Annotated in this window: 425 protein-coding genes, 7 pseudogenes, 2 riboswitches and 1 other annotated feature (2 of these 435 only partly in view); of the genes and pseudogenes, 63 read left to right on the plus strand and 369 right to left on the minus strand. The window is 53.5% G+C overall.

Annotated elements, in window-relative coordinates:
* Window positions 1-184 carry the 5' portion of a trimeric intracellular cation channel family protein gene (locus NYE48_RS15700; RefSeq protein ID WP_036712015.1) on the minus strand. 482 nt of this gene lie to the left of the window's left edge, so the window shows 184 of its 666 coding nt (coding positions 1-184); the start codon lies at window positions 182-184; its stop codon lies off the left edge, out of view.
* Between the two features lie 166 nt (window positions 185-350).
* Between NYE48_RS15700 and NYE48_RS15705 the strand changes: the two genes are divergently transcribed.
* On the plus strand, window positions 351-992 hold the full coding sequence (locus tag NYE48_RS15705) for a thiamine diphosphokinase (RefSeq protein ID WP_340999332.1): 642 nt from the start codon (window positions 351-353) through the stop codon (window positions 990-992).
* A gap of 302 nt (window positions 993-1,294) precedes the next feature.
* Window positions 1,295-1,819 carry a C40 family peptidase gene (locus NYE48_RS15710; protein WP_212948504.1) on the plus strand — a complete coding sequence of 175 codons (525 nt, stop codon included), beginning with the start codon at window positions 1,295-1,297 and terminating at the stop codon, window positions 1,817-1,819.
* A gap of 28 nt (window positions 1,820-1,847) precedes the next feature.
* On the opposite strand, the gene NYE48_RS15715 is transcribed toward NYE48_RS15710, so the two are convergent.
* The 22 genes from NYE48_RS15715 to metH form a co-directional block, all read right to left on the minus strand.
* Window positions 1,848-2,543 carry a response regulator transcription factor gene (locus tag NYE48_RS15715; RefSeq protein ID WP_340999333.1) on the minus strand — a complete coding sequence of 232 codons (696 nt, stop codon included), beginning with the start codon at window positions 2,541-2,543 and terminating at the stop codon, window positions 1,848-1,850.
* A 117-nt stretch (window positions 2,544-2,660) separates the two neighbouring features.
* The gene (locus tag NYE48_RS15720) at window positions 2,661-3,692 is read right to left on the minus strand and encodes a thiazole biosynthesis adenylyltransferase ThiF (protein WP_445324004.1); all 1,032 of its coding nucleotides are present in this window, start codon (window positions 3,690-3,692) and stop codon (window positions 2,661-2,663) included.
* A gap of 243 nt (window positions 3,693-3,935) precedes the next feature.
* Window positions 3,936-5,489 carry an ABC-F family ATP-binding cassette domain-containing protein gene (locus NYE48_RS15725; protein ID WP_036711951.1) on the minus strand — a complete coding sequence of 518 codons (1,554 nt, stop codon included), beginning with the start codon at window positions 5,487-5,489 and terminating at the stop codon, window positions 3,936-3,938.
* 122 nt (window positions 5,490-5,611) lie between these two features.
* Window positions 5,612-6,592, minus strand: a complete 981-nt coding sequence (locus NYE48_RS15730) for a hypothetical protein (RefSeq protein ID WP_340999335.1) — start codon at window positions 6,590-6,592, stop codon at window positions 5,612-5,614.
* Window positions 6,579-7,133, minus strand: coding sequence for a hypothetical protein (locus NYE48_RS15735; protein ID WP_036711945.1), 555 nt, complete (start codon window positions 7,131-7,133; stop codon window positions 6,579-6,581). Before NYE48_RS15735 ends, NYE48_RS15730 begins: the two co-directional genes overlap by 14 nt.
* Entirely contained in the window at window positions 7,130-7,537 is a 408-nt protein-coding gene (locus tag NYE48_RS15740; RefSeq protein WP_036711943.1) for a hypothetical protein, read from the minus strand. The genes NYE48_RS15735 and NYE48_RS15740 overlap by 4 nt, the downstream gene beginning before the upstream one ends.
* Before the next feature lie 28 nt (window positions 7,538-7,565).
* Window positions 7,566-8,045 (minus strand): ABC transporter permease, encoded by a 480-nt coding sequence (locus tag NYE48_RS15745; RefSeq protein WP_212948496.1) that lies wholly within the window; start codon window positions 8,043-8,045, stop codon window positions 7,566-7,568.
* Between the two features lie 14 nt (window positions 8,046-8,059).
* The gene (locus NYE48_RS15750; protein ID WP_340999338.1) at window positions 8,060-10,135 is read right to left on the minus strand and encodes a hypothetical protein; all 2,076 of its coding nucleotides are present in this window, start codon (window positions 10,133-10,135) and stop codon (window positions 8,060-8,062) included.
* Window positions 10,125-12,035, minus strand: a complete 1,911-nt coding sequence (locus NYE48_RS15755; protein WP_340999339.1) for an ATPase, T2SS/T4P/T4SS family — start codon at window positions 12,033-12,035, stop codon at window positions 10,125-10,127. Before NYE48_RS15755 ends, NYE48_RS15750 begins: the two co-directional genes overlap by 11 nt.
* Window positions 12,036-12,881 carry a hypothetical protein gene (locus NYE48_RS15760; RefSeq protein ID WP_340999340.1) on the minus strand — a complete coding sequence of 282 codons (846 nt, stop codon included), beginning with the start codon at window positions 12,879-12,881 and terminating at the stop codon, window positions 12,036-12,038.
* Window positions 12,878-13,594 (minus strand): hypothetical protein, encoded by a 717-nt coding sequence (locus tag NYE48_RS15765; protein ID WP_340999342.1) that lies wholly within the window; start codon window positions 13,592-13,594, stop codon window positions 12,878-12,880. The genes NYE48_RS15760 and NYE48_RS15765 overlap by 4 nt, the downstream gene beginning before the upstream one ends.
* Before the next feature lie 36 nt (window positions 13,595-13,630).
* Complete coding sequence (locus NYE48_RS15770) at window positions 13,631-14,758, minus strand: SAF domain-containing protein (protein ID WP_340999343.1); 1,128 nt, start codon at window positions 14,756-14,758, stop codon at window positions 13,631-13,633.
* A 33-nt stretch (window positions 14,759-14,791) separates the two neighbouring features.
* Window positions 14,792-16,273, minus strand: coding sequence for a serine/threonine protein kinase (locus NYE48_RS15775; protein WP_340999344.1), 1,482 nt, complete (start codon window positions 16,271-16,273; stop codon window positions 14,792-14,794).
* A 206-nt stretch (window positions 16,274-16,479) separates the two neighbouring features.
* Window positions 16,480-17,535, minus strand: a complete 1,056-nt coding sequence (locus NYE48_RS15780; RefSeq protein WP_340999345.1) for an SAM-dependent methyltransferase — start codon at window positions 17,533-17,535, stop codon at window positions 16,480-16,482.
* Window positions 17,536-17,541: 6 nt separating this feature from the next.
* The gene (locus NYE48_RS15785) at window positions 17,542-18,315 is read right to left on the minus strand and encodes an ABC transporter ATP-binding protein (protein ID WP_340999347.1); all 774 of its coding nucleotides are present in this window, start codon (window positions 18,313-18,315) and stop codon (window positions 17,542-17,544) included.
* Window positions 18,312-18,632: a thioredoxin family protein gene (locus NYE48_RS15790; RefSeq protein WP_212948487.1), complete on the minus strand. Its 321-nt coding sequence runs from the start codon at window positions 18,630-18,632 to the stop codon at window positions 18,312-18,314. The genes NYE48_RS15785 and NYE48_RS15790 overlap by 4 nt, the downstream gene beginning before the upstream one ends.
* Window positions 18,629-18,970: a cyclic-phosphate processing receiver domain-containing protein gene (locus tag NYE48_RS15795; protein ID WP_340999350.1), complete on the minus strand. Its 342-nt coding sequence runs from the start codon at window positions 18,968-18,970 to the stop codon at window positions 18,629-18,631. Before NYE48_RS15795 ends, NYE48_RS15790 begins: the two co-directional genes overlap by 4 nt.
* Before the next feature lie 40 nt (window positions 18,971-19,010).
* Window positions 19,011-19,871, minus strand: coding sequence for a deoxyribonuclease IV (locus NYE48_RS15800; protein ID WP_212948484.1), 861 nt, complete (start codon window positions 19,869-19,871; stop codon window positions 19,011-19,013).
* Window positions 19,861-20,676 carry an Fpg/Nei family DNA glycosylase gene (locus NYE48_RS15805; protein WP_340999353.1) on the minus strand — a complete coding sequence of 272 codons (816 nt, stop codon included), beginning with the start codon at window positions 20,674-20,676 and terminating at the stop codon, window positions 19,861-19,863. The genes NYE48_RS15800 and NYE48_RS15805 overlap by 11 nt, the downstream gene beginning before the upstream one ends.
* A gap of 53 nt (window positions 20,677-20,729) precedes the next feature.
* Window positions 20,730-21,545, minus strand: coding sequence for a TIGR01457 family HAD-type hydrolase (locus tag NYE48_RS15810; RefSeq protein WP_340999355.1), 816 nt, complete (start codon window positions 21,543-21,545; stop codon window positions 20,730-20,732).
* A 316-nt stretch (window positions 21,546-21,861) separates the two neighbouring features.
* Window positions 21,862-22,791, minus strand: a complete 930-nt coding sequence (rnz, locus tag NYE48_RS15815) for a ribonuclease Z (RefSeq protein WP_340999356.1) — start codon at window positions 22,789-22,791, stop codon at window positions 21,862-21,864.
* Between the two features lie 162 nt (window positions 22,792-22,953).
* Entirely contained in the window at window positions 22,954-26,397 is a 3,444-nt protein-coding gene (gene metH / locus NYE48_RS15820; RefSeq protein ID WP_340999357.1) for a methionine synthase, read from the minus strand.
* Window positions 26,398-26,566: 169 nt separating this feature from the next.
* Between metH and NYE48_RS15825 the strand changes: the two genes are divergently transcribed.
* On the plus strand, window positions 26,567-27,109 hold the full coding sequence (locus NYE48_RS15825) for a 1,2-dihydroxy-3-keto-5-methylthiopentene dioxygenase (RefSeq protein ID WP_340999358.1): 543 nt from the start codon (window positions 26,567-26,569) through the stop codon (window positions 27,107-27,109).
* A gap of 104 nt (window positions 27,110-27,213) precedes the next feature.
* Here the strand turns inward: NYE48_RS15825 and NYE48_RS15830 are convergent, their stop codons facing one another.
* The 5 genes from NYE48_RS15830 to yneA form a co-directional block, all read right to left on the minus strand.
* Entirely contained in the window at window positions 27,214-27,627 is a 414-nt protein-coding gene (locus NYE48_RS15830) for a FixH family protein (protein WP_340999359.1), read from the minus strand.
* Between the two features lie 231 nt (window positions 27,628-27,858).
* A complete protein-coding gene (locus tag NYE48_RS15835) occupies window positions 27,859-28,662 on the minus strand; it encodes an HAD family hydrolase (protein ID WP_340999360.1) in 804 nt (267 codons plus the stop codon).
* A gap of 31 nt (window positions 28,663-28,693) precedes the next feature.
* On the minus strand, window positions 28,694-29,239 hold the full coding sequence (locus NYE48_RS15840) for a hypothetical protein (protein WP_036711913.1): 546 nt from the start codon (window positions 29,237-29,239) through the stop codon (window positions 28,694-28,696).
* A 34-nt stretch (window positions 29,240-29,273) separates the two neighbouring features.
* Window positions 29,274-29,468 (minus strand): DUF896 domain-containing protein, encoded by a 195-nt coding sequence (locus tag NYE48_RS15845; RefSeq protein WP_036711911.1) that lies wholly within the window; start codon window positions 29,466-29,468, stop codon window positions 29,274-29,276.
* A gap of 101 nt (window positions 29,469-29,569) precedes the next feature.
* Window positions 29,570-29,950 carry a cell division suppressor protein YneA gene (gene yneA, locus NYE48_RS15850; RefSeq protein ID WP_036711909.1) on the minus strand — a complete coding sequence of 127 codons (381 nt, stop codon included), beginning with the start codon at window positions 29,948-29,950 and terminating at the stop codon, window positions 29,570-29,572.
* Window positions 29,951-30,143: 193 nt separating this feature from the next.
* Between yneA and lexA the strand changes: the two genes are divergently transcribed.
* Complete coding sequence (lexA, locus tag NYE48_RS15855) at window positions 30,144-30,770, plus strand: transcriptional repressor LexA (RefSeq protein WP_212948478.1); 627 nt, start codon at window positions 30,144-30,146, stop codon at window positions 30,768-30,770.
* Window positions 30,771-30,836: 66 nt separating this feature from the next.
* Here the strand turns inward: lexA and NYE48_RS15860 are convergent, their stop codons facing one another.
* The 28 genes from NYE48_RS15860 to NYE48_RS15995 form a co-directional block, all read right to left on the minus strand.
* Window positions 30,837-31,868, minus strand: coding sequence for a serine hydrolase domain-containing protein (locus NYE48_RS15860; protein WP_341000675.1), 1,032 nt, complete (start codon window positions 31,866-31,868; stop codon window positions 30,837-30,839).
* A 208-nt stretch (window positions 31,869-32,076) separates the two neighbouring features.
* The gene (locus tag NYE48_RS15865; protein ID WP_212948475.1) at window positions 32,077-33,270 is read right to left on the minus strand and encodes a response regulator transcription factor; all 1,194 of its coding nucleotides are present in this window, start codon (window positions 33,268-33,270) and stop codon (window positions 32,077-32,079) included.
* Window positions 33,248-35,062, minus strand: coding sequence for a cache domain-containing sensor histidine kinase (locus NYE48_RS15870; RefSeq protein WP_340999361.1), 1,815 nt, complete (start codon window positions 35,060-35,062; stop codon window positions 33,248-33,250). Before NYE48_RS15870 ends, NYE48_RS15865 begins: the two co-directional genes overlap by 23 nt.
* A gap of 88 nt (window positions 35,063-35,150) precedes the next feature.
* Window positions 35,151-36,029, minus strand: coding sequence for a carbohydrate ABC transporter permease (locus NYE48_RS15875; RefSeq protein WP_212948471.1), 879 nt, complete (start codon window positions 36,027-36,029; stop codon window positions 35,151-35,153).
* 14 nt (window positions 36,030-36,043) lie between these two features.
* Window positions 36,044-36,934, minus strand: a complete 891-nt coding sequence (locus tag NYE48_RS15880; RefSeq protein WP_340999362.1) for a carbohydrate ABC transporter permease — start codon at window positions 36,932-36,934, stop codon at window positions 36,044-36,046.
* 88 nt (window positions 36,935-37,022) lie between these two features.
* Window positions 37,023-38,366 carry an extracellular solute-binding protein gene (locus NYE48_RS15885; RefSeq protein ID WP_212948467.1) on the minus strand — a complete coding sequence of 448 codons (1,344 nt, stop codon included), beginning with the start codon at window positions 38,364-38,366 and terminating at the stop codon, window positions 37,023-37,025.
* Window positions 38,367-38,532: 166 nt separating this feature from the next.
* Window positions 38,533-38,706: a hypothetical protein gene (locus NYE48_RS15890; RefSeq protein ID WP_340999363.1), complete on the minus strand. Its 174-nt coding sequence runs from the start codon at window positions 38,704-38,706 to the stop codon at window positions 38,533-38,535.
* A 166-nt stretch (window positions 38,707-38,872) separates the two neighbouring features.
* Window positions 38,873-39,046: a hypothetical protein gene (locus NYE48_RS15895; protein ID WP_340999364.1), complete on the minus strand. Its 174-nt coding sequence runs from the start codon at window positions 39,044-39,046 to the stop codon at window positions 38,873-38,875.
* A 230-nt stretch (window positions 39,047-39,276) separates the two neighbouring features.
* Window positions 39,277-40,653: a Na+/H+ antiporter NhaC gene (gene nhaC / locus NYE48_RS15900; protein ID WP_340999365.1), complete on the minus strand. Its 1,377-nt coding sequence runs from the start codon at window positions 40,651-40,653 to the stop codon at window positions 39,277-39,279.
* Between the two features lie 468 nt (window positions 40,654-41,121).
* Entirely contained in the window at window positions 41,122-41,238 is a 117-nt protein-coding gene (locus NYE48_RS15905) for a hypothetical protein (RefSeq protein ID WP_036708264.1), read from the minus strand.
* A 213-nt stretch (window positions 41,239-41,451) separates the two neighbouring features.
* The gene (locus tag NYE48_RS15910) at window positions 41,452-42,912 is read right to left on the minus strand and encodes a putative bifunctional diguanylate cyclase/phosphodiesterase (protein WP_340999367.1); all 1,461 of its coding nucleotides are present in this window, start codon (window positions 42,910-42,912) and stop codon (window positions 41,452-41,454) included.
* Window positions 42,870-43,010 carry an MHYT domain-containing protein gene (locus NYE48_RS15915; protein WP_341000676.1) on the minus strand — a complete coding sequence of 47 codons (141 nt, stop codon included), beginning with the start codon at window positions 43,008-43,010 and terminating at the stop codon, window positions 42,870-42,872. Before NYE48_RS15915 ends, NYE48_RS15910 begins: the two co-directional genes overlap by 43 nt.
* A 445-nt stretch (window positions 43,011-43,455) precedes the next feature.
* A complete protein-coding gene (locus NYE48_RS15920; protein ID WP_340999368.1) occupies window positions 43,456-44,064 on the minus strand; it encodes a DL-endopeptidase inhibitor IseA family protein in 609 nt (202 codons plus the stop codon).
* A 121-nt stretch (window positions 44,065-44,185) separates the two neighbouring features.
* Window positions 44,186-45,514, minus strand: coding sequence for a type I glutamate--ammonia ligase (glnA, locus tag NYE48_RS15925; RefSeq protein WP_212948461.1), 1,329 nt, complete (start codon window positions 45,512-45,514; stop codon window positions 44,186-44,188).
* Window positions 45,515-45,544: 30 nt separating this feature from the next.
* Entirely contained in the window at window positions 45,545-45,958 is a 414-nt protein-coding gene (locus NYE48_RS15930; protein ID WP_036708262.1) for a MerR family transcriptional regulator, read from the minus strand.
* Between the two features lie 84 nt (window positions 45,959-46,042).
* Window positions 46,043-47,296, minus strand: a complete 1,254-nt coding sequence (locus tag NYE48_RS15935) for a methionine gamma-lyase family protein (RefSeq protein ID WP_212948459.1) — start codon at window positions 47,294-47,296, stop codon at window positions 46,043-46,045.
* A gap of 2 nt (window positions 47,297-47,298) precedes the next feature.
* Entirely contained in the window at window positions 47,299-48,618 is a 1,320-nt protein-coding gene (hflX, locus tag NYE48_RS15940) for a GTPase HflX (protein ID WP_340999370.1), read from the minus strand.
* A 44-nt stretch (window positions 48,619-48,662) separates the two neighbouring features.
* Window positions 48,663-49,649: an AAA family ATPase gene (locus tag NYE48_RS15945; RefSeq protein ID WP_036708260.1), complete on the minus strand. Its 987-nt coding sequence runs from the start codon at window positions 49,647-49,649 to the stop codon at window positions 48,663-48,665.
* 79 nt (window positions 49,650-49,728) lie between these two features.
* The gene (locus NYE48_RS15950) at window positions 49,729-50,388 is read right to left on the minus strand and encodes a YdcF family protein (protein ID WP_340999372.1); all 660 of its coding nucleotides are present in this window, start codon (window positions 50,386-50,388) and stop codon (window positions 49,729-49,731) included.
* Entirely contained in the window at window positions 50,385-50,942 is a 558-nt protein-coding gene (locus NYE48_RS15955) for a DUF402 domain-containing protein (protein WP_036708258.1), read from the minus strand. Before NYE48_RS15955 ends, NYE48_RS15950 begins: the two co-directional genes overlap by 4 nt.
* A gap of 230 nt (window positions 50,943-51,172) precedes the next feature.
* On the minus strand, window positions 51,173-53,866 hold the full coding sequence (locus NYE48_RS15960; protein WP_340999373.1) for a transglycosylase domain-containing protein: 2,694 nt from the start codon (window positions 53,864-53,866) through the stop codon (window positions 51,173-51,175).
* 189 nt (window positions 53,867-54,055) lie between these two features.
* Window positions 54,056-54,295, minus strand: coding sequence for an RNA chaperone Hfq (hfq, locus tag NYE48_RS15965; protein ID WP_036708256.1), 240 nt, complete (start codon window positions 54,293-54,295; stop codon window positions 54,056-54,058).
* 20 nt (window positions 54,296-54,315) lie between these two features.
* Window positions 54,316-55,308, minus strand: coding sequence for a tRNA (adenosine(37)-N6)-dimethylallyltransferase MiaA (gene miaA, locus NYE48_RS15970; RefSeq protein WP_340999375.1), 993 nt, complete (start codon window positions 55,306-55,308; stop codon window positions 54,316-54,318).
* On the minus strand, window positions 55,292-56,077 hold the full coding sequence (locus NYE48_RS15975) for a class I SAM-dependent methyltransferase (RefSeq protein WP_340999377.1): 786 nt from the start codon (window positions 56,075-56,077) through the stop codon (window positions 55,292-55,294). The genes miaA and NYE48_RS15975 overlap by 17 nt, the downstream gene beginning before the upstream one ends.
* A gap of 60 nt (window positions 56,078-56,137) precedes the next feature.
* Window positions 56,138-58,150, minus strand: a complete 2,013-nt coding sequence (gene mutL, locus NYE48_RS15980) for a DNA mismatch repair endonuclease MutL (RefSeq protein ID WP_340999378.1) — start codon at window positions 58,148-58,150, stop codon at window positions 56,138-56,140.
* A gap of 44 nt (window positions 58,151-58,194) precedes the next feature.
* On the minus strand, window positions 58,195-60,882 hold the full coding sequence (gene mutS / locus NYE48_RS15985; RefSeq protein WP_340999380.1) for a DNA mismatch repair protein MutS: 2,688 nt from the start codon (window positions 60,880-60,882) through the stop codon (window positions 58,195-58,197).
* 65 nt (window positions 60,883-60,947) lie between these two features.
* Window positions 60,948-62,204, minus strand: coding sequence for a putative amidoligase domain-containing protein (locus NYE48_RS15990; protein WP_212948446.1), 1,257 nt, complete (start codon window positions 62,202-62,204; stop codon window positions 60,948-60,950).
* A gap of 124 nt (window positions 62,205-62,328) precedes the next feature.
* Entirely contained in the window at window positions 62,329-62,889 is a 561-nt protein-coding gene (locus tag NYE48_RS15995) for an outer spore coat protein CotE (RefSeq protein WP_036708252.1), read from the minus strand.
* A 208-nt stretch (window positions 62,890-63,097) separates the two neighbouring features.
* On the opposite strand from NYE48_RS15995, the gene NYE48_RS16000 reads away from it, so the two are divergent.
* Window positions 63,098-63,523 (plus strand): hypothetical protein, encoded by a 426-nt coding sequence (locus NYE48_RS16000; protein ID WP_340999382.1) that lies wholly within the window; start codon window positions 63,098-63,100, stop codon window positions 63,521-63,523.
* Window positions 63,524-63,599: 76 nt separating this feature from the next.
* On the opposite strand, the gene NYE48_RS16005 is transcribed toward NYE48_RS16000, so the two are convergent.
* The 5 genes from NYE48_RS16005 to NYE48_RS16025 form a co-directional block, all read right to left on the minus strand.
* Window positions 63,600-64,580, minus strand: a complete 981-nt coding sequence (locus tag NYE48_RS16005; protein ID WP_036708246.1) for an aromatic acid exporter family protein — start codon at window positions 64,578-64,580, stop codon at window positions 63,600-63,602.
* 158 nt (window positions 64,581-64,738) lie between these two features.
* The gene (locus NYE48_RS16010; protein WP_339324477.1) at window positions 64,739-65,584 is read right to left on the minus strand and encodes an ABC transporter permease; all 846 of its coding nucleotides are present in this window, start codon (window positions 65,582-65,584) and stop codon (window positions 64,739-64,741) included.
* Between the two features lie 5 nt (window positions 65,585-65,589).
* Window positions 65,590-66,366, minus strand: a complete 777-nt coding sequence (locus tag NYE48_RS16015) for an ABC transporter ATP-binding protein (protein WP_212948440.1) — start codon at window positions 66,364-66,366, stop codon at window positions 65,590-65,592.
* Window positions 66,367-66,396: 30 nt separating this feature from the next.
* Window positions 66,397-67,407 carry an ABC transporter substrate-binding protein gene (locus NYE48_RS16020; protein ID WP_036708239.1) on the minus strand — a complete coding sequence of 337 codons (1,011 nt, stop codon included), beginning with the start codon at window positions 67,405-67,407 and terminating at the stop codon, window positions 66,397-66,399.
* A gap of 231 nt (window positions 67,408-67,638) precedes the next feature.
* On the minus strand, window positions 67,639-69,156 hold the full coding sequence (locus NYE48_RS16025; protein ID WP_212948436.1) for a carboxypeptidase M32: 1,518 nt from the start codon (window positions 69,154-69,156) through the stop codon (window positions 67,639-67,641).
* Window positions 69,157-69,639: 483 nt separating this feature from the next.
* Here NYE48_RS16025 and NYE48_RS16030 point away from each other — a divergent pair, with 483 nt between their 5' ends.
* From NYE48_RS16030 to NYE48_RS16045, 4 genes are all read left to right on the plus strand, one after another.
* Complete coding sequence (locus NYE48_RS16030; RefSeq protein ID WP_036708227.1) at window positions 69,640-70,215, plus strand: beta-class carbonic anhydrase; 576 nt, start codon at window positions 69,640-69,642, stop codon at window positions 70,213-70,215.
* Window positions 70,216-70,345: 130 nt separating this feature from the next.
* Entirely contained in the window at window positions 70,346-70,906 is a 561-nt protein-coding gene (locus NYE48_RS16035) for a PadR family transcriptional regulator (protein WP_036708222.1), read from the plus strand.
* Between the two features lie 125 nt (window positions 70,907-71,031).
* Entirely contained in the window at window positions 71,032-71,475 is a 444-nt protein-coding gene (locus NYE48_RS16040) for a hypothetical protein (RefSeq protein WP_340999384.1), read from the plus strand.
* Between the two features lie 6 nt (window positions 71,476-71,481).
* Complete coding sequence (locus NYE48_RS16045; RefSeq protein WP_160044472.1) at window positions 71,482-71,778, plus strand: YxcD family protein; 297 nt, start codon at window positions 71,482-71,484, stop codon at window positions 71,776-71,778.
* A gap of 173 nt (window positions 71,779-71,951) precedes the next feature.
* On the opposite strand, the gene NYE48_RS16050 is transcribed toward NYE48_RS16045, so the two are convergent.
* Both NYE48_RS16050 and NYE48_RS16055 read right to left on the minus strand, forming a co-directional pair.
* Window positions 71,952-72,905 carry a phosphotransferase family protein gene (locus NYE48_RS16050; RefSeq protein WP_036708218.1) on the minus strand — a complete coding sequence of 318 codons (954 nt, stop codon included), beginning with the start codon at window positions 72,903-72,905 and terminating at the stop codon, window positions 71,952-71,954.
* 14 nt (window positions 72,906-72,919) lie between these two features.
* Window positions 72,920-73,474, minus strand: coding sequence for a GNAT family N-acetyltransferase (locus NYE48_RS16055; RefSeq protein ID WP_036708214.1), 555 nt, complete (start codon window positions 73,472-73,474; stop codon window positions 72,920-72,922).
* 185 nt (window positions 73,475-73,659) lie between these two features.
* On the opposite strand from NYE48_RS16055, the gene NYE48_RS16060 reads away from it, so the two are divergent.
* A complete protein-coding gene (locus NYE48_RS16060; protein ID WP_036708210.1) occupies window positions 73,660-74,292 on the plus strand; it encodes a copper amine oxidase N-terminal domain-containing protein in 633 nt (210 codons plus the stop codon).
* 129 nt (window positions 74,293-74,421) lie between these two features.
* Here NYE48_RS16060 and NYE48_RS16065 read toward each other — a convergent pair whose 3' ends face one another.
* From NYE48_RS16065 to NYE48_RS16075, 3 genes are all read right to left on the minus strand, one after another.
* Window positions 74,422-74,934, minus strand: coding sequence for a DUF3231 family protein (locus NYE48_RS16065; RefSeq protein WP_036708206.1), 513 nt, complete (start codon window positions 74,932-74,934; stop codon window positions 74,422-74,424).
* A gap of 95 nt (window positions 74,935-75,029) precedes the next feature.
* Window positions 75,030-76,256 carry an RtcB family protein gene (locus tag NYE48_RS16070; protein ID WP_340999386.1) on the minus strand — a complete coding sequence of 409 codons (1,227 nt, stop codon included), beginning with the start codon at window positions 76,254-76,256 and terminating at the stop codon, window positions 75,030-75,032.
* A gap of 219 nt (window positions 76,257-76,475) precedes the next feature.
* The gene (locus tag NYE48_RS16075) at window positions 76,476-76,982 is read right to left on the minus strand and encodes a hypothetical protein (protein ID WP_340999387.1); all 507 of its coding nucleotides are present in this window, start codon (window positions 76,980-76,982) and stop codon (window positions 76,476-76,478) included.
* Window positions 76,983-77,386: 404 nt separating this feature from the next.
* On the opposite strand from NYE48_RS16075, the pseudogene NYE48_RS16080 reads away from it, so the two are divergent.
* A pseudogene (locus NYE48_RS16080) lies at window positions 77,387-78,364 on the plus strand (lyase family protein); the annotation flags it as partial.
* 141 nt (window positions 78,365-78,505) lie between these two features.
* On the opposite strand, the gene rpoN reads toward NYE48_RS16080, so the two are convergent.
* Window positions 78,506-79,819 carry an RNA polymerase factor sigma-54 gene (gene rpoN, locus NYE48_RS16085; RefSeq protein ID WP_340999388.1) on the minus strand — a complete coding sequence of 438 codons (1,314 nt, stop codon included), beginning with the start codon at window positions 79,817-79,819 and terminating at the stop codon, window positions 78,506-78,508.
* Window positions 79,820-79,951: 132 nt separating this feature from the next.
* Window positions 79,952-81,499: an L-glutamate gamma-semialdehyde dehydrogenase gene (pruA, locus tag NYE48_RS16090; protein WP_036708189.1), complete on the minus strand. Its 1,548-nt coding sequence runs from the start codon at window positions 81,497-81,499 to the stop codon at window positions 79,952-79,954.
* Window positions 81,500-81,719: 220 nt separating this feature from the next.
* On the opposite strand from pruA, the gene NYE48_RS16095 reads away from it, so the two are divergent.
* The 3 genes from NYE48_RS16095 (at window position 81,720) to NYE48_RS16105 (ending at window position 85,529) form a co-directional block, all read left to right on the plus strand.
* A complete protein-coding gene (locus tag NYE48_RS16095) occupies window positions 81,720-82,640 on the plus strand; it encodes a proline dehydrogenase family protein (RefSeq protein ID WP_340999389.1) in 921 nt (306 codons plus the stop codon).
* An 83-nt stretch (window positions 82,641-82,723) separates the two neighbouring features.
* Window positions 82,724-84,454 carry a sigma-54 interaction domain-containing protein gene (locus NYE48_RS16100; protein WP_036708186.1) on the plus strand — a complete coding sequence of 577 codons (1,731 nt, stop codon included), beginning with the start codon at window positions 82,724-82,726 and terminating at the stop codon, window positions 84,452-84,454.
* A 268-nt stretch (window positions 84,455-84,722) separates the two neighbouring features.
* Window positions 84,723-85,529, plus strand: coding sequence for a lipase family protein (locus tag NYE48_RS16105; RefSeq protein ID WP_341000677.1), 807 nt, complete (start codon window positions 84,723-84,725; stop codon window positions 85,527-85,529).
* 167 nt (window positions 85,530-85,696) lie between these two features.
* Here NYE48_RS16105 and NYE48_RS16110 read toward each other — a convergent pair whose 3' ends face one another.
* The 7 genes and pseudogenes from NYE48_RS16110 to NYE48_RS16140 form a co-directional block, all read right to left on the minus strand.
* Window positions 85,697-86,650: a DUF4822 domain-containing protein gene (locus tag NYE48_RS16110; protein ID WP_445324074.1), complete on the minus strand. Its 954-nt coding sequence runs from the start codon at window positions 86,648-86,650 to the stop codon at window positions 85,697-85,699.
* 36 nt (window positions 86,651-86,686) lie between these two features.
* Window positions 86,687-87,070, minus strand: a pseudogene (locus NYE48_RS16115) (S-layer homology domain-containing protein); the annotation flags it as partial.
* 155 nt (window positions 87,071-87,225) lie between these two features.
* The gene (locus tag NYE48_RS16120) at window positions 87,226-87,921 is read right to left on the minus strand and encodes a response regulator transcription factor (RefSeq protein WP_340999390.1); all 696 of its coding nucleotides are present in this window, start codon (window positions 87,919-87,921) and stop codon (window positions 87,226-87,228) included.
* A complete protein-coding gene (locus tag NYE48_RS16125) occupies window positions 87,896-89,398 on the minus strand; it encodes a sensor histidine kinase (protein WP_212948593.1) in 1,503 nt (500 codons plus the stop codon). Before NYE48_RS16125 ends, NYE48_RS16120 begins: the two co-directional genes overlap by 26 nt.
* Before the next feature lie 27 nt (window positions 89,399-89,425).
* Window positions 89,426-90,208: pseudogene (locus NYE48_RS16130) on the minus strand (LysR family transcriptional regulator); the annotation flags it as partial.
* A 113-nt stretch (window positions 90,209-90,321) separates the two neighbouring features.
* Entirely contained in the window at window positions 90,322-92,643 is a 2,322-nt protein-coding gene (locus NYE48_RS16135) for a X2-like carbohydrate binding domain-containing protein (protein ID WP_341000678.1), read from the minus strand.
* A 156-nt stretch (window positions 92,644-92,799) separates the two neighbouring features.
* Entirely contained in the window at window positions 92,800-93,636 is an 837-nt protein-coding gene (locus tag NYE48_RS16140; RefSeq protein ID WP_340999391.1) for an AraC family transcriptional regulator, read from the minus strand.
* Window positions 93,637-93,842: 206 nt separating this feature from the next.
* Between NYE48_RS16140 and NYE48_RS16145 the strand changes: the two genes are divergently transcribed.
* On the plus strand, window positions 93,843-95,060 hold the full coding sequence (locus NYE48_RS16145) for an MFS transporter (RefSeq protein ID WP_340999393.1): 1,218 nt from the start codon (window positions 93,843-93,845) through the stop codon (window positions 95,058-95,060).
* A 137-nt stretch (window positions 95,061-95,197) separates the two neighbouring features.
* On the opposite strand, the gene NYE48_RS16150 is transcribed toward NYE48_RS16145, so the two are convergent.
* Entirely contained in the window at window positions 95,198-95,788 is a 591-nt protein-coding gene (locus tag NYE48_RS16150; protein WP_212948590.1) for an ankyrin repeat domain-containing protein, read from the minus strand.
* Window positions 95,789-96,295: 507 nt separating this feature from the next.
* Here NYE48_RS16150 and NYE48_RS16155 point away from each other — a divergent pair.
* A complete protein-coding gene (locus NYE48_RS16155; RefSeq protein ID WP_340999394.1) occupies window positions 96,296-96,829 on the plus strand; it encodes a YjgB family protein in 534 nt (177 codons plus the stop codon).
* Between the two features lie 80 nt (window positions 96,830-96,909).
* On the opposite strand, the gene NYE48_RS16160 is transcribed toward NYE48_RS16155, so the two are convergent.
* On the minus strand, window positions 96,910-97,446 hold the full coding sequence (locus NYE48_RS16160; protein WP_340999395.1) for a hypothetical protein: 537 nt from the start codon (window positions 97,444-97,446) through the stop codon (window positions 96,910-96,912).
* A 239-nt stretch (window positions 97,447-97,685) separates the two neighbouring features.
* Here NYE48_RS16160 and NYE48_RS16165 point away from each other — a divergent pair, with 239 nt between their 5' ends.
* The 3 genes from NYE48_RS16165 to NYE48_RS16175 all read left to right on the plus strand — a co-directional run bounded on the left by NYE48_RS16165 (window position 97,686) and on the right by NYE48_RS16175 (window position 100,251).
* The gene (locus NYE48_RS16165; protein WP_340999396.1) at window positions 97,686-98,441 is read left to right on the plus strand and encodes an alpha/beta fold hydrolase; all 756 of its coding nucleotides are present in this window, start codon (window positions 97,686-97,688) and stop codon (window positions 98,439-98,441) included.
* A gap of 13 nt (window positions 98,442-98,454) precedes the next feature.
* Complete coding sequence (locus tag NYE48_RS16170) at window positions 98,455-99,045, plus strand: TetR/AcrR family transcriptional regulator (RefSeq protein WP_340999397.1); 591 nt, start codon at window positions 98,455-98,457, stop codon at window positions 99,043-99,045.
* A gap of 729 nt (window positions 99,046-99,774) precedes the next feature.
* Window positions 99,775-100,251, plus strand: a complete 477-nt coding sequence (locus NYE48_RS16175) for an exosporium glycoprotein BclB-related protein (RefSeq protein ID WP_340999398.1) — start codon at window positions 99,775-99,777, stop codon at window positions 100,249-100,251.
* Window positions 100,252-100,346: 95 nt separating this feature from the next.
* Here the strand turns inward: NYE48_RS16175 and NYE48_RS16180 are convergent, their stop codons facing one another.
* Complete coding sequence (locus tag NYE48_RS16180) at window positions 100,347-101,807, minus strand: sulfatase family protein (protein WP_340999399.1); 1,461 nt, start codon at window positions 101,805-101,807, stop codon at window positions 100,347-100,349.
* A 315-nt stretch (window positions 101,808-102,122) separates the two neighbouring features.
* Here NYE48_RS16180 and NYE48_RS16185 point away from each other — a divergent pair, with 315 nt between their 5' ends.
* The 6 genes from NYE48_RS16185 (at window position 102,123) to NYE48_RS16210 (ending at window position 108,163) form a co-directional block, all read left to right on the plus strand.
* Window positions 102,123-102,929 (plus strand): helix-turn-helix domain-containing protein, encoded by an 807-nt coding sequence (locus NYE48_RS16185; protein ID WP_212948398.1) that lies wholly within the window; start codon window positions 102,123-102,125, stop codon window positions 102,927-102,929.
* A gap of 678 nt (window positions 102,930-103,607) precedes the next feature.
* Window positions 103,608-104,546 carry a metal ABC transporter solute-binding protein, Zn/Mn family gene (locus NYE48_RS16190; RefSeq protein WP_341000679.1) on the plus strand — a complete coding sequence of 313 codons (939 nt, stop codon included), beginning with the start codon at window positions 103,608-103,610 and terminating at the stop codon, window positions 104,544-104,546.
* Window positions 104,547-104,555: 9 nt separating this feature from the next.
* The gene (locus NYE48_RS16195; protein WP_373316208.1) at window positions 104,556-105,359 is read left to right on the plus strand and encodes a metal ABC transporter ATP-binding protein; all 804 of its coding nucleotides are present in this window, start codon (window positions 104,556-104,558) and stop codon (window positions 105,357-105,359) included.
* The gene (locus NYE48_RS16200) at window positions 105,331-106,266 is read left to right on the plus strand and encodes a metal ABC transporter permease (RefSeq protein WP_212948392.1); all 936 of its coding nucleotides are present in this window, start codon (window positions 105,331-105,333) and stop codon (window positions 106,264-106,266) included. Before NYE48_RS16195 ends, NYE48_RS16200 begins: the two co-directional genes overlap by 29 nt.
* Window positions 106,263-107,153 carry a metal ABC transporter permease gene (locus NYE48_RS16205; protein ID WP_212948390.1) on the plus strand — a complete coding sequence of 297 codons (891 nt, stop codon included), beginning with the start codon at window positions 106,263-106,265 and terminating at the stop codon, window positions 107,151-107,153. Before NYE48_RS16200 ends, NYE48_RS16205 begins: the two co-directional genes overlap by 4 nt.
* A 182-nt stretch (window positions 107,154-107,335) precedes the next feature.
* Window positions 107,336-108,163: a hypothetical protein gene (locus tag NYE48_RS16210; RefSeq protein ID WP_156124530.1), complete on the plus strand. Its 828-nt coding sequence runs from the start codon at window positions 107,336-107,338 to the stop codon at window positions 108,161-108,163.
* Window positions 108,164-108,295: 132 nt separating this feature from the next.
* Here NYE48_RS16210 and NYE48_RS16215 read toward each other — a convergent pair whose 3' ends face one another.
* Window positions 108,296-110,611 carry an excinuclease ABC subunit UvrA gene (locus tag NYE48_RS16215; protein ID WP_340999401.1) on the minus strand — a complete coding sequence of 772 codons (2,316 nt, stop codon included), beginning with the start codon at window positions 110,609-110,611 and terminating at the stop codon, window positions 108,296-108,298.
* Window positions 110,612-110,719: 108 nt separating this feature from the next.
* Between NYE48_RS16215 and NYE48_RS16220 the strand changes: the two genes are divergently transcribed.
* Window positions 110,720-111,667, plus strand: a complete 948-nt coding sequence (locus NYE48_RS16220; RefSeq protein ID WP_340999403.1) for a helix-turn-helix transcriptional regulator — start codon at window positions 110,720-110,722, stop codon at window positions 111,665-111,667.
* 70 nt (window positions 111,668-111,737) lie between these two features.
* Here NYE48_RS16220 and NYE48_RS16225 read toward each other — a convergent pair whose 3' ends face one another.
* The 4 genes from NYE48_RS16225 to NYE48_RS16240 all read right to left on the minus strand — a co-directional run bounded on the left by NYE48_RS16225 (window position 111,738) and on the right by NYE48_RS16240 (window position 115,377).
* Window positions 111,738-112,514, minus strand: coding sequence for a nucleotidyltransferase domain-containing protein (locus tag NYE48_RS16225; protein WP_340999405.1), 777 nt, complete (start codon window positions 112,512-112,514; stop codon window positions 111,738-111,740).
* Between the two features lie 58 nt (window positions 112,515-112,572).
* On the minus strand, window positions 112,573-112,950 hold the full coding sequence (locus NYE48_RS16230; protein WP_052146870.1) for a helix-turn-helix domain-containing protein: 378 nt from the start codon (window positions 112,948-112,950) through the stop codon (window positions 112,573-112,575).
* A gap of 218 nt (window positions 112,951-113,168) precedes the next feature.
* A complete protein-coding gene (locus NYE48_RS16235) occupies window positions 113,169-114,353 on the minus strand; it encodes a GIY-YIG nuclease family protein (protein WP_340999407.1) in 1,185 nt (394 codons plus the stop codon).
* 25 nt (window positions 114,354-114,378) lie between these two features.
* Window positions 114,379-115,377, minus strand: coding sequence for an SMI1/KNR4 family protein (locus NYE48_RS16240; RefSeq protein ID WP_340999409.1), 999 nt, complete (start codon window positions 115,375-115,377; stop codon window positions 114,379-114,381).
* Between the two features lie 344 nt (window positions 115,378-115,721).
* Here NYE48_RS16240 and NYE48_RS16245 point away from each other — a divergent pair, with 344 nt between their 5' ends.
* Window positions 115,722-116,318 carry a hypothetical protein gene (locus NYE48_RS16245; protein WP_340999411.1) on the plus strand — a complete coding sequence of 199 codons (597 nt, stop codon included), beginning with the start codon at window positions 115,722-115,724 and terminating at the stop codon, window positions 116,316-116,318.
* 194 nt (window positions 116,319-116,512) lie between these two features.
* Here the strand turns inward: NYE48_RS16245 and NYE48_RS16250 are convergent, their stop codons facing one another.
* On the minus strand, window positions 116,513-118,717 hold the full coding sequence (locus NYE48_RS16250) for a hypothetical protein (protein WP_340999412.1): 2,205 nt from the start codon (window positions 118,715-118,717) through the stop codon (window positions 116,513-116,515).
* A 163-nt stretch (window positions 118,718-118,880) separates the two neighbouring features.
* On the opposite strand from NYE48_RS16250, the gene NYE48_RS16255 reads away from it, so the two are divergent.
* Window positions 118,881-120,515, plus strand: coding sequence for an IS5-like element ISPaen2 family transposase (locus tag NYE48_RS16255; RefSeq protein WP_009225464.1), 1,635 nt, complete (start codon window positions 118,881-118,883; stop codon window positions 120,513-120,515).
* Window positions 120,516-120,778: 263 nt separating this feature from the next.
* On the opposite strand, the gene NYE48_RS16260 is transcribed toward NYE48_RS16255, so the two are convergent.
* The 20 genes and pseudogenes from NYE48_RS16260 to NYE48_RS16355 form a co-directional block, all read right to left on the minus strand.
* Window positions 120,779-121,444 (minus strand): spermine/spermidine synthase domain-containing protein, encoded by a 666-nt coding sequence (locus tag NYE48_RS16260; protein ID WP_340999413.1) that lies wholly within the window; start codon window positions 121,442-121,444, stop codon window positions 120,779-120,781.
* A 149-nt stretch (window positions 121,445-121,593) separates the two neighbouring features.
* The gene (locus NYE48_RS16265) at window positions 121,594-122,817 is read right to left on the minus strand and encodes a VWA domain-containing protein (RefSeq protein WP_340999415.1); all 1,224 of its coding nucleotides are present in this window, start codon (window positions 122,815-122,817) and stop codon (window positions 121,594-121,596) included.
* A gap of 3 nt (window positions 122,818-122,820) precedes the next feature.
* A complete protein-coding gene (locus NYE48_RS16270) occupies window positions 122,821-125,223 on the minus strand; it encodes a DUF5682 family protein (RefSeq protein WP_340999416.1) in 2,403 nt (800 codons plus the stop codon).
* Window positions 125,220-126,320: an ATP-binding protein gene (locus NYE48_RS16275; RefSeq protein ID WP_212948373.1), complete on the minus strand. Its 1,101-nt coding sequence runs from the start codon at window positions 126,318-126,320 to the stop codon at window positions 125,220-125,222. The genes NYE48_RS16270 and NYE48_RS16275 overlap by 4 nt, the downstream gene beginning before the upstream one ends.
* 17 nt (window positions 126,321-126,337) lie before the next feature.
* Entirely contained in the window at window positions 126,338-128,194 is a 1,857-nt protein-coding gene (locus NYE48_RS16280; protein ID WP_036708138.1) for a HEAT repeat domain-containing protein, read from the minus strand.
* A 27-nt stretch (window positions 128,195-128,221) separates the two neighbouring features.
* Window positions 128,222-129,655: an SWIM zinc finger family protein gene (locus NYE48_RS16285; protein WP_212948369.1), complete on the minus strand. Its 1,434-nt coding sequence runs from the start codon at window positions 129,653-129,655 to the stop codon at window positions 128,222-128,224.
* A gap of 319 nt (window positions 129,656-129,974) precedes the next feature.
* Window positions 129,975-131,024 (minus strand): hypothetical protein, encoded by a 1,050-nt coding sequence (locus tag NYE48_RS16290; protein ID WP_340999418.1) that lies wholly within the window; start codon window positions 131,022-131,024, stop codon window positions 129,975-129,977.
* Window positions 131,025-131,167: 143 nt separating this feature from the next.
* Complete coding sequence (locus tag NYE48_RS16295) at window positions 131,168-132,421, minus strand: stalk domain-containing protein (RefSeq protein ID WP_340999419.1); 1,254 nt, start codon at window positions 132,419-132,421, stop codon at window positions 131,168-131,170.
* 244 nt (window positions 132,422-132,665) lie between these two features.
* Window positions 132,666-132,968 (minus strand): annotated as a pseudogene (locus NYE48_RS16300) (GyrI-like domain-containing protein); the annotation flags it as partial.
* Window positions 132,969-133,020: 52 nt separating this feature from the next.
* Entirely contained in the window at window positions 133,021-133,950 is a 930-nt protein-coding gene (locus NYE48_RS16305; protein ID WP_306433217.1) for an N-acetylglucosamine kinase, read from the minus strand.
* Window positions 133,951-133,993: 43 nt separating this feature from the next.
* On the minus strand, window positions 133,994-135,547 hold the full coding sequence (locus NYE48_RS16310) for a glycoside hydrolase family 3 protein (RefSeq protein WP_340999421.1): 1,554 nt from the start codon (window positions 135,545-135,547) through the stop codon (window positions 133,994-133,996).
* Between the two features lie 50 nt (window positions 135,548-135,597).
* Window positions 135,598-136,737: an exo-beta-N-acetylmuramidase NamZ family protein gene (locus NYE48_RS16315; protein WP_212948361.1), complete on the minus strand. Its 1,140-nt coding sequence runs from the start codon at window positions 136,735-136,737 to the stop codon at window positions 135,598-135,600.
* Window positions 136,738-136,892: 155 nt separating this feature from the next.
* Entirely contained in the window at window positions 136,893-137,600 is a 708-nt protein-coding gene (locus tag NYE48_RS16320; protein ID WP_036708134.1) for a PIG-L deacetylase family protein, read from the minus strand.
* Between the two features lie 2 nt (window positions 137,601-137,602).
* Entirely contained in the window at window positions 137,603-138,568 is a 966-nt protein-coding gene (locus NYE48_RS16325) for a GNAT family N-acetyltransferase (RefSeq protein WP_036708131.1), read from the minus strand.
* Window positions 138,569-138,600: 32 nt separating this feature from the next.
* Entirely contained in the window at window positions 138,601-139,797 is a 1,197-nt protein-coding gene (locus NYE48_RS16330) for an anhydro-N-acetylmuramic acid kinase (protein WP_340999423.1), read from the minus strand.
* Between the two features lie 4 nt (window positions 139,798-139,801).
* Window positions 139,802-140,662 (minus strand): carbohydrate ABC transporter permease, encoded by an 861-nt coding sequence (locus tag NYE48_RS16335; RefSeq protein ID WP_212948356.1) that lies wholly within the window; start codon window positions 140,660-140,662, stop codon window positions 139,802-139,804.
* A 17-nt stretch (window positions 140,663-140,679) separates the two neighbouring features.
* On the minus strand, window positions 140,680-141,582 hold the full coding sequence (locus NYE48_RS16340) for a carbohydrate ABC transporter permease (protein ID WP_036708122.1): 903 nt from the start codon (window positions 141,580-141,582) through the stop codon (window positions 140,680-140,682).
* A gap of 86 nt (window positions 141,583-141,668) precedes the next feature.
* Complete coding sequence (locus NYE48_RS16345; RefSeq protein ID WP_212948583.1) at window positions 141,669-143,087, minus strand: ABC transporter substrate-binding protein; 1,419 nt, start codon at window positions 143,085-143,087, stop codon at window positions 141,669-141,671.
* Window positions 143,088-143,153: 66 nt separating this feature from the next.
* A complete protein-coding gene (murQ, locus tag NYE48_RS16350) occupies window positions 143,154-144,068 on the minus strand; it encodes an N-acetylmuramic acid 6-phosphate etherase (RefSeq protein WP_212948354.1) in 915 nt (304 codons plus the stop codon).
* A gap of 320 nt (window positions 144,069-144,388) precedes the next feature.
* Window positions 144,389-145,249, minus strand: a complete 861-nt coding sequence (locus NYE48_RS16355) for a MurR/RpiR family transcriptional regulator (protein ID WP_036708118.1) — start codon at window positions 145,247-145,249, stop codon at window positions 144,389-144,391.
* 373 nt (window positions 145,250-145,622) lie between these two features.
* Between NYE48_RS16355 and NYE48_RS16360 the strand changes: the two genes are divergently transcribed.
* Window positions 145,623-145,856, plus strand: a complete 234-nt coding sequence (locus NYE48_RS16360; RefSeq protein WP_036708115.1) for a hypothetical protein — start codon at window positions 145,623-145,625, stop codon at window positions 145,854-145,856.
* 169 nt (window positions 145,857-146,025) lie between these two features.
* Here NYE48_RS16360 and NYE48_RS16365 read toward each other — a convergent pair whose 3' ends face one another.
* From NYE48_RS16365 to NYE48_RS16400, 8 genes are all read right to left on the minus strand, one after another.
* Entirely contained in the window at window positions 146,026-147,129 is a 1,104-nt protein-coding gene (locus NYE48_RS16365) for a 5-methyltetrahydropteroyltriglutamate--homocysteine S-methyltransferase (RefSeq protein ID WP_341000680.1), read from the minus strand.
* Between the two features lie 343 nt (window positions 147,130-147,472).
* The gene (locus NYE48_RS16370; protein WP_340999424.1) at window positions 147,473-148,432 is read right to left on the minus strand and encodes a Gfo/Idh/MocA family protein; all 960 of its coding nucleotides are present in this window, start codon (window positions 148,430-148,432) and stop codon (window positions 147,473-147,475) included.
* Between the two features lie 31 nt (window positions 148,433-148,463).
* Window positions 148,464-149,294: a sugar phosphate isomerase/epimerase family protein gene (locus NYE48_RS16375; RefSeq protein ID WP_340999426.1), complete on the minus strand. Its 831-nt coding sequence runs from the start codon at window positions 149,292-149,294 to the stop codon at window positions 148,464-148,466.
* A gap of 85 nt (window positions 149,295-149,379) precedes the next feature.
* Entirely contained in the window at window positions 149,380-150,759 is a 1,380-nt protein-coding gene (locus NYE48_RS16380) for an extracellular solute-binding protein (RefSeq protein ID WP_339324427.1), read from the minus strand.
* A 55-nt stretch (window positions 150,760-150,814) separates the two neighbouring features.
* On the minus strand, window positions 150,815-151,681 hold the full coding sequence (locus tag NYE48_RS16385; RefSeq protein ID WP_340999428.1) for a carbohydrate ABC transporter permease: 867 nt from the start codon (window positions 151,679-151,681) through the stop codon (window positions 150,815-150,817).
* Window positions 151,682-151,733: 52 nt separating this feature from the next.
* A complete protein-coding gene (locus tag NYE48_RS16390) occupies window positions 151,734-152,600 on the minus strand; it encodes a carbohydrate ABC transporter permease (protein ID WP_081992197.1) in 867 nt (288 codons plus the stop codon).
* Window positions 152,601-152,854: 254 nt separating this feature from the next.
* Complete coding sequence (locus tag NYE48_RS16395) at window positions 152,855-153,022, minus strand: hypothetical protein (protein WP_156124528.1); 168 nt, start codon at window positions 153,020-153,022, stop codon at window positions 152,855-152,857.
* Between the two features lie 26 nt (window positions 153,023-153,048).
* Window positions 153,049-154,512, minus strand: a complete 1,464-nt coding sequence (locus NYE48_RS16400; protein ID WP_340999430.1) for a 4-hydroxyphenylacetate 3-hydroxylase family protein — start codon at window positions 154,510-154,512, stop codon at window positions 153,049-153,051.
* Window positions 154,513-154,713: 201 nt separating this feature from the next.
* Here NYE48_RS16400 and NYE48_RS16405 point away from each other — a divergent pair, with 201 nt between their 5' ends.
* Both NYE48_RS16405 and NYE48_RS16410 read left to right on the plus strand, forming a co-directional pair.
* Window positions 154,714-155,577 (plus strand): class I SAM-dependent methyltransferase, encoded by an 864-nt coding sequence (locus NYE48_RS16405; protein WP_340999432.1) that lies wholly within the window; start codon window positions 154,714-154,716, stop codon window positions 155,575-155,577.
* Between the two features lie 7 nt (window positions 155,578-155,584).
* Window positions 155,585-156,307 carry an RluA family pseudouridine synthase gene (locus tag NYE48_RS16410; protein ID WP_212948340.1) on the plus strand — a complete coding sequence of 241 codons (723 nt, stop codon included), beginning with the start codon at window positions 155,585-155,587 and terminating at the stop codon, window positions 156,305-156,307.
* 150 nt (window positions 156,308-156,457) lie between these two features.
* Here NYE48_RS16410 and NYE48_RS16415 read toward each other — a convergent pair whose 3' ends face one another.
* The 26 genes from NYE48_RS16415 to leuC form a co-directional block, all read right to left on the minus strand.
* Entirely contained in the window at window positions 156,458-157,300 is an 843-nt protein-coding gene (locus tag NYE48_RS16415; RefSeq protein WP_340999433.1) for an HAD family hydrolase, read from the minus strand.
* Window positions 157,297-158,052, minus strand: a complete 756-nt coding sequence (locus NYE48_RS16420) for an SAM-dependent methyltransferase (protein ID WP_340999434.1) — start codon at window positions 158,050-158,052, stop codon at window positions 157,297-157,299. Before NYE48_RS16420 ends, NYE48_RS16415 begins: the two co-directional genes overlap by 4 nt.
* Window positions 158,053-158,120: 68 nt before the next feature.
* Window positions 158,121-158,777, minus strand: a complete 657-nt coding sequence (gene bshB2, locus NYE48_RS16425; RefSeq protein ID WP_340999435.1) for a bacillithiol biosynthesis deacetylase BshB2 — start codon at window positions 158,775-158,777, stop codon at window positions 158,121-158,123.
* A gap of 43 nt (window positions 158,778-158,820) precedes the next feature.
* Window positions 158,821-159,165 (minus strand): YojF family protein, encoded by a 345-nt coding sequence (locus tag NYE48_RS16430; RefSeq protein WP_036708277.1) that lies wholly within the window; start codon window positions 159,163-159,165, stop codon window positions 158,821-158,823.
* Window positions 159,166-159,483: 318 nt separating this feature from the next.
* Window positions 159,484-160,701 carry an MFS transporter gene (locus tag NYE48_RS16435; protein ID WP_212948338.1) on the minus strand — a complete coding sequence of 406 codons (1,218 nt, stop codon included), beginning with the start codon at window positions 160,699-160,701 and terminating at the stop codon, window positions 159,484-159,486.
* Window positions 160,702-160,752: 51 nt separating this feature from the next.
* Window positions 160,753-161,163, minus strand: a complete 411-nt coding sequence (locus NYE48_RS16440) for a MarR family winged helix-turn-helix transcriptional regulator (RefSeq protein WP_036708097.1) — start codon at window positions 161,161-161,163, stop codon at window positions 160,753-160,755.
* Window positions 161,164-161,387: 224 nt separating this feature from the next.
* On the minus strand, window positions 161,388-163,832 hold the full coding sequence (gyrA, locus tag NYE48_RS16445; RefSeq protein WP_212948336.1) for a DNA gyrase subunit A: 2,445 nt from the start codon (window positions 163,830-163,832) through the stop codon (window positions 161,388-161,390).
* Window positions 163,833-163,843: 11 nt separating this feature from the next.
* Window positions 163,844-165,826, minus strand: coding sequence for a DNA topoisomerase IV subunit B (gene parE, locus NYE48_RS16450; protein ID WP_340999437.1), 1,983 nt, complete (start codon window positions 165,824-165,826; stop codon window positions 163,844-163,846).
* 82 nt (window positions 165,827-165,908) lie between these two features.
* Window positions 165,909-166,898: an ABC transporter permease gene (locus NYE48_RS16455; protein WP_340999439.1), complete on the minus strand. Its 990-nt coding sequence runs from the start codon at window positions 166,896-166,898 to the stop codon at window positions 165,909-165,911.
* Window positions 166,891-167,874, minus strand: coding sequence for an ABC transporter ATP-binding protein (locus NYE48_RS16460; protein WP_340999440.1), 984 nt, complete (start codon window positions 167,872-167,874; stop codon window positions 166,891-166,893). Before NYE48_RS16460 ends, NYE48_RS16455 begins: the two co-directional genes overlap by 8 nt.
* Window positions 167,875-167,909: 35 nt before the next feature.
* Complete coding sequence (locus tag NYE48_RS16465; RefSeq protein WP_052146881.1) at window positions 167,910-168,752, minus strand: GDSL-type esterase/lipase family protein; 843 nt, start codon at window positions 168,750-168,752, stop codon at window positions 167,910-167,912.
* A 253-nt stretch (window positions 168,753-169,005) separates the two neighbouring features.
* Window positions 169,006-169,749 (minus strand): CAP domain-containing protein, encoded by a 744-nt coding sequence (locus NYE48_RS16470; RefSeq protein WP_340999442.1) that lies wholly within the window; start codon window positions 169,747-169,749, stop codon window positions 169,006-169,008.
* Window positions 169,750-169,994: 245 nt separating this feature from the next.
* A complete protein-coding gene (locus NYE48_RS16475) occupies window positions 169,995-170,456 on the minus strand; it encodes a GNAT family N-acetyltransferase (RefSeq protein WP_246537154.1) in 462 nt (153 codons plus the stop codon).
* Window positions 170,446-171,636, minus strand: coding sequence for a formate-dependent phosphoribosylglycinamide formyltransferase (gene purT / locus NYE48_RS16480; protein ID WP_341000681.1), 1,191 nt, complete (start codon window positions 171,634-171,636; stop codon window positions 170,446-170,448). The genes NYE48_RS16475 and purT overlap by 11 nt, the downstream gene beginning before the upstream one ends.
* Before the next feature lie 213 nt (window positions 171,637-171,849).
* Window positions 171,850-173,721 carry an ABC transporter ATP-binding protein gene (locus NYE48_RS16485; RefSeq protein WP_340999443.1) on the minus strand — a complete coding sequence of 624 codons (1,872 nt, stop codon included), beginning with the start codon at window positions 173,719-173,721 and terminating at the stop codon, window positions 171,850-171,852.
* Window positions 173,718-175,490, minus strand: a complete 1,773-nt coding sequence (locus NYE48_RS16490) for an ABC transporter ATP-binding protein (RefSeq protein WP_036708086.1) — start codon at window positions 175,488-175,490, stop codon at window positions 173,718-173,720. Before NYE48_RS16490 ends, NYE48_RS16485 begins: the two co-directional genes overlap by 4 nt.
* A 595-nt stretch (window positions 175,491-176,085) precedes the next feature.
* Window positions 176,086-179,742 (minus strand): dynamin family protein, encoded by a 3,657-nt coding sequence (locus NYE48_RS16495; RefSeq protein WP_340999445.1) that lies wholly within the window; start codon window positions 179,740-179,742, stop codon window positions 176,086-176,088.
* Between the two features lie 222 nt (window positions 179,743-179,964).
* Window positions 179,965-180,237 (minus strand): hypothetical protein, encoded by a 273-nt coding sequence (locus NYE48_RS16500; protein ID WP_036715558.1) that lies wholly within the window; start codon window positions 180,235-180,237, stop codon window positions 179,965-179,967.
* A gap of 46 nt (window positions 180,238-180,283) precedes the next feature.
* Window positions 180,284-180,949 (minus strand): endonuclease III, encoded by a 666-nt coding sequence (nth, locus tag NYE48_RS16505; RefSeq protein WP_036715557.1) that lies wholly within the window; start codon window positions 180,947-180,949, stop codon window positions 180,284-180,286.
* 91 nt (window positions 180,950-181,040) lie between these two features.
* On the minus strand, window positions 181,041-183,773 hold the full coding sequence (locus NYE48_RS16510) for an S-layer homology domain-containing protein (RefSeq protein ID WP_340999447.1): 2,733 nt from the start codon (window positions 183,771-183,773) through the stop codon (window positions 181,041-181,043).
* Window positions 183,774-184,119: 346 nt separating this feature from the next.
* Window positions 184,120-184,797 carry a GerMN domain-containing protein gene (locus NYE48_RS16515; protein ID WP_212952063.1) on the minus strand — a complete coding sequence of 226 codons (678 nt, stop codon included), beginning with the start codon at window positions 184,795-184,797 and terminating at the stop codon, window positions 184,120-184,122.
* A gap of 30 nt (window positions 184,798-184,827) precedes the next feature.
* Window positions 184,828-186,243, minus strand: coding sequence for an N-acetylmuramoyl-L-alanine amidase family protein (locus tag NYE48_RS16520; protein WP_212952062.1), 1,416 nt, complete (start codon window positions 186,241-186,243; stop codon window positions 184,828-184,830).
* 276 nt (window positions 186,244-186,519) lie between these two features.
* Complete coding sequence (locus NYE48_RS16525) at window positions 186,520-187,185, minus strand: GerMN domain-containing protein (RefSeq protein ID WP_340999450.1); 666 nt, start codon at window positions 187,183-187,185, stop codon at window positions 186,520-186,522.
* Between the two features lie 35 nt (window positions 187,186-187,220).
* Complete coding sequence (locus NYE48_RS16530) at window positions 187,221-188,753, minus strand: N-acetylmuramoyl-L-alanine amidase family protein (protein WP_340999451.1); 1,533 nt, start codon at window positions 188,751-188,753, stop codon at window positions 187,221-187,223.
* Window positions 188,754-189,104: 351 nt separating this feature from the next.
* A complete protein-coding gene (leuD, locus tag NYE48_RS16535; protein WP_340999452.1) occupies window positions 189,105-189,707 on the minus strand; it encodes a 3-isopropylmalate dehydratase small subunit in 603 nt (200 codons plus the stop codon).
* Between the two features lie 14 nt (window positions 189,708-189,721).
* Window positions 189,722-191,143, minus strand: coding sequence for a 3-isopropylmalate dehydratase large subunit (gene leuC, locus NYE48_RS16540; protein WP_036715017.1), 1,422 nt, complete (start codon window positions 191,141-191,143; stop codon window positions 189,722-189,724).
* Between the two features lie 194 nt (window positions 191,144-191,337).
* Between leuC and NYE48_RS16545 the strand changes: the two genes are divergently transcribed.
* The gene (locus NYE48_RS16545; RefSeq protein ID WP_036715031.1) at window positions 191,338-192,252 is read left to right on the plus strand and encodes a LysR family transcriptional regulator; all 915 of its coding nucleotides are present in this window, start codon (window positions 191,338-191,340) and stop codon (window positions 192,250-192,252) included.
* Window positions 192,253-192,301: 49 nt separating this feature from the next.
* Here NYE48_RS16545 and NYE48_RS16550 read toward each other — a convergent pair whose 3' ends face one another.
* Window positions 192,302-193,153, minus strand: a complete 852-nt coding sequence (locus NYE48_RS16550; protein WP_340999454.1) for a carbon-nitrogen family hydrolase — start codon at window positions 193,151-193,153, stop codon at window positions 192,302-192,304.
* A 193-nt stretch (window positions 193,154-193,346) separates the two neighbouring features.
* Between NYE48_RS16550 and NYE48_RS16555 the strand changes: the two genes are divergently transcribed.
* From NYE48_RS16555 to NYE48_RS16585, 7 genes are all read left to right on the plus strand, one after another.
* The gene (locus NYE48_RS16555; protein WP_340999455.1) at window positions 193,347-194,555 is read left to right on the plus strand and encodes a pyridoxal phosphate-dependent aminotransferase; all 1,209 of its coding nucleotides are present in this window, start codon (window positions 193,347-193,349) and stop codon (window positions 194,553-194,555) included.
* A 388-nt stretch (window positions 194,556-194,943) separates the two neighbouring features.
* Window positions 194,944-196,047, plus strand: a complete 1,104-nt coding sequence (gene proB / locus NYE48_RS16560) for a glutamate 5-kinase (protein ID WP_341000682.1) — start codon at window positions 194,944-194,946, stop codon at window positions 196,045-196,047.
* Window positions 196,048-196,136: 89 nt separating this feature from the next.
* Window positions 196,137-197,384 carry a glutamate-5-semialdehyde dehydrogenase gene (locus NYE48_RS16565; protein ID WP_340999456.1) on the plus strand — a complete coding sequence of 416 codons (1,248 nt, stop codon included), beginning with the start codon at window positions 196,137-196,139 and terminating at the stop codon, window positions 197,382-197,384.
* A 56-nt stretch (window positions 197,385-197,440) separates the two neighbouring features.
* On the plus strand, window positions 197,441-198,301 hold the full coding sequence (gene proC, locus NYE48_RS16570) for a pyrroline-5-carboxylate reductase (protein ID WP_036715018.1): 861 nt from the start codon (window positions 197,441-197,443) through the stop codon (window positions 198,299-198,301).
* On the plus strand, window positions 198,298-199,521 hold the full coding sequence (locus NYE48_RS16575) for a 2,3-diketo-5-methylthiopentyl-1-phosphate enolase (protein WP_340999458.1): 1,224 nt from the start codon (window positions 198,298-198,300) through the stop codon (window positions 199,519-199,521). Before proC ends, NYE48_RS16575 begins: the two co-directional genes overlap by 4 nt.
* A complete protein-coding gene (locus tag NYE48_RS16580; RefSeq protein WP_340999459.1) occupies window positions 199,518-200,195 on the plus strand; it encodes a 2-hydroxy-3-keto-5-methylthiopentenyl-1-phosphate phosphatase in 678 nt (225 codons plus the stop codon). Before NYE48_RS16575 ends, NYE48_RS16580 begins: the two co-directional genes overlap by 4 nt.
* Before the next feature lie 3 nt (window positions 200,196-200,198).
* On the plus strand, window positions 200,199-200,876 hold the full coding sequence (locus NYE48_RS16585; protein WP_340999460.1) for a methylthioribulose 1-phosphate dehydratase: 678 nt from the start codon (window positions 200,199-200,201) through the stop codon (window positions 200,874-200,876).
* A gap of 425 nt (window positions 200,877-201,301) precedes the next feature.
* Here the strand turns inward: NYE48_RS16585 and NYE48_RS16590 are convergent, their stop codons facing one another.
* The 15 genes from NYE48_RS16590 to NYE48_RS16660 all read right to left on the minus strand — a co-directional run bounded on the left by NYE48_RS16590 (window position 201,302) and on the right by NYE48_RS16660 (window position 215,770).
* Window positions 201,302-201,913 (minus strand): histidine phosphatase family protein, encoded by a 612-nt coding sequence (locus NYE48_RS16590; RefSeq protein ID WP_341000683.1) that lies wholly within the window; start codon window positions 201,911-201,913, stop codon window positions 201,302-201,304.
* Window positions 201,914-202,053: 140 nt separating this feature from the next.
* Window positions 202,054-202,959: a phosphotransferase family protein gene (locus NYE48_RS16595; RefSeq protein ID WP_340999461.1), complete on the minus strand. Its 906-nt coding sequence runs from the start codon at window positions 202,957-202,959 to the stop codon at window positions 202,054-202,056.
* Window positions 202,960-202,963: 4 nt separating this feature from the next.
* Window positions 202,964-203,602, minus strand: a complete 639-nt coding sequence (locus NYE48_RS16600; RefSeq protein ID WP_036715022.1) for a cyclodeaminase/cyclohydrolase family protein — start codon at window positions 203,600-203,602, stop codon at window positions 202,964-202,966.
* 3 nt (window positions 203,603-203,605) lie between these two features.
* Window positions 203,606-204,460 carry a bifunctional 5,10-methylenetetrahydrofolate dehydrogenase/5,10-methenyltetrahydrofolate cyclohydrolase gene (locus NYE48_RS16605; protein WP_212952053.1) on the minus strand — a complete coding sequence of 285 codons (855 nt, stop codon included), beginning with the start codon at window positions 204,458-204,460 and terminating at the stop codon, window positions 203,606-203,608.
* 63 nt (window positions 204,461-204,523) lie between these two features.
* A riboswitch (ZMP/ZTP riboswitch) is annotated at window positions 204,524-204,604 on the minus strand.
* Between the two features lie 39 nt (window positions 204,605-204,643).
* Entirely contained in the window at window positions 204,644-205,234 is a 591-nt protein-coding gene (locus NYE48_RS16610; RefSeq protein ID WP_340999465.1) for a GNAT family N-acetyltransferase, read from the minus strand.
* A gap of 49 nt (window positions 205,235-205,283) precedes the next feature.
* On the minus strand, window positions 205,284-206,198 hold the full coding sequence (locus NYE48_RS16615; protein WP_340999466.1) for an AraC family transcriptional regulator: 915 nt from the start codon (window positions 206,196-206,198) through the stop codon (window positions 205,284-205,286).
* Window positions 206,199-206,238: 40 nt separating this feature from the next.
* Entirely contained in the window at window positions 206,239-206,580 is a 342-nt protein-coding gene (locus NYE48_RS16620; RefSeq protein WP_340999468.1) for a hypothetical protein, read from the minus strand.
* A 177-nt stretch (window positions 206,581-206,757) separates the two neighbouring features.
* Window positions 206,758-207,162, minus strand: a complete 405-nt coding sequence (locus NYE48_RS16625) for an RDD family protein (protein WP_340999470.1) — start codon at window positions 207,160-207,162, stop codon at window positions 206,758-206,760.
* Between the two features lie 31 nt (window positions 207,163-207,193).
* On the minus strand, window positions 207,194-208,222 hold the full coding sequence (locus NYE48_RS16630) for a phosphotransferase enzyme family protein (RefSeq protein ID WP_340999472.1): 1,029 nt from the start codon (window positions 208,220-208,222) through the stop codon (window positions 207,194-207,196).
* Between the two features lie 295 nt (window positions 208,223-208,517).
* Window positions 208,518-208,841 (minus strand): hypothetical protein, encoded by a 324-nt coding sequence (locus NYE48_RS16635; RefSeq protein WP_340999473.1) that lies wholly within the window; start codon window positions 208,839-208,841, stop codon window positions 208,518-208,520.
* Window positions 208,842-209,129: 288 nt separating this feature from the next.
* The gene (locus tag NYE48_RS16640; RefSeq protein WP_036715029.1) at window positions 209,130-209,507 is read right to left on the minus strand and encodes a DUF779 domain-containing protein; all 378 of its coding nucleotides are present in this window, start codon (window positions 209,505-209,507) and stop codon (window positions 209,130-209,132) included.
* A gap of 16 nt (window positions 209,508-209,523) precedes the next feature.
* Entirely contained in the window at window positions 209,524-211,044 is a 1,521-nt protein-coding gene (gene adh, locus NYE48_RS16645; RefSeq protein ID WP_340999475.1) for an aldehyde dehydrogenase, read from the minus strand.
* A gap of 269 nt (window positions 211,045-211,313) precedes the next feature.
* The gene (locus NYE48_RS16650) at window positions 211,314-211,955 is read right to left on the minus strand and encodes a DUF1266 domain-containing protein (protein ID WP_052146998.1); all 642 of its coding nucleotides are present in this window, start codon (window positions 211,953-211,955) and stop codon (window positions 211,314-211,316) included.
* 21 nt (window positions 211,956-211,976) lie between these two features.
* Entirely contained in the window at window positions 211,977-214,070 is a 2,094-nt protein-coding gene (locus tag NYE48_RS16655; RefSeq protein ID WP_340999477.1) for a tetratricopeptide repeat protein, read from the minus strand.
* Complete coding sequence (locus tag NYE48_RS16660) at window positions 214,070-215,770, minus strand: molecular chaperone HscC (RefSeq protein WP_340999478.1); 1,701 nt, start codon at window positions 215,768-215,770, stop codon at window positions 214,070-214,072. Before NYE48_RS16660 ends, NYE48_RS16655 begins: the two co-directional genes overlap by 1 nt.
* Window positions 215,771-216,202: 432 nt before the next feature.
* Between NYE48_RS16660 and NYE48_RS16665 the strand changes: the two genes are divergently transcribed.
* Window positions 216,203-217,858 carry a histidine kinase N-terminal 7TM domain-containing diguanylate cyclase gene (locus tag NYE48_RS16665; protein WP_212952068.1) on the plus strand — a complete coding sequence of 552 codons (1,656 nt, stop codon included), beginning with the start codon at window positions 216,203-216,205 and terminating at the stop codon, window positions 217,856-217,858.
* A gap of 118 nt (window positions 217,859-217,976) precedes the next feature.
* Window positions 217,977-218,801, plus strand: a complete 825-nt coding sequence (locus NYE48_RS16670; protein WP_341000684.1) for a methyltransferase domain-containing protein — start codon at window positions 217,977-217,979, stop codon at window positions 218,799-218,801.
* Between the two features lie 104 nt (window positions 218,802-218,905).
* On the opposite strand, the gene NYE48_RS16675 is transcribed toward NYE48_RS16670, so the two are convergent.
* The 3 genes from NYE48_RS16675 to NYE48_RS16685 all read right to left on the minus strand — a co-directional run bounded on the left by NYE48_RS16675 (window position 218,906) and on the right by NYE48_RS16685 (window position 221,160).
* A complete protein-coding gene (locus NYE48_RS16675; RefSeq protein WP_340999479.1) occupies window positions 218,906-219,373 on the minus strand; it encodes a hypothetical protein in 468 nt (155 codons plus the stop codon).
* Between the two features lie 183 nt (window positions 219,374-219,556).
* Window positions 219,557-220,375 carry a Cof-type HAD-IIB family hydrolase gene (locus NYE48_RS16680; RefSeq protein WP_340999480.1) on the minus strand — a complete coding sequence of 273 codons (819 nt, stop codon included), beginning with the start codon at window positions 220,373-220,375 and terminating at the stop codon, window positions 219,557-219,559.
* Window positions 220,376-220,458: 83 nt separating this feature from the next.
* On the minus strand, window positions 220,459-221,160 hold the full coding sequence (locus tag NYE48_RS16685; protein WP_036710163.1) for a DUF421 domain-containing protein: 702 nt from the start codon (window positions 221,158-221,160) through the stop codon (window positions 220,459-220,461).
* A 335-nt stretch (window positions 221,161-221,495) separates the two neighbouring features.
* Between NYE48_RS16685 and NYE48_RS16690 the strand changes: the two genes are divergently transcribed.
* Complete coding sequence (locus tag NYE48_RS16690) at window positions 221,496-223,637, plus strand: alpha-amylase family glycosyl hydrolase (protein WP_340999481.1); 2,142 nt, start codon at window positions 221,496-221,498, stop codon at window positions 223,635-223,637.
* Between the two features lie 154 nt (window positions 223,638-223,791).
* Here the strand turns inward: NYE48_RS16690 and NYE48_RS16695 are convergent.
* From NYE48_RS16695 to NYE48_RS16715, 5 genes and pseudogenes are all read right to left on the minus strand, one after another.
* Window positions 223,792-224,310 (minus strand): annotated as a pseudogene (locus tag NYE48_RS16695) (GNAT family N-acetyltransferase); the annotation flags it as partial.
* A gap of 14 nt (window positions 224,311-224,324) precedes the next feature.
* The gene (locus tag NYE48_RS16700) at window positions 224,325-224,453 is read right to left on the minus strand and encodes a GNAT family N-acetyltransferase (RefSeq protein WP_445324008.1); all 129 of its coding nucleotides are present in this window, start codon (window positions 224,451-224,453) and stop codon (window positions 224,325-224,327) included.
* A 149-nt stretch (window positions 224,454-224,602) separates the two neighbouring features.
* Window positions 224,603-225,127: a hypothetical protein gene (locus tag NYE48_RS16705; RefSeq protein WP_036710153.1), complete on the minus strand. Its 525-nt coding sequence runs from the start codon at window positions 225,125-225,127 to the stop codon at window positions 224,603-224,605.
* 54 nt (window positions 225,128-225,181) lie between these two features.
* Window positions 225,182-225,766 carry a histidine phosphatase family protein gene (locus NYE48_RS16710; RefSeq protein WP_212952042.1) on the minus strand — a complete coding sequence of 195 codons (585 nt, stop codon included), beginning with the start codon at window positions 225,764-225,766 and terminating at the stop codon, window positions 225,182-225,184.
* 84 nt (window positions 225,767-225,850) lie between these two features.
* Window positions 225,851-226,372 (minus strand): DUF402 domain-containing protein, encoded by a 522-nt coding sequence (locus NYE48_RS16715; RefSeq protein WP_212952041.1) that lies wholly within the window; start codon window positions 226,370-226,372, stop codon window positions 225,851-225,853.
* 139 nt (window positions 226,373-226,511) lie between these two features.
* On the opposite strand from NYE48_RS16715, the gene NYE48_RS16720 reads away from it, so the two are divergent.
* A complete protein-coding gene (locus NYE48_RS16720; protein WP_036710212.1) occupies window positions 226,512-226,838 on the plus strand; it encodes a DUF4406 domain-containing protein in 327 nt (108 codons plus the stop codon).
* 111 nt (window positions 226,839-226,949) lie between these two features.
* Here the strand turns inward: NYE48_RS16720 and NYE48_RS16725 are convergent, their stop codons facing one another.
* The 7 genes from NYE48_RS16725 to NYE48_RS16755 all read right to left on the minus strand — a co-directional run bounded on the left by NYE48_RS16725 (window position 226,950) and on the right by NYE48_RS16755 (window position 234,161).
* Window positions 226,950-228,089 carry a beta-ketoacyl-ACP synthase III gene (locus NYE48_RS16725; RefSeq protein WP_212952040.1) on the minus strand — a complete coding sequence of 380 codons (1,140 nt, stop codon included), beginning with the start codon at window positions 228,087-228,089 and terminating at the stop codon, window positions 226,950-226,952.
* A gap of 175 nt (window positions 228,090-228,264) precedes the next feature.
* On the minus strand, window positions 228,265-228,840 hold the full coding sequence (locus tag NYE48_RS16730) for a PadR family transcriptional regulator (RefSeq protein WP_212952039.1): 576 nt from the start codon (window positions 228,838-228,840) through the stop codon (window positions 228,265-228,267).
* Between the two features lie 169 nt (window positions 228,841-229,009).
* The gene (locus NYE48_RS16735) at window positions 229,010-230,404 is read right to left on the minus strand and encodes an MDR family MFS transporter (protein WP_036710143.1); all 1,395 of its coding nucleotides are present in this window, start codon (window positions 230,402-230,404) and stop codon (window positions 229,010-229,012) included.
* A gap of 41 nt (window positions 230,405-230,445) precedes the next feature.
* Window positions 230,446-230,799, minus strand: coding sequence for a VOC family protein (locus NYE48_RS16740; RefSeq protein WP_036710139.1), 354 nt, complete (start codon window positions 230,797-230,799; stop codon window positions 230,446-230,448).
* Between the two features lie 300 nt (window positions 230,800-231,099).
* Window positions 231,100-231,807, minus strand: a complete 708-nt coding sequence (locus tag NYE48_RS16745; protein ID WP_340999487.1) for a DNA alkylation repair protein — start codon at window positions 231,805-231,807, stop codon at window positions 231,100-231,102.
* 62 nt (window positions 231,808-231,869) lie between these two features.
* Window positions 231,870-232,268: a YkvA family protein gene (locus tag NYE48_RS16750; RefSeq protein WP_340999489.1), complete on the minus strand. Its 399-nt coding sequence runs from the start codon at window positions 232,266-232,268 to the stop codon at window positions 231,870-231,872.
* A gap of 159 nt (window positions 232,269-232,427) precedes the next feature.
* A complete protein-coding gene (locus NYE48_RS16755) occupies window positions 232,428-234,161 on the minus strand; it encodes a recombinase family protein (protein ID WP_340999490.1) in 1,734 nt (577 codons plus the stop codon).
* Between the two features lie 992 nt (window positions 234,162-235,153).
* On the opposite strand from NYE48_RS16755, the gene NYE48_RS16760 reads away from it, so the two are divergent.
* Both NYE48_RS16760 and NYE48_RS16765 read left to right on the plus strand, forming a co-directional pair.
* On the plus strand, window positions 235,154-238,249 hold the full coding sequence (locus NYE48_RS16760) for a sacsin N-terminal ATP-binding-like domain-containing protein (RefSeq protein WP_251536455.1): 3,096 nt from the start codon (window positions 235,154-235,156) through the stop codon (window positions 238,247-238,249).
* A gap of 9 nt (window positions 238,250-238,258) precedes the next feature.
* Entirely contained in the window at window positions 238,259-239,098 is an 840-nt protein-coding gene (locus NYE48_RS16765; RefSeq protein ID WP_251536453.1) for a TIR domain-containing protein, read from the plus strand.
* Window positions 239,099-239,595: 497 nt separating this feature from the next.
* Here NYE48_RS16765 and NYE48_RS16770 read toward each other — a convergent pair whose 3' ends face one another.
* From NYE48_RS16770 to NYE48_RS16820, 11 genes are all read right to left on the minus strand, one after another.
* Window positions 239,596-241,335, minus strand: a complete 1,740-nt coding sequence (locus tag NYE48_RS16770) for an ATP-dependent helicase (RefSeq protein WP_251536451.1) — start codon at window positions 241,333-241,335, stop codon at window positions 239,596-239,598.
* On the minus strand, window positions 241,328-243,181 hold the full coding sequence (locus NYE48_RS16775) for an ATP-dependent nuclease (protein ID WP_251536450.1): 1,854 nt from the start codon (window positions 243,179-243,181) through the stop codon (window positions 241,328-241,330). The genes NYE48_RS16770 and NYE48_RS16775 overlap by 8 nt, the downstream gene beginning before the upstream one ends.
* Window positions 243,182-243,368: 187 nt before the next feature.
* Window positions 243,369-245,339 carry a C40 family peptidase gene (locus NYE48_RS16780; protein ID WP_251536448.1) on the minus strand — a complete coding sequence of 657 codons (1,971 nt, stop codon included), beginning with the start codon at window positions 245,337-245,339 and terminating at the stop codon, window positions 243,369-243,371.
* 32 nt (window positions 245,340-245,371) lie between these two features.
* Window positions 245,372-245,779 carry a DUF6075 family protein gene (locus NYE48_RS16785; RefSeq protein ID WP_251536446.1) on the minus strand — a complete coding sequence of 136 codons (408 nt, stop codon included), beginning with the start codon at window positions 245,777-245,779 and terminating at the stop codon, window positions 245,372-245,374.
* A gap of 118 nt (window positions 245,780-245,897) precedes the next feature.
* Window positions 245,898-246,317, minus strand: coding sequence for a sigma factor-like helix-turn-helix DNA-binding protein (locus tag NYE48_RS16790; RefSeq protein WP_062410508.1), 420 nt, complete (start codon window positions 246,315-246,317; stop codon window positions 245,898-245,900).
* 474 nt (window positions 246,318-246,791) lie between these two features.
* A complete protein-coding gene (locus NYE48_RS16795) occupies window positions 246,792-247,280 on the minus strand; it encodes an S-layer homology domain-containing protein (protein WP_328270385.1) in 489 nt (162 codons plus the stop codon).
* A gap of 42 nt (window positions 247,281-247,322) precedes the next feature.
* Window positions 247,323-251,483: an NHL domain-containing protein gene (locus NYE48_RS16800; protein ID WP_340999505.1), complete on the minus strand. Its 4,161-nt coding sequence runs from the start codon at window positions 251,481-251,483 to the stop codon at window positions 247,323-247,325.
* Window positions 251,470-251,712: a hypothetical protein gene (locus NYE48_RS16805; protein ID WP_251536442.1), complete on the minus strand. Its 243-nt coding sequence runs from the start codon at window positions 251,710-251,712 to the stop codon at window positions 251,470-251,472. Before NYE48_RS16805 ends, NYE48_RS16800 begins: the two co-directional genes overlap by 14 nt.
* The gene (locus NYE48_RS16810; protein WP_251536440.1) at window positions 251,709-252,572 is read right to left on the minus strand and encodes a hypothetical protein; all 864 of its coding nucleotides are present in this window, start codon (window positions 252,570-252,572) and stop codon (window positions 251,709-251,711) included. Before NYE48_RS16810 ends, NYE48_RS16805 begins: the two co-directional genes overlap by 4 nt.
* Window positions 252,573-252,660: 88 nt before the next feature.
* Window positions 252,661-255,744 (minus strand): hybrid sensor histidine kinase/response regulator, encoded by a 3,084-nt coding sequence (locus tag NYE48_RS16815; protein WP_251536438.1) that lies wholly within the window; start codon window positions 255,742-255,744, stop codon window positions 252,661-252,663.
* Complete coding sequence (locus NYE48_RS16820; RefSeq protein WP_251536436.1) at window positions 255,719-256,846, minus strand: response regulator; 1,128 nt, start codon at window positions 256,844-256,846, stop codon at window positions 255,719-255,721. The genes NYE48_RS16815 and NYE48_RS16820 overlap by 26 nt, the downstream gene beginning before the upstream one ends.
* A 303-nt stretch (window positions 256,847-257,149) precedes the next feature.
* Here NYE48_RS16820 and NYE48_RS16825 point away from each other — a divergent pair, with 303 nt between their 5' ends.
* The 3 genes from NYE48_RS16825 to NYE48_RS16835 are packed head-to-tail and all read left to right on the plus strand — an operon-like array spanning window position 257,150 to window position 260,949.
* Window positions 257,150-258,232: a GerAB/ArcD/ProY family transporter gene (locus NYE48_RS16825; RefSeq protein WP_251536731.1), complete on the plus strand. Its 1,083-nt coding sequence runs from the start codon at window positions 257,150-257,152 to the stop codon at window positions 258,230-258,232.
* 6 nt (window positions 258,233-258,238) lie between these two features.
* Window positions 258,239-259,798, plus strand: a complete 1,560-nt coding sequence (locus tag NYE48_RS16830; RefSeq protein ID WP_251536434.1) for a spore germination protein — start codon at window positions 258,239-258,241, stop codon at window positions 259,796-259,798.
* Window positions 259,795-260,949, plus strand: coding sequence for a Ger(x)C family spore germination protein (locus tag NYE48_RS16835; protein WP_251536432.1), 1,155 nt, complete (start codon window positions 259,795-259,797; stop codon window positions 260,947-260,949). Before NYE48_RS16830 ends, NYE48_RS16835 begins: the two co-directional genes overlap by 4 nt.
* Before the next feature lie 145 nt (window positions 260,950-261,094).
* Here the strand turns inward: NYE48_RS16835 and NYE48_RS16840 are convergent.
* A pseudogene (locus NYE48_RS16840) lies at window positions 261,095-261,405 on the minus strand (DUF302 domain-containing protein).
* A gap of 77 nt (window positions 261,406-261,482) precedes the next feature.
* On the opposite strand from NYE48_RS16840, the pseudogene NYE48_RS16845 reads away from it, so the two are divergent.
* A pseudogene (locus NYE48_RS16845) lies at window positions 261,483-262,930 on the plus strand (transposase).
* Window positions 262,931-263,282: 352 nt separating this feature from the next.
* Here the strand turns inward: NYE48_RS16845 and NYE48_RS16850 are convergent.
* The 14 genes from NYE48_RS16850 to NYE48_RS16910 form a co-directional block, all read right to left on the minus strand.
* On the minus strand, window positions 263,283-264,938 hold the full coding sequence (locus tag NYE48_RS16850; protein WP_251536430.1) for a glycosyltransferase: 1,656 nt from the start codon (window positions 264,936-264,938) through the stop codon (window positions 263,283-263,285).
* 25 nt (window positions 264,939-264,963) lie between these two features.
* On the minus strand, window positions 264,964-266,877 hold the full coding sequence (locus NYE48_RS16855; RefSeq protein WP_251536428.1) for a tetratricopeptide repeat-containing glycosyltransferase family 2 protein: 1,914 nt from the start codon (window positions 266,875-266,877) through the stop codon (window positions 264,964-264,966).
* 12 nt (window positions 266,878-266,889) lie between these two features.
* On the minus strand, window positions 266,890-268,575 hold the full coding sequence (locus tag NYE48_RS16860; RefSeq protein ID WP_251536426.1) for a glycosyltransferase: 1,686 nt from the start codon (window positions 268,573-268,575) through the stop codon (window positions 266,890-266,892).
* Complete coding sequence (locus tag NYE48_RS16865; RefSeq protein WP_251536424.1) at window positions 268,538-270,577, minus strand: TPR domain-containing glycosyltransferase; 2,040 nt, start codon at window positions 270,575-270,577, stop codon at window positions 268,538-268,540. Before NYE48_RS16865 ends, NYE48_RS16860 begins: the two co-directional genes overlap by 38 nt.
* A 57-nt stretch (window positions 270,578-270,634) precedes the next feature.
* Window positions 270,635-271,642 carry a DUF6385 domain-containing protein gene (locus NYE48_RS16870; protein ID WP_251536422.1) on the minus strand — a complete coding sequence of 336 codons (1,008 nt, stop codon included), beginning with the start codon at window positions 271,640-271,642 and terminating at the stop codon, window positions 270,635-270,637.
* A 123-nt stretch (window positions 271,643-271,765) separates the two neighbouring features.
* Complete coding sequence (locus NYE48_RS28260; protein ID WP_251536420.1) at window positions 271,766-272,353, minus strand: DUF6385 domain-containing protein; 588 nt, start codon at window positions 272,351-272,353, stop codon at window positions 271,766-271,768.
* 320 nt (window positions 272,354-272,673) lie between these two features.
* Window positions 272,674-274,089, minus strand: a complete 1,416-nt coding sequence (locus NYE48_RS16875; protein ID WP_251536418.1) for an IS110 family transposase — start codon at window positions 274,087-274,089, stop codon at window positions 272,674-272,676.
* Window positions 274,090-274,579: 490 nt separating this feature from the next.
* Window positions 274,580-279,739, minus strand: a complete 5,160-nt coding sequence (locus NYE48_RS16880) for a DUF4073 domain-containing protein (RefSeq protein ID WP_251536416.1) — start codon at window positions 279,737-279,739, stop codon at window positions 274,580-274,582.
* 88 nt (window positions 279,740-279,827) lie between these two features.
* Window positions 279,828-282,911, minus strand: coding sequence for a hybrid sensor histidine kinase/response regulator (locus NYE48_RS16885; protein WP_251536414.1), 3,084 nt, complete (start codon window positions 282,909-282,911; stop codon window positions 279,828-279,830).
* Window positions 282,886-284,013 (minus strand): response regulator, encoded by a 1,128-nt coding sequence (locus NYE48_RS16890; RefSeq protein WP_251536412.1) that lies wholly within the window; start codon window positions 284,011-284,013, stop codon window positions 282,886-282,888. The genes NYE48_RS16885 and NYE48_RS16890 overlap by 26 nt, the downstream gene beginning before the upstream one ends.
* A 167-nt stretch (window positions 284,014-284,180) precedes the next feature.
* Window positions 284,181-286,505: a VirB4-like conjugal transfer ATPase, CD1110 family gene (locus NYE48_RS16895; RefSeq protein ID WP_251536410.1), complete on the minus strand. Its 2,325-nt coding sequence runs from the start codon at window positions 286,503-286,505 to the stop codon at window positions 284,181-284,183.
* Window positions 286,498-286,863, minus strand: coding sequence for a PrgI family protein (locus NYE48_RS16900; RefSeq protein WP_251536408.1), 366 nt, complete (start codon window positions 286,861-286,863; stop codon window positions 286,498-286,500). Before NYE48_RS16900 ends, NYE48_RS16895 begins: the two co-directional genes overlap by 8 nt.
* A 34-nt stretch (window positions 286,864-286,897) precedes the next feature.
* On the minus strand, window positions 286,898-287,254 hold the full coding sequence (locus NYE48_RS16905; protein ID WP_251536406.1) for a hypothetical protein: 357 nt from the start codon (window positions 287,252-287,254) through the stop codon (window positions 286,898-286,900).
* 30 nt (window positions 287,255-287,284) lie between these two features.
* On the minus strand, window positions 287,285-287,470 hold the full coding sequence (locus NYE48_RS16910) for an aspartyl-phosphate phosphatase Spo0E family protein (RefSeq protein ID WP_127486765.1): 186 nt from the start codon (window positions 287,468-287,470) through the stop codon (window positions 287,285-287,287).
* Between the two features lie 169 nt (window positions 287,471-287,639).
* On the opposite strand from NYE48_RS16910, the gene NYE48_RS16915 reads away from it, so the two are divergent.
* Window positions 287,640-287,891, plus strand: a complete 252-nt coding sequence (locus tag NYE48_RS16915) for a helix-turn-helix domain-containing protein (protein ID WP_054819090.1) — start codon at window positions 287,640-287,642, stop codon at window positions 287,889-287,891.
* Window positions 287,892-287,893: 2 nt separating this feature from the next.
* Here the strand turns inward: NYE48_RS16915 and NYE48_RS16920 are convergent, their stop codons facing one another.
* The 16 genes from NYE48_RS16920 to NYE48_RS16995 all read right to left on the minus strand — a co-directional run bounded on the left by NYE48_RS16920 (window position 287,894) and on the right by NYE48_RS16995 (window position 306,207).
* Window positions 287,894-288,016, minus strand: coding sequence for a hypothetical protein (locus NYE48_RS16920; RefSeq protein ID WP_340999532.1), 123 nt, complete (start codon window positions 288,014-288,016; stop codon window positions 287,894-287,896).
* Window positions 288,017-288,070: 54 nt separating this feature from the next.
* Window positions 288,071-289,912, minus strand: coding sequence for a reverse transcriptase/maturase family protein (locus NYE48_RS16925; protein ID WP_251536729.1), 1,842 nt, complete (start codon window positions 289,910-289,912; stop codon window positions 288,071-288,073).
* A 564-nt stretch (window positions 289,913-290,476) separates the two neighbouring features.
* Window positions 290,477-291,319: a hypothetical protein gene (locus tag NYE48_RS16930; RefSeq protein ID WP_251536402.1), complete on the minus strand. Its 843-nt coding sequence runs from the start codon at window positions 291,317-291,319 to the stop codon at window positions 290,477-290,479.
* A 66-nt stretch (window positions 291,320-291,385) separates the two neighbouring features.
* Window positions 291,386-291,691, minus strand: coding sequence for a glutamyl-tRNA amidotransferase (locus tag NYE48_RS16935; protein ID WP_432806745.1), 306 nt, complete (start codon window positions 291,689-291,691; stop codon window positions 291,386-291,388).
* Window positions 291,691-293,460, minus strand: a complete 1,770-nt coding sequence (locus NYE48_RS16940) for a VirD4-like conjugal transfer protein, CD1115 family (RefSeq protein WP_251536397.1) — start codon at window positions 293,458-293,460, stop codon at window positions 291,691-291,693. Before NYE48_RS16940 ends, NYE48_RS16935 begins: the two co-directional genes overlap by 1 nt.
* Complete coding sequence (locus tag NYE48_RS16945; RefSeq protein ID WP_080835107.1) at window positions 293,447-293,638, minus strand: hypothetical protein; 192 nt, start codon at window positions 293,636-293,638, stop codon at window positions 293,447-293,449. The genes NYE48_RS16940 and NYE48_RS16945 overlap by 14 nt, the downstream gene beginning before the upstream one ends.
* Before the next feature lie 39 nt (window positions 293,639-293,677).
* Window positions 293,678-294,583, minus strand: a complete 906-nt coding sequence (locus NYE48_RS16950; RefSeq protein WP_251536395.1) for an ArdC-like ssDNA-binding domain-containing protein — start codon at window positions 294,581-294,583, stop codon at window positions 293,678-293,680.
* Complete coding sequence (locus NYE48_RS16955; protein ID WP_251536393.1) at window positions 294,580-295,476, minus strand: PcfB family protein; 897 nt, start codon at window positions 295,474-295,476, stop codon at window positions 294,580-294,582. Before NYE48_RS16955 ends, NYE48_RS16950 begins: the two co-directional genes overlap by 4 nt.
* Window positions 295,394-296,809, minus strand: a complete 1,416-nt coding sequence (locus tag NYE48_RS16960; RefSeq protein WP_251536390.1) for a relaxase/mobilization nuclease domain-containing protein — start codon at window positions 296,807-296,809, stop codon at window positions 295,394-295,396. The genes NYE48_RS16955 and NYE48_RS16960 overlap by 83 nt, the downstream gene beginning before the upstream one ends.
* 14 nt (window positions 296,810-296,823) lie before the next feature.
* On the minus strand, window positions 296,824-297,183 hold the full coding sequence (locus NYE48_RS16965) for a plasmid mobilization protein (RefSeq protein ID WP_251536388.1): 360 nt from the start codon (window positions 297,181-297,183) through the stop codon (window positions 296,824-296,826).
* A gap of 281 nt (window positions 297,184-297,464) precedes the next feature.
* Complete coding sequence (locus NYE48_RS16970) at window positions 297,465-297,782, minus strand: type II toxin-antitoxin system RelE/ParE family toxin (protein ID WP_080835118.1); 318 nt, start codon at window positions 297,780-297,782, stop codon at window positions 297,465-297,467.
* Window positions 297,760-298,050 carry a type II toxin-antitoxin system Phd/YefM family antitoxin gene (locus tag NYE48_RS16975; RefSeq protein WP_041052551.1) on the minus strand — a complete coding sequence of 97 codons (291 nt, stop codon included), beginning with the start codon at window positions 298,048-298,050 and terminating at the stop codon, window positions 297,760-297,762. The genes NYE48_RS16970 and NYE48_RS16975 overlap by 23 nt, the downstream gene beginning before the upstream one ends.
* 164 nt (window positions 298,051-298,214) lie before the next feature.
* Entirely contained in the window at window positions 298,215-299,165 is a 951-nt protein-coding gene (locus NYE48_RS16980; RefSeq protein ID WP_213529389.1) for a DUF3991 and TOPRIM domain-containing protein, read from the minus strand.
* Between the two features lie 49 nt (window positions 299,166-299,214).
* The gene (locus tag NYE48_RS16985) at window positions 299,215-299,499 is read right to left on the minus strand and encodes a hypothetical protein (RefSeq protein ID WP_213529390.1); all 285 of its coding nucleotides are present in this window, start codon (window positions 299,497-299,499) and stop codon (window positions 299,215-299,217) included.
* A 181-nt stretch (window positions 299,500-299,680) separates the two neighbouring features.
* Entirely contained in the window at window positions 299,681-305,698 is a 6,018-nt protein-coding gene (locus tag NYE48_RS16990) for a helicase-related protein (protein ID WP_340999537.1), read from the minus strand.
* A gap of 68 nt (window positions 305,699-305,766) precedes the next feature.
* A complete protein-coding gene (locus NYE48_RS16995; RefSeq protein WP_340999538.1) occupies window positions 305,767-306,207 on the minus strand; it encodes a TnpV protein in 441 nt (146 codons plus the stop codon).
* A gap of 199 nt (window positions 306,208-306,406) precedes the next feature.
* Between NYE48_RS16995 and NYE48_RS17000 the strand changes: the two genes are divergently transcribed.
* Complete coding sequence (locus NYE48_RS17000; protein ID WP_340999540.1) at window positions 306,407-306,991, plus strand: hypothetical protein; 585 nt, start codon at window positions 306,407-306,409, stop codon at window positions 306,989-306,991.
* Here the strand turns inward: NYE48_RS17000 and NYE48_RS17005 are convergent.
* The 47 genes from NYE48_RS17005 to NYE48_RS17235 all read right to left on the minus strand — a co-directional run bounded on the left by NYE48_RS17005 (window position 306,978) and on the right by NYE48_RS17235 (window position 353,854).
* Window positions 306,978-307,244, minus strand: a complete 267-nt coding sequence (locus NYE48_RS17005; protein WP_251536382.1) for a helix-turn-helix domain-containing protein — start codon at window positions 307,242-307,244, stop codon at window positions 306,978-306,980. The two genes, NYE48_RS17000 and NYE48_RS17005, sit on opposite strands and share 14 nt — an antisense overlap.
* A 21-nt stretch (window positions 307,245-307,265) precedes the next feature.
* Window positions 307,266-307,706 carry a hypothetical protein gene (locus NYE48_RS17010; protein WP_251536381.1) on the minus strand — a complete coding sequence of 147 codons (441 nt, stop codon included), beginning with the start codon at window positions 307,704-307,706 and terminating at the stop codon, window positions 307,266-307,268.
* Window positions 307,707-307,738: 32 nt separating this feature from the next.
* A complete protein-coding gene (locus NYE48_RS17015) occupies window positions 307,739-307,915 on the minus strand; it encodes a hypothetical protein (RefSeq protein ID WP_160327402.1) in 177 nt (58 codons plus the stop codon).
* A 9-nt stretch (window positions 307,916-307,924) separates the two neighbouring features.
* Window positions 307,925-308,410 (minus strand): hypothetical protein, encoded by a 486-nt coding sequence (locus NYE48_RS17020; RefSeq protein WP_062410483.1) that lies wholly within the window; start codon window positions 308,408-308,410, stop codon window positions 307,925-307,927.
* Window positions 308,411-308,434: 24 nt separating this feature from the next.
* Window positions 308,435-312,259: a DUF5704 domain-containing protein gene (locus NYE48_RS17025; protein ID WP_235594203.1), complete on the minus strand. Its 3,825-nt coding sequence runs from the start codon at window positions 312,257-312,259 to the stop codon at window positions 308,435-308,437.
* A complete protein-coding gene (locus NYE48_RS17030) occupies window positions 312,260-313,372 on the minus strand; it encodes a copper amine oxidase N-terminal domain-containing protein (protein ID WP_062410482.1) in 1,113 nt (370 codons plus the stop codon).
* A 114-nt stretch (window positions 313,373-313,486) separates the two neighbouring features.
* A complete protein-coding gene (locus NYE48_RS17035) occupies window positions 313,487-314,470 on the minus strand; it encodes a hypothetical protein (protein ID WP_062410481.1) in 984 nt (327 codons plus the stop codon).
* Window positions 314,457-315,005 carry a hypothetical protein gene (locus tag NYE48_RS17040; protein ID WP_062410480.1) on the minus strand — a complete coding sequence of 183 codons (549 nt, stop codon included), beginning with the start codon at window positions 315,003-315,005 and terminating at the stop codon, window positions 314,457-314,459. Before NYE48_RS17040 ends, NYE48_RS17035 begins: the two co-directional genes overlap by 14 nt.
* Window positions 315,006-315,015: 10 nt before the next feature.
* A complete protein-coding gene (locus NYE48_RS17045; protein ID WP_062410479.1) occupies window positions 315,016-315,405 on the minus strand; it encodes a hypothetical protein in 390 nt (129 codons plus the stop codon).
* Between the two features lie 81 nt (window positions 315,406-315,486).
* Window positions 315,487-315,966, minus strand: coding sequence for a hypothetical protein (locus NYE48_RS17050; RefSeq protein WP_041052829.1), 480 nt, complete (start codon window positions 315,964-315,966; stop codon window positions 315,487-315,489).
* A 76-nt stretch (window positions 315,967-316,042) separates the two neighbouring features.
* Window positions 316,043-318,112, minus strand: a complete 2,070-nt coding sequence (locus NYE48_RS17055) for a hypothetical protein (RefSeq protein WP_251536380.1) — start codon at window positions 318,110-318,112, stop codon at window positions 316,043-316,045.
* Window positions 318,102-319,973 carry an ATPase, T2SS/T4P/T4SS family gene (locus NYE48_RS17060; RefSeq protein WP_251536379.1) on the minus strand — a complete coding sequence of 624 codons (1,872 nt, stop codon included), beginning with the start codon at window positions 319,971-319,973 and terminating at the stop codon, window positions 318,102-318,104. Before NYE48_RS17060 ends, NYE48_RS17055 begins: the two co-directional genes overlap by 11 nt.
* Complete coding sequence (locus tag NYE48_RS17065; protein ID WP_062410476.1) at window positions 319,970-320,815, minus strand: ParA family protein; 846 nt, start codon at window positions 320,813-320,815, stop codon at window positions 319,970-319,972. The genes NYE48_RS17060 and NYE48_RS17065 overlap by 4 nt, the downstream gene beginning before the upstream one ends.
* 33 nt (window positions 320,816-320,848) lie before the next feature.
* Complete coding sequence (locus NYE48_RS17070) at window positions 320,849-321,556, minus strand: hypothetical protein (protein ID WP_062410475.1); 708 nt, start codon at window positions 321,554-321,556, stop codon at window positions 320,849-320,851.
* 11 nt (window positions 321,557-321,567) lie between these two features.
* Window positions 321,568-322,665, minus strand: coding sequence for an SAF domain-containing protein (locus NYE48_RS17075; RefSeq protein WP_251536378.1), 1,098 nt, complete (start codon window positions 322,663-322,665; stop codon window positions 321,568-321,570).
* 45 nt (window positions 322,666-322,710) lie between these two features.
* Window positions 322,711-323,319, minus strand: a complete 609-nt coding sequence (locus tag NYE48_RS17080; protein ID WP_062410473.1) for a hypothetical protein — start codon at window positions 323,317-323,319, stop codon at window positions 322,711-322,713.
* Window positions 323,307-323,519, minus strand: a complete 213-nt coding sequence (locus NYE48_RS17085) for a hypothetical protein (protein ID WP_062410472.1) — start codon at window positions 323,517-323,519, stop codon at window positions 323,307-323,309. The genes NYE48_RS17080 and NYE48_RS17085 overlap by 13 nt, the downstream gene beginning before the upstream one ends.
* Before the next feature lie 74 nt (window positions 323,520-323,593).
* Window positions 323,594-324,538, minus strand: coding sequence for a ParB/RepB/Spo0J family partition protein (locus NYE48_RS17090; RefSeq protein ID WP_432806744.1), 945 nt, complete (start codon window positions 324,536-324,538; stop codon window positions 323,594-323,596).
* Complete coding sequence (locus NYE48_RS17095; protein WP_062410471.1) at window positions 324,486-325,313, minus strand: ParA family protein; 828 nt, start codon at window positions 325,311-325,313, stop codon at window positions 324,486-324,488. The genes NYE48_RS17090 and NYE48_RS17095 overlap by 53 nt, the downstream gene beginning before the upstream one ends.
* Before the next feature lie 974 nt (window positions 325,314-326,287).
* Complete coding sequence (gene rlmD, locus NYE48_RS17100) at window positions 326,288-327,859, minus strand: 23S rRNA (uracil(1939)-C(5))-methyltransferase RlmD (protein WP_340999548.1); 1,572 nt, start codon at window positions 327,857-327,859, stop codon at window positions 326,288-326,290.
* 84 nt (window positions 327,860-327,943) lie between these two features.
* Complete coding sequence (gene csaA, locus NYE48_RS17105) at window positions 327,944-328,273, minus strand: chaperone CsaA (protein ID WP_212947414.1); 330 nt, start codon at window positions 328,271-328,273, stop codon at window positions 327,944-327,946.
* Window positions 328,274-328,526: 253 nt separating this feature from the next.
* On the minus strand, window positions 328,527-329,726 hold the full coding sequence (locus NYE48_RS17110) for a hypothetical protein (protein WP_340999549.1): 1,200 nt from the start codon (window positions 329,724-329,726) through the stop codon (window positions 328,527-328,529).
* A 65-nt stretch (window positions 329,727-329,791) separates the two neighbouring features.
* Complete coding sequence (locus tag NYE48_RS17115) at window positions 329,792-330,259, minus strand: hypothetical protein (protein ID WP_052146996.1); 468 nt, start codon at window positions 330,257-330,259, stop codon at window positions 329,792-329,794.
* Window positions 330,252-330,839 (minus strand): RNA polymerase sigma factor, encoded by a 588-nt coding sequence (locus tag NYE48_RS17120; RefSeq protein WP_340999550.1) that lies wholly within the window; start codon window positions 330,837-330,839, stop codon window positions 330,252-330,254. Before NYE48_RS17120 ends, NYE48_RS17115 begins: the two co-directional genes overlap by 8 nt.
* A 120-nt stretch (window positions 330,840-330,959) precedes the next feature.
* Window positions 330,960-331,841 (minus strand): NAD-dependent epimerase/dehydratase family protein, encoded by an 882-nt coding sequence (locus tag NYE48_RS17125; RefSeq protein WP_036710129.1) that lies wholly within the window; start codon window positions 331,839-331,841, stop codon window positions 330,960-330,962.
* Between the two features lie 159 nt (window positions 331,842-332,000).
* Entirely contained in the window at window positions 332,001-332,693 is a 693-nt protein-coding gene (locus NYE48_RS17130) for a DnaD domain-containing protein (RefSeq protein WP_036710126.1), read from the minus strand.
* An 18-nt stretch (window positions 332,694-332,711) separates the two neighbouring features.
* The gene (gene asnS, locus NYE48_RS17135) at window positions 332,712-334,007 is read right to left on the minus strand and encodes an asparagine--tRNA ligase (protein WP_036710124.1); all 1,296 of its coding nucleotides are present in this window, start codon (window positions 334,005-334,007) and stop codon (window positions 332,712-332,714) included.
* Between the two features lie 51 nt (window positions 334,008-334,058).
* Window positions 334,059-335,267 (minus strand): acetate kinase, encoded by a 1,209-nt coding sequence (locus tag NYE48_RS17140; RefSeq protein ID WP_212946767.1) that lies wholly within the window; start codon window positions 335,265-335,267, stop codon window positions 334,059-334,061.
* On the minus strand, window positions 335,264-336,136 hold the full coding sequence (locus tag NYE48_RS17145; RefSeq protein WP_036710120.1) for a 3-hydroxyacyl-CoA dehydrogenase family protein: 873 nt from the start codon (window positions 336,134-336,136) through the stop codon (window positions 335,264-335,266). The genes NYE48_RS17140 and NYE48_RS17145 overlap by 4 nt, the downstream gene beginning before the upstream one ends.
* Window positions 336,137-336,283: 147 nt before the next feature.
* Entirely contained in the window at window positions 336,284-337,786 is a 1,503-nt protein-coding gene (locus tag NYE48_RS17150) for an AAA family ATPase (RefSeq protein ID WP_340999553.1), read from the minus strand.
* Window positions 337,786-338,310, minus strand: a complete 525-nt coding sequence (locus tag NYE48_RS17155; RefSeq protein WP_212946770.1) for a hypothetical protein — start codon at window positions 338,308-338,310, stop codon at window positions 337,786-337,788. Before NYE48_RS17155 ends, NYE48_RS17150 begins: the two co-directional genes overlap by 1 nt.
* Before the next feature lie 416 nt (window positions 338,311-338,726).
* Complete coding sequence (locus NYE48_RS17160) at window positions 338,727-339,242, minus strand: cell wall elongation regulator TseB-like domain-containing protein (RefSeq protein WP_036710116.1); 516 nt, start codon at window positions 339,240-339,242, stop codon at window positions 338,727-338,729.
* 24 nt (window positions 339,243-339,266) lie between these two features.
* Entirely contained in the window at window positions 339,267-340,577 is a 1,311-nt protein-coding gene (locus NYE48_RS17165) for an amidohydrolase (RefSeq protein ID WP_340999554.1), read from the minus strand.
* A complete protein-coding gene (locus tag NYE48_RS17170; protein WP_036710109.1) occupies window positions 340,543-341,217 on the minus strand; it encodes a redox-sensing transcriptional repressor Rex in 675 nt (224 codons plus the stop codon). Before NYE48_RS17170 ends, NYE48_RS17165 begins: the two co-directional genes overlap by 35 nt.
* Window positions 341,218-341,277: 60 nt before the next feature.
* On the minus strand, window positions 341,278-344,130 hold the full coding sequence (dinG, locus tag NYE48_RS17175; RefSeq protein WP_340999555.1) for an ATP-dependent DNA helicase DinG: 2,853 nt from the start codon (window positions 344,128-344,130) through the stop codon (window positions 341,278-341,280).
* Window positions 344,131-344,269: 139 nt separating this feature from the next.
* Window positions 344,270-344,902 carry a tetratricopeptide repeat protein gene (locus tag NYE48_RS17180; RefSeq protein WP_036710106.1) on the minus strand — a complete coding sequence of 211 codons (633 nt, stop codon included), beginning with the start codon at window positions 344,900-344,902 and terminating at the stop codon, window positions 344,270-344,272.
* Between the two features lie 117 nt (window positions 344,903-345,019).
* A complete protein-coding gene (gene panD / locus NYE48_RS17185; RefSeq protein WP_036710102.1) occupies window positions 345,020-345,403 on the minus strand; it encodes an aspartate 1-decarboxylase in 384 nt (127 codons plus the stop codon).
* Between the two features lie 3 nt (window positions 345,404-345,406).
* Window positions 345,407-346,288, minus strand: coding sequence for a pantoate--beta-alanine ligase (gene panC, locus NYE48_RS17190; protein WP_340999556.1), 882 nt, complete (start codon window positions 346,286-346,288; stop codon window positions 345,407-345,409).
* Complete coding sequence (gene panB / locus NYE48_RS17195) at window positions 346,285-347,157, minus strand: 3-methyl-2-oxobutanoate hydroxymethyltransferase (protein WP_036710094.1); 873 nt, start codon at window positions 347,155-347,157, stop codon at window positions 346,285-346,287. Before panB ends, panC begins: the two co-directional genes overlap by 4 nt.
* 246 nt (window positions 347,158-347,403) lie before the next feature.
* Window positions 347,404-348,381, minus strand: a complete 978-nt coding sequence (locus NYE48_RS17200) for a biotin--[acetyl-CoA-carboxylase] ligase (RefSeq protein ID WP_340999558.1) — start codon at window positions 348,379-348,381, stop codon at window positions 347,404-347,406.
* Window positions 348,374-349,639, minus strand: a complete 1,266-nt coding sequence (locus tag NYE48_RS17205; protein ID WP_340999560.1) for a CCA tRNA nucleotidyltransferase — start codon at window positions 349,637-349,639, stop codon at window positions 348,374-348,376. The genes NYE48_RS17200 and NYE48_RS17205 overlap by 8 nt, the downstream gene beginning before the upstream one ends.
* A 34-nt stretch (window positions 349,640-349,673) precedes the next feature.
* Window positions 349,674-350,837, minus strand: coding sequence for an N-acetyl-alpha-D-glucosaminyl L-malate synthase BshA (bshA, locus tag NYE48_RS17210; protein WP_212946783.1), 1,164 nt, complete (start codon window positions 350,835-350,837; stop codon window positions 349,674-349,676).
* A gap of 124 nt (window positions 350,838-350,961) precedes the next feature.
* Window positions 350,962-351,663, minus strand: a complete 702-nt coding sequence (gene bshB1, locus NYE48_RS17215; RefSeq protein WP_212946787.1) for a bacillithiol biosynthesis deacetylase BshB1 — start codon at window positions 351,661-351,663, stop codon at window positions 350,962-350,964.
* Window positions 351,660-352,079: a methylglyoxal synthase gene (mgsA, locus tag NYE48_RS17220; protein ID WP_036710090.1), complete on the minus strand. Its 420-nt coding sequence runs from the start codon at window positions 352,077-352,079 to the stop codon at window positions 351,660-351,662. The genes bshB1 and mgsA overlap by 4 nt, the downstream gene beginning before the upstream one ends.
* 21 nt (window positions 352,080-352,100) lie before the next feature.
* Window positions 352,101-352,904, minus strand: coding sequence for a 4-hydroxy-tetrahydrodipicolinate reductase (gene dapB, locus NYE48_RS17225; protein WP_036710086.1), 804 nt, complete (start codon window positions 352,902-352,904; stop codon window positions 352,101-352,103).
* Between the two features lie 27 nt (window positions 352,905-352,931).
* A complete protein-coding gene (locus tag NYE48_RS17230; RefSeq protein ID WP_036710083.1) occupies window positions 352,932-353,468 on the minus strand; it encodes a tetratricopeptide repeat protein in 537 nt (178 codons plus the stop codon).
* Between the two features lie 56 nt (window positions 353,469-353,524).
* Entirely contained in the window at window positions 353,525-353,854 is a 330-nt protein-coding gene (locus NYE48_RS17235; protein WP_212946789.1) for a nucleotide pyrophosphohydrolase, read from the minus strand.
* 185 nt (window positions 353,855-354,039) lie between these two features.
* On the opposite strand from NYE48_RS17235, the gene NYE48_RS17240 reads away from it, so the two are divergent.
* Window positions 354,040-354,909: a YitT family protein gene (locus NYE48_RS17240; protein ID WP_036710076.1), complete on the plus strand. Its 870-nt coding sequence runs from the start codon at window positions 354,040-354,042 to the stop codon at window positions 354,907-354,909.
* A 149-nt stretch (window positions 354,910-355,058) separates the two neighbouring features.
* On the opposite strand, the gene NYE48_RS17245 is transcribed toward NYE48_RS17240, so the two are convergent.
* From NYE48_RS17245 to mtrB, 33 genes are all read right to left on the minus strand, one after another.
* Window positions 355,059-355,931, minus strand: a complete 873-nt coding sequence (locus NYE48_RS17245; protein ID WP_340999562.1) for a sporulation protein YpjB — start codon at window positions 355,929-355,931, stop codon at window positions 355,059-355,061.
* A gap of 53 nt (window positions 355,932-355,984) precedes the next feature.
* A complete protein-coding gene (locus tag NYE48_RS17250) occupies window positions 355,985-356,617 on the minus strand; it encodes a DUF1405 domain-containing protein (protein WP_036710068.1) in 633 nt (210 codons plus the stop codon).
* A gap of 81 nt (window positions 356,618-356,698) precedes the next feature.
* On the minus strand, window positions 356,699-357,577 hold the full coding sequence (locus NYE48_RS17255; RefSeq protein ID WP_036710063.1) for a menaquinol-cytochrome c reductase cytochrome b/c subunit: 879 nt from the start codon (window positions 357,575-357,577) through the stop codon (window positions 356,699-356,701).
* Between the two features lie 19 nt (window positions 357,578-357,596).
* The gene (gene qcrB, locus NYE48_RS17260; protein ID WP_212946792.1) at window positions 357,597-358,268 is read right to left on the minus strand and encodes a menaquinol-cytochrome c reductase cytochrome b subunit; all 672 of its coding nucleotides are present in this window, start codon (window positions 358,266-358,268) and stop codon (window positions 357,597-357,599) included.
* A 15-nt stretch (window positions 358,269-358,283) separates the two neighbouring features.
* Window positions 358,284-358,826 carry a ubiquinol-cytochrome c reductase iron-sulfur subunit gene (locus NYE48_RS17265; protein ID WP_340999563.1) on the minus strand — a complete coding sequence of 181 codons (543 nt, stop codon included), beginning with the start codon at window positions 358,824-358,826 and terminating at the stop codon, window positions 358,284-358,286.
* 177 nt (window positions 358,827-359,003) lie between these two features.
* Window positions 359,004-359,435: a DUF2487 family protein gene (locus NYE48_RS17270; protein ID WP_036710058.1), complete on the minus strand. Its 432-nt coding sequence runs from the start codon at window positions 359,433-359,435 to the stop codon at window positions 359,004-359,006.
* A 207-nt stretch (window positions 359,436-359,642) separates the two neighbouring features.
* The gene (locus NYE48_RS17275; RefSeq protein WP_036710053.1) at window positions 359,643-359,822 is read right to left on the minus strand and encodes an IDEAL domain-containing protein; all 180 of its coding nucleotides are present in this window, start codon (window positions 359,820-359,822) and stop codon (window positions 359,643-359,645) included.
* A 22-nt stretch (window positions 359,823-359,844) separates the two neighbouring features.
* Complete coding sequence (locus NYE48_RS17280; protein WP_036710049.1) at window positions 359,845-360,351, minus strand: gamma carbonic anhydrase family protein; 507 nt, start codon at window positions 360,349-360,351, stop codon at window positions 359,845-359,847.
* Window positions 360,352-360,404: 53 nt separating this feature from the next.
* Window positions 360,405-361,532, minus strand: coding sequence for a hypothetical protein (locus NYE48_RS17285; RefSeq protein WP_340999565.1), 1,128 nt, complete (start codon window positions 361,530-361,532; stop codon window positions 360,405-360,407).
* 257 nt (window positions 361,533-361,789) lie between these two features.
* Entirely contained in the window at window positions 361,790-362,386 is a 597-nt protein-coding gene (locus NYE48_RS17290) for an anti-sigma factor (protein WP_339324329.1), read from the minus strand.
* Entirely contained in the window at window positions 362,383-362,976 is a 594-nt protein-coding gene (locus NYE48_RS17295) for an RNA polymerase sigma factor (protein WP_036710045.1), read from the minus strand. Before NYE48_RS17295 ends, NYE48_RS17290 begins: the two co-directional genes overlap by 4 nt.
* Window positions 362,977-363,157: 181 nt before the next feature.
* Window positions 363,158-363,541, minus strand: coding sequence for a hypothetical protein (locus tag NYE48_RS17300; RefSeq protein WP_340999566.1), 384 nt, complete (start codon window positions 363,539-363,541; stop codon window positions 363,158-363,160).
* Window positions 363,542-363,569: 28 nt separating this feature from the next.
* Window positions 363,570-365,432, minus strand: coding sequence for an IS1182 family transposase (locus tag NYE48_RS17305; RefSeq protein WP_340999567.1), 1,863 nt, complete (start codon window positions 365,430-365,432; stop codon window positions 363,570-363,572).
* Window positions 365,433-365,746: 314 nt separating this feature from the next.
* The gene (locus NYE48_RS17310; protein WP_036710042.1) at window positions 365,747-366,841 is read right to left on the minus strand and encodes a prephenate dehydrogenase; all 1,095 of its coding nucleotides are present in this window, start codon (window positions 366,839-366,841) and stop codon (window positions 365,747-365,749) included.
* 25 nt (window positions 366,842-366,866) lie between these two features.
* Window positions 366,867-367,967, minus strand: coding sequence for a histidinol-phosphate transaminase (gene hisC, locus NYE48_RS17315; RefSeq protein WP_340999568.1), 1,101 nt, complete (start codon window positions 367,965-367,967; stop codon window positions 366,867-366,869).
* A 24-nt stretch (window positions 367,968-367,991) separates the two neighbouring features.
* Window positions 367,992-368,798: a tryptophan synthase subunit alpha gene (trpA, locus tag NYE48_RS17320; protein WP_212946809.1), complete on the minus strand. Its 807-nt coding sequence runs from the start codon at window positions 368,796-368,798 to the stop codon at window positions 367,992-367,994.
* Window positions 368,795-369,991: a tryptophan synthase subunit beta gene (trpB, locus tag NYE48_RS17325; protein WP_339324326.1), complete on the minus strand. Its 1,197-nt coding sequence runs from the start codon at window positions 369,989-369,991 to the stop codon at window positions 368,795-368,797. Before trpB ends, trpA begins: the two co-directional genes overlap by 4 nt.
* Entirely contained in the window at window positions 369,988-370,659 is a 672-nt protein-coding gene (locus tag NYE48_RS17330) for a phosphoribosylanthranilate isomerase (RefSeq protein ID WP_212946812.1), read from the minus strand. The genes trpB and NYE48_RS17330 overlap by 4 nt, the downstream gene beginning before the upstream one ends.
* Window positions 370,656-371,477, minus strand: a complete 822-nt coding sequence (gene trpC / locus NYE48_RS17335) for an indole-3-glycerol phosphate synthase TrpC (RefSeq protein WP_340999569.1) — start codon at window positions 371,475-371,477, stop codon at window positions 370,656-370,658. The genes NYE48_RS17330 and trpC overlap by 4 nt, the downstream gene beginning before the upstream one ends.
* Window positions 371,467-372,507: an anthranilate phosphoribosyltransferase gene (gene trpD / locus NYE48_RS17340; protein WP_212946814.1), complete on the minus strand. Its 1,041-nt coding sequence runs from the start codon at window positions 372,505-372,507 to the stop codon at window positions 371,467-371,469. Before trpD ends, trpC begins: the two co-directional genes overlap by 11 nt.
* Window positions 372,508-372,528: 21 nt before the next feature.
* Complete coding sequence (trpE, locus tag NYE48_RS17345) at window positions 372,529-374,085, minus strand: anthranilate synthase component I (protein WP_340999570.1); 1,557 nt, start codon at window positions 374,083-374,085, stop codon at window positions 372,529-372,531.
* 428 nt (window positions 374,086-374,513) lie between these two features.
* Entirely contained in the window at window positions 374,514-374,888 is a 375-nt protein-coding gene (gene aroH / locus NYE48_RS17350; RefSeq protein WP_340999571.1) for a chorismate mutase, read from the minus strand.
* Entirely contained in the window at window positions 374,881-375,987 is a 1,107-nt protein-coding gene (aroB, locus tag NYE48_RS17355) for a 3-dehydroquinate synthase (protein ID WP_212946819.1), read from the minus strand. The genes aroH and aroB overlap by 8 nt, the downstream gene beginning before the upstream one ends.
* A gap of 235 nt (window positions 375,988-376,222) precedes the next feature.
* Window positions 376,223-376,405, minus strand: a complete 183-nt coding sequence (locus tag NYE48_RS17360; protein ID WP_036710030.1) for a hypothetical protein — start codon at window positions 376,403-376,405, stop codon at window positions 376,223-376,225.
* 87 nt (window positions 376,406-376,492) lie between these two features.
* A complete protein-coding gene (locus NYE48_RS17365; RefSeq protein ID WP_052147000.1) occupies window positions 376,493-377,257 on the minus strand; it encodes a CheR family methyltransferase in 765 nt (254 codons plus the stop codon).
* Between the two features lie 62 nt (window positions 377,258-377,319).
* Entirely contained in the window at window positions 377,320-377,763 is a 444-nt protein-coding gene (gene ndk, locus NYE48_RS17370) for a nucleoside-diphosphate kinase (RefSeq protein ID WP_036710027.1), read from the minus strand.
* Window positions 377,764-377,879: 116 nt separating this feature from the next.
* Complete coding sequence (locus NYE48_RS17375) at window positions 377,880-378,854, minus strand: polyprenyl synthetase family protein (protein ID WP_036710023.1); 975 nt, start codon at window positions 378,852-378,854, stop codon at window positions 377,880-377,882.
* A gap of 132 nt (window positions 378,855-378,986) precedes the next feature.
* Window positions 378,987-379,619 carry a UbiX family flavin prenyltransferase gene (locus NYE48_RS17380; protein ID WP_036710019.1) on the minus strand — a complete coding sequence of 211 codons (633 nt, stop codon included), beginning with the start codon at window positions 379,617-379,619 and terminating at the stop codon, window positions 378,987-378,989.
* On the minus strand, window positions 379,616-380,488 hold the full coding sequence (locus tag NYE48_RS17385; RefSeq protein WP_340999572.1) for a UbiA-like polyprenyltransferase: 873 nt from the start codon (window positions 380,486-380,488) through the stop codon (window positions 379,616-379,618). The genes NYE48_RS17380 and NYE48_RS17385 overlap by 4 nt, the downstream gene beginning before the upstream one ends.
* Window positions 380,481-381,230 carry a demethylmenaquinone methyltransferase gene (locus tag NYE48_RS17390; protein WP_212946824.1) on the minus strand — a complete coding sequence of 250 codons (750 nt, stop codon included), beginning with the start codon at window positions 381,228-381,230 and terminating at the stop codon, window positions 380,481-380,483. Before NYE48_RS17390 ends, NYE48_RS17385 begins: the two co-directional genes overlap by 8 nt.
* Window positions 381,231-381,239: 9 nt before the next feature.
* Window positions 381,240-382,106, minus strand: a complete 867-nt coding sequence (locus NYE48_RS17395) for a heptaprenyl diphosphate synthase component 1 (protein ID WP_212946829.1) — start codon at window positions 382,104-382,106, stop codon at window positions 381,240-381,242.
* Window positions 382,107-382,241: 135 nt separating this feature from the next.
* Window positions 382,242-382,796 carry a hypothetical protein gene (locus NYE48_RS17400; protein WP_052146992.1) on the minus strand — a complete coding sequence of 185 codons (555 nt, stop codon included), beginning with the start codon at window positions 382,794-382,796 and terminating at the stop codon, window positions 382,242-382,244.
* A gap of 101 nt (window positions 382,797-382,897) precedes the next feature.
* Complete coding sequence (mtrB, locus tag NYE48_RS17405; RefSeq protein ID WP_036710013.1) at window positions 382,898-383,122, minus strand: trp RNA-binding attenuation protein MtrB; 225 nt, start codon at window positions 383,120-383,122, stop codon at window positions 382,898-382,900.
* Window positions 383,123-383,233: 111 nt separating this feature from the next.
* On the opposite strand from mtrB, the gene NYE48_RS17410 reads away from it, so the two are divergent.
* Window positions 383,234-383,374: a hypothetical protein gene (locus tag NYE48_RS17410; protein ID WP_340999575.1), complete on the plus strand. Its 141-nt coding sequence runs from the start codon at window positions 383,234-383,236 to the stop codon at window positions 383,372-383,374.
* 215 nt (window positions 383,375-383,589) lie between these two features.
* Here NYE48_RS17410 and NYE48_RS17415 read toward each other — a convergent pair whose 3' ends face one another.
* The 24 genes from NYE48_RS17415 to NYE48_RS17530 form a co-directional block, all read right to left on the minus strand.
* The gene (locus tag NYE48_RS17415) at window positions 383,590-383,862 is read right to left on the minus strand and encodes an HU family DNA-binding protein (protein WP_036710010.1); all 273 of its coding nucleotides are present in this window, start codon (window positions 383,860-383,862) and stop codon (window positions 383,590-383,592) included.
* 170 nt (window positions 383,863-384,032) lie between these two features.
* Complete coding sequence (locus tag NYE48_RS17420) at window positions 384,033-385,019, minus strand: ABC transporter permease (RefSeq protein WP_340999576.1); 987 nt, start codon at window positions 385,017-385,019, stop codon at window positions 384,033-384,035.
* Window positions 385,009-386,505: a sugar ABC transporter ATP-binding protein gene (locus NYE48_RS17425; protein WP_341000685.1), complete on the minus strand. Its 1,497-nt coding sequence runs from the start codon at window positions 386,503-386,505 to the stop codon at window positions 385,009-385,011. Before NYE48_RS17425 ends, NYE48_RS17420 begins: the two co-directional genes overlap by 11 nt.
* 134 nt (window positions 386,506-386,639) lie before the next feature.
* Complete coding sequence (locus NYE48_RS17430) at window positions 386,640-387,713, minus strand: sugar ABC transporter substrate-binding protein (protein WP_340999577.1); 1,074 nt, start codon at window positions 387,711-387,713, stop codon at window positions 386,640-386,642.
* 256 nt (window positions 387,714-387,969) lie between these two features.
* A complete protein-coding gene (spoIVA, locus tag NYE48_RS17435; protein WP_036710007.1) occupies window positions 387,970-389,448 on the minus strand; it encodes a stage IV sporulation protein A in 1,479 nt (492 codons plus the stop codon).
* A gap of 502 nt (window positions 389,449-389,950) precedes the next feature.
* Entirely contained in the window at window positions 389,951-390,724 is a 774-nt protein-coding gene (locus tag NYE48_RS17440; protein ID WP_036710003.1) for a hypothetical protein, read from the minus strand.
* 38 nt (window positions 390,725-390,762) lie between these two features.
* Window positions 390,763-391,119 carry a 2Fe-2S iron-sulfur cluster-binding protein gene (locus NYE48_RS17445; RefSeq protein WP_341000686.1) on the minus strand — a complete coding sequence of 119 codons (357 nt, stop codon included), beginning with the start codon at window positions 391,117-391,119 and terminating at the stop codon, window positions 390,763-390,765.
* Complete coding sequence (locus NYE48_RS17450) at window positions 391,109-391,744, minus strand: hypothetical protein (protein ID WP_212946835.1); 636 nt, start codon at window positions 391,742-391,744, stop codon at window positions 391,109-391,111. Before NYE48_RS17450 ends, NYE48_RS17445 begins: the two co-directional genes overlap by 11 nt.
* 27 nt (window positions 391,745-391,771) lie before the next feature.
* Complete coding sequence (locus tag NYE48_RS17455; RefSeq protein ID WP_306433210.1) at window positions 391,772-392,161, minus strand: 2Fe-2S iron-sulfur cluster-binding protein; 390 nt, start codon at window positions 392,159-392,161, stop codon at window positions 391,772-391,774.
* Window positions 392,158-392,337: a DUF2768 family protein gene (locus tag NYE48_RS17460; RefSeq protein WP_036709997.1), complete on the minus strand. Its 180-nt coding sequence runs from the start codon at window positions 392,335-392,337 to the stop codon at window positions 392,158-392,160. The genes NYE48_RS17455 and NYE48_RS17460 overlap by 4 nt, the downstream gene beginning before the upstream one ends.
* A gap of 166 nt (window positions 392,338-392,503) precedes the next feature.
* A complete protein-coding gene (locus NYE48_RS17465) occupies window positions 392,504-392,779 on the minus strand; it encodes a stage VI sporulation protein F (protein ID WP_036709992.1) in 276 nt (91 codons plus the stop codon).
* Window positions 392,780-392,844: 65 nt separating this feature from the next.
* Window positions 392,845-393,885 (minus strand): NAD(P)H-dependent glycerol-3-phosphate dehydrogenase, encoded by a 1,041-nt coding sequence (locus NYE48_RS17470; protein ID WP_212946836.1) that lies wholly within the window; start codon window positions 393,883-393,885, stop codon window positions 392,845-392,847.
* Window positions 393,875-394,510, minus strand: coding sequence for a glycerol-3-phosphate 1-O-acyltransferase PlsY (plsY, locus tag NYE48_RS17475; protein WP_036709986.1), 636 nt, complete (start codon window positions 394,508-394,510; stop codon window positions 393,875-393,877). Before plsY ends, NYE48_RS17470 begins: the two co-directional genes overlap by 11 nt.
* 11 nt (window positions 394,511-394,521) lie before the next feature.
* Window positions 394,522-395,844, minus strand: coding sequence for a ribosome biogenesis GTPase Der (der, locus tag NYE48_RS17480; protein WP_036709982.1), 1,323 nt, complete (start codon window positions 395,842-395,844; stop codon window positions 394,522-394,524).
* Window positions 395,845-396,061: 217 nt separating this feature from the next.
* Complete coding sequence (rpsA, locus tag NYE48_RS17485; RefSeq protein WP_036709977.1) at window positions 396,062-397,288, minus strand: 30S ribosomal protein S1; 1,227 nt, start codon at window positions 397,286-397,288, stop codon at window positions 396,062-396,064.
* Window positions 397,289-397,408: 120 nt separating this feature from the next.
* On the minus strand, window positions 397,409-397,999 hold the full coding sequence (locus tag NYE48_RS17490) for a lysophospholipid acyltransferase family protein (RefSeq protein ID WP_036709974.1): 591 nt from the start codon (window positions 397,997-397,999) through the stop codon (window positions 397,409-397,411).
* Window positions 398,000-398,017: 18 nt separating this feature from the next.
* The gene (gene cmk / locus NYE48_RS17495) at window positions 398,018-398,713 is read right to left on the minus strand and encodes a (d)CMP kinase (RefSeq protein WP_212946842.1); all 696 of its coding nucleotides are present in this window, start codon (window positions 398,711-398,713) and stop codon (window positions 398,018-398,020) included.
* A 205-nt stretch (window positions 398,714-398,918) separates the two neighbouring features.
* Entirely contained in the window at window positions 398,919-399,143 is a 225-nt protein-coding gene (locus NYE48_RS17500; RefSeq protein ID WP_036709970.1) for a hypothetical protein, read from the minus strand.
* An 83-nt stretch (window positions 399,144-399,226) separates the two neighbouring features.
* On the minus strand, window positions 399,227-399,877 hold the full coding sequence (locus NYE48_RS17505; protein ID WP_036709967.1) for a flagellar brake protein: 651 nt from the start codon (window positions 399,875-399,877) through the stop codon (window positions 399,227-399,229).
* A 140-nt stretch (window positions 399,878-400,017) separates the two neighbouring features.
* A complete protein-coding gene (ypeB, locus tag NYE48_RS17510) occupies window positions 400,018-401,382 on the minus strand; it encodes a germination protein YpeB (protein WP_212946843.1) in 1,365 nt (454 codons plus the stop codon).
* Window positions 401,383-401,544: 162 nt separating this feature from the next.
* Complete coding sequence (locus NYE48_RS17515; protein ID WP_197069962.1) at window positions 401,545-401,694, minus strand: hypothetical protein; 150 nt, start codon at window positions 401,692-401,694, stop codon at window positions 401,545-401,547.
* Between the two features lie 68 nt (window positions 401,695-401,762).
* On the minus strand, window positions 401,763-402,458 hold the full coding sequence (gene prsW / locus NYE48_RS17520) for a glutamic-type intramembrane protease PrsW (protein ID WP_036709964.1): 696 nt from the start codon (window positions 402,456-402,458) through the stop codon (window positions 401,763-401,765).
* 90 nt (window positions 402,459-402,548) lie between these two features.
* A complete protein-coding gene (locus tag NYE48_RS17525) occupies window positions 402,549-403,163 on the minus strand; it encodes a genetic competence negative regulator (RefSeq protein WP_036709960.1) in 615 nt (204 codons plus the stop codon).
* A 187-nt stretch (window positions 403,164-403,350) separates the two neighbouring features.
* Window positions 403,351-403,644, minus strand: coding sequence for a hypothetical protein (locus NYE48_RS17530; RefSeq protein WP_036709957.1), 294 nt, complete (start codon window positions 403,642-403,644; stop codon window positions 403,351-403,353).
* Between the two features lie 93 nt (window positions 403,645-403,737).
* On the opposite strand from NYE48_RS17530, the gene NYE48_RS17535 reads away from it, so the two are divergent.
* A complete protein-coding gene (locus NYE48_RS17535) occupies window positions 403,738-404,640 on the plus strand; it encodes a polysaccharide deacetylase family protein (RefSeq protein ID WP_340999584.1) in 903 nt (300 codons plus the stop codon).
* 64 nt (window positions 404,641-404,704) lie between these two features.
* On the opposite strand, the gene NYE48_RS17540 is transcribed toward NYE48_RS17535, so the two are convergent.
* The 3 genes from NYE48_RS17540 to NYE48_RS17550 are packed head-to-tail and all read right to left on the minus strand — an operon-like array spanning window position 404,705 to window position 406,598.
* A complete protein-coding gene (locus NYE48_RS17540) occupies window positions 404,705-405,553 on the minus strand; it encodes a metallophosphoesterase (RefSeq protein ID WP_340999585.1) in 849 nt (282 codons plus the stop codon).
* On the minus strand, window positions 405,547-406,008 hold the full coding sequence (locus tag NYE48_RS17545; protein ID WP_340999586.1) for a hypothetical protein: 462 nt from the start codon (window positions 406,006-406,008) through the stop codon (window positions 405,547-405,549). Before NYE48_RS17545 ends, NYE48_RS17540 begins: the two co-directional genes overlap by 7 nt.
* A complete protein-coding gene (locus NYE48_RS17550) occupies window positions 406,005-406,598 on the minus strand; it encodes a CPBP family intramembrane glutamic endopeptidase (RefSeq protein WP_340999587.1) in 594 nt (197 codons plus the stop codon). The genes NYE48_RS17545 and NYE48_RS17550 overlap by 4 nt, the downstream gene beginning before the upstream one ends.
* Window positions 406,599-406,857: 259 nt before the next feature.
* Window positions 406,858-407,091 (plus strand) — a binding site (T-box leader).
* Between the two features lie 305 nt (window positions 407,092-407,396).
* Here NYE48_RS17550 and serA point away from each other — a divergent pair.
* On the plus strand, window positions 407,397-408,989 hold the full coding sequence (gene serA, locus NYE48_RS17555; RefSeq protein ID WP_036709951.1) for a phosphoglycerate dehydrogenase: 1,593 nt from the start codon (window positions 407,397-407,399) through the stop codon (window positions 408,987-408,989).
* A gap of 99 nt (window positions 408,990-409,088) precedes the next feature.
* Here the strand turns inward: serA and ltrA are convergent, their stop codons facing one another.
* From ltrA to ribD, 19 genes are all read right to left on the minus strand, one after another.
* Window positions 409,089-410,480, minus strand: a complete 1,392-nt coding sequence (ltrA, locus tag NYE48_RS17560; protein ID WP_340996822.1) for a group II intron reverse transcriptase/maturase — start codon at window positions 410,478-410,480, stop codon at window positions 409,089-409,091.
* 535 nt (window positions 410,481-411,015) lie between these two features.
* Complete coding sequence (locus NYE48_RS17565; protein WP_212946851.1) at window positions 411,016-412,458, minus strand: HAMP domain-containing sensor histidine kinase; 1,443 nt, start codon at window positions 412,456-412,458, stop codon at window positions 411,016-411,018.
* Between the two features lies 1 nt (window position 412,459).
* Window positions 412,460-413,176 (minus strand): response regulator transcription factor, encoded by a 717-nt coding sequence (locus tag NYE48_RS17570; protein WP_036709948.1) that lies wholly within the window; start codon window positions 413,174-413,176, stop codon window positions 412,460-412,462.
* Between the two features lie 194 nt (window positions 413,177-413,370).
* Window positions 413,371-414,633 carry a cytochrome c biogenesis protein CcsA gene (gene ccsA / locus NYE48_RS17575; RefSeq protein WP_212946858.1) on the minus strand — a complete coding sequence of 421 codons (1,263 nt, stop codon included), beginning with the start codon at window positions 414,631-414,633 and terminating at the stop codon, window positions 413,371-413,373.
* The gene (resB, locus tag NYE48_RS17580) at window positions 414,630-416,321 is read right to left on the minus strand and encodes a cytochrome c biogenesis protein ResB (protein WP_340999588.1); all 1,692 of its coding nucleotides are present in this window, start codon (window positions 416,319-416,321) and stop codon (window positions 414,630-414,632) included. The genes ccsA and resB overlap by 4 nt, the downstream gene beginning before the upstream one ends.
* 1 nt (window position 416,322) lies before the next feature.
* Window positions 416,323-416,850: a thiol-disulfide oxidoreductase ResA gene (gene resA / locus NYE48_RS17585; protein ID WP_036709939.1), complete on the minus strand. Its 528-nt coding sequence runs from the start codon at window positions 416,848-416,850 to the stop codon at window positions 416,323-416,325.
* A 129-nt stretch (window positions 416,851-416,979) separates the two neighbouring features.
* Window positions 416,980-417,720 (minus strand): pseudouridine synthase, encoded by a 741-nt coding sequence (locus NYE48_RS17590; protein ID WP_340999589.1) that lies wholly within the window; start codon window positions 417,718-417,720, stop codon window positions 416,980-416,982.
* A gap of 315 nt (window positions 417,721-418,035) precedes the next feature.
* Window positions 418,036-418,569 (minus strand): spore maturation protein, encoded by a 534-nt coding sequence (locus NYE48_RS17595; RefSeq protein ID WP_036709927.1) that lies wholly within the window; start codon window positions 418,567-418,569, stop codon window positions 418,036-418,038.
* Window positions 418,570-418,575: 6 nt separating this feature from the next.
* Entirely contained in the window at window positions 418,576-419,220 is a 645-nt protein-coding gene (locus tag NYE48_RS17600; RefSeq protein ID WP_340999590.1) for a nucleoside recognition domain-containing protein, read from the minus strand.
* Between the two features lie 34 nt (window positions 419,221-419,254).
* A complete protein-coding gene (locus NYE48_RS17605) occupies window positions 419,255-420,436 on the minus strand; it encodes a D-alanyl-D-alanine carboxypeptidase family protein (RefSeq protein ID WP_081992363.1) in 1,182 nt (393 codons plus the stop codon).
* A 138-nt stretch (window positions 420,437-420,574) separates the two neighbouring features.
* Window positions 420,575-421,042 (minus strand): GerW family sporulation protein, encoded by a 468-nt coding sequence (ytfJ, locus tag NYE48_RS17610; protein ID WP_212946866.1) that lies wholly within the window; start codon window positions 421,040-421,042, stop codon window positions 420,575-420,577.
* Between the two features lie 100 nt (window positions 421,043-421,142).
* On the minus strand, window positions 421,143-421,853 hold the full coding sequence (locus NYE48_RS17615; RefSeq protein WP_036714556.1) for a DUF2953 domain-containing protein: 711 nt from the start codon (window positions 421,851-421,853) through the stop codon (window positions 421,143-421,145).
* A gap of 166 nt (window positions 421,854-422,019) precedes the next feature.
* The gene (locus NYE48_RS17620; protein ID WP_340999591.1) at window positions 422,020-423,201 is read right to left on the minus strand and encodes a glycoside hydrolase family 16 protein; all 1,182 of its coding nucleotides are present in this window, start codon (window positions 423,199-423,201) and stop codon (window positions 422,020-422,022) included.
* Window positions 423,202-423,457: 256 nt separating this feature from the next.
* Entirely contained in the window at window positions 423,458-424,057 is a 600-nt protein-coding gene (scpB, locus tag NYE48_RS17625) for an SMC-Scp complex subunit ScpB (RefSeq protein ID WP_036714552.1), read from the minus strand.
* Window positions 424,026-424,820 (minus strand): segregation and condensation protein A, encoded by a 795-nt coding sequence (locus tag NYE48_RS17630; protein WP_036714549.1) that lies wholly within the window; start codon window positions 424,818-424,820, stop codon window positions 424,026-424,028. The genes scpB and NYE48_RS17630 overlap by 32 nt, the downstream gene beginning before the upstream one ends.
* A gap of 407 nt (window positions 424,821-425,227) precedes the next feature.
* A complete protein-coding gene (gene ribH, locus NYE48_RS17635; protein ID WP_036714547.1) occupies window positions 425,228-425,695 on the minus strand; it encodes a 6,7-dimethyl-8-ribityllumazine synthase in 468 nt (155 codons plus the stop codon).
* Window positions 425,696-425,771: 76 nt separating this feature from the next.
* Window positions 425,772-426,977 (minus strand): bifunctional 3,4-dihydroxy-2-butanone-4-phosphate synthase/GTP cyclohydrolase II, encoded by a 1,206-nt coding sequence (locus NYE48_RS17640; protein ID WP_340999592.1) that lies wholly within the window; start codon window positions 426,975-426,977, stop codon window positions 425,772-425,774.
* A gap of 48 nt (window positions 426,978-427,025) precedes the next feature.
* Window positions 427,026-427,685 carry a riboflavin synthase gene (gene ribE, locus NYE48_RS17645; RefSeq protein WP_340999593.1) on the minus strand — a complete coding sequence of 220 codons (660 nt, stop codon included), beginning with the start codon at window positions 427,683-427,685 and terminating at the stop codon, window positions 427,026-427,028.
* Between the two features lie 16 nt (window positions 427,686-427,701).
* A complete protein-coding gene (gene ribD, locus NYE48_RS17650) occupies window positions 427,702-428,832 on the minus strand; it encodes a bifunctional diaminohydroxyphosphoribosylaminopyrimidine deaminase/5-amino-6-(5-phosphoribosylamino)uracil reductase RibD (protein WP_212946871.1) in 1,131 nt (376 codons plus the stop codon).
* 356 nt (window positions 428,833-429,188) lie between these two features.
* Window positions 429,189-429,372: riboswitch (FMN riboswitch) on the minus strand.
* A gap of 7 nt (window positions 429,373-429,379) precedes the next feature.
* On the opposite strand from ribD, the gene NYE48_RS17655 reads away from it, so the two are divergent.
* Entirely contained in the window at window positions 429,380-429,559 is a 180-nt protein-coding gene (locus NYE48_RS17655) for a hypothetical protein (RefSeq protein ID WP_212946873.1), read from the plus strand.
* Between the two features lie 67 nt (window positions 429,560-429,626).
* On the opposite strand, the gene NYE48_RS17660 is transcribed toward NYE48_RS17655, so the two are convergent.
* The 16 genes from NYE48_RS17660 to NYE48_RS17735 form a co-directional block, all read right to left on the minus strand.
* Window positions 429,627-430,064 carry a peptidylprolyl isomerase gene (locus NYE48_RS17660; protein ID WP_036714541.1) on the minus strand — a complete coding sequence of 146 codons (438 nt, stop codon included), beginning with the start codon at window positions 430,062-430,064 and terminating at the stop codon, window positions 429,627-429,629.
* A gap of 264 nt (window positions 430,065-430,328) precedes the next feature.
* Window positions 430,329-431,660 (minus strand): diaminopimelate decarboxylase, encoded by a 1,332-nt coding sequence (gene lysA / locus NYE48_RS17665; RefSeq protein WP_212946875.1) that lies wholly within the window; start codon window positions 431,658-431,660, stop codon window positions 430,329-430,331.
* A 117-nt stretch (window positions 431,661-431,777) separates the two neighbouring features.
* Entirely contained in the window at window positions 431,778-433,367 is a 1,590-nt protein-coding gene (locus tag NYE48_RS17670; protein ID WP_212947425.1) for a spore germination protein, read from the minus strand.
* A gap of 179 nt (window positions 433,368-433,546) precedes the next feature.
* Entirely contained in the window at window positions 433,547-433,954 is a 408-nt protein-coding gene (locus NYE48_RS17675) for a stage V sporulation protein AB (RefSeq protein WP_341000687.1), read from the minus strand.
* A 17-nt stretch (window positions 433,955-433,971) separates the two neighbouring features.
* The gene (locus tag NYE48_RS17680; RefSeq protein ID WP_036714540.1) at window positions 433,972-434,613 is read right to left on the minus strand and encodes a stage V sporulation protein AA; all 642 of its coding nucleotides are present in this window, start codon (window positions 434,611-434,613) and stop codon (window positions 433,972-433,974) included.
* A gap of 174 nt (window positions 434,614-434,787) precedes the next feature.
* Window positions 434,788-435,543 carry an RNA polymerase sporulation sigma factor SigF gene (gene sigF / locus NYE48_RS17685; RefSeq protein ID WP_036714539.1) on the minus strand — a complete coding sequence of 252 codons (756 nt, stop codon included), beginning with the start codon at window positions 435,541-435,543 and terminating at the stop codon, window positions 434,788-434,790.
* A gap of 11 nt (window positions 435,544-435,554) precedes the next feature.
* Window positions 435,555-436,016, minus strand: a complete 462-nt coding sequence (spoIIAB, locus tag NYE48_RS17690; protein WP_036714538.1) for an anti-sigma F factor — start codon at window positions 436,014-436,016, stop codon at window positions 435,555-435,557.
* Window positions 436,013-436,366 (minus strand): anti-sigma F factor antagonist, encoded by a 354-nt coding sequence (gene spoIIAA, locus NYE48_RS17695; RefSeq protein ID WP_036714537.1) that lies wholly within the window; start codon window positions 436,364-436,366, stop codon window positions 436,013-436,015. The genes spoIIAB and spoIIAA overlap by 4 nt, the downstream gene beginning before the upstream one ends.
* Window positions 436,367-436,459: 93 nt before the next feature.
* On the minus strand, window positions 436,460-437,641 hold the full coding sequence (locus tag NYE48_RS17700) for a D-alanyl-D-alanine carboxypeptidase family protein (protein WP_036714536.1): 1,182 nt from the start codon (window positions 437,639-437,641) through the stop codon (window positions 436,460-436,462).
* A 264-nt stretch (window positions 437,642-437,905) separates the two neighbouring features.
* The gene (locus NYE48_RS17705; RefSeq protein ID WP_212946876.1) at window positions 437,906-438,730 is read right to left on the minus strand and encodes a purine-nucleoside phosphorylase; all 825 of its coding nucleotides are present in this window, start codon (window positions 438,728-438,730) and stop codon (window positions 437,906-437,908) included.
* Window positions 438,717-439,652 (minus strand): site-specific tyrosine recombinase XerD, encoded by a 936-nt coding sequence (xerD, locus tag NYE48_RS17710; protein ID WP_036714534.1) that lies wholly within the window; start codon window positions 439,650-439,652, stop codon window positions 438,717-438,719. The genes NYE48_RS17705 and xerD overlap by 14 nt, the downstream gene beginning before the upstream one ends.
* Window positions 439,653-439,734: 82 nt before the next feature.
* Window positions 439,735-439,968 carry a DUF4227 family protein gene (locus NYE48_RS17715; protein WP_339324272.1) on the minus strand — a complete coding sequence of 78 codons (234 nt, stop codon included), beginning with the start codon at window positions 439,966-439,968 and terminating at the stop codon, window positions 439,735-439,737.
* A 192-nt stretch (window positions 439,969-440,160) separates the two neighbouring features.
* On the minus strand, window positions 440,161-440,643 hold the full coding sequence (gene fur, locus NYE48_RS17720) for a ferric iron uptake transcriptional regulator (protein ID WP_340999594.1): 483 nt from the start codon (window positions 440,641-440,643) through the stop codon (window positions 440,161-440,163).
* Between the two features lie 92 nt (window positions 440,644-440,735).
* Complete coding sequence (spoIIM, locus tag NYE48_RS17725) at window positions 440,736-441,386, minus strand: stage II sporulation protein M (RefSeq protein ID WP_340999595.1); 651 nt, start codon at window positions 441,384-441,386, stop codon at window positions 440,736-440,738.
* A gap of 57 nt (window positions 441,387-441,443) precedes the next feature.
* The gene (locus NYE48_RS17730; RefSeq protein WP_340999596.1) at window positions 441,444-442,679 is read right to left on the minus strand and encodes an endonuclease Q family protein; all 1,236 of its coding nucleotides are present in this window, start codon (window positions 442,677-442,679) and stop codon (window positions 441,444-441,446) included.
* Window positions 442,676-443,248 (minus strand): NUDIX hydrolase, encoded by a 573-nt coding sequence (locus NYE48_RS17735; protein ID WP_340999597.1) that lies wholly within the window; start codon window positions 443,246-443,248, stop codon window positions 442,676-442,678. Before NYE48_RS17735 ends, NYE48_RS17730 begins: the two co-directional genes overlap by 4 nt.
* Before the next feature lie 153 nt (window positions 443,249-443,401).
* Between NYE48_RS17735 and mciZ the strand changes: the two genes are divergently transcribed.
* Together mciZ and NYE48_RS17745 are read left to right on the plus strand one after the other, a co-directional pair.
* Window positions 443,402-443,566, plus strand: coding sequence for a Z-ring formation inhibitor MciZ (gene mciZ / locus NYE48_RS17740; RefSeq protein ID WP_340999598.1), 165 nt, complete (start codon window positions 443,402-443,404; stop codon window positions 443,564-443,566).
* Between the two features lie 127 nt (window positions 443,567-443,693).
* Entirely contained in the window at window positions 443,694-444,920 is a 1,227-nt protein-coding gene (locus NYE48_RS17745) for a hypothetical protein (RefSeq protein WP_340999599.1), read from the plus strand.
* Between the two features lie 85 nt (window positions 444,921-445,005).
* Here the strand turns inward: NYE48_RS17745 and NYE48_RS17750 are convergent, their stop codons facing one another.
* Window positions 445,006-446,130 (minus strand): M20/M25/M40 family metallo-hydrolase, encoded by a 1,125-nt coding sequence (locus tag NYE48_RS17750; RefSeq protein WP_340999600.1) that lies wholly within the window; start codon window positions 446,128-446,130, stop codon window positions 445,006-445,008.
* A gap of 108 nt (window positions 446,131-446,238) precedes the next feature.
* Here NYE48_RS17750 and prli42 point away from each other — a divergent pair, with 108 nt between their 5' ends.
* Window positions 446,239-446,340 (plus strand): stressosome-associated protein Prli42, encoded by a 102-nt coding sequence (prli42, locus tag NYE48_RS17755; RefSeq protein ID WP_156124714.1) that lies wholly within the window; start codon window positions 446,239-446,241, stop codon window positions 446,338-446,340.
* 1 nt (window position 446,341) lies between these two features.
* Here prli42 and lipB read toward each other — a convergent pair whose 3' ends face one another.
* From lipB to lpdA, 5 genes are all read right to left on the minus strand, one after another.
* Complete coding sequence (lipB, locus tag NYE48_RS17760; RefSeq protein WP_340999601.1) at window positions 446,342-447,040, minus strand: lipoyl(octanoyl) transferase LipB; 699 nt, start codon at window positions 447,038-447,040, stop codon at window positions 446,342-446,344.
* Between the two features lie 53 nt (window positions 447,041-447,093).
* Window positions 447,094-448,467, minus strand: a complete 1,374-nt coding sequence (locus NYE48_RS17765) for a dihydrolipoamide acetyltransferase family protein (RefSeq protein WP_340999602.1) — start codon at window positions 448,465-448,467, stop codon at window positions 447,094-447,096.
* A 21-nt stretch (window positions 448,468-448,488) separates the two neighbouring features.
* Entirely contained in the window at window positions 448,489-449,475 is a 987-nt protein-coding gene (locus NYE48_RS17770) for an alpha-ketoacid dehydrogenase subunit beta (RefSeq protein WP_036714519.1), read from the minus strand.
* The gene (locus NYE48_RS17775) at window positions 449,466-450,506 is read right to left on the minus strand and encodes a thiamine pyrophosphate-dependent dehydrogenase E1 component subunit alpha (RefSeq protein ID WP_212946894.1); all 1,041 of its coding nucleotides are present in this window, start codon (window positions 450,504-450,506) and stop codon (window positions 449,466-449,468) included. Before NYE48_RS17775 ends, NYE48_RS17770 begins: the two co-directional genes overlap by 10 nt.
* A 165-nt stretch (window positions 450,507-450,671) precedes the next feature.
* Window positions 450,672-452,093, minus strand: a complete 1,422-nt coding sequence (lpdA, locus tag NYE48_RS17780) for a dihydrolipoyl dehydrogenase (RefSeq protein ID WP_212946896.1) — start codon at window positions 452,091-452,093, stop codon at window positions 450,672-450,674.
* A 213-nt stretch (window positions 452,094-452,306) separates the two neighbouring features.
* Between lpdA and NYE48_RS17785 the strand changes: the two genes are divergently transcribed.
* Window positions 452,307-452,609 carry a DUF2627 domain-containing protein gene (locus NYE48_RS17785; protein WP_036714517.1) on the plus strand — a complete coding sequence of 101 codons (303 nt, stop codon included), beginning with the start codon at window positions 452,307-452,309 and terminating at the stop codon, window positions 452,607-452,609.
* Window positions 452,610-452,657: 48 nt separating this feature from the next.
* Here NYE48_RS17785 and NYE48_RS17790 read toward each other — a convergent pair whose 3' ends face one another.
* Both NYE48_RS17790 and NYE48_RS17795 read right to left on the minus strand, forming a co-directional pair.
* Window positions 452,658-452,981: a hypothetical protein gene (locus NYE48_RS17790; RefSeq protein WP_340999603.1), complete on the minus strand. Its 324-nt coding sequence runs from the start codon at window positions 452,979-452,981 to the stop codon at window positions 452,658-452,660.
* A 141-nt stretch (window positions 452,982-453,122) separates the two neighbouring features.
* Complete coding sequence (locus NYE48_RS17795) at window positions 453,123-453,335, minus strand: hypothetical protein (RefSeq protein ID WP_340999604.1); 213 nt, start codon at window positions 453,333-453,335, stop codon at window positions 453,123-453,125.
* A gap of 191 nt (window positions 453,336-453,526) precedes the next feature.
* Between NYE48_RS17795 and NYE48_RS17800 the strand changes: the two genes are divergently transcribed.
* Together NYE48_RS17800 and NYE48_RS17805 are read left to right on the plus strand one after the other, a co-directional pair.
* Window positions 453,527-454,117: a thymidine kinase gene (locus NYE48_RS17800; protein ID WP_212946898.1), complete on the plus strand. Its 591-nt coding sequence runs from the start codon at window positions 453,527-453,529 to the stop codon at window positions 454,115-454,117.
* 115 nt (window positions 454,118-454,232) lie between these two features.
* On the plus strand, window positions 454,233-454,616 hold the full coding sequence (locus tag NYE48_RS17805; protein ID WP_340999605.1) for a cupredoxin domain-containing protein: 384 nt from the start codon (window positions 454,233-454,235) through the stop codon (window positions 454,614-454,616).
* Window positions 454,617-454,662: 46 nt separating this feature from the next.
* Here the strand turns inward: NYE48_RS17805 and NYE48_RS17810 are convergent, their stop codons facing one another.
* From NYE48_RS17810 to NYE48_RS17820, 3 genes are read right to left on the minus strand one after another with little or no spacing between them, the layout of a single operon-like run.
* Window positions 454,663-454,884: a DUF3006 domain-containing protein gene (locus NYE48_RS17810; protein ID WP_340999606.1), complete on the minus strand. Its 222-nt coding sequence runs from the start codon at window positions 454,882-454,884 to the stop codon at window positions 454,663-454,665.
* An 8-nt stretch (window positions 454,885-454,892) separates the two neighbouring features.
* Window positions 454,893-455,771, minus strand: coding sequence for a ComEC/Rec2 family competence protein (locus NYE48_RS17815; RefSeq protein WP_212946903.1), 879 nt, complete (start codon window positions 455,769-455,771; stop codon window positions 454,893-454,895).
* 18 nt (window positions 455,772-455,789) lie between these two features.
* On the minus strand, window positions 455,790-456,434 hold the full coding sequence (locus NYE48_RS17820; RefSeq protein WP_340999607.1) for a hypothetical protein: 645 nt from the start codon (window positions 456,432-456,434) through the stop codon (window positions 455,790-455,792).
* Between NYE48_RS17820 and NYE48_RS17825 the strand changes: the two genes are divergently transcribed.
* Window positions 456,423-456,557 (plus strand): hypothetical protein, encoded by a 135-nt coding sequence (locus tag NYE48_RS17825; protein ID WP_340999608.1) that lies wholly within the window; start codon window positions 456,423-456,425, stop codon window positions 456,555-456,557. The genes NYE48_RS17820 and NYE48_RS17825 overlap by 12 nt on opposite strands.
* 222 nt (window positions 456,558-456,779) lie before the next feature.
* On the opposite strand, the gene NYE48_RS17830 is transcribed toward NYE48_RS17825, so the two are convergent.
* The 5 genes from NYE48_RS17830 to spoIVB form a co-directional block, all read right to left on the minus strand.
* Entirely contained in the window at window positions 456,780-457,289 is a 510-nt protein-coding gene (locus NYE48_RS17830; protein WP_340999609.1) for a metallophosphoesterase, read from the minus strand.
* A gap of 502 nt (window positions 457,290-457,791) precedes the next feature.
* Window positions 457,792-458,784: an anti sigma factor C-terminal domain-containing protein gene (locus NYE48_RS17835; protein WP_340999610.1), complete on the minus strand. Its 993-nt coding sequence runs from the start codon at window positions 458,782-458,784 to the stop codon at window positions 457,792-457,794.
* Window positions 458,774-459,265: an RNA polymerase sigma factor gene (locus tag NYE48_RS17840; RefSeq protein ID WP_197070049.1), complete on the minus strand. Its 492-nt coding sequence runs from the start codon at window positions 459,263-459,265 to the stop codon at window positions 458,774-458,776. The genes NYE48_RS17835 and NYE48_RS17840 overlap by 11 nt, the downstream gene beginning before the upstream one ends.
* A 237-nt stretch (window positions 459,266-459,502) precedes the next feature.
* Window positions 459,503-460,309, minus strand: a complete 807-nt coding sequence (spo0A, locus tag NYE48_RS17845) for a sporulation transcription factor Spo0A (RefSeq protein WP_212946912.1) — start codon at window positions 460,307-460,309, stop codon at window positions 459,503-459,505.
* A 184-nt stretch (window positions 460,310-460,493) separates the two neighbouring features.
* Window positions 460,494-461,373, minus strand: the 3' portion of a protein-coding gene (gene spoIVB / locus NYE48_RS17850) for a SpoIVB peptidase (protein WP_156124710.1). 449 nt of this gene lie beyond the right edge of the window; the window shows 880 of its 1,329 coding nt (coding positions 450-1,329); its start codon lies off the right edge, out of view — the gene reads right to left on this strand; its stop codon occupies window positions 460,494-460,496.

The raw sequence follows: 461,373 nt of genomic DNA on the forward strand, positions 1-461,373 counted from the left end.
GACTCCATAACGTCGTGACGGGAACGCCGATCAGCACGTTCCGGATCACCCCTCCGCCGAAAGCCGTGACAAGCCCCAGCACCAGGATGCCCAAAATGTCGTATTCTTCCTCCATGGCCACAAAAGCCCCCGACATCGCAAAAGCGATCGTGCCGATGATGCTGAATATTTCAAAAGCATGCATGTCCAATTTCTCTCTAACCTCTCCCCTATCCTATGTCTCCATTATTGTAGTCGTGTCCTGCCGAATTGCGCAAGATTGTTTTTCACTTTTTGGATTTTTGCAAAATCCTCATTTATACTGGAAGCACGGTAAGGTAGGAGAAAATCGATTTTAGGGGGAAACGCCGATGAACGACAAACGCGTAGTTATTTTTTCCGGAGGGGATCTGTATCCCCAATACATAGATGAAATTCGACCGACGGATTATGTCATCGGGGCGGACAAAGGAGCGTTGTTTTTGATACGCCACGGCATCAAACCCGATCTGGCCGTCGGCGACTTCGATTCGATTTCTCCGCAGGAACTGGAGCATGTCCGGGCGGAGTGCGGAAACATCTTCGAATGCGATCCCGTCGATAAAGACTTGACCGATACGGAACTGGCCATTGAAATGGCGGCAAGGGAAGAACCCGGTTTCATCTTGCTGATGGGCGGAACCGGAACGCGCATGGATCACACGCTGGCGAACGTGCAAATGCTGAACCGGGCGCTTCAGCATCAAATCCAATGCGCCATCATGGACCGCAACAATTACATTACGTTAACCGGCTCCAAACTCGAGGTAATCGACCGCGGCTACAAATACGTATCGCTGCTTCCGCTGACGCCGGAAGTCACCGGCATTACGCTCGAAGGTTTTCGATATCCGCTCGACAACGCCACGCTCAAGCTGGGAGAATCCCTTGGCATCAGCAACGTCCTTCTCGGAGAGCGCGGACAAATAAGCATTGCCGGCGGTCTTTTGCTCGTCATTCAAAGCAATGACTAGCGGATTGGAAACTCGATGGGTCCGCTGCCATTGAAAGAGTTTAAAATGGTTACAGTCTGCCGGATTCGCAATCAAAAAACAGACTCGAAAAAACCCTTGCGCATCAAGGGTTTTTTTTATTTTCTGAACCATTTTCACTCTATTTCTTAATTTTTTGTAACTTTTAATCGTTTTTTAATAAAAAAGGAAATTTCTTAGAGTCCCAAGGGTTTGAGACATGGCATCCATATTTTAGGATGTTACAAAACTGTTATACTCGGAATCGAGCCTGAAAGAAAACGAAATTTGGAGGTAAACACAACATGAACCAAAAACATCTATTCCAAAAATTAGTAGCCGTAGGGCTATGTGCATCGATAGGCATTACAGGAATGTTGGCAACGGGAGCATCGGTCACGGAAGCTTCTTCTTCCAAGTCCGTCACGGCTTCTTCTTACTCTTCTTCTAAAGGACAGGCCATCGTTAATTATGGCAAAAAATTCATGGGCACGCCTTATAAATTCGGAGCTTCCACAAGCACAACGCGCGTATTCGACTGCTCCTCGTTCATGAAATATATTTTCGGACATTATGGAATCAAATTGCCGCGTACGTCCGTACAGCAATCCAAAGTCGGCGTTGCGGTTTCCAAGTCGAACCTGAAACCTGGCGATCTCGTATTTTTCTCCAGCGGCAGCAGAGCCAACGGCCATAACGTAACGCACGTGGCAGTATATGCAGGCAACGGCAAAATCCTGCACACTTACGGTTCCCCCGGCGTAACGGTCTCCGACCTGAATTCCGGCAACTGGAAAAGAACGTACCTGAAAGCACGTCGGGTATTGTAGCATAAAATGAAGGCGGTAAGCTGAAAACTTACTCGCCTTCTTTTATTATATAACCGACCCCGCGCACCGACTGAATCATTTTTTTGCGGAACCCTTTGTCCATTTTTGTGCGAAGGTGCCTGATATATACGTCTACCACGTTCGTGCCCATATTAAAATCATAATCCCATACCTCTTTTAAAATATCCTCCCGGGTACATACCTCATTGACATGCCGCGCCAAATAAAGCAACAAATCGAATTCCTTTACGGTAAGCTCGATGTCCTTCTCCGATCTGGAAACCGTTCGGGTGGCGGGGTCGATGATCAAATCCCCGACCGTAACTTTCTTCAGGCTGCGCTCATGTTCGATGCGAAATATTCGCAGCAGATTCCGGATTCGTGCCAGCAGCTCTTCGGCTGAAACCGTCCGGGGCACGACATCGTTCGCTCCCGCCTCCAATCCCGCGATAACCGCTTGCTCGTCGTAAGGATGCTCGAAAACGATGATCGGAAACGGCCGATCCGCCTGCTCCCGGAGCAGGGCTTTCAACAATTTAGGCAGCGAGCTCCCCGCGTATTCGGCCCGGTCCAAAAGCAGCAGGTCGATTTCATGCTCGCCGATCAGGCGCAAAGCCTCATATTCGCTGGAAACGGCCTCGATCTCGAATCCTAGTGACCGGAGCGCCTCAAGGATGCCGCTCTGACCGAAATATTCTCCTACCGCCAACAGCCGCTCATTCATCGTATCACCCGTATTTCCGCTTGTCGTCCGTTTGGAACGCTTTCCATAGGGTTGCCGCGCATCATAAAAACCATTCCCCGCGGAATGGTTTTTATGGATTCCTCCGGTTTGGCGGACTTAGCCAAAATACCGGTGATATATCGTTCTGGCTTCGGCGATGTCTTTCGTGCCGTGAATAAGCGCCCTTCCGTCCGAAAAAACGACGAGACGTTTGTCGCCGGTCGTAAAAGAAACGAGGAACGGGTTGCTTTCCACCTTCCCCTCCCCAAGCGAGGACAAGCGATTTGCCGTTTCCTGCAGGTCAAGGGACTGTTTTTGGCCGGGACGGATTTGTACCGTGTCCCTCCCGCATAACACATCGGTTTTTTCCAGGTTGGACGCGGACAAATATGGATACGTCCGACGGTCGCCGCAGGAAAGGCAGTCCGCCTTCCTCGCATGCTTGACGCCCATGGACATATGTTCATTCCGCCAGAGGTCAAACGTAAGCAGCTTATCGCGAAGCGCTTCCGGATGGCCGCTCAGCAGCTTTAAAGCCTCTGCCGTTTGATGCGCCGTCACCACTTGTACCGCTTGAGGAATGATGCCCGCAGTATCGCAGGTATCTCCTCCGAGCGGCACCGTTCCGAGCAGGCAATTCAAGCAGGGCGTCTGTCCCGGCAATATGGTATACGTGATGCCGTAGCTCCCGACGCATCCCCCGTATATCCACGGGATTTCATATTTTTGGGAAATATCGTTGATCAACAGCCTGGTGTCGAAGTTGTCGGTTCCGTCCATGATCAGATCCACGCCTTGGATGAGCGACTCGAGCTCGTCAAGCTTGACGTCCATGACATGGCTGTCGATCCGAACGGAAGAATTGATCGCCTCCAGCCTTTGTTTGGCGGCTACGGCTTTAGGCAGCCTATGTTCGGCGTCCTGTTCGGAAAATAGCTGCTGCCTTTGCAGATTGCTCCACTCCACGTAATCGCGGTCAGCAATCGTCAAACGCCCGACGCCCGCTCTGGCAAGCGTTTCGGCGATCGACGTGCCAAGCGCGCCCGCACCGATGATCAAAACGCGGCTCTCCCCCAGCTTCCGCTGGCCCTCGGGTCCCAACGGCGCAAAACGCTCTTGTCTGGAATAACGGTCATTACCGGTGCTCACATGTTTCATCTCCTGTACTGGCTCAGTAATAAAATTCGCAAATAAAATTCTCACGCAGGCGTCGTAAAAAAGAGCTTACGCAAGCCTGCTGCTTATTTCTCCAATAAAATGGCAGAACGATCACTCAGGCTTCTTTTTGTCATGGACAGTAAAATGAGTTAGTTGATGCCATCCGTCGCATATATTTTGAAAAAGCCGCGTTCCCTTCGGGAACACGGCAGCTCGTTATCGGAAGAAAGCGAATCAAACCCTTTGATGCGACCATTCTTCCACGTTCCAAATTTTCGTCACCCAATCCTCATAAAAATCCGGCTCGTGGGACACGAGCAAAATCGTGCCTTTATACTCCTGCAGGGCGCGTTTCAGCTCGGCTTTGGCGACGACGTCCAAATGGTTGGTCGGTTCGTCGAACAAAATCCAGTTGGATTCCCGCATCATCAGCTTGCATAACCGGACTTTGGCCTGCTCGCCGCCGCTCAGCATGTTCATCGGGCGGGTAATATGCTCGTTTTTCAGTCCGCAGCGCGCCAAATGCGCACGCACTTCATGCTGGTTCAAGGAAGAAAACTCGTTCCAAACGTCATCGATCGGCGTCAAGTTGCCCGGCCGAACCTCCTGCTCGAAATAAGCGGGTTGGAGGAAATCGCCCAAATACGTTTTGCCGCTGATCGGCGGAATTTTGCCCAGGATCGTTTTGAGCAGCGTCGATTTCCCGACGCCGTTGCAGCCGACGATGGCGATTTTTTCGCCGCGTTCGATCGTCATGCTCATTTTGGGCAGCAGAGGATGGGAATAACCGATTTCAAAGTCGATGCCTTCAAACACGACCTTGCCGCTGGCGCGGGATTCCTTGAAGTGGAATACCGGCTTTGCCGCTTCCTCGGGTTTGTCGATCCGTTCGATGCGGTTCAGCTGCTTCTCGCGGCTTTTTGCGCGTCCGGAAGTCGAATAACGGGCTTTGTTGCGCTGGATGAAGTCCTCTTGTTTTTTGATGAACTCCTGCTGTTTTTCATACGCATCGATATGCTGGTTCTTCGAGATGTCGGCCATCTCCAGAAACTTCTCGTAGTTGGCCGAATACCTTGTCAGCTTGGCGAATTCCAAATGATAGATTACGTCGACGACCTGGTTCATGAATTCCGTGTCATGGGAAATCAGGATAAAAGCGTACGGATAAGACTTCAAATATTGGGTCAGCCATTCGATATGCTCCACATCCAAATAGTTCGTCGGTTCGTCCAACAGCAGCACGGTCGGCTTCTCGAGCAAAAGCTTGGCCAATAGAACCTTGGTACGTTGGCCGCCGCTCAGCGCCGACACGTCCTTGTCCAATCCGATGGCCGACAGTCCGAGACCGTTCGCCATTTCTTCGACTTTGACGTCGATCATGTAGAAATCGCCGATTTCAAGCTGTTCCTGAATTTCTCCCATTTGCTCCAACAGCGTCTCAAGCTCTTCCGGCGTTGCGTCTGCCATTTTATTCGTGATCTCCATCATTTCCTGTTCCAGCTCAAGCAGCGGCAGGAAGGCGTCCTTCAATACGTCGCGGACCGTTTTGCCCGGCGTCAGCTTGGAGTGCTGATCCAGATAGCCGTAACGGACCTTTGGCGTCCATTCCACCTTTCCGCTGTCCTTTAACAGCTGCCCCGTCAAAATATTCATCAGCGTCGATTTGCCGACTCCGTTTGCGCCTACCAGCCCGACGTGCTCGCCTGCCAGGAGGCGAAAGGAAACATTTTTAAACAATGTGCGTTCCCCGAAATTATGGGAAACATTTTCAACGGTCAATAAGCTCATATATACGTTCTGGCTCCTGTCTATGATAAATAGTTCTTGGCTTGCTCATTACCTGACTTACAGGCATTCAAGATACCATTTTATCATAAGAAGGAGTTTTCATGAAAGATGAAAAATGACGGTTACTGCCTGCAGCTTCTTTCAAAATAACCGTTTGCCGCGGCTTCTTTGGCATCCGTGAAGGTTTCTTCGTAGATCAGTCCGCTGCGGCAGCTTCCGCGCTCGAAATATCGAATGCCGGTCGCAGGATCCGTTCCGGCAAACAGATCGGGTCGTTTCACGAGCCTTCCTCCGCCGAGAGCATAATTGTTGATATATCCGCGTCCGACCGGAATGCCCTGGATAAAAGCCATCATGCCGATATCCTGAATCGAATTGTTCCACTCCTCGCCCGTTATCGAAGGCAAAGTGAACAGGTACGATATGCCGTTTTTGGCGGCATATTCGTTATGACGGTTAATGACGTTCGCCAAATCGGTTTGAATCGTTTGGACGATCGCCGCCTTTTTCACCTGCTCAAACGTTTCGGACCGGGCAAGAAGCGGGACGTTGGTCGTCGCCACCATTTCTCTTTGCAGCCCCCTGATCCACTGCCCGGCATCGCGATCATACACTTCCACCTCATTGTCCAAGGTAAATCGAATGAGATTGCCGCTTGCGTCGCCGTAAGCGTAGGGCTTCTTCGGACTCCATGCATGCCTGATCCGCGGCTTGTTATCCTCGCCGATATATTCTTCGTCCGCATATACGTAATATCCGTCATAGTCGATCACGACCACGGCAGGAATGTAATAGTCCAAGGCGGCTTGTGCCGGCGCATCATCCTCGATCCCCAAATTCGCATACAAGCTTTTATAAAACATCGCCAACGCTTGTTCCTTGTCGGCCCGGAAAAACTTTTCGGATCCGTACCCGGCCTCAAACTCCTGCATTTCGTTTTTGTTCAGCACGCTGGCCCCGTCTTGTACCGCCGTCCGCAGCGCCGCGGCATATTTGGTTTCAAGGAACTGGACGTTCTGCTGATCTTTGACGGAATAACCGCTCATCAGAAATGCCGGAACGAAAATAAGGACAAACACGATTGAAAAATCAGTAATCTTCATTGAGCACCATGCCTCCGTAAGGAAATGCGAGCACGGGAGCGGCCCCGGATACGGATCCGGAAACAAAATCCAACATGATCGTCCCTGCCGTACGATTGATGTTTCGGACCGTGACTTTAAAAAAGTCGCCAACGTTCATCCTGTACTTTCTGGCCTCGTGGTCTTTGGGCAGCGTATTGTCCGGATAGATGACAGACAAAATATCCGCCGTATAAAATCCTTCGTATGAAACGTCCACATCGTTCTGGAACGTATCCGGGTTCGCGGCATCGGCATAGACGGGCGTATATTTTTTGTGCAAATGCTCCATTTGGACGTCAAACGCATTGCCCGTAGCTTCGATTTCTTGCAGGAAGTCCTGGTACATGACCGGCGTAAGATAACCTTTGTTCCTGACGGCGTCTACGAACTGCGTGACGGCATTGTAAACGACCAGCCGAGACAAGTCATCCTGCTTCTGATACGCTTCCGCCGCCGGATATACAAACAGGAGCGCAACCGCTAACAATACGGCAACGAATTTCGATACGGCGCTGCTCATAGAACGTCCTCACCGGGCTTTAATTTTGCAAAACGTATTTCCTTCAACAGCCCGTTCCAATCCCTCGCATATTCGGCCCGGTATTTGGCCTCCGGCTGAAAGACGGCCGTTCCGGCCAGTTCGAGCGGATCGCCCGAAGCTACCGGAACGCCATCGACCTTGACGGCGACTCCCGCTCCAACCTGATCCACGGTAACCAAAAAAGCCTGCGAACCGCTGAAGATGTCAGGCCGGGCAAGCGTCAACGTAGAATGAACGCTGCGTTTTTGGCCGGAAACGACTGCCGAAACTTCGTCCAAAGCCCCGTCGATTTGCCTGGTCAGTCCCAATGCCAGAAAGCAGGCGCTTAGAAACAGGGCAAGAATGGCGCTTATCCCGATCATATTCTGCACATTATCGTTCACGGTGCCCTTCCCTCCCTTTTGTCACGCATTATTGCTCGAACACAAGCCCGCGGACGACGTTGGATTTGTCTTTGATGATGCTGGCTTTGAACTTCCCGCTCGGATTGACGTATTCGTTGCTGGATTCGTTCATCGTGTTCCGTAAATCCCCTTCCCGGTTGTTAATGTCGATGACCGATCCGTATTTGTCATCCGCCACGTTACCGATGTACAGGCTGTTGCCGTACCATTGGCCGTTTCTGTTTTTCCCTGTTTTGACCAGGATGCCGAATTGATCCTTGTCCCTGAACTTCCGCAAAGCGTTCGTTACCTGCGAGCCGCTGATGCTCGTGCCGTCATAGACCGTAAAGGAAGCCTGCGAAAGCTCGGTCTGGATGTCCGAGAAATTGTTTTGGGCCGTTTTGGTCGCTTCCTGGGCCGAAATGAACAGGATCACGACAATGGTAATAAGTGCAATGGTCAAAAAGATGCCTGCGGCCACCTTCAGCGCGCTGGATGCGTTATTCATTGAATATCATCTCCTTAAATTTTTCGGATTTCTTCATAATAAACATTCATCTGCATAAAGCTCATCGCGATCAACGGTATGACCAGATACATAAAAACAAGGGCATACATCGGCGCAAAACCGAGCATCTTTCCGAGTGCCGCTTTCGTGTCTATGATTTTTTCGTATTCCTGCTTGCGTTGTTCGAAATAGAAGGCCATTTCGTTGTCGAGATCATCGAAGGCCTGTGCGATCGGAATTTTCTCCACGCACAAAAGCAGTTTGTCGACCAATCTTTGGAATTCCGTCAATCGGACCTCCTCCCTCAGCTCGGTCAACGCCATTTCCGCGCCGTGATCATAGTGCAGCACGCATCTTTGAATCGGCGTTTTGAAAATGATCGCGAATCGGTTCATCCATTCCAATATTTCCTCAACCGATATCCGTTCCATTTCCCGAAGCATGGAGATGACCGTTTGAAACTGGTACACCTCATGCCGCATGTCCATATAGCGGATCTTTCGCTGAAAATAGAGCAGCCACAGCGGAAATTGGTACCCCGTCCAAGCCGCCAACAGGGACGCAAGCAGCTCCCACCATTTGACATACTCGGCATGATAAGCTTTGATCTTGGCCAAAATCCGGTTCACGTCCGCCACCATCGTATCCTTGCTTCCAATGCCGTTATGCTCTTGCTTGACGCTCCAACGGCTAGCGACGTCGTCGTAGGTGGCGGTAGAAGACATGCCGACCTCCTCCATGATCTCCCGGTCCCGGTCGCTGATCCGCTGCCCTTCCGCCCGTTGTTCGCTCGACAGTTGGCCGAAAAAGGTCGTTCCCTGGACGGGGGCGTACAGGATCTGTTTTTTAGCCGATTGATGCAAAAACAGGATCATGGTCATCGTTACGGCAAAGGTCAGGCAGAAAAAAGCTATTCTGCGAACGTAAAACCATTCATACCGCAGATGGGTGCTGCTCTCCCTAAGCAAACGGACGATTTTGGCATAAGCCGGCGATGCCGGGCGCGGAGCGACAAAAGCGGCGATAGCCCGGACGACGGGAAACGAAGACAGAAACTGCTCCCAGGACTTCTTCCGATCCCCGGTCCGGTATGCGGTTTCGTTGTCCTGCTGCAGGCGCTGCAATAATACAAAGGATAAGATGATCACGGCATAAATGACGATTTTGGTCAGGTACCCCAGCTTGCTCGTATAAAAGGCGTCCATGGCCGGAAAGCTTCCGCGTGCCCAGCGTTCGATCGGTTTGGCAAAAAACACCGGGGCAAGGGCGATGACATTCAACCCCTTCAAAAGATAGTCGAGCTTGTCCCGCCGCAGGATCTCCAAATGGATTTCCTTGGTTAATCCCCCGAGGCCTTTTAAATAGATGGAGCCCTGCTCCTTCACCTTGTCTCCAAACTCCATGATCATATAGGAGATGCCTGCAAACGCCTTTAGGAAACGGTTAGGCGCGGATTCGTAATATTTCTCCAGTTCCACCGAAGGTTCTTTGGCATTCAACGCCTCGTAGATCCTCCGAGTGTGGATTGCCGCTTCGTAGCCGGCCGTTTCCGCCGCCTCATACAGCGCTTCGTCGATCATTTCATGCTGCTGGTAACGATGCCGCACCTCCGAAAACAAATCCACCATTTGGACGAGAAGCCGCTTCTCCAAACGGTTCACGTACATATCGACCAGCAAACTGTTGAGGATCACTGCCGTAAGCAACACCAGCAGCAAAAAACTGACGCTCGGATTCAGCAGCAATAAAATACATGCCGAAAGGCTTAACAAGCCCAAAACCGCCAACGTCACTTGCGCCGTCTCATGCCTTAACCGGAATTCATCGTAAGCATGAATGGCGAGCCGTTTTCTGATCCTTCGGATGTAGGCCGACAGCAACGGAACCCGAACCATCCAAACGTAGGATTGTTGCAGGATGCGGTTCCAATGCCCCCTCCAACCGACGCGTTTGCCTCCCGCTTCCCCATAAAACCCGTCATGCACGTCCTGCCGCTGTCTGCGGCCGATCCATGCCAAAACCGCATACGCTGCGGCAAACAATACGAGAGACGAAAGCAATACGATTAGCAGAATGGATTTAATACTCATAACGTCCGCTCCAATGATGGTTTAGAAAATCAATGAAACTTTCAGCATCGCTTGCGCCCATCTGATCCGCCATTTCCCCCACGTTTTGGTCCGAAACGGGATCGGCCGCAACATACCGGCCATCCCGGTATTCGATGACATTGCGGGAAATATACGACCTCCGATGCTCATTCAGCCGGGCTTCATTTTGGAGCTTGATCAATCGGCTGAGCATTTGTTTGACCGTCGCTGCTTCGCCGTCGTCGTTCCCTGCAGGGTCCGCGGCATCTTCCAGCGGAACGCACTCGGTAATCCGTTCGATATACCTCCGGCCGTCCGCATCCCGTTTCATGTGCACATCAAAGTTAATCACCTGAACCACCTGTTCCTCGGCGATGCGCTCATGATGAAACACCCCGATTTTCAGGAGCGAATTCCGCAGTGAAAACACGAGATCCCGGAATGTCTTGGCATGATGGGTAAACACGGTGAACAAGCTGGCGACTTGCGACATCTGGATCATCCAGGCAGCCACTTCGTCGCTTGCCACTTCGCCCAAAATATTGACCGTGCCGTCGGTTTTTTTCTGCAAGTCCAGTCCCTCTTGTCCCGTAATCCGTTCCGTTTCGCGAAAGGAAAGGATGTTTCTCCGGCTGTAAATCTTTCTTAAATGAAGCTCGAATGCCATTTCTTGCACGCGCAACGTATATGTAGGATCGATATGCTCCACCATGGCCATCAGGAGCGTCGTTTTGCCGGAACCCTGCGCTCCGGTAATGGCCGTGATCCGGCTTCCTTTCATGAGGTATGCAAGCAAACCGATCGGCAGCTCGGCATTGTCCCCCGTGATCAATTGCTCCAAGGAAGCGTTCGGAATATCGAATTTGCGCACGAAAAATGCCCACGATTCCGCAAACGGCGGCCGAACGACGACCACCCTGGACCCGTCCTTCATCTCATTCACTTTGTAGCCGTTGGATTCCGAGAGCTGGCCGGGGTGGTTGTACTTATAGATGTTTTGGCAAACCCGTTTAAGCTCAAGCTCGGATCCGAAGGAAAGAAAGGACATGTGCACCGACTTGCCTCTATAAAAAACCCATACGCTTTCCGTGGCAGACATCGGCTTGCGACATTCGTCCACGTACGGCGGCGGAAAAGGAAAATCCGGCCCGACGTATGCTTCCAGCTGTCCGTCATCCGTCAAAATGCCGCTGACCCCTCCGCTGACTCCGTCGATGCGCTGATCGCGCAAATCGTCCACGACCGAAAATCCTTTGTACTGCTGATAAATCCGCTGCACCACAATGTCCAGTTTTTCTTGGAAAGCAAGGCTCCGATATTCCGCCGTAAATATCCGTTCGATATCTTCCGCCGTGACCGCGAACACCGGTTGTTCCCCATAACCCTCAAGCGTGCGCGGCTCCGCGAGCCCGTAATGTTCGAACAGCGCGGACAACGCCTCGGGACCATACTGCTTTTGATATAAATAAAATATGATTTCGAATTGGTCCTGCGGCGTCAACCGTCCGAAATCCTCAAAAGGAATGGCGTCTTCGATACGGTCTTCGTTAAGTCCGTAGCTTTTGACCAAGAGATCCGCCATAAACTGCTTGACGTATTGTTTTTCGCGGACGTCGCCTGAAATGCAGTCCTTCAGCGCTTTGCGCAGCTCGCTTCGTTTATTGATTCTGCGCCTGTACTCCTCCTCGTGGAGGCCCAGGTCGGTCAACTGCCTGTGGGTGAGCTCATGCAGCGTTTCCTTCACGAATTCCGTCATCGCTTCGATCGTGCACTGTTTGCCTTCCGTTTGGCTTGCAGCCGGCGGACGGCGGTAATCGAGCCATTTGACGTAGAGGAGCAGGAGAACGAACAACAAGATGAGTGCGATCATCAACATGTTGACGATCATTCCGGAGCCCATTTACGCCCCCCTTTCCACGAGCTTCAATGCCGCGGTCATTTCGAGCTGCGTCAATATGTCTTTGGCCAACGAGCGAATGCTGGCCAGAAACGCGGCGGCCGGCTGTCTGCCGTTCAGGCTGCGGCTCCGCTGAAGGAACGGAAGAACGCCGCGCATATTCCACGCATCCAAAAAGTCCGTCGTGTACGGTATTCCATGGATGCTGCCCTTGTAGCCGAATCTGCGCTTGACGTTATTCAACGTGCAGTGGGAGTATTTGTCGTACCTGCCGAGCACCACGATGTAGGGTTTTTCACGAACGATCGGCGGACAGCCGCCGTTCTTGAAAAACGAATCCAACCCTTCGATGCCCTGATTCATGCTGACCACGACCAGATCCGATGCTTCGAGCAACGCTTGGTCGCCGCTTCCTTCCTTCGGCCATCCGCATCCGGCGTCGACCAATACGAGATCGTAACATTGGTTCGCCACCGAGCATATGGTCTGAAGCAGCTCTTTCCTATACCCCGGCATCGTGCCTTCGGGCTTGGCGTTCCCTTGGACCAGATCCAAACGGTCGGCGAGCAAGGGCAGCGTATAATCCCGCAAATTTTCACGGGTCAGCCTGCGGTTCATGCATAACCTCTCCAAAGCGTCCATCCCGTGGTCCTGAAAAGCAACAAGCGAATGGTCCAAAGCATAGGCGGACATCGGGAAGGCCCCTTCGACCCTCTCCTTGGCCATGCCTCCATGCGCCATCAGCAATTTCAAACGGTAATCCATGGCGATCGTCGCCGCAGCCGCGGCAGCATGCGCCGAATTTCCGCTGCCGCCCTGAAGCGGGCTCCAAAATGCGATCGTACTCATGCTTGACTCCTTTCTGCATTCTTCAATGCGCGCTGTATTTGTTTTCGATCCCAATCCGTGAACGTTTCAAAAATGCCGCACAACCGTTTTTTATAGGTGCGTGTCAGTGCCTTCATATGGATTCGCTTCGCATGTTCGTTTCTGAGTTTCAAGGAATAATCCAGCTCGTTCCAAGGCAGGACGACCGGATCTCCTTTCCAGCGGACCGGCAGACGTTCGAAGTACCCGTCCAAATAGGAAGGGCCGAACCATTCCTCGACGGCCCTGACGATGATCCTCTTCATTTCCGGCCTCACTCCCGGATCGAAATAACGCAAGACCGCTTCCGACAGCCATTTCCCGCCCTCTTCGAGCGTCCAGACTTCATAATCGGTCACCCAGACGAGTTCGGAAGCGCTCAGCCAATCCTCCTTTGCGCAAAAGTCCGGGAGTTCCAGATCGTAAAGAACATAGTCGTAATGTTCCAAGGCGCCGCCATGGCTTCGGAAGTAGGCTTTCAAACCGGCCGAATCCCCGAATCCGCATGCAACGTCGAAGCCGGCAAATTCCGTGATGCATAACTTCTCGCCCAATCCGCCAATGAAATAGGGATATCTTCTTTTTTCGCTCGCGTCCACCAACAGGACGCTGCTGCCCCCGGACGCAAGCAATTTGCAAATATGCATCAGGGTGTCGCTTTTATCGCATAGGCCGGCAAAAATCCAAGTATTCAAAGATGTCCGTCTCCTTTCTTTCGTCCGCCGGCAGCCTCAAGGTTGATCCGAAGGTGCCGCGCTGCCCTCCCGGCGATCATTCATGCTTTGCTCAAGCAGTTTGTTTTCCTGGACATCCCCCAGCGAAAAACTGTCTTGGTTTGGATCCGGGGCCGTGATCTTGCCGGTTGTTCCCGGAGCGGGATTCCCCGCGTGTTCGTTCGCCGCCGCTGCCGCTGCATCGTTCCATAAGCCGTCGGCGTTCGATGCTCCGGAAACGTCCGATGCCGTGGAACCGCCTGAAGAGTACATGCCTCCGCTCAAGCCTGAGGGAGCGAATTCGGATTCGGCGAAGCTGCCGTTTGGCCGTTGCTGCACCGCTTTTTCCAAGTCTTGTTCCAGGGAAACGCGTATGGCTTCGGACAGCTTCCGTTCCGCTTTGTTTACGATGTTCGGGTCGCTTGCGATCAGCTTCATCACCTCCTTGTTGACCGGATAAGTCGGAATCGCCCGCTCCTGCATCTCCGGCTCCACGTAAGTCACGGCGTACAGCTTCGCGTCATGCAGGTAAGCATCCACCATCGCGCTGGACAATGCCAATATCTCCTGCTCCGTCAACCGGATCCACATGGCCGGGCTAAGCAGCTTATCGATTTTCTTTTTGGATAAAATGATGTAGTCCTGTCCCGTAGGAAATTGGATGCGTACGTCGACCACGTCGCGCTCGCGCAAATTCGATGGCAATACGACGGCCTGAATCTCCTTGTTCCGAAGATCCGCTTGGATCGGTTGGCCCTCGTAAACCATGGCCTCCGTCAGGGGCGTCCCCTTTTTCAGCTCGATTTTTGCAATCTTGATTTCGTCGCCGCTGCCGCCTTCCAGCAGATTCGCGGGCGCCGTTCCTTTGGGCAGCTTGGCGCGCACAAGGTCTTTCGCCGTGACGGCTTCGCCGGCCGCAACGTCCCGCGCAAGCGTCCAGGCCGGGACCATCTGCTTCTCCTCATTCAACCTCGCTTGTTCCAGCTTGGCGATTTGCCTGCGGTACTCTTCCCTGATCTCGTTTTCCTTGGCATGGTGCCGAATCCCGCTAACGGTGGCGTACGCCGCAAACACGATGCCCACCGCCGAGGCTCCCGCCAAACCGGCGTAAAGCATATGCCTCGTTCGCTGTCTCAGTTTTGACATGAATTTGATCATCCCCCTCCATTAAACCGCGGATCAGCTGAGACCGAACCGGAATCTCCTTCTCCGCTGGATTCCGGCAGCCGCCCCGTGAAAAATGCGGCTCAGCACTTTGTCCGTCTCTTCGCATTGATCGAACGGATCCATCTGCAGCGGCAGCGCAAACACCTGCGTGGAATCCAGCTGCTTGCGAAGCCGGGATACGGCATCCTCCCCGGCCAGCGGCAGGACATACATCCACTTCTGCCGGGGATATCGCGACAAGCCGTGGACCATATCCAGCACGTCCTGCTGGCGCCACTCCGCGCCGGAGGCGACGATGATCGGAAAGTCGGCGCGCAGAAACTCTTCCAGCCGGTCCCGCTCCCTGAATGTGCCGAGATCGATCACAAGGAAATCGTAGCTGCCGGACAATAATGCTATCACGTCGCTTCTGGCCGTCTGCCGCCAATAATCCACGCCTTCCACCTCGAATTTGCGGCTGCCCGGCCCGGCGGAGCTTTCCCCGTCGACGATTTGTTGGATCCTTCGGAATGCCGGCGACCTCATGTTCATTTCGACCAGCGCGACCTTGCTGCGGCTTCTCGCCAAAAAATGGCTGATTGCGATCGCCGTATGCGTCGTCCCCGTTCCGCCGCTGGCTCCCATCACCGCAATCACCTGCGTGCTTTTTCGCCCGGCTATATCCCTGCCCCGCTTCGGGCCCGGCTTCATTTCCTGCCGGACGGCCGCGGCGATCACCGCGCGTACTTCGGCGGCGGAGGCGTAGCGGTTTTCGGGCATGGGCTCGAGCAATTTCCGTATGACGGGAACGAGATGGCGTGGCAAATCCTGGCGTATGCTTTGTGCCGCGTCCTCCGTCCACTCGCTGAAAGCCCCTCCCGTCGTCAAATAAAGCATCAACGCCCCGAAGCCGTACAGATCGGACCGGGCGTCGCTTTGGCCGGAACCATACTGCTCCGGAGCGGCAAAGCCGACCGTACCCAGCTTTACCGTGTCCTGCGCCTGCGCCTGCTTGTAATTGCGGGCGATGCCGAAATCGATCAGCCTCAGCTCCAGCTGCTCCGTCAGCATAATGTTCGACGGCTTCAAATCCCTGAAAACGACGACCGGATCATGCGTGTGCAGGTAGTCCAACACTTCCAGCAGTTGATCCGCCAGCTGCAAAATCGAATCGACCGGAATCCGGCCGCGGTATCCGCGAAAATATTTCTCCAGCGTAATCCCTTGGATATAATCCATGACCAGATAGGTGTAACCGTCCTCGTCCGGCGGAAAAAAATCCACGATTCGGGGCAGCCTGGCATGGCTAAGGGATATCAAAAGCTGCGCTTCTTCCCGTATGCTGCTGTATCGGGCCGGGTCGGAAACGCTCTCCTTGACGGCCCAGAGTTTACCCGGCAGCTTCAAATCCTCGGCCAGATAGACATGGCTCATGCCGCCTTCGCCGATCTTGCGGATGATCTCGTATCTCCCCCCAATCGAATGGCCGGCATGCAGCTTGGAAGGATGAATCATGCGTGTCCCTCTCTTTCAAGACAAAAAAAGGGAAAGCCTCCCCGGCAAAGACGCTTACGATCAGTCGTAAGGCTTTGCTCAGGGATGCTTCCCCTTTAATTATCATATGGTGAATTTGGTATCATTATAGAGCAATGGCAATATCTGTGTAAAGTACTATTTTTATATTCGTTATCTTCATGCATCCATCACCTTGTTTTATTCCGTTAATATTTAATCAAGTATAAGGTGATTTCGTCCCGATTGTGGAACAGCTGCTTCGCTCGCTGAATCTGCATATTCGCGGCCTCGAAGGACGAAATGACATCGTCGACAAGCGCCATAGGTTTCTTGTGCATGAGCTTGACCGTCACGACGGCCGTGCCTCCTGCCCGTAAGCTTGGAAGCAGCTCCGTAACCAGTTTGACCATTTGTTTCGGGCTCCAGCTCATATCGCATACCAGCAGATCGAATTCGCCTTCCTGAAAATGGACTTCCGAGGCGTTTTTCTTGAAAATACGCAAGCCAGGATGATTTCGCAGCGACTCGTGCATCAAGGCAGGGTCCACCGCCGTGACCTGCAGTCCCCGCTCCAACAGGAACGAGGTCCAGCCGCCGGGAGCGGCCCCGATATCCAGAGCGGTATGAAACGACTTAAAATCGATTCCGAAGCTTTGCTCGGCCTCCAAGAGCTTGAACTTCGCCCGGGATATTTGCCCTTCCTCGCGCTGGAAGCGGACCGCGCCCCCGCTCCAGTCGGACAGGTTGTCGTTCGGTTCAGAAACCCCGACGTACAGCATCTCTCCGGCTGCAAAAACGGATACGACCCAGTCGGCGTCGCGAACGACAAATTCGGCGTTTAACCCCGTTAATTGCTCTTGGAGGCTCTCGCGAATCTCGCCGGCGCTGCCGGATACGGCGCTTTGTTCCGCTTTCCTTACCTGCAGCGAAACCGCGGCCCCATGAAGTTTGTCTTGACGAAGCAAAAATTGAACCATTTGGGGATATGCATTGTCTTGATCCGCTCGCAGTTCAAGGTGCACCGGCTGTATGTGGCGCAAAAAAATAGGCGGGTGGGCAACGATGCTTGCGATGGCCCTCTCCGCATCTTCAAACAAGGTCACAAGAAAAACCTCGCCGGAAACCAGCATGCTGCTTTTCAGCTTGCCGAATCTCCGGCGCAGCTCCTCCTGGGCATAGGGTGCAAACCCGTGGTTGGCCGTGCATATAAACCGGGAAATTCCCGTGTTTTTTTCATCGTTTGTTGTTTGTTTATCATCCAAAACGGATTAACCTCCAGAAACCACTTTAATCCAAGGCCGGCCGCCATCCCATTCGATCCGTGCCGGAATATCGTAGGTTTGTTTTATCATTTCGTCGTTCAGAACTTCTTGTTTCGGGCCGGAGCCCGCGATTTTCCCGTCCCGGATCAAAGCGACGTGGCTGAAAAGCGGCATAATTTCCTCCACATGATGCGTCACGTACACCACGGTGATGTCCCGTTCGCCGAGACGTTCCACCTCCGCCAGCATTTTTTCGCGTTCGTACAAATCCAGCCCGGCGCAAGGCTCGTCCATGATCAGAAGCTTCGGCTCGCTCATCAAACTTCTCGCAAGCATCACCTTTTTCCGTTCCCCTTGCGACAAGGTGCCGAGCGGATGGTAGGACAACTTGCCCAAATTCATTTCTTCCAGCAGCTTCAGCGCCTTATCTTTCACGTCTTCGGGTATTTCCTGATAGAAACGCAAAAACGCGTAAGCGCCCGTGGCCACGACCTCCCACACCGGATCGCTCAAATTGAGCTTTTCCAGCAAGCTCGGACTGATATATCCGATCTCTTTGCGGACCTCGCGCACGTCGCATTCCCCGTATACGTTGCCGAGCACCTCGATCCGGCCGCTGCTTGGAAAAAGGTAACCCGTCAGCATTTCCAAAATGGTCGTTTTGCCGGAGCCGTTGCGCCCCAAAATAACCCAGTTTTCCCCTTTTCGAATGTTCAGGGAGACGTGGTCCAAAATCTGATTCTCTTCCCTCCGCAAAGACACATCCCGCATCGTAATCATGAAAGCACTCCCCTTATTTGAGCTAACAAGTCTCCGACCGATCCCATGGAATAGATGATTTCCGGCTTTCCGCTCCGCTCCTTGTCCGCCAAAAGCAGGGCCGGTACGCTGCGGATTTTGTACTGCTCGACGACCGTCGGCGTCATATTGACGTCGGCTTCGGCCAATAGGCCCTCCGGCAGCAAATGTTCGGCCACTTCCAGCATCCGCCGCGCCACTTTGCATGTCCCGCAAAATGGGGTGTGCAGAAACACGGCCAACGGTTCGCCTTTGCGCCACAGCTCTTCTAGAAGCTGCTTTTCGTCCAGCGGCCTCATTCCTGCTCCCCCTTGGCGACCCGCTCCAGCACGTCCGGAGGCATGGGCCCGTTATGGAGCTTCACATAATCCGGCACCGATTGGTAGAGCAGCTCGTACATTTCCCTCTTCCCCCGCATGCTCGACGTATGCAAAAAAATCTCTTGCGGGAACAGCCGGCCTGCGATCATCCCGTGCACGACCTCTTTTCCGGACGGCTCGCCGGGTCCGAGGTCGTAGTCCAGCGACAATATGCCAACCTCGCATTCCTGCAGCAAAAGAAGGCATTCCTGCGCATTTTTCGCCAGAACAAAACCCTCGGGACATCGCCGGTAATCATCCAAAAATACATGCAGCACGGCTTCCCCTCCTTTCTCCCGTCCTTGCAAGCAACGCTTTTTATCTTTTTCCTTCCAAAAGGCGGTACAGCAGTTCCATTTCGTCCCCGTGCGTTCCATCCGGTCCGGGATCCGTCTCCAATACGATCGGCAACCCCTCGAATTCCGGATTCGAAATCAGTTCCGCCAAGCGATCCGCGCCGATGCGGCCCTCCCCGATCCGGGCATGGCGGTCTTTTCCCGAGCCGGATGGGTATTTCGAATCGTTCATGTGGACGGCGGCGAGGTTTTGCCAGTATCCAAGCTCCCTTCCCCGTTCCATCCATCTGTCCGTTTCCTCCGGAATCCACGTTCCCGATGCAAACGCATGGCAGGTATCCAAACAAAACGCGATTTTCTCCGGCTCTTCGGCCAGGCTCCTCACGTAAACCAGCTCTTCCAGCGTAATTCCCATCGCCCCGGGCTGTCCCGCCTGGTTTTCAAGCAAAATTTTGGTCTTGCCCTGCCATCCGCCAAGCGTTTCATTTAAACATTGTATTATATTTTTGTAGCCCTGTAACGGGTCGATGCTTTTCAAATGGCCGAAATGGACGACGATCCCGACGGAGCCGCAGGCTTCGGCAATGATCAGATCGTTTTGCAGCGAAGCGACCGTAGCTTCATATAGCTCGCGGCCCCGGGTCTCGCCGATGGCGATGTTGACCGGGTACGGCGTATGGGCGATGCTCGGCATTCCCTTTTCCCGGCAAAAACGAAAGCAATCCGTCGCAGCGGATGCATCAAGTTCCTTGATGGAAAGACTGCGCGGATTTTTCGGAAAATATTGAAACGATTTGGCCCCCATGTCCCAGGCCCGCCTGGCGGCTCTCCCAAAACCGCCGCGGGTGCTGACATGGCAGCCGATCATTCGATTAGCGGTCATGCTGGCAGGACGGGCAGAAAAAGGCTTTTCTCCCCGTCAATTCGATTCGGTTCACGACCCCGCCGCAGCGCACGCAGCTTTCCCCTTCGCGGTCGTACACTTTGCACATCTCGTCATAACCTCCGGTCAACGTATCGCCGGCCATGAAGGGCGACTCCATGTAACCCCCATGTTCCAGCGCTTCGGGCAACACTTTGACGGCGGCGTCATACAAACGTCCGATCGACTCCTCGGATAAATCCTGCAGTTTGGCCGAAGGCAACAGCCCCGCCTCAAACGCGATTTCATCCGCATAGCAGTTGCCGATGCCCGCAATGGCATGCTGATTGACGAGCAGGCTTTTCAACGAGCCGCGCCGGCCTTTGATCAGTTCCGTAAAACGCTCCTTGTTCATCCGGCGGTCCAACAGCTCCGGCCCCAGCGGTTTGAGCGTTTCTTCGGTTTCCTTCGCGGACAGCAAGTGAAGATATCCGAGGCGAAGCCCGATAAAATAAAGCGTATTCGCCCCGAAAGAAATCTCCACTTGGGTATTCCGGTCCGGGCGGTCTTCCTCCGTCCCGTAATACAGCATGCCGCCCAGCATCAGATGCAGCAGCAAACGCCGCCCGTTGTTCATATGGAACACAAGGAATTTGCCCCTTCGTTCCACGAAAATGACGCGCAGTCCCGTTACCTCTCCGATAAATTGTTCGGCCGGGACGTTCAGCGATTTTTCCCGATGAATTACCACTCGGGTAATCGGCAGGTTGATAATATGTTCCGAAAGCAGTCTTCGGTAATTCTCCATCTCCGGCAGTTCCGGCATTCGTTCATCGATCCTTTCGTTTGCAGCATAGATGACATGATTATTTCAAAAATTCAGTAAACTTCCGTTTCATCCGGACAAATCCGTTGCATTAATTCATAAAGGTCTTTGCAAACCACATCCGGACGGACGCCGGCTCCCTCGATCAGAGCCTCCATGTTTTCCTCCGTCGTCAGTCCCGTCAAAACCAAAATCGTTTCGCATCCGGCAGCAGCCCCGGCGGCAATGTCGGTACGCAAATTATCGCCCACCACCGTCGCATCCGCAGGAGAGATCCCGAGCCTGTCCGTTGCAAAGCTCATCAGATGCCCCGCCGGTTTGCCAATGACGATCGGCTCCGTTCCGGATGCGGCCTGTATCGACGCGGATAGCGAACCTGCTCCGGGCACCAGGCCATGGTCCGACGGGAGCAGCAGATCGGGGTTGGTCAGGACGTACTTTGCCCCGCCGCGAATCCACTGCACGGCTTTGGCCAAACTTTCGTATGTAAAAGAACGGTCGATTCCTTGCACCACATATTGCGGATTCTCGTCTACGATATGTAATCCGGCATCGGACAACGCCTGGCGGAGTCCTTCTTCTCCTAGCATAGCCACGGAAGCTCCCGGAGATTCTCCGGCGATGTATTCGGCCGCGGCAAGCGACGAAGTGCACACTTCTTCCGGCTTTGCTTCGATTCCCATCTCATTCAAATGCTTCGCTACGCCTTCCGCCGTACGGGACGAGTTGTTCGTCACGAACATATAAGGGATTCGGCGTTGTTTTAACGACCGGATGAGTTCATCCGCGCCGGGAATCCGATGGTTGCCGTGGTAAAGCGTTCCGTCTAGATCTATCAACAGACCTTTGGTCTTTTTGTTTTGGGGCATGTCAGCTTCCTCTTTTCTTGTGTAAACCTGGGTAATCGAAGATGGCATTTCTTCGCTTCGACAGTTCTATTTTAAAAAAATTGGAGGAATGCCGCAACTTATCAGGACCGCAGCCTCCCACGCCGCGACGCATTAGACATTTTTTCTATGAGGTTCGCCAAAGAACGGCTCTTGGGCCGCCTCTTCGATGGCTGGTGCTGGTGCCTTATGTCATTTCCTGCGCTTTCCCGGAAAATAATCCATTTCCCCGGGCAATTCCAAAAAGAAAAGAGCTCCGTACGGAGCCTTTCTGGAAACCGGAAATCGCGTCCTTGCTTCATTCATGCCTGTGCACGGGGAACAACATCAGCTCTTCGGCAAGCAGCGTTTTGGGAAATACCGACTGCGCTTCTTCGAGCAGCGGCTTTAAATGTTCCATGTCCTTATACCGCGAGCTGAAGTGGGTCAAAATCAGTTCTTTGGCCCCGGCGGCGGCCGCAGCCTCGGCTGCCTGAACGGACGTGCTGTGATGGTAATTGTGCGCCGATTCCTTCAGATCGTCCATGAACGTCGCTTCGTGCACGAGCAAATCCGCATCGCGGGCGAGCTTCAAAACGTTTCCGCAAGGACGGGTATCGCCCAAAATCGTGACGACCCGCCCTTTTTTCGGAGCTCCCAGCACTTCTCCGGGATGCAGCGTCGTTCCATTTCCCAGGTCGATGCTCTCCCCTCTTTTCAACCGCCCGTATGCCGGACCGGGTTTTAACCCGTATTCGGCAAGCCGCTGCAAATCGAGGCTCCCCGGTTTGTCTTTTTCCGCGATGCGGTATCCGTAACTGTCGATCCGGTGATCGAGCAGCAGCGATTCGACGACGATGTCCTCGTCTTCGTAGACCGTTCCCCCGGTATGTTCAACGACCTCAAGCTCATATTCGATCCGGGATTGGCTGAGCGTCAGGCTGATGTCGATATACTGTTTGATGCCCGGCGGGCCGTACACGTGCAGTTTCGTCGTGCCGCCTTGATAAGCCCGGCTGGACAGCAATCCCGGAAGGCCGAAAATATGGTCACCATGCAAATGCGTGATGAAAATTTTCTCCAATTTGCTGAGCTTTAACGAAGATCGCAGGATCTGATGCTGCGTCGCCTCCCCGCAATCGAACAGCCAAAACGAGCGGCGCTCCTCGAACATGCGCAAAGCCATCGACGTTACGTTCCGCTGCAGCGAGGGCACTCCCGCATTGGTCCCCAAAAATTCAAGTTCCATAACAAGCAACCTTCTTTCTGTAATGTCAGCAAAAAAGCGGCCGCCCTTGACAAGCAAACGGCCGCTTCAGCGAAACAAGCTTGCAAATCTTGGCATGGCGGCAAAAAAAACCTCCCGAAAAGGAGGATTTTTTCGCTCGCATCATCCGTTAGGATGAGTATATCATTTTGCCTTGTCGACATTAAAGTAACGCGCTTCCGGATGCGCAAACACCATCGCCGATACCGACGCCTCCGGCTCCATCATGAACCCTTCCGTCAGATGCACGCCGATATCTTCCGGCTTCATCAGCTTGAACAGCGGCCCCTGATCCTCGAGATCCGGGCAGGCGGGATAACCGAACGAAACGCGGATGCCTTGGTAACGCGCCCCGTGGCGCTGCTTCATCGTCATATCCGCCGGGTCCGAGAATCCCCAAGAGTCGCGCATGATGTGGTGCACGCGTTCGGCAAGCGCTTCGGCCGTTTCGAGCGCCACCGACTGCAGGACATGGGAGCGCAGATAGTCTCCTTTGTCCTTCCATTCGGACGACAGCTTCGATATGCCTTGGCCGGCCGTGACCACCAAAAATCCGACGTAGTCCATCTGCCCGCTGTCTTGGGATTTCAGGAAATCCGCAAGGCAAAGGAACGGCGGCACGTTTTGGCGCGGAAAAGTGAACGTATGCAGCACTTTGGACATGTCTTCGGGATCATAAATGACGATATCGTTGCCCCGGGATTGCGCAGGGAAAAAGCGGTACATCGCATGCGCCTGAATGATCCCCTCGGAGGCCGCCTCTTCCAGCAGGCTGTCGACGGTCGCTTTCAATTCCACGGCCTTTTCGTTGCCTTCGGCCAAAAGCTGTTCCACCTGGCCGCGAAGCCCCAAATGATGTCCCAAAAGCATCTGCATGTTCATGTACGGCACGATATGGGTAATCGGATAATTCCGGATGATATGACGCTCCAAATCCGGCGGGATAAACACCGGAACATCTGTCGATACGCTGGACTTTGCCGCTCGCGTAATCTCCGGCAAAACCTGCGGCTTCTCCGTTTCGGCCTTGAGCGCTTCCAGCTCGGCCTCCATTTCCGCCCGCATCGCTTCGCGCTGTACCGGATCCATCAGCTTGTTGGCCAGATCGAGCCCGTCCATCGCGTCCTTGGCATACACGACAAGCCCGTTGTATTCCGGACGGATCCGCGTTTTCGTGAATTTTCGCGTCAACGCGGCACCGCCGACCATAATCGGAACGTCTACGCCCGCATTTCTCAAGTCTTGCGCGGTAACGACCATTTGCTGCGCCGACTTGACCAGCAGGCCGGACAAACCGATCAAATCGGCCTTTTCCCTGCGGTAAGCCTCGATAATGGTTTCCGGTGCTACTTTTATGCCCAGATTGACGATCTCGTAACCGTTATTGGAAAGGATGATTTCCACCAGGTTTTTCCCGATGTCATGCACGTCGCCTTTGACGGTGGCGAGCAGCATTTTGCCTTTGACCGAGGTTTCGTTTTTTTCCATGAATTGTTCCAGGTACGACACGGACGCTTTCATGACTTCCGCGCTTTGCAGCACTTCCGCGACGATCAGTTCATTGTTGTTGAACAGCCTTCCGACTTCCGCCATGCCGTCCATCAAAGGTCCGTTGATGATTTCCAGCGCCCCGTATTTTTGCAATGCCGCATCCAGATCCGGGATCAGCCCTTCCTTGGAGCCTTCCACCACGTAAGAAGCAAGCCTCTCTTCCAACGTCAGGTTGGACAGTTTTTCTTTTTTCTCGACCTTTTTGTTCCGGAATGCGGCGACAAACGCGGCAAGCGTCTCGTCGTTCGTGTCGTAAATCAACGCCTCCGCCAGCTTGCGTTCCTCCTCCGGAATCGAAGCGTAGCGCTCCAGCTTTTCGGTATTGACGATCGCGTAATCAAGTCCCGCCTTCGTGCACTCGTACAGGAATACCGAATTCAGCACCTCGCGCCCCGCTTCGGGCAGGCCGAAGGATACGTTGCTGATGCCGAGGATGGTATGGCATTCCGGCATGGCTTGTTTGATCAAACGGATGCCTTCGATCGTTTCCCTGGCGGACCCGATATATTGCTCGTCCCCCGTGCCGACCGGGAAAACAAGCGTATCGAAAATGATGTCCTCCGGGGCAAGCTTGTATTTATTCACGAGAAGATCATAGGATCTTTGGGCGACTTTAAGCTTGTCGTCGCGATGTATCGCTTGTCCGCTTTCGTCAATGGTGCCGACGACGACGGCCGCGCCGTATTTATGGATCAGCGGCGTCACCTTTTCGAATTTTTCTTCACCATCTTCAAGGTTAATGGAGTTAATGATCGATTTGCCCTGCGAATATTTCAAGGCAAGGTCGATGACCTCGGCATCGGTCGTATCGATCATCAGCGGCACTTTGACCTTCTTGACGACCAGCTCCAGGAAATGTTTCATGTCGATCGCTTCGTCGCGGTCCGGGTCCTGCACGCATACGTCGATGACATGCGCCCCGTTTTTCACTTGCGCACGGGCGATTTCCGACGCTTCTTCGAACTTGCCCTCGACGATCAGCCGCTTGAATTTGCGCGAGCCGAGCACGTTGGTTCTTTCCCCTACCATATAAGGGCGGTTATCCTGTTCGATGTAGACCGGTTCGATGCCGGAAATCGCGGGGGCATGGGTCCCCGCAAGCGGCCGCGGCTCGTATTTGCCCATCGCTTCGGACATGGCGCGGATATGCTCCGGCGTCGTGCCGCAGCATCCGCCGGCGATGTTTAACCAGCCGTTTTTCGCGAAGTCTTCCATTTTGCGCGCCAAGGAATCCGGGGATTCATGATAGTTCCCGTTTTCGTCCGGCAGCCCGGCGTTCGGGTAGCAGCTGATCGCCGTTTTGGCCATGGAGGACAAAGAGCGGATATGATCCCGCATAAATTCCGGGCCCGTGGCACAGTTAAGCCCGACGGATATCGGATTCAAATGTTCAAGCGAAATATAAAAGGCTTCGATGTTCTGCCCCGCCAGCGTCGTGCCCATCGGTTCGATCGTGCCTGAAATCATCACCGGCAGCGTCGTGCCGCTGCTTTCAAACGCTTGGCGGATGCCGATGCTTCCGGCTTTCACGTTCAGCGTATCCTGGCTCGTTTCAAGAAGCAGCGCGTCAACGCGGCCCTCGATTAAAGCCAGCGCCTGCTCTTTGTAGCTGGCGACCAGCTCGTCGAACGTCACGCCGCCCGTAACCGACAATGTTTTAGTCGTCGGTCCCATGGCTCCGACCACGTATCTGGGCTTGTCCGGCGTGCTGAATTTATCCGCCGCCTGGCGGGCGATTTCCGCGGCCTTTAGATTGATTTCGCTTGCTTTCTCCGGTATATCGTATTCCGCCAGCACAACGGACGTTGCGCCGAAGGTATTGGTTTCGATTAAATCGGCCCCTGCTTCCAGATATTTTTCATGGATCTCTTCGATGACGTCCGGACGCGTCAGCACGAGCATCTCGTTACAGCCTTCGAGTTCTTCTCCTCCAAAATCCTGGGGACCGAGCTGGACCTGCTGGATCATCGTGCCCATGGCACCGTCGAGTATTAATATTCGGTCTTTCATGATTTCCTGCAAGCTAGGTCTGTTCATGTATTTTCCCCCTCGCGAAACGTTAAATCTTAGTTTAGCAGAATACCTATCTTTAGAAAAGTGCCAAAACGGCGGTCCGGCGACGGCTGGAACGGAAGAAACGCATCGACAAAAAATGGCGGCTTCGTTATAATATAAATTAAACCAAGTGGAAAAGAGGGGAAAGGCAATGGCTGAAATCGTAATTCGTAATACGAATGAAAGAATCACGGGTGACGATAATGTTCGTGAATTCTTAAACAAACAAAACGTATTGTTCGAGAAATGGGACGCTTCCAAGCTGCCCGCCGAGCTTCGTAATAATTTTCAATTAACCGACGAGCAAAAAAACGAAATTTTGAAGGTGTACGACGAAGAAATCCGCGATTTGGCGGCACGCCGCGGCTACCAAATCTGGGACGTGATCACGCTGTCGGACGCGACGCCGAACCTGGAGGATCTGCTCAACAAATTCGAAGAGGTACATACCCATACGGAGGATGAAATCCGCGCCATCGTCGGCGGCAAAGGGATCTTCGTCATCAAAGGCAGCGACGATATCGGATATTTTAACGTGGAACTCGAGGCCGGCGACGTCATTTCCGTTCCTGAAAACACCAACCATTTCTTTACGCTGATGGATGACCGCCAAATCATCGCCGTACGTCTCTTCATCGAAAAAAACGGCTGGGTCGCTTACCCCGTCGAAGATCCGAGTTTCCTAAAAGCCTAAACGGAGATTGGAAGTCAGGCCTTCCTCCCGTTCATGACATACATGCAACGAACCCCGCTCCTTGTTGTCCAAGGGACGGGGTTCGTTTTTGCTTTCTTATTCCGTTACTCGCTTACGGTCAAACTTTTGGTCGGCATCGTATGCTGCGGTCCGTAGGTTACATGAGAGGTGATTTTATAGGTTCCCGCGCCGTCGAACGTTTTTTCGAGCACGTATTTTCCGTCCCCCGCGTTTTCGGCAGGCACTTTCTCGTGCACGCTGCTGTCGCCGTCTTTTATGATTTCGATTTCGACTTCATCCGCTTTATCCACTTTTTGATCTTTCTGCGTAACCAACACTTCAATCGAAACCTTTTCACCGACTTTTGCCTGCTCCGGATTCAAAGTTAAATCGACCTTTAACGGTTCCATCATGCCTTCATCCATGTTCATGCCGTCATGTCCGCCGCTGCCGCCGCAGCCTGCCAAAGCAAAAACGACAAGAAAGATGATGCCTATGAAAACAAATTTCTTTTTCAAATTCCTGCCACTCCCTTACGTCAATCTGCAGATATGTAGGCTTTTTGAACGCACTTCATTTATTATACATGCTTTTCAGGCTTCCAAAACGGCGGGTTGATCACAAATTGATGACAATATTAGCAATGCGCTGGGGTAATCCCGCAATAAGATCATGAAAAAAGCCTGCGCATGCGGCAAAACCGCAAACGGCAGACTTTAATTAACAAATGGCATATCATGCTTGGCCGGTTAAACTCGCTGCTTCATAGACTCCAAAATACCGTGCAGCTCGGACAAATGCTTGATTTCATAATGCGGCTGGATGTTCGAATGATACGGCTTGCCGTTGCGGTTGATCCAAACCGTCGTTAACCCGGCGGCCAGTCCGCCTTTAATGTCCGTCGAAAGTTTGTCGCCTACCATGACGGCTTCATCCGGGGTTACGCCCAGGCGGGAGAGCGCATGCTCAAAAATGGTGGGATCCGGCTTCCCTTTGCCGAAATTGCCCGAAATGACGACTTGATCGAAATAAGGGACCAGCTCCGGTACGCCATCCAGTTTTTCCTGCTGCAATCCCGGGCAGCCGTTCGTCAGCAACAGAAGCTTATAGTTCCCTTTCAGCTCTTGCAGCACTTGGAACGTTTCTTCATAGACATGGGGGCGGGAGCGTCTTTCCATCCCGAATTGTCGGGCAAGTTCTTCGGCCAGCTGCGCGTCTTCCACACCCAGCTCGGCGAGGCCGCGGCGCCATGCTTCCTTCCGGTATTCAGGGACGATTTCGGCCATCCGTTGAAACTCGGGCTGCTTTCCTACGGTAAATTCCCCCCATAATGCTTCAAACGGGTTAATGCCGATCATGGCGGTAAAAGCATACGTGTCGTACGACTCGTACAATGCCCGCGCCTCTTTGCGGACAGCCGCTTCGAGCGCCTCCGCGTCGACGCCGGTTTTGGCGGCGGCCGTTTCGCAGGTCGCTTGGAAGGATTCCTTCACGCTGCGCTCATCCCACAACAACGTATCGTCCAAATCAAAAAAAACGGCGGTAACTCCCATCTTCCCATCCCTCTCCCAACGTTAATCTGTTCTATTGTTTTTCAAACGGAATATTAAAAGAGGCGGCAAAACGCTCGAGACGTTCGGCCATGGCTTCGGTATCGTAGCGGTTGATCAAACGGGTAAACACCCAATTGCCGCCCTTTATTTCCTTGCCCTTTTTCCCCTTCGTTCCTTTCATTTCGATCACGATCGAACCGGATCCGGCTTTGATTTTGGCGATTTGGTCCGCCGTCAAACGCCGGTCGCGATTGAACTTGATCGTGGAAAGCGTGTTTTTGTCCACTTTAAGAAACGGACGGCGCAAAAAAATCATGATCGCCAGCAATACGTACAATCCGACCACGATCCAATTCAAGGAGGTGTTCATCGCCGCCTGCTGGCTCGACATGCCGAGCAAAAGGTAAATGACGGCAAGCGCTACCAGCGTGATGGGAAGAACGAAATTCCGCCCTTTGAAGACGTCGGCCGTGGCGGAACCGTTCGAGGAATACAGCGAAGGTTTCCCCTGTTTTTTACGCTGCTTGTTTAATTGAGCCGAGTTTTTCTGAACCATTCTTTCCCAAGATCGGGACATCGTGTTTCCCCCTTAACCATGATGTTCTGTATTTTTATTTGCGCTTTCCGTCATTGCGGTCTTCTACCCATTCGATCGAATCCAACTGGGCCCTGAAGTTCCGACGGACGTTTTGAAGATATCTCTCGCGCAATTTCGCACGTTCTTCGGTTTCTTCCTTGGTCAGGCCAGTCTCCTTGTCTTTTCGCGCAAGCTCGTTAATGCGCTGAACTAAGCTGTCGATATCCATACATGACTCCTCCAATAATCAATTCATACCTAACTTTGCCATGAGAAAAAGAGCTTGTCAAGGCGTGAACCTTACCAAGCTCTTAGGCGTAAAAACGAAGTCTAATATATAGGAAGAGAAAGGACATCTCCGGCTTGAATGCCGCTGGATTTCAGATGGTTCGTCTTCTTAATGATCTGAATGTATGCGCGGGTATCCATGTCCTTCGGTTTATGATCCCGGGCGATTTGCCATAGCGTGTCCCCTTGGGATACAACGATTTGTTCCATTTGCACCTCGTCTTGAGGGGAACCGGCAAATACGCGTACCATGCCCGTACACCCTGCCGTCATAATTATGACGATCAGCAGAAGCTTCACCATCAGGCGCCGCGTGAACATGGCCTGGAAAGCGTGAAGCTGTTCTTTTAGTTTCCCGCCGTTGCGGTCTCCCCCGGAAATTTCATGATTATATATGCTTTGATATGTACTGTATTTTAACATGTTAACCGTTCCTCCAAACATTTGTTCTTGTATGAGAACAATATAACACGAACACATGTTTTGTTCAATAGTTTTTTCGAACAATTGTTCTCCATGAAGGAAAAATCATGTTCCCGTTTTAGAACTTGTGTTTGTACGAACGGCAGTTCTATGTTATACTTTTACCAAACGTTACTAATGGGGTTGATGGGGAATGTCGAAGATATCTAGCCGGCAGCAAGCGATATTGGAATTTATAAGAAACGAAGTCCGGGCCAAAGGTTATCCTCCTTCCGTCCGCGAGATCGGCGAAGCCGTCGGACTGGCTTCCAGCTCGACGGTGCACGGCCATCTGGACAGACTGGAGAAAAAGGGATTGATCCGCAGGGACCCAACGAAACCTCGCGCCATTGAAATTTTGGGCCAGGAAGAATCCGAAAGCAGCAACCTGTTCACGCAAACGATCGCGCGGGTTCCCGTGGTAGGTAAGGTTACGGCCGGCGTACCGATTACCGCTACGGAAAATATCGAGGATTATTTCCCTCTGCCCCAGCATTTTGTCGGGGACGAGAAAGTCTTTATGCTATCGGTCGTAGGGGACAGCATGATCGAGGCGGGCATTCACAACGGCGACTACGTCATCGTCCGCCAGCAGCAGACCGCGGATAACGGAGATATCGTCGTTGCCATGACGGACGAGGACGAAGCTACCGTTAAAACGTTCTATAAAGAAAAGGATCATATCCGTCTTCAGCCGGAGAATCCGTCTTACGAGCCGCTGCGCTTGAATCACGTGACCATTCTCGGCAAGGTCGTCGGTTTGTTCCGCGACATTCATTGATCCGTTTTGGCCTCGCCAATGGACAAGCCCTTGTTCTTCCAGGAGAACAAGGGCTTTCTATTTGGGTTAGCCGAATTTCTCCTGCTGCCACATCGTTGTGATATATCCGAGGAGGCTCTCCGCTTGATGCACCCCCGGATCCATGTTCATCATGCATACCGCCCCTATGCCTTTCTCGGGATAAACGGTCATCATGCATTGGAAACCGCTGCCCCACCCGAGCGAGCTGATCTCCAGCTTCCCGCCCTGGCATTCCATGAATACGCCCAGCCCGGCCCACTTAAAACCGTTCTGCGGTGCAAACATTTCCTTTGCGGTCTTTGGGGAAATCCCCAACATCCCCTTCCCTTGCAGCGATGCCATCAACTCGGCGGCCAACATCGCGAGGTCCGTCGGCGTCGTCCAAAGCCCGGCAGCCGCAGCGTACGGATAAATCGGATAGGGACTGGCCAACCGGTCGCCATGTCGGTTATGTCCGGCGGCCGATCCCGCCCGAATGTCGGATTCGTCCATGACGAAACGGCTGTTTTTCATCCCCAGCGGTTCAAATATCTTTTTCTGCATCAGCTTTTCGAACGGCTCCCCCGCCGCATCTTCGATCAGCAGCTGCATGACGCAAAATCCCGTATCCGAATAGATGAACCCGCTTCCCGGTTCGGCGACCAGTAAAGCAGGCCCCTGCCTATAAACCGTTAATCCTGTTAACAATTCCGCCATGGACGGAGCTTTGCGGTTCTTAGCCAACGTCGGAAAGCTTCCATCGGGATCCGAAAAGCCGGCTTGGTGGCCAAGAAGCTTGCGCAGCGTGACGCGGCCGGAACGGAATTGCGGATGCTCCGGAATCTTCCATGATATCAGGCGCCGGTTCGCTTCTTCATCCAATTGAAGGACGCATTCCTCTACCAGAACAAGCGCTAAAACGCTTGCCGCAAATTTGCTGATGGAACATGCGTTAAACATCGTATCCATCCGGACCGGTTCCGTCTCCCCCGCCGCAAGCTTTCCCCAGGTCTCCCGATGGCTGATCAAACCATCCTCAATGAATGCGATGCTTAACCCGGGAATTCCCTCCCTATCCATCCGTTCGCTGACGCTCATTGGATCCACTGTTTTCCTTCCCCCGTCCCCAAGCAAAGTAACAATACATCAATTATAGAACATTTGTTCCCTTTTGGCAATAAGCAACCTAGCGAGCATCTCCTAACACCGCTCAAATCCGGACTTTCCTAGGCAAGAAACGAAAAAAAACGTGCCAGTCGAACTGGCACGGCCCAAGGCGGATATAGAGTCGCATCCTTCTTCCCTTCTACGGACAAGCTCGGTTCAGCCCGTCCTTCTCCCATCCCCGCTGCCGGTATTCCGTCGGCGTCATGTTCGTCCGCTTGCGGAAAACCTGCGTGAAATGTTTGACGTCCTGGTAACCGACCTTTTCGGCGATGTCGATCAGCTTCAGCTGCGTATGCTTCAGCAGTTCCATCGCTTTTTCCATCCGCAGCGATATGACGTATTCCTTGAACCCGCTTCCGGTTTTTTGCTTGAACACTTGGCTGAAGTATGCCGGGTTCAAAAAGACGACGGAGGCGACCTTTTCCAGCGTCACGTCGGTATTGTAGTTCGCCCGGATATACTGGAGGGCTACTTCGACCGCCCGGTTTCCGCCCGGGGCGTAATATTCGAATTCGAGCGTTCCGGACTTCCTCCCCATCCCCCGGATCGCTGCCGGGATGCTGTTAAAGTCGCGGATCTCTTCGGACAGCCCGACTTGGAACGGCACCTTGACGTATTTTTTCAGATGCAGCCGCAGCTCGTCGCTCAAGCGCTTTGCCCCGTCCGGCGAATCCGGCGTCACAAGGCCCAGCAGGCTTTTGCCGTCGAGGCTGGTGACGAACCCTTTTCCGTGGCGTTCGATCAGCTCGGTCAGCACGTTTTCGACGATAAAATGCTCGAGATGTACAGTGTCGTCGCTTTCCATTTTGACCAGCACCAAATAAAAGCGGGGGTACCGCTCCACGAACGGGGCGATGTCCAAGTTCCCGATGTCGAGTCCCGTCGCCCAGCGCTGGAATACCGCTTCACGCAAAAACTTCAGGTTGCTCCGAAGCAGCCGGGTTTCCTGCTCCAGCTCGGCGTCCCGCTCCACTTCCTCTCCGAGCCGCCCGATCATCGAAATCAGCGCCTCCTTGCCGATCGGCTTCAGCATATAATCCTTGGCCCCGAGCCTAACCGCTTCTTTGGCGTAAGCAAATTCGGAATAAGCGGAGATGATCACCCATTTCACGTGCGGATAATTGCTCCGGGACACCTGCATCAATTCGAGCCCGGTCATGCCTGGCATCAAAATATCCGTCAGCACCACGTCGATCTGGCCGCCCCGGAGTATTTGCGCCGCTTCGTCCGGATTCTCCGCCAATTGCACGCGGTGGCCGGGAAACGCTTTGCGGATCGTCCGCTTGATCCCCTCCCGGATCACGCTCTCATCATCCACCACCAATATGTTCATCTTCGTCCTCCCCTTCGGCCGGAATCGGTATGGCAACGGTCACCGTCGTTCCTTGCAGCGGCTTGCTTTCGATGCTCAAACCGTATGGTCCGCCGAACATCATCACCAGGCGGTCGTGTACGTTCCGCAGCCCGATGCCGCGTCTTCTTCCGGGCGAATCCGCGTCCGGCGGCCGCTGATGTTTGGCGTGCATCGTCTCTTTTACGCGTTCCAGCGTTCCGGCATCCATGCCCATTCCGTTGTCCTCGATTTTGATCAGCAGCTTGTTCCCTTCCTTTTCCGTGCGCACGTTCAGCACGCCCATGCCTTCCTTCGGCTCCAAACCGTATTTGACCGCGTTTTCGATGATCGGCTGAATCGTCATTTTCGGAAGCGGCGCGTCCAGCCAGGCAGCGTTTGCGTCAATGTTCGTTTGCAGCCTTCCGCCGAGCCGCGTTTCGATGATCGTCAAGTAATGGCCGATTTGCTCTAATTCGCGCCCCAGCGTGGTTCGCGCCGCTTCTTCCCAATTGCTGCTGTACCTGAACATTTGCGAAAGCGACAGAACCACCCTGCTCAGCCGTTCGTTTTCCTGCTCGTCCAGCATCCAATAAATCATGTCGAGCGTGTTGTAGAGGAAATGCGGATTCACCTGCGCCTGCAGCGCTTGCAGCTGCGCGTTTTTTTCGCTGACGGTCGAAATTTTGATCGTTTCGATCAGCTCGTCCATCCGGTGCACCATCCGGTTGAACGACGAGACCAGGCTGTTGATTTCGTCGAAGGAATCCACGTTGACCGAACCGCTGAAATTCCCCATCTCGACCTTTTTCATCTCCCGGATCAAAAGCTTGAGCGGAGACGCGATATTGCGGGAGACGATCGAAGCCAGCACCGTCGATAAAATGATCAGCGCCAGCACGACAACCACCAAAACTTTCGTCGTCCGATAAACTTCCGCCTGGATGTCCCGTTTCGGCGTCAGACCGTAAATCGTCCACCCGGCCATCGTCGTGTTGGCGGCGACGATCAGCTCCTTGGACGTGCCGTCGACGAAGATATTATCTTCCGGCGACGGCTGCGGCAGCCGGTCCAATTCCGGACGTTTGGCCCCTTTTCGTTCGGAGGAGGCGATGATTTTTTTCGCTTCGTCCAAAATGTAAACCTGCGTTCCGGGACTGATGCTCACGTTAGACAGCGCTTCCATCATCGGAGACGGGTTCGTTTCGATCATCAATATTCCGATCTCTTTATGGTTATCCAAATCGTACAGCTTGCGCCCGAACACGAACGCCTGCTTTTCCGCCTGCAACGTGTTGATCGGCGAACCGGGGCATAACCCGAGCCAGACCATGTTGCCCGAGGATGCTTCGAGCTTTTTATACCATTCGGTTTGGGCGTAGTTGTTGTCGATGACCCCGGCAAACTGCCTTTCGTAGCTGTACACCTTGCCGTCGGGCGATAATATGTGGATGCCCAGCACATCGTCCCGCGAATAGTAGGCCGCCCCGATAATGTTCGTGATGGTGCGTTCGTTGATGATTTCCGCCGCCGGATCGTCCGGCTTTTCCTGCAGCAGGCGGGTAAGCTCGTAGTTGCTGTTCAGCGATTTGGACAAGCTGTTATAGCCCTGCAGCATCAAGTTGAACAGCCCCGCGGTCTGGGAGATGTTTTTTTCGGCGATGTCGCCCACCTTGGCGTGAATGATCGATAACGTTCGATTGTAATACAGCATGCTCATCAATATCAGGATTCCCGTCATGCATCCCATAAAAAGCAGGAACAAGCGGCTGCGTATGGATCGGAAGCGTCTCACGTACCTCGGCTTCCCCCTTTCAAAGCATCGGGCTTTTCGTGTCCATTTTAGCATATGCGCCGCTTGTTCCGCCCGATTTTTTGGCCCATTAGCCCTTGACGGCGCCTGCCACCATGCCTTCGGTGATTTTATCGGATAACAAGAAATAGATCAGGATGACCGGCAGCGCGCCGAGCACGAGAAAAGCCCCGATCGCGCCGTAATTGACCGAATATTGGCTGACGAAGCTGTTCACGCCGAACGGCAGCGTTTTGAGCTTTTCCGACGAAATGAACGTAGCCGCCAAAATGTATTCATTCCAAATGTTGATGAACGTCAAAATGCAAACCGTCATGACGGGCGGAACGGACACCGGCAATATGATGCTGCGGAAAATGCGCCAGATGCTGGCCCCGTCGATCACGGCCGACTCTTCGATTTCATGCGGAATGGTTTTCATGAACCCGCTCAAAATAAACACCGCGATCGGCATCGAAAACGCGACATAAGGCAGGATCAGCGACAAATGCGTGTTCAGCACGTGCATGTTTTTGAAAATGATCATGAGCGGCAGCAGCGTGGCCTGCATCGGGATCATCATCCCGATCAGGAACAGCAGCATGACCCCTTGCCCGTATCGCCAGCGGAATCGGCTGATCGCATACGCGCACAGGGAGCTCAGCAAAATGACCGCGGCCATCGTCACCGACGTGACGAATAAGCTGTTCAGCAAATAACGGAAATAATTCCCCTCGAGCGCCGCGCTATAGTTGCTCCATTGCGGAGCGTGCGGCAGGGCGAAAAAGCTGCCCGACAAAATTTCTTCGTTCGTTTTCAGCGAATACAGCACAAGCCATAGCAGCGGATATACCTGCGTGACCACCAATATGGACAAAAACAGGATGACGATCGTTTTCGCAACGGAAAACCGTCCGCGGCGGGCAGCGGCCGCCGGCTTGTTCAACGTAACGGCAGAGCTCGTATTCATGGCGTTTTCCTCCTTTACGAAAAGCGTTTCTCCAGCTTGTTGAATATCAGATTGATCAGGAAGGTGGCCGCAAGGCAAAGCACGACCAAACATGCCGCAATCGAGCTGCCGTACCCGTATTTCATGGACAGGAAGGACATGTTGTACATATGGGTCGAAATGACGTCGGTTGCGTGCGCGGGTCCGCCGCCCGTCATCACCATCACCATGTCAAAAGCCTGCAGCGAGCCGATAAACGCCAGCACGATCGAGATTTTGAAGATCGGAATGATGTTCGGAAACGTGATGTAGCGGTCGGCGGCAAATCCATCGGCGCCATCGATCCGCGCCGCCTCATAGATTTCTTCGGGAACGTTTAATATTCCCGTATACTGGATCAGCGTGTGGTAACCCAAGTACTGCCAGAGCGCCACGAAATACAGCGAATACATCGCAACCGACGGATCGGTAAGCCATTCATGCGTCCATGATCCCAGGCCGACCACTTCCAGCACCTGGTTCAGCATGCCCCCCATCGACGCGGGATTGTAAATCGTTTTCCACAGCTGACCGACGACGACGACCGACAGAATGACGGGCAAAAAGTAACTCGACACGAGAAAATTCGGTCTGCGGATATACCGTTTGAGCAAAATGGCCACAAGCAGCGCAATCGGGATTTCCGCCATCGAAAACACGGCAAACAGCAGCGTTCTCCGCACGGAAGGCCAAAATACCGGATCATGGAAAAACAGGTTTTTGAAATTTTCGAACCCGATGAACCTGGACTCACCGATGCCGTTCCATTCCAGCAGACCGCTGTACATGGAGACGAGGATCGGCACGAATACGATTCCTGCGTATAAGATCAAGCAAGGCAGCACAAACGCGGCGATCGTCCAGCGGGAGACTTTGAGCACGTTCATGGGAACCCCTCCTTTTTCTGTCTGGTCTAGTGAAGCAGAAGGGAACGGCATGCCGCCTTTCGCACGCGTTCCCTCCATTACGTCAAGCTTATTTGTTGTTGGCTTCGAATGCCGATTGATGTTCCTTCGCGACTTCGGCCGAATCCTTTTTCTGCACGAACAGGTTTTGGATGCTGGCAAGATGAGCTTGCGCCGTTCCCGGGTTCATCGTGTTGTCGAACGCCAGATCCCCGCCCTTCACGTCTTTGAACAGATTCAGCACCTCCATCGCCATGTCGGAGTATCCGGCCGCCTTGAAATCGCCGTCCACTTTTTGTCCGATTCCCACTGCGCCTTTGGCTTCGAACGCTTCTTTCGGGAAGTTCAGCATAAACCAGTTCAGGAACGCCTTCGTTTCATCCAAATGTTTACTGTCCGCGGAGATCGCAAACGCGCTGCCCGGCGCCAGCATGAACTCGTCCGGATTGCCTTTGCCGTTGATCGTCGGGAACTTGAACACGCCGACTTTTCCGTTGACGGAAGACGTTTCGATGCCTCCCGTCGCCCACGTGCCCATAAAGTACATGGCCGCTTTGCCGGTCTTGAACAGGTTTTCGCCTGCGTTGTAGTCGAAAGACGTGACGCCTTCCTGGAAGGCTCCGGCCTGGATGAGGTTTTGGAACGCGTCGACCGCTTCCTTGAATGCCGGATCTTCGAACGTTTTCTTTTTATCGAGCACGTCTTTCAGGAAGCCCGGGCCGTTGTTGGTCCGAAGCAGCATGTTCATGAACAGGAACGATCCCGTCCAGGTGTCTTTTTCGCCGATCGCCATCGGTTGGATGCCCTTGGATTTCAGCGTTTTGACGACATCGACCATTTCTTCGAACGTCGTCGGCACCTGGACGCCGCCTTTTTCGAAAAGCTCCTTGTTGTAGTACACCACGCCGATGTTGTTGCCGTCCGGCACGGCATAGGTGTGGCCGTCGAAGCTGTACCAATCGAGAAGCCCGTCCTGGAACGTGCCCCGCAGTCCGTTTTGGTCCAGCATGTCGTCCAGCGGCGCGAGCAGCTTCGCTTCCACGAACGGCTGCATTTGCGCGGCCGGGTTGACCACGGTAATGTCCGGCACCTCTTTGGACGCCGCTTGCGTTTTCAGCTTCAGCTTTTGCTGATCGGTGTTCAGGGAATCGAGCTCGATTTTGATGTTCGGATGCTCCGATTCGTATTGCTTCACCAGCTTGTTCATCAATTTGTTTTTCGGATCGGTCGGATCCGGATAAATGTTTTGGAATGTGATCGTGACGTTTTTCTCTTTCACCGTGCCGGCCTTGTCGCCGCCGGTTCCCGCTCCCGACGAAGCGCTTCCTTCATCGGCTTTGCCGCCGCATGCCGTTAAACTGAAAGCTAACGCGCCTGCCATCGCCAAGCTTAGCCATTTCGACATTTTTGCCATCGCTTATTCCCCTTTTTGTTTGATATGAACCCATTATGCAGGGAAACGGCAAAGATCGGGAGGTGAGAAATTCAGGTTTTAGGTTTGTTTTCTATAGATATCGCTCCAAAAAAAGAAAATCCCCCCAAGCCGGGAGGACTCGCTCAGTGTTATATGCAGCCGCAGGTTAGACCGACACGAATTGCAGAACGCCAAGCAAAATCAATAAAATAAATACGCCGTAAATGATGTACAACACGATCCGCAGCCCTTTCGACCCCTTCCGCGCTTCGCGGAGCTGATCCTCAAGTTCGGCTACCCGTTCTTCCAACGCCAGCAACCGTTCGTCTTGACCCTTCATGTCCGTTGCTCCTTCCCCATATCTAAGATCTCGAATATGTTTCTACCAGATTACATAATATGGGTGATTTTGTAAATCGAAACGACATGGATGTTGAGGCCGATTCGCATCCGCCAACAAAATAAAAAGCACGCATCAGATCCACCTGTGCGCGCTTCCCTGTTGGTTATTTTTCTTCGAGTTCGTCCGGGACGTCGTATTTATTGAGATGCGAGGTCATGGCCGCGACGGCATCGTCGACGTTCGTTGTGGCAGGCTCGCGTCCGACGACGTCGTCGGTTTGGTCGTGAAAATTCAAACGGTCCGCTTCGGCCTCTTTATATTTATTGCTTTTCAGCATAAGCGCTCCCCTCCCTTCTGCATCCTGTGATATGGATCGACCTCCCCAGTAAGGGCAGGATTCGTTTTTTACTATGCGCTAAGGTTCCTCTCCTTATGTGCGCAGACCGACAATGATGCCCAGAGCCCCCCCGGTTATCCGCCACGGGTGCCGCAATTGCAAAGCAAAAAAGGCCTTGCCCCCTAATCCATTAGGCGGCAAGGCCGAGCGTAGACGTCATATTAAGCATATTATGTGTTTGGGCCAAGCGCGTTCTTTTGCAGCTTCGGTATAAGCGCATATCCGAACGTAATGAGAGGGCTTACCCACAGCAAGACGGCGTACGGAACGTATTCTGGCACCGGAACCCCGAGCGCAGCCGCAAAAAAAGCGCCGCTGACGCCCCAGGGAACAAGCGGATTCACGAGCGTGCCGCAATCTTCGAGGGTTCGGGACAGCGTTTTTGCGGGCAGTTTTCTGCGGTTATATTCGTCCTTGAACATTTGACCCGGCAAAAGAATGGACAAATATTGCTCGCCCGTCATGGCGTTTACCGCGATCGAGGACGCGCCCGTCATCAAAACGATGCTGCTGCCGCGTTTTAAAGGCTGAACGGCCTTTTTGAAAAAAGCTTCGATGACGCCGCAATGCTGCAGCAATCCGCCCAGCGACAGCGCGATCAGGATCAGCGAGACGGACCACATCATCGACTGCAAACCTCCCCGGTTTACGATCGATGCGACCGTTTCGTTGGCGCTGGCCGTTTGATAGCCGCTTTGCATAACCTGAAACCATACGTCGATTGCCGTCTCGCGTTGAACGACAGCCGTCACCAGCAGACCGGTCGCGATGCCGACGATCAGCGTAGGGAGAATCGGCATCCGTTTGATCGAGCAGGCAATGACGGCAATCGGCGACAGTAACGTAAGCCAATGAATGCGAAACCCATCCTGCAGCGCAAACTTGATTTGCTCGATGGACGATAAATCGACCGTGCCGGCGCTTGGCGCGAACAAGAAAAATATCGTCGTGACGATGAGCGCCGGCACCGTCGTGTAGAGCATGTTGCGGATGTGCGTAAAGATGGGAATGCCGGCCACGGCCGGGGCAAAATTCGTCGTATCGGATAGCGGCGACATTTTATCCCCGAAGCAAGCCCCGCAGATGACCGCTCCCGCGGCCAACGCCGGGGAAACTCCCGTCGTCGCGGCAATCCCCATAAAGGCGACGCCGACGGTGCTGACGGTCGTAAACGAGCTTCCGGTAAACATCGACACGACGATGGTGACGTATAACGCGCTCACCGCAAATAAATGCGGTTTGATATAATCCATGCCGTAATATAAGATCGTCGGCACCGTCCCGCTCATCATCCATACGGCGATCAAAATGCCGATCAGCGAAAGGATGAGAATCGGCATAATGGCCGTTTGAATGCCTTGAAGGATGGAAGCTTCAAGCTTCTTCCAAGGAATGCCGAACAGTCGCAGCAAAGCTGAGGTCCCGACCGTTGCGGCGAGCAGCGGAAGATGCGGCTCCGCTTTGAGCAGAAAAATCGAGATGAACAATAGCGCAAGAATAAATGCAATAATCAAAATGCTTTTCGAAAAAGTGAGCTGTCGGTCCATGAAGATGATACTCCTTGTACATAATTGTCGCAGACAGGGAAATTGCATGACGTCTCCGTCCGCTTTGTTTGATCCGTAAACAAGTCCTTCTTTGCTTTTATGCTTTTTGGCTTTTTTGCATTGAAGCACAGGGGAACAATATATACCAAAACCACGGCCGAGTCAATGTTATGAACATGCATTGCAGGATTTTTCAGCCAAAAAAATCAGAAAGAAGCGTAACAAAATACGGTTTCATTGCGTTTTAAACGATGTATGGCATTTTGAAGGAGAGGTACGCTGCATGAACGGGTCTTGGAAAAACCGGATGATCGTCATGGGGATTGGCCTGATCTGCTGCATCCCGCTGGGATTATTATACTTATGGTATAAGTTCGTCAGCATGCCGCTGATGCCTTGACCCCCTTCATTAAGGGAACGCGAAAAAGCTCCTGCCGGCATGCCGGCAAGAGCTTTGAAAATACGAAATTAGTAAATGAAAGCTTTGGTGATGATAACGAGCAAAATAAAGAGAACCAGAATCGCACCGATGCTGCCATACCCGCCATGGCCGTAACCGCCTACGCCTCCAACGACTTCACTCATGTGTTCACCCTCCTTTTCAGAAGCATACTTTATCTTATGATTATGCTTTTGGAAGGGAAGGGCAAATAGGAAACTCCTTGCGAAAATAGATATGAGTTTACTCTCCTGGGATACTGCCGGTGTATGCAAAAATACGGAGGGATAAGCGCGGCTTTAAGATCAAATCCCATGAATGCTCGGCTGGTTGCGCCATATTTATGACCGATCGTTTTCTTAAAGCCTACTGTCTTCCGTGAGGCGTTCGTCCATATTCCGGGCGATCCAATCGTCCATTTCGCTCACGTCCATCGGCTTTCCATAATAGTATCCCTGCATCACATTGCATCCGGAGGACCGAAGAAAGTCGATTTGTTCCACGGTTTCCACTCCCTCGGCGACAAGGTCCAGCTGCAGGTTGAGAGCCATCTCGATGATCGCGCCCACGATGGCCCTTTTGGCGGGCGAATCGCTTTCCCTGATAAAAAGCTGATCGATTTTGATCGTGTCAATCGGAATTTGATCCAACGTCCCGAGCGACGAATACCCCGACCCGAAGTCGTCCATCGAAATTCGAACGCCGAGGCTGCGAAGCTCGCTGAGCTGCCTGATCATGTCCTTCACATCGTACAGCATCATGGATTCGGTAATTTCAAGCTCGATAACATGCGGAGATAAATTCACGGACTCCAGTAATGTACGGGTCATTTCAATCAACTGCCGGCTTTCGAATAAACGAACGGATACGTTGATCGATACGGGGAGCAGCGGCACGCCTTTTTCCATCCATTGTTGAAGCAGCTTGCCCACTTCGGAGAACACCCATCGGGTCATGGGAATGATCAATCCCGTTTCCTCGGCAATCGGAATAAATTCGCTGGGGGCAACATCGCCGAATTTCGGATGCGGCCAGCGCATCAGCGATTCGAAACCGACCGCTTTTTCCGTTAACGCATTCCACTTCGGCTGATAAACGATATAAAATTCCTTACGTTCCAAGGCGCCCCGCATGTCTTTTTCCAATTCGAGACGGCGAAGCAGCATTTGATCCATTTCATCGTCAAACACGCAAAACCGGTTTTTTCCTGCCTTTTTGGCATTGTACATTGCCGTATCGGATGCCTTAAGGAGCGACTCGCGGTCCGTTCCGTGCTTCGGCGCCAGACTGATCCCAACGCTGGCCGTGATGTAAAGCTCATTCCCTTTGAGGTCAAACGGCTTGGTGATCGCCTCCAAAATGTCTCCGGCAAGCTGTTCAGCCTGATCTTGGCTGCATCGTTCAGCCGCAATCAAAAACTCATCCCCGCCAAGGCGGAATACTTTCCGACCTTCGCCCGTTAACCCGCTTAACCTTCTTCCGACCTCTTGTACAAGCATATCGCCGATATCATGACCCAGCGTATCGTTAATCGTTTTGAAGCGGTCCAAATCGATAAAAATCACCGCCGTTTCGCGCGAGCCGTCGACGCCGTCTTTAAGAAAACGATTGAGATCATGCCGGTTGGGAAGTCCGTTTAGCGGGTCGCTATAAGCCATTTTCTCCAAAACATGCCGATCGAAAAACATCGCTCCCCACGAAACCATAAGCATAAAAAAGGTTGCCAAGGTGACGCCGGACAATAAAACGAGGTTGACTTCCCCGTTATCGGTCGCAATCAGGGCACTGGCATCCCCGCACCAAAAATCGGCAGCCCCCATCCCGGTAAAATGCATCCCGCATATGGCGATTGGATATGTACATTGAGGTGGAACGCGAGCATGCCGACAAAATGCATGGCCCATACACCGCACCCCATGACGCATGAACCTGCGATCAACCACCATTTTTGCGTCAATCCCTGGGACCCGGATATTTTCGACGCAAGGTTCAGCGCCGAATAGGACGCAAAAACGGCAATGATAAATGAAAGGATGACGACCCAGTGGTTATACGTTTCCTGTAGCAGAAAGATGGAAAGCTCACTCCTTGTTGTCAACAAGCTCTTCGAGTCGTATGACACCGTTTTGTCTACATTCTTCTACATTTTATCACAATCTTTGACGGCCTGAATATGTATTTCAGATCCAGTCCTATTCACCCTCCCGCTTCTCCTATATGGAAACCGCAAAAAAAATGCCCCTTTGGCGTACGATCCGTTAAACCCCGAGGTTCTCCGGACGTTCGTTCCAAAGCGAGCATTTTTTAATCAGACTGCTGGCCGGACTTATTGATTTATGGTGTCATATCGAACCGGTAGAACATTAAAAAACGGCATGCGGAGCAGTCCCCACCCGCCAGTGGTCCCCGACCTTTTCGAATTTTACCGTTATATATTCGGGCCCCTGCAGGTGTTCCGGGTAAGGGACGCACAACTTGTACACCCGTTGCGTCGGCGTCATGGACAGCATTTTGGCGGTCGCCTTGCCAAATTCAAGTATATTCCCCGTATCGGCATTCAGCTGTGCCAGACGTCCGCCATGGCTGATGAAATATTTGTCGACAAAGTAAGCCGCCGCTTTTTCCGTGTAGGCTTGCTTCAGGTAATCCATCAGCTTTGCGCGGGTTCCGATGTCATCGGACAAATAGCGGTATTGTTGGCCGTTGATTTCGAAAACATCGGTCGAACCCTTGCCGCCGCCCATGGCGTAAAAATATCTTTTCTCTGCCTCAACGATCAGTGGCGGCACGCTTGTGCTGTTGAGCTTGGTGATGGCTGTCGGATCGGTAACAACCACCTTTTCCGCCTTTTGTGCTTGCCCTTGCGTTTGTTGGTTTCCTGCTCCCGCTGCAGCGGCACCCATGGACATCGACATGCTTAAGCCCAGGACTGCCGCAGTCAGCGTAAAAGTTAATCTTTTATTTCGTTTCATATGTATCGCCTCCACCATCTATACGAAGCAAGCGGACAATATGTTTCAGCTTTGCGCGGACGGATCTTTTTTCAGCAAAATCCAAAACCCCTCACGCCGGACGGCGCAAGGGATTTTGGAATTAATAAAGCGTCATGTATTGATCGCGTTCCCATTGATGAACTTGCGTGCGGTACATATCCCATTCGATTTCTTTCAGCTCGTAGAAGTGGGACATGGCATGATCGCCCAGCGCTTCGACGATGACTTCGTCGCGAACGAGTTCGTTCAGCGCTTCTTTCAGGTCAGCCGGCAGGCTTGGGATGCCTTCTTCGATGCGCTCTTCTTCGGACATCACATAGATATTGCGGTCGATCGGCGCAGGAAGCGGCATTTCTTTGCTGATGCCGTCCAAACCGGCGCGAAGCATGACGGCAAGCGCCAGATAAGGATTCGCCGCAGGGTCCGGGTTGCGGACTTCGACGCGCGTGCTGAGACCGCGGGAAGCCGGGATCCGGATCATCGGGCTGCGGTTGCTGCCGGACCATGCTACGTAACATGGAGCTTCGTAACCCGGAACCAGACGTTTGTAGGAGTTTACGGTCGGGTTGGTGATCGCCGCAAACGCGCGCGCGTGCTTCAGGATGCCGGCCATGTAGTAACGGGCTTCCTTGCTCAGGCCCAGCTCGTCGGACTCGTCGTAAAACGCGTTGACGTCGCCTTTGAAGAGCGATTGGTGGCAGTGCATGCCGGAGCCGTTCACGCCAAACAGCGGTTTAGGCATAAACGTCGCATGCAAGCCGTGCTGGCGGGCGATCGTTTTTACGACCAGCTTAAACGTTTGGATCTGATCCGCTGCCTTAATGGCATTTTCATATTTAAAGTCGATTTCATGCTGTCCCGGGGCCACTTCGTGGTGGGAAGCTTCGATTTCAAAGCCCATTTCCTCGAGCGTAAGCACGATTTCGCGGCGGCAGTTTTCGCCCAAGTCAGTCGGAGCCAGGTCGAAATAACCGCCTTGGTCGTTCAGCTCCATCGTCGGGTTGCCTTTCTCATCGGTTTTGAACAGGAAAAATTCAGGTTCAGGACCGACGTTCATAGAGGTATAGCCCATTTTTTCGGCTTCCTTCAGGTTGCGCTTCAAAATGCCGCGCGGATCTCCGGCAAACGGCGTGCCGTCCGGCATGTAAACGTCGCAGATCAGACGCGCGACGCGATCTTCGGTAACCCAAGGGAAAATCACCCATGTGTCCAGGTCCGGGTACAGGTACATGTCGGATTCCTCGATACGAACATAACCTTCGATGGAAGAACCGTCGAACATCATTTTATTGTCAAGGGCTTTTTTCAATTGGCTGACGGGAATTTCCACGTTTTTGACCGTACCGAGCAAGTCGGTGAATTGAAGGCGGATGAAACGGACGTTTTCTTCCTCGGCGATGCGAAGAATATCTTCTTTTGTGTAGCTCACAAGATCCTCTCCCTTTCCTATTATGACTCGTTATTTTTTATTAAAAAACCGGGACAACTCGCCTTGGATCAAAGATACCTGGCCCGGTCTCTTACCCGAAACAAGCTGCTGCTTGAGCAACCGGTGCAGCTGCGATTCCGTCATCTCTTTCCGCTTTACTTCCGTGTCCGCGGTAATGACGGTCGCTTCCTCCGATTCCTTGGACACCGGGTTCATCACTTGCTTGATGCCGGCAATATTGACGCCTTTTTCGATCAAGGATTTGATTTCAAGCAATCTTTCCACGTCATTAAAGGAGAACAGCCTTTGATTGCCCGAGGTGCGCGCAGGAACTATCAGGTTATGCTGTTCATAGTACCGGATTTGTCGGGCGGACAAATCGGTCAATTTCATCACAATCCCAATCGGGAACAATGCCATGTTTCTGCGAATCTCATCACCCATGACTCATCTCAACCTTCCAGTTAACTTTTCTCACTCATATTGTACCTTTCCTGATCTGTCGCGTCAATGACATGTCAGAAAAACTCACAATAATTTTTGGTCTATCATCCGTTGCAAGGCCAACATGACCCCAAACTTGACATGGGAATAGGTCAAGCCGCCCTGCATATACCCGATGTAAGGTTCTCGAATCGGCGCGTCCGCGGACAATTCCAAGCTCCCCCCCTGAATGAACGTCCCTGCGGCCATAATCACCGGATGATCGTAACCCGGCATGTCCCAAGGTTCGGGAACGACATGGCTGTCCACCGCGGCTGCCCGTTGGATGCCCTGCACGAATGCGATCAGGTGTCCGGCTTCTTTAAACGAGATGGCTTGGATCAAATCCGTTCGCGCTTCGTTCCATGCCGGCTTGGTGACGAATCCCGCCTGCTCGAACATGGCCGCCGCAAAAATACTTCCTTTTAATGCTTGTCCCACAAGGGTAGGCGCGAGAAACAGCCCCTGGTAAATGCCGCGCGTCGTCCCGAGCATGGCCCCGACTTCGCTGCCGATGCCCGGTGCGGTCAGCCTGTATGCGCACAGGTCCACCAGATGCTGCCGGCCGCAAATATACCCGCCGGTTTCCGCAATGCCGCCGCCCGGGTTTTTGATCAGCGAGCCGGCGATCAGGTCGGCGCCTGCCTCCGTCGGCTCCATCGTTTCCGTAAATTCCCCGTAGCAGTTGTCGACGAACACGATGACGTCCGGCTTGATCTCCTTCACTTTTTTCACCATGTCGCCGATTTCGCCGACGGTAAACGATGAGCGCCAATCATAACCCCGCGAGCGCTGGATGCCGATTACCTTCGTCGATTCATGGATGCCTGCGCGCACCGCATCCCAGTCGATGCCTCCGTCCGCCGTCAAGGCGGCCTCCCGGTACGTGATGCCAAAATCCCTCAGCGACCCCGTCCCGTCGCCTTTTTGGCCGATCACCTTATGCAGCGTATCGTACGGGCGCCCCGTAATGTAAAACAGCTCATCGCCGGGTCTCAATACCCCGAAAAGAGCTGTGGAAATCGTATGCGTGCCTGAAGCAAAATGCGGGCGCACCAGGGCGGCTTCGGCCCCGAATACGTCCGCATATACCAGATCCAGCACTTCTCTTCCCCGGTCGTTATAAGCATACCCCGTCGAGCCTGCAAAATGAAAATCGCTGACTTGATGCTTCTGGAACGCTTCGATGACCTTCCATTGATTGTGGTCGATCACGCGATCCAGCTGCCGAAACCTCTCCGTTATCCGCTCTTCCGCGGCTTCCTTCCATTGTTCCAATTGTTCTGCGAATTGTACCATGTCTATCGAATTTCCCCTCTGCTTTTTCCCGTTTCATCCCTGATCAGATAAGGTTCGACCATATGCCCCCATTTATCGTAATCGGGTTTGTGAACCTGTACCTTATAAATCATATCATGTTCTTCGGATTTTTGCTCCACAACGTCCCCGATCCGGTACAGCAAAGCCATGGCGTTGCCATCCTCGGAAGGCACCCGGAACGACAGGATTCCCCCGGACAAACGTTCCTGGATCGCCTGTTTCACGGCAAGCAAATCGCCTTCGTCCAACGCGCTGATCTTCAAATGCCCGGGACCGGTAGGCAGCATCTCCAGCTGCTCTTGCGTGCAAACATCCTTTTTGTTGAACAAAACCAGCTGCGGTTTGTCGGCAGCCCCCAAATCTTCCAAAATCGAATCGACGACCTTCATCTGCTCTTCCCGCATCGGAGACGAAGCATCGACGACATGCAAAATGAGATCGGCTTCGTTAGCTTCCTCCAACGTCGCCCGGAATGCCGCCACAAGGTCATGAGGGAGATTTTGGATGAACCCGACCGTATCCGTCAAAATGACTTCGCTTCCCCCCGGAAGCTCCAGCGTGCGCGAGGTCGGATCGAGCGTCGCAAACAGCTGGTTTTCGATGTATACATCGGCGCTGGTCAACTGTTTAAGCAGGGTTGATTTTCCCGCATTCGTATAGCCGACGAGCGCGACCTGGATGGCGCCGCTTTTTTGCCTGCGGCCCCGGTGCAGCTTGCGGTGTTTGATGACCGCCTCAAGCTGCCTTTTCAAGTCGCCGATGCGGCTGCGAATATGGCGTCTGTCCGTTTCGAGCTTGCTTTCCCCCGGGCCTCTCGTCCCGATGCCCCCGCCGAGCCGCGACAAATTTTTGCCGTGGCCGGACAGGCGCGGAAGCAGGTAGGACAGCTGTGCCAGCTCCACCTGAATGATGCCTTCGCGCGTTTTGGCGCGCTGCGCAAAAATATCCAAAATAAGCTGCGTGCGGTCGATGATTTTGACGTCCAGGCTCTGCTCCAAATTGCGGACCTGCGCGCCCGAAAGATCATGATCGAAAATCGCGGTGTTTGCTTGCACGGCAAGAATCGCCTGGCGCAGTTCCTCCACCTTGCCTTTTCCGATCAGCCAGCGGGCATCCGGCACGTCGCGGTTTTGGGAAATCACGTCCAGCACCTCGACGCCGGCCGTTTCGGCCAAGCTGACAAGTTCCTGCAGCGAATGCTCCGGGTTGATGCCCGATCGTTTGACCTCGTCCGTGACGAGGCTGACCAGCACCGCCCGGTCGCGTATGGTCATATTCGTGTCAAATGTGGTATGTGCCAATGAATAAGAGCCCCTTTTTCCGCAGCCTTACAGCATTCCCAGCCTTACGTCGAACCTTTCGTCTCCAGCTTGAAATCCTCGGTTCTGAGCGTCATCAGTTCAAGCTTCCCGGGATTCGTATTCGCGTATACGTTCAGCAGCCTGACGGCCTGATTGCGTATCGCTTTTTCGATCGTGTTGCGTACGTATCTGGCGTTGCTGAAGGCATGCTCGGTTTCGTTTTTTTCCTGAATCAAGTGCTGCCTAAGCTTCATGATCGCCTGCGGCATCAAAATGTAATCCCGTTCCTTGGACATCAGTTCGGAAATTTGAATCAGCTGATCCACCGAATAATCCGGAAACTCTACCTGGATGGGAAAACGGGAAGGCAGTCCCGGATTCGTCTGCAGAAAATAATCGATCTCCTCCGAATACCCCGCCAAAATCAGCACGAATTGGTTTTTATGGTCTTCCATCGCCTTGACGAGCGTATCGATTGCTTCTTTGCCAAAATCCTTTTCCCCGCCGCGGGCGAGGCTGTACGCCTCATCGATAAATAGAATGCCGCCGAGCGCTTTTTTAACCAAATCCCTTGTTTTCTGGGCGGTGTGTCCGATGTATTCCCCGACGAGATCCGCTCGTTCCACTTCGATCAAGTGCCCTTTGCTGAGCACCCCCATCTTCTGGAACAGCTTTGCGATGATCCGCGCCACCGTCGTTTTCCCCGTTCCCGGGTTTCCTTTGAAAACCATATGATATACTTGCCCTCCGCTCACAAGGCCCGCTTCTTGGCGCATATGCGAGATTTGCAACAGGGCGTAAATTTCAAACACGAACTCCTTAATATTTTCGAGGCCTACCAACTTATCCAGTTCTTTCTGAATTTCCTGGTACAAGGTGTGCTGTACAACGTTTTTTTGCGCCTGCACCGGTTCCTTTTCCGGGACGGCGCTGCTGAGTACAGGAGGCTCCTGGCTGCGTAAAATCACATTGATTTGTCTGGATGGCCTGCCTTCCGGCCGGCCGTTCGCGGCCGCAACACGCCCGTTCATGCATCCATCACCTCATATTCTTCCGCAAGATGGTTTCTCTATTCAATGTATTCTACTTCGGTGACGGTTATTAGCAGTTTCAGCCCTTTTTCCAGCCGAGCCACAGCAGGAGCTCATCGACCTTCCATTTGGTATAGGCGAGTACCTCGCGCGGCTTATGGTATTTCATTTGCAGCGTTTTGGACTCCGTGAGGCCAAGCTTGGGATCCTCGTAATCCAAAAAATCCGCGATATCCTTGGAGCGCATTCCGTGATATTGGTGCGTGACGATTACCGCACTCTTGAATCCCCGTTCTTTCATGATTTGTTTGCTGTACAGCAGGTTTTCGTAAGTGCTGCGCGCCTTATTTTCCAAAATGACGGCCGATTCGGGAACGCCATGCTGAACGAGATAATTCCTCATCCCTTCCGCTTCCGTATATTGATTGCCGGGTTTGTCCAATCCGCCGCTGACGATCATATAGCTGAATTTCTTCTCATAGTACAGCTTCAGGGCTTCGTCGAGCCTTTCCTTCAGCCCCGGGCTGGGGGCATCCCCCCACATGGAGGCGCCCAAAACGATGCCGACGTCGCGCGGCCCGTTCAGGACCGAGCTTGCCGCGCGGTCCATTTTCCAATACACGTAACCGGACCACAAAAGCCCGGCGATGATCATCGCCGCAACGATGGCAAGCGCCAGTTTTAAAGGGGAGCGCCTTTTTTTCGTCAGGACGACAGTTCCTTGTTCATAACCGTTCATGTTTTCCTCCTGAAATCTCCATTCTCGAACAGCCGCTTGCGATGGTCCAACGACATCAGGAAATACGGAAACGTATGGGCATTGATCGCATGCAATACCTCCCTGGCCGTTGTCGTCGCCAGCATGTAATCTTCCTTCGTGATGACGCCGCGGGCGAGCGCTTCCTCCAGCTCATCCTCGTCCAGCAGAAATACCTCTCCGTTTCTCAGGACGACGATGTCCAAATACAGATCATCAAACCAAGGGACGCCCTGCTCGGTCACGCCCTGCGTTTTGCAGGTGTCAATGTACCACTGTATGATTTCCTGGCGTTCATCGAACATGGCCGTCACGATATAATGGCTGTTTTTCGGAAAATATTGCAGCCAAGAATAACCTTTATCGGCAATCCGGTACGTATGGGTTCCATAATGCTTCCACAGCGGCTCTTTTAAATTGTAAATGGTGTAGAGCGTTATGTAGCCGGTAAATTTCTCGCTTTCCACATAACGGCAGGCAAAACGCCGGCGGGAAATCCGGCGCCAGTTCGCGCGATCTCCAAATTTTCGTTTCATGGAAATTTCCCTCTCCAATATGTTAGCTTCAGCTTATCACATTTAGGAAACACACTCAAAATATATACCATTAATATAGCGCAACCGCAGGCTAAAGTAGAAGAAAAAACTGCGGATGCCTCTCCTTTGACAAGGCGATTGACCGTTTCCTCACGGTTTGCCGCCGCCCGGAGTCCTCTCCGGCAAAAAGAAAAAGAGCCCCCCAAACGATGGGAGGCTCTTGATCCGCCTTACGGGTTATTGCTTTCGTTTTGAATCGGAACTGTACCGGTATTATCCGGGGTTTGGAAACTTTCGATGCTACCCTGGTCGGTTGTGCTGCCGTCGCCGCCGTCCGGCGGTACGGTTACGCCGCCCGAGTCACCGTTTCCGAAGCCGGACCCGTCATTGCCGCTTTGCTGACCGTTTCCGTTACCGTTGCCGTTTCCATTACCGTTACCGTTTGAATGATCGTTGCTGCCGCTATTGTTGCCGTTGTTACCATGATTCCCGTTACCGTTAGTGCCGCTGCTGTTATTGCCGCTGCCTTGGTCCTGGCCGCTGCCTTGATCAACGTTCCCTTGACCGTTATCGAAGCCGCCGTCCTGGTTAGGGTCCTGTCCGTTCGTTCCGTCGCCGTTTTGCCCGTTATCTCCCGTGTTTTCATCCGGAGGCGGCAGCTGATCGTCCGGCTGCGGCTCGATCGTGACTTTCACCGTGTTAGAGGGATCGGACTGCTGGCCGGTTTCCGGAGAAACGGCAACGACGTAATATTCGTAAGTTTCGCCGGCGACCGTTCCGATATCATCGATGTTTGTCGTCGGAATGCCGTCCTGCAGCACCGAGAAGTCCGCTTCGGACGACGCTTTGCGGTAGAGGCGGTAAACGGCGTTTTCGTTCCCCTCTCCGTTCCATGATAAAGACACGGTTTGCGTATCCGGACTATAACTTGCGATCAGCCCGCTGACATGTAGTTCAGGTGTCTCTTGAGCAGGCGGTTCCGGTTCTTTGACCTTCAGATCTTCAGGCACTTTAAACTGTTTCTCAGGGAAGTTTTCAAGCGCCTGCTTCATCACTTTGCCCCAGAACGCCGCGGCAAGCGGACTGCTGTTATGGAGCAAATGGTCTTTGTCCGGTTTGTCGTAACCCATCCATACGGCGGCCGTCAGTTCCGGCGTGTAGCCGACGAACCAGACGTCGCGGTTGGACTTGTAACCTTTGATCCCGCTTTGGGTCGTCCCCGTCTTGCCCGCAACCGGTCTGTCGATCCGGGCTTTGCGGCCCGTACCGCTGTTGACGACGTTTTGCATCATCTGGGTCATTTGGTAAGCCGTGCTTTCTTTCATGACCCGTTCGCCGTTGTCCTTGTGTTCATAGACGACTTTGCCGTCGCTGTCCACGATTTTTTTAATCGAATAAGCTTTATAGAAGGTACCGCCGTTGGCGAACGCCCCGTATGCCTGCGCCATTTCCAGCGTGTTGGTGCCTTTGCTGATGCCGCCGAGCGCCATCGCCAGGTTTTTGTCCTCTTCCGTCAGCTGAATGCCCAGCTTCGTCGCGAAATCATATCCCCTTTTGACGCCGATTTGGTTCAGCAGCCATACCGCCGGGATGTTCTCCGATTTCGTGATCGCGTCCTCCATGCTGATCGTGCTGGAATACCCGTGAAGGTTCGTCGGGCAATAATTGCCGAAGCACTGTTTCTCGTTGCTCAGCCGCGAATTCATGTTAAAATCCCCTGAATCGATAGCCGGCGCATAAGAGACGATCGGCTTGAATGCCGAACCCGGCTGGCGGCGGCTGTTGGTGACGCGGCTGTAGCCTTTGCGTTCATAATCGCGTCCGCCGAGCAGCGCAACGAGCGAGCCGTTCTCCTGGTTCATGATGACCATCGAGCCCTGCACGAGCTGATCGTCTTTGCCCTTCTCGAAATTCGACGAATCGGCAAATTCTTTTTCGAGCACTTTCTGGGCGTTGGCGTCCATCGTGGTGTAAATTTTATAGCCGCCGATGTTCAGATCGTCTTCGCTAAGGCCCGTGACATCCTCGGCTTCGTTCATGACGTAATCCATAAAGTTCTGGTAGTTTTGCTTTTTCTTCGGCGGCTCGTAGTCGTAAACGACCTTTTTCGCCTTCTCCGCTTCTTCGGCCGTAATGTAGCCCTGCTCGGCCATCAAGTTCAAGACGACCGCGCGGCGCTGCATGGACAGCTCGGGATTACGGAGCGGATTGTATTTCGACGGCCCCTTCGGCATCGCCGCGAGCGTGGCCATCTCCCACAATTCCAGCTGATTCAAATCGCTTTTTCCGAAATAATACTTCGACGCTTCCTTGATGCCGTAAATCTGGCCGCCGAAGTTGATCCGGTTCAAATACATCGTCAACACTTCATCTTTGGTCAAATTCCGGTCGAGCGCCAGCGCGATCGACACTTCCGTCGCCTTACGGAAAAACGTCTTGTCGCGCGTCAGGAAAATGTTTCGCGCCAGCTGCTGCGTGATCGTACTGCCGCCCTCCACCTTGGAGCGGGCGATGATGTCCTTGACCGCCGCACGGCCGATCGACCAAAGGTCGACGCCGCTATGCTCGTAGAACCGTTTATCCTCGGTCGCGACAAAAGCTTCCTTGAGCAGCTTCGGAATGTCCTCGCTGTTGACCGGGTCGCTTTTTTGCAGCGACAACTCGCCCATCACGTTCCCGTTGCGGTCATAAACCTTGGAGTTTTCGTGCAGCGTAATTTTGTCCTTGTTCGCCTGATACAGCCTCTCCCCGTTGACGGAGATGTACAAGTACCCTGCCAATGCGCAAAATACCGCAATGGCGCACGTAAAAAACAAAGTCCAAAAGATGCGTTTGCCTGACAGCTTTCTTTTCTTCTTTTTGGGCGTCTTGGACGGTTGTTCTTTGTTTCTGTTGCCCGTCCGCGACAGTTTATTGTTATCCATGGTGCCTCCTGACTCCCTTTAGGACGATTTTCGGTTTTGGAATGAAAAGAACAACCTTGTCAAGGTTGCTCCGCTCCATTTTCTATGCCTACAGACATCTCCGGCAAGCGTGCGGTTCGGCCGCCCCGCTCCCCCTTGCTGTCTATATACTTAAACGAAAATCATCCAGAAAAGTTTCAAATTCCGGCGTTAGCCCTCGTTTTGCGTCTCCTGCATCAATGAAACATTGCGTTGAGGCGTAACCGTAGAGATCGCGTGTTTGAACAGCATCTGCTGTTTACCGTCGGTATCCACGACAACGGTAAAGTTGTCAAATGCTTTGATGGTGCCGCGAATCTGAAATCCGTTCACGAGAAAAATGGTCACTGGGATATTTTCTTTGCGCAGCTGGTTTAAGAATGTATCTTGGATATTAATGGATTTGTTCATTTATCCGTACCCCCAACGTTTCATTTAGATTGTTTTGAAGTATATTCAAGATTTGAGAGAAACTTTCCTGCTATTATATCACGGATTTCCGCCATTTTAGCAGAAAAATTTACGGGCTCCGTGACGTCCACCCATGAAATTTCCTTCATGTGGCGGAACCAGGACAGCTGGCGTTTGGCAAACCGGCGGGTGTCTCTCTTGAGGACCGCAACCGCGTCTTCGAGGGATTCGCGACCTTGAAGATAGCTTGCGATCTGTTTGTAACCCAGCCCCTGCATCGAGACCAGGTCGGTTCCGTAGCCCTTGTTCAGCAGCGAAGAGACTTCTTCTACCAAACCCTGCTTCAGCATTTCGTCAATGCGGGCTTCAATACGTTTATATAGCATTTGCCTATCCATTGTCAAACCGAGCAGGCATAATCGGTAAGGAGACTCCCGGGTTTGCCCCTCAAGTTGGGACGATAGGGGGATGCCCGTCAAATGAAAGATTTCCAAAGCCCTAATAATTCGTCTCTGGTCGTTGGGATGGAGTTTTTCCGCGCTGGCCGGGTCTACCGCCTTCAGTTTGGCATGCAGCGCTTCCGCCCCGTATTTTTCGGCGAATGCCATCTGTTCGTCCCGAAAAGCTTTGTCTTCCCCCACCTGGGCAAACCGATAGTCGTAGCAGACCGATTCGACGTACAAGCCGGTTCCGCCGACGATAAAAGGCAGCTTGCCCCGTCCATGGATTTCCTGGATGAGGCTGTGGCATTCCTCTTGAAACTCGGCCACGGAATACGGCTCGTCCGGGTTGTGGATATCGATCAGATGATGGGGGATTCCCTCCATCTCCTCCTTCGAGATTTTGGCGGTGCCGATATCCATTTCCCGGTATACCTGCATCGAATCGCCGGAAATGATTTCGCAATCCCATTCTTTCGCCAGCTCTATGCTCAGCCGCGTTTTACCGACGGCCGTCGGTCCGACGAGCACCAGCAGCTTCGGTTTGTTCCGGGGCTCATTTATCCCTGTCAACGGTGATCACTCCATAAGAAATTTTTGAATGTGCCCGGGTTTCCTCCGCAAACCCGAGACGGGCAAATTCCCCGCTGCCTCTTTTTTCTTTCAGCACCACCGTTTTCCGGGCAACCCTGACGGCTTCCTTGATGCTGTCCGGGGAAAGCGGATCGCTGTTCGCAAACCACCTGAGCGGCCGAATCGCCGTGGAATCCATCAGCGGTTCGCGGAACATCGGGTCAAAATAAACGATGTCCACGCTACGGTCCGGCATCGAGCGCAGCACGTCCAAATGATGGCCGTTCACGACCCGGATGCGGCGCATCGCTTCGTTGATCTCCTCCACGTTGGAGGTATAATGGGCCAAACCTTCGGTCAGAAGCGCCGACAGGGAAGCCGAGCTCTCCACCGCCGTAATCCGGGAACCTGGCCCCCCCTTGACGGAAAACACGAGCGTATCGGTTCCAAGCCCGGCGGTGCAGTCCAGCACGCTGTCGCCCGGATGCATGGAAGCGGCATCGAGCATCGGGTCGCTTTCGCCCTTCAAAATGCGTTTCGCACGGATGAACCCCATGCTGGGATGAAATTCCATCGGCTCCTCCCCGGGTCTGACCAGCCTCGCCCCGCCGTCCAGCACGACGATGATGTCGTCGTCCCCGTAAGCCCTGGACATTTTGCCGAGCGGCGTATGGCGCCTCGGGACGTAGATGCCCCCGGTTCGGGAGGCCAGGGCTTCGGCCCGGCGAATAACGGCTTCCCCTGCCTTATCCCCTGTTGTAATGATCATGACGTTCTCCAATCCTGCTTGTATAGTTTTCGGTGATGTCCTTCAAAATGGGCCGCCGTTTTACATGACCCGTTTAAACAGTTTTTCCAAATCATAGGTAGAAAATGAAACGACGATCGGCCGCCCGTGAGGGCATGTATACGGCTGCCTGCACGCTCCCAAACGTTCGATCAGCGTTTTGGCCTCATCCTCGGTCAGCTTCTGGTTGGCTTTGATCGAAGCCTTGCAGGAACAGAGGATCGAAGATTTCTCCCTCAGCTTGGCAAGGTCGATTTTGCGTTCACCGAGCACCCACTCCGCCATTTCCTCGATCAGCGATTTTTCTTCGCCTTTCGGGAACCAATACGGGAGGGAGCGCACGCGGAAGGTTTGACCGCCAAAATGTTCCAAATAAACGCCGACCTGTTCGAACCACTGCAGCTTGTCTTTCAGCTGCTCCGCTTCGGATGGGGTAAACTCCAGCGTGATCGGCAGCAGGAGCTCTTGGGAAGCATCGGCAGGCTGCCCGAATTTTTCATAATAATATTCGTAGTTGACGCGTTCATGGGCCGCATGCTGGTCGATCAGGTACAAGCCTTGATCGTTTTGGGCGATCAGGTAAGTGCCGTGATGCTGCCCGATCAGCGTCAGTTCCGGAAACGGCGGAATGTCTGCGGGCGCGTCCGCCGATGCCTCCAACAGCCGGCTTGCCAGCCCGGGATTCGAGCTGGGGCTTACCCGCTGCTGGGAAGGGGCGGCCCATTCCCGGTACGATGCCGGGCGCGTCTCCCTGACCATTCCGTTTCCGGCCGTCCACGCGTCCTGGGAGGCGCTTCCGTACGAACCTCCGCTCCCGGCAGCCGGACGTTCCTGAAGCTTTTGAACCGGAGCCTGGGAATCGGTGGCGATCATCGGCTCGGGCGCAGGGCGGTTTTCCGGAACGGCCGAAACGGGGCCGGGTCCGGCCTCCAGCGCGGCCGCCGCCTCCTCTTTTTGGTCCGCCAAAGGCACGGGAGCGCTCCGATTCGAAAAATGGAACTGCTCCTGGATGAAGGAACCGCTGTTTTTTCCGCCGATGTTTTGCTTCACCGCCTGAGGAATGAGCACCTCCTGCCGGAGGACCCGGCGGATGCTCTCCTCGATGAACGGATACAGCTCCTGCTCTTTGCTGAAGCGAACCTCCAGCTTGGCCGGGTGCACGTTCACGTCCACGAGCGACGGGTGCATCCTGATCTCCAGCACCGCAAGCGGGTACCGGTTAATCGGGAGCAGCGTATGGTAGGCCCGCTGGATCGCCTGATTCAACCCGTAATTGCGGATGTATCTGCCGTTGACGATCGTCGACACGCCGTTCCGGTTCGATCTTGTCCATTCGGGCAGGCTGACGAAACCGCTGAGCTCAAAGTCGAGGTTTTCCGCCTGGACCGGCAGCATCGCTTTGGCTGCCTGCGTCCCGTAGATGGCCGCGATGACCTGCAGCAGATCCCCGTTGCCGAGCGTTTTGAGCAGCTGGTTTTCGTTGTGCCGGAGCGTGATCGCGATTTCCGGGTGGGAAAGGGCGATTCTGTACATATAATCGGACACGTGGCCGAGTTCCGTCTGGATCGTTTTCATGTATTTCAATCGGGCGGGCGTATTAAAAAACAACTCTTTTACCTGGATATCCGTCCCCCGCGGCGCGGGCGAATCTTCTTCCGCCAGCAGCTTGCCGCCTTCGACGCGGATGCGTCGGCCCAGCCCGTCGTCGCCGCTGGCCGTCGTCAGCTGAACTTTGGCGACGGCCGCGATGCTGGGCAAAGCCTCGCCCCGGAAGCCGAGGCTCGTGATATGGAACAAATCCCGGCTGCTGCCGATTTTGCTCGTTGCGTGGCGGTAGAAAGCCGTCTGCAGGTCATCCGGCTCGATTCCCGAGCCGTTGTCGGTTACCCGGATGCTCTCCAGGCCGCCTTCTTCGACGTGAACGTCGATGCGGGTCGCCCCGGCGTCGATCGAGTTTTCCACCAGCTCCTTCACGACGGAAGCGGGGCGCTCCACCACTTCGCCGGCGGCTATTTGGTTGGCAATATGCTCGTCCAAGATATGAATTTTGGCCATATCCGTCACCCCTTCATTTTCTTGCTTGCCGTATAATCCGTCCGTTACAAATCCTTGGCCTTCATCTTGAGCTCGTTGAGCAGCTGCATGGCCTGAAGCGGCGTCATGTTCATGACGTCCACGCTTTTGATCGCGTCCACGATCTGGCCGATCGCCGGATCGGGCTTATCGGCGGGCGGTGCCGTTTTGGGCGTCGGCAGCGCTTCTTCTTCGCCGAAAATCGACAGCTGCACGACGGCCCCGGCCGGCGCCTCCGGATTGGCCGGTTCTTCCGCAACCGGGCTTGTCACGGGCGGGCGTTCCGCAGCTTCCGCAGCTTCCGCGGCCGCAGCCGCTTGGGCCGCTCCGTGCTCGATCCCTTGCAGCAAGTCGTAAGCCCGTCCGATGATCGAAGAAGGAAGCCCTGCCAGGCGAGCGCAATAGATGCCGTAGCTGCTGCTTGCGGGTCCCGGCACCAATTTTCGCAGGAAGTGAACGTTTTCCCCGCTTTCCTGCACGGCCATCGAGTAATTTCGTAAACGATGGAGGCTTTCTTCCAGATGGGCCAGCTCATGGAAATGCGTGGAAACCAGCGATTTGCAGCCGATGGTATCATGCACGTATTCGATGACGGCCTGGGCGATGGCCATGCCTTCGCTGGTCGACGTGCCGCGGCCGAGCTCATCGATGATGATCAGGCTTCGCGGCGTCGCTTTTTCGGTCATGACCTGGATATCGGCCATTTCCACCATAAACGTGCTCTGCCCGCCGATCAGGTCGTCGGCCGCGCCGATCCGGGTGAAAATCCGGTCGACCATCGGCACTTCAGCCTTGCCCGCCGGCACGAAGCTGCCGATTTGGGCCATGATCGAAATAAGGGCCACCTGGCGCATGTACGTGCTTTTCCCGGCCATGTTCGGGCCGGTTATGAGCAGAATCGCCGCATCGTCGCGGGTCAGCCGCGTTTCGTTGGCGATGAAGGAAGCGTCCTTCATCACCGCCTCCACGACGGGATGGCGCCCGGCTTCGACGACGAGATCGTAGCCGTCCGTCAGCACCGGCTTCACGAACCCTTGCTCGGCGCTGACCGCGGCGAGCGACTGGTAAACGTCAATCTCCGCCACCTTCTCGGCAAGGTGCTGCAGCCTCGAAATCTCGGCGGCCAGCTTATCCCTTAACTCGGCGAAAAGGGCGTACTCCAAGTCGACCATTTTTTCCTGGGCTTCAAGGATCAGGCCTTCCTTCTCTTTCAGCTCCGGCGTAACGTACCGTTCCGCGTTGGTCAACGTTTGCTTGCGTTCGTACCGGCCTTCGGGCAGGGAGCTAACGTTGGCTTTGGTCACTTCGATATAATAGCCGAACACCTTGTTGAATCCGATTTTGAGCGACCGGATCCCCGTGACTTCCCGTTCCTTCGCTTCCAGCTCGGCGATCCACTTTTTGCCGTTCGTGCTTGCTTCCCTCAGTTCGTCCAGACGCTCGCTGCATCCCGGCTTGATCAGCCCTCCGTCCCTGACGGACACCGGAGGATCCTCGACGATGGTCCGTTCAATGGCTTCGCTCAAATCGCGGCAGTCGTCCATTTCGCTTGCGATGCGGCGCAAGGTCGCGGAAGCCGAGGACGCACAAAGCTCCTTCAGGGCGGGAATTTGCTGAAGCGACACTTTTAACGCGTTCAAACCGCGCCCGTTGGCGCTTCCGAACGCGATCCGGGCCACGAGGCGTTCCAAGTCATAAATTTCGTCCAAGGAAGCTTTGAGGTCTTCCCGCAAAATAAACTGGTTGTACAAGTGATCGACCGCTTCCAGGCGCTCTTCAATCGCACCCCGCTGCAGAAGCGGTTTGTCGATCCATCTCCGCAGGAGGCGCGCTCCCATCGACGTCTGCGTGCGGTCCAGCAGCCAGAGCAGCGAGCCTTTTTTCGAACGGTCGCGCACCGTCTCGACAAGCTCCAGATTCCGGCGCGTGAACGGATCCAAGATCATGTAATTGCCCGGTTCGTAAGGCGCGATCTGCGTCAGCTGCCCCAAAGAGCGGCGCTGCGTCTCGCTTAAGTACGAGATCAGAACGGCGACGCAGCGGCGGCGCTCCGGATCCAGCCTTGCCCACGCCGCTTCCCCGAATTGGCTTCGCACCAGGTTTTCTTCTTTTTTCTCCCATGGGGTATATACGATCGGGCGGCTCCACTGGATTTGCTCCGCTTGGATCAGCTCCAGCATGCGGCTGTCGCCGATGATTTCCGCCGGCTCGTAAATGCCGATTTCGTCGCGCAGCCATTCGACGGAGGACAGCACCGAGGTGACGTACAATTCGCCCGTCGATATATCGCATGCGGAGAGCGCCATCATCCGGTCGCTTTCCGTGACGCACACCAGGTAGTTATTGGATTTGTCGGCAACGGTTTTGCCTTCCATGATCGTCCCCGGCGTGACCACCCGGACGATCTCCCTGCGCACCATCCCTTTGGTGACGGCGGGATCCTCCATTTGCTCGCAAATCGCGACTTTATATCCTTTTTCGATCAAACGCTGTATGTAGCCTTCGGCCGAATGATACGGAACCCCGCACATCGGAATGCGCTCGTCCCCGCCGCCTTCCCGGCCGGTTAACGTAATTTCGAGTTCCCTGGACGCCTTCACGGCGTCTTCAAAAAACATTTCGTAAAAATCGCCTAAACGAAAAAAAAGGAATGCATCCTGTGCTTGTTCCTTGATTGCCAAATATTGTTCAATCATTGGCGTATATTTTGCCATGACTTACCTCCACACTCGAACTTTGCTCACGCCCTATTATAGCAGAAATCGGAGGGAGTTCATCATCAGGGGCGAAATGGAATATTCCATAGCGGCCGGATATCGCGGCTTTCGTTCCACGTCCCTCCTTGCCGGATGCGGTTCAGCAAAGGCAGGATGTGCTTTTGGGCCTCTTTTTCCTCCGCAAGGGACTGTAGGTCCGCGAGCAGCGGCTCCAAATATTCCCGGATAACGTCCCGCTGCCCGGCGTAATACGCCCTGTGGAGCCGCTCTTCTTCATCCAGCGGGCGGCGCGTCAGCTCAGCGTGATTCGTGGCGATCAAATGCGCCGTATACACGATGCCTTTCGTCAACATCGGAGACACGAGAAAGCTCGGCAGCGTGCGGTACTCGAAGCCGCCGTGGGGCTGCCTGCGGAAATCCCCGAGGTATCCGTACTTCGGGCGCCTCTTCTGGCTGCTTGGCGCCTCCAGGACGGAAACGGGAAGCGTCAAATAATTATCGAGGGCCCGCAGCAGCTCCGCGGTCAGCGCAATCCCGCTGAAATGCAAATGCCCCCCGAGGGGCAGACCGGATTTCGGCATCCCTCCGGCAAGCCAGTGGAGGGAACGGTCGCCGATCATCTCGCCTGCCATGCGGAGCGTCCGCATCAGCCCGATGAGCAGGCCGCGCGGACTTTCGCTCGGCTCCGGGCGCAGCTCCGCGATCGGATACGATATCCCGCCTTCCCCGTGAACGGCGTCGCACCCCACTTCCCCTTCCTTGTCGAGAAACCGGGATGCGGGCACCACCTCCCCGCTTCTCGCTGGATCCACGATCAGGAATTCCGGATCCATGCCGAGCATGAGGGGCAAGCCGCCTTCCAGACCCTCCGCCTGCCTGCGCTCCTGCTCCTTTTGCGCCCGCTCGTAAAGCGATCTCAGCCGCCGGCTGCCGATCCAAGCGGAAGGCGTCACTTCCTCGACCGCATATCTCCTTTCGCCTCCGGCGGAAACCAAAATCACCTCGCCCGCGCTGAGCCCCAGCGTATAAAGGCTGCGAACGGCCATTTTTTCCAGCTGCCTCAGCAGGGAAGGGGAGGAAGCCCGGTCCCGGCTTAACGCGATCGGAGTGCGCAAATTCCGGTTCGCTCCCTCCACGCTTGCGATTTCGATCGCCTGCAGTCCCGAGGCATGAACCGCGTACCTGCGCCGGTACACCTCCTGACCGTCCCGCTTTCCGCCCTGAACGAGCAGCGAGCCGATTCCCGATCTTTGCAAGCGCGAATGCCTGAGCTGGACGGACCAGCTTCCGAAACGTTCCGCTTCTTCCCGACTGTCCATGGGCTCCCTTCCCTTCGCAAACGAAATTTTTTTGGCAAAAAAATAAAAAAGGAGGGCATCCGCCCTCTACGCCGCCGCCCTCTCGTCATATATTAAACCATACCTCTTTTCCAGCTTCCGCGATTTACAATTCATCGTCATCCAGCGAATCAGGATCCAAATCTTCATAATCCCCGTCGTCGCTGAAATCGAATTCCTTGTCTTCGTAATCGCCATGGCCTCTGCCGCACACGAGCACACGAACTTTGGTTTCGGCCACCAGCTCCACACGAAACTCGCGTTCTACCCGGATGATGACATTGCCTCCCCCTGACGAAACACTGGCTTCAACGCAGCTCGGTTCCTGCGTGGCCTCCGCTGAAACCTCCACGGTTGAAGCCCGGTGTTTCGGATCCAGGTACGAAAGCGGGACTAATTCTACATAAGATACCGTTTCTTTCGCGACGTCGGTTTGAGAGTTTTTGTCATAGGAATACCAGATGTTGATATCGTAAGTACCAATAACTTCAATTCCGTCGCCTGCGGCAACCGCTTCGTACTGGTGGTTTATAATCCAAGCCCCCAAAATACTGGTCGGATTATGAGGCGGTGTCACGGTATGTGTTACGGTAGAGAACTTACGACCCTTGCCGCAGATCGCTTTCGTGATGATCTCTCTACATTGATGTTTATCGCTTAATGACATCTTTGAACCTCCTCCATACAATCATTCACTTAAGTGTATGCAGGACATAGGCATTTGTTGATTAAACGAGCATAAATGTATGAAATATTATTCTTCCTTTCCGAAAAAGAATGAGGGCGATTCTCGAAAAAACGCAACTTTTCCGCCGGACGCCGCGTTTTAGAAAATAAATTCAAGAGAGCTTAGCTCTTATGGAGCGTGAAGCCGAATGAAGAAGATAAAAAGAATGGCCTGCCTGCTGCCGCTCTTCGGAGGGATTCTGGGAGGCTGCGCCGCCGCGTCCGGGCCGCCTGGGGACGAGCCGTTTTCGGCCGATGACGCCATCGCCAAGGTGATCCGCCAAGAGCAGCGCATCCATTTCCCCGAAACGGAGGGCAAAATCGAAGGCATCATCCACGGGGGCGGTCCGGATCCGGGAATGCGCGTCCCCGGTACGTTCGCGTCCGCCGCGAAAAAACGAAGCGGCGCGGTCTACGTCGTCATGCTGACGGAAACGTGGAACGCGAAAGATTTCAGGCCAGAAGGGGCGCCTGCGGAGGGAAATTTAAGTTATTCCTGGGAGTACGAGGTCAGTCCCGCGGGAGTCAGGCTGGTGTCGGAGGGCGGGGATTTCCCGCCGGATCATGTGGAGTGAACGCGCCCGTTGCAAACAAAACCCCTGCCCGGTCAGGTTCTTCGGAATCCTGGGGCAGGGGTTTTGCGATTGCCTTTCATTTCGACGCGATGGCGGCTTTTCTTGCGGCCACCGAGGTCGGCGCTTTATTTTTTTTGGCCAATTTGAGATAAAGCGAAAGCTCGCGGTTCAGCTGCAGAATCGCCGAGCGGATTTCGAACTCCTCCCGCGTTGCGGGCAGCTCCATCCGCTTGAATTCCTCCTCCAGACGGCTCAGCAGAAATTCCGTCCGTCCGGTGTAGATCTCCTCCGTGACGTCGCGGCTGAGCTGATCGAACAGTTCGGCGACGTCGTCGGCCTGCGGCAGCTTCCGGTAAACATGCGAAACCAGCTGCATCATGTTCTGGATCGACTCCAGCTGCTCTTTCCGCATGTAAAAATAAATGCTCCAGGTTTCGTCCGGATGAAGCATCTGGTTTTCCATCGCCCGGTGCGCGGCTTCCTTTCCCTTCCGGATTTCCTTGCCGGCTTCGATGATTTCTTTCCCGTCCCATATATCGTCGGGATTGCGCAGCGACTCGGCGATCTTGGAAAAGATGATCGAGAACTGCTTATCCACCCGTTTGCGGATCTCAACCATTTGGTCGGATGCGCGCGGCATATACGCCAAATTGACGATCAGCGCCGAGCCGAGCCCGATCACCAAAAGCTCGATCTGCGTCCAAAGCGACTGCAACGTGATGCTGCCGTTCCCGTACACCCGGAATACCACGACCGAACTCGTGACGATGCCTTCCTTGAAATTGGCGCGGGCGATGGCAGGAAAAGCGACCAAAATATAAATCGCCAGCACCCAATAATGGAAGCCCAACATTTCAAACAACACGCAGGCGAAAACGAGACCCAGAAGCGACGCGAAAAACCTGGCCGAAATCGTTTTGATGCTCCGTTTGCGGGTGACGTCCACGCCCAGCACGGCCAGCAGACCTGCGGACAGCGGTCCCGTCACGCCAAGCGCATCGGCCACCAGGATCGCCATCAGGGTCGCAATCGCCGTTTTAATGACCCGAAAGCCCATGAAACCGCCTCTTTCTTTTGCAGCAGGATTTGAACAATCCTCTCCTCTTTTGACGTATTCCATGGTATCGGATTTCGGCGGCCAACACAATGTTACGCAGGCCTGTCAACTCTTATGGCAAAGTCAAACTCTTCCATAGTATCCGCAATCCCAGGCTGTCATCGGTGCGTCAGCAGCTTGCGCTCGACGTAAACCACAAGCTGGTACATGCCCGTCGCAACGACGGCAATGATCACCAGGCTAGACAGCACAAGCGTAAAATTGAACACCTGAAAGCCGTAAATGATCAAGTAACCGAGCCCCATTTTCGCCACCAGGAACTCGCCGACGATGACGCCGACCCAAGCCATGCCCACGTTGACTTTCAGCGTGGATATAATCGTAGGAAAGGATGCGGGCAAAATCACTTTTTGGAACACCTGCGTCCTTGTGCCTCCGAAAACGCGCACCACCTTGATCAGATTCGCATCGACTTCGCAGAAGCTGTTATATACGACCAAGGTCGTCACGATCACGGTAATCGACAGCGTCGTCACCGTAATGGACAAAAAACCCGCCCCGAACATGACGATAAAAATCGGGCCCAAGGCGACCTTCGGCATGCTGTTGAATACGACCATATACGGGTCAAGCACCTTGGACAAAAACGGGGACCACCAGATCAGCACCGCAATAAGCGTGCCAAGCAGCGTCCCGAGCACGAATCCGACCACCGTTTCGCCGACCGTGATGCCGAGGTGTCCCCACAGCTCGCCGCTCGCGGCGTCCTTGCCGATCTGGGCGAATACTTTCGACGGGTAACTGAACAGCAGCACGTCGATCCATTTCAGCCTGCCGGCGATTTCCCACAACGCAAAAAACAACAGCAGGATCGCTATCTGAACCGAAAACACCTGCAGCCGCTGTCTTTTTTGGCGTTTGAGATGCGCGGCATGCAGCGCCTGTATGCCGTCTTCCGAAAGAGCGGGCGCTCTTGCGCCGATGCGTCCGTCCACAGCTGACATTCCCCTCACTCCTTATCTCCGGCGCTCTCCATTTCGCGCCAAATGTCATGAAACAATTCGTTAAAACCCGTTTGCTCCCTTGCAAGCAGCGGTCTTGCGCTGCGAATATGTTCCGGCACGTCGAACGATTTGCGGATTTTGCCCGGACGGCTTCCCAGCACGATGACCCTGTCGCTCACGGCGGCGGCCTCGGACAAATCATGCGTCACCAGTACCGCCGTTTTGTTTTTTTCGCGAAGCGTCCCTGCGATCAGGTCTTCGAGCTGCAGCTTCGTCTGGTAATCGAGCGCGGAAAACGGCTCATCCAGCAGCAGGATGCCGGGATCGGTCGTCAAGGTTCGCACCAGCGCGACGCGCTGCCTCATGCCCCCCGACAACTGCTGCGGATAAAGATTGCGGGCATCCGAAAGGCCCATTTCTTCAAGCAAAGCGCCGGTGCGCGCCAGATGCTCCTGATCAAGCCGTCCCGTAAGCTCCAAACCGATCGAGGCATTTTCGAAAATGGTGCGCCACGGGAAGAGATAATCCTGCTGCAGCATATATCCGACCTCGGCCGTGGGTCCATCCACTTTCCGTCCGTACACGAATGCTTCGCCTTTCGTGGGCTTCATCAGCCCGGCGATGATCGAGAGCAGCGTCGTCTTGCCGCACCCGCTGGGTCCGACAAGGCTCACGAACTCCCCCGGATATACCTGCAAATCCAAACCGTCCAGGGCCAGCGAGGCTTCGCGGTCACTGACGTAAACGTGTGTGATATGCTTTAATTCGACTACCGGCTCCATGCTTCCATTCTCCTTTCGGCGTTCGGAATGCTATTTGACGGAAGATTTGGCTTTTTCGGCAAAGCTGTTGTCGACGATCGCGTTTGCCGGCACCTTCTCCTTCAGTTCTCCCGCCTGGCTCATGACATCCAGCAGGTTGTTCCATTCCTCCTCGTCCACGACGGGGTCCGCCGCGTACGTTCCTTGATCTTTGTAGCGTTTGACGGCCGAAGCGATGATGCCTTTGTCCGTGTCCTTAAAATAAGGAGCAATCGCATCGGCGATTTCTTCCGGGCTGTGCTGCTGCACCCAGTTTTGCGCTTTTTGCAGCGCGTTCGTGAATTTTTGCACCGTGTCGCCGTGTTTTTTGATGTAGCTCTGCTTCGCCATAAACACCGTATAAGGAAGTCTGCCGCTTTCTTCCCCGAAGGAAGCCACGACGCGTCCTTTGCCTTCTTTTTCGAAAATCGACGCCTGCGGCTCGAACAGCTGCACGTAGTCTCCGGTTCCGGACAGATACGCCGAAGCGATGTTGGCAAAATCGATGTTCTGGATCAGGTTCAAATCCTGACGCGGGTCGATGCCATGCTTCCTCAGCGCGAACTCGCCCGCCATCTGCGGCATGCCGCCTTTTCGTTGGCCGAGGAACGTGCTCCCCTTGACGTTGTTCCAATCAAGCTCCCCTTCGGCATTTCGCGCCATCAAAAACGTGCCGTCCGTCTGCGTCACTTGGCCGAAATTGATGACCGGATCCTCCGAACCCTGCTGATACACGTAAATCGAAGTTTCCGAGCCCACCAAGGCGACGTCGATGGCACCCGACAACAACGCCGTCATCGTTTTGTCGCCGCCCGGAATCGTCTGCAGTTCGACATCGAGCCCTTCTTCCTTAAAAAATCCTTTTTCCAGCGCCACATATTCAGGGGCATAGAAAACCGATCTCGTGACTTCCCCTACCTTTACCTTTTGGGCGGCGTCGCTGCCTGAGCAGCCCGAAAATACCATTCCGCACAGGACTAGGGAGAAAAGTCCGATCCAGATTCCGCGTTTGCCTTTCGTCATACGCCTTCCTCCATCCTCTTCATTAGCCTACTGCCATCATATGCAGGCGCCCAGCAAAGGGTTATTCCTTCGAGTGCCAGGAAACAAGGAATGGCTGCCCTGGCAAACGAAACGACGCCAGGATGTTTCCTCGCCGGCTGCCCAAGAAAGAACAAAAAACCCCCGAGCTTTGATCCGCTGCTGGATGCATGCGCGAATCGGCTCAAGGGGTTTTGGTCGCTTTTTTTTCGCTTAAAGCTTGTAGATTTCTTTATACTTCTCTTCCAGATAGTCCGCCAGGTAATCCGGATTCAGTTCTTCGCCGGTCACGTGCATGATAATCTCGGCCGGCGTAAGGCTTTTGCCGAAGCGGTAGATTTTTTCGGTCAGCCATTCCTTGATCGGAATCAGGTTGCCTTCGCGGATGTATCGATCCAGCTCCGGCAGCTCTTTTTTCATCGTGTTCATGATTTGGGCCGCGTACATGTTGCCGAGGGAGTAGGACGCAAAATATCCGAAATCCCCGCCCGACCAGTGGACGTCCTGCAGGACGCCAAGGCTGTCGTTCGGAGGCGTGATGCCGAGGTACTCCCGGTATTTTTCGTTCCATACCTTCGGCAGGTCCTTCACTTCCAACCCTTCGTTAAAAATCATTTTCTCGATTTCGTAACGGATGATGATGTGCAGATTGTACGTCAGCTCGTCCGATTCGATCCGGATCAGGGAATTTTCCACGCGGTTCACCGCACGGTAGAAGTCGTCGAGCGAGACGTCCTGGAGCTGCTGCGGGAAATGTTTTTGCAGATCCGGGTAATAACGCTCCCAGAACGGGCGGCTGCGGCCGATGATGTTTTCCCACAGGCGGGACTGGGATTCGTGGATGCCCATCGACGTCCCGGTCGCAAGCGGCGTGCCCGCCAAATCCTTGCTGATGTTTTGCTCGTACAAGGCATGTCCGCCTTCATGCAGGGAGCTGAACAGCGCGCTGGTCACGTCGTCCTGCAAATAATGGGTCGTGATCCGCACGTCGCCGGAGTTCAGTCCGATGGCAAACGGATGCACGCTTTCGTCGAGGCGTCCGGCATCGAAGTCGTAACCCATCTGCTCCAGGATGAACAGCCCCATTTTTTCCTGCTGCTCCCGTTCGAAAATTTGGTCCAGGAACGTCGTGTCCGGCTTGTTCGGAGATGCTTGAATGGCCGCAACGAGCGGCACCAGACGGTCGCGCAGCCGGCCGAACACTTCGTCGAGCTTGGCTACGGTCAGATCCGGCTCGTATTTATCGAGGAGCGTGTCGTACGTCGTTCCCTTGACGCCCCAGTATCCGATGAACTCTTTCAGCAAATCGACGATTTTGGCCAGGTTCGGCTCGAACGAAGCAAAGTCGTCGTTGGCTTTGGCTTCTTCCCAAATCGTTTGCGTATGCGCGGACAGAACGGAGAACTCTTCGATTTTTTTCGCGGGAATCCGTCTGTTTTCGTCGTAGTCCTTTTTGCATTCCTTCACGACGCGGCGGGTCGTTTCATCCAGCTGGCTGTCGACTTCCGGCCGGGTAAAAAAGGCTATGTACTCTCCCATTTCGTCCGAGACGCGCAGCTTGAACTGCTCTGCGGACAAGGTGCCGATGACGCCGGAACGAAGCTCCACGCTTTTGCGCGGCGCGCCTGTGCGCAGATCCCAATGCATCAGCGAGATCGCTTCGTTATATGCGCTAATTTTGCGGACAAGTTCCATAAATGCTTCCAATTTTGCTTTCAAGTCTGTTTCCATTTTAGGTTTCACCTCGCCACGTATTTTTACCTTCCCTCTTGATGATACTTTTTGCGGAAAGTATAATCAATATTTAATACGAAATGTTCGTAGAAGGATTGCCGAAACCACGGTGAGGGCGGGCGCGCCATGAATATGCGAATCTCTGAACGGGCGGCGCGTTTTTCCCGCCGAAAGATCGGGGACGCCCCTTCACCCGTCAGGCTTGCCTTCGACTCGGAAGGATGCGGCTGCGGAGTGAACGGCATTCCGGCATGATGAATCGTGCCCGCGCGCGACAAAGACGATTTGCCGATACATAGCGAGCATTTCCACTTTGTCATCAACCGGGACCATGCCGTATACTTCGAAGAGAACCTGTATCTCGATTCCGAAGAAACGTACCCTTCCTTCTCTTCGGGGACAGCCGGCTGTACGGCAAAAGTATCCGCTTGCTGGATCAACGGTAGAATCCTATTTTTTAACGAAAGGTAGTGTTGCACCATGAGCCAAGTATCCGAAATTTTGCAGTATAACCGTCAATTCGTTGAAGACAAAGAATACGAAAAATATTTGACGGGCAAGTTTCCCGACAAAAAAATGGTCGTCATCACCTGCATGGACACCCGTCTCGTCGAACTGCTTCCGAAAGCGATGAACCTGAAAAACGGTGACGTCAAAATCATCAAAATCGCCGGCGGGATCGTTTCCCATCCGTTCGGCAGCGTCATGCGGAGCATTCTCGTCGCCCTGTACGAGCTGAAAGCGGACGAAGTGATCGTTGTCGGCCACCTGGATTGCGGCATGGCGGCGCTGGACGGCGATCATATGATTCAGGAAATCAGAAACCGCGGCATTTCGGAGGAAGTGCTGTCGACGCTCGAACATTCCGGCATCGATCTGAACAGCTGGCTGCGCGGATTCAAGGACATCAAGGCAGGCGTGACGGGGACCGTCGACCTGATCAAAAACCACCCTCTCCTGCCTGCCGGCGTGCCCGTACACGGCATGATCATCGATCCGAACACCGGCGCGCTTGATCTGGTGGTCGACGGCTACGAGGATAAATCGGCAAAATAACGTATCATTCATAAAATTGTCAAAACACGGATACCTGTATCCGTGTTTTTGTTTGCTCAGGTTGAAAACCATACAGTTTAAGTGTACACTTTGGGTTGAAAGAACATATCACGTATGGGAGACATTGCAAATGAATACGTTATCCTACGGATTATTGGCTTTTTTGGCGCGGGAACCTTCCTCGGGCTATGACGTTATGCTGAAAATTCAGCCGATCTGGCAGGCCAAGCACAGTCAAATTTATCCTCTTCTGGCGCAAATGGAGGAAAAGGAATTCCTTACTTCGCATTGGGTCAAACAGTCGGAAAAGCCCGATAAAAAAATCTACTCGATCACAGATAGCGGGATTCGCAAACTGAAGGAATGGATGTACATGCCTCTTCCCGACCCGGTCACGCGGGATGAGCTTTCGATGAAAACGTTCTGCATGTGGCTGACCGACCGCGACAACGCGATCGATATCGTGGAGACGAGAAGAGTGTATTTTACGCGCAGGCTCGAATCGTTCCATAAAATGATGGAAAGCATCCCGGAGGAAAAGCGTGTTTTCGGCCATCGCGAGTTTTATGACTACATTCTCATCCAAAAAGGCATATTCAACGCGACCGCGGGAAAAGATTGGTGCGAGTGGGTTCTGGGCATGCTAAGGGAGCAGCAGGCCAAAGAAGCGCCGGCCCAAACGGTGAATTGAAGACAAAAAAAATTAAGTTGTTGTATATTTTTTTATTAAAAAATGAAACTTTAAGATACTAAGCACGTAAAGCATAGTAGGCAGCCTATACATGCCAGCAAAATATTCGGGAGGGTTATTACTTCATGATGAACAAATCGATCAAGAAATGGATCATGATTGTCATGGCGTTTACGTTTATCTTCGCCGTCACGGTACCGGCGGACAACGCGGATGCCCGTCGCGGCGGCGGTGGCTTCAGATCCGGCACGAAGGGTTTCACCAACACGCCAAAAAAATCGACGACGTCGGACAATTACAAAAAATCCACGAATACGAGCAACGCTTCGACAAGCGCTCCTCAGAAACGCGGATTCTTCAGCGGCGGCGGCTTCTTTAAAGGCCTGATGATCGGCGGCCTGGCCGGCATGCTGTTCGGCGGATTGTTCGGCAACATGGGCTTCTTCGGCAACATCCTTGGACTTCTCGTCAACCTGCTTGCGATCTACGTTATCATCGCCCTCGTCGTCGCAGCGGTCAGAGCGTTCAAGAACCGGCGCAAACCGGATACGCGCAACGGACGGTATTAAGCCATGCTGGTACTGACCATGGATGAAATCGTCAACGCGATCTGCCTGCATATCGCCGAACGCAAACAAATTCGTCCGCAGGACGTTCAAGTCGAGCTATTCTGGGACGAAGACACGGGTTACAGCGCAGAGGTCTGGGCTGAGGGGCGCAGCCAGTATTTGGTGGAATCGAACATGATCGAAGCCATCATGCGTTATCTGTACAGCGAATACAATATTCGCGCGTACCGCGAGCAGATTACGCTGGATCTGGATGAAGAGATCACCGCGCATGTCGATGTGGAAATGGAACAAGCGTACTGATATATACCGCTTTGGAATGATGAAGCCCGGGACCTCGGTCCCGGGCTTTTATTTTATGCGGGAGAATGCACACGTCTTGGTTTAAACGTAACCCCCTCCGGAAGAAGCGGCCGCTGATCCGTACTCGATAGCCGCTAAACGTTGCCGCGTACGAAATGGCGGACTACCCCGGACTATCCTACGCTTCCGCCGATTTCTTCAAGTTCTTTCGCGAGGCTTGCCATCGTATTTGCTCTTTCCGCGTCCGTCTGTCGGTCAAATAAAAGCTGCTCCATAAACTCCCAAACATCCTCCAACTTGCGCCGGCCTTGATAAAACCGAAGCGCACCGGGATGGAGTTCGAAGTTTTCATGCTGATTGCGATACACCTTCAGAAAATCAGGATAATAAGGCTCATCGATCAAAAACATCAGGTCCGATTCGACGGGCGCCAATTTCAACCCTTCCCAGTCGATCAACATCAGCTGCCGGCCGGCTTGCATCAGATTCCAAGGATGAAGGTCGGTATGGCATAAGGCTAATCGGACGTGCTCTTTTTTCGAAGATTTCGACAATTCCTCTACCCGATTGATCCAATAACGAATCTGTTCCAAGTGCGGCTGAACCACTGCTTCAACATCGCCTGGCAGCCGCTTGCAATCCTGATCCAAGGCAATCTTGAGCTGCCGCAAAAACGGTACGTCAAAATCTTCTTTAACCCTATCCGTGTTTACCGGTATCTCCTCCCCGTAGGAATGAAGTTCCGCGATAATTTCCGAAAGCCGGGCAACCTGCGCCGCGGTCATTTTTTTCTCACCGACCGTTTCTCCGTCGATAAAATCGTAAAGCATGTAGATTCCTTCGCCATCTTCGCACTTGTAGTTGCCACGATTCGTTAAAAGCGGCACGGGAACTTTGCCTTTTAAATTGCTATTTTGCGAAAGCCATCCGAGAATGGGGGCATAATCATCGATCAAGGCCGTCCATTTGGGCGTCGACGCTCTTCTTTTTTCATACATTTTCAGAAAGTAACGGCGGCTGCCTGCACGTATTTTGTAAGCGAGTGCCGCCCAGCCTCCCTGCTGGGGTACAATGTCGTTTGCCTCAATACTATAATGATTTTTCAGCATGAAAAAGATGTCGTTCATAGGCCCTCCTCCCTTTAAAATATATAATACCAATACATCGCAACCTCATCCGTATCCTTGTTGATCCCTTTATATACCTGCATGTCGAATCCGCCGATAAAGAAGCCGCAGCGTTCGTAAAACTTGCATGCGCGGACGTTATTGTTTTGCGTTTCCAACATGAGACCGGGCATTCCGCTCGCTTTCGCCCAACGTTTGGCTTGTTCCACCAATTTCGTTCCGACCCCATGCCGCCTGAACTTTCGGTCCACTTTAATGTCCTCAATGCATGCATATTCGTTCCAATTGCGTTTGACGACAATTTGCCCGGCCAGTTGGTTTTCCACGAACGCCAAAAAAACGGCCTGATCCGGATGATCGATATACATCGAGCCATCGGGTTCCGCCATATCTTCAAATGGTTCGTCTTCATAGCTTTTTTCGTAGCTTGGCACGGGCTGGACCGTATATTCAATCCGATTGTCCCGCAGCGACAGAAGCAAAATCGAGTCCACCGTAAACCGGTCATCGATGTCGATTCGTTGCCTGCAATCCTCTTTCGTCATTTTCCGGACGATGATGTTCTCCATATAAACGACTCCCCTTTGTGAGCACGCTGAAAGTAGTTTATAAGCCTTCGGGCCAACCGCAAAAAAGCCGGTACCTTGGTCTGTTCCCAAACCTGGCTTATCTTCAAAATCTATCAAAATATTCCCTATTATGCTTATATATGCTATCATGGATAGGAATATTATACCAGCAAGGAGTTCATACTATGAAAAAAAGATGGTTAACTAGTTCTTTTGCATTACTATTTTTGCTTTCCGGCACTCTCGCATCTGCACACCCGGGCAGAACCGATGCCCGTGGCGGCCATACCTGCTGGACCAATTGCTCCCGATGGGGCCTGGAATATGGCCAATACCATTACCATAACGGAGGAGGATCCTCTTCGGGTTCCAAAAAGTCTTCGAACAGCTCCTCTTCGGCCTCGAAACGTTCCAGTGCGCAAACATCCAAGCCCAAACCGGCTAAACCAACGCCTTCCTATAAAGAGTCCGGGCTTAAGGTATACGTCAATGGAAACAAAATCAATTTCACGAGTGCGCCTTTAATCATTGAAAATACCAATCTGGTGCCTCTCCGGGATCTCGTTACCGCATTGGGAGCCAGCATGAATTACGATCCGGGCAGCGGGACGATCGGGGTCGCCAAAGGAAAATCCAAAGTCACGCTAACGATCGGAAGCAGCACCGTATTTTACAACGGCAAATCCGAAACGGCCAGCGCGGCTCCCAAAATCATACACGGGATTACATACGTGCCGGTGCAAGTGATCGTCAAAGGACTGGGAGCGGGCATGGACTACAGCTCCGGCGACCATTCGTTCAAAATCACGATCAAATAATCGGCAGTCCAAACGTTCCGCACTGCGCAACACGGCGTACGACCCGTTTGCCATTCAATAAATGCACGACCTTTATACATCAAAGCCCTTGCCGTCAAAATACCGGCAAGGGCTTTTGTCATTATGCTGCTATTCCTCTACAGGTCTTTTGATTTGCAGCGGAGGCGGAATCAGCCAGCCTTTTTCCTTGCTGAGCCGAAGAATGCGGAGGCCAAGGGCCATTTTGGTCGCATGGTATTTCGCAAACAACGCGCCGATGTCCTCGCGGATGCACTGGCCGATGATCGAGCTTGCGGCAACCAGTCCGGCAGCGGTTTCCACCGCGATTTTGGCGGCGATTTCCTGGTCCATGAATCTGGCGCCGATCGGAATGTCCTCCAGCTTGGCATCGGGCCTTTCCGGGAGTACCGGCGCGGGGGCAATGCCGTTATCCGTCAACAGCGCGTCGCATTCCTTGATTTCAAGTTTGGCTTGGTCGATCAGGTCCTCGAGGATTTTATTCAATTCCTTGTCGCCGGCGTGGTTCAGATAAGCCTGATAGCACGATACCGTTCCTTTGGCCGTCTTGGAAGCTTCCCATACACTAAATACTTCGCCGTAATGCATCGGTTCGTCTTTTGGATTTCCGTCTAGAATGCCCATTGTATTTGATCTCCTTTGATCGTTATCGTTACCGATTCATTATCTGCAGGAAATCATTGTTTTATGTTTCCGGAAATCGAAGTGGGGGTCACCCCTTAATCCTTATAAGGATCAAATTCGTCCGCGCCCGCCATGCAGACGCCGATCGGCTTCAGCACATGCAAAACCTCGATCGTTTCCGCATGCGCATCCAACACGTCCTGAAGCTTTCGGTAAACGAACGGACTTTCATCCGTACCGGCGCCGCGCAGCTCCACTCCGAATTCCTTGACGGCCGCCAACATTTGCCCGGTCGAAATTTGGCCGCCGCTTCGTTTGCGGGTTTTCCAATTCATCCTTCCGGCCGCCTGCGTCCGGCTCATCACACGCCCGGCCCCATGGACCGTGCTGTAATAGGCATCGCGGTTTTCCGCCGTATCCTTCCCTCTCACGATGACGGAAATATCCCCCATGCTGCCGCCGATAAACCCCGTTTGACCGGGCGCGGACGGCGTGGCCCCTTTGCGCACGACGATGACGTCCTTCCCGTGGTGCGTCTCCTTCCACGCGTAATTATGATGGTTATGCACCTCGAAATCCGCCGCGGCGCCCAAAATGGACAGCACCTGTTCGATCACGTAATCCCGCCCGGCATAAGCGTAACGCCCCGCAAGTTTCATTGCCCGGTAATACATATCGCCGAGTTCGCTTTCCAGCTCCAGCAGCACCGGTGGTTGATCCGTCGATTCTCCAGGCGCATTTGCCAGAAATTCGCGCCCGGCGCACAAGTTGATGAAGCCGCTTGCCGTTTTATGCCCGAAACCGCGGCTTCCAAAATGGTTCCCGATCCACAGCCGCCCCGTCGCCTTCTCCTCGAACAAATCGACAAAATGATTCCCGCTGCCGACCGTGCCGAGCTGGCTTCTGGCCAGCGACAACAGTTTGTCATGCACCTGCTTGCCCAACGTTTTGTACACGTCCCAATCCGGGTCGTCAAACAAATCGTGATCCAACGGGGTATGGTTGACGCGTCCGATCCCGAAGGATACGCTGCGCGCGATTTCGTCCATGATTCCCGCCAATACAGGCTTTACGTCGCTTGCGTACAGATTCGTGCGCACCGCTTTATTGCCGCAGGCAATGTCGTACCCTACGCCCGAAGGCGAAATCTGGCCGTCGTAGACGACGACGCCTCCGATCGGCTGGCTGTACCCTTTATGGTGATCCGCCATCAGCAGCGTTTGCACCGTGTTTCCCGTCCGGGCGCATCTGAGCGCCTGGGCTACCGAACTTTCGTCCGGCTTTCCCCATACCCGCACTCCTTCTATGTTTTGGTATCCCATTACGCGTTCACTCCATTGATTTTCTCATTGTTTTATTGTCGGCCAAGGACCGTTTGTTCGCTAGACGGCAGATGTCCCCCCCGCAATTCCATCCGGAACCGTTTGTCTGCTATTCAGGCGTTAAAACCATAATTCCATCATGACTCCATTCCAAAGAAATAAACATGGCGAAAGTATGGCAATCCCCGTGGGAACGGCCGATAAATTTGCCGGAATCTCTCATAAGTGCATCTCTTCAACCTTTTTTCCCGTCACCCTGCAGTCTTTCAGCACAAGCATCAAGAGAGCTTCATCCGCTCGTTCGACCTTCCCTTGAATCCGGTAACCCGGATACATCCACGCCGGAGGCGTTCTTTCCCTTAGCCCGGGATCGTCCGCAACGGCATAAGCGCCTTCGTCCAATTGGATGATGACGCCCTGCGGATAGAACATTCGAATGGTACCGGCGACGTTTTTGCCGGGGGGACAAAGCGATTTAGCCTTTTCCCATGCCTCCCTGTAAGGCAGCACGGCCTGTTGCCAGATCCCTTCGAATGCCTCCCGCGTGATCTCCTCATCTCCTTCAAACAGCTCCACTTCCGTTTCGATCAGATGAAAATCGGGGGCGACCGATACGCGGCAATGTCCGTTCACGACCGAAACCTGGCGGTAAGCGGCCATCTGCCCGTCGACCTCGAAAAAATACACTTCATGTTCTTCCAGTCCGCAGGCTTGGATATACTTCATGCAAAATCCTACTTTCGTATGTTCTTTAAATCTTTTCGATTTGAGTATGTTGCAGCATCCCGATGGATTAAAGTATAAGGAAAGCGCCTGCCGGAAGACACCGTTTGAGTGGTATTTATTCGATGGGAGAGTTTTTTTCGCATGCATCCCGCTGTTGGAACGAAATTTGCTTGCGTAATAGGGTGACAAAGGAAAACGCGAGTGGATGTCCAAAGCGAAAGGGGAAGCGAAACATATGATCAGAATTGAACAGGACGGGTTGGGGGCGCGGGTGCTGCCCTCCCATGCTTATTACGGAATCCGTACGCTCCGGGCCTCGGAAAAGATTCCGCACGGCGCGGGCATGCCGATCCATGGGGAGCTTATGAAGGCGCTGGCATGCGTAAAAAAAAGCCGCGGCTCTTGCGCATCTGGAATCGGGGACGCTGCCGGCGCGGATCAGCGGTCTCATCGTCAAGGCGGCGGAAGAAGTAATCGCAGGACAACATGGGCGGGATATCGTCGTCGATTGGCTTCAAGACCCGACGGGCGAATCGCTGAATATGAACGTCAACGAGATTATAGCCAACCGGGCTCTTGAACTGATGCTGGAGGACAAAGGCAATTATTCCATTCTTGATCCCGTCCGGCACGTGAACCGGGGGCAGTCAGCATCAGGCGTCATCGAGATGGCCCTTCGGGTTGCCTCCCACCGGTTAGCTGAGCGGTTGATCCGCTCCGTCGACCAATTGATCGGCGCCCTGGCCGCCAAAAAATCGGAGATCGGCAGCCGGCCAATGCCTGAAGGCCATCAGGAACAGCCGGGAACGCCGGTGTGGTTCAGCCGCCGACTGGATGAAGGCGCGCGTCAGCTGCAGTCGGGTATGGAACGCATGGCGGCCGCAAACGCCCGGCTTGCCGCAAGTTTGACGACGACGAATGCCGGCATGGAGAATGAGGCCATCGCTTCCAAAACGTTATCCCATTTGCGCAATAACGCCCAAATCGGCGAATCGATCGGAGACGGTAACGGGCCGGCGGAGCGAAACAACGAAGCGTTTACCCGGCTTTCGTCGGCCGTAAGGCACTTGGCGCTGAATCTGTCCAACCTGTGCAGCGACATTCGGCTCGCAGCCTCGCTGCAGAACCTTGCCGATTCTCCCGAATGGATCAGCGGCAAAGAGGTTGCCGCCAGCGAAGCCTTGGGCCAAATCGCTTTTCAGGCGATCGGTTTTGATCACAGCCTCGGCCTTGCCGCCGAGGCCGGCATGCTCGATCCCGGCGTCATCCCGCCCGTCGTCGCTTTTAACCTGTTGGAATCGCTGACCATGATGGATAAAGGCGTAGAGGCCTTTGCGGCGGCGATCCAGAGTCATGCCGGACCGAGAGCTTCCTGCCGGTAACGCCAAGCATCCCCTGACAATGGCATTGAATCCTTCGAAGACCATCCGGCGTATCACGGCCGCTCGTTTGAGCGGCATTTTTCATGCAGGACAAACATAGGCCGCTCCCGGAAGCCGCGTTTTCGGGAACGGCCTATGTTTTTAGATTTTGTTTTTCCGGCCCGGCGAGGATGCAATGTTTAATTCTTCCCGGTATTTGGTCACCGCTCTGCGCGATAGCCGGATCCCTTCCGAAAAAAGCGCGTCGGCGATGTTCTGGTCGGATAACGGGCGATGTTTATCTTCGGAAGCGATCATTTCCTTGATCCTTGCTTTCACCATCCTGGATGAAGCCGATCCCCCGTTTGAAGTCGCAACCCCGGCGGCAAAAAAATACTTCAGCGGAAACACGCCGTGCGGCGTAAGCGCATACTTTCCGCGAATCGCGCGGCTCACCGTCGACTCGTGCATATCCAGCTTGCCTGAAACCGTGCTTAACGTCATCGGCCGGATGCCTTTAATCCCTTCGTCGAGGAATGCCTTCTGTTCCTCCATCATGGCATTTGCCACTTTCAGCAAGGTCGTCTTCCGCATCTCCACGCATCGCATGAGCCATTCGGCCGACCTGAAGCAGTCTTTTACGTAGGAAAAAGCCGCGGCCGACGAGCGGGTTTCCGCCCATTTCCGGTATTCTTCGCTTATGGAAAGTTTGGGACGACTCATCGCATGCAGCGTGACCGAAAAAGAGTCCGCATGACGTTCGACGATCATGTCCGGGACGACATACTGCGGCTCGAAAGCAGCCAAAGCCAGCCCCGGGCGCGGATTCAAAGTCCGGATGTATTGCAGCGCGCGGACCGCCTGCTCCTTCGGAATCCGAAGTGCCGAAGCAATCCGGCCAAGATTGCCGCCGGCTGCATCGGACAAATACTTGTCGGCGATCTCGAAGGCATACGGCACGGATTGCGGATCGCGGACGATCTGGAGAATCAGGCATTCCCGCAAATCCCTGCAGCCGATTCCCGCCGGTTCCAAGGATTGCAGCTTTTCCAGCGCCAACCGGACCACCGTTTCAGCAACCTTTAAGTTCCCGGCGATTTCGGTTAGCGGAACGTCCAAATACCCGTTTTCGTTCAAATTGCCGGCCAAACAAGCAGCCGCTTTAAACACGTTGGAAGGGAGCGAAAGCAGCCGAAGCTGGCTCAGCAGTTTTTCTTCCATCGTATCCTGCTTGGCGGCGGCGTACCAAAGCGGATCGGGCGTCATCGCCCCGCCTTTTCCGGTTCCGGTCTTTTTTCCAAACGCTTCCCGGCTTCGGGAAAACTCAAACTCCAGCACCGGATTTTCCGTCGCCTGTTCCTGCAAATATTGCAGCAGCTCATCGGCGGACAACGATAAAATATGCATGGATTGCTTCAGTTCAGGAGTGATCGCCAGCTTCAAGCGTTGGTCTTGCGCCAGTTGGTAGCCCAACAACGTCCTCTCCCCTTCCGCAGGTCGTTCTATCTCAAAAATAAAGGTGCTTTTTACAATACTCAATAACGGTACTATGAAATTGATTCTACTTAACCTTATGCAAAAAGGCTACCGCTGCCACTGTCTAAAATTTTAGAATCGATCGGAAACCAGCTTCGCCTGCGTAAACAGCAGCAAATAATCCCTTCCTCCGGCTTTCGAATCGGTTCCCGACATGTTGAACCCGCCGAAAGGATGCGTACCGACGAGCGCTCCCGTACATTTGCGGTTAAAGTAGAGGTTGCCTACGAAAAACTCGCGTCTCGCCTTTTCCAAATGGGCCCCGTTACGCGAAATGACGGCTCCAGTCAACCCGTACACGGTATTGTTCGCGAACTCCAGCGCTTCGTCGAACGATTTGGCTTTCGTGAACGCAACGACGGGACCGAAAATTTCCTCCTGCGAAATGCGCGCCTCTGGATCCACGTCCGCAAAAATGGTCGGCTCGATAAAAAATCCGTCGGGAGATCCCGTGCCGCCGCCTAACACCAGGCGCCCCTCCTGTTTGCCGATTTCGATGTATTCCTGTATTTTGGCATACGCCTTCTCGTCGATCACCGGCCCGAGGTTCGCGGACGCTTCGGCCGGGTTGGCCATGACCAGCTTGCTTGCGCGCTCGACGACTTTGTCCAGGACGATCTCGTACACATCCTCATGAACGATGACGCGCGAGCAGGCCGAGCATTTTTGCCCGGAGAAACCGAAGGCGGAAGCGGTGATCGCATCGGCTGCAAGCTCAAGGTCGGCTTCTTTGTCCACGATGATGGCATCTTTTCCGCCCATTTCGGCAACGACGCGTTTGATCCATTTTTGCCCCGGCTGCGTTTTGGCTGCCCGTTCGTTGATTCGCAGTCCGACATCCCGCGAGCCCGTGAAGCTGATGAACCGGGTAAGCGGATGATCCACGAGGTAATCGCCGACCTCCCCGCCCGGTCCCGGCAAATAATTGACGACCCCCGGCGGCAAGCCCACTTCTTCGAGCAAAGCTACGAATTTCGCCGCGATGACCGGCGTCGTGCTGGCCGGCTTGAGAACGACCGTGTTGCCGGCGACAAGCGCCGCCGTGGTCATGCCGGCCATAATCGCAAGCGGGAAATTCCACGGAGGAATGACGACGCCTACGCCGAGGGGCAGGTAATAAAGCTCGTTCTCTTCCTCTTCGCTAACCGTCAACGGCTGCGGCAAGCTGAGACGCTGCATTTCCCGCCCGTAAAATTCAAGGAAATCGATCGCTTCGGCCGTTTCTACGTCGGCTTCCACCCTTGTTTTACCGGCCTCCAAGGTCATCAAGGCGGAAAACTCGTGGCGGCGCCGGCGCAAGATCGCGGCAGCCCGGAACAAATACCGCGCGCGTTCGTTCGGATCGGTACGCTTCCAAGTTTCGAACGTCGCCGCCGCCGTTTGAATCGCCTTCTCCGCGAGCGGAATGTCGGCTTGCGAGACGCTGCCGATGATCTGCTTCTTATTGGCCGGATTGATCGAAGCGATTTTGCGGTCGGTCATGATTTTTTCTCCGCCGATGACGACGGGATACGCCTTCCCCAGTTCCGCTTCCGCCTTTTTCAGCGCGGCATCGTATGCCTCGTTGTTGCTTTTTTCTTGGAAATTGACAAAAACCTCGTTTTTGAATTCGGATCTCATAAATCGTTACCATCCTCTCTTTTCGGTTTCGATAGTTCATCCTGCTTCTACAACGGTATGCAAGCAAATTCCGTGCCAAACCACCCTCCCGGTGCGCGTGCGAAGAGGCAACCAAGCAAAAACAGGAAGAGCGGCCTGCGGTACCCGCTTTTTTGGCATGCCTTTTGCTTGGATCATCGTTAAAGAACGTTTAGCGATATATTCGAAAGGGGAAAGATCCATGGACGCTACCGAACTATACCGAAAGGTGCTGCTCTCGATCGCCGGCAACAAGCTGGTCGAGAAGCTGTCCCTTAAATATGGAAGGAAATTGGCGAGCAAATTCATCGCGGGAGATACGCTGAGCGAAGCGCTGGACGAAATCGAAGTTTTGAACCGCAAAGGGATCATGGTGACGCTGGACCATTTGGGCGAGGGCATTCAGGCTTTATCGGAAGCTGCCGGGTACAAAGAGGAATATCTCAGGCTGGTTGACGGCATCGCCGAAAGGAAAGTGAACTCCAACGTCTCCTTGAAACCGACCCAAATGGGGCTGGCGCTGGATCCGGAAGCATGCTTCGGCAATATACGGGCGGTCGTCAGCCGAGCCCAAAAACACGGAAATTTCGTCAGGATCGATATGGAGGACTCGCCTTTCACCCAAGCGACGATCGATATCGTTTTGCGCCTCCACAAGGAAGGGCTGACCAACGTCGGCACCGTCATCCAAGCGTATTTGCACCGTACCGAAAACGACGTCAAACGGCTCATCGAGGCGGGCGTCAATCTCCGCTTGGTCAAAGGCGCCTACAAGGAACCGGGAACGGTCGCTTTCCAGCAAATGAGCGAAGTGATCGACAACTACAAAAAAATCATCCGCATGCATTTGGACAAAGGCATTTACACCGCCATTGCCTCGCATGACGACCGCATCATTTCATGGGTCAAGGATTATGCCCGCGCGAACGGCATCCCGAAGGATGCCTTTGAATTCCAAATGCTTTACGGCTTGCGGATGAGCGAGCAGGAACGGTTGGCCAAGGAAGGCTACCGCATCCGCTGCTACATGCCGTACGGAACCATGTGGCATCCCTACTACACCAGACGGCTGGCGGAAAAACCGGCGAATTTGTGGATGGTGCTCAAAAACATGTTTAAGTGAAATGGAAAGATGATTTACACCGAAAAACAGGCTGGGTATAATGGCCCTAACGATAGAACATCACCTGCATAGGGGGCAGCAAAATGAAACACGTATTGCCCAGTCTGGAACGTTTAATCCGCACGACATTCCATATCATCGGGCCTGCCGACCTGGAGCTGTATCAGAAGGGCCACCCAGTCGCGGAGGATTTCCCGGTTTTCGTGAAGCAGCCCTCCGGTCCATACGGCTTGTTGGCCCCGTCGACGGAAGCGGACGGCCGGCTTCGAATCATGGATGTAAGGACGATTCAAGCAGAGGAATCATTCTTGAATATTTCTTCCGCTTTTTGTTCCTGTTCGTTGGCGATCGTGCTGCAGGACGGCGAACCGGCGGGTTATGTCGCGGCCAGCGATGTCATCGAGGCTGTCGTCGCAGCCCATCGGCATCTGGAGGCTTATTTTTCGACCACCTTGGAAGCGCTTAACCCGGACGTCGCCATCACGCTCATTGACGATGAAGGCCGCGTGGCCGGCTGGACGACCGGTGCGGAGCATATTTTCTCCATACAAAAAAACGAAATCATCGGCAAACCCGCTTCGGATTTTTTTCCCGTTGATCGGCTGCAATCGCTGAAAACGCTGGAGACCGGCGAATCGGTCCAGAAAAAACTCCATCGGCCCAGGCCGGACATGTTCGTTCTCATTAACTCGGCCCCCGTGATGCTGGATGGCCGGATTGTCGGAGCGGTCGCCGCCGAATCCGACCTGACCACGCAGATGAAACTTCACCAGGAATTGCTGCATATGACAAGCAAAGTCCATCACCTTCAAAAGGAAGTCGCGCTGCTAAACCCTTCCAGCGATCCGTTCCAGCCTATCAAAGGAACCAGCCCGGCGATCAAAAAAAGCATCGACGCGATCCGGAAGATCAGCACGACCAAAGCGACGGTTCTGATCCAGGGGGAAAGCGGCACGGGGAAGGAATTGTTCGCCCAAGCGATCCATCGCTGCCGCGAAGCGGCGAACGCCCCGTTCATCGCCATCAATTGCGGGGCCATCCCGGCCGCATTGTTCGAAAGCGAGCTGTTCGGATACGAAAAGGGCGCGTTTTCGGGGGCCGACCCGAAAGGAAAAAAAGGAAAAATCGAACTGGCTAGCGGCGGCACGCTGTTTCTCGATGAAATCGGGGAAATGCCGCTTGATATGCAGGTCAAAATGCTGAGGGTGCTTCAGGAAAAAAATTATTTTGCGGTAGGCGGCACGAAACTGAAGCATGCCGATTGCCGGATCGTCGCGGCCACGAACCGCGATTTGAAACAGATGATCGCCGAAGGCTCCTTCCGCGAGGATCTGTTTTACAGGCTGAACGTCGTCTCCCTGGATATCCCTCCCCTGCGCCGACGCAAGGAGGATATTTATGAGCTGACGCAGTCGTTTTTGCATGAATTTTCCATCGTGTACGGCCGCCATATCCATACCATCCCGCCGGACGTGCTCGAAGATTTGCTGCAATACGATTGGCCGGGCAATATCCGCGAGCTTCGAAACACGATTGAACGGCTCGTCATTTTCTCGACGGACGGCGAGGTGAAACGCGAATATTTGCCGGCCAACATTTATGCGGGGGATACGAATGCCGACCCGGGACCCGATTCGCTTGGAACCGGGGAGGAAATCAACGGATCCCTATACCAGGCAAGGCTCGATGATTACGAACGAAACCTGTTGCAGCAGCTGCTCGAGGCAGCCGGCGGCAACAAGCTTGCGGTCGCGAAGCAGCTTGGCATATCGAGGGCGACGCTGTACAACAAACTGAAACGGCTGCAATTGTAAACGATGGCATTGTTTGCTTTCTTAGACATTCAAACTTTGAATGTCTAAAATTTTAGACGCAGTCATCCCGCCATGCGAGGAAATGCCTTCCATGATGCAATGGCCGTTCCGCATGCTTAATATGTCCGCGGGGTATCACAAAACCGAACCTTATAATGATGCTGCGGCAAAAAACGCCGGCTGATCTCGCGGCCGCTGATCCTCCGTGCCATAGGCACCTCTCCCCCTCATTCCTAATAGTATGGAAGGGAAAGGCGGGATCGGTGTGTTGAGCGTAAAACCGGATCAGGAAAAGCGGGCTATTTTTCTCGCGGCGGTATGCGGACAGACGTATGCGCAATTTAACAACCCGGACGGCTTGTTCGTCGTTCCGGCGAACTATTCGGTCGCGGACGTGATCGAGGCCAAATCCATTACGGGGGTGTGGGAACGTTTTGGCTTCATCCTTGACGCTCCGAAGGAAATCATCATCGCTTTCCGCGGAACCAGTTCGGCGGGCAATTGGATTTCGGACATCATCGCTTCGCAAAAAAACTTCAAATACGTAAAGGAACCCTGCCTCACGCACCGCGGGTTTACAAGCATTTACGCCTCGGCACGCAGCCGGGTGATCTCCGCGCTCTCCGGCATGTCGCCGGACAAAACGCTGTACATTACCGGTCACAGCCTGGGCGCGGCGCTTGCGACGTTGTGCGCAATCGACGTGGCGGCCAACACCCGCTTCGTCTCCCCGATTTTGTTTACTTACGGGTCTCCTCGGGTGGGCGATCCGGCGTTCGCAAAAGTATTCCCGAAGTACGTTCGCAACAGCTGGCGCGCCTGCAACCTGTTTGACGTCGTCACCCACGCCCCGCCGCCCGTCTACAAACTTCCCAAGCGGGAGAAAAAATATTATTACAGCCATGTTCCCGCTTCTTCGCCTTTGACATTCCAAAACGGATCGATCGGCGGAAACCACGTCATCAGCAGCTATTTCGCGGAGCTTGCCAAACTTCAGCCGCAGTTTGCAGAGTTGATGTGCTTGGCCAATCCCGGCTTTTGCCCGGTCGCGTCCGAGCCGAAACCGGTTGAGTAAATCACGCCTATGCTCGGCGGGGCGTACTTAAAAAGACGGCCTAGGGACCCTTCCCTGATGCCGTCTTTTTTCGTTTCCGCTTATTTCAACCGAATCGGGCTGTCTACAATCCGCACTTGCCGTACGGAACAGCTCCTGTTGGCTTCACGGCCCTAGATTCAATGCCTTTAGAACGTGAATTTCGGATTCAAGCTGCCTTGATACGGCTCATGTTCGACGAATACGGCGATGTCTTTGCCGTCTTTGTCTTTGCCCGTTCTTTTATACGTAAATTTATTGGGGGTCAGCTCCGTAAGCTCCAGAACGGCGCCGTACTTATTGGTACCGATGGAAACATGGGCTCTGATTTTATTTTCATGCGCAATGTCGAAGTAGCCGTAATCGCCGCGGCTTTCGCCTGTTTTCAGGTTGAAGAATTCATATTGATTCGTTTTGTCGTCGAATTTCGCCAGGCTTATAAAATTGGAATTAAACGCGGTGACATCGTTGCCGTTTTCGTCCCATACCTTCGTTCCGTTCCAAAGCGTGCCGCCTAAAATGCGGTCCCCGTCAACGTCTTTGACGATATCGCCGGTAGTCGAATTCAACGCTTTGTCAGGGCTTGTAAATTCAAGCTTTTTCCCTTGGTAAGGGACATGTTCGACGTATACCTCCACATCGTTGCCCTGCGCGTCTTTGCCCCATCTTTTATACGTGAAGATGTCCTGGTTCAGCTCCGTGATGTCAACGACAGCCTGGTAGTTCATGGATTCCGAAATCAATATTCTCTTTTTCCCGTCGTTCGTAACAAAAAAAGTGCCTTGATCGCCGCGGCTTGCGCCTGTTTTGGCATCGAAAAATTCATATCTTCCGTACTTCGCATCGTATTTCGCCAGACCGATGAAGTTTGCATTTTCTTTCGTCAGGTCGTTATGGTTTTTGTCGTATACCCTCGTCCCCTGCCAATGGGTGCTGCTAAGGATGTTAGCCATTTCCTGACCTTTCGTGAGCTTCGCGTTCGGCGAAGACATCGCTTCATGCGCCAGATTCAGCAGATAGGCCGCCTGACCGCGCGTGGCATGGCTTCCCTTTGCATAGAAGCGTTCCGCCCAGGAGGCCACGGTTTCCAAATCGCGATTCAGCGCTTTGGATACGATTTGCACCAATTCGTCGCCCGTTACCGCGCCCCGCGGATCAAAACGGCCGTCTTTCGCCTGCATGATGTCTTGTCCGACAAGTTCGGCGGCGTAATCATAAAACCAGGGGCCGGGTCTTGCATCCGCGAAGCTTGCCGGCAATGCGGCTTTACCTTGAAGCCCGAACGTCTCCACGACCATTTTTGCCAGCTCAGCCCGGGTAATCGGCTTTTCAATCCCCATGGAGCCGTCCTCATAACCTTGCATGGCATGAAGTTTGGCCAGCCCGTTTACGGCTTGTTGTATCTCTTCCACGGACAGTTTTACGGAAGCAGCCCCGGCATTTGGCGTGTTAAACGGAAACGCGGCGGTTCCCAGCGCAGCCGCCAGCACGACCGCCGCCCATTTCGTGGAATATTTATTCATTCGGTTGTCCTCCTTTGAATCAACAAGAATCGTTGTTTGGTGTATACGTATATCATAAAGGAGACACCTAAAATCCCAAGAAACCGGGGATTAACGTTTTCGAAACAAAATATTAAAATTTTCTAAACGAAGATTTATATAAATCCAGAAACTGACTACACCGAGAAACGGTATCCCGCGCCCCAAACCGTTTCGATATATTGCGGGTTGGATGGATCGGCTTCGATTTTTTCCCGCAGCTTGCGGACATGCACCGTCACGGTCGCGATATCTCCGTTCGAATCGAGCCCCCAGATCCGTTCGAACAGCTCTTGTTTGCTGAAGACGCGGTTCGGATGATTCGCCAGAAACTCCAGCAGGTCGAATTCGCGGGTCGTGATCGCCACCTCCCGGCTGCGCACGAACACTCGCCGCGCGGCTTGGTCGATCACGAGCCCCCGGATATGAATTTCGTTTTTTTGCGCGGGAGGCCGTTTGCCGAGAAGCCGCTCGTACCTCGTCAGATGCGCTTTGGCTCTTGCCACCAGCTCGCTTGGACTGAACGGTTTCGTGACGTAGTCGTCGGCGCCGAGGTTAAACGCCCGGATTTTGTCGATCTCCTCGTTTTTGGCGGAAACGATCAAAATCGGCACCTCTTTGCGCTGCCTGATTTGATGGCATAATTCGAAGCCGTTCGCGCCGGGAAGCTGCAGATCGACGATAACGAGATTATATTCGCCGCTTAGGGCAAGCCGTAACCCCTCGTCGCCCGTATGGCATAAATCGACGGTATACCCGTTCAGCTCGAAATAATCCCGTTCCAGCTGGGCGATCGTCACCTCGTCTTCAATGATGAGAATGCGTGCCGTCATGGCTCACCAAGCCCCCTTCTTCCAATGTCCGTTTCAAGGTGAAAAACAGGCTTGTACCTTCTCCAGGTACGCTTTCCGCCCATATCCGCCCCCCGTGCCCTTCGATGATCTGCCTCGCGATCGCCAGCCCCAGTCCGCTGCCGCCCTTCGCGGAATTGCGCGATCGTTCCGCCCGGTAAAAACGGTCGAAAATATGCGGCATGTCCTCCGCGGAAATTCCCATGCCGTTATCCCGGATTTCGACGGTAACCCGCTCAGTGGAAGCTTGCACGGAGACGGCAATGCGTTTTTCGGGCTTGTCCATAAAATGCTGGGCGTTGCCGATGATATTAAGCACGGTTCGCTTCAATTTTTCAAGATCCGCCATCACCGGAATGCCGCGGTCCGGCCGTTCGTTCCATTGCAGCGCGATGCCTTTCTCCTCCATCGCATAATGCAGCTCGTCGATGCAGTCATCCAAAAAACGCACGATGTCCACCCTATCGAAGGTGAAGGGAACCTGGTTTAAATCCAGCTTGGAATACAGAAACAGCTCGTCGACGAGCCTGTCCAAATCGACGGCTTTGGTATAAATGATGTTGACGTATTTGTCCATTTTTTCCGGGGTATCCGCAACCCCGTCGCGAATGCCCTCAATGTAGCCTTTGATGTTCGTGATGGGCGTGCGCAAATCATGCGAGATGTTGGAAATCAGCTCTTTGCGGTTCTCTTCGTCCTGCAGCCTCAGCCGGACCGATTCCTGAAGCCTTTTCCGCATATTTTCAAACGCTTCGTTCAATTGTCCGATCTCGTCCTTGGAGCGCAAATCGAGCGAAAACTGCAGGTTCCCCTCCTGGATGCGTTCCGCCGAATGGCGCAGCTTGTCCAGCGGCCTGACGACGCTGCGGGTGATCCAGCGGTATAACAGCAAATTCGCAACCACGATCACGCCGATCAGCGCCACGATCAAAACCGGGAGGAGCCTGCGCGTCACTTCGCCGAACGGACTCCGTTCGCGGATGACGAACACGCTGCCTTTGGTTCCGTCCGCAAAGCGGAAATCGTATTTCGCGTAGGCGTAAAAACGTTCCCCGATGTTAAACGTATTGCGGATCCGGTAATTATTCAAATCGTAAGGGGGCAGATGGCGATGGAGTGCGGGCTGGTTAAACGTACCCGATTCGAATACCTGGCTGTCTTCCTTGCGCACGTATAGTCCTGCCCTAACGGTTTTCAGCTTAAAATCATAATCCTTCAGCAGATTGATGTCCAGCAGCCCGTCCGGATCGTTTTTCGCCATGTATTTCAATTCCAGAAAAATCGATTCCTCCTGCTCCGTGAGGGGGTTCAATTGATAATGCACCTTGTAAAAATCCCTCAAGCTGTGAATATCGCCCGTTGCCGCGATGGTGAACAGGCCGGCGGTCAGGACGAACACCAGCAGGCTGACGACAAGCATGCCCGTATAAGAGAGCAATAATTTGATCCGGATCGACACGATTTCACCTCCGTGGTTGGAAATAGTTTTGGATGCGTTCACGGTGGCGCCGAGCCCCTCCCTGACCAGGTTGATGATCGAGGTGGCCGAGCTTGTTTCCAAAATGGAATGCAGCCGGAAACCATGGCGCCGCACCGCTTCCTCCACCAACTCCCGGCCCATGAAACCTTCGGGATATATGATCATCGGCACGTCCCGGAGCTCTTGGATATCGATGGTTGTCCGGCCGGCGAGCGGATGATTCGCCGATACGGTCAACACGTACTCCTCGGTGCATAAAGGGATCGAGACAATCCGGTCCGTTTCCGGGACGTTCGTGCCGACCCCGATATCGACTTCGCTTTCAAGGACCTGCCGCAAAATGTCGATCGACGCGATCACCATCAGCTTCACCTGCGGAAAATCGCGATGAAAATCGACGACAAGCTGCGTGATCCGGTAATCCAGGTCGGACGGCATAATCCCGACCCTGATCTTCCCGCCGTGGACTTGGCGCAAATCGGCGATCGAATCCTTGACGTTTTGCAGCGTATCCATGATCGCCTCCGCATTGCGCAGCAAAAGCTCCCCCGCCTCGGTCAGCGAAATTTTTTTGCCGATCCGGTCGAACAGCGGCATATGCAGCTTGTCCTCCAGCGCCCGGATCTGCTGGCTCAGCGTCGGCTGGGATACCCCGATTTTTTCCGCAGCCTTCGTAAAATGCATCTCCTCGCAGACCACCATAAAATAATGAAGCTGGCGAATTTCCAAACGGGTCCACTCACTTTCATTCGTAATACTTATGATCATATGCAAAACGATCACGTACATCAATCAAAAAAGTTCCGCGGCCATGCGTTTACAGGTTCGGCGGGAACCAAAAAGCCATGAAGGCCCCCTGTCCAGAGGGCCAGAAAAGCAACCAAACTAGGCCGCCGCAGGGCTCAAGGTTTGACAAGCACCGTCACAAACGCGTCGCTTCCTCCGCTAAAGGAAAAAGTCAGCGCCTGCGGACCTTCGGGAAGCGTCGAAAGATACGCCTTTTGCAGGACGACCGAGGCATCCCGGACGATGTAATCGGTCCCTTCCTTCAACGGGCCTCGAATGTCTTGGATCGCCACCAACCGGTTGCCGTTTAAATCCATGCCGATCGACGCGGCATCCCCGTTTTTTGGATGCTCGACGATACGGGCGGACAATCTGGCCGGGACGCGGGGCAGACCGGATATTTGCACTCCCGTTTCCCGAAGCGCAATGGGCTGAAACGCCGTCAAGCCGGCAAAGGCTTCCGCAGCTTCATTCAGCTCCAGGGTTTTGCGTTTCAAATCCACCGTCCCGATGTCGCTGAGTTTGCCGACGGAAACGTTGTTTTCAAGCGTTCCCAGCTGCATGTTCAAAGGATCGCCCGTGATCGGGCCGCTATTCACGAAAATGTTGTTTCGCACGACATTCCGTTTGGGGAGCAGCGGCTCGTCATTCAAAAGGTTCGGCAGCGTCGGATAACGCTCGCTCCAAACGACGCCCCGGTAAGGAACCTGGTCGAATTTGCCCATCAGCGAGTTATAATTTTTTTCGCCGGGCTTATAGTTGCGCGCCATAAACGCGACCGCGGTGCCGGAATCGATGACGAGGTTGTTTTCGACGACGTTTTCGCGTCCGTTCGCCAGCTTGAACGCTTGTTTGCCGATGTTGTAAAAGACGTTGCCGCGCATCTCCACGCCGCTCATGTAATCGTCCAAATAAATGCCTGCCGTGGAGACGCGCAGATTGCTGGCCGCGATGTCATGGATGTAATTGTAGTTGATGGCATTGCCCCGCCAGACGAAGCTCCGGCCCGAATAGATCGCGGAGGCGTCCGCGGTCTCTTTGACCACGTCGTAGATATCGTTATAAGCGATAAGATGGTCGTTGCCGCGGAACTGGATGGCAAAATGCGGCGCGTCGTGAATATTGTTATGCGTCGCCCGGTTGCCTACGCCGTTGATTTCGACCGCGGGAGCGTAGGTCAGTTTGATCCGCGAATAATCGGATATGTCGTTGTTGTCGGCATAGTTCCCCGCCGGCGTCAACGTGCCGGAATCGCCGCCGTTTAAAGAGATGCCGCCGTTACCCGTACCGTAAATGCTGCAGCCGTACACGCCGTTGCCGCGTCCGCCGTCGATTTTAACCGCGTATCCGCCCATGTTGCGGATCGTCATGTTGCGGATCAGATTATGTTCCCCGCCTTGGATGGTGATTCCGTTCCCCCGGCTGATTTCCAGGGTAAAGCCGCTGAAAATCACGTTGGACGTGCGATCCGTCCGGATCATATCCTGCTCCAGCAGCGACAATTGAAGTTTGATTTGATGAAGCGGCGCCGGCGGGAATACATACAGCATGCCGGTTTCCCTGTTCAATACCCATTCGCCCGGCATGTCGAGCTCCTCGAGCACGTTGTAAAAATAAAACCGCTGCCCGGCTTTCATGGCATAGCTGGTGCCTTTGTAGGTTTCGATGCGCTTTTGCCGCTGGTCGATCGTTTGGATCTCCAAATCGTTGGTTGCCCAATCGTTTCCCCAATAGCCCAGCATCCAGGCGTCCCGGACATCCGTCCAAGCATGGGGCATGCCGTCTTTATACGTAAACGTGTACCCTTTTCCGGCCGCGTCATCCGCTTTGGCGACCACCTGCTCCACCGTCGTAAAACCGCTATTGGGCCAACGCGCCAACGTCATGACATTGCCGCTCGCGAACAGCTCCGGCGCGACGGCGAGGTGATTGCCAAGCTTGCCGTAGTCCGTCAGGCCGATCGCTTTCAGGTCGATCTGGACGACGCTGCCCCGCCCCTCTTGCGGAATTTTCGCCAATATTTCCGGATCGGACACCGGACGGAACAAGGAAGGGCTCAGCGTGTCCCCGCCGACGAACGTCACCTTTTCCCCTTCAAACGCCTGGTAGGTTATGGGGGCCTCCGGTGTTCCCGAATCCCGTTCATCCAGCTCAAACGTATGGGTGAGCCGGTATTCCCCGCCGCGAATGAGGATTTTGACGCCGCCCGGGGGAAGTTTGCCGCCCCGGATCCGCTCCCGAACGGCGTCCCTTGCTTTTTCCAAGGTTGCAAACGGTTTGTTTTTCGTGCCGTCGTTGGCATCGTTTCCGTTTTTGGATACGAACAGCAGCGTTTGGGCATCCTGTTTCGCTGGCGCCGCATCGGCCTGCATGGGGGAATAGGAAGCGCCGCCCCAGAACATCAGGCCCAATGCCGCAAGCAGCTTCAAGCCGGTCATCGCTCTCAACCCAATCACCTCGCAAATGGGATCTCCGCTTGAACCAAGCGGGCCCCATCATCATACAGCGCATTCCTGGCGGGCGATAGCGGTCATTCTAACCGGAAATGTTGCAAAACAAACGACTTGGTCCGGACGATGTCGAAAGCAGCGTCGTCATCCAGGATCCGGAAGGCATGCGTTTCGATATTCGGACGGGGATACCCCCGACTTCTTTTTAAATGCGGCGGAAAAATGGGATACGTCCCTGAAACCGCTTTGGTAAGCCACCTCGCGTACGGGCAGCTCCGTCGCTCCCAGCAGTTCCTGCGCATGCTCCAGCCTGCGCTCCCGGATATAACGCATCGGCGTCATGCCCAAATGCCTCTTGAACATCCGGATGAAATAGTTCGGGTGAAAATGCGCATGCCGGGACAGTTCTTCAATGGTAAGCTCCTCGGATAAATGGGCATCGATAAAATCGAGCGTCGCAAGCAGCTCCGGCGAAGCGCAGGCTGCGTCCGCACCGGGGGTTCGGACCGCCCGTTCCAGGAAATAAGCGATAATGGACAGCAGCGCGGACTGGATTCGGAGAGGTGCTGCCGGATTCCCGCTGACCCGCTGCTCGACCAGCTCCCGAAAACGGCCGTACAATTCGGAAGAATGGCCGGCATCGATCGCATAAGGAAGGCCGTATAGATGAAACAATTGCTCAAAATGAACGTTGGCCCGAAAATGGCACCAATATTTCGTGTAAGGCGGACCGTTCGTCACCGAATAGGACTGCTCCAATCCGCCGGGAATGAATATTAGTTCCCCGGGTTTGGGCCGCAGCTCCGTTCCTCCGACCTGAAGCCACCCTTCCCCGTCGCAAATATAATAAAGCTTGTGGTATGCAGGGATAAACCGATGCCTCCGCCAACCGGCATGGCATACGGACCTTTTGGCGAGAAGCAATTGGACCCGCAGCCGGGAAAGCTGATGATTCATGAATTGTCGCTGAACAAGCTCCATCTCCGATCTCCCTTCATCGTTTGTTATTCATCATCTATGCGAACCTCACCGAAGTATGCGGAAGCTTGATCCTTTTTCGCCCGGCAGTCATCATTCGAAATTCGAATGATTTCAATAGAAACAATAATATTGATCAATCAAAGCGCTCCCTATACACTGGATTAGACTTTATTGACTTAGAACATATCGGATGGAGATGAAACATCATGCGTTTTGTTTATTTGATCGCCGCGCTTTTTCTGGCTTCCCTCAATTTGCGCCCCGTCATCACCTCGGTGTCTCCCTTGCTGCGAACGATCCAGGACTCGCTCGGCATGAGCGGCGCCGAAGCCAGCCTGCTGACGTCGTTGCCGGTGCTCTGCATGGGATTTTTCGCCCCCGCCGCGGTGAAGCTGAGCAATCGCTTGAGCCTCGAGCGGACCATTGCGTACTGCCTGCTGCTGATCGGCCTGGCAACGGCGGCGAGGTATTACGCATACAGCGCGTGGCTGATGCTTCTCACCGCTTTTCTCGCCGGCGCGGGCATTGCCGTGATCGGGCCGCTTTTATCGGGTTTTATCAAAAAGAACTTTTCCAACCCTTCGGCGATCGTCGGCGTTTATTCCATGGCAATGGTCGTCGGGGCGGCCCTGGGATCGGGTTTGTCCGTGTCGCTCCAAAATGCGCTGGGCGGCCATTCCTGGCAGGCTTCCGCCGCCTCCTGGTCGTTGCTGGCTGTCATCGCGCTGCTGTTATGGTGGAGACCCGTCAAGAAAACCCCGGCCCGGGCCGAGGCGGCAGCGGTCAGTTCCGTGCCAACGAATCCGGCCGGCGGCTTCAAGTTGCCGTTAAAAAATAAGCGCGCCTGGCTGTTGACCAGCTTTTTCGGGATGATGGCGTTCATGTTTTATTCGCTGACCGCTTGGCTCCCTCCGATCGTGCAGGAACAAGGGTATGACAAACATACGGCCGGCATGATATTAACGTTGTTTACGCTTATCCAAATTCCGGTCAGCTTTTTGCTCCCCATTCTCGTCAGCCGGTTTCAGCATCGCGTCGTATGGCTTGTCGGATGCGCCGCGATGGAGCTTGCCGGGCTGCTGCTCACCCAGCTTCACGTGACGCCTTGGCTGACGTGCATCTTCCTGGGGATCGGCGCCGGAGGATTGTTCCCGATGGCGCTGATGCTGCCGATCGATGAGTCTGCCAGCATGGATGAAGCCAATGCGCTGTCCGCCATGACCCAGTCCGGAGGTTACATCTTCGCTTCCCTCGGACCGCTGAGCGTCGGTTTTATCCACGACATCACGGGCGGTTTCCCTCCGGCGCTTTTCGGTTTGATGATCGTTGTGGTCATCATGATTTTGATCCAGCTGAAAATCGGCAACCGGAAAATCCGAACGGTCCGTTCCGAGGATGCCCCTTTGTTAAGCAACAATCGCTAGTTCTTTGCCGGAGTCGATAAGGTGTGTCCCCGTCAAAGTTAGACCCGGACGCTTCAAGCAAAAAAGCGAACGGATTGTCCGTTCGCTTTTTTCGTATGCGGGCATCACGTCGATCGAACCCATGTTTTCAGGCTCTTTCAGGCTCCGGCCTCTTTCAAAATCCGTTCAATGTCCCGGTATCCCCGTCTTTGCGCATGCTGCAGCGGGGTGACGCCTTCGCGGTCGGCTATATGGACATCGGCTCCATGATCCACCAGCAGTTGAACGATTCGTTGATGGTGTTCCCCGCCGTTGCCCAAGATAACCGCTTCGAGCAAAGCCGTCCAATGCAAATTGTTGATATGGTTGACGTCGACATCCGTACGCGCGAGCAGTTCCTCGACCACTTCGACATGTCCCCGTTCGGATGCGGGTATTAATGCCGTCCCTCCGAAACGGTTCGTCAGCTTCGTATTCGCTTTGGCATCGATGGCGAGCCTTAGGATGTCCAGGAATCCTTCCGCTCCGGCATACAAAAACACGTTGTTCAGGTTATGGTCGCGTATGTTGATGTCGGCGCCATGTTCGATCAACGCTTTGACCGTATCCGCTTTGTTGTTGTAAGTCGCCGCCATGACGGCCGTTCTGCCGCGTTCGTCGGTAGCGTTGACATCCGCCCCTTCTCGAAGCAGCTTCAGTACGTTTGCCGTGTCGCCTTTCTGCGCCGACGAAATGAGCTGCTGATCCAGATCCATCGCATCCACCTTCTTATCCTTAAATTCGGTTTCTACCGGAACGGGCTGCGTGGGAGCGGAAATCGAAGCGCATCCGGAAAGCATGGCAACGACAAGAAACGAAACCAAAAATCGGTACAATCCCGTTCCCTCCCTTCCTTGCCTATCTCGATGCTATCACGAACGCTTCTATATGGAAAATATACAAAAAATAATATTTTATTAGGTTTTTCATATAGCTTGACGGCAACTCGCCGGGAAGGGGAGATTGACGCGGAACGGGATACCTTTGCAGGAATTTTCCAAAACGCATTGCTTGCCCCGATTCGCAAATGCGCCACGGGAAACGCCCAGCCCCTTTTTTAGGGTGTCAAAACTGAAATTTCATTTTCATGACTTCGTAACCAAAAATTTCACCGGCCCTCTTATGATTTAGTAGAACTCGAAAGGAGAGGAACAACAATGATCCATCAGACGATAAAAAAATCCATATTGGCCTTTACCGTTGCGGGAGCTGTATGCTTGGGAGCTTTCGGAAGCGGAGATGGCGTTTATACGGTCCAGCAAGCAAAAGCCGCCTCAGCCGCAAGTGCCGACGGGTATGCCGCGGAGCAGGCGCTTAAAACCCTAAACAGCTTTTACAAGCCTGCCTTGAAAGGGCAATTTCCCGGATACGTGAGCGGTCTTACCGTCGGAAAAAGCACCCGGCAAGACGTGATCCAAAAGATCGGCGAACCTGCGCTTCCCGGAAAAAACGCAGGGGCTTTCGATTTGTACGGAGCCGATATGGGCAGCCCCGGTTACGCCTTTTCCTATAAACAAAATAAAATCCGCGAAATGCGTTATTTCGGCACGAACGTGGAACGCCAAACCAATATCGGCGGCATCACCATGAGCATGCTTAAAAAGCACTGGTACGCTCCAAGTTCCACGTCCACGTTCAAAAACGGCAAAACGACGCAAACCAAACTGACCTATAACCGCGGAAATTACAAGCTGGAATTCATCTTCAACAGCAGCACGGACCTCGACCATATCAATTTGACCACAAAATAATGCGGATACGATAAAAAATCCTCTTCGCCCATGCGGACGAAAGAGGATTTTTTCGATGCTTCCGGGAAGCGGGCGGCCCGTTAACGGGCGTTTTTCAGCTCCCTGATGATGTTGTCGAGCTTGTCGTTTATGTAGGTCAAACCTTCCTGAACCTTTTTGCTGAATTCGTCCTCCCGCATCTGATCCTTTCCTGACAAGTGCGCTTTGATCATTGCGGATAAATCCCGCTTGTACTTGTCCACTTCCCTCAATTGGAGGTTGCTGCGCTTTTTGGCATCGTTCACTTTTTTCGTGCAGGCCTTTTTGGCGTCCAGCAGCGCTTTTTTATCTTGATCCCGCACCGCTTTCGCTTGGGACACCGCCTCCTTGCCTGCCTTGCTTTTGACAAGGCTGTTATACTGCGCTGCCGAAGCTTTCGCCTTGGCGGTCAAAGCGGGCACTTCCGAGCAAAGCGAACCGTAAAGGGCCTTTTGTGCTTCCCTCACCTCTTTGACCTTGCTTTTATAATTTTCGAAATACAGTTTCTCCACGGTCGCGGTGGATACGCTTGCCGCAAATGCGCTTTGGTAAGGCAGCAGCACCAGCAGCAACACCAAGAACAAGATGGACTTCTTCATTTCAGTTCGATCCTCCCATGCAGTATTAAGAACATCATAGGACAACTAGCAAAATATTACAATGGATACATCCGCCCATCCGCCGGTTTTTGCCGTTTTTGCCGATACGTTGTCGAACGTTGCATATGGAATCCTGTGACACGCTTTAAGCAAAATTCGATTTATTTTTCATTCGCTGAACATTCTTAAAATATAATGCATTGTGAGTCATAAATTTCCAAAAGGACAGGTGAAGCGCCATGGATTTATTTTATGAGGTTCAAGGAACAGGTTCGCCGATTCTCATGATTCACAGCGGAGGCGTCGATTCTAGAACGTGGAAATATATCGCGCCTGCGCTCGCCATGACCCATCAGGTCATCACGTTTGACGGACGGGGTACCGGACGTTCCCCTGCCCCGATTGCCCCCATGAACATCGCCCAAGACATCAAAAACCTGCTGGACCATTTGAATCTTGCCTCCGCGGTTCTGATCGGACATTCGATGGGCGGGCAAGCGGCGACGGAATTTGCGCTCAAATATCCGGGGATGACAGACAAGCTGATCCTGATTGCCCCGTCTCTTTCCGGCTTCGCCTTCTCCAAACCGTACACCGATTGGATGACGGAGGTCCATTCCCTTGCCCCAAATTACGTAAAAATGACTGAATTTTCCTTGCAAGGCCTGCCCTATCGCGTAACGATGTCCAGTCCGCAGCGGGATTTTTTTGCCGACATGCACCTGCAATATATGAAAAGAGTGTTTACCGAATGGAAAAGCTTTGAACTGATATGGCCCGAAACGCCGGCAATCGAACGTTTGGAGCAGCTTGAGGCCCCTACATTGTTCATTGAAGGGACATGCGATTGGGAAGATATCTCCTTGATTGCCGACGAGTTTAAACGGGCTCCCTCGTTTCGGCATGTCCGGATCGAAGGCGGGGATCACATGATGATGTTGACGCATGGCGATGAAATTGCCGGCCACATCAAGCAATATCTGACAAGTTCGTAAGGAGGTGCTGCGCATGCCGCGTTCGCAGAAAGACAATGAGCGGGTCCGCCAGCTTGCCAAGGAAAACATCCGAACCTCGGCCATGGAAATCTTCATCGAAAAAGGATACCATCGCGCCTCGATCGATGACGTGGCCCGGCGTGCGGGGGTGTCCAAAGGTTTGATGTACAACTACTACAAAGGGAAGGAAGAGCTCCTTGCCGAGATGGTTGAACACCGCGTCCGGGAAATCAAAACCGTGATGGAGGCGGCAGCGAGGCTGGAAGCGCCTGCGGATCAACTGATGCACATCATCGACGGCGCCATCGACAACGTGTACGAGCGTCCGCACGTTTTTCGTTTTTATCTACATCTGCAAACCCAGCCGGAAGAAGATTTGGCGCTGGCCAAATACAGCCGCATGCTCAATCGGGAAATGGCGGAACAATTTCAGGTGCAAACCCGCATGTTCGAACGCCTTGGCGCAGTTCAACCGCAAGTCAGATCGCTTTATTTTTCCTCCACCTTGCAGGGCATCATGCTGATGATTTCCACCTATCCGGAGCATTACCCCGTTTCCGACATCAAAAAGCAGCTGATCAGGGAGTTCTGCAAAGCGGATTAACTGGCGCATTCCAGTGCCCCGGATGGTCTTTCGTTTCATGTTCGGCCGGGATCCGGCCGCAATCACCGCCCATAATTCAAACGGCCTCTCGAACATTCGAGAGGCCGAAAAAGCCGCCATTTCCGCCAGTCGGACCGCATTGCCATACATCATTCGGCATCGCCGGTTTGGATAGATGCCGAAGAATCCGCGATTACCCCTCGTCAATCGTCTATACCTTTCGGGACCCGCAAATGTATAGTAAACCAAACCCAAAGGAGGCGATTGTACTTGAGTCACTGTAAAAAAGAAGACCATAAGCCACATGTCGTCAAACCCAAAATCCGCAAAATTTCGCGCAAGTGCATAGATGGAAAAAAACTTGTATGCTGCCGCGGAAAAATCGGCAAAAGAGGTCCTAGAGGACCGGTAGGCTTCTGAGGACCCGTCGGACCGCAAGGACCGCAAGGGCCACAAGGACCGGTCGGAGCACCGGGACCTGTCGGCGCCATCGGACCCGTCGGACCGCAAGGACCGGTCGGACCGGCAGGACCCCAAGGGCCTGTAGGACTCGCCGGGCCTATCGGAGCTACCGGCGCCACAGGTGCAACGGGGGCAACCGGTGCACCAGGGCCAGCAGGCGGCGCAACCGGCGCGACGGGTGCTACCGGGGCAACGGGAGCAACCGGTGCGACGGGACCTGCGGGCGGAGGCGCGATCATTCCTTTCGCTTCCGGTATTCCTGCAATTTTGACTACCATTGCCGGCGGCTTGGTCGGCACTACAAGCCTTGTAGGCTTCGGAAACTCGGTTGCCGGCGTCACCTTGGCCGGAACGACGATCGACCTGACAGGGGCAGGCGGCACGCTGTTGAACTTTGCCTTCTCCGTTCCGCGCGCAGGAACCATTACGTCGATTGCGGCATACTTCAGTACCACGCTAGCCCTCAGCCTGCTTGGAACGACCGTTACCATCACAGCGCAGCTCTATAGTTCGACGACGCCAAACAATATATTCACAGCCATCCCGGGAGCTTCCGTAACTCTGGCTCCTCCGCTTACCGGGGTATTGGCCCTCGGCACCATTTCAAATGGCATCACGACCGGCCTGAACATTCCGGTAGCGCCTCAAACCCGGCTGTTGATGGTATTTTCGGCAACGGCTACCGGAACGACGCTCATCACTACGGTTGCCGGATATGCCAGTGCCTGCGTCAATATCGTCTGATAGTTCATGTATACGCGAATCATCATCCATGCGTGAAAAAAACAAGTCACTTGTCCGAAAGAAACGGTCAAGTGACTTGTTTTCCTGCGCCTTGTTTAGGCGAATTCCCGCGGATGGCGCTTCATCAGCTCCTCTACCGCGTCCCCGCGGCCGGTGTTCTTCAGCCGCTCGATATACATAGGCAAATGCCCTTTGGCATGGTACGGTCCGCCTTCCTTCATAACCGTCCAGAGCGGATCCACGTCGAACTTCATCGTCTCCATCATGCGGTCATGCCATTCATTCAGGAAATAAACGGCCTCCTTGCACAGATCCCTGCGCTCCCGGGCAAGATTATGCTGCTCATGCGGATCTTCGGCGATGTTAAAAAGCATCTCCTTATCGAATAAATGATAGCCGTCATGATAGGTTCGAACGTACAGCCAGTCCCCGAAGCGGACGCTCCGCTGGCAGACATGGGCGCACTGCGATACGACCAGGAAATCGCGTCCTATTTGTTGGCCGCGGGCGACCGTCCCCGCATAACTCATGCCGTCCCAGCTTGGCGCCGGGGAGACGCCTAGCAGTTCGGCCATCGTCGGAGGCAGGTCCAGATGGTAGTGGAGGCCGGTATCGACGAGCCCTTTTTGCATGCCCGGCCACCGGATGATCATCGGGATGCGGCAAGTCCCCTGGTCAGCCGTTCCATGCTCCCCGTAGATGCCAAGCTCGCCCATGTTTTCCCCATGGTCCGCCGTAATGATGATGACCGTGTCATCCATGATTCCCTTTTGTTCCATCAGCCGGAAAATGGCGCCGACGTGATCGTCCATATGCCGGATTCCGCAATCATAGCCGTCGATCATCCTCCGCAGGTCGCGCATCGATTGAATTTCGCCGGGATGGCGCGGATATTTGGGCAGCGTGTCGCTGTTGTACATATTGATTTCGTTGGCGCCGTGCGGCCCCACTTTTTTCTTATGAAGCTCCAATACCTCTTCCGTGATCCAAGCCGGCAGCGGCTCGTTTTCGAACGGATTGCCGAACGATTCCGGGGCGCGGTACGGCGTGTGCGGATCCCAATAGTTTACGTACAGCATCCAATCATCCTGATCCGCATTGCGCTCCAGCCAATCCAAAACGGTAGGCGTCACCTCTTCGGCGGATTCCATGCCGGATTTGCCCGTATTATAAATTTCGTTAAATCCCGCGTAAAAGGTCCAGGCGGAGTGCCGTTCTCCGAACGGGCTGACGAGCGCCGTCTTCATGCCCGCCCTGCGGAACAGCGCTGGAAAGCTTTCCGTCGTCAATTTATCGTGAAAGTCCCGGTCGACCCCCTCATGCCTAACGTCCGCCGCCGTTCCCCCATGGCCGACGACCCCGTTATGAATGCCGAACCGCCCCGTCATGAGCGCCGTCCGAGACGGAAAGCAAGGCGCGTCGGAAGTATAGTAGTTTTCGAACCGGACGCCTTCGGCGGCGATTCTGTCGATGTTCGGCGAGGTATTCCGGTGATAGCCGTAACATCCGAGATGATCCGGTCTCGTCGAATCCAAATCGAGCAATAAGATTTTCATTCCATCCATCCTCTCCCCGTTTGTAGAAAAATTATAGGCCACAGGCGCCGTGATCGTCATGTATATTCCTCCAATGATTTGGATTGATTTCCACGGTCCCTTGACTGCTGCACGCAAAGCTGTTCGCTAGTTATTTCTCAATTGCCATTAGCCGGAAAAATATCCCGCTGCTTTCATTGTTTTGAACAGCACGCCTTCTTTATTGTACAATTCTACAATTCATGAGAACCCGACATCGACAATAAAAGAATGTTTACGGTCCATGTTCTTTATGTTAGGGTTTGGGATAGAACTTGCTTGAAAGGGGCGGTTTCCTTGTTCCAGTTGATTAGCGTAAACTTCGACAACCATATTCCGAACTGGCATACGCAGCTTGAATCGATCCCTTACAACGTACTTTCGATCGTGAAGGAAGGAAAAGTCCGGTACGACATTAACGGAGACGAAGTGATCGGGGAACGAAGCGATGCATTGTTCATTCCGCAGTCCACCCGCCGGGCCGGAGGTAATTGGATGGGGACGGCCCATCAAAAATTCACGATTTTGTTCGCCTACGACAACGCCCCGATGACCGGAATCCCGTTTCTCGATCAGGCGAGGTTTGCGAAATTCCGCATGCCGGATCCCTTGCAGGTCTTCGACCTCTGCGGGAGATTGCACGAGGAAATGAGAGGCGGCAAAAGCTACCGCGCCTTCATCTGTTTAGGCTTGTTTCAGGAGTTGGTCGGCACGCTTGCCCGCGAGATGGAAAAATCCCCGGAGTTAACGCCCAGCAAACTGAAATATGCCGAAACGATAAAAAAGCATTTGCTTGCGCATTACCGCGACCAGATCGAAATCGAACAATTGGCCGGACTCGTCGGGCTTACTCCAAACTACGTGACCGCCATGTTCAAGGAGGTTTGCGGCCACTCCCCGATCCGGTACATGCACCGGCTACGCATTCTCGAAGCCTGCGGCCTGCTCCTCGGCTCGACCATGACGGTTGCCGATATAGCGCAATATTTGGGGTATTACGATACGTCCTATTTTTGCCGCATGTTCAAACAGCTCGCCGGAATGTCCCCTACGGAATACGCGAAACGGGGAGACCTTTCGGAAACGTCCAAGCTTTTGGTTTGATGCCGGAGGCCGCTTGTTTCGGCTATAGAAACGCTCCTTGATTCGCCGAATCCAACCAGCTTGCCGCCCCGTTTGCTGCGGTCTGCATCCCCCTTCGGGATGGGCGGCGATCGGATCGGTGCGCGGGTTAGCACATGCTGTCACTCATTTCCCTCATCATGCGTACTTCGTACTATAACCTATCCATTTTTCATCATTCGCGGCTGCGGGGTGATCCGTCGATCCACCTTCCCAGTCTTTTTTGTACAAGTACAACTATTTTAAATTATGAAAACTTTTTTGTATGTATATTTGAACACCCCGATAGAAATTTTCAAAAAAAAAAAAAAAAAAAAGTGTTGCAACCCTTTAATTTTGTAGTGTAGAATAACAGAAAATCGTTTTTGCCCTAGGGAAAGATTTTTTCGTTACTTAAATACTTAGAAGCTTAGTCATGTTGAAACACTTCCGTTTGGAGGGGGGATGATGCCGCAAGCTTGTTTTCTCCTGATATTGGATCAGGAGCGCTTTTTTACGCCATAAAAGTTTACCTAAGGAAAAATATTTTTATCGAGGAAAGAAATAATAGAACAAATCATAGCCTTGTATCCTTACTAGGGACATACGGGCCGGAATTTGCTTTTACGGGAGGAGAATGAACCAATGGCAACCACTTATCATTCCCGACGAGGGAGGCGAATGCGCCGTCTGCTCAAGATCGCGTTCTTCATCGGATGCATCGCCCTGATCACCGCCTGCGGCAGCGGAGCCGGAGAACGAGGGGCCGAAGCGGAGGGCAAAATCAAAGTGACCGCCACCATCGGCATGATTACCGATATTGTCCGCGAAATCGGCGGCGAGCATGTCGCCGTTACCGGACTGATGAAAGCCGGGGTTGATCCGCATCTGTATAAAGCTTCCCAGGGGGATATCAAAAAGCTGGACCAGGCCGACATCATCTTCTACAACGGGCTGCATCTGGAAGGAAAAATGGTGGAAATATTCGAAAACATGGCCAAAAAGAAGACGACCGTGGCGGTATCGGACCGAATCGACCGTTCCATGCTCCGAACCGGCGCCGAAAACGGCATGGATACCGAATACGACCCGCATATCTGGTTTCATGTGAAGCTTTGGATGAAAGCGGCCGAAACCGTCAGGGATACGCTCGCCGAACATGACCCGGCACATGCCGATGATTACCGCAAAAACGCCGAAACCTACCTGCAGGAGCTGCAGCGGCTCCATGAGGAAACAGCGGAAAAAATCGAATCGATTCCGGAACAAAGCCGCGTGCTCGTGACGGCGCATGACGCCTTCGGTTACTTCGGCGACGCTTACGGGATGAAGGTCATGGGGCTTCAGGGCATCAGCACGGCCTCCGAGGCCGGCACGAAAGACGTGACCGATTTGCGGGATTACCTGATTGAGCACAACATCAAAGCGGTGTTCATCGAATCCAGCGTTCCCCGGAAAGCGATCGATGCCGTCATTCAAGGCGCCAAGGAAAAAGGCCACCCGATTGCCATCGGCGGCGAACTGTTCTCCGACGCGATGGGCGAAGAAGGAACCCCTGAGGGCACGTATATCGGCATGATCCGCCATAACGTCGATACGATCGTGGAAGCGTTGAAATAGAAAGGAGCCATGAGCATGCATAAAAGCCCATTGTCGATTCACGGATTGTCCGTCGCTTATCAGAAGAAACCCGTGCTGCGCGATATCACGTTCGAGGTCCCGGAAGGAAATCTGATCGGCATCGTCGGCCCGAACGGAGCGGGCAAGTCGACCTTGATCAAGGCGGCACTCGGCCTCATCCCCCGCCTGCACGGCGAAGTAACGATTTACGGAAAGCCGTACGCGAAGCAGCGCAAGCTTGTCGGCTACGTCCCGCAAAGAGAATCGGTCGATTGGGATTTTCCGACCAATGCCCTGGATGTCGTCATGATGGGCAGGTACGGGCATCTGGGCTGGATCAAACGTCCCGGCAGCGCCGAGAAGAAGCTGGCCTTGGAATGCCTGGCAAAAGTCGGCATGGCCGATTACGCCGGCCGGCAGATCAGCCAGCTTTCCGGCGGGCAGCAGCAGCGGATATTTTTGGCCAGGGCGCTTGCCCAGGATGCCACGCTGTATGTTATGGATGAACCTTTCGTCGGGGTCGACGCGGCTACCGAAAAAGCGATCATTACGCTCCTTAACGAACTGAAAACGCAAGGAAAAACGGTGCTTGTCGTGCATCACGATTTGGCCACCGTCAAGGAATATTTCGATTGGGTCATGCTGCTTAACGTGCGGCTTGTCGCTTTCGGACCGACGGAACCGACGTTCACGGCCCAAAAGCTGCAGGAAACCTACGGTGGAAGATTAACGATGCTGGACCGGGAGAGCCCGTCCGCGCTGATCGTAAACGGGAGGTCATCCGATGTCGACGGCTCTATACATTTGGCTTGACCCGAACGTTCAGTGGATTCTTTTCGGCTCCATGCTCCTCGGGCTAAGCAGCGGCGTGATCGGCAGCTTCGCCTATTTGCGCAAGCAATCGTTAATGGGGGATGCCTTGTCGCATGCCGCCCTTCCCGGCGTCTGCATCGCCTTTATGCTTAGCGGATCGAAATCCATCGGGCTTTTCCTGCTCGGCGCCGCCGTGGCGGGCGTCATCGCCACCTTTGGCATCGGCTTTATTACGCGCAACAGCCGAGTGAAGCAGGACGCGGCGCTTGCGATCGTCCTCACCGTGTTTTTTGGCATCGGCATCGTCCTGCTGACCCGGATCCAGCATTCGGGCAACGGTAACCAGAGCGGGCTCGACAAATTTCTGTTCGGTCAGGCCGCCTCCATGATGCTCTCCGACGTGATGATCATGGCCGCGATCTCCCTCGTTCTGGTCACCGTATGCAGCCTGCTGTTTAAAGAGTTCAAGCTGCTCAGCTTCGATCCCGGATTTGCCCGCGGCATCGGGTACCCCGTGGCGTTCATGGATCAGCTGATCATGTTTTTGATCGTGGTGGCGGTCGTCGTCGGCATCCAGGCGGTCGGGGTCGTGCTCATGTCCGCCCTTCTGATTACCCCTGCCGTCTCGGCCAGGTATTGGACGGAAAAACTCGGGATGATGGTCGTGTTAGCCGGGTTGTTCGGAGCATTAAGCGGACTGATCGGTACCTTCATCAGCGCCAGCGGCAACAATTTGCCTACGGGGCCGTTAACGGTTCTCGTCGCTACCGCCGTCTTCGCATTATCCGTTGCGGCGGCGCCGCGGCGGGGCGTGATTTCCAAACTGCTGCTGCGGGCGTCCGTTCGCACCCAGGTCCGACGCGAGCAGGCCGAGGTTTCGGGCGAAAGGAGGAATCGGGCCGTATGAGTACGTTTTGGATCGTTTTAACCGGCGCGCTTGTCGCCAGTGCGTGCAGCATCGTCGGCTGCTTTCTCGTGCTCCGCAAGATGGCGATGATCGGAGATGCCATCAGCCACGCCGTGCTGCCGGGGATCGTCATCGCCTTCCTGATCGGCGGTTCGAGGGATTCGCTCCTCATGCTGCTTGGCGCCGCGGCCATCGGTTTGCTCGCGGTATTTCTCATCCAATGGTTTCACCAAAGCGGCGTTCCGTCCGACGCATCGATCGGCGTGGTGTTTACCGCCCTGTTCGCGGCTGGAGTCGTCCTCGTTAGTATGTACACGCGGGATATCGACCTCGATCTCGACTGCGTTCTTTACGGCGAAATTGCCTACGTCCCATGGAACACGCTCCAGATCGCCGGCGTCGACATCGGGCCCAAGGCGGTATGGGGCGTCGGTCTGGCGCTGCTCCTCTCCGTCGTCCTGATCGCGGCCTTTTACAAGCAGTTCAAAATCTGTTCGTTCGACCCCGCCATGGCCGCGGCCGTCGGCATTCCGGTCGCCTTGTTCCATTATTTGCTCATGGGGCTCGTCTCCGTCAGCACCGTCGCTTCCTTCGAAAGCGTCGGCGCCATTTTGGTCGTCGGCATGCTGGTCGTGCCGCCGGCCACGGCATATCTGCTGACGGAAAAGCTGGGACGCATGATCGTATACAGCGTTCTGATCGGCTGCGCCAGCTCCGTCATCGGCTATTTTGCGGCAAGCATGCTGGATGCTTCGATCGCAGGCAGCATGATCAGCATCGCGGGCGGAATCTTTTTGATTGCTCTGCTCTTTTCGCCTTCGCACGGCGTGGTTCTGCGCAAAATCAAACAGAAACAAATGGTTCGGCAAGCAAGCATCGCTGAATAACCGCAAAAAAAGGAGCGCCTTTCCATCGGGCGCTCCTGATTTTTTCCAATATGCGGCTTGTTTTGCTCCCCTGATCTCCTTCGGCATGAGGTGAAAATAATTGACCACCATGCAATTTATCTATACACTCAACCTATGGAATATAAAGGGAGGAGACACATATGAAAGTAGGGGCTTCAGCAATGAATACCAACGCAGACACATTAGTGACTATGCTTCGTATGGCCTTTTCTTTTGAAAACTGGGACAATCTTATTCTTTTGGCGGATGAGCTGCTGGATAAAGTGTACGGCCCTTACAGGGAAGACTCCGATCAACCCAAGCCCGTCATGGAACGGCCGCTGGTTTATTATTTGGGATACAGCAACCTGATGAAAGGCGTAGCCTATCAGAAGAAGAAACTATATAAAGAAGCGATGGAATGCATCGATCAGTACCGGGATTTAAGCCTGTTTTCGGACGGAAGCAAAAGCAATGCCAACATCATTGAAGATTTCAGCTTTCTGGCCAAGGCCAACTCATATACCCTCGAAATTTCGTCGGGAAATACGGACAGCATCGAAGAGTATGCATCGTTCATCCATCAATATCCTTCCGAAACGCTGCCCGGGCTGGTCACGATCTTGGAATGCGCCAACAAACATGACCTTGACGTCGACACCATCGTGAACCCCCTGCTCGAATACATCAAAAAAATGAACCATCGGGACCTGAACCCGACCGACCGCTCCTATTATCTTTCGATTTTGTATTTGATTTCGATCTACCATTTGAAAAAAAGCAACTATAAAGAAGCCATCCATTACACGATAAAATCCTTGATATTTGCCGATAACATCGAGGATCACCGGCATTTCAAGAAATCGGTGGCGTTGTTTGAAGTTTTTAGGTCGCACGCGACGAGGCAACAAAGAGATACCTACGCTGCCGTATTAAAAAATTATCTGACGCTGGCGATCGAACATGAGGACGGCTTTTCGCTCGACAACGGTCGTCACGGTTCTGCTTAGCCCTGAGTTGCCAACGTCGTCTCCGCCTTCCCCCGGGCACCGGTTTTCAACCTTGTTTTCAAACCTGGATCCCGGCGTCGGCCGCGGCGGCGATCCCAACTTAGTCGAAACAGGGTTCTCCCGGGCTAACCCCTATCGTTTGGGCGGAGTCCCCGAACCGCTTGCGCCTTGTCCATCTTGAAGATATTTTTTCAAATACCTCCCCGTAACCGACCTTTCGCTTGCAAGGATGTCTTCCGGCGTCCCTGAAAATACGATCTCTCCCCCCTCCTGTCCCGCTCCGGGTCCCATATCGATGATCCAATCGGCCCGGCTGATCAGGTCGAGGTGATGCTCGATGACCACCACGGTACAACCTTGATCCGTCAAACGGTCCAGCATCCGCATCAGCTGCCGGATATCCGACAAATGCAGCCCCGTCGACGGCTCGTCCAAAACGTACATCCCTCCTTGACGTTCCATCTCTTTCGCAAGTTTGATCCTTTGCAGCTCCCCTCCGGACAATGTGCTGAGCGGCTGGCCAAGCATCAAATACGCTGCTCCCGCTTCGCGGAGACGGGCGAGAATCGCCAGGATATCGGGTTCCTCAAAAAAGTCCCCCGCTTCTTCCACGGACATGCGAAGCACGTCGCTGATGTTTTTGCCGTCTACCGTATAGGAAAGCACCTCGTTTTTAAACCGCTGTCCCCCGCAAACCTCGCATACCGTTTCGACGGAATCCATAAACGCCAGGTCGGTCGTCACGATCCCCGTCCCTTTGCATTCCGGGCACGCTCCCCGGGAGTTGAAGCTGAATAGGGAAATATCCGCCCGATTGCGTTTGGCGAACAGCGTCCGAATGAGATCGAACATGCCCGTAAACGTCGCAAGATTCGAACGGCTCGAGGCATGCACCGCATCCTGGTTGACATAGACGGCCTCCGGCGCGTACCGGGGGAGGATTTGATTGATGAGCGTGCTTTTCCCCGATCCGGCTACGCCCGTTACGACCGTCATGACGCCTTGGGGAATGCGGACGCTGACGTTTTTCAGATTATGCAGGTTCGCGCCCTGAATGGACAGCCACCCGGATGGGGATCGGGTTGCCTGTTTTAGCGCAGGTTTCTCCTTCAGGAATTTCCCCGTCAGCGTATCCGACGCCAGCAGCCCCTGGAAATCCCCTTCGTAAACCACGTTCCCGCCGTGGATGCCCGCCCTTGGCCCCATATCGATGACATGATCCGCGATCCGAATGACGTCCGGGTCATGCTCGACGATGATCACGGTATTGCCTTTGTCTCTCAATTGCTTGAGGAGCTCATTGATGTTGTGAACGTCATGCGGATGCAAGCCGATGCTGGGCTCGTCAAAAATATACGCAAGATCGGTCAGGCTGCTCCCGAGCTGGCGGACCATCTTGATCCGCTGGGATTCCCCGCCCGACAAGGTGGCCGTTTCGCGGCCCAAAGCCAAATATCCCAACCCGACGGAAAGCATCTGCCGCAAACGAAACCTCAGCGCCTCGACGATCGTCGATACGATCGGATCATGAATCAAGCCCAAAAAATCGATGAGATCGCTGACCTGCATCGCGGTGCAGTCGGCGATGTTTTTCCCTTGGATCCGGCATTTCAGCACTTCGGCATTCAATCTTGCGCCGCCGCATGCCGGGCACGTCCCTCGTCTGACCACGCGCTCGATATCCTCCTTGTACAGCTCGGCATCCCTTGGATCTTTGCTGAGAAAGCTGCGAACGATTCGGGGAACGACTCCTTCGTACGTAGCGGTTGGCGGCCATCCTTCGGTCGGATGCGGAGGTTTGAATCCCGACTTGAACAGCAGCGTATCCCATTCCTCCTCCGTGAAATCCTTCAGTTTTTTGTCGTTGTCGAACAAACCCGTGCAAACGTAACGCTTCCAGCGAAAATCGCCGGGCCTGAACGTCGGGAAACGAATGGCTCCTTCGTTTAAGGATTTGTCCTTGTCAATGAGCTGGTCGATATCGATCTCTTTGGCGGTCCCAAGCCCTTCGCATTTCGGGCACATGCCTTTCGGATTGTTGAACGAAAAGACTTCGGCTTCGCCGGCGAAAGGTTTTCCGATCCGGGAAAACAACAACCGCAGCAGCGAGTAAATATCCGTGATGGTCCCGACGGTCGAACGAGAATTCCCGCCGATCCGTTTCTGGCTGATGACGACGGCTACCGGCAAATTGGCGATGGCATCCGCATTCGGCTGCCCGTAATGGGGCATCCGGTGGCGCACAAAACTCGAGTAAGTTTCGTTTAACTGGCGCTGCGATTCCGCGGCGATCGTATCGAAAACAAGCGTCGACTTGCCGGAACCGGAAACGCCGGTAAACACCGTGATCCGTTTTTTCGGAACCGACACGTCGACATCCTTTAAATTTTTCCCTTTTGCTCCGACGATGCGGATGTGATCTTGTTCGTCAAGTCGATGCCTTTTCATCGTTTGTCCTCCTCTTTCGTCCCTTGATCCTTTATCAGTCTTAGCATATACTTTAAACATGACAATAGTTGTCCAGTTTAAACAACGTGCCATCGGAGGAGAGGGATCATGTCCAAAACCAAGCTGCTGTTCGATCTCATCATGTACGTCAATTCCAAACGCCATTTTACGGCCCAGGACGTCGCCCATGAATTCGGGGTATCCGTCCGGACGGCTCATCGTTATTTGATGGAAATCAGCGAATTGGGCGTTCCCGTCTATACCGAGCAGGGCCGAAACGGCGGGTACCGGACGCTGAACAACCGGGTGCTGCCGCCGGTATCGTTTGACGAAAACGAAGCGCTCGCCATTTTTTTCGCGTTCCGCTCACTCAGGCATTACGATTCGCTGCCCTTTGATGCCGACATCGACTCCGCATCGAGAAAATTGTTTGCTCTCCTGCCGGCGGACGTGAAACCGAAAATCAAACGGCTTGAACATGTGCTGTCTTTCTGGAATCCGAAACGAAGCGTCAAAGCCCCTTATTTGAAGGAACTCATCGAAGCCGCCGTGGGGCGCCGAATCGTCTGCATGACGTACCGTTCCAAATCGGGAGCCCGAACAAGGAATGCCGTGCCGATCGGCGTATACGCCAATGACGGATTATGGTATATGCCCGCCTGCGACGTGGACAAAGGCAACGTGCGCCTGTTTCGCGTAGACCGGATCCAATCGCTTCAAATCTCGGATGAAACCTATGAAGTGCATACCGGGCTTATGGAATGGCTTGAAAATTATACGGTATCTTCCCCTGTCCGACTGGTGGTCGAATTGACCGAAGAGGGCATGCGGCAATGCCAAAGCTACCCCTGGTGCGATCCGGTCCCTCTTGGGAAAGGGATTGGGAACAGGGCCGCCGGCAAAATCGATACGGTTATTGACCGCGGCGACGTCGGGTATACGGCCGCATTTTTCGCCGGGCTGGGAAAGGAAGCCAAAGTGTTGGAACCGCAGGAAGTCATCGACTTGATCCGGGCGCATGGCGAAACGCTGCTGCATCAATATTCGCAAGTTTAGGCGCGGCAGTACGAAAAAAGCGGCCGATCCCTAAAGACCGGCCGCTTCGCCCTTGCCTATGCTCCTATGTTCATCCGAAATTCCAAACGATTTTTAAATATTTCCGGAACAGCTCGTCCAGCATCTGGGTAGGATCCTCAAGCTCGGAATGCGCGGACCGCGCAAATGCCGCCAAATGTTCGATCTCCTTTTCGATGAACTCATGGATGACCTCCACCCGATGTTCGAGGTCCAACTCCTCGCCGGCGATTTTCCGCCTCAGCAAATCTTCGATGGCCGCTTTCAGCTCCGGCTCCGTGACCAAATCGCCGACCAGGTCCTGAAACAAAATCGGCGGGTTCGCATTGTATTTTTCAACCCATTTGCAGGCTAGAATCGGCCTGAGCAAATAAAAAATTTTTTTGATTTTCACCTGCTCCCCCTGCAAATAGCCCCGAAAATTTCCCGTCGCCATATGCAAATAATGATGCACGGAAGCCCTTGGGGAGAACACCCGGTCACTTAACGCAAGCATGTCTTCCTTAAAACCGTAGGCTTCGTAATACCGGATATCCGAACCGAGCCACTCCAGCAGCGGCGGGTTCGATTTCCGAAACAGTTTCAGCGCTTTCCGGATATCCCAGCCGTTGATGTCCAGCTGCTCGTTGATCGGCACCTCGATGACGTCCCGTTTCTCGTCGATGGACAAATACCATTCCGGCCGATGGATATAGACGAATCGCACGTCGTAGTCGCTATCCCGGGACGGAAAGCCCCAAGCCCGGCTTCCCGATTCGACCGCAAACAAAATCTTGACCTGATGCTCCCGTTCGATTTCATGAATTTTATCCACGATGACTTCTTTCAATCGTTTTCTCTCCTATTCTGTAAAGAGCTGCGTCCCCGGACCTCCCTCTGCCAGGGAGTTAGGGAATCACTTTCCGTTTTCTTTTGGCCGTTTGTCCCTTCTGGTTTGGTCCGTTCACCGCTTCCCGGATCGTTTCGATGACGCGCGACTGCTCTTTTATTATGCTCTGCAGCCGCTTCACCTCCTGCTCGGCGTTGGCGAGCAGGCTTTTGGAATAAAACTCGAATCCGGTGATCAGCCAGTCCAGCGAAACTCGATATGTATCCGAAAGCTTGGCGAGAGACAGCAGGTCAGGCTCCTCTTGGGCCGATTCGTAGACTTCGAGGGCATCGGGTTGAATTTGCGTTCTCCAGCATACCTCCATTTTCGTCAATTTCCGGTTGATTCTGGCGGTTTTAAGTCGTTCTCCCATGTCTTCAAGCTGTGTTTTGGCCATTTGCTGCACCCCTTTTCGTTGGGATTGGTCCAATTCTGCGCTTGTTGAGGCGCATTTTTTCTATCGATCGTTCGTCTGACATCCTATTAGCTTATTGGCTGCCGCTTTCATAATATAGAACCCCGGACCAGGGTCCGAGGTTACGCATGATGGGTTTATTCATCACGATTTTTGTTATTTTGAATCATTATCGGGCGATTCTTGCGGCATCTTCCGGGTTATCCTTCATCGTATTCGTCCATCCCGTTCGTTATGCCCGACATTAATGAATGCAAAGCATCGGCTAATGCCGACGACGATTCCGATTCGAGCCATTCATCCGGGATGAGCAAAGCTTGGCGGGGATGGGCCTGCACATAACTGTAGAGGATCTGGGCTTCGTCGATCTCGTCTTTGCCGACTTCCGACGCAATCGCCCATTCATTTTGCTTGAAATAAGCCTGGACCAGTACGTTGGCTTCTTTTTCCAGCCGCTGCGCCTCCTTTTCGGTTCCGATGGAAAACACCCGGCTAAAGAGAACGGTATGCCTTTTGACGAGAAAAAGCTTGATCGCGTTTTGGTCCACAGGTTCGTAAAGAAGCACATTGGGGTTGTTTCCGGCAAAGCCGATGATTTTCTCTTTCCGCTCCAAAAATCGGATCGCCTGCAGCACGTCCCTGTATCGGGCGGCCGCTTCAAAATCAAAGCGTCCGGCTGCCGCCGCCATTTCCCGCTCCACCTCATCGCAAAGGCTCCGGTCGGTACCATGAAGCAGCCCGATAAACCGCTCCATCCTTTGCCGGTATTCCGCCAACTTTGTACCGCCCAGACACATGCCCAGGCACAGACCGATGTCGTGGTTCAAACAGGGCGCGTTTGCCGCTGCCGCGGGACTGCAGGCGATTTTGAAGGATTCCAAAATCGTTTGCACCGCGTTTTGGACCGCAAGTTCGCTTGCCGGATAAGGGCCAAACACTTCGTCTCCCGGAGCCGCCAGTGGCTGGCGGGTCGTCTCGAAATGGCGCAGCCCCGCCGATGCCGGGATGACGATATATGCGTACGAAGCAGGGTTTTTCATTTTCCGGTTGTACATCGGCTTGAATTTATGAATCAGGCTGCATTCCAGCAGCAAAGCTTCGAATTCGGTATCCGTCCGGATGATCTCCAAATCCTGTACATGCTGGACGAGCCTTTTGATTTTGGGCGCATGGGATTTGGAGCGATGGAAATACGAACTCACCCTGTTTTTTAAATGCTTGGACTTTCCGACATATAAAATGCCGCCGCGGGCATCTTTCATGATATATACGCCGGGCGCTTCGGGAAGACGCCGGAGCTTGTCTTTCAGCACGGAGCCGGCAGTTTTTCCGGGATCGGTTTCGGTTGGGTGACCGGCAAGACCGTTTATGCGTTTTCCGCTCATGTTGCTCCCCTTTCCCCCGCGGGCCTTAATATTCGATGGCATCCATCAGGCCAAGATTCCGGTTCGATTCCCTCAACAATTCCATGAAGGAATCCGCGACATAATAAACAAAATCCGGATCATGCACGTAGCTGATGATTTGCCCGTAGGTTCCCTGCTCGGACGGATCGAGGTCAAGCATCAAATAAACGGAGCCCCCGGCCATCGTCGCAAACGGCAGCCATTTCTCATGAAATAAAAAAGGTTTGATCTCCGGATCCAGCTTTCGCATCTCCTCTTCGGAATAATGCTCTGCCAGCAATTCGTCCCGTTCGCAAAAATAGCTTTTGGTCTCTTCGATTTCGTCCAAGGACATCAAATAAAACGGCATGCCCTCATCCGATTCGCCATCGCCCGGGTACAAAACGTGAAACGCATACCCGCTGCCGTCCTTTCGGCGATAAAAAGCGCGGAAATCCTCGGGCAGCAGCCCGAATTTCGCCTCGATCGCAGCCAATTGTTGTTCATCCGCTCCGGGGCGTTGCTGGTAGCTTGCATGCAGCTCCTGAATGTCGGCGTCCACGGCTTTTTCCTTTAGCAAAACATCGAGCTCGGCCATGAGGGGATCCAACTGTTCCGATATATACTCGCGGTAACCCCAGAACGCTTCTTCTTCGCCGCCGTTCTCCAGCAAAATCATGACCGCGTAAGAGATGAGATCCAGCCACCGTTCCATCCGGGCGACCTGCTCGTCCGCAATCAGGCCGTTGCGGCGCAAAACTCCGTCCGGCTCCACCGCCCATGCCCGGGCCAAATGGGTGATGCTCCACAAGCAGGCGATGAGCTCCCGGTTTAACGCCGGCTTGCCAAACTCTCCGGAAAGCGCGCGCACAACAGCCATGAGTTCATGGAAATAGCTCTCCTGCAGTTCCCCGCTGAACGGTCTCAAACTTCCGAGAAAACCGTACGTCATTTTATGGTGCCGCACATCTTCATGGGCAAAAGCATGGCATTGCAATAACAGTATGGCAGATGAAGCGTCCATATGGAATTCCTCCTATTGATTTCCATGTTTCAATATTTTCTTACTTATTTTCACATTTTTATTGACCCTACGACCCGCGTTTAGTATGATATATACAAATCTTGTAATTATTAGGAGGTGAAGTCGAAATAGACGAAGTCATCGAAATCGATGAAATGGACCTTGACGTGGTCACGAAAATGCTGAAAATGACTTACTCCTTCGAATTATGGGACAAGCTATTGGAATTATCGGATTCACTTTACAAGCGGGTTCAAAGCCTCTACGAAAACCAACAAAGTACCTCTGACCAATATTTGAAGCCATCCCGCCATCTGGTCTATTACTATGGATATAGTCTACTCATGAAAGGCTTGGCTTACAAGGAGCTCGAGCATTACGGCGAAGCTTTGCGGTGCATCGACCAATATGCCGATTTAAGCTGGTTCCAGCCTTTGGACGAGGAAGCGCTGCAGGAAATTCGCTACTATAAGTTCATCTCCGAGCCGAACAGGCTGGAAGTGCTGCTGCTTTCAGGCGAAAGCGACATCCTCCCGCACTACGTTGAATTTCTGCTTCGCAACCCCAAGGAAGTGCTGCCCGGATTGATGTCGATCCTGAAGACGGCCAACAAATTCAGTCTCAATATCGATCATGTACTTACGTTGTTCTCCGGGCAAATCTCGGACCTGCTTCACAGCAGCTCGCAAGGCGTGATCGACACCGCTTACCTCCATAACTTCCTGCTCGGGATCATCAAGTACAAAATCGCCCACGCCGATTACAACGCCGCAATCGATTACACGTTAAGGCTGCTGACCTCTACCGATAAAACGGAAAATGACAAGTATTACAAGCAGGCCATTGTTTATTTTGAGTCCCTTCGACCATTTGCAAGTCCAGAACAAGTCGACACATTTCATTTGCATATTGCCAATATTATGGAAAGGGTTGTGATTTGAATGAAAAAGTTTATCCTGTCCGCCATTCTTGTATTGTCCGTCATTAACGTCGTTCCGATTTCGGCCGCTCCGGGCACAGGCATCGTCACTCCGCTGGATCACGGCGCAGAACATTGATGCAGCAAGCAAGCTAGATCGATGCGCTATGAAAAATCATCTGCAGGCAAGATCTCTGCAGATGATTTTTTCGTTCGTTAAGCCACCGCATACTGGATAATGATCGCTTCGCGCGAATGTTCGTCATAGGCGATCCATAATTCATCCCCCGTCTCCACCCCGTAGACCGGCTCAACCGATTGTTCGATGTAATACTCCTCCCCGTTTCGCTCCACGGTAATGCGGGCGAGCGGACGATCGCCGTTCGTGCCGGAATACGAGACGGAGGTCACCTTTCCGCTGCCCTGCTTGCCTTGAAGCAGCCGGATTTCTTTATCGAGCTCCTCCTTTTTGACCGAGGCCGGAATGATGTTCCCCACCTGCACCGAAAGACCCCGAGGCACGAATTGGCTGTTCACCTTGCGCAGCCGCTCCCGGCCATGGCTTATCAGCGTTTCAAACAGCAGCAATTGCCGGTCGTTGATCGTCACCTCAAAGGGTTGGATTCGGATCACTTCCCCTTCGAGATTTAACCGGTCCGAACCGTTTAAGTTTGCTTGGCTTCCATAAGCATACAAACGGGTGAGTCCTCCAACCTGAATGAGCGCCGCCGTTTCCCCGGTACGGTATTCGAACCCGGCAGCCTGCACCACGGGAATGGAATACGGCTTGCCCCCGGCTTCGAAATGCAGCAGCAGCGCGCTCCCCCGGTTCACGTTGCCGCAGAAATCGATTCGTTTCAGAACCGCTTGCCCGATGATCACGTGCTCCGCCTGTTCCGGCAGATCCGCCGAAGTGAGAAACATCGCTTTGTTTTTGCGGCGGTCGTAGCTAATCATGACCGAATCCCCCACATGGACCGGATTCAAATAGGATACGACTTTGGAGATCGCGACCTCTTTCGTCCGCCCTTCGTCTTGAAACCGGACCGTCAAGCGAACCAGCGGCTGATTGTTGACGAGCGTCCCCGTTTCCGACATATTCGTGATCGTTCCGGGAATCGTGACGCCCCGATCCAGCCTCCGTTTGCGGCTGGCTCTTAAAAGCGGCGGGAGGATGGCCCATGAACCAAACACCAAAACAGCAATCAAAACCCAAATAGCCCAGTTGATGACGACTGCATCCCCCTGCTTAAGATATGCCATAAAGCTTTGGACCGATTTGCGGTTTTCATCTTTGGCGGCCAGCCATTGCTGAAACGTTTGATTGTTTAATAAGTTCAATGAACCATCGCGGATATTCATCCATCCTGCGGAAGCCTCGGCATTCGAATAGAGCAGGACGCTGCTGCCGGCTTCTTTGTAAAAATGCAGCCGGTCGCTTTTCAGATCTTCATAAGGGATCAGGGAGACGATGGCCGAAACATCCGTGAATTGCTTTGTCTTTTCATCGTAAAGATACCCCAGGACATGCCCCTCGGCTTCATCTTTGGTCGTGGAACCGGCTATGAGCGTTTCACGGTCGTTTAATGGATACAATTGCGCCTGGTACACCGGCATCGGCGTCGGCAATACGCTTCCCGTTTTTTTCGTCGCCGCATCATAATACCGGACTTGTTTCGGATATGAAGAATCCACCTGAAGCAAACCGGCTTCTGTTCGGCCCAATTGTGCCGCAAATTGGCGGGCGGCATGGTCTTTCGCATCGAAGGAAGTTTCATTATCCTTCTGAACGTACGTGAGGGGGGTGTTTTGCGGATTCAACCATCCGCTTACGAAAGCGTTCCGGTCGTCATGCAGATCCACCTCGAACATCGGTACGGCCGCATCGCTCTCGAAGCTTCCCGTGACTTCCCTTATGAAGGTCGGCCTGGAAGGCAGCAGCTTAGGCTGATCCAAGTTAACCTTCTGCAATTTTCCTTTTTCCACCTGGGCGATAAACGGAACGCTGCCGTTCGTTTCGCCGGAAACGATAAGCTTTCCCCGCCATGGATGCACGCTGCTATCCAGAAATCCCGAGAGCTCCACCGTCTTCTGGACCAACTCTTTGACGCCTCCCTCGGAATCGATCGCATGGATGTTTAACTGATCGCTGTCATCCAAGGTTACAAGAATCAACCGCCCATTTTGATAGGTTGAAACAAGCTGTCCATGCAGGTTGGAACGAAGCGGGACTTTTTTCAGCAATTGTTGCGTTTTGACGTCATACAGCTCGCCCCGAAGTCCCGTATCGTCATCTTCTTCAACCGACATCACCTTGCTGCCGCCGTCCAGAAAAAACAAGCTGCGGTCGGATGCCGCCAATTGTTTTGCACTATCTTCGATCCGGCTGGAATAATCGTTCCAAACCATAAAGCTCAACACGATGGCCGGAATCATAAATACCAGATTAAATAGGGCTTGCTGAACACTTAAAAAAACAACAAAAACCGCATAACAACAAGGATTCTAAGGCCCATTTGTCGAAATCATATGCAAAGGAAATGTTTGAAAACCACCTAAAACCTTTGCAGATGGAGTGACGAAGATGTTTAAGCCGACCGCGCACCTCGATAATCAATTGATCCTGCCCGGCGATTTCTTTCTGCCCTTTGGCGGAAAGCTGGACGAGGACAATCGCTGGGTCCAGTTGGCGCGGTTGGTGCCGTGGGCGGAGGCTGAGAAAACATACGGTCAATTTTTCAAAGACACCTTTCGCGGCCAGCAAACGATCAGTCTTCGGATGGGGCTCGGTGCGCTCATCATTCAGGAGCGAATGCAACTGACCGACAGAGAAACGTTGGAGTCGATCAGCGAAAATCCTTACATGCAATACTTCATTGGTCTGCCTGGATTCGTCATGAAGCCACCGTTCCATCACTCCATGATGACGCATTTCCGCAAGCGTCTGACGGACGTGCTGGCAGAGTTGAATGAGATCGTCGCCACCGAAGGTGCGAAGGAAACGAAAGATGATGATGACAGCAACGACGCGACCGGCGGCGGTAAAGGCCAAGGGAAGCGCTCGAAGAAGCGCGCCTCTGATGAAGAAGTCGAGCAGCAAACCATGTTTGCACAATCGCAAGTCGCATCGTCAGAAGCAGCGTCTCCCGTGGAGTCGATGGCTACAGAGTCAGAGGTTCCTGAAACGAATAAACTTGTTTGCGAAGCGCATCCGAAATCGACCGCAGAATGGGAAGCCCCTGAGCAGCCGAATCAAGGGACCGTGCTGGTGGATGCCACCTGTGCGCCGGCGGATGTGGCGTATCCGACCGATCTGAATCTGTTGAATGAAGCGCGGGAGAAGCTCGAAGCGATCATCGATACGCTGCATGAGCCGGTCATCGGACAAATGGCGAAACCGCGCACGTACCGGGAAAAAGCGCGCAAACAGTTTCTGGCCGTTTCCAAGCAACGCAGACCGGGGCCGAAAGTGATTCGCAAAGCGATCAGGAGGCAACTCGGTTACGTTGGACGGAACCTCTCCATCATCGCCGAGCAAGCCAAGTCGCAACCGCTCACGCTACTTGGCCGCAAAGCCTATCGCGACCTGCTGGTGATTCACGAACTGTACCGTCAGCAGCTTCACATGTACAACGAGCGTTCCCACCAGATGGAAGACCGGGTCGTCAGCATTCATCAGCCGCATGTCAGGCCGATCGTGCGCGGGAAAGCCAAGGCGCGCGTCGAGTTCGGAGCCAAGATCGCGGTAAGCATGACGAAGGGCTACGCGTTCCTTGATCGGCTATCTTGGGATAACTTCAACGAGAGCACGACGCTCATGGACGTGATCGAGAAGTATCGCAGCCGCATGGGATTCTATCCGGCTGTCGTCCAAGCGGATCAGATCTACCGCACACGCGAAAACCGGAGATTCTGCAAACAGCATGGGATTCGGCTCAGCGGACCGGCACTGGGACGCAAGCCGAAAAACGGCCCGACAAGCGAAGATAGGCAAGTGGCCAAACAGGATACCGGAGAACGAAACGCAATCGAAGGCAAGTTCGGAGAAGGCAAGCGCAAGTACGGGCTTGGCTGTATTCGAGCACGCCTCGCAAAGACAAGTGAATCCGTGATTACGCTGCAACTTCTGGTGATGAACCTGGAGCGCAGGCTCCGCGTTCTTTTTTGCCTCATTTTTACGCTGCTATCTCGCAGTCGCCTAGCCATGAGTTTCGGTTAAAGAATCGTTCAGCAAGCCCTAAATAGCGAGATGGCTCGCTTCACCCGGGTCCCCTCCTTTGCTGCTCTTGGTATCTAAAAACGCAAAAAGGCAGATATCCTGCCTTCATGCGAAAAACTGTATCCAAACTTCCCCATCCATCAAAAAGCCAATGTTGCCGCCGGTTGCCTTGGGAAAAGCAAATGTCGCCCTTGGCATGATTTTAAGCACTGTATCCGCCGCGTCGGTGTCAAACCGTTTTGGAGTGAGAGAAAAAACACGGATTAATGTATGCTTTTGGGCGAAGAAGCCAAATAAACATAGTCGGGTTCCCCCCGCTGCTGGGGAATCTGCAGTGCTTCGACGCCATGGAAAAACCGTTTCAAATATTCCGCGAATTCCGGCGACGCCCCGGCGCTCCAATAGGATACGGCGCCATGCGGACGAAGCAGCCGGATGGCCGCTTTTATGCCTTGCTCCGAATAAAGCCCCGTATTTGACGCCGACACGGTCCAATCCGGTCCGTTATCGATGTCGAGGCAAACGGCATCGTAGGAAGCATCGGTTTCATTCATCCATTTTACCAGGTCGGTATGAATCACATTCGTGCGCGGGTCATCCAGCGCGTGGCCGGAATACGGAGCCAAATGCTTCCGGTTCCAACGAATGATCGCTTCCTCAATCTCGACGACATCCACCTGCTCCACTCTCGAATCCGATAAAGCTTCTTCCAGCGAAAATCCGACCCCCAACCCGCCGATCAGCACTTTGCGCGGATATGGGCACTTGCGAAGAGCGCTGCTCACCAGCAGCCTTTCCGACTCTCCGTTGTACGTGGCCATCAGGAAAGTGCCGTTGTAGATGATCTCAAAGTGATTTTCCCTTTTCTGAAGCTGGATATCTCCCCGATCCGTGTGACTGCGTTCTATGATTTCCGGTGCGTAATTCATGGTACCTACCTCCTGCCCTAGAAAATGTTCATCAATTCTGCTATTCTCCATTATAACCCTACAGGGACACAGGAAGTCCAATCCAAAGCTTAATAAATCCGTTCACTTCGCTTAATAAAAGATAAAGAGGCGCATCTGCTGCAACAATGTTAAACGCCCGGTTTGCCTTGGGTGTCCAGCCGCTTTGCCAGCTCCGCCAAGTCCTGCCCTTTTAAAGCGCCTTCCACCAATTGCGGCAGCATCGCAGGCGTACAAGCAAAACAAGGCGTCCCGTCCTTGGACAACACCCGCGCAAGCCGTTCGTCGTAAAACGGTTTGCCTTCATCGGACAAAGCGAGGAGGCCGAGCGTTTTGACCCCGGCTTCCCTCATCTCCCGCATGCGGCGGATGAGCCGGGACTGGTTGCCGCCTTCATAAAGGTCGGAAATGAGGATGAACAGCGTTTTTTTCGGTTCCTTGATGAACTGCTCGCAGTATGCCACGGATTTGTCGATATTCGTGCCGCCGCCAAGCTGAATACCGAACAGCATATCCACCGGATCGTTGGCGCATTGCTCGGTCAGGTCGACGACCTCCGTGTCAAACACGACGACGCGGGTATCCAGCGCAGGAATGCTGGCAAAAATGGAGCCGATCACCGATGCCCAGATCACCGATTCGGCCATCGAACCGCTTTGGTCGATGTCGACGATAACCGTCCATTCCTTGTTTCGTTTGGCCCGGTCAAAATAATAAAATTTTTCGGGAATGATCCGTTTGCGCTCGACGTCATAATGCTTCAGGTTCCGCTGGATCGTCCGTTTCCAGTCGATCCCGCTAAGGGACGGCAGCGGCGTATGCTGCCTCCGGTTCAGCGCGCCGGTGACCGCCCTTTGAAGCTCATGGCTCATGCGTTTCACCAGTTCGTCCACCACCGCCTGCACAAGCATGCGGGCGGTATCTTTGGTCTGCTCGGGAATTTTCCCTTTCAGCGAAAGCAGCGTTCCGACGAGCTGGATGTCCGGCTTGACGCTGGCCAGCACCTCCGGCTCGAACAAAAGCTGCTTCCAGCCCTTGCGCTCCATGGCATCGTTTTGAATGACGGACACGACGTCCTCCGGAAAAAACGTGCGCACGTCCCCCAGCCATTGCGCCAGCCGGGGAGCGGATTTCCCCCTTCCCGCGCCGCGGGCGCCAGAACCGGCACCCGGCGGGCCTTCTCCTCCATCTTCCGTCCGGTCATAAATGGCCGCCAGCGCCCGATCCATGATCAGCTCGTCGCTGCTCAGCTCCAACGTGCCGTTTTGGCCATACCGGCCGAGTTCCTCTTCGGCGGCTTCGCCCAGAATAAGCCGCCAACGGGATAACGGCTGACGATTTACGGTGTCGGCCATGGCCTAAAAATCCTCGAAATCAAAATCGTTAATTTCATCCAGCATCCGGGCTTCTTCCTCCTTAAGATCGTCCATGACGATTTCCGCCGCCTGCTCCGGCTCGACGCCCCACAACTCTCCGAGCAGTTCGGCAACCATTGTTTTTTCTTTCGGGCTGAAGGCGCTGAAGGCGCGGCGCAAAAATACGAGCGCACGCTTAAACTCCTCATCCTCCAGCGTGGAAATGTATTCGTCAAGCTGCTGCCATAAGCTCATGCGCGACAGCAGCGCGTAACGATTGCGCAGCGCGAGCCCTTCGAACCATCCCGCGCCCAGTTCGGCGGGGATTCCCGGCGACAGCCGCCGCGACACCTCCGCGGCGCACTGCTCCGCCGAAAGCTCGCCCCGCTCCAGCAGCATGGCGCAGGCCAGTCCCGAGAGCAGGGGATTGGCATCGTCCCGGTCGGACAGTCTGGCCAGCTCCCGAACCCAAAGCTCGTCATCGACCTCGCCGCTATGTTCCGAAGCGATGTGGTTCATTTCGTTCATCGCGGCGGCCATCGGCTTGGCTGCCTCGTCATTGCACTGGCTTGCCTCGTATAAATACAGGCAAGCGCGAAGGAACAGCTGCTGAAGCAGCGGGACGAGCGGGGCCGTATCGATTCTGCGCACGCCGCCAAAACGGACGAGCTGCGACAGCTTTCTCGCCGCCTCCGCGATTTCGGCGACGTTCTGGCTCTGCACGGCCAGCTTTTGAAGCGCCGACCGGCCCGCTTCCATCTGGTGGATCATGCCGCATTCGTATGCCGCCGTGATGAGCTCGGATGCCTCCTTGATCGTGGAACAGGATTCCAGCCTCTGCTGCAGAACAAATGCCGCGGCGGTTTCCACGGTTTCGCCCAGCAAATTCGATTCCACCACTTCGATTTCCACTTCGGGCGACCACTGAACGATCCAATGCTCCGCCCAGGCCGCCTGTTCCTCGCCCCTGGCTTTGGCCTTCACGAAATGGATGCCGAGAAGGGATAACCGGTGGAACCAAAATGATCGGTTCAAGTCGAGAAACGCCGCTTCCTTTGAAGACACTCTCCGGTTTTCCCGCAGATCCAAAGAAAGGTCGGCGGCAACCGCCGTTTTGTACTTCTCCAGCTTGAGGCGTTTGAGCTGCCGGTTCATGTCTTCCTGAATCGGCGTCTGGCTGACGCCCTCGGCCAATGATCCGATCGCCGTGCCCACCTCCGCTTTCGCAAGCGATTCGGCGACCACGGACAACTCCCCCCGACCCAGCAGCGTTTTGGCGGCATCCCTCAGGTCCGTGAGCGTCGGGGCGAGACCGTCATGAAGGGCCGCCAAAGATACCGCAAACCTGACCGCCTCGATCACCTCGGCCGTCGAACGGTGCGTGCCCGCTGCTCTCAAATCGGCGGCGACGGATGCCAGATAACGATGCGGCAGCTCCTGGAGCGTTCCGCGCCGCATATGCTCCCACATCATCTCGAAATAGTACGGGGCGACGTTTCCTGCCCCATAACCCGTCAACGACGACAGCTTCAAATACGAGTACGGCATCAGCGTCAGCTTCGTCTTGCGCGAAGGAAGGAGCTTCATCTCTTCATCGCTCATCGCATTGGCAAGGTCGCCGAGGGCGGAAGCATGGTAAGCCCCGCAAACGACGACAATCCGGTCGGGGCTGTGCCCGGCCGCGATGGCATCCGCGATCTGCCGGCACATATAGGCTTCGCGAATCGCGTTATAAGCGTATTCCCCCCGCCGGGACGTTTGCTCCGACGCCTCCGTCAGCTCGCGCATGCGTTCGGAATAAGCCAATATCGTTTGGCGGTACGCGTCAGGGCTTAAGTTATGTTCAAAATTCCGCTCCCAGTACGTGTCAAAATCAGGCTCCCCTGATATTTTCGCTATTCGCTCATACAGAGACGATGCGGTCGTTTCGTTTCCTTCATCCGCCCCGGAACGTTCAACAACCGTCCCTTCGGCGGCTTGGCCGGTGGCTTTGGCCAGAGCCGGCAAGTCAGGATTTTCGTCTTCCCGTAAGCCGGCAGGACTTGCCGCAGCCGAACCGCGGATATCCTCCAATCCGATCACGGAGGACGAAGGCAAGTCGATGAACGCGCAGTACGCCCCATGTTTCCGTGCCCACAGCATCGCTTGATATTCCGGCGAATATGCCGCAAACGGCCATAGAGCGGTGCGGACCGGAAGCTCCTCGGTAAAGGCCAGCATCGCGACGGGCGGTTTCGTCGATACGTTCGTCAAATGCGCGATTTCGGCAGTGGCGTCCGAGGGACCTTCGATCAACACGGCCGTCGGCTGTGCCTTATCGAGAAAGTCGGCGACATGATAAGCGCCGGCCGGCGACAGGTGCCGGACGCCGAAAATGTGCACGCCAGCGCCGCGGGCCGTCTTCATGAATTCATCTCCTTGCAGGCGGCATAAAGGCCTCTCCAGCTTGCTCCCCGCTTTTTCATCACGTTGTCCAAATATTCCTTCCAGACGAGACGGTCTTTGTCGTCGTCTTTAACGATCGCGCCCTGCAACCCCGCAGCCAGATCCTCGTCCGTGATGTCGCCGCTTCCGAAGCTGGCTGCCAGCGCCATGCTGTTGGTGAGGAGCGAGATGGCCTCTGCCGTCGAGATCACCCCGGCCGGGGATTTGACCTTTTCTTTTTTGTCGAGCGTCATGCCGCTGCGCAGCTCCCGGAAGATCGTCACGACCTTGAGCAGCGCCTCGTCCGCCGGAACCGCCGTCTGGAGGTCGTAGGAGGCGGCAATTTCGGAAACGCGTTTTTTTACGATCTCCATCTCCGTTTCCAGATCCGCCGGCGCCGGCAAAACGATCATATTAAACCGCCGCTTCAGCGCCGTCGACATTTCGTTGACGCCGCGGTCGCGGGTGTTCGCCGTCGCGATGACGCTGAATCCTTTGCGCGCGTTCAGCTCCTTGCCGAGTTCGGGGATCGATATCGTTTTTTCCGACAAGATGGAAATCAAGGCATCCTGAACTTCGGATGCGCAGCGGGATATCTCCTCAAAACGCGCGATCCCGCCTTCTTCCATCGCCCGCATGATCGGGCTTTTCACCAGCGCTTCGGGCGTCGGCCCCTGGGCGAGGAGCATGGCATAGTTCCAGGAATAACGGACCTGCTCCTCCGTCGTTCCCGCCGTCCCCTGCACCACCAAACCGGAGTTGCCGTAAATGGCGGCGGCCAGGTTTTCGGACAGCCACGATTTGGCGGTCCCCGGTTCGCCGATCAACAGCAGCGCCCGGTCCGTGACCATCGTCGCAATGGCCATTTCGACGATGCGCGGGTTTCCGATGTATTTGGGCGTGATGACCTGCTTGCCGGCGGTCCCGCCGACGATAAACTTGAGCACCGACTGCGGAGACATTTGCCACCCCGCCGGAATTTTCCCCTGATCCTCGCGGATCAAAGCCTGCAGCTCATCTTGGTATAAAAGCTCCGCAGGCTTGCGCATGATGTCCTGCATCGTGGATACGTTACTCATTGCCTATTCGCTCCTTTTTATGATCGATTGGATGACTCCATCGTTTTCAAAACGTATTCCAGCTGTTCGCCGCTCACGGACCCGAATTTAGGCAACGCTGCCCGGATTCGGTCCGCGTACGACGCGGGGAGCCGGCAGAGCTGATCGAAAAGGAACGGCTCGATTTCGCGGCATTCCGTATTCCTCTCGTCTTCAACGGCCCGAACCAGCGCTTCATGAAGCTCTTCTCCCGATACGCCTGCGCGAACAAGCCCCATGACGGCCAAGTTCGCAAACCGGTTGCGGAACTCCGGTGATCGCTTCAGCTTATCTAGCAAATAGGAAGCCGCCTCCGCGTGTCCCGGGCGCGCAAACGCGCTGACCAGCGCCATGCGGTCGAGGGCGATGAAATGATCGAGCCAGCGCGGATCCCACTTGCCGGCCAACTCCTCCTGCGGCGGCATCTCCACATGGTAGGTGTAGCCCGTTTCGCCGTAGGACCAGATTTGTTCGATTTCCCGATACCTTCGGATGACTACCATATCTTCGATCGTATCCATCAGTTGTTTGGCTTCGTTGGCGCTCCGGCTCAGGGACGAGGCTTTCGCCCGCTCCTCCAGGATGGTCCCGAATGCTTCAAACAACCGTTCCGGAGGCAGCACGGGCAGCGCTTTTTTGAACAGATCCCGGGCAAACGAAGCCGTTTGGGCATGTTTCTTCAAGTCGAGTTCGACTGCCGCCCGGACGAGCTGCCGTCCCTCTTCGGAATGCTCATGCTGTATGTACGCCATCGCTTCGTTAGCCAAAAACGCCCAGCCCAGTTTATACATGTACAACTTGTAATTCCTCATCACATCCATATAAAGCCGGCCAAGTTCTGGGCTTGTTTTTTGATGCAGCGCCCAGATGTAACGTCTTACCTCGTTCCAGACGTTTGCCATTTCCTCTTGGCTTGCGGTCCCTTCCCGGACCGATGCCACGAGTTCCGACAAATCGCGGACCAGCCAGCCGTTCAACAGCTCCGACCGGGATTGCATGACGGACGACGAGACCGTCTCGCGGTCTTTTCCCGTAAAAGCCTCGTATAAGCGTTCCGCCGCGCTTTCCCGGTCGGAGGCCGCAAGCGCCTGAAAAGCCGCTTCGCGGATGCTCTTTTTCTTGTCGCGGCTGAAATCCAGCAGCACCTGCTCATATTCGGGATGGCCCGCCAAAAGCCGGATGGCCGTCGTCCGAACCTCGTCCGAACCTGAGACGGACGCTTTATGAACGACGTCGAGCACGTCTTTCCCGCCGTTTCTGGCGATGACGGTCAATTTGCGGGCCTCAAGCTTGCCTCCATCAGGCCGGAAGCTTTCGAGCAGATGCGGCACGATGTCCGGACCGTAGGACGGCAAGATGTCGTTCATGGCAAACTCCGCGATCTCCACATAGGGATCGTTCAACGCTTCGATCGCCAGCGGGACCAGGCGGACATCGCGAAACAGCCCTTCGCGGAACGCTTCGACGATGACTTCGTGGCGTCCGCCGCCCCGTGTCGTCAGCGCCGTGCGGACCGCGGAAAGTTTGCGGTAAGAAAGATTCGCCTCCAACCGGACGGGCTGCGTTCGCAGCGGAGCCGTTTCGCCCTCCGCGGCCCCTTTCCCTTGGGTGCGCAGCACCGACTGCAGCAGTAGGTTCACGTCCTGCAGCCGGCGGGCCGTATCCGTCCCTGCGCCTTCGTCGATCAAAGCAGCGATGCCTTCGCCCAGCTTTTTAAACACCGGGGCCCGCTCCCCCAGCTGTTCAAAGGACGGCAGCAGCCGTTTCAATCTATAATCACCGGCTGCCAAATCGCTCCCCGCGATATACAGGCGCCGGATTTCTTCATTCAGCTCCATCAGCAATGCTTGGCTCATTTTTGCATGTTCCTCCCATTCGGCTCGTTAGTAAAGCAAGCGTACCAGCTCTCGTTCGTTGATGATGCTCAGCGGCTGGACAACCAATCTTCCGCTCCGCATCTCGTGGTTAAACATCCCTAGCAGGGCAACGTCCCGCAAATGTTCTTCGGCCAAATACTTCAGCAGGTGAACGGTCCCGTCTGCGAGCACGTCGCGAAGCTCAAGCGTTTCCCCTTGGGCATCCGCGATGAAAATCCGGCCGTTTGAATCGGTCACGATGTTTTCCGCACGGAGCAGCACGACGGGATTCGGATCGCCAAGCGGATTTTTAAGCTGGTTTTTCACCTTTTTGACGACCTCGGCAAAAGACGCGGCGGCGTGCCGGCGAATCCGGCCCATGTCGCTTTCCGTAAGCGGTCTGGAAGCGAAGGACTCGTACCGGACCCTGCGGTTCAGGTCGCCGGGATAGCGGTAAAGCTCCGGCACCGCGGCCACCTCGAAAAAGCTGTCGTCCTCCCGCATCAATTTTGCCGCTCTGTATGGGCGGTACTGGACCGTGAAGTGGATTTCCCCGGTGTCCATCTGCATCCAATAACCGCAATCGACGAATTCCTGGCGGGAAACGTCGTCATAGCTGATGAATGAAAGCTGGATCAGTTCCGCATCGGACCCGGCAAGCCCCGCCTCTTTAAGTTCCGTCAACTGCCATGCGTGACCAAGCCACTCTTCGATCGTGGATTCATGGTCCGGCGCAAGCTCCGGATCTTCCAGCCTGGCGTCCAAATGGGCCCGGCCCTTTTTAATGAAGGCATGGATGACGGCCAGCTGCTCCGCCGCCCGCGAGTACGCGTCTTCCCGGTCTTCCTTCGCCGATAAAAGCAAATGAAGCTTGCGCAGCTGAATTTGGGCGCCGCTCAAATAATGGCTTCCCATTTGTTTCACGTGCTCCTGAACGGCTTTAAGCTCTTTGGCGTCCAAGGTGCCCAGGCCGCGGCGGATCAGCGAATGCGTCAGCTTCTCAAGCAGTTCCAGGCCTTCCAGCTGCGCCAGGATTTTTTTCTTCAAGGCCGCTTTATTGGTTTTTTTCGGTTTGGCCGGCGTCCCGGCTGCCGCTTCCTTCGCTTTTTTCTCTTCCCGTTTCTCCGCCTTCTCCCGTTTGGCCGCCAAATCGTCCGGGATTTGCGCCGCCGTGAACGGCTTGCCTTCGGCATAAGCGTAGAGCAGGCCCAGGACATGCTTGCACGGGAACTGCCGGCTCGGACAGCTGCATCGCATGACCGGCTTATCCGGTGTGACGAAATCGGCCGAAGGCATGTAAGGCGTTTTCCCGCTACCCTGGCATTCCCCGAAAAGCACCTGACCGTCTTCGGACCGGTGCAGCCCGGTAAACTTCCCTTTTTTATTCAGATCTCTCCCGTTTTTTATCGCAGCGCTGTTCGGCGCAAGTGAGTCGATCCAAGTTTCCGTGATCTCAATCAAACGTTTCCCCTCCACCATCGCTCTGTTTACAGATCAACCAAATTTATGATATTAATCCTCATATCTAAATCATACCTAATAATTGCGGCTGTCCCTACCCTCTAAAGACCCAATTAAGAACATACATTCTTATTCCGGAATCCAATGAAAACGGGCAATTGCAAGCTCTTCTCTTGCCGAATTCAGCCTGTTATCACAAATTCCTGAAGATAACATCCCTTCACATCCCTTGAAATTGCGTATTTGTGAAATCTATAATAAAAAAAGACTGCCGGAGTCCCAGCAATCCCATAAAACGTCATAAGAGTGGTATTGACGATTATTCTATACCCGTGATTTCCGGGTTCGCATGCATGATGCTTTCGGCGATCTGCCGCAGCTTCGGCAAAAAACGCAACCCCTCTTCGGCGCGGCGAAGCAAATCCCCGCTCGAATGGATGCCTAAATCCGCCAGGAAACGGGCAAAAAAAGGTTCGTGCGCGCGGCGCACCTCCGCCTCCGCGTCAATCGACAAAATGTGGTGGCACCGCGCATGCGTGACCCCTATCCAAAAAACCGCTTCGCGGGGATTTCCGCTTCGGATCAATTCAAGGCTGCCGTCAATGGCAATCGTTTTCGCCCCGGGCGTGATGTCCGAACTGAACGCTAACGGCGTTCGGGCCGCGGCGGCCGCAGCTTCAAAACACCGTTCAAGCCCTTCCAGATGACGCTCCGCCAATCGAGCAGTCCAGCCGCTGCACCCTAAAAATCCGAGCAATTCCGGGTACGCACCCTCAAATCCGTAGTCCTCGAGCACGCGGCGGGCTGCCAAATATCTTAGCCTGACCGTCGGGTTGCGGAGCGCGGCGACCAAAAGGACATGCGTCATCACCCCCGTCGGAAACAACCAAGGCATAACAAGCTCGAACAAAGGAGCCGACGGATTCAGCGACCTTAGCCCTTGGTCCACCCGATTCCACGCCTCCTCGCAGCGGAGTTTCACCCATTTTTCATCCGCAAATTTTTCGGAAACCTGTCGCTGCAGCTGATGCAAATATCCGCTCGGGTCATCGATCACCGCAGGCAGGCGGATACTGCCCGCCAGATGGTAGGAGCCTAACACTTGTTCCGCCGAAGCCAGCTGATTGAAGGGCAGGTAGGTGATCTCGATCAGGGTATCCTTGTAAATCATCTTTCCCGGCTTCGGCGGAACCGTCTCCCCTCTGAGGACCACGACAACATCGACGTCCGAACCCGTCGGCAGCGCCTCCTTCTCCGGCCTCCCCACCGTCGAGCCGCTGAAATAGGCCCCAATATAACCCGCCTGCATGCAGGCATGTTCCCGGACCCACTCCGCAGCCCGTTGCCGCGCCGTTCCGATCGTAATCATCCGACCTCACCTCCAGTTTTTTTACCGCGCATTCTTGCGCGAAACCTTAACGGTGCTCCGATGCATGCAAAGGCAGCCTCCGTCTCCCAAAGGCTGCCTTCGCCTCCCTTTTCCAAAATTTTCCCTGCGTTCCGGACAATACCTCAATCGTTATCCACGTAAAAGTTGCGGTCGCCGATTTGGATGTCCTGCGGGTTGGGTTTCCCGTCTTTTCCCGTGTGGACGAAAAACACGAAACGTTCCGTTTTGCCGTCGGAAAATTTAAGCGTGATCGTATTGCCCGAGATGTCGTACGTTCCCGTGCCGCTTACGCCCGACGAAGAATTGGTTGTGCCTGCCCCCGTATCCAGCGTCCCCAAAGCGAGATTGTCGCTTTTGAACGTGCCGTCCGTTTGGAAGGCGATCCGCTCTTCCCAAGCCGAAGAGGCCGAATTGGCGCCGGCCATGCCCGAATAACCCCGGTAGACGTAGCTGCCGCTAAGCTTGAAATGGGCTGCGACGGGTTTCACGGGCTCCAGCTGAACGTCCTCGATGAACAGGTTTCCTTTGGCCGACACCCGGATCGCATAGGACTTGCCGTTATCTAACGTCAGGCGGTTATTTTTGATGCTGTAGGCGCTGCAGGCCTGCTTGGAGCAGTCGATCGTTTCCGGCCCGCCGGAGACGGGCTCGCCTACGACGACTTTTTGCCCCGGAAGGAACGTGTAATAATCCCAGCATGCACCGCCGCATTCGTAACCTCCCGGATCGAGCCGCATGCCGACGTACATGCCTTGGAGCTTGTCGAGCTTGACCGGGGAAGCCGGAGCTTTTTCTTCATCGCCGCTTCCGGTCTGTCCCGTTCCGGGAGGATCCTTCGGCGGGTTCGATGTCGTCATGCCCCCGTTTTTAGCGAGTATTTCCGCAGCCTGCTCTTTGGTGAGGCCAAGCTGGCTCAGCATTTGCTCCGAAAATATCGTGATTTCGCGGTTTTTGGGATCCCACACCACCAAACCGCCCGTCGCCTCCCCCACAAACCGCAGCGGTACCAAGGTATTCCCTTGGACGACCCGCGCCGGCTTATCGAGCTTGATTTCTTTCCCGTTTAAAACGGCCTTTGTGCTGCCTACCTTCAAAGTGAACGACATGGAACCTTTTTGTCCCGTAATCGTTTGGTTCTGCTGATTCCATGTCAATGCAATGCCCATCGTTTCAAACAAAGGGCGCATCTGGACCAGCGTCGAACCGCCGTCCAGCAGCGGATCGACCGAAAAGGATACCCATTGCGTATCGACCGCCACCTTGATCGGTGCCGCCGCAGCCGCATAAGCCTGCTTCATTCCCCAAACGCCGGTTGCCAGCAGCAATGCGAAGAACAGCAGCAATCCGGCGCCGGTTTTCTTATAAACAGCTCGCATGTTTGCCTTTCACTCCTTTTTCTGCGTATTCGTTTGAGACGTCTTGCCGCGTCGACCATCCGTACGCATCCATCATCAGGCTATTCACGACTTTTTCCAATTATATCCTGAATTTTTCGGTATGGGGCTGGACCGAAGCCGCATTTTGGCCAAAAAAAACATAGGCCTGAAGTTATCTTTACTTCCAGCCTATGCACCTATTTATCATAGGGAAATACGCAAAGCAGCCTTTTACGTTGTCCTGTCAATCCTTGATTTTTTGGACCGGGATATAGATATCTACCTGGGACTCCTCGTGGTCCGGGCCCAAAAACCGCTCGTCGTAAATTTCGAAATCATCCCCCTCGACCAGGTCATATCCGGATTTCGGCAGCCAGCTCCCGTATATATGATCAAAAGCATTGCCCAAAGAATCCAGCTTGCCTTTATGGGTGACGACCACGTACTCTCTTTTTGGAATCGTCCTGGCCGCCATCGATTCCGGCAGATCTTCGACGCTTATCACGGGAACGCAAGCCATGTACGTAAAAGCTTCCGAGCCGACTCTCTTCTCATAAAAATAGCCCGGGCGGAAATGATTTTCCGTCCCGGGCCGGCATTTACGGTTTCGAACGCATCCGTTCCAACGCCATCAACGCAGCTCCCGTGGAAGCATCGCTTTTGGGCGTAATGCACTCCATCTTGGGGTAACGCGCGCGAAGCTTCTCTTGGAACTTCGTTCTAACGAAGCCGTTTTTGAGCAGCACGCTGCCTGCCATGGCAAGGCTGCCTTCCTGCAACGAAAGCGTTTCGGCCACCGGAATGACCAGCTTCAGCAGGGATGACGCACAGTTATCGGCGATATCGAGCGCCGCCTCGTCACCCGCCGCGCAGGCTTCGGAGAGGATCGGGGCCAGTGCAGCGATTTCTTTTTTGTTTCTGTTTTTGTCGTAGACAAAACCGACGACGTCCTGTACCGACCCGATGCCGAGCTGCCCGTAGACAAGCTCTTTAATGATCGTGTCCGGAATCCGCCCGTCATGCGCCTGCACGACGGCAGCCAGCAAATCGCGCCCGATCGCGTAGCCGCTTCCTTCGTCGTCGATCAGGTGCCCGAATCCTCCCGTTCGATGCGATTGTCCAGCTTCGTTTTTGCCGAGTCCGATGGAGCCGGTGCCGGCGATCAGAATCATGCCGCAATTTTTCTGATGGGCCCCGTACAAAGCGGTCTCGTGATCGCCGGTAATGTGCAGACCTCCCGGATAACCCGCGCCCCGGATTTGTCCGGTCAGCCTGCCGACGACGCTCGGATTGCTTACTCCGGCGGCCCCGACGCATAATTCGCCGCAGTTTTCGAGCCCTCCGCATGCCGCCCCGATGGTTTCCATCATCTCCCGCAAGGAAGCGCCGACGCTTTCTTCGTCCTGACCGTTATAGTTGATGGCGCCGGAGGCAAACGTCTTTACCGCCCTGCCGGTTTCGTCCACGATCGTGACGGCGGTTTTCGTGCCTCCCCCGTCCAAGCCGGCCGCATATTTCATCGTTCTCATCACATCCTTCGTTTGATTTTCGACAACGGCTGCGTCGCGATCTTTAGTTGCGCAAGCTGATCTTGCCGGTCGGCGCTGCTTCCCCGCTTAAAATACGGATGACCGAACGAATGGACATCCGGGTATATTCGAAAGCGGCCAATCCGCAAACGCCCGCTTCCAGGAGCTCCAAATCGTACGGCTTGCCGAGCGCCACCGCGGTTACCCGGTGGCCTGTCCGGACCAGCCGGTTCGCAAGCCCGATTTGCCCCCGATGGTCGCACCCGTTATACAGGCCGATAATGACGTTCGGAACATGCCGGATTTCGTTCGCAATCCGGCTTTGCTCCGCTTCGTCCGGATTGATGTCCGTCAGCAGATGTTCGATCCCCCAAGCCGCCGCGGCTTCCGCCGGAAAGGACAATTCGGCGCTCGCTTGGCTTGAAGCCTGATCCGGGCGATACGGCAGGCTGCCGATCACGATCGTATCCGAAGCCCCCTTCCGCACAGGCACAAGCGTACTGCCGGCATGGCAGATGCTTTCCATGCTGATCGCCTCCGCCGCCCGCCGATTCACCTCATGATCCGCTTCGGTCAGTTCCCCGTCTTTTACCACCCCGTATTTTGCCTTATAAAACAGCACCTTTTCCACGGCTTCGTCAAGGATGTCAACCGACAGCTCTCCGGTTTCCACCGCGTGTTCGATCCGGCGGACCGCATCCTTCACGAGCTGCGCGCTATGGCTGATAAAAAGCAGGTGAACCCCTGCCTTCAGCGCTCCGACGGCGCCTTCGGCGGTTCCGTAATAGTTTTGGATGGCATCCATTTCCAGGCAGTCCGAGATGACCAGTCCGTCATAACCCATTTGATGCTTGAGCAGATCGGTAATAATCGTTTTGGACATCGTGGCCGGAACCTGATCTTTTTCGATGGAAGGGAATAAAATATGCGCGCTGGTCAAACACTCCGCCCCGCCGTCGATCGCCGCCCGGAACGGCTTCAGTTCAAGCTCGGCCAGCGATTCCAGCGATTTGTCGATCGAAGGCAGCCCCAGATGGGAATCCACCGCCGTGTCGCCATGCCCCGGAAAATGCTTGATGGCAGCCAGCACGCCGCCATCCTTGAGCCCGCGCAGCATTTGCAGCCCGTATTCGGTCACGACTTCCGCCGTATCGCCGTAAGAGCGCACGTTAATGACCGGATTTTGCTTATTGTTGTTGATATCCAGCACGGGCGCAAGGTTAAAGTTGATCCCCAAGGCGCGCATTTCGCGGGCCGTTATCCGTCCTGCCGCATAGGCGTTTTCGGGGCGGCCCGTCGAGGCGATCGCCATCGCCCCCGGCACGTTGACCGCATCCTTCGGCAGGCGCGTGACCCGCCCCCCTTCCTGGTCGATCGAGATCAGCGCCGGATACCCCGTATGTCCGGTAATGCTTCGCTGCAGCTCCGCGCACAGGCCTTTCAGCTGCTCGCGGTTGACGACGTTATGCGCGAACAAAATGATGTTGCCGATTTTATATTCCGCAAGCAGACGCTGCGTTTCTTCATCGATCTCAGGTCCTGGAAAACCCGCCACGATCAGCTGGCCGATTTTTTCTCTTAATGTCAGTTGTCTCATCCGGATACCGGCTCCTTTATTCCTTTTCGGATTTGCTAGGTTTTATCGAATCAATACAGATGGTATTCCGCCTTCAGCTTTTCGAACCGGCGGCTTTCTTCGCGGAATTGCTCGAGCAGCGCCGGAACGTCCACGTGCTCATCCCGGTACATGTTGTCTCCGCCGAGCAAATCGATAAACGGCCTGGAATTTTCTCTGACCGGCGGCAGGAACGAAAACGATTCATAGTTGTTTTTGATCGTAAACATCAGGCGGACGCCGGTTTCCAGCGGGCGGAACGCCCGGACGTCCGTGATATGGAGCTGAACCCCGCCGCATTGCTCGCCCTGGAATTTCGAAAACGACGGCTTGAAGTACACCGGACGGAACATGACCCCCGGATGTTTCTGCGCATTCATCTCGTCGGCCAACCGCTCGGCCTGGATGAACGGCGCGCCGATGATCTCGAACGGAGCGGTCGTGCCCCGGCCTTCCGACAGGTTCGTCCCTTCGAACAGGCAGGTGCCGGGATATACAAGCGCCGATTCGAACCGCGGAATTCCGAGCGACGGCATGACCCAAATACGCCCGGTTTCCGGAAACAGCATGCGGCGGTCCCAGCCCTGGCAGCGGACGACGTGCAATTTGGCGTTCCAGCCCTTCTGCTCGTTGGCCATCATCGCCACCTCGCCGGCGGTCAAGCCGTAGCGGACGGCAAGCGGATAATTGCCGACGAACGATTCGAATCCCGGCTTTAATATATTTCCTTCGACGGTTACGCCGTCCAGCGGGTTGACCCGGTCGAAAATAACGATTTCCTTGCCGGCTTTCGCGCAGTCTTCCAATGCGTACAGCATCGTATAAATAAACGTATAATAACGCGTGCCCACGTCCTGGATGTCGTATACGACCGTGTCCACTTCGTCCAGCATTTCCCGGCTCAATCGTTTGGAATCCTTGCGGTACAAGCTGTAGACCGGCACGCCCGTAATCGGGTCGGAATACGTTTCGACCATGGCCCCCGCGGCCTGATCCCCCCGCACCCCATGCTCCGGCGAAAACATTGCCGCCAAATGAAAATGCTCGTGCAAAATCTGGATCGTCGATACAAAGTCTTTATTGAGTCCGGTCGGCGAGGTAATCAGGCCAAGTCTTTTTCCTTTTAATACATGGGCGGCTTCCATGACCGTGTCGATCCCGTTCAAAATCATCGCTGCTTCCCCCTATCGCATGTCGTTTTTGAAAAAAATGACTGCCGCTCCGCAAAAGTCCATTCCGTCCGGAAATGGTGCGGCTTCGCAGAATTCAAACAAGCGCCCGCTTGCCGAATCCTGCCCTGCAGGCAGTCATTTTTCCTATCCTTTTCCTACAACAGATCACTTTTCAGCACGCGTTTCGTTTCTTCCGGTACCATGAACGTTTCGGCGTATTCCTTGCGCGCTTCGATCCCGCGAACCCTTGCCAAATGTTTGTAGTACTCGAGGTAAGGGAACGATTTGCTGTTCGTGACGAACCAATGCTGCTCCGTTGCTTTGACCCACAGGTCGAATGCTTCTTTGGAGAAATCCACGTATACATACGGCTTGTAGTCCACCGCGTCCTCCCAGTTTTCCGCATAATACAGCCTGGAGGCAAAATGCGCCGGCAGCTCTCTTTCGAAGGAAGCGAGTCCCGCAAAGAAACGGGCGTCATTGACGATGTTATGGGTAATCGCATGGTCTTTGTGCATGCTGTTTTTCCAGTGCGTGATGATCACGTTCGGTTTGACTTGGCGGATACAATCGCAGACGCGCAAACGCATTTCCTCGTTATCCTTCAGTTCGCCGTCCGGAATATCAAATACGATCGATTCGCCGCCGAGCATATCGGCAAAAGCTTTCGCTTCGTTGACCTTTTGCTGGCGGTATTCGGCCATGTCCTGCCCGGCCGGCACGCCGCGTTCGCCCGCCGTCAAAGCAAGCGTTACGATTTTGTCCCCTTTCAGCGAGTGGCTGGCCAGCACCCCGCCTGCCGTCAATTCCGCATCCCCGACATGTCCGCCGATGGCCATAATCGTCAATTTCTGTTCGCTCATTCCTAAAACTCCCTTCTCATGATAGAAAATCGTTTTACGGTTCGGAAGCCTGCTTTTTCATATATCCGGATGGCCGGATTGGTGCTGCCCGTGTACAGCGACATATAATCGGTGCCGATCGCCTTGAACGCTTCGCACAGCTTGAAGAACAAAATCGTGCCCAGCCCGTGCCCTTCGTGCTCGGGATGCACCCCGATGCCGGCAAAATAACCCCGCCCGTTGTCCTGGCGAATGACCGGCCCGGCAAAACCGACCACCTGCCGCCCGTGCGCCGCGACGACAACCGGCGTGCCTTCCGACGTGCACTTGCCGATTTCCTTTTCCCACAACGGGTTGTTTAACCCTTGAAGCATGCCGGCCACGCCTTCGTGTTTCGCGCCGTCGAACAGTTCCACCCGATAGCCTTCTTCGGCGGCTTTCCGCTCTTTCGCCCGGATCTCCTCCGGCATGGAAAACTGCCCGAGATTCAAATACATCGCGCACTCCTGGGCGCGTTCCGCATAACCTTCGCCAAGCAAAAAGGAATGCAGCCTGCTGCCCGTCGGGACGCCCGGGGCGTTGTTATGTTCATGCCGCGGCGTATCCGGTATGTACCACGGCAGCATCATCGGATTAAAAAACAGGAAGTCCGCCTGCTTTTTCCCAAGCTCCCGAAACCGGCCTTCGACGGCTTGCAGCAGCTTTTTGTACTGTTCGTCCGTCTGGCTCGCCTGCTCAAGCACGATGCAGGTCACGTACCCTGCCGTTTGCCCGAGCGGAAGATCGTCGCCGGTACACCCGCAGGCAAACCCGGTCACCCGTCCGTCTTCGATCAGGACGAATGCGTTCAGCTTATCGAAATAAGGGCTGGAAGCGAAAATATGATGGAAGCTTTGCTCCGTCAGCTCCTTGTACCCGTCTTTTACGGCCTCTTGATTCCATAAATCGATGACCGCCTGCGTATATTTTTCATCCCAGGCATCAATCATGCTCAGCGGCACCTCCGTCCCTTGTGAGAGATTTAGTAGCTTATTTTCCCCATGATGACGGGCCTTGCGGCCCCGGTTACGTTCGGCAGATTGTTCGGCTTCCGCTTTATCGCATAATCGGCGAGGATTGCAAACGCCACCGCTTCCTTCGCGTCGCTGCTGTAGCCGACTTCCTCCTGCGTCAGCACCTCGACCCCCATGGATTCCATTTCGCTGCGCAGGAAACCGACCAATACCGGATTATAGCTTCCGCCTCCGCCGACGATCAGGACATCGGCCGGCGTGCGGCCTTGGACGTAGCGGCGGTAGGCGTCGCCGATCGACCAGGCCGTCAGCTTCGTCACGGTAGCGACCACATCCTCCGGCTTCATGCCTTTTTGCGCAGCAATGCCCAGCAGCCTCTCGATATAGGCCGAGCCGAACAGCTCCCTGCCGGTGGATTTCGGAAGCGGCTGCGCATAATAAGGTTCTTTGGCTAAAAACCCGAGCAGTTCCTCGTCGACCGTCCCCCGGCCGGCAATCGCCCCTCCGATGTCCATCGTGAGCTGTCCCGGATACAGGCGTTCGACGACGCCGTCGATGATCATGTTTCCGGGTCCGGTATCGAAGGCATACACGTCTTCCGGCGCGCAGCCCGCGGGAATGACGGTCATGTTGCCGATGCCGCCGATATTTTGCAGCAGCAGCGTGCGGGACGCTTCCCTGTAAAGCAAATATTCCGTGAACGGTACGAGCGGCGCCCCCTGGCCGCCCGCCGCCATATCCGCCGGGCGGAAGTCGGACACGCACGGAATCCCCGTCCGCGCGGCGATGACCGATCCTTCCCCGATTTGCACCGTATAACGTATGTCATGTCCATGGCGCTTTTCTGCGGCCGGCGCATGATAAATCGTTTGACCATGCGAGCCGACGACGGCGATGTCCGCCGGTTCGAGCCCCGCCGCCTTAATGACGGCGAGCGCCGCTTCCGCGTACAGCTCGCCCAGCAATACGTTCATGCTCCCGACTTTGTCGATCGTAGCCTTGACCGGATCAAACAGCTCGAAAATCTCCTGCCTGACGGCAGCCGGATACGGCCTGTTTTCAAAGGCAATCAACGAAACGGCGATTTCCCCTCCGGGACCGTCCGCGATCCGTACCACGGCTGCATCTATTCCATCCACTGACGTGCCGGACATAAGTCCTACGGCATAGCGGCTTGCATGCATATCCAAAGTTTCGCGCTTCATCGGTTCAGCCTTTTACCGCGCCTACGGTAACGCCCTCAAGGAAGTATTTTTGCAGGCTGAAGAACAAGATGAACATCGGCAGCGCGGAAATGGTCGCGCCTGCCATCATCGGCGCAAAATAAGTCGTGTTCGCAAAACGGAAGTTTTTCAGTCCGACCTGAATCGTCTGCATATCCATGGAGTTGGTGACCAGGAACGGCCAGAAGAACGTGTTCCAGTTGTCCATGAAGGTCAAAATGGCCATGACTGCAAGAACGGTTTTGGATAAAGGCAAAATGATACGGAAATATATCTGGAACTGGTTGCAGCCTTCGATTTTGGCGCATTCCAAAATTTCGTTCGGGATGCTGCCCATGAACTGCTTCGCGAGAAAGATGTTATAAACGGTGACCAGACCCGGCAAAATCAATGCCGTATACGTATTTTGAATTTCAAAAATATTGACGATCAAAATGTACAGCGGAACCTGCGTGACCTGATAAGGAATCATCATGGCGATCAGCAGCAACGAAAAGATCGCGGCTCTGCCTTTGAACTGGATTTTGGAAAACGCGTATCCCGCCATGCTGGCGAACAACACGTTCGTGACCATCACGGTGGTTGCCACGATCAAGGAGTTCAGCAGCCAGCGGTACGTGTATTCGCTGAACTCAAAAAAGAACTTGTAGGATTCGAGCGAGAAACTGCTGGGAACCAATTTGTAATCCATGGCCCCGGCTTCGACGGGTTCACCAAAGGAAGAAATAATCATATAGTAGATCGGGAACAGGGTGGCCAGCGCGAATGCCAGCAGTATGATCATCAGAACGGTGTTTCTGGCGATCCGGATCTGGGGTCTCCCTGCATGAGGGTTGTAAAGCGACATAAGTGCATCTCCTTCCTTTAATATTCCACGTCTTTGCCCAGGAATTTGAACTGAATGAAAGATATAACCGCGATGATGGCGGCCAATACCAGCGACTGCGCCGCGGCTTTGCCGAATTCGAAATATTTAAACGCGTTGTTGAAAATAAGCAAACCGACCATCGTCGTCGCGTTGTCCGGGCCTCCGCCCGTCATCAAATACGCGTTCTGGAACACCTGGAAGGAACCGATGACGCCCGTCACCAGCAGGAACAAGGTCGTCGGTTTCAAACAAGGCACCACGATGTACCACAACTTTTGAAAAAACGACGCTCCGTCGAGTTCCGCCGCCTCGTAGTAACTTCCGTCAATGCCAAGCAATGCCGCAAGATAGATGATGATGCTCGTGCCGTGACTGGACAGCCAAGCCATCAAAACGAGCGAGAACATGGCATACGCGCTGGATCCGAGCCAGTTATGCGTGCCGAGCCCGAAAAACGACGTGACTTTGTTGAAGATGCCGACGGGCATCGGATCGAAAATCCACAGCCAAACCAGGGACAAGGCCACGCCGGAAGCGACTGCCGGAAGGTAATAGACCGCCTTGAATACCGTCTGCATCTTTTTCTTCAGCGGCAAAATCATGATGGAGACCGCAAAAGATAATAGAAGCGATACCGGAACCGTCAGTACCGTGTAGACGACGGTGTTCACGATGGCCTTCCAGAACAACTTGTCCTTGAACGTTTCCGTATAGTTTTCAAACCCGACGAACTCGGAACCGATCGGCTTATACTTTTGAAAACTGATGATGAGCGCGCTGATTACCGGGTATAACGTAAACATTGCAAAAACCAAAAGGGCCACGGCAATAAAAGCATATCCCCACGCTGCATCGCCTTTTATTTTTCGCCGTTTGATCGGTTTAGCATATTCAGTCATCTTGCGAAACCCCTTTCATACTTCGTTTCACAGGCAATTGGGGGAAAGCCGTATGGAAGTCATACGGCTTTCCAATGTTTTTCTCTCTAGTCTTTGACGACGCCGTCTTCGCCGAAGGCATCTACCGCCGCGGTTCTTACCGCTTCGTACATTGCCTCAGGGGTAATTTCGCCGGCAATCAGAGCTTGAAGCTTAGGCACGATGACTTCATCCTCAAGCTTGATGGCTTTGGCGCCAAGATCCGTTGGGATGTCCGGACGGGCAGGAACGGCCGCTTTCAGCATCGTTTCGACGGCTGCCTTGTTGTCCGGATCGCGGTCGACCGGCATGCTTTCAGCCGCTTTTCTGCCGCTTTCGGTGATTTGGGCGACGAACAGCTCGTTGTTCGTGGTCGCCGCGATTTTGCCGCTGGACAGGAAGTTCGCCGCTTTGACGACGTTCGCTTTGTGCGCAGCCGTCGGCTCTTTCTTGCCGCGGAAGGTTACGTAACCGTCGACGGCGACGCTGGATTGCGCTTTGGCGCCGGCAAAGGAAGGAACCGGAAGCACGACGTAATCGACGGGAATCGAACCCTTGACCGCGCTTGCGTCTTTGTTTTTCAGCTTTTCGTTGTTCAGCTTCGCCGATCTTTCGAACCCTGCGAGACCTTTACCGGTGATCATCGTTTGACCTGTCAGGAACATGTTCCAGCGTTTGCCCGCATCGATCGAGCTGAGCTCTTTCGGCATGGAACCGTCGTCGATCATCACGCGGATGTCTTTCAATACTTCAAGGAAGTTTTTGCTTGTGTAAGCGTATTTCAGATCCTGCGTGAACGGCGACGGCATGCCGGCGCTTTTCACGAGAATGCCGAGGTAATCTTTGGAGGTAACGCCGGCTGTTGCGAATACAAAACCGTAGCGGGATGTTTTGCCGTTTTCCGTAACCACGCCTTTTTTGATCGCTTCGCGGAATTCGTCGAAGGTCCAGCCCTCTTTTTGCACCTTTTTGTAGTCGATGCCGGCTTTTTCCATGAATTCCTTGTTGCCGCCGATGGCGTGCACTTCCATGTAGGCAGGGAAGCCGTAAAGGCCTTTGCCGTTTTTCATGTATTCAAGCGGAGCCGCGTCGTAATCCTTCAGCATTTCTTCCGTCGCGGTATCCGAAATATCCATCAGCATGCCTTGCTGCACGTATTTCGAAATGCCGTCGGAGCCCATAAACGCGATGTCCGGAGGGCTGCCCGCGTTCACCTGCGTGTCGAGCTTTTGCGTCATGTCTTCCCAGCTCGCAGGTTCGATCTTAAGCGTCAGGTTCGGGTATTTTTCGTTGAACTCTTTCGCCATCTGATCGAAATTGCTTTGGAAGTTTGCCGATACCGGCGGCAAAAGCGCCGTGATGGTGTCTTTTGCGTTCGGATCGTCCACGTTCGCAGCTTTGTCGTCTTTGCCGCCGCAAGCGGACAACGTGGTCAGGGCCATGCTGAGGGCAAAGACGGATGCCAATACGCGCATTTTCTTTTTCATCATCAAAAACAAGCCTCCTTGAAAATATAAATCGTATTAGACCTTCTGTTTCTTAAAGCCAAATCCTTAAACGACCTGATTGAACTCATGGATTGCTTTTTTCAAGCTGCCGTCGGCCCGGTTCAGCGCCTCTTCGGCCGGACCTGCCGCAAGCCCGGTTTTGATCATCATGATCGCCAGCTTACAGTTCATGGAAGCGCTTTCCAAATAGGCGGCAGCCTTGGCGTCATCGACCCCTGTTGCCGATTTGATGATGCGGATCGAACGATCCCGAAGCTTGATGTTGCTCGCTTTCAAGTCTACCATCAAGTTATTGTAGGTCTTGCCTAACTTAACCATAGTACATGTGCTGAGCATATTCAAAACCAATTTCTGGGCAGTTCCGGCTTTCAGCCTCGTTGAACCCATGATCACTTCAGGCCCGACCACCGGCGCAATGCAGATATCGCAGACGTTCTCTAATTTGGACGGTTTGTTGTTTACGACGCCGATCGTTGCCGCTCCGATCTCGCGCGCTTTCCGAAGCGCCTCGATGACGAATGTCGCGCTGCCGCTCGCCGTAATGCCGATCACCGCGTCCTTGTCCGTGATCCCGCACTGCTCGATTAATGCAACCCCCTCCTCCGCACTGTCTTCGGAACCTTCCACAGCCAGTCTCAGCGCTCCATCGCCTCCGGCAATATGACCTTGCACAATCGAAGGATCAGTGCCGAATGTCGGCGGACATTCAGATGCGTCCAGAACGCCCAATCTGCCCGAAGTCCCTGCTCCTATATAAAACATTCTGCCGCCATTTTTAAGCACGCGGTGCAGAACGTCCACCGCCTTCGAAATCTGCGGGATTTCCGCAGCCACGGCGGCCGGAACCTTGGCATCTTGTTCGTTCATGAGACGAAGCATTTCTTCTGTGCTGCATTCATCGATCATCCGAGTCTGCTCATTGATACCCTCTGTTGTCAGCCCCGCCAGATACTCATCCATTGCGATCCTCCTATCCATATATTCATTTCTGGGAAGTCGCAAATTCCAAAGACGGATCAAGGCACAATATGTAGTTCTTTTTATATGGTCTGTCCCTACATCATGTGTATCAAAACCGCACTTTTGATATTTGCCAAATCCTCTTCTTGATTTCATATTAACGAGAAATTTCATTTTGGTCAACAGTTTTTGAAATATTATTTTATTATAAAATAAATTATTGTTGTTTAATTTTAGCTTGTACGCCTGCGGACCATTAACGGAAAACAAAAAAAAGACACCGTCTTTCGGGCGAAAGGCCGGTGTCTGGATCGCATCGGTCAGCGGTGTTTGCTTGCCGCGATGATGTTATGCGTTTTGGTCAAATATTTTTTCACGTTTTTGTATTCGGCGCTTGCCACCCCGGCAAACAGGATGTCGATGATCGTCAGCATGGCGATGCGCGAGCCCATGGCGCCGCTGCGGATGGTCACTTCGGGGGTCGAAATGTTCAGCACGATATTTGCCTTGTCCGCCAGCTCGCTTTTCGTGTATTTCGTAATGGCGATGATGGTGGCCCCGCTTTTTCTGGCGATTTCAAGCGAGTCCAGAATTTCCGTGGTTTTGCCCGAATTGGAGATAAACACCGCCACGTCCCCTTTGTCGAGCAGCGTCGCGGCGGTCAGCTGGCTGTGCCCGTCGGTGTACGTATGGCACATCTTGTTGATCCGCGAAAACTTCTGTTCCGCGTCGATGCCGACCAGGCCCGAAGCGCCGATGCCGAAAAAGACGATGCGGTTGCTTTTCCGCAGCACCTGCACGGCTCGTTCCACTTCGTTCTTATCGATGACGCTTAACGTGTCTTCGATCGATTTGATGTTGTTTCTGAACGTGTTGGAAATGATGACGGACAGGTCGTCTCCCGGCTGGATGTCCGTATACTGATCCTTTTGCTCCTCCATCGAACCAAGCGACGCCGAGATGCTGACGATAAAGCTGCGGTAACCCGAATATCCCATCGTTTTGCAAAAACGAAGCACGGACGCGTCGCTTGTTTTCGTCAGCTGCGCCAGGTTTTTGATCGATAGATGGGGGATTTCTTCGACGTTTTGCAGAACGTATTCCGCCACCATTTTTTCGACCGGGGTCAGGCTGTCTTTCATTTCGCGAATTTTAATCAAAATATTATCGTGTATTGACATACGTTTCCCTACTCATCTCAGTTTAATAGAATCCAATTGCGTCAATCGCTAGTGTACATAAAAACAAGAGGTTAATCAATATAATTGAAAAAATAGAAAAATCATGAAGTTTTCGACAGATAAAAATAAATTTCAAAATTTACCTGTCGATTTAAAATTTAAATCCATTTTATATGACAGAGCGCAAAATTGCAATAAACCTTACATGCCGGGTCAACGATTATTCGCATGGACATGCGCCCCCTCCCGTTTCTGCGGCCCTTAAAATCTATCATTTAGAAATCGTTCTTCACCGCTAGCGGAAGGTATAACCGCCGTTTCCGGAGACTCTCTTTTTTCATATGATATTTTGTCAGCGCAAAGGAGTGATATGATGGACGCGTATTATAATTGTTTGCAATGCATGAATCGGAAGGTTCGCATATTAACGACGGACGGCAAAGTGCATGTAGGGAAAATCGTGAAGGTCGACAGGGAGCGCGTGTATTTGGAAACCGAGCAAGGAGGGCCTGTCCGAACCTCGGCCTTTTCGCCTTACGGATGGGGTTACCGCAGAGCGATAATTCCGCTTAGCTTGTTTACTCTGCTGGCGATCGCGTTGATTTGACCGAATTTGTTCTCCCCGATACCGGGGAGATTTTTTTAGGAGCCGAAACCATCGGAGGACAAGCCCGGAAGGCCGGCGCGGCCGCAGCTGAATGGCGCTACAAAAAAACACGAAGCACAGATGTTTGCGCCTCGTGTTGTTCGCATGCCGCTGAAGGATCAGCCGAAAATCAGTTCCAGATCTGCTTTGCCGCCGATACGACCAGCCCCAGCTTGTTCCACTGGTCCTGATTCGCGACCGCGTTGCCCTCTTCCGTCGAAGCAAAGCCGCATTGCGGGCTCAGGCAGAGCTGTTCGAGCGGCACGTATTCGGCCGCTTCCCGCACGCGCCGCTTGATGTCTTCCATATTTTCCATCTCGCCGGTTTTGGTGGTGACCAGTCCAAGCACGACGCGCTGGCCACGGATATGGCGAAGCGGTTTGAAATCGCCCGCACGATCGCTGTCGTATTCCAGGAAAAAGCCGTCCACGTTCACGCGGGAGAACAGCTCTTTGGCAATCGGCTCATAACCTCCGTCGTACAGCCAGGAAGATTTGAAGTTGCCGCGGCAAATGTGAATCGTAATCGCCATGTCGGCGGGCTTTTGCTCGACGGCTTCGATGGTGATATCGGCGAACGTTTTCATCAGCTTGTCCGGATCGTAGCCTTTAGCCTTGATTTTCTCCCGAAACGTGTCGCTGAACAATGCGCCCCAGCTTGTATCGTCGAGCTGAAGGTAGCGGCAGCCCGCATCGTAAAATGCCTGAATCGCGTTGCGGTATACTTGCACGATGTCTTTCGCGGCATCTTCCAAAGTAGGGTACGCAGGGTGATCGGCATATTTCTGGCTGTTGACGACGCCGGAATAAAAGATCATGTTCGGACCCGGAATCGTAAACTTGGCCACATGCTCCCCCGCAGCCTGCTTCAGGAATTTAAAATCCTCCAAAAACGGATGATCCGCAGGAAAAGCCAGCTTCGAAGCAACCGTGTATCCTTTGGCTTTGCTCATCGCTCCATGGAACAAGCCGGAAGCATCGAGATCAAACACCTCGATTCCTTGGATGGCTTCGATGAAGTCCAGATGCCACCAAGTGCGTCTGAATTCGCCGTCCGTCACGGCGGTCAGGCCGACCGCCTTCTGTTTGTCCACCAGCTTCACGATCTCGGCGTCTTCGACTGCGCGCAGCTCTTCCTTCGAAATCAGCCCTTCCTGGAACTTGGCTCTGGCTTCTTTGAGAACTTGCGGACGCAGGAAGCTTCCCACTTGGTCGGCGCGGTACGGCGGCGCCATGTTGTTTGTTTCCGTTTTCAATTAGTTTCTCTCCTTTGTCTCCAGCAGCAAAAATCGTCGATGGTAGTATTTTGCGGCAAACCGTTATATCTGATTATCCTACTTCTCCGCGCGGCAAACAAGTCATGATTTTGCAAAATTCGCATCGGGCATAAGTTTACCGTCATTTTTCGGCGATGTTCGGCATACGCGCTTCCGTTTAACGGATGTGCCGAAAAATCGCGAATTGCACTTCCCTACACGATGACAAAAAAAGACCGTTTTCACCCCATATGGCGGATGAAACGGTCGCAGCGCACGTACGGTCCCCTGTTTGCGGCAACCTGATCCGCCGCGGGCCTGATCAAAACATAACCGGCAGCCCCGTTTTGGCGGACTCGTTGGCGGCCAGCGTGACTTCAAGCGTCCGCAGCGCCTCGCCGTACGGGGCGAGAATCAGGCTGCGGTCCCCGGTTTCCACCGCCTGGATGAAGGCATCGTCCTGCGCCTGGTAAAAATCGCCCCGGCCTTTGAATACCCAAGTTTGGTCCGGTTCCGTGATGGTCAAGTGGCTGCCTTCCAAGGTCAGCCTGAAGTTGCGCCCCATCATTTCCAGCGAAGACCTACCGTCCGGCTGCGGAAAAAAACCGGTATCGATATGCCCGAGGGCGCCCGATGCAAACACCATGTTGACCGAAGCCGCATCGGGGGTGGTGATTCCGGGAACGTCCCGGCTGAGCAGCAGCCCCATGTCGGCGGATATTTTGCGGACGTCGCCCGCCAAATGCAGCATCAAATCCACGTTGTGCGTCGTCTGCTCCACCAGCTGTCCCCCGGACTTGGCATGGTCCACCCACCATGGATTCGGAGGAAGTCCTCCGAAACGGTAAGCCCGAACCATGGCGATCTCTTTGCCCTCCAGGTAACGTTTGGCCCGCTGAACGGATTCCATATAACGCAAGCAGTAGCCCGACCCGGCGATGACCCCGGATTGCTCCAACGCTTCCGCTTTCCGGCGGACCTCATCCATGCGGAGTCCAAGCGGCTTTTCGACGAGCAGATGAATCCCGCGTTCCGCCGCTTTTTCTTCCATGTTCCCGTGGGCAAACGGCGGTACGCATATAAATAAGGCGTCCAGCTTTTCGCGGTCCAACATTTCGTCGAAATCATCATATGCCTTTCCCCCGTACTGCCTGGCGGCCCGTTCCGCCGCAGCCGGCGCAACGTCGCAGACGGCCGCCAGTTCGGCCCGTTCATTCCGGTGAATATGCTTCAGATGCTCGGTAGCGATGATTCCGGCCCCAACAACGCCGATTCTGATCATTTGCCTGCCTCCCCTTCGCTTTTTTCGCGTGTTAATACGGATTTTTGCCCAAAATGACGTCCAAATGGCGGGACGTGTCAAAGATCAGCTGGTCCGGAAAACTTGCGTAGGGCTCCAGCTCGGCGGTCAAGCTGTCGCGGTATCCGATGTCGCTCAAAGCCAGGCGGACGTTCAGCCAGTCCACGTCCCCGGATAACAGCGGCACGAAACCGTGGTAATTGCCGACCTTCGTCCGGAAATCTTTCACGTGAATTTTGCGGATACGGCTTCCGAGCGTCCGGATCCAATGTTCCGGTCTTCCGAAGGCCAGCGTGTTGCCGACGTCGAAATAAGCCCCGACATGCTCCGATTCGAACTGGTCGATGTAGCGGGCCATTTCAAGCGGACTCCACAGAAACTGGTTCCAAACATTTTCGATGGCGATGCTTAAAGGCGTGCCGGCGATATCGTCGATCAGCGGCTGCAAAGCCATCGTCGAGCGCTCCCATACTTCCTCGTACGAGACGTTTTCTTCGATCCGCCCCGGCACGACCAGGATCGTATCGACTTCAAGCTCCAGCGCCAGTTCGATTTGCTTGCGGACGGATTCTACCCCAAGGCTCCTCGTTTCTTTGTCCGGGGAACTAAGCGGGTATTTTCCAAGCATCTCGGTCGAAAGGCTGCTGATCGTCAGCCCATAGCTGCGGACCAGCCTCCCGAGCGCTTTCGCGTCTTCAGGCGTCGTATCCATCGTCAATCCCACGCCGCCGGGAGCGTACAGATTCAGCTCGATCGTGTCAAATCCGGCCGCCGAGCTGGTGCGCAGCACTTTGCTCAGCGGAGTCCCCGGCGGGAAACACCATTGATTGATTCCCTTCTTCATCTTCAGTCCTCCTCCCATCTCTCGCCCTTCACCCGAAACGAAATGGACAGGTGCAAAGCTCGCGGGGAGCTTTGCACCTGTGCTGTCACTTCAAGTTTGCCGACCATTTTTCCGCGCGCTGCTGCAGATCGTCCAGGAATGACTGGATATCCGGAGCGTTGCCGGTGGCCGCTTTGCTGATGAATCCGTTCACCGCGGGCACGATGTCGCTCATGTAGAAGGGGTTGGCTTCGTCCATGAGTTCCGAGTGGCCCACTTCGGCGATTTCCAGCGCCTTTTTGACGTATTTGTCTTCAGGGGAGACGAAATCCGCATTTTTCAGCGTCGGCGTCAGCGCAAAGTTTTCGTACATGTACCGCTGCGTCATCGGACTCGTCAGGAACTTGAGCACCTCCCAAGAGGCTTTGACGTCCTTGGCGTTTTTCGCCATGACGAACGGGTCGACCGCCACCCAACCTTCTCCTTTGGGTCCCATGTTCATGACCGGTTCAAACCGGTCCAGCAGCTCCTTGTTTTTCTTGCTTAAATATTCGTTCATCGTGGAGCCGCCGGTGGAATCCAGCGCGATCGCGATATTGTTGCGTTCAAGCCCGAAGTTCTCCGCGCCCTGGGCGTTCACGAAGCCGGCCGGCGGAAGTTTTGCCGCTTCCTTCAGCCATTCCATGACCTTCACCATTTCCGGCGTGTTCAAATGCCATTTGATGTTCTTGACGTCCTTCAACGTGCCTTCGGCGCCTTTGGCTCCAAACGCCAGCGTCAACGCGACGAACGTCGATCCGTTGAGCGAGTTGCCGCTCCAGTACAGTCCGTAATTATCTTCGCCGGTTTTCGGGTTTTTGCCGGTCATTTTTTTGGCCTTTTCGAGAATTTCGGCCGGATCGGCTTTGGCGGAGAGCGGTTCCACTCCCCAGTCTTCAAAAAGCTTTTTGTCGTAGATGGTCATTCTGCGCCCGAGCGCCACCGGAATGCCGAATTGTTTCGAGCCGTCGGGCGACTTGGTGCTGTAGGAATTGTTCATGATGCCGGCCAGGTAAATATTCGGGTCGAAGCTCGCATCTTCCTTGATCAGGTCATCCAAGTCCCGGAGCAATCCGTCCTGATACCACTGGGACGCAAAAGCTCCGCCGGTGTACAGCACATCCACGTCGCCGGAAAGCAGCATCGCGGATTGTTTGGCTTTGACGTTTTCCCATGGAATTTGATACAGCTCGAGTTTAATGTTCGGATACATTTTGTTGAACGTCTGCTCGAGATACTCGTTCAGCCCGATGGTCGGGTTTCCCGTCTGCGCGTTGATGCCGTTGTCCAGCTGCCATCCCGCCAACGCCACCCTGACGTTCCCTTTCATGTCGGACACCTTCTTGATTTCCACGCCGCCCGTGACGTCCGTATCCGATCCGCCCGAACAAGCCGCAAGCGAAAGCGTCAGCAGGCTGGACATGAGAAGCAATAGAAGCTTTTTCATGAATCCGTTCCCCCTTTTTCATCACACCTGGAATGGAAGCACTTCAAAACGCTGCTTACTGTTTGATTCCCGACAAAGCGATGCTTTCGATAATGTAGCGCTGCAAAAACATATATACGACGACGACCGGAATCAGGCTTACAGTCGTGGCAGCCATAATGATGGAAGGCTGTTTGTCGATGCCGTTGTTGTAGGTGAACATCGCGAGGCCGATTTGGATGGTGTATTTGGTCGCTTTTTTCAGGATCAGAAGCGGCCACAGCATGTCGTTCCAAACGCCCAAAAAAAGCAAAATGACCATGGTGGCGATGATCGGCGTGCACAGCGGAAGGTACACCCTGCCGAACACGGACCCCTCCTTCGCTCCGTCCAAAATGGCGGCCTCCCGGAGCGTCGTCGGCAGCTGATCGAAAAAGGCTTTGGCCAAAAACGTCCCGAACGCATAGTTCAGGGCGGGCAGATAAAACGCCAAATAATTGTCGACAAGCCCGAGCTTGCTGAACAGCAAATATTGCGGGATCATCGTCATTTCAAAAGGGATCATCATCGTGCTCAAGGCAAGCAGCAGCACGATGTTCGCCCCCTTGAAACGCAGCTTGGATAACGCGTACCCCGAGAGCAGCGCCGACAAGGCGCTGACGATGATGACGCCGACGCTCACCAGAATCGAATTCGAAATGTATCGGAACATCTTGATGCTGGTAAACGCCGCCTCGAAGGTTTTGATGGAGGGTTCCTCCGGCCACAGCCTCGGCGGGAAGTTGATATGAAGACGGGCAGCCCAGTCGAAGCTTGTGACGAGCATCCACAGAAACGGCACGATCATGACGAAGGATCCGAGCGAAAGCACGATCGTCAATATCCATTGGTTCAGGGAAATCTTTTTTCGCCGGTGCTTGAAATTGGCATCCACGGTGTTCATCGATTGACCTCCTAACTCAGAATGGGACGGGTTGAAGCTGCAACTCCCCCGATCAGTCGAAGCTGTCCTTCCGCCGGTTCAGCAGCATCATGACCGCCGTCAGCACGAAAATCATGATAAAGAGCAAATACGAGGCTGCGGTCGCCGTACCCATCTGCGAGGAGAGAAAGGCGTTTCGGTAAATATACAGCACCACCGTCATCAGGCTGCCGCCCGGATTGCCCGCCGTGCCGCCGATCAGCCACACGTCCGTAAACCGTTTCATGCCGCCGATCGTGCCCATGATGAGCATGAACACGAATATCGGCCTTAAATACGGAATCGTCACATACAGCCATTTGCGGTAGGTACCCGCGCCGTCGACCTCGGCCGCTTCGTACAGATCCCGCGGAACGCTTTGCAGCCCCGCCAAAAAAATGATCGTATTGTAACCGAGCGCCCCCCATAAGCTCATCAGAACGATGCTGTACCGGGACACCTGCGGATTCGTGAACCAGCCGACGGGGTCGATGCCGAACAAACCGATGACGAAGTTCAGCAGCCCTTCCTTGGAAGGGTAAAACAGAAACGAAAACAGCAGCGTCGTCGCCACCCCGGACACGACGTTCGGCAGAAAAAATACGGCCTTGAAAAAGTTTTTGCCCATATGCCATTTCAGGTTGTTGATCAGGCTCGCCAAAATAAAGGACAGGGCGATGCCGAGAAGTACCGACCAAATGCCGATAAAAAGCGTATTTGTAAGCGCTTGCCAAAATAGCGAATCCGACAGCACGTAATCGTAGTTGTTTAGTCCGACCCATGTTCCGCCGATCGATAGTCCCGAGGTTTGATGGAAGCTCATGATCAGCGCAGCGATCATCGGATAAATCGCAAAAGCGAGCACGCCGATGATCAGAGGTGCGCTGAACAGGTAACCCATCCAGTCGTTCCGGGTGAATCGCCTTTTCCGCTTGACCTTGGGTTCCAAGGGTGTATCCGTTTTCACATTTGCGTTCAATGACAAGCCGGTTTCCTCCTTCCGGTTCGCAGCACTTGCTAAGATGTTGACGACATGATCAGAATCTGGCGAAGCATTTTTTAAAATATGTATGTGTACGGGATGGGTTTATGTTTTCTTTTTTTGGGAGGGAACAAAAAAAGAGAGCCGGTCCCGGCTCCCTTTCCCTGCTGCTTCTACTGCTTCGGTTTTTCATGGTTTACGGCAAGTGTGATAATCATGACGACAAGCGTCAGCAGCGCGATCAGCTGGTCGATGGTCATAACCGTCCGCCTCCCTGCAATCAGGATGGCTCTGTCGGGCGGTTTCCTTGCTCCCATGAATGCCTGGTTACGTTTCCCCATACATACTTATTCGCGCCGCCTGCAGCTTATTCGTCTTTTGAACGCAAAAATGCCTTCACTTTCCCGATGCAGGCCTCTTTGTCCGTAAACGCATGGTACAGCCTGCCCGCAACGACCGATTGGTCGCCGAAAAAGAACCGTTCGTACAGCGTCTGCCGCCCGCCGAACCCGCTCGAGCTGAGGTCCCACGCCAGGCGGAACAGCGCCGTTTTCGAACATGCGTCGATGCCTGCGCCCCGGAGGTAACGTTCCATCGCTTCGCTGGATTCGGACGCAAAATCGCGCTCGGACGGAATCATGATGACGCTGCTTCCCCCAAGCAGCTGAATCAGTTCGATCATGCGCGGATACATCTTGGGAAACAGCACGTTTGCCGTCCAAATCGGCCGCCGATCCGGGAGCATGCTTCCGAAACGGTCGGGAGCCGCTCCCGCTTCCGAGGCAACGAGCAGGGATTTCAGCGTCTCGAAAGACGCGATGACTTCCGTGATTTTATCGATGGTGGACGGATAAGAAGCCCGATCCAGCGTCTCGGCCATATAAAAAAGAATGCCCAGCGCAAATTCCGTTTTGGCGACATACCTGCACAACACCTGATGGCCGCAGTGGACATGAAAACCGCTTGCATTGAAAAATCGCATGGACAGCCGCTCGTCCCCCAGCATAAACACGCGCTCCCACGGCACAAGAACGTCTTCGAACAGGACCAGCGTATCCATCTCGTCAAAACGGGAGCTGAGCGGGTAGTCGTATGCCGAAGCGCCTTGCGCCAGGCTTTCCCTGCATATCCAACGCATGCCCGGAAGATTGTTCGGAACGGCAAAGGCAAACGTTCTTGAACTGTCCTCTTCGGGCATATACGGCGAGGCCGGAGGGTATACCAAAATTTCGTCCGTCGTCACGCCTTGGGTCGCCAGCAAAAAAGCGCCGCTTACGACGATGCCTTCCTGGTTCCGTTCAACGATCCGCGCCGCGCAGCTGGATATGCTGCCGTCCTCAAGCAATTCGTCGAAACGGCTGGCATGGGGCTGCACGAATGCATGGGAAAGGGAGATGTCATGCTCCCGGCAATAGACGTAATATGCCCGCATACGATCCGCAAATTCGGGTTTCTTTTCGCCAAGCAGTTCGGCGGCCGCATAAAATGCCATCAGCCCGGTATTCATGTAATCCGGCGATCTTCCCAGCAGTCCATGATGCCGCTCTCCCCATAACGTCATCATCTCCCTGCGTTTCGCCAAATCCTCCTTCGTTACGGGCTGCTTAAACGACAATCCGACGGCGTCTCCCGTGGACGGGGAGCAATAGGTCATGCGCTCCCTATAATCGGGATGATGCTGCAAATCGTACAGCTCCGCCTGCGTAGTCATCAGCCCCCGAAAAGCAGCATGATCCGAAAGCCTGCCGTCCACTCGTTCTCCGCGTATCCAAACCCGGGGGTTGGCCTGATCGATACGCTCGATAAACTGCTTTCCGTTTTTTGCCGGCACAGGCGCAGCCTCCTTTGAAAAAATGGATGATCCCATTCTATTCAAAAGGGCCTCCGTCAGGAAGCGGCAGCAACCTAATAGGAAGCCAAAATGCCGTCAAACGAAGCAGAACCAAGAGCATTGTTACCGTAAAATGTTGTACAATAGAGGTTATGGTTATGTTAATTCATGAAAAAAATGCCTAGAAGGATGGATCGCAAAATGTATGTAGCCCGTGATTGGCAAGATTACGAATTGATGGATACGGGATCCGGCGAAAAGCTGGAACGCTGGGGGGACGTCATCCTCCGCAGACCGGACCCGCAAATCATATGGCCTATCCAAAACGAAAGCGTGAAGTGGCGCGAGGTTCACGGCCATTATCATCGGAGCTCTTCCGGCGGCGGACACTGGGACATGAAAAAGAAACTTCCGGACCGCTGGACGATCTCTTACGACCAATTAAAATTTTATATCCGCCCGACCAATTTCAAGCACACGGGCCTGTTCCCGGAACAAGCGGCCAACTGGCGCTGGATGATGGACAAGATTGAGGCGGCCAAACGGCCGATCAAAGTGCTGAATTTGTTCGCCTACACCGGAGGCGCTACGGTTGCGGCAGCTTATGCCGGAGCGGAAGTCGTCCACGTCGACGCGGCGAAAGGCATGGTGCAGTGGGCGAAAGAAAACCTTCAGCTGTCGGGCATCGGCGATCGCCCGGTCCGTTTCATCACCGACGACGTGTTCAAGTTCGTGCAGCGCGAACACCGCAGAGGAAACCGTTACGACGGGATCATCATGGACCCTCCGTCTTATGGTCGCGGACCCGGCGGGGAAATGTGGAAACTGGAGCAGAGCCTGTATCCGTTCGTGGAAAGCTGCATGGGCATCATGTCCGACAATCCGCTGTTCATGCTTATCAATTCCTATACGACCGGCATTTCGCCGACCGTGCTTCACAACGTTTTAAGCATGACCGCAGGCCGACGTTTCGGCGGAACCATCTCCTGCGGGGAGCTGGGGCTTCCGATCACGGCGTCCGGGCTTCATTTGCCGTGCGGCATCCTCGGCCGCTGGGAGTCGTGACCCGGTTATGAGCCAAGAACTTGCATCGCAAATACCGGTATTATACGAGGACAATCACCTGCTCGGCATCGTCAAGCCGGTCAACATTCCGACCCAGGCCGACGTCTCCGGCGATCCCGACCTGCTTACGCTGCTGAAAGAAGATATTAAGGAGCGTTACAACAAACCCGGTAACGTCTATTTGGGGCTCGTGCACAGGCTGGACCGGCCGGTAGGCGGCGCGATGATTTTCGCCAAAACGTCGAAAGCCGCTTCGCGTCTGTCCGAAGCCGTCCGCAGCCGCAGCTTCCGCAAAATTTACGCGGCCGTCGTTCACGGACGGCTTCCCGCTCCCCGGGGCACGCTCAGGGATATGCTGTTGAAGGATCCGAAGACCAATACCGTCTCCGTGGTCAAGGCCGGAACCCCGGGGGCCAAGGAGGCTGTCCTCGATTACGAGGTGCTCGGCACCGACGGCTCCTTCAGCCTCGTCCGGGTCGAACTGCATACCGGAAGATCGCATCAGATTCGCGTCCAGATGAATCAGGCAGGCTGCCCGTTGTACGGCGACCAAAAGTACGGAAGCCGCGTCAACAAACCCGGGCAGCAAATCGCGCTTTGGTCGGTCTTGGTCGGTTTTCCGCATCCGGTGACCAAAGAGGACGTGGTCCTGACCTCCCTGCCCCCTGCGGAGCATCCTTGGAATTTGTGGTCCGACACGGTGTTGGAGCGTCTGCGGGACGATCTCTAAACGATGTAAGGCAGTCGTGCCGGGTCATTGGAACCGGCGACTGGATTCTTTACTCAAAAATAGATTAATTCGGCACGTCAACGATTCGGTTGATGTGCTTTTTTCATGCTGCAAAGGAGCGGGGGATCCCCGCTCCTTTGCTTTGGTTTGCTATAGATCGTTCCCGAACAGTTCCCGTACCGGGATCTCGTCATAGGAACGTACCTGAAGATCCGCTTCAGCCAAATCTTGGTTTCCCGAGTTCGGATTAAGGTATCCGATGCATCTCATGCCGGCCGTTTTGGCGGCAAGCATGCCGTTTCTTGAATCTTCGAGCACGACGCAATGCTGCGGCTGCACGCCGAGCTGCTTGGCCGTTTCGAGGTAAATATCGGGCGCGGGTTTTCCTTTCGGAACCTCTTCGCCGCTGACCACCGTCTTGAAAAAGCGGCTTAGACCGAATTTCCCCAAGACGCCTTCAATGAATACTCTCGGGGATGAGGAAGCAACCGCCATGGGAACGTTCATTCCGCGAAGCTGCTCCATCAGGGCCACCACCCCCGCGATCGGCTCGATCTCCAGATTCTTCAGAATGTTCATTTTCAGGTTCAATTGGTATTCGATCATTTCCTCCACCGTATGGGGCAAATTTCGTTCCTGTTTAAAAATGCCCAGCATTTCCGGGTTCGTCATCCCGACGAACCGTTCCAGCTCCTGCTCGTTCGTTTCCACGCCGAAATGGCTGAGCGTTCGGATATCGACGTCAAAATGAATCGGCTCGCTGTCGATGATGACCCCGTCCATATCAAAAATAAATGCGTGTTCCATGTTGATCCTCCATGATCTTCCGGTCGGTACTCGCCGGTTTTCCTTTGTACGTTCCTGTTCGTTGGGCGGCAGACCCGATCGAGTCCCCGCCTTCTCCGGATCCGGATTAAACATAAAGGACAGCAGCATGCTGCTGTCCTTTATGGAGCCGGAAAGGGCGTTAGCGGCCAGGGTATCCGTGATCATGATCCGTTATTCCCTGCACGCAAAATAAGCACGTAATCGGCATTCCGCTGAAAATGGTACGGTACGGCTTTCGTTTCCGCGTCCCATCCCTCGCTTCGGGCAAACGCGATCAATCGCTCCACTTCATCCGGCCTGCGGCCGCTTTGGTCAACCAACGGGAAAATCCTTAACTCCTTGCCGGTGACCCGAAGCAGCTCCCGCAAGGCGGCGCGATGGAACTCCGCATCCAGCCTGTCGGCATATGTAAACAAAAAATGGGCCGACAAGGTCAAGTCGAATTGCCGGTCCCGGAAGGGCAGCGACGGCAGCGTCACGGGCACGTACCTTTCCGGACGCCTTTCCATATCCTCCGTGCAGGACCGCAGCGCTTGAAGGCGTTCGGCGCGCAACGCTTCGACATCGCGGAATTCAGTCCAAATGTACCGCTCCCGTTCCGTTGCCACATGTTCCATGGCATGATCGATATCCCGGAGGCCCTTTTCAAGCAACCGGCCCGCCTCATGGCCATATGCGATATCCGCCGCCGTCACCTCGCAGCCAAGCTCGCCCGCCTTGGCCGTAAACGAGCAGGCGCCGGCCGGACAGTCCAGGATTCTTTTGCCTTGGATATGATGCTCCTCGAGGCCGAACATACGCATATATTCCCCGTATGTCCTGCCGATAAAGACGATCCGCTCCAGCATGTTTTCCGCCGGTTCTTCGTCTCGTCCGCTCTTTGCGCTAACCCCTCTGCTTTCCTCTGCTCTGCTCATCTCGTCTCAACTCACCTTTCCGAATATGTCATCCGCACGGATGAGTCCGTGCTTATGGAAATATTATCCTATTCGAAACGATAAGTCCAGAACCTTTCCGTACTAAACCGGCTTTTGATCTGTTCATCCTCTTCGGTAAACGTGCCCAGCATTTCATTCCAGCGGAACTGGGAGGCGTGCGCACGGATGGAACCGAATTTGTTCGGCAGGAAATCCCTGACGTCGACCGCGACGTCAGGTTTGCCGATGATCTGCTCGCAGCCTTTCGCAAACGCGACGCAGTTCACGACGGGACGCTGTTCCTTCGGCATGGCCGCAACCGTCCGGATCACCGCTTCCCCGGTGGCATCATGGTCCGGATGGACGCTGAATCCCGGGTAAAACGTAATGATAAGGGACGGTTTCACTTCATCGATCAGCTTGCGCAGCATGCCGTCCAGCATGTCCCTGTCTTCGAATTCGATCGTTTTATCATGAAGCCCCATCAGGCGCAAATCCTGAATGCCGATCGAGCGGCAGGATGCCTCAAGCTCCTTCCGACGGTGCTCCGGCAGCGTGACGCGGTTGGCCACGAGCGGTTTGCCCATGTTTCTCGCCATTTCGCCCAGCGTCAAGCACGCATACGTCACGGTTGCGCCTTCGTGGATGCGTTTGGCCAGCGTTCCGGAAGTTCCGAAGGATTCATCGTCCGGATGGGGAAATACGACCAATATATGATTTTCCATTTTGTATAATCACCCTTTCACTTGATGACGGCAGACTTGCTGTTTAGAACGGTTCTTTGCCCAACTGCAGCGCAACGACCAGCTTGCCGTCGCTGTCATGGCCCGCCATAATCAGCCGCTCGGTTTCCGTTTCCTCGAAATGCGTCAATCCTTGCGAATAAATCCAGCCCTGCTCCATCTTAAGCCCGACGCGGTACGGCCCCGTTCCTTGAATCTTCCCGTGGGTATACCGGACGATGCCGTTTTTGATGAACGTCGAGGCCGTAAATTTCGACTCGTCGTGATGCGAAGCGTAAGCCCCCGTCGTCATTTCGAGATGTATATAAAGATCCTGATCCTGCAGTTTGTCGATTAACTCCTGAACCATCTGCGGATTAATAAGCTGCATTCCAATCCCTCCGTTTCCAAGACGTCTGTCGAAATCGTCCGAATCCCCCTGCAAACCAGGTTCGATCGATCCCGAATGCTGCAGGTCCAAACTGCAACATATTTTATTATAATTCAAAGCACTTCATTTTCACAAACATGCTTTTGCCTCATCCGGCCGACTATACCGGTAAAAACCTCGACTTGCACTCGAATTAGCCCGCATAGCGGAGCCGATCGGCGAACCCTGATGTTTTTGCATTGCTAAAATCGCTTTTTATGCCCCATCCCGTTGAACGAAAAAAGCTGCCTTCCGGCAGCCTTTTCCCCATATTTCCGTTTAATCGGCCAATGCCTTGCCTTTGGTTTCTTTCCCCAGAAAAAGCACGCCCAAGGCCCCGATCAAAATTATGACGAAAAACATGATAAATATCGCATTGATTTCGACGTGACGCTGCACCAAATACCCCACAAGGAACGGCGCGATGACGCCGCCGATCCGGCCGACGGAGGTCGCAATCCCGACGCCCGTCGAACGGACCGAAGTCGGATACAGCTCCGGCGTGTAGGCGTACAGGCCGCCCCAAGCACCGAGGTTGAAAAACGAAAGGCAGATTCCCGCCGCGATAAGCGAGCCGGCCGAATCGGCGTTGCCGAACCAGGCGGCGCTGACGGCGGTGAGCACCAAGTAGGTGATCATGACGAATTTCCGGCCGAATTTTTCGATGAAATACGCAGCCGTAAAATAACCCGGAAGCTGGGCGATCGTCATGATCAGCACGTATTCGAAGCTTTTGATCAGGCTGAAGCCCTTCATCGTCATGACGGACGGAAGCCAAAGGAACATCCCGTAATACGAAAACACGACCGTAAACCACAAAATCCACAGCATCAACGTCGAGCGGCTATGTTCGCGGGTCCAGATGGAAGCCAGCTTGCCGGCAAACGACAAGGATGCCGCCCGGGTCCGATTGTTCCGGTATACGGGCGAATCGTCGATGGCGCGGCGCAGATACAGCGCGTAAAAGGCCGGAAGAGCCCCAATGACAAAAGCGATCTGCCATCCGTAAGCCGGAATCAAAAAATACGATATGAGCGCGGCGGCCAGCCAGCCGCCCGCCCAAAAGCTCTCCAGCAGCACGACGGCCCGTCCCCGCTGGCTCGGATGGACGCTTTCGGACACCAGCGTCGACGCCACCGGCAGCTCGCCCCCAAGGCCGACGCCCGTAATAAAACGAAGCAGGCACAGCACCCAGAAGCTGGAGGCTAGCGCCGACAATCCGCTGGCTATCGAAAAGATGAGCAGCGTCCACAGCAAAACCTTCTTTCGGCCGAATTTATCGGCCAGATACCCGGCGGCTGCCGCGCCGACGACCATTCCGACGGAATTGACGCTCGTCAAAATGCCCACATCCTGCGGGGAGAGTTTCCACTCAAGCTTTAATGCGGTCACGATAAAAGAAATGATGCCGACGTCCATGGCGTCGAATAACCAGCTGAGGCCGGCGCTGAAAAGCAGTTTTCTCGTTTTTGGTTTCATAAGCGTTGCATCATTCATCTGGTTGACTACTTCCTCTACATTTATTCTTTTAATCTTTGAACCCGGGTTTTAAGGCGTTATGGTTAGTTTGCCCAATAAATAGATCAGAAGCTGCTGATTATGCGCGGAAATTCGCGACAATACCTTCGCCAGAAACGCATCGCGGATTTGCACGCCGCGTTCGACCTCCGCTTTCCCTTTCGCGGAAATGGACACCCAAACGATCCGGCGGTCGTTTCCGTCCCGTTCGCGCTGAATCAATCCGTTTTTTTCCATCCGGTCGAGCAGCATCGTAACCGCCGCCGGGCTTGTCGCCAGGAGCGGCGTCAGGTCGGAAGGCTTCATCCGCTCGTTTTCGCCCAGCACTTCGAGCACGGCCAACTGAGCTTCGGTGAGCGCCGGAGCCAACTCGTTCTCCATATGCAGTTTATAATCTTTGCTTAGTTTGGACCATATTTTCGCAAATTCGGAAGTATGCACGGGTTATACCTTCCTTTCGCAAGCAATGTTTTACAGGATTAACTTTCGCGCATTTCGTGCCAATTCCTTCCGCAATTCCGAATTTTTTTAGAAAAACATCGTCCGACACCGTTCCCCAAAAGACGATTCACGGACGTTTCATCGCCTCAAAAAAGGCATCGTTCGCAAATGAGCGAAGATGCCTTTTTTCACGCTTTAACGCCGGGTTCGGACAGCATCCGATGTCACGTCGTTTCCTCGAATGCCAGCAGCGCCGAAATTTCATCTTTTTTCTCCAGGTGAACAAGCAGTTTTCCTGTCGATTTGCGTTCGGCGATCGGGGCCTGCTCCGAACTGAACGCATAACTTAAGCCGTCCCGCGTGATGGCCGTAATTTGCAGCGGCTGGCGGCAATAAAACGCTCCGGCAATGCGGCTGCCGTTCGGCTTCACGCGTTTGCCTTCCTTGAATTCGAAGGTCGCCAGCCCTTTGCCTCCCCGGCTTTGCGGCTGGTAATCCGCGAGCAGGGAACGTTTGCCGTATCCGAGATCGGTCAAGGTCAGCACTTCGCCTTCGTCATCCTCAACCCACAACGCCGACACGACCTCGTCGCCGTCGCGAAGCTGGATGCCTTTCACGCCGGCGGAGACGCGGCCCATGGCGTTGACTTCCTGCTCCTTGAACCGGATGCTCATGCCTTCCTTGCTCACAAGCAAAATGTCTTTGCTACCGTCGCTCAACGTGACGGAAATGACCTCGTCCTCCGCGCCGACCTTGCAGGCGGCAACCGCGCTCGAGCGATTGGTCATGTATTCTTTTAATTCCGTGCGTTTGACCTGCCCTTTTTTCGTGACGAACACCAGGGAGCGGTTCGGCTCCTCGAAATTCGTGACCGGAATGACGTCGACGATGACGTCTTCTTTGGATAACTGGATGACATTGACGATGGCGGTACCCGGGTCCTTCCATTTGAATTCCGGAATTTGGTGGACAGGCAGCAGGAAATATTGGCCTTTTTGCGTAAAGATGAGCAAATTGTCCAGCGTATTGATTTCGAACACCCTGGAAATATAATCCCCTTCCTTCACGCCCGAGCTGCTGAGCTCCCCGCCGGACCGCGTAAAGGAAAGCATGCTTGTCCGCTTGATGTATCCGTCTTTCGACAACGTCACCAGCACATCCTCGGAGCTGACGATGACTTCAAGGTTGACCTTGATTTCCTCGACTTCCTCCTGAATGGCGCATCTGCGGTCAATGCCGTATTTGTCGCGGATTTCAAGCAGTTCCTTGCGGATCAGCGCGATCAGCTTCTTGTCGCTTTCGAGGATGGCCCGGTAGTTGTCGATTTTTTTCAGCAAATCCTCCAGCTCTTTTTGCAGCGTCGTGATCTCCAGGTTCGTCAAACGGTACAGCTGCAGCGTCAGAATCGAATCCGCCTGCCGCTCCGTAAAGCCGAACATCCATTGCAGATTGTTTTGGGCATCCTGGCGGTTTTTCGACGCTTTGATGGCGGCGATGACCTCGTCGAGAATGTTCAGCGCCTTCACGAGTCCTTCGAGCACGTGGGCCCGGTCTTCGGCTTTTTCCAATTCGAAGCGGGTACGGTTCGATACCACTTCGCGCTGGTGGGCGATATACGCCTCCAGCATCGCCTTCAGGCCAAGCTGCTGAGGCGCCTTGTTGACGATCGATACCATGTTGAAGTTGTACGTGACCTGAAGATCGGTCTTTTTCAGCAGATAAGCCAAAATGCCCTGGGCATCGGCCTCCTTTTTGATTTCAACCACGATCCGCAGACCGTCCCGTCCGCTTTCGTCGCGCACCTCGGCAATGCCTTCGATTTTTTTCTCCAGCCGGATATTTTCCATTTGGGTGACAAGGCGCGATTTTACGACCTGGTAAGGGATCTCCGTAATGACGATCTGCTGTTTGCCGCCGCGCAAAAATTCGATGTCGGCTTTGGAACGGAGATAAATCCGTCCTTTCCCCGTCCGGTAGGCCTCTTTGATTCCCTCTTCGCCCATGATCAGGCCGCCGGTCGGGAAATCGGGGCCCTTGATGAAGGTCATGATTTCTTCCAGCTCGATTTCCGGTTTTTGCATCACCGCCACGCAGGCGTCGATCACTTCGCGCAAATTATGCGGCGGAATCTCCGTCGCAAATCCCGCGGAAATCCCGCTGACGCCGTTGACGAGCAGGTTCGGATAGCGGGAAGGCAGCACGACGGGCTCCTTCGCGGAATTGTCGAAGTTGTCCTTGAACTGTACCGTCCGTTTGTCGATGTCCCGAAGCATCTCCATCGCGATCGGCGACAGGCGCGCTTCGGTGTAACGCATCGCCGCCGGCGGATCGTCGTCGATCGAACCCCAGTTGCCGTGCCCGTCGACGAGCACATGCCCCATTTTCCAAGGCTGGGCCATGCGGACCATGCCGTCGTAGATGGAGGAGTCCCCGTGCGGATGGTAATTCCCCATCACGTCGCCGACGGTTTTGGCGGATTTGCGGTATGCTTTGTCCGGCGTATTGCCGGATTCGTACATGGCGTACAAAATGCGCCGCTGCACGGGCTTAAGCCCGTCGCGGACGTCGGGAATGGCGCGGTCTTGAATGATATATTTGGAATACCGGCCGAAGCGGTCGCCGACGACCTCTTCGAGATAAGCCGGCAGAAACTGTTCTGATAAACTCATCGATTCACCTTCTATTCCTCGAACTCTCTAAAGTCGACATTTTCCACGATCCAGCGCTTGCGCGGGTCGATTTTGTCGCCCATCAGCGTGGATACGCGGCGCTCCGCCTTCGCCGCATCTTCGATCTGCACCTGCAGCAGCGTGCGCGTTTCCGGGTTCATCGTCGTCTCCCACAGCTGTTCGGGATTCATTTCGCCGAGTCCTTTGTAGCGCTGCAGCTCGTAATTTTTGCCGAATTCCTTCAAGTAGTTTTGCAGCTGCTCGTCGCTGTAGGCGTAACGGACCGTTTCCAGCTTGCCCGACTTCCGCGAAATTTTATACAGCGGAGGCTGGGCGATGTACACGCGGCCCTCGTCGATCAGCGGCTTCATGTAACGGTAAAAGAACGTCAGCAGCAGCACCTGGATGTGCGCGCCGTCCGTATCGGCGTCCGTCATGATGATGATTTTGGAGTAATTGCTGTCTTCGATTTCAAACTCGGTTCCGATTCCGGCTCCGATCGCATTGATGATCGTGCGGTATTCCTCGTTTTTCATGATATCGGCAAGTTTGGCTTTTTCGGGGTTGAGCGGTTTCCCCTTCAGCGGCAGGATCGCCTGAATTTTCGAATCGCGGCCCTGTTTGGCCGATCCGCCGGCGGAGTTTCCTTCGACGACGAACAGCTCGGTACGGGTAAAGTCCTTCGATTGGGCCGGACTCAGCTTGCCGCCGAGGCTCGTTCCCTCGCTCCGTTTTTTCCCGCTCCGCATGTCGTCGCGGGCCTTGCGGGCCGCTTCGCGCGCTTTGGAAGCCTGGATCGCTTTTTTGATGAGCGTCTGGGCCACCTGCGGGTTTTCCTCCAGGAAAATCTGCATTTTTTCGGTCACGATCGCGTCGACCGTGCTGCGCGCCGATGCGCTTCCCAGCTGGTCTTTCGTCTGACCGACGAATTCGACTTCGGCCATTTTGACGCTGATGACCGCCATCATGCCTTCGCGCAGGTCGTTGCCTTCAAGATTTTTGTCCTTTTCCTTGAGCATATGGTTTTTGCGCGCGTAATCGTTCATGATCCGCGTATATGCCGTCTTGAAACCGGTTTCGTGCGTTCCCCCGCCCCGCGTCGGGATCGAATTGACGAACGAAGCGAGCGTTTCGGTATATCCCGCGTTGTATTGGAGCGCAACCTCGACTTCGACGTCGTCCTTTTCGCCGTAAAAGTGAATGACGTCGTGCAGCACGTCTTTGCCTTCGTTCAAAAATTCGACGAACTGGCTGGCCCCGCCTTCGTAATAAAATTCGTCCATGCGGTCGGAACGCTCGTCTTTCATGACGATGCGAAGCCCCGAATTCAGGAAGGCGATTTCCTGCAGGCGTTCCGCCAGCGTATCGTAGTTGAACTGGATTCCGCCTTGGAACACGCGAATATCCGGCTTAAAGGTGACTTTGGTGCCGGTTTTGTTCGTGTTGCCGAGCACTTCGAGTCCCGTCACCGGTTCGCCGACATGCTCCTTGCCGTTTTTGTCCTGCCAGTATTCGAAACGCTGGCGGTGGATCTTGCCGTCGCGGTAGATTTCGACCTCGAGCCACTCGGAAAGCGCATTGGTCACCGACGCCCCGACGCCGTGCAGGCCGCCCGATTTTTTGTATCCGCCTCCGCCGAATTTCCCTCCCGCGTGCAGGATGGTGAATACGACCTGCGGCGTAGGTATTCCCATTTTATGCATTCCGGTCGGAATGCCCCGTCCGTTATCCACGACGGTGATGGAACCGTCTTTATGCAAAGTAAGATCTATTCTCGTGCAGTATTTGGCCAAATGCTCATCGACGGCGTTATCCACGATTTCCCATACCAGATGATGAAGCCCCGATGAACTGGTGCTGCCAATATACATGCCTGGGCGTTTGCGAACCGCAACCAGGCCTTCGAGCACTTGAATGTCGTCTGCATCGTAACTGCCGCTGCCTGCTTCGTTGCTGCCCGGCGACTTTGCAAACATATCGATCTGCTCGACCATTCATGCTCCCCCTTTGTGTTTCTTTATGTAGGATATCACCCAAAATGCAAACAGATGTTTTGTTTTGTTATCCTTGTCCATTTTAATTCAAGATATCCCTTTTCGTAAAGACAAGGAATGAGATTACGATCGCGGCAATCGCCCAAACGGACAAAACCGCAAGCGAAAAAGCCAGGTTCATGCCTTCGATCGGAGCCGGCGTACCGGACAGGTAATCGGTCAGCTCCAGGTTGACCATAAACAAATATTTCGCGCTTTTCCAGGCCGAAGCCATGTTGGTCAGAATGGTTCCCGCGATCAGCGCGGCCATCATCACCACGATGCTTGCCGCCGTGCTCCGGACGAGCACCGACACCATGAACGCGAGCGATGCCACGACAAGGCTCACGAACCAGATCAATCCGCCTTCCATCAGCAAATATTGCCACTGGGGCACCGCGTGCACCGCGGACATGTCGACATCGGACCCTTGGATCCGAAAACCGGTGAAGACTGGAAATTCAAATCCTTTATATCCGAAAACCGCCCCGGAAATGAGATAACTGATGACAAAAGCGGACACGATGATCAGCGAAGAGAACATGTACAGCGTGATCAGCTTGCTGAGCAGCACCTTCCACCTTTTGACCGGGCGGGTCAGCAGCATTTTGATGGTGCCGCTCGTTCGTTCCCCCGATACTATATCGGATGCGATCGCCATAATGAGAAGAGGAATGAACAAAGTTATGGAATTCGCCATAAACTCGCGCGTAAACGTCACGCCGTTCGGTTCGTTCGGGTTCACGTCATGCTCCAAATAATATTGCAGCTGCTGCACGAAGATTTTCCTGAATTTTTTCCACTCGTCCGGCACCCGGTCGCTTCCGAGCGAATTTTCATTATCCGTGATTTGCTGCTGCACTTCAAGCCGCCAGTCGCCTTTGAATTTGTCCCGCGTTTGTTCGGCGGACCGCATTTGCGCATAGGTAAACACCGGGACCAGCACAAGCAAGATGAGCAAAATAACGTAAAAACGCTTCTTTTTGATGATTTTGATCGTTTCGTTTTTGATCAGGGGCAGCACGCTAATCAATACTCTCACCCTCCGTCATTTTCAGGAACAGCTGCTCGAGCGTCGGGTTGATTTTATGGACCCCGCGGACGCGGATGCCCATGGCGACGAGATGCGAAACCGTTCCGGAGATTCGTTCCTCTTCCATCGCCGTTACGACCGATTGTCCGCTCATGCCGGCGATGATCGCGTCGTCCAGCACCTGTTCAGCGTGTTCGATGACCTCGATGCCTTCCCGCTGCGCCAGTTCCCGTTTTCCTGCTTCAACAGGTTCCACGTCCCAAATGACGTATTTCGCGTTAGCGGCCACGAGCTCCCCGACTTCTCCGACCGCAAGCACCCGGCCGCGGCTGATAATGGCCACCCGGTCGCATAAAAGCTGGATTTCGCTGAGCAGGTGGCTGGATACGAAAACGGCCAGTCCGCCGTCCGCCAGCTCCCGGATAAATTGGCGCAGTTCCTTGATGCCCTTCGGATCGAGCCCGTTCGTCGGTTCGTCGAGGATGAGCAGCTTCGGCCTGCCGAGCAGCGCTTGCGCAATGCCGAGCCTCTGCCGCATCCCGAGCGAATACGTTCTGACCTTGTCGTGGATCCGCTGGTCCAGCCGGACGATATCCACCACTTCCTGAATCCGCTGCTTGTCGATTCCCGGTTGCATGCGCGCGAAATGCTCCAGATTTTCCCATCCGGTCAAATACGTATAGACTTCCGGATTTTCAACGATCGAGCCGACGAAACGGAGCGCTTGTTCCTGCTGGCGGTTCACGTCGTATCCGCACACTTTGATGACCCCGCTGCTCGGTTTGATCAAATCCACCAGCATGCGGATCGTCGTCGTTTTGCCTGCCCCGTTCGGTCCCAAAAAACCGAAAATTTCGCCCTCCCGGACATCGAACGTCACGTCCTCGATGATCCATTTTTTTCCGATCCTTTTTTTGACGTGTTCGACCGATAAAACGATGGATTCCCTTTGGTCCGGACCGACCGTCATTGACATGTTCTCCCTCTCCTTTCTTCCGTATGCTTAATTATCTAGCGGATAGCCTGAACGATCCGGACGGCGATTTGCTGGTACCCGTCGCCGTTCGGATGAAAATGATCCGACGCCAAATACCGGCCCAAATGCTGCTGGAAAATGTCGAAGGTCGGCACAAGCGTCATATTGCCGTTCTTATTGATCGTGTCGAGGGCTGCCTCATTCCATTTCGCAACGGCCTGATTTCCCGGGACCTGAAGCTCCTCGATATCCCCGAACGGATTATACAATCCGACGTACACGATCATGGCTTCCGGATTGATCGCGCGGATGCGTTCCAAAATCGTTTTCAGCTGCGTCGATGCTTTCGGCAGCCCTTTCAACAGGTCCTCCGGATCGAGCTCCTGCCCCTTGGCGGTCGTCGATGTTCCGGCAATACCTTTGGACGCAAGGTCCGCTCCCTGGAACAGGTCGTTTCCTCCGATGGATAGGAGGATGACGTCGGCTTCTCCAAGCACGTACTTCGTCCCCCGTTCTTCCAGCTTCGGCAGGAGCCCCGTCGTCGTCAGGCCGTTAATGCCCAAATTGTTCAGGAGCGTCGCTTTCCTGCCGGCAGCCGTCAGCTCCCGGATCGTTCGCCGCGCAAACCCCATCCCGGAGTTGTCGCCCGTGCCTTTTGCCAGCGAATCGCCGATGACCGCAAATTTCAGTTCTTTATCGGCTGCCGGGGTTGCCGGGCCCGTTTCCTTTTCCGGAGTTGCGACTTTGGCGGGCCGATCTTTCGCAGCCTGCGGAGACTGGATGTCCTTTACCGCATACACAAAGCCTGCCAGCAGGAGCAGCGTGGAAAATACGGATAAAATACTGACGCTGCGCCAAATCCATTTCGATGATTTCAAAACCGATCCCTCCATGTCGACGTCATGCGATTCGTCATTTTTCCAGCAATACATATGTACATAAACATAAATCTTCTAGGATCAATTTGCAAATCCGACGGTCGTTTTGCACCGTTTCATTTCGCCTTGAAACCATGATTCCATGCAAAGACGGGCTGGCGTTCCATCCGTTTTTTCTAAATAAAAAAAGCCCGTTCCATCAGGAAACGGACTTTTTCTTTAAAACTCAAGCTTACGATATATAATATTAGAATTAGTTTGCGATAAATTCTTGTACCCAGTACCCGTTGTAGTAAGCCACGCCGATCGTCGTGTAGTTGCCGTTCAGAATGTTGGCGCGGTGTCCTTCGCTGTTCATCCAGGCTTTCATGACATCTGCAGGGGTTTTTTGGCCCTTAGCGATGTTTTCGCCCGCATAGCTGAAAGAAATGCCATATTTTTTCATCATGTCGAACGGAGAGCCGTACGTCGGGGAATTGTGGTCGAAGTAGTTGTTGTTGCTCATGTCCTTCGCTTTATCCATCGCCATATTGGACAATTTCGCATTTTCCGTCAGCGGCTTCAAGCCCGCTTTGGCGCGTTCCTGGTTGACCAGCTTGACGACCTCGGCAGCATAAGCCGATGGGTTCGAAGACGTTCCGGTCGACGGTTTGGACGTTTCCGGCTTCGATGGTGCAGGCTTCGACGGTGCAGGCTTGGAAGGCTGCGGCTTGGACGTTTCCGGCTTCGAAGGTGTTGGCGTTGTCGGTTGCGGGTTCGTTGCCTGGCCGGCGCCCGGGAATTGGATTTGATATTTGAATGCGTAACCGCCGTTATTTTGCAGCCATTTCTCCACATAGCTTTGCAGATCCTGCAGGTTTTGGAAGCCGCTTGGCGCCGGTACGGAATTTTGCTGGGCAGACGCTGCCGATGCCGGACCTGCTCCAATCAGACCCACCGCCAAAACGGCGGCACATGCCGTGCTGACCAATGTTTTCATCACTTTATTGTTCTTCATGGATACATCTCCTTCTCATGGTGTTGTTGCTCGAACCGATCCATTCCGGTTACAAAGTTGTCATTTCTTACTCCCACATTGTAACATGTTTGTATTCCTTGTGTAGGCCACAAATATTGGAAGTGAATTTCCAGAAATCCGATTTCAGGCTTGATACGAAAAGCGGGGGCTTTGCTGGAATTCGCGGTCAAACGACAAAAAAGCCCGTCCCGAAACGGGACGAGCGTATCATCATGTATAGTGAATTAGTTCAGTTTTCTCACGAATTGATATCCGATTTTTTCGAAACCGATATGTTCATAAAATGCATGCGCCGGTGCTCTTTCCACCCGATTGCCGCTCACCAGGAAAAGCGTTTGGCTTCCTTGCTTTTTGCCCCACTCTTCCGCGCTGCGGATCAGCCTTTTGCCGATGCCTTGACCGCGGTGTTCCTTGGCCACGATCAGAGCCGACACCTGCGTCGCCGTCTCGTTTCTCGCAAAGGACTTCACCTGATTCAGCGCAACCATGCCGATGACCTTGCCGTCAAGCTCGGCGACCATCGTGCAAAGCTTCGGATTGTTCTCGGAAGCTTCGATCCGCTCGCGCATCACGTTAATGGTCGTCGGATAATTCAGTTCCCGCATCAAAGCCACGACGGCTTCGAGGTCGCTGTCGCAATTCGAGAAACGTATTTGCAGGGCGGGTGCCAGAATGTTACTGTTCATGATCATATTCCTCCACTTTTAAAAGACTGGCGGCATGTTTCGCCGTATTCCGTGCTTTCTGAAGATCCCCATCAGCGCTTAAGGCGACAGCCATTCTTCGGCCGGCTCTCGTCTCAGGCTTGCCGAACACCCGGACTTGGGTCCGCGGCAGGCTGAGCGCTTCCTCTATGCCTCCAACAGTAAAATTCGTACTTGCGTCGTCCGCTTTCAAAGTTGCCGAAGCACCCGGCGTCAGCAATTCGACCGACGGGATCGGAAGTCCGAGAATCGCTCTGACGTGCAGGGCAAATTCCGATAAATCCTGAGTGATCATCGTCACCATCCCGGTATCATGCGGACGTGGCGAAACTTCGCTGAATATGATTCCATCTTTCGTAACAAACAGCTCGACTCCGAAAACGCCATAACCGCCCAACTCGTCGGTGATGGCTTTCGCGATGAGCTCCGCTTCCTTCCATTGATCCGGGCTCAGCTCATGAGGCTGCCAGGATTCAACATAGTCGCCGTCTTTCTGAATGTGGCCGATCGGTTTGCAAAAGGTGGTGCCGCTTACAGAGCGTACGGTCAGCAGCGTGATTTCGCTTTCGAACGAAACAAACGATTCGACGATGACGCGGCTGTTTTTGGCGCGTCCGCCTTCCATGGCGGCGTTCCAGCAAGCTTCAACATCATCCTCCGTACGGCACACGCTTTGGCCTTTGCCGGATGAGCTCATGATCGGCTTGACCACGCATGGCGTTCCCAAAACAGCCACAGCTTTCTTGAGCTCCTCCAAACTATCGGCAAAACGGTAATCCGCAACCTTCAGGCCAAGCTTCTCGGCGGCCAGACGGCGGATGCCTTCGCGGTCCATCGTCAGGCGCGCGGCCCGTGCCGTCGGAACGACGCGGTACCCTTCTTCCTCCAGCTCAAGCAGCGCCTCGGTTGCGATTGCTTCTATTTCAGGTACAATCAGATCCGGTTTTTCCTGATGAATTATCTGTTTCAGGGAATCGGCATCGAGCATATCAATCACATGGGACCTATGCGCGACCTGCATGGCGGGCGCATGTTCGTATCGGTCCACGGCAATGGTTTCTACGCCCAGTCTCTGGGCTTCCAGTACTACTTCTTTCCCCAATTCGCCGCTGCCCAGCAGCAGCATTTTCTTGGCATGTGCAGAAAAAGGAGCACCCCACACCACTTCCCTATTCCCCCCTACTAGTGTATACCACATCTGTATACCTCAATCACTATTTTCGGGGTTTAGGAGAAAGATTGCAAGAGTGCTCCGACATTTTCCTCTAATGTTCACAAACTTTCCTCATTTTTAGGCCATAAGGCTGTCGAATCGGTGAGGAAGTTCATTGATTTTACAGAAGTTTGTTGTGAAATGTTCCAAATCGTTTCCGGATCAAACGAATTTAAACTGGGCTTCGATCAGGCCGTGGTACGTTCCGCGCTGACGCATCAGCTCGGCATGGTTGCCCTCTTCCTTGATCTCCCCGTGATCCAGCACGACGATTTTGTCGGCGTGGCGGATCGTCGACAGACGGTGCGCCACGATAAACGAAGTCCGGCCTTCCAGCAGCACCTTCAGCGCCTCCTGAATTTTCAGCTCCGTTTCCGTATCGATGCTCGCCGTCGCTTCATCCAAAATGAGAATCCGCGGATCGGCCAAAAGGGCGCGCGCGAAGGACAGCAGCTGGCGCTGCCCCATCGACAGCATGTTGCCGCGTTCCTCGACCTCCGTATCATAGCCCCCCGGCAATTTTTCGATGAATTCGTGGGCGTTGACGGCTTTCGCCACCGCTTCGATTTCTTCGTCGGTCGCATCCAATCGTCCAAACCGGATATTGTCGCGAATCGTGCCGGAGAAAATAAACGTATCCTGAAGGACGATGCCGATCTGGCTGCGCAGCGTTTCCAGCTTCACGTCGCGGATATCCATGCCGTCGATCGTGATTTTCCCGCCGGAAATGTCGTAGAACCGGCTGAGCAGGTTGATGATCGTGCTTTTGCCTGAACCGGTATGCCCGACGAGCGCGATCGTTTGGCCGGCTTTGACATCCAGGTTGATCCCTTTCAGCGCCTGACGGCCTTTGACGTATTCGAACACGACGTTGTCCAGCCGGATGTCGCCTTTGATTTTCGGCATCGGCACGGCGTCCGGCTTATCGTCGATGCTCGGCTTCTCGTCGATGAACTCGAAGATCCGCTCGGAAGAAGCCATCGCCACCAGCAGCTGATTGTACATTTGGCCGAGACGGTTGATCGGCTCCCAGAAGCTGCCGACGTAACTCGAAAAGGCGACCAGGAGGCCGACGGTCAACTGGTCATGCTGGATCAAATAAGCGCCGAACCAGAACAGGATCAGCGTACCGATCCCGCCCGTAATTTCGATCAGCGGCCCGAAACCTTGGTTGAGGGCGGAAGCCCGGTCCCAGGATTTTTTGCTGTCCATGTTCATTTTGTCAAAGAACTTGATGTTTTCCTGCTCCTGCGTAAACGCTTGGGTCACGCGGATCCCTTGGATCGATTCGTTCAAGTGGGAGTTGATCCGCGAGTTTTTCATCCGCACGTCCTGCCAAGCCCGGCGGATTTTGATCCGCAGTTTGGTCGATATGAAAAACATGATCGGCACGGTCAAAATGACCGCCAGCCCCAGCTTCCAGTTGATCAGAAGCAAAATGACGACGATGCCCATCAGCTGCACGCAGTCGATCATCAGGTTCACGACGCCGTTCGTAAACAGCTCCTGCAGCGAGTTGACGTCATTCGTGACGCGCACGAGCACCGATCCCGCCGGACGTTTATCGAAAAAGTTGAACGACAGCTTCTGGATATGCTTGAACAAATCGCTCCGCAGATCATATATGACGCGTTGTCCGATAATATTCGTAAATTTGATGCGGAACGTGCTCGCCAGCCACTGAATAATATAAAGCACAAGGACGCATGCCGTAATCGTATAAAGCCAGGTCAAGCTCGGGGAGCTGCCGTCCGTCGGCGCGATCGCCTTGTCGATCGCCATACTCGTCAAATACGGAACCGTCAGCTTCGTCACCGTGCCGAGGACCATCATCAGAATGACCAGCGGCAGCAGCTGTTTGGCATAAGGTTTCATGTAGGAAAACAATCTCGTCAACTGCGACCAGTTAAACGGTTTTTCGATGACTTCGTCGTCCTGGTACACGAAGCGTTCCCCGGTTTTGCCGGAGGCGCTGCCCTTCGGTTTGCCCGCTTCTTGATGCGAACGCTTCTCTGCGTTAAAAGCCGTACTCATGAGCTCACCTGCTCTCCTGCATCCCCATTCATCCGGGCAATGTGGTCTGCATATTGTATATGGTATACGTCCTGGTATGGGCCAGGAACCGCAATCAATTCATCGTGTTTGCCCCGCTGGACGACTTTGCCCTCATCCAAAACGAGGATCTCGTCGGCATGCCGGAGCGAGGAAATCCGGTGGGCGATAATAAACGTGGTCCGCCCCTTCATGACCTCCTGGAATCCCGCCTGAATCTCGTGTTCGGTTTCCATGTCGACGGCGCTTGTCGCATCGTCCAGGATCAGGATCTTCGGATTTTTGAGCAGGGCGCGCGCGATCGCGATCCGCTGCTTCTGCCCGCCGGACAAGCCCATGCCCCGTTCCCCGACGATCGTGTCGTAGCCTTCGGCCATTTCCATGATAAAGTCATGGGCTTTGGCCAGCTTCGCCGCCCGGATGATCTCGTCCATCGATACGTCCTTCATGCCGTATGCGATGTTGTTGCGGATGCTGGAGGAAAACAGGAACGTTTCCTGGAACACGGACGCCACTTGGCTGCGCAGGCTGTGCACCTGAATATCGTTAATGTTGACGCCGTCCAGCTTGATGCGGCCGCTGTCCACGTTGTAGGCATGCATCAGCAGCTGAATGATGGTCGATTTGCCGGAGCCGGTTCCGCCAAGCAGGCCGATGACCGTTCCCGGAGGCGCATCGAGATTGATGTCCTTGATCGCCGGAAGCTTGTTCCCGTAAGCGAAGGTTACGTTTTCAAAAGTGACGTGCCCCTTGACGTCCTCCGCGCGCAGCGCGATGGCCCCTTCCTTATCCTTCACGTCGATCGGCTGGTTCAACAGCTCCATGACGCGTTCCCCGGAAGCTTCCGACTGTGTGTAGTTGTTGATCAAATAACCGATGTTCCACATCGGGCCGATAATGTACCAGATCAAGCTGAAAAACGCAACCAGGCTCCCGAGCGTCAGCGATTCGCGGATGACCATCGAGCCGCCGACCCCGAGGAGGATGACGACGCAGATGCAGGCCAAAAGCTCCATTAACGGAAAATAGCTGCTCCACAAACCGGATGCAAAGATCTGGTTGTTTTTGTACCGCTCGTTGCGGATGGAGAACTTATCCACCTCATGAGGCTCGCGCGCAAAAGATTTCACGGTTCTGACGCCCGTGATGTTCTCCTGCACCGACGTGGTCAGCGCGCTGAGCGCAAGGCGCATTTCCTGGAAAGCCGGATGAATTTTGTTTTCGAACTTCAGCGCCACGATCACCAAAAACGGAATGCTGATCATCGTGATGAGCGTCAGCTGCCAGCTGATGGACAGCATGACGACGGCGCCGAAAACCACCATCAGAATCGTATTCAAAATTTGCGGAATGCCGAAGGCGATAAACTGGCGAATCGCTTCGAGATCCCCGGTCAGACGGGACATCAGGTCCCCCGTTCTGGCCTTGTCGTAATAACGGAAAGACAAAACCTGGAGTTTCTCGTAACATCCGTTCCGCAAACGGTAAGCCAAATAGTTCCCCATTCTTCCGCCGAAGAAACCGCTTAAAAATTGCATTAGCGCTTTCAAAGAAACGACCGCGATAACGGTCAGCGCAAGCGCGGGGACTTTCTCAAAGTGCTGCTTCTGAATGGCATCGTCAATCAGCGTGCGCAGCAGGTTCGGGGTTACAAGCCCGAGTGCAGTAGCTATGGCGAGGCAGAGTATAGATAAATATAAAAAACTTCTCTTCTCCCAAAAAAAGCTCTGCATTTGCCTGAGAACATTCATGGTTCTCCTCCTTCATATCATCTCAAAACTTGATCGCTTCACGTTCCGGACTGCATCCATCCGGCGAAAGGCCTTCCTCGGTACCCGTTCCCCCGCGGGAAGCCGTTTCGATCCTATCGGAATGCGTGCCCATTCGCCTATCCCGATATCCTTCAAAGCGGTTCCTGCCGACCGAACGGCGGTTTCAGGCCGTTTCCCCTCGTTTTTGCATTTTTTTCCCGGAAGTGACGTCGAATATTTTGAAGTTTATCACCCTCTTCCAAAGGCGGCAAAGAGGATAACCGGGCATATTCTCGCGGCATTGGCAATCAATGGTCATTACCTCGGCTTAATCCTGAATTACTTATCAAATCATTGAAAATCCTCGCGTTCTCTGCCGAACCCAACAAGAAGATCATTCCAGCTGGCAAAAGCTTTCCAAAAAGCGAAATACCGCGGTTAACCATTGGGCCATCAATCCCCGAAACGGTCTCTTTCCTTTCGAAAAATGCGTTTCAACCGTGTAAGGTTCGTCTCTTCGATCCGCCGTTAAAAAACATGAAAAAGGAAGCGCCTATCGATGACGCTTCCTTTTTTCTCCCACCGGATTTGCCGGTCATATATGGATGTTTTGTTCCATTTCCTCCAGCTGGGCCGCCAAGCGGTCCCAAACTTCAGGCTGTTCCCCGGAAGCCAAGGATGCGTTAGCCGCTTCCAGCGCTTCCTTGAGCTGTTCCCGCAGTCCTTCCGCTTGCCTGGACTGGGCAGCGGCCGCCAATTTGCCGTAGAAATCCACAAGGAGCTCCTGTTTTTTGGCGGCTTCCGTGCTTAAAGCTTCTTTGATCACGGGTTCGATGGCGTTTTTCAGCTTCTCCCGGCCGCCCCCTTCGAAGAAATGTTTAGGCGATTTGAAGAGCGGCCAATAGGCGTTCCAATCCACGAAATGAACCGTCCCCGCTTCCTCCCACTGCGGAGAAGCCCATTCCGATTCCTCCGGCGGCGTCAGCATCATTGCGGCGTCGTATTCCCGAATGTCGTTTACCGCTTCTTCGGCAGCGGTCCGCAGCACCGCCTTGCCTTTGTTCTCCAGGCGCAGCGTCGTCGCCCACAGCTCCTGCTCCAGCTCGCGGACGATGGTCCGTTCGAGCTCGCGCCCGCAGCCTTCGAAAATCCGTTTCAACTGGCCGGCATCTTCCCGGAGGACCGACGGATGGAAAGCTTCGGCGAAAAACTCGCCGAGACCGAAACCGATCCGCTGCCTAACATGGAACAGCAGCTCCAGCGTCTCCTGCTCCATATCGCCGGAAAGATCCTGGCCGGCAAAAGATTCGATCCGCTTCAGGGCAAGCCGGCCGACCTCCTGCAGCTGCAGGCGGCGCCGTTCGCGGGCCCCTTCGTCCTGCCGGGCCAACCCGGCCCACTCGGCGACCCGCCGGCGCACGGCCGAAATCTCCTGCAGGCTGCCGGCCAAAGACAGCTTCGGCAGCTCTTCGCCGGCAAATGCGCCAAGCGCGTTTTCGAAAGCTTCAAAGGCCGATTCCGCATACAGCCTTTGGTCCCCCGCCAGTTTGCCTTCCAGCGCCTTCATGCTGGATACCGGGTAAATATGCGGAAGCCGGATGCCCCGCGCTTTCAGATTGCCTTCGACATGTTTGACGACCTGCTCCAGCTCCTCTTCCGAGGACGCAAGGTCCGAGGCGTTGACGATAAAAAACATTTTATCGAGCGCAAAGCTGTCCTTCACCCTGCCGAGCTGGGCCAGAAACTGGCGGTCGCCTTTGGAGAAGGCATGGTTGTAATACGTCACGAAAACGATGGCGTCCGCATGTTTCATGTATTGGAACGTGACTCCCGTATGCCGGGCATGAAGCGAATCGGCGCCCGGCGTATCCACGAGCACGATCCCCTGCTCCGTCAGCGGGCAGCTGTAATATAAATCGATCCGCTCGACGAAACAGGAGCGCGTCTCGTCGGCGACAAAGGTTTTGTAGCGATCCAAATCCACGGTCTGCACCGTGCCGAGCAGCGCGCGGGTCTCCTCCCAGCCTGCCGCCGCCGCTTTCAGGAACCCGTAATGCGGCAGCCCGGCCGGATGGATCCCTTCCGGCTGAAGCCCTTCGACGGCCTGGATCCAGCTTTCCTCCGGCGGCGTTCCGAGCTGCAGCACGGAGAAGGAATATTCCAGGTCTTCCCGGAATGCGGCCGGCGATTTCATCGTCACCCGGGCGGTGCCGTGCTCAAAGCCGTCCTGCGGGGCGAGGATGCGGTTGATCGCCGCCGTCGTCGGATGCGGCGATACCGGCAGCACGCGTTCGCCGAGCAGGGCGTTGGCGAACGACGATTTCCCGGCGCTGAACGCTCCGAACAGCGCCATCGTAAAGGAGCCGCCGGCCAGCGCCTCGGCCCGGCTCTTCAGCCCCCGCGCGGCGGAAGCGAGCGCGGGATAACGCGCAAGCAGCGCCGCCGCGTCCTGCAGGCGGGCTGCTGCGGCGTCCAGCCGCTGGCGGCGGCCGAAGGCCGCGCCGCCAAGCGGCTCCGCCCCGCTGCGCGGGGCGGCGGCGGGCGCGGTCTCCCGCGCGCCCGCGTCCATGCCCTGCGGCTGCGCAGCCGCAGGGGCAGGGGCGCTCACCTCCGGCAGGAAGCCGGGGGTTAGCGTGACGCGCGCCGGCAGCAGCGCCTCGGCGGCTGCCGCGCGCGCCGCGATGTCCCGCTCCAGCTCCTGATAGCGGGACATCGCGGCGGACTTCTCCAGCAGCGCGTTCAGGTCGCGGATCACGCGCTGCTGCTGCTCTTTGGCGGATGCGGCCACATCCGCCAGCACGTCCTCCGCCGCGTTCACCGCGGCGCGGCGGTACATGCCCTTGATGTCTGCCGACAGCATCCGGCAGTAATTCAAAACATATTCGCCGGACATGACCGCATCCGGCTTCACCGAACTCTCCAGCATGCCCTCGCCGATCTCGGGCATCGTCGCCTGCAGCTTTGCCTGCAGCCCTTCCGTCCAGACATTCAGCGATTTGCTCCACTGCTTCAGCAGCTCCAGCAAATGCCACTCGATCTGCGCCGATGTCTGCTCCCGCAGCGCAACCGCGAACTTGCGCAGCCGCTCCTGCTTCTCCTGCTCCGTCTTGGCGCCGCTGAAGAAGAGCCCTTTCTTGAACCCGGCCTTCCGGCTTTCCAAAAACGCGCCGGCCAAATCCCGCAGCTCCGCAGGGGTAATGTTGGCATTGTCGAGCAGCGAATCGACCTGTTTGCGAATGTGCTCGCGCTCCGTTTGCGGCAGCTCCTTCAGCCGCTCCAGCTCTTTGCGGTAGCCAGAGATTTCCGCCTCCAGCTTCGCCGCCGCTTCGGTGCCGCCCATTTCCTCCAGCAGCCGCTCCTTCGTTTCCTCGAGCGAATCCGCATATTTCTTTACATGCTGCTCGGCGATATGGCGGGCGGAGCAATCCAGGCTGTAGCTTAGGATCGGTTCCCGCTTTTCGATCAACCGTTCGACCAGTTCCTTGATCTGCTTCCATTGGTTGTACGGATGCTCCGGTTCCTTCAGCGACGTAAACAGCAGGCTCACATAATGGACCTGCCAGCGTTTGAACGCAGCCTCCACCTCGGCCCGATAGCTTTCAAAAGACAGCTCTCTTTCGCGGTGTTTATCGATTTGGTTCACGACAAGATACAGCGGTTTGCCCCAATCGGACAAGCTTTTGGCGAAAGCGAGGTTATTTTCCGACTGCACATGGTTGTAGTCCATGACGTACAGCACCGTATCCGCCAGATGCAGCGCCGAATGCGTCGCCTTCTGGTGGCTGTCGTCCGTCGAATCCACCCCGGGCGTATCCATGAGCACGCCGCGCTCGCCCAGCAGCGGAATCCGGTCCCACACCTCGACGGAGGAATACGAGCCGCCATTGGTGCAGTATGCGTATAATTCGTCCAGGGAAACCGTTTGAGGTTCGGATGTTTGCCCTGCCTTATTAGCCGCGGCTGCCGGATAAATCAAGGCTTTCGGCTCGCCGTTGCGGATCGAAACGACATTGGCGCTCGTCGGAACCGGGCTCGACGGCAGCACCTTTTTGCCGCATAAGGAGTTGATCAGACTGGACTTGCCGGCGGAAAAATGGCCGCAAAACGCGATCGTCATCTCCCCTGCCGCAGCTTTTCGTATCAAATCGCTTACCCATTGGGCCGACTGGCGGTCTCCCCAGCCGTCCAATGTTTGCTGCAAATCCTGCAAAGACTCCGTATGAGATTGAATGGTCGGACTCGATGTCGACATACTGCGTTTCTCCCCTTAGCTCTGTCAGTGACTCCGGAATGATCCTGTTGATCCGTTTCCAGATTCCTCAAATAGTTACATTTTAACATTTCGGCAGCGGAATGAGAAACATTTTTCGCCGGGGGCCTCCCCTTTTGGGGCGGCGACGGGCAAAAAAATAAAACCGAAATTCCTTTCGGTTTTATGGTATCAAGCCATTGATTCAACTGTGCGCCGCTAACCTTAAGCGTTGGCGTTTTCGATTTCCGGAACGAGAATTTCGAATACTTTGCCATGCTGCAAAATGGTCGTGCCGCGGGACTTGTCCTTCATGACGACAACCTCCGGCTTCACCGACATGCGGTCCAAATAATGCTCCGGGACGTCGCCGGAGTGGCTGACGGTCACGCCCTCGAATTCTTTTTCTTCGTTTTCGGCCAGCTCGGTCTCCATCACTTGGTCCATAATATCGGAAAACAGTTCAAAATTGTCTGTATACACTGAGATGCATTTCATGTATAATCCCATCCTTCTCCATCTTTGTAGGTCCTATCCTTTATTGCTATTTCTTATCTTTTCTGATTTGGGACGTCTTCATACGTTTTTTCCCTTCGCGGCATACGTCAAGCAGCGGGCAGACCTGGCATTTCGGGTTTTGGGCTTTGCAGTGGTAACGGCCGAAAAAAATGAGCCGGTGATGCGTCAGCGTCCACTCTTCGCGCGGCACCTGCTTCATCAGCTTTTTTTCCACTTCCAGCACCGAATCCTTCCAATTGGCCAGTGCCAACCGTTTCGAGACCCGTTCCACATGCGTGTCCACCGCGATGGCCGGAACGCCAAACGCGTTCGAAACCACGACGTTGGCGGTTTTGCGGCCCACTCCCGGCAGTTTGACCAATTCGTCGTGTTCGCTGGGAACCTCGCCGCCGTATTGCTCCATTAACAGCATGCATAAATTGCGGATATGTTTCGCCTTATTCCGGTAGAGTCCGATTCTGCGGATGTCCTGCTCCAGCTCCTCCAGCGGAACGGCAACGTAATCTTCGGGGGACTTGTACTTTTGGAACAAATCCTTCGTGACCTTGTTTACCGTCTCATCGGTGCATTGCGCCGACAGCAGCACGGCGATCGTCAATTCGAAAGCGTTGCTGTGGTTTAATTCACAATGAGCGTCGGGAAACATTTCGCCGATCGTATCCAGTATATGTCGTACGGTGGCTGCCTTCATCGCTTTTGTACCTCCTGCAAAAAAAACGTCTTGATACGGGTAAGACTCCCCGTATCAAGACGGTGTATCTCATGACCATTCCCAAAGCATACTATTGTTTCTGTATTTCGACAATCGTTCCATTGCTTAAATACAAAACAATATTATCATTTTCTTTCAGGGATTGCACGGTTAATGTGGTATCTCCCTGATGGATGTATGCAGCCGGAGAAAGCGGGAATTGGTTGGCGTCATTGACATTTTGGCGTTTCACATATATTTCCTTCGCATAACTGTCATATTTCCAAAATGCTTTGGTGGCTACGGAAAGCACTTTGACGACCGAATTTCCGTCCGCGTCCTTGCGCACCTCGACGCGGTTGCCCGCCGAAACGTTGGTGATGCTCAGCGCGCTTCCGGCATCGTTCATGATTTTGGAGGAGTTGTCCAGCTTGAACGTTTCCGTCGTTCCGCCATACGTTTTGACCGTAATGCTTGGCGTCGACGACGAATTGACCGCGGTCACCTCGCCGGTAGTCAGCTTCACCAGCTGAACGGATGCCGGTTCGGGGCCGTTGAAGGTCACGTTCAGCAATTGTCCTGCACGCAGGTCCTGAACCGTGATCGCCTGCCCGTTTTCGTCCTTCAGCGCGGTTTTGTCCACATAGAACTGGCTGGTTACGCCGTCTTTTTTAACCGTTACGCGGGAGTTGGCATAATCCACGCCGAGAAGCTCGAATTGCACGTTGGTTTTGACTTGAATGGTCTGAATCGCGTCCTGGGTCGCATTCAGCACGGCCGCAATGTCGGTGCCGACTTTAACGTCGGAGAGCGAGCCGCTGCTTTTTCCGTATACCGAAACGACCGGATTGTTGAACGGCAGCGTGATGCTTTGGCCGTCCGCCCCGAGCAGCGTCAGCTTTTTGGTCGTCAAGTTCAAAGCGGATACTTTGCCTTCATATTGGTAAATGACGTCGATCGAAAGCGCCCGGTTCGACAGGTACGTGATATTGACCTTCCGGCCGTTCGTCAGGTATGGCGCAATGCCGTCCAGTGTAGGTTCGGACGCGTTGTAAGACAGTTTGGTTTTTTCGTCAAGCGTTACGACGTAAGGTTTTTTATTGGCATCCATCAGCGTCAGCACTCTGGATTTCGGTTCGTATTGAACGACCGTCGCCCCTTTTTTCTGTTCCATTTGGCGGTTCAATACCTGGATTTTCGTTACCTGATCCTGCGGATTCAGCGTAATTTCCACCTGATCGCCGTTCGTCTCGTCCGCGTTCAAATCGCTGAGCGTTGGCGCGGCGATTCCGCTGATGAAGATCTCCGGTTTTTCGGCAAGCAGCTTCACTTCAAGCTGTCCGCCGTCGCGTTTGTAGGTGATCGTGGCATTGTTCGCCCCGACTTCATACAACGTGCCGCGGATCGTTCTTTCCACGCTCTGCGTTACTTCCACCGTTTCGAGCACATTGTTCTTCACGGTGTATTTGATCACCGCGCCGTTTTTCAGCTCGGATGGGGACAGCAGCTGATTTTGGTATTTGACGACCAGGCTGTCGTCCCAAGTGTAGCTTTCCAGGTCGCCGGACGAATTTTTAAGGACCAGGGATTTGGTCGCCGTATCCACGCTCTGCAGCGTGCCGGTTCCGTTCTTGTTGACGACGCCGGATTTCACCTGAACGATGACAGGTTTTTTCGCCGACGTGAACGTCTCTTGGCGGATGACGATTTTGCTGCCGGCGACGAGGGCCGAAGGATCGATTTTGGCGCCGTTTTGATCCAGGAACGCCGTACTTTCGTCATACGTGAACGGTTTGAAGGTGCTGTTCGTTTCCAGCCACAAAATGTTGCCCGGGGAAAGCTTCTGGAACGTGCCCTCTACGCTTTCGAGCTGCTCTTTGGCATCGGTCACCTCTACGTAAGCCGCCTTCGATCCGCTGCCGATGACCAGCACTTTCGTGTATGGCTTCAGGTCGGCAAAGCTGATTTTGCTTTCGGAAGCGCTCGTGAAGTACATGGTGGAATTGTCCAATGCATATGTACGGATGGCCCCATCGACGTACAGCTCCAGCTTGTTGCTGCTGAGCCCGATAACGACGCCTTCCGCCGTGTTGGCATATTTCACGTCGTTATAAGCTTCGGCCCGGCTGAAAAACGTTGCGAGCTGGGCGCGGGTGACGGAGCCTTGAGGATCAAAGCGGTTGCCTTCCACGCCGTTGGTCAGCCCAAGCTCCAAAGCCGCGTTGATGAAACCTCTTTTGGCTGCTGAAATTTTGCCGTTGTCCGCGAAATTGGTCGCTTTGCTTGCAAGCGCCGCCGCTTGGCTTTCTTTGCCCAACGCGCGGATCAAAACCTCGGTGATCCATTCGCGGCTTGCCTTGCGTTCGCCCCAGGTCTGCTTGGAGTCGGAAGCCGCGTTTTCGCTCGTTTTATCCAGCAAGTTTTGCTGAATGGCTAGCGCGACGTACGGTTTGAAATAATTGTTGACCTGCATGTTCGCCGGCAGCGCCACCGAGGCGTTTTTGTCGACTTTGCCTTCGAGCCCCGCAAAGCGGATTGCCATCGTGACCGCTTCCTGCTGCGTGACGTTGTCATTGGGGCGGAAAAGTCCGTTGTTGCCGAGGAGAATACTTTGGGAAGCCAGCTTATAAATATGTTTTTCGGCCCAGTATCCGCTTTTGACGTCTTTGAACAGCGCGCTCGCCGCAGTGGATTGGGCTGCCGTATTGTTGGACGCGTTGTCGGCGAACACCGCCGTTCCGGAACCCATGACCATCATGCCTGCGATGACGGCCGAAACTACTTTTTTAGAATGAGATGATGAATTGCTGCGCCGTTTGACCATTCTTTACTTTTCCCCTTTCGAAATGACGGTCGTACCGCTACCGGTATAACCCTGAAAATAACAAGAAAAGAACTAAAGAGATTGCGCTCCCGCCCAGGCTTCTGTCCGAAACCCGGCCGCTCCCGGAGCGCAAACTTTAGTTCAATTCATATAAGAAAACCGTCTATCATCGTATCGTGAGCATCTTCAACGAAGACAGACTGCATTCAGCGGAATTTTTTCTTGCGATCATCGGCTTGTCCGGCTTCGCCGAACGGTTGCGCATTCCGATGATCTTCAAAAAAATCGCGACGTATGATGCTATTCGACAAGAAGAACGCAATCTCCTGCTTTTATCCGAATATTTTCAATGTCTTGTCAACGGATGTTCCAAATCGACGTGGCCCATCAGGCTCTCCACCTTGGCTCCGTCCACCAAAAGCTCCACGGACTTGACTTCGTCAAACTGGAACATGGTTTTGGTGAGCGCATCCAGGGCGAATTGTTCGCCGCCGGCTCCGAGCCTAGCTTCATCCGGCATATGAACGTCCATGGTGATTTGCCCGTCTTTAAAGTCAAGCTTTTTCAGTTCGATTTCCCCCCAAAGCGGAATCAGGTCGGCGTTGCCGCTCGACTGCAGCGCTTTGTAAGCTGCCGCGTATTTGTCGGCTTCGTCCTTATAGCTGATTTCCTTCCGGGATTTTTTCAGATCGAGCTCTTCCGGGTCCGTGTAATACACGTCGATCGTTTCTTTTTTGGCCGTCGACTCCGGCGGCTTTTGCGATGAAACCTCTTTGCCCGGAGAAACGTTCCCCTGGGACGGTTCTTTGCCCGCGTCGCTTCCGCTTCCGTTTCCGTTTTCTTCGGTCTTCGGTTCGCTGACGCTCTCGCCGCCGCTTCCCGTCGTTTGCTGCTGCTGTTCGCCCGAAACGGTCTCCTGTTGTTGTTGTCCGCTTTCCGGTGCGGATGTCGGCTTTTGGCCGCAGCCGGCCGAGGCGACCATCACCAAAGCCAAAATGCCTGCACACCAAATTTTTCTGCTCATTCTGTACCGCCTCCTAAAAAGGGACATTCATTATTGAACACCCAAATATTCTTTGATTCCATCTGCAATTCCTTGGGCAACACGCTGCTGGAAGCTTTCCGAAAAGAGGGCGGCTTCGTCGTTTTTGTTGCTCAAATATCCTACTTCAAGCAAAACGGCCGGCATTTTCGTTTCGCGGATGACATGGAAATTGCCGTAACGCACGCCGCGGTCCTTCAAGCCGGTAGCTTGTACCAAATGCTTGTGCATCACGTTCGCAAGCGTTTTGCTGGCTTCCCGCTGGTAGTAGGTCTCGCTGCCGGTTGCCGCCGAGGAACCCGCGCTGTTCGCGTGGATCGATACGAACACGTCCGCTTTCAAGTCGTTGGCGATTTTCGCCCGTTCTTTCAGTTCAAGGAACGTATCGTCGCTCCGGGTCAAGACCACTTCGAAGTTCGAATCCTGCTCCAAAATTTTGCCGACCTTCAAGGCCATCGCCAAATTAAAGTCCTTCTCCTTTTTGCCTGTCACGCCCGTCGTTCCCGGGTCATGGTCGCCGTGTCCGGCATCGATGACGACGATCTTTTTCCCGCTTGTGCCGGGTTTGGACGGCGTGCCGCTGTCTGATGTGTTCAAATCGACGATGTATAAACCGTTGTCGTTCGTCAGCTTATAATTTTTGGAATAATTCAGATCGATAACGATCCGAACGGTTGAAGGATTGCTGTTATATAACGAATATCTGACCTTTGAAACATCCGGATAACCGTTGACGTCCAGGGAGCCCGTTTTGTTCTGGTCCAGGGACGCGCTGCTGAACGTGTCCGAAAATCCCGTATTTTCGAGATCGACGACGATGCGGTCCGGTCCGCTCATTTTAAAGTCGTTCACTTTCGCTTTCCCGGTAACGGCGATCATCAGCCGGTTGTCGCTGAAGCTGATGCCGTCAACCTGCGCGGCGGCTCCGCTGCCGGCATCCGGATTCGTTCCGTTCCCGGCGCCGGTTCCCGCATCGCCGTTTCCGCTCCCGAAATTCGGGGTATATAAGTTTACGATCTTTTTCTGATTGTCCCAATATACCGTGAGACCCATTTCTTCGCTGACGAAGCGGATCGGCACGATTACCGTGTCCGTGCGCAAAATGGGGGCGATATTCATGGACGTTTTTTTGCCGTCCACTTCGGCCGTTTTTTGGCCGACGACCAGCTTCATGACTTTGGAATCTTTTTGTATGGTTACCGTGCGCGTCTTTTTTTCCCATGCGACGTCAAACCCCAGATTCTCTCCGACGACACGTAATGGAATCATAACATTGCCATTTACATTTTCCACTTTTGCATTTCCCGACAGACTCAGTTCTTTGTCGTCCAGAACAATTTTGGCACTTCCCGCCGCAGCCTGTCCATTGTGAGGAAACGCCAAAATGAAGACAAAGAGGAGCACTGCCATAAAACCAAATTTTTTCATCCTTCACCCTTCCATTCTTAAATTTTTGTCGTTAGCTCTGACGTTTCGGCTTTGGCTATCCTTCGACATCACCAGACATAAGTTAGACGTCGGAAGCTGCGAAAAGTTGCGAATATATTCCTCTTTATGCAAAACTTTAACTATGGCTTAAGGTAGACAAATCGATGCTTTTGTGCCTCTTCCGCAGAACTCTTTAAGCATAAACAAAAAGACCGCCGGTATGGGCCTGGGCCCGAACAGACGGTCTTCGTTTCGTGTCGTGTTTGCGTTTGCGGATTAGTTCCCGTTTCGCTTGATCGGATGGTCCAGATCCATATGCCCCATCAGGCTTTCGAGCTTTTGCCCGTCCACGAGCAGCTCGATCGATTCCACCTCTTTGAATTGGAACATGGTTTTGGTCAGCGCATCCAGGGCAAACTGTTCGCCGCCGGCGCCAAGGCGGGCTTCATCCGGCATATGAACATCAAGCGTTACCATGCCTTCCTTGAACTCCAGCGATTTCAGCTCCATTTTGCCCCACAGCGGGATCAAATCGGCGTCCCCGCTTTCCTGCAGCGCCTTAAAAGCCGCTTTGTATTTATCGTTTTCCTGGCCGAACTTGATTTCCTTTTCGCTTTTTTTCAGTTCAAGCTCCTGCGGGTCCGTATAATAGACTTCGATCGTCTGCTTCTGAACGGACGGTTCCTCCGGCTTGTCCGACTCGTCCGGCTTATCGGTCTGGTTCGGCGCCGTTTCCTTCCCTTCCTGTCCGTCCCCTGTCTGTTCAGGTTCGGTCGAATCGGTTAGATCGGTTGGATCGGGCTGGGCCGCGTTGACGGACGTATCGCCGGGCTGCTGCGTGGTTTCCTGCGCGGCAGGCGCTGCCGCCGGTTTTTGGCCGCAGCCTGCTCCCGCCACCATGACAAGGGCCAAAAGCGCCGCGCTTAATAGCTTTTTATTCACTTAACTGCCTCCTTCTTCCTTGCAAAACGTCTTTATTACTGAATGCCGAGATATTCCTTGATTCCGTCCACAATAGCCTGGGCGATGGCATTTTGCACGCTTTCGCTGAACAACGCCGCCTCGTCTTTCGGATTGGAGATGAACCCCGATTCAATCAATACGGCCGGCATCTTCGTTTCCCGGATGACATGAAAATTCCCGTACTTATAGCCTCGATCCTTCAGGCCGGTGGCTTTGCTCACATAATTATGGATCACTCGGGCCAATTCCTTGCTTGCATCCCGTTGGTAGTATGTTTCGGTGCCGTTGGCCGCTGTCGATTTATCGCCAGTACTATTGGCGTGTATGGAAACGAATACGTCCGCATTCAAATCGTTGGCGATCTTCGCTCTTTCCGCAAGCTTCAGGTAGGTATCGTCGCTGCGGGTCAGCACATAATCGATGCCGGGTTCGTTGGCCAGCAGCTGCCCTACTTTCAAGGCGACGGCCAGGTTGAAATCCTTTTCTTTGGTTTTCGAATATCCCGTTGTACCCGGATCCTGGTCCCCGTGGCCCGCGTCGATGACGACGACCTTTTTGCCGTTGCCGCCGACCGGAGGCGTTACAGGAGGTTCGGCGCTGCCCGTTTTGTTCAAGTCTACGATCAGCAATCCCGAATCCGGCCCTTCATTTTCGTTGTATACCGCATAATCCTTGGCGTAATTCAAATCAATAACGATCCTCACCGTAGCAGGATTGCTGCTGAACAGGGAGTAACGGATCGTCGACACGTCCGGATAACCGCTCACGTCGAGTTTGTTCTGGTTGCCCACGCCGGCAGCTTGTCCGCCCAGAAAATCCGGCGAAAAGGAAGTGTTCGGCAGATCGACGACGACCCGGTCGGGCCCGGACATCGTGAATACTTTCGGCGTCACCGCTCCGCCTTGCGTAGAGACCATCAGGCGATTTTCGCTGAAGCTGATACCGTTGATGAGCGCCTGGCCGGCAGCCGGCGTCGTCGTAACGGGAACCGTGCCCTCATCCTGCCCGTCCGAAGGATTTCCCGTGGAATCCGGCCGGGTTACCGGCGGAGGCACAGGCACGTCTCCCGCGCCCGCCCCGGTTCCGTTATCCTTGGCAGGCGGCGCTTCGGCCGTCGTCAGGTACACCGCCTTATCGGCGTTATCCCAGCTCACGCGGAGTCCCATTTGTTCGCTCACGAAACGGACGGGTACGCTTACGATGTTTTTGTCCAGCAGCGGCGGGGTGTCCAGCTTAACCTTTTTCCCGTTTACCGTGGCGTTTTTTTGGTTCACGGCCAGTTCCATCGACGTTTTGTCTTTGCTGATCAGAACCTTCTTCGATTTTTGCTCCCATTTCACGTCAAAGCCGAGATTCTCCCCGATCACGCGAAAGGGAACCATGATGCTTCCGTTCACGTTCGTTACTTTGGCGTCTTTGGACACGTTCAGCTCGCTGCCGTCCAAAAAGATGTGGACGCGCGCTTCGCTGGCCGACGCCTGGTTCTGAAGCGGAACCAACAGGATCAATAACGACAACAAAAACAGTAAAAATCCGATTTTCTTCATTGTACACCTCTGCCAATCTGATTTTTTTGCCGGTAAACAGGCAATATGAAACAAATCTATCTAAAAATGTTCATAATCTTCGCTATGCAGGCAATATTCGCCATCCACCCATCTTTTTCCTGCCGAACTTTCATTTTTTGCCTGTTTGTTTTCCGTCGTTGCAAAATCCGCCATATAAACAGCCTAATCGACCGTGCGTAGGATCATGGCGGGTTTTCGGGCTTTTTGCGTTTTCCATGACGACATGTTTCGCGCAAGCCGCAAAAAAAGGCTCCTATTTCCTGAGGGAAAATAGGAGCCTTTGCAGGCCGAGCTGATAGACGGCCCAAATCGGATAAACTTCGCCGCTGCTTAAGCGAACAGGCGCGAAGCATGCTTTTGCTCATAAGCCGCGATTTCGTCCTCATGCTGCAGCGTCAAACCGATGTCGTCCAGGCCTTGGAGCAGGAACTGGCGGCGATGCTCATCCAGATCGAAGCCGATGTGCAGGCCTTGGTTGTCGGTGATCGTTTTGTTTTCCAAATCGACGTTCAGCTCATAACCTTCATTGGCCGCGGTGCGCTGGAACAGTTCCTCCACCTGCTCTTCGGAAAGCTTGATCGGCAAAATTCCGTTTTTGAAGCAGTTGTTATAGAAAATGTCCGCAAACGACGGCGCGATGATGCATTTGAAGCCGTAGTCCAGGATCGCCCAAGGCGCATGCTCGCGGGAAGAGCCGCAGCCGAAATTGGCTCTGGAAATCAGGATCGAAGCGCCCTTGTAGCGCGGCTGGTTCAACGAAAAATCGGCGATGTCGTTTCCTTGCTCGTCGAATCTCCATTCATAGAACAGGAATTGTCCGAAGCTGGTCCGTTCGATCCGTTTCAAAAATTGTTTGGGGATGATTGCGTCCGTATCCACGTTTACCCGGTCTACCGGGGCAACAAGTCCGGTCAATTTAGTAAAAGCTTCCATGTTCGTTGTCCTCCTTAGCTAACCACTTCAGTTTTGAATTTCCAGTCGCGAACGTCGGTGAACCGCCCTTTGATCGCTGCTGCCGCAGCCATTGCAGGGGAAACCAGATGCGTACGTCCGCCGCGTCCTTGACGTCCTTCGAAGTTCCGGTTGGAGGTCGATGCGCAGCGCTGCCCAGGCTGCAATACGTCCGGGTTCATCGCAAGGCACATGCTGCATCCGGCATCGCGCCATTCAAAGCCCGCTTCGATAAAGATTTTGTCGAGGCCTTCCTTCTCGGCTTGCAGCTTCACGCGTCCGGAGCCCGGCACGACGATGGCCGTTACCCGGTCGGAAACTTTGTAGCCTTTGGCCACTTCGGCGGCGGCGCGAAGGTCTTCGATACGCCCGTTCGTGCAGGAGCCGATGAACACGTAGTCGATTTCGATGTCCGTCATTGGCGTACCCGGAACGAGTCCCATATATTCGATCGCTTTTTCAGCGGCTTTCCGCTCGTTTTCGGTCGGCAGCTCCGCAGGCACCGGCACTTTTGCCGTGATGTCCGTTCCCATGCCCGGGCTGGTACCCCAAGTCACTTGCGGGATCAAGGTTTCAACGTCGAACTCCACGACCTTGTCGTACGTCGCCCCTTCGTCGGTGACAAGCTGCTTCCATTCTTCCACTCTCTTTTCGAATTCTTCGCCCGCAGGCACGTACTGGCGGCCGCGAAGATATTCGAACGTCGTTTCGTCCGGCGCGATCATGCCGGCGCGCGCTCCGCCCTCGATGGACATGTTGCACACGGTCATGCGCTCTTCCATCGTCAGCTCGCGAATGGCTTCGCCCGTATATTCGATGACGTAGCCCGTCGCAAAGTCCGTTCCGTATTTGGCGATGACGCCGAGGATCATGTCTTTAGCCGTAATGCCCGGTTTGCGTTTGCCGACGAAGCGGACCTCCATCGTTTTGGCTTTGGCCTGCTGCAGGCACTGCGTTGCGAGCACGTGCTCGACCTCGCTCGTTCCGATTCCGAAGGCCAGGGCGCCGAAAGCGCCGTGCGTGGAGGTATGGCTGTCGCCGCAAACGATCGTTTTGCCCGGATGCGTCAGTCCGAGCTCGGGACCCATGACGTGGACGACCCCTTGGTCGATCGTTTCGAGATCGTACAGCGTCACGCCGAAATCGCGGCAATTTTGGGTCAGCGTATCGATCTGCTGCTTCGAAATCGGGTCTTTGATGTTGAAACGGTCTTTCGTCGGCACGTTGTGGTCCATCGTGGCGAAGGTCAGCTCCGGACGGCGGACCTTGCGGCCGCTGAGGCGAAGTCCTTCGAACGCCTGCGGGGAAGTCACTTCATGGACGAGATGCAAATCGATGTAGAGGATGCTTGGCTTGCCTTCTTCCTGATGAATCACGTGGTTATCCCAGATTTTTTCAAACATTGTTCTTTTACTCATCTTTTTCACCTCATCGTGGTTATAACGTCCTTGGTTAAGTCTGCCGCCGGGTCAGCGGCGCGACTTGAATGAAATAAATATAGCATTGGTTTCTTCATAGTTCCAAGATATAATATCTATAAACGTAATAGGAAATAACTATTAGAAGGACATCCGTATTTCGAATGATTCAAAAGACGATGGGACCGGTGAACATGGAACTGAGACAACTTCAATACGCATTGCAGATCGCGGCGGAGCGCAATTTTTCGCGGGCGGCCGAAAAGCTGCACATCGCCCAGCCTTCCCTCAGCCAGCAGCTGTCCAAGCTGGAAAAGGAACTCGGCGTGCTGCTTTTTCAGCGGAACACAAGCACGGTCGAGCTGACGCATGCAGGAGCTTCATTTATGGAACAGGCGCAAAAGATCATGGACGCGGTGGAGCTGCTTCGCCAGGAAATGTCGGACATTTCGCAGCTGCGGGGCGGCAAGGTGGTCGTGGGCAGCATGCCGATTACAGGCGCGCATTTGCTGCCCCATGTCCTTCCTTCGTTCAAGCGAAAGTATCCCGAAATCGAAATCACGCTTCTCGAGGATTCATCCATGAATCTCGAGAAACTTACCGCCGGCGGCAAAACCGACCTGAGCCTGCTTGCGCTGCCGCTTCAGGAGCCTTCCCTTGCTTACGAGGTCATCGGAGAGGAGGACATCGACCTTGCGGTGCCTGAGGGGCATCCTCTGGCGGAAAGGACGAATCACGGCAAACCGCTCCCCGTGCGCATCGAGGAATTAAGCGAGGAATCGTTTATCGTGCTGAAAAAAGGCCAGGGTTTCCGCAAAATCACCTTCGACCTGTGCCAGCAAGCCGGGTTCGAGCCGAAGGTGGTGTTCGAAAGCAGCAACATGGAAACGATCCAGTCGCTGGTCGCGACCGGGATGGGCATCACGCTGGTGCCAAGGTTCATTTCCCGATCGTCGAGAAGCGAATTCGTTCCGGTGTACCTTCCGCTCGCGGAGCCCGTCCCCAGCCGGACGCTGGTGATCGCCTACCGGCGCGGACGTTATCTGTCCAAAGCGGCAGAAGCATTTATCGAGACATTCCGGGAAACGATGCGGGAATTGGTCAAATAAAAAGGAACGGGCCTGATGAAACGTTTCAAAAGGCTCGTTCCTTTTTTATTTATTGCGGCTGCGAACCTTGGTCGATGTCCGCCCCCCGTTTTCTATCCGCGTACAACTCTGGCCGCCGATCCGCGAATACAGGAATCCGTCCCCGTACCTCGTCCACCAGCTCCGGCGAAACGCAGCCCGTGACGATCTCCTCCGTCTCGCCGCCTTCGGCGACGATTTCGCCCCATGGATCGATGATCATCGAATGGCCGAAAAAGTCGGTGCCCCGGCTGCTGCCCACCCGGTTGCAGGCGACGACGTACATTTGGTTTTCGATCGCCCGCGCCGCCAAAAGCGTACGCCAGTGGCGAAGGCGGGGATGCGGCCATTCCGCCGGCACGATCAGCATTTTGGCGCCGTCAAGCGCCAGGCTCCGGGCCAGCTCCGGAAAACGGATGTCATAGCAGATCGATGCGCCGGCCGTCAGGCCTTCAAGCTCCAGCTTCACGAGCTCGCTTCCGGCGGTCAAATGTTTCTCCTCGTCCATCAGGCGGAACAGGTGCAGCTTCGAATATGCCCCGATCTGCCGTCCGGTCCGGTCAAATGCGTACATCGTGTTGTAAATGCGGTCTTCGATCTTGACGGCTGCGGACCCCCCGACGATCATGACCCCGTGTCTCCTTGCAAAAGACGACAGCCATTCCCTCGTGTCCTCCCCGCCCGGATCGGCGATCTCCTGTATTTGCTCCAGCGCGTACCCGGTATTCCACATCTCCGGCAGCACCAGCAGGTCCGGCTTCGGATCGCCTTGAACCGCCTTTTCCATCAAGTCCCCCAAGTGAGCCTTATTGGCCTGCGGGCGGCCGATTTCGATGTCGGCTTGGATGAGCGCCACGGCCAATGTTTTTCCTCTCTGTGTCATGTTTCTCCTCCTTGCCCTCCGCGTTAGGATTAGGGCGGGAGAGCTTCCCCGCCTGCGTTGTCTTCCATCATAAATGCAGCGGAGCGATTCATCAAGGGCAGGTGCAGGATGGCTATTCCCTCTATACAGCTCGGATAAATCATGTTAGATTAAATCTATTCTATTCGATGCTGGAAACCGGAGTGATCATACGATGAAATCGACAGACCCCGCGCAATATCGATCGGCTTTTCATATCCAACCGGCGGACGTGATGACGCAGCTGCCGACGCAATTTTTCGCCACGCTCGTGCAAAAGGTGAACCGCGAAATTTCCGCGGGCCATGACGTCATTAACTTGGGACAGGGCAACCCGGACACGCCGACCCCGCCCCATGTCGTCCAAGCGCTGCAGGAAGCGGCGGCAAACCCTGTATATCATAAATACTCTCCCTTTACGGGATACGGCTTTTTAAAAGAAGCGATCGCCAGACGCTATTTCGAGGATTACGGCGTCTCGCTCGATCCCGAAACAGAAGTCGCCATTTTGTTCGGCGGCAAAACCGGCCTGGTGCAGCTCCCGCAAATCCTGCTTAATCCGGGGGACCTCTGCCTGGTTCCCGATCCCGGCTATCCGGATTACTGGTCCGGGGTCGCCCTTGCGAAGGCCGAAATGTCCTTCATGCCGCTCCGAAAAGACCATGCCTTCCTGCCGGACTACGCCGGCATCGCCGAGTCCGTCCGTCGCCGGGCCAAGCTGATGTTCCTGAATTATCCGAACAATCCGACTTCCGCCACGGCGCCGTTGTCGTTTTACGAGGATACGGTCAAATTCGCCGCGGAAAACGGCATCGTCGTCGCCAGCGACTTCGCGTACGGCGCCATCGGCTTCGACGGCCGGCGGCCGGTCAGTTTCCTTCAGGCGCCCGGCGCCAAAGAGGTCGGCATCGAGTTTTACACCCTTTCCAAAACGTACAATATGGCCGGCTGGCGCGTCGGCTTTGCCCTCGGCAACCGCGAAGTCGTCTCGATGATCAACCAACTTCAGGACCATATCTACGTCAGCCTTTTCGGCGGCATCCAGGCAGCGGCGGCCGAAGCGTTGACGGCTTCCCAGGAATGCGTCCGCGAGCTGGTGCAGCGTTACGAATCCCGCAGGGATGCTTTCTTCGCAGGGCTCGCCGAAATCGGCTGGGAAGCCGAGAAGCCAAGCGGCTCCTTCTTCAGTTGGCTGCCGGTGCCTCAAGGGCATACGTCGGCTTCGTTCGCCGACCTTCTGCTCGAGCGAGCCAAGGTTGCCGTCGCGCCCGGCATCGGCTTCGGCGGTCACGGCGAGGGCTACGTGCGCGTCGGACTGCTCACATCCGAGGACAGGCTGCGGGAAGCCGCCCGGCGCATCGGCGGGCTGGGCCTGTTCGCATAAATCTTTATTTTGCAAACCTGCCATTTCCGTGGTATTCTAAGTGGAAATAACGGGTTTTCCATACCAATGAAACGTGACGACGGGACCAGTAAGAGGAACCATCCGCGCAAACAGAGAGTAAATTCCAGCGGCTGAAAGAATTTACCCGGGTGCCCTCCGAAACCTACCCCTGAACGGCCCGCATCCCCTGCGGGACAGTGCCTTCTGTTACAGGGCTTAAAGCCGGATGATTTATGTCATCAATAAAGGTGGTACCGCGGAAGCTCAGACTTTCGTCCTTTGCAATCAAGGACGAAAGTCTTTTTTGCATTCTCCATCGCCTTCGCGACTTTACGTTGGTATGTTTCCCGCGCCTGATGCGAAATTAATGAAATGGAAGTGATGAATGATGTCGACGCGCGTCGTCGTCAAAATAGGAAGCAGCTCGCTGACGTCCGCCGAAGGCGGACTCAACCGGGATGCCGTCGCGTTTTTTGCGAACGAAATTGCAGCTTTGAAAAAGGAAGGCGCCGAAGTGCTGCTGGTGACCTCCGGGGCGGTGGCCGCCGGGTTTCGGGCCATCGGCTATCAATTCCGCCCCAAACTCCTGCACGAAAAGCAAGCCGCAGCCGCGGTCGGACAGGCGCTGCTGATGCAGGCGTACCAGGAGGCATTTGCCGCCCATGGCATTACGACGGCGCAAATCCTGCTCACGCGTACCGACTTCGGCAACCGGAAGCGGATGAACAATGCCGGCATGACGATCGAGGAACTGCTCAAGCAAGGATCGATCCCGATCATCAACGAAAATGACACCGTTTCGGTGGATGAGCTGAAGTTCGGCGACAACGACACGTTATCGGCTCTCGTAGCCAATTTGGTCAAAGCCCAAAACCTTCTCATCCTCACCGATATGGACGGCTTGTATACCGGCGATCCGCGCAAACATCCGAATGCGGTCCGGTTCGATCATATCGAGGAAATTACCGAAGAGATCTACGCCATCGCCGGAGGAGCCGGTTCTTCCGTCGGAACGGGCGGAATGCGCTCCAAAGTGGACGCGGCCAAAATCGCCATGCGCGGCGGCGTTCCCGTCTTCGTCGGCAAGGTGGATTCCCGCGGGGATTTGCGGCAGGCGGTGGCGGGAAACGGCAAAGGAACGTATTTCGATACGACCCTCCACTCGCTGCCGGTGAAAAAACAATGGCTCGGGTTCATGTCGACCCCGCTCGGCACCCTCCGGGTCGATCACGGGGCCGAGCAGGCGCTCGTGAGCGGCGGCCACAGCCTGCTGCCGGTGGGCATCAAGGTCGTCGAGGGGCATTTTCAGGCGGGGGACGTCGTGGAAGTGCTCAGCCTCGAAGGCACCGTGCTCGGACGGGGCATCGTCAATTACGACGACGAACAGCTGCGGCGCATCCAAGGGATGAGCAGCGCCGAAGTCATTCAAACGCTGGATATGGTCCATCGTCTCGAAGTGATCCACAGGGACGAATGGATCACGTTAAAATAGCCGTATCCTTTCGGCATCATGAATCGCGGCCGACAAGTGTCATAGCCGGTTTTGCGTATTCCATTACTTTAAAATAAGGAGGATGTTTCATGAGTGAAGTCAAATTAAAAGCCGGAAAAGCGCGTGCCGCCGCTGCGGCATTAAACCGGATGACCACGCAGCAGAAAAACGAGGCCCTTCAATTGATGGCGGACGCCCTTCGCCGGCGCCGGGAAGACATCATCGCCGCCAACCGGGAAGACCTGGAACGCGGCCAAACCCAGGGCATCTCCACTTCCCTGCTCGACCGGTTGGCGCTCAATCCGCAGCGGATCGAAGCGATTGCCGAAGGCCTGGAGCAAATCATATCGCTTCCCGATCCCATCGGCGACGTGCTGGACGATTTCGAACGCCCGAACGGGCTGAAAATTTCCAAGCTCCGCGTCCCTCTCGGGGTTATCGGCATTATTTACGAAGCGCGCCCGAACGTGACCGTCGACGCCGCCGGCCTGTGCCTGAAAGCGGGCAATACGGTCGTTCTTCGCGGAGGTTCGTCGGCTTTGTCGTCCAACCGCAAAATCGTGGAGGTGCTTCACGAAGCTCTGGACGCTTCGGCGCTGCCCGCGGATGCCATCCAATTGATCGAAAGCGCGGACCGTTCCTCGGTCGACGAGATGCTAAAGCTGAATGGGCTGCTTGACGTCATCATTCCGCGCGGCGGGCAGGCGCTGATCCGCAATGTCGTGGAAAACGCCACCGTTCCGGTCATTGAGACCGGGGCAGGCATCTGCCATACTTATATCGATGAAACGGCCGACGGCGCCATGGCCGAAGCCATCGCCATCAATGCCAAGGTCCAGCGCCCTTCCGTCTGCAATTCGATGGAGACGCTGCTGGTCAACAGCCGCTTTGCTGCCGATCGGCTGGCCCCTCTCGCGGAGGCGCTGCGGCAAGCGGGCGTGGAAATCCGCGGCTGCGAACGAACGCTGAAGCTGGTGCCGTGGGCCGTGCCCGCAACGGAACAGGATTTTGCCACCGAATATAACGACTATATTTTGAACATCAAAACGGTGGATACGCTCGATGAGGCGATGGACCACATTTCCCGTTACGGCACCACGCATTCCGAATGCATCGTGACGGAAAACGAAGACCATGCCCGCCGGTTTTTGCAGGAGGTTGACGCGGCGGCGGTTTACCACAACGCGTCCACCCGCTTTACGGACGGCTTCGAATTCGGCTTCGGCGCGGAAATCGGCATCAGCACGCAAAAGCTGCATGCCCGCGGTCCGATGGGACTTCCTGCGCTGACTTCAACGAAATACGTCATTCACGGCAGCGGCCAAATTCGCGGCTAATCCCGCGGCTTTGGTCCGGCTGCCCATTCGATACACCGCAGGGAGGATGATATAACATGAGTCAACAGCAAGCGATGATCGCGGAACCTATTACCTTTTACGGCGCCGGATCGATGGCCGAAGCCATCGTCCGGGGACTGATCCACAAATCGGTGGTGCAGGCGGCCGACATTACGATGCTTAACCGCAGCAATTCCCGCCGGCTGGATGAGCTTCAGCAGAAATACGGCGTGAATGTCAGCAACGATGCGGAGGCGTTGCCCCGGATATTGCAACATGCGCCGGTTATCGTCCTTGCGATGAAACCGAAGGACGCGGCGGAGGCGCTGAAGAAGCTGGGGCCGCTGCTCTCCGACGACACGCTGATCGTATCGGTCATCGCGGGTCTTACGATCCGCACCATGCAGGATTTGCTAGGCCGCAAACAGCCGGTGGCCCGCACGATGCCGAATACGTCCAGCTCCATCGGCCTCGGGTCGACGGGCATCGCCTACTCCAAGGAAATCACCGACAAGCAGCGCCAAACCGTCATGACGTTGTTCGGCGCGGTCGGCACCGTCACGATCGTCGAAGAAGAAAAGCTCGAAATTCTGACCGGAATTTCAGGCAGCGGACCGGCCTACATCTATTACATGATGGAAGCGATGATGGCCGCCGGCATCCGCGGAGGGCTTACGCCCCAGCAATGCCGCGAACTGACGGTGCAGACCGTGCTTGGCGCCGCCCGCATGGTGCAGGTGACCGGCGAAGAACCGGCGGCATTGAGAGCAAAGGTCACCTCGCCGAACGGCTCGACGCAAGCCGCGCTGGAAGTCCTCGACAAAGGCGACTTCTTCGAAACGGTCATCGCTGCGGTCGCCCGCTGCGCGGAACGTTCAAGGGAAATGGGAGCTGCATTGAAGGAGGGAATTTCATGAGTTATTGCACGGCCACATACCGCTTGTACGACGACAAAGCGGATTTTCGCAAAAAAGCCGAGTCCATCGCCGTCGGCATGACCGTCGGCAGCTGGACGGAGCTTCCGCAAGCCAAACGCGAGTCGATGCAAAAACATCTCGGCCAGGTGCTGAACGTCGAAGTCCATGAACCGGAAGGCGCAAAGCCGGGTGAACGTTACGCCGACGTAACGATCGCCTATCCGGACGTCAACTTCAGCAAAGACATTCCGGCGCTGCTCGTCACCGTTTTCGGCAAAATCTCCATGGACGGGCGGATCAAGCTGAACCGTCTCGGGTTTTCGGACGAATATCTCTCGGCCTTCTCCGGTCCGAAGTTCGGCATCGGGGGCATTCGCGATTTGCTGGGCGTTCACGACCGCCCGCTGCTCATGAGCATTTTCAAGTCCGTCATCGGGCTCGACATGAACGAGCTCCGCGATCAATTCGTCAAGCAGGCCCTCGGCGGCGTCGACCTGATCAAGGACGACGAAATCCTGTTCGAAAACGAACTGACGCCGATCGAAAAACGCGTCGAGGTCTGCCTGAAAGCCGCAGAGGAAGCCAGCCGCGCGACGGGCAAAAAACTGCTGTACGCCGCCAATTTGACGGGCCATACGTCGAACCTGAAATCCCAGGCGCTTAAAGCGATCAACGCCGGCGCCAACGCTCTCCTTTTCAACGTGCTGTCGTATGGATACGACGTCCTGCATGAGCTGAGTTCCGATCCGGAAATTACCGTGCCGATTGCCGCGCATCCGGCCATGGCCGGCGCTTTTTATCCTTCTCCCCACTACGGCATTTCCGCCTCGGTGCTGCTCGGGCAATTGATGCGCCTCGCCGGCGCGGACCTGGTCCTGTTCCCTTCGCCTTACGGGTCGGTGACGATGCCGCGCGATGAAAACATGGCGATCCGCGACGAACTGCTGACGGACGCGCTGCCGGTCAAAGCGAGCATGCCGGTGCCTTCCGCGGGCATCCATCCGGGACTCGTCCCGCTCATTTTGCGCGACTTCGGCCAGGACGTCGTGGTCAATGCCGGCGGCGGCATTCACGGGCATCCGATGGGGACCGAAGCCGGCGGACGCGCTTTCGTGCAGGCGATCGAAGCCGCGCAGCGTTCCGTTCGCCTGGCCGATTACGCGGAAGACGGCCATCCCGAGCTGAAGGCAGCCCTTGAAGCTTGGGGGGGAGAACGATGAAATCAGGCAAAAAAACCGTCATTTTTTGCGATTTCGACGGGACGATTACCCTTTCGGACAACATCGTCGCCATCATGAAAGAGTTCAAGCCCGAAGGTTATGAGGCGATCATGCAGCGGACCGTCAACCAAGAAATTTCGCTGCGCGAAGGCGTCGGCGCCATGTTTGCCCTCCTCCCTTCCCGCAAAAAGGCAGAAATCGTGGATTTCGTCGTGAGCCGCGCAGGCATCCGCGAAGGATTTCGCGAGTTTCTCGGCTACGTGAAGCAGGAAGGCATCGATTTTTACGTCACCAGCGGCGGCATGGATTTTTTCATCGACCCGCTACTGGCGCCGTTTGATATCCCAAGCGGCCATATTTTCTGCAACAGCGCGGATTTTAGCGGGGACCATATCGAAATATTGTGGCCTCATCCATGCCAGGAGCCGTGCCGGAACGGCTGCGGCATGTGCAAGACGACGGTCATGCGCCGTTTTCCGGAGGACCGGTACGAACGGATTCTGATCGGGGACAGCCTGACGGATTTCGAAGGGGCCAAAATCGCCGATTTGGTCTATTCCCGCTCCATCCTGACCGACAAGTGCGCCGAGCTCGGCGTCAAGCACGTACCATTCCAAGACTTTTTCGATATCATGAACGATATGAAGCAGAAACGACAACAGGGGGTGCGGTAATTTATGACGTTTGCGAACATCAGCCTGGAGCATAAACAGCAAGCGCTGGACGAGCTTCGGCAAATCAAGCAGCAGTTCGCGGCCAAAAACTGGTTTCCGGGAACCAGCGGCAATCTGTCCGTCCGCGTCGGCGAATTTGATCCGGAGCAGTTTTATTTTACGATCACCGCCAGCGGCAAAGACAAGTCCGTAAGCACGCCGGAGGACTTCCTGTTCGTGGACAAAAGCGGCCGGGCCGTCGAAACGACCAGCCTGAAGCCCAGCGCGGAAACGCAGATCCACTGCGAAATTTACCGCCTGACCGGCTGCGGCGCCGTGTTTCACGTGCACACGGTTTTCAACAACCTGATCAGCGAATGGTTCGGCGACCAAGGCGCAGTGCCGGCCCAAGGCATCGAATTGATCAAAGCGTTTAACATTTGGGAGGAAAATGCGGCGATTTCCATTCCGGTGCTGCCCAACTTCGCCCATATCCCGTCGATCGCCGAACGCGTCGAAGACGTGCTGAATCCGAACGTGCCGGGCATTCTGCTGCGCAACCACGGCATCTACGCCTGGGGGCAAAACGCGTTTGAAGCGAAAAAACATCTGGAAGCGTTTGAATTCATTTTCGAATATTTGTACCGCAGCATCCTGCTGAAAAACAGCGCGCCTCAGGTCATCGCCGACGGCCGCCGTTGACAGCGAAATGAAGAAAACCGTCCCGCCTCGTGAACTGTGGCCCGAAAGACGGACACTTTGAACAAAAGTGCCCTTGCCCCGGCCGTTATTCATCGGTTCATCCGTCGGGACGGTTTTTTTCTATGAAACCGCGAAGCCCATTCCCAGCGCCATCATCGCCTATTCCGGATTTTCTTGCATCTGCGCTTCGGTCAGCGGCCCCTTGTCTCCGGCAGCGGTCAACTCCTTGACCCGGCGGTTCGGTTCGTCCCCTTTTTATGTCCGTATTTAAAAGCCTCTATCAGCAGGCGGTTTGCCCGTTGAACGCTTTCTGACAGCCACGGCGGCGTTTTCGGATAAACGCTCTGCGCGAATTCCTCCATTTTTCCTGTTCAAAAACAAAAACACCGGCGGATTGCCGGTTGTTCAATAACGCCGATTTCAAGTTAGCGGACTGATTTCAAATGATCGACGGATGCAAAGTCCTCAATGGCATAAGTCCCGCGTTCATATATAAGCGTCGTGACGGAGCATTCGGGAATCAACTCGCTTTGGACGGCAACGAAATTCGGATGCCAAACCTCCAAAGCTTCTTCGGAAAAGGCATGCACCAAAAAGTCGGTGATCAACCCTCCATGCGTGACCAATACAATATGACTTTCAGCGGAGTGCTCCGCGGCCAGTTCCGATAATAAGGAGTTTAACCGCTCCCCCGCTTGCTTGGCCGAATCCCCGACGGGCGGCAAATATTCCGGATCACGCGTACACCGCTCCCACATGGCGACAAACGCTTCAAAGCTTTGTCCCGGCAAATCCCCCCAATTCGCGCGCTCCCTCAAACGGCTGTCCACGCGGACGGCCGATGCCGTCGCTTGGGCAATGCATCCGGCGGTCTCTTGCGCCCTTCGAAGGGGGCTGGAATAGACGGCTGAGATAGGCAAATGGCAAAAACGGCCGGCCGTCGCTTGAGCTTGCAGCACGCCCTTAGGGGTGAGCGGAACGTCTCCGACGGCTTTTTCTTTTATGGCGTGCCGTACAAGAAAAAAAGTTGTGCTTATTTACGCACCGCCTGTCGCTTTCATTCCATGCGCAAATCATGCGCCTTAACGAATAGTATGTGAAACATGCCGCTTTTTTGACATTATCAAACACGAAGTTTCGATGTCCTTGCTAATCCGTTTGCGTCAATGCATTTCTTTCAGCCCAAAATCCTTGCCAAAGCTTGTTCGGCAAACAGGCGGTGCCTTTCGCGCATTTGCCTCTCGGCGTCGGGTGCAAGCCCCCAATCGGATAACGCCGAGGCGGGTTTCAGCGCAGCGAATAAATCCCACGCGGGAAGCCCCGCATAATCGAGATGAGGATTGCGGGTTTGATACCGCTCCGTAAACTTCTCCATCGCTCTGATACCGGAGGCCCATAATAGTTCGAGCCTGGCATTTGCCAGATCGAACAGCGGATCGCCCAGCGCCGCATCCTCCCAATCGATGACCGCCGCGATGCTTCCATTCTTCCAAATGACGTTTCCCGGCCAAAAGTCCCCGTGCAGTAACACTTCGTTATTCGTATGCTTCAAGGGCCAGACCGACTCCAGTTTGTCTCGGATCCTGCCTTCCCACAACGAATCATCCAATTGACCGGGCCTGTTCGTAAGTTTGGCGGAACACCGATCCCCCTGTTTCGGGAGAAAACGGAGCTCGTACCGTTCCCATGGTAACCGATGGATATCCGACAACCGATCCGCCAATTGCTGCTCGGCATCAGGAATCTGATCCAGCGACAGGATCGATTCGCCTTCCACGAATTCCGTGACGATCAGCGGTGCATCGCCGAACGAACTGAGCACGGCATGCGGCTTCGGAACAGGCAGCCCCGCCGCAGTCAGTTGCTGAAGAAGCTTGTATTCTTCCCGCGCGATATGGGGATTTCGACTGCGGTCCGCTTCGCCGTGCCGACGCGCAAGCAGCTTCCGAACGACGCCTTCGGGCAGTTCGATTTCCAGCTTCGTTACTTGGGCGGAAACGCCGCCTTGAAGCTTTTGTGCCCGCAGCAGCTTTGCTTCCGGTTCGATATGACGAATGAGCTGCTCCCATGGCTCAATTTTCATAGGTCTATGCCAACCTCTCCCTGATTTGTCCCAATACTTGATCTTTTATGCCCGCCGAACGGGAAGAAAGCTCCGCCCCCGTGTCCTGGAACGTGGCCCGCACGCCGGCATCCTTGATGCTGCCAAGGTTTATCTCGACCGTGATCCACGCCGATTGAACCGCAGCGTCCAGCATCAGCAACGCGATGCCAAGATCCGAAATGACGTTTTTATTCGCTTGTTCGGTTACCGACGCCAGCGCCGACATGACTTCCAGGCAGCGTTTCATGAGATGCAGGGGCACGGAAGCCGCCTGCACCGCCGCTTGCTGCAAAGCGATGGAGCGCTGCCTCTTTTCCTCCTCCGATGCTTTGGGGAGCCCAAGCGCGGCCATGTAACCGTTAAAGGATTCGATGTCCTTTTTCAAAAAGGTTTCGGCTTCGGTCATCGCGTCCTGCATCAGCTTCACGATTTCCGCCATTTGTTCCCGCACCTGCTCAAACTTCGGTCCGCTCGTAATGTTCGCCACCATGGAGCCCATGGACGCCCCCAGGGCCGCAGCCAATGCCGCAACGCTTCCCCCGCCCGGCGTCGGCGCACTGGAAGCGGCCGAATGCAAAAATTCGCGGATCGGCTGATCAAAAACGTGATTTTGTCCGTTCATGCGCTACACCTCTTTCGATGGCTGCTGCAGCCGGATGGCATGCAACAAATTTTCGAACAACAGCACGGTCGTTAACGTCCCCACTCCGCCCGGTACAGGCGTTACCGCTTTGGCCGCTTCCACCGCTTCGGGAACCGCGTCTCCCACGATGCCGCTCGGCGTTTCGGAAATACCGGCATCGATCACGACCAGCTCGGGATGCAGCATATCGGCCGTAATCAGTCCGGCGCAGCCGGTGGCGGTCATCAAAATATCCGCGCCCGCGATATGTTTGGCGAGATTTTGCGTGTAATAATGGCAAACGGTGACGGTCGCGTTTTCGCGGAGCAGCATCTGCATCAAAGGCCTTCCGACGGTTTCCCCGTGCCCGACCAGCACCACGTTTTTCCCTTGCAGCGAAAACCCGAAATGTTTCACGATCCGAATGCATGCCTGCGGCGTTGCCGGATAAATGCCGGTTGCCCCCGTCATGCAGGCCAGCTTGTTCGCCGATGAAATGCCGTCGACGTCTTTTTCCGGTCGAATGGCGTCGCAGCAGGTTTGCAGGCGGATATGTTTGGGGAGCGGCAGCTCCAGCATGATGCCGTGCACGGCCGGATCTTGGTTCAATTTTTCGATTTCGTCCAGCAGGCGCTGCTCGGTCACCTCCGGCGTAAACGAAATCAGGTCGAACGCGATGCCCAGCTGTTGGGCTTTTTTCTCTTTTGCTTTCGCGTAATATGCCGATGCCGGATCGCCTTCTACCAAAATGACAGACAGCCGGGGGTGAATCCCTTTTGCCTTAAAGCGGTTCACCTCTTCGATGATCGATTCCGACACCTCGCTCGCCAGCGGTTTCGTTTTTAGCAGCATGCTCATTTCTGTCGCCTCCGATTTTGGTTTCAAACAAAAAAAAGCATTCGGAAAGGAATCCCCTCCAAATACTTTCGCCCAGGCGTACGGCTGTTATGATCCATGTGCTCCCTCGTGGTTCCCCACGTTACGCCAGTCACACACGGCTTGAAGTTATCTCTAGTATAGCACAAAATCGGCGTTGATACGTCATATTTTTGCCCATCCGGGTTCTTTCGCGGCGTCTTCCTTCAATTTGCCGTAAATTTCAAGGTCGACGACCCCTTTTCCGGACCATAACGTCGCTTGTCTCAGCAATCCTTCTTTTCGGAACCCGTTTTTGGCAAGCACCCTTTTGGAAGCTTCGTTCGGCGGCATCACTTCGGCCTGGATCCGGTTGACGAGGGCCACCTCGAACAAAAACCGGGTGAGCGTTTGCAGCGCTTCCGTCGCAATGCCTTTTCCATAATGCCGTTCCGCCAGAAAATAACCCACGGAAAGCGAATTGACCTTCTGGTTCCAATCGAACGCTTCGATGATGCCGAGCAGCTTGCCGGGGTTCCCCACCGCAAAAATGCCCCATTTGATCCGGCTTTTTTTGAGGAAATCCCGTTCGAAATGTCCGATCATGGATTTGACCGTGTTTTTGTTATGCTTCGGAATGATGCCGCAGTATGTAAAAACGTTGTCATTGTCGTAGATTTCGAACAGTTCCTCCAAATGCTCCTCTCCGATTTTGCCTAACACGAGCCTGTCTGACGCGATCACGGGAAACCGGCCGAATGCCGCCTCGAAATTCATTTTCATTCCTCCAAGCTGCAGGCGTTCTGCCTTGCAATGTCTTTAAATTTTATTTTTTGATCGGCACGTACAAGTCCACCCTGCATTTTCCCTCCGGATCCCGCGCAGGATCGTTCAGGCAAAATTCCAGGCATGGCCGGTCGTCGGCTTCATATCCGCTGTTCGGCAGCCAAAGGCCGAATACGTTTTGATACGCCAGCACGAATTTATCGATGGTGTCGTAAAAAGGGTATACCGCATACATGCCCCCGGACAGCGACTTAAACTGCACCTGCGGGTCCGCGGAATCCGGCGTCCAATCTTCGGGCAACGTGACGCAAGCGTCATACCGGCAGGCGTATTCGTCCACCAGCCCGGCGTCATCCAGCGAAATGCCGATAAAATGCTCGCTTGGCGGGGTTATCCCCCGTTCGTAGGCCCAACGGCCGAGTTTGTCCCATGCGGCGCCCGTATCGAGATAGCTTCCCACATGGCGGACATATGCGACGTTAAGGGGGGTTAATTCTTTTATGGCGATCATCCGATCCCACGTCCTTCCTAGCAATGATCTCTTACGGTTTTCATTGTAGGCCGTTCCGGACGCGGTCTCCTCCGGCATATTGCTTGTCCATTGCGAAATATTGCTGTATTGGGTTCGTGCCTTGCGCATCTCGTTGGGCGTTGTTCCGTAGTGCTTTTTGAACAGCGCGTGATATGCCGACAGCGACTCGAACCCGCATTCGCCCGCGATCGCCAAAACCGTCATATTCGTTTCCCCCAGCAGCCGCACCGACTTCTCAAGCCTTTTCCGGTTCAAAAACGCCACCGGCGTTACGCCCGTCATGGCCGTAAAAATGCGGGAGAAATGGTATTTTGAAAAATTCGCGGCACGGGCCAGATCTTCCAGCGTCAATTTTTGGCTGCCGTTTTCTTCGATATATCGGATCACCGAATCGATCCTGTGCTTGTACTCCCCGTTCATCATGCTCGGATCTCCCGCCTTTTTCAGGAATCTGTTACCAAAATTATACACGATGGCAAGTCGTTCGGAGTACCGAATCTTCGGGGGAGGAACGCATTGGGGGCATTTTTTTCAGAAAAAAATCAGGAGCCAACCTTGAACAGCCGCCGTTTTTTGCCGACATCGTCGGTATATTCAACGTGCTCGCCCCGCCGGATGCCGAAAAACGAAAAGAGCCGATACGGAATTTGGTCGAAGGCGTATTCGCCACTCCATGTTCGCGGTTCGCCATGCCGAAACCTTCGTTCACGATCCTGTGCCCGTTGCCGGCCACGAGAATCGATCCATTCAAATACCCGTTTCGATCGTACGATTCGATCCAGGTTCTTATCCGTTCCCGGAGCATACTCATCCCCCTATCAATCATAGTTCAACTTAACGATAATCATCCCGCATCCAAAGATAAAGGGAAAGAACAATTATGGCCAAAGTATCCGGACTGCGGGGCGCAAAAAAACAGCCGATGGAAATCGGCTGCCTTGGATATGTCGTTATAACTTATCGCTTCAATCAAATTGTCGGTCTACGAAAAATCATCATGCACGACTTCCGTCCCGGCAATAAAATCATGAATCGATCGTTTATCTTCCCGCAGCCCAACCATGAACGCGCTAATGATCGTGCCGATCCCAAACGTCAAGCCGTAGATGATGCCTGCAACGACATGGCGCAGCAGCATGGTTCCGATCCCGGGCGGGGAATGGTCCTGCACTTTTCTAATTTTGATCCCGCAAATCCGCTTACCGACGGTATATCCGCTCCAAAAAACAGGCACCAGCAATGAATACAAAAAGGACAATATATTGGTCACATATTCTTCATAGGGTCTTCCGCCGGTAATCAGCAAAGAAAGGATGACCAAAGGCAATCCGACGATGAGGGCATCCAGCAACATCGCTCCGAGCCTAACCCAAAATCCCGCTTGCATACTTAGCTCGCTCCTTAACGGTGTGATTGCGTCATTCTTTTAAGACTATGTAAGCATTCATCATTTGTTGCCGGATATTTTGCCGATGATCCGCGTGACGGAATTCCTCAAGAAAGCCGTTAAGACATGCTTCGCCATAATCAAGGGCACCCGTATCCTGATGGATAAAGGCGACATCCAATCCCATCACCCAAAACCGCCTTGCCATAATAAACAACTCGATGGCTTGTTCGTCTTCGTCTGAGAAATGCCTGACCGATCGATAACCTCTCATCAGCGAATTCCATAAGGCATCTTGCTTTTCCGGCGACTGGCGTTTCCGTGCCTTCACCTGCGCAAGATCATACGCCCTCCACCCTTTTGCGGCCCACTCGAAATCATAATGGGTGAACTGCTCTCCTTCTAGAAAGGCGTTATTGTTGCCGTGCATGTCGCCGTGGCACAGCCCCCAATCCAAACCGGATGCAGCTGCAATTTCGATGCGTTTTTGTAGTGAAACCGCAAATTCCCGCAAAAAAGGAACAGCTTGATGTTCTAACCCTATGTATTCGCAAATCCGTTTTAACGGTTGTTGAATAAGAAAATCGGTATCTAACGCAAACCGTGGCTGCGCGATGGTGACCAGATCCATGGCAGCATGCAAGGCAGCGGCCGATCGGCCGAAGGCATAGCAGGAAGCTTCGTCATCAAGCGGATGTTCAATGCCTTTCAAATAACGAAAAATGACCGCGATCCGCTCCCCCTCCGGCGCATTCAAAACGGTATACAAAGTGGAATCGTTTTTCGGGATAGGCTCTGATACATGGGTTGTCGCATCCATCATTCTCCGGAGTTCGGTTAGCAGAGATACTTCAAAGTTCACGTCGCTTTCACTGACTTCGGAACGGTACACGGGCAAAATATAAAACCCGTCGGGAGTTTCGATCCGGTAAGTGTCATTCAAACCTCTTAACCAAAACAGGCATTGCTTCCACGGCCCGATATCATATAGGCGGCTCAAGCAATGCTCCAAATATTCGGGAGCCAATACGGAGCGTAAAGCTGTTGGTTGATTGTACATGTCCATCTCCTCGGTTTTTGATCCGGTTCATGTAACCGGTAGTCATACCTTTAGATTAACATAGCCTTTTTGCCGGCAGGCGGGAGAAAACGGTTATAGTTGAACGATCCGGGCCAAGAGCTCCGGCGGCAGTTGCCTTGTTCAAAATTTGAGCATCGCCTCTGATCGAGGCCCACGTCATCTCCACATCCCCCCATGACTTGTTCCAGCTCTTTAAAAAAGGCCCCCCGGTACGGAAGGCCTTCTTGTGCTGCTATATTCAAAAAACCCCGACCGGGACAGGACCAAATGAGGTCTACCCCGCGTTGACTTGCGTCTGCGCTTGTTCGTCTTCCTTGACGCGGATGAAATCGGCGTGAATGTATTCCCTCGTGACCGGATCGCGTTGCACCGCTTCCAGAAAAACGGTTATAGGTCCATGATTTTCAAGATTCAGCTCGACCAGACCGTCTCCCCCGCTTCGGATCCATTTTGCGAATTCCCTTGCGGACAGGTGGATATGGACAGAATTTGCACCCGAACCGAAAACGTTCGCGGGCAGCCGTCCCGAGTTCCGTAGACGTTTGAGGCCCGTCCGATTCATTGGCGTGCGCTGCAGAGCTTGAAAACATGTTTTCATTTTAACAACTCTCCTCTTATCATTGGTCATTTATGCTCTCCAAAATCAATCGTCTATTCGACTACGGATTTCGCCCCCCGTAGCTGGGGAAGCACGAGCACCATCACATCACCGCCCTTTATACATTTAATGTCATTTAAAACCGAATATGGGATAAGGCATTTCGTTCCATGGAACGAAATGCCTTATCTACCGGTAACCATATCATAGAAAACCGCTTTTGTCGACCGCTCGTCCTCTTGGATCCGAGTCATGGATTGCAAGCGCTTTGCAAGCTTTGACGACGCTTTACAAAAGCTTCAATCTTCGCTGCTCCTCTTCGGTAAAAACGCGGGAGCGGGTCAGAAATCTTTGCCCCTCCGGTCCTTCCAGCGAAAACATGCCGCCGCGGCCCGGAACCACGTCAATGATGAGCTGCGTAAATTTCCAATACTCGTATTGGGCCTTGCTCATGTAAAAAGGAGCGCCCCCGATCTCTCCCATCAGCACGTCGCTGTCGCCGACGATAAATTCGCCTAATGGAAAGCACATCGGGGAACTTCCGTCGCAGCATCCCCCCGATTGATGGAACATGACCGGCCCGTGTTTCGAGCGAAGCCGTTCAATCAGTTCCAATGCGGCCTCCGTCGCAACGACCTTGCGAACTTCGCTGTTCCCTTGCGTCATCTTCGGCTCCTCAGGCTCAGAAAAATCCGAGCGCTTTCGGGCTGTAGCTGACTAACAGGTTTTTCGTCTGCTGATAATGGGACAGCATCATCCGATGGTTTTCTCGGCCGATGCCGGACGACTTATAACCTCCAAACGCCGCATGAGCCGGATACGCATGATAACAATTCGTCCAGACGCGGCCGGCCTGAATTTCGCGTCCGACCCGGTACGCGGTGTTGACGTCTCGCGTCCAAACGCCGGCGCCAAGCCCATAAAGCGTATCGTTTGCGATCGCAAGCGCTTCTTCCCGATCCCTGAACGTCGTCACGGCGACGACCGGTCCGAAAATTTCCTCCTGGAAAATCCTCATGTTGTTTTGCCCTTTCAAAACCGTCGGCTGGATATAGTACCCGTCCGAAAGCTCCCCGGGGATCGAAGCTCTGCCGCCGCCAATCAGGCACTCCGCGCCTTCCTGCCTGCCGATGTCGATGTAGCTGAGGATTTTCTCCATTTGTTCGGTAGAGACCTGCGCACCGATCATGGTCGCCGGATCCAGCGGATGGCCTTGTTTGATCGAGGCGACGCGCTTGAGCGCCCGCTCCATGAACGCATCGTAAATGGATTCCTGAATCAATGCGCGGGACGGACAGGTACAAACTTCCCCTTGATTCAGCGCGAACAACGTAAAGCCCTCAAGCGCTTTATCGAAGAAAGCGTCGTCCTTGGCCATGACGTCTTCAAAGAAAATATTCGGCGATTTGCCGCCGAGCTCCAGCGTCACCGGGATGAGGTTTTGCGAGGCATACTGCATGATCAGCCGCCCTGTCGTCGTTTCGCCGGTAAAAGCAACCTTGGCGATTCTGCTGTTCGATGCAAGCGGTTTGCCCGCTTCAAGCCCGAACCCGTTCACGACGTTGACGACGCCCGGCGGAATCAGGTCCCCGATCAGCTCCATAAGCACCATGATCGAAGCTGGCGTCTGCTCCGCCGGTTTCAGCACCACGCAGTTGCCTGCCGCAAGCGCGGGCGCAAGCTTCCAAGTCGCCATCAGCAGCGGAAAATTCCACGGGATGATTTGCCCGACGACCCCGAGCGGCTCATGGAAATGATAGGCCACCGTATCATCGTCGATTTGGCTGAGCGTTCCTTCCTGCGCCCGAATGCAGCCGGCAAAATAACGGAAATGGTCGATCGCAAGCGGCAAATCCGCTGCCAGCGTCTCCCGGACCGGCTTGCCGTTATCCCATGTTTCGGCCACCGCAAGCAGCTCCAGGTTGTCTTCGATCCGGTCCGCGATCCGGTTTAACATATTTGCACGCTCAGAAGCGGAAGTCCGTCCCCAAGCCGTTTTTGCTTCATGCGCAGCGTCGAGCGCAAGCTCGATGTCTTCCGCCGTCGAACGGGCAACCTCGCAAAACACCCGGTTGTTGACCGGCGAAACGTTTTCAAAATATTGGCCTTGAACGGGAGGAACCCATCTGCCCCCAATATAATTGTCGTAGCGTTTTTTAAACGTGACCTTCGATCCGTTTTGTCCCGGTTCAGCATATATCATATCCAAACAGCCTCCTCTAATAAAAATGTTGCTGCCATGCAGCCCAGACTCGTAAAATGGATCACCAAGCATGTCCAACACCATGTATATGGCGATATTTTCCAATCTAGTCCTGTTTTATAGAGAAAACTTTATGTAATATAGTTCGCTATGCGGTTTCATAGGGTTCAGCCCGTGACATAAAAAAGAACCCGCCCCTCGATGTTTAGGTCTCTTTGCGCTGCAAAGACCGCCTTTCAAGGGGAACGGATTCTTTTATGTGTGATCGCTTAGTTCAGCTGCACTTTCCGGAACGGGCTAAAGCGCGACCGCAGCAGCTTCGCGAAAACGGCTTGATTGTCCGAGATATAGCTGCTTCTTTTTTGCCCGAAAGCATAGGCGGCCCCGGCCGCAAAACCCGCCGTGTAATCGTTCCAGTCCGAATAGTTTTCTTTCGCGAGCGCGACGAATCGGGCGACATAATCCCACCGCTCCTGTTCGGTCAAATAAACCATTTTCCGCGCGGCACAGCTGATAAACACGCCCCAGCTGCAATCGTACGCCGCGATCCCCCCGGCAGGCAGCCGCCCCAAATATTGGTTGGCGACGGACAGCTTATGCCTGAGGACCGGGTCCTGCGTTTCCTCGATATATCCGGCCCGCTTTTCAGCCTTCAGCACGGACAATGTACCGCCCAGATCCGCGAACTCTTTCCTCATTCCTTCCGCCAAAAACCACTCCAGCGCTTCTTTTAATCCGTCCGCATTTTCGATTTTCCATAATTTTAACGTATTGCGGGTATCCGTTGTTTTGGAAAACACCCTGTTCGGGTTTTGAACGTGATAGTCGGCATAACGCCCTTCGATGCACAGCGCCGTCATCGCATCGACATAGGGCTGCAAAGCCCCGGCAAGCTCCATCGTCTGCTGCAAGCCCATTCCTCCCTTCAAGCCTTAATTGTAACGCAGAAAACGCCATATTCTTCGAATTTCGGCAAAGACGGAGATGTAAAACAACGCCATAATGAAGAACAGGATATAAAACCTTACGGGGATGCGGACATGACCGTCGCTTGTCGGCGTCTTAACCGCATCGACGTAGGTTTCCGGCTTGGGATACATAAACGGTAGATTCATCTGTACCTTTTTCATTCGTTCAAGGCTGTTCTTGATTTTGTCCGCTTCGTCTTTTTCCGGCAATGCCGCCGCGGCCGCTTCGGCTTCGGCCATATGGCTTCTCCATGTTTGGTATTCGCTGACGATATCCGCATCCGTATCGCGAACCGTTCCTTCCAGCTCGATCTTGCCCCGGCCGCCCATCTGTTCGGCCTGCTTTTGATTCGCAAGGACGATCAACTGCTTGCCGTTCAACTCGCCCACAAATACATATCCGGTTATAACCGAATCCGTTCCCTGCTTTTGCGCTTCTTCTTCTTTCAAATAACTGATATCCCCTTCATCCTCTTCATCCTCTTCCTTCGTCGTCACTTGAACCACGCCGGTATATTGCGCCTTTTCAAGCGTGAAACGAACGCCGTCCACCTTCGCCGGCAGCCGGCCGAGTTCGTCGACGGAAGCCACCGTTCGGATTTCGAGCGGTTTATCGGCATGGGCGAAATAACCGATCAGGCTTTCCCCTGTGTACTTCGCAAAAGAGGATGCCGCATAAAGGTGCAAAATGATAAGGATGACCAGGCTGACCCATTTCCCCGCGAGCAGAAAATAAGCGCCCTGCTTGAGCCGCAGGCCAAGAGGTTTGCTGCCCAGCGCCCGCAGCAGCTTTTTCCGTTCCGCTTGTTTGCCGCCGGCAGGCCGGGCCTTGAGCGCGTCCAGCTTTTGCATGTCGATGTCCGCCAGGGCCAACACGGCTTCGATATCGTTCGGCTGTTCGTCCGCGATCCGTTTGAACATGCCGTACGCCTTATCCAGCTCTCCAAGCTTCATGTAACAGCGCCCGGCGATGGAAAGCGCCAACCTGTTGGACGGGTTGCGCTCCAAAATGCGGTTTGCGTCCTGGAGGCTTTCGTTCAGGTTGCCTTGATCAAGCCAAAGCCGTGCCCGGTGCAGGTATCCGTCAATTTCATCAGGCTGAAGCCGGATCAATTCGCTGCTTGCCTGAAGCGCTTTATCCCGCTCTCCCGTCTGCACGTAACATTCCGTGAGCAGCCGGACGACATCCGGATCCGCTCCGAACATGCCGGCCGCTTCTTCAAGCAGCTCCGCCGCCGACTCGTAATCTTGTTCCAGCATCAGCAGCAGCCCTTTTTCCCGCAACCACAAAAAATCCTCCACATCGGCATCCTGTGCCTGCAAAAGCGCCGAATATCCCAAATGCAGCAGCGACGGTTTCTCCACCGCATAGGCGTATACGTTCGGAAATTCGTCCTTGAACTCTTCCGGATCCTCCGCAGCCATTTCGCTCCAATGAAAAGTGCCTTCCAGCATCGTCCAAACGGCTTCGGGCACAAAATGATGATCATCCATGAAATAAAGCAGCCGGCCGGATACATTGGACTGGATGCTTACGTTCCAGATGGCGTCGGAATTCAGCTCCTCCATCCACCGGTTCGGATCGATCCGCGAAGGAAAATCCTCGTACAGCCGTTCGATCCGTTCCATGAAGGATTCCGCCGGATCGGCCTGCTCGTGGGGCAGAGGCTGGCCAAAATCGGCAACGCGGCGGTGAACGTACGTCGTTTCGGTCTCGGGCTCGGAAGCGGACCCAACCTCCTCCTGTCCGTCTTCGTCCAGGTCGAACATCTCCCCATGCCGGGCTTTATGGTGCTGCTCCAATTCCGTCTCCGTTTCAAAAAAAGCGGATGTCCCGTCTTCCTCCCACAGCCCTTCCGGTTCCGCGGAAGCCGCGCTTGCCGCTTGTTTCCGGTGCCGCTTTGCTTCCTTCAGGGCGAAATCATATGCCTCCCTGAGCCGCTGATACCCTTCCGGATCGTCCTCGGGATGATGCTGCTTCAGTTTGGCCGCATAAGCCTTTTTGATCTTGGCGGTATCATCCGTCGCTTCGATCCCGAGGATATTCCAAACTTGCATTAATAGTCACGCCACCTTTCAAGCTCCTCCAGCTGTTTCTTTAAGACCGCCGCCGCCTTTTTGACGTCCTGCTCGTTTTGGGAGGCAAGCACCTGCTCGAATCTTTGCAGCAAAAACGCGATCTCCGAGCGTCTTTCGCCCAGCGATTCCTCGTAAAGCCGCTCCCCTTTGGCCAGCAGCAGCCGGTTTTCCGCACGTTCGCGGGGATGGATTTTGATGTCTTTCAGCTGCTGCAGCCGTTCTTCGATTTCCTTTTGCGACAGTTTGCCGGGATTTTTTTCGATGACGGTTCTTTGTTTGAGGCCTGTGCTCAGCACGGTAACCTCGACTTCCAAAATTCCGTTGATGTCATACGTAAACCTGACGTCGATCGACTGGTTCCCCGCTTCATCGGCCGGTATCTGGACCTCCAGCTCGCCAAGGCGGATATTGTTGTCCACTTTTCGGCTTTCACCTTGGTAGATCACGACGCGAATGCTTTTTTGCTGATCGTGGATGGTGCTGTAGGTTTCGACCTTGCTCACCGGAATCGGCGTGTTCCGCTCGATGATCGGGCTGAAATGGCCGCTGTCGAATTGGCCGCCGCCCAGCGGCTTCGTCGTTTCGATGCCAAGCGTATAAGGACATACGTCCGTCAGCACGACCTCTTTGAGCGCCTCGTCCCTCTGCTTGAGGGCCACCTGGATCGCCGCGCCCAACGCCACCGCCTCATCCGGGTTGATCTGATTGAACGGCAGCTTGCCGAACATGCGGCTGACGACCGATTTGATGACCGGCATACGCGTGGCTCCGCCGATTAAAATGACCGCATCGAGTTCGTCCGGCGTAAGCGAGGCGTCGCGCAGCGCGCGTTCGATAGGATGGCGCAGCCGAAGCATCAGCTGGCCGGCGATTTTCTCGAATTCGTTCCGGTCGATGGTCGATTCGTATTCCTTCCCGTCCCAAGTAAAGCTCATTTGCCCGTATGTACCGTTTCCGATGCCGCGCTTGCATACTTCCGCTTGTTTGAACAGCGCGGATCGTTCCTTCGCTTCCAAGGCATGAACGTCGATGCCGTGCCTTTCCGCAAACCAGGAAGCGAGGAGCTCGGTAAAATCCTCGCCGCCCAAATAATTGTCGCCGGCAATCGACTGGACTTCCATGACGCCCTCGAAAAATTCCAAAATCGACACGTCAAACGTGCCTCCGCCCAGGTCAAATACGAGAAACTTCGTTTCCGACTGCTGTTGATGCAACCCGTACGCGATGGCGGCGGCCGTAGGCTCGCTGATCAGCCGCTCCACCTTCAGCCCGGCGATTTCCGCGGCCCGCTTCGTCGCCTTGCGCTGGGTATCGTTGAAATACGCCGGAACGCTGATGACCGCCTCCGTCACCTCTTGTCCGAGATAGGCTTCCGCATCCGCCTTCAAAGCTTTGACGACAAAAGAAGAAAGTTCTTCCGGCGAAAACGAATATCTGCCGAGACGGAACACCTTTTCCGTCCCCATATATCTTTTGAACGCCGCGGCCGTCAGCTCGGGATGGGTAATCAGCCGTTCCTTGGCGATTTGCCCGACCAAAATTTCCCCGTTTTCGTCCACGCTGACGATGGACGGCGTTAGCCGCTCTCCGAGCACGTTCGGAATAATCACAGGTCCGCCCTTCGTCCAGCAGGCCGCAAGGCTGTTCGTTGTTCCTAAATCGATGCCTATCATTGTCACGAAAAATTACCTCATTCCACAAACATTTTTTATAGGGATATGCGCATGAAAACGGCAGGTTTCCAAAAAAATGGGACACAATCTTTATTATAACAAGCAATCCTTCCCCTAAAGTAGTTGCAAAAGTAACATAAAGCGGTGGAAGTTCACCCTTCAGCTGCTTCATATTTGAGTAGATTAGGCCATTCAAACTAGATTCAGCATAATCTGATTTTCCTAAAAGCCAAAAAAACGCTGCCCGGTTTGGCGCGTTTTTTTTAAACACCCCGATGAGCCGCGCCAACAGCTTCGTCTCTTCGTCGGTCTCCCCGTACGCCTCCTTATCTAAAATTTTCTTATCCTGAAATATTTTTATTTTGTTCGTTTATCTTTTTCCGTGTTAGAATGAATGAGTTGATTTTACTTTAACACATTCGAGGTGTACATCGTGTGATGGCATGGATCGATTTAATCGTTTGCATCCTTTTATTGGCTTTGCTTGCGTATGTATTTATTTCCGTCACGATCACCGTCCTGCATAAGGTTTATCTCATGTTTCATTTCTTCATGACGTTATGGCCGCTTTGCCAATTCGCCATCCAGGTGACGGATTCCCCGAGGCTCCAACTATTATACGTGAAGATCGCTTTCGTGGATCTGGCGCTGCTGGCGGTGGGGTGGCTGTTTTTTACCCTTCTGCTGACGAAAAGGACGCTGCCCGCCCGCAAAGGACTTCCCGTGCTGATCGCCCTTCCGGCATGTCTTGCCGCAGCCATCGTCATCTCGAATCCGAACGGGATGTTCGTGCAGCCGCTGCACGGCCAATACGCCGAACGTAGTTACGGACCGCTTTTTTGGCTGACGTCTTTGGTGCTGATCGGGTACGGGGTCGTTTCGCTGTGGGTGATTCATTCCGCATTGTCGGCCAGCCGGGCAGACCGGATCAAAAAACAGGTCACGCAAGTACTCCGCGGAATGGTCGTCGTCATGGCGTTTATTGGCGCGGATATTTTGGTGAACGTCGTCTTTCGCGTTTCCTCCATGGTCATTCCCGGGCTGACGTCGGCGGGCATTTTGCTTTCGGCTGTCTTTTTTATCGTCGCCATACATCGGGACAAGGTTTTTGATTTGCTGAAAATCGCCCACCAAGACATTATCAATACCATCAATCTGGGCATCCTGGTGCTGGACGATAACGAAATCATCGTGGAGACGAACCGTTCGCTGCCTGCCTTTTTGGATTTGCACATCGGCGACCGGTTTGAAATCGCGGCTATTTTGCCGGATGCAGGCACCGGCACGTCGGGCACGTTCATTGCAAAATACAAAAACGATCCGCTTGAGAGCCCGGAAATCGACGTTTTATACGAAAAGGGCGACAGGCGTCATGTTCATATCCACGTTTCGCCCATCGTCGTTGGCGGGACGCGCGTCGGACGGATCATAACTTTCCAGGACCGAAGCCGTCTGCGCCAGCTCATCGAAGAAACGGCAAAGCAAAACGAGATCCTGCAGGAACGCAATCAAACGTTAAGCGAGATGCAGCAGGAGCTGCACCTCACGAATCAGAAGCTTCAGCAAATGGCAATTACGGACGGCCTGACCGGCTGCTTCAATCGAAATTACATAACCCAGCAATTAGAGCAAGAAGTCAGAAATCATATCGAACGGCATATCCCCTTTTCCATCCTGTTGTTGGACATCGACTTTTTTAAGCTGATCAACGACCGGTACGGGCACTTGACCGGGGATGAGGTCATCTGCAGCACGGTCAACGTCATAAAGCAAACCCTTAGGGATACCGATATTTTGGCCCGCTTCGGCGGCGAAGAGTTCATCGTCTATCTCCCCTTTACCGGTTCGGAAGCGGCGCTGGAGCTGGCCGAGCGGATTCGTGCGGCCGTTGAAGCGAATAAAATGATGGTGCCCGGCCTGAAAAACGCATTATCCGTGACGGTAAGCATCGGGCTGTTGTCCGTCGACCGTTTCCCGCTCGATTTGATCCCGGGCTCCATGACCCTGATCAGCGAGCTGTTCCAATCGGTCGACCATGTGTTATACCAAGCGAAAAGGGAAGGCCGGAACCGGGTGGTGAGCGCCTCGAAATGAGCTTTTGGGGCTGGCTGGCTCAACCGGCGGTTGAACCGGGGAAAAAGTCAATTTCAAAGTTATTGTCCGCTCCAATGCCCGCCGCTACAATGTGGTACATAAAGGAGCGTGACATATGTTGAAAGAAACTTTGGCGAGAAACATCGTTAGATACCGGAAAGAACGGGGATTAACGCAAGAAGAGCTGGCCGCACGGCTTGGCCTCTCCTTTCAAGCCGTATCCAAATGGGAAAATGCGCAGTCGTTGCCCGAGCTTTCCCTGCTGCCCCAGTTGTCCGCAACGCTGCAGGTCGGCATCGACAAGCTTCTGGGCTACCTTTCTTACGACAAGGCGGTTACGGTTTATGAAGAGGAATACAAAACGCCGGATTACATTTGGGGTCTGGAACCGAACAGCGCATGTTATCAGGTCCTGCAGCTCATGCCTCCGACCAGGCGCTTGAAGCTGCTCGACATCGGGTGCGGCGAAGGGAAAGACGCGGTGTTTTTTGCGAGAAACGGCTACGACGTCACCGCATTCGACATTACGGATGCCGGAATCTCCAAAACGAAAAGGCTCGCCGAAAAAACCGGCGTCCACGTCAACGTGTTTAAGGCGGATATAATGGATTTCCGGTTGGATTCCGGTTTCGACGTTTTATACTCAAGCGGCGTGCTGCATTATATCAAACCGGACTTCCGGGATGAAATTTTCGATAATTACAAGAGATTCACCAACGAAAACGGATTGCATGTTTCTAACGTTTTCGTCCATAAACCCTTTATTGCCCCGCCTCCGGAAAAAGAGACGAATGCCCACAAATGGCATTCCGGCGAATTAATCGGACATTACCGCGACTGGTTCCTGCATGAAAGCTCCGAAGTCGTATTCGACTGCAATTCATCGGGCGTTCCGCACCAGCACGCCATGACGAAATTGATCGCCCGGAAAGTCTCCGCGTAGTCCGCCGAGCCTTTTCCGGGACGAGTGCAGCGTTTTGAGGAAGGGGCCGAACGGCCCCTTTGTTTTGAAGGAGTCTTCAAAAAACACCCGTGAGGACATCCTTTTTAACCAACCGTGGCCTGACTCCCGACATACATGATCGCAAAGACCAAAATGATCGTGATCGTCATCAGCGCAACGGGAATCGCCGTTAAGGTGATGCCTGCGATGGCCATCCCCCTGCCGCTTGGCGATCGCCTGGCCCGGATTCCAAGCACAAAACCGATCAGGCTGACGATAAAAGACAAGAGCATCATGAACATTGCGCCGGCTGGAGCCTCGTATCCGGATCCTAAATCCATCGCAAACAACGACATGATAAACATGAGAATCCCGAAAATCCCAAAGATGAGCGAAACGACCGCTTGCCCCAGCCTGTCCTTGGGGGGCTTTTTCTTTTTGGCTGCGGGGGTCGGCCTGCCGGCCTGCGGTGCTTGCTTCTGATTGCCGGCAACAGGAGCACGGCCCTGTTTCCCGGCAGGCGTACTGCTCGTCCGGGCTTGGCTGCTTGCCTGCCGATGGGATGGCTGCATGATTTAACTTTTCTCCCCTCTTAACGATGATATAGGTATGTAGAACTACTGATAACGTTTCCATAATACTCCAAAGGTAACACCTTGTCAAAATTTGCTCCTTTTGTCGTATTATAGCGATTGAGGGGAGCTTTTTTTAAAGCACTGGCCCCTGGTTCATCCGGAGGACACCCCCGCTGGCCGCTAGACATGAAAATACTTTTCTATAACTTTGGCTACGCCGTCGTCATCATTCGACAACGTGACTTCATCCGCCGCGTTTTTTACAGACTCGGGCGCGTTTCCCATGGCTACGCCAAGGCCTGCGTACTCAAGCATGTCCATGTCGTTGAAATTGTCTCCGACCGCGATGACCTGCTGCCGCGCCACGCCCCATCGTTCCTGCAAAAACCGGATGGCCGACGTTTTCGAAACGGAACGGTCCATAATTTCCAGGTAGGAAGGTTTGGACCGGTAGATGGCAAGCTCTTCCGCAAACTGCTTTTTCAAAGAGTTTTCCAGTGCCCCGATCTCTTGCGCCGCGCCCATGCATAACGCCTTGTGGGCCCCGTGAAGCGAACTTGCCGGCAAACGGAACATGGCTTCGAAGTCGATGACGGACGGATCGGTTTTGGCGATATCCCGCTCTTGAAGCGCCCACTCATCCAGGCGGTCGACATACCAGTCGTCGTCCTTGTAAAACCCGGCATGGATTCGTCCGAGCTTCGCCTGCCGGTATATGTTCTCGATTTGAGCCATGGTCATCGTTTTGTTCCAAAGCGACCGGTAGGAGCCGTCCTCCTCCGTTTCGACAACCAATGCGCCGCTGTAGCAAATGATCGGAGTGTCCAGACCCAGCTCCCGGTGAATAAACGCAATGCCCTTGGGCATCCTTGCGGAAACCAGCACGACCCGAACGTCGCCGGGCAAGGCGTGAATGGCCCGCTTCGTCCCGGAAGAAATGTCATGGTTCGAATTCAGCAGCGTTCCGTCGATGTCCAGGCACAGCATGTGATCAGTCATTTTTCCCCATCCCCTTCGTTCCTCTTCTGCTTTCGGTTCCATTATAACCTAGAGGATGCCCGAAGTAAGACGGGGATTTTTTTTTAACGGCTTCGGCCGCCGGCGTAGGTTTGGACGAAAATGCCATCCCCCTCCAGCCATTCGGCGATCAAAACCTCTCGATAATCGGAAATATGCTGGGTTTGAAGCTGCTTGTGCAGCCAGGTTTCGTCAAAGCCCGCGTCTTGGATTTCGTCCCACAATACTTTTCCGTCGCGAATGAGCGTGACGGGGACATAAACGGGAGTTTCCTGGAGTTTCAAATCTTCCTGCGTCGTTTTCTGGTATTTGGACTTTTTCAAAATGCTGAGGGAACCATCCACCTCCAGGTAGCAAAAGGCCACCTCCCGGATCGAAAAGGTTTCGCTTTGGCGAAGCAGGCTTTGCAGCTGATTGAGGTTCATCCGGTTTTTTTTCAGTGCTTCATAATCCACGACGCCGTTTTTAATGAGCGCGGACGGCTTGCCCTCGAACATCCCGCGGAAAAACAACGATTTTTGTCCAAGGTATTCCACGACAATGAGCAGCAATCCCCATAAGAAAATGGAATATAAAATGTGAATAAGCCCGATGCCGGGTTCAAACAAGGCGTTGCCAAGCAGCTCCCCAAACACGATGGACGCGATAAAGGCAAACGGCGTGATCTGCCGGATCAGCTTTCTTCCGACGATTTTCACGACAATAAACAACAAAAAAAATCCGACAATCAGCTCAACAGTCAAAGAAGAGAGAGTGATTTCCTTCATATCATAAACCTCGCCGCGATTGTTATTTTGGAGGTACATTTTATGTATTCCCACATTGCGCCCGATATCTACGCTTAGAAAAAAATCGTCGGAAAAGCGCCCCAAAAAATTTTTATCGTTATTTATTGACAGTTGTATGCGCTTTCATCTACAATGATGGAGGAACGCAATACTCGATATAATTTAAGGGCCATGCATTCCGTGACCGCACACCCGGTATGGAACAACCCCGGTATCTCGATGGAGAAGCCGGGGTTTTTTGTCGCCCTTTTTAGGAGGTGATCCGGCGACAGCGGACAAGCCTGGAATTCAAACGATGACATAGGAGGTATAACATGAAGAAATTTCTGAAAATGACAGCCGCGTTTTCCCTGGGACTATCCCTGGCGTTCGGGCTTTTCAGCCCCGCCCAGGCCGCCCCGGATACCTCGGTATCCAACAAGCAAAATTTCAGCACCGACGTCATCTATCAAATTTTCACCGACAGGTTTTCGGACGGCAATCCCGCCAACAATCCGACCGGCGCGGCGTTTGACGGAACCTGCACGAACCTCCGGCTGTATTGCGGCGGCGACTGGCAGGGCATCATCAACAAAATCAACGACGGTTACCTGACCGGGATGGGCGTTACCGCCATCTGGATCTCCCAGCCGGTCGAAAACATCTACAGCATCATCAATTATTCCGGCGTCAACAACACGGCCTATCACGGCTACTGGGCCCGGGACTTCAAAAAGACGAATCCGGCCTACGGCACGATTGCGGACTTCCAGAACCTGATCGCCGCCGCGCATGCCAAAAACATCAAAGTCATTATCGACTTTGCCCCGAACCATACGTCGCCCGCCTCGTCCGACCAGCCTTCCTTTGCGGAAAACGGCCGGCTGTACGATAACGGCACGCTGCTCGGGGGATACACGAACGATACGCAGAACCTGTTCCACGATAACGGCGGCACGGACTTTTCCACGACCGAAAACGGCATCTACAAAAACCTGTACGATCTCGCCGACCTGAACCATAACAACAGCACCGTGGACGTCTACTTGAAGGACGCGATCAAAATGTGGCTGGACCTCGGCATCGACGGCATCCGCATGGATGCGGTGAAGCATATGCCGTTCGGCTGGCAGAAGAGCTTGATGGCTGCCGTCAACAACTATAAGCCGGTCTTTACCTTCGGCGAATGGTTCCTGGGCGTAAACGAAGTGAGCCCGGAAAACCATAAATTTGCCAACGAATCCGGCATGAGCCTGCTTGATTTCCGTTTTGCCCAAAAGGTGCGGCAGGTGTTCCGGGACAACACCGACAATATGTACGGCCTGAAGGCGATGCTGGAGGGCTCCGCAGCCGATTACGCCCAGGTGGATGACCAGGTGACGTTCATCGACAACCATGACATGGAGCGTTTCCACGCAAGCAATGCAAACCGCCGGAAGCTGGAGCAAGCGCTGGCGTTCACGCTGACCTCGCGCGGCGTCCCCGCCATTTATTACGGCACCGAGCAGTACATGTCGGGCGGGACCGATCCGGACAACCGGGCGCGGATCCCTTCCTTCTCCACGTCGACGACCGCCTATCAGGTCATTCAAAAGCTGGCGCCGCTGCGCAAGTCCAACCCGGCCATCGCCTACGGATCGACGCAGGAGCGCTGGATCAACAACGACGTGCTCATTTATGAGCGCAAATTCGGCAGCAACGTTGCCGTCGTTGCCGTCAACCGCAATTTGAACGCGCCGGCTTCCATTTCGGGACTTGTCACTTCCCTGCCGCAAGGCAGCTACATTGACGTCCTTGGCGGCCTTCTGAACGGTAACACGTTAACGGTAGGCTCCGGCGGGGCCGCCTCCAATTTCACGCTTGCGGCCGGCGGCACGGCGGTGTGGCAGTACACCGCGGCAACGGCGACGCCGACCATCGGGCATGTCGGGCCGATGATGGCCAAGCCGGGCGTGACGATCACGATCGACGGCCGCGGCTTCGGCTCTAGCAAAGGCACCGTCTACTTCGGCACGACGGCGGTGAGCGGCGCCAACATCACGTCTTGGGAAGACACGCAGATCAAAGTGAAAATTCCGGCCGTCGCAGGCGGCATCTACAACATTAAAGTCGCAAACGCCGCCGGAACGGCAAGCAACGTGTACGACAACTTCGAGGTATTGTCCGGAGACCAGGTCAGCGTCCGCTTCGTGGTCAACAACGCGACGACGGCCCTTGGGCAAAATGTGTATCTGACGGGCAATGTCAGCGAGCTGGGGAACTGGGATCCGGCAAAAGCGATCGGGCCGATGTACAACCAGGTCGTATACCAATATCCGAACTGGTATTATGACGTCAGCGTTCCGGCCGGCAAAACGATCGAGTTCAAGTTTTTGAAAAAACAAGGCTCCACCGTCACGTGGGAAGGCGGCAGCAACCACACCTTCACCGCGCCGTCCAGCGGCACCGCGACCATTAACGTGAATTGGCAGCCATAAGGCGTGAGGGATAGGCGGCTACATCCGCTGGAAGAGAGCGTCTTACCCGCGTATCGGGAGTCCGCCCAAACCGCTGGATTATCTGCGGCAGAAAAAGATGGGACCCTCCCCTCTTTTTCTGCCGTACATGCATGAAAGATTTTCGAATAGAGCAGATTGCGATCCAAAACCGTTTGACGATATTCCCGTCTTCTTCCCTAAAATTTGCGACCGGCACCCCGCTGTATTTCAAAATCGTTTTTTCCGAAACCGCATTCCAGTCGTCGCATGCGACAAGCGCTTTCGTAATACCTAGTTCCTTTGCTTTTTCCAGCGCTAAAGAAAGCAATAGGGAGGCATAACCTTTTTGCCGTTCGGCCGGACGGACGCCATACCCGATATGGCCGCCGCTTTGCAGCAGTTTTTCGTTCAGGCGATGCCGGATGTTGACCGCCCCGATCACGCGTTTGTTCTCGGTAACGAACCAATAAGTAGAGCTCGGCACCCAATCTTCCGGGATACCTTCCCCCTTTTCATTTTGCCGCAAAAACTGAAGCATGCCTTCAAAGTCGGACGGTCCCCTGCTATCCACCCAAGGCACGATGGACTCTCCGCTGGCTAACCATTCCTCGTAGAAATCTATGTATTCGTCCTTGTACTCGAAATCCGGTTCCGCCAAAAACGCGCTATCCAAAACCGCTCCCCCTATCACTTGAGTTTTTTGCCGTTGTATTCGTGCTTGAGGATGCCCATTTGAATTAAATCATGCCAAGCGCCTTCCCGGAACAGAAACTCGCGCAAAATCCCTTCCTGCTTGAATCCGATTTTCTTGTACATGGATATGGCGGTTAGGTATCGATCATGAGCCCGTCCACGAACGAAACCAACGACAAAAGTGTCGTTTTTTAACGTTCAAATTCACTGCAAAAAAACGGCCGCCCCATTGTATAAGGCTAGCCGAATTTATTTTAAAAGCAGCCATTCATTTATTTCAAAAGCTCCAGCAGTTCCAGTACCTCGGGCGCAAGGTCGGAATTGACGCGCATGATATCCTCGAACAAGGGTCTCGCCTGCTTCAACAAGAAATCGCTGTAATAGTAATAGCTGAAAAACGCCTCGGGGTCGTACCCGGTCGGTTCTCCTCTCTCCCATTCCAGTTCGTCTTCCTCCTCGTCCTCAGGCCAAAGATATTTCTCGTTCAACAGCTCGTTCATGCTTGTTACCGGATGTTCCAATCCCAAATCCTGATCGGATAGCGCGGAAGCGACATTCAAACACACCCTGATTTCACCCGAAGCGGCCTCCTTCGGACCCCGCAGCTCAAGACCGCGCAGCAGTTCAAGCAGCACCCATGGCGTAACTTGCCATAACGTGCCTTGATGTTCGGCCAGCTCGGCCAAGGATTCAAATTGTCCCGTCTCGATCAGCCGCGGAATGTCCGTCCCTCTCCCGTAGGGGGTCGTTAACCGCTGCCAAGGAATGTTTGGGTGGAGTTGCTCAGAAGCTTCCAAGACGATTTCTCCTTTCGCGATTCACGCTCGTTTTTGCCTTCGAATACTTGTTTTTCAAACATTCGCGGATTCAGCCCATAATCTTTTTACCTCTATCAGTTCCTGATCGTCAAATTGCATCCGGTACACATCCGGCTTCGATAATTGGAGCAAAAACTCCAAACCGAACCGGCTGTCGTAATGCCCCATCATCAGCGTCATCACGGCGCCGTGGGTGCCAATGGCTATCTTTTGTCCGCGGTAAACTTCCAAAATTTCCTGAAGAACGCCGATCGCCCGCTTCTGGCAAGCCGCGTTGGATTCCCCTCCCGGCAACGCATAATGCGGATCCGCAAACGACCGGTCCAGCAAAGGATACAGCTCCCGATCGGAAATCCGGTGCTCTCCGGCGTCAAATTTCCGTTCTTTAAGATTCTCGTATAAAATGATCTCCTTCCCGGCTTGGTCGGCTAACTCCTGAATGGTCATCACCGAGCGGGCGTACGGACTTGAAACAAATACGCCGATGCCTTCCTCCCGCAAAAGCTCGGTGACCCGGCGGGCGTCTAACCGCCCTTTTTCCGTGAGCCCTCGCGTGCTCTCCGTTCCGTCTGTTTTGGGCGATTCCCCATGCCTTACCATGTATATGTACGTGTGCACGGTTGCTCCTCCTTCATGTTGGAATGCGAAGCCATTCGGACAGCTGCGATACCGCTGCAAATGACGGGAACGGCATGATAGGATTCAGCCATCAATTTCTCCTCCTAGCCGTTCGGTTTCCTTTTTGGCATCTTCGAGGATGGCATCCTTCTGGCCGATTAATGCATGGAGCGCCTCATGCACAAAACCGTTTTCGAATTGATGCAGCGGCTCCGGCAGTTCGTCTTCGTCCAAAACGAAATGCTCCCCGTTCGGAAGGACCAGCAGATCGATGATCAAATCTTCAAAGGATACGGCCTCATCGGTAACGGTCGTGTTCCTTACCAGATTAAAATACGAGCCGAGATAGTTCCCTTGGCCGTCTCTCCAAAAATACAGGTTATAAGGCCGATCGATCCAATAATAAGCAAAGGTATACGTTCCTTCCGGTATCGTGAGTTCGCTTGCGCCGGCCGGCATCGTAAACGGCTTGTCTACCTGGTGCAGCAGCACGATCTTCGGGAGCTCCATCTTCAAAAGTGTGCAGTCATGATAGGCAACGGTTGCATCATAGCGGATTTTTCGCTCGATGACCGGTTGCCCCTTGTGCAGCGATTGCGCGGGCATGTTGGAAAACCTCCCTATGAAAACGATTTTCGATGATGATTATTGTAACAAAGGCGGAGATCAATTTCTAATGTGGTAATATAGATATGGACAGCTTAGCGGAAACTAACGCAGCCAATCATTGGGAAAGGATCCGAAGATGAAGGTCATTACTTTATGCGGTTCAACCAAATTCAAAAATGAATTCGAGCAGGCCAATGCTTACCTCACGCTGCAGGGAAACATCGTCATGAGCGTTGCTTTTTTTGAACAGAGCGAAGGTTATCCATTAACGGAGGAACAAGCCGAACTGCTGGGAACGATCCATCTGAAAAAAATCGATCTTTCCGACGAAATCTTCGTGATTGACGCGGGCGGATACATCGGCAGCAGCACGCAAAAAGAAATAGAGTACGCCCGAAAGAATGGAAAAACGGTCCGCTTCTATACCGAGGAAGGGATCCCTCCCCAATTTGCGGTAACATAAATAGCGCCCGAACAAACATAAGGCTCACGCTGCAGAACGCAGCATGAGCCTTACGTTTATGTTTGAATGCTTGATCTGTAGACGGCAGCCCGTCAAACCTGTACGCGCCCGTTAGGCTTCCGGGGAAGGCCCCACGACGGTCAGCATGAAAAACGAGGTCTGGAACCTTCCGCTTTCGGGAACGATGCACATCAACCGCTGCCCTTCGGCAAGATGCCCTTCGTTCAACAGCTCCTCCAGCATGATATAAATCGAAGCCGCGCCCGTATTCCCTTTCGTGTACAAATTCGTAAACCATTTTTCCTCCGGAATGTTCACGCCGCCAAGCTCAAACATCCGGAACAGTTCATCCTTGAAAAAATGCGATGAATAATGGCAAAGCATCCAATCGATGTCCTTCGGATCGAATCGCCCCTCCTCCATCAGCTCCAGGAAACGGAAGACGCCTACTTTGACGATTTCATTAACCAGCCGGACGTCTTGCCGCAAATTAAGCGCTCCGCGGTCCGCCGCTTCATGAATCGAAGGGTAATCATGCCAGGACGACAGTCCGTCTTCTTTATTCATGCCCGAATACATGCAGACTTCGTATTGATTCGCAAAGGACCTGTTATCCATCCAATCGATGCGCAGCGATAAGCCCGTACGGTTCGGGGCGTTCTGCAAGACGGCCGCCCCTGCTCCATCCGATATCATAAACCGCAAAAAATCGGTATCGAACGGAACTCGGCTGTTGGTGTAGATCCCCTGCGCTTCAAACTTCGTATGCTTAAACTCCCGGCTGTAAAACTCGCTTCCGCAAGAGACGGCGGCGTCATGCTCGCCCGATTTGATATGTACGTATGCATTTTTAAGCGCTTGGGTTCCGCTTACGCATAAGCCGGAATGCGAGGCAATTTCCATCGCGGGCAAGCCGGTTTCTCCGTGCACCATGCTTGCAAACCCGGGCAAAAGCAAATCGGGTCTGGTCGTCCCGGCCGCCAGAAACCCGATCTCCCGTTCCGTTACGTTCGTATTCCGTTCCAGCGCGTCGCGAATCGCCAAAGCAGCCATTTCGGCATTCGAATATAAACTTTTTTGCTCTTTATCCATCGCATAATACCGGTATTTGATTTGATTTTTCTCCAGAATGATCCGTTTGGTTTTGGAAGGTTTGCCCCCGATTTTGCCGATATAATCCTCGATTTCATCATTGCTTACCGGAGATCCCGGCAGGAATTTGCCAACGCTTGTAATATAAACCTGATTCATAGAACACCTCTCAAATTCTAGTATATACCATTATTATCATAGATGTTCTATTAATTGTAAAGTATTGGAATTGGTCCTTGAAACTCCCATTCACGCCGAAGGGCCGCGAACTCCACTTTAAACGCGATCCTGAACGTTCACGACGACATTTCCGAAAAAGGATCGCCGATATAAACTAATCCCGCTCAAGCCCTTGTCCATCCGTCCGATGGCTGTGGATTAACTGCATAGCCCATTGTTCGTCAAATTGCAGCTTTTCCAACCGATGCCGGAAAAAAAGCTGAATGTACTGCTGTTCCCCTTGGGGAATCCGCTCGTCTTGGCTCGCATACTCCAACCGCTCTTCCTCATGGCGAATTTCGTACCGCAGGTAGTCCTTGTATTGGTGCAAAATCAAAAACTGCAATTCCTTGCTGATCAATCCGAAGTTTTTCAGTTTCGTATAAAAATGCAGCTCGTAATCCGGCGAATATGGAATCGGTTCTTCCATCAACCGAAAAAAACGTATTCTGCCTTCGTCCGTAAGTTTATAGGTTTTGATCTTTTTTCCTCTTCCTTGTCGGGCGCCCTCCGGTTGTTCATCGGGAACCTGCTCGATCAGCCCGTCCGCCACCATGCCGTGGATCAGCGGATAAATCGCCCCCCAGCTCACCTTTCGCGTAGGACCGACAATTCCGTTCAAAATCTGATGCAGCAAATAGCCGTGCATCGGGTTATTCATCAATTCGCCGAGTATGAACAATTCGTACAAAACGAATGGCCTCCCTTGTAAGTTCTACTGCTTTTAAGCAATCAACAGTATAACATACGGCTGCCTGAAAAAACAGAAAAGCCGCGGCGACCGCGGCTTTCCCGGGCCGCATCCGTTTGCGGCCGGTTCCGTCTATCGTTTGAGATGCCAACTCCCGTTTGCCCATCTGTCAAGCCGAATGCTGCTGCGCCATCCCCTGGCGGTGTTTCGGCAGGAACAGCACGGTGAGAAGATTTGCAATCGCAATGCCCGACATGACGATAAAAATGGCATGCATACCCGCAACCAACTCCGATTTTGAGCCGATGGCGTTGACATGCTGGTTGTAAATCGTGCCGAATACCGCAATGCCGATCGTTTGCCCGAGCGCACGCATCAGCATGCTGGAAGCGTTGGCGACGCCGCGCTGCTCCCAGCCGACGACCGATTGCACGACAACGGTGGAGGGCGTCGCGACAAAACCCATGCCGAACCCGACTAGAACGAGGATGCCTATCCAAAATACGTAAGGCGAGTCCAACTGAAGCGCAATCAGCCAGATGGAGCCGGCCATGACCAGCAAAGAACCAAACACGATCGATGCCTTCGCTCCGACCCGGTACATAAGCCTGCCGGCGACGTTGGAAGCCAGCGGCCAGGCCAGCGACATCGGCATGGCGATCAGGCCCGAGCCCGTGGCGGAGTTGCCGAGCACCGACTGAATCCAGATCGGCGCGTAAACCGTAAGCCCCGTCGTGATGCTGAACGTCAGGAAACCGCTGATGTTGGTGATGTTCAATACGCGGATGCGGAAAATCGACAACGGGATCATCGGCTCTTCAGCCCGTTTTTCAATCCAGAGGAATAGCATGAAAAATACGGCCGATGCCGGAAGCAGCCCCATGATCACCGGGGAATCCCACGAATGCTCTGACCCGCCGCTCAGCAGCGCATAGAGGAGCGCAGAGAAGGCAACGGTAAACATAAGCGCGCCGAGGTAATCGATTTTTTTCGCCTGGCGTTCAACCGGTTGATGCAAAAATGCGACGACCAGCAGCAGGGCGATGAGGCCGATCGGTACGTTGATGTAGAAAATCCATCGCCACGACATCTGATCGACGAAATAACCTCCGATAAGCGGGCCAAGCAGGCCTGCGACGGACCAAACGGACGAGAAGACGCCCATCATCTTGCCGCGCTGCTTTCCGGTGAACAAATCGCCGATGATCGTAAAGCATACCGGGGCGAGCGCCCCGGCTCCGAATCCTTGCAAAGCCCGGAACCCTATGAGCTCCGTCATCGACTGTGCCATCCCGCATAATACGGAACCGAGCACGAACAATCCGATGCCGGCCGCAAACACGGCTTTGCGCCCGAATAAATCGGCGAGCTTGCCGAAAATGGGCGTCGCCACGCAAGTGGTCAACGTATACACCGCAAACACCCAACTGAACAGCGTTTCGCCATGCAAATCCTTGATCATATGAGGGGTCGCTGTGGCAACAACAGTCGCGTCCAACGCGCCGATAAACATGGCCGCCAGCAGTCCGGCGACGACGATGTTGACATTGGTTTTCGAGGCCATGCGAAAGATGCCTCCTTATGTTCAAGTTTTCTCCCTTTGGCTTAACGATTGCAAACCAAGTAGAGGGTATTCCCTTCCGGATCGCTGAAGTGCACGACTTGGGCCGCTTGGCCTTCTACGGCATCATGGAATTCAACGCCGCGGGATTTCAGGGTTTGGATGGCTGACTCCATGTCGTCCACCTCAAACCCAATGGACATGCTGCCCGATTTAACCGGCCCGGAACCATGATCTCCGGCCAGGTGCAACAGTCCGATCGTTAATCCCGGCGCTGCGACTTGGGCAAAATGCCCATCGCCTTCATGCTGCAGCTCCAGTCCCAGAGTATCGACGTAAAATTGCACCGCCTTTTTCATATCCGCTGCCATCACCGTCACGTTTCCGCTTTTCAACATAATAAATTTCCTCCTTATTCGTTTGATCGGTTTTATTATATCAAAATAATATAATAAATAAATATATTTTTTAGATATATATGATGGAAATTTTAGGATGTTTGTTCAAAAACAAACGGCTCCCGTAAGTTCCCCTTGCCATTCGCATTGGAAACCGAGCCTTGGGAACTTCCTTGCAAGCAAATAAAAAAGAGAACGCAATTAGGCGCTCTCTCGCATATTCCATATTTTTAACGAAACGTATTTCAATTGGCGTGTTTCCTGCGATCCATCCAATAGCATAAACACTTCGCTTGGAGTTTAACATCTCACATATTTGCGCTTAAAACCAAGCTGTCCTCTTTCCAGCGCCTTGTGGATGCTTTCCGAAGCGAGCAGGATGCTGCTTTTTTTCGAATCGCGTTTCATTTCCACCGGCCCTACTGCCTTTGCGGTTTCGACCGCCCGTTCATGAAGAGGAAGATAGGATACCCCGACCGTATACAAGAAATTATTCATGGAAGATTTCGTTCGTTCAGGCGAATCGTGAATCGTCTTTTTCACCCTCTCCAGCATGCCGGCCATTTTGCTTTCGGCAAACTGGGCGTCCGGCCGGCTTCCCAAAAGCCAGCAATAGCAGCTCCAGCCCGCCGACATTTTTAATTCCTCGCCGCTTTCGATCCATTGATCCGCGACTTCTTGCGCAATATCCGTTTCGTCTAAGGTCACCGCGACGACGTAATCGGAAAGCATATAAAAATAAGCTCCCTCCATCCAGCGCTCAAAATCCGCCGCGGTCATCGCTTTCGGATCCGCAATGATGCCGGCAAAATACATGGCGTCGTAGTTTCCTGTGGCGTATAGCTGCTCGGCCAAAGGCTGATTGATTTTGATCTTTTTGGCCATCGGTTTCATGGCACCCGTCGCTACGCCAAAAAGCGGTTCCCGCGCTCCATTGGACATATACTGTTTTTTAAGCCGCTCCTTGCCGAGAGCTTCCAGCTCCTGCATGACCGATTCAAAGTTCATCGTTGGCACCGCCTTTTTTTCGTTTAAGATCACGCTTTTTTATCTATAAGGAAACACAAATCCTATGCAAAAAACTTATAACACTTGCTCCCTATCCAAACCGCCAACAAAAGCCAAACTAATATAATGATGGCCCCGGTCACCCAATTTTTCGGCTTCCCGTTCTTTCCAATTTCCTCCGCCCTTATTCTGCAGTCTTCAATGACAGACGTTGGAATCATCTTAAGCGCTAGCGTGATCCCGAGCGGAACAATAATTAAATCATCAATATAACCCAAAACAGGAATGAAATCGGGGATGAAATCAATTGGACTAAATGCATAGGCAACAACTACTATCGTAAATAGCTTAGCATACCACGATACTCTTGGGTCTTTGTAAGCTAGGAATAGCACAAAAATGTTGCGTTTAATTTCTCTTGCTTTCCTTTTTGCTTTTTCCAGCACCTTCGCTTTTCCCATGGGGTTCCCCCGCTCATACAAGAGATTCCTGAACCTCGAATCCGAGCTACCTCATAAAACCCTGCGGCATCAATCCCACAGGGTGTCTTTGCTCTCTTTGCATTGGCGGCAAGTGGGTAAACGTGCAACGTTTCCCCTTCATGCCTCTATGCTCCCCCCTTATAAATCAAGGAGCACACGCACTCCACATGTGTTGTTCTCGGAATAGGAAGGCACTCTCCCCCTTTCACTTCGCAAGGACTTTTTTTGCTTATGCATCTTGCTTTGGATGCTGTTATGAAAGCCGGTCTTATAGACGAAGGTCAGTCTGTACGGCTCGGGACTTTCCTGATTGGAGTTCTCCCCAATAATCACTTTATCAACGATGCTTTCGAATACGTTTCGGTCGAATGCGGTCAGAACCTCATTTGTTTGAAGCACTTTGCGGAAATGCTCAAGCCGCTTTCCCAAATCAATTTCATCTTGTGCGGATTGCTCCAGTTGTTCCTTTTCTTCGAGCAGTTTAGTGAGCGAAGTATCGAGTTCCACATACTTCTGTTCGTAGGTAGCCCTGTCTATTTTCTCATCCAGGCACAAATCAATCAGTCTGCAACGTTTTTGCTCCGTGGCCTGAATATCGCTGTTAATTTTGTTCAGTCTCATTTGATTATTCTGGTCGCTAAACACCGATTCCATTCTTTTCATAAGCTCGTCCAGCACGTCCGAATTTTTGCGGCACACCAATTTGTATGATTCGACAAAAGCACCCTCAATCAGCTTTTCCTCCAAGGCTTTACTGTGAGGGCAGTATTTCTTCCCCTTTTTCGTGGCTGTCACGCACTGCCAAATCACCTTCTCGTGCGGAGTTCCGCTGTGCCAGTTCCGCCGCGAGAGATTGCTTCCGCAGAAAGCACATTCCAACTTGCTGCTGAAAGCAAATTTTCTGCTGTACTTGTCCCGCTTGCCTATTGCGCCGCGGCGGCGATTTTCGCCTCTTCGATGCAATATATCCTGCGCCTTCTCAAATACTTCCTCGCTGACAATCGGCTCATGATGATTTTTGACATAAAACTGATCTTCCTCGCCGTAATTGTCCAATCTTCTCTTGGAAATGGGATCGACGGTAAATGTCTTTCCTTGCAGCAAATCGCCTTTGTACTTCTCATTCTTTATGATACCAAGAACGGTTGTGTCCTGCCATTCGACTCTTCCGTACTTGGTCTTATGTCCCGCCTCAGTCAGTTCCTTGGCAATAACGTAAGCGCCGATCCCCGATGTATATCGTTCAAAAATATAGCGGACGATTTCGGCTTCTTCTTGATTAACGGTGATCTGTTTCGTATTCACATCGTAATCATAGCCCAAACAACTTTGGAAGCCCACCAGTTCGCCGCGCTTCATTTTCATCTTCAACCCTTTTTTTACGTTGGCGGAGATGTTCTCCACTTCCTGCTGCGCTACTGAGCTTAGAATGACGAGCAGCAATTCGCCGTCCATCGTCAGCGTATTGATATTCTCATCTTCAAAATGTACGGCGATGTTCTTTTCCTTCAACATTCGGACGTATTTCAACGTGTCCAGCGTATTTCTTGCAAACCTGGAGATAGACTTCGTGATGATCATATCAATTTTCCCGTCCATACAATCGTTAATCATGCGCTGAAAATCCTCGCGCTTCGTTACCTGAGTACCGGTTATGGCTTCATCTGCATAAATATCAACCAGCACCCAGTCGCTTCGTTTGCTAACGAGATCGGTGTAATAGGCGACTTGCGACTTGTAGCTGCTCAATTGCTCCTCGGTGTCGGTACTTACGCGGGCATAAGGGGCGACGCGAAGGACATCCGATAACTTTCCGGCGTTGCGATCGGATATTTTCCTACTTGCTTTAATTACTTCTACTTCGAGAGCCATGATGTTGTCCTCCATTCTTATTTACTTGCCATCAGTTTAATAAGAGATGGGCGGACCGACAAATGTGCGAATCAAGAAGTAAGGTCCGAAATGATGCCGTAATCCCGCATCGTTTTGTTCTTTATCAAATGAAATTCGTTTTCGGTAATCAAAGATAATGCCAGTAATTGTTTTATCATAGCGATTTGCATGCTGTACCGGATGAGTTTATGGTTCATAAAAACCTCCCAATAATCCAGCAAAGCTGAAAAACAGAGATGCGCGACAAACATTACCGCTTGTGCGCATCTCTGTTTCCGCCTCTGTTTTGGTTGCTTCTCTTCCATTAACCCTATCCGGCGGACAGTGGTTAGCCGTCCTCATAGGCTTCAAACCTCTTCCAGGATCGCTGCAAGCCGCCCCCATTGCGATGAGCTATGGCTGGACGAAAGTATCATTATCCCTCCGCATGGATCTTCGCCTTAAATGGAACCACCATTTATGGATTGCATGGGCAAAATCGCTCGCTTTCTGACGGTTCCGCTACAAGACATGCAAAAACAAGAACCGGCAAAATGGTCGTGGCGCGCCTGCAATTTGGCTATCCTTCTAGGCCATGCGGGGAACGTACCGGATAAGATTGTATTCGGTTGTCAAAGTTCATTGAGAGGAACGGAACATGTCCCTCTATTATTCATTTCATTTTTAATGCAAAATCGGACCAAACTTTTCGAATATCTCTTTTCATTTAGCTTACAACAAACGTCCTATAGGGACTTATCTCCCATTTATATGGTATTATTATGAGAAAGACTTCTCGTTTGTTCGTAGGTCGATTTGGTTGAAACCGTGAGAATTTCGTTCCAACAAAAAAATTTCAACTTAAGTTCACATCGTACCGAATCAAAACTCCCAGCAGAATTGCTTTACATTTATAACTTCGAATAGTCATAATTTTTTCTTATATAAGATTCCTTGAGATTTGATTCTAATTGAAAGCGAGGACATCTAACATGTCGTATATTTCAAAGATTAAACGTTCTAAAGAAAAAGTTTACAGTCATGCAATTGCTACGAAAATCCTCGACTTGATGGATAAATTGAGATTTGATGAAAATGGAGACTCTGCACGGCGTTGGGTATGGGAGCTATTGCAAAATGCTAAAGATGTTGCACACGAAAATTGCGATCTAACAATCGAAATTGATTTTAAAGTAGATGATGAAAATAAAATTATTGAATTCAAGCATAACGGGAAACCTTTCACGACGGATAATGTAACCTTTTTGATTGAGCAAGTTTCGACAAAAGAAAGGACAACGCAGGAAACTGTCAAGAAAAAAACAGGGAAATTCGGAACAGGCTTTCTCACAACACATCTACTGTCAGAAGAAGTTGAAATTGAGGGTGTACTTAAGGAATTGGATGAACCATATAAAAAATTCAAGATCAGACTTGATCGAAGCGGTACTGATATTCATGAGATTATCGCTTCAGTGAACAATTCACATGCATCACTTGAAGATATTGATTTGCAAGGTCCGTACAATGATTATTCACCTGAAGGTCTCAATACCGTTTTCAGATATGTTTTGGACGAAAGTGGCGTAAAGGTAGCCCAAACTGGATTAAATGACCTACACATTGCATTGGCTTATACGTTAGTCTTCTTGCCTGAGATAAAATCCGTCAATATAGCCAATGAGAACGTTCAGTACGAGTTGTCCAGAAGCCATCGTGAATTAGGAGATAATATTAAGCTTTACAAAGTGACAAAAAGCGAATTGTGGGACGAAGACGAGACTCAAATTGCGGTTTTAACTGAAAATGATGTTTCTATAGCTGTAGAGATTGAATTTGCTGAGGATAGAATCTTTCTAAAAGAGTATAATCCGCAATTGCCTAGATTGTTTTGTGATTTTCCATTAATCGGGACAGAGGATTTTTCATTTCCTGTTGTTATAAATAGTTCTAATTTTAATCCGAATGAACCGAGAAACGGTGTATACCTCACAGATCGCCCAGGGCAAAAAATTGAGGAGAATAAATCAATAATTCTTAAAGCGTTAAAGCTCTATAACACTTTGTTAGACCATGCCTCAAAGGAAAACTGGGGGAATATCCATTTACTTGCAAAAATACCGAAACAGAAAGAACAAGCATGGATTTCAAAAGAATGGTTTAATAGTGAAGTACTCCTCCCTATTAAATCTAAAATACTTAATACTCCAATCGTAGATACCGAAGACGGCAGGAGAATTACAATTCTTCGCGAGGATGGTAAGGCAAATGTCTGGTTTCCTTCAGCATCCTCTAAAGATCTAAGAAATAAGATTTGGGATTTAGGGTCTCAGTGGATACCATCAATGTTACCACGGAAGGCTCATATTGATGTTTGGTATGAGCTTATATGGCCTGAAATGGGCCAGCTTACATCGAAAGTGATTACTAATTCAATCCATCAGAGAAATGACATAGATAATTTGGCCAAATCGCTTGTTAGAGGTATTGATCCCATCTCATGGCTAAATTCTTATTATCAGATATTAAATTTAGACCAAGATTGTTTGAATGATGTGAACAACGACCAATATTCAGTTATTCCCAACCAAAAGGGCATTTTTAAGAAAAAATCAGAGTTGAAAATTGATAAGAATATCGACGAAGAATTAAAGAACGTAATGGAACTACTAGGAATAGATATTCGGGATTACTTAGTGCATAATAAAGTAGCAACTGGTCAAATCAAATATGCAGTTAAACGACAAGAAGAAATCGTAGATGAAATGAACAAATTAATAAGGGAAGGAAAACGCGAAAAAATATTGCACGCTTGCAATTATTTAATAACGCTATATTCCAAAACACCTGATTTTCCAAGCAAGAGAAAATTAATTTACCAATTTTGTAAGGCGATTTATCCCAATGAGATACACGAAGAAAGAATAATATATAACTGGTCCGAAAACATTTGGGACGAGGTTGATAAAAGGCAGATTAGGTGGATTGCTCAAACCATAGCTAAAACAGGAAGTGTTTCTGCATTTACAGAATACCTGCAGTGGACAAGCACATCACAAACTCTTGGCTGGTTAAACAATTTTATTTCATTCCTGATAGATAATGATTACGATAATATATTAAACAACAGTGTCAATCCGATTCTGCCCAACCAGTATGGTGAATTTGTCATAAAAGATGATCTATATTTGGATGACGGCGAGATTGACGGAGCTTTAAAAGACATTTCTGCTGAACTGGGATACGATTTCAGAAAAGAATTGCTTGACCTAAATATATTTTTAGATTTGCCAGAAACTCGAGTGAAGAAGGAACAGGATGTAGCGGACCAAATATCTGTTCTGTTAACAAAACGACTTAATGAATATCCTAGGAGCGAGGAATCTAAAGTAATATTCAGAAAAATTTTCGTTTGGTTTAATGAGAACAAAGAAAAAGCCAAAAAGTTATTTCATGAAATATATAAAAATAAACATAAGCTTATTGATGATGAAGAGATTGCGATTAACATGGAAAAAGCAGAAAAATTTGATCGAATACTTAATAAGTATGGACTTACCGATGAATCGGCTTTGGAAAATCTATTATCAATTCAATCGACATTAGAAGCCGAAATCTTAGGGGCTAAGCAAAAAATTACAGAAGAATTTTTGATTCAGTCGGGGATCTTTTCGGATAGGGGGTTAGAGAGAGCGTTAGAGAACAGCTTCTTTGCTGAAAACTTTATTCATATATCTGACAGTAACCCTATTAAATTTGACTATGTGCAAAATATATTGAACAGATCTAGAGAGAGAATATTGAATTACTTAAAAAAGAAACCAGATTATAATTTAGATAATATGATTGAAATTGACAAGACTATTTTTTTAATATCGAAAAATAACGAGGAAATTTACCTTATTACTAGACCTTCTGACTTTGGCCAAATAATAATTTATTATGACACGGAAAAAGACGTACTTGATTACGAGAAGGATTGGGAAATATGGGTTGAAAACGGTCGGGATGAGCCAGAGAAAGTAACATTCGGGAAAATACTAAAAACTACGGGAATAAACAAAATTCCATTGAGAAAAATACGATAGGTGTATTAAATGTCTTTAGATACCGATATCACTAAGTTACTCGCGAAGGAAATTACGGCCAATATAATATGTCGAGAATTTCAATTAAAGCCTAGTGCTATTGCAACATATATATGTGCATTAGCGAACACTGGTCTCGGTTATATTATCATTGGGGCTACGTATGATGGTGAAAGTTTTTATTTAAATGGAATCAGTCAGAAATTTAATTTTCAAAATGTAATTGATAATGCGCTAAAACTATTTTCTTTGCAACCTGAAATTGAATATGCCATTGTGGAAAAGGAAAAGAAATATTTGTTTGTAATTAAGGTGTTAAAATCCAAACATGATGTCTTTGTACTTAATAGCAAATATGTCTTAGAGGGCTCTGACATAATAAAATGCGAAGGAGCGATTGAATTGGATACTTCAAAAGTTTTCATTGTTCATGGTCATGACAATGAAGCTAAATATACAACAGCACGATTCGTTGAAAAGTTGGGTTTGGAAGCAATTATTTTACACGAACAAGCAAGCAAGGGAAAGACAATTATAGAAAAAATCGAAGAACATTCCAATGTTGGATTCGCAATCGTATTATATACTTCTTGTGATGTCGGGAAGTCGAAAGATGAGCAAGAATTAAAACCTCGTGCAAGACAAAATGTGGTCTTTGAGCATGGGTATCTTATTGGAAAAATAGGACGAGAAAATGTATGTGCGCTTGTAAAGGGGGATGTTGAAAAACCTAACGATATCTCTGGTGTTGTTTATGTTGATATGGATAGTCATGGCGCTTGGAAAATAGCATTAGCTAGAGAGATGAAAAGTTCCGGCTACGACATTGATATGAATAAAATTTACTAAAAACTAACTATCGCCCAGAATTTCAAAGATTCTGGTATGGCGCGTCGCTCGTCACTGCGGTTTGAACAATACACACCAGGAGAGAAGGGAAAAGACGATATATTGGCCGGAATAGCCGCGCTGCTTGGGCTATTCTGGCCAATTAGCCGCACCGAATTCGGCATCACTTCACGTCCAAGTAATTTTTTGAATATTTGGTCATGATTCGGCTCAGCATTCTAGCTCTCCGTCTGCTCAAGCGTCACAGCTTCGCCAACACACATAACCTACAGTGACGAGTGTTTTAGCTTCAACAGTACAATGGTCAAAACCATTTACGTATCATGCGCTAGCAATTTGTATGCTTTGTATCGCCTCACTTTTCCAGCCCAACTTAGGTAAGTAGCTTTCTTTGTGGTTATGCACCAATTCTCCCAAAACTTTTTTAGATTGGATCAAAATCAACTTTAACTTCGCGGAAAATTGCTAAAAATTTTTCACTCATAACGAGTTCTCTGTTATACTCCAATTAGTTTCTTTTCCCATGCTCTCTTTTCAATTTCGTCAGGAACAGCAAGCACAAGCAGTTTACGCGGCCTCGTAATGCCCACATAGACAATTCTTAACTCTTCACAAGTTGTAATACTAGTGTTATTTTTTATATACGTACTGTAATTACTTCTCTGGCCGGCCTTTTTCTTTAAAAAAAGTAGCACAGCATCAAAGGTCTCGCCTTTCGCGGTATGCACTGTTCCCAATCTATACTCACGATGTTCCGCATATAATTCGGCAGTTTCAAACAATTGATTGAACGTCAGACCTCCAAAACAAGAGTCAACTTCCAGTTTTATTCTGATGCCATTTATTTTGAAATTCTGATTTGCTTGATTAATCCAGCTCATAAGATCGACGTTAGTCTTTGGCAGTAACTGAAGAATCTTTAGAACACGTTTTCGATATTTCAAAAAACCTTCCACTGATATCCTTTCGGCAATGTCATTTTCCGAGCAGTAATTATTGCCTGTAAGTGCTTTATAAATTGCACGCTCAATCATTTTATAACCATCTTTAAATTGCTTACGATCGTATAAGTATTTGCCTTTGGCGAACTCTCTTGTAAACATTTTTCCGGGGAGCCAAGGGACTTCCTGCTTCATTGCACCGTCGATACCTATAATTTGATTGTAAAAGCCCTTACTTCTGTACAATACAGCAATTTTTTCACGGTTTATATCGATTTGGTGCTGAATGCATAAGCGAAGAAAATCATCGATTGTATGCTGTAAATTGTCTGCATTATAGGTAACAATAGTTGGCTGTAGTTCGCATTCTTTCACATTTTCGTTTACTGCTACTGATGGATTATCTAAAGAAGATAACCGATAAGTAAAATTGCAGATATTACGGGAACTTCTTCTATTTTCGTTTAAAACGATTGAGTTTTCTTTCCAAAGAGCATACTTTTCTATAAATAATTCCGGTTTGGCATCATTCCATTCATATATTGCCTGATCCGGATCTCCAATCATCAAAATGTGCTCAAGCCCGTGATTCAGGAGACAGTCGATGATTTTCATTTGAACATCCGATGTATCCTGTGCTTCGTCAATCATAAGTTCGGGGAATCTCTGCACAATTGATTTGGCCACTGCAGGATAACTCTCCAATATTTTAGTTGAAATGTAGTTGGCATCTGATTGTGTGGCAAATCCTTGTTTCCAGAAAGCATACTTCATGTGTTTCAGGTGCTTGACATGACCACTTTCGGAGCCATCTTTATTAAACCATTTGAAATGATATTGTGTCGGGCTCTTGGTACGTATCGCAATATCCTCAGCGTTGAAACTTACTGCATCAAAGTATCGGTTATAATCTCTCTCATATTTTCCACCCGTCCAAGTACCATGTGGTTCACCAACAAGGATGGGACGCCTACTGCACCCCATAATGAGATGACCATAAGGCAAAAAAATGAATTTATTAACGAAGCTGTCGATTGTGCCTAAAAAGTGAGGATATTGCACGGGTATTCTAATCTCAAACTTTTCATTAAGTTGTTTTTCAATCTCCTTCCATGCAACATTTGTAAAGGAAATAGCAGCAATACCTTGGCATTTTCGATCCCAATTACTTATTCTATAGGCTAATCTCGCGGCAAGCGAGTATGTTTTCCCGCTGCCGGGACATGCTCTGACGACAGATCTTCCGGTTTTTTCAAAAACAATCTCGCGTTGTCCTGAGGACAGAGAACTAAACATCGGCATCATCCTGAACAACCCATTTGATTGCTTGTGCGATGTACTCAGGGACTTTAAAGTTAATTTTTGTTGCCCCTTGATTTGCATCGTTTGGGTGTGCTTTATTAGCCAATTCCTTTTCGGATTGACGATAGTCAAACAGTTCGGCTTCAAGTTTCACTGCCAGCCGATAAGCCAGTTCCGACTTATCCTTGTTAGTCCCAAGCTTATTCATAAACTCGCGAGCATGCTGAATATCGGAACTACCTTTCTCAATAATAGTACGCTGATGCATCTCCTGATAGATATTCAGCAACAAATCCCTGTTCGCTTTGTCCTCTAGAAACAAATCATGTTCAAATGTGACTTTTGCTAACTGCACTTTTAAAAGCCCTTGCTGCATAGCCACAGCTTTTACAGCCCTCTCTGAAATTTCTCCAGTTGATTTAGGATCACTATCCGTTATAATAGCTGCTCTTGCATGCAGTCTCTTTTCTTCATCCGTAGAGTTAAACAACTTTCCAAAATGCTCAAAGGCCACGCCGTTCACATTCACAATTTCAATCCCGTTTTTATCCAGATCATACTTCCCGTCTTTATCCATTAATTTTGCAAAAACAGGCAAAAGCAATGCCTCGGAAATACCCTCGACAAAGATGACTCCATTAGCGAAAAATAATTGCGACTTTGTTACATCCAGAAACTTGGCTAAAAACGCTTTGTTCTCATCCTTTAAGTCAGAATTTTTAATTGACAACGCCGAAATATTGTTCTTTTGATTTTGCACAACGATAAGCGCATTTAAATCGGCTTTGGCAGTAATAGTCGGAGAATGCGATGTAACAAAAAGCTGGAATCCGATCTTGTCTAATTCATTCAGATATTTGAAGAATAAGTTTTGCAACTGTGGGTGCAGATGAGCTTCCGGTTCTTCGATTAACAGGGCAATATAGGTCTCAGGTTCGACTTGCTGTCTGTTCTTTAAATCGCCGAGAACAGTTGCAGTATATATCAGGTTATTATACCCTAGTCCATTCTGATAGAGTTCAAAATACTCTTGCTTTGAAGAATCGGTTTGCAGATTTTCTTGGTTGAAAACAGGAATTTGCATGCGAAGATTATCGACTATGCCTTTAAACTCGTAAGGAAGAAAGTCGATCTCTACTTCTTGTCCTTTTCCATGAAAGGTTGTTTGCTTTAAATGTTCGTTAACTTTTTCTTTTCCGGTGGTAATTAAATCTGTCCATTCTTGATTGTTTTTCAAAGCATCCGTTACTTTTCTGGCCAGTTCCTTACGCTTATCTTCATCAATTCGATTTTTATTGCTGTCCTCGTTCAGATTCATGTAGAGCTGTCCGATACGATTTCCTCTGGAGGGTCTCAAATACTGTTCGGCATCTCTTAATGCCCCGAGATATACAAACAACAGTAGATCCCATACATCGGGTTCAATTTGCTGGCCTTCATTATGCCCGCCCCAAACCCTGTACTTTATTTTTTCTATATATTTTTGTCGATCTATGTAATATCGAAAATGTATTTGCAACTCACTCTGACCATTATCGTTGAGTGCATGCAAATCGTTAAACCAGCCCGTCTCTTCATCTTTCTCTACTTCAAAATTCAAATGAAACTCGATGTCAGGAAGCAGGAGATCAGGGTTCGACCTATCGATGTAAAAGTCACTTCTCCGAACGTAAATGTCACGGGCTTGTTTTCCGTAACTTAAACATATTCTCAAAGCATCGATGATCGCGGATTTGCCGGCGTTATTCTCCCCGACAAGAATATTTAACCCCTTATTAAATTCAAGCTTTAGCTCTTTTATAGCTCTAAAGTTCTTGATATGGAGATATTTTAAATACATAGGACCATCTCCTCTGCGTTTATGTTAATACCAAAACTTAGAAGTCCGTAAGCCCAAAGTAATAAATACGACAATACCGGACAACATTCCTGCTTTATCATCTTTTGTTGATGTCGGTTGTAGCTGGGGAAGAAGAGCTTGTGACGGTTTCTAAAATCATCATCGTATCGTTCTGAGGAAGATTACCTCACCGGTTAATACCACTCGCCAGATACGGCCTGCCAAACAACACTTGTTTGTCCGAATCGAACAGATTGCGATACACCACCTGCCCCCGACTTGAGGAAGCGTCCACTACTTTGCCGTCTCCCGCATAAATCCCAACATGGGTAATATCCATAAATCTACCGTTCCGTTCGTAACTCCAAAACACGAGATCGCCCGGAACCAAATCCGCCGCGCTTACGGTCAGGCCATTCTCCACGCAAAATCTGGCCTGCTCCGCGGCGGTTCGCGGCAAGCTAATGCCTAACTGACGATACACCCATTGGACGAGATAGCTGCAATCCGTATAGTTGTCCTGACCGGCCTTCGGTTGGCTGTACGGATCGCCTAGACGAGTCAGCGCCAATTTGACGGCTTCACTGCCCAGTTCACCATCGGGCAAATGCTGTTGAACCAAATCAAGTTGCTCCGGCGTCAAACCAATATCCGCATCTTTTCCAAGTATTGCATACATGAGCGGGCGAAACTCCTCGGACAGCATTTCCTTCATTAATTCCATCTGTTCATTTGTAAAGCGGTATATATCTGCCTGTTGCTCCGCAGTTTGGCTAATGACCGTAATATGCAAAATGCGCTCATATCGGGTAACCGTCTCTTCGCTGGTGCTCCCGTCCTCCTGTTCGACCGTAACCGTTTCCTTATGTTCTATCGTTTCAACACGAGATTCCAGCGAATTCATATCCCAAAATACCGATCGAATGATACCGATTCTTGTTGCATCAAGCGTGGCCACATCCATTCCGTTTTCAGCATCCGTGACGGTCTTCACGGCAAAGACGGCGATAATGTCCATCCAGTTATCGATTCGTGTATTGTCCGCGCTGCCGGGATAATGATATTCCACCCGGTCTACATTGCCAGCGGATTGCTGTATATCTACCAGTCGGGCGGCAAATTCATCCTCTATTTCCTGAACGATTCGGGTAAGCGGCTTTACATCGGCATCCGTATTTTCACCAGACACAAAGATACCGAAAGGAGAGGAAATGACAGCGGCTATCGCCATGACAATGCACAACAATACAATCACCGAACCGCTGATCCCCAAAAGCCCCGTCAATCCCTTGACAAGCAGGGCGGTAGCTCTTACAACCATTTTAATGATAAGGCGATTCAATCTCGCGATAGCTCGCGCGGTTTGAATGGACCGGCGGGCAGACATCGCCATCTGCGCATCCCGTTGTGCTTCCTTGACGGCATTCATTTTCCCTTCAGTTTGAGCATCCGAATGATTGTTAGCGTGCTCTAGCCGATGCCCATTTTTTATAAATGGCGATAACGTCTTGAAATTTCGTACTTTCCGTTTGATCGTATGACCTGATTGTTTCATTATAGTAGACGGGACTCGGTTTAAAGGTTGCACGTATCCATTTGCTGAACGAGATACCGCGGCGGAGAATGTTTCCTTCTTCCCGACCGGTTTTGGATGTCCGATATCCCGTTTCTGCATCCGGTCAGGATAGCTGCCTGTTCGTGAACGATGCAGAAGCCGGGCATTGACACGGCTTCGTATAAAACGTTGTTTCCCTGAATGCGAGCCAGATGACAAAACGTATTTTCCATTAACCGGCTTACGGAGACGTATGCTACGGGCAAGTCGCGGTGTACGCGTAATCGAAGACTCCGTATTAACATCAATCGGGTTCTGACTTGTGACAGAATCACCATCTGGCAACGACCGCCTTTTTAGAATGTGCCGAATCAATCTCTTGTTGATACGCAGACTCATCCCCATTTGGGCACGTATCGTTTTTTTCGTAGCCGCTGCGGAATGGCGCTGCGCATATTCAACTGGAGACGAGGAAGTCGTCTTGTCATTCTCAACTTGCCGCTTGGCACGATCGCTTGAACGATTTACACGATCCAACACGTTTGGGAATCTGTCCAAACGTTTGATGTCTTTCACAACATTCCTCGTTTTAATTTCCTTCATCGTCCCATTCCACTCCCGTCGCTGGCAGCCATTCAGCGAATTTGTTCGGCCAGCCGTTTGATCGTTCTCTCGTGACTTCGGCAATAATCGGGATAACGAAGACGAATCGCTTCAAAAAAGTAGGGGGCATAGCTGCAATCGAATATTTCGTGGGGAGTGGAGTAACGTTCGCCTCCTGCTTCGGTCCAGCCGTTCCATAAATTAAAGGCGAGCCGACACACTCGAATGGTACTGCCGGTTTGCCAAGGGGCCGAAAGACCTTCGGGCTTAATGCCGCCATTAGACAAATCATACAAATCGCGGATATGACTCCTGGTTTCTCGGGAAATGCCCAATGTATAGAATAGCGCCCGGTGGTAGCCATCGCTGCATTTCCCTTCAACCAGCATCTGAACGTAAAACCTCTCGTGTTCCTCATCTCGAAATCGAATCGGATGCATCGTCACATACCCCTTTCATGGAGAATGCAGCGGCTGGTTGCAACCAGCCGCTGTCTGAACATGGTCCTCTATATAACCGTTCATTTTGGCAGGAAAATCGGACCCTCCAACGAAACGATTACATGTTTTTGAGCAAGTATTCCATTTGTTTCAAGCCTCTTTGGATAGATTTACGAACCGCCCGCTCATCGACATGCTCGGCTCTGGCAATAGCGACTTTGCCCATACCCAAGAAATAATGGGCGTAAATCCGTCTGGCGGATTTCACCGGCAACTGGCACATAGCTTCATAAAGTTGCTGCCGTGAAAGTTTGCGCTCGTAATACTCCTCCGGTGAAATCGAAAGAAATAAAACATGCTGCTCAATCCCATCGTTGCGATCGAGCGAATAATAGGCCCGATGGCGATACGTTCGCAGCCTGTAGGCGCTTTCTTCCAAGTCGAAGCGGCGGATTTCATGGACAACTTCTTCATCTACATCAACCCATACATCCGTCTTAAAAAAAGGATACATATCCCGCAAATTCATCTTTTTCATTCATGTCCCTCCATTTTGGTTTGTTGGCAAACCAAAACAGAGGGGGGGGGGGGGGGAGAACGACAGCCAGCGCTACCTTTTATGCATACGTGCAATAGCTGAAAAAAACAAAAAAGACCTTGCCGCAGAGCATGCCAACTCTCCATTGCGGCAAAGTCCGAATGTGTTCGTATTAAAAGCCGTAGAACAAATTCATAAAATGATTGCGGCCTAACAATATAGGCAAATGGGGATACATAAATATCAGCTCCATCCTCACATGGCAACACCGCTGCGAGAAGAAAGCCAATCTGTTATTATGATGGTGCTGTCATACAAAAGTAATGAAGAATATTTATTAAGATGAAAAAGGGCCATCCCTTCGAAAGCGATGACCACATTCGTTGGAACAGTCTCATAAATGGATTGCTCTGCGACTTCAAAAGAAAGGGCAGACCCAACCGAGTAAAATCATGTTAGGTCTGCCCTTGATGTTTATTGATTTATTCTTGCTCCCGAACTTCCAGCATTCTGAGTAGCATGACTACCGCTTCCGACCGCGCATTTCGCCCAGTTCGGAATGTCTTCGTCATCGGCAAAGCCGGTTTGTGCATTCGCGTCAAAAGGCACCTTCAGCGCATTGGCAATCATCGACGCCATCTCCGCGCGGGTGATCTGCGCATCAGGCCGGAAGCTGCCGTCCTCGCACTCGCTGACGATCCCCGTTTGCACGGCGAGAGCAACCGCTCGTTTCGCCCAAGCCCCGATCTTGGCCTGATCCGTAAAATCAAGCGCCACGCCTGTGCCGTCCAGTTTAAGCGCCCCAACCAGCATAGCCGTAAATTCGGCACGTGTGACCGAGTTGTTTGGCCTGAACGTTCCATCCGGGTAGCCGCTCACCAACTTTTGCGTCGCTGCGCGAATGATTGAGCACTCGCCCCAATGACCGGCGATGCCGGTGAACGATGGAATTAGGTAACATATTCATATTCCGAACGTTTATTGATAAATGAACCCGATTCCAACTTAAATCAGACCAGATTTTTGTAATAGTCTCTGAATAATTGTTGCAACCTCAGCCCTGGTCATGTAATCCTTCGGGTCAAGCGCAGTACCGCTTCTTCCAGATACTATGCCAGCCTGAACACTGTCCGCAACGCTGCTTTGCGCCCATGCGGATACTTCAGCTGCATCACCAAACGTATGAAGTGTTACGTCTGCGGTTTGGACAGGAAGTCTGGCTTTCAAGTTCGTAATCGTCATCGCTTTGGAAAGGATGACCATCGCTTGTTCGCGAGTGATCATGTCATTCGGCCGGAAGGTGCCGTCTTCAAACCCGCCCACCAAATGATACGCATAAGCGGTGCGAACCGCACTGCTGTACCAATCCGATTCTTTCACGTCCGAGAAGAAGCTCGTTCCGCTCTGCAGCTTGAGTCCCAAAGCACGGACGATGATCGCTGCAAATTCCGCGCGGGTAATGTCCCGGCCGGGATCGAACAGGCCGTTTCCGATGCCTTCGATGACCATGCGCGATCCCATGTCGTTGACCGCATCTTTCGCCCAATGGTTTGCCACATCGTCAAATTCGAGCGGATGCCATACGACCGAGTACGTGCTATTCGTCAGGCTGTTGATTTTGGCGTAATATTTGCCGTCGATCTGAATCACCTTGGTCGGTACGTGCCGCGTCGAACCATCCGGTTCGATGACCACACCCGTAGTAATTCGCTGTGGATCGATACCTTCCGGAATCGCAATCGTGCGCTCAACATAGGCGCTGAATCTCGCCACTTCTTCCGTTTGATCGCCATAGACGGCGGTCACTTTGAAGTCCAGCGGCGGCACGACAAGCGCAAATCCTTCACGATTGGCCGCATTCTCGACGATGCGAACGATATCTGTGTCAGGCTGCGCAATTTCAATCTTCACCTTGATGTCTTGCAGAGCGAGATTTTGGCCGAATCGCTCGGCAATCGCATCGATATTGATTCGCTCCGCAGGCAATGTATAAGTCGCTTTCTCGGTGCGAAGCTCCACTACCGCTTGCAGGTTCTCCATATTTTTAATCATTCGGCCGTTTAATTCGCCCACGACAACATCGCTGTCCAACGTAACGGGAATCGTGACTACAGCTCCTGCTCCTTCGGCCGCAAGGCGTTGTTGCAGTTTTTCTTCATCGACTGCAACGGTTGTCACACGTTGGCCATTCACTTCAGCGGTCGCTAAAGTCCCCGTGTTCTCGGTCTTTCCGTTCACAAGTACATCTACTCCCACATTCGCAGGTTGCGGTACTGGCGATGCCGGTTGAGACGGCGATCCAGTCTCCTCATCGTCATCATGATGATTGTTCGATGGTGCTCGCGGTGTGACTGCGTTTGAAGGTGTCGATGGATCACTGGAGCCTGTTGCATTTTTGGCTTTCACCGTGAATGTGTACGTGGTGCCGTTGGTTAATCCGGTAATCGTAATCGAAGTTGCGTCCGCACTTCCTGTCGCGACTTTGTTTCCATTAGAATCGAACACTTCATATCCGGTGATCGCGCTTCCGCCGTTGTCATCTGGAGCGGTAAAGGTAACCGTTGCACTGCCGTTTCCCGCTGTAGCCACAACATTTGTAGGAGCCGCAGGTACGGTGGCCGGCGTTGCATGGACTTCGTTGGATTCCGCACTCAACCCTCCCGGGTTGCCTGCTTTTACCACAAAATAATACGTCATGCCATTCGTCAGATTTTGCACCTGGTAGGTCGCCCCGGTTACGGTCGCAAGCGCAGTTTCGCCGTATGCATTTGGTTTTTCAGACATATACACGTTATAGTAAGTTGCGCCCGTCACTGTATTCCAGTTCAAGTTAACCAAACGATTGCCCGCAGTCGCAGTCAGATTCTGCGGGTTGGCAGGCCGATCCTGCAGATTCACGTTCTGCGTCACGACGGCATCCGCATAACCGGTTGCCACGACCGTGACGGTGTGGAAACCCGCGCTGAGTACGCCCGCGTTAATGGTGATCTTGCCTGCTGTTATGCTATAGTCCGTTGTATTCAGAGTCTTGCTGCCGTCTTTCACTGCCGTGATCGCGCTTCGCCATGCCGCATCGTCGATGAAAGTGATCTCGATGGCAAACGTCGTGTAATTGTTGGTGCTGTCTGCTGTTAAGGTCGGTGGCGAAGCAGGATTTGCTTCCACCACCGCCGTCGTCTGGCCAAACTTCACGACCTTGCCGCTGCCGTCCACTTCCGCCACGGCAATCTTGTCGTCGTTCGCCGCCGCGATGATGCCGTCCGCAGGCAGATCGGTATAACCGCTCAAGGTGTCGCCGACGTTCGGTACGCTCACTGCCGCTCCTTCAAAGTTTTTATAGACGAATTTATGGCCTGTTCCCACCGTCTCCGCGACGCTGATTTTCGTCTCGCCGTCTGTTCCCTCTCCCGTCACGTCGCTGGACGTGACCGTCAGCCCACTGGCGGGCACCGGCTCGGCCACCACCACCGCCGTCGTCTGGCCAAACTTCACGACCTTGCCGCTGCCGTCCACTTCCGCCACGGCAATCTTGTCGTCGTTCGCCGCCGCGATGATGCCGTCCGCAGGCAGATCGGTATAACCGCTCAAGGTGTCGCCGACGTTCGGTACGCTCACTGCCGCTCCTTCAAAGTTTTTATAGACGAATTTATGGCCTGTTCCCACCGTCTCCGCGACGCTGATTTTCGTCTTGCCGTCCGTTCCGGCTCCCGTCACGTCGCTGGACGTGACCGTCAGCCCACTGGCGGGCACCGGCTCGGCCACCACCACCGCCGTCGTCTGGCCAAACTTCACGACCTTGCCGCTGCCGTCCACTTCCGCCACGGCAATCTTGTCGTCGTTCGCCGCCGCGATGATGCCGTCCGCAGGCAGATCGGTATAACCGCTCAAGGTGTCGCCGACGTTCGGTACGCTCACTGCCGCTCCTTCAAAGTTTTTATAGACGAATTTATGGCCTGTTCCCACCGTCTCCGCGACGCTGATTTTCGTCTCGCCGTCTGTTCCCTCTCCCGTCACGTCGCTGGCCGTGACCGTCAGTCCGCTGGCAGGCACCGGTTCGGCAGCGACTTTCCGAACCCGGTTGTTGTTGGTATCCGCGATATAGAGAATTCCGCCGCTGTCCACCGCCACTCCAAACGGGAAATTTAACTGAGCCAACGCCGCCGCTCCTCCGTCTCCGGAAGAGCCAGCCGTTCCGTTCCCCGCCACCGTGCTGATGTTCCCGGACGCATCCACTTTCCGAACCCGTTGGTTATAAGTATCCGCGATATAGAGATTTCCGCCGCTATCCACCGCCACTCCATACGGGAGATATAACTGAGCCAACGCCGCCGCTCCTCCGTCTCCGGAAGAGCCAGCCGTTCCGTTCCCTGCCACCGTGCTGATTTTCCCGGACGCATCCACTTTCCGAACCCGGCTGCTACCATCATCCGCGACATAAAAAAGATTCCCGCCGCTGTCCACCGCCACTCCATACGGATACTTTATATTAGCCGATGTTGCGAACTCGCCTTCTCCGGGATTGCCTGCCGTTCCGGTCCCTGCCACCGTGCTGATGTTCCCGGACGCATCCACTTTCCGAATCCGATGGTTAAAGGTATCCGCGATATAGAGGTTTCCGCCGCTGTCCACCGCCACTCCATACGGTTTATTTAGCTGAGCCGATGCCGCCGCTCCTCCGTCTCCGGAAGAGCCAGCCGTTCCGTTCCCCGCCACCGTGCTGATGTTCCCGGACGTATCCACTTTCCGAACCCGGTGGTTCAAAGTATCCGCGATATAGAGATTTCCGCCGCTGTCCACCGCCACTCCAAACGGTTTATTTAACTGAGCCGATGCCGCCGCTCCTCCGTCTCCGGAAGAGCCAGCCGTTCCGTTCCCCGCCACCGTGTTGATGTTCCCGGACGCATCCACTTTCCGAACCCGGTGGTTCAAAGTATCCGCGATATAGAGATTTCCGCCGCTGTCCACCGCCACTCCATACGGATAATTTAACTGAGCCATCCACGCCGCTCCTCCGTCTCCGGAAGAGCCAGCCGTTCCGTTCCCCGCCACCGTGCTGATCGTACCGCCGCTTGTTGCAATCACCTCACCAGGAACCAAAAGCGTCATCAAATACGCTATCATCATGAACAGGCAAAATCTCTTGCCAAAAATCTTATTCTCTTTCATATGTAACACCTCCCATTAATTTAAAAGTGGCTATATTCTCGCTGACCGTTACGTCCGTCATGGATAAATTGTCGCCCAGACTGAATATCCCGCCACCGCCGAAAGAAGCTGCCGTATTTCCGCTGATCGTCACATTTGCCAGGGTTAATCCGGACTGCTGACTCGCGATTCCGCCACCCATATAGAGAAAAGCGGTATTTTCTTTGATGATCACATTATCTAAATTCATGCTGCTTCCGGTGGCATTACAATCCCGCCGCCGGTAGCGGATCGATTCCCTTTAATCGTCACATGCGTCAGCATCGGGCTGCCGCCCTTGTTATAGATCCCGCCGCCGACAGAAAGATTATCTGTTGAGGAGTTATTTTGAACGACTACATCCGTCAGTATCGGACTTCCGCCTTCGTCGCCTTCGTTATAAATCCCACCCCCAAAGATTAATGCCGTATTTCCGCCGATCGTTACATGGGTCAGTGTCAGGCTGGCATTCTTGTTGTACATCCCGCCGCCGGAATCAGTATCATTGGGGATTGAACCATTCGCATTCCCGCCCGTGATCGTGACACCATCCAATACCGCGGTAGAGTCGAGCACCGAATGATAGAACACATGATACGCGTTGTCCGCATCCGAATCCGGGTCCCCCAAGTTTCCGCTAAGTATCGTCGCATTCTCTTCGTTGGTCAAATCGCGCTGCGCGAGGCTGTCCTCCGTCCCCGCAAAACCGCCGTACACGGCGATGCCGTTCCGCAAATGGAACGTCTTCGTTCGGGGGTCGCTTGGATTTTCTTCATAATCAATGTCTTCCGTAGAATAATACGTCCCTTTTGCGACCCATATTTGCGAATTATCCGGTACATTGTTGATCACAGGTTGCAGCATCGTACCCGGATACGCCGTTTCCCAGCTTAGCCCGTCCTGCGAGTAAACGCCGCCGGTTACCGACACATAGAAGACAACCGGATCTGACGAAGCCTGCACCCGCATCGTCTGCAGCACCGGGAACATTCCGCTGATCGCAATCAATGTCGCCAGGGATAGACGCACCCATGCCGACAATACTATTCGCTGTACAAAGTTTTTGCTCATTTCGTTTCGCACCTCCAAAATTCGACAGAGACTGTGTCATTTTGGATTATACGAAACGACACCTTAAAAAAACCTTAAAAACATCCGTTCACGCCGACTCCGCCGGAATCCGCACCGTCACTTTCGTTCCCCGGCCCGGCTCGCTTTCCATCTGCAGCCCCGTGCCGTATTCGTATTTCAACCGCTTGTTGATATTCAGCAGACCGACGCCCTGACGCCTGTCCGAACCGGAAACCGGCAGTTGACTGAGCAACCCGTTCTCGATGCCGACGCCGTTATCTTCAATCACAAACCGGTATTCGCCCTCCGCCTCATAAGCCGTTAATTTTACCGTTCCGCCTTCGATCCGATGGCCGATCCCGTGCCGAATCGCGTTTTCGACGAGCGGTTGAAGCAGCAGGGGAGGGAGGCTCACCCGGAACATCCCTTCCGCAATGTCATATTCGAATTGCAAGCGATCCTTAAAGCGCGCTTTTTCAATTTCGACGTAAGTCCGGATCAGGCTGAACTCTTCTTCGAAGGTGATCCGATGCTCCGCATTGCTGAAGCGGAAGCTGCCGCGTAAATAATCGGCCAGATCCGTCGTCAATTTTCGCGAACGTTCCGCATCCGTATAACTGGAAGCGACAATACTGTTCAAGACGTTGTACAAAAAATGCGGCTTGATCTGCGATTGCAGAAACGCCACCTCCAGATCGACCGCCTTGGCGAGCGACTCCTTCATCGCCAGCAAGCTGCCGATTCTCGCCTTCAGCTCTGCCAGATCGAACGGCTTCGGCAAGAAGTCGTTCGCACCCGCCTCGAACGCCGCCACCTTGTCCTGAGGCCCAATGGCCGCCGTCACCATCAGCACGGGAAGCTCCGGCAGCGTCCAGCTTTTGCGGATCTCCTGGCACACTTCGTACCCCGACAGGCCCGGCATCATCAGGTCGAGAACGACGAGATCGATCTTGTTCGGTTTGCCGATTTGCTCGAGCGCCTCGTAGCCGTTTTTGACGGCAATGACGTTATAGCCAAGGGGCTCCAGCGCATCCATCAATACTTTCAGATTCAGGAATTGGTCATCCACGATCAGAACCGTGTGCTTCCCTTTTTGATTCAAATAATAAGGCGTCGCGAGCGCGTACTCCGGCGCTTTGACCGGATGTCCGCTTGCCCGGGAAGCCGTTTCCGGTTTCCCGCCGCTGCCTGCGATCGGCAGGGTGAACGTGAACGTCGTGCCGGCGCCTTTCGTCGAAGATACCGATATCGTTCCGTGTTGCAGTTCAACCAGTTGTTTGACGATGGACAGCCCGAGCCCGAAGCCGCGGCGCTCCATCGGCGCGTCAAACGATTGGAACGCTTCGAACAGGTGCGGAATGTTCTGCGCTTCGATGCCTTCCCCTGTATCCTGGACCGAAACTTCAATCATGCCGCGATTCTCCGCCGCTGTGACGACGATGCTTCCGTTCTCCGTATGCTTGACCGCGTTGTCGAGCAGATTGCCGACGATCTGGCTGAACCGGCTTTCATCGGCAAGCGCATAGGGCAAATGTTCGGGGACGCGGTTCTCGAGCCGATTGTTGCGGTCCGCGCACAGAAACGAATAGATGCGCACCTGCATCTCGACGGCCGAACGGACATCGATCGGCGTCGGATCAACGGACAATTCGCCTTGCTTCAGCTTGGAAAAATCCAGAATATCGTACACCAGCTGCGAAAGCCTGCCGGCGATGCTCGCAATCAATTGCAGCTTCTCGCGCTGCTCCGCCGTCGGCGGATGACGGGAATCGTCGAGCATCGACCTGGAGATATGCATGACGCCGTGCAGCGGCGACTTGAACTCATGCGACGTTCTCGCCAGAAACTCGTCTTTCAGCTTGTCCGCTTTCAACAATTGAACGGACAGCTCTTCGATTTTCCGGAACGCGTTGGAGAACCGAAGCGACATGAGCAAAGCCAGCATCAGCAGGAACACGAACGGTTCGAACGGCGGCACCGAATCAACCGGTACGGCGAAATAAACGTTCAGATTTTGCACCAGCGCATAGACGTTCAGGGCGATCGCGGCGACGGCCAGGTACAGGCTTCCCTCCACTTTGCGGAAAGCCGCCAGGACGAATACATAAATCGCATACAGCAGCGGGAAAGTGGCGTAGATCGTGACCAGTCGCCGGAACAGATCCGTCGCGAACCGGGGAATGAAGCCGATCGCCCAGACCGCCAGAACCATCCCGACGACCACCCCGATCCGGATCAACCATCGGGAGCAAAACGGACGGAACGCCGTATACACGTACAGGAGAAATCCCATGCCTGCGCCAAGCGCCGAAACCATCTGAATGCGAAGATACAGCCAGAACGGAACGGAGCCGAACAGGCTGAACAACACTCTTTCGCCGCGCGTGCTGGTGAACAGGGCGAAAAACACGCACACCATCCCGAATACGATCAGGGAATAATCGTTTTTCCGTTGGGAGTACAAGCCGACAAAATACAATCCCATCATCAGAAAGGCTGTAAACGTAATCCAGTCGTGCGTGAGCGCCTTGTCGCGAAGCCCGGAAATTTGCGCGGCATATCCCAGATCGATCGATTCGTTGATGCCGCTGCTGGCGGGAAAATCATAGTTGGCCGCCTGCACGATGATTTCGTTCCATCCGGGCTTTAACGTAAAATAGCCGGCATAAGGCCGGTTCACCGCTTCATAGTTCCGCCTTTCCGCCGGATTCCCGCTTTGGCCCGCGACCTGGCCATTGACGATGATGCGGTTGGACATTTGGATCGACGATGTTTTCAGCCCGTAAACGGACGCAGAATCGCCGACTTTGACCTGCAAACGGTACGTCGCCACGCCGAGCGTCTGCATTCGATTCGACCACGATCCCGGCACTTCGATCCGCTCCGGCGAAAGGCCGCTTTCATTCGTTGGGGAGGATGCGAAATCTTTATGAGAGAGGAGCTTGTCCGGGTAAAACTCCCATTCGCCGTCCAATGGAACGACGCCATCGTCCGCGAACCGCCACGCGGTCAAATCGAGAAATCCGTTTTCCGCTCTTGGCGTCTGCTTCCCGCCCAGCGAGAAATAAACGAGAAACATGCCGTATGTTGCGGCCAATATGGCCAGCGTTACGATCGCCGCTGCAATCTTTTTTCTCATCGTCCGCTCACCCAGACCATCCCATTTGCCCATGCAACCTTACCGTCTCCTCTTCCAGCGCGACCCCGAGCTGATCGCGAATGACCTGCTCCAGCTGCCGATAGACGCGCAGCGCCTCATTCCGGTTTCCCGCTTCCAGATGCAGCCGGATGAGCTCACGTCCGTCCGCCTCGGCATCCGGCGCAATCGCAAGCACGCGCTGCAAACTGTCCGCCGCGAGCGCCGCGCGGCCCCGCTTGCGAAAAAGACGGTGCATGCAGCGCAGCGAACGGATATACTTCGCTTTGATTGCCTCCTGCCTGGATACAGCCCAGCTATAATCGCAGCCCTCCATATATTCGCCTTTGTACAACCCGTTGATCTTGTCGTACAACCGTTCATCCGGTTCCTCCGCCGACAAAATGTCGTCCAGCATCCCCTCGAAAGCCGTCACATCGGCAGCCGCCCCGTCCAGCCGGATGGCGAACCCGTTTCCGGCTTTTTCTACGCTTATGGGCACGTCATGCTCCTGCAAGCTTCTCCGCAAGTAGGACAGGCAAGTATACAAATAGGTTTTCGCCTTTTTCACATCGTACCCCGGCCAAATCGACTCAATGATGAGCGCGGTATCCGCGGGCGTCCCTTCGTGATGGATCAAAAAAGCGCAGACCTCTTTTTCCTTGTTCGTTTTCCAGGGGAGCAGCCGATTATCGGCATGAGGAAGCCCAATGGAAAAGCCCCCCATGCATCGGATCAAAGGACGGACGCTGGCGTCCGGGCGGGCCCGAAACGCGGATACAGCTTGCTTGATGCGCGACACCGCATGTTGCAGCCTGTTCATCGCAATCGGCTTCAGCAGATAGTCGGTCGATTGAATTTCAAACGCTTCCACCGCATACTCCGCGTACGCCGTCGTAAACACAATCGGCATTTGAGGCTGGATGTCCCTCATTTTCCTCGCCGCCTCCATGCCCGTCATGCCCGGCATCTGATTATCCAGGAAAACGGCGTCCACAGGCGTCGTGTCCAAAGCTTCGATCGCCCGAACCGGATTCACAAACCTTCCGACGACCTTGACATCCCCGATTTGTCCGAGCAAAATCTCCAACAGATTGAGCGCATCTTCTTCATCATCCACGAGCAACACACGAATCATTGGGCTTGCCTCCTTCGCACGCCTATTGAAAGACACCCGTAACATGCAGTAAAAAAATCGTCCATTCATTTGCAATTTTCGCCAATCATGGCCACACATTACGGACATATTCGACAGAAATGGTCCAATTCCTTGCCTTTCGTCGGATTCGCCTTCGTTCACTTCATTCATTACTCCCCGGGCTTCGTCGTCAGCCTGCGTTGCTAATCGGCTGAATCAAGAGGCTCTAGTCCTATCCAGGCACGTTGTTTTAGCAAGGGGAAATTTGGAAAGCATAAGAAGAGGTTCATTCGGAAAGTGGTGATGGATATCGCACCGGTCAATCATAAAATATCGTTGCTCCAGGGATACATGTTGATCCTGATGGCTATCGGCATTCTGAATCACGTGATTATTATCCCTCTTCTGCTGACTGCTTCCAAAAGAGATGCCTGGGTATCCGTGTTAACCGTTTTGGCAGCATCGCCAGTCTGGATCGTATGTTTATCCTATATTCTCAAAAACATGAACGGGACGCCGATTAAAATCTGGTTGTATCGTCATTTTGGAAAACTGCCGGCAAACGGTATGCTCGTTTTTTTCACTTTCTTTATGTTCGTTATGGGCACCATTTCGCTAAGAGACACTATAACATGGACGATTGCTTCCTATTTGCCGCAGACGCCGGCTTGGGCGTTGGTGCTTGCGGGAGTCGCTTGCAATCTTTTGGCAGCGTATGCCGGGTTGCGAGTAATTGCAATCGTCACCGGCATTTTGCTCCCGGTTGTAATCGTGCTCGGCGATTTTGTGATGACAGCCAACTACAAGTACAAGGATTACAGCCTGCTGTTTCCAGTCATCGAATTTGGGTGGGAGCCTGTATGGAAAGGCGTTATATATGCCGCGGGAGGGCTACTGGAGTTAATCTGCATTCTCTTTTATCAGGAGCATTTAACCAAACGACCTCGATTCGGCACTCTCATGTTCGTGAATGTGCTGCTGGCCGGTTTGATTCTGGGACCGCTGATGGGTTCCATCGCCGTGTTTGGACCTGCTGAGGCGGCAAATCAGCGTTACCCTGCTTATGAGCAATGGCGTTTGGTTCAACTCGGGCAATATATCTCGCACCTTGATTTCTTCTCCATCTACCAGTGGCTTTCCGGCACGTTTGTTCGCGTCTCGCTGGCCCTGTTTATTATGGTTGACATTTGGAAACCGGGCAAGCGATTGCCGTGGTTCATCCTATACGGCGCGCTGATGATCGTTGTCGTTGTGCTGCCCTTGAGTGATGCACTGTTCCTCGATTTTCTTGGAAGCGTGTTTTTCCCGGCGTCCGTTTACGCTGCTTTGGGCTTGATGGCATTGCTTGTAACGAAAATCTGGATTTCCAACAAAATGAGAAGGTGAGTTCCTATGTTAAAAAGGTGGTTGAAGAAGTTTATTTTTAGACCATCGTCCGGGTCGGTTGACAGCTCTTTTCAACCATACACTTCAACTTCCGAACGTCCATCCGTTGAACTGGCCGATGCTTCCGCTATTTTAAATTTGTTCAGCCGTTGCGCCGATGTCAAGCATCATACATACACCTTGAACGCACTGGAGGAACGTTCAAGCGTACTGTTCGTCTTCTGCGAAGGGATGAGCGACAGCCAGCATATGATTCATGAGGTGGTACTCCCTCGGTTGCAACGTTTTTATGAAACATACGGGTTTACGGACGCGGGCATGCTTCAAACGGCGAGTCAGCTTCAACTGGAACGTCTGCCGGATGATGATTGGCAACGGAAAGCGACGCAACATGTTTTTGAAGGCAAATTGCTTATGTATATTCCCGCGCTTCGGGTCATCTGTTCCGTTGATATTGCCAAGCTGCCGGCGAGAAAACCGGAAGAATCCAATGTCGAAGTCTCCGTCCGGGGAGCCAAGGATTGTTTTGTGGAAGAGTTGGCCACCAATGCCGCGCTCATCCGCAAACGACTTAAATCGCCTTCGTTAGCCTATGAGCAAATGGTGCTTGGCGAACGTACGCAAACCCGGATCGGATTGATGTATATGTACGATATAGCTGATCCAAAGGTCATACAGGAGGTGAAACAACGCCTTCAAAAAATAACCATTGACGGGGTATTCAGCGCTACGGAACTTGAAGAAATGATCGAACCGACATGGGCGCTATTTCCGCTTATGGCGTATACCGGAAGACCGGACTTTACCGTCAACTGTTTGATGAACGGGCGATTTGTTTTATTGGTGGACGGAACGCCGGCGGCATTAATTGGCCCCGCCAACTTACTGCTCCTGATCAAAACGCCGGAAGACATCCACTTTACAGCGTTGTCATCAACGTTCGGGCAAATGTTGCGGTTGTTAGGTTTATTCGTGTCGCTCATGCTTCCCGCATTTTGGCTCTGCCTGCTTTCTTATCATCAAGACCAGCTTCCATTTTACTTGCTGGCGACGCTGACCGTGAATCGTCTCGGGATCCCCTTATCCACCGGCCTGGAGATGTTTCTTGCGCTCATTTTTCTTGAAATGTTGCGCGAGGCCGGCGTTCACCTTCCTTCCTCTATCGGTTCGACACTTACCGTTGTAGGAGGCTTAATCTTGGGCGATGCAGCCATTCGAGCCGGAATTTTGTCGCCCGGAATCGTGATCATCGGCGCGATCACGCATGTATTCGGCGCAACACTTACCAATCAGGCGTTAGGAGGTGCGGTGAGCATACTGAGAATCATACTGTTTATATTTTCTTGCATATTCGGTTTATACGGTTTTTTTCTCGGCGTATTTTTGTTGCTGGTTTTGCTGGCGTCTCTTCAGTCTTTCGGGGTTCCGTATCTGGCCCCGATGTCTCCTCCGTTTTTTAAAGATTTACCGCATGCTTTGTTTCGGTTGCCATTAGCGTGGAAGAGAAAGCGTCCGGAGATGCTTCATACGATTGACGATACAAACCGGGGAGAACAATCAAAATGAAAGGCATGAAAATAACAGGAATCTTGATTGCTTTACTCGTCATCACGACCGGTTGCTGGAATATTAAGGAAATTCAAAATATTAGTTATGCAACCGCCATCGGGTTCGATTATCGTGACGGAAAGTACATTGTGTATTTGCAACTTATTGATTTTTCCAGCGTCGCCAAGTTGGAAGGACAACAAAAATCGAGGGAAGCGCCTGTATGGGTTGGTAAAGGCACAGGCGCATCGTTTACGGAAGCGGCAAACAATTTATATGAAACGTCGCAACAAAGGGTGTTTTGGGGGCATGTTTCCACGCTCGTGTTCAGCGAACACATTCTGAAACAGAATAAATTTCAAGATGTATTGGATTTGCTGAACCGTTACAGGGAAATCCGCTATTTGGTTTGGGTTTTCAGTACCAAAGAATCGATTGAAGATATTTTCAACTCGACTCCGTTCTTTAATGAGTCTCCGATGATGTCCATTTTGCACAATCCGGAGGACCAGTATCGGCAACGATCGATCATTTCACCGATCAGGTTGTATCAATTTGTCATGACGCTGAAAGAAGATTCGCGGATGAGTTACCTGCCTGCTCTACGGATTGAGAAAAATCAGTGGGAAGTAAGTAGAAAAACGCATCCGTTGTTAGAATATGCAGGTATAACCGTGTTTTGGAACAATCGGTACCATGGAGAATTGGATCCGGACGATTTGCAGGGATTGCCCTGGATGCATAAAAAGACGGTTCGCGTGCCGCTTTCTCTCGAACGTGGAAAATCGTTAGCGGCTGTATTGGTCATGGAGAAGCCAAAAGTGCGCATCAAGCCGTCGGCTCAAGATCTTCGCGTTTATTTTGACGTCGAGGTAACGGTAAAGGCAGGTATTAACGAATTGCATCAGGAAATGTCCGAGAAAGAATTGATCGATCTGACCGAACGAAAGATTGAAGAACAAATCCGTCATACTTACCGGAAAGGCTTTGAGCGGAAGGTCGATGTTTATAATCTGGGCGAGTCGTTGTTTCGACGCTATCCCTCGGTATGGCACCGGATTGAAGACGAAAATCATTTTGTGCTGCATGAGGATTCTTTACGAAACATACGAATCCGTGTTCAACTGACCAATACGGGGAGGTACAAGTTAAAGCCTAGCAAAACTTAAATGTTAAATGTAAAGGAATCCCGCGTGTGGTGTGGATTTCGCCCCAAAATACATGCGAGACCGGCTGAACGATTCCTGGTGAAAAGTGACCATTGGCTCCAACTAATTCTTTTTTTTCAAATCATGGATTCGCGGCGCGATTGATTCAACCAATCAATCGCGCTTCCACGTCGGCAGCAATGCCCGCCAGAACATCATCCTCCAGCATATTTATGAATGCGCTCGGTTTCGGCATGCCGATTTTGGTCTTTCCATCCACTTCATAAACCACAATTTTACATGGAAGGAAGTACCCGGCCAATACATTTTCACTATGACTCTGTTCGCTTCCGCAGGATTGCACACCTCCAAGACCATGTACTCCCGCTCAAAATCAAATCCTTTTTCCTTCAGTTTATCGCGAAGATTAAACCGCCACAGCACGCCAAACTGTTCTTCCTTTAAAAGTCCGGCGATAAAGTCCGCCTAAGCAGGTTTTTACCACGGTTTTGCCGAATTTATACTGTAACAAACAATCGAAAGAGTGATTGAACATGAAAGCTCGTAAGTTATCGGCCATCCAGCCTCAGATGTTCCAATTCGTGGATATGGATGAACTCGTGCCGAAAAAGCACATCCTGCGCCAACTGAACGAAGCGCTTGATTTTTCCATCGTTCATGATTGGGTGGCGCCGCTGTATACGGAACGTACCGGCCGCCCGGCGGCTGACCCGGAGCGGATGATTCGACTGATGCTGCTTTCGTATTTGTTCAATCACTCTGAACGGGAATTGTACCAGCTGCTGCCCATGCATGCAGGCTATTTATGGTTTTGCGGACTGGATTTCAAATCCGTCTTGCGCCCGGATCCATCGCGGCCGTCCCTGCCGGATCGAACGACCTTGGTGAAGACTCGGAAATTATGGCGAAAACACGGCATTTTCGAAACGCTGATGAAACATGTCGTCGATCAGTGCATCGCTGCCGGATTGGTCCAATCCGATGTGCATGCAGGCGTCGACGGCACCCAAGTACGCGCCAACGCGTCTATCCACAGCTTGAAAGAAATCGTCGTGGCCCCGGTGGAGTCGATCGAGGACTATTTGGCTCGCATGGCCCGGCAAGATGAACAGACCGATTGCGCCACCCATGATTCCGATGACGATAGCCCGCCGACGCCGCCGCCCGCGGAGCAAGAGCGGCGGCTGGAAGATGCAGCAACTCATGAAGATTTTCATGGCAAAACCTTCTCGAACAAGACCCACCGCAGCGTGACGGACCTGGATGCCCGTTTGTACAAAAAGAGCAACGGTCAGGAAGCGCATTTGCGGTATTTGGTGCACCATGTGACGGATGTCCAGTCCGGCGTCATTCTGTCTGCACAAGCGAGCATCGCGTCGGGATCGGCCGAGCGTGAGACGAGTTTGCGGCAGCTCTCCGCGATCCGTTTTGCCCATCCACAAATCCGGATTCGAACGCTTTCTGCTGACAAAGCCTACGGTACGAGTGATTATCTGCAAACCCTATTCATGCAAGGGATCGTCCCACTGGTTTCTCTGCGTAACCTGACACTTGAGGATGTACCGATTTACAAGCGTCAAACGAACGATCCGGAACGACAACGCAAGCGGCTGGCGAAAATCCAGGAAGTCCAAATCCGAAACAGAGCCAAACAGATTCACTCACTGGTTCTTACCGTCATCTGCAAAAGTTGCGAACCCGCTGTGAACATGTGTTTGCTGAAAGCAAAGTTGTGCATGGCATGGTTCGCGCACGGAGCCGCGGACTCGACTGCATGCAGGAACAGGCGCTATTGACGGCAACCGTTCAAAATTTGAAAAGGTTGTGCCGGTTTAGGAAAAAGCGCCCTCAAACCGGTATGTCGGCATGCCAAAAAACGAAATCCGTGATGACGGAGGCGGTGTCAGGCCTGCTCATTTCGGCGCTGGCTTGGTGGCTTTGCTCATTTTGCATTCCAGTTAGACGGCTGGAACTGACTTAAATCACCGGACATTTAGACGAACCGCCGTATACCGAACGGTACGTACGGTGGTGTAAGAGGGACGGAGGTTAGTCACCTCCCCCTATCTTCATTGAGGAAAATTTCAGCATACATATGAAAATCTACAACATCTACGGTGATATGTTAGAAAAAATCATTGCGGATCTCCATTAAAACAAAGCCCACTTGCCTTTTGGAGGCAATGGACTTTGGTAACCAGCGTAAAGCTATAGGGAACAAGGTACTGCGGGACAACAAACTACCGCTCTTATTCATCATTCCATCCCATTTCATCCCTCACCTTTTCATTTCCACCTTCTTACTTCAAGGCCCCCCTTGATTGAACTCCACTTCAAGTCCGCTCAGATTGTCCGTAAAGAGCCACTTTCCGAAGGGCTTTCTCAAGCTTGGGGACGATTTGAGCCCAATCATATTTCAACGCCAGGTTTCGGCCCCTCTCCCCCATTTGCCGCCGCGCGTCCTGATTCTGTAAAAGGTAAATGATATGCCCGGCGAATTGTTCCATATCGCCGGGTTCCGAAAGAAGGGCGTTTCCCCCGTGTTCCGCGTATACATTGATGCCGCCACAGTTCGTTGATACGACAGGAATCCCCGATGCCATAGCTTCCAGTGGAGGAAGGCCAAACCCTTCGTATTCGGAGCTGAAGAGCAAAAAGTCCGCCTGCCGATACCAAAGAGGAAGCTCCGTCTGCGGGGGATTCATGATAAATTTGATGGGAAACGAAAATCCATTTAGTTTCGGCGGTGACTGACAAACCCAGAGCACGTTAAAGCGCGCTCCCCTATTCCAGACAAGTTGCAAGGTCCGAAGAGCAAACACAAACCCCTTGAAACGTTCATTTGACGCACCGACCAGCAGAATCGTCCCGTTCCCCGGAGGCTCGCCGGGATGGAAGCGGTTTGTATCGATGCCGTTTGGAATCACATGGCTTGTTCTTGCAAAACGGGATTTCAAGGTGTCCGCCAATACCGGAGATACGGAGGCAATCGCAACAGGTTCGGCGTACAAAGCGCGAAGAGAGTTGCGAACAGTGGCAAAGTGTTCCGGTGCGATATCATTAAACAGCCAGGGATAACCCTGTTCCAAATAGAGAAGCGGAACGCGGCTGCTTTGGCTGCCCTCCAATTGACTTATCCATCCGAGAACCACGGCATCGCAATGTTCAAAATAAGGGAAAACGCTTTGGCCTTTTGGGATCAGGGTGGCTTCATCCGTTTCGACGTGGGACCATGCCGGCAAAACGGAATCTCCCGGTTCTCCGACAGAAAAAGCGTGTATGCGGTGACCGCGCCGTTTCAGGTGGTACATCTGCTCAAGCAAAATTTTCATTCCACCGGTCAGATGCGGATGCGGTAACAGGTAACCTAAAGTAAGCCGCTTGGCATGTCGAACGGAAGGCTTCTCCCAAATGAAATCGATTGTCGGTGTCGATGCGGCACATGGTGGTGTGAACGTGAAGATTTGGGCCCCGCCATCGCTGGTTTCGATCAAACGATAACTGCACTCCAAATGACGGAAGTCTAATAAATGCCACCGGCTTCGATGGGTTTCGTGGATGTTTCCCAAATACTCCCCCTGGTTGGACGGATAAAGGGGGGTGGACACGATGAGTACCTTTTCCGTGTGGCGTAAAAGATGATGAAGAAGAGCAATCCCCTCCTCTTTCGGAAAATGTTCCAAAACATCGATGAGTAAAATCACATCGTAGTTGGGGAGCCTCTCCAACAAATCGCGGACATTCCCATAATAAACTTGATTATACACATGTTCATGGATCGGATTCCGATATCCCTCGTAGACTTCAATACCATCCATGATTACATGCCATTGTTCCTTATGATACCGCCCGAAGGGAACCTCCAGTACTTCACGGCAAAGCAGTCCATATTTTCCGAAGCCGACCCCAACATCCAAAATGGAACGCGGCTGTTCCGCCATGATCTGTTCCAGCAACTGCGGGATCGCCTGATAATAACTGGTGGGCATGAATGAAAACCTCCTCTGTTATCGGTCAAAAACCAATCAAGCACAATGGCGGGGTGATTTGTAATGGAAGAACAAAGTTACCGTACCTGCGCTTTGCCATATCCACATAACTGGCCGCTAAACCCGCCAACGGTTCCAGACGACCGGCATCCAACCTGCGGGCAGCTTGAAACCATGTAACGGCTTTAGCGAAATCACCCACCGAATGCGCAATCACACCAGCCAGGATCGTTTCCTCGAAAGAAATCGTGTTTTGGCGTTCGATGCACAGTTCAACGAGGCTCTGTCGGCATTCTGGTGGTGCGGTCAGAAATGCGGTCATCATTCGGACGGGGAGCCAAGGAACCGCCAAACCGGGCCGCAGCTGACGCAGGAAATGAAGAAGCGCCCGCCATGCGCCGCTTCGCAATAGTGCCTGCTGGCATCTGCGGCAGGCGGATAACGGAAGGGTGTAAACAGGATCCCCCTTCAGCAAAGCCTCGACCGCCGAGAACGAAGGATCAGCAATGGAAAGCCGCTCGATCTGCTTCATTCCAGCCGACCAATCGTCTTCTTTCATCGAAAGTGCCCACAGATAAAGATGGCTTTCCGTACGGTATTCAGGGTGTTCCGCCAACTGTTGCAGGAACAAGCGGGCTTGTTCCTCCTCGTTGTTCTGAATGAGGGAACAGGCGTAGAGGATGGGGTTCACTGGCCAGGTACCCGGCTGCCCCAGTAATCTCGCGGAAGTTTCCCTTCTTCTGGCTTCAACGGCCGCTTCCAGCAAAACATTCCGGACGTGTTCTGGAATACGCCCCTCATGCTCGGTTAAGAAATCAAACATCTCCTCCTCTGTCCCAAGTCCAAAGGAGACCCATGCGAAGCGGTGCCAAGCGGGACTATAACCGGGGGAATACTCCAAAGCCTTTCGATAATGGCTGATCGCATCCTGCATGCGAAACAACCGCTCGCAGATCATTCCGGCCAAATAACGACTGCGATAGGTCCCCGAACCGGATGAGGTCGTATATTGCAAGGGGTTTTGCCCGGCTTGCAACGCTTGCATGACGGCTTCCAGCGACTGTTCCAGATACCCGCTTTCCATGTGAATCGTTGCTTTGAGCTCCCATAAATCCGTAAAATCGGGATAGAACAACAAGGCCTCGTCAGTCAGGTTCAACGCTTCTTGCACTTGTCCGGTTTCCCGCAGGCAATACACCGTTTTTAACACCAGGTCCGACGTGAATCCGGCGAATACCGGTGTTTGGGGGATTAGGGGCTGAAAAATGTGGAGTGCACGCGCATAATCGCCCGTCTGAAAATATTCCGTTCCGAGTGCGTACCGCATGCGTGGATCGTCAGGGCTTTGTTCCACTACTTTCTGCAGGATGGCCAGGTTGCGCTCATTCTTCTTTTTCCGTTCCAACACCTCGTCTAAATACCCGTAATGGCGAACCGTAAGGGAGGCATAAGCGATCTGGGAGCCGGGGATGGCGACGATCGACGGGACGATATCCTCATGAATCCGTCCGGTGTAAGCGATACGGGGATCGTTACGAAACAAACGGCACACCGAATCCGTCACATATTCATCTCCGGGCTGGGCGCCGATGAAGTTAATCATTTGAACATGGCAGCCGTACACATCCGGCTGTTCTATCAGGTGTTGGAGGGACTTGGCGTCCATCTCACCCAGCTCCTCATCCGCGTCTAAAACAAGAATCCATCGGCCGGTCGCATGCTTTAGCCCGGCATTGCGGGCTTCAGCAAAGTCCTCGTTCCACGGAAAGTCGATGATGGTGGCACCATGCCGGCGGGCGATGTCACGGGTTCCATCGGTTGATCCTGTATCCACAACAATCATTTCCCGCACCAACGATTTTACGGATTGAAGGCAGCGGTCGAGATGCCTCTCTTCGTCACGGACGATCATGCACAAAGTTAATTCTAACGTGTCCAAGATCCTCTCCCCTTATGAAAATCCGTCTTCAAACGGAGCCGCCAGTCGCGAAGCCCGGATCAACCCGGCCTGTTCGGGTGCTCCTTTCCAGTAATCCAGCCGAGTATCCGCAAGATGAATGGCCGTTCGAATCAAACGTTTGGCCTCCAGCGCGTTCCAAGGCTCCCGCACGTCCAGCAGCCGTTTCCAGGTTTCCAGGATGGGTAAAGGATTTTTACCTGCCGCCGATGCGATACGAACGGCAAACGGAAGCTCCTCCGAGGGGACGCGTTCCGGAAACGATTGCACCTCTTCTTTGCTGCGAAGCCAGTCTACCCAACCTTTCATTTGTTCCACGGTCCGTTTGTTTTGTGGCGTACTGCGCAGACGTCTCAGAAGCCGCTGTGCCCCTTTTACATCGCCTCCGAGCAACTTGCGGGTAATCGTAACCTGAGCAGGCAATTCTTCTGGCAGACGTGGTTTCCATTTCTGTATGAGCAGGGAGACGGTATGATAACAACCGGTTTCAAGCAGCAATGTGAGGATTTTTCTGATCGGTTCCGGCGAGCGGATGTTCAATCGATGCAAAATGATGGTGTAGAGCTCATGTTCAAGCCCTCTACATTTCATATACCGAAATAATCGGCAAAGCGGAGGATTCAAACTCGGCTTTGCCCGCAGTGCAGCCAAATACCAGTCTGCTGCGACGCTATAGTCGCATAACGTTTCATGTAACAATCCGAGCGTATAACAGGTTTGATACGTTCCGACACCTTCTTCCGTGTGAAAGCCTTCTGGCGCCGGGCCAAGCTGATACGCTTTGAAAAGCGATGCTTTCGCAGCTTCCATTCTCCCAAGCGCCATTTCGCAGCTTCCTTTTATATGCAGTAGATCCGTGTAGGCTGGATACTGTACCAAGCCTTCCGCGCAAAGCTCGATCGCCTCGTCAGTCCTTCCAAGCGCCTGTAAGCATCGTGCTTCGCATTTCACCAACAAATGGGCGTAGCTTACCTCCGGAGAAATTCCGGCACGTGCTTTGTGAAAAGCCTGAAGAGCCTGTTCGGTTTGCCCGATTCGCAGGTATTCGACGCCAAGATTATACAGAAGAAACGGGTCGTCCGGGGTCTCTTCCTGCGTTTTCAGCAAAAGCTGCAGATTCCGGTTCACCTTGTTCTTCTTCGTGATCACGCTGTCCCGGTATCCATCGTGATGAATTTTTACCTGGCTCATATGAAAAGCCGCGTCCGGTTTATGGCGGCAAATGCTCGCGGCGATTTGCTCGTGAATCCGCCCTTCAAACCGGTGCTCCTTCGCCCGGCGAAACATCCTGAGTACCGGGTTGATCGACGTTCCCTGGTTTCCATCGCCAACAACATTGTGGATATTCATAAAAAAACCATCGTATTCCGTATGCTGTGCACAAAGAAGAAGCTTTTCCTGATCCTCCTCATCAAGCGTTTCGTCGGCATCCAAAAACAAGATCCATTGGCCCGTTGCAGCATCCAATCCCACATTGCGGGCCATGGCAAAATCATTTTTCCAGGGGAAATCGATCACATGGGCACCAAACGCGCGAGCGATATCCGGTGTTTCGTCAGAGGAACCGGTATCGACCACAATCATTTCATCCACAACCGCCTTCACACTTTGAAGACAACGCTGCAGATGGTCCGCTTCGTCTTTAACGATCATGCACAGCGAAATCCGGGGGTGAGGCATGTTCGTTCCTCCTTTCCGCGGCATGCCAACTCGTATGCCATCCGGTCGCCTCAAGCAACCGGATGCTCGTATCCACCCGTTGCAAATCTTGATGAAAGACATGGTGATGTGGCGCCTTTTCCAGACTTTCCACGAGCAGATTTCTTGCCATCTGCAGGTAGCTTAACGAGACGCCAATTCGCGCGCTTGCGTGATCGGGGGCCTGGTTCAGCACTTCCTCGAAGAGCGCGATCGCATGATTGTAATGCCCTTTGTCGTAGACAATTTCCCCGAGGAAATACATGCCTTCCCCATCTAACGTTCCGTCTTTCATGAATGTGAGCAAATAGTCGGCTGCCGGGAGAACAAAACCATGGCGATATAGGGATTTTGCTAACAGAAGCGGAAAGGAAACATCCAACCGGGATAGTTTGTGGGCGATGCGTGTCAGTTTACGTTTAACGGCACGCTCCATTAACTCAGGTACCACCTCGCGGATGGAGGAGTCGCAGACAAACGTTTCCTTCATTTCCCCTTGTTGAACGTAGCGGTCGAGCCATTCAAAAATCCGCTGCTCATCGGGCGACAAATGCTTATAAAACCGGTAAGGCAAATCGAGCTCTTCGCTCCAGCGGCAGAGAGCGGAATCCAGCACCCGGGCCCTGGATCCTTCCGAATAACCCGATTCCGGTTCGTGCAAACGTTCGAACGCTTCGCAAAACTGGCCGGTTTGCATCAAACATTCGGCGAAGAGCCCCTTTTGCTCCTGGCTCGGGGATTCCATCGTCTTCAGCAGGCCTAAAGCTTCAGCGTAGGCGCCAACATGCGTCAGCAAACGGGCAAGCAGCGCCCGATTGTCTTCACAAGCCGATGCGGTGACCGCATGCAGCCGTTCCTGAATGGTTTCGTCCGATACGCCAAGTTCATGAAGGAGATCGGTCCACTCTGCCAATCCGGATTCGTATAAGGGCTGGTCGGTCACACATGCCTCGTACCATTCGCTTGCCTGCTGCAGCGAACCTAATTTTCGAGCGATCCGCGCTAAAGCATGGAGCGTACGAAACCCGCCAATGCCTGTTTCTGTAACATACTTTTGAGCCAGTTCCTTGCATTGTGTTGCCTTACGGTAGGCCTCATAGGCTTCCTGCAAACGCCCCGTATTGGCTAATACGTCTCCTAAGAGGTGATGCAGGTCCGGGTAATCGGGATATCTGCGGATTTCCGCCTGAAGCAGCTGAATCGTCTCTTCAAAGCGGCCAAGCTCGATCTCAATTTTTGCGCTATCGCGAATCAGCGTGGGTCGGTAGGCCGCCTCCAAAGGCGTATGTTCACGTGCTAATGCTAACATTTCGGAAGCTTTCTCCGGGTTTCGCATCTGGCAGTAGGTGATCCCGAGGTTGTAGAGGTGAAAGGGATCCTGCGGCTGCTGTGCCAGTATGCGGTTCAGAATATGAAAATTGCGTTCGATTTTTTGTTTCTCCTTCAACTTTTCGGGCAAATATCCGTCGTGGAGCAGCATCAAAGGAGAGGCTGCGATCTCCTTCCCCGGGATGCACTGTCCATCTGACGAGACGATCTGCTCATGGATGCGACCGACAAAATGGTAACCCTGATCTTCCCTCCGTCGAAACAAACGTACGGGATGGAAGGTCACGCACTCCCAAGGTTTCTTGCCCACACGATTGACCATTTCCACCGTCAAGGCATTCGCATCCGTTTGCATAAGATATTCCCGTAAACGGTCCGTGCCCTTAATGACCTCTTCGTCAGCATCGATCACGAGGACCCATTCAGCCATCGAGTGGGATAAGGCTACATTTCGTGCTTGGGCGAAATCGTCTTCCCAAACGGCCGAGAGCAGGGTTGCCCCGAAGGTGCGGGCAATGTCTACCGTACGATCCGAAGATCCTGTATCGACGACGATGAGTTCATCGGCGATGTGGCCTATGCTTTTCAGACAACGGGCGAGTTGATCTTCTTCATTTCGAACGATCAGGTGAACTCCTAATAGAGGATCGGACATGATGAACTCCTTTCTTTAAGAAAGGAGCACATGGAATCCCATGTACTCCCTCCGAATTTACGTTCCTTGCGCATTAAAGTACACATCAATGGTGGTCGATTGACCGGTTGTCGTGGATTTGTAGGAAAGTCGGGTATACTTCAGGAACCGCTTGGGTACCAGTACATCGACCGATCCGACACTGATCGGACTTGCGGTGCTCACATCCACAAACCAGTTCGTCCCGTTGGCGCTGATTTCAATTTGCGCATCCGCTGTGTTCGAACCGGGTCCGGCATTGTAAATAAAGAAAGAATAGGTGCCCAACACCGATGTGGTTACCGTCGCGAGCGGTGTGAAGGTATCCCCGGTCGCAACGCTGGTGTTGGGAATTTCCAGGAAGCTCTTCTGGGATATCGATGTCACACTGTCCAGCGTACCCGCTGTAATTGTCGCACTTTCTACCGCCGTTAACGTCCCGGCCGTAATCGTGGTGCCTAGCACAGCAGCGAGGGTACCCGTGGTGATCGTGGCGCCCAACAATGCGTCCAGCGTCCCGCCGGCAATCGTTGCGCTCTGCACAGCTGCAAGGGTCCCCGAAGTTATCGTGGTGCCCAGCACAGCAGCGAGTGTACCGGTGGTAATCGTGGCTCCCGATAAGGCATCCAGCGTACCGCCAGCGATCGTTGCGCTTTGCACCGCAGCGAGCGTTCCGGTCGTGATCGTGGTACCAAGAACGGCAGCGAGCGTTCCGGTGGTAATCGTGGCGCCCGATAACGCATCTAGCGTACCGCCGGCGATCGTTGCACTTTGTACCGCTGCGAGAGTACCGGTCGTGATGGTCGTCCCAAGAACGGCGGCGAGCGTTCCGGTGGTAATCGTCGCTCCCGATAAGGCATCTAGCGTCCCGCCAGCGATCGTGGCGCTTTGTACCGCAGCGAGGGTCCCTGTTGTAATCGTAGCTCCCCCGACCAATAATTGGGCATTGGAGTCGACTGCCAGCGCTCTGCTTGTACTTCCGTCCTTACCGAATATTAATGTGCGCAGATCGTCGGCATTCGTGTTAAAAGCTGAAAAGTTCGGCATGTATTCTCCCCTCCTTTGATTGAGGCCATAAAGGCCTCATTCAAAATATGACGAGGTGGAAAATGTTGTTTGTGTGAGTGTCTTCCCTACCAAAAAGAGGCGGTTGGCCGTTCGGAATGGATGCTATGCCGAGGACTGCGCCTGGTAATACACATCCACCCGAACCGTTTTGTCCTGATCCTGCGACAGCAAGGCGACTCGTGTAAACCGAAGAAAACGGGTCGGCACCATCACGATAGTTTGACCGGGGGGGACCGTTTCTTCGCGATCCGTTGTATAATGCTCGCGGTCAGGGCCAATTTCAACCCGTACGGAAACGGGTGTATCACTAAGGTTAATCACTGCATAGGAGTAAGTAATCTGTCTGGCAGTCTCTTGCGAAGGCAGAAACGTCCATTCAGGCTGGACCTCGATGTCGGTAAACTTTCGTTCCCGAAATATCCTGGACGGTATGGGCTGAATGAGACGTACCAGGATTCGCCCTTTTCGATCGACAAGAACAGGGTGAATGCATCTTTTCTTGTCGGAGCCATAAACAAGCACACTGTCGCGGCAGGCCTTTAACCGGCGGATCGATACAGACGTATGCTTATTTTTTTTGCATCCTCTTCGAGCCGGTCTCTGCTTGTTCCTGCATGTTAGTTTTTGATGCCGCAGGCACTGGCGATGTGCTCGATTTGCGCATTTTTTTCTAACGTCTGATTTAGGCATACGATTTCCTCCGGGTTTTGGTTCATATAAAATATGAACCTTCCGTACGATAGGGGAACGGCTAACGCCCGAAAATATAAATGATTTCTGGATAGCGCAGCATCAAAAATTCGGAAAATAAACTTGTAAATCTAGTATTAACTTTCCCGTACAAGTATCTTGTTCAGTAGCATCTGAACAACTTATTAACCTGAATTTAGAAAGTAACCTATCTTGAAAATCTAGATACACTGACAGTACCTTTTAAGGCAATCCTAAACTAGACCCTTGCTCATCCATTTGAAGGGCCTTGTGAGAACTTTTATTTGTCCAGCATCAAACTAGGCCGGTTGTTCGATGCTTACTTTGACTCCTAAAGACTCTAGGCGTTTGATCGATTGCTTGATTACAATGTCTTTTCGACGTTGGTCGTAAAAATCCGCTCCAAGTTCGACGTAATCCTGTTCTCGAACCAAAAGGTAATAAACAATGGTCAAAATGGTATGGCCAACAGCGACAGCGGCTCGATTCGCTCCCCTCCGGGCAGCAATCCGATGGTACTGTGCAGAAAGGTACGAATTTTTGGTTCTCGCAGCTGCTCGTGCTGCTTCGACTAAAGCATGACGAAGTTTCTTGTTGCCTTTTCGTGTTCGACCGGACTTTCGTTTTCCGGCACTTTCATTGTTACCTGGAGTCATCCCTGACCACGAACACAAATGAGCAGCAGATGGGAATTGATTCTTAACGTCGGTACCGATTTCCGCGAGAATTTGTTCAGCGTTTCGTCGGCCAACTCCGGGAATGGTATCCAATCTCTCCAAGTCTTTCTCAAAAGGGAGCATGCGAGCCCTTACTTCTTCGTCTATCTTGGTGATTTGTTCATCAAGGAAATCTATATGCTTTATTTGAGCCCCGAGCATCAGTTTTTGGTGGGACCCAATCATGCCATGTAACGCACGCTCAAGGTCGGCTTTTTTATTCTTTAAACGTTTTTTGGCTAAATCGGATAGGAACTTGGGATCCTCCACTCCTTGAATCATGGCTTCAATCATAGCCCGTCCTGATACGCCAAGTGTATCTGTCGCTACGGAGGACAACTTAATGTTTGCTCCTTCCAGCACTTTTTGAATCCGGCTCACTTCACGGGAGCGTTCATCAATTAGGCTTCGGCGGTAGCGAACCAATTCACGTAATTCGCGTTGTTCGCGATTGGGAATGAAGCTGCCTTGCAGCAGACCGTGCCGCAGCAAATTAGCGATCCATTCGGCATCTTTTACATCGGTTTTGCGTCCCGGCACCGCTTTGATATGTTGGGCGTTTATCACCATGACTTGAAGTTCCTCCAGCTCCAACAGGTTATAGATCGGTTTCCAGTAGACGCCGGTGCTTTCCATCGCGACGTGGGTACAACGATGACTTTTAATCCAGTCGGCCATCTGAATCAAGTCATCGGTCATCGTACCGAAAGTCCGAATCTCTTTGCCTTTCGGTGTTAGAATGCAGGCTGTTACGTTCTTCTGCCGTGAAAGTTTGCGCTCGTAATACTCCTCCGGTGAAATCGAAAGAAATAAAACATGCTGCTCAATCCCGTCGTTGCGATCAAGCGAATAATAGGCCCGATGGCGATACGTTCGCAGCCTGTAGGCGCTTTCTTCCAAGTCGAAGAGGCGGATTTCATGAGCAACTTCTTCATCTACATCAACCCATACATCCGTCTTAAAAAAAGGATACATATCCCGCAAATTCATCCTTTTCATTCAAGTCCCTCCATTTTGGTTTGATGGCAAGCCAAAACAGAGGGGGAGAACGACAGCCAGCGCTACCTTTTATGCATTTGTGTAATAGCTGAAAAAAACAAAAAAGACCTTGCCGCAGAGCATGCCAACACTCCATTGCGGCTAAGTCCGAATGTGTTCGTATTAAAAGCCGTAGAACAAATTCATAAAATGATTGCGGCCTAACATTATAGGCAAATGGGGATACATAAATATCAGCTCCATCCTCACATGGCAACACCGCTGCGAGAAGAAAGCCAATCTGTTATTATGGTGGTGCTGTCATACGAACGTCATGAAGAATATTTATAAAGATGAAAAAGGGCCATCCCTTCGAAAGCGATGACCACATTCGTTGGAACAGTCTCATGAATGTATTGCTTTGCGACTTCAAAAGAAAGGGCAGACCCAACTGAGTAAAATCATGTTAGGTCTGCCCTTGATGTTTATTGATCTATTCTTGCTTATTGATCTATTCTTGCTCCCGAACTTCCAGCATTCTGAGCAGCATGACGACCGCTTCCGCCCGCGTTGCCGTGTCGTTTGGAACGAATTTGTTGCCGCCGCGGCCGCTAACGATACCCAGTTTGCGAATGGCTTCTACCGCACCTTTCACCCACTTCGGAATGTCTTCGTCATCGGTAAAGCGGGTTGTTGTATTCGAATCAAGATGCACCTTCAGCGATTTGGCAATCATGGATGCCATCTCCGCGCGGGTGATCTGCGCGTCTGGTCGGAAGCTGCCGTCATCGTAACCGCTGACGATTCCCGCTTGTACAGCAAGAGCTACCGCCCGTTTGGCCCGGAAACCAATTTTGTCCTGATCCGTGAAGGTAAGCGCCGCGCCTGTGTCGTCCAGTTTCAGCGCCCCAACCAGCATGACCGTAAATTCGGCTCGGGTAACCGGGTTGTTCGGCTTGAACGTTCCATCCGGATAACCGCTCACAAGCTTTTGAGCCGCCGCTCGAATGATAGAGTTCTCGCCCCAATGACCGGCAATGTCGGTGAACGATGAGTCTGGTTGCTTAGGTGTTTCTTCTCCATCATTCTTTTTCATGTCAATTGCCAAAACGGCGTACTTGGTAAAGTGATCAACCTCAGCCGTGATCCATTCGCCGTTGACTATGCCGCCGACTTCAATCCACGTTTTCCTCTCTTCATCGTAGTAGAAGATGGCGACTTTCTGATTGTTGCCGACTTTGGTCGGATCGAATTTGATCGATATTCTAACCGGCTTCTTGAAGTTGCCGCTGAAGTTTTTCAAGACCTCAAATACTGGGCTGACGAGTGTTTCCTGATCCGTCAGGAGGTCAGATGTACCGTTCAACCCTTCGATCGTGATGCGCAGTTCCTGCTCTGCGACTCCATTCGGAACTTTGATGATAATTTCTCGGTCCAGACTGACTTCTCCGGCCCTATCGGCAGGAATGGTAATGGCGCCGTTGGTCGACGTAATGATTCCTGTTTCGCCTCCGCTGGAACCCCCGTCACCGCCCCCGCCGGAACCGCCATTACTGCTGGATGCTCGCGGAGTCGCTGTTGCTATATTGGAGAAATCGCTTGTGCTTCCCTCATGGATCGCCTTGACCGCGAACGCATATGTCGTTCCGTTCGTCAAGCCGGTCACCGTATACGTGGTCGCCGTGACATTCGCTTGCACGAGAACCCAATTGCTCGTATCTGTCGGTGCTGTTGTCCCTTCGTATTGGTACACTGCATAGCTAACCGTTCCTGTTACAGCGTCCCAGTTCAAGGTGACTTGGCGATCGCCCGTGGCGCTGGTCAGGTTCGACGGCGCTGGCGGTGCGGGCGGCAACGCTGCGGTCGGTTTCGCCGTCGTTATTGCGGAGTAATCGCTCGTTCCTCCCGCATTGCTGGCCGTCACTGCGAACGCATAAGTCGTTCCGTTCGTCAAGCCGGTCACCGTATACGTGGTCGCCGTGACATGCGTTTGCACGAGAACCCAACCGCTCGGATCTGCCGGTGCTGTTGCCCCTTCATATTTGTATACCGCATAGCTGACCGTTCCTGTTACAGCATTCCAGTTCAAGGTGACTTGACGATCGCCCGCTGTACTGGTCAGGTTCAACGGCGCTGGCGGGTTCGTCGTGAAAGTCAGTGTCGTGTCCGCTCCGGCTGGCGTTCCCGTCACTGCATTCGCCGCTACACGCACCTTCACGGTAACATTCCCCGGGAACGTCGGCGGGTTCGACGGATCGTAGGCGGTGTATGTGGTTCCGCCATCCGTCGAGTATTCCATCGTCGCATCGGCTCCGACGATCAGGTTCAAAACATCGTCCGCCGTGACGCTCGGCGCGGCGGGCGCTGACAGGGAAGCGACCGGTCCGGCAGGCGCGCTGGCCGCGCTTGTCCCTTGGGGCGTTCCTTGCGCTGCCGCGGGCGTCACCTCGAAGACTAAGTACTTGCCCGCAAGACCTTCTGTGAGCTCCAACGTCCGCTCCGTCGCTCCCGAGATTATCTTTCGATTAAGGCCCTGCTCGTTGTCCGCCATATACCAGCGGTACAGCGATTCGCCTTGCTCGTCGTCTTCGTCGTCCGTGAAATCGTATTCCCCCGTAACCGTTTGCCCTACCCGCAACGTCCCTTCGATTCTGACATTCGCGGCCTTCGGCGCCAGATTGAACGACCCGTACTTCATTGCGGAAAGCTTGGCGTCGGCAGAACGATCCTCATAGACGACGTAGGGTACGCCGCCATGGACAATCAGGGACGGAGCGAAGCCTTTGCCCGGCGTGAAACCTGCAGTCCCGACCGCAACCCATCCGCTGCCCGTGTATTTCATCATGGTGATGCGGTCGCTGCGTCCCGCGTCCTGATAGGCGGCGTACAACCCGCCGTTCGCGGCCGTCGCGGCTATCCCATAGGCTTGGCCGACAGAGAAACCTGCGCTGCCGACCGTTACCCACTCTCCTTTGGCGGAGTCGAACGTCATGGCGGAAGCTTTGCGGACGGAATTCCCATAGACGACATACAACCGGCTCCCATCCGATACGAGGGATGTATCGAACGCGTTGCCCGAAGTGAATCCGCGGGGGCCGACCAGCTCCCAACGCCCAGACACCGTATTGAACTTCATGACGGTGGCGCCGTAGCCCGCTTCGAACGTATAATCGGTGAAGCCGGCGTACAGCGCGCCGCCCATGACGGCCAGAGACGGGTCGTAGATGTCGCCCGCGGAGAAACCGGCATTGCCAATCGTTTCCCAGTTGCCGCTACCGTTCAGCTTCTTCACCGTCATTTTGCCGGTTACCGTTCCGTCGCGGTAAGCGATATGAACAGCGCCGTCGTGGGCGAGAAGAAACGGGGCGCTATCCTGATCCATTAACAGGTCCGGATTTATGATGCCGACCGCAATGGGGCTTCCCGCCTGCGTCCAGTCTCCCGCACCATCGAGCTCGTATTTCATCACATGGACGGAGGCTGAGTTGTTCTCGCCAACCACTCCAAAAGCGGCATATAGAACGTCGCCGTCGACGAGCAGCGACGGAACGCCGATCGCCCCGGACGAGAAACCCGCGCTACCGACCGGCGACCATTCCGCCTCGTTCGCGCCAAGCTTCATGACCGTCGCCCTGCCGCCATGCGCCTGGTCCCGGAACAACGCATACAACGTACCGTCCACGCCCGCCTGCAGCGCTGGCGAGCTCGCCTTGCCTCCGGTAAAACCCGCTTGTCCGGCGGGGACCCACTTGGCGGACGGATTCGCCGCCGTCATGAAGTTCCACGTCGTCGGCTTCGCGATGCCGCCGTAAACGTCGTTCACCGCATGCCGGAACGCGCCGGCATCGATCAGCACGTAATACCCCTCCAAGGGCAGCAGGTTAGCAGCAGGCTTGATCGTAACAACTTTACCCATGACCTGCACGTTGGGGGAGTTCGCCTCAATCTTTTCGACAACCGCGCCCCCTTCCGTCATCAGATAGATGAATTTGCCCGGCAAGGCTTCCACCGAATCGTTGAACGTCAGCACGAGCTTTTCGTCCACCGCAACTCCTGTCGCGTTGTCCGCCGGGGCGTACGAAACGATGGCCACATGAGGCTCCACCTCATTGTCAGCCTGGATCGTTCCGTTCGCCATCCGATTGTGTGCCTTGTCTGTGACGGCCGGATCGCCGTCCGTATAGGCGACCGTAACGGTTTGACCGTTCAACACCGGTTCCCCCAGCGTCAGCAGCAGCTCTTTTCCGTTCAGCTGCGTTCCGGCAATCAGTGCTTCGTCACCGTTCACAGAAACGTGAAACCGCGCAATCGCCGCTTCTTCCGCTTCGATTGTCTCGGGGAAATAAACGGAAACCTGATTCGGCGTATCATTCGATATCTTTGCGCCGCTCATGATCGGTGCCATGTTGTCGTCCCGCAGGAAGGTCGGCGATCCGATCCGGTCGTCCAGATGCCACAGCGTGTCAAAGTCCCACCCGGCGAAGGTCGTCTCCTTGGCCATGTCGGCAGAGGTCACCGGCGTTCCGGAGGCTTCCTCTCGATCGGATTGGCCGGTATTTTCCTTGTCGTAAAATGCGGAAGTCAGCGTAGCTCCGGCAAACTTATCGCCAATAAGTCCCCCGGTGGTCATGCTGCCCTCAGGGCCTTCCACTTCCCCTGAAGCATATACGTTCGTGGCGGTGGAATGCCCCGTCCAACTGACCCCGCCGATCAACCCGCCGATGCCCATAGCAAAACTGTCCGTTCCCGAGACGTCACCTGTCGCATAGCTGTCGTTGATCGCGCTGTTCTCGATCATCCCCACAAGTCCTCCGACGTCGTAGCTCCCGCTGACCGCGCCCGTCGAGCAAGACGCATTGATCTCGCTGTCCCTAATCATCCCCGCAAGCCCACCGGCGTAATAGTATCCTACGACCTCGCCCGTCGAGCAAGACGCGTTGATCGTGCCGCCGGTTAAAGAACCGACAAGCCCTCCAGCATTATTGCCGGAGCTACTCGCGTCACTTTCTACACGCACCTCGGTATTGCTCGTCTCTATGAAGGCCCCGGCGTAGGTCGACCCCACAAGTCCGCCTACGTTATTGATGCCTGCAACGGTCCCTCCAGATACCCGAATATGGCTCGCCGTGCCAGACAATTGGCCGGCTAAGGCACCCGTGTCGCCTAAGAAGCCCGACTTCGCAACATGAACGTCGGACAAGACCAGGTCTTGAACAACCCCGCCGCCTCCGATCACCGCGAACAAACCGACGTTGCCGAAACCGTTATCCGAGATCTTCAGTCCCGAAATCGTATGACCTTGCCCGTCAAAATGTCCGGTGAACGGCGATGCCAGACCGAAATCGCCCAAGCCGATCGGTCTCCAATTGGCAATCCCGGACAGATCGATGTCGCTCCCGAGCTCATAATACGCGTTCAAGTCGTTCCTGACCGCGTCCAGTTGTTCCGCATTCGTCACGATATACGGGTGATCTATCGTTCCGTCTTCCACGCTTAACGCACGCAGACCGTAGACGTTACCGGTCACCGACACATGGAAGGCCGGATCCGGCGCGGCCTGCACCCGCATCGTCTGCAGCACCGGGAACATCCCGCTGATGGCGATCAATGTCGCCAGGGATAGACGCACCCATGCCGACAATACTATTCGCTGTACAAAGTTTTTGCTCATTTCGTTTCGCACCTCCAAAATTCGACAGAGACTGTGTCATTTTGGATTATACGAAACGACACCTTAAAAAAACCTTAAAAACATCCGTTCACGCCGACTCCGCCGGAATCCGCACCGTCACTTTCGTTCCCCGGCCCGGCTCGCTTTCCATCTGCAGCCCCGTGCCGTATTCGTATTTCAACCGCTTGTTGATATTCAGCAGACCGACGCCCTGACGCCTGTCCGAACCGGAAACCGGCAGTTGACTGAGCAACCCGTTCTCGATGCCGACGCCGTTATCTTCAATCACAAACCGGTATTCGCCCTCCGCTTCAAAAGCTGACAATTTGACCGTTCCGCCTTCGATCCGATGGCCGATCCCGTGCCGAATCGCGTTTTCGACGAGCGGTTGAAGCAGCAGGGGAGGGAGGCTCACCCGGAACATCCCTTCCGCAATGTCATATTCGAATTGCAAGCGATCCTTAAAGCGCGCTTTTTCAATTTCGACGTAAGTCCGGATCAGGCTGAACTCTTCTTCGAAGGTGATCCGATGCTCCGCATTGCTGAAGCGGAAGCTGCCGCGTAAATAATCGGCCAGATCCGTCGTCAATTTTCGCGAACGTTCCGCATCCGTATAACTGGAAGCGACAATACTGTTCAAGACGTTGTACAAAAAATGCGGCTTGATCTGCGATTGCAGAAACGCCACCTCCAGATCGACCGCCTTGGCGAGCGACTCCTTCATCGCCAGCAAGCTGCCGATTCTCGCCTTCAGCTCTGCCAGATCGAACGGCTTCGGCAAGAAGTCGTTCGCACCCGCCTCGAACGCCGCCACCTTGTCCTGAGGCCCAATGGCCGCCGTCACCATCAGCACGGGAAGCTCCGGCAGCGTGAAGGTTTTGCGGATCTCCTGGCATACTTCGTACCCCGATATGCCCGGCATCATCAAGTCGAGTACGACGAGATCGATCTTGTTCGGTTTGCCGATTTGTTCCAGGGCCTCATAACCGTTTTTGACGGCAATGACGTTATAGCCAAGGGGCTCCAGCGCGTCCATCAATACTTTCAAATTCAAGAATTGATCATCCACAATCAGAACGGTATGCTTCCCTTTTTGATTCAGATAATAAGGCGTCGCGAGCGCGTACTCCGGCGCTTTGACCGGATGTCCGCTTGCCCGGGAAGCCGTTTCCGGTTTCCCGCCGCTGCCTGCGATCGGCAGGGTGAACATGAACGTCGTGCCGGCGCCTTTCGTCGAAGATACCGCTATTGTTCCATTTTGCAACTCGACCAACTGCTTGACGATGGACAGCCCGAGCCCGAAGCCCCGGCGTTCCGCTGTCTCGTCAAACGATTGGAACGCTTCGAACAGGTGTGGGATGTTCTGCGCTTCGATGCCTTCGCCCGTGTCCTGAACCGAGATTTCAATCATGCCGCGATTCTCCGCCGCTGTGACGACAATGCTCCCGTTCTCCGTATGCTTGACCGCGTTGTCGAGCAGATTGCCGACGATCTGGCCGAACCGGCTTTCATCGGCAAGCGCATAGGGCAAATGTTCGGGGACGCGGTTCTCCATCCGGATGTTGCGGTCCGCGCACAGAAACGAATAGATTCGCACCTGCATCTCGACAGCCGGGCGGACATCGACCGGCGTCGGGTCAACGGCCAATTCGCCTTGCTTCAGCTTGGAAAAATCCAGAATATCGTACACCAGCTGCGAAAGCCTGCCGGTGATGCTCGTGATTAATTCAAGCTTCTCGCGCTGCTCCGCCGTCGGCGGATGATTGGCGTTGTCAAGCATCGACCTGGAGATATGCATGACGCCATGCAGCGGCGACTTGAACTCGTGCGACGTTCTTGCCAGAAAGTCGTCTTTCAGTTTGTCCGCTTTCAGCAATTGAACGGAGAGCTCTTCGATTTTCCGGAACGCGTTGGAGAACCGAAGCGACATGAGCAAAGCCAGCATCAGCAGGAACACGAACGGTTCGAACGGCGGCACCGCATAAACCGGTACGGCGAAATACACGTTCAGATTTTGCACCAGTGCATAGATGTTCAGGGCAACGGCAGAGACGGCCAGGTACAGGCTTCCCTCCACTTTGCGGAATGCCGCCAGGACGAAGACATAAATCGCATACAGCAGCGGGAAAGTGGCGTAGATCGTGACCAGTTGCCGGAACAGATCCGTCGCGAACCGGGGAATGAAGCCGATCGCCCAGACCATCAGTAACATTCCGGCGACCAACCCGATCCGGATCAGCCATTTGGAGCAAAACGGACGGAACGCCGTATACACGTACAGGAGAAATCCCATGCCTGCGCCAAGCGCCGAAACCATCTGAATGCGAAGATACAGCCAGAACGGAACGGAGCCGAACAGGCTGAACAGCACTCGTTCACCGCGCGTGCTGGTGAACAGGGCGAAAAACACGCACACCAGCCCGAATACGATCAGAGAAGTATCGTCCTTGCGCTGCGAATACAGACCGATGAAATAGAGCCCCATCATCAGAAAGGCTGTGAACGTAATCCAATCATGGGCGAGGGCCTTGTCGCGCAGCCCGGAAATTTGCGCGGCATATCCCAGATAGATGGATTCGGTGATGCCGCTGCTGGCGGGAAACTCGAAGTTGGCCACCTGCACAATGATTTCGTTCCATCCTGGCTGCAGCGTAAAATAGCCGGCATACGGCCGGTTCACCGCTTCATAGTTCCGCCTTTCCGCCGGATTCCCGCTTTGGCCCGCGACCTGGCCATTGACGATGATGCGGTTGGACATTTGGATCGACGATGTTTTCAGTCCGTAAACGGACGCAGAATCGCCGACTTTGATCCGCAGACGGTACGTCGCCATGCCGAGCGTCTTCATTCGATTCGACCACGATCCCGGCACTTCGATCCGCTCCGGCGACAGGCCGCTTGCATGCGCGAAGGAGGATGCGAAATCTTCATGAGAGAGGAGCTTGTCCGGGTAAAACTCCCATTCGCCGTCCAATGGAACGACGCCATCGTCCGCGAACCGCCACGCGGTCAAATCGAGAAATCCGTTTTCCGCTCTTGGCGTCTGCTTCCCGCCCAGCGAGAAATAAACGAGAAACATGCCGTATGTTGCGGCCAATATGGTCAGCGTTACGATCGCCGCTGCAATCTTTTTTCTCATCGTCCGCTCACCCAGACCATCCCATTTGCCCATGCAACCTTACCGTCTCCTCTTCCAGCTCGACCCCGAGCTGATCGCGAATGACCTGCTCCAGCTGCCGATAGACGCGCAGCGCCTCATTCCGGTTTCCCGCTTCCAGATGCAGCCGGATGAGCTCACGTCCGTCCGCCTCGGCATCCGGCGCAATCGCAAGCACGCGCTGCAAACTGTCCGCCGCGAGCGCCGCGCGGCCCCGCTTGCGAAAAAGACGGTGCATGCAGCGCAGCGAACGGATATACTTCGCTTTGATTGCCTCCTGCCTGGATACAGCCCAGCTATAATCGCAGCCCTCCATATATTCGCCTTTGTACAACCCGTTGATCTTGTCGTACAACCGTTCATCCGGTTCCTCCGCCGACAAAATGTCGTCCAGCATCCCCTCGAAAGCCGTCACATCGGCAGCCGCCCCGTCCAGCCGGATGGCGAACCCGTTTCCGGCTTTTTCTACGCTTATGGGCACGTCATGCTCCTGCAAGCTTCTCCGCAAGTAGGACAGGCAAGTATACAAATAGGTTTTCGCCTTTTTCACATCGTACCCCGGCCAAATCGACTCAATGATGAGCGCGGTGTCCACAGGCTTGCCTTCGTGATGGATCAAAAAAGCGCAGACTTCTTTTTCCTTGTTCGTTTTCCAGGAGAGCAGCCGGTCGTCGGCGTGAGGAAGCCCGATGGAAAAGCCCCCCATGCATCGGATCAAAGGACGGATGCTGGCGTCCGGGCGGGCCCGAATCGCGGATACGGTTTGCTTGATGCGCGATACCGCATGTTGCAGCCTGTACATCGTAATCGGCTTCAGCAGATAGTCGGTCGATTGAATTTCAAACGCTTCCACCGCATACTCCGCGTACGCCGTTGTAAACACAATCGGCATTTGGGGCTGGATGTCCCTGATTTTCCTCGCCGCCTCCATGCCCGTCATGCCCGGCATCTGGTTATCCAGGAAAACGGCGTCCACAGGCATCGTGTTCAAAGCTTCGATCGCCCGAATCGGATTCACAAACCTTCCGACGACCTTGACATCCCCTATTTGCCCAAGCAAAATCTCTAACAGATTGAGCGCATCTTCTTCATCATCCACGAGCAATACACGAATCATTGGGCTTGCCTCCTTCGCACGCCTATAGAAAGATACCTGTTACATACAGCAAAAAATCGTCCATTCATTTGCAATCTTCGCCATTCATGGCCACATTATGGACATATTCGACAGAAATGGTTCAATTCCTTGCCATTAAACGGTTTCGCCTCCGTTCACTTCATTCATTACTCCCCGGGCTTCGTCGTCATCAGGCTGTACAGCTTCGTATGCCGCGGGAACTTGTCGGTAAACGGCACAAGGGAGCTGCCTACCTTCATCAATCCATTCCCGGCGTCAACATTGGTAATATAGGAGAGTTGCAGTTCTGAAATATTAAGAAGTTCGGCAAGCTCTACCCGGTCGGTAGCTGCTTGATTCAGCATGACGATAAATTCGCTGTTCGCGAGCATCGTCCGGGCCGTATGGCTTTGCAGTAAGTCGTCCACGTTTTGTGTAATTCCCGTACAAAAAGCGCCATACTTTCGGACACGCTTCCAAAGCGTGAACAGAAAGTTGGCGCTGTATTCGTGCTGAAACAGAAGATAGATTTCGTCGATAATGATAAATGTATTTTTGCCTTTGGCCCGATTTTGTGTAATCCGATTTAAGATGCTATCCAAAACGACCAACATGCCGATCGGGAGGAGTTGTTTGCCCAAGTCGAGAATATCGTAGCAAATGAGCCGGTTATGGACATTGACATTGGTGGGCTTGGCGAACGTGTTCAGACTGCCGGAAGTAAACAGTTCAATCGCCAGCGCGATGTCCTGCGCCTCCGGCTCCGCTTGCCTCATCAGTTCCGCGCGGAAATCCTGAAGCGTCGGCGGCTGCCCCTTATAGTTGCTCTGCAAATACTTCCTGTACACGCTGGCGGTGCAGCGGTCAATGAGCGACTTTTCCTTGGCTCCCAGTTGATATCCGCCAATCAGCTGCTCGCAAAGCGAGAGGACGAATTCCGACTTGAGAATGATCGGATTGGCACCGTCGCCATATTGACGATTCATATCCATCGCATTGATATGGTTCGGCGAAGTGGCGGATATATGAATCGTCTCGCCGCCCAATGCGTTCACCAGTGCGGAGTATTCCCGTTCCGGGTCGATCAGGATAATATCGTCGTCGCTGGCCAGCATCTGGTTGACGATTTCCCGTTTCGCGGTAAAGCTTTTGCCGGAACCGGATACGCCGAGAATAAAGCTGTTTCCGTTCAGCAATTGTTTGCGGTTGGCAATAATCATGTTTTTGCTGATCACATTTTGTCCGTAGTAAATGCCGCCCGGATGCATGATTTCCTGCGCCCGAAAAGGGATAAAGACAGCCGTGCTTTCCGTCGTTAACGTCCGCAAAGCGTGAACCTTCCGCAAGCCGTAGGGAAGCACCGTATTCAGACCGTCCATTTGCTGGTAGGTCAGCGTGGAAAACTGGCACAAATGCTTGCGGGCGGTTGTGAGCAGCGCCTCCGTATCGCTGTCGAGCTGCTCCTTGCTGTCCGCGATATGGACCATCGTCAGCAGGCCGAACATCATCCGCTGGTCGCGAGTGGTCAAGTCGTTCAGAAATTCTTTGCTCTCTTTGCGTTGCTGCTCCATATCGTAAGGGACCACGGCGGAAAAATTGTTGTTCCGGTTTTGTCGCCGCTGCCAGTTGGTGATGTTCGTCTCCACGCCGAGCAAACGGCTCTCCACCTCACGAACGGCCTCGTCGGTCGGAATCGGGATGATATCCAGCGACAGCAGCAAATTCCGGTTCAGGTCGCAAAGCTCGGACACCATGCTGTCCTTAATATAGCTGGCGTATTCCCGCAGAAAGATGACGCGGCCAAAAAAATTGCCCATTCGAAAATGATCTTTTTCAAACTCGAACGTATCCGGGCAAATGTAATCCTTGAAATCATGCCCCTTGCGCATTGTTTCGGACAGATGGAAACGAAAGTCCGCTTCCTCGCCGATCCGAAAGAAATCATGGAAAATGCGCAGACGGTCAGTTGCATCCAGCTCGATACATTTGGAACCGAGACGGGAAAAATGCGACATCAATTCGGTTCCGACCCTCGCGAAATATTGACGGGCTTCCTCTACATTTTTCTTGACCACAGAAATGGTAACGTACTTTTCCTGAATCGTTCCGTTCGCGCCGATGGCCTTTGCGAGCAACATCTCGTTGTACTCCTGCCGGTACACATCAAGATGGTCCTCCCGAAGCGGAATCAGAATCGAGCTTTCAAAATCGGCCCGATTCAAACGCCGGTTATGGATTGTAATTTTCGTGGTCGCTCCGCTGTCAAAGGAATTGAGCAGCTCGGAATAAGACAAAAACATCGCTTCCTTGTCTTCCCTGGACGCTACGGCGTAGTTGATATCCTCGAACCGATACGATTTGGAGAACTTGTTGCCGACAAAAAAAATCCCGTCCGGCCAGAGGGCGCGAATCGGGATGACTTGCTGAACGCCTTTCGGAATGACAAATCGTTCCTTGTCCTGCTTGATGATGCGTCTGAGCGATTTAATCATGGCGCTTCATCCTTTCCTGCTCATGACTATGCATGCTCTTTTTCAGCGCTTCAACATAGATATTGGTCGAATAGAAGACGAATCGCCTTGGCATCAAAAATTCCGATTTCACATACGTCCAAAGCAACTGCTCTGCCGTCATGCCGTGATAGTTGATGAAACCCAAGGCTGCGCAGGGCGCGGCCCCCAAAATGCACATCCAGCTGAGCGTTTCCAAACCAAAGCGGTCGCGCAGTCCAAAATAAAGGCCGATCGCCACGCCGACAGCCAGCACAGAAAAAAAGAACTGCCGCAAGGACAGTCCAAAGAATAAGCTTTCGGTATAATCCCGGATTTCCCGGTTGATTTTCACTTCCATTTGAAATCCTCCCATAAACGATGCTCACTATGGTCTACAACTCGCCCTCAGCTTCCGGTTGAACCGATGTTGGCTCTGTCTTTTTCGATCTTGCCAACAACTTATCGCCGGATAGAAGAGGATCGGCTAAAAGCGCAAATACAAGCTGAGCGCCGTCTCGCATGCCTTGCAAATATAACCATTCATTCATGATCGCCTGCTTAAATTGGTGCTTGTCCTCCCATTCCATAAACGCCGGCAACTGCGTCATATCCACGCCGGAAAACATTGCTTGAAAAGCCGATTTCTCTTCATCGCGACATCTACGCAACTCGGGATGGTGTTCGATCCGAGCCGAAACGTGGTCCAGCCGCCGCTGGATCGCATTTTGAAACCATAACGGAAACTCCATTGACATCCCCCCTCCTTGTGCGAATGCGATCTAGCGCAACTGATGCTCTCGTCCGGACTTCCTTTGAAGCCACTGGACAATCCATTCGTCCACCTTCCGGCTTTGAGCCTGAACCGCCTCATTCTCAAACAGAGGAATTCCCTGATCAAGAGATTTTTTCCCAAGTTCGTTCAACTTTCTTCTTTCCTCCTCCAATTGACCAAGCAAACGTGTCATCGGTCGGCCTCCCAGTGTCTTCATTAGATCGGCGTTCCTGGCTGTCTGAAAGATAGATTACCTCTCTATTTTATTGCGTAAATCGGTTTATTTCATTTTAATGCGATATTCGCATTAAAACAACGATGCACTCACGTACAATTTTGCTTGTAATGTGAGGTGCATATAAATGAAACATCGTAAAGAACCGCCAGGCGACAAAAATATAATCGGCGTGAGAGTCGTTGCCATCCGCAAGGCAAAGGGGATGAAACAGAAGGAGTTTCTCGCCAGACTGCAAACGGCTGGCCTTGACATCAGTCCTACCAGTCTTTCGCGTCTGGAAGGGCAGTATCGGCTTGTCCAAGACTACGAAGTCGTGGCGATTGCCAAAGCGCTGGATGTTTCCGTCCGTGAATTGCTGGGCGAAGAATCGGAATGAAGCTACAGCCCCATCATTTCCCTCACCACCCGGTCCGCCATTTTGACCGTCCCCACGAGTACCAGCATGTTGAAAAGTAGGGTAAGCGCCCAGCGCCTTGCCGCATTGCGGCGGCAGGTTTCCAAGCGCTCCCCTCCGAACCGGACGTACACCTCTCGATGTATCCGGCTCTCCAGAAATCAGTCTAAGTTTCCAGCGTGCAACTGTACGTGGCAGTGTTCGCAGAGAGCCATCGTTTTACGCCTTCGCGCAATCATGGTTTTCTCCCACTTTTTCCTGCCCTTTAGGTCTTTTAGCTTGCGGACATGGTGAATATCCATGTCCACATTTTCCGCTCCGCACCATTCGCACTTTTTTGCCTTTAATCTTGCAATCAGGCTGTTTGGACTGCTGTTGGCGTAAACCTTTGGTTCAACGTCAACATTTCCGGCATCAGCTTCGTCAATGCGACGGAAGCCCTCGTTGTATAGCAACATCACTTTTGAGCCGGATTTTGTTTCGTATTTCACGCCATAGTCCTTGCCCATTCTGTATTTGTCCTTGATTGCACCAACACGGGTCTTGTATTTCGCGGCAAATGTTTTGAACATGCTGTATTTCATGATATAACCAAAGTTACTCAGCACGGACACATTGTCCGCAATCTTGTAATAGTTATACAGTCCCCGTATTTCGGCGTTATACTGTTGCAAGATTTCAAGGTCGTCATTGTGGAATAGATGCGTCCGATGGAACGGTTCCCACACCTCACGATTGCCGTTTCTCGCGTCATAATGGATTTTTAACGCGCCGTAAGAAATCAGCTTGTTCACCCATTTTTCCTTTGGGACATACAGCTTGATCCGCTCGTTATACACACGGCGGGTCATGCCGTTTTTGTCTGTCTTGATGTCCTTGGAACGGTTGGAATAGATGTCAAAGCTGAGAAAGCGCGCTTTATCTTTTGCATTTGTTACCAGCGTCTTTTCTGCCGATAGATCCAGTTTCAGGCTGTCCTTGAGGAATGCTCCCACTTCGGTCTTGATGGTTTCTGCGTCCCGCTTACTTCCGATGACGCCAATCAGAAAATCGTCCGCGTAGCGGATATATACCACTCTACGGTAAGATTCATCCATTTGGTTTGTGCTGTCTACGCTCATCATCTTGGCTCGCGTTTCGCGGAGTTCCCTTTGTGCCTGCTTCTTTTGCTCATCCGTCAGGGCTTCCCATTTCTTCTTGCTGTATTTCCTGCCGCGCAGATAGTCAAGGTGTCCCCGATAATGGTTGTATTCGCAGCTTCTCACACGCTTTTTCCCGGAATTAAATCGTCCTGCGTATTGCTCCATGAATTGGTCCAATTCATTCAAGTAGATGTTCGCAAGAATGGGACTCGCTCCGGAGCCTTGGGGTGTGCCGGACAAGGTATTGTGATAAATCCAATTTTCCATATAGCCGGCTTTCAGGAACTTCCAAATCAATCCCAGAAAATGCTCGTCTTTGATTCTGCGGCGAAGCAGACTGACCAAAACGTGGTGGTCTATGTTGTCGAAACAGCCGCGTATATCTCCCTCAACAAACCATTTCACGCCTGTAAAGCGGGTTTTGACCTCCAATAACGCTGTATGGCAGCTTCTTTTTGGTCTGAATCCGTGGGAGTGTGGCGAAAAAGTACCCTCATAGATACTCTCCAGTATCATGCGGATAACCTCTTGCAACAATTTATCGTCGAAAGAGGGAATCCCCAGCGGGCGTTTCTTTGTCGGGTCGCTGTTTTTTGGGATATAGGTTCGTCTTGCAGGGTTCGGTTGGTAACTGTAATTTTTGAGTGACGCGATCAACTTGTCGATCCGTTTGAGACTCATTCCATCGATTGTCGACCCGTCCGTTCCCTTTGTCATGTTGCCAGCCGTGGCATAGATGTTCTGATAGGCTTGCAAATAGAACTCCGGGTTGTACAGGTTGCGATACAGCCTTTCATAGCGGTAATCGCTGATGCACGCTTTTGACCGTAGACTTTCCAATACTCGATTAGGACTCCTCATCATGCCTCACGCACCTTTCCTTATCTTGTATTGGATGATTTCCTGCCGCCCTTCGCCATGTAGACGCCATTAACGCCCTCGGACTACTACGGTGGCTCCGTTGCCATGCCGGATTTTCAGCGTCATCTCTCTTGGCTCCCGCCTTGAGATTTATCACCTTTTGGCATTACGCATAGCTGTAAACAGCGTTCCGGTTTAGGCAATCTCCGTTTAGGTTTACGGAAACACAGCTTGTTGTGATGTCGGATGGGATTTTCGCCCGTTACTCGCTTATTGCGATTGGTCGTCACGGATATATCGCGGTTGGAAAGCTCATCGTTCCTTCCGCCGTGACGCACGGCTTCTCAATCATCCTTACGCCGTCGGCTCGGCTATGCCCCCTTGGGCTATCCTTGAAGCAGTATAGCTTTCATCCTCGTTCACAACATTTCATCTCGCCGCTCAGTCGTGGATAGATGATTTCTCCAACTCGCGGCTTCACCAGTATGCTGCACTCCCCGTCAGGTTTCCCCTCCGGATAAACTGGTCGATGACAGCGCGGCGCGTAATGCGCCCGTTATATCTTTACGCTGCTGCCTTGCCAAGGGCAGGATTCCACATAAACCCGTGCACAGGCTTTGTGCCCATGCTTACGGACGCACTCAACTCTCCGATATAGGTCCACACCATCGTGACTGCACCCGCGCCTTCATCGACCGCCGGGGGAGCGGAGGCAAAGGCGGAGTAGATGATGCAGGCGAGTACGATAATCGCTCCCTCCAGACAAGCGGCAGCATATCCTTTGAGAAACGATTTGCCGATATTTTGGCTCGGTTCCCCAGCAAAGGCGGACAGCGGAACGGGAGCGATCGCTGTATATAAATAGATGCGAAAAAAACGCCCGTACACCGAGAGAATCATCACAAAAGACAACACCGTGATGAACAGACTGCCCAGAAGGGAGACGACCCACAGCGGAATGCTTTGCCAAAAGCCGACGTCTTCAATCGCTTTTACAATGGTGTTCGGCAAAGTCATGGCCTCCGTCTTTCCGAACCCGGAACGTCCCATCATCGTGGAGATGATTCCCTGAACAATGGTAAACAGCGCCATCATGAGCTCCAGCCCGTAGGTGACGACCGCTTTGGCCAAGACAAAACGGATAAACAGCTTGACAGCCATCTCCGGCTTTTTCATTTCGGCAAAACTGCCGGTCGTCTTCACCACGCCAATCACAAAAAACAAGACCAATAGCGCCAGTCCCGTCGCCTGCAACGCGCCATGAATGTCGGTAATGACGCGCCAAACGCCGCCGCCTTTGAAGTCGGCCGGCGACTCGGTAACGAGTTGCCAGATTTCGTTCATTTTCTCGTTCCATGTATCGAGCGCATGTTCGAGATTGTCAATAATCCAACTGTTCTTGGCCATATTCTCACCCCTTTCTGTAAACGGGGAACAGACAAACCGTCCGTTCCCCTCATTTGCGACTCCCGTTTATCCGGCAATCAGGGTAAGAATTTCCTTCGTGAAGGTAATGATAATCCCGCCGGCGAGCGTCAGGAACCCGTTCGCCCGCTGGGAAGGGTCGTGAGACTTGAGCGACAATCCGATCTGGACAATGCCGAAGCCGAGTATGATCATGCCGATGGCCCGGATTAAGCCGAATATGAAGGTGGACAAATTATTGACCGTCGTCATCGGATCGCCCTCGGCATAAGCGGTGGGGACGAATACGGTTCCCGTTAACATCAGCATGATGTACAGTGACAGCAGCCGTTTCCTTTTGAACTTCAATTTCATCATTCCCTTCGTAAAAATAGCGACTCCATGTCTTCTTCTGACAGAAGCTCGTACTCTCCGTTTTCATGAAGCAACACCTTTCGCCAATCCAAAGCGTGTTCCGTGCCGCCATGCTGGTAGGGGAGACCGCTGCCATCCGTCGTGAGCTCGACATGGGGATGCCTGAGCAAATCGTACTTGTCGTCCTGAACAGGACGCTCGCCGCGAATAAAGAGCAAGGCATGACGATTATCGAGGAACCGCACCTCATCGGGCGTCAGCAAGTCGCGGCCGGACAACTGATAGTTGATCGAATAACTGCCGCTGCGTCCCTTGCTTTGGCCGTATGTGTTCGTGTCGATCGTTTCCTTGCCCAGCAGTTCCGAGACGTATTTGTGGGTGGATTGTTCATTGCCGCCCAGGTACAAAAACACGTCGCAGTTCCCCACGATTGATTCCCACGACTCCTTATACAGCGCTTTGAGCTGCGCTAAATTTTGCAGGATGATGGAAACCGAAATCTCGCGGCTGCGCATGGTGGAGAGCAGCTTGTCGAATTCATCGGGCAAGGCGACGTTGGCAAATTCGTCCATCACGAAATGCACGTGCACGGGTAAGCGTCCGCCATGCCGGTAGTCGGCCTCATACATCAGGCATTGAAAAAGCTGGGTGTAGAGCATCCCGACGATGAAGTTGAAACTGCTGTCGTTGTCGGGAATGACGGCAAACAGCGCCGTCTTCTTTTCTCCCATGACAGCCAGATCCATTTCATCGACCAAGCTCATCCCGGCGATCGAATGCAAGTTGAACTTCTCCAGCCGAACGCCGAGGCCGATCAATATCGATTTGGCCGTTTTCCCCGCTGCCAGCTTGAAGATGTTGTACTGTTTGACCGCCAAATGCTCCGGGTCGCGCATGGCCAGCCGTTCAAACAACTCGTCCAGCGGACTTTGGTAGGTTTCGTCTTCTTCCCGCACCTCGGCGGCAGCGATCATCTCCATCACCATTGGAAAATTCTGTTCCTCCGGCGGCGCTTCATAGAGCAAATACAACACGAGCGCCTCCAGCAGAGCCGTTTCGGACCGTTCCCAGAACGGGTCGTTCGTGTTGCTGCCTTTCGGCGTCGTATTGCGAATCAGGTTGGTGACCAGTTTCAGCACATCCTTGTCGTCGTTCAAATAGGCGAAAGGGTTGTAGCCGTGGGAGCGGTGCGGATTGATCAGGTCGAGCACCTTGATGTCATACCCTTTGGCTTTGAGCAGATGGCCGGTATCGCGCAAGATTTCGCCTTTCGGGTCAAGAACGACGAACGACGTGTTCGCTTGCATGACGTTCGGTTTGGCGTAAAACCGCGTTTTGCCGGAGCCGGAACCGCCTACGACAAGTACATTCACATTCCGGCGATGCTTGCGGCCGTCGAGCCCGATGCAAACCTGCCTGGTTAAAATTTTGTTTTGTCCCGGCTGCTTGCTTCTATATTTGGCGCATATGCTTTTCGCCCGGCCCCAGCGGGCGCTGCCGTGCTCCTCCCGTCGTCGATAGTTTCGCGGGGAGGCCAAGTAAATACAGACGCCGAGTCCATAGGCCAGCGTAAAAATGAATAGGCAGCGCGGCGTATCGTCTACCCACTGAATGTCGAACGGGTGATTGATCACCGCGCTGAGATGCTCCACAATCGCCGGCAGCCCCCCGGAAAGTGCAGGGGCGGTGAGCAATGCCGCCCAAACGACGGGAATCAAAAAAATCGCAAAGAGTATCAAATGACTCCTTGCGGTTTCAACGCGCCTCATGATGGCTCCGTCGTTTATGTTTTTGATAGGGGGCTTCAATTGTTTTGAGCAACAGATCATCGACGGCATCGGTGGGGCGCTTCTCGCCGATCAAATCGTTTCGCAGCGCATTCAGCGCATGCACCACAATGCCATGCTCGTAATGATCCAAACATAAAATCCGTTCTTCTTCCTTCACAGGCGCTCCCTCCCTGAGCAAAATAGAACTTGACGGCGCTTACCTTGCCGGTTCCGTCCGTAGTTGTTGCCGCTGCTGCGCCAGCATCCGGTTCATCCTGCGGGCCATGTCATGCGCGGTATCCTTCATCACCGTCAGTTCGGTGCGAATGTGCTGCGGCTCGATGTTCTTCAGCTTCTCCGGCATACGATGGAAGCGAAAGGAAGACGTGTCTACGCCAAACTGTTTGCACAGCATGTAAGAGGCGCAATATGCATGGGACGTAAAATCGGAACGGCTGTATCGGCCATCGCCGCGATCCAGTTCCGCATGCGCCAGCTCCTGCGCGAGCGACCGGAAAATATCCCCGGCATCCAGGCCGCGGCGGATGACAATATTTCTCGTGTCCGGCTGGTATAGTGCATGCATTTCCGGCGGCATCGCATCGCCGATGACGATTGGAACAGGAGTGCGATCCATCAGCGCTTTGATACGCAACCGGTCGTCCGGATAAGTCGGTTGTTCCCGTTTTGGGTTGGCCGTCGTTTGCGCGATGTCGAACATCTTTTTGAGGTTATAGCTGATGCCGGTGCTGCCGTCTTCCCTCCGGTACTCCTCGCCCGGCTCCAAAATGTAAAAGCCGGTCTCCTTGCGGCGAATAAAGACGCCTTGTTCCTTCCACGAATCGAAATCGCCGATGCGGGTCGCCTCCGGCCGCTGCATGAGAATCAGAAGCGCATTGGAAACGCTGTAGCGGTCGAAACGGCTTTGTACATCCAGATACCGCTGAAATTCATTGCCGCTGTGCGAGATGGCAATCGTAGCTGCATCAATCGTCTCATAGGCCCATTGCCTGAGTTCCTGCTTTTTATGCGCCCACGCTTCCTTATCAAAAGGCTGCTCGGACGATTTCGCGGAAGTATGGCCGGATGCTTCCTGAAGGAATAAATCGTCCAAATTGCTCATTTGGCTTTCCCTCGCTTTCGGGTTCCGATTGGTTTGGTTTTGCCCGTCTTCGCTTTTTCAATATGTCGCTCATTTCGCTTGGTCAGCGACGGCTCCTTGATGATCTGACGTCGTTCTTTCTCCGCCTTCCGATTTTCTTCCCGGATCTCGCGCAGCAGTTCACGGATCGATGGCCGCCGCGGCGTTGTCCCGGCTTCCGGTTCAATCATACCCCTTGCGGATGCTTCGCTGCGCCCGGAGATAGGCTCGGACGGATGGGGCGGCTCCGTCGTCGCCGTCATGGGGTTTGGGTTGCCAGTTTCCGGGGAAGTGGGCTGCGTCGATTCGGGCTTCTGCATCAGTTCGTCCAAAAAATCGTCGGTGCTCTTCTCCACAGAAGTTCCCTTGACCGCCGCTCCTTGTACCTCCGTCTTCTGCCAGGTTTGGTCCGATGCTTGTTGTTGACGCTCCCCGAACGCTGGATGGTCCTGCTGTTTCCCGGCGCGGGAGTTTTCAATTTCGCTTTTAATACTGGCCGTATCCACGGTCGCTAGTTTGAAGCGCTCGACAATGCGGTTGATTTTGGATGCGTCCTCGGCCCGCACCATCACGTCGCATAACCCATCGACATTCTTTTTGTCCCGCAGGGCACAGTACAGAACGCCGTAACGTTTGGCCTCCTTGCAGAAGGTAGGCAAGTCTTCGTTTTTGACGGCAAATACTTTCAATTCCTTGCCGCTGCGGAGCAGGCTTTCCAAACGGATGCTGCCCTTCGTCCGCTTCTGCCCTTGCAGGGCGGCAAACAAATAGATGGCCAGATGCTTAGCGCCTTCACCGGAAATCTTGGCCATCACCTCGATGCCCCGCAGACTCATATTGACGACCTGATCGGCCGCCTCGGCTCCACTGCTCATGGATGGAATCCTCCCTTCGTAATGATTGATTTTGCCTGGTGCCACGAAGTACAGTCATCATTTCACCGGATCGGGCAAGGATACCCGCACACAGCTTCACCTCCTTTCGGAGCGTGGCAAGCCGCTTGGATAGTACGGCTATTTGCTCTTTGTAAGCAACGATCTGGCTTTCCTCCTTGCAGCGGCGAAGACGGTTGTACAGCGCTTTGCGCTCGCCGTAAAGCAAGCGCATCTCTTGCCGGGTGACAGATACATAGTCCAAAAGCTGATCCTTGCTGGAAATACGGTGCTGACAGAGCAGCTTGGTCTGCGCGGTAATAACCGCCAAATGCCGCAAGTCTTCACGCAATAAAAAATGCGTCCTTCTCACGGACGCACGAAAATGAGGCAGTATGCCCATCTCATATAAGTAGCGCAGGTACAATGCTTGTAAGCCGCTGAACTTCCTGCCGGATCGAAGCGTTCCTTTGCAAACGGCGCGCCTGCGTCGCGGCATGGGCAGAGGCTGTGATTTACGGGGAATGCGATTTCGTAAAATCCGCTGTTTCAGAGCATCTTCCGTATAGTCGTCTCCCAAGCTGCGCAAACGAACGAAACGTTCCTTGCCCGGTGGACGAACCGCCATATGCTTCACGGTCGTTTTCACTTCATAGCCTTGCTTCTGCAACGCGGCGATAAACTGGGTCCATGTCATCGATGCCGCAATCGCCTGATCTACATCGGTCCTAATCAATCCTCGCCAAGTCGGCTTTCCTTCCTGATCCGCTTTCCATTCTCCGTAGTGTTTGGCCTTGCCCGGCTCGGGCTGCTCAATTACTGACAATGCATGTTCCCGGCATAACCGGTCGGATGTTCTCCGCAGAAGGGCGTAGGAAGCTTTGTTGTCGTAGTACCTTTTACCGTCGATAAAGGAGACGGAGTTCAGCACAAAGTGATTGTGCAAATGCTCTTTGTCCAAATGGGTCGATACGACGACTTCAAAGCGATCTCCCCATAGCTCCTGTGCCAGCTTGACGCCGATGGTGTGCGCCATTTCCGGCGTCGTTTCGCCGGGTGCAAACGCTTGGTATCCGTGAAACGCGACGATGCCATCCATCTTTTGAAATTGACGCTTGGTGCGCTGCATTTGCTCGTAAGCGGTAAGCGGATCGCAATTGATTCCGCTCACATAAAGCTGTTCTTCCGTTTTGGCATCTGCTTTTGCATATCCCAGCACCTGCCGCAAGCCTTCATTCTTCACGGCGCGATCTTGCGCTGTTTTGTCGGGATTGGTGGCGTAATCAATCACGCGCTTCAATCGGTCGGTGACATCCCATATCGCCGTTGTCGCCATACGTGACGCCCCCTTTACGGCGGATGAACATTTGGGGTCGCTTGCTTGGTTCTTCGTTCCGGCGCAGTCACGGCCTGTTGAATCTGTTGGACGGCGAGGCGCAACCGATCTGCCTCCTGTTGAAAAGTGGCCCGATCCAGATGACCTGTCGAATGCGCTTTCGCCGCCAGTTGATTGAGATTGTTGCCGATGGCGTGAAGCTCGCGCATCATGGCGTAATAATCCGGCGGCGGCAGCGCCTTGGGCACATAACCATTGATAAGCGTGCGAATAAACGCCTCCTGAGAAAGTCCCGATTTTTTCACTTGGCTGGCAAGGTGCTGCCGCTCCTTTTCATTCAAGCGTACAAGAACGGAAATGGAACGCTTCCTCATCCGATCACCCCTTTCAAACACAAGCTTCCTAAAGCGATTTTCGTCGCCACGAATAACACGATCTTATCCCATTCAGTCATCAAAAAGATGGCGTCGAAACGGAGGGGGTCTTAGGGGCTTCGCCCCTAACAAGCGAATTTGGCTAGCCAAATTCAGTGCTTGCTGCAACACGAGACATTCGTCTCGCGTTGCCTTCAAAGCACCTGCCGGGAAAAAGAGGGAACCCCAAAAACACAAAAAAGACGCCGATCCGCTCGGGCGTCTTCCGCAGAACTTTTTTGTTATCGCACCAACCAGCGGTAATCCTGGCGGCAGTCTACAATGAAATCGACATACACGATTTCATCCTGAATCTGATACAACACCAGATACCATTTATCTACGAACATTTTGTGATACTTGTTTGACGGGATAAATTCCGCTTCGAGAAAAGGATAACGTTCCGGCATTTGCGCCAAGGAACGTATCGCATGCAGCAATTCGTTTTTCGTTTTTCGCGCGGCATCCGGATTTTTTTCCGCAAGGAATCGCACATGAACCGCCAGCATTTGGCGGGCGCGATCGGAAACGACGATCTTATATCGGGGCATCTTTTCCATGCTGAACCTCGTCAATAATGCCCTCCAGGTAAGCGTCCAGTTCATCCGGCGTCACACCAGCACGGCCCGCCAAACGATCCTCTTGCACAGCGAGCAGTTCTTCGCGCAGCTTTAACATCTTCTCGCGACGGGAAAACGTCTCAATGTCCATCACGACGAGATCGCCTTCACCGTTCTTGGTCAGATAAACCGGTTCCCCGGACGATTTGCATAGATCGGCGATTTCATTATAGTTTTGCCGGATACTGGCGGAAGGCTTGATAATCATCTTGGTCACTCCTTGCATAGCTGTATATTGATTTTATTATACCTATTACATGCTATACAATCAATGCGGTTGCGCTTATCCTCAATCTATTCACATCTTATCCACATGCTGCGAAAATTTTCCGTAACCCAAAAGAAAAGACACCAACCGTTCAGCGTCTACCGCTATCGGGATGGTTCACCGCGTCTTCGTCGGAATTCCATCAATTCGTTGTTTACATCCTTTCCGAACTTAGGCGGCTCATCGGATATGAGAAGGGTGGGGGAGAGGAGCCTCTGTATCGTGGCTGCCGCCAATCGCCCCGGCTCATCATTATCCAGGTGCAGAACAAGTCGATTTACTTGGGGAAAGCACTTCAAGTAATGCGTTAGGGCAGACGGAGGAGTAGAGTCCTCCCCATTTGTCCTGGGCCTGTATATTCCGGCCAGCGACAGCTTATGCGCCTGCCGCCAATCCCGGCCGGCGAGATGTTCCAGTGTACAGTAGGATAAGAGATCAATAGCGCTCTCAAACAGATGCAGTTCCGTACTGTTTGTCGAGGCCGGAATGGAAAACGAATACCGCTTGTCGCTGCCAACGGCTTCCCCCATATAACGGGTGCTTGTCGTACCGCGTATCGCCGCATAGCGCGGCGTCCCTTCCTGGTCAAATCCGACGAATACCGCGTTGTGATAGCGTCGGCTTTCATACAAGCGCCCCGTTTCGAGACAGTAGTCGATCAACGTGCGATGGATACCACGTTTGCTGAGATAGGCCATGACGCGATGCGATGTATGATTCGGTTCGGGAAGCTCAAACCGCGCTGGAGATGAGCGTTGTTGCAAAGATTGCGAAAATGCAGGTGCGCTGCCCGGATGAACGCCTTCAATTTGCAGCACCGCATCGGGAAAAGACATGCCCCGCACTTTGATCAAATAGTCCAGCGCCGAGCGTCCGCCGATCCCCCTTGACCACCAGTACCATTTGCCGTTGGAAATTTTCAAGCTGTCGTGTGTCCGGGTGGTGTAGACATTGCGGGAGCATCGGACCAGTTCTGCCGGCTCGTGCATATGCAAATATGTGAGCAGGTCCAGTCTTTTGGCACGTTCGATCTGTTCCTTGTTTACATAGCTCATTGCCGCAGCTCCTTTTGGAAATCCAGGCAGCGTCCGATGGGTATATGGTTCATCGTGCCTTACCCCTCTTTTTGGGGTACGTATAAGCTCTGCCTTCCTTCAACTTCGTAACGCCTTTCTTTTTCATGAATGAGTCTAAATCGCCTTCATGAACTTGACTGGTCACCCCGTTTGAGTCGCGGATGTAATAATACGTGTCGCCAAATCCGTTCTTCTCTTTGGATATCAACTCCAACGATGGCACGGTTTCTCCCTCCTCGATCAAGCCGGTTCCGTAACCAAAAGGCGGCAAAATCGGACAAAAGCATCCGCCGCTTGGGATGGCATACAACATGTTCATTCCTCCGGAAATAAGAAAAGGACCCCGAAGCTGGAGTCCAATTCATCATGTGATTTTACCTTTAACGGACGGGCATATCTTCGATCTGTGAAATGCTCGCACCGATACCATGTTCTTTTCCGTAATGGTCAGCAAGAAGTTCCCTTTCAGGGGTAGGAACGACGGTGTCAGACCGTTATCGCTCACGGCCCACCACCCGCCGTTCCGGCGCTTCCGGTTCATCATCAGGCACGCTGTCCACGGCTTCGTGTTCCCGTTTGTCCATGTTGAGCAGCGCATTCAATTCCGCAAGCCGCGCCGCTTTCGTTTGCAGTTCCTGCTCCTTCTCAAATGGAGCCGCGATTTGTTCCTTCGCCGTTTCCATTTGCTGCCGCAAGGTGGCAAGCTGCTCACGGGCATGCTCCAGCTTTACAGGCAAGTCGGACAAGGCATTGTTGATGCGGCTTATGTTGCCGCCCGCATCCGCTCCGAGCGTCACCGTATGAGCGAGCGCGCCGCGCAGCGTAACCTTGTATTCCTTATGGAAGCTGTCAAAGGACAGCCACAAGGAAAAGCCAAGATAGCTTCCCGCTGCTTGCGGATCGGGCGACGTCATGCCCTTGCAAGCGTCCAGCAAAGCCGCGCCCGCTGCCGCCCTCTCCGAGTAGGTGTAATCTTTGACCGTCATGCCGGGGAATTTATCTGCCCCATCCGCCTCGGATGCCAAAGATCGTGTATACAAAGCAACGTCCTGTTCATAGCCGGCGATCCGTTCCTCCGTAGACTTGATTTGCTGCGGCAACATTTTGAGCAGGCGGTCCTCCAGCGCATAGCGCTGGCTTAAATGGTTGGCTTTGAGCAGCTTCAGTTTGGATACCTGGATGTCCAGGTCCATTTTCTCCTTGATGTACGGGTTGCCGGTCGCCAGCGCCTTCACTTCGGCATAGGAGAGCGCCGTCTCATCGATATCCTCGGCGGAACGGACCGGAGACTTGCTGGTCATGATCTGCGAAATGAAGCGCTGCTTGTTTTCCAGCGTTTGATAAAGGTACGCGTCGAACGTGTTCTCCGTCACATAGCGAAAAATATGCACCTCGCTGTTCTGGTTGCCTTGCCGGATAATGCGCCCGCTGCGCTGCTCCAAATCGCGCGGACGCCAGGGGCAGTCAAGGTCGTGAAGGGCAATCAGCTTCGTTTGCACGTTCGTGCCTGCGCCCATCTTGAACGTCGATCCGAGCAGTATCCGAACTTGGCCACTGCGTACTTTGGCGAACAGTTCCTTTTTCTTGACCTCGGTATTGGCGTCGTGAATATAGGCGATTTCCTCGGCAGGAACACCTTTCTCCATCAGCTTGCGCCGCAACTCGTCGTACACATTGAAGGCACCATCCTGTTTCGGAATGGACAAATCGCAGAACACCAACTGGGTCAAACGCTGCTCCTGATGTTCCGCCCAATACCGGTAAACGTTATCCGCGCAGGCGCTGACCTTGCTGCCTTCGTCGTCAGGAAGCAGGGGATTCGCCAGCCGCTGATCGAGCGCCAGTTTGCGTCCGTCATTGGTGATCGTCAGCATATTGTCCTCATGCGGCTCTACTTCCTTCGCCCGCACCCGCTCGGCGCGGCGGGCAAGATCCGCGACCATATCGCGCTGAAAGTCGCTCGGCGGCACGGCCACATTATGGAAGTGGGCTTTCGGCACGGGAAGCTGGAGCATGTCAGCCGTCTGGATATCGGCCACTTCCTTGAACATATTCATCAGTTCCGGCAAATTGTAAAAACGGGCAAACCGGGTTTTCGGCCGATAGCCCGTTCCTTCCGGCGCAAGCTCGATCGCGGTGACGGTTTCGCCAAATGTCGAAGCCCAAGCGTCAAAATGCTGCAATCCCTGCCGCTTGAGCCGCTCGTATTGCAAATAGCGCTGCATCGTGTACATCTCGGTGATGGAGTTGGAGATCGGCGTGCCCGTCGCAAAGATGATGCCCCGGCCTCCGGTCAGTTCGTCCAGATAGCGGCATTTGGCAAACATGTCCGACGACTTTTGCGCTTCGGTTTGCGACAGTCCGGCCACATTGCGCATTTTCGTATAAAGAAACAGGTTTTTGTACGAGTCGGCTTCGTCCACGAATAGACGGTCTACGCCCAATTCCTCAAAGGTCACGACATCATCCTTCCGGCTCGTGTCGTTCAGCTTCTCCAGCTTGGTCTGCAGCGTCTTTTTCGTTTTTTCAAGCTGTTTGATCGCATAGCGTTCGCCTCTGGCTTCCTTGAGTTCCCGGATGCCGCTTGTAATTTCCGAAATCTGCTCGTACAGTTGCTGTCGCTGCCGCTCTGTTGAAATCGGAATTTTCTCAAACTGCGAATGGCCGATGATGATCGCATCATAATCGCCGGTAGCGATCCGCGCACAAAACGTTTTGCGGTTTTTCGTTTCAAAGTCCTTTTTGGTCGCCACCAGAATATTCGCCGACGGATACAGTTGCAAAAACTCCGCCGCCCACTGTTCGGTCAGATGGTTCGGAACGACCAGCATGCTCTTGTTGCACAGTCCCAAATGCTTGCTCTCCATCGCTGCGGCGGTCATCGCGAACGTTTTTCCTGCGCCGACACAATGCGCGAAAAGGGAGTTGCCGCCGTACAGCGCCCGGGCAACCGCATTGACCTGGTGCCGGCGGAGCCGGATTTCCGGGTTCATCCCGGTGAATCGGATATGACTTCCGTCGTATTCGCGAGGACGGATGGCATTGAACCGGTCATTGTACAGCCTGGTCAGCCGTTCGCGCCGCTGCGGGTCTTTCCATATCCAGTCGCGGAACGCTTCTTTCATCATCTCCTGCTTTTGCTGGGCGATGGCCGTTTCCTGTTTGTTCAGCACACGCTTTTCCACGCCGTCCTCATACGCGGTGTCAAATACGCGCACGTCCCGCAAATTCAGCGTATCTTCAAGAATTTTATACGCATTAACGCGGTTGGTGCCGTACGTGACGTTCGCCTTGATATTGTTGCTGCGGTCATCGCTTTTGCCTTTGACGTTCCAGGCAGCCGTATATTCGGAATACATGACATTGATGTAGGTCTGGTACATCGGCGGCGTGTCCACCAGCTCAAACAGAAATTGCCGAATGTCTTCCGACGGCAGCCAAGTTGCGCCCAAACGGACATCAATTTCGGAGGCGTCCAGGTCTTTCGGCTGCACCGCTTCAAGCGCTTTGACGTTTTCGCCGTAACGTTCGGCATCGTATGCGGCAAACTGTCTGGCCACACGCAGCTTCTCCCGCACATTGCCGGACAGGTACGCATCCGCGGTTTCATAGATCGGCTTTCCTTCCTCGTTCAGATTTTCGGGATTGGGGAAGATGACGCCGCGTAGCTCCTTAATCAGCTGATCTTCCGTCATGCCGGTTAGCTGCGCCATATACGGCAGATCGACACGAGCTTTTGCGCCGATGGAAACCGCAAGCGCCTCCGAAGCAGTATCTACTTGTTCAACGTGGATTCTCTGACGGATGGTGCGTTTGGTGAACATATCCGCCTTGCGCAGCAGCCGTCCTTCCTCGTCGATGATTTCCAGCGAGCAAAGAAGAAAGTAGGAACTGTCGTCCGAAAAAGCAAGGCTGTTGGCGCGGCTGTTGATCAGGCCGTAGTGCGCCGTAAACCGGTCATACTGCGCATTCAGCTTTCGCTGTTGCTGCTCTATCATCTCATCGCTATAGTCTTCGGTTTGGTACTCGATCAGCTCGCGCACGGCGTCCCGCAGCATAATCATTCCTTTGATGCGACCTGCTGCCGTAGCTGACGTGTCCACACGGCGCATCCGGCTGTTCTCCCGATAGTAGATATCCCCGTCCACCAGCGCAAAGCTGAAATTGCGGACAGACGGATCGGCAGGGAGGGAGGGCTCTTCCTCCTCCGGCTGGTCTTCCCGTTCCAGTTCCACCCACTCGGCATGGATGCCCGACAACGCTTCGCGCAGCAGTTCATCCAGATTGGCGTCCGGGAATGGCTTGCAGGACGTTTCCTGGCGGTTGCCGTACATCCGGTCGTCAAAAACCATGGTGCCCAGCACCATATCGGGATGTTCCGCGAAATAACGATTCACCGGAACACCGTCCGCTGTCTCGGAAAGGGATAGCCATGCTTCGGTTTGCTCGCTGACGGCGACCATGCGATCCCGTTTCTGCAAAAAGATAATGTCGGCGGTTACTTCGGTTCCGGCATTGGCCAGAAACGCATTGCTCGGCAGACGCACCGCTCCGAGCAGTTCGGCGCGTTCCGCAATATATTTGCGAACCGAAGGGTTTTGCTTGTCCATTGTTCCTTTGGATGTAATAAAAGCGATGATGCCGCCCGGACGCACTTTGTCCAGTGTCTTGGCGAAAAAGTAATCATGGATGAGAAACTTGTGCTTGTCGTAACGTTTATCCGCCACGCCATAACCGCCGAACGGCACGTTCCCGATGGCGAGATCAAAGAAGCTGTCCGGCAAATTCGTCTGTTCATAACCGCTGACCGCGATCGACGCCTGCGGGTATAGCTGCCTGGCAATCCGGCCGGTAATGCTGTCCAGTTCCACGCCAAACAGCCGCGAGCCTTGGAACGACTCCGGCACCAAACCAAAAAAATTGCCAATTCCGCAAGAGGGCTCTAAAATATTGCCGCTGCGAAACCCCATCGATTCCAGACATTCGTACATCGCTTTGATGACGGTCACAGACGTATAATGGGCATTCAGCGTTGACGCGCGAGCGGAAGCATATTCATCCGGCTCCAGCACATTTTTCAGTTCCGCATATTCGGTTGCCCACTGCGTGTTCGCTTCGTCAAACGCCTGCGGAATACCGCCCCATCCGACATAGCGGGCCAGCACCGCCTGCTCGTCCGCTGTCGCTTGCCGCTGCTCCTGCTCCAGCTTGTTCAGCAGCCGAATCGCTTCCATGTTCCATTTGAACTTCGTTTTTGCGCCGCCATGCCCCAACTCATCATCCGTAATCCGGTAATTGACAGCCGGGACAGACGGGTGGGCTGGCGCGGCGCGGCCGGCCGCACGATCAGGGGAAAGGGAAGTGTCTGGCTGCGATATGGGCTCTGGCCCCTCCGTCACCGGCTCTTCCGGTAAAACCGCATCTTCCGCTGTTTCCCATGCCGCTTCGTCAGTCCGTTCCGACTCCTGTTCTCCGGTAATCAGATGATCGTTCAGCGGGTTTTCGCGCAGCATTCGCTCAAAATCCCGGCGATTCAACTCTTTGATGAAGAGCGGGAACTGACGGTCTTGCAGTACCACTGTTCGTTGCTCCAGCTGCACAATTTCATATTCGTCCGCACCAATCCAGACCGTGCTGCCCGCGTCATAACCGTAGTGCGCCCGTTCCCGGTTCACCGGCGCGTGTTCCTGTTCCGCTTGCGCTTCCGGGTGGGGAGACCCCACCGAGGGCGATACATCCGGCTGCGGCACATCGGACCTGGCCAATTCCGCCCCTTGCAGCCGCAGCTTTTCCTCCTGCTGCTCCGCAAAGGCGGGCAACCGCTCGGCTTCCTGCCGGTTCAAGTAACGACCCGCTGCCAGCAGTTCGCCGATACGTTTCTGCACGTTCATCCACGGCAGCACGACTCGCGTATCCGAGTTCATGATGGAGCCGCGGGTCAGCGTGATGCCTTTGCTGTCATAATTCATGTGAATATCCGTGCCGATCAGCGCGGGAAGACGTCCGCCGGTCCCGTATTCCCGTTTCAGAAAATCGGCGTTCTCCTGTGCGGACAGCGACTGCATGAAATGCAGCGCAATGCGATACTTGCCGTTCTCAAAACCGCTGCCGTTTTGCAAAATGGCGTCAATGACCGCTTGCGGCATGAAAAAAGCGGAGGCTTTTGCGTCCTCCGCTTGTTCCATCCACAGCGTCTGTTGCTCGATGGATGGTTCTGTCCTTTTTGACAAGTCAAATTCGTTCAACAGCATCATGCTGGCGATATGCCCGGCGATGACGCCCCAATCGTAAAAGCCTTGCGCCGTTCGTTGCTCCGCTGTACCTGTCCACAGATGCAAAACGTTGCGATACGGTTCAAACCCGGCCTGCACCCCTTCATCCAGCGTCAGTTCGGTGATGCCTGCCGGAAACAAACCGCGCACATATAACACACGCTCGCGCTCATCCTCATGAGCGAGGAAAAATGCTGCGATGTCCGACTTGCTCTCCCGCAGCGGCGCGGCTCGGAGCATGTCATTGATGATGGCGTGGTCATGAATAAACGGAAGACTTCGGTCCTCCGTTTCCCGGTCGTACCATTTTAGTGATAAATCAGTTCCGCCAGAATCAGTTCCTCCGCCTGTTGCTTCAGGTTGTTCATATGTCCCGTCCAGCCCAGCGGATCGCTCGCCTTGTCCGGTGCCGGGTGAGACGCGAGCAGTTCCTGTATCGTCCGGTCGATCTGCTCCCGCGCCGTCCGGTCGATGTCCGCCAGATGTTGGTTCAACTGCCCCGACAACATCAGATGGGCGTACATGCCCTTCCGCTCGGTTTTCAGAAACGTCTTGCGCATCATCCCGTACTTCCCGATGGTCGTCTCCGCTTCGCTCAGCGTCAGGTTGGGCAGCAGATAATCCCCTTGCGGCGTGTACGTCAGTTCCATGTTCATCCTTCCTTTCTTGCTGGGTAGCTTCATTGTGCGGCAAGGAATCGGGTCTTGCAAGGGTATGAAGCGACTGCCCCTTATTTGCACGTTGTGCATCCCGGCGCAGCGCCCGGACGGTCGATTCCACTTCCCGCAGCATCATCTCGGACACATCGCTGATCGCTGCGCCCAAGTGGGACAGCACAGGAAGCGTGTTGAAATACCCGATGCCGGACAAATCCTCGGTGCTGATGTAAGGTGCGGGATCGAGTCCGCAACGGATCATCGCCATGTAAGCGACGGCCGTTTCGGCAGCTTGCTTGAACAACAACTCCACATGCGAAATATCCAGGTCCTCCAGCAAACTGTGCTCCCGCTCTTTCATCAACTCCGCCACATAATCGGCGCTGTTGTCATCCACCGCATTCCGCGCAGCAGTGAGCAACGCGGCAGGCAGATCCGCACGCCGTTCGCTCTCGTCCGGCGCGCCGAACGCATTTTCCAGCGTTTCGATCACATGAGCCGTATCGCTGATCTGCAACCGCCAAAGCGACACCTGCGGCTGGCGTCTGCTCTGGGTATCCGATACGTCAAACACATGGCGCAGGCCCAGGTGGTTGCCCCGATCTTCGATCAGGGCAATCCCTTTTGCGCCGCGCTTCACCCAGCGATCCAGCCGCTTGTTCCAAACTTCAATCGGCGCGCAGGCCGTCGCGTCCGGACGTTGTGCGTAGATCAACAGTTGATCCTGAAACGGATATTTATAGTTCCAGGCCGCCGTCCGCAAAAAATCCGCCCAGCGGTCAGGCTGATTCGTCACCGTGCGAGCCGTGCCGGCAGCCAGTTCGACGATGCGCTGCAACTTGGCTGTCACGAGAGCACCTCCCTTACCGAAACGTGATTTGATTGGCCAGGCGAATGCCTTCTTCGGAATAACGAGCCGTAATCCGAATGAGTCCAATAAGTTGCAGGCGATGCAGATTTCGGCGGACAGTGGAAGGAGAGAGACCCACCTCCAAAGCCAGCTTTTTGCCGGACAACAAGACGCAGCCGTGCCGCCCGCCCGCGCGGTTCATCAGGTAGCTGTACAGCAGCTTTGCTGCAGGAGGGACCTTCGCTCCGACCAGCAGTTTATACCGCGTGAGATCATTCATAAGCTTCCTCCTCGGCAGACGCTAACGCTCCGTCGACCGTTCCGACAAACGCTCCGGCCGGACGTAGCAGTACAGATAGAAATTGTAGTCTCCCGCATGCGGGAAACAACGCAGGTAGTACCGATGGCGCTCTGTTTGAAAACAAAAGCCGTATACACCGGAATGCCACGCCCCCGATAATCGGGCCTCCGGATGCGACATGCAAAGTTGATGCATTCGGCTGCGGCTTTGAAGCCATCCCTGCTCCGTCAGTGCCTGCACAACCGCATCCAGTTCCGCCCGGAAAGCCGGCGTTTTTAGCGCTGGCAAATGCTCGAACCAGTTTGCCCAGAACGTCTCGCCGCTGCTGCCAAAATAACCGCGCAGATGCCCGATGCAACCCCGTTTCGTATCCTTCTCTATTGAAGCGGAATAAAAATAGGCCGCATCTTCCGACACGGCCGTTTGCAGTTTTTCCAGCATATTCTTTTCCTCCCGGCTGGTAGGTGTTCGCTCTAGGTTGCGACACACATAGAAGGGGAAAGTTCGATATCTGCCACAAGCCGACGGGAGGAAAGCCACACGCGGCTGTTTTTTCCGCCCGCCAAATCCAGTAAATAGCAGTACACCAGCTTGGCCGCAAGCGGAAGCGAGGCTCCGTCCAGCAGCCGATAACGAGTGAGATCGTTCATTGCGTCCTCCTATCGTTGCGTTTCCGTTTTTTTCTTCTGTGCGGCAGGCGTGGAAGGCGCTTGCTGTTGCTGCTCCACCAAGCGCTCCGGCCGGGCATAGCAGTACAAGTAAAAGTTGTAATCCCCGGCAAAGGGAAAGCAGCGCAAATAGTAGCGGTGATCCTGCGTTTGCATGCAAAACCCGTATACATCCGTGCTCCAAGCACCGCCGATGCGCGCCTCCGGATGCTCGCTGCAAAATCGTAACATATGCTGGCGGCTTTTCAGCACCTTCTGATCGCCGATAGCTTGAAAGACCTTACCCAATTCTTCTTTAAAAGCAGTCGTTTCAAAGGGAGAGCGCCGGGGAAACCAGGTTACCCAGAACTCCTCGCCCGACCGCCCAAAATCGCCGCGCAGGTGGCCGATGCAGCCACGTTCGATCTCCTCTGCGGCAGAAGCGGAATAAAAATAAGCCGTATCCTCTGGCGCGGCACTTTGCAGCTTTTCCAACATGTTTATCCCTCCCGTCTGGTGAATTTAATGGGTGCCTCCCGTCCCAAAGTCGTCGTAGCTGGACAAATTGGCATGATAAAAGACGACGTCGCCGTCCAGCAGGGAGAACGTTGCCCCGTATGGATCGACGAAGCTGCGCTGAAACCCTTCCATCCGCCACTGATTGTCCAGCGGCGCGTTTTTGTATTGCAGATGCGGATGGTTCAAGTCTTGATCGCGGATCGTTTCGATGTTGAAATTGACGATGATATACCCATCCTTTAGAAATACGGGCGCATGGTCGTCCAGCCGGTGCGTGCGGCCGTACTCGGCCAGATTGAAGCCTTTCGGCACCACGTACGGCGCGGCGGGCAAACTGTAGTCCCCCCGCCATCGCTGAACCGAAGCGTTGGCGCGGGCCGCACCGATGCCGGAGGGCACCTGCGTGCTTCCGACAAACGTCCGAAGCTGAGGCGGCAGCAGCATGATATCGTAGCCGCCCACATAGGTCGGCTTCTGCGCATCCTTTACATATTGATCGATAAACGTCTGCCTGTCTCCGGGCGAACCGTTTAGCGACCAAAGCGTTGCGGCGGTGTCGGTCAACTCCTGCTTCGGCACATTGCGCAGGCGAGCGTCGAGCGTCACATAACGTTTCTCCGCATCGTCGCTGGAGCCGATACGAATAAACCGCCGACTGCCTGAATGATAGTACAGATCGACTTCTTGCCTGTTCTTCCCCTTGCTGTCCACAAAATAAAACGTCGGTGTAATGAGGATGCCGTCGCCCGAGCCGAACATGTTGCCTTTCGTCATGACTTCGAATTTGAAATGGTAACCCGTTTTGACCGCTACGTTTTTCTTGCCGCTCTCGGGATGACTGCCTTGCCGTACCGGCAGCACGTAAGGTGGGGTATTGCCGCGCGGTGCGCCGTCAATGCCTTTCGTTCCGACCCAATAGGCGTTTCCTGTCGGCGTCGCGCTGCCCTTTTGGGTGCGGAACACCGATTCCCATGCAAAATCGGCAATGTCGGTGATGCGGAAATCATAGAGACGTCCGATCACTTCCACTGGAACCGCTTGCGCAGCCACATGGTTGGACAAGTCCAGGTTGGCATTCATTTGGGACGTGAAGGTAGCCGGGCTGTTCTCGGCAAACGTTCGGAATAACACGTCGTAATGGCCCTCGTCCACCCAAACGGGCAAGTAGAAGGTCGTCTGCAACTGGCCGACCGGGATGGACACCCACGTGTCCTTGGGGACGAACGTCGTACGATCCGCTTTGTACACATCGAACGGAAAGCGTACCTGCTTGTCCCTCATATACTTGGCATAATCCCGATTGCCGTAGCCCTTGATGTCCTTGTGCGGGCCGCTTGTCGGAATCGTTACGGTAAAGGGCCGGTCCAGAATGAGCGCAGCACGTCCGGCGGTTGGCTGCGTTTTCTGATTATGCGCCTGGTCGTCGGATACGGACGCCCAATTGACGACAGGCGTATGCACCGTCACCGGATTGATGCCGCCGATCGGATAGCTCTTGTTTTCCCCGCCGCCAATGCCCTTGACCAGCGTATAAAAGATAGTGCCGGTGCTCGGTTGATTCGCTTTGTTCGTTTTGGAAGCGTCAATGACATAGCCTGAGCTATACAGCACATCTTGCCCGACCATCGGCGGGGCCGGTATCGCCCCCGGCGTCGGCGCTTTTTCCTCGACGGTCCGGTTGTCCATGATTGTATTTCCGTTAAAAACGAACGAGTCGTTTTTCACCTTGATCTTGCCGATGGCGCTTTCTGCAGTTGACCTCCAGTCCTCATTCGGAACAGGAGGACGGCTGGAACCGCCGGAAATTGTTTGCCCGGGAAGCGTCACATTCGTATAGACCGGATCGGTAATATGCGCGCTGAGCGACGCATCATGCGCAGCGGAAACGGTTGGCGGCGCATAGCCATTCGGCTCCAGCGTAACCGTTCCCGAAGGAAGCGCATAATTGGAGACCGTCGCCTTTTGAATGCCGTACACTTCGAGATTTTGAATCGTCCAGAAGCTGTACTTGCGTTCAATCGAATAGTTTTTGGTGACCGTCTGTGTATCTGAACGCGGAACGGTAATGGTCGTCGGATTCCCATCTGCATCGGGCGGGCCGGGATGCGTCTCCGTCCAGGTGAGGGTGTACGTTTTGCTCACCTGAATCGGGTATTGCTTCGTGCCGGTCGTTTCCGTGAACGTGTTGCGATACAAGTACGATTTGGCTAAGGCGTTCACATACAGGCTCTCTGAAGTCGGAATGCCTTGCAGCACATCAAATTTTTCTGCGCCGCGCGAATCCGCCTGAATGACGGCTGAAACGCTTGGCTCCATCACTTCGGCCTGCTGGGAAGCGCCAGGCTGCGGTTCCCCGCCACCGTCTCCTTTCCGTACTGTATGATCCGAAGTGGAGTCTCCGGTATTCCCGTCCGTATCTTTCACGATGACCGTTATTTTGACGGTCACGCTGGAGCCGGAAGCGAACGGAATTTTGATCGGTAGCGACTTGCTGGCCGTCAGTCCGCTGAGCGCTCCGGATTTGTCACTAGGCACGGCCAATGTTGCGTTCTCGATGCTGGTGATCTCATAGGATTTCAACGACTTCTGCGACTTGGCTTCAAAAACAAAATCCCCGTCCACCGTCGTGACTGAGGAAGCGACATTGTCCGGCGCTTCGATTCGGGATGTCACCGTAACCGGAGAGGGGATTTTATAAATGCCTACGAAATTGGAACCGCCCGATCCGACCAGGATAGATCGTTCCCGGAGCTTCGCGTCTCCTTTTTCCTGAATGAATAGCTTTTCGTCGGGTTTGTTATTGTTCGTAATGTAAGAGCGGATGATTTCATACGTCTGACCGCCGGAAGTGATTTGTCCTTCAAACGTATGATTCGCCTCATCCCCGGTAGCGAAAACGCCTTTGTCCACTTCTTTGAGTTTGGTGCCGTCTTCTTTTTGATAGATGGCCTTCACCGGATTGTTCTCCGCATATTCGGCAACCGCGTCCGTTCCGCCCAGATGCACCGTAAAGCTTCGCATTCGCACCTTCGGATTCGTTTCGGGATTTTCTTGCAGCCAGTCTTTCCGCGTCGGGTCCTGCTTGGGCGATAAATAGGAGCGAACGATCGTATACGTTTTTCCATTGTCCTCAATTGTTTCGGGAAATTCATGATTGATCGTTTCTCCGACTTTGTACTTGCCCTTTTGAAACGTAACTTCCGGATTTTGAATGACTTTGCCGCCTACGGTTTTCGCAATCACATCGACCGGAAATTCCGCGCTTCGATAGGGCACATGAATGCCGAAATAATCGTCCAAGTCGTCCGGATGCGCCCAAGGTTCGGCCCTCTTGATCTCGTCCAGCGTATAAAAGGGCCCTTTGCGCACGTTGCCGTTTCCGTCGATAGACACCATGATGGCATACAAATATAAGTCGTCGTTGTCTTTGATGTCGCCCATGCCCGCTTTCCACATGCCTTCCGTGACGAGCGCCTCGCTGACTTCGTAATAGGTCGTGACAGGCTGGCCGGGGATGGGCGGATTCGGTTCCTGTCCTACTTGCCGTACTTGCTGATCCAAAAAAGAAGCGTGTTGGCCGCTTCTCGGATCGCCGCACTGTTTTGGCGCCGTATTCGTACATAATTGGTCACGGCGCACCGTCCAACCCACGGTTCTGTATTTAATGGACGATGTTGCAGCCGTACTTGTGATTTCAAAGCTGATTTTTCCTGCCTCCGTTCTTACTTTGGGGGTTTCGGCTTTCGCTGCGAAAGGAAAACCCGAAAATAAAAAAGAGCATGCCAGAAGCACGCTCAACGCCGATTTTATGAATTTGTTTTTCTTCATCTATTCCGAGTCCGCCTTTCTGATGAAATAATTGCGGAATAAACTGGCTCCCGGATCGACTTTCAATGTACTGCCCCAATCGCCGCCAACATTCGTGGAAAGAGAAATATCCGCGTAACCTTCGTACCAAACCTGCTTATCGAATTTGCGGTCATTGGGGAACCGCTCATCGTACAGCAAATTTTTACTTTCCGTGAATGAGTTGAATTTGATTCTGAACTTGGAACGTACATAATTATTTCCAAACCCGTCTTTATAGATCATGGAAGGCTCGGGATCAAGGTATCCTTCAATTTGAATCTTGTTTTCTTTAACCCAATCCACATACCGCCGGATGTATTTCAATTCCGCATTGGAGCTTTGCACCTTCGTGGCAAATACCGCCTGCGCCCAAGAATTGTCAATCGTTTTGTAATCTACGTTCAGCCAGAGTGCGCCAAACGTTTTCAGTCGGCTCATCCATATATCCACGTTTTTCTTATTGAATTCCGGTAGGGTTGAATACAATACCGATGAAACCTTGCTGTCCGTAGGATGCGAGTAGGGATAGGCCATTTCATAGGCTTCATTCGGCACATCGGCCAGAATGTACGGGTAATCTTTCGCGTTCTTCGGCAAATGGGTTGTGCGAATCAGACGGCCCCATTCATCATACTTCTCATTGGCTTCTTCTTGTGTGGAAATAAAGACGGTCGATGTTGGGCTATCCCAATTCACTTCCGCCCCCAGCGCTTCGCTGACAAAACGCAGCGGGACAAACGTCCGGCCGCCGCTGGTGATCGCCTGCGAATCGAAAGCCACCTCTTTGCCGTTGACGAGCGCCTTGCTATCGCCGATCGTAAGCACAATATGCAGGTCGTCCCGCTCAATCGGTACGGTCATCGTTTTGGGCTCCCAGCCTACGTTTGCGCCCATCTGTTCCGCGATGAATCGAATCGGCACGAGCGTCCGGTTGTTTTCATCGACAAATGCTTGTGCATCGGGAAACCAGATTTTTTGTCCGTCCATAACGACGCTGACAAAAGACGGAGGTCGGCTCGCCGCGCTTGCTGTTACGGTGAACAAGCTGCAAAGCATCGCGGCGGCAAGTCCTGCAATTATCCATTTTCTCACGCCATTTGCTCCTCTCTTGATAGGGGTCATGACAAGTTTGGAAGATTTCGACTGACACGTTCATCATAGAACCGATCCGACGGCGTGTCCACTTTCCGAAACATCGCCGTCTCGTTAAGATGGCGAGACCGGACAGTCCAGCGGCATATAGCCTTTTTGCGCGGCCGCTTTTTCGCTGGAAAACGTCTCTTCCACCGGATAAGTAAAGCCGCATGTGCTGCGGTAATACACCTTCATGCTTCCTTTCCTGGCTCCGACAATCTCTGGCTTCTTGAGCAAGCGGCTTCCGCCGAGGGCGTAATTGTTGTAAAACTTGCCTCCCATCGGAATGCCCTGGATGAAAGCAAGCACCCCGACGTCATCCACGGTATTGTTCCAATCTTCCTGTGAAATCGTTGGCAATGTAAACGTGTAGGAGAGACCAAATCGGGAAACCGATTCGTTGTGTTTATTGATCCGGTACGCGAGTTCGTCTTCAATTGCGCGGACGATGGTGCTCCGGCGCACCTGCTCAAATCGCTCCGCATCCTTTAATAACGCAATATTCGTCTGCTGCCCGACGTCGGCCCGCAAGCCTTCGTGCCAGCTCCGGCTGATCGCATCGTAAGCGAGGACGAAATCATCCAGCGTGAACGAAAGGCTGTTGCCCGTTGAATCGGCGTAAGCATACGGCTTTTTCGCTCCCCAAACCGGTTTCTGTTCCGTGTGCCCATCGGCTCCCGTCCACTCCTCCTCGGCATAGACGTAGAAGCCGTCGTAACCAATCACCGCAATAGCCGGGATATACCGACTCAACACGCCTTGCGCAACGGGATCGTCGGCAATGCCGAAGCTTGCGTACAGCGTCCGATAAAAAGCGGCAATCGCCTCGTCCTTGTTCAGCGCCACCCGCTTGGCCGATTCGTATTGCGTCTCCCGCTGCTGGTTCGCATTGACGGTCAACATCCGCGCAGCATCATCCACCGCCGCATCCAGCGCGGTGTTATAGCGCAGCTCGGAGAGTAGCGCCTTCCGCTGCGTTTCGACCTCGATCCGGTTCACGGTCGCAAACGGCAGAAAAATAAGCGCTCCGACAATGGCCCATTCAATCAGCCTCATTGCGCACCACCCCGCCGTAAGGAATGAAGATTTTTTCGTTCGGACTGATGGCCTGGTTCAGAAAATCGAACAGGATCGTGCCGGGAGTCCGGTTCGTATTTTTGACGGTGACCGCAAACGTGTCGCCGGCCCGCAGCTTGTAACGTCTCGCCGGATCGTCTTTTGCGGCCGCGCTGTTCGGGAACAGCACAGGCAAAATCTGCGCGTTGTAAAATAGGTCGTAGTGCACTTCGTAGCTGCCCCGAAACGTATCCGGCCTTGTCGGGTCGTCATAAACCGGCACGTACTTTTTGCTGCCGTGTTCCATTTGCACATCGAAGGTGTTACCCGTTGCCGCAATCGCCTCCATAAAGTCCGTATACATGGTCGGCGACACAAAGCCTTTGTCCCGCACCGCATCCACAAATGTTGTCGTCGCCCGCAGGACGACCAACTCCGAAATATCGTCCTGCTGGTCGAAGGCTGCGGAAATGGGGTAGAGGTAGAGCAAAAGAACGGCAATGAACGCCGCGAAAACTTTCGAGAAACTGTTCATGGCATTCTCCTTAGCGCAAAGCAAAAATGAGACGCAGCAGCCGCCCGGACGCATCCCGCTGGGCGACTGCCGTATACCGGGCATTCAGGCGAATGCCGGCGGGGACGAACGGGTCCCGATCGAGCGGCGGCGCGTATCGAACGCCGTCCACCACAATTTCCGCGTCTCCCGTCTCCAGCCGGGCAATGGATTGCGCTACCTCTGCGCCGGATACGGTGCCGTCGCCGGCAATCGGCGAAAACGTCATCTGCATGTTGCGATCCAGCGACTTTCCCGACACATAGGCGGTGGCGTTCAGCGCGGCCCCGGTTTGAAAGAGCAGCAGTCCGCTTGTTACGGCCATCAGAAAGAGAAGACAGGCCACGCTCATTTCCAGCATCGTTCTGGGGGCATGTTCCATCGGCTTCCTCCTTGGAAAAACTGGGCGTCCGTCTATACCCGAAAGGACGCCCCATCAGCGTTGTGATGTCAGTAAGGGCGCTTACTGCTGCCGAAACACGATGCCGCGAATGACGTTGCTGCTATCGTGCACCAGTTGCGCCCGAAATTTGCCGCTCGGATTGACGTAGTTGATATTCGCTTCATCGAGCGCATGGCTCAGTTGCCCCGGCGCTTCACCAACCACTGAGCCGTAGGTCACACTGTCGATTGGAACACCCGTGTTGATCACCTTGCCGTACCACTGACCTGCCGGATTTTTCCCGGTGACAATCTGGATGCCGAACTCTTCTTTATCACTGAACTTGCGCAGCGCGTTGACCACCTGACTGCCCGACAACGTCGTGTTGTCGTACACCGTAAACGCCGTTTGCGACAGCTCCGTCTGGATATTGCTGAAATTGCTTTGCGCCGCCTTGGTGGAGTCTTGCGCGGAAATAAACAATACGACGGCGAGGGTAATGAGCGCGATGGCAAGAAAAATGCCTGCCGCCATCACGAGTGCTTTTTGCGCGTTCGACATGAACCGATCTCTCCTTTAAATGAAATTTGGAATAAAAAAGACACTTCCCGTTTGGAAAGCGCCGCAACATGTCCGCTTACTGAATGCGCTGAAGCTGTTCGTAGTAAACGGACATCTGATGCAAGCTGACGATGACGAGCGGAATGACCAGATAGCCGAAAATGAGGGCCATCATCGGCGCAAACCCGATCCATTTTCCCCAGCCTGCCTTTTGCTCAATCAATTGCTCGTACTCCTGTTTGCGCTGCTCCTGCGCGTAAGCCTGTTCCGACTCCAGGTCGTCGAACGCTTCCCGGATCGGCAAACTTTGCGCAGCCAGTTCCAGCTTTTCGACCGTGCGGACGAACGGCACAAACGGCGCATCCTCTTTCAGCTGCGCCAGCGCCTGATCCGCGCCCTGTTCGAAATGGAGCAAGCAGGTTTGCAGCGGTTCCTTGAACACGCGGGCAAACTGTTCCATCCAGATGAGCAGATGCTCGACCGACATCCGGTCCATATCTGCCAGCATGGCGATGACGGCATGCAGTTGATCCACTTCATGCTTCATCTCCATCTGCCGCATGCGCCGCTGGAACAACCGAACGCCGACCGGCATGGCGTAGCCGCCCCATCCCGCGAGAGCGGCGAGGAGCGCTTCCCACCACTTCACATAATGATTGTCCAGCTTCGTGAGCTTGACCATAATGCGCCGAGCCGCGGCGCGAAGCTGATCGTCCTGGCCCGTCATCGGCGATTCGCTGCGGAGCAGGGCCATCACCGTTTCTTCGGTGCGATGCTTCACCTCCTTTACGCGATCGATGATGCGGCGATCGAGCGCCGCCGCCTCGCGCGTCTTGGCTTCCTCCTCCGGCGACAGTTGGCCGAACAGGATGCCCGGCTTTACCGGCGCATACAGGATTTGATGCCGGCTTGCGGCATGAAGCGCCATAAACATCCCGAGCACAGCCAGAAAAGCCATGCCCGCCGCCACGATGCGCTGCACATAGAGCCATTCCAGCCGAAGCGGCGACGCGGTGTCTTTAAGCAGCTTGACCATACGGTCAGCTTCCCGGGAACCGGGGGCGGGACCGAAACGATGCACAAGCCAGCGCATCCATGGCCATTCGTAAACCCGTTTCTCCCATCTTTTCCGGCCGGTTGGTTTTGGACTCACGTCCAGTTCCTGAATGTTCCTCAGCAGAACGTAGGACAGCCATACGACCGCCATCAGGCCGATTTTCACGATCCAGCCGGTCGTGCTCGCATAAAAGGCGTCCATGGCCGGAAAGTAATGGCTGGCCCAAGCTTCGATCGGCCGGGTAAACAGCAGCGGCAACAGCGCGATGGCGGTCAGTCCTTGCAACAGGAAACTGAGGCGCTCGCGGCGCAGCAGTTCCAGATTCAGTTCGGTCGCAAGCTTCCCAAGCGCCTTCAAGTACACGGAACCGGTTGCGGTTCGTTTGTCGCCGTATTCCTTCACCAGATGCGACAGCCCGGCCAAGCCCTGCAAATAGCGGTTCGGCGCGCTCTCGATATACTGCGCCAGCCGCTGCTCGGCGTCGCTTGCCGTGAGCACTTCGTATATTTCGTGTCCGTGCAGCGCCATCTCATACGGCGCGCCGTCCGCCGCTTCATAAACGGCTTCTTCCACCATGCCGTGCCGATGATAATGATGACGCACATCCGAAAAAAAATGCCGGAGTTGCCGGAGCAGTCGCGTCTCCAGCCGATGGACCAGATTGTCCGAAAGGATTCCGTGGCCTACCCAGAAGCCGATGCCAATCATGCCGAGCGCGGCCGGGTCGCGCACGCCGAGCGCCAGCGGAACAGCCGCCGCGAGCAGCACGCCCCATATGAGGAGCGCCGTCTTCATCGTTTCCAGCCGCAGCTTCCATTCGTCGCCAAGCTGGAGAATGGTCATTCGTTTGCGAAGTTGAAGCAAATAACCGCGCAGGATCGGCACGCGTTCGCATAGGCGATACAACTGCTGCAACACGCTGTACATCGTTTGCTTCTTGCGGGCTTTGCCTGGTTTGCGCAGCGCTTCATACCGCCGAACGGCCTCCACGTCCGAACCGTGACGGGATACCCATTGAAACATCGCCACCATCGCGAGGAACAGCACCGTCGCCGCGCCGAGCAACAGGGACAGCCATTCAATTTTCATCGCTATCCCCCCAGTGAACCGCCAAAAACGCCTCGAACGCCGCCTGGTCCGGCCCGGCGAGGCATGCGGCGATTTCCTTGCGGCTTCGCTCGGACAACGGATGAACGGCGACATAGCTTCCGTCCCGGTATTCGATGACGTTCCGCGCGACATAAAGCGGGCGGTCCGTCGAGCGGCGGAAATATTCCAGCATCGTCTCCATGAACGCCGTCATTTTCTCCTCGGTCGTCGTTTTGTGGCGGAACGTCTCCGGGTAGCCCGCTTCCTGCTCCACCGGGACGCATTCGGTAATTCGTTCAATGTAGCGATGTCCGTCCGCGTCCCGCCTGAGGTGAATGTCGAAGTTGATGACGCTGACGACCTGCTGCTCGGCCACTTTTTCGTTCGTAAACACCCCTGTCTTCAGCAGCGAGTTGCGCAGCGAATAGACGAGATCGCGGAACGTTTTGGCATGATGCGTAAACAAGGTGAACAGCGAAGCGACCTGCGCCATCTGCACCATCCAGGCTGCAACCGGGTCGGTCGCCACTTCTCCCAAAATATTGACCGAGCCGTCCGTTTTTTTCTGGATGTCCAGACCGTCCTGCCCGGAGATCGTTTCCGTTTCCCGCAAGCTTAAAATGTTGCGTTCCCGGTATATTTTCCGAAGCTGAAGCTCAAAGCTCATTTCCTGCACCCGGATCGGCAAGATGGCCGGAATGTAGCGCACCATCGCCATCAAGAGCGTCGTTTTGCCGCTGCCCTGTGCGCCGGTGATGGCCGTGATGCGCTCGCCCATGACGAGATATCGGATCAGTCCAATGGGCAACTCTGCGTTGGCGTCCTGAATCAATTGTTCCAGCGCTGCGTTTTGCACATCGAATTTGCGCACAAAAAAAGCCCACGATTCGCTGAACCGGGGGCGCAGCACGACGACGCGGGAGCCATCGGCCATTTCGTTCACCTTAAAGCCGTTCGCTTCGGACAATTGGCCGGGAAAATTATGTTTGTACACGTTCTGGCACACGCGCCGGAGTTCTTGCTCCGAGCCGAAGGACAGAAAGCTTAAATGAATGGATTTCCCTTTATAAAACAGCCACACGCTGTCATGTGACCTTGGCACCTCGCGCAGCAGCGCTTCTTCCTCCAGGCTCCATTCGCCTTCCCACATCGAGGGCGGGATGCCGGAAACACCGCCCGATACGCCATCGATTTTCATGTCACGGATTTCGTCGATGACGCTAAACCCTTTGTACTGCTGGTAGATCCGCTGCACAACGATCTGGGTTTTGTCCTCGGTGGGAAGCTTGTGTACTTCCCGCTTGTAGATGTCGCAGATTTCGTCGGCGGTAATCCGGTACGACTCGGTCTCTTCGTCTTCCATACTCCGTTTGGGGCGATCCAATTCGTATTTTTGAATCAGTTCGTCCAGTGCTCTCAATCGATGTTGTTTCTTAAACAGATGGAGCAAAATGTCGAACTGATCTTGCGGCGATAATTTTTTCGGATCGTCAAACGGCAGGAGGCGATTCAGGTTATTATCGTCCAGATGGTAGCGCTGCTCGAGCAAATCAGCGATGACCTGCTTCACATACGCCTTGTCCCGCAAATCTCCGGACGTGCAGCCCCGCAGCGCCTTCTTCAGTTCTGCGCGCTTGTTTTTGCGACGGCGGTATTCTTCTTCCGACAAGCCGAAGTCGATCAGGCTGCTGCTCGTCATCTCGTGCAGCGCCTCTTTCACGAACGCGGTCATCGCTTCCAGCGTATAGACCGGTTTTTCGTCCGGCTGCTCCGGCAAGCGGCGGCTCAAACGCAAATAGAGCAAGACGCCGATCGCAATGAGGATGCCCGCCAGAAGCAAAGCGTTCAGCGCGAACATCATCGGTCATCGTCCTCCTTCCCGCCGAAAAGAGGCTTGTTTCGTCCGACGTTGTTGATGATCGCCTGCGCCAATGCCCGCACCTGTTGCATAAAGGGATAGTTTTCATGATCGCGCGGCACCTGCCGGTTGCGAAATAGAAAACGGACGGCTTCTCCTTGTTGGGTCGCATCCAGCCAGCCCGTATTATGGACAATCGGGTACGCGGGCTCCCGCCGATGGAACTGGCGCTTGATATTTTGAACGGTCAAAGCGGAGCGAGGATCATATTGTCCGAATACAAGCAAATGCTTCCGGTTGGACTGAAGCTGCGCCTCCACCAGCGAAAAAGCTTGCTCCAGTTTGAGCATGTTTTGCGGCAGACAGGCGACCAGCAAATCCGCCTGACACAGCAGCGCCTGTGTCCACACCGACAAATTGCCGCTTCCGCCGTCCAGCAACACCAGATCGTAAGCGCGTTTTGTCAGTTCCAAGAGCGGCACGAGCCAGTCCTGTGCCGACGAAACAAACGATACGTCCGGCTTGTTCGATCCCGGAAGGATGTCGAGGCGCTCGGCGAGCAGCGGCAGCGTGTAATCCCGAAGCAATTTCGGTTCGAGCTTGCGGTTTTGCAATAGCCTGAGCAGCGCGTCGATTCCTACATCGGATGAGACGTCCGCTTTGTTCATCCAGGTCCGCCTTGGATAAAAGCCGCGTTCAATGGCTGCATATTCGCTTTGCAAATGCCCAAGCAGCAAAAGACGCGAAGAATATTCAAGACCGAGCAGCGCGGCGGAGGCGATCAGGTTGCTTGTCGTACCGGCTTGTCCCGAAATCGGACTCCAAAACACCACGGTAAAACCCATTGCTTCATCTCCTTTCGTGCGACTTTACCGGATTCACGCGCGCTTTCGTGCACGCGCCCATGCCCGCCGGGCCGTTTTGGCATCGCAATCAAACAACTGTTGCAGCATGTCGAGCACGGTCCGGCGATAAGTTCCAGTCAGCTGCCTGATGTCGATGCGGCCATGATGCTGGTTGTCGAGCTCCACGGACATGTCCCGTTCGTCCAGCGGAAAGCGGAACACGGTATCCTCCCAGCGTACAGCCTGCTGCGGCAACAGCGAATCGAAATACGACTCAGGTATGGCGATCGGCAAGGTAGGGGTGATCAGTTTGTAAAACGAAAGCGGCTGACCCTCCGCTTCGTGAAGGCACAGCCGCTGCATCAGCTCCGCGTTTTTATGCATGCCGAGCCGACTATAATTGCTGCACCACACCCGCTTGTCATAGCCCGGCAACTCTCGTCCTTTCACAAATTCCGTGTGATCGGTGTCGAGCAGCATGACATCGTAGGCCGCTTCGCCTTCGGCTTGAAGCAGGGAGCGTTCCAATTGCGCTCGCGTGATGAGCCCGGTCGCCACATCGATGCCTTCAAATTCCCGCAGCGAATCGCCGAATTCTACTTGCGGCAAATAGCCTTGCATGGACTGGGCAAGGGTGGAATCCACGATCAGCACCTTTCGCTCCATCGCCGTGAGCAGCTTGCCCAGCACAAGGAGCAGGTGGCTTTTGTCCGGCGCGCCGAAAAACACGACTTTTTTCATGACGGCCTCCTTTACTGGTTAAAAATGTTCTCCAGTTTATCTGTGCCGGGCGACTCCCCTGAGGGTGAAGATGGCGCTGACTCCGCAGGCGCTTCCGGTCGATTCCCATTCGTCGTTGTCGAACCGGAAGGGGAGGGGAGCGGATGCGCGGCCGGCGGTTCGCGATCATTCGTAGCCGTTGTGCCCGACGGTTGCGGCACGGATGGCGTTTCCCGTAACGTGTTGCCCTGCTGCGTAACAATCCGCTCGTTTTGCAGTTGCTGCTGAACCGTCACGCTGCCGCTTGTCACGCGCAGTTTGTCCGACTCGCTCATGGCTTTCAGATTGTCATCCAGTGTCGTTCGCAGTTGGCGGGCAAGCTCGGTTGTCGCTTTTTCGAGCAGGTTCGGATCATGTTCCATCAAATCAAGCACTTTCGGATTTGCGGGATAATTGACCACAGCTGCTTCCTGCAATCCCGGCTCGATATACGGCAGGGCATACAGCCGTGCGCCTTGCAAGTAGGCATCGATAATCGCGCTTGACGTTTGCAAAATATCCTTCTCGTTCATTTCGAGCCAGATGACCGTTCCTGACAACTCCCGCGCTTTCTTCTTCGCTAACAGGACATAATCTTCTCCTGTCGGGAAGTTGATTCGCACGTCGATGTACTGTCCCTTTTGTAGATTGGAGGGAAGTTGAATGACATGAAATTCTTGCACCCGCAAATCCTTCGGGATCGGCGTGCTCTCGTACAGCATAGATGGCATCAGAGGTGTTCCGGGCTGCAATTCGATTTTGGCGCTTTTGCCGATGGCCGCTTCCCGTTCAGTAATCATCCCGGATGGCACCAGACTCGCGGGCATCGGGACGGACTGGAGATCCTCCGCCGTGACGGTGCCTCCGGCCGGAATGGTTCGTGCCACGGTCCAGACGTTCCTGCGCGATTGTTCCTCTATCGTTTTCAGTTCCTTGATCTGCCTTTCGTAGTGTTCCTTCATTTGCTGCTGATTCTGCTCTTGCTCCGATTGCTTTTTCAGAGAATATATGACCGCAGCCACAAGTAAACAAACGCTTATAGCGATCGCGGTGATAATTAGTGCCTTGCGGTGCCGATACGTCCACGACATCGCTCACGTCTCCTCTCAATCAATCTTAAACTGCTATCGAAACTTTTACCGGGCATCGTCACGGAGCTTCTGCTTTTGCTGGGTCGCAGCCTGATGCTGCTCCAGCTTTTCTTGCGCCCATGCGGGCATATGCTCCGGTGTTATTAAGCCGATAAAATCTTCCCGATTCCAGCGAGACTCTTCTCCGGTATACAGATTTAACACATAGACGGCCCGACCTCGGGAATAGGCAGAGGTGCCAAAACCGCTTAACGCCAGCACAAGCTGATTAACTGCGGTGCGATATTCGGGACGCAGCCGTTCCGGCCGGATGACGACAACCTGGTTGTCAATGCGCATGTCTTCGCGAATCGGCTGACATTCTGCCTGGGTAAGGGGAGTTAGGGGCACCATGACACTGGCCCTTTCTTCTTTGAGATCCTCCAACTCCCATTGCACACGGGAAATGAAGTCATTCATGGCCTCAAGATAATCTGCGCTGGCCGCAATCGCGTAAAAATGCTCGACACCCAAAGAATTGTTTCGGGTGCAGGTACAAACCATGTACGGACGTTCGGCATTGGTTTCGTCTATGCCAAGCAGCACTTCCACCTTCCCGATGGAGATGGCCTGAACGACTTCGTAGTTGTCCACCATTCGCTTCATTTCTTCCATCGTCCGTCCTCATTTCCTGGAAAGTTGCGGTCATTCTTCGTTCTCCGGCTTCGCTTTGATTGGCCGGCTTCACGAGATTTCTTGTTTCGCGTGTGCGGCTGCTCGGCCTCGTCCTCCAAAACTTCAAAGCGGTTGAAACCCGGCCTTTCTTGCATCAGGCGCTCATATTGACGACGCCTCCCTTTCGTGAAATACACCATGAATCGCCTCCCCAAAAATGGGCATAAAAAAGCTCTCCGTCCTAGGGGAGAGTGCCTGCCGAACAGGATACATGCTAACGTTCCTGTTCCCGTTGCCGTTTTTTATACCAGCTTTCCAACAGTTGTACGATCAGGTCTTCCTTTTGCTTTTCGGTAAAGTCCCTCGGGAAGAAACGGTCGATCCGATCGCGCCGAATGGTCATCTTTTCTTTCTGGTTCGGCTTCTCCTCCGTGAGAATTGAGAAGATGACATCCACGTTAAGCCGCCCGTCCTGGCTCAGTTTTTTCATGCGCTGCGCCTGCGCCAGCGAAGGCGTGCAGTCTTCGGACTGCATCGTTTCGTACAGGGCTTGCTGTTCTTCTTCGGACAAGTAAGAAAGTTCTACGGCCGGATTGAAGGCGATTCGTTTATCGTCCACCATTTCGAGAATGGAGGGGGTCAGTTCGGTAAGGCGGATATATCTGAATATTTGGTTCCTGCTCTCTCCAACTTGCTCCGCCAAAACTTCACTAGATTTTTTCCCGTCCAACTTGTTCCCAACTTGGGAACGAGTTAAATCTGTACGCTGTCCTTGCCGATTCATCGCCTCCAGCTTCATCTTATAGGCAAATGCTTTCTCGCTTGGCGAAATATTTTCCCGTTGCAAATTGCTGTCCACCATAATGATCGTCGCCTGATCGTCGTCCAGTTCGCGGACGATACAGGGCATCGTTTCTCTGCCTGCCAGTTCGCTTGCTTTTTTGCGCCGATGTCCGGCTACCATTTCATAGCCGCCGTCCGCCTTCGGACGAACCAGGCCGGGAACCAGTACGCCGTATTGCTTCACGCTGTCCGCCATTTCCAGCATCGCTTCATCCGCCTTCACCTTGAACGGATGACCGGGAAAATCGCTGATTTCCGACAATGGTATTTCCATCACCTTTTCCCGCTGTTGATCAGCGCGGCTCTCCTCCGTTGAGAATAAATCAGCGACTGTGGTCAGTTTGATGCTGGCGCGCATGTCGTCTTTCGCTGCCAATGCTCTGCACCTCCTTCGTGAAGGCAGCATAAGCCTCCGCAGCTTTCCCATCCGGATCATGGACGTAGATGCTTTTCCCCTTGGCGCTTGTTTCCGCCGCGCGAACGGATAAGGGGATTTCGGTGTTGAACACGCGCAGCTTGTCACCGTAGTCGCGCCGAAGAATAAAGGAAATGTCTTTGGCAAATTTCGTCCGACTGTCTACCATCGTGAGCAACACGCCATCCAAAACCAACTTCGGATTGATCTGCCTGCGCACACGGGCAATCGTCTGCAATAGTTGGGTCATACCTTTGGCGGGCAAATAATGCGCTTGTACAGGAATAATAACGCTATCTGCTGCCGCCAACGCGTTGATGGTCAACATGCCAAGACTCGGCATGCAATCGATCAGCACGTAGTCGTAGTCGGCTTTAACGGAGTCGATGTACGAGCGTAAAATCGTTTCTCTGCTCATCGTGTTGACGAGCGATACCTCAACAGCGGACAATTCAATATTGCCTGGCATCAGGTCAACGCCTTCATGGTGATGCAAAATACCTTCCCGCGCTTCATAGGATTCTTCCAGCATCGTCTTCGCCAGCAATGTCGCCAAAGATACCGACAAATTATCCGGTTCGTGGAAACCTAACGAATCCGTCAGGTTGCCTTGCGCGTCCGCATCGACCAGCAAAACCTTTTTCCCATCGGCTGCCAAACCAATCCCCAGGTTGACCGCCGTTGTGGTTTTGCCCACGCCGCCTTTCTGATTGGCGAGGGCGATCACCTTGGTCATCCTACACTTCTCCTTTCACGCAAAAAGCCGGTTGCGCTGAATATTTCAGGGCAACCGGCTTTTTGAATTGTATCTATATAAAAAGAGAACACCGCAAGAAGGGCGTTCTCTTGAATATTCAAGAATTACCTGTTATTTAAATTGACGCGTATTAACCTATAGCGATATGTTATTCTATTGATAAAAACGAATTGATGGAAGGGTGGGTGTACCGTGGTTACTTTTCCTATTATATCTATTTGTATTTTGTTAGTTTCAATTGTGCTTACGCGTTATAGCAAAAATATTAAACATGCTATTCCCCCAACAGTCGCGTTTGTTCTCAATGGAGTATTAATCTTATCCTTGATCGAATTTATTGCTTTATTTATGAATAATAATGATGTGATTACCCAAATACCTGCACCCTATTACTGGCTTCTATTGTTCGCCGGGTTCATAATTGAAATCTTTTCTTACCGCCAAAAATATATACCAGGTCATTTCATCGCTGCCGCATTACATTGCTTTGTGGGGTTTATCGCCACCTTTTCGATTGGCCTTCCTCTACTTATACTAGCGTTGATTGAAATAATCATTGCTGTTTACCAGTATCAAAGGAACTAAGATACCCGCGCCGCCTTTCTGATTGACGAGAGCGATCACCTTGGTCATCCTACACTTCTATTTTCACGCAAAAAGCCGGTTGCGCTGATATTTCAGGGCAACCGGCTTTTTGAATAGTATCTATTATAAAAAGAGAACACCACAATAAAGGGTGTTCTCTTGTATATTCATATGTTGCAGCTACTCCATTTTCGAAGCTGATCCGTGAACTTATTCCTATGAATTCAACATGTCTACACACCCGACGTCCAAATCCAGGTCCAAAACGACCGAAACCTCAATTTTGTCTTTAAGCACCTTATTTTTGAAGTCGCTGCCGTCTGCCGTGAAAGTCATAAAACGCGCAAAGTGTTGAAAATAAAGGATTTCTACGTATCGATTCGTTGCATTCCTATTACGCACTCCACATGGCTCGTCTGCGGGAACATGTCCACCGGCTGCGCCCACTCGATCTTGTAGCCGCCGCTGATAAGCACCTGGCAGTCTTTCGCCAATGTAGCCGGGTTGCAAGATACGTACACCATCCGCTTCGGTTTGGCTTTGACGATGGCATCCAGCAACGGACGCTCGCATCCGGTACGCGGCGGATCGACGACGACGACGTCGGGGCGGATGCCGCGGTTCACCCATTCGGGCAGCAGCTGTTCGGCGCGGCCTTCGTAGAAATGCGCGTTGTCCACGCCCGTCGATTTGGCATTGTCGCGCGCGTCCGCCACCGCCTCCGGTATCAGCTCGATCCCCCGGACTTCCCGCGCAAACGGCGCAAGCCAAAGGCCGATCGTGCCCGTCCCGCAATAGGCATCGACGACAAGCTCGAAACCGTTAAGGCCGGCCGCTTCCTGGACGGCATTGTACAGCTTCACCGTCTGTTCGGGATTCAGCTGAAAAAACGCGCGCGGAGACAACGCGAACCGCACGTCTCCAAGAGACTCCTCCAGCTGTTCTTCACCCCATAAAATGACGGTTTTGCTGCCGAACACAAGCGGCGATTTCCCTTTGTGGATATTATGCGCGATCGTCGTCACCATCGGCAGGCGCGCCCGGAGGTGCCCGACGAGCCTTCTGGAATCGGGCAGCCGGTCGGTCGCCGTAATCAGCGTGAGCTGGACCTTGCCGCTGGTCTGCCCGACGCGGGCCACGATCGTTCTGATTGCGCCTTCGCGCGTCCGTTCATTATAAACGGGGATATCCAGCTCCTCCAGCACTTCCTTGACCTGTTCGATGACCCGGTTCACCACCGGATGCTGAATCGGGCAGCCGCTGATGTCGATCAGGCGATGCGTTCCCATCGCATACAGGCCGGCAATGACATCCTTCCCTTCCCGCCCCACTTGAAGCTGGGCTTTGTTCCGGTATCCCCACGGGTTATCCATGCCGAGGATCGGGCGAATGAGAAGCGTCTCCAGCTTCGTATAACGCTGAAACGACTCCCTTATAATCTCTTCTTTCGCCTGCAGCTGGGCATCGTAGTTCATATGCTGAATCTGGCAGCCGCCGCACTTGTAATAAATCGGGCACGGCGGCTCTTTGCGCTGCGGCGATTTTTTTTCGATTTCGATGATTTCCCCTGTCAAATATCCCGGTTCGGTCCGGGTAACCTTGGCCTTCACGACCTCATCCGGCAGTGCGCCGTGCACGAAAACCGCCTTCTTCCGGTAGTAGCCGACACCTTCCCCGTTAATGCCGATCCGTTTGATCGTCACGACGATTTTTTCTCCTACCTTCACGGATTCAGCGGAAGGTTCGTTTTTAGGGGAGATCCCTTTTGTGCTTGGGGCCGCTCCATGCCATTTCTCCCCTGATTTTCCATGCTTGCCTGTTTCTTTCGGATGGGCAGCCTGTCGCTTGGATCGGCGGTCGCCCGCCGGGTTGAAATCGCGTTGTTCCGTTCCCCGGCCGCCTGCCGCTCCCTTTGCTTTGTTTTGTTTGTTCTCGGCCATCCTGTCAATCGCTCCGTTTCTGTCCTGAATTCATGTCTTTACTATACCATAGCGGAGCCTCTTCCCCTAATGCGTTCCAGCCGCTTAAGCAATCGGCGTTCCATTGGGCACAACCAAATCCGGCTTCAGCAGCACGACGTCCCCCTCCCCGGGAACGCCCCCAAGGACCAGCACTTCCGAATCGAAACCCGCAATCCTGCGGGGCGGAAAGTTGACGACGGCTACCACTTGTCTCCCCACCAATTGTCCGGGCGAATATCTTTGGGTAATTTGCGCCGACGAACGTTTGATTCCCAAGTCGCCAAAATCGATTTCGAGTTTCATGGCGGGTTTGCGGGCTTTCGCAAAGTTTTCCGCTTTTATGATCGTGCCGATCCGTAAATCCAGCTTCAAAAAATCTTCTATCGTTGCCATTTCCATCACGCTCACACTCCAAGTCATTGTTCGTTCATTTCCGGCGATCGCTCAATCCCTTCACATCTTAGCAGATCGTCCGAAAGATGCACAAACGTAATGTATGGTTTAAATAAAAAAATACAGAACAAAAGGGGAAGCCGCCGCTCCCCTTTGTAAACGTGATGTTGTAATTTTGTTTCCGCGATCATGCCCATCCTCCGGGCAGCCCCGTAGGCAAGCAGTCGAATGTAAGTTTCCGCAGCGTCCGCGTTTAGTGAAACCTCCTATTTTTGTTCGCACGGCTTTTATCCGAACCGGTCATCAGCTTGATGCCGCCCGCAATGAGCAGGATCGAGACGAGAGCAGGTTTCAAATAACGCATTTTATATTCGATAAACCACTCCGGGAACCACCGGTCAAGGAACGGGACCAAGATCGTGGATCCGACGTAATACAGTCCAAGCAGCACCAGCCCGATGCCCAGCCAGCGCTGGTGGTCGGAAATGCCTTCGATTATCGGACGGTCCACGAGCGGCTCGCGTCCATAACGGTTCGTTTGCTGAAGCCCGTCAAAAAACGAAAAGAACCAGACCAGCGGAATGAGAAAGAGAAACAGGGACAAATGCAGCACATCCAGCACATACACGCTGCCAAGGAAAATCACCATCAGCTGCAGCCCCCGTTTTTGCAGTCCGAGGTACATATGCCCCGCGCCCGGAAAAGCGGACAGTAGCGTCGCGATCACTTTGCTCCGTTTACCTTCCTCGCGGCCCGCCTCCATATCGTCGAACAGCGAACGGTCGCGAAGCGCTTCCCCCGCCTGTCTGCGGTGTATGAGCTGAACGGCGTCAAACATGCAGTAGAGCCAGATGATCGGCAGCACGCCGAGGAACAACAGGAAAATCGTATGGCTCGTAAGTCCGGTCAGGAAAAACATGATCGTGCCCAAGCCGAAAAAGGCGATCAAAAACGATAGTCCCCGCTGCATGAGTCCCATATGCAAATGGCCGAGTCCCGGCACGAAGGACAGCAAAATCGTATAAAAACGTTCGCTTTCCGGACTCTGGGACGATCCGGTACGGGGCGGATACGCATAGCCGCCTCCCGTTTCATCCTGCCCCGCGAACATGCCGGCAGGCGGCGCATGCGGATCGGCGTACGGCGGATGGCCGCCAGGGTAATATCCGTTAGGATCATAACCTTGAGGCGGGAACGCAGGCTGCCGCAGCAAAAACACGACCAAATCCAGCATGCAGACGAGCCACAGCGCTATCGCGCAAATCGCGGTCAAAACGATAAAAAAACCCGCTTCGTTGGCGACGGCCAGCATAAAACCGAACAAGATTCCCCCGAAAAACAGAAACGGATAAACGAATCCTCTTCCTTTTCTGCCCATATAATAATGCCCCAGCCCAGGGATGAAATTCAGGATAAAGGCTGTCATTTTATTGCGGTAAGGTTCCACATTCATCTGTCCTTTCAAAAAATGTTCGTCTCAGGATGCCCAAGGCATCCTAAACGGTACGGTCTTTATTTTTAACGGCCTTGAGGCTTTAGCCGGTCGATCCAGCCCGTCGTAACTTTAACCAGCTCTTCGCTGAAGGATGACTCGTTGGCATGTTTTTGGACATGTTCCGGACCGGGCGTCAGCTTATCGAACCACCCCGCCGAGAGGAAGATCAGCGTCAGGCAAGCTGCTATGGCATAATGGAACAAGCGATGTTCGTACCAGCGGCGCCTGTCGTCCCTTGCCTCCATGTTGACGACTTTGGCGTGAGGATTCCCGATCTGCGACATGACATTGTCCGCAAACCGCTCGGGCTGGGCCAAAACGGGGAGTTCGGAGCCTTCCCGCTCCAGCGCCTGCATGTACAGCTCCAGCGCCTGTTCATCTTCGAGCAGGAGCGTTTCCATATATTCCACCTGCTCCCGTACCGACTCGTCCCCGCGGATGTATGCGGCCCATGCCTCGACGGACGGCATCGCTTTCCGGTTGTCATTCATCCCATTCTTCCTCCTTCCAGTGCTTCCGAATCCAGCTTCGCGCCCGGTAAAGCCTCGATTCTACCGTTTTTACCGCAATGTTTTGCTCCCTGGCGATCTGGTCATAGCTTTTTTCCTCTATATAGAATTGAACCAAAATGTCCCTGTGCCGGGCTGGCAAACCGTCCATTTTTCTCTCCAGCAGCTTCTGCTTTTCTTTGCGGACCAGCTGCCTCAGCACATCCTCTTCCGCCGACGGCAAGTGCTCGATGAGCTCTCCATCGGCCATCTGCTCTTCCCTCCGCCTGCTTAGCTTGCGTTTGGCGTCGATCGCCTTGTTCACGCAAATACGGGTAATCCATGTTTTGAACCCTTGGGAACGGTAATCCGGGAGAGATTTATAGACCTGCAAAAAAACTTCCTGTGCCGCATCTTCCGCTTCTTTGGCGTTTTTGAGCACGGAATAGGCAGTTTGGAACACATGCTGCGAGTATTGCTCCACAAGCATCCGGAATGCAGCCTGGTCGCCGCGCCTGATTTGATCGATCAATCGTGCTTCGTCAATCTTTCTCTCCCCCTTCCCCGTAACAATAGACGACAACCGTTCCGCCAACCCTGCATCTTTTTCAAAAAATTTTTTAGCACGATAGATTTCCCCGTGCGATTGCAAAAAGAAAAGCCTTTCCCCGCAGGAAAAGGCTTAAAACAAGGCGAAGTTTCATCATCTTTCGGCAGACATACGGCCGATCAGCGCCGGCAGCCAAGCACGAAGCGGCTGGAACTCGAAGCCCAATCGCTCCGCTTTGCTCGTATCCATCACCCACGAATCGGGAACGCCGAACGGGGATTGGTCCTCATCGCGAACCTGTTTGGCGATCACCGCTTTTTTGCCGGTTTCTTTTTCGATCCACCCGATCAGCTCGGACAGCTTCACTACCCCTTGCGAGCATGCGTTGATCGCTCCTTCGACGCGCTGCTTTCGCAGCCAGGCGAGGAACGACGCCGCTTCGCCGGAGGATATGAAACACATCTCCGCCTTCAGGTTCGGGATGCCGATCGGCTGCCCCTGCTTGATATGATCGATATGGAACTCCAGCCGGCCCGTGTAGTCGTCTTCGCCCAGCACGATCGGAAAACGTACCGCCGCGACCGGAAAATCGGCCTGCTGCAAAAATACCGCTTCCGCCAGCCGTTTGGCTTCCCCGTAGGAAAAATCGTCTTTTCCGCCGAGCGTTACCGGATAAATATACGGATTCACGTCGTTTTCTTTATGTTTGCGCGGAGCCGGGTCATAGACGGACAACGTCGAAGTCAGGATATATCTCCTTACCTTGCCTTGAAACACTTCGCAGGCATCCTTGGCGGCTTGCGGAGAATAACAGATATTATCGAAGACGGTATCCCACTCCTGCCCCGCTTCGACCGCTTTCATCAGCGAAGTTTTATCGTTGCGGTCCAGCTGGATGCGTTCCACCTGGTCGCCAAATTCGTCGCTTGTATTTCCCCGGGTGGCGATCGTCACTTTAAAGCCTTCGTCCAAAAGCAAACGGACAAGCCTTTTGCCGAAAAAGCGCGTTCCACCCAAGATTAATATGTTTTTCATGGATGTCCTCCCAACATCGATATTCGTTCAGTCCATACTCTCGTTTCCTATGTATTTTACCACAAAAGCGTGCCCTCCGAATGCACCGGAAAGGCACGCTTTACGTGGAATTTCAAAACATCTCGCCATTAAAATGCCCGCCGCATGCGGTCCGTCATGTTATGCTCGTCCGCCATTGCGGAATTTTTGCGTATAGGCTTTGGCATCGCTGACCGTTTTGACCCGGTTGCGGCTCCATTCCAGCAAAATCCGGTCGATGTACCGGAAATGCACCTTCCCGGCAAATACGGCCTCCTTCAGCGCCATGCGGATCAATTCTTCCGGATAACGGTCCTGATCGATCCATCCGGAGATGGCCTCCAGTTCCATCGGCGACAGGGGCCGTCCGAATTCCTTCTCGAACACGACGAACAGATTGCGGCCCGCTTCCTGCTCCGGACCGGTGTCCGAATGCGGGCGTGACGCGGGAGTGGACCTGTTTTTCCGCTGATCCGCCAAAAGCATGCCCAGCTTCTCGAACAAGCCGGACAAATTGTACCGCTCGTATTGAATGTTGCGGAGCTCGTCAAGTTCTTCGTCGATGCTGATCATACCTGCTTTCAGCAGCTTCTGTAGGCTCTGGGCGATGGCTTGGGCCGAGACGCCCATCACCTCCTGAAGTTCCTCCAGCGTCGGAAAATCTTTGTGTTCCACCTGCTTGAAAGATATCAGATGGATGAGCAGCAGCACCTCTTGATCGCTCAGCTTCAGTTTGCGGTAATGCCGGAGCAGCACATACGGAATGACCGCCATGCCGGATCCCAGGCCGAAGGAAGCACCCTCGGCCCATGCGTTCCATCCTGCGCCGTCCATGAGCTTCACCTCTCTTTATTAAGGGTAGAGGCGATACAATGTGCGAGGGAACGGGATCGTTTCACGAACGTGATCCAGTCCGCAGATCCAAGCTACCGTACGTTCCAGCCCCAGACCGAATCCGGAATGCGGCACCGTTCCGTACTTGCGCAAATCCATGTACCACTGGTACGTTTCCATCGACAGGTCATGCTCCTTGAAACGCTGTTCCAGCAGGACCGGATCGTCGATCCGCTGCGAACCGCCGATGATTTCGCCATAACCTTCCGGCGCGATCATGTCCGCGCACAGCACGACCTCCGGACGGTTCGGGTCCGGTTTCATGTAAAACGCCTTGATTCCCGCCGGATAATGCGTAATGAATACCGGTTTGTCGTATTTCTCGGCGATGGCCGTTTCATGCGGTGCCCCGAAGTCTTCGCCCCACGGGATGTCGAAGCCTTCTTCCTGAAGGAATTTGATGGCATCGTCATACGTAATGCGCGGGAACGGCGCTTGGATGTTCTCCAGCTTGGAAATATCGCGTCCGACCGCTTCCAGTTCCTTCTTGCAGTTTTTCACGACGGATTGCACGACATGCGTGATGAACTGCTCCTGGATCTGAAGGCTTTCTTCATGATCGGTAAAGGCCATTTCCGGCTCGATCATCCAGAACTCGATCAGGTGGCGGCGGGTTTTCGATTTTTCGGCGCGGAACGTCGGCCCGAAGGAATAGACTTTACCGAGCGCCATGGCCGCAGCTTCCATGTAAAGCTGGCCGCTTTGCGTCAAATAGGCGTCCTCTTCGAAATATTTCGTGTGGAACAGGTTCGTCGTTCCTTCCGCGGACGTCGGAGTCAAAATCGGCGGATCGACCAGTGTGAATCCGTTTTGATCGAAAAATTCCTGAACGGCGCGGATAATTTCTCCGCGGATGACCAAAATGGCGCGTTGCTTCGGCGAACGCAGCCACAGATGGCGATGGTCCATCAGAAAATCGATGCCATGCTCTTTCGGGGTAATCGGATAATTTTCGGTCAAGTGAATGATTTCAAGTCCCGTTACCGTCATTTCATAGCCGGACTGGCTGCGCGGCTCCTCGCGAATGACGCCGGTGACGTATACCGAACTTTCCTGCGTCAGGCTTTTGGCATCGTTCCATACCTGCTCGGAAACTTCGTTTTTCACGACGACGCCCTGAATATATCCGCTGCCGTCACGCAGCTGCAGAAACTGGATTTTTCCGCTCGAACGTTTGTTATGAATCCAGCTGCCGATCGTAACGGTCTCTCCTACGTGCTTGTTCACGTCACGAATCACACTTTTGGTGGCCATGCCTAAATCTCTCCCTTTACAATAACTTGCTTGTATTCGATGATTTCGCGTCTACGACTTCAATCCTTGTACGAGGCGGTTCGTGTCCCGGGCGATGACAAGCTCTTCGTTGGTCGGGACCACCAGAACCTCCACTTTGGAATTGGCCGAAGAAATGCGGCGCGGTTCGCCGGAACGGATCGCGTTTAATTCCTTATCCAGCTCGACGCCCAGATACGTCAAATTTTCGCATACTTTTTCACGCAAAACAACCGAATTCTCTCCGACGCCTGCCGTAAAGACGATCGTATCGACGCCGTTCATGACGGCGGCATACGAACCGATGTATTTGCGGAGACGGTATTCGTACATGTCGAATGCCAGCTTCGAATTGGCGTCGCCGTTTTGCATCCCTTCGGTAATTTCCCGCATGTCGCTGCTGATGCCGGAAATCGCCAAAAGTCCGCTATGTTTGTTCAGCATCGAGTTGACCTCGTTGACCGTCAATTCTTCCTTGTTCATGACGAACGGCACGATCGCCGGGTCCAAATCGCCGCTGCGCGTGCCCATCATCAGGCCTTCAAGCGGCGTCATGCCCATCGAGGTATCGATGGAACGTCCGTTTTTCACGGCCGTGATGCTGGCTCCGTTGCCGATATGGCAGGTGATGATTTTCAGATCTTCGATTGGACGGCCCAGGAATTCCGCCGCGGCTTGGCTGACGTAATCATGCGACGTGCCGTGCGCGCCGTAGCGTCTTACTTTATGCTTTTTATAGAGCACTCTCGGAATGGCGTACAGGTACGCATGTTCCGGCATCGATTGATGGAAGGCGGTATCGAAGACGACAACCTGCGGAATGTTCGGCATGTTGGCTTCGGCGGCCTTGATCCCCATCATGGAAGCCGGGTTGTGAAGCGGCGCCAGGTCGAAGAGCTGGCGGATTTTGGACTTCACGTCGCTGTCCACGACCGCGGACTCGCCGAAATATTCGCCGCCGTGAACGACGCGGTGCCCGACCGCTTCGATTTCGTCGACCGAACCGATCACGCCGTGCTCAGGGCTTGTCAGCAGACCGAGCACTTTACGAATGGCCGTCGTATGCTCCAAAATTTCGCTCACTTCCGTCACGTCGGCCCGTCCCGCAGGTTTGTGCGTTACGATGGAGGAATCCATGCCGATCCGTTCCACCAGCCCTTTGGCCAGCACGGATTCGTCGGTCATGTCGTACAGCTGGTATTTAAGGGAAGAACTTCCCGCGTTAATGACTAAAATTTTCATACCCGGTCACCATCCTTGTCGTACTTGAAGAAGCCTTCGCCTGTTTTGACGCCCAAATGCCCCGCGCGCACCATCTTTTTAAGCACGATCGACGGACGGTATTTCAGCTCGCCGAATTCCCGGAACATCCGCTCCAGCGCCGCCAGGACGGAGTCGAGGCCGAAACGGTCGGCCATCTCCAGCGGTCCGTATTGGAACTGGTATCCGATGCGCATCGCGTCGTCGATGTCCTCGGGAGAAGCCACGCCTTCCTGGAGGATATGCAGCGCTTCGTTGATCATGAGGCAAATCATCCGGCTGGAAACGAAACCAGGGGATTCATAGACCATGATGCCTTTTTTATGGACGACTTCCTCAACGAAACGTTTGGTTTCCGTAAACGTCGTATCCGAAGTTTTCAAACCGCGGATAATTTCGACCAGGTCGACTTTGCTTACCGGATGGATGAAGTGCATGCCGATCACCCGCTCCGGATACATGGTCGAGCTGGCCAGCTCCGTCAGGCTGAGCGAAGACGTGTTGCTGGCAAGAATGATATGGCTAGGGCATACTTGGTCCAGCTGCGAGAACACGACGCGTTTGGCGTCCAGGTCTTCGGAGATCGTCTCGATGACCATGTCGCATGTGCCGAGCTCCGCAAGATGCACCACTTTATGAATTCTGCCCAAAATCAATTTTTTTTCTGCTTGGGTAATGGCCCATTTTTCGAGCTGTTTGTCCAAGCTGAGCTCGATCATGGAATACGAATAATCGAGTTTTTCCGGCGTTTTCTCCACGAGCAGCACGTCCAGGCCGCGCGTCGCCAGCATTTCGGCGATGCCTTGGCCCATCGTGCCCCCGCCGATTACGCCAATCTTTTTAAAGTACATGTTTCTCTTCCACCTTCCTATGGCCACTTGTTTGCGAATTTTCTATGTCGTACCCGTATCTTTAATGTAGGAGGGTACATGGTGACCCAAACTATAATAATAACTTAGCACAGAAAAAAAGTAAAAAAAAAGAACCAGCATCACAAATTATGCTGGTAATTGGGAATGTTCACGAAATAGTCGACGAAATTGGTCTCCGGACAGCGTTTCTTCCTTCAGCAGGATATCGAGCGACTGTTCGTAAATCGTCCGGCGTTCCTCCAGCATCGTCCGCGTCCGTTTCATGAGATCTTCCAAAATGGCATTGTTTTCTTTCATCAGCTCTTCTTTCGTCACCATGTCCAAATCGACGATGCCAAGGGACGTCAACCCGGATTTCATCATGGTTTGCACGATGTTCAGCGCCTGCTCGAAGTCGTTGCTCGAGCCGGTGCTGCGTCCGCCGTAGAAAATCTCCTCCGACGCGGCACCGCCAAGGGCGATCATAATTTGCTCCTCCAGGAACGTTTTCGTGTACAGATATTGTTCCTGGGTCGGATTATGCCGCACGTAACCAAGCGCTTTGCCGCGCGGGCTGAGCGCAACCTGGCTGACGCTTCCCGGACGGACAAGCTCTGCCATGATCGCGTGACCAAGCTCGTGAATCGCGACCCGTTTTTTCTCTTCGAGCGTCGATTCGCGGTCGGTGCGTTCGCCCATCATCACCTTGTCTATGGACATGGACAAATGTTTTTGTTCGATTTCTTTTAAGCCTTCGCGCATCGCGTAAATGGCCGCCTCGTTCATGACGCTCTCGAGCTGCGCCCCGGAAAAACCAAAGGATTCCTCGGCGATTTTCCCGAGGTCGACGCCCTCTTTAAGCGGCTTGTTTTTCGCATGCAGCCGGAGAATATGCTCGCGCCCCTTTTTATCGGGCAGGTCGACCTGGATATGCCGGTCGAAACGTCCCGGACGGAGCAGCGCGCTGTCGAGCATTTCCTTGCGGTTCGTTGCCGCGATAAGCAAAATTCTCGGACTGTCGGACGAATAAATCCCGTCCATTTCGGTCAGCAGCTGGTTCAGCGTCTGATCGTATTCGCGCTGCTGGCCGCCTTCGCGTTTGCCGCCGATCACGTCGATTTCATCAATGAAGATGATCGCGCTTTGTTTGTTTTCCTTCACGGCGCGGTTGCGCGCTTCGCGGAACAGCTCGCGCACGCGACCGGCGCCGACGCCGACGTACATTTCGACGAATTCGCTGCCGGACGAAGCCACGAATACGGAATCCGTATAATGCGCGGCCGCTTTCGCCATGAGCGTTTTCCCGGTTCCCGGAGGTCCCGTCAGCAGAATCCCTTTCAAAGGACGGATGCCGAGCTTTCGGATTTCTTCATGCTTGATCAAAAAGTCCAGCGCCTCCATCAGCTCCTGCTTCGCATGGTCCTGCCCGCCGATTTCTTCGAACGTCAGCTTCTTGGGCCCTCTTTTTTTGCGTTTGCGCTCCGCCCCGGCTCCTACGGCCAGTCCGCCGCGAACGCTCGCCATGAAAAGCAGCCCGCCGATCAGCAGCGCCGCAATGATCAACGGAATGATATTGACGCCGATATAAGCCAAAAATATGAGCAATACCGGAACGAAACCGACCAGCACCTCTTTGGTCCATCTTGGCATTATTCCCACACCCCTATCTTCGCGGGGTTCCGGGGCAGCACGATAAACTTGCTGGAATCGCCGTCGCTAAGGCTGATATACACGTTGTCCGTATCCATCTCCGTTTGGGTTTTGATGCCGGAATCTTTGGCCATTTGCTCCAGCTTGGCCGGAATTTCGGTATATTTCTTGTTGTCCATCGCTTCGGCGACGGAGAACATCGCGGAATTCCAGAAACGGTTCAGCTTCTCGGAGGAATGGTCCACGAAATCGAATTTCAGCTTGCGGTTGCCTACCACCGATTTTCCTTTGGTCGTAATTTGGTCTACAAGTCCCGATAAGTTCGTGTCAGGCTTCAAATCCAGTTTCAAATTGATCTGATTGCGGGTAATATCGAATTGGGCGTTGTTGACGCCTTTATAATTTTGAACGATTTTTTGCAGCGGCCCTTGCATCGTCGTCTGGCGATAAACGAACCATCCGCCGAACAGCACCGCCGCCGATATGACAACAGTAAGCGCAATTGGTATTGGACGCAGTTTCAAAACGTTGTCCTCCTCTCTTATTCTAAAAAATTATCTCTATCTGCTTAGATTGAATTAAAGCAAGTCACCTTCGAAAAACGAATTCCCCGTGGAATCGAAGAATGACATAAAAACTTTAATTCGTTCTATCTATATCATACGAAAAATAGACAACCGCGGCAAAGGAGCTCTAAGCAAAGCTTCTAAGTCACGGTCATTCCAAACTTTTTCAATCTGCATTCAACACGACGGTCACACCATTTTCAGAGAGTATATCTTTGAATCACAATATAGAGTATATCACATCGTATATACTAAATCGAAGGTAATGTGTGAAAGTATTTAAAATATTATCCTGCGCACGCCAAAGAACCCCATTTTCATGAGGTTCTTTTCCATTTATTAGCTAATGATTCGCATCAATGCGTTTAGGCGGATTAACGGTTAGGCAGCGTAAAAGGACCCCCGATGCTTTGGCCGTCGCTGAACCGGTAGAATTGATAATAATAATGATCCTTGGACCAGTAAAAAAGCTGCCATGCGTATTCGCCGTTGTACATCCCGGGCACGACCTTCAGCTTTTTGACGTCCGGAATTTCCTTCGTCGCTTTTTCCTTGATCTGATTTTCCGACATGCCGTTGGAGAGCAACTCTTCGTGCACCGCGCCCTCGCCCGGTTTCACTTTGCCGTTTTCGTCCATCGTCACCCACACCATGATCGGACGGTTGTCTTTGTCCAACCCTTCGATCGCCCAGCAGATCGTATCCCATACCGATTTTTGGGCTTCGGTCACCTTCACGAGGCTTGTCTCCTGTTTGGCCTTCAGAATGGCCGCCGTCTCTTGCGCGCGGATATCCTGCGTTACGTATATGTAATAACGGTAAAGCCCGAACACGATCAGCAGAAACGCGACGATGCCGAGAAAAATCCATTTCTTTTTGTTCTTTAGCATAAGTTCCCCTATCTTTGGCCGTTCTTACCGGGACAAGAGACCTTCGAACGCGGCTTGGGCTTCCCGGCGGATGCGCTCTTCGTCCATCGTCAGGCACGCGCCATGCTTCACGATCTGCTTGCCGTCCACCCACACGTGTTCGACGTCTTTGCCGCTAGCCGAGTAGATTGCATGGGAAATCAGATCGGTATGCGGGAGGAAATGGGCTTGGTCGGTATTCAGTGCGATAAAATCGGCTTTCATGCCCGGCGCAAGGGTACCGACGTCCTGCAGGAAAAGGGATTGCGCTCCGTATACCGTTCCCATTTTCAAGGCTTCGTAAGCCGGAACCGCCGTCGGGTCGCCGGACACCCCTTTATGGATGAGCGCCGCAAGACGCATTTCCTCGAACATGTCCAAATTGTTGTTGCTGGCCGCGCCGTCGGTGCCGAGCGAGACCGTTACGCCCGCTTTGAGCAGATCCGTCACGCGGGCCACGCCGCTCGCCAGCTTCAGGTTGCTGCCCGGATTGTGGGACACGGCCACGTTGTTGCGCGCCAATATGCCGATTTCTTCATCGGTTAAGTGAACGGCATGGGCGACCAGGGACGGTCTTGAAAATACGCCGAGCTTCTCCAAATGGGCGACCGGCCGCAAGCCGTAATCCCGAACGTTTTGCTCGACCTCGGCAATCGTTTCGGACATATGGGTATGCATCGGCAAATCCAGGTCAAACGCGGCCTGCACGAATTTCTCGATGAAATCCGGAGGACATGTATACGGCGCGTGCGGCGAAATCATCGTCGTGATCCGGCCGTCCGCCTTGCCGTTCCAATCCCGTGCGAACTGGATCGCCTCGTTCAGCTTGTGACGCTGAATGTCCTCGGAGCATAACCCGATGACGCCCCGCATGAGGGACGCGCGAATTCCCGACTCTTCGGTCACCTTTGCGACTTGGTCCATATGGTCATACATGTCCAGGAAGGTGGTCGTCCCGCCCTTGAGCATTTCCAGCACCGACAGCGCCGTTCCCCTATAGACGTCGGAAGAGGTAAACTTGGCTTCCATCGGCCACATTTTCTCCTGCAGCCAAATTTGCAGGGCCAGGTCGTCCCCGTACCCCCGCAGCAGCGACATCGCCGCATGCCCGTGCGTGTTGATCAGGCCGGGCATAAAAAACAGATGCGTGCCGTCGAATACGGGAACATCGTTTTCAAGCTCCGGCATTTCTTCCCCTATATAAGCGATGCGGTCGCCTTCGATGACCATGCAGCCCTGGATTACGGGCTTGTCTTGGTCAGGCACGGCAAAGCTGCCGTTTTTAATGATCCATTGGTTTGTCTTGTTCTCCGCCATCGGCTGAATCGTCCTTTCCGTTATTCAAATAATAAGCCAGGCTCAGCAGGTCCGTCGTGAAATCCGCCGCATGGATCCGGATGTTGGCCGGCGCCTTCAGAATGGTCGGCGCGAAGTTCAGGATCGCCTCGATCCCGGCGCCAATAAGCTGGTCGGCCACGTTCTGGGCCTCGACGGCGGGCACCGTAATGATGCCGATCCGGATATTCCGGTTTTTGATCGTATCCGTGATCTCTTCCATCGGCTGCACCGTCAGCGTATTGATTTTTTTGCCGATTTTTTTCGGATTTTCGTCGAAGACCGCCACGATTTTAATGTTTTCGCGCAGGTAAAAGTTGTAGTTGGAAAGCGCCTGTCCCAGGTTGCCGGCGCCCACCAGCACCGCGTTGATCTGCTGATCCAGGTTCAGGATGTGGCGGATCTTTTCAATCAGGTACGAAACGTCGTATCCGATCCCTTTCCGGCCGAAATCACCGAAATACGCCAGATCCTTGCGGATTTGTGCCGGGTTCAGGTCCAGTCGCTGACCAAGCTCCTGGGAGGAAACCGTCGCTACCTCCCGCTTGTGCAAATCATTCAAATAACGTAAATATACAGGCAATCTGCGGACGACCGCTTCGGAAATTTTCTCCGATTTCATGCATGTTCCCCCTATTTAACAGCTTAAATTCTATCGTTCGATCCTATGAAAAGGGTCGTATTAACCTTCTTGAAGCCATTCAGATATACGGGGAACCATTTTTTCCGTATTCATATGCTCCATCTTTGGCCCCGGCAAGGAATAGAGAAAATATTTCCCGTAGTAAGACTCGATTACGCGCGTATCGTATACGATGACGATTCCGCGGTCATTCGCCGTACGAACCAAGCGGCCGAAGCCCTGCTTAAAGCGGATGACCGCCTGCGGCACGGAAAGCTTCATGAACGGATTTTTCTTCTGGCGCTGCAAAAGTTCGGCTTTCGCTTCGTTCAGCGGGTGATTCGGCGGCTGGAACGGAAGCCTTACGATCGCCAGGCAGGTCAACGCTTCGCCGGGGATATCGACTCCCTCCCAGAAGCTGCTCGTACCGAGCAGCACCGAAGCGCTGCTGTCTTGAAACCGGCGAATGAGCTTGGTGCGGCTGCCGCTGTCCACGCCTTGGCCGAGCACGGTGATATCGCTGCCCGCAAGGGCGTTTTTCAGCGGTTCGTGCACCTGCCGGAGCATCCGGTACGAGGTGAACAGCACCAGCATTCGGCCATGGGTTGCGATCGCCGCGTCGGCCAGGGACCGCACGAGCGTGTCCACGAACACCGGATCGCCGACGCTTCCTTTTACGCTCGGGAAATCCCGCGGAATGACCAGCAACGCCTGGTCGCGGTATTTGAACGGGGAAGGAAGCTGCACGGATACCAGCCTGCCGCTCTCCTGGTCTTCCTGCAGACCAAGATTATCGATCATGTATTGGAAGGACTTGTCGACCGACAACGTAGCCGACGTTAATATAACGCTTTTCTTTTTATCGAAAAACAACTCCTTGAGCTGTTTGCTGACGTCTACCGGAACCGCATACAGCTGAAGCGATTTGCTGCGGAAATGGCTGCTTGCCTCCATCCAATAAACGACGGTGGCATCGTCCAGATTCATGAACGCCCGCAGATCGTCGCGTTCGGCAGCCAGATCCTTGAACAGGCCGCTAAGATCCGTTATCAGGCTGTCCGCGCTGTAATCGTCTTCGTTTTCCTTGTATTCGGCCAGCATTTTTTCGCCGCGGCGGACGATTTCGCTCATTTTCACATGGATCTGGTTCTCCATCGCCTTCAGTGTTTCCCATTCCTGCGGCCATTTCGACGGCTGGAGCCTCAGCACATATTGCCCGGATTCTCCCGGCGCGGCGTCATTCCTTTCCGGCATCAGGGCGAAAAGGGATTCGCTGAGCTTGTCCCAAGTTTCCTTGACGTCGACCAAATCTTCGCTGATGCGATCGATCGCCGCGATCCAGTCGCCGGCCCGCTCCTGCCCGGACGACTGCAGTTGTTGGCGGAGGGCGATAAGCTGTCCGCTCCGCGAATCTTTGTACAGACGCGTAAGGGTGTGGACGACGCTGAAATATTTCATGTGCAGCCCCAGATGTTTGCCGGCAACGTCCTCCAAATGATGGGCTTCGTCAATGACGAGGCGCTCATAGGACGGCAGCAGCTGATGACCCGCTTTAACGTCCGTGAACAGCTTGGAGTGGTTCGTAATGACGACGTCGGCGATGCCCGCTTCATGTTTCGCGCGGTGATAATAACATTTGCGGAACCACGGGCAGGCGCGGCCCAGGCAGGAATCCGAATCGCTGCTCACCGTTTCCCAGAAGTCGCCGCCCCTTCCCCCGAGATTCAGCTCCTCGTCGTCGCCGTTTTCGGTTTGCGCAAGCCATACGATCATCTGCGCAGCGGTAATCGTATCTTCCTTGGGATTAAAAAAGTCTCTTCTGTTTATTTTATGTTCAAATTTTCTCAAACACAAATAATGTTGTCTTCCCTTAAAGACCGCCGCCTTGAAAGGGAACGGCACAACCTGCGTCAACAATGGCACGTCGCGCTCCCGCAGCTGCTCCTGAAGGTTGATCGTGTGCGTGCTGATCATCACCTTTTGCTGCTGCTTGACGCTTTGGTAAATGGAAGGAATAAGGTATCCCAGCGATTTGCCGGTACCCGTTCCCGCCTCGATCAGCAGATGCTTGTCCTCGTTCAGCGCGTTCATCACCTGATCGAACATGATCGTTTGCGGTTCGCGCTCCTCGTATTGGGGCATAATAGCCTTAAGACGATTTTGAATTTCGCCCAAATATTCCTTGAACTCCACCCCGGCGAGAGGGTTGTCGTCCCCTTCGTCCCGCGGCGGTTTCATTTCCGTCCAGTCTTCGACGGCCAGGGCAAACTGGCGGTAAAACGTATGGCTGTTCAGGTCCTGAATCGGCTCCTGTTCCTTTTCCTGGCACAAGCCGTCAAAAAACCATCCCAAATCGCTGTCTTCGTCGGCAAACAGTTCGGTGAGCCGCTGCAGCGTGATGAGAGGCAAGTCCCTGAGTTCTGACAGGCATTTCAAAAATACATAAGCCGTCGCCAATGCATCGCTGTCCGCCTGATGGGGCCGGTCATGCTGGATGCCGAAATGCGACGTGACCTGGCCCAATTGGTAGGAAGTCAGGGACGGAAAGCATATTTTAAGAAAATCCAACGTGTCGAGAATGCGCCCGGAAAACGGGAGATATCCGGAGCTGTCCAGCGCGTTTTGCAAAAAATTGAAGTCGAACGCGACGTTATGCCCGACCAGGACGACGTCGTCCAGCATCGGCACAAGCTCCATCAGCATCTCTTCCAGCGGCGGCGCATCCGCCACATCCTCTTCCGTTATACCGGTCAGCCCCGTAATAAACGGCGGGATTTCCACCGTCGGTTTGACGTAGGAACCGTACACGCGGGATATCGTCAAATCTTCTTCTATGATGGCAAGTCCAACTTGAATGATCTCATCGGCGGACTGGTTGCCTGTTGTCTCAAAATCCAGTACGGCAAATTTCATGATCAAAATTAATCCTTTCATTCCAGTCTCAATTACCAGCATAACAGAAGATTTCACATTTGAAAATTAAAGGGCAGCAAAAAGGCGATGCACAAGGCGCTACCCGGAGCGCATGATGCATCGGCCTTTTTGCTGCTTTCTACATCATCGATATGAGCTGGCTGCCGTATTGAAGCTGGCCGCGGTTCTGCTGGCACACCTTCAAATTGATCAGCGGATCGGGCAGCGTCGGATCGCACTGCAACGCAATGGTAAAAAACTCCTGGGCTTTGCTTGTTGCTCCATGCTTCACGGCAATGCATCCCAAAGCATTGTAAATCATCGCTTTCAGCTTTTGGCTGTTGGCGAGCGGCAAAATCCATTGGAAATGTTTTTGGGCCGCTTCCGTTTCGTCCAGGTGCAAATGGGACATGGCCAGATACATCCGGGCCAAAAGGCTGTCGGGATATTGACGGATGACTTGGGCAAACTGCTGCGCGGCTTGGCGGTACATCAACAACCTGAAATACCCCTGCCCGCGCACGAATGCGTTCATTTCCAATTCGGGCGAGCTCTGATCTGAAAACAAGGTGGCAGGCACCTCGACATGCTGGCGGAATTCCCCCATTTTTTCCTCAAAAGATAACCATTCATCAATAATGCCGTCGCTCATCGTCTTCAGCATATTCCATTGTTGGATCAACTGATGTTTCTGGGTTTCCTCCGCCGTCGGGTAATGTTTCATGATTTCATCTAACATGTGGTTCATTTCCGCGAAAACATGCTGGAACATCGCTGCATCCCACCCTTAAACTAAAAATGAAATCAGTGCGGTCACCTGCATTCATTTTTTGTTGAACGGGCTGTTTTCATTCTCCGCGGAGCCTGCCATTCCTTGTCTTCATAAACGTTAGATGATGGTTGCGTGCACTTCCTTGCTCATCGTTGTCAGCGGCCGATTGGACTCGTTGACGAACACCACTCTCGGCTTATGGTTTTTGATCTCCTCATCGGACATCATGGCATAGGACATAATAATGACCGTATCCCCCGGTTGCACCAGGCGTGCCGCCGCCCCGTTGAGGCAGATGACGCCGCTCCCGCGCGGACCCGGGATCACGTACGTTTCGAGCCGGGCGCCGTTGTTGTTGTCGACCACCTGGACTTTTTCGTTCTCCAGCAGGTCGGCGGCTTCCATCAAGTCTTCGTCGATCGTAATGCTGCCTACGTAGTTAAGGTTCGCTTCGGTTACGGTGGCGCGGTGTATTTTGGATTTCATCATCGTTCTGAACATGTCTCATTCCCCTTTCGAATGGAGCAGGCAATTGTCAATCAGGCGCGTTCTGCCGAATTTGACGGCCAGCGCCATCAATACGGATTCATTGTGTTCGATCACCGGCTCGCCGTCCGCAAGCGGCGCAAGGGCCGGAAATGCGGCGACTTCGACGTAATCGATGACGGCCAGCGGGGATTCGCTGATCCGGGTGGTCAAAAACCGTTTGGCCTCGCCCGCGGTCCGGATTCGGCCGCTTTCGACCGCTTCTTTCGCCTCGCGAAGGGAACGGGAAAGTACCAGCGCTTGCGTCCGTTCTTCCGGGCTGAGGTACACGTTCCGCGAGCTGAGGGCCAGCCCGTCCTCTTCCCGTACAATCGGGCAAGGCACGATCGTCACGTTAAAGTTCAAATCGTAAACCATCTGCTGGATCACGGCCACCTGCTGCGCGTCCTTCATGCCGAAAAACGCGTAATCCGGCTGCACGATATTAAACAGCTTGCCCACCACGGTCGTCACCCCGTCGAAATGTCCGGGGCGGGACGCGCCGCAAAGCCCGGAGGTTACCTCGGATACGGCGATTTTCGTTTTGGTCGGCTGCGGGTACATCGTATCCACGGTCGGAAGAAATACAAGATCGGCGCCGGCGTTTTCGGCCGCGGCCAAATCCCGCTGTTCGTCGCGAGGATATGTTTCAAAATCCTCCCCCGGCCCGAACTGGATCGGGTTGACGAATATGCTGACGACGACGATGCCCGTTTTCTCCTTGGCTGCCCGGATCAAGCTGGCATGCCCTTCATGGAGATATCCCATCGTCGGCACCAACCCGACCGTTCCTATATCCTTTGCCGCTTTCAAACTTCGTATTTCTTCCCTAAGCTCTGCAATCGTTCTGACGGCTTTCATGCGTTGTTCACCTTTTCCCGGCCTCTGCCGTATAGATTATCGATGACGTGATCGTCTGCCGTAAATACATGGCTCTCATCCGGGAAAGAACGTTCTTTCACTTCTTTGACGTATTGAGCCAGACCCTCGCGGATCATCGTTCCGGCATCCCCGAAGGTTTTTACAAATTTTTTGGCGCGGTACGGGGAGGCATATTGGAAAATATCATGGAAAACAAGCACCTGGCCGTCCACGCCCCGGCCCGCGCCGATGCCGATCGTCGGGATGGACAGCTGCGACGTGATGTAAGCCGCAACCTGTTCGGTGACCAGTTCCAGGACGACCCCGAACGCGCCCGCTTTCTCCAGCGCTTTGGCGTCTTCCAGCAGGCGCTGCGCATCCTTTTCGTCTTTCCCTTGAATCCGGTACCCCCCGATTTGATTCACCGACTGGGGCGTGAGGCCGATATGGCCCAAAACGGGAACGCCCGCGGCAACGATCGTTTCGACCGCCGCGCTGATTTCTTTGCCGCCTTCCATTTTGACGGCATGGGCATGGCCTTCCTGCATCAGCCTGCGCACGTTGCGCAGCGTTTCGTCGATGCTCCCGTGATATGTCATAAACGGCAAATCGGCGACGACGAACGTATTGCCCGCCCCCCGGACGACCGAACGCGTATGGTACACCATGTCGTCGATGGTGACCGGGAGGGTCGAATCATACCCGAGCACGACGTTGCCGAGCGAGTCGCCGACCAAAATCATGTCGACGCCCGCTTCTTCGGCGAGGCGCGCCGTCGGGTAATCATAAGCGGTAACCATGCTGAGCGCCGTGCCTTCCTCTTTCATTTTTTTCATTTTAACGATGTTGAGCGGATGTTTCACTGCCATGTTTGCAGCCCCTTCCTTCGGAATAGTGTTGGAAAAACAAAAAAACCTTTTAGCAGATCACTAAAAAGTTCCGAAAGGGCAAAAAAGAGTCACTTGCGATCGTCCCTTCTGTCTCGGTCCCTTCGGCTCAGAGCAGAATCCAACGTATGCATTATGCTGTTGTGATTGCTTGCACATGCAGAGTGCAGTTCGGTCCCTTGCCGATACCGCCTCTACATGTCAGTATATCAAATCCTTCGCAAAATTTCATCGTCTAAGTTCGACATCTCCGGAAAAAACAGGCAATTCCCGCCCGTCCTCCGTCAGGATGACCAACGCGCCGTGAGGGTCCAGCTTCAGTGCCTGGCCCGTTACGGGACCCGATGCGGCTCCCACGGTGACCCGTTTGCCCAAAGTGACGGACAACGCCTCCCACAACGAGGCGATCGGCGCAAATCCTTCCTGCTGGTAAAGCCGGTACAACGTTTCGAATTCTTCCATCGCCGCCGCGATCAATTGCACGCGGTCGACGGGGTGACCGGCTTCTATTTTTAAAGAGGTTGCGACCGATTTGAGCTCATCCGGATAATCGTCGGGGTCCAGGTTCGCGCTGATCCCGATGCCGGCGATGCAGTAACGGACATATTCGTCCTCCGCCGCCGATTCCAAGAGGATCCCGCAGATTTTGCGGCCGTCGACCAGGAGGTCGTTCGGCCATTTCAGCCCGGCCATGACGCCGGTCGTCCGCCGTACCGCCCTGCACACCGCGACGCCCGTCAGCAGCGTCAGCTGGGGCATGTAATGCAGCGGTTGTTTCGGTCTTAGCACCAGGCTCATCCATACGCCTTTGCCTTTGGGAGAAAACCATTTCCGCCCGAGCCTGCCTTTGCCCCCCGTCTGCTCCTCGGCAACGACCAGCGTTCCCTCCGGCGCCCCGGCCTCGGCGAGCGCCTTGGCTTCCTCCTGCGTGGATACCGTCGTTTCAAGCACTTTCAGCTTCTTGCCCGCGGTATTCGTCTTTAACGTTTTCAGCAGCGTCAGCGTGTCGATCCGTTCCGGTTTGTTGACGATCCGGTAGCCCTTGTTCGGGACGGCCTCGAATTCGTACCCGGCTTCCCTCAGCTTGTTGATCTGCTTCCAGACGGCCGTGCGGCTGACGGACAACCTGCGGCTGATTTCCTCGCCGGAAACGAACTCCTGCGGGCTGGCGAGCAGCAAATCAAGCAGCGTTTCTTTTTCACTCATGGGTTGATATCACCTGTTTCGCTTCTTCGATTAATCGGTTATGGTCGTTCGGCAGCTCGCGCGAACTAACGCGTACAAGCAGCCCGTTCAATAGTTCGCCCAACCACGGCCCGCCTTTCCGTCCGGACAACGCAAGCACGTCTTTGCCCGTGACAGCCAGCTCGGACATGTGGTATACGGCCATTTCTTCCATCCACGCCCGTCCGTTTTCCAATACGTCCTGCGGATAACCCCCAGCGGCTTCCCCCGCCTTCAGCATATCGGCCAGCCTCAGCCAAGATTCGGAGGTTTCCCGTCCGAACCGAAGCACGATCCGGATCCACTCCAGACGGCAAGGGGAGGTACGGTCCATGGCTTCGACGGCTTCTCCGACGTTTAAAATGCCGACAATCCGCTCCCGAACCGTATTGGGAAAGGTCCAATCCCGGAGGTACGCATTCGCTTTCTCAGCCGGCACAGCGCAGGCATATAACAGCAGCGCAAACCGGATCGCCGGTTCTTCGGGAGAGAGATCGTCGATCAGGCGGATAAGCCTTGCCTCGGACGCATAGGGAAAAGGAACCTTGGCATAAGCCGGCAGCTTGCTGCGGTAAAGCAATCCCAGCCCTCTTGACGGCTTGCTGCCGGCCATCAGCTTCTCCAGCTCCACGCGGAAGCGCTCCATCGCTACGTAGCGGATGTTTTCCCGTTCCTCGAGCAGCCCTTTCCAAGTGCGGTAGGCAATGTTGAATCCGAACACCGAGGCAAACCGGATGCAGCGCACCATGCGCAGCGCATCCTCTTGAAAGCGTCCTTTGGCATCGCCTACGCAGCGGATCATGCGGGCCTCCAGGTCGTTTATGCCGTGAAACGGATCCACGACATTGCCTTCGATATCCCTGGCAATCGCATTTATCGTAAAATCCCGCCGCTTCAAATCTTCCCGCAAATCCCGCACGAACGCGACTTCGGCAGGCCGCCGATGCTTTTCATAAGCTCCTTCAACACGGTATGTGGTCACCTCGAAGGCGCAGTCCCCGCTCAGGACCGTAACGGTTCCATGCTGGATGCCCGTCGGGACCGTCCGTTCAAATACGTCCTGCACTTCTTCCGGCAACGCGGAGGTCGTAATGTCCATGTCGTCGACCGGCCTGCCCATCAGCTCGTCCCTGACGCAGCCGCCGACCCAATAAGCCTCATGACCATGCTCAAGCAGCTTTGAAATCACTTGTTTGCCCTGCTCCGCCATCGCGGGATCGGCTTGTTTCCATCGTACCAATATCGTTCCTCCCTGCCTCTCGTCCGAAGCCGGATCAGCCGCACACCGAATCGAGCTCCGGAACCTCGCGCCCAAGAACGCGGTAATAAATTTTCTCGTACTGCTGGGTAATCAGCCCGTCGCAGAACTGTTCGCATGCCCTTTTGACGCAGGCCTCCTTGAACGTGGCTGCAAGCGCATCGTTGGACAACAGCTGAACGGCGTAATCCGCCATGCGCTTCGTGTCGCCGATCGGCGCCAGAAATCCGGTTTCGCCATGGACGACTAGCTCCGGAATGCCGCCGGCAATCGAACCGATCGTCGGCACGCCGCAAGCCATCGCCTCCAGCGCGACCAAGCCGAAGCTTTCCTTTTCCGACGGGAGCAGCAGCACGTCCGCCAGGGAAATCACTTGCGCGATGTCGTCCTGTTTACCTAAGAACAACACTTTTTCCTCGAGGCCGAGCTCCCGGATTTTGCATTGAACCTTCGGCAGGTCCGGACCTTCCCCGACGAGCAGCAGCTTGGAAGGCACTTTCTCTTGGACCTTCGCAAAAATGTCCACGACATCCCCCACCCGTTTAACGGGCCGGAAATTGGAAATATGCATCAATATTTTTTCGTGCGGTTCCGCGTAGTCTCCGCGCAGCGAGCTGATGTCCCGCGGATAATATATCCGTTTGTCGACAAAGTTATAGGTCAGGTCGATGTCCCGGCTGATGTCGAGGACCTCGCGCGTCTCTTGGATCAAATCCCGGGAAACGGCCGTTACCGCATCACTTTCGTTGATGGCCAGGCGGATCAGGTCCTTAAGCGACTCGTCCTGGGCCAAAACGGTAATGTCCGTGCCATGGAGCGTCGTAACGACTTTCAATTGATCCCCCACCATCTGTTTGGCCAGGAATGCGCAAACGGCATGCGGAACGGCATAATGGACGTGCAAAACGTCCAGCTGCTGCATTTTGGCAACCTGCGCCATTTTCGTCGCCAGCGACATTTCGTACGGCGGATAGCGGAATACGTAATAATCGCTGACCTCCACCTCATGATAAAAAATGTTTTTGTGAAACGTGCCTCCCAGCCGAAACGGTATGCTGTTCGCGATAAAATGGACCTGATGCCCTTTTTCGGCCAAAAGCTTCCCGAGTTCGGTGGCAACGACCCCGGAACCGCCAAGGGAAGGGTAACACGTGATTCCTATTTTTAATGGTTGACTCAATTCTGCCTGCCTCCCTTATGAAGAGAAGTATATGAACCCGTATGTTCCTAAAGCGTGAAATAGTCAGAACTGACCCCCCGCAACATGGCTGAAGATCAGTCCTGACTTTGATTGAAAGGCATCTCTACATGAATTTGTCCACGAGGAACGGCGACCGCGCCGCGAAACCTTCCGCATACGGAATAAGCCTGCGCTGGCCGGTCAGCTTGTCCCGGGAACGGACGCGTTCGATATAACCTTGATTGAGCGGGGTCGAAACGGCATCCTCTTCGCCAAGCCCGCTCTCGAACTGCGAACGGTAGCATAGAAGCGCTTGTTCTTTTCTCTCCTGCTCGGCGGTAATGTCCACCATGACGTCCGTCCGGCCCATATCATTTATAAAGTAAAAATACAGCTGATCTACCTGCACGGCAGGCATCTCGGGCATATAGCGGCGGAGTTTCGCGTTAAAAACCGCCTCCTCAACCAGCCGGCTGCAAGCGACGTGATCCGGATGCCGGTCTTCCCAATAAGGCGCGAACACGATCCGGGGAGCGTAACGTCGTATTTCCTCGGTAATCCGGCGCACGTGCTCCGGAGTGGCGAATAACCCCCGATCCGGCAATCCCAGGTTGCTCCGCATCGCCAGCCCAAGCACGCCTGCTGCCGCATCGGCTTCCTGCCGGCGCCGCTCCACGGTGCCGTTGGAAGACATCTCGGCATAAGTCAAGTCGCAGATGCCCACGCGGTAACCGGCGTCCACATGCTTGATGATCGTGCCGCCCATGCCGATTTCAGCGTCGTCCGCATGAGCGCCGAAAACCAGAATGTCCAGCCTGTCGCTCATTCCTCAACACCCGGCTTGTATTTATGTACCAGCTCGCGCCATGCGAAATCGCCGCGGTCCAGTGCTTTCACCAAAATTTCCGCCGTCGCGATATTCGTTCCGAGCGGAATGCCCTGCACGTCGCAAAGGCGCAGCAAAGCGTTGATATCCGGTTCATGCGGCTGAGCCATCAGCGGATCGCGAAGGAAAATGATCAAATCCATTTCGTTTTGGGCGACAAGCGCCCCGATCTGCTGGTCGCCGCCGAGCGGCCCCGACATAAAACGGTGGATTTTCAGATTGGTGTTCTCCATGATCCGTTTGCCGGTCGTCCCGGTGGAGTACAGCTCATGTCCTTCAAATACATTTTCATAGGCCGTCACAAAATTGACCATTTCGTCCTTTTTGCGGTCGTGTGCGATAAATGCGATTTTCATCCTGTCCCACTCCTTCGGAAGCTACTCTATAAAATGATCAAATCCGTAAACCATGCCGGTATAACCCATAACCTTTTCGATCGCCATTTTCACCCCAGGCATATAACCTGCCCGTTCATAGGAATCATGACGGATTTTCAGGGTTTGGCCGAAGCCCCCGAAAATCACTTCCTGCTGCGCGAACACGCCCGGCAGCCGGACGCTGTGGATCCGGAAGCCGTTATAATAACCGCCGCGGGCTCCGTCAATCGTCTCTTCCTCTTTCGGATTTCCCTGGCGGATTTCTTCGCGGTTCTGGGCGATCAATTCGGCCGTTTTCACTGCGGTCCCGGACGGAGCGTCCAATTTCTGGTCCCCGTGGTACTCGATAATTTCCAGATGCGGGAAGTATTTCGCCGCTTGCGCGGCGAATTTCATCATCAAAATGGCGCCTACCGAAAAGTTCGGCGCGATCAAGCCGCCGATGCCTTTGCTCTGGCACTGCTTGTCCAACTCTTCGATTTGCTCCGGGGTGAACCCGGTTGTCCCGATGACCGGACGAACGCCGTGAGCAACCGCAAGTGCCGTATTGGCATAAGCAAATTGCGGTGTCGTGAAATCAACGAGGACATCCGGCTTCGTTTCTACCAACGCTAACTCCAGATCGTTTGTCACTTGGACCCCGCAGGCCGGCAGACCGACCAGGGTTCCGGCATCGGTGCCTTGCTGGGAGCGGTTGACCGCTGCCGCCAGCTCCAAATCCGGATCCTCAAGAACCAGCTTGACGACCTCTTTTCCCATTCTTCCGGCAGCCCCGGCGACTGCAACTTTGATTCGATTTGACATGCGCTTTTCCCCCCGCTTTTTTCTTTGCTACGTAGTGGAATCGTGCAAATAGGTGCTCAATCGGCTTTTGAACTGGTCAAGCATGCTTTGCAGTCCGTCATCCTGCGGCTGCAGAGCCATGGCTTCTTTTAATGAAGCGATCGCAAGCGCATGCTCGTTAAGCTGGCTGTAAGCCACGGCAAGCCAAATGTACGCCTCCGCGTAGAGCGGGTCAAGGCGTACGGCTTCCTTCAGCACGGACACCGTTTGATACAGTTCGCTGGCGGGTGCCATATCGCCCGAGTCGAGCACCTTTTTGGCATCCTGCACGATTCGCATCGATTGCAGATGCTGAAGATTGAGGGCGTATTCCGCTTTATCCGGTTCCAGCTCGCAGGCCTTTTGTGCATGTTCGAGCGCTTTGTCGATTTTTCCGCTTCGCGCATAGGTCACAGAGCACCGGTAACGAATTTCAGCGGACGCCGGATTCTCCGCAGCAGCTGCCTCAAACCACTGAAGAGCCCCTTCGAAATCATTTTGCAAAATGCACTGGTAAGCATTTCGAACGAATTGTTCGGATTTCATCCTGCCGTACTCCCCCCTGTTATTACAGGCTATTGTACAGCATATGTATGACGGGCTTATTCGGTGTCCTTTTTCGTCCAACGGTTTGCGTCCCGCGTATTAAATTTATGCATGACCTTGTCATGCGCCTCCGTCAGGTCAATGCCGAGAGAGTTGGCGAAACAGATCGTGATGAACAAAATGTCGCCAAGCTCAAGCTCGATGGAGTTTTCCTCCTCCGTGGCTTTTTTCGGCTTTTCCCCGAAGCGGTGGTTTACCTCGCGAGCCAGTTCGCCCACCTCTTCCGACATCCGCGCCAGCATGGACAAAGGACTGAAATATCCTTCTTTGAACTGGGAGATATACCGGTCGACTTCCTTTTGCATTTCAGCCAGTGTCTTTTCCATTTCGGATGGACCATCCCCCTTAAATCTGCATTTTTCACCCCGATTAGACAAGGTATCAGTTTACTCCATATGTTATCGCAAAGCCGAAATGAACACAAATCTTTTTTAAATCGTCTGGAAAAAGGTATACTATGGTTGGAGCGAAGAGCTTGTTCTTCCTACTTTTGGTTAATGCGAGGGGTTTCATGACATTATCGAAATGGTTGTCTCCCATGAAAATGGTCCTGCCGATCATCCTCGGGACCGCCGTGTATGCTTTTGGGCTGCTGTATTTCATCATTCCGAACCAGCTGATGGAAGGCGGGGTTACGGGCGTCACCGTCCTGCTCAATTACGCCTTCGCCGTACCGCCCGCGCTTTCGACGCTGGTGCTGAACATTCCGCTGTTCCTGATCGGACTCAAAGTGTTGGGCGGCAGGCAAATGATCTATACCGGCGTCGGCATCGCCGCGCTCACGTTCTTTTTATGGGTGTTCGAAAAAATGATAGGCTGGGGTTGGATCACCCCGTTCCAAACCGAACGGGACTACATTCTCGCTTCCCTGTACGCCGGCGTCACGTTAGGCGCGGGGCTCGGCATCGTGTTCCGGTTCGGCGGGACGACGGGCGGCTCGGACATCGTGGCCCGGATCTGCAACCGCAAGTTCGGCTGGAGCATGGGCCAGGTCATTTTAGGAATCGATATCATCATTATCGGCGCTTCCCTTTTCTTTATCCCCAGAGAACGAATATTATACACGCTTGTCGCCGTGTTCATATCGTCCAAGGTGATCGATTTCATTCAAGAAGGGGCATATGCCGCCAAAGCCTTTACCATCATCAGCGACCATGCGCCGGAAATCGCCGACAAAATCACGGCCGAAATGGAGCGCGGGGTAACGCTGATTCCGGCCATCGGGGCTTATTCGAAACAGGCGAAGCATATGGCCTATTGCGTAGTCGCAAGACACGAAATCCGGAGGCTGAACGGAATCGTCAAATCGATCGACCCCCGCGCGTTTGTCATTATCAATGACGTCCATGACGTGCTTGGCGAAGGGTTCAAAGAGACCTGACGAATTGGCGCCGGCAAACCCCGGCGACTCATCGGCTGTAAGCGTAAATAGCACCAAAAGCCTGCTGCTTCCGCTTGCGTTTGGTTGCATGCCCTGCAAAACAAAAAAAGCTCCTGTCGAACTCGCTGTTCAGGGAGCTTTTTGAAGCATTACGTCCTTGGCGTCACCTTTTTAAAGCTGTTTTTTTCGCCTTTGTATTTTCGGTATGCGGTATAAGCGAGAATGGCGGCAATAAAAGCCCCTCCCCAAAACATCCACGGCCACGAACCATCGACTTGATCAAGCGGCGCCAACGCCGGATGATCTTTTTTCTTGCCGAACAGCCCGTTGAACATTTCCTCGCCCTGCCCGATCATGCTTTCGATTTCGGCGGGTTTGGGCTGGACGACATTCACCAAACCTCCCATGTACGAAATCCAGGAATCCACCATCGCCACGTCCGAGGGCGTACGCTGGATCGTGACCGCCGGACGGATCAGCTCGTAATGCTCCTGAAGACGGTCGTATGCCTGTTTGGCGGCCAATACGTCGCCTTTGCCCAATCCTGCCCTCATCTGGCTCAGTTCCTCGCGGATCACCTTGTAATATTGCATCCATATCGGCTGTTTGGGGTTGTTCAGACTGTCGGCAGCCATTCTAAGCTTGGCCGATGCCGTAAGCCACTGCTTCTTGTCGAGGTGGACCCGCGCAACCGCTTCTTTCATTTCGATGATGCTTTCGGACAGGGCATGAATCCCCTCCACGCTGGTCAGCTTTTGAAAAGAAGAGGACTCGAAGATCGCGTTCACCTCCTGCAATTCCCTGCCGACCTGGTTAATGTCGCCTTGAAGGACATGGTTGTACATTTGCTCCGCCACCTGGCTTAAGCGAGCCGCCTGCCGGGCAGCGTCCTCCGGCCCTGCGGGAGCCTGGTCGTCAGCCGAGCGGCCATGCGCGATAACCGGCTGCAATGACAGCACAACGGCCAGGAGCCATAGGATGAACCATCGGGTTTTGGGCTTTAACGGTATGCTCCGCAGCATAGGACATCCCTCCTACCGTAAATGTATGGCAGAAGGGATGCGGGTAGAACAAGCTATGTAGAATTGCGTTTGCCAAGACGGAGCACGAGCCAGGCGAGCAAAACGCTGAACAGCGTAAGCCCGAGCGTAAAGCTCTGAACTCCTTGCAGATCGTCCTCCAAAACTCGGGGAAGCCACGGGTAGACGCCAAACGTATAATCCACGATATCGTTAAGAAACGTCCAGGCTGCGGCCGGAATAAGCATGATCGCGCCAAAACGAAAAAACCGCACGAACAGCAGCGCTTCGATGGCCATGATCAAATGGGATGCAACCAGCATCCAATCCTGCCACACCAACTGATCCCCTTGGGCAGCCCCGGCAAAAATGATGCTCACCGCCCATACCCCGTATTTGACGGAGGTCACAACGGCCAGCGATTCCATCAAAAGCCTGAAACCTGCGAAAAAGGACGACTTCGGCGGATACAAAAGAAACAACACGCTGATCGTAAAAAAGAGGCTTGCCGTCGGGCTGTCAGGGACAAAAATAACCTGCCATAACGCGTTGTGGGCCAACGTAAATTCGATCTGGTCTCCATACCATATGTACCCGTATACGGTTCCGATCAAATTGCACCAAAACAGCAGCCATAAAATCACCCGGTTGGTTAAAAAAGCGCGGCTCCAAAAAAACGAAACAGACAACTGGCGGTCCTCCTTTCGCCGTTTTTTTCCAAAAAAACCTGACCGCTTTCACGATCAGGTTTTTGGATCACATATTTCGGCTTATTTTGCTTCAGCCTTTTGTTTGGAGAGCCAATCCGCCAAATTGTCAATGTCTTTGTCCGTCAGGCCTGCCGCGATTGCACTGTCGTACATCGCCGGCATTTTGCCTTCGTAACCTTCTTTGATGATTTTGAGGATGGCTGCTTTATCATGTTTGTCGCCGACGCCACGCAGCGATGGTCCGCTGGCACCCTTCAAATCGGCAGCGTGGCAAGAAATGCAGCCCGCTTTTTTGAAGGATTCCATCGCCGGATTTTCTTTATCGACGATCGCAATTTCTTGTTGTTGATTGCCGCTTGTCGTTGGAAGGCCTTTGGCTCTGTTTTCTGCCGCTTTTTCTTCGCGCTGGATGTTTTCAGGGACTTGGCCCGTTTCAGCCAGCTCGGCTTTGTAATGAGTCCAGGCGCTGTTCGTCAGGTATACGCACGCAATCAAAGAAAGAATCATAAGCGACGAAGCGATCGGTCTGCGATAGAAGCGGCGCTCTTTGCCCGTATCAAGGAACGGAGCAAGCAGCAGCGAACCGAAGGCAACGCCCGTCACGCCAATCGTTCCGAGCACGATGTAATCGCCGGATGCGTATGGCATCTTCAAGTACTGATACAGGAACAAGAAGTACCAGTCCGGCATCGGAATGATCGAAGCGCTTGGATTCGCCGGGAACCACAGCGGAGCAGGCTCTGCGATGGTAAGTACCAAGAATCCGACAAGCACGACAACGCCGACCATCCATTCTTTCAGCAGAAAGTTAGGGATGAACGCTTCCGATTTGCCCGGATACGCGGTGTAGTCCGGAGGAGTGACGAACCCTGCGCCCTTTTTAACGCGGGAGTCTCCTACGTACACAACTTTTTCTTTCGAATTTTTCCCGTGTGCCATCGATATTCCTCCCTTCTTATTATAGTGGACCGGAAATGCCCTGTCTGCGGATCATGATGAAATGTCCCACCATCAGTACGAGCAATACGGCCGGGAGGAAGAATACATGAAGCGCGAAGAACCGTGTCAGCGTTTCCGCGCCTACGATGGTACCGCCCTGCAGGAATTCCTTGATGATTGGCCCGAGCCAAGGAACGGAATTCGCGATTTCGAGCGTAACCTTCGTAGCGAAGTAAGCTTTGTTATCCCAAGGAAGCAGGTAACCGGTAAGGCCCAGACCCAGCATAACAAAGAACAGAAGCATACCAACGACCCAGTTCATTTCACGCGGCGCTTTGTAAGAACCCGTGAAGAACACGCGCATAGTATGTAAGAACATCATGACGATAACAAGGCTCGCGCCCCAGTGGTGCATACCGCGCACGATTTGGCCGAACGCCACCTGCGTTTGCAGGTACTCGACGCTGTTGTACGCGTTAATGATGTCCGGTACATAATACATGGTCAGGAACATCCCTGACAGGATTTGAATGACCGTGATAAAAAACGTCAATCCGCCAAAGCAGTATACGAATGCGGAGAAATGATGCGCCGGGTTAACATGCTCAGGCACTTCGTGGTCAGCAACGTCTCTCCAAATCGGCGTGACATCAAGACGTTCATCAATCCAGTTGTAGACACTCTTAAACATCCGAATCTACGCCTCCTATTTCACTTCAGTATTTGGCTCTACTTGCCCCAAATACACCCAACCGTCCTGCAATTTCAGTTTATACGTATCGAGTGGTTTAGGCGCTACAGCCAAGTTCTTGCCGAGTTTGTTGTAACGTGCGCCATGGCATGGGCAGTGATACTCGTCAGGGAAATTTTTGTCGTTGTTCCAGCCGACCGTGCACCCCAGGTGCTTACAGATCGGGGACAGCGCATAGATTTTCCCTTGCTCATCCTTACGGATCCAGGCCGTCAATGTAGCCTTGCTCGCGTACCATCCATCCTGCTGTTGGAGTTCAAAAGAGAATTCCTGAGGCTCGTCCGTAATTTTGCTTTCTTCCACGACCTTAATGAATTCGCCTTCACCTTTTTTATGCAGAATCGGATCAACTGCAAACCGCACCATCGGGAGCACTGGGCTCATTGCCATAAATGCGGTTGCACCACCTAAAGTATAAGCAAGAAATTGTCGACGGGACATTTCTTTACGCCCGGGTGGTTTCTCAGATGGTTCATGGTGGTCATTTTGGTTGCTCATAATGTCTTCAACCCCCTTTGTCAACCAATTCTTTAAGTGCTTTCAATGATTATCATCACACGACTTACTAGGACATAATAATAATATATTAGCCTTATAAGACCGTCAAGAATAACCAGATCTTTTTATTCTACAGTTGAAGAATTAACCAATTAAATTGTTGAATTTCTGTCACAATTACATTTCGGTTCCGGAATTCCATAATTTATGAATTTCTCCCTGCACGATACCGGCCAATTCTTTCCCGCTCTCGGCTTCTATCGCTGGTCGCGCCAAGATCAAATCGGCTTCCGGCAGATCGCTTGCCGGGAGGCTGCAGTCCGCCGACATGATGACGACATGTTTGAAGCCCGCCTGTTTCACGTTGCGGCACACTTCGTTCAAAAGCGACATTTCCCGCTGCAGTCCGTATTGGAATGCAGGATATGTAATCATTCTTCCCTTAAACGGAATTTCGACCAGGTCCATGAAATCCCTTAGACGTTCAAGGGCTGCCGTGGCTTCGACCGGGCTTTCGTTCCCGGTCAATCCCGTATAGGGAATGAGACAAGTGTCAAAATAGGGCTGCAGTTCCCCCCATGACGACTCGTCCACTTCGCTGAATTTCATTCGTTTCACCCTTCCCTCATTTTTCTCCATTATATTTCATATTATGCCTCGGCTGAAGAAAAAAAGAAACGCCGGTCTCTCCGCTCGGGTAAACGTCCTGCGTTCCCGAACGGAAAGCTGCCTGCATTTCTTTTTGTGACGGGCTTTTAGGGTGGAACCAACTTGCCTTCCACGCCGATCGCATAGATCGAATATCATGCGCTCGGTTTAATTCAACAACCTCAGTTCATCCGTTAGATTACGGAAAGCCGATTCGTCTCCGGTAGCCAGCGCCCGATCGATTTCGCGATAGAGCTCCTCGCTCCGATGTTTGCGCAACGCTTCGTCCCATACCATTTCAGCAGCAAGCCCCAACATGACTTCATACGTAGCTTTCATTTTATCCATAGGATGCACCTCCAAACATTGTTTAGAACATCCTATACTCTTTCCCCTTCTCCACATAGTTTTGAGTCGTGCGGTACATTCGCTGCAAATCCGCTTCCGTCAATTCGCGGACCACTCTTGCTGGAGAACCGAGGGATAGCGTATAGGGTGGGATTTTTTTGTTTTCAGTAACGAGACTGCCTGCACCTATTAAAGCATATTCTCCAATTTCGGCACCGTTCAGTACAATGGCCCCCATGCCGATTAATGTACCTTTACCTATCGTACATCCGTGAATGATGGCGGAATGTCCAACGGATACGTCGTCAGCGACGATGAGCGGCTCACCCGTATTCACATGTCCGACGGTTCCGTCTTGAATGTTGCATCGCTCACCGATCACGATCGGCGCCATGTCGCCTCTGAGAACGGCATTGAACCATACGCTCGAGTCCGCTCCGATCTGAACGTCCCCGATGATTTTGGCACCTTCGGCCACGTAAACGGAAGGCTGCAGCTTCGGCATATGCTGACCGTAACGCAATAACATTTCTCATCACTCCTAACTTTGGGAGTGATTTTAACAACTTTTACAAGCTTTTGTCAATGGACGAAAGAAGCATTCCCTCCGCCTAAAACGAAGCTTTTCCCCGCAAGTTTCAGTCCCCAAGCGGTCATCTGGACCACGGCTCCTTGCTCTTGGCTTTCTCCGATCCGCAGCAGTCCCAAATGAAGCATCATCTTCAAAATCCGCTCATTGAGAATCGATTCCGCGGTGTCGTAGTAATAAGGTTTGATCAACCAGCCGATCGCCTGATGCAGCGATGAGACGGTCACCCATTCCTTGGCGCATTCGCTTGTCCAGTAAACCAGGGAAGTCAGGTTGGGGATCGCTTGTTTATATAGCCTTAACCAGAAACGGAAAATTTGCACCATGCTTTCTTTCATTCCGCCGTCTATCATTTCCGTTCCCTTCGGGGTTAAGCGCAAGCGCCCTCCCTCTTCGGCAATGTACTCCTGATAGAATGCAAAATCGTACAGCAAAGCAAACCGGCTTGGGTAAGAGGTGAATGATCTTCCGTATCCGAAACGCCACCCGCCTTTCGTGACCAAAGGTTCGCTTACGTGAAGCATGTCCATGACCTGCTGCTGCTGGCGGCGATACATGGCCGCTTCCTGGTTAAGCTCGATTTCCTGATCGCGGACATACCGCAAAAATAACAGCAGATCCTCCGCATACAAGTTTTGTTCCTCACGGTAGGCACCGGGTTCTCCGGACCGCCTGACCCGGTTGCGAAGCATGGCGCCGAGTTCCTGCCTGAACCGTTCCTTTAAATCGTTCGGCATCTGAAACAGAAATCTCGTGCTTTGGGTCGTGCCGTTGAACAGCCACCCGCATCGCTTATACCTGGCGATGGCTTCGCGCGGACTTTCCGCCTTCTGCTGCTTGTCCGAAGGATCGGCATCAAAAGCGGTTTGCCCGATGATGGCCAGCAGTTCTTCCAGGCTGTAGGAGCCGCGGCCGTCAAACAAAAGGGTGTTGAGAAAACGCAAATCTTTTGCCGAACTGCTGCTGACCTGCTGCTCGATAAATTCCCTACGGTTTAGCATAACCAAAATGCTCTGGATCAGTTCATGTTTGGAATTCCGCTTGCACTCGCATTCGTAATGCTCCGCAATGGTCGTCAACTGGCCGATGTCGGCATATGTCAGCATATCCGCTAAATTCATCTCTGATCGCCTCGCCGTTTTACTACCATTATGGGAATTATTACAATTTTTATTCGGCAAAAACAAAAAAAATAACCCGAACGAAAGTCCAAGTTATTCTTTGGCATGAAGAAAAACGAGCGGTATAAATGTTATAAGCGGAAAAGCGGGAAAATCCGTTCGGCGCTCGCGCCGTCCGCCAATGCCTCGCTGCTGCTTCAGGGCTGCGAAAAGGCATATTCCGGATTTCGCGCGGCCTTCTCGCGCATCCAAACGCTTTATTTGCGCATTTGGCTCAGCCGCCGCAGCGACAGCAGGGCCATCGCAACGCCCAGCAACGATAAAATCATCCAATATTGCGGATGCGTCGGTCCCATGCTGACGACAAACGGTTCGATGATCCCGCTGTTCGTTGCCGGAATATTGTAGCTGAAACGGCTTAATTCCGCGCTGCCGGCAATCCCCGTCGGCAATATGCCCGTCGCGGCGTCGGCGGTTTCCTTCGGATGCGGCTTATCCATAAGCAGGAAATAAAGCGCGCTGCACAGGAACACCATCACGAAGCCGGTAATCCATAACGACAACCGTTTCCTCGTCGCCGCAGGCACGTCAAACGGCTTGCCCTTGTCCGGAATGAGCCACGGGGATTCCCGGTAAATCCGGTCCATGACGTTCCGGTTGATCTCCTCCGCTTTTTCTTCGGAGGCTTCCTCCTGCAATTCCAAAATGTAGCTGTGGCTTTCCATCCACAAATCGAATTCCGCCGCGCAATCGCTGCAGGTCGTCATGTGCATTTCCAGCTGCCGCCATCTGGGATCATTTTCATTCAAATCCGATATCAGCCCGAATAATTCTTGAGCCTCATCGCAAGTCATCTGCTTTTCATCCCTTCGTATTGTTCATAGTTTTGCTCATAAAAATACGGTTCCAGCTGTACCTTCACGCTGGATCGGGCTCTGAACAGCAAGGATTTGACCGAACTGACGCTTTGTCCTAATATATCGGCGATCTCCTGATAGTCGAGCTGGTCATATTCCCGAAGGATCAAGGCAGACCGCTGTTTCTCCGGCAAATTGTTGATGGCCTCGCGCACAAGCTCCACCTTCTCATTCCGCAAAACGGCTTGTTCCGGAGCAATCTCCGCCGGCGCAACGGGCGTCACCCCGCTTTCCTCGATCGGAACATGGGCGCCCTTTTGTTTTCTCAGCTCGCTGAGCACGGTGTTCCGTGCGATCGTATACAACCAGGTCGAAAAGGATGCATCCACTTCCCGGAAGGAATGCAGGCTGCGAAATGCCTTATAGAATGTCTCGGAGCATAAGTCCTCGGCCATGAGCTCCATGTGGGAGCTTCGAAGCATATGGTAAACAAAAGCCAAAATTTTCCGTTGATAACGGCGCATTAATTCGGAGAAGAGCTCGACGTTGCCCTTCTTGATTTCCCTAATCATTTGGGAATCCGTCATTTTTATGTAACCTCCTCGCCCGTACAAAACCTCCCCGTTCGATTCAGTCGTATATAAGTACCGAACAGGATCCGAAAAGTTGCGGTCGATATTTGTTGTCGGCGGTCCATGACACGCAAACACTATGTATTGGCAAATTCCCCAACGATTCTACAAAACTATCACTATCATTGTAGCACATTCAAGTATAACCGTCAGGAAAGCCGCGCGCAAATTGTCCGTTTCCCCCGCCGAAACCGGAATTCTGCCGAATAAAAAATGATTCCAATATATCAATAGACGGAACAACCTCGCAAAATGTTACTAGAACATACATATTTTTTTCGGAAACAGCTTTCGGCCAAAAAAGCAAACCACGTTTAACCTCGCCGCGACCGAACCGATCAAAAATCCTACACCCGCTCACGATATGTAAAACGCTTTGGACAATCATCGGGTTAGCAGAAAAACAAAAAAAAAGACCGCGAATCATTCGCGGTCCGTTGTTCACTCCGGAACAACCATTTATTTGGATAGGAGTGGAGAGAAACCATACTGTACTTTTATTATATGTATCCGTTTTCATTTTGTCAACCCTATATTCAAACTTCATTTCAAAAGCTATAAATAAAGAAAAAATTGTACCGTACATCACGTTTTGAGACGTTTTTTCCGCCCTTAGAAAAAGAAATAAAAAAACCGGGGCTGTCCAATAAGTCCCCAAAATAAAAAGTTGGTCGGAAAAACGTCATGTTTTCCGTCCAACTTTTTTTGTTCTGTCGCTTTTGCAGGAAAGTAGCGAGGCGGATGCCTGCCACCTTCAGTAGATTGTGGGCCAAAGCCACAATCCCAAACTCGGTGTGAACCTTCTCCAGCCCTCGCAAGGAGAACCGCCGGAACGACCGATTGCCCTTGATGTGACCGAATACGCTTTCTACCTCGACTTTACGCCGAGCATAGATCGCGGATTTCTCGTCATCCTCAAGGGCTTTTTTGGCCTTTGCTTTTAGTTCTTCCCAGATCGTATTCCAGTGTACCTGGCGGTTCCCCTTGGCCTTGGTGCAGCTTGCCTTGAATGGACAATCACTGCAATCTTCACATTCATATATCTTAAAGCTTTGTTCCAAGCCGGAAGCATTTTTTTTCGTTTGGTATTTCTTAAAGCGAACATACCGGCCATTCGGGCAAACAAATCGGTCATCGCGCTCTTCATACATCCAGTTCGAGGCATGCCGAATGTCCTTCTTGTAGCGACGCGTTTTCTCTTTCATATAACTGCCGTAAGGAATGAGAAAATCAAAACGGGACTCTTTTTCTTCGCCCATCGCATACAAATAGTTCTCTTCGCTACCATAGCCTGCATCAGCAATCACCGTTTGGGGCATCGGCAAAGAAGACGCGGCCAATCGCTTCATATGCGGGATGAAAGAGCGCGTATCGGTGGGGCGCTGGTGGATACTGTAAAATAACACGAACTGGTTTTCTGTCGCCATTTGCACATTGTAACCCGGTTTCAGCTGACCATTCTTCATGTGGTCTTCCTTCATACGCATAAACGTGGCGTCCGGATCTGTTTTGGAGTAGCTATTGCGATCGCCAAAGCACGCCTTCTGCTGCTCATACTTGGCGAGCCGAGGAAGAAAGTCCTCCCGAATTTGTTTCAGTGGCTTCTTCAAGGCACTGCGCTCTTTGCGTAAGGCTTTCCGTTCTTCGCTGTCGTTTGCCTGAGCGATTTGTTCGGTGAAATCCTCCACCTTTTCTTCCAGTATGGCGGCTGCTTTTTCGAGTCTTGCAGGGAGTTCGTCCGGTTCTGCCGCCGCGTATCCGCCAGCTTCTTGCTGCGTGAGCGTATGAATATGCGCAAGGGCCGCCTGCACCTTTTCCTTGAGCTTCTCTTCAAAGTGAAGGGTGGATTTTTTCCACACAAAAGAATACTTGTTAGCATCAGCTTCGATCTTCGTGCCGTCTAAAAAGTAGTTCTCCATCGTGATGTAATTGTCTGCGATAAGCTTTCGGATCATCGTTTCAAACAGCTCGTCCATAAATGCCTTCATGCGCACGCCACGGAAGTCGTTCAAGGTGCGGAAGTCGGGTTGCTGCATCGCTGCCAGCCACATAGCCGGGAGGTTTTCTTGCAGTAGCTTTTCAATCCCGCGACAAGAGTAGACCTTTTGCGAGTAACCGTAAAGGATGACTTTGAGCATCATTTTGGGATGGTAGGAACTGCGGCCTCCGCCTGTGTAATGAGCAAACAATTGCTCATCCGGGATGGCTTCAATCATTTCATCAATCACACGCGCCACATGGTGGGTAGGGATACGCATCTCCAGATCAAGAATCATCTGAGCCTGTCTGTTGTCATAGGGTTTGAAGGCAGGGGCAAGGCTTCGCTTGGAAACTGCTTTTTCTTCCAAATCCCCTAGAGGAAGTATCATTTGCATGGTATACTGTTCTGTAGTAGTCATTTGATTACGCATAAAAACCGTCCTTCTGTAAAATGGTTGTCTGGTAACTTTCATTTTACAAGATCAGACGGTTTTTTTGTGTTATTTTTTGCATTCAACGAAAATGGGCGGACCAGAAGTCAGTTTTCACTGACTTTCTGGACAGCCCCGTCAGGCTGTCGAGAAACCCCCTGTTTTTTTTGCAGGGGGTTTAAAATTGCCTCGTCGGTCACTGAAGTAGGGTTCTCAGAGCGCTTTAAATCGATTTTTATTTTAAAAGATATGATTCCCCATATAAAAAATAGAGTGTCGAAAAGTCCGTTGGACTTTCTCGACACTCTGCCGGATTACAGCGAAATGCTGTAATCCGTGTTGTTCAGCAGTTCTTTGGCCCGCTCCATATCGCTTTCCTGGCGGAAAGACAGCCGCATGATGCCCGGCACATCCTCCCTGCTTTCGATAATTTGGATATTGCTGAGGTTGATATGGTTTTCCCCGAGGATGGTCGTGATTTTGCCGATAATGCCCGGATGGTCGGGAACGTCGATATACAGGTCGAACGTCGAAGCGATCATTCCTTTGCGGCGCTCCGGGAGCTCGCTCCGGAAGTCGTTCGCTTTGGCGAAGGCTTGTACGATCCCTTCCCCGTCCTCCTGCTTCAGCAGGTTGACGAATGCCGAAATACCGTTGTTCCAATCCGAAAGCATCTGCAGCATGACGTCCCGGTTATTCAATAAAATGTCGCGCCAAATGATCGGATCGCTCGAGGCGATCCGCGTAATGTCCCGGAATCCGCCGGCCGCAAGCTGCCGGTACAACGGATTGTCCTTGTTGTAGTCGCACACCTGGTTGACGAGCGCAACAGCGATGACATGCGGAAGATGGCTGATCGCCCCCACGATGCGGTCATGCTCCACGGGATCGACTTTTACGATCTGCGCCCGCGTGTAGCTGAGAAGGTGGACCAGCGAGTCATACACTTCTTCAGGCAAACCCGGCGGCGGCGTCAACACGTAGTAGGCGTTTTCGAACAAAAGCGGCGTCGCCGCTTCGACCCCCGAGCGTTCCGAGCCGGCCATCGGATGGCCGCCGATGAAATAAACGTCCTCCAGAGCCAGTTTCTCGGCGGCAAGCGCGATGCTGGCCTTCGTGCTGCCGACGTCGGTGATGATGCAGCCTTTTTTTAATGGCAAAGCGCTGAGTTTCGTCAAGTATTCGTCGAGATTGCCGACAGGCACGCACAAAAAAATGAAGTCGGCATCAAGTGCCGCTTCCTCGATCGACAGCGTGGCCTGGTCGACAACGCCGCGGCTTATATATTTATCCGCGGATGCGGGACGGTGGGCATGGCCCACGACGGTAATCCCCGGCTTGCCTTTAAAGCAAAGGGCCAGGGAGCCGCCGATCAGTCCCACTCCGAAAATAGCGATTTTCGTCGTCATGGTACCTCACTTCATTGTTCGCATCCTATTGCACATGAGCTGTTTCCGCGTTCAAGACCTGCTCAAGGGCATGAATAAATGCTTTATTTTGTTCTGGAGTGCCTACGCTCACCCGGATATGGGTCGGATATTTGCTGTGGCCTGCCCGGATGATCACGCCCTTGCGGAGCATGGCTTCGAAAACTTCTCCGGCCGGCTTGCGCACGTCCACCATGATGAAATTGCCGTGAGCCGGGAAATAATCGAGTCCAAGGCGGTCGAATTCGGCCTGGATCTGTTCGATGCCGGCCCGGTTCGCCGCACGGCATTTGGCAATGTAATCCTGATCCTTCAAAGCCGCTTTCGCCGCGGCCTGAGCCACGCGCGTCGTGTTAAACGGTTCGCGTACCTGATTGATCAAACGAATGACCTCCGGCTGGGCGACGCCGTATCCGATGCGCAGCGACGCCAAACCGTAAATTTTGGAGAACGTACGCAAAACGACGACGTTCGGATACTTTTCGATATATCGGATGCCGTTCGGGTAAGAAGGATCCGTCACGTACTCGAAATAAGCTTCGTCAAGGACGACCATGACGTTCGAAGGCACTTTCTCGAGGAAAGCCGTGACCTCCTGCTCCGAAAGAAGCGTGCCGGTAGGATTGTTCGGGTTGCACACCCAAATGATTTTCGTGCGATCGTTGACCTTGGCCAGCATCGCATCCAAATCATGTTTCCCGTCCACGAGCGGCACTTCAACGGTGACCGCCCCTTCGATATCCGCGTTGCTCTTGTACACGGAGAACGTTTGGTCGGCCATGATCGTTTCGTCGCCCGGCACGTAAAATGCCCTGGAGATCAATGCGATGATCTCGTCGGAGCCGCAGCCGAAAATGATTTGGTCGGTATTCACGCCGAGGTGCTTCGCAAGGCCGGAAGTCAGCTCGACGGCGCCTCCGTCCGGATAAAGGCTGATATGTTCAAGCTCGGCCACGATAGCTTCTTTTGCTTTGGGCGATGCGCCGTACGGGTTTTCGTTGGACGCCAGCTTGACGACTTCGTCCAAGCCGAGTTCCCGTTTGACGTCTTCGATCGGTTTTCCGGGCTGATACACGGGAAGATTTCCAATTTGGGATTTAGGTCTCACAATAACCACTCACTTTCAGCAAATTTATGCTTTTAATTGTGACACAAACTTGCGTATTTGCAAGAGGCCATCTTGGCGAGTGTCCGCATTTTGCAGAAGGGGGATGGATTCTTCGATGGTTCGCACGATGGCGCTGCCTACGACGACGCCGTCGCAGATGCGCGAGAAACGCTCGGCCTGTTCCCTGTTCGAGATTCCGAAACCGATGGCGACCGGCGTGTCGGTAAATTCTTTGACCTGGCCGATGAACTCCTCGACGCCTTCATAGAAACTGGACCGTTCCCCCGTCACGCCCAGCGAAGAAACGCAATAGATGAACCCTTTGGCCCCCGCCACGATGCTCTTGATTCTTTCCTTCGAGGTCGGCGCCACGAGCGGGATGACATGGATCTCCGCGGCTTCCGCACGGCGAAGCAGTTCCGCCGATTCCTCCACCGGCAGATCCGGTATGATCAGACCGCTGATGTCATGTTTCTTCACCTCATCGAAAAACCGGTCCAAGCCGAACTGCAGCACGGGATTGTAATACGTAAAAAGGATGAAAGGAAGCTTTACCCCGGCGCTGCGCGCTTTGACGGCGGCTTCCATGCAGGATCTGATGTTGACCTGATGCTTCAAAGCCCGCTGGGAAGCGCGCTGAATGACGGGTCCGTCGGCCAGAGGGTCGGAATAAGGGACGCCCAGCTCGACGATATCCGCTCCGGCCGCTTCCAATTGGGCGATGATCTCCACCGACGTCTCCACATCGGGATCGCCGATGGTCAGGAAAGGGATCAAGGCGGTCTCCCGCGCTTCCTTTAATCTGGAAAAGGTTTGGTCGATCAAGTTCATGCCTGTTTCCCTCCCGTGTACGCCATAATGGATTCAACGTCTTTATCCCCGCGCCCGGATAAGCAAATGACGACGAGGTCTTCGCTGCCGAGGCTTGGCGCCATTTTGACCACCTGCGCGATCGCGTGCGCGGATTCCAGCGCCGGGATGATTCCTTCGGTACGGCACAGCAGCTGCAGCGCGTCAAGCGCCTCCTGGTCCGTAACCGGCACGTATTTGGCCCGTTCGATATCCTTCAAATACGAATGCTCGGGTCCGACGCCCGGATAGTCCAGGCCCGCAGAGATCGAAAATGCCTCCTGAACCTGTCCGAACGAATCCTGGAGCAAGTAACTCATCGAACCTTGGAACACCCCTTTGGTCCCTTTGCTCATGGTTGCCGCATGAAAAGCGGTTTCGACGCCTTTGCCCGCAGCTTCAACCCCGATCAGCGCCACGCCCTTGTCCTCGATGAACGGATAAAACATGCCGATGGCATTGCTGCCGCCGCCGATGGCCGCGACGACATGATCCGGAAGGCGCCCTTCGGCTTCTAAAATCTGGCGGCGCGTCTCGTCCCCGATGATCCGCTGGAAGTTGCGCACCATCATCGGATACGGGTGCGGCCCGACGGCGGAACCCAAAATGTAAAAGGTGTCGTCCACGTTGCTCACCCAATACCGGAGCGCCTCGTTGCCGGCATCCTTCAGCGTCCGCGATCCCGAGGTCACCGGTACGACTTCGGCCCCGAGAAGCTGCATCCGGAATACGTTTAATGCTTGGCGCTTCGTATCTTCCTCGCCCATGAACACTTTGCATTCCATGCCGAGCAGCGCGGCGACGGTCGCCGTGGCCACCCCGTGCTGGCCGGCTCCCGTTTCGGCGATCACCTTGTTTTTGCCCATGCGTTTTGCCAATACGCCCTGCGCCAGCGCGTTGTTGATCTTATGCGCCCCCGTATGGTTCAGGTCCTCGCGTTTCAGATAAATTTTGGCCTTGCCCAGATGTTTGCTCAGCCGCTCCGCGTAATATAGCGGGGTTTCCCGTCCCGAGTACTGCTTCAACAGATAGGAAAGCTCCTCCTGGAAGGAAGGATCCTCCGCATAACGATGATAAGCTTCCTCAAGCTCTATGAGTGCATTCATCAGCGTTTCCGGAACGAACCGTCCTCCGAATTCGCCAAAACGTCCATTTTGATCCGGCAATTGAGTCATGCCTGCTTCACCCTTTCCACAAAAGCTGCAATTTTTTCGAGATCTTTCGTTCCGTTCGTTTCCACGCCGCTGGATACGTCGACGCCGTCCGGCGCATAATCCCGGACCAAACCCGCGACGTTGGAAGCGTTCAGCCCCCCTGCCACCAGCAGCGGAATTCCCTGCTTCCGGGTCCATTTTTGATATGCGGGGATTTTATCCCAAGCAAATGTGGTCCCCGATCCGCCGCCGTATTGGGGTTCGAACGTATCCAGCAGCAGCGCGTCGACCGCCCCTGCATAGTCCTGAATAAGGATCGGATTCCCGTCCGATCGGTGCTGGGGCTCGACGGAGACGACTTTGAACAACTCCGCTTGAAAACGGTTTTTGACCTCCCGGCAAAAATCTGGGCTTTCCTGTCCGTGAAGCTGGATTACGTCCAGCGCGACGCGGGACATGACGTCCTCAAGCCGCTCCATGTCCGGATTGACGAATACGCCTACGGTGCGCGGGGCGGGAAACCCCTCCCAAGCCTTGGCGGTTTCGGCCATCTCGGCTGCCGCGCCGGGCGTCACTTGCCGCCGGCTTTTGGCAAATACGAAGCCGATATAATCGATCGGCAGGTTATTCATAGATTTTAGCACTTCAACGCTTTGAAGTCCACAAATTTTTACCATCGTTTTGTTCATGTTCGGTAAACGCCGCCTTCCTCCGTAACGGGGCCCATCAAATCCCGGACCGCAGCCCGCACGTCCTGCTGGCGCATGAAATACTCCCCGATAAGAACGCCTGTCGCCCCGGTATTCTTCAGGAACTCCATGTCGCTCACCCCGGAAATGCCGCTTTCGCTGATGACGGGCACGCCGTCCGGTACCAGCTTGCTCAGCGTCTCGGTGGTTGTCAACGAGGTTTCGAACGTATGCAAATTGCGGTTATTGATGCCGATCAACGCGCCGTCCGCAAGGCCAAGCCGAAGCACCTGCTTCATCTCTTCCTCGCTGTGCACCTCGATCAGCGAATCGAGGCCTATGGAGGCCGCCGTTCTCATATACGATGAAATCTGTTCCGGCGTCAGAATGGCCGCGATCAGCAGGATCGCGTCGGCGCCAAGGAGCCGGGCTTCATAAATTTGAAGCTCGTCGATGATAAAATCCTTCCGGAGCAGCGGCAGGCTCACGGCCTCGCGCACCGCCTGCAAATACTCCCCTTTGCCCTGAAAATACGGCTCGTCGGTCAGGACCGACAGGCAGTCCGCTCCCGCTTCTTCATAATCAAGCGCGATCCGGACCGGGTCGAAATCGGGGCGGATCAGCCCTTTGGAAGGGGATGCCTTCTTCACTTCCGCGATGAGCCCCATGTCCCGCTTTCTCCCGGCCGTCAGCGCCCGCGAAAAACCTTTGGTCGCGGGCATGTTCGCAATGGCTTGCAGCGCATGGTCTACCGATAAACGTTCCGTCAGCTTGGCTGCTTCCTCCCGTTTCGTCACGACAATTCGATCAAGATACATAACTCAGCTCTCCCGTCATTTGAATCAATTGCTGCAATTTAGCATAAGCACTTCCGTTATCGATCGCTTTCGCGGCGGCATGAACGCCTTCGGCGATGCTGTCCGCAAGGCCGGCCACATAAATGCATGCTCCGGCGTTGGCGAGCACAACGTCCCTGTACGGGCTTCGTTCGCCTTGAAGCACGGACTCGACGATCCTGGCGTTTTGCAACGCGTCCCCGCCCAGAACGGCCTCCAGCGGATGCACATCGAGACCGAGATCGTGGGGGTGGATTTGGTAGGTCCGCACCACGCCGTCCCGCAGCTCCGAGACCTGGGTCGGCGCCGAAATGCTGATTTCGTCCAGCCCGTCGTGGCTGGTTACGACAAGCGCCCGTTTGGAGCCAAGCTCGCGAAGCACCTCCGCGATCGTTTCCGTCCGGTTGCGGTCGTAGATCCCGAGCAGCTGCCGATCCGCTCCGGCCGGGTTCGTCAGCGGCCCCAGCATGTTGAACACCGTCCGGACCCCAAGCTCCTTCCGCGGCACCGCCGCATGTTTCATGGACGGATGGTACAGCTGCGCGAACAAGAAGCAAATGCCGATTTCATCAAGGCAGCGTTTCGCCTGCTCGCTGCTCAGATGAATATTCACCCCGAGCGCTTCGAGCACGTCCGCGCTGCCGGCGCGTCCGGAGGCCGAACGGTTTCCGTGTTTGGCCACGCGCACCGAAGCCGCGGAAGAGATGATGGCTGACGCCGTGGAAATATTGAATTTGTGGATGCCCGACCCGCCCGTTCCGCAGGTGTCCAGCAGCTTTTCGTTGTCCGCCTTGACCGTGCTGGCCACGTTCCGCATCGCTTCCGCGAAGCCCGTAATCTCATCGACCGTTTCGCCTTTGATCCGCAGCGCCATCAGCACCGCGCCGATCTGCGATTGCGTCACGCTGCCTTCCATAATGGACGACATCAGCTGCCGCGCTTCCTCGCGCGTCAAATCGCGCCCTTCGATCAACCGGTTTAAGCATGCAGGGATAAATCCGCCCGTACTCATACCTCATCTCCTCCTTCGGGTTTATGGCGTATATTCATAAAAATAATCCTGATTCAGCTGCTCCGGCATCGCCTGATCGGCCTGCGGGAACATCGCTTCGGCCACGCGTATCGACTTCAGCAGGGCTTTCGCCTTGTTGAGCGTTTCTTCGTACTCCCTCTCGGGCACCGAATCCCACACGATGCCCGCCCCGGCCTGAACGAACGCTTTTCCTTTGCGGAAAATGATCGTCCGGATCGTGATGCAGGAATCCATATTGGCGTTAAATCCGAGGTACCCGATCGCTCCCGCATAAGCTCCCCTGGCTTCCCGCTCCAGTTCGGCGATGATCTCCATGGCCCGCAGTTTCGGAGCGCCGGAGACGGTTCCGGCCGGCAGGCAGGAAAGGAAAGCGTCAAAAAAGTCCTTATCGTCGCGAAGCGTGCCGGAAACGTTCGAGACCATATGCATGACGTGGGAGTACTGTTCGATTTCCATGAACATGTCGCATTTGACCGTTCCGAACTTCGAGACGCGCCCCAGATCGTTGCGTCCCAAATCGACGAGCATCAAATGTTCGGCGCGTTCCTTCTCGTCCGCCAGGAGCTCCTGCGCCAGCCGTTCGTCTTCGTGCTCGTCGCTCCCCCGCGGGCGCGTCCCCGCAATCGGCCTCGTCTCCACGCGGTCGCCTTCGACCTTGACCAGCGCTTCCGGCGACGTGCCGACAATGATCTCCTCATGCATTTTCAAGTAGTACATGTAAGGCGACGGATTCAACGTCCGCAGCACCCGGTATACATGCAGCGGGGAAACTTCGGTTTCGATGTGGAAGCGCTGGGACAGCACCACCTGAAAAATGTCCCCTGCCCGTATATATTCCTGGGCGCGCTCCACGTTTGCCATATATTGCTCCTTGGTCATGTTCGATTTGATGTCGCCCAGCGGGATGTCTGCCGGAATCGGACGACCGTTCACGTTCTCCCGCGGCCCATGGCTTTGCAGCTGCTCCGCGATTCGGTCCAGCTTCCCGTCGAGCTCCGCGTATTTGCGGCGGATGTCTTCATCCGTGTCGCCCGGGTTGACATGCACGTTGCCTACCAGCAAAATCTGCTGTTTCACGTGATCGAATACGATGACCGAATCGCAGAACATAAACCGGATGTCGTCCATGCCCAGGTCATCCACCGCATGCGCCGGCAGTTTCTCGTAATATTGCAGCAGATCGTATCCGAAAAATCCGATCGCCCCGCCAGTAAACGGCGGCAGCTCTTCGTGCTTCGGGCTGCGGTACCGGCGAAGCAGCTGCTTCAGCTCTTCCACCGGCCTGCCTTTCATCGTTTCCTTGCTCCCTTGGCGCTCCAGCACAATTTCGCCCTTTTTGCCGTAAATCATCATAAACGGATCGGTGCCGATAAACGAATATCGCGCCCATCTGCTGCCGCCCTCCACGCTTTCGAGCAAAAACGCGCAGTCGCGCCCGGCGTACCGCTGGAAAATGCGGATCGGGGTTTCCATGTCGGCAAGCAGCCTTTTTACGACGGGGATCAAATTGTATTCGCGGGACAGCTTCAAAACCTGTTCAACGCCCGGATTCATCATTGGCCATATTCCCTCCTTCAGGTTGTAAGGACTTCATGTCAGCAGCGAATCGAGTTTTTTGATGTTGGACAGCAAAAAAACCTCTACCGAAGTAGAGGGTTTGACGTTCATTAAGTATATGGAAAGAGGGGTCCGTCAGCAGATCGGCTTCAACGGCGCCTTGCGGATCTATTGCCTGCAATCGGGCAAAAAACCTTCAAGGGGCGTTAAAACGAATGCCCGACACGTTCCAAGTTGCGATTCATATGGACTCGGCTCTTCTATACTCAACTCAGCTCAACTAAACTCTACTCGTCTCATGATTAACCGGAATCTCCATCCCGGTTCAATCCTGTTTCGGTTCCTGCAAAGGACTCCCTGTTGCCCGAACCATTAACCTACACTATACAGGATGAAACCTGTCCTGGCAAGCATCCTTCCAAAAAAAGTTAGGATTTGGGAGCCGCCAGATCCGGGCGCAATCTTTGGGCCTCGTTCAAATACACGTGTTTCATTTCGCGTTGGCTTTTTTCGGTATTCACCTGTACCATCAGCCGGATGCAGCGCGGAAGGCTGCCCTTCACCGGCACCTCCACGGAACACATCAAAGGCACCATCTCCCAGCCTTCGAGCTCCCGGATCGCTTTGGCCGGGAAGGCCGCGTCCAGGTCCTGGGTAAGCGTGATCCAAACGCTGCAAATATCTTCGGGATCGATTTGGTTCCGCTCGACGATTTCGCGCATCAGAACGACGGTCTCGTCGAGAATTTCGCGCTCGTCGTTATGCCGGACGGTCGTGGCGCCCCTTATCCCTCTGTTATACATTGGCTTTTCCTCCTTTTCTAAGCTGCTTCAGGATATCTCTGACCAGCTGCTGCGGAATATCCTTCACGATGCTGACGGAGCCGATGGCATCCGGTACGATGAATACCATCGTGTTTTCCTTGAACTTTTTGTCATGCATCATTGCTGCCATCAGCTCGTCTTCGCCCAAATGGTCTGGCAAAATGACCGGCAAATTCAACGCTTTCAGCATGGCCGTCGTGTCTTCGTACAGCCCTGTGCCGCGGCCGAGCGCCTCGGCCAACAGGGCCGAGCCGGCCATCCCGATCGAAATGGCTTCGCCGTGAAGGAATTCGCCGTACCCGGCAACCGCCTCAATGGCATGGCCGATCGTATGGCCAAGGTTCAATATGGCCCGCAGACCGCCTTCGCGCTCGTCCTGGGACACCACCTCCGCCTTGATGGCCACCCCGCGTTCGAGACCGTACCCCAGCGCCTCCCGGTCGAGCGAAAGCAGTTCCTGCGCATAGTCTCTGCACCAGTAGGCGAATGCGGCATCCCGGATGAGCCCGTGTTTGACCATCTCCGCCAAACCCGCCGACACTTCGCGCGGAGGCAGCGTCATCAACGTGTCGAGGTCGTACAGCACGAACTCGGGCTGATGGAAGGCGCCGATCATGTTTTTCGCCAGCGGATGGTTCACGGCCACCTTGCCCCCGACGCTGCTGTCATGGGCCAGCACCGTGGTCGGCATTTGAATGAATGCGATGCCGCGCATATAGGTCGCGGCCACGAAACCCGCCAAGTCCCCGACGACGCCGCCGCCGAGGGCAATGACCGAAGATTTGCGGTCCAAGCCGCCTTGGATGGCCGAAGTCATGACTTCCTCGAACACCTGCAGCGATTTGGAGCTTTCGCCCGATTTCACCACCGAGACGACCAGGCGAAAGCCGGCTTTCTCGAGCGTTGACTTCAGCGTATCCAGATGATGCGGGGCGACCTTGTCGTCGGTGACGATCAGATGCGGGCTTTTGACGGACAAGCCGTGTTTGACCAGAAACGATCCCGCCTGCGGCAGCAGGCCGGTGCCGATATAAATCGGGTACGAGCGTTCTCCCAAATCCACATGTACCGTTCTCATATTCGCAACACTCCGCTTGCGATGAAGTTAGAAATACTCATGTTGCTTTCCCCCTTTAAACTGTTAAACGGTAAACGGCTAAAATCCGATGATATCTTTGCCCATTATAATATTTAACGGTAGGCCCTGTCACGCGTTGATTCAAAATTTGCCGCCAGAGCATGATCACGGTAAGCTGTTGCCTGTAAATCCGCATACAAAAAAAGCCGGCCCTTTGAAATCAAGGGTCGGCGTCTTATTCTGCGCTGCTGCCGTTTGCGGTGAGTCTGCCGGCGGGCTTCGGGGCGTTCTCCAGGTTTTCCACGGAATCCCGCACCATCCGGCTTAGCCGGATATCTTCGATGCCCAGAATTTGCCCGCATTCCTGAATCGTAATAAACCCGCGGCGGTACGCGGTAATGACCTGGCGTTTGTCCATGAATGATACGAACCTCCACTTTTGTGAGTTCCCATGTCAATCATAGTATCGGTTTGAACCGGCCTTCATTATACCTGTTCTGGAACGTCAGCCTTTTTTCCGGTAAAAAAACGTTTCGGTCGGCTCGAGCCCGTATTGTCCCGGCGAAAAAATTTGCTCCGTGCTGCCGACGAACAAATACCCGCCCGGGCGGAGGGCTTCCGCGAATTTGTGGTACAGCTTGGATTTGGCTTCCTCCGTAAAATAAATCATGACATTCCGGCAGACGATCAAGTCATGTCCCTTTTCGAACGGGTCAAGCAGCAGGTTTTGCTTGCGGAACTCGACCTTCTTTTTCAGCAGCTCGCTGAATTTGAACAGGGCTCCATCCTGCGTAAAATAGCGGGCGGCGACGTCCTGCGGCACATCCTTGAGGGATCGCTCCATGTAAAGCCCCTGCTTGGCTTTGGCCAAAGCGCCTTCATCGATGTCGGTCGCAACCAGCTTGGACGCATCCAGCAGGCCTTTGCCGTCGAGGATCATCGCAAGCGTATACGGTTCCTCCCCCGTGGAACAGGCAGCGCTCCAAACCTTAAGCCCCCGCGGACTTCCGCCGGCCAGCTCGGGAAGGATGATGTCCCGCAAAACCTCCCAGCGGTTCGGGTTGCGCCAAAATTCGGATACATTGATCGTCATCCGGTCCAAAAATTCATAAAACAAGGATTTGTCCTTGGAAAAAGCCTCGAAAAAAGCGGCGAAACTCGTGTAACCGTTTTTAACGCGGAGCGTGGTCAAACGGCGTTTCATTTGCGCTTCCTTATATTCCGACAGATCGATGCCGGTGCTTTTCTTTACGTTTTCGATGAACATCATATAATCACGGTCCGGCAGGGAAATTCCGGCAGATTCCCCCCCGGTCGGCGGATACGGCTGTTTTACGTCCACGGCGAGATGGTCTTGTCGTATTCCACCAGTTCGTGCGCTTCAAAAAAATTCGCGATCTCGCGCGCGCTGCTTTCCGGGGAATCGGAACCGTGGATCAGATTATGCGGGGTGTGCGAAGCGTAATCGCCGCGGATGGTGCCCGGCTGCGCTTCCTTCACGTTCGTTTTCCCCATCAACATCCGCGACAGGGCGATAATGTCGTCGCCTTCCCATACCATGGCGAAGACGGGGCCGGAAGTAATAAAGTTGACCAGGTTATCGTAAAAATCCTTGCCTTCATGTTCGGCGTAATGGCGTTTCGCCTGTTCCTGCGACACTTGCACCAGCTTGCCTGCCACCATTTTGAACCCTTTGTCTTCCAGTCTTGCGATGATTTTGCCGATTAAACCACGTTGTACTCCGTCTGGCTTGACCATTAAAAAAGTTCGTTCCATAAACTCACTCTCCTATTTTGACTCAAGTCGTAAGGTTAAGTATGGCAATCTTACAATATATAAAATCAGACTGATATTAACTTCGTCAAACCTGCAATGGAAGGCGGCAAGGTGCTTCAATAAGAGCGTTTGGTCACGAAATGGGCGATGTCCCTCAAATTTTTCTTCGTCCGGTTATCCGGGAGGCGCTCCAGCGCGCCAAGCGCTTTTTTTATGTAACGATCCGCCAAGGCTTCGGCCCGCGAAATGCCGCTGCTGGACTTGATCATCTGAATGGCCCCGGTCACGTCGCATTCCCCGTTGCGTTCGCGGATATAGCCGATTTCCCTGAGCAGGGGAGCCTTCAGCTCTTCGTCCTGGAGGGCAAAAATGACCGGCAGCGTAATGTTCCCCTGCCGGATGTCGCTTCCCGGAGGTTTGCCGATCTGTTTTTCCGTCCCGCACAGGTCCAGCAGGTCATCCTGGATTTGAAAGGCCATGCCGACGTTGTATCCGTAACGGTACAGCAAATTGGACACCTTCTCATCCGCGTCGGAAGCCACGGCTCCGAGCTGGCAGCTGACCGCGATCAGAAGGGCGGTTTTGCGGCGAATCCGCAGCAGGTAGCGGCGCACGCTTTGCTCGGTATTGAAAAAGTCGCGGATCTGCTCCATTTCGCCGATGGACATTTCGACCATCGCTTTGGACAGGATTTGATGGATTTGCGGTTTTTCCAGCTGCGCTGCGATCATGAGAGCCCGGGCATAGATATAGTCGCCGGTGTACATCGCGATCCGGTTGTCCCATTTGGACTTGACCGTCAACTCCCCGCGGCGGGTATCCGCGTCATCGATCACGTCGTCATGAACGAGAGAGGCCATATGGATCAGCTCCAGCGGCACCGCCACGTGCTTAAGCTTTTCCAAGTCGTAGTTTCCGAACTTCCCCCCCATCAGCACGAACACGGGACGCAGCCGTTTGCCTCCCGCCTTCAGCAGATGCATGGACGTTTCGTTCAGCAGCTGATGCTCTCCTTCGATGCTGCGAAAGAGCTCGTTTTCAATGTAGTTCATATCTTTTTTCAGTAAGCCGAATATGTCTAATCTTTTCATTCCTTCACCCGTGTCAGCGTATTCTCAATCCGCATTTCCCTTTTGCAGCAGCAGAATTCGAGTTGTTTTCATGCAATAACCAGTTTTAGTTCATCATAGCACAGTTCATACGCAGATGACACTGTACCGGATTCAGGGTTTTTCCCGCTTGTGCGCGGCCTGCCCGCCGTCCCAGCGGGTAAACAGCCGATGTTCGATCCGCAGGCTGTCCAATATTTTGCCTACCTGAAAATCGACCAGATCGTCGATCGTTTCGGGATGAAAATAAAAAGCCGGCATGGCCGGAATCATTTTCACTCCGAGCCGGGCAAGCTTCAGCATATTTTCCAGATGGATGGCATGCAAAGGCGTTTCCCGCGGCACCAGGACGAGCGGTCGCCCTTCCTTCAGCATGACGTCCGCCGCCCGCGTCATCAGATTGTCGGAGGCGCCGCTGGCCACCGCGGACAACGTGCCCATGGAACACGGAACGATCACCATGCCTTCGACCTGGTAGGAGCCGCTTGCAATGGTCGCGCCGATGTCCGCGATCGCATGGTACGTCAGCTTGCCCGGAAGCCCGCCGAATTTGTCCTGCAGCGCCTGCTCCCGCCTGGCGGCATTCCATCCAAGTTCCTCGCCGAGGACCCGCCAGCCCGCATTGGAGACGACCAGATGAACCGGGTAACCTTCGCTTAAAAGAACCTCGATCAGGCGCACGCCGTAAACCGAGCCGCTAGCTCCCGTGATTCCGACGACCCAGCCCCGTTTTTTCGCATCGATCAATGGAACTGCACCACCAAGTCAATCAGCGTAAAGACAAAAACAACGATACTAAGCACGCTGTTCATGGTGAAAAACGAGGTCTGCAGCTTGCTCATATCATTTGGCGACAAAATGAAATGTTCATAGAATAGGATAAAATAAGAAATGACCATCCCGGCGAAATACCACCAGCTCAAATCCGTCGCAAAAAAGAGGATGATAAAACCTGCGGCCGTGACCATATGAAAATATCTTGCGATTTTCAACGACCCGTGCAGGCCGAAGCGGGCAGGAATGGAGAACAGCCCTTCCTTTTTATCGAATTCCATGTCCTGAATCGCGTAAATCACGTCGAAACCCGCCGTCCAGAACGCGACGGAAACGTAAAGCAAAAGCGCCGTCCAGTCGATGCTGTTCGTCACGGCCACCCAGCCGCCCAGCGGAGCCAGCGCGATCGTAAGCCCGAGAATCAAATGGCAGAGCCATGTAAAGCGCTTCGTGTAAGAATAAAAAACAAGGAAAAAGACCGCGATCGGAAGCAGCTTTACGGCAAGCGGGGACAATTCGAACGCCGCCCAGAACAACAATACGAAACAAACGATCGTAAACACGATGACTTCGGCCGTTTTGAGAAGCCCTGCGGGAATCGCCCGCCCGGCCGTGCGGGGGTTCTTTTTATCGATGACTTGGTCGATCATCCGGTTCAAACCGAATGCGGCGCTCCGCGCCCCGAACATGGCCATCAATATCCAGCCGATTTGCGCCCATGAAGGCAGATGGCCGTTTACGGTCACCGATCCCAAAATGGCCCCCATAAACGCAAAGGGAAGTGCGAACAATGTATGTTCGATTTTGATCATTTCCAAAAAAACACCGATTTTCTTAAACATGCCGATTCTCCTTAATCCCAATATGTAGTGCCGCGATGCCGCCAGTCAGGGGATAGGCCTTGACATGCTGTAACCCGACGTCCCGGAATATCGACGCCAGCTCCTCCCTTCCGGGAAAAAGCGCAAGCGAATCCGGCAGCCACTTGTACTGCTCGTATCTTTTGGCGAAAAGTTTGCCCAGATTAGGCAGTACCTTTTGAAAATAAAAATAATAAATGCTCTTGAACGGCTGCCATGTCGGCTTGGACAATTCCAAGCAAACGACCATGCCGCCGGGTTTGACCACGCGTTTCATTTCCTGGAGCACCTGCACCAGATCCGGCACGTTCCGAAGGCCGAAACCGATCGTCGCATAATCGAACCGGTTATCCTCGAACGGCAGCTCCATCGCATTCCCCTGCACCAGCGTAATCTGGTTTTCGAGATGTTTGGCCCGGACCTTGCTTTCCCCTACCTTCAGCATGTTGGGGCTAAAATCAAGTCCCACCACTTGGCCGGTCCGGCTGGCCTCAGCCATGCTGAGCGTCCAGTCGCATGTACCGCAGCACAGGTCGATGGCCGTATCCCCGGGTTTCATCGCCATCTTCTTCATCGTAAATTTGCGCCAGGCCTTATGCCTGCGGAAACTTAAAATGTCGTTCATGATGTCGTACTTGTGAGCGATGCTTTCGAATACGGATTGGACGTGGTCGTATTTGTGGTCCTCCGTATGCGTTTTGGGCTCCGAAGCATTGATATTCATTAAGCAACCCTACCCTTCTCCGACGGCCGAACCGGAAGCGTGCAGCTGACGCTGGAACGGCTCCAGAACCTGTCCGATCTCGCGAAGGCAGCCGTCGCTTTTGGCGTTTTTCAAAACGGATTGGACGCCGTTTACCGCTTGACGCAGCCGTTCGGCCATATGCTCGGCCGCTTTGTATTTCAGCATCAGCTTTTTCCAGTCCTTGTTGTCGATTTTTCGTTCTCTCAGCGCCTCTTTATCCTCTTCATTGGCCACATCCAGGATGTGCCAGTAAGAGTAACTGTAAAGAAACGGTTCGCCGCCGCTCCGCTGCATTTCCCTCGACACGGTTTCGCATTCGCTGACTTTGCGGAGCAGAGTGCCCCACAACTCGTGGAGGGATTCTTCCAGCAGGGGCGTAAAAGAAAGAAACAGCTGCATATTCAGCTGCACCGTATGCCGCAAATATTCTTCTGCCGACAATAACAGGCTTTTCATTTTGCCGTACAAGTTCATCTTCAGCACATTGACGTCGCAAATGGCCTGGCTTAGGCGCGAAACGGCTTCGATTTGTCCCTTCTGGGACAAGAGCTGATAAAACCGGCTGCTGAAATAGTCTCCTGCGAGAACCTTCAGCTGGCGGGAACGCATAAAGCCTTCGCCCGGTTTGTCCTTTTGCGTATCAATCGTTTCATGCGTATCTATACCTAATTGAACGAGGGAAGTCACCAGCGAAAACAGCTCGCTGTGCATGCCGTGACTGCCGGTTCCCTGGTTCAGGAAAATGTATAAAAGCTGAACACGAGCGTCTGGAAAAGGCGGCAGCTCCGTATGTTTTTGGATCATGTCGTATTCGACATATTTCTTTGCTAGTTGGGGTACGCGGTACGGTTTCATCGTCAGCCTCCGAGCCTTATTTCTCTTGAATCACTTGCTTATCCGACGAACAAGATCATTTGTTCACAATCTTTTCTATTATATCACATGTTTTTTCCCCACGCACGGGTGGGGAAGCCTTATTTTTATATATATCTACCCGCTAAAATATCCGCCGTAACGCTCTTTCCACAACAGGGTTTCGATCACGTGCAAACGGCTCTTTATGTATTCGGGCAGCGCCGCTTCTCCCGTCAGCCGGAGTTCGCGGTACATGGCCGAATCCCATGCGCTTCGTCCCGTGTCGGCCGCCAGAAGGAGATGGCGCGTATCCAGCCACGGATCCTCGGCCATCAGCCTCAGCTTGACCTGCTGGACGTTGCTTGTGCCCGAGAAGCAAAACGACAGGATTTCGGCGATGTTTTTGTACATTTCCGTTCGCGTCGTTTCGGGAGCGGGTACCGTCAGGTCGATGGATATCGCGGGCGCATGCCATTCCACGCGGCGGATCGCCAGCGTCAAAGGCAGCGAATGCAGCACGTCGACGATGTTGTCGTCGCTCAATTCCCAGCCCTGCCGATGCAAAACGACCGGCATCACCTGTTTGGGACGGGCCGGGGCGGCATCGGCATGCGGGGTTGCCCAAAATAAAGGCGGCGCCGTTCCCAAAGCAAGGATGAGCGCGGCGCATGGAAGGATATAACGGGTCATCTGGTAGTCCTCCTCGCTTGTTCGGTACCTATAGTTTAAGCTTCATTCCCGGAGTCCATACCTCGATTACCCAACGAAAAAAAAGCAGGCTATGCCTGCATTTAGCTGTCGCTTTCGATCACCCCGTGCTTGGTTTGAACCTCCGCCTTGCCGCGGATTTTCATGGCGGACGTATGATCCGTGAACTGCGCGATCAAAACCTCGCCTTTATCGAGCTTTTCCGTATGATGGAATTTCGTATCAGTACCGCGGGTCAGCCCGATCACCTGCACGCCGTTTTCTTTGGCCTTCACGACGATGTAATCGTTGTTGTTCGGATTTTCCATATGAATTCCCTCCTTCCGCCATCATCTGCGCGATCGATTCTTCTCGTAAAATTCGATGCCGTCCTGGGAAAGCTAATCAAGCAATATACTAAAAAAGGAGTGAGCCCCAAGATGAATCATTACGAACCGGCGCCGCTGGACGAAGAAACGATTTCGAAGCTCCGGGAGTATGAACGCCAGATCAGCCGGGAAGCAGGTTATCCCGTCGTCCTGATCGCATACGCGGACCAAGACCAACCCGCATCCCAATGAAGTACGCTTGAAAACTCCCCCCCGGCCGGTCCCTGCCGATCCGTCTCGTACCGTCCAGACAGAAAAGAAAAGGCCGTGAACGCCTGCGCGTCAAATCGGGTTGAACCGAAAAGCTTTGCAGGTACCCGAAACGCTGCTGCGGATCAAGATCTGCAGCGGCAGCCGGGTTCATCACGGTCTTTTTCTCACCAGCTTATTGGAAATATGTAGAAATCTTATTTGATTCCGTCTTTGAGCGCTTTGCCTGGTTTGAAAGCAGGGATTTTGCTCGAAGGGATTTCGATTTCTTCACCGGTTTGCGGGTTGCGTCCTTTACGGGCGGAACGCTCGCGAACTTCAAAGTTGCCAAATCCAACGAGTTGGACTTTGTCTCCGTTTTGCAGAGCTTGAGCGATCGCTTCGAATACCGCGTCAACGGCTTTCGTCGCATCCTTTTTGGACAATTCTGCAGTTTCAGCTACTTGGGAAATCAGTTCGGATTTATTCATGGTCATTTCACCTCCCCAAAGGTTCGATCGGTTGTTACTCACTCTTTCCGTTTTGCAGCAAAATATACGTTCATCTGCTGTTATTTACAGATAGAATCGCCGTAAAGCCAGTACAGCCGCAGGCGCGGACAAACTTATAGTAATACAGCGCCATTATAATTTCAAGAGTTTTAAGCTTTGGAACGGTTCAAAACATAAAAAGTGACGGCAAGCGCCAGCACAAGCACCGTTCCTTTGATAATGTCATGCGTAAAATACTGCATGTTCATCATCGTCAAGCCGTTGACAAGCACGCCGATCAGCACGGAGCCGATGAAGGTGCCGATGACGTTCGGCTTTCCCGCGCCAAAAACCGAGAAGCCGACGAAGACGGCGGCGACGGATTCCATCAGCAGCGGCGAACCTGCGTCGATTTGCCCCGAGCCGACGCGCGACGCATACAAAATGCCGCCGATGGCCGCAAAAATGCCCGATGCAACGTAGGCGAGGGTGCGGACTTTTTTCACCTTGATCCCGGAAAGTCGCGCCGCCTCCTCGTTGCCGCCGGTGACGTACATTTGCCTGCCGTATTTCGTGCGCGTCAGGAAAATATGGACCGCCGCCACGGCGATGATCAACAAAACGGCGGAGATCGGGATGCCGAACCACTTCCCCTGCCCCAGCTGAAGGAAAGCGGCGCTCATTTCCCCGGGAGCCTTGGTGCCGTCGGGAAATTCCATATGATTATAGATGTTGTAGCCCTGCGCATAGGTTTTGTGGATGCCGCCGACGATGTACATCACCGCAAGGGTCGCCAGCAAATCCGGTATCCGCAGTTTAACGATCAGCAAAGCGTTCAGCAGGCCGATAAGCGCCCCTGCAAGCAAAGAGACGATGATCACGACATAAACGGGCTGCTGGTACCAGATCATCAGCGAAGCGGCTCCTACGGTCGTCAGAGAGACGGTGGAGCCTACCGACAAATCGAAGCCGTCCACGACAAGGGAAAGCGTCACGCCGATGGCAACGAACGTCACGATCGTGATGGAGCCCAAAATATCGCTTAAGTTGCCATAGGTAAAAAAGTAGGGGAGCCGGAACGAAAAAAAGGCGATCACCCCGATAATGACGACAACCGCCCCGTAACGGAACGCGTAATGCAGCAATTTATCCTTCATAATCTTCCTCCATGCCTCCGCTGGCGTAATATAAAAGCCGGGCCTGCGTGGCTTCGCCGCGCTTGAACACCTTGCTGACCGCGCCGTCCGCCATGACCGCGATCCGGTCGCCGATCCCGAGCCCTTCCGCCAATTCGCAAGTAAAATAGATGATGCCTTTTCCCGCTGCCGCGAGGTCGCCGATGATGCGGAAAATATCGCTTTTCGCCCCGATATCCACGCCTTTGGTCGGCTCGTCGAAAATGAATACTTCGGCGCCGCTTTCAAGCCATTTGCCGATGGCCAGCTTTTGCTGGTTGCCGCCGCTTAAATAGAGGGCAAGCTGATCGCCCGAAGCCGCTTTGACGCCAAGCGAACGCACGATGTCCGAGCTGAGGCGCTTTTCTTTTTTGCGGGAAACGAAGCCGAAACGGCTCACCCGGTCGAGAATGGGCAGCGTCAGATTCAAATCGACGGACTGATGAATGAAAATGCCCTGCTTGCGCCGCTCTTCGGGCACCAGCACGATCCCGGCCTTGACCGCGTCCGCGGGCTGCCGGAACGACAGCTTTTTCCCGCGCATCTCGATCCGGCCCTCTTCATGCTTGTCCGCGCCGCCCAGTATTCGGGCAAACTCCGTTTTGCCCGCACCGACGAGACCGACGACGGCGAGCACCTCGCCGCTTCGCACCTCGAGATCCGCCCCGCGGACTTTGTAGCCCCTACGGATTCCTTCGGCTTTAAGCAGCGGTTCGCCGATCTTCGTCTCCCGTTTCGGAAATTCCTCCTCGAACGTTTTGCCGAGCATATGGCCGATGATGCCTTCGGCGCTGATGTCGGCCGCGGGCCCGGAGTGGACCTTCTGCCCGTCCCTCATGACCGTCACCCAGTCCGCATGCTCCAGCACCTCGGGGAGCCGATGCGTAATGAAGATGCAAGCCACGCCGCTATCTTTTAATTCATGCATGATTCTGAACAGCGCTCTGCATTCGCCGTCGCTGAGCGGAGCGGTCGGCTCGTCGAAAATGATCGCCTTGGCGTCCTGCGCCACGATGCGGGCCAGCAGCACGATTTGCTTTTGCGCAAGGCTGAGTTCCGCGACCTTCCGATTCACGTCGATGTCCGCCCCAAGACGGGATAAAACGCTTTTCGCCCGCTTCGCCCGGTCCCCGGTCCGGATCCAAAGGCCCGATTCCTTGGAGGCAAGCGCGTCCAGCATCACGTTTTCCGCGACCGTCAGCTGCGGCACCAGAGCCGAATCCACCTCCTGGTAGACGCAGTGGATCCCGCTTTTTTTCGCGTCGGCGGGAGAGGCAATCCGGAGCGTCTTGCCATCCGCGGCTATGTCCCCGCCGTCCGCCCGGTAGGCACCGGAAAGGATTTTCATCAGCGTGCTTTTCCCCGCCCCGTTGGCGCCGAGGAGCGCATGGATTTGCCCTCCCTTTGCCGTAAAATCCACCGCGTTCAGGGCCGGAACGCCGCCGAATTGCTTGGTGATCTTTTTCATTTCCAATTGGTATGAAGCTGTCAAAGCGGCCCCTCCTTTTTTCGCTCAAGGACTGTGGATCATCCTCATATGATTGAAAAGACCGTGCCTAAGCACGGCCTTTCAGCATGAAGCCCTGGCTTGACGTTCAGCCATTACTTGCCGTATTCCGCCATCCAATCCGCAAGGCCTTGCTTGCTTTCGCCCCAGCCTTTCACGTATTTGGACAGCTCCGTCGTCGAAATTTGCTCTTGAGGCAAAGCGTCGCGGGATACGTAAACCGGCTCCAGCACCACTTCGTCCTCGGTTTTGTCGCCATGCAGCTTTTGGTATCCGTATCTGACCTGGATGCGCCCGATGTCCTTCGGATCCACCGCGGCGGAAGCGACCCAAGGATTTTTCGGATCCTGGATCATCTGCAAATCTTCGTCGCTCATATCGATGCCGTATACTTTGATTTCGTCGCGTCCGGCTTGCTGGATCGCGCGGGCGGCCCCTTTGGCGAATTCGTCCCAGGCGGTCCAAACGGCCGAAATTTGGCCTTTCGGATACTGCTTCAGAATGGCTTCCATTTGCGTTTGCGTATCAAGGGCCGGATTTTGGGCCGTGCCGAACGTCGCGATCTCTTTGATGTCCGGGTTTTCCTGCATGAATTTGCTATATGCCGTCTGACGGCGTTCCATCGGCGCGAAGCCGGCGACCCACACCTTGACGATATTGCCTTTGCCGCCGATGTCTTTTTTCATTTGTTCCAGCGTCAGCTCGGCCATTTTCCGGTCGTCCTGGGACAAGGTCGTAGCGCCCGCCACGTGGACGTCCGCGTCGAATACGACGACGGGGATCTTCTGGGACACCGCCTTCTGAACGCCCGGCTGCAAGAGCTGATCGCCATGGTCCGTCAGGATCAGGTCAAAACGCTGGGTAATGGCGGAATCGAGCAAGGATGCCATCTTGGCCTTGTCGTTGCCCGCAACGAATTTCGTCAGCTTGCCCCCGAATTTTTCGACTTCCTCGGTGACGCCCTGCACGTACTGCTGCGAGAACGTGCCTGTGTTGAATTCCATGATGAGCGCCACGCGTTTGCCTGCCAAAGGCTTGTCCGCATTGCCGGCAGCGTCCGCTTCGCCGCCGACGGTCGATGCGTTTTTTTGCCCGCAGGCGCTTGCCAGTAAAGCCCAAACCAGGAATAATGAGAGCAATGCCGCATTTCTTTTTCTACCGAATCGCATCGGTTCTTTCCCCCTTCAACTCTCTACAATGTAAAAATGTTATACATAATATAAGGCCTAAAACCAAGTATGTAAATAGGTTTTTAATTATTTACGCCATATTTTTGCAAAATTCGACTAAAACCGCTTTTCTCATCGGTATGATGAAGTTAAAAAATGCTGGCGCGGCTGGGAATATCGACCGGTTTAATCCTGCAAACGAACGCAAAAAACCCCGCCGGCGGATAGCTCCGCCGGCGGGGTTTCGCATGCAGCGTTACAGAATGATGGCGATCAGGCCGCCCGATCCCTCGTTGATGATTCTGCCCAGCGTTTCCTGCAGCTTGTATCGCGCATTGTCCGGCATCATGGCGATCTTGCCTTGAATGCCTTCGCGCACGATCGAGTGCAGGGAACGTCCGAAGATGTCCGAATCCCAAATTTTGATCGGGTCGTTTTCGAAATCCTGGATGAGGTAGCGCACAAGCTCCTCGCTTTGCTTTTCCGTGCCGATGATCGGGGAGAACTCGGATTCGACGTCGACCCTGATCATGTGGATCGAAGGAGCCGTCGCTTTCAGCCTCACGCCGAAACGGGTTCCCTGACGAATAAGCTCAGGCTCATCCAACGACATTTCCGCAAGGGACGGCGCGGCGATGCCGTAACCGGTTGTTTTCACCATTTCAAGCGCTTCCGCGAACCGGTCGTATTCGCGTTTGGCATGGGAGAATTCCTGCATCAGCTGGAGCAGATGATCCTTGCCGCGGATTTCGACGCCGACCACTTCCATCAGGATTTGGTCATACAATTCATCCGGCGCGAACAAGTCGATTTCCGCCACGCCCTGCCCCATGTTCATGCCGCTGAGCGCGGCGCGCTGGATGAATTCGTAATCCATGAATTGGGACACGACGCGGTCCACGTCGCGCAAACGGCGGATGTCCTTGACCGTATCGCGGACCGAATTTTCATAGTTGCTCCGGAGCCAGTGCTTTTCGTTCAGCACCATCACCCAGCTCGGCAGATTGACGTTGACTTCATGCACGGGGAATTCGTAAAGCACTTCGCGCAGCACGCCTGTCACGTCGTCCTCCGTCATCGTCGCCGCGCTGAGGGCCATGACCGGGATGTCGTATTTGTCGGCCAGTTCGTTGCGCAGCTGCAGCGTTTCTTCGCTGCGCGGACGGGTCGAGTTGATGACGAGCACGAACGGCTTGCCTACTTCCTTCAGCTCGGCGATGACGCGTTCTTCGGCTTCCACGTAGGAGCTGCGCGGGATTTCCGCGATGGTTCCGTCGGTGGTGACCACCACGCCAAGCGTCGAATGTTCCTGAATGACTTTGCGCGTTCCGATTTCAGCCGCTTCCTGAAACGGAATCGGCTCCTCGAACCAAGGGGTGGAGATCATGCGCGGACCGTTTTCATCCTCGTACCCTTTTGCCCCCTCAACCGCGTAGCCTACGCAGTCCACCAGGCGGACGTTGACCTCCAGTCCCTCGGTTACCTTGATTTGCACTGCATTGTTCGGCACGAATTTCGGTTCCGTCGTCATGATGGTTTTGCCGGCCGCGCTTTGCGGCAGTTCATCCACGGCTCGTGCCCGATCGGCTTCGCTTGCGATGTTCGGAAGCACGATGGTTTCCATGAACCGCTTGATGAACGTCGATTTGCCTGTTCGGACCGCGCCGACCACACCCAGGTAAATGTCCCCGCCGGTGCGTTCGGCAATGTCTTTAAAAATGTCCACTTTTTCCAAAAGAGATCCCCTCCTCATTTACTCCGAAGGAAAAATGCTTAAGAGCATCCCGCTTCGTGTTCCATCTGAAGCCTCGAGCCATTGCAACGGAATGGAGCCATACAATGTCGTCAGTAGTCCGCCGCCGGGGTCAGAATCGGATTGGAACGGCAAAGCGGCGATACTCGCTTTAGGCATTTGGACTAGTATCATATTATGTACCTATGAAAAACAATATGACGGGTATTTTGCAAAATCTCTTAACCTATAGAGAGTGTTCTAAAGCCCGTTCACGCCCGATTTCCGCCGCTCTTTAGCCCATTCCATAGATCCCGAGCTTTGCCCGGCCTCGTCATCCTTTCCAGTTATATGCGCCTTGCCGTCCATCTATGTAAAATATTTTGCGCAAACAAAGCGTGGAGCCCCGCTAAAAGAAGATTCTCTGAAGCCCTCCCCCAAAAATGCAAAAAGCCGCTCTTCGCAAGCGGATCGCTTGGAACAACGGCTATAGGAATCTATGGGGTTATTTGGACGAAGATCCGGGCGCGACGGCTACCGGCGCGTCCCCGGACCATCGGTACGGCAGCGATTTGACGGGAACGTATTCCGACGCTTTCACCAGCTCTTCCCGCAAATCCTCCTCTCGGGTCGGCTTGAGGCCTTGCTTATCGATCAGCTGCATCATATCGAATGCGTAGTCGACGTAAACCGTGCCTGTTCGGTCCATGATAAAACGGACCTCCTGGCCGGAATAGACGCTTTTCAAACCGATGTCCTTCAAACCTGCAAGCGAAGGGTCCACCGCATGAATATCCGGGTAAACTTCGTCTCCGGCAGGAAGCTTCCCGTCATGCGCAATCTTGTATTGGTTGACGAGACGCTGTACGTCGTTGACTTTTTGGACCGTGATCAGATCCATCACTTTGACCGTAGGTTTCGTTTCTTCGTCCTGAATGAGGAAGTAGGCGCTTCCGCCCTTCTCGAAGGCGGTCGACGGGATTTCATCGATGAATCCCTCTTTTTGCAGCTTATCCAGGTCGATCCGGAATTTCTCGTATTTCGGCGTTTCCTGGTCCGCGTTCAATATCGGCAGCAGACCTTTTTCTTTTTGATAATCGTCGATCGCGGACTGGATGCGTTTGACGCTTTCGCGATACGACACCCTGTTTTCGTTTTTTTTCTCATCCGGGTACAAACATCCGGACAAGCTGACCGCAAGCAAAACCGCCATGACGGCGGCCGCGGCTTTCCGGAGGGTACCGGAACGTTTGGCGAAATGAGCCTGAGTCACAATCATCATCCTTTATGTCGTGAAAATGTCAAATCGGGCAAGCATCACCAAAGGTCTTCCTGATCCCGCTGCCGCGCCGCCTCCAGCTGTTTGCGAATCGCGGCCTTCAGCTTGTCTTCAGGTATGGTGACGGTCACCGTTCCTTCGATTTTCGACTGGCAGGCCAGCCTTATCCCTGTATGGATCAACGAGCCAAGCTTCCGGCTTTCCGCCTCCGACGGGGGAGACAGCTGCTCTTTGGCTTGATCGTCCACTTCGATTTTGCACATGAGGCAGCCCATTTTGCCGCCGCAGCGCGCCGGAATAGGGGCGCCCGCCCGGCGGGAAGCCGCCAGCACCGTCGTGCCGGGGCTTACGGCCGTCTTTTTGCCCGAAGGCTTAAACGTAATTTCATGCTTCATCATGCAACGGCTCCTCGGGCGCGACGCGAAAATGGCTGCCGTCTCCGTTCAAGCCGAGCAGTTTTTCGATTTGCACCGCATGCTTGCGCGACAGCCGGCAGGTTTCGAAGATGCGGCGGAGCAGCGGCATATGGCTCCCCAAATCCGTCGTCATCGTTGCGGCGATCGCTTGGTACCGGTCGGGACGCTCCCTAAGCACGTTAAACACCAATTCATGTCCAAGCGGCATCAGGGGAATGGAAAAGCCTCCGATCTCAGCCGTTTTGGCTTCCGGGAGCAAAAGATTTTCCACCAGAACCTCATAACGGCTCCCCGACGCATGAACCTTAAAGCTGCCGACCAGTTCCATCAAATAATCGCCCAGCTTATAATGGCTGAGGGTGGAGTGATATGTATCCGTCCGGCTCACTTCGGGTTCGTCGACGGCCAAGTCGTTCAGCAGGACGTGAAGTCGGCTTACGCGGACACCATCCGCATAGACGTCGATATCCCGGGGCATGGCGTCAAGACGCACGTTCTGGAGCAGAAGTCCGCAGCTTCCGCCGACCAGCCAGCAATTCCCGGCTTGCCCGAACCGTTCAGATAACTGCTGCAGCGCATGATGTAGTTCGGATGAAACCTGCATGTCCCACTCTCCTATCCAACCATCCGTTTAAAAATAAGTTTTGTTCCGCGCTACGATTTTTCCCGGGGATCTTACGACCGCCTGGCATCCAAGGCGGAAACCTTCGTCGAATTCTTCCGTGTCGAGGCGCCGAAGTTCGGCTTGCGTCGGCTCTTCGAGCAGCTCCGCTCCCTCCACGACCTGACATCTGCAGCGGGCGCACGTGCCGCGGCGGCACATATGCTGCCAGTCGATTTCATGGTCCTTTGCGTGCTGAAGGATCGTTTTTCCCGGTTCGGGCACGACCGTTTTTTCGATCGTCCGTCCTTTCAGCTGCATGGTAGCTTCCCCGGAAGCCGCGGTTGCACGTTGTTCCGGTTCAACCATCTCCTCGTTTGCCGGCTTTTTTTTGTCAAAAAAAATGCGGAACGGGTTCATATCAACGCCGCCATTCCTCCGAGAAATCCCACCACCATAAAAATAAACGCCACAAAAGATAAAGCGCCGCGAAGAATGCCGGTTGTTTTCGTGCGGGCAAACGTAATTAAAAACACGGATAATCCCATGATCAGGATGGCAATCAGGGAGACCCACATTTTTGTCATCGGATCCATAGGCTGACTCTCCATTTCTTGATATATAGACGTATTATAGCATGAAACTTGTCCGCATTTTTAGCGGAAAGGGTTACGTAATATCGACATCTGAAAAAAAGAGCATAAAGTCCTTGAAGCTTAAGGCTTCAAAGGCTTATTGCCCTTTGATTTTGGGTAACCCGATTTATTTCTTCATCATTAATTTCATCAACGATTCCATGTTTTGCGGGTTCATGCCGCTTTTTTTGACCGCGCTCACGATGTCCTGGATCGTCTCTTCGCTGACCGGAACGTTGGCCATCGCGGACACTTGCTTGATCAGTTGGCGGAGCTGGGTCTCGTTTTGCATCGTGGACGGTTTTACGGTACTGGCTAATTTCTTAACCTGGCTTTCCGAGATGCGCTTACCGGATTTCTTGTTGACGACGTTCAGCACATCTTTTGGGAAATTTTTGCTCATCTTCTCCCCTCCTCCGACAGTCCTCAACTTATATATATGAGGATTGGCCCTGAAAGGTGAAAAGATCAGCTATGCCATTGCTCCCAGGTTTTGAGCTTCATGGCTTCCATTTCCGTCTTCGGGTCGCGGCCCATCAGGGCTTCGACAGCGATGCGGGGATCTTTGTTCTCAAACAGCACTTGGTACAGCTGCTCCGCGATCGGCATTTGCACGCCGTATTTGGCGGAAATCGTGTGGGCCGCTTGGGTCGTGCGGATCCCTTCTACGACCATGCCCATGGAGTCCAGGACTTCGTCGACCTTTTTCCCTTGGCCAAGCAACGAGCCTGCCCGCCAGTTCCGGCTGTGGCGGCTGGTCGCGGTAACCACCAGGTCACCGACCCCGGCAAGCCCCGAAAACGTAAGCGGGTTGGCCCCCAGTTCGACGCCGATCCGGGTGATCTCCGCAAGCCCCCGCGTCAGCAGCGCCGCTTTTGCGTTGTCGCCGTAACCAAGCCCGTCGGACATGCCGGCCCCAAGCGCAATGATGTTTTTGAGCGCTCCGGCCAATTCGACGCCTAACATGTCCCTGTTGGTATACACGCGGAAGTCGGCGTTCATGAACAAATATTGCGCCGCGGCCGCGGCCTTTTGGTTAAGGGAGGCCACTACGACCGTCGTCGGGCAGCGGCGGATGACTTCCTCCGCGTGGCTCGGCCCCGATAGAACGACAACGTCGCCCTCTTCGATGCCAAGCTCTTCGGAAATGACCGTCGACATCCGCTTCAGCGTTTCGGTTTCGAACCCTTTCGTCGCGTGGATGCACAGCATGTCTTTGCGCCAATACGCCTTCAGCGACCGCGCCACTTCGCGCATCGCTTTGGACGGGGCGACGATCAGCACCGCCCCCGCATCCTTGACGGCCTCTTCGAGATCCGTTGTCGCTTTCAGGTTGGCCGGCAACGCGGCGTCAGGCAAATACCGGCTGTTCATATGCTTCTCGTTGATTTCCCGTACCTGCTCGCTGCTGCGGCTCCAGATCACCACGTTCGGGTGATTGCAGGCGAGAACGCTGGCCAGGGCGGTGCCCCAGCTTCCCGCAACCAGTACGGCTATCTTATTTGACAATGCCCTTTCCCCCTTTGGAACCTCCGGAGCCAATTTTGTTTTCCCGTCCTTGAACGATCTTTACGATATTGCTGCGGTGTCTCCAGAAGGCAAACAAACAAATGACCAAACTGGACCAGAAAATCGGCCAGTCGAAACCTTGGATCAAACCAAAGACTAACAGAGAAATAGGAGTCAGCGCCACGAATACAAGCGAACCGAGCGAAACGTAACGCGTAAACACGATCAATAAAATGGCGATGATTCCCGCGCACAATGCCGGGAAAAAGCAGAGCGTTGCCATAATGCCGATCGTGGTGGCGATCCCTTTGCCGCCGCGGAAACGGAAGTACACGGGCCAGTTATGGCCGACGATGGCAGCCAGGCCGCAGAGGGCGGGAATCCATTCGTTTCCTCCCCCAAGCCACTTGCCCAGCCAAATGGCGCCGATGCCCTTCAATACGTCAAGCAGCAGCACGGCAATGGCCGGCCCTTTTCCCAAAATTCTCAGCGTGTTGGTAGCTCCCGCATTTCCGCTTCCATGCTGGCGGATATCGATCCCTTTCAGAAGTTTGGCCATCACGACGCTGAAACTGACGGAGCCGAGCAAATAACTCAGTACAATGGCGATGATCTTTAATGTCAAACTATTCTCCCCTAACTTTCATCCGATTTGCGCCGCGTAAAGATCCTGATCGGGGTCCCTTCGAAATCGAACGCCCCCCGTATTTTATTCTCCAAATACCGTTCATAGGAGAAATGCATCAGCTCAGGATCGTTAACAAATACAACCATGGTCGGCGGCTTGACGGCCACCTGGGTGACATAGTTAATCCGCAAACGCCTTCCTTTATCCGTCGGAGGAGGGTTGATCGCGACCGCATCGGAAACGACGTCGTTAAGCAGATGCGTCTGCACGCGAAGAGAATGCTGCTGGGCCACATGCTGAACGACGGGCAGCAGCTTATGCAGGCGCGACTTCGTTTTGGCTGACAAAAACACGATCGGTGCATACGTCATGAAGAGAAAATGATCCCGGATCTTTTTCTCGAACTGGTGCATCGTTTTGTCGTCCTTCTCGACGACATCCCATTTGTTGACGACGAAAATGGATGCTTTGCCCGCTTCATACGCGTAACCGGCAATATGCTTGTCCTGATCGATGATGCCTTCCTCGCCGTTGATGACGATCAACACGACGTCCGCCCGTTCGATGGCGCGCATGGCCCGCATGACGCTGTATTTTTCCGTCGTCTCGTATACTTTGCCGCGTTTGCGCATTCCCGCCGTATCGATCAGGACGTAACGCTGCCCGTCCTTTTCAAACGGCGTATCGATCGCATCCCTTGTCGTGCCCGCGATATCGCTGACGATGACGCGTTCCTCGCCGAGAATGGCATTGACGAGAGAAGATTTGCCCACGTTGGGGCGTCCGATCAGCGCAACGCGGATGACGTCCTCGTCATAGTCGTCGTCGCTAAGATCGGGCAATATATCGACGATCGCATCAAGCAAATCGCCGATGCCTGTTCCGTGGCTGCCGGAGATCGCGATCGGGTCGCCGAATCCAAGGCTGTAAAACTCATAAATTTCGTCATGGCGGCTGAGGTTATCCACCTTGTTCACGGCGAGCACGATCGGCTTTCCGGAGCGGAACAAAATTTGGGCCACTTCTTCGTCCGATTGCGTGACCCCGCTTTTGGCGTCGCACATGAACACGATCACATCCGCTTCCTCGATTGCAAGCTCGGCCTGCATGCGGATGGATTTCAAAATGACGTCATCGCCGTCGATTTCGATCCCCCCGGTATCGATGACGCTGAACGCTTTGCCGTTCCATTCGGATACCCCATAAATCCGGTCGCGGGTAATACCCGGTTTATCTTCCACGATGGCCAGCCGGTCGCCGATCAATCGATTGAAAATGGTTGATTTACCAACGTTAGGCCTGCCAACGATAGCTACTACGGGTCTTGCCATATTCACTCCTCCTGTCAATACTTACGATAATCATCATAGCAAAAAACGCTTATTTTGGCTAACCTTTCATGGACGGATCGTCTTATTAATCCTATTTTCCCGTAGAAACGGGATTCCATGCGCCATTGAACCTGTTTATTATACGTTTTTGCGCATGACATGAAAAAAGCGAACCCGATGAAGGGTTCGCCGTTTTTTGCTTCCGAGACGGTGGTCATCACTTGAACTTGCTCAGTTTGTCTCCAAAACGTTCCCCAAGCGTAATGCTGAGACCTTGGTTGCTCAGAGATACGTTAGGATTGTCTTTAAGCTCATCCTTGTGGTTTCCGCCGCTTTTTGCCGGTCTGTCCGCTTTAGGAGCAGGAGCCGGAGCTTCTTCCGTTTCCTTGATGCTGAGGCTCACGCGTTTTTCAGCGGTGTTGATGTCAAGGATTTTCACTTGAACTTCTTGTCCTTCTTTCAGGACTTCATGCGGGGTGCCGATGTGTTTATGAGAAATTTGGGAAATATGAACAAGTCCTTCGACTCCTGGAGCAAGCTCAACAAATGCACCGAAGGTCACCAGACGTTTGACTTCGCCTGTTACCACATCGCCTGTATGGAATTTTTCTGCAGCGGTATCCCAAGGACCAGGCTGAGCGGCTTTCATGCTGAGGCTGATTTTTCCTTTTTCAGGGTCTACTTTCAGAACTTTGACTTTGACTTTATCCCCTTCGGATACGACGTCGGAAGGTTTTTCGACATGGTTCCATGCCATTTCGGACACGTGAACCAGTCCGTCTACGCCGCCTACGTCAACGAATGCGCCGAATTGGGTCAAGCGCTGTACCGTACCTTCAAGCTCCTGGCCTTCTTGAAGCTCGGACATCACTTTCAGTTTGTTGGCTTCGAATTCTTCGTCGAGCACGTCTTTTTGGGAAAGGATCACCTTGTTGTTCTCGCGGTCGATTTCTTTCACCTTCACGCGCAGCGTGCGTCCTTTGTAGTCGCTGAAGTCTTCAACGAAATGACGCTCTACCATGGAAGCCGGAATGAATCCGCGCACGCCCACGTCCGCAACCAATCCGCCTTTCACGACGTCAGCCACGGTGACTTCGAACACGTCTTGCGCTTCAAAGTGTTTTTCGAGCTCTTCCCAAGCGTTTTCGCTGTCGATCGCGCGTTTGGAAAGAACGAGTTTTTCTTTTTCGTCATCGATGCTGACCACTTTGCATTCTACCTCCTGTCCGATCTGAACCGCGTCCGATGCGTTGTCCAGATGAACCGAAGACAGTTCGCGGATCGGGATCACACCGTCGTATTTATATCCAATGCTTACATAAGCTTGGTTATCTTCCAGCTTGACGATCGAACCTTTTACGGTGTCCCCTTTTTTCAAGGATACGATTTGGTCCATTTCCTCCTGAGTTACTTCTGCTTCTTGATTTTTTGTTTCTTCCGACATGTCAATACCCTCCTCAATTCAAAAAAACCATTTATTCAAACCTGCTGACGCAGAGTTCAAAACTTGAAAACAGTTGTGATCATATCTTTCCAATAAGTGCTTGCCTTCATGCACCGGCGCTTAATTCGCCGTCGGCTTCCCGGTCTTCTGCATCTCGCGGATGCGCGACATGATATTGTCCGTGACCGCTTCCACCGCTTCCCCGGACTCCATTTCCTTGAATTCCGTCAAATCCAACGGAGCGCCGTATATCACTCTCATTTTCCGGAAAAGCTTGTAATCGCCGACAATGGCGACGGGCACGACCGCAGCCCCGCTTCGCAGAGCAAAAGTTGCTGCGCCCTTTTTGGCCGCTCCGCTGTCGGAATGTCGCGTGCCTTCCGGGAAAATGCCCATCATTTCGCCGTTACGCAAAATGGTGAGGGATGTTTTGATCGATTCCTTGCTGACGCCTTCGCGTTTGACCGGAAACGCACCGAGCCTCGTGATGACCGGTCCGAGCACGGGCACCTTGAACAGCTCGGCCTTGGCCATGAATTTGATTTTGCGCTTGATTCTGATGCCCACCGTGATCGGGTCCAGGACGCTGATATGGTTCGAGCAGAGCAGCACTCCGCCTTCCTTCGGGATGTTCTCCTCCCCCGTTGCCTCAAGACGGTAGGCCACGGCGAAAATCCCCCGCAAAAGCCCCCGGCAAAACTCATAAAACATGCTTCCTTCTCCCCATCCTTAAGAGTTCGTTTGCGCTTTGCAATAGGAAACGATCGTGTCGACGACCTGAGGGATGTCCATATGCGTCGTATCCAGCACGATGGCGTCATCCGCGCAGCGCAGCGGCGAAATTTCGCGTTCTGCGTCCAAACGATCGCGTTCGGAAATATCCTTTTCCAGCTGCTCCAAGGTCAAGCCCTGCGCATCACTCAACTCTTTGAATCGGCGGAGCGCACGTTCCTTCACGCTGGCCGTCATGAAAATCTTCAGTTCGGCGTCCGGCAGAACCGTCGTCCCGATGTCCCTTCCGTCCATGACCACGCCCTTGCGGGCAGCCATCTGCTGCTGCAGCGCTACCAAATGCTTGCGAAGCCCTTCGATTTGCGCGTATTGCGATACCGTGCCGTTGACTTCGAGCGAGCGTATGAACCCCGTCACGTCTTGGCCGTCCACCAGCACCTTTTGCCCGTCGGCGCCCGGAAGAAGTTCGATCTCCAACCCTTGGGCATGACGCAGCACTTCCGCCGAAGATTCCGGCTTGATTCCATGCTTCAGCATATACCAGGTCACGGCCCGGTACATCGCGCCGGTATCCACATATATGTAGGACAGCTCTTTGGCCACCAATCGAGCAATCGTGCTTTTTCCCGCCCCGGCAGGTCCATCAATCGCGATATTGATCTTCAAGTTGTTCTCCGTCCCCTGCCTACTCAAAGGGGCATTCCTCCTCAAATCATAAGCATAAGAGATGTTATAGAGCGGCGGGAACGCGGCTTGCCAGCCGACTCCCCCTGCGATCCAAATGCGGCTTCAGCCCGAGCTGACGCCTCTTCGATCACTCAAGAAAAAAGCAGGCATTGCCTGCGCTGTGAAAATTATACCACACAACCTACACCGATGCAAAAAAACACCCTTCGGTTCATGGATGCCAATCCTTTACATTTCGCTCTTTTATCGGTATTCCGTCCAATCGGTCCACCGGAGAAATCAGCGGGCGAAGGGAATGGATGTGCAGAGCGGCCTGAAAAAAGAAGAGCGCGGCGATCAAAAAAACGAGCAAAATTTTCGTCCATTTCCCCGTTTGTTCGCACAGCCGTTCGAACAGCCGCACATATTGTTGAACTTGTTCTTTTTCGTTCATCATGGCAAGTCTCCCGGATTTTTCCTATTACTGTGTCCGGAAACCGCCCGTTTTATTCAGGATCTTGCTGATCTTGCCGACAGGGCTTATCGCCTGAAGTCGAGCTGGCGTTCGAAGCAGTATCTGATCAGCTTCTGCCGCTCGATGTCCGCGATCGTCGTGAATTTGGCCATGACGATTTTGCGGCCGTTATCCAGCGCTTTGATCCTGACGATTTCGCCTTCGAACGGCACATGCTCAAGGCTTCCGTTTTTATAGGGCACCACCACCCAGCAGGACATCCTGTCCCCTTCCGCCACGCGATGTTCCGGTTCGCAGTAAAAAGATATTCCGCCTCCCCCGATATCGTCGGTACGGGTCAGGAAACGCCGGTCGTTATCCATCCTGACGGCCACCTCGAGTTCTCCGCTTACCCGCAAAAAGCTGCGCCGCTGGATTTTGCCGATCGAGTCGGGGTCGGGCTTGCGGATCCTCACCATCCGGATCACGTCCTGCTTGAACCCGGTCACATAGGAATTGAAGTAGTTCTTGACGCCGCCGTCGGTCATAAAATAGATGGACAGCTCGTCCCCGACGAACAGCTTTTTAAGCTGCCCTCCTCCTTCCCGGATCGGAACTTCGATGAGAATCGAGTCCTCGTCCATGTCGGCGATTCTGGATTTATATTCCACCCTCGTTTCTTTTTCGTCCCCCGAATCCACGCTAATCATCAATAAGTCATTAATTTTCGGATACAAAAACGTTCACCGCCAACTTAAAAATGTACCGCATGCCCTGATTATACCATGTCTTTGGTCTCAGGTACGCGTATTATTTCAACGAAAAAGGAGCCTTTTTTCTCAAAGGCCCCTTCGTTAGGCGGGTATAAAAGTCTATTTTACCGGACTGCAGCCTGACGGTCGGAGGATTTCAGCTCCTCCACCATTTTTTCGGACCCGTCATTCGCGTCCAGGTACATCCGGTATCTTGAACCGTTGATGTTGCCCCCGATTTCGTAGCAAAGCGTTTCCTTGCCCAAATCGTCCTTGATGAGCGCCAGCCGGTGATAGGTTTCCTTGAATTCCGGATTCAATTTTTTCCGGATTTCGGCGATGCCCATTTTCGGTTTTGCCAAGTTGCGCTTGCCCTCTTTATGCTCATAAACGTAATCGCTGGCCTGGAACCCCGTCACCTCGCCGTTGTCCAAACCGACGCGAACCGTGATTTTTTCAGGATAGATCAGCACGCCGTCCTGCGTGCTCACATAGGTCAGGTTCCCCATATTCCCGTATTGGTCGGCGGTGACGGCCGTCATGCCTTTGTAACCCTTTTTGCTGAGGAACTGGTCGGCGTTGGCTTTCGCCTGCTCCATCGTCACCGCCTTGTGTCCGATTTTGCGGCTGTCATGGTAGCTGATGAGAAGCCCGCCCTTTTTCGTAAAATCCATCGAAACGACGGCCGGCAGATTTTTCGCCTTCACGGTTGCGGTGTACGATTCCCAGTCCGTTCCTTTCCCGTTTTCGGTTACCTGGACCGACGCTCCAGCACCGGCATCCGCGAACTTAACCGCCTTGCGTTTGATGTCCTCTTTCGATACGGCCGTGCCGGAAAGCATTTTGACGGACCGTTTGTCATACATGCTCGATACGGCCGGGCCCCAGTTTAGTTCCGGGTATTCCCCGACGCGTTTGTCGACGGTTTTGAAGCCGTCGATGATCGTGTTGTCCATCTGCTTCTCTTCGGACGCCATGGCGCTCTCCACGTCCATCCAGCGCAGGCGGTTGCTGATCACTTTGCTTTGGACGTCTTGCAGATGCTTGGTGATCTCGCCGGAGTTTTTGTACAGCACTTTCAGGTTTTGCAGCTCATCGTTGGTGAGCGGTTCCTTTTCGAGATTGCGCATCGACGTCTGATACGAGAAGTTCGAAATCCGGGACAAGAAGTCCTCGGTTTTATTGAACGGGAGCATCGTCAGCGGAAGCTGGTTGATCTCGTTTTGGGCTTCGCTCGTCAGCCTCCATACGTTGATAAGCCCTTTGCGGTGCATCGCATTGGAGGAAGAGCTGACGGCCAGCGTGTTGCCAAGCTCGCTGTGGAGCCGGTCCATGTGGTAGGACAAGTTGTGGAACGCACGCTGGTATTGGTTTTCGGCTTTAATCAAAATCGAGTTTTTTTCCTGGTTCTCCTGGTACCCCCACACAAATGCGCCGATCATCAGGAGAGTCACGATGGGAAACAAAACAGCGCTTAACCGCTTGTACATAATTGCTTTAAGTCTCCTTTCTTCAGCTGAACCGATCAAACCAAGCTTTTCGCTTTGATAACGGCTGATGGATCACTCTACTGGTTGCTGCTGTTAGTTTGACAAGAAGAAAGGAGTCTTATGCATCAATTGGCAGCGGTAAGCGCCATTTTTCTGTGCCGGTTAAAAAGGGAGCTCTTCGATGTCGAAATGGTTTTTGTTGTTGCAAAGGCATTGCTTAAATCCGGTCTCGATCCGGCCCCGATCCCTTTTGCCCCGCAAAACAAAGCGCTCTCCGCACTGCTTGCACACGATCGTCACTTTTACGCGCAAAAAAAGCACCCCCGATCAAATAAATTTCCAGGAATGGAAGTTCATAGGATCAAGTGTGCCCATTTTCGTCACATATTAACCTCTTCTTCGCGTTTAAGGAAACGGAAAGGAGAGCGGTTGTTGGCCCGGGTGACCTTCCCCATGCCTCCGTACCATAAAAAGGCCATCAGCGGAACGATGAACCAAATCCAATATTGGGTCATGGTCGCCAATATCAGGTCGTACACGCCGTGCCAGAACCACGGAATAACCATGGAATACACCAGAAAACGTTTGGCTTTCGCGCCTTTGGAAAAACGGGCCCGGCCGAGGTAATACCCCATCATGACGCCGAACATCGCGTGTCCGGAAACCGGGAGCAGCGCCCTGAGGAACATCGCGCCGATCGATGCGTGGCTGTACCAGGCGTACATGACGTTTTCGACGGTCGCAAATCCGAGCGAGATCGCCACCGCGTATACGATGCCGTCATAAGGCTCGTCGAACTCGGTATGGTTGTAGATCATATGGTACAGCACGAACCATTTCAGAAATTCCTCGACGAAAGACGATATGACAAAGGACTCCACGTATGGATTGCCGCCAAACCCGCCGGTCATCCCCCGCTGGATAATCATCACCGGCACGACGATCAAAAACCCGAGCACGAACACTTTGACGACCATCATGAGGGGTTCCTGCTCATATCTGTCCTTCAAGTAAAAATACGTCAAAAGGGCGAGACCCGGCGCCAACGCCGAAGCTATAACCGAAAACCAAAGCACCGTTTTTCCCCCTTTTTCTGATTAAAATACCGCATGAATTAAACGCAATTCATCCCATGAAGCAAAGGAATGCCCATGGGATGACAAGCTTTAGTCCTGTCTTTTGAAATGTTCACGGATCGTTGCAATGGCTTTTTCCGGCATAACCACCTTGCCGTATTCCTCGAGGACCGCTTCCGTATAGGAAGTGGCTTCCCCGAATTCCGCCAAAACGGCGATCAGCGAAGGAAGCTTGCCGGAATCGATGTTGTCCGGATCGATAAACAAAACCCATTTATCTCTATAATGATAAAGACGGCCTTCCTCGGTGATGTGACCGCCAAGAACATGCGCTGCTTCGATCAGCACTTCAAAATCGCCGAACGCGTAAACGATGGTGTCGCTTTGCTCCAAAGTGACTTCCATTTCGTACACTTCCTCGGGGAGCTCATCTTCCCCTAAGTGGCTGTAGTGCTGATAATCATATTTTCCGCGGGTCACGATGACGACCATGCCTTGAGCGGGAAGGGCAAAAACTTCCACGGCGAGCGGTCCGGTTGCGTCGAAACCGAGTTCGTTGTAGGCCTGATCCATCATTTCGGTGAACAGCTCGTGGACTTTGGGAAGTTCCTTCCACATGTCTTCCTTCTGAATTCCTCGCTCACTCAAATCGTCGAACGTGAGGAAAATCCGTATCTTATCTGAGCTTAATCGTTCTATTTTCATGACAGGATCCTCCTCTGTAAGCAATGTTATAACAAATTATGATGTCTCCCATAATGGTGTGCTGAAAATAGTTCTATGTAAGTATGTTATCATTATATATCCCAAAATGCACGCTGTAAAATAGACAAAAAAAGAATCATTTTGGGCGCTGTCGCCCCAAAAATGATTCTTATGGTTTTTCAATCGTTTACAAGCCCGGAATGACGGTGTTTGTCTCCTTCAGAATCGAATCCACTTCCCTTTTTACGTCGGGATTGCTGTGGATGAATTCATTGATTTGCTTCATGCTTTCCGCTTTGGAACGGGGTTCCGAATAACGGGATTCATGGTTGTTCATGCCGATGGAACCGATCGAGCCGATGTCCATCATTTTGCCCGCGTTGCTGGCGATGGCGGAAGTGATGTTGCCTCTGCTTCTGGAGACGAGGGCAGTTGCCGCCGCACCAATCAAAACGCCGCTTATAAATGACGAAGTATTCACAATTACAACCTCCTTATGTGATAAAATCAAGTCTAGTGTTCACGGATTACGGCATGCTCATGCGGCAAAAAAACAGGAAAGCGAGATGAAATAATGGTAAGAAAAACGGCTGCGCTGCTTCTTATGACGGCGCTGCTCCTCAGCGCATGCGGAGGAAAAGACGAGGCGGCCACCAAAAAAGCCAACACGGCGGTACAGCAGCAGGACGAAACAAAAGAAAAAGCGCCGGCGAAGCCAAACGGAAACGGGGCGAATCAGGCCGCCGGCGAAACGGGCGCGGAGCAGGGAAACGGCGGCTCAGGCCAACCCGCAGGCGGGGAAAGCACAAACGACGCTGCCCCGGCGGCCGTTCCGCTGAAGTACCACATGAACAAAGCCTACAACATCGTTCCTAACGATGAAGGGACGGAGAAAAAGGTCGTGCTGCTCACGTTCGACGACGGTCCGAAAAAAGCGGAATGGATCAACGGTTTGATCGATACGCTGGACAAGCATCACGCCAAAGCGATCTTTTTCGTCAACGGCTACCGGGTAAAAGAAAATCCCGAATTGCTGAAGCTGATCCACGATCGCGGCCAAATCGTCGGCAACCATAGCTGGGACCATATCTCCCTGCGGAAGGAGCCCGAAGCGAAAGTAAGGCAGCAAATCGAAGACGTGCAAAACATCGTGAAAGCCACGATCGGAGAAGCGCCGGTATTTTTCCGCCCGCCCTTCGGCGAAGGCGGCGATATCGGCAAAAAGGTCGCCAAGGAAAACGGCCTCCTCTACATGACCTGGTCCAACGGGTCCCTGGATTGGACGATGAAATCCAAAGGAAAGGACAACCCCCAACAGGTCATCCAAAACGTCATGGACCAGCTCCACGCCGGCAGCAATATCTTGATGCACGAGCTCCCGTGGACGGCCGAAGCGCTGGACGGGCTTTTGACCAAGCTGGAAAGCAAAGGCTACTCCTTCGTGGACCCGCGCAGCATCGAGCTTGAAATGCGCTAAAAAACCAAAAAAAGGCGTTTCTCCCGGTTATGCCGGCGAGAAACGCCTATTTGGCGTATTGGCTTTATGCCTCGGTTTGATCGGGGATCGCCCTGCGAAGCCGAATAAGATGCATTTCGGCAGGACAGCATAAACGAAGCGTTACCCGCCGGTTGCCGAATCCGCGGCTGATTAGCATTTGCGGCCTTTGAACGTCCGCCCCGGGCTGGTACCACCGGAACCATCCGCAATCGTATTTGCGGTAAAACCGGTTCAGCCGAAGCGCGCCGAGAAACGGAAAACGGATTTGCCCCCCGTGGGTATGTCCTGCAAGAATCAGGTCCGCCGGCTTTTCGGGCACGTGCTGAATCCAGACGGGATCATGAACGGCGACGATCCGGCAAAGATCCGAAGTCCCCGGAGGCAATTCGGGTAGCCCGGGGTACCCGTCGCGCTTTTGAAGCGGCTGGTCCACGCCGGTAAGAAGGATGCGGTCGCCCGCCCGTTCCAGCAGGACGTTTTCGTTCCTCAGCAGCCTGCCTCCGGCTTCTTTCAGCGCAGCGGCCAAACCCGCAGGGTCGGCTTTCAGGTCATGGTTGCCGTATACCGCGTACATCGGGCCGATCCGCGACAGAAGCTTCAAATTTTCCCGGACGCGTTCCAGAGGCACGTTCCTTTCCATAATGTCGCCGCCCAGGATCACCCAGTCGGCCTTCCCCTCCATCGTCCGTAAAAACGATTCCGAAAGCTTTCGTTTATGAATATCCGAAATAAAAAAAATCCGGCTTCCGTCAAACGCCTCCGGCAATCTTTCAAGCTTTACCTCTGAACGGGTGACCGCGTGCATCCTTGCTTCATAGGACATCCTTGCAAAAAGCAGGACGCAGCAGGCCGCGATCAGGCCGGCGCTCCACAGGAGCGCTGCCGTTACCACAGATCCTCCAGCGGAGGGGCGCCCTTGACTCCCCAATACACCAAAAACATCGTCAGGACCAGGAAAAGGAAAAAGAGCGAATTCGTAAAATATTTGCTGACGACGATTTTCCTTGAGGTGTATTTGTCGGTTCGGCTTGGGGTGCCATCTTCTTCTCCCCCCGCGTTTCGAACTCTTTCTTGTCCTGCTTTATGCCTTGCAGACCGGGAGCGGAACGAACCCGGCGGCTCGAGCGGGGCGCTTTTTCCCCGTACTTCCTCCTCCGGCTTGGGAGCTTCGCTTCGCTCTTTCCTTGCCTTCACCCTGCTTAAGGTCGCCCCCGCAGTCTTCAAACGCTCCCGGCGCGACTTTTCAATGACCGGTTGATTGCCGTCCTGCGCCGGCAAGGGGGGCTTTTTTCTAGCGTTTTTTTTTCGGCTATTATACGTTTTGACTCTGCTTAACTCAGTACTCATGATTCCCTCCGAAATCGTATGACCAAACCGGAAATGCAGTCGATGGCAAAATGGCATACCACCGGGGCAAGCAGCGTGCCCGAATGTATGTAGATGTAACCCAGCCCATAGCTGCTTAAGAATACCCATGCCGTCGGAATCCAATGCCGCAGATAACGGACATGGATCGCCGCAAACAGGATGCTGGTCCAATAAGGGCCGAACGAATGCTGTACTGCGCCCCTGAACAGCAGTTCCTCGCATACCGCGACGACGGCGGCTATGAATATGATATGCCAAACGGGACGCTTCCGGAACAACAATTGGTTGATTCCTCCGTCATCCATGACTTCCTCGGGCGTAATCCGGGACACCGCAAAATCGATCAGAAACATCACGGCCGCAAGGCCGAGGCCCCACGCCCAAAAATAGGAACCCGGCTGCACGGCAAACAGCTCCAGGGGATTTCTTCTCTGAAACAATATCCAAATGATTCCGATAATGAAGGTAAGTCCTTGGGTGAGGTACAGATTGATCAGCAGCAGACGGTCCGTCAGCTGATCGGGAGTGGCCTGTTTCAGTTTAGGCGCACGGAATTTGAATTTTTTCATCTTTTGCCTGCCTGTCGTATAATTTAGCTACAAAGTTCGTTCGCCCTCACCTCTATCATATCGCATTTTGCCGCGTTCGGGAAATCGCCGCCTCCGAAGCTGCGCCATGAGGCGATAAGGTATGATAGAGCCTGTGAAAAAACGCCATGAAACACCATCAAAATCATATCAGATTTCTCGCAAAAGATTCAAGAAGCCCGAAGTTTTCCTATTGACAGCAGCCGCGGGGCCATGATACATTATGAAAAAAATTATCGAGTCAAAACCGATGAAGGAAAAAAGACCCTTGAATGCCTCCAGAGAGCCGGTGGTTGGTGCAAACCGGTGGCGGGCAAGACGTCTTCAGCGTTCCAGAGAAGCTGCATTGAACTTTACAGTAGGTGCAGCCGGGTAATTTCCGTTATCAAATAGGCCTCTATCGGGCCTCTGAGGCTGCCGGCGTCAAATCCGGCGGTGAATTAGGGTGGTACCACGAACAACTCTCGTCCCTTGCTACGCAAGTAGTGTGCGGATTGAGAGTTTTTTTGTTATATACTCCTCATCGCAAGTCTGTTCAGCATCGACTGCAAGTCCGTTCAGCATCCCTTGCGGCTTGAATCCGCGGTGCGTTGTACGTGTATTCTTTTGCACAGTACCGCGTTGCTTTTGGAATACAGCGCCGAATTGCATTATATAACGCTGCAATGCAGCCGTATCCGAAACATCCTTTTCACGTGTTTTATGGGCATGCTTCTTTCGGGAAGCATCCCTTCCATCATATTTTATTTTTTGTTTTACAGATTAAAGGAGGAAGAAACCATGTTTAAAGTATTAGTATCGGATCCGATCAGCGATCTGGGAATCCAGCAGTTGATGGACGCCGCCGATGTCCAGGTAGAGAAAAAGACGGGCCTTGGCGAAGACGAGCTTGCAGCGATTATCGGAGAGTACGACGCCCTGCTCGTCCGCAGCCAGACGCGGGTCACCGAAAAAATCATGGAAGCCGGCACCAAGCTGAAAGTGGTCGGCCGCGCCGGCGTCGGCGTGGACAACATCGACCTGGAAGCGGCAACCAAACGCGGCATTATCGTCATTAATGCTCCGGACGGCAACACCATCACCACATGCGAGCACACGTTTGCGATGATGATGGCCCTTGCCCGCCACATACCGCAAGCCTACGCCAAAACGATCGGCGGAGTTTGGGACCGCAAATCGTTCCTTGGCGTCGAACTTCGCAACAAAACGCTGGGCGTGCTCGGCATGGGCCGGATCGGCAGCGAAGTCGCAAAACGCGCCAAAGCGTTTGGCATGAACATTTTGGCGTTCGATCCGTTCCTGACCCAAGAGCGGGCGGAAAAAATGGAGGTCAAGCTGGCCTCCGTCGACGACATCGTGCGGAACGCGGATTTCATGACCGTGCATACGCCGCTGACGCCGGATACGCGCCATATGATCTCCCGTCCGCAGTTCGAAGTGATGAAAAAAGGCATGCGCATCGTCAACTGCGCCCGCGGCGGCATCATCGACGAACGCGCCCTGGTGGAAGCGATCGACGAAGGCATCGTTGCCGGCGCCGCGTTCGACGTGTTTGAAAGCGAACCGCCGCAGCAGGATCATCCGTTCCTGAACCATCCGAAAATTATCGTTACGCCGCATCTTGGCGCTTCGACCGTGGAGGCCCAAGAGAACGTAGCGATCGACGTATCCGAAGAAGTGCTCCACATCTTGCGGAACGAACCGTTCAAAAACGCGGTCAACATGCCTCCGGTCGCCGCCAGCGTCATGAGCCGCCTGCAGCCTTATTTTTCGATCGGCGAAAAGCTGGGAAGCTTCGCGGCCCAATCCGCCAACCAGGCCGTAAACGAAATTCACGTCGACTACGCGGGCGCATTGTCCGACGTTGACACGCTTCCGTTGACCCGGTACATCGTCAAAGGCGTGCTGGCGCATCATCTCGGCAGCGAAAACGTCAACATCGTCAACTGCATGCATCTCGCCAAATCCCGCGACATCAACGTCGTCGTCACGCAAGCGTCGAAATCCAAAGGCTTCACCAACCTGCTCACGGTGACGCTGAAAACGCAAAACGACGAAGAAACGCTTGTCGCAGGAACGCTGCTGAACGGTTACGGCGAACGGATCGTGCAAATCAACAAATTCCCGGTGGATGTCGCGCCGGAAGGGCATCAAATCCTCATCTCCCATCATGACAAACCGGGCATGATCGGAAGCGTCGGCACCCTGCTCGGCCAAAACGACGTCAACATCGCTTCGATGCAGGTCGGCCGCAAAATTATCGGCGGGGAAGCCATCATGATCCTGACGGTCGATAAAGCCGTGCAAAAAGACGTGCTGACGCAGCTGACGACGCTGCCGGGATTAAACGGCGCGATCGAAATCACGCTGTAATAAAGATCAAACGCGAAATAATCGAGTAGAAGGGGGCGGCAAACCCCCGTCCTCTCACACCACCGTACATGCGGGTCCGCATACGGCGGTTCCAAAAGGTTAACGAAGTTCCAAGTAACGAGAAAGCAAACTTTTCAGCCCTTTCGCTTCCCAATAGGTTGTCGGAAGGGCGTTATTTATGTTTCGGGACATTTCCCAAGCTCCTTTGCGGGAGTTGGCCATCATAAAAGCGGCCCATTCTGGCACGCCCAGGGCGCGGAGTTCTCGAATACGTGTACGCACTCGCTTCCATTGTTTCCATAAGCACATGCGCAGTCTTCTTCGAATCCATTTGTCGAATCTCTCGCAGTGGCCCTTGGCAGAAGCTATCCGGAAGTATCCAATCCATCCCATGAGGTAGCGGTTCAATTTTAAAATTCGCTCTTCCATCGATATGGACCGGGAACGATTCGTTAGCTCCCGGACTTTCTCCTTCAATCGGGAGATCGTCTTAGGGGACAGACGAATCGTCGCCTGTCTATTCCTCAGAAAGCTAAAACCAAGAAATCTCCGATTCCACGGCCTGTCTACGGCACTTTTGTCCCGATTCACCTTCAGTTTCAACTTTCCTTCTACATAGTGAGTTATCGATCTCATGACACGTTCACCTGCCCGTTTGCTTGCGACAAAGATATTGCAGTCGTCCGCATAGCGGACGAAGCGCAAGCCTCGCTTGGTGAGTTCTTTATCCAGATCATCCAGCAGAATGTTTGCCAGCAGCGGACTCAGCGGACCGCCTTGGGGGGTTCCTTCCTCTGTCTTTTGGCAAACTCCGTTTTCCATCGCTCCGGCACTCAGGTAGGCTCGGATCAGCTTCAGTACTCGCTTGTCCTTCACCTTCCGCGCCACCCTTGCCATGAGCATGTCGTGATTCACTTGGTCAAAGAACTTCTCCAGGTCCAGATCTACGACCCATCTTCGGCCGCTTTGGATGTACCGCTGCGCTTGCTTCACCGCGTCATGCGCCCGCTTTCCGGGTCTGAAGCCGTAGCTGTACCACGAGAAGTCTGCGTCGAATATCGGATTCATCACTTGCAGAAGCGCTTGCTGGAGGAAACGGTCCATCACGGTCGGGATGCCCAGCAGCCGTACGCCGCCTCCGGGTTTGGGGATTTCCACCCGTTTGACTGGCGCCGGCCGGTAGGTTCCCGCCAGAAGTTCGGCTTTCACCGTTTCCCAGTGGGTTTTCAGGTAAGCTTGTAGCTCGGCTACCGTTACGCCGTCCACACCAGGAGCTCCCCCGTTTTGAACCACTCGTTTGTAGGCGAGCCGAAGGTTATTTCCTTCGAGCATCTTCTCCAGCAAGTCGTTTTGATCTTCGCGAGGGGAAGGGGCGACTTGTGCCGGTGAAGAGCTCGGCGCTCCAACATACCCTTGCGGCTTCACCGCTCCTCTTTGTCGGCAGCTCCCTTGCGGGATATTCGGCTTTCTTTGCTCCTCACTCGAACGCATCGGTTTCCTCTCTCCTTTCGGTTCGGTCCTTCCGCTTTCCGGCGTCCCGTACTCACGTACTATGACCTCTGCTGACTCCTGCGGGTTCAGCGCAACCTCTCGGTTACGGTTACGAAGTGACTTCGCATTTTTTTTCCTCCCGCAGGCCTCCCCAGATAAGAACGTCATCTTTCCGCCCGCGACCACTGGAGTTTACAGAAATAGCTCTTGGCGGCTTGGGATTTCGCTGTGTTCGGGCAGCTCATCCGGCTATCCCTGCCTCAAATCCAGTTCGTGTACCTTGGCCCGTGCTTTTGCCTCCGGCTTCCTTCAGATTCTGCCTCGCGGCAGACACCCTTGCCCTTGGCTAACGGTAGGCGCTCGCCAGCCCCCGTTCGGGACTTTCACCCTAGAGATGACGCCCATGCTGGGCGTACCAACAAAAGCGCATGCCCGATTCAAACGGCATGCGCTTTTATTTGTTCCACGTTGAACAAGATTTATCTCGCAACTTCAACAAAAAACACCCCGGTTTGAGGTGTTTCTTGCCTTTTGATCAAGCTTTATCGTTTTCGACAGGAAGCCGTATCGAGAATACGGTTCCTTCCCCGACCTGGCTCGAAACGCGGATGGTTCCGTCGTGCGCGTCCACGATGCTTTTGACGATCGCAAGGCCGAGCCCCGTACCGTTCGACGTACCTCTGACCCTCGCCTTGTCCGCCTTATAAAACCGCTCGAAAACGTAAGGCAGATCCTCGCGCGGGATTCCCGCCCCTTCGTCTTCGATTTTGATGAGGAGTTCGGAAGCGGGGCCCGCCTCCGTCCTGTCGGCGACGATCCGGATCTGTTTGCCTCCCGGCGTGTGCCTGAACGCGTTGTCCAGCAAATTCGTGAGCACCTGCTCGAGTTTGTCTTCGTCCGCGGCCTCAAGCACCAAGTCGGAAGTTTTTTTATCGTAAATAAGCTCGATGCCGTTTTCTTTGGCCCGAACGGAGAATTTCCGGTATACGCGTTCGAGCATTTCGTTGACGTCCACCCTTCTGCGCTGGATGTCCGTATGCCCCGCTTCCATTCGGGCCAGATCGAGCAGATCCTTCACGAGACGGCCCATCCGCAGCGATTCGTCATGGATGACCTGGATCAGCTCCTGGCTTTCTTCCGGGGAAGCGGCCATGCCGTCCAGAAGCGCCTCGCTGTATCCCTGCATCATCGAAAGCGGCGTCCGGATTTCATGCGAAACATTGGCCACGAAGTCCTGCCTCATTTTCTCCAGCTTGACTTTTTCCGTAATATCCCGCAGCACCGCCACCGCCCCGCGGATATCATTCTCGGCATATAACGGCGCCATATGCACCGACCATACCCCTTGTTTGACATGGACGTCGGCGCTGACGTCCGCGCTTTCCTTCAGCATGCGTTCGAACAGGTCAAGCAGCGGCTTCGGCACCTTTTCCTCCGCATTGCCTTCCAATTCGCCCTCCTGCTCCAAATCCCAATCGATGTCCCTCCACTTCGGAATAAGCTTCTGGGCCGGCGGGTTCGTCAAAATGATGCGTCCCGACGTATCGATCGTGATCACGGCATCGCTCATGCTGCGCAGGACGCTCGCCAAATGTTCCTTCTCCTGATTCAGGTTGCGGATATTGTCCTCCAGCTCGGCCGCCATATGGTTAAACGTATTGGCCAGCTTGCCGATTTCGTCGCTGGTCACAATCGATAGGCGGGTACTGTATTCGCCTTTGCTGATGGCTTCCGTCGCGCGGATCAGCTTTTGCATCGGCTGCGTGATTTTGGTGAGCAGAAACAGGGCAAAAAACGTCGTCATCGAAAAACCGATGATGGCCGTGTACGTAAACAAACGTTTGATATCTCCGGAATTGTTCGAAAAATTCGTGTCGATGTACGGGAGCAGAAACAAGGCTAAAATGATGAGTATGCAGGCAACCAGGCAAATGATCGTCGCCCACAGTTTTCCGACCAGCGATGTCCAGAAGTTCACGTTACTTTGGCACCTCTAACTTGTAACCGACGCCCCATACGGTCGTAATCATCGCGGCGGATTCCGGGGATACCTTGTTCAGCTTTTCCCTCAATCGTTTGACGTGCGTGTCGACGGTGCGCAAATCGCCGAAAAACTCGTAATTCCACACATCCTTAAGCAGTTCTTCCCGCGAAAACACCTTGTCGGGCGATACGGCAAGATAATGCAGCAGCTCGTATTCCTTTGGCGTCAGGCTGACTTCATGCCCGCTTGCCGTCACCCGGTGCGCGTCATGCTCGATGACCAGATGGGGGAACACGATGTTGTTGCTGGAATTGCTGTCTTTGGACAAATACGCCGTTGCCGAAGCGCGCCGGAGAATCGCCTTCACCCGATAGATCACTTCCCTTGGGCTGAACGGCTTCACGACGTAATCGTCCGCCCCGACCTCGAACCCTTGCACGCGGTTGATCTCCTCCCCTTTGGCCGTCAGCATCAGGACCGGCGTGGATTTTAACTGTCGTAAACGGGAACAGACCTCCATGCCGTCCATCCCGGGAAGCATCAAATCAAGCAAAATAAGTCCATAATCCTGATTGGCGGCTTTGCGGAGCGCGGTCTCCCCGTCTTCCGCCTCTTCCACCTCGTATCCTTCCTTCTCCAGATACATTTTCAACAGACGGCGAATCCGCTCTTCATCGTCCACTACCAGTATCCGGTTTGCATGCTCTGACATTAGACAACAACCCCTTTTAGTTCAGGAATGGCGCAAAAAAAGGAAACGGCCGAAGCCCGATTTGCAGCATCCCAAATTATGCGAAAAAACATACCCTTATAGGGACAATTATAGCGAAAATCCGCTTCGACATCCAACTTTCAAATGAGGAAACGGATTTTCTTGCAACTGCGTTATTCGTTTTGGCGATATGCTCAATCCACGCCCGCGTAGGAGTGCAGGCCTGCAATGACGAGGTTGACCCCGACGAGCGTAAACATGACGACCAGGAAACCGATGACCGACAGCCAGGCGGATTTGCCGCCCTGCCAGCCGCGGGACAGTCTGAGATGCAGGTATGCGCTGTAGAACAGCCAGCATATGAGCGCCCATACTTCTTTCGGGTCCCAGCTCCAGAACGTTCCCCAGGCGATCTCCGCCCAAATCATCGCGAATATCAAGGCGCCCAGCGTAAATACGGGGAAGCCGATGGCGATGGCACGGTAACTGATTTCGTCCAGATCGTCCGGATCGATCCCTTCCATCATCGGCGACGCCGCCCGGCCAAGCGGCTTGCGCGCGATCAGGCGCAACACGGCGTACAAAATGATGCCGGTGATGAAGGACCAGATGATCGTATTGAATTTGCGTCCGGCGTTGACCCCGTTCATCCAGGACGGCGCGTTAAAGAGCGGCTTCGTCATGCCGAGGAACGGTTCGTAGCTGACGACTTTGCTTTGGTACGGTCCGACGATCGGCGGAAGCTTGTACGACACCGTTTGCGTGACCGTTTGTTCCGCACCGGGCTGTCCGGTTACCTTCGTTTGGGTAAACACGGATTCGTAGCCGGCCGCACGGAAAATAAATACGGTCGCGATAAAGGAAATAACGAGAATGACGGAAAAAAATACGACCTCGACCCAGCGCTGCTGCCTTTTCGCTTTTTTATCCTTGCTTTTGAAATCGACGGTACGGATCAAATACATGAAGCCTGCCGCAAAACCGATGGCGAAGAAAGATTCGCCCGCCGCTGCCAGCGTGACGTGGATTTTCAGCCAGTACGATTGCAGCGAAGGAATCAGCGGCTGCACTTCCTGCGGGAATACGGCGGCGTATGCCATAATGATGATGGAAATCGGCACCGCAAACAGTCCAAGCAGCGTCTTTCGATAGATCAGGTAAACCACGGTAAACGCAAACATGACCATCATCGACAGGAAGGACATAAATTCGTACATGTTGCTGACCGGGATATGTCCCCCTCCGATCCAGCGCGTCACGAAAAAGATCAGATGAAAAATGAAGCCAAGCGCGGATCCGATGAAGGCGATTTTGCCCCACTTTTTCGAATGGGCGACCGGGTCCCGGTTGCTCCACCTGCGGCCCATCAGGGCGACAGCGAATAATATGAATGCCGCGCAGTAGAGGAAAAAGGCGACGACAAACATATTACTGCTGATAGATAACAAATCATTCATGCGTGTTTTCCTCCGTTATCCAGGGACTTTTCGTCCACGTCCAAATTCATTTTTTTCAAAATGGCCGAGATTTCGCGGCGAATGCCGAACCAGTTTTTGTTCGTATGCGCTCCGAGCGTCAGCACGCCGTCGTCGATCCGCAGCCAAATCCGGCGATGCTGCCAATAAAAGCCGAGCACGAGCCCGATCATCACGATGGCCGCGCCGACCCAGATAAACGGCATCACTTTGTCCACCCGGATGTTCAGGTACGTCGTCGACATGGAAAAGTCGACGTTTTCCATTCCCTTCACGTCAAGCATCAGCGGCGGCGTGCCGCCGTTCATCTTTTCGTTGATGGCGTCCTGCTGGAAGCGCTCTTTATCGATTTGCTTCGGGAAATAGATGTATTGCATGCCCGAAGCCGGCAAATTCGGCCCTTTGATCAAAAAGAGGAATGCAGGCGCGTTCGGATTCGGAGTTTTCGTTACGGGCCTTCCGTTTTCGTCCAGGCCGAAATCATTGTATTTCTCTTTCAGTTCCAGCGAATAATCGCCTGCGGTGTAATTCCGCTGCGGATTTTTGATGTCCAGCTTGAATTTGCCCAGCTCCTTGCCCGTTTTGGCATCGACGAGCGACGGGCTGACCGATCGCAGGACCGGCGTCAAATCGTAATCGAATTGATACGCCTTCAACCCTTTGTAATCCAGCGGGTCGTTGACCTGAATGTCATGTTGGGCGACGGCTTCAAGCTTCGGCTCTTTGGTCGGGTCATCGCAATCCGCCGTGCAGTGGTAAAGCGTTGCTTTCGTGTTGAACAATTTCGGGAGCACCTTTCCTTGATTGCGGAACTCCTCGGGCATGTCCTCCTCCGAATAAAACTCCACGGTAAACTTCTCATTTTTAAGATAATAAGAAGTATTCGGAATATGTTTGATTTCCCCTTCGGGGAAGGCGATATGCTGGTCCATTTTCAGTCCGGGCAAACCGCGGGCCAACACGGCGAGCAGGAAGATGATCAAACCGATATGAATGACGTACGGCCCCCAGCGGCTGAAACGGTATTTTTCGGCCAAGAGAGCGTTTCCGTCGGTATGCACGCGATACCCCTTTTTCTTCATCGGAACCGCGGCCTGCTTGACCCATTCTTCCGAATCGCCTTCGATCTTGCCTTGATAAACGACGCGCTGCCGGGTCAGAAATTGCATATGCTTAAGTATTTGCTGCTTGCTCAGTGCTCTGTACAGCGGAAGGACGCGGTCCAGGCTGCAGATGACGAGCGAAGCGCCGATCATGACAAGCAGGAGGATGAACCACCAGGATTCATACGTATGCGTTAATCCAAGCTTGTAATAAATCAGCCCCCATGTGCCGTAGGTTTCTTTGTAGTATGTCGATGGATCGATGTTCAGGAACGTGTTTTCCTGCGGAAAAATCGTGCCCAGCATCGAACCCAGCAGGGTCAGGATGATCATGTAAACCGCGATTTTGACGGAGGCAAAAAAATTCCAGATCCGGTCGATGATATTCGGATTGGCTCGCTGCGAACGGCGGGCCATCCCGTCGTACCGCATTTCCAAAACTTCCTTCGAGTTTTGCTCCTCTTCGTCAAGCGGTTTGCCGCAGGATTCGCACAGCACGGTTCCGACCGGGTTCTGGTGGCCGCATTCGCATTTGGTGTTTTTAAAAGCGATGACTTTTTGCAACATTTTACGATTTCACCAGCTCTTCAATTTGTTTGTCGAGGGTGGCCAAATCCAGCTGTCCGAGATGGATTTTGTTGATTCTGCCGCTCTTGGACACAAAAAAAGTAGTAGGCAAAGGCGAAATGCCGTAACTGGCGATCGAATCCTTATCCGGGTCCAGCAGCACCGGAAAATCGACGTTGACGTTGTTCACGAAGTTTTCGACGGCCATTTTATCCTCTCCGGCATTGATTCCGACGACGACGACGCCTTGATCCTTCCACTTCTCCCACTGCGCCTGCAAAGCCGGCATTTCCTTTACGCAAGGCTCGCACCAGGTGCCCCAGAAATTCAGAACGATGGCCTTACCTTTATATTCGTCCAGCGTATGGGTTTTGCCGTCCAGGCCAAGCAGCTGAAATCCGGGCGCTTTGCTGCCCTCGGTAGGTTTTCCTCCCGATCCCGACACTTGCGTCACGATCGCATAACCGCCCACGATCACGATCAACAGCAGGATAACAATCTGCATTAGCTTCTTTTTTGAATTACCCATGCCAAATGCTCCTTTACTATGACAAACGTCATGTTTTCCCTTCACAGGTTTGAACATCCTATGAACAATTATAGCGAAAACATGTCATATTTGCGGCGGACGGATTTGAATATTGTGTGTCCTTCCGAGCTATTTTTTTCTTTTCTTTCCGGTTTTAGCCATGTTTTTCAGGGCTTCGACCTCGTTGCTCGTCAGGTGGCGGTAAAGCCCCCGCTTCAGGTTGTCCAGCTGCAAATCGCCGAAGGAAACGCGCTTCAAACGGATCACTTTATGGGAAATCGCATCGAACATGCGCCGCACCTGGCGGTTTCTTCCTTCGTGGATCGTAATCGTGATGACCGCTTCGTTTTTTTCGATGTCGATATCCTTATACTCGACTTCCGCAGGAGATGTCATACCGTCCTCGAGCTGAATGCCGGCGCGCAGCTTGTCCAGGTCGGTCCCGTGCGGAATCCCTTCGACGGTCGCGAGATACGTTTTGGGCACGTGGTGTTTCGGATGCGTCAGCATATTCGCGAATTCGCCGTCGTTCGTCAGCAGAAGCAGCCCTTCCGTGTCGTAATCGAGCCGGCCCACGGGATAAATCCGCTCTTTGATGCCCTTGATGTAATCCGTGACGATTTTGCGGCCCGCCGGGTCTTTCGCGCTTGTGATGACGCCTTTCGGTTTGTTCATCATGATGTAGACTTTCTTTTCGTTTCGGATCGGCTTGCCTTCCACCGTGATGATATCTTGTTCGGGGTCCGCCTTGGTTCCCAGCACGGTCACGGTTTCCCCGTTAACTTCCACCTTGCCGGCCAGAATCAGTTCCTCGCATTTGCGGCGGGAAGCGATGCCTGCCTGGGCTAAAATTTTCTGTAATCTTTCCATTGTCTTTTAGGTCACCTCAGAACTAATGATACCCGTGAGAAGGGTAAATCACAAGTTCATTCCAGGGAAATTCTTTCCCCGGGCAATCGGATGTATGCGGATAAAGGAAAAGGGGGCCGGCGTCACGGAACCGTCCGCCCCGATCCAGAAGTCATATCCGGATCCGTTGATGGACGCGCAGGAGGAATGATGGATCATAAAACCTTCGAACGCCATGATTTCACCTCAATCCCTGTACGATGTCAAGCGTGATACAGTATATGAGGCAACGTTCATTGCGTGACGGGTCGAGGCTTGATCCGCGAACGGATCCGGTTATCCGAAGAAAAGCAGGCAGACGGCGATGGAAGCGATGAACCCGACGACATCCGAAAACAATCCGACTTTCAGCGAATATCTTCCGTTGCGGATGCCCACCGCCCCCATGTATACCGTCAATACGTACAGCGTCGTGTCCGTGCTGCCTTGGATGGTCGATGCCATTCTCCCGATCATCGAATCGGGGCCGTAGACCGATATCAAATCGGTTGCGAACGCCAGCGAACCGGTGCCCGTCAAAGGGCGCAGCAGCCCCAAAGGCAAAATTTCGCTCGGAACGCCCAGGCTGCTTAAAAACGGGCCGGTCCAGCCGACAAAAAAGTCCAACGCGCCGGACGCGCGAAACACGCTGATGGCCACCATCATGCCGACGAGGTTCGGAATGATCTGAATGGCCGTCTGAAAGCCGTCCTTCGCGCCGAGAACAAAGGATTCATATACGGGCACCTTTTTGACGAAAGCAAACAGCGGTATGAAGGCGATCAGGGCCGGGATGGCCCATGCTGAAATGACGTTGATCAAAGCGGTCACGAGGCATCATCCTTTCGCATCCGGTGTGGCCGAAGGCGGCGGGCCCGAAGGGATTGGAGGTTTCGGCCCCCTTTTCAAAAGTTTTCGCCGGTAATACCGGTCCGCCGCCACCGCCGCGAGCGTCGCCACGATGGTCGCGGCCAGCGTCGGTCCGACGATTTCGGTCGGATTCGCCGACTGGTAATTCATCCGAATCGCGATCAGAGTAGTCGGTATTAAAGTGATGCTGGCCGTATTAAGCGCAAGCAAGGTGCACATGGCGGGGCTTGCGGCCGTTTTGTCGGGATTCAGCGTTTGAAGCTCCTGCATCGCTTTGATCCCCATTGGCGTCGCGGCGTTGCCCAGTCCCAGCAGGTTGGCGCTCATGTTGGACAAGATGTATCCCATGGCGGGATGGTTTTTGGGCACGTCGGGAAACAGAAACCGGACGATCGGGCTGAGCAGCTTCGCGATTTTTTGGAGCAATCCCGAATCCTCCGCCAGCCTCATCATCCCGAGCCAGAACACCAGCACGCTGATCAGGCCGAAACATACGGTGACCCCTGTTTTGGCGCCGTCGAACGCGGCCGAAGTAACCGTTTCGATATTCCCCTGGACGGCCGCAAAAACGAAGCCGATTAAAATAAGCGCCATCCAAATGACATTGATCATGGTATATCCTCTCCTCCCCCGCTTGCTTCAAAGCTCAATCACGCTGCAGGAACATCTGCTGAAACACCCGGGCCATGGCCTCTGCCAACGTGGCGGGCCGCAAAGGCCCAAGCGTGTCGTCGACCGGATTTCTGGCATTCGGCTCGGGCAGCAAACTGCCTTTCTGGTACACCGGAACCGTCCCGATCAGCTTGCCGTCAAGCACCATTCGGATTTCCCCGCGCAAACCGAAGCTCAAATCCGCCCTGCCTTCCTTTGCAGGCGAATGAAGCACCAGCTTTTTTTCCAAGCGTTCCTGCTCCCCTTCGGCAAACGGATAGTTGAACGTATTCGCCACGACAAGATCGTACCCCTGAACGGACTCGCCTTTCTCCATTAATTGGGAGAGCGGAAAATATTTAAAGCCGTAATCCAGCATTTTGCCGTGGTCGTTCCAGTCGTCCCCGTCGTTCAGCGTTACCGCCACAAGCTGCTGGCCGTTCCGGGTGGCGGAGCTGACCAAACAACGGAATGCCTTTTTCGTATACCCGGTTTTGACCCCGTCGGCCCCTTCGTACAGGCGCAGCATTTTGTTTTTGTTGTCCCAGCGGTAATCCCACGATTCGTTCGGATTCGGCGCTTTTTTGACCTGCGTTTTGACGATGTTTTTGAACAGCGGGTTATGGAGCGCGTAAGCCGTCAGTTTGGCCATGTCGTTGGCTGAGGAGTAATGGCCGTCCGCGTCAAGCCCGCTGGGATTGGCAAAATGGGAATGCGTCAGACCGAGCTCTTTCGCCTTTTCGTTCATCAGGTGCACGAACCCTTCCTCCGAGCCGCCGACATGTTCGGCAATCGCCGTCGCGGCGTCGTTCCCCGAACGAAGCATCAGGCCGTACAGCATATTTTCGAGGGTCATCTCCTCGCCCAGCTTCAGGTAAATCGAGGAGCCTTCTTTTCCGTAAGCGTTTTTGCTGACTTTCACCGGTTTGTTGAAGTCGCCGTGTTCGATGGCCACGATCGCCGTCATGATTTTGGTCAGGCTAGCGATCCGCAATTCGTCGTCGCCGTGGCTGGAATAGAGCAGCCGCCCGGAGGTGACGTCCATCAGAGCCGCCGCCTGGGCGTGGGTGTATAACCCGGGTACCTTATTCGCTGCGCCTTCCGCCGCAACGGGGAAGCAATATGCCAAAAATATCGCGGCCGCGGCGATCCAGCGGGTGATCGATTTGATCCTCATCGTTTATTCCTCCGGATTCTTGAAAATCTTGTACAAGTATATGCTTGTCTTTCAAATCGTATGCCATCAAGCCTTCTTGATCCGAATACCCGCTCTCAAAAAAATCCCCTTCGGGTGCGAAGGGGATCATGCTCTGGTTTAATAAAAAGTCGGCGGTTCGTTTACCATTTGCTGCCGGGCGTTTACGCCTGCAGTCGCGGCATTCCCCGTTTGGAACATGGCTTGAAGCTTTTCCACCATCATCGGCGCGGAGTCGATGATTTTCTCGAAGATATGCGTTTGGTTGTCCAGCGGCACGATGTTGACCCCTTCTTTGCCGACGACGAGAAACGCGATCGGACGGATGGAGACGCCGCCGCCGCTGCCGCCGCCGAAAGGCATCGAGGACTTCAGGTCTGCGTGGCCATGCTCGCCGACTTTGCCTGCATACTCGCCGTTAAAATCGCTGCCCCCCGCAGCGAATCCAAAGCCGACGCGGCTGATCGGAAGGATGACGCTGCCGTCCGGCGTTTGCACGGGGTCGCCTACGATGGTATTAACGTCGACCATGCCTTTGATGTTTTCCATGGCGGTTTGCATAAGGCCTTGAATCGGATGATCGGACATGTTCTGCTTCCTCCTTCATGAAACTAAATAAGGTCACTTCAATCCTTAGTTTGCCCACAATCATTTCGAGTATGTAGGAGCATGAACCCGCACAGCCAAGCTACACGCTTGGAACCTTCTGGTTGTTGGCCTTCATTTGGCGGTACAAGCGGAACCATCTTTTCAACCCGCCTTCCACCTGCAAAATCCGCGACATCAAAATAAACGACGCATACATCGCATAACCGAACGAAAGCCTGGAAACGCAATAAAATTCGGTCGAAAAGGACATTTCGTCGCTAAATTCGGGAATGACGTGCAAATCCGGATGGCTTTTCATGCGAACCTGAAAGGAAAGCCATCCGACCAGCGTCGTTTTGATGCTCCAAAGCACGCCGCTGGCAACGGCCGTCCACTCGGCTTCCCCCGTCGAAAAACGGGTCGACCAGTTGAGTTCATGCACCCGGACATGGGCAAAGGTGTGCCGCAGCCATTTTTTGAGGGAAGCGGTCGATTCCAATAAAATGTGCACTTCCTTGGACCACAGTTCAATTTTGCGTTTATTGAGCCGCACATGGGCGGAGTCTCCCGATTTCCGGCTCAGGTTGTTTTGTTTTTCAAGTTTGAGCAGGAAGCCCTTTTTCATGTTGTCGAATTTCAGCTTCGGCATTTCGTAATGGAACCGGACCATGCCGAAAAGCATCCGGATATCGACTTCGGCGCGGTCATCGCTTCCTTCCTTTTTGTACCGGACGGTACACGTGATGTTCGACATTGCGGCGGCAATGATCAGGATGACGATGACGGCTATGACAACGAGCGCAATCCACACGATGGAGCCCCCCAGATCTGAGCATCTTTTCTTCGGACATAGTATTGTCTACACGTCTGGAAAAGATTCGGTTCATTTGCTTTCCGGGGTAGTGCATCCTATGCCATGAATACGGCCAGGTCAGCGATTCGGTAGCCCTGCGGCGCCTCCGCAACGCTCTTGACGATCAGTCGCAGGGCTTTTGCCCCCTTGACGATCGGGAATTCGCTTTGTAAACGAGATGCCCGCTTCCAGAATCAGGTTCCTTCAGGGCCGAACGTTGATCCGTTACTTGAATCCACCCGTCCAAACCGTTCGCGGACACTTCGACCGCCCACTCGCAATGACAATCGGAAGCAAGGGTAAAACGTACCGTGTTAAATGATTTCGGCTCCATCCAATCCAAATAATACATGTGCGGCGCAGGGATGCCCGGCTTGCTCAAGACGCACGTATCCGGATTTCCGTCGTTCAGCGCGCAAATATGCGATTTCGCTTCATATAAATCTCCCCATACGATATCCGTCCCGCTCCCCGCCACCGCCGAGCGCGCCAGATTTTCGCCTTCCTGCGCCGTTTCCGCCGGGAATAGCTCCAACGGCATCCCTTCCCTTTTGTAAACGCGGAAATAATCGACGGCGAATTCCTTCGGATAAGGCACTGCAGGATCGAGTTCGCCGACCCATCCACCGTCGGATTCGTTGATCTGGAGCAGCGTGACCATCGGGTAGTCCGGAGATTGGTTCGTCTGCCATATTTTTTGGTTATCCAAATAAAAAGCCATGCCGTTTTCATCCCATTCGAAGCCGTAAACGTGGAACCCGCCGGACAAATCGGTTTCGGCACGGTAAGGCTGATGCTCGTATTTTAATTTAGGATCGCGCAGCGCGTGCAAGGTCGAGTTCATGACATGCGTATCTTTGCCGAGCACTTCGAAAATGTCCACTTCGGCGTTTTGTTGCAGCTGGTTTTCGAAGCCGATCATCCACCAGGCCGAATTGATTCCGCTGCCTTTCGCGACTTTGGCCCGCAGCTCGAAATAACCGTATTTCGTCACCAGATTCATGGCAGGCCTTACGTGCCTGCGCAGCTCCAGTTGCTCCCAGAAACGGTGAAGCCCGTCCCGCATGCCGGTGGCCACGGCTGAAATCCTTTTTTGGGCGTCCGGCAGCTGCAGCACGAGACAGGAATCCCTGAGCTCGTAAGCTGCCTCATTTTCTCCAGGCCCGTACCAATGCGCCAACCCGTAAGGCAAAAACTTTCTTTCATCGAATGCCGTTCCTTCGAATTCTTCCTGGAAAACCAGCTGCCATCCTTCCTTTTGCGGCGGGTTTGCCGGGAAGCCGGGCGCGTGCGGATTGCTATTCATTCCAATTTCCTCCTTATAAATCGTTCTTCAAATCGTTAGGTATACCGGCTGGCTCAAGACAGCCGCTTCGCGAATGTATTTTTTCAATTATGCGCAGTATGCGCTTTCATTGTAATATGGATGACCCTTAAGCGAAATGTCAATTTTCTTACTTGATTTTCGTTTTATTGACTTGTTTGGGCATAAGGAAAATAAAAACCGCCGGAAAGATTTCTTTCCGGCGGTTTCGTCAAGCGTTCCCGAGTCTATCTATTTTTTAATCCACGTCATCGATCGTCAGCTGCCTTCCGTCCAGCTTTTCGAACAGCAGCTGCGTCTCCTCTTCCAGGTTTTCCGTGCTTTCGAACAGCTGCGGCTCCGGCAAATCCTGAAGGCTGGGAAGACCGAAATAATCCAGAAACGATTTCGTCGTCCCGTATAAAATCGGTCTGCCGATCGCCTCGGCTCGCCCCGTTTCCTCGATCAAATCCTTGTTTACCAAGGTTTGAATGGCACGCTCCGATTTGACCCCGCGGATCTCTTCGATTTCCACGCGCGTGATCGGCTGACGGTAAGCGACGATCGCCAGCGTTTCCAGCGCTGCCTGGGACAGCGACGAACGGGAAGGCGAATAGGCGAGTTTTTCGTAATAGGAGGCATGGTCCGCAAGCGTCGCCAGCTGGTAGCTGCCGGCGATTTGCATCACCTGGATGCCGCGCTGCTGCCGCTCGAAATCCTCCTTCAATTCTTTTAACGCGTCTTCGACCAGTTCCGGCCTGTGATCCACGATTTCGGCGATCTGTTTGACCGTGAGTCCTTCATCCCCCGCGAGAAACAGCAGCCCCTCAATAATCGATTTCAATTTCGGAAAGTCCATGAAGCTGCTCCCCTCCTCTCCATTCCATTACGATATCATCGAACAGCTTTTCCTGGTAGCACAGGATTTGCTTCATTTTCATCAGCTCCAAAATTGCCAAAAAAGTCACGACGATCTCATGCCTTACCATGTCTTCGTGCAATAGCCGGGAAAACAGCACTTTCCCCCCAGGGCCCGACTCCGAAAGAACGTCCACGACCTGCCGGATCCGGTCCTTAACCGAGATTTCGTCGCGTTGGATCCGGGTGTAGCTTGTCCGACGCACCGCTTTGCGGAGCGCCTTCTGAAAGGCGGCGACCAGGTCCGCGGCATGCAGCCCCCGCACCGGGTTTTCGTTCACCTGCGGCACCCAGGGCGTCAAATCTTCGGGTTCTTTGGCATAAATCAGGCTGCGCTCCCATTCCCGTTCCTGCAAATGTTTGGCGATGCCTTTGTATTTTCGGTATTCGATCAGCTTCTGCACCAGCTCCGCGCGCGGATCGACGTCTTCCTCCTCGTAAAAATCGAATTCATCCATTTCGAACACCGGCGGTTTCGGCAGGAGCAGCTTGCTTTTAATGGACAACAGCGTTGCGGCCATGACGAGAAATTCGCTCGTAATATCGAGCTCCAGCTCCTGCATGGTGTGCAAATATTCCATGTATTGATCGGTAATCTCGCTGACGGGGATATCCTGGATATTGATTTCCGCTTTGTCTATCAGGTGAAGGAGCAAATCGAGCGGACCCTCAAATGTCTCCAGTTTATATAATACTGTGTTCACGGCTTATCCTCCGTCCATAAAATGAGCTTCTATATTATATATTAAAAAAATGCAGTGCCCCGTGTAAAGGCGCTACATTTAAATAAGCACGATATCGCCGCATTCGTCAAGCCGGCCCGTCCCCGCCGCATCAGCCCTTTAGGGCTCCCGCCGTCAACCGGCCCGTGATTTGCCGTTGATAGATGACGTGCAATCACGATAACGGGAACCATCAAAATCGGCAGTCCGGCGAACACAAGCCCACGCCGTCCGGTACCGCATTTCGCCCGGCATCGCCGCAATTCAGGCGGGAATGGTATCCGGGTTCGGCTTCATTCGGCAATTACAGCAAAAGCATCGCTTCCGCGCAAAAAAGGCACCCTTCAATGCCGAAGGATGCCCTATGCTGCCGTTAACCGGCCTTCATTTTATTTGAACTGCTTCGTCAGGTTCGCCATCTCGATCGCCGATACCGCCGCCTCGTAACCTTTGTTGCCGGCTTTGGTGCCTGCGCGTTCCACGGCCTGTTCGATGCTGTCCGTCGTCAAAACGCCGAAGATGACCGGAACGCCGGTTTTCAGGCTCGTTGCCGCTACGCCCTTGGCGACCTCGTTGCACACGACGTCATAATGGGAAGTTGCCCCGCGAATGACCGTGCCCAGCGTGATGACGGCGTCATATTTGCCGCTTTCGGCCATTTTGCTGGCGATCAGCGGAATTTCGAAAGCTCCTGGCACCCAGGCGACATCCACTTCTTCGTCCAAAGCCCCGTGCCGCTTGAGTCCGTCCAAGGCCCCGCTAAGCAGCTTGCTTGTAATAAATTCGTTGAATCTGCCTACCACGATTCCGTATTTCAGTCCGCTCGATACCAAATTTCCTTCAAAAATATGCGTCATGTTTCATCAACCTTTCGTTCTGGAGTGTATTTGTTTATTCTCATGCCTTGACTTGGGCCATGCGCCCGACGAGTGTTTACAGATTCAGCATATGGCCAAGCTTTGCCCGTTTCGTTTGCAGATAACGGCTGTTGTCCTTCCCGGCCTCCATCTGGATCGGCACCCGCTCCACCACCTCGAGGCCATGGCCTTCAAGGCCTTTGATTTTCCGCGGATTGTTGGTCAACAGACGGATTTTCGATACGCCCAAATCTTTCAAAATTTGCGCGCCGATCCCGTAATCGCGCAGGTCTGCCGGAAATCCGAGCTGCAGGTTCGCATCCACCGTATCCAGTCCCTGCTCCTGCAATTCGTAAGCCTTCAGCTTGTTGATCAAACCGATGCCCCGGCCCTCCTGTCTCATGTACAGCAGAACGCCGGTACCCTCCTGCTCGATCTGGCGCAGCGCGGCGGCGAACTGCGGGCCGCAGTCGCAGCGCAGCGAATGGAAGACGTCGCCGGTCAAACATTCGGAGTGGACCCGGACGAGCACCGGCTCGTCGCCCGAAATCGTTCCCTTCACGAGTGCGAGATGTTCCTTGTCGTCCACGTCGTTGGTGTAGGCAACAGCCTTGAATTCGCCGAATTCCGTCGGCATCCGCACCTCGGCCGCCCGGTGCACCAGCTTCTCCCGCTCATTTCGGTATTTGATCAAGTCCTGGATGGAAATGAGCCTCAGCCCATGTTTTTTTGCGATCCCCTGCAGATCCGGCAGTCTTGCCATCGTGCCGTCTTCTTTCATGATTTCGCAGATGACGCCGGCCGGTGCCGAACCGCTCAATACGGCCAGGTCCACCGCAGCTTCCGTATGTCCTGCGCGCCGCAGGACGCCGCCGTCTTTGGCGATCAAAGGAAACATATGTCCCGGACGCCGAAAATCCGCCGGAGCCGCCGCCGGGTCGATCAGCGCCTTGGCCGTCAGCGACCGTTCCTGCGCCGAAATCCCCGTCGTCGTATTTCTATGGTCCACCGACACCGTAAAGGCCGTGCCGTGGTGATCCGTGTTCTGGGACGTCATCGGCATCAGCTCGAGCGCCTCCGCCCGTTCCCTTGCCAGAGGGACGCAGACAAGCCCGCGGCCTTCGGTAACCATGAAATTGATCACCTCCGGCGTCGCTTTTTCCGCAAGAGCCACAAAATCCCCCTCGTTTTCCCGGTCCTCGTCATCCACGACGATGATCACCTTGCCGGACCGGAGATCCTGAATCGCGTCTTCAATCGGGTCAAAATGAATTGGTTCCATGATGTTCGTTACCCCCTTTTGTAGTTGCGTTGTCGGCAGCCCTGCGCGTTACGCAAAACCGTTGGACGCCAGCATATCCAGCGTTATGCCGGACCGCTCCGCGCCTTTGCCGGACGCCGCCGGCCCTAACAGCGCATGCACGTATTTGCCGATAATGTCGCATTCGATATTGACGACGCTGCCCGGCTTCAGGCCGGATAATCCGGTTTCCTGAAGCGTGTGCGGTATGACCGACACGGCGAAGCTTTCACCGTCGGTGTCGGCAATCGTCAGACTGACTCCATCCACCGTGACGGAACCTTGCGGGATGATGAATTTGGACAAGTCCGGTTTATCCGGTACGATCTCGATCAGCACCGCGTTCTGCTCCTTGGACAGTCGCCGGACCGTACCGGTCATGTCGGCATGCCCCTGAACCAGATGGCCGCCGAATCGTCCGCCTGCTTTCATCGCCCGCTCGAGATTGATGCGGCTTCCCGGCTTCAGCAGCCCCAGATTGGAATGGCGGTACGTCTGGGGCGTGACGTCGACGGAAAAAACGCCGCCGCCGATTTTCGTGGCGGTCAGGCAGACTCCGTTCACCGCGATGCTGTCGCCGATCCGGATGTCGTCCATGATGGCGGAAGCCTTGATCGTTAAAACCATGGCCTCCCCTTGCCTTGCAATGCCATCCAAAATCCCGATTTCTTCAACCAAACCGGTAAACATGACGTCTCCCTCCTCCTTATTGTTTTTCCCCATTCGAGCTGGCGGGCCACGCCGGTTTTCCCGAAACGAGAATGTTGTCCCCGACCTGCTCGACCTGAAGTTCATTTAACGTAATCGCATCGGCCATGCGGCGGATGCCTTCAAAATCGAAATTATGCGGGGCATGCTTGCCGCCGACGATTTTCGGAGCGATATACATTACGATTCGGTCCGCCAGGCGCGCCTGCAGCAGCTCCCCGTTCAGCGTCCCGCCGCCTTCGACCAGGATGGAGCCGATTTCCCGGCGGCCAAGCTCCTCCAAAGCGGTTCTCAGATCCACGCGAGGCCCCGCGCCGCAGGCGACGACCTCCGCCCCGAGTTCCTCCAGCATCCTGCGCCGTTCTGCCGGCGCCTGCTCCGTCGTCAACACGACGATGGGCGAGGTGCCATCCTTGAACATTTTGGCTTCGGCCGGCATGCGAAGCCCGGAGTCGACGACGATCCGTACCGGCTGCAAGCCTTCCGCGCGTTCATGCCGCGTCGTCAGGCTGGGATCGTCGGCCAGAACCGTTCCGATCCCGACCATGATCGCCTGATGCCGATGGCGAAGGGCATGCGCCTGAAGCCGGGCTTCCGCGTTTGATATCCACTTGCTGTCGCCCGTGTCGGCGGCGATTTTCCCGTCCAACGTGCTTGCCGTCTTGATCGTCACGTAAGGCAGCTTTGTCGTGATATACTTCGCGAACTTTTCGTTCAGGCGAAGCGCCCGTTCCCGCAGCACGCCGACATCGACTTCGATTCCGTGACGGCGGAGCCGTTCGATCCCGGAGCCCGCGACGACGGGATTCGGATCTTCGCAAGCGACGACGACCCGCTTCACCTTGGCTTTGATCAACAGGTCGCTGCATGGCGGGGTTTTGCCGTGATGGCTGCAGGGCTCCAGCGTGACGTACACCGTGCTGCCTTCGGCCTGATCGCCGGCCATTCGGACGGCATGCACTTCCGCATGCGCGGTTCCTCGCTGCAGATGCGTCCCGAGTCCGACAAGCGCGCCGCCTTTGACGATCACGCAGCCCACGACCGGATTGATTCCCGTCTGCCCCTGCGCGCGTTCGGCCATATCCAGCGCCAGGGACATGTAAAATTCGTCGTTCACGGGGAGTTCCATCGCGCAAGTCCCCTCCTTTCCGTTCTTTTGCCTGATCAACCAGGCAACAAAAAAGCCCTCCGGATACCATCCGGGGGCTTGTCGAGAGTAAGCTAAAGACACGCGAATAAAGCTTCGCCCAATCATCATCATAGGCGTACCCGCAACCGGGAACGGCAAAACAAAGCGAGCCTGAGTCACTTGCTTCATCCGAGACGCGACGCGAAAACGGGACCTCCTTGAAGATCGAATCCGGAGTCATCAAAAAACCCGTTTTCCGATATTCCAAGAACGAACGTCCTGAAAACACGTAAAAAAGACACGTCTATGCCGCAGCTTTATTGGTGCAAACGCATAAGCATATGTACCATGCGCTTTCGCTCCTTCTCCCATCCAGACTATACTGTCGGTCCCGGATTTGCACCGGGTCCACCGTACGCGGGCGCTAAAGGCCACGCGGCCGGGTCACGGACTAAGATGCACCAGTTTCATGGCCGTACGCCATAAACGAAATGCATCATCACCGCCGGTAGGGAATTTCACCCTGCCCCGAAGGAATAAACCAATCATGCGTATGAAATTGTTGGAAAGCCTGCTGAAAAAGATCAAGCCGCTTTCTAAAAGAAATGTTACCACCACTTCGGCCAAATTGCAACCTTTGCCCCGCGAAGCCGGTCCTATGGCTCGCAAACGCCTGCAACGAAAGGCTTTCGGACTTCATCAAACGAAAAAAAGCCGACGCCGGTAAGTACCGGCGCCGGCTGTGCCGTTCGCTGACGGTCAAGCCAAAACGTTCCGAAGAGGCGATGCCCTTCTTATTGTTCGTCCCAAACTTTGACTTCTTTCATTTTGTCGCCCGGTCTGATCGCGTCGACAAGCTCCATGCCTTTCGTCACTTTGCCGAAAACGGTATGCACGCCGTCCAGGTGATGCTGCGGCTCGTACACGATAAAAAATTGGCTGCCGCCCGTGTTGCGTCCGGCATGCGCCATGGACAACACGCCTCTCTCGTGCTTCGTCGTGTTCGTTGCGGTTTCGCAATCGATGGTGTAACCCGGGCCGCCGGTGCCGTTTCCGATCGGGCAGCCGCCTTGCGCCACGAAACCAGGAATCACGCGGTGGAACGTCAGGCCGTTATAAAAGCCGGAATTCGCCAGCTTTTCAAAGTTTGCCACCGTGTTCGGCGCTTCTTGCGGCAAAAATTCTATTTCAACTACTCCGCCTTTTTCAAGTTCAATCGTACCTTTTTTCATCGGTATTCACTTCCTCCGGATATTTTCGTTTATTGGATGCTGCTTCATTCGCCAATGGACAAACACCGGTACAAGCATGTCCGCCGTTTGGACTCACTACCTGATTGTATCTTACATGCAGACCCTTTTGCAATGATTTCGGGAAACGAAAAAGACCATTTCCGCATTCCCCAATACAGAAATGATCTTTTCCGTGTTTTGTTCTTCACCAATTCTTGCTTTTTAACGACGGCTGTTCCCGATCTCTCGGACCGCTGTAAATCCTTACTTCAGGACAGCCTGCTTGCTGATCCGCTCCGGGATGACGTCGTTGCCGACGATATCCTGCAGCGTTTCGCGGCGGACGACCAGATCGCTTTCGCCCTCGCGGACGAATACGACCGCCGGACGGCGAATGCGGTTATAGTTGCTGGCCATGGAATAGTTGTACGCTCCCGTGCAGGAAACAGCCAGCAGGTCTCCGCTGTTTACTTTGGGCAGGTCCAGGTCCCAGATCAGCATGTCGCCGCTTTCGCAGCATTTTCCGGCAATGGAAACCGTCTCTTCGACCGGATCGTTCGCGCGGTTGGCGAGCAGCGCTTCATATTTGGATTCGTACAAAGCGGGACGCGGATTGTCCGTCATGCCGCCGTCTACGGCCACATATTTGCGGACGCCCGGAATGTCCTTGCTCGTTCCGACCGTGTAAAGCGTCGTGCCGGCGTCGCCGACGATGCTCCGGCCCGGCTCCACCCAAATTTCGGGAAGCTCGGAAGACCATCCGGAAAAATGGGTTTTAACCGCATCGGTGATCGCTTTTACGTATTGCGAAACCTCAAGCGGCGTATCCCCGTCCACATAGCGGATCCCGAAACCTCCGCCCAGGTTGACCACCTTGAACTGCACGGCAAGCTGCTCGGACACGCTTTTTGCGAATTCCGCCACTCGTTGCACCGCCATTTCAAAGCCTTCAACCTCGAAGATTTGGGAGCCGATGTGGGAATGAACGCCGAGCAGCTCCAGGTTCGACTGTTCGGAGGCCAGCTTCACGGCTTCGAATGCCGATCCGTTGCCGATGTCGAAGCCGAACTTGGAATCGGTTTGACCCGTGGAGATGTACTCATGGGTATGCGCTTCGACGCCCGGCGTTACGCGGAGCAAAATTTGCACGCGCACGTTTTTCTCGGCCGCGACCGCATTCAAGAGGTGCAGCTCCACCAAGTTGTCCACAACGAAGCAGCCGATTTCGGCGTCGATCGCCATTTCGATTTCCTCCAGCGTTTTGTTGTTGCCGTGGAAATGAATGCGTTTGGCCGGAAATCCTGCCTGCAGCGCGGTGTAAAGCTCCCCGTCGGATACCACATCAAGCGACATGCCTTCCTGGTCTGCGATGCGGCACATGGCCATCGTGCAAAACGCTTTGCTTGCATAAGCGACCTGGAATTTCAGGCCGGATGCGCGGAAAGCTGCGATGTACTGCTGGCAGCGCTGACGCACGAGCTCTTCGTCCACGATATAAAGCGGTGTTCCGTATCGGGCCTTGAGTTCCGTCACGTCGCAACCGCCGATTTCCAGATGCCCTGCTGCGTTTATTTGACTTGTACCATGTAAGAACATAATTCAGCATCCCTTCGCTTTCTGTGGAAAATCAAACTTCCATCTGAACTTTTACATCAGTATAACAGACAACGGAAGAGAATGAATGGATTTTTAAGCAAAACATTTGTATTTTTTCTACGATTGATCCGTATTGTCCGGGTTAGGCGCCATTTTCGTGTTATCCCGCGTTTTGTTGAAGGATGGCCTTTTCTTCGCCTCCAGCAGCGGAAAACGGAATAATACGCTCGCCAGCGCCTTTGCATTAAAAGGTATAAACGGCCACAAATACGAAGAATTGTACGATCGGTGCAGCGTCAGCAGCAAAACGAGCAGCGTCGTGCCGATGACGAACCCCTGCACCTTAAAGAGCGCAACGGCCACCAGAAGCACCAGGCGCACCAGCCGGTTGGCCAGCCCGAGCTCATAGCTTGGCGTCGCAAACATGCCGATGGCCGCAACGGCCATATAGAGCACGACTTCGTTGACGAACAATCCGGTTTTGACCGCGATGTCGCCGACGAGGATGGCCGCGATCAACCCCATGGCGGACGCCAGCGGCGTAGGGGTGTGGACGGCCGCCAGCCGCAGCAGGTCCACCCCGAATTCGACCATCAGAAACTGGGCGACCAAAGGAACTTTGCCATGGTCATGAGGCCCGATGAACTGGAGAAAGCCCGGCTTCAATTCCGGATTGGCCACCAACAGCATCCATAAGGGCAGCAAAAACATGGAAGCGACGATCCCGAGAAAACGGATCCACCTTAAATACGTGCCCATAAATGCCGTTTGCCGGTTTTCCTCGGCATGCTGGCACAGGTCGAAAAAGGTGGTCGGCATGACCATGACGCTCGGCGACGTATCGACGAACACGGCCACGCGCCCCTCCAAAATATGCGAAGCCACCACGTCGGGCCGCTCCGAATACCGGACCAGCGGATACGGATGCCAGCCTTTGTTGATGATCGCCTCCTCCAGCTGCTTATCCGCCTGCGGCAGCCCTTCGATGTCCAGGCCTTTGATTTTTTCCCGGATCGAATCGACCTGCACTTTATCGACGATATCGTCAATATATGCAATGCACACGTCCGTACGTGTACGTCTACCTACCTGGACCAGTTCCGCTTTGAATCCGGGATCGCGGACGCGGCGGCGGACAAGGGCGATATTGCTGAGCAGCGTCTCGACAAAGCCGTCCCTGGAGCCCCGTACCACCCTCTCGATGCTCGGTTCCTCCGGGCTGCGCACCGGGAAGGTGCGCGTATCCAGCACGATGGCCGCCTGCTCGCCTTCGATGTACAGGGCGGACATGCCCATCAGCACCTTGTTGATCGTGGAGCTAAGCTTCTTTTCGACTTCCACCTGAATATGCGGGATATAACATTCGAAAAAGGCTTTCAGCGCATCGGTCGTCAATTGATCCGCCGACAGATAGGTCAGCCGCTTCAAAATTTCGAGCATGATGTTGTCTTTGGCGAACCCGTTGACGAAAAACAGCCCCGTGCGCTGCCCCGCCAGCGTCATCTCGCGGAACACGATGTCAAAGGAGGTCCCGAGTCCCACCACTTCCTTTAACGTCGCCTTCGTTTGGTCGAGGCTCCCCGAAATGTCGTCCGTCTTTTGCCAGTAGATGACCGATTCCTCGACCGAGTCGGAGTGCTCCTTTTCCCGCTTTTTCTCCTCGGCTTTGGCCGGACCCTTCTGCCGCTGCCCTTCCGCCGCCTTCATGTTTGACCCGTTCCCGGGATCATGGCCATTCCCATCGCCTGCGTTTGAACTCGAGGCCGCCTCTCCCTCTGCTTCCTCCGCGTCGCCGTACGACATCGCCACGGCCGGTTTTGCCGGATCCTCCATGCCTGTTCGTTCGTTTTCATGTTCGTTCATGATCCACGCACCCCTTTCGCGTCTTACTTTCTGTACACAAACCAGTCAAACAACGAGCCTGCCACTTTCCCCGTCACCATCGCCATCAAAAGGCCGAATAAAAAGCGGATCATCTTCAGCCGCTTCGCCAAAATCGGCAGGACGTTCAGCACCTCGGTCAAAGCCGCGGCCAACAGGCCGATAAACACGCCGTGGAACAAACCGACGACCAGACCCGACCATGGGCCCAGCGACAGCTTCCAATTCCAAAAATCAAACACGGTCCCCACCAGCGACCCCGCGACCATCGCCCCTTCGTACCAGTGTACCTGGTGGTATGAACGCGTCAGTTGGGCAAGCCTCGGAATCATGTCCAGCACGATAAACAAGGCGATCACGCCGCCGCCGACGGCAATGCCTCCTGCAATGCCCAGCAAAATTTGCACCAGCATACCAAATGCCGTCGTGTTCAATGCGGTTCACCCTTGTTTTGCGATGCTTTCATCCGTTTGTATTCCTGGGCGACGACAAACTGATCGATGTTTTCCTGGTAAAGGAACATTTCCACCTCTAGCGGGGTCGGCTCCTCGTTCCATTTTTTCTTGAACAGATGGTTGAAAAAAATGACCATGCCAAACCCGATGCCAAACGAATAAGCCGCCTGGAACAGGTAAGGATGCTCGTCCCGTTTGCCCGTCAACATTTCCACCGTCCGGATCTGAACCTCCTGCATGTTGACGTCCGCATGAAAATTCATGATCGTCAGCGCGGAGCCGAAAAAAAGAAGGAGCCAAACGAGCAAAAACAGCGCGAGGGAAGGCTTCCGCGGATTTTGGACGACCTCCACCAGCACGTGGTTTTGCCCGATCGGTTCGATTTTCACCCCGGGGATAAGCTCCTGCACCTTCGGTATGATTTGCATAAGGTCGATAAGCAGTAAATTGCCGTCCCATTTTTGCGGCTCGACCAGCTCCAAATTGCGAAGCGGCGCCTCCCACTCCGGGTCGCTCAGGATCCGGGCGACATGCCCAAGCGTCACGACCCTGCCCTGCGTGATCGGCACGCGGCTGCGCAGCTGCAGGTACACCGTAGGAGCCGAATTCGATGACATTCCTATCACTCCTTTGCTGCCTCAATGACGTTAGTATAGGAAAAAGCTCCGTTTTCTACTCCATCGATACCATTCCTGGACGTTTTCCCTTGTTTCCGGAAAAAGCCAAATCCACTAAAAACAAAAACGGACCGGCCCAAGGAAAAACATCCTTGGAACCGGTCCGCCGCGCGTTTACTGCGCAATCTGATCGCGGATCAGCTGCAATATTTTCTTTTCCAGGCGCGACACCTGCACCTGGGATATGCCAAGCCTAGAGGCCACCTCCGATTGGGTCTGATCCCGGTAATACCGCAGGTACACGATCAGCTTCTCGCGTTCGGAAAGGCCGTCGATCGCTTCGTTCAGGGCCAGCTTGTCGAACCAGCGCTCCTGCGTATCGTCGGCGATTTGGTCCATCAGCGTAATCGGATCGCCGTCGTTCTCAAAGACGGTTTCATGGATCGAGGTCGGGGGCTTGTTTGCCTCTTGGGCAAATACCACTTCCTCCGGCGTGACCCCGAGTTCTTCGGCCACTTCCTTCACGGTCGGCAGCCGATCCAGGTGTTTCGACAGCTCGTCTTTTTTCTTCCGGACTTTGTTCGCCATTTCCTTCAGCGAGCGGCTTACCTTAAGCGTGCCGTCGTCCCGGAGGAACCGCTGAATTTCGCCGATGATCATCGGCACGGCATACGTCGAAAATTTAACGTCGTAGCTCAAATCGAATTTATCCACCGATTTCAGCAGACCGATACAGCCGATCTGAAACAAATCCTCCGGCTCATAACCGCGGTTCATGAACCTTTGTACAACGGACCAGACGAGACGGATGTTGCAGTTTACCAGCGTATCGCGGGCCATGCTGTCTCCGGCCTGGCTCAGCGCGATCAGGCGTTTGACTTCCGCATCTTCCAGATAGGTCTGCGAAGGTTTTTTCACATCAGCATCCATGCGCCCAACCCCTAATTATACAAAGCTTTCTTGGATTCAATCCTTTTCTTCATCCTGATCGATGTACCGGAGCCGGGTTCGCTGGAAACTTCAAATTCGTCCATGAAGTTTTCCATGATCGTAAATCCCATCCCTGATCTCTCCAGTTCAGGCTTTGACGTGTACAGCGGTTGACGGGCCAAATCCAAATCCTCGATGCCCGCCCCTTTGTCTTCGACGGTGATGGTCACCGTATCGCCGACGATTTCGGCGTTGATCGTGACGATTCCTTCGGGATTGCCGTCATACCCGTGAATGATGCTGTTCGTGACCGCTTCGGAAATGACGGTTTTCAAATCGCTCAGCTCGTCCATGGTCGGGTCCAGCTGGGAGATAAACGCCGCGACCGTCACCCGCGCAAAGGATTCGTTTTCCGACTTGGCGGAAAATTGGAGCGTCATGAAATTGCGCTGCACCTCTTTTTTCTCCGTCATGACACGACCTCCAATCCCGAAAGCGCCTGGCCTTCGTTATCATAAATAGGCATGATCTTAAACAGCCCTGACATGTCCAACAGACGATAGACCGCCGCATTGACGTCGCATACGGCCATTTTTCCGCCTTTGCTTTTGATCAGCTTATACCGTCCCAAAATGACTCCCAAACCGGAACTGTCCATAAACTGCAAATTTTTAAAGCTGAGCACCAAATGCTCCGTTTGTCCTCTCTGGATCGCTTCGTCCAGCTGTAAACGGACATGGTCGGCGGTATGATGATCCAATTCGCCCGAAAGGCGGACGATCAATGTTTTGCGGTGATGCTCCATTTCCACTTGCAGATTCACGCCTGCTCACTCTCCTTCCTGTCGCTTGAACAAGGATTTCTACGCAGCGAAAAGAGATTCCTGCACCCCGACAAAACTAGAAGAAAACCGCTATCAATCTACAAGGAACAATTTCGAGGCCGTGCGCTTGAACAGCTTCCACCATCCGGCTTTGCCGACTTGCTCCGGCGATTTCAGCTCGAATTCCTTGAGAACTTTGTCGCCTTGATACACGACCAGCTTGCCAAGCACCTGTCCGGCCTGCACCGGCGCTTTGACTTCCTTCGGCACCTGCAGCTCGTGGCGGATGCCTTCGGCATTGGCCGTCCTTTTCAGCAGCACGCTGTAGTTTTGTCCGGCGGTTAAGGTCAGTTCCTTAACGTTCCCTTTGTTGACCTTGACCGTTCCGATCGTGTCGCCCGGTTTGAACAGGGTATGCATGCTGTATTGCGAGAACATGTAGTCGAACATTTTGGACACTTCTTCGTTGCGAGTCTTCGTGTTCGGTTCGCCGAGCACGACCGCCACCGCCCTCAGATCGCCTTTGACCGCCGTTGCGGACAGGCAAAATTTCGCTTCGGACGTGTATCCCGTTTTCAGCCCGTCGGCCCCCGAGTAGAACCGGACAAGCTTGTTCGTGTTGACCAGCCAGAACGGATTTTTGGAATCTTTGCGCAGGTAATCCTGGTAAGAGCCCGTGTATTTCGTAATGTCTTTATGTTTCAAAAGCTCGCGGCTGATGACGGCAATGTCGTGGGCCGAGGAGTAGTGGTTTTCGGCGGGCAGCCCGTTGCAGTTGGCAAAATGGGTATCCCTCAGCCCGAGCGCCTTCGCTTTGTCGTTCATCATTTGCACGAACGCTTCTTCGGTCCCCGCGATTTTTTCCGCGATGGCCACCGAAGCGTCGTTGCCCGATGCCATGGCGATGCCTTTAAGCATTTCGTCAACGGTCATTTCTTCGCCGGGCTCCAGGAAGATTTGCGAACCTCCCATGGAAGCTGCGTATTCGCTGGTGCGCACCTTGTCGGTCAGCTTCAGCTTGCCGGAGTCGATCGCCTCCATCGTAAGCAGCATCGTCATAATTTTGGTAATGCTGGCCGGCGGCAGTTTATCATGGCTGTTTTTCTCGTAAATAATAGTTCCCGTATTCGCATCCATAAGGATGGCGGACTTTGCGTTTGCCGCCAAATCCGCCTGCCCCGTCTGTTTGGCCTTTTCCTCCGCAAATCCTGCCTGCGGGAATGCCGCGGCCGACAGGCATGCCGACAGCACCACCGCCAATAGTGTCTTCCTCAAAATAAGTCCCCTCCTGACTCTCGTATTTTTGATCTTGAGAATTTTGCAAACCCGAAAAATAGCCGGCTGAAAACGAACGGAAGCGGAAATATGTTGCAAAATTCAAATCCTGCTGTTTTCCAGTGTCGTCAGGTTCCGAGAAAAATATTCCATGGATCGGCGGACTTATGAGGAAAATTTTGGGTAAAACGCAAAAAAATCCGCAGGTCACCTGACCTGCGGACATCCTTTCGGCATGTTGCCATAAGTACGCTAGAACATAAATTACATCTGCGGAATAACCGCCAGCACGAGGCTCAAAAACTTGTCCCGGGCCAGATCGGTCGTTTCCATCACTTCGTCGTGGGAAAGAGGCTGGTCCAAAATCCCCGCCGCCATGTTGCTGATGCAGGAGATGCCGAGTACCTCGAGGCCGGCGTGGCGCGCCACGATCGTTTCCGACACGGTCGACATACCTACGGCATCGGCGCCCAGCGTCCGCAGCATCCGGATCTCGGCCGGCGTTTCATACGAAGGCCCGAGCATGCCCGCATATACGCCTTCCTGCACCTCGATGCCTTTCGCGGCGGCGATCGTCTTGAGCGTCTGGCGCAAACGGCGGCTGTAGCCCTCCGACATATCCGGGAAACGCACGCCAAGCGCCGAATCGTTTGGACCGATCAGCGGGTTTCGGCCCGTCAGGTTGATATGGTCGGATATGACCATCAAATCGCCGGGCTTATAGGATGTATTTACGCCTCCCGCCGCGTTCGTGACGAGCAGGCTTTGCACGCCCAGTTCCTTCATGACGCGCACCGGGAACGCCGTTACTTCCGGACCGTATCCTTCATACATGTGGAAACGCCCTTTCATCATGACGACGGCGCGGCCTTCGATCGTTCCGAGCAAAAGCTCGCCGTCATGCCCTTCGACCGTCGATACCGGGAAATGCGGAATATCCTGATAAGGAATCGAAATGCCGTCCTGGATCAAATCCGCAAGAACGCCAAGCCCGGATCCGAGAATCAACCCCACCTCGGGTTTCAAACCGGTTTTGCCTTGAATGTAAGCCGCCGCTTCGCGGATCACTGTCTGATTAATCATTGTCATTTCCGTTTCGCTCCTTCGACATCGTTAAATACGCCCGCTCCCGCGGATGATGGCTTTGGTACACGTCCTTCATCGCTTTTTTGGTCAACAGGCTATAGATTGGAGCCGCGGACATATCGCTGTGCCCCAGCATCTCCTGGACGGAACGGATATCCGCCCCGTCCTCGAGCAGATGGGCTGCAAAGGAATGGCGCAGCGTATGCGGGGTAATATCCCCGTCAATGCGTGCTTCCGCGGCATATTTTTTTAATATTTTCCAAAACCCTTGGCGGGTCAGCCTTGTCCCAAGATTGTTCAGGAAAAGCCCGTTTTCCCGTTCATCCTTGACCAATTGAGGCCGTATCCGATGGATGTATGTACTCACGGCTTCGGCTGAAATGCTGCTGATCGGCAGCACCCGCTCCTTCCCCGAGCTGCTCGTGCAGCGGAGAAACTTCATGTCGGGATACACGTCTTCCACGTTAAGCGACGTCAGCTCGGAGACCTTCATCCCCGTCGCGTACAGCAGCTCCAGCATCGCCTTATCGCGGATTCCCGGCGAAGTCGAGAGGTCCGGCGCTGCCAGCAGGCGCTCCACCTGTTCGACGCTTAATATTTGCGGAACTTTTTTTTTCGGTTTCGGCGACTCCAAATACAGCGTAGGGTCCTGTTCCATCAAAGACTCCTTGACCATGTAATGAAAGAAGGAACGGAGCGAGACCAGCTTCCTCATGACCGTGGATGCCGTAAACCCGCTTTGCTTCATTTCATTCATATGCATGGATACATGCAGCTTTTTGATCTCGTCGACCGATTGAATCCCCTGCCGCGAGGCAAACTCGAAAAACTGCCGCAGATCGCGTTCATAGGACTCAAGCGTGCTTTGAGACAACCCCTTCTCTTCACCCAAATGGCGGATGAAGGATTCTACGTACTGTATCATAAGTCAAATAAAGCTCCTTCAAATAGATTTTGCAGATCCGTTCATGAATCGGACAGCCCCCCGGATTTCTTTGTCGTTCCCCTTACTCACCGTACCAATAAAAGAACCGCAGCCTGTCGCCCATCATTTCGCCCGCCGGGGCCTGGTCGGAGGGGTGGAAAGCCTTAACGGCATGCCCTTCCGGAATCCGGTAATGGTCGACCGGCGTAATCCATGCCCCAATCAGACTGAATAGCTGGTACAAAGCGTAGGTAAGCGCGGCAAAAACAAGCAGAAATTTCAATGTCGACAGGCATTTTCTCACCGATATAATCATTCGGATCACACCTTTCGGCTGATGGCTGGGAAAATCGAAAAAAGCGAAGCATAAGCGCTTCCCGTTACACAGCTTATGAACATGCGCCTTGCGATATGACAAGCCCTTCGCCCCCGCCTACCAAAAAAGCCCCCACCGGCAAACATCATGCCGGCGAGAGCTTGTGATCTTGGAGGATCGTGATCCGATGGATTAAAGTTTCGACTTGCCCGCTGTTTCGCTGTGTTCTTCCTCTTCTTTCGCCTTGCAGCGGTAACAGATGCCGTGGAAATCAAGCCGATGATCGGACACCGTAAAATTAAACTCGCGTTCCAGCCGCTCTTCCAGCGGCCCCAGCCAGTCCTCGCGGATTTCATCCATGCTGCCGCATTTCACGCAAATCAGATGATGATGGTGGTGTTTTGCGGTATCCGTCCGCAAATCATACCTTGCAACGCCGTCGCCGAAATTGATTTTTTCAACGACATGCAATTCACTTAGCAGCTCAAGGGTACGGTACACGGTAGCCAGACCGATTTCAGGAGCTTTTTCTTTGACGAGCATGAAGACGTCTTCCGCACTCAGGTGATCTTCTTCATTCTCGAGCAAAACTCTGACGGTCGCTTCCCGCTGGGGTGTCAGCTTATAGCCCTGGGATTGCAGTTGTTGTTTGATTTTATCGATCCGCGCTTCCATTTTCTCCCTCCCCACAGGAAAATCACTGTACCTTTGCTATATCATATCTTTTATTATAGAGGGAGTTGCGCGGCAAAGTCAAACCATTTTGCTCACGATCCGGGCACCGCCGCCGTCTCCAGCAGCACGGGAGTCACCCATTTCATCATGCTTGGCGTCACCCACGTCTCGAACGAGGACACGCCGAGCATCAGCACGCACATCACCAGCGTCAAACCGACATAACGCGCGAAAGGACGCGTGACATTGACGCGATTATGCAGCATCACCCTGTTTTTGATCACGTGCAACGAAAACGCGATCGCCGAGACGCTGGACACGATCAGCACGGGAATGATCAGCAGATTGGACGGGGCAACCGACACGAGCGCAAACAGCAGCCCTTTCCATGAAAACTGCCCGACGAGATAACCGACCGTGAACCCGATCAGCACGCCCTTCAGAAAATCAAGGATAAGAATGCCCGGCAGCCCGATTACGGACAATCCGAGGAACCAGATCAGCCCGACCCATTTCAAATGCAGGCCGGCGATGCTCCAGAAAGACTGCGCAGCGCCCGTACCGGCTTCGTTTTGGTCTACCGTCATGAAAAAGTTTTGAAGATACCGCCCGAGATCCTGCTGCTGCTCCAGCGACAACGCATTGACCATAAGAGCCCCGAATATGACCCCTACAAGAAACAGCACGGCAACAAAAATGTATAGAATATTTTGCTCCTTCAAGGTATGGCGGAAAGTTCGCATTTGACGGATCTCTCCCTTCCTGTCACATACCTCTACTCTATGAAGACAAGCGTCCGACTATGACTTGTCGGTAGATACGTCCACCTTTCCGTATGTCCCTCCGCCGCCGGCCGACAGCGACAGCGTTCCGTTTCTCGCCATGACGATTTGGCGGGCCATTGTTTCCCCGACCGTCCCGGCGAGCTCCTCTTCGGACGCCCGGTGCAAAATCGCCATTTCGGTGCCGAAACGCTCCAGAAGCTTTTTCCTCGTGGCTTTTCCCAGGCCCGGAATGAACTCGAGCGGCACCTGATAATGATAATTTGGCCGTCCGTCCGGCTGCACGGGCTGTTTTCGGTCGGCGATGTCCAGGATCCGGTCGAGCACCCCCTGCACTTTTTTCAAGCTGCCGCAATGGGGGCAGGCTCCCGTCATCGCCTTCTCCCCGTCAAGGATGCGGCTGCAGCCGAGGCAGTAAGTCCGGTGGTACTTCCCGAGCCGGGGGTTCAGGCCGAAATTGGCCGTCACGCGGCGTCCCTCCGATTGGTCCAGCGCCATCGCGAATTCGCGGAAGCCCGGCTCGGCAAGCCGGATCCGGTTGTACTCCCTGCCGATTTTGCCCAAGGAATGCGCGTCGGAATTCGTGACGAACGTAAACCGGTCCAGCTCGGATATCAGCCCCGCCATCTCCGAATCGGCGCTAAGCCCGAGCTCCACGCCGCTTACCATGTCCAGGTCCAGCACGTCGGACATCCGCGGCGCCACATTGCCGTAGATTCCTTTGTGCGGGGTAAACACGTGGGCAGGGATCATGATGCCGCCCCTGGCGTAAATTTCCTCCTGCAGTTTCCGCGCCGTCACGTAAATCCGTTGGGAACTCAGATTGACGTTTTTCATATGCCCGGCCATCCAATCGGTGAAATGACTCATGACCGCCAGGTCCGGAAAATAGGCAAGGAGATGGGCCGCCCCTTTTCCTTCCTCATAGATTTCGATTTCGCTGCCCAAGAGGATCGTCGTTCCGCGATAGGCGATGCCGCCGCCGGGAAGTTCCGTCATTTCGCCGGATTCCAGGCAGTCGATGATATCCTTTTGCACTTCGGGCGAATGGCAGTCGATGATGCCGATCAAATCCATGCCTTTGCGGCCGGCGGCCTCTTTGGCGATATTCGCGAACGTCAAGTCCTTGCTTCCGCTTATTTTTACGGCCTGTCCGGAAGTCGTCCGACCGATATGGATGTGCAAATCGGCATAAAATTCCTTCAATGTTGGGCGGGGATCTCCTGGTGTCATGCTGCCGTCAGGTAACGTCATATCCGGAACTCTCCCGTCAGCTGCTGCAGCTTCCAAGCATAAACCGCCATGATCGTTTTGGCATCGCTGATTCTCCCCGATTTCACGGCCTCCAGCGCTTCTTGCAAGGTCATCTCGTAAAGCTCGAGAAATTCATCCTCGTCCGGTACGGCTTCCCCGCTTTCCAGCCCTTCCGCTACATATAAATGGATCAACTCGTCCGCAAAACCCGGCGAAGTGTAAAACGAATGCAGCAGCCGGATTTGTTGGCATGTATACCCCGTCTCCTCCTGGAGCTCCCGTTTGGCCGCTTCAAGCGGATCTTCTCCTTTTTCGAGCTTCCCGGCCGGTATTTCCAGCTCGCAGCGCCCCATGGCCTGCCGGTATTGATCGACCAAAATGATTTTGTCGTCATGGATCGCCAGCACCGCCACGGCGCCGGGATGCCTCACGATTTCCCTGGAAGCCGTGCCGCCGTCCGGCAGCTTGACCGTGTCGATTTGGAGCGAAATGATGTTGCCCTCAAATACGGGTTTCGTGGAAACCGTGACTTCGTCGAGTTTTGGATTCGAATATGAAATTGGTTTCAAAGCGTCTCTCTCCTTGATCCGGCTTTGCAAACGTCCTCTATGGTTTCTATGAAATTTGCAAGCCCTATATTTTAAAAACAAGCATGTTTGAACAGACTGACACATATGGTGTTATTATAACAAACTTCACGCAGGAAAGAAGGAGAGCCCCTTATGAAGAGCTACCGCACGGAGACCTCGATCCATATGGTTGGTCAAGCCTGGCAGATCCGGATCATGCTGAAACAGTGGATGAAAGAAACCGAACCCCGCGCCCCTCTAAGCGCGATACTCGGGAGAGAAGCGGCCTTAAGACGCACGGATGCCGGATCGTGGTGATCCCGAATATGGAAAAGATATAAAAAAATGTGAAAATTGTCATGGTTTTTTGGATTTTCTCGTTTTTTTTGCTCGTCCCCTATAACCATTTCATATTTGCGTTGTTTTATATAACGGAGGGTCTCGTATGAAGAAAGACCAAGCATTGTCCCTGCTTCAAACCAAACCTGAATCTTCTACGTTTCATTACAAATCAGGATTATGGTATCGCACGCGCGGAATGGATGCCGCTGCTCTTTCGTGTTTCGAGAAAGCCCTTTCGATCACCAGGTCCGGCGAGAAAACGGCGGATCCTTCATTCGACGAATCCTTGTGCTGGATGGAATACGGCAGGCTGCTGAGGCAGCTGGGCCGCCATCATGAAGCAGGAATGGCTTTCCGCGAATGTCTCGCAAGGAAGCGGCACATCCCGGAAGCACTCGCGGAAATCGGATTGCTTCTCCGCCGGTCGGAAATAAGCGACGGGGATCTCCGGATCCGGTTAACCGCGGTCGCCTCCGAATTCATCGAAGATCCGGCGCTTCATGTAGCGGAAACGCTTTGGGCGCTAGGAGCTTATGCTTCCGCTGCCGAACTCTATGCTTCCCTAAGCCCTCCTGAAAGATATACCGACAGAAACCTGGCCCAATACATTTTATGCTTAATATATATAAATCAATTCAAAGAAGCGCTGTCCCTATTATCACGAAAAACCATGCAGCAAGATCGCGTGCTCCTGATTACTGCCCGGCATAGGATCAGAACCGCGGAAGCCATCCATGTATGCAAACTGTGCCTGCATGGTAAGAACGGAGGAGATATCGGCATGCCTGCTTTATCACGCTACGAAGCTTTGGAAACCGCCAAAACCGCCATTGCCCTCGGCAAAGTGGAAGAAGCTTTGGCTATTTTGTCCAGTCCGACGGAGCATGAATACCATGAGCTCATTTATACCTTGTACAAGCAAGGATACCGCGAGCTTGCCGCTTCGCGGATCGCCGGGATGGAACAGCTCCCCTTGTACGACCGCAGCCAGATTTCCCTTGAACTTTGCTTCATCGCCGCGGAAATCCAATACGACGAAGGGAATTACGAAACGGCGGCTTCCATCTTTGAGGCCATTTACAACACGGATCCCAACCATTCGGCTTCGAGGTTCGGCGCGGCCTCCTGTTATTTGCAACAAACGAAAAAATCGCTGATGGCCCGGCTCGAAAACACGATCGTCGGCAGCGAGCATTTTCTCCAAATCGAACGTTATCTGAACAACATTACCCGCGCGCTGCACATTTTGAATATTACGGAATGGCACACCCGTTGGACACCTGCCCAGATGCGCAATCACGGAGCGTCTTCCGCCGTTATGCTGCATTAGGCCGCAAGAAGAGAGGGGCCCGTTAAAAAAGGCTGTTACCGCGGCATGGCATGCCGGCCGGTAACAGCCTTTGGTTGGTTGGGCCTTATTTCGTCGTCTCGCGGACAATGCTGATGACCATTTCCGCCGCTTTGACCATGTCCGCCGCGCGGATTCGTTCTTTGGTGGTATGGATGTTCTCGTAACCAAGCGCCAAATTGACGGTCGGTACCCCCATGCCGTTAAAAATGTTCGCGTCGCTGCCGCCGCCGGAATGGAACGTGCGGCTCGGAAGCCCGATATTGGCAATGGCCCGCTGCGCCAGCTTCACGACGTCGTCGTTTTCGTCGAAGTTGAACGCCGGGTAGACGATTTCGCTGATAAATTCGCAGGTCGCGCCGCATTCCTGAACGGCGCTTTCAAGCGCTTCGCGCATATGTTCGATTTGCCGTTCGACTTTGTCCTGCACGATGCTGCGGGCTTCCGCGTCGATTTCGACGTAATCGCAAACGACGTTGGTCGCGCCGCCGCCGGCGAATTTTCCGATGTTGGCCGTCGTTTCATGGTCCAATCGTCCGAGCTTCATCCGGGCGATCGCCTTGGAAGCCACCTGAATCGCGCTGATGCCGTCCTCCGGATTTACGCCCGCATGGGCCGATTTGCCGAAAATTTTCATCTTCATTTTCGCCTGCGTCGGAGCCGCTACCGCAATGGCGCCGATCTCCCCGTTGGAGTCGATGGCGTAGCCAAGGTCCGCATCCAAATATTTCGGATCCATGGAGCGGGCCCCCAGCAGGCCCGATTCCTCCCCGGCCGTAATGACGAACTGGATTTGTCCGTGTTCGATGTTCTGCTCTTGAATGACTTTGATGGCTTCGAACAGGACGGCGATCCCCGCTTTATCGTCGGAACCGAGAATCGTCGTGCCGTCGCTTGTGATCCAGCCGTCCGCGCCGAGCTGCGGCTGAATTCCTTTGCCGGGCGCCACCGTATCCATATGGCATGTAAAGAACAGCTTCGGAGCTTTGACACCCGGCGTGCCTGCCATGGTGACGATCAAATTCCCCGCCCCGTGGCCCGTTCTGCTCTTCGAGTCATCTTCGGTCACGCTCAGCCCGAGATCCGAAAATTTTCTTTTCAGGACTTCCGCGATCTCTTCCTCATGACCCGTTTCGCTGTCCACCTGGACGAGCTCCATGAATTCTTCCACCAAACGGTCTTGTCTGATCATTGGACTTTCCTCTCTCCCTGCGTTTAAGTTACAATAAACATAGCTGTCCTAACATCAAAATGACATGTTATCCAAGCTAATACATCATCTATCGAAAAAGGAGTAGCTATGCAAAACAAGAAATGGTTTCGCGTGTTTGTTTACCTGATGCTGTTCGCCATGTTCGGCTCCGTCATTTTCGGAGTGGTCGAATCCCTGATCGCCCGCTGATTCAGCGGGCCGAACCCGGGACGGTGCCGGCGACCGCCTCGTAACGAAAAACCTCCGCAAAAAAAGGCACGATCTCCTCGGCAACCTGTTCCACGCTAAACGTCTTGCCGGTACAACCTTCAAGCGATGACACGCCGTATTCCTGGATGCCGCAAGGAATAATTCCGGAAAAGCCCTGCGTTTCGATGCCCGCTTTAATGTTGAAAGCGAAGCCGTGGCTGGTGACGAATGCCCGGCGGCTGCGGCATTTATTGAATTTGACCCCGATGGCACATACCTTCAAGTCCCCGACCCATACGCCCGTATATTCGGGCTTGCGGCCGGCGTCGATGCCATGGTGCTTTAAGTAATTGATGATGACTTGTTCCAGGTTGCGCAAGTAAGCGTGCAAATCCAGCCCTTCCCCCTCCAAAACAAGCAAGGGGTATCCGACCAGCTGGCCCGGCCCGTGGTATGTAATATCGCCGCCGCGGTCGATTTCGAACAAACCGATGCCCTTTTCCTCCAGTTCTTCCTTGCTGAGCAGCAAATGCTCCGGATGTCTTTGGGATCCGATGGTATAGGTTGGCGGATGCTGCAAAAGCAGCAGGGTATCCTGCTGCTCTCCAAGGTCAATGCTTTTTACGATCGATTTTTGCAAATCCCATGCTGCATCATAACCCATCATCGGCGTATAGGAAACATGAAGTTCTTTGCCCATACCGAAATCACGTCCTCTCCAGATGATGAATGACTGCCTTTTCATGCACTTTCTTAATACACTTTCGTATCCAGCGTATACGCTTCGATGTTTTCCTTCACCCGCTGCAGGAACCGTCCGCAGATGACGCCGTCGAGAATCCGGTGATCCAGCGACAAGCAAATGTTGGCCATCGAACGCACCGCGATCATGTCGTTAATGACGACCGGACGTTTCACGATCGATTCGAACGTCAAAATGGCGGCCTGCGGGTAGTTGATGATCGGATACGACAGGATGGACCCGAAGGAACCGGTGTTGTTCACCGTAAAGGTGCCTCCCTGCATATCCTCCAGCTTCAGCTTGCCTTGACGGGTTTTGGTCGCAAGCTCTTCGATTTCCCGGGCCAGGCCCGCAATATTTTTCTGATCCGCCCTTTGGATGACCGGCGTCATGACCGAATCCTCCGTGCCTACGGCCAGCGAAATGTTGATATCGCGTTTTACGATGATTTTGTTGACGGCCCAAACGGAGTTCATGATCGGGTAATCTTTGATCGCATTGACGACGGCTTTCAGGAAAAACGCCAGATACGTTAAATTATACCCCTCCCGCCGTTTAAATTCATCCTTCAGTTTGTTCCGGAGCAGCACGAGGTTGGTCACGTCCACTTCAACCATCGTCCATGCATGCGGAATTTCGGATACGCTTTGGCGCATGTTGGTCGCAATCGCGTTGCGGAGCGGCGTCACGTCAATCAGCGTTTCGCGTTCGCCTCTTTCCACCTCGATCGGCGGAATTTTCGGCGATTCAGACATATGCAGGCCGGAATTTCTTTCGGATACCGGCTGAACCGGAATGTATTGCTCCGGCGTGACGGCCGGATCGGCGTGCGGCAAATCCTTGAACGGCGACGGCGCTTCCGCCCGGGCAGGCGCTGCTTCGGGAGCTTGCGGCTGCCGCGGAGCAGCCCCTCCCTTTTCCACGTACGCAAAGACGTCCTTGCGCGTGATTCGGCCGCCCATTCCCGTTCCCTGGATTTGGTTCAGATCGACGCCATGCTGCGCGGCGAGCGTCTGCACGGCCGGCGAATAGCGGTTTCTCATGGACTGATCGCCTGCGGCAGCGGCGGAAGTAACGTTCGAAACCGCCGAAGCCGTTTGCGGCGTTGGTTCGGCGGAAGCCGGAGCCCCGCCGGCGACGGCCATGCGGCAGATGATTTCGCCGACGCTCACGTTTTGGCCTTCCTCCGCGATCAGCTCCACCATCACGCCATCGATGGTCGATGGAATTTCCGCATTGACTTTATCGGTCATGACCTCGCAGATCGGCTCGTACTGTTCGACTTTTTCTCCCGGCTGCTTGAGCCATTTGGCAATCGTCGCCGAAACCAACGATTCGGCCAGCTGCGGCATCACCACATCGGTTAACTTTTGATTTTCAGACATATTTTCACCCCTAAGCTTCCCCTAGTAGATTGCCAATTGTCGCATGGCTTCCTTCACTTTGTCTTTGCTCAGCATATAAAACTTCTCCATCGGCGGGCTGATCGGCATGGCCGGCACGTCCGGGCTGCAGCAGCGCATGATCGGCGCATCCAAGTCGAAAAGGCATTCCTCGGAAATGATGGCCGCCACCTCGGCGCCGACGCCGCCGGTTTTGTTATCCTCGTGGACGATCAGCACCTTGCCCGTCTTGCGGGCCGCTTCGATGATGCTGTCGCGGTCCAACGGCTGCAGCGTGCGCAGATCCAGGATATGGGCGGTAATGCCTTCTTCTTTTTCGAGTTCTTCGGCAGCCTGCATGCAAAAATGCAGCGGCATGCTATAACCGATGACGGTAATGTCTGCCCCTTCGCGGAGCACATTCGCTTTGCCGATCGGCACGGTATAGTCATCCAAAGGCACGTCGCCTTTGATCATTTTGTAGCATTTTTTGTTTTCGAAAAACAACACCGGATCGGGATCCTGGATCGCGGCTTTCAGCAGCCCTTTTGCGTCATAAGCCGTAAACGGAGCGACGATCTTAAGGCCCGGCGTCCCGAAGAAAATGGATTCCGGGCATTGGGAGTGGTACAACCCCCCGAAGATTCCGCCGCCGATCGGCGCCCGGACGACGACCGGACAGCTCCAGTCGTTGTTGGAGCGGTAGCGGATTTTGGCCGCTTCGTTAATGATCTGGTTGGTAGCCGGCAGCATGAAATCGGAGTACTGCATTTCCGCGATCGGCTTCATGCCGACCATCGCTGCCCCGATCGCTACGCCTGCAATGGCGGATTCGGCCAGCGGCGTATCAAGCACCCGGTCTTCGCCGAACTGCTCGATCAAACCTTTGGTGGTCGTAAACACGCCGCCTTTCACGCCCACATCCTCGCCGAGAACGAATACGGATTCGTCCTTTTCCATCTCTTCTTTCATCGCGAGACGAATCGCGTCGATATATTCCATTACTGCCATGCCTTTTCCCCCTCTTCACGATCGTCCGCATAGACATGCAGCAGCGTTTCTTCCGGCTTCGGATAAGGCGCGTTGTCCGCAAATTCGGTCGCGTCCTTGATCTCGAGCGAAATTTGCTCCTGCAAATCGGCGTCTTTGGATTCGTCCCAAATGCCGCAGCCGATCAAATAGGCTTTGAAACGGGCAATGCCGTCCTTTTTCCAATTCTCCTCGACTTCCTCTTTCGTGCGGTAAGCCAAATCGTTGTCGGAGGTGGAGTGCGGGGACAGGCGGTACATCATCGCTTCGATCAGCGTCGGCCCTTCGCCGCGGACCGCCCGCTCGCGGGCTTCCTTGACGGCCTTATAAACCGCAAGCGCGTCGTTGCCGTCGACCCGGAATCCCGGAAATCCGTACCCTAGCGCGCGGTCGCTCACTTTGCCGCCGATTTGCTTGTGCGCCGGAATCGAAATCGCATATTGGTTGTTTTCGCACATTACGATGACGGGAAGTTTGTGAACCCCCGCGAAGTTCAGGCCTTCGTGAAAATCGCCCTGGTTGCTGGAGCCTTCGCCGAAAGTAACGAACGAAACGATATCCTGCTTTCTCATTTTTGCGGAAAGCGCGATGCCGACCGCATGGGGAACCTGCGTCGTAACCGGGCTGGACCCGGTCACGATGCGCAGCCTTTTGCTGCCGAAATGCCCCGGCATCTGGCGTCCGCCGCTGTTCGGGTCTCCCGCTTTCGCAAAGGAGGACAGCATCAATTCGCGCGCCGTCATGCCTACGGCCATGACGAACCCGTAATCGCGGTAATACGGCAGGAAATAGTCCCGCTCGCGATCCAACGCAAAGGCGGCCGCTACTTGTGCCGTTTCCTGCCCGATCCCCGAAACGTGGAAATTGATTTTGCCTGCGCGCTGCAGCAGCAAATTGCGCTCATCGAATTTGCGTGCGAGCAGCATATATCTGTACATGTCAATCACTTGTCCGTTGCTGAGTCCAAGCTGCTCATGTTCATGCCCTGTTCCAACAGTACCTTGTTCGCTCATGGTAGGTACCTCCTTATTAATAAAGCCTTAGGCCAAATTCTTAACCTGATATTAAAACCTGGTACTAAGACTTGGGTTAACTTTATTATAATCCTTTCCGCACCAAAAAGAAAAGAAGGTTTTTAATTTTTTGCTCGGGCTGAAACGATGTCCAGCAACGGGGCGTTACATGCCGATGGATAATCCGTCCACGGCCAGCATGCCTTCGCCGATGATTTCGGAAAGCGTCGGATGCGGATGCACCAGCTGGCCGACCTCCCATGGCGTCGCATCCAGCAGCTGGGCCAAAGCGGCTTCGCTGATCAAATCCGTCACATGGGCTCCGATCATCTGTACGCCGAGAATATCGTTGCTATTAGCATCAGCCACAACCTTAATAAACCCGTCTTTGCTGCCGTGAACCAACGCCTTTCCGATCGCCTGGAACGGGAATTTGCCGACTTTGACCTCATGGCCTTTCTCGCGGGCTTCCTTCTCCGTAATGCCGATGCTGGCAACCTCCGGCCGCGTGTATACGCAGCGCGGAATCAAATGAGGCTGGACGGGGTGAACCGGTTCTCCCGCCAAATGATTGACCGCCGCAATGCCTTCATGGCTTGCGGCATGGGCCAGCTGCAGGCCTCCGATCACGTCCCCGATGGCGTAAATATGCGATTCCCCGGTTTGCAAAAATTTGTTCACTTCAATAAAACCGCGTTCCACGCGCACATCCGTGTTCTCCAGCCCGATATTCTCCACGTTGGCTTGACGGCCGACCGACACCAGTATGCACGAAGCGGTTAACGTCTCGTTTTGCTCTCCTTTGCGCATGCCGATGGTGACCTGTCCATCCTTGGCCTGGTATGTATCCGGTTGTACCGTGCTTCCCGTATGAACGGCAACCCCGCGTTTGGTCAGCAGCTTCTGCAGCTCCCGGGCGATGTCTTGATCCTCGGCCGGCAAAAGCTGGTCGGCCGCTTCGACGACGGTCACCCGGACTCCGAAATCGCTAAGCATGGAAGCCCATTCGACGCCGATGACGCCGCCGCCGACGATGATAATGGATTCCGGCAGCTCTTCCAGAAGAAGCGCGTCGTCGCTCGTCAGCACGTAGCGGCCATCCGGCTCAAGGCCCGGGAGCGTGCGCGGACGGGATCCGGTTGCGATAATCAAGTTCGCCGGAACCACCGTCTCCATTTCGCCGTCCGCCAGTTCAACGGCTACCGCGCCGCTTTTTGGCGAAAAAATCGACGGGCCGGTGACGCGCCCTTTGCCATGGATCACTTGAATTTTGTTTTTGCGCATCAAGTACTGCACCCCTTGGTGAAGCTGGTCGACGATCGCCGTTTTCCGGTTCTGCACCTTGGAGAACACCAGCGTCGCGCCCGCGGTCTCGATGCCGTAACTTTCGCTGTCGCGGATTTCGGCATACACCTCGGCGCTGCGCAGCAATGATTTGCTAGGGATGCAGCCCCGGTGCAGACAGGTCCCTCCGAGCTTGTCCGCCTCAATGATCACAACCTGTTTGCCGAGCTGCGCCGCCCGGATCGCCGCCACGTATCCGCCGGTTCCTCCGCCGAGCACCGCCACATCGCATGTTATTGTCATATCCATCCCCCACATTTATCCATAAATTTTTATCCATGCTGATCGTTTGTCGTGAACGGTCTCCCTCACCCGGGAACACCGTGATGTTTTATCTTTTCTATTTTACTCTCTTTTTCCTCCTTTACAAACAAACCCCCGGCGAAATGGACAGAAGTTCTTGAAAACGGTATGATAGGATTATGCAAAATCGAATGACAGGAAGGGATATTCCGTATGAAATTAGTCATTTCCCGCTTTATTGCCATTCTAATCCTCGTCATCCCCGGATTGATGGCGGTGACAGGTTTTTTATTTATGAAAGACGCCGTATTTGCGTTTTATTCGGTCCATGGGGATGCAAGCGTCGCCCATCCTTCCTTTGAATGGGGGCATTTTTTGCTTGGCCTTCTCTTGTTCCTTGCCGGCATGACGTTTCTTGGCGGATGGATTTTGTACCGGGACCGCAAGCGGAATTACGTCGGACCCAGGTTTAAGGAGAAACGCAAACCCAAGCCGCCCGCCCAGCCAACCTCATAATAAGACGATGACAAAACCCCGCCAAGCTGCGATTCAAGGCGGGGTTTGCTATATTTTACGGGCGGGATAAGCCGTTTCATTCGATCCGTTATCCGATTCGCTGGCGATGAGCTCCAGTGCCTCGTCTTCCCGCTCTTCCCTCTCTTTATTGCCAAGCACCGGATAGTCCGTCAACGTCGTGCTCGTCAAAATGACCTTCAGCTCATTGTTGCGGTTATAAATCAAGGATTCCACCACAAAAAAACCCGAAAGGAGCCCTCCGATCACAGCGATCTGCTGCGGGCTCAATTTCGGCCGCGCCGAGGTTCGCAGGAGCCGTTTTTTCGGCAATGCCTGGGCCTTGCGCGACGGTTTTTTCTTGGAACGGCTCATCTCATCACCCCGCCGACAGTTCTCGTTCTACCTTGTAACAGCATATAGCGGCAATGGGGATTGTGTGTATCGGTTCCGCCAAATTACCTCTCGGGAATTCTCGGCAGCCATGTTTCGAAGCGAAGCCGGGGTTACGCATAGTCATTCATATAAGGCGTCCCGCAGTTTGCTCGACATTCGCGATTCCTTGCTGGAGCTCTTTAATATCCTGTTCCGTAGCGCGTGATTTTGCCGGTGAAGCTCGTTCATCTCCTGCAGCATTTCTTCTATCAACTGTTTGGCTTCCGGAATCCGTTCAAGCTCCGGCGATAACGCAGATATTCTCTCCCGGAATTCCACCAATTTCTCTTTCATCGCGACCTTCCTCCGTGTGCATATGTACTCATCTCTTTAACCTTACCACTTTCAGCCGGGCCAACGCCAGCGTCCCAAATGTCTATAGCCACCCCCAACAGATTATGGTACTCTATAAAAGCCGCTATTTTTCGTGATTTTTCATCCAGCGATGAAAATACCTGGTTTTTAAGCGGGAAAGGAGCATAAAGGTGAATAAAGGACGGATTACCGTAATCACGGGCCCCATGTTTAGCGAAAAATCGGGTGAATTGATCCGCAGATGCCAAAAACTCGTGCAATATGGACGGAAAAAGCTGGTTGCCTATAAGCCGGCGGAAGATCAGCGTTATGCCAAGGATGAAATCGTCAGCCGGATCGGCTACCGTCTCCCGGCCATTTCCATTCCAAGGCATCTGACGGACGAGCTTCTTGCCCGAATTTATAAAGAAACGGCCGATGCGGATGTCGTCGCATTCGATGAAGTGCAATTTTTCAATAAACCGATATTGGGATTGGTCGAGGAACTCGCCTACCGCGGAAAACATGTCATCGTCGACGGCCTGAACATGGATTACAGGGGAAAAGAATTCGGTTATATCGGCGGCCTGCTCGCGATGGCGGATGACATCCAGCAGCTCACCGCCTTTTGCGCCGTTTGCGGCAGCCCCGAGGCTGTTTTTACCCAACGCATCGTCAACGGCAAGCCGGCGCCGCTCGGCTCGATCATTCTGATCGGCGATTCCGACGATTATGAGCCGCGCTGCAGGCATTGTTTCGTGCCTCCCCATAAAGTGCAGTGATTTGATGCCAGGGGACTCTTCAAGAAAATGGCATTGACAGCGGCAAACGAGAAGCGTAAACTCGTCTTTTGTAAATGGTTAAACAATCTTTAACCAAAAAGGGGAGGCCATAGAAATGAAAAAGATCTTTTCTCTGATCGCCGTCGCAGCTCTTTCCGCCACGGTGTTAGCCGCATGCGGCAATAACGATTCCAGCTCCGGCAGCGCAAGCGATTCTTCTTCTTCCGCTAGCGGAGACGTGAAAGAAATTACCGTCAACGCCAAAAGCTTTGAATTTTCGCCAAACGAAATCAAAGTGAAAAAAGGCGAAAAAGTGAAACTCACGTTGAAAAACACCGACGGTGCGCATGGTTTGGAAATTCCAGACTATAACGTGAACCTGCAAAAGGACGGCTCCGTAGAATTTACGGCAGACAAAGCCGGCACGTTCGACTTCGATTGCTCCGTCATATGCGGTGCGGGTCACAGCGATATGAAGGGCAAACTGATCGTTGAATAATCGATTTCATAGAAAAAACCACCTTCTCAGGTGGTTTTTTTCTGTGTTAATCGTCCCATACGTCATCCATCAATGTTCGGATTTCCTTGGTGCGTTGCGCGGTTAAAGCCCGGTTCGGAATCCATTGTTCACCGTTCCATTCGACCACGTCGCCACTTTGCGCGGTGACGTCCACTTTCGTCCTGGGCACGGCTTCCACATGTCCATCCCGCTCGATCTTGCAAAATTCGCCTTCAAAACCTTCGATAATTCCTTTCATGCTTTTCATACGTCCCACTACCTTTCCGTGGAAATCTGAATCGAGCTGCCATCCGAATCGACTTCAACCGTTCCTTGTCGGTCATTGCGGAACACCTCAACGCCCTGCTTCTGCAGGCGGCTCAAAATCGCGCTTTTCGGATGGCCGTAGGTGTTGCCTTTTCCTACCTGGATCACGGCATATTTCGGATTTACTTTTTTCAAAAAACTCAAGGTTGTCGAAGAATTCGAGCCATGGTGGCCGACAAGCAGCACGTCCGCCTGCAAATCCGCCCCCGAGGCGATCATGTCTTTTTCGCTTGCGCTTTCGGCATCGCCGGTCAACAGGAACGACGTCTGTCCGTAGGTGACCTTGACGACGGCGCTCATGTTGTTGGAATCGTCATAGCTGCGGGTCGGCGCCAGCATGTCCACGTGCACCTCATCGTCGAGGTCCCAAGACAGGCCCGCTTTTGCCGTTTTGACCTTCAGCCCTTTATTTTTGATCGATTTTAATACGGATTCGAACGTTTTGGTATTGGATTGAACTTTCGGCATGTAGATCGTTTCGACGGGGATCTGGTCGATCACTTTGTCGAGCCCGCCGATATGGTCGGCATCCGGATGCGTTCCGATCACGACGTCCAACTTGGAAATATGGTACTGCTTCATGTAATCCAGCATCACTTGTTCTTTATCATTATTCCCCGCATCGATGAGCATCGTTTTTCCCGACGGCGTCACCAGCAGCTGCGAAGCTCCTTGCCCCACGTCCAGAAAATACACTTTCAGCTTCTGTCCTGCCGTGGAAACCGGCGTCCCGGTGTCCGGCAAACCGACGGAGCATCCCGAAAACACGAACAAAAACATGCCCGCCAGCATGGCCATAAATACGTATGTAATTCTTGATGATTTCATATACTTCCTTTCCTGCGTTTAGGAGCTGTATTCCGGATACAGTTCGAAGGTGGCGCTCCCGGCCTGCAGCCGGCCATTTTTGAACGTATATGTGACTGCCAGGTCTCCCACGAATTCCGCTGGCGAAATTTGCACCGCAGTCGTAGCGGTTAACACGCCGCCCGTAACGGCATATTGCATGATGCTTCCGATTTGCGGCCGCCCGTTCAACCGGGTACGATCCGTTAAAATGAGCGCATATGGAACTTGATACGATTGCCCATGAACGTTCAGCGTAAGCCCTTGGCCGTTAAAACTCCCGTCAAACTGCTTCAAAAACGCCGTGTTGGCATCTTCTACCGGTATCCTGTCGCCTTCTGAATTATACACAACAACGTCGGAGCGGTAAACTCCGGTGCCGTATCCGGTCGTCAAAATAACGACGCACTCCCTGTAGCCGTCCCCGTTCACGTCTTCGCAAATGATTTGCGGTGCATAGGTCGGATTCGTTACGTTATACCCGGGTAGGCTGCGGCTGAACGCCGGTGTTTCAAGTTTTAGATGGTCGTAAGTTCCCTCGTTTGTTTGGATTCCTGTAATATGTATGGTGTGATCGTCGGATTCGGCGATGGTCTCCTCGGGCGTTTCAATTTCCGATTGGGGGGCTTGGTCTTGATTATTCATCGTATCATGGCCGGCATCGTCCCGCAAAAGCTGCGAAACTTCTCCGTTCGCTTGTCGGACGGCGTGAGACGCCACCGGCTCCGCAGCGGAATAACCTTGTTTTATAGCATTATCCTTGGCTAAGGTGAATATCGAAGTCGCAGAACATATGGCGATAACTGCGGCTGCCGCAATGATCCATTTTTTGCTCGTCAACGTGAAGCTCCTCTCTTTGGTCGCACAGCTTCATTGCAAGCCAGCATCTCTATCTTCATATTATGTTGTTTTCAAGAGCTTATCCAGCCAAAAATTTGTAACCTTTGGATCATTTGCGAAAATCGCTTTTGTGAAAATAGGCTTATCGTCTCACTGTTCTTCGTTTGCGACGAGGGTGCTGCGGATCTCATCAAAGGCAACCGGTTTATAATCATAGTGCTCGACGCAAGCATTAACGTAAAGTTTGCCTTCGTATTTCTGGCTGTGAATATGTCCATGAATGTTGACGTAAGGCATATGTTTATTCATGTAGAGAGGTTCGTGGGACAAAATGTAGAAGGATTCGTAAACGATGGGATATTCGCTGACCTCGTCAAAACCGGCATCCAGCCACCAAGTTTTGCTCCGCCCCCGGTCATGGTTGCCCAGAATGAGGAATTTTTGTCCGTTCAGTTGTTCCACGATCGCTTTCGTTTTTTCTTTATTGTAAAAAGAGAAATCGCCGAGGTGAAACACCCTGTCGTTTTTGGCGACGACCGCATTCCATTGGCGGATCATATAGTCATCCATTTCTTCTGCGGATGCAAACGGTCTCGACTCAAAATCGATGATTTTTTGATGCCCAAAATGATGGTCCGAAATGACAAATACGCGGTTCATATACAGACTCCCTTCGGATTCTTTTCTCATGATTACATAGTTATACCAGAAAAGGCCAAAAAAATTAGAATAAAAGCAAATACCTGAACGGCAACCCCTTATGAATGATCCGTTCGATTTGAGCCGCGATGCTGTAAGATCAGCATATATGATCCAGCATCCATTGGAAAGGGGAAACGAAATGACATCCTTGGTGCCAGGCGGCGAAACTATTGTCAAATGTTTGATGATATCGGCAGATTCGCTCTGCGACATCACCTTTGTCTATTTTTTTCGCTCCAGATGCGCATATCAGAAGCCAAAGCCCACTATGAAAATGCGCAGATCCTCCCGATTCGTCGCGGATTCCAATCATAACTTCAAAACTTAAGGAACGTTTAGAACAGCTTGAACAAAATCATGGCTCATCAGATGCTTCGACCGGAGCATAAAAAAGAACGCTCTGCCTAAGAAGATGCCTTCAGGTTGAGCGTTCCTTATGTTCCGCCATTAAGTTGCTACATTAATAATTTTCTGCTATAGCCCCTAGAACCGCGGCACGTACGTATTTTTTGCCTTGTAAAGCCCGCAATGCTTCCGGACTCCCCGTCACGACAACGCCGATAGAACGCACATCGTCTTTGGCAGGCTCTTTTTTGCCGCCTCTTAATTGATTGAAAATTTGCGTGTATTCCCAATCATAGTTTCCGTTCAGCTTCAATCCTTCTTTAATGTATTCGATAAATTTGCCCTCATCATTTTCCCATGTGTCCTCCTGATCGGCGTAGGCCGCATAGCCATATACGTTAGGACTGATGAGAGGCAGGGCCGGCGGGCCGTTCATAAATTTGATGTATTCGGGCGTGTACGTATCAACCCAGAACCAACGGGCATGTACACCGGAAGGAAGCATATCGCGGATTTCGTTTGCCGTGTAGGCATGATCGAGCGAGATAGCCATCTCCACTTTTTTCCCGGAATCGATCTGATCCAGCTTGTTCAACTCGTTCAGCAAATCGGGATAATGCACTTCCGGGTGAAAAAACAACAGTTCTCTCTGTCCGTTCATGACGTTATAAGGTCTTGCCATATTCAATTTCTCCATGTCTGGATCTTTAACGTTTAATGGAGAATATCCGCCGACAAATTGCCCATATTCGCCAAAAACATTGTAATGGACTTTCATCTCGGCCCATGGCAGGGGCACGCCTTCGATGACTTTATATGTCCGATAGATTGCCGTTCCTCCTAACACGCTATCAAGTGATTGGCTTTCGCCAAGAAGAACATTAGGAGACGAAATTAATTGATAGTGATAAAGATCGGTAAGGGCTTGTTTCGCGCTGCGTGATAAGAGCATTTTGTCCGCAATGAGCAGCCCGACAATTACAACCATCGCACTCAAGACGGAAATAATAATATTTCGCAACATCGATTTCCTTTTCGTTTTTTTCAAAAGATTTCGAAAATGCTGCTCACTGTCCTGCTCCACAGCCTCGGAATAATCATTGCTCATCTTGTCGTTCTCCTTCATACATTTTTTTGAACATGTTTCGGGCGCGGTATAAGTCGGTTTTGACCCGCTCGGTTTTTACGTTCAATAATCTGCCGATTTCGTCGTAGCTCAAACCCAAATCGTACTTCAGGATCAGCATCTGTTTGTACTTTTGCGGAATCCGGTTCAGCAATTCCTTTACCCCCAGGCTTTTTTCCTTTCGCAAATAACGATCTTCCGGTGATGACTCATCCATGAATGATAAAAGCTCGAACGATACCGTTTTTCCTCGCCGGGTTTCCTTCCTGTACAGGTCATAATATTTATGCGTCGCGACTTTAAAAAGCCAGGACATGAACTTTGCCGGTTTGATGGAATCGATATGCGTTATGCCCTTGAGCAATGTGTCCTGCACGATTTCCTCCGCATCCGAAGGGTTTGCACCGATCCGCACCAAATAGTGTTTAATGACTTTGCCTCTATGAAGCAGTTGTCTTATCAACTCGTCATCGATTATGATCCGCTCCTTTCCATTCTAATAACGATATGAAGAGGGGTTATGTATACAGGATCCTAGAATTTAAAAAACGACCCCGTACGCTTTAACATTTTTACTAGATTCACCGCTTCATGTTGCTAAAAAAAAACACAAAAAGACGCCCTTCCTGAAGTAAGGCGTCTCTTTAAATCTAAAATATATGATTTCCGTGAAACATGGAATCCGTCTTTAGTTATCCTTTCAGCTCACCTTATGCTCAATCCGCAGCTTATCGGCCACCATGGCGATAAATTCGCTGTTGGTCGGCTTGGATTTGCTGATGTTGATGGTGTAGCCGAACAAGTGGCTGATGGAATCGATGTTGCCGCGCGTCCAGGCTACTTCGATCGCATGGCGAATGGCGCGCTCGACGCGGGAAGGCGTCGTTTTGAATTTTTCGGCGATGGCCGGATAAAGCGTTTTGGTGATGGCGCCCAAAATCTCGATGTTGTTGTACACCATCGTAATCGCTTCGCGCAAATATTGATATCCTTTAATATGCGCAGGCACGCCGATTTCATGTATGATGGACGTAATGTTCGCATCCAAATTTTTGCCTTTGGCCATCGGAACGACATTGGATTTGATCGTCGAAGCCATGCTTACGTTTCCGGCCGTCACGTTTTGTCCGCCGACCAGTTGACGAATCCGGCTTGCGAGAACCTCCATGTCAAACGGTTTAAGAATGTAGTACGATGCCCCAAGCTGAACCGCTCGCTGCGTGATGTTCTCTTGGCCGAAAGCAGTCAGCATAATGATCTTCGGCTGTGGAGACAAATTCATTTCCCGCAATCGTTCAAGAACACCCAAGCCATCAAGATGAGGCATGATAATATCCAAAATGAGTACGTCCGGAATTTTTCGCGAATCACCGATCATATTCAGGACTTCCTCGCCGTTATAGGCGATTCCAGTTACCATCATATCTTCTTGCTCCGTAATGTATTCAGCAAGCAAATTCGTAAATTCACGGTTGTCATCTGCCAACAAAACCTCGATTTTTTGCACTGGCTGCTTCCTCCTTAGAATCAAAATCCAATTTTTTTTCGTCTGAAATACTTTTCGACATCCCCATTTAAATTCCTTCTGTCGAAAATTATTTTTGTTTATTTTTTTTTGAAGTTGATTTATAATAAATATTTTTATTCAAAATTCACGCATTTTCTGCCAAAAACGACAAAAAATCTTAAGGCTAACTCGCCTTAAGATTTATTGTATCCCTTTGAGGTATGACGCCGGAATCCTGCAGCATCCATTCGATGAAGCATCCGTAACCGGACTTTGGATCGTTAACGAAGACGTGGGTGACGGCTCCGACCAGCTTCCCGTTCTGAACGATCGGGCTGCCGCTCATGCCCTGCACGATCCCCCCCGTCTTTTCGATCAGCTTGGGATCGGTAATGCGAATGACCAACCCTTTGGTAGCCGGTGCATCCTGTTTCGCGACATGAACGATATCCACCTTGAACTTTTCGACCTGCTGCCCGTCCACAACCGTTAAAATTTCGGCGGGCCCTTCTTTGACTTCTTGCGCGAACCCTACGGGAATTCCTTCTTTATAAAGGCTGTAATCAGGATTCTGATTCATCTTTCCGAAAATGCCGAAATGGGTATTGCGTTCAATGTTGCCCAGTACTTTGCCGCCCTTTAAAAAATGAGCTCTTTTTTCTCCAGGTTCCCCGTCCTGCGATTTGGAAATCGAGGTGACGCTGGATTGCAAAATTTCACCGCTGCCCACCGTGATTGGGGTCTGCGTATTCATGTCCGTGATGACATGGCCCAAAGCGCCGTAAACACCCTGTTCCGGAGCATAGAAGGTTAAAGTGCCGACACCTGCGGCGGAATCGCGAATATAAAGACCAAGTCTCCATTTTTGCTCGCTCTGGTCAAACGCCGGGGTTAATTTCGTTTTCATGATCTTTTCGCCCCGTTTGAAGGTGATTTCCAGAGGTTTTTTGCTCATCCCGGCTTCTTCGACGATTCGGGCGACTTTTGACATGTCTTTCAACGGCTCGCCGTTAAAATGCGTCATTAAATCGCCTAACTGAATTCCGGCGTTTTCGCCGGGGGAT

The sequence above is a fragment of the Paenibacillus sp. FSL M7-1455 genome (assembly GCF_038004655.1).
GTDB lineage: Bacteria > Bacillota > Bacilli > Paenibacillales > Paenibacillaceae > Paenibacillus_AQ > Paenibacillus_AQ cookii.

Excerpts from the sequence above, each read along its gene's own strand:
- NYE48_RS15705 (WP_340999332.1), top strand. The coding sequence starts at position 351 with ATGAACGACAAACGCGTAGTTATTTTTTCCGGAGGGGATCTGTATCCC.
- NYE48_RS15710 (WP_212948504.1), top strand. The coding sequence starts at position 1,295 with ATGAACCAAAAACATCTATTCCAAAAATTAGTAGCCGTAGGGCTATGT.
- NYE48_RS15715 (WP_340999333.1), bottom strand. The coding sequence starts at position 2,543 with ATGAATGAGCGGCTGTTGGCGGTAGGAGAATATTTCGGTCAGAGCGGC.
- NYE48_RS15725 (WP_036711951.1), bottom strand. The coding sequence starts at position 5,489 with ATGAGCTTATTGACCGTTGAAAATGTTTCCCATAATTTCGGGGAACGC.
- NYE48_RS15730 (WP_340999335.1), bottom strand. The coding sequence starts at position 6,592 with ATGAAGATTACTGATTTTTCAATCGTGTTTGTCCTTATTTTCGTTCCG.
- NYE48_RS15735 (WP_036711945.1), bottom strand. The coding sequence starts at position 7,133 with ATGAGCAGCGCCGTATCGAAATTCGTTGCCGTATTGTTAGCGGTTGCG.
- NYE48_RS15745 (WP_212948496.1), bottom strand. The coding sequence starts at position 8,045 with ATGAATAACGCATCCAGCGCGCTGAAGGTGGCCGCAGGCATCTTTTTG.
- NYE48_RS15750 (WP_340999338.1), bottom strand. The coding sequence starts at position 10,135 with ATGAGTATTAAATCCATTCTGCTAATCGTATTGCTTTCGTCTCTCGTA.
- NYE48_RS15755 (WP_340999339.1), bottom strand. The coding sequence starts at position 12,035 with ATGGGCTCCGGAATGATCGTCAACATGTTGATGATCGCACTCATCTTG.
- NYE48_RS15760 (WP_340999340.1), bottom strand. The coding sequence starts at position 12,881 with ATGAGTACGATCGCATTTTGGAGCCCGCTTCAGGGCGGCAGCGGAAAT.
- NYE48_RS15770 (WP_340999343.1), bottom strand. The coding sequence starts at position 14,758 with ATGTCAAAACTGAGACAGCGAACGAGGCATATGCTTTACGCCGGTTTG.
- NYE48_RS15775 (WP_340999344.1), bottom strand. The coding sequence starts at position 16,273 with ATGATTCATCCTTCCAAGCTGCATGCCGGCCATTCGATTGGGGGGAGA.
- NYE48_RS15785 (WP_340999347.1), bottom strand. The coding sequence starts at position 18,315 with ATGATTACGATGCGGGATGTGTCTTTGCGGAGGGAAGAGAATCAGATT.
- NYE48_RS15790 (WP_212948487.1), bottom strand. The coding sequence starts at position 18,632 with ATGAGGCCGCTGGACGAAAAGCAGCTTCTAGAAGAGCTGTGGCGCAAA.
- NYE48_RS15800 (WP_212948484.1), bottom strand. The coding sequence starts at position 19,871 with ATGACCGCTAATCGAATGATCGGCTGCCATGTCAGCACCCGCGGCGGT.
- NYE48_RS15805 (WP_340999353.1), bottom strand. The coding sequence starts at position 20,676 with ATGCCGGAACTGCCGGAGATGGAGAATTACCGAAGACTGCTTTCGGAA.
- NYE48_RS15810 (WP_340999355.1), bottom strand. The coding sequence starts at position 21,545 with ATGCCCCAAAACAAAAAGACCAAAGGTCTGTTGATAGATCTAGACGGA.
- rnz (WP_340999356.1), bottom strand. The coding sequence starts at position 22,791 with ATGGAACTTGAATTTTTGGGGACCAATGCGGGAGTGCCCTCGCTGCAG.
- metH (WP_340999357.1), bottom strand. The coding sequence starts at position 26,397 with ATGAACAGACCTAGCTTGCAGGAAATCATGAAAGACCGAATATTAATA.
- NYE48_RS15825 (WP_340999358.1), top strand. The coding sequence starts at position 26,567 with ATGGCTGAAATCGTAATTCGTAATACGAATGAAAGAATCACGGGTGAC.
- NYE48_RS15835 (WP_340999360.1), bottom strand. The coding sequence starts at position 28,662 with ATGGGAGTTACCGCCGTTTTTTTTGATTTGGACGATACGTTGTTGTGG.
- NYE48_RS15840 (WP_036711913.1), bottom strand. The coding sequence starts at position 29,239 with ATGTCCCGATCTTGGGAAAGAATGGTTCAGAAAAACTCGGCTCAATTA.
- NYE48_RS15845 (WP_036711911.1), bottom strand. The coding sequence starts at position 29,468 with ATGGATATCGACAGCTTAGTTCAGCGCATTAACGAGCTTGCGCGAAAA.
- yneA (WP_036711909.1), bottom strand. The coding sequence starts at position 29,950 with ATGTTAAAATACAGTACATATCAAAGCATATATAATCATGAAATTTCC.
- lexA (WP_212948478.1), top strand. The coding sequence starts at position 30,144 with ATGTCGAAGATATCTAGCCGGCAGCAAGCGATATTGGAATTTATAAGA.
- NYE48_RS15860 (WP_341000675.1), bottom strand. The coding sequence starts at position 31,868 with ATGAGCGTCAGCGAACGGATGGATAGGGAGGGAATTCCCGGGTTAAGC.
- NYE48_RS15865 (WP_212948475.1), bottom strand. The coding sequence starts at position 33,270 with ATGAACATATTGGTGGTGGATGATGAGAGCGTGATCCGGGAGGGGATC.
- NYE48_RS15875 (WP_212948471.1), bottom strand. The coding sequence starts at position 36,029 with ATGAATACGAGCTCTGCCGTTACGTTGAACAAGCCGGCGGCCGCTGCC.
- NYE48_RS15880 (WP_340999362.1), bottom strand. The coding sequence starts at position 36,934 with ATGAACGTGCTCAAAGTCTCCCGCTGGACGATCGCCGCGTTTGTGCTG.
- NYE48_RS15885 (WP_212948467.1), bottom strand. The coding sequence starts at position 38,366 with ATGGCAAAAATGTCGAAATGGCTAAGCTTGGCGATGGCAGGCGCGTTA.
- NYE48_RS15890 (WP_340999363.1), bottom strand. The coding sequence starts at position 38,706 with ATGAAGGGTCAAGACGAACGGTTGCTGGCGTTGGAAGAACGGGTAGCC.
- NYE48_RS15895 (WP_340999364.1), bottom strand. The coding sequence starts at position 39,046 with ATGCTGAAAAGCAATAAATATAAAGAGGCCGAAGCGGACCGTTTGAAT.
- nhaC (WP_340999365.1), bottom strand. The coding sequence starts at position 40,653 with ATGGACCGACAGCTCACTTTTTCGAAAAGCATTTTGATTATTGCATTT.
- NYE48_RS15905 (WP_036708264.1), bottom strand. The coding sequence starts at position 41,238 with ATGAGTGAAGTCGTTGGAGGCGTAGGCGGTTACGGCCATGGCGGGTAT.
- NYE48_RS15910 (WP_340999367.1), bottom strand. The coding sequence starts at position 42,912 with ATGGGGGCTGCCGATTTTTGGTGCGGGGATGCCAGTGCCCTGATTGCG.
- NYE48_RS15915 (WP_341000676.1), bottom strand. The coding sequence starts at position 43,010 with ATGGGGTGCGGTGTATGGGCCATGCATTTTGTCGGCATGCTCGCGTTC.
- NYE48_RS15920 (WP_340999368.1), bottom strand. The coding sequence starts at position 44,064 with ATGAAACGAAATAAAAGATTAACTTTTACGCTGACTGCGGCAGTCCTG.
- NYE48_RS15930 (WP_036708262.1), bottom strand. The coding sequence starts at position 45,958 with ATGGGTGATGAGATTCGCAGAAACATGGCATTGTTCCCGATTGGGATT.
- NYE48_RS15935 (WP_212948459.1), bottom strand. The coding sequence starts at position 47,296 with ATGGTACAATTCGCAGAACAATTGGAACAATGGAAGGAAGCCGCGGAA.
- NYE48_RS15945 (WP_036708260.1), bottom strand. The coding sequence starts at position 49,649 with ATGAACGGGCGTGTTGCGGCCGCGAACGGCCGGCCGGAAGGCAGGCCA.
- NYE48_RS15950 (WP_340999372.1), bottom strand. The coding sequence starts at position 50,388 with ATGAACGGTTATGAACAAGGAACTGTCGTCCTGACGAAAAAAAGGCGC.
- NYE48_RS15955 (WP_036708258.1), bottom strand. The coding sequence starts at position 50,942 with ATGAAACGAAAATTTGGAGATCGCGCGAACTGGCGCCGGATTTCCCGC.
- NYE48_RS15960 (WP_340999373.1), bottom strand. The coding sequence starts at position 53,866 with ATGGATAACAATAAACTGTCGCGGACGGGCAACAGAAACAAAGAACAA.
- hfq (WP_036708256.1), bottom strand. The coding sequence starts at position 54,295 with ATGAACAAATCCATTAATATCCAAGATACATTCTTAAACCAGCTGCGC.
- NYE48_RS15975 (WP_340999377.1), bottom strand. The coding sequence starts at position 56,077 with ATGATCATTACAACAGGGGATAAGGCAGGGGAAGCCGTTATTCGCCGG.
- mutL (WP_340999378.1), bottom strand. The coding sequence starts at position 58,150 with ATGGCCAAAATTCATATCTTGGACGAGCATATTGCCAACCAAATAGCC.
- mutS (WP_340999380.1), bottom strand. The coding sequence starts at position 60,882 with ATGGCAAAATATACGCCAATGATTGAACAATATTTGGCAATCAAGGAA.
- NYE48_RS15990 (WP_212948446.1), bottom strand. The coding sequence starts at position 62,204 with ATGGACAGTCGGGAAGAAGCGGAACGTTTCGGAAGCTGGTCCGTCCAG.
- NYE48_RS15995 (WP_036708252.1), bottom strand. The coding sequence starts at position 62,889 with ATGTCATTAAGCGATAAACATCAATGTAGAGAGATCATCACGAAAGCG.
- NYE48_RS16000 (WP_340999382.1), top strand. The coding sequence starts at position 63,098 with ATGAAGAAGATAAAAAGAATGGCCTGCCTGCTGCCGCTCTTCGGAGGG.
- NYE48_RS16005 (WP_036708246.1), bottom strand. The coding sequence starts at position 64,580 with ATGGGCTTTCGGGTCATTAAAACGGCGATTGCGACCCTGATGGCGATC.
- NYE48_RS16010 (WP_339324477.1), bottom strand. The coding sequence starts at position 65,584 with ATGTCAGCTGTGGACGGACGCATCGGCGCAAGAGCGCCCGCTCTTTCG.
- NYE48_RS16015 (WP_212948440.1), bottom strand. The coding sequence starts at position 66,366 with ATGGAGCCGGTAGTCGAATTAAAGCATATCACACACGTTTACGTCAGT.
- NYE48_RS16020 (WP_036708239.1), bottom strand. The coding sequence starts at position 67,407 with ATGACGAAAGGCAAACGCGGAATCTGGATCGGACTTTTCTCCCTAGTC.
- NYE48_RS16025 (WP_212948436.1), bottom strand. The coding sequence starts at position 69,156 with ATGGAAACAGACTTGAAAGCAAAATTGGAAGCATTTATGGAACTTGTC.
- NYE48_RS16030 (WP_036708227.1), top strand. The coding sequence starts at position 69,640 with ATGAGCCAAGTATCCGAAATTTTGCAGTATAACCGTCAATTCGTTGAA.
- NYE48_RS16035 (WP_036708222.1), top strand. The coding sequence starts at position 70,346 with ATGAATACGTTATCCTACGGATTATTGGCTTTTTTGGCGCGGGAACCT.
- NYE48_RS16040 (WP_340999384.1), top strand. The coding sequence starts at position 71,032 with ATGATGAACAAATCGATCAAGAAATGGATCATGATTGTCATGGCGTTT.
- NYE48_RS16050 (WP_036708218.1), bottom strand. The coding sequence starts at position 72,905 with ATGAACGACATCTTTTTCATGCTGAAAAATCATTATAGTATTGAGGCA.
- NYE48_RS16055 (WP_036708214.1), bottom strand. The coding sequence starts at position 73,474 with ATGGAGAACATCATCGTCCGGAAAATGACGAAAGAGGATTGCAGGCAA.
- NYE48_RS16060 (WP_036708210.1), top strand. The coding sequence starts at position 73,660 with ATGAAAAAAAGATGGTTAACTAGTTCTTTTGCATTACTATTTTTGCTT.
- NYE48_RS16065 (WP_036708206.1), bottom strand. The coding sequence starts at position 74,934 with ATGGGCATTCTAGACGGAAATCCAAAAGACGAACCGATGCATTACGGC.
- NYE48_RS16070 (WP_340999386.1), bottom strand. The coding sequence starts at position 76,256 with ATGGGATACCAAAACATAGAAGGAGTGCGGGTATGGGGAAAGCCGGAC.
- NYE48_RS16075 (WP_340999387.1), bottom strand. The coding sequence starts at position 76,982 with ATGAAGTATATCCAAGCCTGCGGACTGGAAGAACATGAAGTGTATTTT.
- pruA (WP_036708189.1), bottom strand. The coding sequence starts at position 81,499 with ATGAGATCCGAATTCAAAAACGAGGTTTTTGTCAATTTCCAAGAAAAA.
- NYE48_RS16095 (WP_340999389.1), top strand. The coding sequence starts at position 81,720 with ATGGACGCTACCGAACTATACCGAAAGGTGCTGCTCTCGATCGCCGGC.
- NYE48_RS16100 (WP_036708186.1), top strand. The coding sequence starts at position 82,724 with ATGAAACACGTATTGCCCAGTCTGGAACGTTTAATCCGCACGACATTC.
- NYE48_RS16120 (WP_340999390.1), bottom strand. The coding sequence starts at position 87,921 with ATGACGGCACGCATTCTCATCATTGAAGACGAGGTGACGATCGCCCAG.
- NYE48_RS16135 (WP_341000678.1), bottom strand. The coding sequence starts at position 92,643 with ATGACCGGCTTGAAGCTGCTTGCGGCATTGGGCCTGATGTTCTGGGGC.
- NYE48_RS16140 (WP_340999391.1), bottom strand. The coding sequence starts at position 93,636 with ATGGAGCTTGTTCAGCGACAATTCATGAATCATCAGCTTTCCCGGCTG.
- NYE48_RS16145 (WP_340999393.1), top strand. The coding sequence starts at position 93,843 with ATGCGTTTTGTTTATTTGATCGCCGCGCTTTTTCTGGCTTCCCTCAAT.
- NYE48_RS16160 (WP_340999395.1), bottom strand. The coding sequence starts at position 97,446 with ATGAAGAAGTCCATCTTGTTCTTGGTGTTGCTGCTGGTGCTGCTGCCT.
- NYE48_RS16165 (WP_340999396.1), top strand. The coding sequence starts at position 97,686 with ATGGATTTATTTTATGAGGTTCAAGGAACAGGTTCGCCGATTCTCATG.
- NYE48_RS16170 (WP_340999397.1), top strand. The coding sequence starts at position 98,455 with ATGCCGCGTTCGCAGAAAGACAATGAGCGGGTCCGCCAGCTTGCCAAG.
- NYE48_RS16180 (WP_340999399.1), bottom strand. The coding sequence starts at position 101,807 with ATGAAAATCTTATTGCTCGATTTGGATTCGACGAGACCGGATCATCTC.
- NYE48_RS16190 (WP_341000679.1), top strand. The coding sequence starts at position 103,608 with ATGCGCCGTCTGCTCAAGATCGCGTTCTTCATCGGATGCATCGCCCTG.
- NYE48_RS16195 (WP_373316208.1), top strand. The coding sequence starts at position 104,556 with ATGAGCATGCATAAAAGCCCATTGTCGATTCACGGATTGTCCGTCGCT.
- NYE48_RS16200 (WP_212948392.1), top strand. The coding sequence starts at position 105,331 with ATGTCGACGGCTCTATACATTTGGCTTGACCCGAACGTTCAGTGGATT.
- NYE48_RS16205 (WP_212948390.1), top strand. The coding sequence starts at position 106,263 with ATGAGTACGTTTTGGATCGTTTTAACCGGCGCGCTTGTCGCCAGTGCG.
- NYE48_RS16210 (WP_156124530.1), top strand. The coding sequence starts at position 107,336 with ATGAATACCAACGCAGACACATTAGTGACTATGCTTCGTATGGCCTTT.
- NYE48_RS16215 (WP_340999401.1), bottom strand. The coding sequence starts at position 110,611 with ATGAAAAGGCATCGACTTGACGAACAAGATCACATCCGCATCGTCGGA.
- NYE48_RS16220 (WP_340999403.1), top strand. The coding sequence starts at position 110,720 with ATGTCCAAAACCAAGCTGCTGTTCGATCTCATCATGTACGTCAATTCC.
- NYE48_RS16230 (WP_052146870.1), bottom strand. The coding sequence starts at position 112,950 with ATGGCCAAAACACAGCTTGAAGACATGGGAGAACGACTTAAAACCGCC.
- NYE48_RS16235 (WP_340999407.1), bottom strand. The coding sequence starts at position 114,353 with ATGAGCGGAAAACGCATAAACGGTCTTGCCGGTCACCCAACCGAAACC.
- NYE48_RS16240 (WP_340999409.1), bottom strand. The coding sequence starts at position 115,377 with ATGGACGCTTCATCTGCCATACTGTTATTGCAATGCCATGCTTTTGCC.
- NYE48_RS16245 (WP_340999411.1), top strand. The coding sequence starts at position 115,722 with ATGAAAGGCTTGGCTTACAAGGAGCTCGAGCATTACGGCGAAGCTTTG.
- NYE48_RS16255 (WP_009225464.1), top strand. The coding sequence starts at position 118,881 with ATGTTTAAGCCGACCGCGCACCTCGATAATCAATTGATCCTGCCCGGC.
- NYE48_RS16260 (WP_340999413.1), bottom strand. The coding sequence starts at position 121,444 with ATGAATTACGCACCGGAAATCATAGAACGCAGTCACACGGATCGGGGA.
- NYE48_RS16265 (WP_340999415.1), bottom strand. The coding sequence starts at position 122,817 with ATGGCCGACACCGTAAATCGTCAGCCGTTATCCCGTTGGCGGCTTATT.
- NYE48_RS16270 (WP_340999416.1), bottom strand. The coding sequence starts at position 125,223 with ATGAAGACGGCCCGCGGCGCTGGCGTGCACATTTTCGGCGTCCGGCAC.
- NYE48_RS16275 (WP_212948373.1), bottom strand. The coding sequence starts at position 126,320 with ATGAGTAACGTATCCACGATGCAGGACATCATGCGCAAGCCTGCGGAG.
- NYE48_RS16280 (WP_036708138.1), bottom strand. The coding sequence starts at position 128,194 with ATGAGCCAAGCATTGCTGATGGAGCTGAATGAAGAAATCCGGCGCCTG.
- NYE48_RS16290 (WP_340999418.1), bottom strand. The coding sequence starts at position 131,024 with ATGATTACGATCGGAACGGCGCGGCAACGGGCTGCGGAGTGGGTCCGG.
- NYE48_RS16295 (WP_340999419.1), bottom strand. The coding sequence starts at position 132,421 with ATGCGAGCTGTTTATAAGAAAACCGGCGCCGGATTGCTGCTGTTCTTC.
- NYE48_RS16305 (WP_306433217.1), bottom strand. The coding sequence starts at position 133,950 with ATGAGAACGATGAAATATGCGGCCGGCTTGGACGGGGGAGGCACGAAA.
- NYE48_RS16310 (WP_340999421.1), bottom strand. The coding sequence starts at position 135,547 with ATGAGACAACTGACATTAAGAGAAAAAATCGGCCAGCTGATCGTGGCG.
- NYE48_RS16315 (WP_212948361.1), bottom strand. The coding sequence starts at position 136,737 with ATGATTTTGAACGGGATCGACACGGTCATGGAAGCCGCCCATGTATTA.
- NYE48_RS16320 (WP_036708134.1), bottom strand. The coding sequence starts at position 137,600 with ATGAGCGAACAGAAATTGACGATTATGGCCATCGGCGGACATGTCGGG.
- NYE48_RS16325 (WP_036708131.1), bottom strand. The coding sequence starts at position 138,568 with ATGATTGATGCCTGGGATGAAAAATATACGCAGGCGGTCATCGATTTA.
- NYE48_RS16330 (WP_340999423.1), bottom strand. The coding sequence starts at position 139,797 with ATGAAGCGCGAAACTTTGGATATGCATGCAAGCCGCTATGCCGTAGGA.
- NYE48_RS16335 (WP_212948356.1), bottom strand. The coding sequence starts at position 140,662 with ATGTCGCTTTACAACCCTCATGCAGGGAGACCCCAGATCCGGATCGCC.
- NYE48_RS16340 (WP_036708122.1), bottom strand. The coding sequence starts at position 141,582 with ATGACTGAATATGCTAAACCGATCAAACGGCGAAAAATAAAAGGCGAT.
- NYE48_RS16345 (WP_212948583.1), bottom strand. The coding sequence starts at position 143,087 with ATGAAAAAGAAAATGCGCGTATTGGCATCCGTCTTTGCCCTCAGCATG.
- murQ (WP_212948354.1), bottom strand. The coding sequence starts at position 144,068 with ATGGATGAGTATCTGGCGGGGCTGACAACAGAGGGTATCAATGAGCAG.
- NYE48_RS16355 (WP_036708118.1), bottom strand. The coding sequence starts at position 145,249 with ATGTCAATACACGATAATATTTTGATTAAAATTCGCGAAATGAAAGAC.
- NYE48_RS16360 (WP_036708115.1), top strand. The coding sequence starts at position 145,623 with ATGGACGCGTATTATAATTGTTTGCAATGCATGAATCGGAAGGTTCGC.
- NYE48_RS16365 (WP_341000680.1), bottom strand. The coding sequence starts at position 147,129 with ATGGCGCCGCCGTACCGCGCCGACCAAGTGGGAAGCTTCCTGCGTCCG.
- NYE48_RS16370 (WP_340999424.1), bottom strand. The coding sequence starts at position 148,432 with ATGATCAGAATCGGCGTTGTTGGGGCCGGAATCATCGCTACCGAGCAT.
- NYE48_RS16375 (WP_340999426.1), bottom strand. The coding sequence starts at position 149,294 with ATGAAGAAGGGAATCAATCAATGGTGTTTCCCGCCGGGGACTCCGCTG.
- NYE48_RS16380 (WP_339324427.1), bottom strand. The coding sequence starts at position 150,759 with ATGAAAAAGCTTCTATTGCTTCTCATGTCCAGCCTGCTGACGCTTTCG.
- NYE48_RS16385 (WP_340999428.1), bottom strand. The coding sequence starts at position 151,681 with ATGAACACCGTGGATGCCAATTTCAAGCACCGGCGAAAAAAGATTTCC.
- NYE48_RS16390 (WP_081992197.1), bottom strand. The coding sequence starts at position 152,600 with ATGGGTTACCTGTTCAGCGCACCTCTGATCATCGGCGTGCTCGCTTTT.
- NYE48_RS16395 (WP_156124528.1), bottom strand. The coding sequence starts at position 153,022 with ATGGGGAAACGTAACCAGGCATTCATGGGAGCAAGGAAACCGCCCGAC.
- NYE48_RS16405 (WP_340999432.1), top strand. The coding sequence starts at position 154,714 with ATGTATGTAGCCCGTGATTGGCAAGATTACGAATTGATGGATACGGGA.
- NYE48_RS16410 (WP_212948340.1), top strand. The coding sequence starts at position 155,585 with ATGAGCCAAGAACTTGCATCGCAAATACCGGTATTATACGAGGACAAT.
- NYE48_RS16415 (WP_340999433.1), bottom strand. The coding sequence starts at position 157,300 with ATGATCACGGATACCCTGGCCGCTAACGCCCTTTCCGGCTCCATAAAG.
- NYE48_RS16420 (WP_340999434.1), bottom strand. The coding sequence starts at position 158,052 with ATGAGCAGAGCAGAGGAAAGCAGAGGGGTTAGCGCAAAGAGCGGACGA.
- bshB2 (WP_340999435.1), bottom strand. The coding sequence starts at position 158,777 with ATGGAAAATCATATATTGGTCGTATTTCCCCATCCGGACGATGAATCC.
- NYE48_RS16430 (WP_036708277.1), bottom strand. The coding sequence starts at position 159,165 with ATGCAGCTTATTAATCCGCAGATGGTTCAGGAGTTAATCGACAAACTG.
- NYE48_RS16435 (WP_212948338.1), bottom strand. The coding sequence starts at position 160,701 with ATGAATGATGCAACGCTTATGAAACCAAAAACGAGAAAACTGCTTTTC.
- gyrA (WP_212948336.1), bottom strand. The coding sequence starts at position 163,832 with ATGAGTTTATCAGAACAGTTTCTGCCGGCTTATCTCGAAGAGGTCGTC.
- parE (WP_340999437.1), bottom strand. The coding sequence starts at position 165,826 with ATGGTCGAGCAGATCGATATGTTTGCAAAGTCGCCGGGCAGCAACGAA.
- NYE48_RS16460 (WP_340999440.1), bottom strand. The coding sequence starts at position 167,874 with ATGTCAATGACGGTCGGTCCGGACCAAAGGGAATCCATCGTTTTATCG.
- NYE48_RS16470 (WP_340999442.1), bottom strand. The coding sequence starts at position 169,749 with ATGAAGAACAATAAAGTGATGAAAACATTGGTCAGCACGGCATGTGCC.
- NYE48_RS16475 (WP_246537154.1), bottom strand. The coding sequence starts at position 170,456 with ATGAACAGTAACATTCTGGCACCCGCCCTGCAAATACGTTTCTCGAAT.
- NYE48_RS16485 (WP_340999443.1), bottom strand. The coding sequence starts at position 173,721 with ATGAGTACGGCTTTTAACGCAGAGAAGCGTTCGCATCAAGAAGCGGGC.
- NYE48_RS16490 (WP_036708086.1), bottom strand. The coding sequence starts at position 175,490 with ATGAATGTTCTCAGGCAAATGCAGAGCTTTTTTTGGGAGAAGAGAAGT.
- NYE48_RS16495 (WP_340999445.1), bottom strand. The coding sequence starts at position 179,742 with ATGTCGACATCGAGTCCGACCATTCAATCTCATACGGAGTCTTTGCAG.
- NYE48_RS16500 (WP_036715558.1), bottom strand. The coding sequence starts at position 180,237 with ATGAAATGCATCTCAGTGTATACAGACAATTTTGAACTGTTTTCCGAT.
- nth (WP_036715557.1), bottom strand. The coding sequence starts at position 180,949 with ATGAAGGCAGCCACCGTACGACATATACTGGATACGATCGGCGAAATG.
- NYE48_RS16510 (WP_340999447.1), bottom strand. The coding sequence starts at position 183,773 with ATGGTCAAACGGCGCAGCAATTCATCATCTCATTCTAAAAAAGTAGTT.
- NYE48_RS16515 (WP_212952063.1), bottom strand. The coding sequence starts at position 184,797 with ATGAGCAGAAAAATTTGGTGTGCAGGCATTTTGGCTTTGGTGATGGTC.
- NYE48_RS16520 (WP_212952062.1), bottom strand. The coding sequence starts at position 186,243 with ATGAAAAAATTTGGTTTTATGGCAGTGCTCCTCTTTGTCTTCATTTTG.
- NYE48_RS16530 (WP_340999451.1), bottom strand. The coding sequence starts at position 188,753 with ATGAAGAAAATCGGATTTTTACTGTTTTTGTTGTCGTTATTGATCCTG.
- leuD (WP_340999452.1), bottom strand. The coding sequence starts at position 189,707 with ATGGAAGCTTTTACTAAATTGACCGGACTTGTTGCCCCGGTAGACCGG.
- leuC (WP_036715017.1), bottom strand. The coding sequence starts at position 191,143 with ATGAGTAAAAGAACAATGTTTGAAAAAATCTGGGATAACCACGTGATT.
- NYE48_RS16545 (WP_036715031.1), top strand. The coding sequence starts at position 191,338 with ATGGAACTGAGACAACTTCAATACGCATTGCAGATCGCGGCGGAGCGC.
- NYE48_RS16550 (WP_340999454.1), bottom strand. The coding sequence starts at position 193,153 with ATGACACAGAGAGGAAAAACATTGGCCGTGGCGCTCATCCAAGCCGAC.
- NYE48_RS16555 (WP_340999455.1), top strand. The coding sequence starts at position 193,347 with ATGAAATCGACAGACCCCGCGCAATATCGATCGGCTTTTCATATCCAA.
- proB (WP_341000682.1), top strand. The coding sequence starts at position 194,944 with ATGTCGACGCGCGTCGTCGTCAAAATAGGAAGCAGCTCGCTGACGTCC.
- NYE48_RS16565 (WP_340999456.1), top strand. The coding sequence starts at position 196,137 with ATGAGTGAAGTCAAATTAAAAGCCGGAAAAGCGCGTGCCGCCGCTGCG.
- proC (WP_036715018.1), top strand. The coding sequence starts at position 197,441 with ATGAGTCAACAGCAAGCGATGATCGCGGAACCTATTACCTTTTACGGC.
- NYE48_RS16575 (WP_340999458.1), top strand. The coding sequence starts at position 198,298 with ATGAGTTATTGCACGGCCACATACCGCTTGTACGACGACAAAGCGGAT.
- NYE48_RS16580 (WP_340999459.1), top strand. The coding sequence starts at position 199,518 with ATGAAATCAGGCAAAAAAACCGTCATTTTTTGCGATTTCGACGGGACG.
- NYE48_RS16585 (WP_340999460.1), top strand. The coding sequence starts at position 200,199 with ATGACGTTTGCGAACATCAGCCTGGAGCATAAACAGCAAGCGCTGGAC.
- NYE48_RS16595 (WP_340999461.1), bottom strand. The coding sequence starts at position 202,959 with ATGAAAATTGAGCCATGGGAGCAGCTCATTCGTCATATCGAACCGGAA.
- NYE48_RS16600 (WP_036715022.1), bottom strand. The coding sequence starts at position 203,602 with ATGAACGGACAAAATCACGTTTTTGATCAGCCGATCCGCGAATTTTTG.
- NYE48_RS16605 (WP_212952053.1), bottom strand. The coding sequence starts at position 204,460 with ATGAGCATGCTGCTAAAAACGAAACCGCTGGCGAGCGAGGTGTCGGAA.
- NYE48_RS16610 (WP_340999465.1), bottom strand. The coding sequence starts at position 205,234 with ATGAATTTCGAGGCGGCATTCGGCCGGTTTCCCGTGATCGCGTCAGAC.
- NYE48_RS16615 (WP_340999466.1), bottom strand. The coding sequence starts at position 206,198 with ATGATGAACGGGGAGTACAAGCACAGGATCGATTCGGTGATCCGATAT.
- NYE48_RS16620 (WP_340999468.1), bottom strand. The coding sequence starts at position 206,580 with ATGCTCCGGGAACGGATAAGAACCTGGATCGAATCGTACGATCGAAAC.
- NYE48_RS16625 (WP_340999470.1), bottom strand. The coding sequence starts at position 207,162 with ATGCAAGCGGGATTTTGGGTTAGGCTCGGAGCGATGTTGCTGGATGCC.
- NYE48_RS16630 (WP_340999472.1), bottom strand. The coding sequence starts at position 208,222 with ATGTACAATCAACCAACAGCTTTACGCTCCGTATTGGCTCCCGAATAT.
- NYE48_RS16635 (WP_340999473.1), bottom strand. The coding sequence starts at position 208,841 with ATGAAAACATGTTTTCAAGCTCTGCAGCGCACGCCAATGAATCGGACG.
- NYE48_RS16640 (WP_036715029.1), bottom strand. The coding sequence starts at position 209,507 with ATGACGCAAGGGAACAGCGAAGTTCGCAAGGTCGTTGCGACGGAGGCC.
- adh (WP_340999475.1), bottom strand. The coding sequence starts at position 211,044 with ATGATATATGCTGAACCGGGACAAAACGGATCGAAGGTCACGTTTAAA.
- NYE48_RS16655 (WP_340999477.1), bottom strand. The coding sequence starts at position 214,070 with ATGCAAGTTTGGAATATCCTCGGGATCGAAGCGACGGATGATACCGCC.
- NYE48_RS16665 (WP_212952068.1), top strand. The coding sequence starts at position 216,203 with ATGGCATGGATCGATTTAATCGTTTGCATCCTTTTATTGGCTTTGCTT.
- NYE48_RS16675 (WP_340999479.1), bottom strand. The coding sequence starts at position 219,373 with ATGCAGCCATCCCATCGGCAGGCAAGCAGCCAAGCCCGGACGAGCAGT.
- NYE48_RS16680 (WP_340999480.1), bottom strand. The coding sequence starts at position 220,375 with ATGACTGATCACATGCTGTGCCTGGACATCGACGGAACGCTGCTGAAT.
- NYE48_RS16685 (WP_036710163.1), bottom strand. The coding sequence starts at position 221,160 with ATGAAGGAAATCACTCTCTCTTCTTTGACTGTTGAGCTGATTGTCGGA.
- NYE48_RS16690 (WP_340999481.1), top strand. The coding sequence starts at position 221,496 with ATGAAGAAATTTCTGAAAATGACAGCCGCGTTTTCCCTGGGACTATCC.
- NYE48_RS16700 (WP_445324008.1), bottom strand. The coding sequence starts at position 224,453 with ATGTACAAGAAAATCGGATTCAAGCAGGAAGGGATTTTGCGCGAGTTT.
- NYE48_RS16715 (WP_212952041.1), bottom strand. The coding sequence starts at position 226,372 with ATGCCCGCGCAATCGCTGCACAAGGGGCAACCGGTCATCGAGCGAAAA.
- NYE48_RS16720 (WP_036710212.1), top strand. The coding sequence starts at position 226,512 with ATGAAGGTCATTACTTTATGCGGTTCAACCAAATTCAAAAATGAATTC.
- NYE48_RS16725 (WP_212952040.1), bottom strand. The coding sequence starts at position 228,089 with ATGAATCAGGTTTATATTACAAGCGTTGGCAAATTCCTGCCGGGATCT.
- NYE48_RS16735 (WP_036710143.1), bottom strand. The coding sequence starts at position 230,404 with ATGGCCTCGAAAACCAATGTCAACATCGTCGTCGCCGGACTGCTGGCG.
- NYE48_RS16740 (WP_036710139.1), bottom strand. The coding sequence starts at position 230,799 with ATGTTGAAAAGCGGAAACGTGACGGTGATGGCAGCGGATATGAAAAAG.
- NYE48_RS16745 (WP_340999487.1), bottom strand. The coding sequence starts at position 231,807 with ATGAACTTTGAATCGGTCATGCAGGAGCTGGAAGCTCTCGGCAAGGAG.
- NYE48_RS16750 (WP_340999489.1), bottom strand. The coding sequence starts at position 232,268 with ATGGGAAAAGCGAAGGTGCTGGAAAAAGCAAAAAGGAAAGCAAGAGAA.
- NYE48_RS16755 (WP_340999490.1), bottom strand. The coding sequence starts at position 234,161 with ATGGCTCTCGAAGTAGAAGTAATTAAAGCAAGTAGGAAAATATCCGAT.
- NYE48_RS16760 (WP_251536455.1), top strand. The coding sequence starts at position 235,154 with ATGTCGTATATTTCAAAGATTAAACGTTCTAAAGAAAAAGTTTACAGT.
- NYE48_RS16765 (WP_251536453.1), top strand. The coding sequence starts at position 238,259 with ATGTCTTTAGATACCGATATCACTAAGTTACTCGCGAAGGAAATTACG.
- NYE48_RS16770 (WP_251536451.1), bottom strand. The coding sequence starts at position 241,335 with ATGTTTAGTTCTCTGTCCTCAGGACAACGCGAGATTGTTTTTGAAAAA.
- NYE48_RS16775 (WP_251536450.1), bottom strand. The coding sequence starts at position 243,181 with ATGTATTTAAAATATCTCCATATCAAGAACTTTAGAGCTATAAAAGAG.
- NYE48_RS16780 (WP_251536448.1), bottom strand. The coding sequence starts at position 245,339 with ATGAAGGAAATTAAAACGAGGAATGTTGTGAAAGACATCAAACGTTTG.
- NYE48_RS16785 (WP_251536446.1), bottom strand. The coding sequence starts at position 245,779 with ATGCATCCGATTCGATTTCGAGATGAGGAACACGAGAGGTTTTACGTT.
- NYE48_RS16790 (WP_062410508.1), bottom strand. The coding sequence starts at position 246,317 with ATGAAAAAGATGAATTTGCGGGATATGTATCCTTTTTTTAAGACGGAT.
- NYE48_RS16800 (WP_340999505.1), bottom strand. The coding sequence starts at position 251,483 with ATGAAAGAGAATAAGATTTTTGGCAAGAGATTTTGCCTGTTCATGATG.
- NYE48_RS16805 (WP_251536442.1), bottom strand. The coding sequence starts at position 251,712 with ATGAATTTAGATAATGTGATCATCAAAGAAAATACCGCTTTTCTCTAT.
- NYE48_RS16810 (WP_251536440.1), bottom strand. The coding sequence starts at position 252,572 with ATGAGCAAAAACTTTGTACAGCGAATAGTATTGTCGGCATGGGTGCGT.
- NYE48_RS16815 (WP_251536438.1), bottom strand. The coding sequence starts at position 255,744 with ATGGGCAAATGGGATGGTCTGGGTGAGCGGACGATGAGAAAAAAGATT.
- NYE48_RS16820 (WP_251536436.1), bottom strand. The coding sequence starts at position 256,846 with ATGATTCGTGTGTTGCTCGTGGATGATGAAGAAGATGCGCTCAATCTG.
- NYE48_RS16825 (WP_251536731.1), top strand. The coding sequence starts at position 257,150 with ATGGATATCGCACCGGTCAATCATAAAATATCGTTGCTCCAGGGATAC.
- NYE48_RS16830 (WP_251536434.1), top strand. The coding sequence starts at position 258,239 with ATGTTAAAAAGGTGGTTGAAGAAGTTTATTTTTAGACCATCGTCCGGG.
- NYE48_RS16835 (WP_251536432.1), top strand. The coding sequence starts at position 259,795 with ATGAAAGGCATGAAAATAACAGGAATCTTGATTGCTTTACTCGTCATC.
- NYE48_RS16850 (WP_251536430.1), bottom strand. The coding sequence starts at position 264,938 with ATGCCCACCAGTTATTATCAGGCGATCCCGCAGTTGCTGGAACAGATC.
- NYE48_RS16860 (WP_251536426.1), bottom strand. The coding sequence starts at position 268,575 with ATGCCTCACCCCCGGATTTCGCTGTGCATGATCGTTAAAGACGAAGCG.
- NYE48_RS16865 (WP_251536424.1), bottom strand. The coding sequence starts at position 270,577 with ATGTCCGATCCTCTATTAGGAGTTCACCTGATCGTTCGAAATGAAGAA.
- NYE48_RS16870 (WP_251536422.1), bottom strand. The coding sequence starts at position 271,642 with ATGCCGAACTTTTCAGCTTTTAACACGAATGCCGACGATCTGCGCACA.
- NYE48_RS28260 (WP_251536420.1), bottom strand. The coding sequence starts at position 272,353 with ATGCCTAAATCAGACGTTAGAAAAAAATGCGCAAATCGAGCACATCGC.
- NYE48_RS16875 (WP_251536418.1), bottom strand. The coding sequence starts at position 274,089 with ATGAAAAGGATGAATTTGCGGGATATGTATCCTTTTTTTAAGACGGAT.
- NYE48_RS16880 (WP_251536416.1), bottom strand. The coding sequence starts at position 279,739 with ATGAGCAAAAACTTTGTACAGCGAATAGTATTGTCGGCATGGGTGCGT.
- NYE48_RS16885 (WP_251536414.1), bottom strand. The coding sequence starts at position 282,911 with ATGGGCAAATGGGATGGTCTGGGTGAGCGGACGATGAGAAAAAAGATT.
- NYE48_RS16890 (WP_251536412.1), bottom strand. The coding sequence starts at position 284,013 with ATGATTCGTGTATTGCTCGTGGATGATGAAGAAGATGCGCTCAATCTG.
- NYE48_RS16895 (WP_251536410.1), bottom strand. The coding sequence starts at position 286,505 with ATGATTAAATCGCTCAGACGCATCATCAAGCAGGACAAGGAACGATTT.
- NYE48_RS16900 (WP_251536408.1), bottom strand. The coding sequence starts at position 286,863 with ATGGAAGTGAAAATCAACCGGGAAATCCGGGATTATACCGAAAGCTTA.
- NYE48_RS16905 (WP_251536406.1), bottom strand. The coding sequence starts at position 287,254 with ATGGAGTTTCCGTTATGGTTTCAAAATGCGATCCAGCGGCGGCTGGAC.
- NYE48_RS16910 (WP_127486765.1), bottom strand. The coding sequence starts at position 287,470 with ATGACACGTTTGCTTGGTCAATTGGAGGAGGAAAGAAGAAAGTTGAAC.
- NYE48_RS16915 (WP_054819090.1), top strand. The coding sequence starts at position 287,640 with ATGAAACATCGTAAAGAACCGCCAGGCGACAAAAATATAATCGGCGTG.
- NYE48_RS16925 (WP_251536729.1), bottom strand. The coding sequence starts at position 289,912 with ATGAGGAGTCCTAATCGAGTATTGGAAAGTCTACGGTCAAAAGCGTGC.
- NYE48_RS16930 (WP_251536402.1), bottom strand. The coding sequence starts at position 291,319 with ATGGCCAAGAACAGTTGGATTATTGACAATCTCGAACATGCGCTCGAT.
- NYE48_RS16935 (WP_432806745.1), bottom strand. The coding sequence starts at position 291,691 with ATGAAATTGAAGTTCAAAAGGAAACGGCTGCTGTCACTGTACATCATG.
- NYE48_RS16940 (WP_251536397.1), bottom strand. The coding sequence starts at position 293,460 with ATGAGGCGCGTTGAAACCGCAAGGAGTCATTTGATACTCTTTGCGATT.
- NYE48_RS16950 (WP_251536395.1), bottom strand. The coding sequence starts at position 294,583 with ATGAGCAATTTGGACGATTTATTCCTTCAGGAAGCATCCGGCCATACT.
- NYE48_RS16955 (WP_251536393.1), bottom strand. The coding sequence starts at position 295,476 with ATGAGCAGTGGAGCCGAGGCGGCCGATCAGGTCGTCAATATGAGTCTG.
- NYE48_RS16960 (WP_251536390.1), bottom strand. The coding sequence starts at position 296,809 with ATGGCGACAACGGCGATATGGGATGTCACCGACCGATTGAAGCGCGTG.
- NYE48_RS16965 (WP_251536388.1), bottom strand. The coding sequence starts at position 297,183 with ATGAGGAAGCGTTCCATTTCCGTTCTTGTACGCTTGAATGAAAAGGAG.
- NYE48_RS16970 (WP_080835118.1), bottom strand. The coding sequence starts at position 297,782 with ATGGAAAAGATGCCCCGATATAAGATCGTCGTTTCCGATCGCGCCCGC.
- NYE48_RS16975 (WP_041052551.1), bottom strand. The coding sequence starts at position 298,050 with ATGATTATCAAGCCTTCCGCCAGTATCCGGCAAAACTATAATGAAATC.
- NYE48_RS16980 (WP_213529389.1), bottom strand. The coding sequence starts at position 299,165 with ATGAGCTATGTAAACAAGGAACAGATCGAACGTGCCAAAAGACTGGAC.
- NYE48_RS16985 (WP_213529390.1), bottom strand. The coding sequence starts at position 299,499 with ATGTTGTATGCCATCCCAAGCGGCGGATGCTTTTGTCCGATTTTGCCG.
- NYE48_RS16990 (WP_340999537.1), bottom strand. The coding sequence starts at position 305,698 with ATGCTCCGAGCCGCGCCGCTGCGGGAGAGCAAGTCGGACATCGCAGCA.
- NYE48_RS16995 (WP_340999538.1), bottom strand. The coding sequence starts at position 306,207 with ATGCACAACGTGCAAATAAGGGGCAGTCGCTTCATACCCTTGCAAGAC.
- NYE48_RS17005 (WP_251536382.1), bottom strand. The coding sequence starts at position 307,244 with ATGAATGATCTCACGCGGTATAAACTGCTGGTCGGAGCGAAGGTCCCT.
- NYE48_RS17010 (WP_251536381.1), bottom strand. The coding sequence starts at position 307,706 with ATGCTGGAAAAACTGCAAACGGCCGTGTCGGAAGATGCGGCCTATTTT.
- NYE48_RS17015 (WP_160327402.1), bottom strand. The coding sequence starts at position 307,915 with ATGAACGATCTCACTCGTTATCGGCTGCTGGACGGAGCCTCGCTTCCG.
- NYE48_RS17020 (WP_062410483.1), bottom strand. The coding sequence starts at position 308,410 with ATGTTGGAAAAGCTGCAAAGTGCCGCGCCAGAGGATACGGCTTATTTT.
- NYE48_RS17025 (WP_235594203.1), bottom strand. The coding sequence starts at position 312,259 with ATGAAGAAAAACAAATTCATAAAATCGGCGTTGAGCGTGCTTCTGGCA.
- NYE48_RS17035 (WP_062410481.1), bottom strand. The coding sequence starts at position 314,470 with ATGAGGCTGATTGAATGGGCCATTGTCGGAGCGCTTATTTTTCTGCCG.
- NYE48_RS17040 (WP_062410480.1), bottom strand. The coding sequence starts at position 315,005 with ATGAACAGTTTCTCGAAAGTTTTCGCGGCGTTCATTGCCGTTCTTTTG.
- NYE48_RS17045 (WP_062410479.1), bottom strand. The coding sequence starts at position 315,405 with ATGGAACATGCCCCCAGAACGATGCTGGAAATGAGCGTGGCCTGTCTT.
- NYE48_RS17050 (WP_041052829.1), bottom strand. The coding sequence starts at position 315,966 with ATGTCGAACGCGCAAAAAGCACTCGTGATGGCGGCAGGCATTTTTCTT.
- NYE48_RS17055 (WP_251536380.1), bottom strand. The coding sequence starts at position 318,112 with ATGAAAATTGAATGGCTGTCCCTGTTGCTCGGCGCGGCGACGGTGCTG.
- NYE48_RS17060 (WP_251536379.1), bottom strand. The coding sequence starts at position 319,973 with ATGATGTTCGCGCTGAACGCTTTGCTTCTGGCGGGCATCCTCATTGCG.
- NYE48_RS17065 (WP_062410476.1), bottom strand. The coding sequence starts at position 320,815 with ATGGGTTTTACCGTGGTGTTTTGGAGTCCGATTTCGGGACAAGCCGGT.
- NYE48_RS17070 (WP_062410475.1), bottom strand. The coding sequence starts at position 321,556 with ATGAAAAAAGTCGTGTTTTTCGGCGCGCCGGACAAAAGCCACCTGCTC.
- NYE48_RS17075 (WP_251536378.1), bottom strand. The coding sequence starts at position 322,665 with ATGTCGTGGACGTATCGGCACCGCAAGGCACTAATTATCACCGCGATC.
- NYE48_RS17080 (WP_062410473.1), bottom strand. The coding sequence starts at position 323,319 with ATGGAAGAAATGAAGCGAATGGTGGACAACTACGAAGTCGTTCAGGCC.
- NYE48_RS17085 (WP_062410472.1), bottom strand. The coding sequence starts at position 323,519 with ATGGTGTATTTCACGAAAGGGAGGCGTCGTCAATATGAGCGCCTGATG.
- NYE48_RS17095 (WP_062410471.1), bottom strand. The coding sequence starts at position 325,313 with ATGACCAAGGTGATCGCCCTCGCCAATCAGAAAGGCGGCGTGGGCAAA.
- rlmD (WP_340999548.1), bottom strand. The coding sequence starts at position 327,859 with ATGGCCGAGAACAAACAAAACAAAGCAAAGGGAGCGGCAGGCGGCCGG.
- csaA (WP_212947414.1), bottom strand. The coding sequence starts at position 328,273 with ATGGCAACGATAGAAGATTTTTTGAAGCTGGATTTACGGATCGGCACG.
- NYE48_RS17110 (WP_340999549.1), bottom strand. The coding sequence starts at position 329,726 with ATGAATGTGGAACCTTACCGCAATAAAATGACAGCCTTTATCCTGAAT.
- NYE48_RS17115 (WP_052146996.1), bottom strand. The coding sequence starts at position 330,259 with ATGAATGACAACCGGAAAGCGATGCCGTCCGTCGAGGCATGGGCCGCA.
- NYE48_RS17125 (WP_036710129.1), bottom strand. The coding sequence starts at position 331,841 with ATGAAAAACATATTAATCTTGGGTGGAACGCGCTTTTTCGGCAAAAGG.
- NYE48_RS17130 (WP_036710126.1), bottom strand. The coding sequence starts at position 332,693 with ATGGACGGCGCAGGATGGAACGCATGGGCCGAGGGTGCTTCCTTCGGC.
- asnS (WP_036710124.1), bottom strand. The coding sequence starts at position 334,007 with ATGGCCACCAAAAGTGTGATTCGTGACGTGAACAAGCACGTAGGAGAG.
- NYE48_RS17140 (WP_212946767.1), bottom strand. The coding sequence starts at position 335,267 with ATGAAAATTTTAGTCATTAACGCGGGAAGTTCTTCCCTTAAATACCAG.
- NYE48_RS17145 (WP_036710120.1), bottom strand. The coding sequence starts at position 336,136 with ATGTACTTTAAAAAGATTGGCGTAATCGGCGGGGGCACGATGGGCCAA.
- NYE48_RS17150 (WP_340999553.1), bottom strand. The coding sequence starts at position 337,786 with ATGCCAAGATGGACCAAAGAGGTGCTGGTCGGTTTCGTTCCGGTATTG.
- NYE48_RS17160 (WP_036710116.1), bottom strand. The coding sequence starts at position 339,242 with ATGCTAAAGAACAAAAAGAAATGGATTTTTCTCGGCATCGTCGCGTTT.
- NYE48_RS17165 (WP_340999554.1), bottom strand. The coding sequence starts at position 340,577 with ATGGCGGAGAACAAGACAAACCAATGGATCATTAAAAACGGCAGCTTT.
- NYE48_RS17170 (WP_036710109.1), bottom strand. The coding sequence starts at position 341,217 with ATGAAATCGGAGAAAATTTCCGAAGCGGTCGTCCGCAGATTGCCTGTA.
- dinG (WP_340999555.1), bottom strand. The coding sequence starts at position 344,130 with ATGAAATTTGCCGTACTGGATTTTGAGACAACAGGCAACCAGTCCGCC.
- NYE48_RS17180 (WP_036710106.1), bottom strand. The coding sequence starts at position 344,902 with ATGTTCCAGCATGTTTTCGCGGAAATGAACCACATGTTAGATGAAATC.
- panD (WP_036710102.1), bottom strand. The coding sequence starts at position 345,403 with ATGTTCAGAACGATGATGAAATCCAAAATACACCGCGCCACCGTAACC.
- panC (WP_340999556.1), bottom strand. The coding sequence starts at position 346,288 with ATGAAAGCCGTCAGAACGATTGCAGAGCTTAGGGAAGAAATACGAAGT.
- panB (WP_036710094.1), bottom strand. The coding sequence starts at position 347,157 with ATGGCAGTGAAACATCCGCTCAACATCGTTAAAATGAAAAAAATGAAA.
- NYE48_RS17200 (WP_340999558.1), bottom strand. The coding sequence starts at position 348,381 with ATGAGTGAAAAAGAAACGCTGCTTGATTTGCTGCTCGCCAGCCCGCAG.
- bshB1 (WP_212946787.1), bottom strand. The coding sequence starts at position 351,663 with ATGAGCGACAGGCTGGACATTCTGGTTTTCGGCGCTCATGCGGACGAC.
- mgsA (WP_036710090.1), bottom strand. The coding sequence starts at position 352,079 with ATGAAAATCGCATTTATCGCACACGACCGCAAAAAGGACGAAATGGTC.
- dapB (WP_036710086.1), bottom strand. The coding sequence starts at position 352,904 with ATGTCAAATCGAATCAAAGTTGCAGTCGCCGGGGCTGCCGGAAGAATG.
- NYE48_RS17230 (WP_036710083.1), bottom strand. The coding sequence starts at position 353,468 with ATGAAATCCGAACAATTCGTTCGAAATGCTTACCAGTGCATTTTGCAA.
- NYE48_RS17235 (WP_212946789.1), bottom strand. The coding sequence starts at position 353,854 with ATGGAAAAGACACTGGCTGAAATGCAAAAGGAAGTCGACCGGTATATC.
- NYE48_RS17240 (WP_036710076.1), top strand. The coding sequence starts at position 354,040 with ATGACATTATCGAAATGGTTGTCTCCCATGAAAATGGTCCTGCCGATC.
- NYE48_RS17245 (WP_340999562.1), bottom strand. The coding sequence starts at position 355,931 with ATGCTGCGGAGCATACCGTTAAAGCCCAAAACCCGATGGTTCATCCTA.
- NYE48_RS17255 (WP_036710063.1), bottom strand. The coding sequence starts at position 357,577 with ATGGCACACGGGAAAAATTCGAAAGAAAAAGTTGTGTACGTAGGAGAC.
- qcrB (WP_212946792.1), bottom strand. The coding sequence starts at position 358,268 with ATGTTTAAGAGTGTCTACAACTGGATTGATGAACGTCTTGATGTCACG.
- NYE48_RS17265 (WP_340999563.1), bottom strand. The coding sequence starts at position 358,826 with ATGAGCAACCAAAATGACCACCATGAACCATCTGAGAAACCACCCGGG.
- NYE48_RS17270 (WP_036710058.1), bottom strand. The coding sequence starts at position 359,435 with ATGAAATTCAGCGAAGTGGACGAGTCGTCATGGGGGGAACTGCAGCCC.
- NYE48_RS17275 (WP_036710053.1), bottom strand. The coding sequence starts at position 359,822 with ATGGATAAAATGAAAGCTACGTATGAAGTCATGTTGGGGCTTGCTGCT.
- NYE48_RS17280 (WP_036710049.1), bottom strand. The coding sequence starts at position 360,351 with ATGTTATTGCGTTACGGTCAGCATATGCCGAAGCTGCAGCCTTCCGTT.
- NYE48_RS17285 (WP_340999565.1), bottom strand. The coding sequence starts at position 361,532 with ATGAATTTAGCGGATATGCTGACATATGCCGACATCGGCCAGTTGACG.
- NYE48_RS17290 (WP_339324329.1), bottom strand. The coding sequence starts at position 362,386 with ATGACTTGCGATGAGGCTCAAGAATTATTCGGGCTGATATCGGATTTG.
- NYE48_RS17295 (WP_036710045.1), bottom strand. The coding sequence starts at position 362,976 with ATGACGGATTCCCAAATGATTAGGGAAATCAAGAAGGGCAACGTCGAG.
- NYE48_RS17300 (WP_340999566.1), bottom strand. The coding sequence starts at position 363,541 with ATGAAAACGGATACATATAATAAAAGTACAGTATGGTTTCTCTCCACT.
- NYE48_RS17305 (WP_340999567.1), bottom strand. The coding sequence starts at position 365,432 with ATGCGTAATCAAATGACTACTACAGAACAGTATACCATGCAAATGATA.
- NYE48_RS17310 (WP_036710042.1), bottom strand. The coding sequence starts at position 366,841 with ATGACGACGAAAATCGCTATTTTCGGAGTGGGACTGATCGGCGGCTCC.
- trpA (WP_212946809.1), bottom strand. The coding sequence starts at position 368,798 with ATGAACTTGATCGACCAAACCTTTTCCAGATTAAAGGAAGCGCGGGAG.
- trpB (WP_339324326.1), bottom strand. The coding sequence starts at position 369,991 with ATGACTCAATTGCCGGATCAAAATGGACGTTTTGGCGAATTCGGAGGA.
- NYE48_RS17330 (WP_212946812.1), bottom strand. The coding sequence starts at position 370,659 with ATGAACAAAACGATGGTAAAAATTTGTGGACTTCAAAGCGTTGAAGTG.
- trpC (WP_340999569.1), bottom strand. The coding sequence starts at position 371,477 with ATGTATCTTGATCGAATTGTCGTGACGAAACGGGAGGAAGCAGCCAAG.
- trpD (WP_212946814.1), bottom strand. The coding sequence starts at position 372,507 with ATGAGTACGGGCGGATTTATCCCTGCATGCTTAAACCGGTTGATCGAA.
- trpE (WP_340999570.1), bottom strand. The coding sequence starts at position 374,085 with ATGATGAATCCGGGCGTTGAACAGGTTTTGAAGCTGTCCCGCGAATAC.
- aroH (WP_340999571.1), bottom strand. The coding sequence starts at position 374,888 with ATGTATAACAGAGGGATAAGGGGCGCCACGACCGTCCGGCATAACGAC.
- aroB (WP_212946819.1), bottom strand. The coding sequence starts at position 375,987 with ATGAGAACGGTACATGTGGATTTGGGAGAACGCTCGTACCCGATTTAT.
- NYE48_RS17360 (WP_036710030.1), bottom strand. The coding sequence starts at position 376,405 with ATGGACAAACGCCAGGTCATTACCGCGTACCGCCGCGGGTTTATTACG.
- NYE48_RS17365 (WP_052147000.1), bottom strand. The coding sequence starts at position 377,257 with ATGATGTTCATCGAAAACGTAAAGAAAAGCACCGGCATCGATCTGTCG.
- ndk (WP_036710027.1), bottom strand. The coding sequence starts at position 377,763 with ATGGAACGAACTTTTTTAATGGTCAAGCCAGACGGAGTACAACGTGGT.
- NYE48_RS17375 (WP_036710023.1), bottom strand. The coding sequence starts at position 378,854 with ATGAAAAGATTAGACATATTCGGCTTACTGAAAAAAGATATGAACTAC.
- NYE48_RS17385 (WP_340999572.1), bottom strand. The coding sequence starts at position 380,488 with ATGTTTAAGAAAATCGGTGTTTTTTTGGAAATGATCAAAATCGAACAT.
- NYE48_RS17390 (WP_212946824.1), bottom strand. The coding sequence starts at position 381,230 with ATGAATATCAATGCTTCGGAGCCCAAAACGCATACGGAGGACCACAAA.
- NYE48_RS17395 (WP_212946829.1), bottom strand. The coding sequence starts at position 382,106 with ATGAAACCGTACCGCGTACCCCAACTAGCAAAGAAATATGTCGAATAC.
- NYE48_RS17400 (WP_052146992.1), bottom strand. The coding sequence starts at position 382,796 with ATGACCCGTTATATCCTTCCATGCGCCGCGCTCATCCTTGCTTTGGGA.
- mtrB (WP_036710013.1), bottom strand. The coding sequence starts at position 383,122 with ATGGAAAATCCGAACAACAACGATTACATCGTCGTGAAGGCCAAAGAA.
- NYE48_RS17410 (WP_340999575.1), top strand. The coding sequence starts at position 383,234 with ATGAATCATTACGAACCGGCGCCGCTGGACGAAGAAACGATTTCGAAG.
- NYE48_RS17415 (WP_036710010.1), bottom strand. The coding sequence starts at position 383,862 with ATGAATAAATCCGAACTGATTTCCCAAGTAGCTGAAACTGCAGAATTG.
- NYE48_RS17420 (WP_340999576.1), bottom strand. The coding sequence starts at position 385,019 with ATGAAGGATAAATTGCTGCATTACGCGTTCCGTTACGGGGCGGTTGTC.
- NYE48_RS17425 (WP_341000685.1), bottom strand. The coding sequence starts at position 386,505 with ATGAAAAAGATCACCAAGCAATTCGGCGGCGTTCCGGCCCTGAACGCG.
- NYE48_RS17430 (WP_340999577.1), bottom strand. The coding sequence starts at position 387,713 with ATGCGATTCGGTAGAAAAAGAAATGCGGCATTGCTCTCATTATTCCTG.
- NYE48_RS17440 (WP_036710003.1), bottom strand. The coding sequence starts at position 390,724 with ATGATTGTGACTCAGGCTCATTTCGCCAAACGTTCCGGTACCCTCCGG.
- NYE48_RS17445 (WP_341000686.1), bottom strand. The coding sequence starts at position 391,119 with ATGAAGCATGAAATTACGTTTAAGCCTTCGGGCAAAAAGACGGCCGTA.
- NYE48_RS17450 (WP_212946835.1), bottom strand. The coding sequence starts at position 391,744 with ATGCAGGTTTCATCCGAACTACATCATGCGCTGCAGCAGTTATCTGAA.
- NYE48_RS17455 (WP_306433210.1), bottom strand. The coding sequence starts at position 392,161 with ATGAACCCGTTCCGCATTTTTTTTGACAAAAAAAAGCCGGCAAACGAG.
- NYE48_RS17460 (WP_036709997.1), bottom strand. The coding sequence starts at position 392,337 with ATGGATCCGATGACAAAAATGTGGGTCTCCCTGATTGCCATCCTGATC.
- NYE48_RS17465 (WP_036709992.1), bottom strand. The coding sequence starts at position 392,779 with ATGAGCAAAAATTTCCCAAAAGATGTGCTGAACGTCGTCAACAAGAAA.
- der (WP_036709982.1), bottom strand. The coding sequence starts at position 395,844 with ATGGCAAGACCCGTAGTAGCTATCGTTGGCAGGCCTAACGTTGGTAAA.
- rpsA (WP_036709977.1), bottom strand. The coding sequence starts at position 397,288 with ATGTCGGAAGAAACAAAAAATCAAGAAGCAGAAGTAACTCAGGAGGAA.
- NYE48_RS17490 (WP_036709974.1), bottom strand. The coding sequence starts at position 397,999 with ATGTTTTATGAGTTTTGCCGGGGGCTTTTGCGGGGGATTTTCGCCGTG.
- NYE48_RS17500 (WP_036709970.1), bottom strand. The coding sequence starts at position 399,143 with ATGATGAACGAAAAAGAACAAGTTCAACAATATGTGCGGCTGTTCGAA.
- ypeB (WP_212946843.1), bottom strand. The coding sequence starts at position 401,382 with ATGTACAAGCGGTTAAGCGCTGTTTTGTTTCCCATCGTGACTCTCCTG.
- NYE48_RS17525 (WP_036709960.1), bottom strand. The coding sequence starts at position 403,163 with ATGAAAATAGAACGATTAAGCTCAGATAAGATACGGATTTTCCTCACG.
- NYE48_RS17535 (WP_340999584.1), top strand. The coding sequence starts at position 403,738 with ATGGTAAGAAAAACGGCTGCGCTGCTTCTTATGACGGCGCTGCTCCTC.
- NYE48_RS17545 (WP_340999586.1), bottom strand. The coding sequence starts at position 406,008 with ATGAGTACTGAGTTAAGCAGAGTCAAAACGTATAATAGCCGAAAAAAA.
- NYE48_RS17550 (WP_340999587.1), bottom strand. The coding sequence starts at position 406,598 with ATGAAAAAATTCAAATTCCGTGCGCCTAAACTGAAACAGGCCACTCCC.
- serA (WP_036709951.1), top strand. The coding sequence starts at position 407,397 with ATGTTTAAAGTATTAGTATCGGATCCGATCAGCGATCTGGGAATCCAG.
- ltrA (WP_340996822.1), bottom strand. The coding sequence starts at position 410,480 with ATGCGTTCGAGTGAGGAGCAAAGAAAGCCGAATATCCCGCAAGGGAGC.
- NYE48_RS17570 (WP_036709948.1), bottom strand. The coding sequence starts at position 413,176 with ATGTCAGAGCATGCAAACCGGATACTGGTAGTGGACGATGAAGAGCGG.
- ccsA (WP_212946858.1), bottom strand. The coding sequence starts at position 414,633 with ATGAATGATTTGTTATCTATCAGCAGTAATATGTTTGTCGTCGCCTTT.
- resB (WP_340999588.1), bottom strand. The coding sequence starts at position 416,321 with ATGTTGCAAAAAGTCATCGCTTTTAAAAACACCAAATGCGAATGCGGC.
- resA (WP_036709939.1), bottom strand. The coding sequence starts at position 416,850 with ATGGGTAATTCAAAAAAGAAGCTAATGCAGATTGTTATCCTGCTGTTG.
- NYE48_RS17590 (WP_340999589.1), bottom strand. The coding sequence starts at position 417,720 with ATGGAAAGATTACAGAAAATTTTAGCCCAGGCAGGCATCGCTTCCCGC.
- NYE48_RS17600 (WP_340999590.1), bottom strand. The coding sequence starts at position 419,220 with ATGATCAATGTCATTTGGATGGCGCTTATTTTAATCGGCTTCGTTTTT.
- NYE48_RS17605 (WP_081992363.1), bottom strand. The coding sequence starts at position 420,436 with ATGAGGATCAAATCGATCACCCGCTGGATCGCCGCGGCCGCGATATTT.
- ytfJ (WP_212946866.1), bottom strand. The coding sequence starts at position 421,042 with ATGTCCGATCATCCGATTCAAGGCCTTATGCAAACCGCCATGGAAAAC.
- NYE48_RS17620 (WP_340999591.1), bottom strand. The coding sequence starts at position 423,201 with ATGAATAGCAATCCGCACGCGCCCGGCTTCCCGGCAAACCCGCCGCAA.
- scpB (WP_036714552.1), bottom strand. The coding sequence starts at position 424,057 with ATGGACTTTCCGAAATTGAAATCGATTATTGAGGGGCTGCTGTTTCTC.
- ribH (WP_036714547.1), bottom strand. The coding sequence starts at position 425,695 with ATGACGCATATTTTTGAAGGAAATTTGGTATCGAGCGGACTGAAATAC.
- NYE48_RS17640 (WP_340999592.1), bottom strand. The coding sequence starts at position 426,977 with ATGGAACCAATTCATTTTGACCCGATTGAAGACGCGATTCAGGATCTC.
- ribE (WP_340999593.1), bottom strand. The coding sequence starts at position 427,685 with ATGTTTACCGGTTTGGTTGAAGAAATCGGGATTTTGGATGGCATTGCA.
- ribD (WP_212946871.1), bottom strand. The coding sequence starts at position 428,832 with ATGGAACTCCCCGTGAACGACGAATTTTACATGTCCCTGGCGCTGGAT.
- NYE48_RS17655 (WP_212946873.1), top strand. The coding sequence starts at position 429,380 with ATGCGTATGAAATTGTTGGAAAGCCTGCTGAAAAAGATCAAGCCGCTT.
- NYE48_RS17660 (WP_036714541.1), bottom strand. The coding sequence starts at position 430,064 with ATGAAAAAAGGTACGATTGAACTTGAAAAAGGCGGAGTAGTTGAAATA.
- lysA (WP_212946875.1), bottom strand. The coding sequence starts at position 431,660 with ATGTTCTTACATGGTACAAGTCAAATAAACGCAGCAGGGCATCTGGAA.
- NYE48_RS17670 (WP_212947425.1), bottom strand. The coding sequence starts at position 433,367 with ATGAAGGCGGCGGAAGGGCAGCGGCAGAAGGGTCCGGCCAAAGCCGAG.
- NYE48_RS17675 (WP_341000687.1), bottom strand. The coding sequence starts at position 433,954 with ATGCTGGTGCAAATTTTGCTGGGCATTGCAGGAGGCATTGCCGTCGGC.
- NYE48_RS17680 (WP_036714540.1), bottom strand. The coding sequence starts at position 434,613 with ATGTCATCGAATTCGGCTCCTACGGTGTACCTGCAGCTGCGCAGCCGC.
- sigF (WP_036714539.1), bottom strand. The coding sequence starts at position 435,543 with ATGGATGCTGATGTGAAAAAACCTTCGCAGACCTATCTGGAAGATGCG.
- spoIIAB (WP_036714538.1), bottom strand. The coding sequence starts at position 436,016 with ATGACGGAGAAAAAAGAGGTGCAGCGCAATTTCATGACGCTCCAATTT.
- NYE48_RS17705 (WP_212946876.1), bottom strand. The coding sequence starts at position 438,730 with ATGACAATGATTAATCAGACAGTGATCCGCGAAGCGGCGGCTTACATT.
- xerD (WP_036714534.1), bottom strand. The coding sequence starts at position 439,652 with ATGATACAGTACGTAGAATCCTTCATCCGCCATTTGGGTGAAGAGAAG.
- NYE48_RS17715 (WP_339324272.1), bottom strand. The coding sequence starts at position 439,968 with ATGATTATATCGGTGAGAAAATGCCTGTCGACATTGAAATTTCTGCTT.
- fur (WP_340999594.1), bottom strand. The coding sequence starts at position 440,643 with ATGGAAGCGCGGATCGATAAAATCAAACAACAACTGCAATCCCAGGGC.
- spoIIM (WP_340999595.1), bottom strand. The coding sequence starts at position 441,386 with ATGCGAACTTTCCGCCATACCTTGAAGGAGCAAAATATTCTATACATT.
- NYE48_RS17730 (WP_340999596.1), bottom strand. The coding sequence starts at position 442,679 with ATGACGTTACCTGACGGCAGCATGACACCAGGAGATCCCCGCCCAACA.
- mciZ (WP_340999598.1), top strand. The coding sequence starts at position 443,402 with ATGAAGAGCTACCGCACGGAGACCTCGATCCATATGGTTGGTCAAGCC.
- NYE48_RS17745 (WP_340999599.1), top strand. The coding sequence starts at position 443,694 with ATGAAGAAAGACCAAGCATTGTCCCTGCTTCAAACCAAACCTGAATCT.
- NYE48_RS17750 (WP_340999600.1), bottom strand. The coding sequence starts at position 446,130 with ATGATCAGACAAGACCGTTTGGTGGAAGAATTCATGGAGCTCGTCCAG.
- prli42 (WP_156124714.1), top strand. The coding sequence starts at position 446,239 with ATGCAAAACAAGAAATGGTTTCGCGTGTTTGTTTACCTGATGCTGTTC.
- lipB (WP_340999601.1), bottom strand. The coding sequence starts at position 447,040 with ATGGGCAAAGAACTTCATGTTTCCTATACGCCGATGATGGGTTATGAT.
- NYE48_RS17765 (WP_340999602.1), bottom strand. The coding sequence starts at position 448,467 with ATGTCTGAAAATCAAAAGTTAACCGATGTGGTGATGCCGCAGCTGGCC.
- NYE48_RS17770 (WP_036714519.1), bottom strand. The coding sequence starts at position 449,475 with ATGGCAGTAATGGAATATATCGACGCGATTCGTCTCGCGATGAAAGAA.
- NYE48_RS17775 (WP_212946894.1), bottom strand. The coding sequence starts at position 450,506 with ATGAGCGAACAAGGTACTGTTGGAACAGGGCATGAACATGAGCAGCTT.
- lpdA (WP_212946896.1), bottom strand. The coding sequence starts at position 452,093 with ATGACAATAACATGCGATGTGGCGGTGCTCGGCGGAGGAACCGGCGGA.
- NYE48_RS17785 (WP_036714517.1), top strand. The coding sequence starts at position 452,307 with ATGAAATTAGTCATTTCCCGCTTTATTGCCATTCTAATCCTCGTCATC.
- NYE48_RS17790 (WP_340999603.1), bottom strand. The coding sequence starts at position 452,981 with ATGAGCCGTTCCAAGAAAAAACCGTCGCGCAAGGCCCAGGCATTGCCG.
- NYE48_RS17795 (WP_340999604.1), bottom strand. The coding sequence starts at position 453,335 with ATGAAAGAGAAATTGGTGGAATTCCGGGAGAGAATATCTGCGTTATCG.
- NYE48_RS17805 (WP_340999605.1), top strand. The coding sequence starts at position 454,233 with ATGAAAAAGATCTTTTCTCTGATCGCCGTCGCAGCTCTTTCCGCCACG.
- NYE48_RS17810 (WP_340999606.1), bottom strand. The coding sequence starts at position 454,884 with ATGAAAAGCATGAAAGGAATTATCGAAGGTTTTGAAGGCGAATTTTGC.
- NYE48_RS17815 (WP_212946903.1), bottom strand. The coding sequence starts at position 455,771 with ATGAAATCATCAAGAATTACATACGTATTTATGGCCATGCTGGCGGGC.
- NYE48_RS17820 (WP_340999607.1), bottom strand. The coding sequence starts at position 456,434 with ATGAATAATCAAGACCAAGCCCCCCAATCGGAAATTGAAACGCCCGAG.
- NYE48_RS17830 (WP_340999609.1), bottom strand. The coding sequence starts at position 457,289 with ATGAACCGCGTATTTGTCATTTCGGACCATCATTTTGGGCATCAAAAA.
- NYE48_RS17835 (WP_340999610.1), bottom strand. The coding sequence starts at position 458,784 with ATGAGCAATGATTATTCCGAGGCTGTGGAGCAGGACAGTGAGCAGCAT.